The organism is Olsenella sp. oral taxon 809 str. F0356, from assembly GCF_000233535.1.
Classification (GTDB): Bacteria; Actinomycetota; Coriobacteriia; order Coriobacteriales; family Atopobiaceae; genus Olsenella_I; species Olsenella_I phocaeensis.
In genome coordinates this window covers 1,258,530-1,714,165 of sequence record NZ_JH376563.1, presented here as the reverse complement: position 1 = coordinate 1,714,165, position 455,636 = coordinate 1,258,530, and the positions used below count along the sequence as shown (strand labels likewise).

General features: G+C 68.0%; 398 protein-coding genes, 5 tRNA genes and 4 pseudogenes (1 of these 407 only partly in view). 138 read left to right on the top strand and 269 right to left on the bottom strand.

The genetic code is table 11. The annotated features are described in order from the left end of the window. Positions 1–1,408: the 5' portion of a L,D-transpeptidase family protein gene (locus HMPREF1008_RS07760; RefSeq protein WP_009279310.1), read on the bottom strand. 143 nt of this gene lie to the left of the window's left edge; only the first 1,408 of its 1,551 coding nucleotides appear in the window; it begins with the start codon at positions 1,406–1,408; its stop codon lies beyond the left edge, outside the window. 95 nt (positions 1,409–1,503) lie between these two features. Between HMPREF1008_RS07760 and HMPREF1008_RS07755 the strand changes: the two genes are divergently transcribed. After that, on the top strand, positions 1,504–2,325 hold the full coding sequence (locus HMPREF1008_RS07755) for an RNA methyltransferase (RefSeq protein ID WP_009279309.1): 822 nt from the start codon (positions 1,504–1,506) through the stop codon (positions 2,323–2,325). 164 nt (positions 2,326–2,489) lie between these two features. On the opposite strand, the gene ftsH is transcribed toward HMPREF1008_RS07755, so the two are convergent. From ftsH to HMPREF1008_RS07740, 3 genes are all read right to left on the bottom strand, one after another. Beyond that, on the bottom strand, positions 2,490–4,385 hold the full coding sequence (ftsH, locus tag HMPREF1008_RS07750) for an ATP-dependent zinc metalloprotease FtsH (RefSeq protein ID WP_009279308.1): 1,896 nt from the start codon (positions 4,383–4,385) through the stop codon (positions 2,490–2,492). A gap of 225 nt (positions 4,386–4,610) precedes the next feature. Continuing rightward, entirely contained in the window at positions 4,611–6,554 is a 1,944-nt protein-coding gene (locus HMPREF1008_RS07745) for a fructose-bisphosphatase class III (protein WP_009279307.1), read from the bottom strand. Positions 6,555–6,892: 338 nt separating this feature from the next. Beyond that, positions 6,893–7,987, bottom strand: a complete 1,095-nt coding sequence (locus HMPREF1008_RS07740) for a hypothetical protein (protein ID WP_009279306.1) — start codon at positions 7,985–7,987, stop codon at positions 6,893–6,895. A gap of 752 nt (positions 7,988–8,739) precedes the next feature. On the opposite strand from HMPREF1008_RS07740, the gene ileS reads away from it, so the two are divergent. Beyond that, a complete protein-coding gene (ileS, locus tag HMPREF1008_RS07735) occupies positions 8,740–11,550 on the top strand; it encodes an isoleucine--tRNA ligase (protein WP_040656777.1) in 2,811 nt (936 codons plus the stop codon). Between the two features lie 10 nt (positions 11,551–11,560). Continuing rightward, positions 11,561–12,067 (top strand): signal peptidase II, encoded by a 507-nt coding sequence (gene lspA, locus HMPREF1008_RS07730; RefSeq protein WP_009279304.1) that lies wholly within the window; start codon positions 11,561–11,563, stop codon positions 12,065–12,067. A 109-nt stretch (positions 12,068–12,176) separates the two neighbouring features. Here lspA and HMPREF1008_RS07725 read toward each other — a convergent pair whose 3' ends face one another. The 4 genes from HMPREF1008_RS07725 to HMPREF1008_RS07710 all read right to left on the bottom strand — a co-directional run bounded on the left by HMPREF1008_RS07725 (position 12,177) and on the right by HMPREF1008_RS07710 (position 15,660). Beyond that, the gene (locus HMPREF1008_RS07725) at positions 12,177–13,331 is read right to left on the bottom strand and encodes a glycosyltransferase (protein WP_009279303.1); all 1,155 of its coding nucleotides are present in this window, start codon (positions 13,329–13,331) and stop codon (positions 12,177–12,179) included. Between the two features lie 99 nt (positions 13,332–13,430). Next, on the bottom strand, positions 13,431–14,558 hold the full coding sequence (locus tag HMPREF1008_RS10285) for an ABC transporter ATP-binding protein (protein ID WP_009279302.1): 1,128 nt from the start codon (positions 14,556–14,558) through the stop codon (positions 13,431–13,433). A 9-nt stretch (positions 14,559–14,567) separates the two neighbouring features. Continuing rightward, positions 14,568–15,404, bottom strand: coding sequence for an ABC transporter permease (locus HMPREF1008_RS07715; RefSeq protein WP_009279301.1), 837 nt, complete (start codon positions 15,402–15,404; stop codon positions 14,568–14,570). A gap of 181 nt (positions 15,405–15,585) precedes the next feature. Then, positions 15,586–15,660: transfer RNA gene (locus HMPREF1008_RS07710), tRNA-Asn, on the bottom strand. A 281-nt stretch (positions 15,661–15,941) separates the two neighbouring features. Between HMPREF1008_RS07710 and pyrR the strand changes: the two genes are divergently transcribed. The 15 genes from pyrR (at position 15,942) to HMPREF1008_RS07635 (ending at position 29,283) form a co-directional block, all read left to right on the top strand. Continuing rightward, positions 15,942–16,514, top strand: coding sequence for a bifunctional pyr operon transcriptional regulator/uracil phosphoribosyltransferase PyrR (gene pyrR / locus HMPREF1008_RS07705; protein ID WP_009279300.1), 573 nt, complete (start codon positions 15,942–15,944; stop codon positions 16,512–16,514). Beyond that, entirely contained in the window at positions 16,515–17,450 is a 936-nt protein-coding gene (locus tag HMPREF1008_RS07700) for an aspartate carbamoyltransferase catalytic subunit (protein WP_009279299.1), read from the top strand. It abuts the gene before it with no gap. Beyond that, positions 17,434–18,726 carry a dihydroorotase gene (locus tag HMPREF1008_RS07695; protein WP_009279298.1) on the top strand — a complete coding sequence of 431 codons (1,293 nt, stop codon included), beginning with the start codon at positions 17,434–17,436 and terminating at the stop codon, positions 18,724–18,726. Before HMPREF1008_RS07700 ends, HMPREF1008_RS07695 begins: the two co-directional genes overlap by 17 nt. Positions 18,727–18,791: 65 nt before the next feature. Next, the gene (locus HMPREF1008_RS07690; RefSeq protein ID WP_009279297.1) at positions 18,792–19,589 is read left to right on the top strand and encodes a dihydroorotate dehydrogenase electron transfer subunit; all 798 of its coding nucleotides are present in this window, start codon (positions 18,792–18,794) and stop codon (positions 19,587–19,589) included. Beyond that, complete coding sequence (locus tag HMPREF1008_RS07685; protein WP_009279296.1) at positions 19,583–20,509, top strand: dihydroorotate dehydrogenase; 927 nt, start codon at positions 19,583–19,585, stop codon at positions 20,507–20,509. Before HMPREF1008_RS07690 ends, HMPREF1008_RS07685 begins: the two co-directional genes overlap by 7 nt. Continuing rightward, on the top strand, positions 20,503–21,228 hold the full coding sequence (gene pyrF, locus HMPREF1008_RS07680; protein ID WP_009279295.1) for an orotidine-5'-phosphate decarboxylase: 726 nt from the start codon (positions 20,503–20,505) through the stop codon (positions 21,226–21,228). The genes HMPREF1008_RS07685 and pyrF overlap by 7 nt, the downstream gene beginning before the upstream one ends. A gap of 182 nt (positions 21,229–21,410) precedes the next feature. Continuing rightward, the gene (gene mihF, locus HMPREF1008_RS07675; protein WP_009279294.1) at positions 21,411–21,719 is read left to right on the top strand and encodes an integration host factor, actinobacterial type; all 309 of its coding nucleotides are present in this window, start codon (positions 21,411–21,413) and stop codon (positions 21,717–21,719) included. After that, positions 21,719–22,312 carry a guanylate kinase gene (gmk, locus tag HMPREF1008_RS07670; RefSeq protein ID WP_009279293.1) on the top strand — a complete coding sequence of 198 codons (594 nt, stop codon included), beginning with the start codon at positions 21,719–21,721 and terminating at the stop codon, positions 22,310–22,312. The genes mihF and gmk overlap by 1 nt, the downstream gene beginning before the upstream one ends. After that, on the top strand, positions 22,299–22,592 hold the full coding sequence (locus tag HMPREF1008_RS07665; protein ID WP_009279292.1) for a DNA-directed RNA polymerase subunit omega: 294 nt from the start codon (positions 22,299–22,301) through the stop codon (positions 22,590–22,592). The genes gmk and HMPREF1008_RS07665 overlap by 14 nt, the downstream gene beginning before the upstream one ends. Positions 22,593–22,596: 4 nt before the next feature. After that, complete coding sequence (gene thiI / locus HMPREF1008_RS07660) at positions 22,597–23,844, top strand: tRNA uracil 4-sulfurtransferase ThiI (RefSeq protein ID WP_009279291.1); 1,248 nt, start codon at positions 22,597–22,599, stop codon at positions 23,842–23,844. A gap of 129 nt (positions 23,845–23,973) precedes the next feature. Next, on the top strand, positions 23,974–24,669 hold the full coding sequence (locus HMPREF1008_RS07655; RefSeq protein ID WP_040656775.1) for a ComEA family DNA-binding protein: 696 nt from the start codon (positions 23,974–23,976) through the stop codon (positions 24,667–24,669). Continuing rightward, positions 24,656–26,245: a ComEC/Rec2 family competence protein gene (locus tag HMPREF1008_RS07650; protein ID WP_009279289.1), complete on the top strand. Its 1,590-nt coding sequence runs from the start codon at positions 24,656–24,658 to the stop codon at positions 26,243–26,245. The genes HMPREF1008_RS07655 and HMPREF1008_RS07650 overlap by 14 nt, the downstream gene beginning before the upstream one ends. 27 nt (positions 26,246–26,272) lie before the next feature. Then, positions 26,273–27,343: a DNA polymerase III subunit delta gene (gene holA, locus HMPREF1008_RS07645; RefSeq protein ID WP_009279288.1), complete on the top strand. Its 1,071-nt coding sequence runs from the start codon at positions 26,273–26,275 to the stop codon at positions 27,341–27,343. Between the two features lie 93 nt (positions 27,344–27,436). After that, entirely contained in the window at positions 27,437–28,192 is a 756-nt protein-coding gene (locus HMPREF1008_RS07640; protein WP_009279287.1) for a NifB/NifX family molybdenum-iron cluster-binding protein, read from the top strand. 383 nt (positions 28,193–28,575) lie between these two features. Continuing rightward, positions 28,576–29,283: a hypothetical protein gene (locus HMPREF1008_RS07635; RefSeq protein WP_009279286.1), complete on the top strand. Its 708-nt coding sequence runs from the start codon at positions 28,576–28,578 to the stop codon at positions 29,281–29,283. A gap of 150 nt (positions 29,284–29,433) precedes the next feature. On the opposite strand, the gene rpsT is transcribed toward HMPREF1008_RS07635, so the two are convergent. Further along, the gene (gene rpsT, locus HMPREF1008_RS07630; protein ID WP_009279285.1) at positions 29,434–29,697 is read right to left on the bottom strand and encodes a 30S ribosomal protein S20; all 264 of its coding nucleotides are present in this window, start codon (positions 29,695–29,697) and stop codon (positions 29,434–29,436) included. Between the two features lie 138 nt (positions 29,698–29,835). On the opposite strand from rpsT, the gene lepA reads away from it, so the two are divergent. From lepA to hflX, 29 genes are all read left to right on the top strand, one after another. After that, positions 29,836–31,647 carry a translation elongation factor 4 gene (gene lepA / locus HMPREF1008_RS07625; protein WP_009279284.1) on the top strand — a complete coding sequence of 604 codons (1,812 nt, stop codon included), beginning with the start codon at positions 29,836–29,838 and terminating at the stop codon, positions 31,645–31,647. After that, positions 31,644–32,741, top strand: a complete 1,098-nt coding sequence (locus HMPREF1008_RS07620; protein ID WP_009279283.1) for a tRNA-dihydrouridine synthase — start codon at positions 31,644–31,646, stop codon at positions 32,739–32,741. The genes lepA and HMPREF1008_RS07620 overlap by 4 nt, the downstream gene beginning before the upstream one ends. After that, complete coding sequence (locus HMPREF1008_RS07615) at positions 32,734–34,038, top strand: coproporphyrinogen-III oxidase family protein (RefSeq protein WP_009279282.1); 1,305 nt, start codon at positions 32,734–32,736, stop codon at positions 34,036–34,038. Before HMPREF1008_RS07620 ends, HMPREF1008_RS07615 begins: the two co-directional genes overlap by 8 nt. Positions 34,039–34,156: 118 nt before the next feature. Beyond that, the gene (locus HMPREF1008_RS07610) at positions 34,157–35,245 is read left to right on the top strand and encodes a DnaJ domain-containing protein (RefSeq protein WP_009279281.1); all 1,089 of its coding nucleotides are present in this window, start codon (positions 34,157–34,159) and stop codon (positions 35,243–35,245) included. 63 nt (positions 35,246–35,308) lie between these two features. Further along, a complete protein-coding gene (dnaJ, locus tag HMPREF1008_RS07605; RefSeq protein WP_009279280.1) occupies positions 35,309–36,469 on the top strand; it encodes a molecular chaperone DnaJ in 1,161 nt (386 codons plus the stop codon). Next, complete coding sequence (locus HMPREF1008_RS07600) at positions 36,466–37,734, top strand: MiaB/RimO family radical SAM methylthiotransferase (RefSeq protein WP_009279279.1); 1,269 nt, start codon at positions 36,466–36,468, stop codon at positions 37,732–37,734. Before dnaJ ends, HMPREF1008_RS07600 begins: the two co-directional genes overlap by 4 nt. A gap of 59 nt (positions 37,735–37,793) precedes the next feature. After that, positions 37,794–38,753: a PhoH family protein gene (locus HMPREF1008_RS07595; protein ID WP_009279278.1), complete on the top strand. Its 960-nt coding sequence runs from the start codon at positions 37,794–37,796 to the stop codon at positions 38,751–38,753. 1 nt (position 38,754) lies between these two features. After that, entirely contained in the window at positions 38,755–39,264 is a 510-nt protein-coding gene (ybeY, locus tag HMPREF1008_RS07590; RefSeq protein ID WP_009279277.1) for an rRNA maturation RNase YbeY, read from the top strand. Beyond that, positions 39,261–39,635: a diacylglycerol kinase family protein gene (locus HMPREF1008_RS07585; protein ID WP_009279276.1), complete on the top strand. Its 375-nt coding sequence runs from the start codon at positions 39,261–39,263 to the stop codon at positions 39,633–39,635. The genes ybeY and HMPREF1008_RS07585 overlap by 4 nt, the downstream gene beginning before the upstream one ends. 23 nt (positions 39,636–39,658) lie before the next feature. Beyond that, the gene (gene era, locus HMPREF1008_RS07580) at positions 39,659–40,594 is read left to right on the top strand and encodes a GTPase Era (RefSeq protein WP_009279275.1); all 936 of its coding nucleotides are present in this window, start codon (positions 39,659–39,661) and stop codon (positions 40,592–40,594) included. A 3-nt stretch (positions 40,595–40,597) separates the two neighbouring features. Next, complete coding sequence (gene recO, locus HMPREF1008_RS07575; protein ID WP_040656772.1) at positions 40,598–41,350, top strand: DNA repair protein RecO; 753 nt, start codon at positions 40,598–40,600, stop codon at positions 41,348–41,350. A gap of 128 nt (positions 41,351–41,478) precedes the next feature. After that, positions 41,479–43,737 carry an NlpC/P60 family protein gene (locus HMPREF1008_RS10280; RefSeq protein WP_009279273.1) on the top strand — a complete coding sequence of 753 codons (2,259 nt, stop codon included), beginning with the start codon at positions 41,479–41,481 and terminating at the stop codon, positions 43,735–43,737. Positions 43,738–43,923: 186 nt separating this feature from the next. Then, positions 43,924–44,202: a 30S ribosomal protein S15 gene (gene rpsO, locus HMPREF1008_RS07560; RefSeq protein ID WP_009279272.1), complete on the top strand. Its 279-nt coding sequence runs from the start codon at positions 43,924–43,926 to the stop codon at positions 44,200–44,202. A gap of 91 nt (positions 44,203–44,293) precedes the next feature. Then, on the top strand, positions 44,294–46,507 hold the full coding sequence (locus tag HMPREF1008_RS07555) for a polyribonucleotide nucleotidyltransferase (RefSeq protein WP_009279271.1): 2,214 nt from the start codon (positions 44,294–44,296) through the stop codon (positions 46,505–46,507). Between the two features lie 240 nt (positions 46,508–46,747). After that, positions 46,748–48,412: a ribonuclease J gene (locus HMPREF1008_RS07550; protein WP_009279270.1), complete on the top strand. Its 1,665-nt coding sequence runs from the start codon at positions 46,748–46,750 to the stop codon at positions 48,410–48,412. Then, entirely contained in the window at positions 48,413–51,139 is a 2,727-nt protein-coding gene (locus HMPREF1008_RS07545) for a DNA translocase FtsK (RefSeq protein WP_009279269.1), read from the top strand. A 1-nt stretch (position 51,140) separates the two neighbouring features. After that, entirely contained in the window at positions 51,141–52,685 is a 1,545-nt protein-coding gene (locus HMPREF1008_RS07540; protein ID WP_009279268.1) for a helix-turn-helix transcriptional regulator, read from the top strand. Positions 52,686–52,735: 50 nt separating this feature from the next. After that, entirely contained in the window at positions 52,736–53,233 is a 498-nt protein-coding gene (locus tag HMPREF1008_RS07535; RefSeq protein ID WP_009279267.1) for a YajQ family cyclic di-GMP-binding protein, read from the top strand. 6 nt (positions 53,234–53,239) lie between these two features. Then, a complete protein-coding gene (gene rimO / locus HMPREF1008_RS07530; RefSeq protein WP_009279266.1) occupies positions 53,240–54,565 on the top strand; it encodes a 30S ribosomal protein S12 methylthiotransferase RimO in 1,326 nt (441 codons plus the stop codon). A gap of 12 nt (positions 54,566–54,577) precedes the next feature. After that, the gene (gene pgsA / locus HMPREF1008_RS07525) at positions 54,578–55,186 is read left to right on the top strand and encodes a CDP-diacylglycerol--glycerol-3-phosphate 3-phosphatidyltransferase (protein WP_009279265.1); all 609 of its coding nucleotides are present in this window, start codon (positions 54,578–54,580) and stop codon (positions 55,184–55,186) included. Continuing rightward, a complete protein-coding gene (locus tag HMPREF1008_RS07520) occupies positions 55,179–55,715 on the top strand; it encodes a CinA family protein (RefSeq protein WP_009279264.1) in 537 nt (178 codons plus the stop codon). The genes pgsA and HMPREF1008_RS07520 overlap by 8 nt, the downstream gene beginning before the upstream one ends. 205 nt (positions 55,716–55,920) lie before the next feature. After that, complete coding sequence (recA, locus tag HMPREF1008_RS07515; protein ID WP_009279263.1) at positions 55,921–57,021, top strand: recombinase RecA; 1,101 nt, start codon at positions 55,921–55,923, stop codon at positions 57,019–57,021. A 108-nt stretch (positions 57,022–57,129) separates the two neighbouring features. Beyond that, complete coding sequence (locus HMPREF1008_RS07510) at positions 57,130–57,723, top strand: regulatory protein RecX (protein ID WP_009279262.1); 594 nt, start codon at positions 57,130–57,132, stop codon at positions 57,721–57,723. Between the two features lie 272 nt (positions 57,724–57,995). Further along, positions 57,996–59,546, top strand: coding sequence for a ribonuclease Y (gene rny / locus HMPREF1008_RS07505; protein WP_009279261.1), 1,551 nt, complete (start codon positions 57,996–57,998; stop codon positions 59,544–59,546). Between the two features lie 9 nt (positions 59,547–59,555). Further along, entirely contained in the window at positions 59,556–60,635 is a 1,080-nt protein-coding gene (locus HMPREF1008_RS07500) for an ATP-binding protein (protein WP_009279260.1), read from the top strand. A gap of 104 nt (positions 60,636–60,739) precedes the next feature. Continuing rightward, entirely contained in the window at positions 60,740–61,057 is a 318-nt protein-coding gene (locus HMPREF1008_RS07495; RefSeq protein WP_009279259.1) for a stage V sporulation protein S, read from the top strand. After that, complete coding sequence (gene miaB, locus HMPREF1008_RS07490) at positions 61,057–62,421, top strand: tRNA (N6-isopentenyl adenosine(37)-C2)-methylthiotransferase MiaB (RefSeq protein ID WP_009279258.1); 1,365 nt, start codon at positions 61,057–61,059, stop codon at positions 62,419–62,421. Before HMPREF1008_RS07495 ends, miaB begins: the two co-directional genes overlap by 1 nt. Next, on the top strand, positions 62,418–63,353 hold the full coding sequence (gene miaA / locus HMPREF1008_RS07485) for a tRNA (adenosine(37)-N6)-dimethylallyltransferase MiaA (protein ID WP_009279257.1): 936 nt from the start codon (positions 62,418–62,420) through the stop codon (positions 63,351–63,353). The genes miaB and miaA overlap by 4 nt, the downstream gene beginning before the upstream one ends. Then, complete coding sequence (gene hflX / locus HMPREF1008_RS07480) at positions 63,350–64,660, top strand: GTPase HflX (protein WP_009279256.1); 1,311 nt, start codon at positions 63,350–63,352, stop codon at positions 64,658–64,660. Before miaA ends, hflX begins: the two co-directional genes overlap by 4 nt. On the opposite strand, the gene HMPREF1008_RS07475 is transcribed toward hflX, so the two are convergent. After that, on the bottom strand, positions 64,657–65,457 hold the full coding sequence (locus tag HMPREF1008_RS07475; protein WP_009279255.1) for a heparan-alpha-glucosaminide N-acetyltransferase: 801 nt from the start codon (positions 65,455–65,457) through the stop codon (positions 64,657–64,659). The two genes, hflX and HMPREF1008_RS07475, sit on opposite strands and share 4 nt — an antisense overlap. Continuing rightward, positions 65,454–66,107, bottom strand: coding sequence for a transcriptional repressor LexA (lexA, locus tag HMPREF1008_RS07470; protein WP_009279254.1), 654 nt, complete (start codon positions 66,105–66,107; stop codon positions 65,454–65,456). Before lexA ends, HMPREF1008_RS07475 begins: the two co-directional genes overlap by 4 nt. A gap of 175 nt (positions 66,108–66,282) precedes the next feature. Between lexA and HMPREF1008_RS07465 the strand changes: the two genes are divergently transcribed. The 6 genes from HMPREF1008_RS07465 to trxB all read left to right on the top strand — a co-directional run bounded on the left by HMPREF1008_RS07465 (position 66,283) and on the right by trxB (position 71,658). Then, entirely contained in the window at positions 66,283–66,735 is a 453-nt protein-coding gene (locus tag HMPREF1008_RS07465) for a LysM peptidoglycan-binding domain-containing protein (RefSeq protein WP_009279253.1), read from the top strand. A 136-nt stretch (positions 66,736–66,871) separates the two neighbouring features. Further along, entirely contained in the window at positions 66,872–67,324 is a 453-nt protein-coding gene (gene nrdR, locus HMPREF1008_RS07460; protein ID WP_009279252.1) for a transcriptional regulator NrdR, read from the top strand. Then, entirely contained in the window at positions 67,317–67,763 is a 447-nt protein-coding gene (gene dut, locus HMPREF1008_RS07455) for a dUTP diphosphatase (RefSeq protein ID WP_009279251.1), read from the top strand. The genes nrdR and dut overlap by 8 nt, the downstream gene beginning before the upstream one ends. A gap of 85 nt (positions 67,764–67,848) precedes the next feature. Next, positions 67,849–69,162: an NCS2 family permease gene (locus HMPREF1008_RS07450; protein WP_009279250.1), complete on the top strand. Its 1,314-nt coding sequence runs from the start codon at positions 67,849–67,851 to the stop codon at positions 69,160–69,162. Positions 69,163–69,256: 94 nt separating this feature from the next. Beyond that, positions 69,257–70,513: a uracil-xanthine permease family protein gene (locus HMPREF1008_RS07445; protein ID WP_009279249.1), complete on the top strand. Its 1,257-nt coding sequence runs from the start codon at positions 69,257–69,259 to the stop codon at positions 70,511–70,513. A 194-nt stretch (positions 70,514–70,707) separates the two neighbouring features. Further along, positions 70,708–71,658 carry a thioredoxin-disulfide reductase gene (trxB, locus tag HMPREF1008_RS07440; protein ID WP_009279248.1) on the top strand — a complete coding sequence of 317 codons (951 nt, stop codon included), beginning with the start codon at positions 70,708–70,710 and terminating at the stop codon, positions 71,656–71,658. A gap of 218 nt (positions 71,659–71,876) precedes the next feature. Here the strand turns inward: trxB and HMPREF1008_RS07435 are convergent, their stop codons facing one another. From HMPREF1008_RS07435 to HMPREF1008_RS10475, 13 genes are all read right to left on the bottom strand, one after another. After that, complete coding sequence (locus HMPREF1008_RS07435; protein ID WP_009279247.1) at positions 71,877–73,487, bottom strand: ClC family H(+)/Cl(-) exchange transporter; 1,611 nt, start codon at positions 73,485–73,487, stop codon at positions 71,877–71,879. A gap of 168 nt (positions 73,488–73,655) precedes the next feature. Beyond that, on the bottom strand, positions 73,656–74,867 hold the full coding sequence (locus HMPREF1008_RS07430) for a C40 family peptidase (RefSeq protein ID WP_009279246.1): 1,212 nt from the start codon (positions 74,865–74,867) through the stop codon (positions 73,656–73,658). Between the two features lie 120 nt (positions 74,868–74,987). Continuing rightward, entirely contained in the window at positions 74,988–75,521 is a 534-nt protein-coding gene (locus HMPREF1008_RS07425; protein WP_009279245.1) for an adenine phosphoribosyltransferase, read from the bottom strand. 40 nt (positions 75,522–75,561) lie between these two features. Next, on the bottom strand, positions 75,562–76,311 hold the full coding sequence (locus HMPREF1008_RS07420; protein WP_009279244.1) for a MerR family transcriptional regulator: 750 nt from the start codon (positions 76,309–76,311) through the stop codon (positions 75,562–75,564). Positions 76,312–76,314: 3 nt separating this feature from the next. Continuing rightward, complete coding sequence (locus HMPREF1008_RS07415) at positions 76,315–76,746, bottom strand: FHA domain-containing protein (RefSeq protein ID WP_009279243.1); 432 nt, start codon at positions 76,744–76,746, stop codon at positions 76,315–76,317. 55 nt (positions 76,747–76,801) lie between these two features. Continuing rightward, complete coding sequence (locus tag HMPREF1008_RS07410) at positions 76,802–77,182, bottom strand: Rid family detoxifying hydrolase (RefSeq protein WP_009279242.1); 381 nt, start codon at positions 77,180–77,182, stop codon at positions 76,802–76,804. Continuing rightward, positions 77,179–78,411 carry a MalY/PatB family protein gene (locus tag HMPREF1008_RS07405; protein ID WP_009279241.1) on the bottom strand — a complete coding sequence of 411 codons (1,233 nt, stop codon included), beginning with the start codon at positions 78,409–78,411 and terminating at the stop codon, positions 77,179–77,181. Before HMPREF1008_RS07405 ends, HMPREF1008_RS07410 begins: the two co-directional genes overlap by 4 nt. Before the next feature lie 55 nt (positions 78,412–78,466). Then, positions 78,467–79,303 (bottom strand): aminomethyltransferase family protein, encoded by an 837-nt coding sequence (locus tag HMPREF1008_RS07400; protein ID WP_009279240.1) that lies wholly within the window; start codon positions 79,301–79,303, stop codon positions 78,467–78,469. Between the two features lie 15 nt (positions 79,304–79,318). After that, positions 79,319–80,506, bottom strand: coding sequence for a D-alanyl-D-alanine carboxypeptidase family protein (locus tag HMPREF1008_RS07395; protein WP_009279239.1), 1,188 nt, complete (start codon positions 80,504–80,506; stop codon positions 79,319–79,321). Continuing rightward, entirely contained in the window at positions 80,503–81,243 is a 741-nt protein-coding gene (locus HMPREF1008_RS07390) for a CDP-alcohol phosphatidyltransferase family protein (protein WP_009279238.1), read from the bottom strand. The genes HMPREF1008_RS07395 and HMPREF1008_RS07390 overlap by 4 nt, the downstream gene beginning before the upstream one ends. A gap of 77 nt (positions 81,244–81,320) precedes the next feature. Next, positions 81,321–82,397 (bottom strand): tartrate dehydrogenase, encoded by a 1,077-nt coding sequence (locus HMPREF1008_RS07385; protein ID WP_009279237.1) that lies wholly within the window; start codon positions 82,395–82,397, stop codon positions 81,321–81,323. Between the two features lie 51 nt (positions 82,398–82,448). Further along, entirely contained in the window at positions 82,449–83,162 is a 714-nt protein-coding gene (locus tag HMPREF1008_RS10480; protein WP_009279236.1) for a 4'-phosphopantetheinyl transferase superfamily protein, read from the bottom strand. A 2-nt stretch (positions 83,163–83,164) separates the two neighbouring features. Beyond that, positions 83,165–83,359 carry a hypothetical protein gene (locus HMPREF1008_RS10475; RefSeq protein WP_009279235.1) on the bottom strand — a complete coding sequence of 65 codons (195 nt, stop codon included), beginning with the start codon at positions 83,357–83,359 and terminating at the stop codon, positions 83,165–83,167. A 133-nt stretch (positions 83,360–83,492) separates the two neighbouring features. Here HMPREF1008_RS10475 and HMPREF1008_RS07370 point away from each other — a divergent pair, with 133 nt between their 5' ends. Next, entirely contained in the window at positions 83,493–84,161 is a 669-nt protein-coding gene (locus HMPREF1008_RS07370; RefSeq protein ID WP_009279234.1) for a hemolysin III family protein, read from the top strand. Positions 84,162–84,261: 100 nt separating this feature from the next. Here the strand turns inward: HMPREF1008_RS07370 and HMPREF1008_RS07365 are convergent, their stop codons facing one another. Next, the gene (locus HMPREF1008_RS07365) at positions 84,262–84,624 is read right to left on the bottom strand and encodes a DUF488 domain-containing protein (protein ID WP_009279233.1); all 363 of its coding nucleotides are present in this window, start codon (positions 84,622–84,624) and stop codon (positions 84,262–84,264) included. A gap of 173 nt (positions 84,625–84,797) precedes the next feature. Here HMPREF1008_RS07365 and HMPREF1008_RS09975 point away from each other — a divergent pair, with 173 nt between their 5' ends. Further along, on the top strand, positions 84,798–85,850 hold the full coding sequence (locus HMPREF1008_RS09975) for an HNH endonuclease (protein WP_009279232.1): 1,053 nt from the start codon (positions 84,798–84,800) through the stop codon (positions 85,848–85,850). Positions 85,851–86,498: 648 nt separating this feature from the next. Here HMPREF1008_RS09975 and brnQ read toward each other — a convergent pair. The 7 genes from brnQ to selD all read right to left on the bottom strand — a co-directional run bounded on the left by brnQ (position 86,499) and on the right by selD (position 93,277). Beyond that, a complete protein-coding gene (gene brnQ, locus HMPREF1008_RS07355) occupies positions 86,499–87,842 on the bottom strand; it encodes a branched-chain amino acid transport system II carrier protein (protein WP_009279231.1) in 1,344 nt (447 codons plus the stop codon). Positions 87,843–88,062: 220 nt separating this feature from the next. After that, positions 88,063–88,767, bottom strand: a complete 705-nt coding sequence (locus tag HMPREF1008_RS07350; protein ID WP_009279230.1) for an ABC-2 transporter permease — start codon at positions 88,765–88,767, stop codon at positions 88,063–88,065. After that, complete coding sequence (locus HMPREF1008_RS07345; protein WP_009279229.1) at positions 88,767–89,741, bottom strand: ABC transporter ATP-binding protein; 975 nt, start codon at positions 89,739–89,741, stop codon at positions 88,767–88,769. Before HMPREF1008_RS07345 ends, HMPREF1008_RS07350 begins: the two co-directional genes overlap by 1 nt. Beyond that, positions 89,741–90,121 (bottom strand): GntR family transcriptional regulator, encoded by a 381-nt coding sequence (locus tag HMPREF1008_RS07340; protein ID WP_009279228.1) that lies wholly within the window; start codon positions 90,119–90,121, stop codon positions 89,741–89,743. The genes HMPREF1008_RS07345 and HMPREF1008_RS07340 overlap by 1 nt, the downstream gene beginning before the upstream one ends. A 195-nt stretch (positions 90,122–90,316) precedes the next feature. Then, the gene (locus tag HMPREF1008_RS07335) at positions 90,317–91,453 is read right to left on the bottom strand and encodes an aminotransferase class V-fold PLP-dependent enzyme (RefSeq protein ID WP_009279227.1); all 1,137 of its coding nucleotides are present in this window, start codon (positions 91,451–91,453) and stop codon (positions 90,317–90,319) included. A gap of 76 nt (positions 91,454–91,529) precedes the next feature. Beyond that, positions 91,530–92,156, bottom strand: a complete 627-nt coding sequence (gene yedF, locus HMPREF1008_RS07330) for a sulfurtransferase-like selenium metabolism protein YedF (RefSeq protein WP_009279226.1) — start codon at positions 92,154–92,156, stop codon at positions 91,530–91,532. A 71-nt stretch (positions 92,157–92,227) separates the two neighbouring features. Further along, positions 92,228–93,277 carry a selenide, water dikinase SelD gene (gene selD, locus HMPREF1008_RS07325; RefSeq protein WP_083823505.1) on the bottom strand — a complete coding sequence of 350 codons (1,050 nt, stop codon included), beginning with the start codon at positions 93,275–93,277 and terminating at the stop codon, positions 92,228–92,230. 140 nt (positions 93,278–93,417) lie between these two features. On the opposite strand from selD, the gene HMPREF1008_RS07320 reads away from it, so the two are divergent. Beyond that, positions 93,418–93,660 (top strand): DUF3343 domain-containing protein, encoded by a 243-nt coding sequence (locus HMPREF1008_RS07320; RefSeq protein ID WP_009279224.1) that lies wholly within the window; start codon positions 93,418–93,420, stop codon positions 93,658–93,660. A 65-nt stretch (positions 93,661–93,725) separates the two neighbouring features. Here HMPREF1008_RS07320 and HMPREF1008_RS07315 read toward each other — a convergent pair whose 3' ends face one another. The 3 genes from HMPREF1008_RS07315 to HMPREF1008_RS07305 form a co-directional block, all read right to left on the bottom strand. After that, positions 93,726–94,682: a TDT family transporter gene (locus tag HMPREF1008_RS07315; RefSeq protein ID WP_009279223.1), complete on the bottom strand. Its 957-nt coding sequence runs from the start codon at positions 94,680–94,682 to the stop codon at positions 93,726–93,728. Continuing rightward, positions 94,675–95,244, bottom strand: coding sequence for a C-GCAxxG-C-C family protein (locus tag HMPREF1008_RS07310; RefSeq protein WP_009279222.1), 570 nt, complete (start codon positions 95,242–95,244; stop codon positions 94,675–94,677). The genes HMPREF1008_RS07315 and HMPREF1008_RS07310 overlap by 8 nt, the downstream gene beginning before the upstream one ends. Positions 95,245–95,329: 85 nt before the next feature. Then, positions 95,330–96,481: an aminotransferase class V-fold PLP-dependent enzyme gene (locus tag HMPREF1008_RS07305; protein WP_009279221.1), complete on the bottom strand. Its 1,152-nt coding sequence runs from the start codon at positions 96,479–96,481 to the stop codon at positions 95,330–95,332. 136 nt (positions 96,482–96,617) lie between these two features. Here HMPREF1008_RS07305 and yedE point away from each other — a divergent pair, with 136 nt between their 5' ends. The 3 genes from yedE (at position 96,618) to HMPREF1008_RS07290 (ending at position 98,256) form a co-directional block, all read left to right on the top strand. Then, a complete protein-coding gene (gene yedE, locus HMPREF1008_RS07300) occupies positions 96,618–97,703 on the top strand; it encodes a YedE family putative selenium transporter (protein ID WP_009279220.1) in 1,086 nt (361 codons plus the stop codon). A gap of 85 nt (positions 97,704–97,788) precedes the next feature. Continuing rightward, positions 97,789–97,992, top strand: a complete 204-nt coding sequence (locus tag HMPREF1008_RS07295; RefSeq protein WP_009279219.1) for a sulfurtransferase TusA family protein — start codon at positions 97,789–97,791, stop codon at positions 97,990–97,992. Next, positions 97,993–98,256, top strand: a complete 264-nt coding sequence (locus HMPREF1008_RS07290; protein ID WP_009279218.1) for a DUF3343 domain-containing protein — start codon at positions 97,993–97,995, stop codon at positions 98,254–98,256. Positions 98,257–98,481: 225 nt separating this feature from the next. On the opposite strand, the gene HMPREF1008_RS07285 is transcribed toward HMPREF1008_RS07290, so the two are convergent. From HMPREF1008_RS07285 to HMPREF1008_RS07250, 8 genes are all read right to left on the bottom strand, one after another. Continuing rightward, entirely contained in the window at positions 98,482–99,138 is a 657-nt protein-coding gene (locus HMPREF1008_RS07285) for a cupin domain-containing protein (protein ID WP_009279217.1), read from the bottom strand. Positions 99,139–99,285: 147 nt separating this feature from the next. Beyond that, a complete protein-coding gene (locus HMPREF1008_RS07280) occupies positions 99,286–99,909 on the bottom strand; it encodes a pyridoxamine 5'-phosphate oxidase family protein (protein WP_232202853.1) in 624 nt (207 codons plus the stop codon). Positions 99,910–100,010: 101 nt separating this feature from the next. After that, a complete protein-coding gene (locus tag HMPREF1008_RS07275; protein ID WP_009279215.1) occupies positions 100,011–100,958 on the bottom strand; it encodes a magnesium transporter CorA family protein in 948 nt (315 codons plus the stop codon). A gap of 141 nt (positions 100,959–101,099) precedes the next feature. Next, complete coding sequence (locus tag HMPREF1008_RS07270) at positions 101,100–101,975, bottom strand: dioxygenase (protein WP_009279214.1); 876 nt, start codon at positions 101,973–101,975, stop codon at positions 101,100–101,102. Beyond that, positions 101,972–102,415: a MarR family winged helix-turn-helix transcriptional regulator gene (locus tag HMPREF1008_RS07265; RefSeq protein ID WP_009279213.1), complete on the bottom strand. Its 444-nt coding sequence runs from the start codon at positions 102,413–102,415 to the stop codon at positions 101,972–101,974. Before HMPREF1008_RS07265 ends, HMPREF1008_RS07270 begins: the two co-directional genes overlap by 4 nt. A 424-nt stretch (positions 102,416–102,839) precedes the next feature. Continuing rightward, the gene (locus HMPREF1008_RS07260) at positions 102,840–103,610 is read right to left on the bottom strand and encodes a nucleoside/nucleotide kinase family protein (protein ID WP_083823503.1); all 771 of its coding nucleotides are present in this window, start codon (positions 103,608–103,610) and stop codon (positions 102,840–102,842) included. Positions 103,611–103,613: 3 nt separating this feature from the next. Then, positions 103,614–104,672, bottom strand: a complete 1,059-nt coding sequence (locus tag HMPREF1008_RS07255) for a ribonucleotide-diphosphate reductase subunit beta (protein ID WP_009279211.1) — start codon at positions 104,670–104,672, stop codon at positions 103,614–103,616. Positions 104,673–104,778: 106 nt separating this feature from the next. After that, on the bottom strand, positions 104,779–107,298 hold the full coding sequence (locus tag HMPREF1008_RS07250) for a ribonucleoside-diphosphate reductase subunit alpha (RefSeq protein ID WP_009279210.1): 2,520 nt from the start codon (positions 107,296–107,298) through the stop codon (positions 104,779–104,781). A 511-nt stretch (positions 107,299–107,809) separates the two neighbouring features. Here HMPREF1008_RS07250 and HMPREF1008_RS10670 point away from each other — a divergent pair. The 5 genes from HMPREF1008_RS10670 to HMPREF1008_RS07220 all read left to right on the top strand — a co-directional run bounded on the left by HMPREF1008_RS10670 (position 107,810) and on the right by HMPREF1008_RS07220 (position 112,667). Continuing rightward, a complete protein-coding gene (locus HMPREF1008_RS10670; protein WP_009279209.1) occupies positions 107,810–108,889 on the top strand; it encodes a glucosaminidase domain-containing protein in 1,080 nt (359 codons plus the stop codon). A gap of 48 nt (positions 108,890–108,937) precedes the next feature. Then, complete coding sequence (locus tag HMPREF1008_RS10260; protein ID WP_009279208.1) at positions 108,938–110,485, top strand: N-acetylmuramoyl-L-alanine amidase; 1,548 nt, start codon at positions 108,938–108,940, stop codon at positions 110,483–110,485. 37 nt (positions 110,486–110,522) lie between these two features. After that, entirely contained in the window at positions 110,523–111,149 is a 627-nt protein-coding gene (locus HMPREF1008_RS07230) for a hypothetical protein (protein ID WP_009279207.1), read from the top strand. Between the two features lie 213 nt (positions 111,150–111,362). After that, a complete protein-coding gene (locus HMPREF1008_RS07225; RefSeq protein ID WP_009279206.1) occupies positions 111,363–111,770 on the top strand; it encodes a hypothetical protein in 408 nt (135 codons plus the stop codon). 111 nt (positions 111,771–111,881) lie between these two features. Beyond that, positions 111,882–112,667 carry a ZIP family metal transporter gene (locus HMPREF1008_RS07220; protein WP_009279205.1) on the top strand — a complete coding sequence of 262 codons (786 nt, stop codon included), beginning with the start codon at positions 111,882–111,884 and terminating at the stop codon, positions 112,665–112,667. Between the two features lie 137 nt (positions 112,668–112,804). Here HMPREF1008_RS07220 and HMPREF1008_RS07215 read toward each other — a convergent pair whose 3' ends face one another. The 31 genes from HMPREF1008_RS07215 to rpsP form a co-directional block, all read right to left on the bottom strand. After that, entirely contained in the window at positions 112,805–113,839 is a 1,035-nt protein-coding gene (locus HMPREF1008_RS07215; RefSeq protein ID WP_009279204.1) for an alpha-hydroxy-acid oxidizing protein, read from the bottom strand. Between the two features lie 28 nt (positions 113,840–113,867). Further along, on the bottom strand, positions 113,868–115,586 hold the full coding sequence (locus HMPREF1008_RS07210) for a proline--tRNA ligase (RefSeq protein WP_009279203.1): 1,719 nt from the start codon (positions 115,584–115,586) through the stop codon (positions 113,868–113,870). Between the two features lie 87 nt (positions 115,587–115,673). Next, positions 115,674–116,807: a flavodoxin-dependent (E)-4-hydroxy-3-methylbut-2-enyl-diphosphate synthase gene (gene ispG / locus HMPREF1008_RS07205; RefSeq protein WP_009279202.1), complete on the bottom strand. Its 1,134-nt coding sequence runs from the start codon at positions 116,805–116,807 to the stop codon at positions 115,674–115,676. A gap of 10 nt (positions 116,808–116,817) precedes the next feature. Continuing rightward, on the bottom strand, positions 116,818–118,194 hold the full coding sequence (locus HMPREF1008_RS07200; protein ID WP_009279201.1) for a site-2 protease family protein: 1,377 nt from the start codon (positions 118,192–118,194) through the stop codon (positions 116,818–116,820). Then, entirely contained in the window at positions 118,191–119,387 is a 1,197-nt protein-coding gene (dxr, locus tag HMPREF1008_RS07195; RefSeq protein WP_009279200.1) for a 1-deoxy-D-xylulose-5-phosphate reductoisomerase, read from the bottom strand. The genes HMPREF1008_RS07200 and dxr overlap by 4 nt, the downstream gene beginning before the upstream one ends. Further along, positions 119,384–120,355, bottom strand: a complete 972-nt coding sequence (locus tag HMPREF1008_RS07190) for a phosphatidate cytidylyltransferase (protein WP_009279199.1) — start codon at positions 120,353–120,355, stop codon at positions 119,384–119,386. Before HMPREF1008_RS07190 ends, dxr begins: the two co-directional genes overlap by 4 nt. After that, complete coding sequence (locus HMPREF1008_RS07185; RefSeq protein WP_009279198.1) at positions 120,352–121,137, bottom strand: isoprenyl transferase; 786 nt, start codon at positions 121,135–121,137, stop codon at positions 120,352–120,354. The genes HMPREF1008_RS07190 and HMPREF1008_RS07185 overlap by 4 nt, the downstream gene beginning before the upstream one ends. Before the next feature lies 1 nt (position 121,138). Further along, the gene (frr, locus tag HMPREF1008_RS07180) at positions 121,139–121,684 is read right to left on the bottom strand and encodes a ribosome recycling factor (RefSeq protein ID WP_009279197.1); all 546 of its coding nucleotides are present in this window, start codon (positions 121,682–121,684) and stop codon (positions 121,139–121,141) included. Positions 121,685–121,695: 11 nt separating this feature from the next. Further along, positions 121,696–122,415 carry a UMP kinase gene (pyrH, locus tag HMPREF1008_RS07175; RefSeq protein ID WP_009279196.1) on the bottom strand — a complete coding sequence of 240 codons (720 nt, stop codon included), beginning with the start codon at positions 122,413–122,415 and terminating at the stop codon, positions 121,696–121,698. A 197-nt stretch (positions 122,416–122,612) separates the two neighbouring features. Beyond that, entirely contained in the window at positions 122,613–123,485 is an 873-nt protein-coding gene (tsf, locus tag HMPREF1008_RS07170; protein ID WP_009279195.1) for a translation elongation factor Ts, read from the bottom strand. A 45-nt stretch (positions 123,486–123,530) separates the two neighbouring features. Beyond that, positions 123,531–124,292 carry a 30S ribosomal protein S2 gene (gene rpsB, locus HMPREF1008_RS07165; RefSeq protein WP_009279194.1) on the bottom strand — a complete coding sequence of 254 codons (762 nt, stop codon included), beginning with the start codon at positions 124,290–124,292 and terminating at the stop codon, positions 123,531–123,533. Positions 124,293–124,520: 228 nt separating this feature from the next. Beyond that, entirely contained in the window at positions 124,521–125,390 is an 870-nt protein-coding gene (locus HMPREF1008_RS07160) for a tyrosine recombinase (protein WP_232202852.1), read from the bottom strand. Between the two features lie 119 nt (positions 125,391–125,509). Continuing rightward, the gene (gene trmFO, locus HMPREF1008_RS07155; protein WP_009279192.1) at positions 125,510–126,841 is read right to left on the bottom strand and encodes a methylenetetrahydrofolate--tRNA-(uracil(54)-C(5))-methyltransferase (FADH(2)-oxidizing) TrmFO; all 1,332 of its coding nucleotides are present in this window, start codon (positions 126,839–126,841) and stop codon (positions 125,510–125,512) included. Positions 126,842–126,881: 40 nt separating this feature from the next. Then, positions 126,882–127,775 carry a DNA-processing protein DprA gene (locus HMPREF1008_RS07150; protein ID WP_009279191.1) on the bottom strand — a complete coding sequence of 298 codons (894 nt, stop codon included), beginning with the start codon at positions 127,773–127,775 and terminating at the stop codon, positions 126,882–126,884. Between the two features lie 11 nt (positions 127,776–127,786). Continuing rightward, positions 127,787–129,286 carry a YifB family Mg chelatase-like AAA ATPase gene (locus HMPREF1008_RS07145; RefSeq protein WP_009279190.1) on the bottom strand — a complete coding sequence of 500 codons (1,500 nt, stop codon included), beginning with the start codon at positions 129,284–129,286 and terminating at the stop codon, positions 127,787–127,789. Further along, positions 129,283–129,774, bottom strand: coding sequence for a YraN family protein (locus tag HMPREF1008_RS07140; RefSeq protein ID WP_009279189.1), 492 nt, complete (start codon positions 129,772–129,774; stop codon positions 129,283–129,285). Before HMPREF1008_RS07140 ends, HMPREF1008_RS07145 begins: the two co-directional genes overlap by 4 nt. Positions 129,775–129,955: 181 nt before the next feature. Continuing rightward, on the bottom strand, positions 129,956–130,744 hold the full coding sequence (locus HMPREF1008_RS07135) for a ribonuclease HII (RefSeq protein ID WP_009279188.1): 789 nt from the start codon (positions 130,742–130,744) through the stop codon (positions 129,956–129,958). Between the two features lie 86 nt (positions 130,745–130,830). After that, complete coding sequence (rplS, locus tag HMPREF1008_RS07130; protein ID WP_009279187.1) at positions 130,831–131,172, bottom strand: 50S ribosomal protein L19; 342 nt, start codon at positions 131,170–131,172, stop codon at positions 130,831–130,833. Positions 131,173–131,324: 152 nt separating this feature from the next. Beyond that, positions 131,325–133,064 carry an ABC transporter ATP-binding protein gene (locus HMPREF1008_RS07125; protein WP_009279186.1) on the bottom strand — a complete coding sequence of 580 codons (1,740 nt, stop codon included), beginning with the start codon at positions 133,062–133,064 and terminating at the stop codon, positions 131,325–131,327. A gap of 4 nt (positions 133,065–133,068) precedes the next feature. Continuing rightward, entirely contained in the window at positions 133,069–134,880 is a 1,812-nt protein-coding gene (locus HMPREF1008_RS07120) for an ABC transporter ATP-binding protein (RefSeq protein WP_009279185.1), read from the bottom strand. Positions 134,881–134,987: 107 nt separating this feature from the next. After that, a complete protein-coding gene (locus HMPREF1008_RS07115; RefSeq protein WP_009279184.1) occupies positions 134,988–135,623 on the bottom strand; it encodes a TetR/AcrR family transcriptional regulator in 636 nt (211 codons plus the stop codon). Positions 135,624–135,677: 54 nt separating this feature from the next. Next, complete coding sequence (locus tag HMPREF1008_RS07110; RefSeq protein ID WP_009279183.1) at positions 135,678–136,745, bottom strand: deoxyguanosinetriphosphate triphosphohydrolase; 1,068 nt, start codon at positions 136,743–136,745, stop codon at positions 135,678–135,680. 95 nt (positions 136,746–136,840) lie between these two features. Further along, positions 136,841–139,603 carry a pyruvate, phosphate dikinase gene (ppdK, locus tag HMPREF1008_RS07105; RefSeq protein WP_009279182.1) on the bottom strand — a complete coding sequence of 921 codons (2,763 nt, stop codon included), beginning with the start codon at positions 139,601–139,603 and terminating at the stop codon, positions 136,841–136,843. A 217-nt stretch (positions 139,604–139,820) separates the two neighbouring features. Further along, positions 139,821–140,225 (bottom strand): kinase/pyrophosphorylase, encoded by a 405-nt coding sequence (locus tag HMPREF1008_RS07100; RefSeq protein ID WP_009279181.1) that lies wholly within the window; start codon positions 140,223–140,225, stop codon positions 139,821–139,823. Positions 140,226–140,293: 68 nt separating this feature from the next. Further along, positions 140,294–142,390 carry a glycine--tRNA ligase subunit beta gene (gene glyS, locus HMPREF1008_RS07095; protein WP_009279180.1) on the bottom strand — a complete coding sequence of 699 codons (2,097 nt, stop codon included), beginning with the start codon at positions 142,388–142,390 and terminating at the stop codon, positions 140,294–140,296. Continuing rightward, on the bottom strand, positions 142,391–143,299 hold the full coding sequence (locus HMPREF1008_RS07090; protein ID WP_009279179.1) for a glycine--tRNA ligase subunit alpha: 909 nt from the start codon (positions 143,297–143,299) through the stop codon (positions 142,391–142,393). 39 nt (positions 143,300–143,338) lie between these two features. After that, entirely contained in the window at positions 143,339–143,899 is a 561-nt protein-coding gene (gene lepB / locus HMPREF1008_RS07085) for a signal peptidase I (protein ID WP_009279178.1), read from the bottom strand. Further along, entirely contained in the window at positions 143,896–144,645 is a 750-nt protein-coding gene (gene trmD / locus HMPREF1008_RS07080; RefSeq protein WP_009279177.1) for a tRNA (guanosine(37)-N1)-methyltransferase TrmD, read from the bottom strand. The genes lepB and trmD overlap by 4 nt, the downstream gene beginning before the upstream one ends. Next, positions 144,642–145,136 (bottom strand): ribosome maturation factor RimM, encoded by a 495-nt coding sequence (locus HMPREF1008_RS07075; protein WP_255348654.1) that lies wholly within the window; start codon positions 145,134–145,136, stop codon positions 144,642–144,644. The genes trmD and HMPREF1008_RS07075 overlap by 4 nt, the downstream gene beginning before the upstream one ends. Before the next feature lie 33 nt (positions 145,137–145,169). Then, a complete protein-coding gene (locus HMPREF1008_RS07070; protein WP_009279175.1) occupies positions 145,170–145,466 on the bottom strand; it encodes a KH domain-containing protein in 297 nt (98 codons plus the stop codon). A gap of 5 nt (positions 145,467–145,471) precedes the next feature. Continuing rightward, positions 145,472–145,792, bottom strand: coding sequence for a 30S ribosomal protein S16 (gene rpsP / locus HMPREF1008_RS07065; protein WP_009279174.1), 321 nt, complete (start codon positions 145,790–145,792; stop codon positions 145,472–145,474). Between the two features lie 257 nt (positions 145,793–146,049). On the opposite strand from rpsP, the gene HMPREF1008_RS07060 reads away from it, so the two are divergent. Genes HMPREF1008_RS07060 through dinB form a run of 3 tightly spaced genes read left to right on the top strand, consistent with a single transcriptional unit; the run spans position 146,050 to position 149,260 of the window. Further along, positions 146,050–146,736, top strand: coding sequence for a response regulator transcription factor (locus HMPREF1008_RS07060; RefSeq protein ID WP_009279173.1), 687 nt, complete (start codon positions 146,050–146,052; stop codon positions 146,734–146,736). Continuing rightward, positions 146,737–147,975, top strand: a complete 1,239-nt coding sequence (locus HMPREF1008_RS07055) for a cell wall metabolism sensor histidine kinase WalK (protein ID WP_232202849.1) — start codon at positions 146,737–146,739, stop codon at positions 147,973–147,975. It abuts the gene before it with no gap. A 13-nt stretch (positions 147,976–147,988) separates the two neighbouring features. Beyond that, the gene (gene dinB / locus HMPREF1008_RS07050) at positions 147,989–149,260 is read left to right on the top strand and encodes a DNA polymerase IV (protein ID WP_009279171.1); all 1,272 of its coding nucleotides are present in this window, start codon (positions 147,989–147,991) and stop codon (positions 149,258–149,260) included. A gap of 8 nt (positions 149,261–149,268) precedes the next feature. On the opposite strand, the gene rsfS is transcribed toward dinB, so the two are convergent. The 25 genes from rsfS to HMPREF1008_RS06920 form a co-directional block, all read right to left on the bottom strand. Continuing rightward, complete coding sequence (gene rsfS / locus HMPREF1008_RS07045; RefSeq protein ID WP_009279170.1) at positions 149,269–149,673, bottom strand: ribosome silencing factor; 405 nt, start codon at positions 149,671–149,673, stop codon at positions 149,269–149,271. Positions 149,674–149,694: 21 nt separating this feature from the next. Beyond that, positions 149,695–150,342, bottom strand: a complete 648-nt coding sequence (gene yqeK, locus HMPREF1008_RS07040) for a bis(5'-nucleosyl)-tetraphosphatase (symmetrical) YqeK (protein WP_009279169.1) — start codon at positions 150,340–150,342, stop codon at positions 149,695–149,697. After that, a complete protein-coding gene (nadD, locus tag HMPREF1008_RS07035; protein ID WP_009279168.1) occupies positions 150,332–151,117 on the bottom strand; it encodes a nicotinate-nucleotide adenylyltransferase in 786 nt (261 codons plus the stop codon). Before nadD ends, yqeK begins: the two co-directional genes overlap by 11 nt. Before the next feature lie 9 nt (positions 151,118–151,126). Further along, positions 151,127–152,239 carry a glutamate 5-kinase gene (gene proB / locus HMPREF1008_RS07030; RefSeq protein WP_009279167.1) on the bottom strand — a complete coding sequence of 371 codons (1,113 nt, stop codon included), beginning with the start codon at positions 152,237–152,239 and terminating at the stop codon, positions 151,127–151,129. 2 nt (positions 152,240–152,241) lie between these two features. Further along, positions 152,242–153,630, bottom strand: coding sequence for a GTPase ObgE (gene obgE, locus HMPREF1008_RS07025; RefSeq protein WP_009279166.1), 1,389 nt, complete (start codon positions 153,628–153,630; stop codon positions 152,242–152,244). Between the two features lie 53 nt (positions 153,631–153,683). Then, complete coding sequence (locus tag HMPREF1008_RS07020) at positions 153,684–154,430, bottom strand: energy-coupling factor transporter transmembrane protein EcfT (RefSeq protein ID WP_009279165.1); 747 nt, start codon at positions 154,428–154,430, stop codon at positions 153,684–153,686. Next, the gene (locus tag HMPREF1008_RS07015) at positions 154,431–156,212 is read right to left on the bottom strand and encodes an ABC transporter ATP-binding protein (RefSeq protein ID WP_009279164.1); all 1,782 of its coding nucleotides are present in this window, start codon (positions 156,210–156,212) and stop codon (positions 154,431–154,433) included. Positions 156,213–156,292: 80 nt separating this feature from the next. Next, the gene (locus HMPREF1008_RS07010) at positions 156,293–156,856 is read right to left on the bottom strand and encodes a hypothetical protein (RefSeq protein WP_009279163.1); all 564 of its coding nucleotides are present in this window, start codon (positions 156,854–156,856) and stop codon (positions 156,293–156,295) included. Positions 156,857–156,902: 46 nt separating this feature from the next. Continuing rightward, the gene (locus HMPREF1008_RS07005) at positions 156,903–157,454 is read right to left on the bottom strand and encodes a hypothetical protein (RefSeq protein ID WP_009279162.1); all 552 of its coding nucleotides are present in this window, start codon (positions 157,452–157,454) and stop codon (positions 156,903–156,905) included. A gap of 313 nt (positions 157,455–157,767) precedes the next feature. Continuing rightward, positions 157,768–158,016, bottom strand: a complete 249-nt coding sequence (gene rpmA, locus HMPREF1008_RS07000; protein ID WP_009279161.1) for a 50S ribosomal protein L27 — start codon at positions 158,014–158,016, stop codon at positions 157,768–157,770. Positions 158,017–158,066: 50 nt separating this feature from the next. Next, positions 158,067–158,414, bottom strand: a complete 348-nt coding sequence (rplU, locus tag HMPREF1008_RS06995) for a 50S ribosomal protein L21 (RefSeq protein WP_009279160.1) — start codon at positions 158,412–158,414, stop codon at positions 158,067–158,069. A gap of 375 nt (positions 158,415–158,789) precedes the next feature. Continuing rightward, complete coding sequence (locus HMPREF1008_RS06990; RefSeq protein WP_009279159.1) at positions 158,790–159,488, bottom strand: TIGR03936 family radical SAM-associated protein; 699 nt, start codon at positions 159,486–159,488, stop codon at positions 158,790–158,792. Then, positions 159,478–161,361 carry a TIGR03960 family B12-binding radical SAM protein gene (locus tag HMPREF1008_RS06985; RefSeq protein ID WP_009279158.1) on the bottom strand — a complete coding sequence of 628 codons (1,884 nt, stop codon included), beginning with the start codon at positions 161,359–161,361 and terminating at the stop codon, positions 159,478–159,480. The genes HMPREF1008_RS06990 and HMPREF1008_RS06985 overlap by 11 nt, the downstream gene beginning before the upstream one ends. Further along, positions 161,358–162,326, bottom strand: coding sequence for a hypothetical protein (locus HMPREF1008_RS06980; RefSeq protein ID WP_009279157.1), 969 nt, complete (start codon positions 162,324–162,326; stop codon positions 161,358–161,360). The genes HMPREF1008_RS06985 and HMPREF1008_RS06980 overlap by 4 nt, the downstream gene beginning before the upstream one ends. A gap of 68 nt (positions 162,327–162,394) precedes the next feature. Next, on the bottom strand, positions 162,395–163,594 hold the full coding sequence (locus HMPREF1008_RS06975) for an FtsW/RodA/SpoVE family cell cycle protein (RefSeq protein ID WP_009279156.1): 1,200 nt from the start codon (positions 163,592–163,594) through the stop codon (positions 162,395–162,397). Positions 163,595–163,606: 12 nt separating this feature from the next. Continuing rightward, the gene (gene mrdA, locus HMPREF1008_RS06970) at positions 163,607–165,640 is read right to left on the bottom strand and encodes a penicillin-binding protein 2 (protein ID WP_009279155.1); all 2,034 of its coding nucleotides are present in this window, start codon (positions 165,638–165,640) and stop codon (positions 163,607–163,609) included. Between the two features lie 8 nt (positions 165,641–165,648). Continuing rightward, positions 165,649–166,227 (bottom strand): rod shape-determining protein MreD, encoded by a 579-nt coding sequence (gene mreD / locus HMPREF1008_RS06965; protein ID WP_009279154.1) that lies wholly within the window; start codon positions 166,225–166,227, stop codon positions 165,649–165,651. Between the two features lie 10 nt (positions 166,228–166,237). Then, positions 166,238–167,251, bottom strand: coding sequence for a rod shape-determining protein MreC (mreC, locus tag HMPREF1008_RS06960; RefSeq protein ID WP_009279153.1), 1,014 nt, complete (start codon positions 167,249–167,251; stop codon positions 166,238–166,240). Positions 167,252–167,257: 6 nt separating this feature from the next. Further along, the gene (locus HMPREF1008_RS06955; RefSeq protein ID WP_009279152.1) at positions 167,258–168,304 is read right to left on the bottom strand and encodes a rod shape-determining protein; all 1,047 of its coding nucleotides are present in this window, start codon (positions 168,302–168,304) and stop codon (positions 167,258–167,260) included. A 49-nt stretch (positions 168,305–168,353) separates the two neighbouring features. Beyond that, on the bottom strand, positions 168,354–169,763 hold the full coding sequence (locus tag HMPREF1008_RS06950; RefSeq protein WP_009279151.1) for a tetratricopeptide repeat protein: 1,410 nt from the start codon (positions 169,761–169,763) through the stop codon (positions 168,354–168,356). A 31-nt stretch (positions 169,764–169,794) separates the two neighbouring features. Then, positions 169,795–170,343, bottom strand: a complete 549-nt coding sequence (locus HMPREF1008_RS06945) for a peptidylprolyl isomerase (RefSeq protein WP_009279150.1) — start codon at positions 170,341–170,343, stop codon at positions 169,795–169,797. Positions 170,344–170,463: 120 nt separating this feature from the next. Beyond that, entirely contained in the window at positions 170,464–171,468 is a 1,005-nt protein-coding gene (locus tag HMPREF1008_RS10470) for a zinc ribbon domain-containing protein (RefSeq protein WP_009279149.1), read from the bottom strand. Between the two features lie 34 nt (positions 171,469–171,502). After that, on the bottom strand, positions 171,503–174,187 hold the full coding sequence (acnA, locus tag HMPREF1008_RS06935) for an aconitate hydratase AcnA (RefSeq protein ID WP_009279148.1): 2,685 nt from the start codon (positions 174,185–174,187) through the stop codon (positions 171,503–171,505). Further along, complete coding sequence (locus HMPREF1008_RS09965; RefSeq protein WP_009279147.1) at positions 174,168–176,147, bottom strand: HAD-IC family P-type ATPase; 1,980 nt, start codon at positions 176,145–176,147, stop codon at positions 174,168–174,170. Before HMPREF1008_RS09965 ends, acnA begins: the two co-directional genes overlap by 20 nt. Positions 176,148–176,228: 81 nt before the next feature. Beyond that, a tRNA-Arg gene (locus HMPREF1008_RS06920) sits at positions 176,229–176,305 on the bottom strand. Positions 176,306–176,474: 169 nt separating this feature from the next. Between HMPREF1008_RS06920 and aroF the strand changes: the two genes are divergently transcribed. The 9 genes and pseudogenes from aroF (at position 176,475) to HMPREF1008_RS10250 (ending at position 185,489) form a co-directional block, all read left to right on the top strand. Next, complete coding sequence (gene aroF, locus HMPREF1008_RS06915; protein ID WP_009279146.1) at positions 176,475–177,506, top strand: 3-deoxy-7-phosphoheptulonate synthase; 1,032 nt, start codon at positions 176,475–176,477, stop codon at positions 177,504–177,506. Continuing rightward, on the top strand, positions 177,503–178,375 hold the full coding sequence (locus tag HMPREF1008_RS06910; protein WP_009279145.1) for a prephenate dehydrogenase: 873 nt from the start codon (positions 177,503–177,505) through the stop codon (positions 178,373–178,375). Before aroF ends, HMPREF1008_RS06910 begins: the two co-directional genes overlap by 4 nt. Then, positions 178,372–179,460 (top strand): 3-dehydroquinate synthase family protein, encoded by a 1,089-nt coding sequence (locus HMPREF1008_RS06905; protein WP_009279144.1) that lies wholly within the window; start codon positions 178,372–178,374, stop codon positions 179,458–179,460. Before HMPREF1008_RS06910 ends, HMPREF1008_RS06905 begins: the two co-directional genes overlap by 4 nt. 11 nt (positions 179,461–179,471) lie before the next feature. After that, positions 179,472–180,785 (top strand): 3-phosphoshikimate 1-carboxyvinyltransferase, encoded by a 1,314-nt coding sequence (aroA, locus tag HMPREF1008_RS06900; protein WP_009279143.1) that lies wholly within the window; start codon positions 179,472–179,474, stop codon positions 180,783–180,785. Between the two features lie 3 nt (positions 180,786–180,788). Next, the gene (gene aroC / locus HMPREF1008_RS06895; RefSeq protein WP_009279142.1) at positions 180,789–181,937 is read left to right on the top strand and encodes a chorismate synthase; all 1,149 of its coding nucleotides are present in this window, start codon (positions 180,789–180,791) and stop codon (positions 181,935–181,937) included. A 3-nt stretch (positions 181,938–181,940) separates the two neighbouring features. Then, positions 181,941–183,086: a bifunctional chorismate mutase/prephenate dehydratase gene (locus tag HMPREF1008_RS06890; RefSeq protein WP_009279141.1), complete on the top strand. Its 1,146-nt coding sequence runs from the start codon at positions 181,941–181,943 to the stop codon at positions 183,084–183,086. Further along, positions 183,087–183,281, top strand: a pseudogene (locus HMPREF1008_RS10900) (shikimate kinase); the annotation flags it as partial. Between the two features lie 398 nt (positions 183,282–183,679). Next, positions 183,680–184,378, top strand: coding sequence for a shikimate kinase (locus tag HMPREF1008_RS10895; protein ID WP_009279140.1), 699 nt, complete (start codon positions 183,680–183,682; stop codon positions 184,376–184,378). 118 nt (positions 184,379–184,496) lie between these two features. Further along, entirely contained in the window at positions 184,497–185,489 is a 993-nt protein-coding gene (locus tag HMPREF1008_RS10250; protein WP_009279139.1) for a type II 3-dehydroquinate dehydratase, read from the top strand. An 83-nt stretch (positions 185,490–185,572) separates the two neighbouring features. On the opposite strand, the gene HMPREF1008_RS06875 is transcribed toward HMPREF1008_RS10250, so the two are convergent. Further along, the gene (locus HMPREF1008_RS06875) at positions 185,573–186,172 is read right to left on the bottom strand and encodes a 5-formyltetrahydrofolate cyclo-ligase (protein WP_009279138.1); all 600 of its coding nucleotides are present in this window, start codon (positions 186,170–186,172) and stop codon (positions 185,573–185,575) included. Between the two features lie 91 nt (positions 186,173–186,263). Between HMPREF1008_RS06875 and HMPREF1008_RS06870 the strand changes: the two genes are divergently transcribed. The 3 genes from HMPREF1008_RS06870 to HMPREF1008_RS06860 all read left to right on the top strand — a co-directional run bounded on the left by HMPREF1008_RS06870 (position 186,264) and on the right by HMPREF1008_RS06860 (position 188,682). Continuing rightward, the gene (locus tag HMPREF1008_RS06870; protein WP_009279137.1) at positions 186,264–187,013 is read left to right on the top strand and encodes a M48 family metallopeptidase; all 750 of its coding nucleotides are present in this window, start codon (positions 186,264–186,266) and stop codon (positions 187,011–187,013) included. Positions 187,014–187,130: 117 nt separating this feature from the next. Beyond that, on the top strand, positions 187,131–188,180 hold the full coding sequence (gene trpS, locus HMPREF1008_RS06865; RefSeq protein WP_009279136.1) for a tryptophan--tRNA ligase: 1,050 nt from the start codon (positions 187,131–187,133) through the stop codon (positions 188,178–188,180). Positions 188,181–188,337: 157 nt separating this feature from the next. Continuing rightward, positions 188,338–188,682, top strand: coding sequence for a hypothetical protein (locus HMPREF1008_RS06860; RefSeq protein ID WP_156797622.1), 345 nt, complete (start codon positions 188,338–188,340; stop codon positions 188,680–188,682). A 119-nt stretch (positions 188,683–188,801) separates the two neighbouring features. Here the strand turns inward: HMPREF1008_RS06860 and HMPREF1008_RS06855 are convergent, their stop codons facing one another. The 5 genes from HMPREF1008_RS06855 to arcA all read right to left on the bottom strand — a co-directional run bounded on the left by HMPREF1008_RS06855 (position 188,802) and on the right by arcA (position 194,181). After that, positions 188,802–189,170: a hypothetical protein gene (locus HMPREF1008_RS06855; protein WP_009279134.1), complete on the bottom strand. Its 369-nt coding sequence runs from the start codon at positions 189,168–189,170 to the stop codon at positions 188,802–188,804. Between the two features lie 57 nt (positions 189,171–189,227). Then, on the bottom strand, positions 189,228–189,602 hold the full coding sequence (locus tag HMPREF1008_RS06850; protein ID WP_009279133.1) for an MmcQ/YjbR family DNA-binding protein: 375 nt from the start codon (positions 189,600–189,602) through the stop codon (positions 189,228–189,230). Between the two features lie 132 nt (positions 189,603–189,734). Continuing rightward, positions 189,735–191,321 carry a YfcC family protein gene (locus HMPREF1008_RS06845; protein WP_009279132.1) on the bottom strand — a complete coding sequence of 529 codons (1,587 nt, stop codon included), beginning with the start codon at positions 191,319–191,321 and terminating at the stop codon, positions 189,735–189,737. Positions 191,322–191,806: 485 nt separating this feature from the next. Then, entirely contained in the window at positions 191,807–192,802 is a 996-nt protein-coding gene (argF, locus tag HMPREF1008_RS06840) for an ornithine carbamoyltransferase (RefSeq protein ID WP_009279131.1), read from the bottom strand. A 128-nt stretch (positions 192,803–192,930) separates the two neighbouring features. Beyond that, positions 192,931–194,181 (bottom strand): arginine deiminase, encoded by a 1,251-nt coding sequence (gene arcA / locus HMPREF1008_RS06835; protein WP_009279130.1) that lies wholly within the window; start codon positions 194,179–194,181, stop codon positions 192,931–192,933. 459 nt (positions 194,182–194,640) lie between these two features. Between arcA and rlmD the strand changes: the two genes are divergently transcribed. The 5 genes from rlmD (at position 194,641) to HMPREF1008_RS06810 (ending at position 198,530) form a co-directional block, all read left to right on the top strand. Beyond that, the gene (rlmD, locus tag HMPREF1008_RS06830) at positions 194,641–195,984 is read left to right on the top strand and encodes a 23S rRNA (uracil(1939)-C(5))-methyltransferase RlmD (RefSeq protein ID WP_009279129.1); all 1,344 of its coding nucleotides are present in this window, start codon (positions 194,641–194,643) and stop codon (positions 195,982–195,984) included. Between the two features lie 91 nt (positions 195,985–196,075). Next, on the top strand, positions 196,076–196,477 hold the full coding sequence (locus HMPREF1008_RS06825; protein ID WP_009279128.1) for a GNAT family N-acetyltransferase: 402 nt from the start codon (positions 196,076–196,078) through the stop codon (positions 196,475–196,477). Between the two features lie 190 nt (positions 196,478–196,667). After that, entirely contained in the window at positions 196,668–196,853 is a 186-nt protein-coding gene (locus tag HMPREF1008_RS06820; RefSeq protein WP_009279127.1) for a ferredoxin, read from the top strand. Between the two features lie 67 nt (positions 196,854–196,920). Further along, positions 196,921–197,562 carry a nucleoside triphosphate pyrophosphatase gene (locus HMPREF1008_RS06815; protein ID WP_009279126.1) on the top strand — a complete coding sequence of 214 codons (642 nt, stop codon included), beginning with the start codon at positions 196,921–196,923 and terminating at the stop codon, positions 197,560–197,562. Beyond that, the gene (locus HMPREF1008_RS06810) at positions 197,559–198,530 is read left to right on the top strand and encodes a P1 family peptidase (RefSeq protein ID WP_009279125.1); all 972 of its coding nucleotides are present in this window, start codon (positions 197,559–197,561) and stop codon (positions 198,528–198,530) included. Before HMPREF1008_RS06815 ends, HMPREF1008_RS06810 begins: the two co-directional genes overlap by 4 nt. Positions 198,531–198,737: 207 nt before the next feature. Here HMPREF1008_RS06810 and HMPREF1008_RS06805 read toward each other — a convergent pair whose 3' ends face one another. Together HMPREF1008_RS06805 and glf are read right to left on the bottom strand one after the other, a co-directional pair. Continuing rightward, positions 198,738–199,787 carry a glycosyltransferase family A protein gene (locus HMPREF1008_RS06805; RefSeq protein ID WP_009279124.1) on the bottom strand — a complete coding sequence of 350 codons (1,050 nt, stop codon included), beginning with the start codon at positions 199,785–199,787 and terminating at the stop codon, positions 198,738–198,740. A gap of 27 nt (positions 199,788–199,814) precedes the next feature. After that, the gene (glf, locus tag HMPREF1008_RS06800; RefSeq protein ID WP_009279123.1) at positions 199,815–201,014 is read right to left on the bottom strand and encodes a UDP-galactopyranose mutase; all 1,200 of its coding nucleotides are present in this window, start codon (positions 201,012–201,014) and stop codon (positions 199,815–199,817) included. A 213-nt stretch (positions 201,015–201,227) separates the two neighbouring features. Here glf and pta point away from each other — a divergent pair, with 213 nt between their 5' ends. Then, positions 201,228–202,205 (top strand): phosphate acetyltransferase, encoded by a 978-nt coding sequence (gene pta / locus HMPREF1008_RS06795; protein ID WP_009279122.1) that lies wholly within the window; start codon positions 201,228–201,230, stop codon positions 202,203–202,205. Positions 202,206–202,301: 96 nt separating this feature from the next. On the opposite strand, the gene HMPREF1008_RS06790 is transcribed toward pta, so the two are convergent. The 5 genes from HMPREF1008_RS06790 to HMPREF1008_RS06770 all read right to left on the bottom strand — a co-directional run bounded on the left by HMPREF1008_RS06790 (position 202,302) and on the right by HMPREF1008_RS06770 (position 210,389). Beyond that, entirely contained in the window at positions 202,302–204,119 is a 1,818-nt protein-coding gene (locus HMPREF1008_RS06790; RefSeq protein ID WP_009279121.1) for a [FeFe] hydrogenase, group A, read from the bottom strand. Then, positions 204,113–205,942, bottom strand: a complete 1,830-nt coding sequence (locus HMPREF1008_RS06785; protein ID WP_009279120.1) for an NAD(P)-binding protein — start codon at positions 205,940–205,942, stop codon at positions 204,113–204,115. The genes HMPREF1008_RS06790 and HMPREF1008_RS06785 overlap by 7 nt, the downstream gene beginning before the upstream one ends. A gap of 292 nt (positions 205,943–206,234) precedes the next feature. Beyond that, complete coding sequence (gene pckA, locus HMPREF1008_RS06780) at positions 206,235–207,827, bottom strand: phosphoenolpyruvate carboxykinase (ATP) (RefSeq protein ID WP_009279119.1); 1,593 nt, start codon at positions 207,825–207,827, stop codon at positions 206,235–206,237. Positions 207,828–207,989: 162 nt separating this feature from the next. Then, positions 207,990–209,381 carry an ATP-binding cassette domain-containing protein gene (locus tag HMPREF1008_RS06775; protein WP_009279118.1) on the bottom strand — a complete coding sequence of 464 codons (1,392 nt, stop codon included), beginning with the start codon at positions 209,379–209,381 and terminating at the stop codon, positions 207,990–207,992. 3 nt (positions 209,382–209,384) lie between these two features. Next, the gene (locus HMPREF1008_RS06770) at positions 209,385–210,389 is read right to left on the bottom strand and encodes an ABC transporter substrate-binding protein (RefSeq protein ID WP_009279117.1); all 1,005 of its coding nucleotides are present in this window, start codon (positions 210,387–210,389) and stop codon (positions 209,385–209,387) included. Positions 210,390–210,487: 98 nt separating this feature from the next. Between HMPREF1008_RS06770 and HMPREF1008_RS06765 the strand changes: the two genes are divergently transcribed. Genes HMPREF1008_RS06765 through HMPREF1008_RS09955 form a run of 3 tightly spaced genes read left to right on the top strand, consistent with a single transcriptional unit; the run spans position 210,488 to position 211,945 of the window. Further along, positions 210,488–211,369 (top strand): aldose 1-epimerase family protein, encoded by an 882-nt coding sequence (locus HMPREF1008_RS06765; protein WP_009279116.1) that lies wholly within the window; start codon positions 210,488–210,490, stop codon positions 211,367–211,369. A 7-nt stretch (positions 211,370–211,376) separates the two neighbouring features. Next, on the top strand, positions 211,377–211,718 hold the full coding sequence (locus HMPREF1008_RS09960; protein ID WP_009279115.1) for a hypothetical protein: 342 nt from the start codon (positions 211,377–211,379) through the stop codon (positions 211,716–211,718). Then, on the top strand, positions 211,715–211,945 hold the full coding sequence (locus tag HMPREF1008_RS09955; protein WP_009279114.1) for a hypothetical protein: 231 nt from the start codon (positions 211,715–211,717) through the stop codon (positions 211,943–211,945). The genes HMPREF1008_RS09960 and HMPREF1008_RS09955 overlap by 4 nt, the downstream gene beginning before the upstream one ends. Before the next feature lie 332 nt (positions 211,946–212,277). On the opposite strand, the gene HMPREF1008_RS06755 is transcribed toward HMPREF1008_RS09955, so the two are convergent. From HMPREF1008_RS06755 to rnd, 7 genes are all read right to left on the bottom strand, one after another. Next, positions 212,278–213,459, bottom strand: a complete 1,182-nt coding sequence (locus HMPREF1008_RS06755; RefSeq protein ID WP_009279113.1) for an acetate/propionate family kinase — start codon at positions 213,457–213,459, stop codon at positions 212,278–212,280. Positions 213,460–213,543: 84 nt separating this feature from the next. Continuing rightward, positions 213,544–213,969 carry a C-GCAxxG-C-C family protein gene (locus HMPREF1008_RS06750; protein WP_009279112.1) on the bottom strand — a complete coding sequence of 142 codons (426 nt, stop codon included), beginning with the start codon at positions 213,967–213,969 and terminating at the stop codon, positions 213,544–213,546. 1 nt (position 213,970) lies between these two features. Beyond that, a complete protein-coding gene (locus HMPREF1008_RS06745) occupies positions 213,971–214,327 on the bottom strand; it encodes a histidine triad nucleotide-binding protein (RefSeq protein ID WP_009279111.1) in 357 nt (118 codons plus the stop codon). 67 nt (positions 214,328–214,394) lie between these two features. Beyond that, positions 214,395–214,667 carry an exodeoxyribonuclease VII small subunit gene (gene xseB / locus HMPREF1008_RS06740; protein ID WP_009279110.1) on the bottom strand — a complete coding sequence of 91 codons (273 nt, stop codon included), beginning with the start codon at positions 214,665–214,667 and terminating at the stop codon, positions 214,395–214,397. Between the two features lie 4 nt (positions 214,668–214,671). Continuing rightward, positions 214,672–216,063 (bottom strand): exodeoxyribonuclease VII large subunit, encoded by a 1,392-nt coding sequence (gene xseA, locus HMPREF1008_RS06735; protein WP_009279109.1) that lies wholly within the window; start codon positions 216,061–216,063, stop codon positions 214,672–214,674. Continuing rightward, positions 216,050–216,748: a zinc metallopeptidase gene (locus HMPREF1008_RS06730; protein WP_009279108.1), complete on the bottom strand. Its 699-nt coding sequence runs from the start codon at positions 216,746–216,748 to the stop codon at positions 216,050–216,052. Before HMPREF1008_RS06730 ends, xseA begins: the two co-directional genes overlap by 14 nt. A gap of 108 nt (positions 216,749–216,856) precedes the next feature. Beyond that, a complete protein-coding gene (gene rnd, locus HMPREF1008_RS06725; protein WP_009279107.1) occupies positions 216,857–217,987 on the bottom strand; it encodes a ribonuclease D in 1,131 nt (376 codons plus the stop codon). Between the two features lie 103 nt (positions 217,988–218,090). On the opposite strand from rnd, the gene HMPREF1008_RS06720 reads away from it, so the two are divergent. After that, positions 218,091–219,032: a diacylglycerol kinase family protein gene (locus HMPREF1008_RS06720; protein ID WP_009279106.1), complete on the top strand. Its 942-nt coding sequence runs from the start codon at positions 218,091–218,093 to the stop codon at positions 219,030–219,032. On the opposite strand, the gene HMPREF1008_RS06715 is transcribed toward HMPREF1008_RS06720, so the two are convergent. From HMPREF1008_RS06715 to HMPREF1008_RS11080, 3 genes and pseudogenes are all read right to left on the bottom strand, one after another. Continuing rightward, positions 219,029–219,742 carry an acyl-[acyl-carrier-protein] thioesterase gene (locus HMPREF1008_RS06715; protein WP_009279105.1) on the bottom strand — a complete coding sequence of 238 codons (714 nt, stop codon included), beginning with the start codon at positions 219,740–219,742 and terminating at the stop codon, positions 219,029–219,031. The genes HMPREF1008_RS06720 and HMPREF1008_RS06715 overlap by 4 nt on opposite strands. 50 nt (positions 219,743–219,792) lie before the next feature. Beyond that, positions 219,793–220,425, bottom strand: a complete 633-nt coding sequence (locus tag HMPREF1008_RS10665; protein WP_232202848.1) for a hypothetical protein — start codon at positions 220,423–220,425, stop codon at positions 219,793–219,795. A 22-nt stretch (positions 220,426–220,447) separates the two neighbouring features. Continuing rightward, a pseudogene (locus tag HMPREF1008_RS11080) lies at positions 220,448–220,978 on the bottom strand (cation diffusion facilitator family transporter); the annotation flags it as partial. An 84-nt stretch (positions 220,979–221,062) separates the two neighbouring features. On the opposite strand from HMPREF1008_RS11080, the gene HMPREF1008_RS06705 reads away from it, so the two are divergent. The 4 genes from HMPREF1008_RS06705 (at position 221,063) to HMPREF1008_RS06690 (ending at position 223,329) form a co-directional block, all read left to right on the top strand. Beyond that, positions 221,063–221,473 carry a (deoxy)nucleoside triphosphate pyrophosphohydrolase gene (locus tag HMPREF1008_RS06705; RefSeq protein ID WP_009279103.1) on the top strand — a complete coding sequence of 137 codons (411 nt, stop codon included), beginning with the start codon at positions 221,063–221,065 and terminating at the stop codon, positions 221,471–221,473. A gap of 79 nt (positions 221,474–221,552) precedes the next feature. Next, positions 221,553–221,891: a hypothetical protein gene (locus HMPREF1008_RS06700; RefSeq protein ID WP_009279102.1), complete on the top strand. Its 339-nt coding sequence runs from the start codon at positions 221,553–221,555 to the stop codon at positions 221,889–221,891. 64 nt (positions 221,892–221,955) lie between these two features. Next, positions 221,956–222,804: a thymidylate synthase gene (thyA, locus tag HMPREF1008_RS06695; RefSeq protein WP_009279101.1), complete on the top strand. Its 849-nt coding sequence runs from the start codon at positions 221,956–221,958 to the stop codon at positions 222,802–222,804. Between the two features lie 9 nt (positions 222,805–222,813). Continuing rightward, positions 222,814–223,329 carry a dihydrofolate reductase gene (locus HMPREF1008_RS06690; protein WP_009279100.1) on the top strand — a complete coding sequence of 172 codons (516 nt, stop codon included), beginning with the start codon at positions 222,814–222,816 and terminating at the stop codon, positions 223,327–223,329. A gap of 152 nt (positions 223,330–223,481) precedes the next feature. Here HMPREF1008_RS06690 and HMPREF1008_RS06685 read toward each other — a convergent pair whose 3' ends face one another. The 20 genes from HMPREF1008_RS06685 to HMPREF1008_RS06595 form a co-directional block, all read right to left on the bottom strand. Beyond that, positions 223,482–224,075 carry a helix-turn-helix transcriptional regulator gene (locus tag HMPREF1008_RS06685; RefSeq protein WP_009279098.1) on the bottom strand — a complete coding sequence of 198 codons (594 nt, stop codon included), beginning with the start codon at positions 224,073–224,075 and terminating at the stop codon, positions 223,482–223,484. A 274-nt stretch (positions 224,076–224,349) separates the two neighbouring features. Beyond that, complete coding sequence (locus HMPREF1008_RS09950; protein WP_009279097.1) at positions 224,350–224,985, bottom strand: hypothetical protein; 636 nt, start codon at positions 224,983–224,985, stop codon at positions 224,350–224,352. A gap of 112 nt (positions 224,986–225,097) precedes the next feature. Beyond that, positions 225,098–225,874 carry a phosphotransferase family protein gene (locus HMPREF1008_RS06675; RefSeq protein ID WP_009279096.1) on the bottom strand — a complete coding sequence of 259 codons (777 nt, stop codon included), beginning with the start codon at positions 225,872–225,874 and terminating at the stop codon, positions 225,098–225,100. Positions 225,875–225,927: 53 nt separating this feature from the next. Further along, the gene (gene adhE, locus HMPREF1008_RS06670; protein ID WP_009279095.1) at positions 225,928–228,549 is read right to left on the bottom strand and encodes a bifunctional acetaldehyde-CoA/alcohol dehydrogenase; all 2,622 of its coding nucleotides are present in this window, start codon (positions 228,547–228,549) and stop codon (positions 225,928–225,930) included. A 610-nt stretch (positions 228,550–229,159) separates the two neighbouring features. After that, the gene (locus HMPREF1008_RS09945; RefSeq protein WP_009279094.1) at positions 229,160–229,876 is read right to left on the bottom strand and encodes a PLP-dependent transferase; all 717 of its coding nucleotides are present in this window, start codon (positions 229,874–229,876) and stop codon (positions 229,160–229,162) included. 2 nt (positions 229,877–229,878) lie between these two features. Beyond that, a complete protein-coding gene (gene thrS, locus HMPREF1008_RS06660) occupies positions 229,879–231,645 on the bottom strand; it encodes a threonine--tRNA ligase (protein WP_009279093.1) in 1,767 nt (588 codons plus the stop codon). Positions 231,646–232,027: 382 nt separating this feature from the next. Continuing rightward, complete coding sequence (locus tag HMPREF1008_RS06655) at positions 232,028–233,791, bottom strand: 1-deoxy-D-xylulose-5-phosphate synthase (RefSeq protein ID WP_009279092.1); 1,764 nt, start codon at positions 233,789–233,791, stop codon at positions 232,028–232,030. A gap of 217 nt (positions 233,792–234,008) precedes the next feature. After that, a complete protein-coding gene (locus HMPREF1008_RS06650; protein ID WP_009279091.1) occupies positions 234,009–234,440 on the bottom strand; it encodes a zinc ribbon domain-containing protein in 432 nt (143 codons plus the stop codon). Positions 234,441–234,538: 98 nt separating this feature from the next. Continuing rightward, positions 234,539–235,945, bottom strand: a complete 1,407-nt coding sequence (locus HMPREF1008_RS06645; protein WP_009279090.1) for a folylpolyglutamate synthase/dihydrofolate synthase family protein — start codon at positions 235,943–235,945, stop codon at positions 234,539–234,541. A gap of 117 nt (positions 235,946–236,062) precedes the next feature. Beyond that, entirely contained in the window at positions 236,063–236,656 is a 594-nt protein-coding gene (folE, locus tag HMPREF1008_RS06640; RefSeq protein ID WP_009279089.1) for a GTP cyclohydrolase I FolE, read from the bottom strand. Between the two features lie 59 nt (positions 236,657–236,715). Further along, on the bottom strand, positions 236,716–237,567 hold the full coding sequence (locus HMPREF1008_RS06635; RefSeq protein ID WP_009279088.1) for a bifunctional 5,10-methylenetetrahydrofolate dehydrogenase/5,10-methenyltetrahydrofolate cyclohydrolase: 852 nt from the start codon (positions 237,565–237,567) through the stop codon (positions 236,716–236,718). Between the two features lies 1 nt (position 237,568). Continuing rightward, positions 237,569–238,201 carry a cyclodeaminase/cyclohydrolase family protein gene (locus tag HMPREF1008_RS06630; protein WP_009279087.1) on the bottom strand — a complete coding sequence of 211 codons (633 nt, stop codon included), beginning with the start codon at positions 238,199–238,201 and terminating at the stop codon, positions 237,569–237,571. A 119-nt stretch (positions 238,202–238,320) separates the two neighbouring features. After that, positions 238,321–239,985: a formate--tetrahydrofolate ligase gene (locus HMPREF1008_RS06625; protein ID WP_009279086.1), complete on the bottom strand. Its 1,665-nt coding sequence runs from the start codon at positions 239,983–239,985 to the stop codon at positions 238,321–238,323. Between the two features lie 377 nt (positions 239,986–240,362). Continuing rightward, positions 240,363–241,472: a helix-turn-helix domain-containing protein gene (locus tag HMPREF1008_RS06620; protein ID WP_009279085.1), complete on the bottom strand. Its 1,110-nt coding sequence runs from the start codon at positions 241,470–241,472 to the stop codon at positions 240,363–240,365. Positions 241,473–241,582: 110 nt separating this feature from the next. Then, positions 241,583–243,487, bottom strand: a complete 1,905-nt coding sequence (locus HMPREF1008_RS06615) for an ABC transporter permease (protein ID WP_009279084.1) — start codon at positions 243,485–243,487, stop codon at positions 241,583–241,585. 1 nt (position 243,488) lies between these two features. Then, a complete protein-coding gene (locus HMPREF1008_RS06610) occupies positions 243,489–244,232 on the bottom strand; it encodes an ABC transporter ATP-binding protein (RefSeq protein ID WP_009279083.1) in 744 nt (247 codons plus the stop codon). A gap of 136 nt (positions 244,233–244,368) precedes the next feature. Further along, a complete protein-coding gene (locus HMPREF1008_RS10655) occupies positions 244,369–244,986 on the bottom strand; it encodes an ATP-binding protein (protein ID WP_009279082.1) in 618 nt (205 codons plus the stop codon). A gap of 70 nt (positions 244,987–245,056) precedes the next feature. Next, positions 245,057–245,344 carry a hypothetical protein gene (locus HMPREF1008_RS10650; RefSeq protein WP_009279081.1) on the bottom strand — a complete coding sequence of 96 codons (288 nt, stop codon included), beginning with the start codon at positions 245,342–245,344 and terminating at the stop codon, positions 245,057–245,059. Continuing rightward, a complete protein-coding gene (locus HMPREF1008_RS06600; RefSeq protein ID WP_009279080.1) occupies positions 245,341–246,099 on the bottom strand; it encodes a response regulator transcription factor in 759 nt (252 codons plus the stop codon). Before HMPREF1008_RS06600 ends, HMPREF1008_RS10650 begins: the two co-directional genes overlap by 4 nt. Next, positions 246,096–246,755 carry a 5-formyltetrahydrofolate cyclo-ligase gene (locus HMPREF1008_RS06595; protein ID WP_009279079.1) on the bottom strand — a complete coding sequence of 220 codons (660 nt, stop codon included), beginning with the start codon at positions 246,753–246,755 and terminating at the stop codon, positions 246,096–246,098. Before HMPREF1008_RS06595 ends, HMPREF1008_RS06600 begins: the two co-directional genes overlap by 4 nt. 191 nt (positions 246,756–246,946) lie before the next feature. Between HMPREF1008_RS06595 and HMPREF1008_RS06590 the strand changes: the two genes are divergently transcribed. Continuing rightward, positions 246,947–248,227, top strand: a complete 1,281-nt coding sequence (locus tag HMPREF1008_RS06590) for an amidohydrolase family protein (protein ID WP_009279078.1) — start codon at positions 246,947–246,949, stop codon at positions 248,225–248,227. A gap of 16 nt (positions 248,228–248,243) precedes the next feature. Here the strand turns inward: HMPREF1008_RS06590 and HMPREF1008_RS06585 are convergent, their stop codons facing one another. The 25 genes from HMPREF1008_RS06585 to HMPREF1008_RS06465 form a co-directional block, all read right to left on the bottom strand. Next, a complete protein-coding gene (locus HMPREF1008_RS06585; RefSeq protein WP_009279077.1) occupies positions 248,244–248,921 on the bottom strand; it encodes an aspartate/glutamate racemase family protein in 678 nt (225 codons plus the stop codon). A 26-nt stretch (positions 248,922–248,947) separates the two neighbouring features. Beyond that, positions 248,948–249,742: an ABC transporter ATP-binding protein gene (locus HMPREF1008_RS06580; RefSeq protein ID WP_009279076.1), complete on the bottom strand. Its 795-nt coding sequence runs from the start codon at positions 249,740–249,742 to the stop codon at positions 248,948–248,950. Further along, positions 249,742–250,659, bottom strand: coding sequence for an ABC transporter permease (locus HMPREF1008_RS06575; protein ID WP_009279075.1), 918 nt, complete (start codon positions 250,657–250,659; stop codon positions 249,742–249,744). Before HMPREF1008_RS06575 ends, HMPREF1008_RS06580 begins: the two co-directional genes overlap by 1 nt. Before the next feature lie 109 nt (positions 250,660–250,768). Then, positions 250,769–251,734: an ABC transporter substrate-binding protein gene (locus tag HMPREF1008_RS06570; RefSeq protein ID WP_009279074.1), complete on the bottom strand. Its 966-nt coding sequence runs from the start codon at positions 251,732–251,734 to the stop codon at positions 250,769–250,771. 144 nt (positions 251,735–251,878) lie between these two features. After that, positions 251,879–252,868 (bottom strand): inorganic phosphate transporter, encoded by a 990-nt coding sequence (locus HMPREF1008_RS06565; RefSeq protein ID WP_009279073.1) that lies wholly within the window; start codon positions 252,866–252,868, stop codon positions 251,879–251,881. After that, positions 252,861–253,475: a DUF47 domain-containing protein gene (locus HMPREF1008_RS06560; RefSeq protein WP_159430773.1), complete on the bottom strand. Its 615-nt coding sequence runs from the start codon at positions 253,473–253,475 to the stop codon at positions 252,861–252,863. The genes HMPREF1008_RS06565 and HMPREF1008_RS06560 overlap by 8 nt, the downstream gene beginning before the upstream one ends. Before the next feature lie 152 nt (positions 253,476–253,627). Further along, positions 253,628–256,324, bottom strand: coding sequence for a valine--tRNA ligase (locus HMPREF1008_RS06555; RefSeq protein WP_009279071.1), 2,697 nt, complete (start codon positions 256,322–256,324; stop codon positions 253,628–253,630). Between the two features lie 186 nt (positions 256,325–256,510). Beyond that, on the bottom strand, positions 256,511–257,632 hold the full coding sequence (locus tag HMPREF1008_RS06550) for a Xaa-Pro peptidase family protein (RefSeq protein WP_009279070.1): 1,122 nt from the start codon (positions 257,630–257,632) through the stop codon (positions 256,511–256,513). Between the two features lie 71 nt (positions 257,633–257,703). Next, entirely contained in the window at positions 257,704–258,816 is a 1,113-nt protein-coding gene (locus tag HMPREF1008_RS06545; RefSeq protein ID WP_009279069.1) for a 3-dehydroquinate synthase, read from the bottom strand. Next, positions 258,813–259,358 (bottom strand): shikimate kinase, encoded by a 546-nt coding sequence (locus HMPREF1008_RS06540; protein WP_009279068.1) that lies wholly within the window; start codon positions 259,356–259,358, stop codon positions 258,813–258,815. The genes HMPREF1008_RS06545 and HMPREF1008_RS06540 overlap by 4 nt, the downstream gene beginning before the upstream one ends. A gap of 57 nt (positions 259,359–259,415) precedes the next feature. Beyond that, complete coding sequence (locus tag HMPREF1008_RS06535) at positions 259,416–259,922, bottom strand: YqeG family HAD IIIA-type phosphatase (protein WP_009279067.1); 507 nt, start codon at positions 259,920–259,922, stop codon at positions 259,416–259,418. After that, positions 259,912–261,174 carry an endolytic transglycosylase MltG gene (gene mltG, locus HMPREF1008_RS06530; protein ID WP_009279066.1) on the bottom strand — a complete coding sequence of 421 codons (1,263 nt, stop codon included), beginning with the start codon at positions 261,172–261,174 and terminating at the stop codon, positions 259,912–259,914. Before mltG ends, HMPREF1008_RS06535 begins: the two co-directional genes overlap by 11 nt. 7 nt (positions 261,175–261,181) lie before the next feature. Beyond that, positions 261,182–261,595, bottom strand: a complete 414-nt coding sequence (gene ruvX, locus HMPREF1008_RS06525; protein ID WP_009279065.1) for a Holliday junction resolvase RuvX — start codon at positions 261,593–261,595, stop codon at positions 261,182–261,184. Between the two features lie 4 nt (positions 261,596–261,599). After that, a complete protein-coding gene (alaS, locus tag HMPREF1008_RS06520; protein ID WP_009279064.1) occupies positions 261,600–264,251 on the bottom strand; it encodes an alanine--tRNA ligase in 2,652 nt (883 codons plus the stop codon). 97 nt (positions 264,252–264,348) lie between these two features. After that, the gene (locus HMPREF1008_RS06515) at positions 264,349–265,704 is read right to left on the bottom strand and encodes an AI-2E family transporter (protein ID WP_009279063.1); all 1,356 of its coding nucleotides are present in this window, start codon (positions 265,702–265,704) and stop codon (positions 264,349–264,351) included. A 17-nt stretch (positions 265,705–265,721) separates the two neighbouring features. Then, positions 265,722–266,558, bottom strand: a complete 837-nt coding sequence (locus HMPREF1008_RS06510; protein ID WP_009279062.1) for a SigB/SigF/SigG family RNA polymerase sigma factor — start codon at positions 266,556–266,558, stop codon at positions 265,722–265,724. Next, a complete protein-coding gene (locus tag HMPREF1008_RS06505) occupies positions 266,551–266,934 on the bottom strand; it encodes a hypothetical protein (RefSeq protein ID WP_009279061.1) in 384 nt (127 codons plus the stop codon). Before HMPREF1008_RS06505 ends, HMPREF1008_RS06510 begins: the two co-directional genes overlap by 8 nt. Positions 266,935–267,012: 78 nt before the next feature. Continuing rightward, complete coding sequence (locus HMPREF1008_RS09940) at positions 267,013–267,627, bottom strand: DUF948 domain-containing protein (protein ID WP_009279060.1); 615 nt, start codon at positions 267,625–267,627, stop codon at positions 267,013–267,015. A 63-nt stretch (positions 267,628–267,690) separates the two neighbouring features. After that, positions 267,691–269,058, bottom strand: a complete 1,368-nt coding sequence (locus tag HMPREF1008_RS06495) for a replication-associated recombination protein A (protein WP_009279059.1) — start codon at positions 269,056–269,058, stop codon at positions 267,691–267,693. An 8-nt stretch (positions 269,059–269,066) separates the two neighbouring features. Then, positions 269,067–270,302 (bottom strand): deoxyguanosinetriphosphate triphosphohydrolase family protein, encoded by a 1,236-nt coding sequence (locus tag HMPREF1008_RS06490; RefSeq protein WP_009279058.1) that lies wholly within the window; start codon positions 270,300–270,302, stop codon positions 269,067–269,069. A gap of 115 nt (positions 270,303–270,417) precedes the next feature. Then, the gene (locus HMPREF1008_RS11015; RefSeq protein ID WP_156797621.1) at positions 270,418–272,412 is read right to left on the bottom strand and encodes a GNAT family N-acetyltransferase; all 1,995 of its coding nucleotides are present in this window, start codon (positions 272,410–272,412) and stop codon (positions 270,418–270,420) included. Between the two features lie 108 nt (positions 272,413–272,520). Continuing rightward, a complete protein-coding gene (locus HMPREF1008_RS06480; RefSeq protein ID WP_009279056.1) occupies positions 272,521–273,096 on the bottom strand; it encodes a DNA-deoxyinosine glycosylase in 576 nt (191 codons plus the stop codon). Position 273,097: 1 nt separating this feature from the next. Next, complete coding sequence (locus tag HMPREF1008_RS06475) at positions 273,098–273,898, bottom strand: metallophosphoesterase family protein (protein WP_009279055.1); 801 nt, start codon at positions 273,896–273,898, stop codon at positions 273,098–273,100. 69 nt (positions 273,899–273,967) lie between these two features. Further along, positions 273,968–274,480, bottom strand: coding sequence for a very short patch repair endonuclease (locus HMPREF1008_RS06470; protein WP_009279054.1), 513 nt, complete (start codon positions 274,478–274,480; stop codon positions 273,968–273,970). A 21-nt stretch (positions 274,481–274,501) separates the two neighbouring features. Beyond that, positions 274,502–275,473: a hypothetical protein gene (locus tag HMPREF1008_RS06465; RefSeq protein ID WP_009279053.1), complete on the bottom strand. Its 972-nt coding sequence runs from the start codon at positions 275,471–275,473 to the stop codon at positions 274,502–274,504. Positions 275,474–275,682: 209 nt separating this feature from the next. Between HMPREF1008_RS06465 and HMPREF1008_RS06460 the strand changes: the two genes are divergently transcribed. Next, positions 275,683–276,903, top strand: a complete 1,221-nt coding sequence (locus HMPREF1008_RS06460; protein ID WP_009279052.1) for an MFS transporter — start codon at positions 275,683–275,685, stop codon at positions 276,901–276,903. Positions 276,904–277,188: 285 nt separating this feature from the next. Here HMPREF1008_RS06460 and HMPREF1008_RS06455 read toward each other — a convergent pair whose 3' ends face one another. From HMPREF1008_RS06455 to HMPREF1008_RS06445, 3 genes are all read right to left on the bottom strand, one after another. Further along, entirely contained in the window at positions 277,189–277,950 is a 762-nt protein-coding gene (locus HMPREF1008_RS06455) for a DUF5011 domain-containing protein (protein ID WP_232202846.1), read from the bottom strand. Positions 277,951–278,440: 490 nt separating this feature from the next. Further along, positions 278,441–279,280, bottom strand: coding sequence for a DNA/RNA non-specific endonuclease (locus tag HMPREF1008_RS06450; protein ID WP_232202845.1), 840 nt, complete (start codon positions 279,278–279,280; stop codon positions 278,441–278,443). Between the two features lie 15 nt (positions 279,281–279,295). Beyond that, entirely contained in the window at positions 279,296–280,153 is an 858-nt protein-coding gene (locus HMPREF1008_RS06445) for an HAD family hydrolase (RefSeq protein ID WP_009279049.1), read from the bottom strand. Between the two features lie 80 nt (positions 280,154–280,233). Between HMPREF1008_RS06445 and HMPREF1008_RS06440 the strand changes: the two genes are divergently transcribed. Both HMPREF1008_RS06440 and HMPREF1008_RS06435 read left to right on the top strand, forming a co-directional pair. Next, complete coding sequence (locus HMPREF1008_RS06440) at positions 280,234–283,026, top strand: VWA-like domain-containing protein (protein ID WP_009279048.1); 2,793 nt, start codon at positions 280,234–280,236, stop codon at positions 283,024–283,026. Between the two features lie 70 nt (positions 283,027–283,096). Then, positions 283,097–284,626, top strand: a complete 1,530-nt coding sequence (locus HMPREF1008_RS06435; protein WP_009279047.1) for an ATP-binding protein — start codon at positions 283,097–283,099, stop codon at positions 284,624–284,626. A 53-nt stretch (positions 284,627–284,679) separates the two neighbouring features. On the opposite strand, the gene HMPREF1008_RS06430 is transcribed toward HMPREF1008_RS06435, so the two are convergent. From HMPREF1008_RS06430 to HMPREF1008_RS06390, 9 genes and pseudogenes are all read right to left on the bottom strand, one after another. Continuing rightward, positions 284,680–288,324, bottom strand: a complete 3,645-nt coding sequence (locus tag HMPREF1008_RS06430) for an FtsX-like permease family protein (protein ID WP_009279046.1) — start codon at positions 288,322–288,324, stop codon at positions 284,680–284,682. A gap of 4 nt (positions 288,325–288,328) precedes the next feature. Continuing rightward, positions 288,329–289,030 carry an ABC transporter ATP-binding protein gene (locus HMPREF1008_RS06425; protein ID WP_009279045.1) on the bottom strand — a complete coding sequence of 234 codons (702 nt, stop codon included), beginning with the start codon at positions 289,028–289,030 and terminating at the stop codon, positions 288,329–288,331. Positions 289,031–289,122: 92 nt separating this feature from the next. Continuing rightward, positions 289,123–289,911 carry a hypothetical protein gene (locus HMPREF1008_RS06420; RefSeq protein WP_009279044.1) on the bottom strand — a complete coding sequence of 263 codons (789 nt, stop codon included), beginning with the start codon at positions 289,909–289,911 and terminating at the stop codon, positions 289,123–289,125. 95 nt (positions 289,912–290,006) lie between these two features. Next, positions 290,007–290,372, bottom strand: a complete 366-nt coding sequence (locus HMPREF1008_RS06415) for a hypothetical protein (protein WP_009279043.1) — start codon at positions 290,370–290,372, stop codon at positions 290,007–290,009. Then, positions 290,365–291,753, bottom strand: a complete 1,389-nt coding sequence (locus HMPREF1008_RS06410) for a DNA repair protein (RefSeq protein WP_009279042.1) — start codon at positions 291,751–291,753, stop codon at positions 290,365–290,367. Before HMPREF1008_RS06410 ends, HMPREF1008_RS06415 begins: the two co-directional genes overlap by 8 nt. Before the next feature lie 5 nt (positions 291,754–291,758). After that, positions 291,759–292,340, bottom strand: coding sequence for a DJ-1 family glyoxalase III (locus tag HMPREF1008_RS06405; protein ID WP_009279041.1), 582 nt, complete (start codon positions 292,338–292,340; stop codon positions 291,759–291,761). A 66-nt stretch (positions 292,341–292,406) separates the two neighbouring features. After that, positions 292,407–292,715: pseudogene (locus HMPREF1008_RS06400) on the bottom strand (peptide chain release factor-like protein); the annotation flags it as partial. 76 nt (positions 292,716–292,791) lie between these two features. Further along, positions 292,792–294,168: an MATE family efflux transporter gene (locus tag HMPREF1008_RS06395; RefSeq protein WP_009279039.1), complete on the bottom strand. Its 1,377-nt coding sequence runs from the start codon at positions 294,166–294,168 to the stop codon at positions 292,792–292,794. Positions 294,169–294,342: 174 nt separating this feature from the next. Further along, on the bottom strand, positions 294,343–297,717 hold the full coding sequence (locus HMPREF1008_RS06390; protein ID WP_009279038.1) for an ABC transporter ATP-binding protein/permease: 3,375 nt from the start codon (positions 297,715–297,717) through the stop codon (positions 294,343–294,345). Positions 297,718–298,066: 349 nt separating this feature from the next. On the opposite strand from HMPREF1008_RS06390, the gene pflB reads away from it, so the two are divergent. The 3 genes from pflB to pflA all read left to right on the top strand — a co-directional run bounded on the left by pflB (position 298,067) and on the right by pflA (position 301,341). Next, entirely contained in the window at positions 298,067–300,217 is a 2,151-nt protein-coding gene (gene pflB, locus HMPREF1008_RS06385; RefSeq protein ID WP_009279037.1) for a formate C-acetyltransferase, read from the top strand. 62 nt (positions 300,218–300,279) lie between these two features. Next, positions 300,280–300,531 carry an autonomous glycyl radical cofactor GrcA3 gene (gene grcA3 / locus HMPREF1008_RS06380; RefSeq protein ID WP_009279036.1) on the top strand — a complete coding sequence of 84 codons (252 nt, stop codon included), beginning with the start codon at positions 300,280–300,282 and terminating at the stop codon, positions 300,529–300,531. 3 nt (positions 300,532–300,534) lie between these two features. Then, positions 300,535–301,341, top strand: a complete 807-nt coding sequence (gene pflA / locus HMPREF1008_RS06375) for a pyruvate formate-lyase-activating protein (RefSeq protein WP_009279035.1) — start codon at positions 300,535–300,537, stop codon at positions 301,339–301,341. 229 nt (positions 301,342–301,570) lie between these two features. Here the strand turns inward: pflA and HMPREF1008_RS09935 are convergent, their stop codons facing one another. After that, positions 301,571–301,798: a hypothetical protein gene (locus tag HMPREF1008_RS09935; protein ID WP_009279034.1), complete on the bottom strand. Its 228-nt coding sequence runs from the start codon at positions 301,796–301,798 to the stop codon at positions 301,571–301,573. Here HMPREF1008_RS09935 and HMPREF1008_RS10465 point away from each other — a divergent pair. Then, the gene (locus HMPREF1008_RS10465; RefSeq protein ID WP_232202844.1) at positions 301,785–302,192 is read left to right on the top strand and encodes a hypothetical protein; all 408 of its coding nucleotides are present in this window, start codon (positions 301,785–301,787) and stop codon (positions 302,190–302,192) included. The genes HMPREF1008_RS09935 and HMPREF1008_RS10465 overlap by 14 nt on opposite strands. A gap of 86 nt (positions 302,193–302,278) precedes the next feature. Here HMPREF1008_RS10465 and HMPREF1008_RS06360 read toward each other — a convergent pair whose 3' ends face one another. The 3 genes from HMPREF1008_RS06360 to HMPREF1008_RS06350 form a co-directional block, all read right to left on the bottom strand. Beyond that, a complete protein-coding gene (locus HMPREF1008_RS06360; RefSeq protein WP_009279033.1) occupies positions 302,279–304,027 on the bottom strand; it encodes an AarF/ABC1/UbiB kinase family protein in 1,749 nt (582 codons plus the stop codon). Positions 304,028–304,037: 10 nt separating this feature from the next. Then, positions 304,038–304,427 carry a phasin family protein gene (locus HMPREF1008_RS06355; RefSeq protein ID WP_009279032.1) on the bottom strand — a complete coding sequence of 130 codons (390 nt, stop codon included), beginning with the start codon at positions 304,425–304,427 and terminating at the stop codon, positions 304,038–304,040. Positions 304,428–304,528: 101 nt separating this feature from the next. Continuing rightward, entirely contained in the window at positions 304,529–305,230 is a 702-nt protein-coding gene (locus HMPREF1008_RS06350; protein WP_009279031.1) for an HAD family hydrolase, read from the bottom strand. 191 nt (positions 305,231–305,421) lie between these two features. Here HMPREF1008_RS06350 and serC point away from each other — a divergent pair, with 191 nt between their 5' ends. The 5 genes from serC (at position 305,422) to HMPREF1008_RS06325 (ending at position 313,426) form a co-directional block, all read left to right on the top strand. Next, on the top strand, positions 305,422–306,522 hold the full coding sequence (gene serC / locus HMPREF1008_RS06345) for a 3-phosphoserine/phosphohydroxythreonine transaminase (protein WP_009279030.1): 1,101 nt from the start codon (positions 305,422–305,424) through the stop codon (positions 306,520–306,522). Positions 306,523–306,596: 74 nt separating this feature from the next. Further along, positions 306,597–307,784 (top strand): phosphoglycerate dehydrogenase, encoded by a 1,188-nt coding sequence (locus tag HMPREF1008_RS06340; RefSeq protein ID WP_009279029.1) that lies wholly within the window; start codon positions 306,597–306,599, stop codon positions 307,782–307,784. A 45-nt stretch (positions 307,785–307,829) separates the two neighbouring features. Continuing rightward, positions 307,830–309,086, top strand: coding sequence for a DUF1015 domain-containing protein (locus tag HMPREF1008_RS06335; RefSeq protein WP_009279028.1), 1,257 nt, complete (start codon positions 307,830–307,832; stop codon positions 309,084–309,086). 138 nt (positions 309,087–309,224) lie between these two features. Beyond that, positions 309,225–310,664: a polysaccharide deacetylase family protein gene (locus HMPREF1008_RS06330; RefSeq protein ID WP_009279027.1), complete on the top strand. Its 1,440-nt coding sequence runs from the start codon at positions 309,225–309,227 to the stop codon at positions 310,662–310,664. A 104-nt stretch (positions 310,665–310,768) separates the two neighbouring features. Beyond that, on the top strand, positions 310,769–313,426 hold the full coding sequence (locus HMPREF1008_RS06325) for a tetratricopeptide repeat protein (RefSeq protein ID WP_009279026.1): 2,658 nt from the start codon (positions 310,769–310,771) through the stop codon (positions 313,424–313,426). A gap of 119 nt (positions 313,427–313,545) precedes the next feature. Here HMPREF1008_RS06325 and HMPREF1008_RS10245 read toward each other — a convergent pair whose 3' ends face one another. Together HMPREF1008_RS10245 and HMPREF1008_RS06315 are read right to left on the bottom strand one after the other, a co-directional pair. Further along, positions 313,546–316,548, bottom strand: a complete 3,003-nt coding sequence (locus tag HMPREF1008_RS10245) for a CotH kinase family protein (protein WP_009279025.1) — start codon at positions 316,546–316,548, stop codon at positions 313,546–313,548. A gap of 154 nt (positions 316,549–316,702) precedes the next feature. Then, positions 316,703–318,115 carry a Sapep family Mn(2+)-dependent dipeptidase gene (locus HMPREF1008_RS06315; protein ID WP_009279024.1) on the bottom strand — a complete coding sequence of 471 codons (1,413 nt, stop codon included), beginning with the start codon at positions 318,113–318,115 and terminating at the stop codon, positions 316,703–316,705. A 205-nt stretch (positions 318,116–318,320) separates the two neighbouring features. On the opposite strand from HMPREF1008_RS06315, the gene HMPREF1008_RS06310 reads away from it, so the two are divergent. Next, positions 318,321–318,983 (top strand): HAD family phosphatase, encoded by a 663-nt coding sequence (locus HMPREF1008_RS06310; protein WP_009279023.1) that lies wholly within the window; start codon positions 318,321–318,323, stop codon positions 318,981–318,983. 73 nt (positions 318,984–319,056) lie between these two features. Here the strand turns inward: HMPREF1008_RS06310 and HMPREF1008_RS06305 are convergent, their stop codons facing one another. Next, positions 319,057–320,484: a Sapep family Mn(2+)-dependent dipeptidase gene (locus tag HMPREF1008_RS06305; RefSeq protein WP_009279022.1), complete on the bottom strand. Its 1,428-nt coding sequence runs from the start codon at positions 320,482–320,484 to the stop codon at positions 319,057–319,059. Between the two features lie 227 nt (positions 320,485–320,711). On the opposite strand from HMPREF1008_RS06305, the gene HMPREF1008_RS06300 reads away from it, so the two are divergent. Next, positions 320,712–321,866 carry a glycosyltransferase gene (locus HMPREF1008_RS06300; protein ID WP_009279021.1) on the top strand — a complete coding sequence of 385 codons (1,155 nt, stop codon included), beginning with the start codon at positions 320,712–320,714 and terminating at the stop codon, positions 321,864–321,866. Between the two features lie 37 nt (positions 321,867–321,903). On the opposite strand, the gene HMPREF1008_RS06295 is transcribed toward HMPREF1008_RS06300, so the two are convergent. The 8 genes from HMPREF1008_RS06295 to HMPREF1008_RS06260 all read right to left on the bottom strand — a co-directional run bounded on the left by HMPREF1008_RS06295 (position 321,904) and on the right by HMPREF1008_RS06260 (position 331,676). Next, entirely contained in the window at positions 321,904–324,330 is a 2,427-nt protein-coding gene (locus HMPREF1008_RS06295) for a glycosyltransferase family 2 protein (protein ID WP_232202843.1), read from the bottom strand. A 610-nt stretch (positions 324,331–324,940) separates the two neighbouring features. Continuing rightward, entirely contained in the window at positions 324,941–325,144 is a 204-nt protein-coding gene (locus HMPREF1008_RS06290) for a cold-shock protein (RefSeq protein WP_040656760.1), read from the bottom strand. Between the two features lie 186 nt (positions 325,145–325,330). Beyond that, the gene (gene rfbB / locus HMPREF1008_RS06285; RefSeq protein ID WP_009279018.1) at positions 325,331–326,434 is read right to left on the bottom strand and encodes a dTDP-glucose 4,6-dehydratase; all 1,104 of its coding nucleotides are present in this window, start codon (positions 326,432–326,434) and stop codon (positions 325,331–325,333) included. Between the two features lie 176 nt (positions 326,435–326,610). Next, on the bottom strand, positions 326,611–327,516 hold the full coding sequence (gene rfbD, locus HMPREF1008_RS06280) for a dTDP-4-dehydrorhamnose reductase (protein WP_009279017.1): 906 nt from the start codon (positions 327,514–327,516) through the stop codon (positions 326,611–326,613). Between the two features lie 17 nt (positions 327,517–327,533). Next, a complete protein-coding gene (gene rfbC / locus HMPREF1008_RS06275) occupies positions 327,534–328,121 on the bottom strand; it encodes a dTDP-4-dehydrorhamnose 3,5-epimerase (protein ID WP_009279016.1) in 588 nt (195 codons plus the stop codon). 107 nt (positions 328,122–328,228) lie between these two features. Beyond that, the gene (locus tag HMPREF1008_RS06270) at positions 328,229–329,200 is read right to left on the bottom strand and encodes an ATP-grasp domain-containing protein (protein ID WP_009279015.1); all 972 of its coding nucleotides are present in this window, start codon (positions 329,198–329,200) and stop codon (positions 328,229–328,231) included. Positions 329,201–329,208: 8 nt separating this feature from the next. Continuing rightward, complete coding sequence (gene rffA, locus HMPREF1008_RS06265) at positions 329,209–330,339, bottom strand: dTDP-4-amino-4,6-dideoxygalactose transaminase (RefSeq protein WP_009279014.1); 1,131 nt, start codon at positions 330,337–330,339, stop codon at positions 329,209–329,211. 62 nt (positions 330,340–330,401) lie between these two features. After that, positions 330,402–331,676, bottom strand: a complete 1,275-nt coding sequence (locus tag HMPREF1008_RS06260; RefSeq protein ID WP_009279013.1) for an acetyl-CoA carboxylase biotin carboxylase subunit family protein — start codon at positions 331,674–331,676, stop codon at positions 330,402–330,404. Positions 331,677–331,765: 89 nt separating this feature from the next. On the opposite strand from HMPREF1008_RS06260, the gene HMPREF1008_RS06255 reads away from it, so the two are divergent. Continuing rightward, positions 331,766–334,243, top strand: a complete 2,478-nt coding sequence (locus HMPREF1008_RS06255; RefSeq protein ID WP_009279012.1) for a YfhO family protein — start codon at positions 331,766–331,768, stop codon at positions 334,241–334,243. Between the two features lie 114 nt (positions 334,244–334,357). Here the strand turns inward: HMPREF1008_RS06255 and HMPREF1008_RS10240 are convergent, their stop codons facing one another. Beyond that, the gene (locus tag HMPREF1008_RS10240) at positions 334,358–336,727 is read right to left on the bottom strand and encodes a L,D-transpeptidase family protein (protein WP_009279011.1); all 2,370 of its coding nucleotides are present in this window, start codon (positions 336,725–336,727) and stop codon (positions 334,358–334,360) included. Beyond that, a complete protein-coding gene (locus HMPREF1008_RS10645; protein ID WP_232202842.1) occupies positions 336,724–337,935 on the bottom strand; it encodes a L,D-transpeptidase family protein in 1,212 nt (403 codons plus the stop codon). The genes HMPREF1008_RS10240 and HMPREF1008_RS10645 overlap by 4 nt, the downstream gene beginning before the upstream one ends. Positions 337,936–338,103: 168 nt before the next feature. Here HMPREF1008_RS10645 and HMPREF1008_RS06240 point away from each other — a divergent pair, with 168 nt between their 5' ends. Continuing rightward, positions 338,104–338,901 carry a glycosyltransferase family A protein gene (locus HMPREF1008_RS06240; RefSeq protein WP_009279009.1) on the top strand — a complete coding sequence of 266 codons (798 nt, stop codon included), beginning with the start codon at positions 338,104–338,106 and terminating at the stop codon, positions 338,899–338,901. A gap of 11 nt (positions 338,902–338,912) precedes the next feature. Here HMPREF1008_RS06240 and HMPREF1008_RS09930 read toward each other — a convergent pair whose 3' ends face one another. The 3 genes from HMPREF1008_RS09930 to HMPREF1008_RS06225 form a co-directional block, all read right to left on the bottom strand. Beyond that, a complete protein-coding gene (locus tag HMPREF1008_RS09930) occupies positions 338,913–339,878 on the bottom strand; it encodes a glycosyltransferase (RefSeq protein ID WP_009279008.1) in 966 nt (321 codons plus the stop codon). After that, positions 339,879–340,994, bottom strand: coding sequence for a DegT/DnrJ/EryC1/StrS aminotransferase family protein (locus HMPREF1008_RS06230; RefSeq protein ID WP_009279007.1), 1,116 nt, complete (start codon positions 340,992–340,994; stop codon positions 339,879–339,881). Positions 340,995–341,055: 61 nt separating this feature from the next. After that, on the bottom strand, positions 341,056–342,516 hold the full coding sequence (locus tag HMPREF1008_RS06225) for a lipopolysaccharide biosynthesis protein (RefSeq protein WP_009279006.1): 1,461 nt from the start codon (positions 342,514–342,516) through the stop codon (positions 341,056–341,058). 139 nt (positions 342,517–342,655) lie between these two features. Here HMPREF1008_RS06225 and HMPREF1008_RS06220 point away from each other — a divergent pair, with 139 nt between their 5' ends. The 3 genes from HMPREF1008_RS06220 to HMPREF1008_RS06210 are packed head-to-tail and all read left to right on the top strand — an operon-like array spanning position 342,656 to position 344,884. Then, positions 342,656–343,801, top strand: a complete 1,146-nt coding sequence (locus HMPREF1008_RS06220; protein ID WP_040656758.1) for a sugar-transfer associated ATP-grasp domain-containing protein — start codon at positions 342,656–342,658, stop codon at positions 343,799–343,801. A 1-nt stretch (position 343,802) separates the two neighbouring features. Then, positions 343,803–344,510 carry a glycosyltransferase family 2 protein gene (locus HMPREF1008_RS06215; protein WP_009279004.1) on the top strand — a complete coding sequence of 236 codons (708 nt, stop codon included), beginning with the start codon at positions 343,803–343,805 and terminating at the stop codon, positions 344,508–344,510. Positions 344,511–344,518: 8 nt separating this feature from the next. Then, entirely contained in the window at positions 344,519–344,884 is a 366-nt protein-coding gene (locus HMPREF1008_RS06210) for a DUF2304 domain-containing protein (RefSeq protein ID WP_009279003.1), read from the top strand. On the opposite strand, the gene HMPREF1008_RS06205 is transcribed toward HMPREF1008_RS06210, so the two are convergent. From HMPREF1008_RS06205 to HMPREF1008_RS06125, 17 genes are all read right to left on the bottom strand, one after another. Beyond that, positions 344,881–345,846 carry a glycosyltransferase family 2 protein gene (locus HMPREF1008_RS06205; RefSeq protein WP_009279002.1) on the bottom strand — a complete coding sequence of 322 codons (966 nt, stop codon included), beginning with the start codon at positions 345,844–345,846 and terminating at the stop codon, positions 344,881–344,883. The genes HMPREF1008_RS06210 and HMPREF1008_RS06205 overlap by 4 nt on opposite strands. 73 nt (positions 345,847–345,919) lie before the next feature. After that, positions 345,920–346,276, bottom strand: coding sequence for a multidrug ABC transporter (locus HMPREF1008_RS06200; protein WP_197414967.1), 357 nt, complete (start codon positions 346,274–346,276; stop codon positions 345,920–345,922). Beyond that, the gene (locus HMPREF1008_RS06195) at positions 346,273–346,665 is read right to left on the bottom strand and encodes an EamA family transporter (RefSeq protein ID WP_009279000.1); all 393 of its coding nucleotides are present in this window, start codon (positions 346,663–346,665) and stop codon (positions 346,273–346,275) included. The genes HMPREF1008_RS06200 and HMPREF1008_RS06195 overlap by 4 nt, the downstream gene beginning before the upstream one ends. After that, positions 346,652–348,568, bottom strand: coding sequence for a glycosyltransferase (locus tag HMPREF1008_RS06190; RefSeq protein WP_009278999.1), 1,917 nt, complete (start codon positions 348,566–348,568; stop codon positions 346,652–346,654). The genes HMPREF1008_RS06195 and HMPREF1008_RS06190 overlap by 14 nt, the downstream gene beginning before the upstream one ends. Positions 348,569–348,676: 108 nt before the next feature. Beyond that, positions 348,677–350,335, bottom strand: a complete 1,659-nt coding sequence (locus HMPREF1008_RS06185) for an LTA synthase family protein (RefSeq protein ID WP_009278998.1) — start codon at positions 350,333–350,335, stop codon at positions 348,677–348,679. After that, on the bottom strand, positions 350,325–351,218 hold the full coding sequence (gene rfbA / locus HMPREF1008_RS06180) for a glucose-1-phosphate thymidylyltransferase RfbA (RefSeq protein WP_009278997.1): 894 nt from the start codon (positions 351,216–351,218) through the stop codon (positions 350,325–350,327). The genes HMPREF1008_RS06185 and rfbA overlap by 11 nt, the downstream gene beginning before the upstream one ends. 38 nt (positions 351,219–351,256) lie before the next feature. Next, complete coding sequence (locus HMPREF1008_RS06175; protein ID WP_009278996.1) at positions 351,257–353,686, bottom strand: glycosyltransferase; 2,430 nt, start codon at positions 353,684–353,686, stop codon at positions 351,257–351,259. Between the two features lie 191 nt (positions 353,687–353,877). Beyond that, the gene (locus HMPREF1008_RS06170) at positions 353,878–354,270 is read right to left on the bottom strand and encodes a hypothetical protein (RefSeq protein ID WP_009278995.1); all 393 of its coding nucleotides are present in this window, start codon (positions 354,268–354,270) and stop codon (positions 353,878–353,880) included. 119 nt (positions 354,271–354,389) lie between these two features. Further along, positions 354,390–355,457, bottom strand: coding sequence for a Holliday junction branch migration DNA helicase RuvB (gene ruvB, locus HMPREF1008_RS06165; RefSeq protein WP_009278994.1), 1,068 nt, complete (start codon positions 355,455–355,457; stop codon positions 354,390–354,392). Next, positions 355,457–356,089, bottom strand: coding sequence for a Holliday junction branch migration protein RuvA (gene ruvA, locus HMPREF1008_RS06160; protein ID WP_009278993.1), 633 nt, complete (start codon positions 356,087–356,089; stop codon positions 355,457–355,459). Before ruvA ends, ruvB begins: the two co-directional genes overlap by 1 nt. Continuing rightward, a complete protein-coding gene (gene ruvC / locus HMPREF1008_RS06155; protein ID WP_009278992.1) occupies positions 356,086–356,736 on the bottom strand; it encodes a crossover junction endodeoxyribonuclease RuvC in 651 nt (216 codons plus the stop codon). Before ruvC ends, ruvA begins: the two co-directional genes overlap by 4 nt. A 65-nt stretch (positions 356,737–356,801) precedes the next feature. Further along, positions 356,802–358,697 (bottom strand): hypothetical protein, encoded by a 1,896-nt coding sequence (locus HMPREF1008_RS06150; protein WP_009278991.1) that lies wholly within the window; start codon positions 358,695–358,697, stop codon positions 356,802–356,804. A gap of 112 nt (positions 358,698–358,809) precedes the next feature. Next, entirely contained in the window at positions 358,810–359,187 is a 378-nt protein-coding gene (locus HMPREF1008_RS06145) for a desulfoferrodoxin family protein (RefSeq protein ID WP_009278990.1), read from the bottom strand. Between the two features lie 140 nt (positions 359,188–359,327). Continuing rightward, complete coding sequence (dnaE, locus tag HMPREF1008_RS06140; RefSeq protein ID WP_009278989.1) at positions 359,328–363,230, bottom strand: DNA polymerase III subunit alpha; 3,903 nt, start codon at positions 363,228–363,230, stop codon at positions 359,328–359,330. A gap of 162 nt (positions 363,231–363,392) precedes the next feature. Further along, positions 363,393–366,914 carry an exodeoxyribonuclease V subunit beta gene (locus HMPREF1008_RS06135; protein WP_009278988.1) on the bottom strand — a complete coding sequence of 1,174 codons (3,522 nt, stop codon included), beginning with the start codon at positions 366,912–366,914 and terminating at the stop codon, positions 363,393–363,395. Next, positions 366,914–370,159, bottom strand: coding sequence for a PD-(D/E)XK nuclease family protein (locus HMPREF1008_RS06130; RefSeq protein ID WP_009278987.1), 3,246 nt, complete (start codon positions 370,157–370,159; stop codon positions 366,914–366,916). The genes HMPREF1008_RS06135 and HMPREF1008_RS06130 overlap by 1 nt, the downstream gene beginning before the upstream one ends. Before the next feature lie 142 nt (positions 370,160–370,301). Further along, complete coding sequence (locus tag HMPREF1008_RS06125) at positions 370,302–370,604, bottom strand: YerC/YecD family TrpR-related protein (protein ID WP_050796648.1); 303 nt, start codon at positions 370,602–370,604, stop codon at positions 370,302–370,304. A 143-nt stretch (positions 370,605–370,747) separates the two neighbouring features. Here HMPREF1008_RS06125 and HMPREF1008_RS06120 point away from each other — a divergent pair, with 143 nt between their 5' ends. Then, positions 370,748–371,110, top strand: a complete 363-nt coding sequence (locus HMPREF1008_RS06120; protein ID WP_009278985.1) for a phage holin family protein — start codon at positions 370,748–370,750, stop codon at positions 371,108–371,110. Here HMPREF1008_RS06120 and HMPREF1008_RS06115 read toward each other — a convergent pair. Beyond that, the gene (locus tag HMPREF1008_RS06115; RefSeq protein ID WP_232202841.1) at positions 371,107–372,354 is read right to left on the bottom strand and encodes an Mbeg1-like protein; all 1,248 of its coding nucleotides are present in this window, start codon (positions 372,352–372,354) and stop codon (positions 371,107–371,109) included. The genes HMPREF1008_RS06120 and HMPREF1008_RS06115 overlap by 4 nt on opposite strands. A gap of 220 nt (positions 372,355–372,574) precedes the next feature. Here HMPREF1008_RS06115 and HMPREF1008_RS06110 point away from each other — a divergent pair, with 220 nt between their 5' ends. Continuing rightward, the gene (locus HMPREF1008_RS06110) at positions 372,575–373,606 is read left to right on the top strand and encodes an endonuclease/exonuclease/phosphatase family protein (RefSeq protein WP_009278983.1); all 1,032 of its coding nucleotides are present in this window, start codon (positions 372,575–372,577) and stop codon (positions 373,604–373,606) included. Between the two features lie 65 nt (positions 373,607–373,671). Here the strand turns inward: HMPREF1008_RS06110 and fucO are convergent, their stop codons facing one another. From fucO to HMPREF1008_RS06080, 6 genes are all read right to left on the bottom strand, one after another. Further along, the gene (fucO, locus tag HMPREF1008_RS06105) at positions 373,672–374,832 is read right to left on the bottom strand and encodes a lactaldehyde reductase (protein WP_009278982.1); all 1,161 of its coding nucleotides are present in this window, start codon (positions 374,830–374,832) and stop codon (positions 373,672–373,674) included. Positions 374,833–375,058: 226 nt separating this feature from the next. Further along, positions 375,059–376,267 carry an FprA family A-type flavoprotein gene (locus tag HMPREF1008_RS06100; protein ID WP_009278981.1) on the bottom strand — a complete coding sequence of 403 codons (1,209 nt, stop codon included), beginning with the start codon at positions 376,265–376,267 and terminating at the stop codon, positions 375,059–375,061. A gap of 157 nt (positions 376,268–376,424) precedes the next feature. Next, positions 376,425–377,435 (bottom strand): J domain-containing protein, encoded by a 1,011-nt coding sequence (locus tag HMPREF1008_RS06095; protein ID WP_009278980.1) that lies wholly within the window; start codon positions 377,433–377,435, stop codon positions 376,425–376,427. A gap of 113 nt (positions 377,436–377,548) precedes the next feature. Then, positions 377,549–378,346: a YebC/PmpR family DNA-binding transcriptional regulator gene (locus tag HMPREF1008_RS06090; protein ID WP_009278979.1), complete on the bottom strand. Its 798-nt coding sequence runs from the start codon at positions 378,344–378,346 to the stop codon at positions 377,549–377,551. A gap of 109 nt (positions 378,347–378,455) precedes the next feature. Continuing rightward, positions 378,456–379,343: an SGNH/GDSL hydrolase family protein gene (locus HMPREF1008_RS06085; RefSeq protein ID WP_009278978.1), complete on the bottom strand. Its 888-nt coding sequence runs from the start codon at positions 379,341–379,343 to the stop codon at positions 378,456–378,458. Positions 379,344–379,397: 54 nt separating this feature from the next. Continuing rightward, the gene (locus HMPREF1008_RS06080) at positions 379,398–380,114 is read right to left on the bottom strand and encodes an ECF transporter S component (protein ID WP_009278977.1); all 717 of its coding nucleotides are present in this window, start codon (positions 380,112–380,114) and stop codon (positions 379,398–379,400) included. A gap of 133 nt (positions 380,115–380,247) precedes the next feature. Here HMPREF1008_RS06080 and HMPREF1008_RS06075 point away from each other — a divergent pair, with 133 nt between their 5' ends. Further along, entirely contained in the window at positions 380,248–380,661 is a 414-nt protein-coding gene (locus HMPREF1008_RS06075; RefSeq protein ID WP_009278976.1) for a hypothetical protein, read from the top strand. A 295-nt stretch (positions 380,662–380,956) separates the two neighbouring features. Here HMPREF1008_RS06075 and HMPREF1008_RS06070 read toward each other — a convergent pair whose 3' ends face one another. The 7 genes from HMPREF1008_RS06070 to HMPREF1008_RS06040 all read right to left on the bottom strand — a co-directional run bounded on the left by HMPREF1008_RS06070 (position 380,957) and on the right by HMPREF1008_RS06040 (position 393,253). Further along, positions 380,957–382,387, bottom strand: a complete 1,431-nt coding sequence (locus HMPREF1008_RS06070) for an ABC transporter ATP-binding protein (RefSeq protein WP_009278975.1) — start codon at positions 382,385–382,387, stop codon at positions 380,957–380,959. Next, a complete protein-coding gene (locus HMPREF1008_RS06065) occupies positions 382,387–383,316 on the bottom strand; it encodes an energy-coupling factor transporter transmembrane component T (RefSeq protein ID WP_009278974.1) in 930 nt (309 codons plus the stop codon). The genes HMPREF1008_RS06070 and HMPREF1008_RS06065 overlap by 1 nt, the downstream gene beginning before the upstream one ends. Before the next feature lie 3 nt (positions 383,317–383,319). Continuing rightward, positions 383,320–384,024: a DUF4430 domain-containing protein gene (locus HMPREF1008_RS06060; protein ID WP_009278973.1), complete on the bottom strand. Its 705-nt coding sequence runs from the start codon at positions 384,022–384,024 to the stop codon at positions 383,320–383,322. Further along, on the bottom strand, positions 384,021–389,231 hold the full coding sequence (locus HMPREF1008_RS06055; RefSeq protein WP_009278972.1) for a PQQ-binding-like beta-propeller repeat protein: 5,211 nt from the start codon (positions 389,229–389,231) through the stop codon (positions 384,021–384,023). Before HMPREF1008_RS06055 ends, HMPREF1008_RS06060 begins: the two co-directional genes overlap by 4 nt. Before the next feature lie 245 nt (positions 389,232–389,476). Then, complete coding sequence (gene lgt, locus HMPREF1008_RS06050) at positions 389,477–390,301, bottom strand: prolipoprotein diacylglyceryl transferase (RefSeq protein WP_009278971.1); 825 nt, start codon at positions 390,299–390,301, stop codon at positions 389,477–389,479. An 82-nt stretch (positions 390,302–390,383) separates the two neighbouring features. Further along, a complete protein-coding gene (locus tag HMPREF1008_RS06045) occupies positions 390,384–390,641 on the bottom strand; it encodes a NifU family protein (RefSeq protein ID WP_009278970.1) in 258 nt (85 codons plus the stop codon). Between the two features lie 122 nt (positions 390,642–390,763). Continuing rightward, positions 390,764–393,253, bottom strand: a complete 2,490-nt coding sequence (locus HMPREF1008_RS06040; protein WP_040657036.1) for a U32 family peptidase — start codon at positions 393,251–393,253, stop codon at positions 390,764–390,766. 568 nt (positions 393,254–393,821) lie between these two features. On the opposite strand from HMPREF1008_RS06040, the gene modA reads away from it, so the two are divergent. From modA to modD, 4 genes are all read left to right on the top strand, one after another. Further along, the gene (gene modA, locus HMPREF1008_RS06035) at positions 393,822–394,655 is read left to right on the top strand and encodes a molybdate ABC transporter substrate-binding protein (RefSeq protein ID WP_009278968.1); all 834 of its coding nucleotides are present in this window, start codon (positions 393,822–393,824) and stop codon (positions 394,653–394,655) included. A gap of 89 nt (positions 394,656–394,744) precedes the next feature. Further along, a complete protein-coding gene (locus tag HMPREF1008_RS06030) occupies positions 394,745–395,488 on the top strand; it encodes an ABC transporter permease (protein WP_232202840.1) in 744 nt (247 codons plus the stop codon). After that, on the top strand, positions 395,488–396,204 hold the full coding sequence (locus tag HMPREF1008_RS06025) for an ABC transporter ATP-binding protein (RefSeq protein WP_009278966.1): 717 nt from the start codon (positions 395,488–395,490) through the stop codon (positions 396,202–396,204). Before HMPREF1008_RS06030 ends, HMPREF1008_RS06025 begins: the two co-directional genes overlap by 1 nt. 11 nt (positions 396,205–396,215) lie before the next feature. After that, positions 396,216–397,073 carry a ModD protein gene (modD, locus tag HMPREF1008_RS06020; protein WP_009278965.1) on the top strand — a complete coding sequence of 286 codons (858 nt, stop codon included), beginning with the start codon at positions 396,216–396,218 and terminating at the stop codon, positions 397,071–397,073. A gap of 69 nt (positions 397,074–397,142) precedes the next feature. Here the strand turns inward: modD and tyrS are convergent, their stop codons facing one another. The 22 genes from tyrS to HMPREF1008_RS05915 form a co-directional block, all read right to left on the bottom strand. Continuing rightward, positions 397,143–398,360 carry a tyrosine--tRNA ligase gene (tyrS, locus tag HMPREF1008_RS06015; RefSeq protein WP_009278964.1) on the bottom strand — a complete coding sequence of 406 codons (1,218 nt, stop codon included), beginning with the start codon at positions 398,358–398,360 and terminating at the stop codon, positions 397,143–397,145. 60 nt (positions 398,361–398,420) lie between these two features. Continuing rightward, positions 398,421–400,244, bottom strand: a complete 1,824-nt coding sequence (locus HMPREF1008_RS06010; protein WP_009278963.1) for a DUF4012 domain-containing protein — start codon at positions 400,242–400,244, stop codon at positions 398,421–398,423. Positions 400,245–400,436: 192 nt separating this feature from the next. Beyond that, a complete protein-coding gene (locus HMPREF1008_RS06005) occupies positions 400,437–401,489 on the bottom strand; it encodes a ribokinase (RefSeq protein ID WP_009278962.1) in 1,053 nt (350 codons plus the stop codon). Positions 401,490–401,602: 113 nt separating this feature from the next. Beyond that, positions 401,603–404,149, bottom strand: a complete 2,547-nt coding sequence (cutC, locus tag HMPREF1008_RS06000; RefSeq protein WP_009278961.1) for a choline trimethylamine-lyase — start codon at positions 404,147–404,149, stop codon at positions 401,603–401,605. A 2-nt stretch (positions 404,150–404,151) separates the two neighbouring features. After that, positions 404,152–404,712, bottom strand: a complete 561-nt coding sequence (locus HMPREF1008_RS10875; protein ID WP_232202839.1) for a hypothetical protein — start codon at positions 404,710–404,712, stop codon at positions 404,152–404,154. Positions 404,713–404,775: 63 nt separating this feature from the next. Then, positions 404,776–405,690 carry a hypothetical protein gene (locus tag HMPREF1008_RS10870; protein ID WP_009278959.1) on the bottom strand — a complete coding sequence of 305 codons (915 nt, stop codon included), beginning with the start codon at positions 405,688–405,690 and terminating at the stop codon, positions 404,776–404,778. Between the two features lie 10 nt (positions 405,691–405,700). Beyond that, positions 405,701–406,012, bottom strand: a complete 312-nt coding sequence (locus HMPREF1008_RS05990) for a BMC domain-containing protein (protein WP_009278958.1) — start codon at positions 406,010–406,012, stop codon at positions 405,701–405,703. Positions 406,013–406,025: 13 nt separating this feature from the next. Beyond that, entirely contained in the window at positions 406,026–406,292 is a 267-nt protein-coding gene (locus tag HMPREF1008_RS05985) for a hypothetical protein (RefSeq protein ID WP_009278957.1), read from the bottom strand. A gap of 2 nt (positions 406,293–406,294) precedes the next feature. Further along, the gene (locus HMPREF1008_RS05980; RefSeq protein ID WP_009278956.1) at positions 406,295–407,386 is read right to left on the bottom strand and encodes a membrane protein; all 1,092 of its coding nucleotides are present in this window, start codon (positions 407,384–407,386) and stop codon (positions 406,295–406,297) included. 668 nt (positions 407,387–408,054) lie between these two features. After that, positions 408,055–408,804 (bottom strand): type 1 glutamine amidotransferase, encoded by a 750-nt coding sequence (locus HMPREF1008_RS05975; RefSeq protein WP_009278955.1) that lies wholly within the window; start codon positions 408,802–408,804, stop codon positions 408,055–408,057. Further along, positions 408,801–410,153, bottom strand: a complete 1,353-nt coding sequence (locus HMPREF1008_RS05970; RefSeq protein WP_009278954.1) for a MurT ligase domain-containing protein — start codon at positions 410,151–410,153, stop codon at positions 408,801–408,803. Before HMPREF1008_RS05970 ends, HMPREF1008_RS05975 begins: the two co-directional genes overlap by 4 nt. Then, the gene (locus HMPREF1008_RS05965) at positions 410,153–410,653 is read right to left on the bottom strand and encodes an Asp23/Gls24 family envelope stress response protein (protein ID WP_009278953.1); all 501 of its coding nucleotides are present in this window, start codon (positions 410,651–410,653) and stop codon (positions 410,153–410,155) included. Before HMPREF1008_RS05965 ends, HMPREF1008_RS05970 begins: the two co-directional genes overlap by 1 nt. Before the next feature lie 149 nt (positions 410,654–410,802). After that, positions 410,803–411,171, bottom strand: a complete 369-nt coding sequence (locus tag HMPREF1008_RS10865) for a DUF2273 domain-containing protein (protein WP_009278952.1) — start codon at positions 411,169–411,171, stop codon at positions 410,803–410,805. Between the two features lie 3 nt (positions 411,172–411,174). Then, positions 411,175–411,936: an alkaline shock response membrane anchor protein AmaP gene (amaP, locus tag HMPREF1008_RS10455; protein WP_009278951.1), complete on the bottom strand. Its 762-nt coding sequence runs from the start codon at positions 411,934–411,936 to the stop codon at positions 411,175–411,177. A gap of 148 nt (positions 411,937–412,084) precedes the next feature. Then, positions 412,085–412,453, bottom strand: coding sequence for an arsenate reductase family protein (locus HMPREF1008_RS05950; protein ID WP_009278950.1), 369 nt, complete (start codon positions 412,451–412,453; stop codon positions 412,085–412,087). Positions 412,454–412,492: 39 nt separating this feature from the next. Continuing rightward, positions 412,493–413,053, bottom strand: coding sequence for a DUF454 family protein (locus HMPREF1008_RS09920; RefSeq protein WP_009278949.1), 561 nt, complete (start codon positions 413,051–413,053; stop codon positions 412,493–412,495). Positions 413,054–413,159: 106 nt separating this feature from the next. After that, the gene (locus tag HMPREF1008_RS05940; protein WP_009278948.1) at positions 413,160–414,125 is read right to left on the bottom strand and encodes a bile acid:sodium symporter family protein; all 966 of its coding nucleotides are present in this window, start codon (positions 414,123–414,125) and stop codon (positions 413,160–413,162) included. 119 nt (positions 414,126–414,244) lie between these two features. Further along, on the bottom strand, positions 414,245–414,607 hold the full coding sequence (locus HMPREF1008_RS10640; protein WP_009278947.1) for a hypothetical protein: 363 nt from the start codon (positions 414,605–414,607) through the stop codon (positions 414,245–414,247). Between the two features lie 22 nt (positions 414,608–414,629). Beyond that, complete coding sequence (locus tag HMPREF1008_RS05930; RefSeq protein WP_009278946.1) at positions 414,630–415,481, bottom strand: PTS system mannose/fructose/sorbose family transporter subunit IID; 852 nt, start codon at positions 415,479–415,481, stop codon at positions 414,630–414,632. 2 nt (positions 415,482–415,483) lie between these two features. Continuing rightward, positions 415,484–416,347 carry a PTS sugar transporter subunit IIC gene (locus tag HMPREF1008_RS05925; RefSeq protein WP_009278945.1) on the bottom strand — a complete coding sequence of 288 codons (864 nt, stop codon included), beginning with the start codon at positions 416,345–416,347 and terminating at the stop codon, positions 415,484–415,486. A 39-nt stretch (positions 416,348–416,386) separates the two neighbouring features. After that, on the bottom strand, positions 416,387–416,884 hold the full coding sequence (locus HMPREF1008_RS05920) for a PTS sugar transporter subunit IIB (protein ID WP_009278944.1): 498 nt from the start codon (positions 416,882–416,884) through the stop codon (positions 416,387–416,389). A 28-nt stretch (positions 416,885–416,912) separates the two neighbouring features. After that, entirely contained in the window at positions 416,913–417,344 is a 432-nt protein-coding gene (locus tag HMPREF1008_RS05915) for a PTS sugar transporter subunit IIA (RefSeq protein WP_009278943.1), read from the bottom strand. Between the two features lie 286 nt (positions 417,345–417,630). Between HMPREF1008_RS05915 and HMPREF1008_RS05910 the strand changes: the two genes are divergently transcribed. The 7 genes from HMPREF1008_RS05910 (at position 417,631) to HMPREF1008_RS05880 (ending at position 424,563) form a co-directional block, all read left to right on the top strand. Continuing rightward, positions 417,631–418,467: a Cof-type HAD-IIB family hydrolase gene (locus HMPREF1008_RS05910; protein WP_009278942.1), complete on the top strand. Its 837-nt coding sequence runs from the start codon at positions 417,631–417,633 to the stop codon at positions 418,465–418,467. Between the two features lie 409 nt (positions 418,468–418,876). Continuing rightward, entirely contained in the window at positions 418,877–419,638 is a 762-nt protein-coding gene (gene sufC / locus HMPREF1008_RS05905) for a Fe-S cluster assembly ATPase SufC (RefSeq protein ID WP_009278941.1), read from the top strand. Positions 419,639–419,666: 28 nt separating this feature from the next. Next, positions 419,667–421,085: a Fe-S cluster assembly protein SufB gene (gene sufB, locus HMPREF1008_RS05900; protein ID WP_040657029.1), complete on the top strand. Its 1,419-nt coding sequence runs from the start codon at positions 419,667–419,669 to the stop codon at positions 421,083–421,085. Further along, the gene (locus HMPREF1008_RS05895; protein WP_009278939.1) at positions 421,085–422,206 is read left to right on the top strand and encodes a SufD family Fe-S cluster assembly protein; all 1,122 of its coding nucleotides are present in this window, start codon (positions 421,085–421,087) and stop codon (positions 422,204–422,206) included. Before sufB ends, HMPREF1008_RS05895 begins: the two co-directional genes overlap by 1 nt. Beyond that, the gene (locus HMPREF1008_RS05890; protein WP_009278938.1) at positions 422,203–423,471 is read left to right on the top strand and encodes an aminotransferase class V-fold PLP-dependent enzyme; all 1,269 of its coding nucleotides are present in this window, start codon (positions 422,203–422,205) and stop codon (positions 423,469–423,471) included. Before HMPREF1008_RS05895 ends, HMPREF1008_RS05890 begins: the two co-directional genes overlap by 4 nt. Then, entirely contained in the window at positions 423,464–423,964 is a 501-nt protein-coding gene (gene sufU, locus HMPREF1008_RS05885; RefSeq protein ID WP_009278937.1) for a Fe-S cluster assembly sulfur transfer protein SufU, read from the top strand. The genes HMPREF1008_RS05890 and sufU overlap by 8 nt, the downstream gene beginning before the upstream one ends. A 116-nt stretch (positions 423,965–424,080) precedes the next feature. Next, on the top strand, positions 424,081–424,563 hold the full coding sequence (locus tag HMPREF1008_RS05880; protein ID WP_369750392.1) for an Rrf2 family transcriptional regulator: 483 nt from the start codon (positions 424,081–424,083) through the stop codon (positions 424,561–424,563). Positions 424,564–424,701: 138 nt separating this feature from the next. Here HMPREF1008_RS05880 and hcp read toward each other — a convergent pair whose 3' ends face one another. Further along, a complete protein-coding gene (hcp, locus tag HMPREF1008_RS05875; RefSeq protein WP_009278935.1) occupies positions 424,702–426,315 on the bottom strand; it encodes a hydroxylamine reductase in 1,614 nt (537 codons plus the stop codon). 112 nt (positions 426,316–426,427) lie between these two features. Here hcp and HMPREF1008_RS05870 point away from each other — a divergent pair, with 112 nt between their 5' ends. Further along, positions 426,428–427,153 carry a Crp/Fnr family transcriptional regulator gene (locus HMPREF1008_RS05870; RefSeq protein WP_009278934.1) on the top strand — a complete coding sequence of 242 codons (726 nt, stop codon included), beginning with the start codon at positions 426,428–426,430 and terminating at the stop codon, positions 427,151–427,153. 149 nt (positions 427,154–427,302) lie between these two features. On the opposite strand, the gene ptsP is transcribed toward HMPREF1008_RS05870, so the two are convergent. The 5 genes from ptsP to HMPREF1008_RS05845 all read right to left on the bottom strand — a co-directional run bounded on the left by ptsP (position 427,303) and on the right by HMPREF1008_RS05845 (position 432,005). Beyond that, on the bottom strand, positions 427,303–429,006 hold the full coding sequence (gene ptsP, locus HMPREF1008_RS05865) for a phosphoenolpyruvate--protein phosphotransferase (RefSeq protein ID WP_009278933.1): 1,704 nt from the start codon (positions 429,004–429,006) through the stop codon (positions 427,303–427,305). An 82-nt stretch (positions 429,007–429,088) separates the two neighbouring features. Then, positions 429,089–430,015: a 1-phosphofructokinase gene (pfkB, locus tag HMPREF1008_RS05860; RefSeq protein WP_009278932.1), complete on the bottom strand. Its 927-nt coding sequence runs from the start codon at positions 430,013–430,015 to the stop codon at positions 429,089–429,091. Between the two features lie 179 nt (positions 430,016–430,194). Continuing rightward, positions 430,195–430,271 (bottom strand) — tRNA-Arg (locus HMPREF1008_RS05855). Between the two features lie 75 nt (positions 430,272–430,346). Then, positions 430,347–431,318 carry a type I phosphomannose isomerase catalytic subunit gene (locus tag HMPREF1008_RS05850; protein WP_009278931.1) on the bottom strand — a complete coding sequence of 324 codons (972 nt, stop codon included), beginning with the start codon at positions 431,316–431,318 and terminating at the stop codon, positions 430,347–430,349. 39 nt (positions 431,319–431,357) lie between these two features. Beyond that, positions 431,358–432,005 carry an NUDIX hydrolase gene (locus tag HMPREF1008_RS05845; protein WP_009278930.1) on the bottom strand — a complete coding sequence of 216 codons (648 nt, stop codon included), beginning with the start codon at positions 432,003–432,005 and terminating at the stop codon, positions 431,358–431,360. A 226-nt stretch (positions 432,006–432,231) separates the two neighbouring features. Here HMPREF1008_RS05845 and HMPREF1008_RS05840 point away from each other — a divergent pair, with 226 nt between their 5' ends. The 4 genes from HMPREF1008_RS05840 to HMPREF1008_RS05815 all read left to right on the top strand — a co-directional run bounded on the left by HMPREF1008_RS05840 (position 432,232) and on the right by HMPREF1008_RS05815 (position 438,766). Further along, complete coding sequence (locus tag HMPREF1008_RS05840) at positions 432,232–433,803, top strand: DEAD/DEAH box helicase (protein ID WP_009278929.1); 1,572 nt, start codon at positions 432,232–432,234, stop codon at positions 433,801–433,803. Between the two features lie 501 nt (positions 433,804–434,304). Further along, the gene (locus HMPREF1008_RS05835) at positions 434,305–434,895 is read left to right on the top strand and encodes a hypothetical protein (RefSeq protein WP_009278928.1); all 591 of its coding nucleotides are present in this window, start codon (positions 434,305–434,307) and stop codon (positions 434,893–434,895) included. A gap of 69 nt (positions 434,896–434,964) precedes the next feature. Then, on the top strand, positions 434,965–435,822 hold the full coding sequence (locus HMPREF1008_RS05830; protein ID WP_156797613.1) for a hypothetical protein: 858 nt from the start codon (positions 434,965–434,967) through the stop codon (positions 435,820–435,822). A 43-nt stretch (positions 435,823–435,865) separates the two neighbouring features. Further along, complete coding sequence (locus HMPREF1008_RS05815) at positions 435,866–438,766, top strand: InlB B-repeat-containing protein (protein WP_198003157.1); 2,901 nt, start codon at positions 435,866–435,868, stop codon at positions 438,764–438,766. Between the two features lie 468 nt (positions 438,767–439,234). On the opposite strand, the gene HMPREF1008_RS05805 is transcribed toward HMPREF1008_RS05815, so the two are convergent. Next, positions 439,235–439,310, bottom strand: a tRNA-Lys gene (locus HMPREF1008_RS05805). A 15-nt stretch (positions 439,311–439,325) separates the two neighbouring features. After that, positions 439,326–439,401 (bottom strand) — tRNA-His (locus tag HMPREF1008_RS05800). 103 nt (positions 439,402–439,504) lie between these two features. Here HMPREF1008_RS05800 and HMPREF1008_RS09915 point away from each other — a divergent pair. The 4 genes from HMPREF1008_RS09915 (at position 439,505) to HMPREF1008_RS05780 (ending at position 442,895) form a co-directional block, all read left to right on the top strand. Then, positions 439,505–440,362, top strand: coding sequence for a class B sortase (locus HMPREF1008_RS09915; protein ID WP_009278924.1), 858 nt, complete (start codon positions 439,505–439,507; stop codon positions 440,360–440,362). A 117-nt stretch (positions 440,363–440,479) separates the two neighbouring features. Then, positions 440,480–441,367, top strand: a complete 888-nt coding sequence (locus HMPREF1008_RS05790; RefSeq protein WP_009278923.1) for a transporter substrate-binding domain-containing protein — start codon at positions 440,480–440,482, stop codon at positions 441,365–441,367. A 66-nt stretch (positions 441,368–441,433) separates the two neighbouring features. Beyond that, positions 441,434–442,072, top strand: a complete 639-nt coding sequence (locus tag HMPREF1008_RS05785) for an amino acid ABC transporter permease (RefSeq protein ID WP_009278922.1) — start codon at positions 441,434–441,436, stop codon at positions 442,070–442,072. After that, the gene (locus tag HMPREF1008_RS05780; protein WP_009278921.1) at positions 442,065–442,895 is read left to right on the top strand and encodes an amino acid ABC transporter ATP-binding protein; all 831 of its coding nucleotides are present in this window, start codon (positions 442,065–442,067) and stop codon (positions 442,893–442,895) included. Before HMPREF1008_RS05785 ends, HMPREF1008_RS05780 begins: the two co-directional genes overlap by 8 nt. A gap of 176 nt (positions 442,896–443,071) precedes the next feature. Here the strand turns inward: HMPREF1008_RS05780 and HMPREF1008_RS05775 are convergent, their stop codons facing one another. The 5 genes and pseudogenes from HMPREF1008_RS05775 to HMPREF1008_RS10860 all read right to left on the bottom strand — a co-directional run bounded on the left by HMPREF1008_RS05775 (position 443,072) and on the right by HMPREF1008_RS10860 (position 448,115). Then, positions 443,072–443,614: a glutathione peroxidase gene (locus HMPREF1008_RS05775; RefSeq protein ID WP_009278920.1), complete on the bottom strand. Its 543-nt coding sequence runs from the start codon at positions 443,612–443,614 to the stop codon at positions 443,072–443,074. A 124-nt stretch (positions 443,615–443,738) separates the two neighbouring features. After that, positions 443,739–444,746 carry a CPBP family intramembrane glutamic endopeptidase gene (locus HMPREF1008_RS09910; protein ID WP_050796641.1) on the bottom strand — a complete coding sequence of 336 codons (1,008 nt, stop codon included), beginning with the start codon at positions 444,744–444,746 and terminating at the stop codon, positions 443,739–443,741. 185 nt (positions 444,747–444,931) lie between these two features. Beyond that, on the bottom strand, positions 444,932–445,795 hold the full coding sequence (locus HMPREF1008_RS11000) for an FAD-dependent oxidoreductase (protein ID WP_255348652.1): 864 nt from the start codon (positions 445,793–445,795) through the stop codon (positions 444,932–444,934). A gap of 90 nt (positions 445,796–445,885) precedes the next feature. After that, positions 445,886–446,770 (bottom strand): annotated as a pseudogene (locus tag HMPREF1008_RS10995) (NADH:flavin oxidoreductase); the annotation flags it as partial. Between the two features lie 25 nt (positions 446,771–446,795). Next, on the bottom strand, positions 446,796–448,115 hold the full coding sequence (locus HMPREF1008_RS10860; protein WP_009278917.1) for a M18 family aminopeptidase: 1,320 nt from the start codon (positions 448,113–448,115) through the stop codon (positions 446,796–446,798). A 93-nt stretch (positions 448,116–448,208) separates the two neighbouring features. On the opposite strand from HMPREF1008_RS10860, the gene HMPREF1008_RS05755 reads away from it, so the two are divergent. Continuing rightward, positions 448,209–449,177, top strand: coding sequence for a DNA polymerase (locus HMPREF1008_RS05755; RefSeq protein WP_009278916.1), 969 nt, complete (start codon positions 448,209–448,211; stop codon positions 449,175–449,177). Between the two features lie 141 nt (positions 449,178–449,318). Here the strand turns inward: HMPREF1008_RS05755 and HMPREF1008_RS05750 are convergent, their stop codons facing one another. From HMPREF1008_RS05750 to HMPREF1008_RS05735, 4 genes are all read right to left on the bottom strand, one after another. Further along, entirely contained in the window at positions 449,319–449,552 is a 234-nt protein-coding gene (locus HMPREF1008_RS05750; RefSeq protein ID WP_009278915.1) for a hypothetical protein, read from the bottom strand. Between the two features lie 424 nt (positions 449,553–449,976). Next, positions 449,977–451,962, bottom strand: coding sequence for a molecular chaperone HtpG (htpG, locus tag HMPREF1008_RS05745; RefSeq protein WP_009278914.1), 1,986 nt, complete (start codon positions 451,960–451,962; stop codon positions 449,977–449,979). A 695-nt stretch (positions 451,963–452,657) separates the two neighbouring features. Beyond that, positions 452,658–453,143 (bottom strand): dCMP deaminase family protein, encoded by a 486-nt coding sequence (locus HMPREF1008_RS05740; RefSeq protein WP_009278913.1) that lies wholly within the window; start codon positions 453,141–453,143, stop codon positions 452,658–452,660. An 88-nt stretch (positions 453,144–453,231) separates the two neighbouring features. Further along, positions 453,232–454,449, bottom strand: a complete 1,218-nt coding sequence (locus HMPREF1008_RS05735) for a zinc ribbon domain-containing protein (RefSeq protein WP_009278912.1) — start codon at positions 454,447–454,449, stop codon at positions 453,232–453,234. Positions 454,450–454,658: 209 nt separating this feature from the next. Between HMPREF1008_RS05735 and HMPREF1008_RS05730 the strand changes: the two genes are divergently transcribed. Then, complete coding sequence (locus HMPREF1008_RS05730; protein ID WP_009278911.1) at positions 454,659–455,603, top strand: Abi family protein; 945 nt, start codon at positions 454,659–454,661, stop codon at positions 455,601–455,603. Positions 455,604–455,636 lie beyond the last annotated feature (33 nt).

The following is a 455,636-nucleotide window of genomic DNA, read 5'->3' as shown; positions in this document are numbered from 1 at the left end:
GGAAGGCGTAGAGGTTGTCGATGAAGGGCACCCAGTAGCTCACGTGGCTGACGTAGTCCGGCTCCCCGTCGTGGTCCTCGTCGATGCCCTTGAGGGTCTGGTTGGTACCCATGTGGGAGTTGACGGAATAGACGCCCTCCGGGGTGCCGTGGTCCTGGCTCGTGTTGCCGGAGACGAAGTCCGACTCCCAGACGAGGCTGCCGCCGTCGTACATGCGGGCGTGCTGGTTCGTGAGGTCGACGTCGATGTAGCGGTCCCCCCAGTCGGCGGCGCCACGCTTCCCGTACTGCGCGGCGGTGCTCGACCAGGGGAGCTCGACGGAGGTGGCGCTGCCGGTCCTCACGTTCTGTGCGAGGGTTTCCGCGAGCTCGGTGCCGTTGAGGTTCCAGCCGTAGCGTCCGCCACTCACCTTGATGGTGACCCCGTCGGGACGCGTGTACGTGCGCGTGGTGCCCACCGTGTCGAGCTGGCGCGAGAGCTCGCCCGTGGTCCAGGCCTTGATGGCCTCATCGTCCAGGGTGACGGAGAGGTCATCCTGGACGTGGACCCACTCGGCGATCCTGCCGGCGTCGACCGTTGCGACGGCATTGCCGTCGACCGTGAGGGTCTGGGTCGCGGCGAGGTAGGAGTTGGCAGTCTTGGCGGCCTCTGCGAGCCGCCCGTCGCCCGAGAGGATGCTGGGCTGCACGAGCGCCGACTCGTCGAGTGCGAGCGATGTAGCGCCCTCCTTGAGCGCGGAGCCGACGGCCTTGGTCACGCTCGCGGCGTCGAGGGCCGTTCCCGCCTTCTCGGGGCTCACCACGAAGCCGGAGCTCGTCGGGTCATAGCCGACCGAGGCGTTCACGGGCTGGGTGGCATGGGCGTTAACGGCGTCCACGGCCTTTCCCACCAGCTCGTCGAGCTTGGATGCGTCGAAGGAGGCCTGAGGCCGCACGTCCACCTTGCTGCCCCTGATCGCGGCGACGGGCCAGGCCCAGGCGTTGGTCTGCGCGAGCGCGTCGCGGGCGAAGACGTCGACGTCGCAGCTGAGGTCCACGTCCGACGCCGAGACCTTGAGGTCGAGTCCCTCGCCCGACACGGCGAGCGCGTAGCTGCTGGTGGCGACGGTCTGCTGTCGGGCCACGGAGGCCGGCGTCTCGAGCGAGACGTCGACGCCGTTGACCGAGGTGTTGGGCATGAAGACGTTGGACCAGACTGCGACGCCGCCCAGGTAGACCGCGGCGAGACCAGCCATCACGGCGGCCGCGACCTTGGGGGCGCGGCCGGAGCCACCCCTGCCGGGGATCTCGTCCTGGGGCGTCGGCCCGTCGGAGGGGGAGAAGTGCGAGCCGATCCTCGAGTGGCTGAGGGAGCTCAGCGCCGGGTCGGGCACGAAGGGTGTCGTCTTGGGGTCCTCTTGCAGGCTCATGGCCTCATCCCTTGGTACGTCGTCATTTCCTGCTGCATGGGTAGGGAGTAATAGTACCCTTCGGCTAGGGCATTCTTCCAATGGAGGGCGCAACGATGGCAATTCTTCGCATGGCGACGGAGGGCGACCCGCGCCTCGACCCCTACCTACGACTCACCGACCGCCAGCTCAGGAGCCTTCGCGACGAGTTGGAGGCAAGGTGCGTCCTCGAGTCTCTCAACGTCATCGAGCTGGCCGTGGGAGAGGGCCTGGAGCTCGAGTCCGTCCTCGTGGACGAGAGGCACCTGGGCACCCTGCTCGGGCGCGTCCCGCAGCTCGAGGAAGCCGGACTGCCCATCTACTGCTGCGACCGGGAGCTGCTCCAGGACGTGACGGGCATCAGCAAGTCGAGGGGATATCTCGCGGTCGCCCGCAGGCCCCGGCCCCTCTCCGCCGCCGAGGCGCTCCGTGGGGCGTGTCGCGTCGCCGTGCTCGAGAGCCTGGTCGACATCACCAACGTCGGCGCCCTCTTCCGCTCCGCGGCTGCCTTGGGGGTCGACGCGATGCTCCTCTCGCCCAGCTGTGCCGACCCGCTCAACCGACGCGCCATCAGGGTGTCCATGGGAACGGTGTTCAAGCTTCCCTGGGCCGTCGCCGAGGGCGACTGGCCCGGAGACGCCTTCGACGCTCTCCGCTCCGAGGGCTTCCACGTCACGGGCATGGCGCTCGTGGAGGGCGCCCTGCGGCTCGACGACACGTCGCTCAAGGAGCACTCGCGCCTCGCGCTCGCCTTTGGCAGCGAGGGCTGGGGGCTCAGCCGCGAGGCGCTCGCCGCCTGCGACGACTGCGCCATCATCCCGATGTCCGCGGGCGTGGACTCCCTCAACGTGGCTGCCAGCAGCGCCGTCGCCTTCTGGGAGCTCTGCGCGAGGCGCTAGGCTCGTCCCCTCCCCACGCTCCTCCATCCGCACGCCGCCCTCGCGCCGGACCTGGAGGAGCGTGCCGACAGAAAGGGCCCCGCCCTCTCCGAATAGGAAAGCGTGGGCTTGATGCCCTTCGCTTGCCAATCGGAGAGGGCGGGGCCTGGGATTGGAGCGTTGCGCTAGTCCTGCTGGTACTTGGGCGCGAAGCCGTCGTCGCGGTTGAGGATGTTCATGAACTCCTCGCCGGTGATGGTCTCCTTCTTCTGCAGGTAGTGCGAAATCTCGTGCAGCTTGAAGCGATTCTCGCGCAGGGTCCTGAGGGCGGTCTGGTGGCCCTCCTCCACGAGCGCGCGCACCTCCTCGTCCACCTCGCGGGCGGTGCCCTCCGAGCAGGTGAGCTGGGAGCCGCCACCCAGGTAGCGGTTGGTCGTCTCGCCCAGGGCGGTCATGCCGAACTTGTCCGACATACCCAGCTGGGTCACCATCGCCCGGGCGATCTTGGTGGCCTTCTCGATGTCGTTCGCGGCACCTGAGGTCATGTGGCCGAAGATCAGCTCCTCCGCCGCGCGCCCGCCGCAGAGCACGGCGATGCGCTGCTTGTACTCCTCGCGGGTGGTGAGGTAGTGCTCGTCCTCCTCCGCCTGCATGGTGAAGCCCAGGGCGCCCGAGGTGCGGGGCACGATGGTGATCTTCGAGACGGGGGCCTTGCCGTCCTGCACGGCGGCGACGATGGCATGGCCGGTCTCGTGGTAGGCGACGACCTCCTTCTCGTGCTCCGAGAGGACCGTCGACTTCTTCTTCTCGCCGGCGATGACGGTGTCCACGGACTCCTCGATGTCGGTCTGGGTGACCTTCTTGCGTCCCATGCGCACCGCGCGCAGCGCCGCCTCGTTGATCATGTTGGCGAGGTCGGCCCCCGAGGCGCCGGGGGTCTGGCGCGCCACGGCGCCGAAGTCGACGCCGCCCTCCATCTTCACGTCGTTGGCGTGGAGCTTGAGGATGGACTCGCGGCCCGCGAGGTCGGGGAGCTCGACGGGGATGCGGCGGTCGAAGCGGCCGGGGCGCAGGAGCGCCGGGTCGAGGGAGTCGGGACGGTTGGTGGCGGCGAGCACCACGATGCCCTTGTGGTTGTCGAAGCCGTCCATCTCGGCCAGGAGCTGGTTCAGGGTCTGCTCGCGCTCGTCGTTGGTGCTCAGGCCCGCGTCACGCCTCTTGCCCACGGTGTCGATCTCGTCGATGAAGATGATGCAGGGCGCCTTCTCCTTGGCCTGCTTGAAGAGGTCACGTACCTTGGCGGCGCCGCGGCCGACGAACATCTCGACGAACTCGGAGCCGCTGATGGAGAAGAAGGGCACCTTGGCCTCGCCGGCGACGGCCTTGGCGAGCAGGGTCTTGCCAGTGCCCGGAGGGCCCACGAGCAGGGCGCCCCTGGGGCAGCGCGCGCCGATCTGGTTGTACTTCTCGGGGCTCTCGAGGAAGCTCACTATCTCCTCCAAGGACTCCTTGGCCTCGTCCTGGCCGGCGACGTCCTGGAAGGTTATGCCGGTCTCCTCCCCCTTGACCTCCTTGGCGCCGGAGCGTCCGAGCCCTGCGCCTCCCAGGCCAAAGCCGCCGCCGAAGTTCATCGAGGGTCCGTCCTCGCCCATGGACTTCTTGAGCCTGCGGTTGAGCAGCCAGCCGCCGCCGAAGATGAAGAGCAGAGGGAGGCCATACGAGAGCAGCAGGTAGAGCCACACGCCGGAGCTCTGGTCGGGGATGTTTGCCGATATGTCGACGTTGTGCTGTCGAAGCTTGTCAACCAGCGTCGAGTCGCCGGGGAACTGCGTGGTCTCGTATATCTTCTCGCTGTCGCCCTCCCCGGTGGTGAAGCGGATCTTGCCGTTCGAGGTGTCGAGCTGGAGCTGCCTCACCTCGTCCGAGTCCACCATCCCGAGGAACTGGCTGTAGCTGACGCTGGTCACCTGGCTGCTCACGATGCTGGGGTAGAGCGTCGTCCGAACAGCGATGGCCAGGGCGATGGCGATGACCATGTAGAGGATCATCGACTGTCGCTTCTTCCTGTTGTCCATCTCCATCTGGCATTTCTCCTTCTGCCGTGCCTCTGGGCGCGTGCTGGTGTTCGAGCCGTGATTCCCCCGTCCCCTCGCGAGGGGTCGGTTCTGCTTTAGATACCCAAGTTGGGGCGCCTCTCCCCCGCTCCACAGGAAGTGGGGCGGGGGAGAGGCGCCTTCCCCCTGCCGCGGAAGCAGATCGCATGCGAGGCGCATTCGTGCCGGGATGCGGGCCCTCTCGCCTTCGCCCTAGGGGCGCTTGCCCTCGCCCATGCGGCCGGAGCGGTAGGCGTCGAGGAGGCGAGAGAGGTCCTGGATCTGCGCGCGAATGCTGCGCCCGGTGTCGGTGTCGGCGATCTTGAGGGGACGGTCGGCCTGCTCGATGACGGTGACGTCGCTCTCTATGTCCGCGTTCTGGTCGAGTGCCGCGTCCACGCCCTGGAAGGGCTCGTGCGCCTTGATGCGCATGCCGCCCGCGCCGAAGATGAGCGTGTAGCCCGCGATGCCGGTCTTCTTGTGGTAGGCATGGCAAAAGCCGCCGTCTATCACGAGGAGCTTCCCCCCGGCGCGGCAGGGGCTCTCGCCCGCGCGCGCCCTCACGGGGGTGTGGCCGTTGATGATGTGCGAGTGTCTCCCTGTGAGTCCGAACTCCGCGAGCACGCGCTCGCAGACCTCAGGGGAGTTGGTCAGACGGTAGTAGGGGTCCTCCGGCTCCTCCCACGTCGCGCGGTCGGCCACGAAGGTGCGCTCGAAGGTCTTGACGACGCGGCCCGAGAGCGGGGAGTGCCGGCCGCACCAGAGGTACCACATCCAGTCCAGCGCGGGCTGGTCCCCCCGCGTCCACGCGCGGCGCGCGATGCGGTCGCAGAAGTCCATGTACCCGCGGCCCGCGTACTTGACGCCCTCGCCCGTGACGGTGCTGGGGCGCCCGTCCTCGTCGAGCGGCAGGCAGCCATGGAAGAGCAGGTTGCCGTTGCGCACGAGGTAGAGGCTGCCGTGCTCGTAGAGGAAGGCGACGTGGCGACGCAGGCGGTCGCTCGCGCGGAAGGACTTGACCAGGCCGCGCACGACCTCGGCCTCCTCGGGGTCGAGCTCGTAGGGGTGGGCCGTGTTGATGGTGGGGAAGTCGCAGGTCCTGAGCTCGTGCTCCTGTCCGCCGATGGCCACCGTGCCGTCCACCACGTCGATCTTGTCCAGGAGCAGGCGGTCCTGCATGCCGAAGTCGGGGTGCCTCTGGATGAGCTGGCCCTCGAGCTTGAAGAGGATCACGCTGATGGCCTTCTCCATGGGGGAGATGACGTCATAGTCCACATAGGTCTTCTCGGCGAAGAGGGCGAGCTGGCGCAGGCTGATGCCATAGGCGCTCTCGAGCACCTCGAGGGTGCGATAGCGCACGTTGGCGCGGACGACGGCGGCCACGCAGGCCTCGGAGCCGGCCGCCGCGCCCATCCAGCAGATGTCGTGGTTGCCCCACTGGATGTCGAGCGAATGGTAGGCCATCAGGCGCTCGATGATCTTGTCGGCGTGCGCGCCCCGGTCGAAGAGGTCGCCTACCACGTGCAGGTGGTCGACGGCGAGTCGCTTGATGAGCGAGCTCAGCGACACGAGGAAGTCATCGGTGGAACCTGTGCCCACGATCGACGAGATGATCTGCTCGTGGTACTCGTGGCGGCTCGTCTCTCCCTGGCCGGAGGCGTGCAGCAGCTCGTCGATGATGTAGGCGTACTCGACGGGCATCGCCTTGCGCACCTTGGAGCGGGTGTAGAAGCCCGAGAGGTAGCGGGCAAGGCGCACCAGGCGGAAGAGCGTCGCCGCATACCACTCGTCGGTGTTGGCGCCCGCCGCGCGCACGCGGGCGAGCTTCTGCTTGGGATAGTAGATAAGGGTGCAGAGGTCGGCGCGCTGGCCGCTCCCGAGCTCGGTCGCGAAGATGCGGTCCACCTGCTCGCGGATGACGCCGGAGCAGTTGTTGAGGATGTGCTCGAAGGCTTCGTCCTCGCCGTGGACGTCGCTCATGAAGTGCTCGGTGCCCTTGGGCAGGTTGAGGATGGCCTCGAGGTTGATGATCTCGGTGAAGGCCGAGCGCATGGTGGGGAAGTTCTGCGAGAGGAGCCTGAGGTAGCGGAGGTCGTCAGGGCCTCCGTGAGCCTCGTCCGCCGTCGTGCCCGTCGGTTCCAGAGCCTCGCCTGCCAAGGTGTCCCGCCCTTCTCCCCGTCGCGGCCGCGCCAGCTGGGACGAGGCCGCGGAACTCTTGTGCCATGTGCCCATCGTTGGGGACGGCGGCGTCTCTTTCAATGCGCAAGCTGTGGATTTTCGTGCGTGGTAGCCTACGGGCGGCATGGGCGCCGCTTGGCTGCGTGGTCGTGGCGCTTGTGTGGCGTCGGGCTCCGGTGGCGTCAGGCCATCCGTCTTGCCTTTCGACACGGAATTCGCGCGATTCTCGTCAAAAAGCGTGGCAAAAGACAAGATGGATGGCTGGACCCGCCCATCGACCGCCTTGCCGTCGCGTACGGAGCGGCTCTTCGACCATGTCAGCGGCCACCTTCCGGCTCGCGCGCCAGCCGGCTCCTCGGCCAGACCCGCTTGCAGCGCAGCCTCCAGCCGCCAAGCTCCATGGGACGCCACTCTTCCCTGAAGGGGCTTCGCAGGCGAGAGGGGCGTCCCGGCCGCGGGATGCCGTAGCGTTCCAGGAGCGACTCGAAGAAGCCCAGCCTGCAGACGTCCGCAAACGAGAAGCGCATGACGCGCACGCCCGCGGCGCTCAGCCTCGACTCGCGCAACCGTTCCTCCGCCAGTACCTCGATGGCACTGCGGCCCTTCGTCATTTGCGGGTTCACGTACTTCTCGCGCCCGTCCAGCTCGCCGGCGACCCTGTTCCCGTCCGGCAGCGTCCAGAGGAAGTCGACCCGGTAGTCGCGTCCGGGGGCGAACGGGTCCGGCACCTCGACCTGCAGCTCCGGAAGCTCGAAGCCGAGCTCGAGCATCGCTGCGCGGGCGATGGACTCCCCGCCGCTCTCGGCGCGGGGGTCGGCGTGCCGCAGGATGCCAAGCGCCCGGCGGAGTCCCGGCTCGCCGTGATGGAGGGCGATCAGGCGGTCGGCGAGGGTCTCCCAGTCGTCCAGTCCCATGGCCGCCATGCCCGAGTCCGCCACCGCGAGGCCGTCCCTGAAGCCAAGCCTCCTCAGGCAGTCGTAGACGCTCTGCGCAAGGTCGGTGACGTGGACGCCGTCTTTCCAGCACGCCCCTCGTGCCGACGTCGCGTGCCGAACGATTGCTCCGGTGCTTCTCGTGGGCGAGCCAGGGCTGCTCAGGACGTGGAGGGTCCCGACCTCCCGGAGGGGCACCGACAGCCCATGGGCCAGCGCCGCGGACACGTCGCAGAACACCCAGCCGGGATGCCTGGCGCAGAGCGCCCTCATCTTCCAGAGGGCCCTTTCCGGCTCTGTCAGCGCGGCCCAGGCGCTCGTGCGGACGTAGAGGCCATGATGAGGGGAGACCAGCGCGCCCTTGGCTCGCAGCCTCTGCAGCTTTGCCGCGTCCGCCCTCGTGTCGGCATGGACGAGTCTGCGCTCGCGCTCTCCGGCGTCGAGCAGCTTGCCAATCCTCTGGTCCGCGTCGCGCGACATCTCCGCTCCCCCTCCTCGTGCCCTGTGCTTGCTTGGGAGGCAAAGATACCTGTGGGAGGCGTCGTGCGCCTGCGTGAAGCTGCACGATGCCCGCAGGCGAGAGCCGCAGCCTCCTCTCAGGCGCCATTGCCAGGAGCCGCCCGACGCACCATCTTGTTTTTCGCCACAGAATGTGAGCGATTCTCGCCAAAAAGCGTGGCAATAGACAAGATGGACGACCGGGCGTCCGAAAGGCGGCGGGTCTGGCAGGCGACGGCCGGCCGGGCAGCCGAAAGATGGCGGCCTCGGCAGGCGACGGCCGGCCGCATGTGGTGAGCCTGGCGGACCTTGGACGACCGCCCCGCGTACCGCCGGCGTGGAGGGTCCGTTCGCCCGCGCATTGCTACCGCCTGCGTGCTATCATCTCTCCCATCAAAAGCTGTGAAGGGGAAGAGTACCCGGGGCAGCGTGGCCAACAGAGAGCGACGAGGCTGAGAAGTCGCGACCACGTCCCGGAGAACATCACCCCGGAGCCGCGGCCCCAAAGCGGGCGCGACCGGCAACGGGTCGCACGCTCGCGAGTAGGCGCCGTCGGAGTGGCCGCCGTCACAGGCCAGCCGAGTTTGGCGGATTTCCGCTCGCTGGGTGGTCACAAGCGAAGTGTCGTGCGAGCGCTTCGTCCCAGCAGGAGGGACGGGCGCTTTTTTCATGCGTCCGGAGGGGACGCACCCGCGGCGCGCGGGGGCGAAGGGCACGAGAGGAAGGGCGCGAGCGTGGCAAACGAGTACAAGAAGACGATGAACCTCCCCAAGACGGGGTTCCCCATGAGGGCGGGCCTGGCCCAGAACGAGCCGAAGCGCCTGGCCGAGTGGGAGGCCAACGACGTCTACGGGCAGATGCTCAAGAAGAACGAAGGCCACGACAAGTTCGTGCTCCACGACGGCCCTCCCTACGCCAACGGCCCCATCCACCTGGGACACGCGCAGAACAAGATTTCGAAGGACATCATCAACCGCTACTGGTCCATGCGGGGCTACCAGACCCCCTACGTGCCCGGTTGGGACTGCCACGGCCAACCCATCGAGCACAAGGTCGAGGAGATGCTGGGCACCGAGAAGTTCAACCAGCTTCCCACGGAGAAGATCCGCGAGCTCTGCCGCAAGATGGCCGTCGAGCAGGTCGACACCCAGCGCCAGGGCTTCAAGCGCCTGGGCGTCCTCGCCGAGTGGGACAACCCCTACCTAACCTACGTCAACGACTATGACGCCACCGACGTGGAAATCTTCAAGGCGATCTTCGACAAGGGCGCCATCTACCGCGGCCGCAAGCCCGTGCACTGGTGCACCCACTGCCACACGGCGCTCGCCGAGGCGGAGATCGAGTACTCCGACGAGGTCTCGCCCGCCATCTTCGTCCGCTTCCGGATGACCACCGCGCCAGCCGGCCTCGAGCCCTATGCCGACTCGCTCTTCGTCGACATCTGGACCACGACGCCCTGGACGCTTCCTGCCGACGACGCCGTCATCCTCCATCCCGAGGCGAGCTACGTCGCCGTGCGGGTCGACGGCAGGGTCGAGCTCATGGCAGAGGCCCTGCAGGAGAGGTGCTGCGCCAAGTTTGGCTACGAGGGCGTCGAGCTCGTGCGCGACGCCGACGGCGAGCCCTGGCACGCGACGGGCACCGAGCTCCAGGGCAACCGCTACAGGCAGCCGATCTTCGGCGACCAGGGCGAGGAGGGCGTGTTCATCTTTGCCGACTACGTCACCCTGGACGACGGCACTGGCATCGTGCACAGCGCCCCCGGTCACGGCGTGGACGACTACAACGCCGGCATGCGCTTCGGCGTGCCCGTGGTCATGCCTGTCGACGACGACGGCCGCTTCTACGTGGGAGACGGCATGGGGACCGGCGGCCCCTGGGGCGGCATGGAGGTCAACGAGGCCAACCCCAAGATCATCGAGTGGCTCGACGAGCGCGGCGCGCTGATCCTCCACGAGGACATCAACCACAGCTACCCCCACTGCTGGCGCTGCAAGAACCCGGTCATCTTCCGTGCCACCAGCCAGTGGTTCGTCTCCATGGACAAGACCGGCCTCAGGAGGCAGGCGCTCGAGGAGCTCTCGCACGTCGACTTCTATCCCGCGCACTCCGTCAAGCGCATCGGCTCCATGGTCGAGGGCCGTCCGGACTGGTGCATCAGCCGCCAGCGCAACTGGGGCGTGCCCATCCCCGCCTACACCTGCCAGGACTGCGGCGAGACCGTGATGAACGACCAGACCCTCGATGCCGTGATCGAGCTCTTCCGCGAGCGGGGCTCCGACTGCTGGTTCACCGAGGACCCCGCCAGCTACCTGGGCGACGCCTGCGTCTGCCCCAAGTGCGGAGGGCACCATCTCAAGACCAACAAGGACATCCTGGACGTCTGGTGGGACTCCGGCGTGAGCCACACCGCCGTCTGCCGTCACCGCGACAACCTGCAGTTCCCCGCGGACATGTACCTCGAGGGCTCCGACCAGCACCGCGGTTGGTTCATGAGCTCGCTCATGACCTCCGTCGGCGCGTATGGCGTGGCCCCCTACAAGTCCGTGGTGAGCCAGGGCTTCACCCTGGACGGCAAGGGCCGCAAGATGTCCAAGTCCCTGGGCAACGTGATCGACCCCAACGCCGAGTGCGACACCCGCGGCGCCGACATCCTGCGCCTCTGGGTCTCGTCCGTCGACACCTCGACCGACGTCCCCTGCGACGACAGCATCCTCGAGCACGTGGGCGACGCCTACCGCAAGATCCGCAACACCCTCCGCTTCCTCCTGGGGGAGCTCGAGGGCCAGTTCGACCTCGCGGCCGACGGCCTGCCCGTCGAGGGGCTCCTGCCGTACGACCGCCTCGCCCTCGCCCGCATGTGCCAGGTGCACGATGAGGTCTCGCGCGCCTACGAGGGCTACCGGTTCAACGTGGTCTACCGCACCCTGTACGACTACATCATCACCGAGCTCTCCAACGACTACCTCAACGCGACGAAGGACCGCAGCTACTGCGGCGCCCCCGGCAGCGTCGAGCGTCGGAGTGCCCAGACCGTCTGGTCGTATGTCCTCTCCATGCTGGTCCACGACTTCCAGCCCATCCTCGCCTACACCACTGACGAGGCCATGGTGTTCTTGCCCGAGTCCCTGCGCGACGGCCAGCGCTACGCCGCGCTCCTCGACTGGTTCCAGGCACCGATGCAGGCGTCGGAGTACGAGCCGCTCCTCGCCACGTACCAGGCGATTGTCGACGCCCGCGGCGCCTTCACCAAGGCCTATGACGAGGCGCTCGCCTCCGGCGTGGTGAGCGAGAAGACCACCCAGGCCACGCGCGCCGAGCTCACCCTGACCAAGGACGCCTTCGCGCTCCTCGCAGGCGATGGCGCCCCCGACCTCGCCGAGGCCTTCGTGTGCTCCGAGGTCTGCGTCCACGAGGGAGAGGCGCTCTCCTGCGAGGTCCTTCCCGCCAACGGGGAGAAGTGCCCCCGCTGCTGGAACTGGCGCGAGCTGGGCGAGGATGGACTCTGCGCGCGCTGCTCCTCCGTCGTCGGCGCGACAGAGTAGGAGGGCTGACGTGGACGCCACGAGGCCCCTGTCCCGTCGCGGAATGCGCTCCGTGGCCCTCCTCCTTGCTGTGTGCCTCGTCGTGGTGGTCGACCAGGCGGTCAAGGCCGCGGTGCGCGCCCTCTATCCGGTGGGGGAGGGGGAGACGCTGATTCCCGGCGTGCTCGACCTCCTGCACGTGGAGAACACGGGCGCCGCCTTCAGCATGGCGCGCGGCATGGGCCCGCTGCTGGTGGTCATAGCCATCGCGGTCCTCGCCGGCTGCGTGGCCCTGGTTTGGAGGGAGGACATCCCGCTGCCCCTTGCCGTTGCCATCGGCTGCGTCGCCGGTGGGGGAGTGGGCAACATGATCGACCGCCTCTTCCAGGGCTCTGTGACCGACTTCCTCGCCACGCGCTTCGTGGACTTCCCGGTGTTCAACGTCGCGGACGTCTTCGTGACCTGCGGAGTGGCCGTCTCCGTCGTGGGCTACTACCTCTGGGACCTGAGGGGGGAGAGGGGCCCCTCTGCGACGTAGGCCGTCGAACAGTCATGCCAGCGAAGCGCAGGGCCCGCAGCCACATGGCTGCGGGCCCTGCGCTTCACATGGTCTTGCGACCTGGGCGGCACGTCCCTCTCCCCGCATCCTAGATCGAGGCGGAGTGCGTGGACGTCGGCTTGACGAGGCCCTTCTCCGCCGCGCGCCTGCGGGCGAAGATGCCCAGGCGCGAGAGGGCGAAGGCAGGTCCGTTGGTGCACCAGCTGTAGAAGAACTCGCCCACGAGGCTCCTGAGGTAGGGGAGGTCGCTGAAGGGGACCGGCTCGTAGCCGGAAAGCCTGAAGTAGGTGCGCTTGAAGGAGCCCGAGAGCGTGACTATCGATGCCACGACCTTGGGGTCCATGCGCCTGAACATCTGGCTGATCCACTCCCTGACCTCGGGGACCTCGAGCCCGAACTCGTCGATGGCGGCACCCGCGTAGCGGAAGCCGATCACATAGAAGGACCTCAGGATGCCCTCGTCGGTGACGCCGCAGCGCTCGATGACGTCGGCCATGTCGTTCCAGCGCTCGAACGAGAGCCCCGCCTTCCTGAGCACCGACGAGGAGCCGGGAAGGTCCTCTCGGTAGCAGTAGAAGGGCTCGTTTATGTAGACGATGGACTTGGCCAGGACGCAGGTCTGGATCAGGAAGGGGTTGTCCACCCAGCCGGCGCCGGGCACCTCCATGAAGCGTATGTCGTTCTGCGTCAGGAAGTCGCGCCGGTAGATGGCGGACCAGATCGAGGGGTGGTGCTGGATGAGGCGGGGGCAGTCCGCGAGCGTGAAGGGCTCGTCCTCGGGCTTGATGCGACCGTAGTAGGAGCACATGTAGAGGTGCTCCTGCGGGGTCGTGGGCATCCAGACACGTATGTAGGGCGTCTTGACCATGTCGGGCAGGCCGTGGCGCTCGGCGCACTCGAACATGACGTCGAACATGTGGGGGCGCAGGTAGTCGTCGGGCTCCAGGATGCCGACGTAGGTCCCGCGCGCCTCGGAGATCCCGCGGTTCATGTTGGCGCCGTAGCCCGAGTTCTCCTTGTCGATGACGCGCACGCGGGGGTCGCGCGCCTCGTGCTCGCGCATGATGGCCAGCGAGCCGTCGGTGGAGCCGTCGTTCACGACGATGACCTCGAGCGAGCAGCGGTCATTTGCCTCGAGCGAGCTCAGCGCCTGGTCCAGGAAGGCCTCGGTGTTGTAGCAGGGGACGATGACGCTGACGTCGATGCCGTCCTGCGCCGTCCTCGTCGGGGCCACGTCTGTCATGCTCTCTTCCGTTTCTGGGCGAAGGCGCCGCCCGGTCGCGTCCAAAGGGGTTCGAAGGCGAGAACGTCCGCGCCCTCGCCTGGTGCGCGCGGCCAGCCCCTAGCCGGCCAGCCGCTTGTAGGCGTCGCAGACCTCGTCGGTGGGGCCCACCATCCGCATCTTGCCCTTCTCGATCCAGCAGACGCGGTCGCAGATGCGCTCCACCAGGTCGATGGAGTGGCTCACGAGCAGCACGGTGACGCCGTCCGACTGGACGAGCTCCTTGATGCGGCGCTCGCACTTCTTCTGGAAGAGGAAGTCGCCCACGGAGAGCGTCTCGTCGACGATCAGGATGTCGGGCTCGGTGATGGTCGCGATGGAGAAGGCGATGCGCGCCACCATGCCGCTGGAGTAGTTCTTGAGCGGCATGTCCATGAAGTTCTGGAGCTCGGCGAACTCGACGATGTCCTGGAAGTGGGCGTCGATGAACTCCTTGCGGTACCCCAGGAGCGCGCCGTTGAGGTAGATGTTCTCCTTGGCCGTGAGGTCCATGTCGAAGCCCGCGCCGAGCTCGATGAGGGGCGCGATGGTGCCCGTGACCTTGCAGCTGCCCTCGCTGGCGTCCAGCACGCCCGCGATGATCTTGAGCATGGTGGACTTGCCGGAGCCGTTGGTCCCCACGAGGCCGAAGGCCTCGCCGCGCTTGACCTCGAAGTCGATGTGGTCGAGCGCGCGGAACTCCTTGAACTTGAGCTCGTGTCGGGCGAGGGCGAGGAAGTACTCCTTGAGTGAGTTGAACTGCTCGGACGCGATGTTGAAGATCATCGAGACGTCTTTGACCTCGACCACGCTGGGCGCGTCCGCCGAGGGCAGGGGAGGCCTCCTGAAGCTCTCGTCCTCCTGGACGGTGACCCAGCGCGACGCCTCCATCACGACACCCGTGTGCTTGTGCCGCACGCTGACGCAGAGCCAGAACGAGCCGGTCTGCGGCGGGATGAAGCCCCATTGGGACTGGTCGTCGTAGACGCCGGAGCTGCCGTGGAGCGGCCCGTCCTCCTCCACGTCGAGCGACCAGCGATAGCGGAACTCGAGGTCCGTCCACTCCACGGCTCCCTCCACGTGGGCTGTCGCGAAGATGGGGGTCGCGTCGTCGACCGTGTCGGCCGAGAGCTTGAGGGTCACGCCCCAGCCGGGCCCCTCGGGGCTCGCTGGCGTCGCGCCGGAAACGTTGCTGCTGGTCTCGGACACGAGCTGCTCCTAGATGTAGAGGATGAACTTGCGCTCGTTCTTGCGGAAGACGAGCGCGCCGACCGCGAGCGAGACGACGGCGCAGCCCGCGCAGGCGAGGTTGAGCTTGAGGGAGGGCATGCGCCCGTAGAGGACGAGCTCCCTGATGTAGCGCACGTAGTGGTACATGGGGTTGAAGACCTCGAGGGAGCGGAGCCAGCCGGGAAGGATCTCCTCCGCGTAGAAGAGCGGCGTGGCATAGGTCCAGGCGGTGAGCACGACGCCCCAGAGGTGCATCACGTCGCGGAAGAAGACCGAGGCGGCGGAGAGGAGCAGCGAGAGGCCGGCGCAGAAGGTCCCCAGGTAGAGGACAAGGAGGGGCAGCATCAGGACGTAGACGGTGGGGGAGATGCCCACGAAGCCCATGACGAGCGCGACGGCGATGAGCGAGAAGACGAAGTTCACGACGGCGAAGAGGACCTTCTCGATGGGGAAGACCCAGCGGTCGATCTTGACCTTCTTGAGGAGCGACGCAGCCCCTATGATCGACGACATGCCCTGGCTCGTGGACTCGCTCATGAGCGAGAAGGTCACGTTGCCCAGGATGATGTAGAGCGGGAAGCTCGGGATGCCCTCCGCGGAGCGGCCGGCCAGGGCGGAGAACACCACCGCCATGACCGCCATCATCATGAGCGGGTTGAGGACGCTCCATGCGACGCCCAGGGCGCTGCGGCGATACTTGAGCTTGAAGTCCTTCGACACGAGCTGGCGCAGGATCGAGGCGTTGCGCTCGCCGGCGGGATACCACGCGTCCTCTCGGGATGTCCTCTGGGCCTTGGGCACGCCTGTGCTCGGAGCTTCTTCCAAGGTTCCTCCTGGGTATGAAATGCCTGCCCACATGCAGGTAGATGCCATGTTCGCACTAATCCTTTTGATGCTATCACACCAACGGCGGTCTCATGCAAACGCCAGACGGCACCAGGCGACGGGCATGCGGCCCGCCCATGGAAAAGGCCCGCGGGAACGAGTCCCACGGGCCTGATGCGTCTGGCTCCCCGGGCAGGATTCGAACCTGCGACACGCTGATTAACAGTCAGCTGCGCTACCACTGCGCCACCGGGGAATTCGTCGTGCGCTGTGCACGGGTGACCAGTATAGCCAAGAGAGACGGTCCTGCAAGCATGAATTTCTGGATTTTTTTCGCCCGAGGGGCAGGTCTGGCAAGGGTGGCGAATCGCCCTTGCCAGCCGACGGAATTCGTGTATCGTTCTCCTTGACCTTTAAGCGCGGTACGAGATACCGGTAAGGTGCGGGACCGATGCGTCCCTACATAGCCTCATCCCAGGTGTCTTGTACCGTCGACAGACGGTCAGGGCATTTTTTTCTAGTTCTGGGAGGAGAGCAATGGAACAGTCCAGACCCAAGGCGACCATCATGGACGGCCAGGCGATGGAGCGGGCGGTGACCCGCATAGCCCACGAGATAATCGAGCACAACGAGGGGGCCCAGCACATCGCGCTGGTCGGCATCATCCGTCGCGGAGAGACCCTGGCCAACAGGCTCGCCGAGGCCATCGAGAGGATCGAGGGCTCGCGTCCCCAGATCGGGTCGTTGGACATCAGCTTCTACCGTGACGACGTCATGCGCAACATCGCGCCCGTGCTGCACGCCACCAACATCCCCTTCTCGGTCGACGGCAAGGACATCGTCCTCGTGGACGACGTCCTCTACACCGGTCGCACGGTGCGCTCTGCCCTCAACGCGCTCATGGACTACGGCCGCCCCAAGACCGTCCAGCTGGCGGTCATGGTCGACCGCGGGCACCGCGAGCTGCCCATCCGAGCCGACTACGTGGGCAAGAACGTGCCCTCCTCCCACGAGGAGGACGTGCGCGTCTGCGTGGAGGCCCTCGACGGCCGCGACAGCGTCGAGATCTGGGACGTCAACAGCGAGAAGAACTCCGGAGGTGCCAGGTAAATGCTCTCGGTCAAGCATCTCATCGACACGTACAGCCTCACTGCCGATGACATAACGCAGATCCTCGACACGGCCGCCTCCTTCGAGTCGGTCAACAACCGCGCCATCAAGAAGGTCCCCGCCCTGCGCGGCCGCACCATCGTCAACCTCTTCCTCGAGCCCTCCACCCGCACCAAGAGCTCCTTCGAGCTGGCCGAGAAGCGCCTCTCGGCGGACAGCCTGAGCATGGGGGGCTCCACCTCGTCGGTCGTCAAGGGAGAGAGCCTGGCGGACACCATCCAGACCATCGACGCCATGAACGTCGACATGTTCATCTGCCGCGCCAAGCTGGCGGGCACCCCGCAGAAGATCACCGAGAACACCGACGCCGTGGTGATCAACGCCGGCGACGGGAAGCACCAGCATCCGACGCAGGCGATGCTCGACCTCTACACCATCCGCAAGAACTTCGGGCACCTGGACGGGCTGAAGGTCGCCATCGTGGGCGACCTCGCGCACAGCCGCGTCTGCGGGTCGCTGGCGCCCGCGCTCAAGACCATGGGCGCCGACGTCACGCTGGTCGGCCCCCCGACCTTCCAGGTGGACGACCCCGACTGGTTTGGCTGCCCCCAGACCGCGAGCCTCGACGAGGTCATCGAGGACATGGACGTCGTCTACATGCTCCGCGTGCAGCTGGAGCGCATGGAGGGCGCGGCGATTCCCTCCCGCCGCGAGTACAACCGCCTCTACGGCCTTGACATGAAGCGCGTGAGCCGCATGAAGGACGATGCGATCATCTGCCACCCCGGCCCCATGAACCGCGGCATGGAGATCAACGCCGACGTGGCCGACTGCGCGCGCTCGAGGATCCTCGACCAGGTCAATGCCGGTGTCCTCACCCGCATGGCCGAGATGTACCTGCTTCTGGGAGGAGAGAACAATGCCGTTTCTGCTTAAGGCTGCCCACGTCGTCGACCCTCAGCTTGGCCTGGACGACGTCCGTGACGTGCTCGTGGACGACAAGGAGGTCGTCGCGGTCAAGGAGTCGCTCGAGGCCCCCGAGGGCTGCGAGGTCATCGACTGCTCCGGCAAGTACCTCCTTCCCGGTCTGGTGGACATGCACGTCCACTTCCGCGACCCCGGCTTCGAGTACAAGGAGACCCTCGAGACCGGCGCCCGCGCGGCCACGCACGGCGGCTTCACCGACGTCGCCACGATGCCCAACACCGACCCCGTGATCGACACCGGCACCGGCGTGCGCTACCAGATCGACCGCGCGCACGCCGCGGGGCTCTGCCACGTGCGTCCTATCGGGGCCCTGACCCGCGGACAGAGGGGCGAGGCCCTGGCCGAGATCGGCGACATGGTGATGGAGGGCGCCTGCGCCTTCTCCGACGACGGGCACGGAGTCCAGAGTGCCGGCATCATGCGCACCTGCATGGACTACGTCTCCCAGTTCGACCGCGTGGCCATCGCGCACTGCGAGGACGAGTCGCTCACGGCACACGGCGTCATCAACGAGGGCAGGGCCTCCACGAGGCTCGGCATGTTCGGCTGGCCCGCGCTGGGCGAGGAGATGGAGATCTATCGCGACATCGAGCTCTGCCGACTCACCGGCTGCCCGCTGCACATCGCGCACATCTCGACGAAGAAGGGGCTCGACCTTGTCAAGGCCGCCAAGGCTGAGGGCCTGCCCGTCACCTGCGAGGTGACCCCGCACCACCTCTTCCTCAACGAGGACGACATCACCGACGCCTACGACACCAACCTCAAGATGAACCCACCCCTGCGCCTTCCCTCCGACATGGAGGCGCTGGTCGAGGGCATCCTGGACGGGTCGATCGACTGCGTCGTGACCGACCATGCCCCCCACGCCCAGCACGAGAAGGACTGCGAGTGGGAGATAGCCTTCTTTGGCACCGTCGGGCTCGAGACCTCGCTTCCCCTCATGCTTACTCACCTTGTGCGCACGGGCCGCATGAGCTGGGATCGCCTGGTCGAGGTCATGGCGGTCAACCCGCGCCGCATCCTCAGGCTGCGCCCCGTCCGCGTCGAGGCGGGGTCGCGCGCGGACCTCACGCTGGTCGACCCCGAGCTCGAGGTCAAGGTGGACGAGGACTACCTCCAGGGGCTCTCGAAGAACTCCGCCTTCCTGGGGCAGACCCTCGTCGGTGCCGCCACGGACGTCTTCGTGGACGGTCGCCGCACCCTGGTCGATGGCGTCGTCGCCTAGCCTGGGCCTCTGTCGGACAGGAGGCGTCCCTCGGGGCGCCTCCCCTCGTAGCGGGGAGTAGCGAGTTGATTCCTAGCTCTGGCGTGGGGCTGCACGAGTTCGAGGTCGTCTCGAACGAGGAGGTCGCTACCTCCACCTGGCGGCTCGTCCTGCGCGCGCCCGCCCTGGCGGGCTCCATTCGGCCCGGCCAGTTCATGAACCTCGAGGTTCCGGGGGACCCCAGCCACCCCCTGAGGATCCCCCTCTCGTTCGCTTCGGCCGACGCCGTCGCAGGGACGGTCGATCTGGTCTATGCGGTGGTGGGCGAGGGGACGGAGCGCCTTTCGCACATGGCTCCCGGGCAGCGCTCGACGGCCGTGGGGCCAAGCGGCCATGGCTGGAGGCTGCCGGAGCCCGTGCCCGTCCGCGTCCTCCTCGTCGCGGGCGGCGTGGGCGCCCCTCCCATAGTCGCCGCCGCGGGCATGCTCGCCGGGGCAGGGGTCCCCTTCGACGCCGTCCTGGGCGCGCAGACCGCCTCCAGGCTCTGGGGAGAGGAGCGGCTCTCGTCCCTTGGCGCCGGGACGGTGCTCGTCACCACTGACGACGGGAGCCGGGGCATCAAGGGCTTCACGACCGACGCCATGTCCCGCCTTCTGGGGGAGAGGGACTACGGCCTCGTCATGAGCTGCGGGCCACAGCCCATGATGGCCGGCGTGGCAAGGCTCGCGCGCTCGGCGGGCATCGCCTGCCAGGTCTCGACGGAGCGGATGATGGGCTGCGGGTTCGGCGCCTGCAACAGCTGCAACGTGACCATGGCGGCAGGGGGCTACCGCTCCTGCTGCAGCGACGGGCCCGTCTTCGACGCGGAGGAGCTGGCATGGTGAGCGAACCCAGGATGGCCGTCGACCTTGGCGGGATCAGGATGAAGAACCCCGTCAACACCGCCTCGGGGACCTTTGGCTACGGCTGGCAGTTCGAGGGATTCTTTGACGTGTCACTGCTCGGCGCCATAACGACGAAGGGCTGCTCCGCCGTCCCCTGGGACGGCAACCCCGCGCCGCGCCTGGCGGAGGTCGACTCGGGCATCCTGAACTCGGTGGGGCTCCAGAACCCGGGCATCCCCGCCTTCGTCGAACAGGCCGGGGAGTACCTCCAGGGCCTGCGCGACCGCGGCTGCCAGGTCATCTGTCAGGTCGCTGGCCACTCACTCGGCGAGTACGCCCGCGCCGTGGAGCTCTATGACGAGCTGGCTCCCTTCGCCTCAGGGCTCGAGATAAACATCAGCTGCCCCAACGTGAGCCAGGGGGGTGCGGCCATGGGCGCCACGCCACAGGCCGCCGCCGAGGTCATGAGGGCCGTACGCGACCGCACGAAGCTTCCCCTGGTGGTGAAGATGGCCCCCCATGACGTGTCCGAGATCGCCCGCGCGCTCGAGTCGGAGGGCGCGGACGCGCTCTCGCTCATCAACACGATCCCCGCGATGGCGATAGACGTCCGCAGCCGCAGGAGCCGCCTCTCGCGGCCCACGGCAGGCATGTCCGGCGCCGCCATACACCCCATAGCCGTGCGCATGGTGTGGGAGGCCCACAAGGCCGTGGGCCTCCCCCTCGTGGGCATCGGGGGCGTGCGAACGGGCGAGGATGCCGCGGAGCTCATCCTGGCGGGTGCCACGAGCGTCGCCGTGGGGACCGCAAACCTCACCGACCCAAGCTCTGCGCCCAGGATCCTGGCGGAGCTGACCGACTGGGTCCGCGACCAGGGGGTCGCGGACGTCAACGACCTGATTGGAGCCGTGGAATGCTAAGCGAGTCAGAGGCGCGCGAGAGCGTCATCGTCGCACTGGACTGCGACCGCAAGGAGGCCCTGCGGCTTGCCGGCCAGCTCGAGGGCAGGGCCCGCTGGGTCAAGGTGGGCATGACGCTCTTCTATGCCGAGGGGCCCTCCATCGTCCGCGAGATGGGGGAGAGGGGGCTCAGGGTCTTCCTGGACCTCAAGCTGCATGACATCCCCTTCCAGGTCTTCGGGGCCGCGCGCTCCGCCTCGCTCAGTGGGGCCGACATGCTCTCGATCCACGCGCTGGGGTCCGCGCAGATGGTGAGCCAGGCCAGGGCGGGCGTGGAGAGGGCCGCCGAGGAGTGCGGGAGAGACAGGACCCGCCTCGTCGCCATCTCGGTCCTCACCAGCATGGACGAGGAGGCGCTGAGCTCGGTCGGCATCGACCGCGATCTTTCGGACGAGGTCTCCCGGCTCGCCTCGCTCGCCGTCGGCGCGGGGTCGGACGGCATCGTCTGCTCTCCCCAGGAGGCGGCGTCGATGCGCGCCCTCCTCGGCCCCGACGCCCTGATCGTCACCCCGGGCGTGCGGCCGGCGGGCGCCGCGCTGGGCGACCAGAGGCGCGTCGCCACGCCCGCCGCGGCGATTGCGGCCGGCGCCTCGAAGCTCGTGGTGGGCCGCCCCGTCACGCAGGCGGGAGACCCCGTGGCCACCTTCGAGTCCATCGTTTCCGAGCTCTGCGAGGGCTAGGCGCCCTTCGGTTGCGGTCGATTCGGGACCATTTTGTGTAGAAGAATGGCCTTGAAGAACAAAGCTGCAGTTGTAGACTTGTAAAATACCTAGTCAATTGGCAAACTATGGGCTTGCGCCGACGGCTCGTACTTGCCGTGACGTATGGATCACGACGTATTTTTCCGATGTTTGGAGGAACCATGGCACTACCTCAGCTTACCGACGAGCAGCGCAAGGCCGCACTCGAGAAGGCCGCTGCCGCTCGCCATGAGCGCGCTGAGCTCCGCGACAAGATCAAGAGGGGTGACATCACCCTCGAGGAGGTTCTTAACTCCGAGGATCCCATCGCCAGCCGCCTGAAGGTCTCCGCCCTCATCGAGTCCCTTCCCGGCTACGGCAAGGCCAAGGCCACCAAGATCATGGACGAGCTGGGCATCTCCGCCACCCGTCGCGTCAAGGGCCTGGGTGCTCGCCAGCGTGAGCAGCTCATCGAGGTGCTCTCCAAGTAGTGCCTAGGACCCCACGACTCTTCGTCATTTCCGGACCGTCAGGAGCGGGGAAGGGTACGCTGCTCTCGCAGGTGCTGAGGCAGCGTCCCGACCTGGGCCTGACGGTCTCGGCTACCACGAGGAACCCACGCCCCGGCGAGGTGGACGGCGTTTCGTACCACTTCCTCGGCGAGGATGAGTTCTCGCGCCTCGTCGCGGAGGGCGCCTTCCTCGAGTGGGCGAACGTCCACGGGCATCGCTATGGGACGCTGAGAAGCGAGGTGGACGACCGTCTCGCCCGCGGAAGCTCGGTGGTGCTCGAGATAGACCCACAGGGAGCCTTCAACGTGCGGCGCATCTATCCTGATGCCGTGCTCGTCTTCATCGAGCCCCCCTCCATGGAGCTCCTCGAGCAGAGGCTCCGCGCCCGTGGCACCGAGGACGAGGCCTCCATAGGGCTGCGACTCTCCAACGCCAGGCTCGAGATGACGCGCGCGCACGAGTACGATGCGCGCGTCGTCAACGACGAGCTCGAGGCAGCGGCGGCCCGCCTCGCGGACACGATCGATTCATTCGAGAAAAACGGAGGGAACTCCCAAGATGGCAGTGACTAAGCCCGAGATCGACACCCTGCTCGACCAGACCGAGCAGAACCCCTTCCTCCTCTGCGCCGTCGCGTCCAAGCGCGCCTGCGACATCAACAACATGGTGCGCGGCCAGCACCTGCGCGTGACGGCCATCCAGGAGTTCGACGACATCACGCCCGTCATCTCCGGGGAGGACCCCGTCTCCATCGCCATGTCCGAGATCGAGGACGGTACCCTGAGCTTCGTCAAGGACGAGTTCGACAACCAGATCAAGGGCTCCAACGCCCAGGTCGAGCACAACCTCTAAGCGCATGCCGAGAAGAGTCTGCTTCGTCCATTACCACGAGATCGGCCTCAAGGGGAAGAACCGCTCGACCTTCGAGAACCAGCTCGTGAGGAACCTGCGCCGCGCCCTCAGGGACTGGCCCGTCGGTTCCGTCAGGCGCATCTCCGGCCACATCCTGGTCTCGCTCGAGGGTCGCGACGCCGACGAGGAGGTGGCGAGGGCCGTCTCCCGCGTTCCTGGCGTGGCGCGCGTCTCGCTCGCCTACGTCTGCGCGCTCGACAGCGACGAGTTCAGCGCGGCGGCGGTGAGGGCGCTGCATGAGGCGGGGGACTTCCAGAGCTTCAAGGTGCACGCGCGCCGCTCTTTGACCACCTATGAGCTCCACACGCTCGAGCTCAACCGTCTCGTCGGCTCCGTCCTCTGCGGCGAGTTCCCCGACAAGAGGGTGGACGTGCACCATCCCGACGTGACCGTCTACGTCTACGTGGTGCAGGGCTGCGTCTATGTCTATGCGGCCTCCATGCCGGGCGTGGGGGGGCTTCCCGTCGGCACGGCGGGCAAGGTGGTCACCCTGCTCTCGAGCGGCTTCGACTCTCCCGTCGCGACCTGGATGGTGGGCCGCCGGGGCGCCGTCTGCGTCCCCGTGCACTTCTCGGGCCGTCCCATGACCGCGGACACCAGCGAATGGCTCTGCCAGGACATCGTCCAGGCGCTCGAGCCCTCCGGCATGGTGGGGAGGATGTACGTCGTGCCCTTCGGGGAGCGCCAGAGGGAGATCTCGCTCGCGGTGCCCCAGGGCCTGCGCATCATCACCTACCGGCGCGTCATGTTCGCCGTGTCCGAGCGCATCGCGCGGCTCGAGGGCGCCAAGGCGCTCGTGACGGGCGAGTCCCTGGGCCAGGTCGCCTCGCAGACGCTCGACAACATCGCCGCGGTCAACGAGATGGTGGGCCTGCCCGTCCTGCGCCCCCTCATCGGTTCCGACAAGCAGGAGATAATGCGACGCGCCGAGGAGATCGGGACCTACGACATAAGCAGCCAGTCCGCCGACGACTGCTGCACCCTCTTCATGCCGCGTCGTCCCGAGACCCACGCCCGCATGGACGAGGTGCATGCCGCCTGGGACTCCTTCGACCACGACGCCATGATCGACGAGCTGGTCGAGGAGGCCGAGTACGTCGACTTCGACCAGTGCCCGTCCTACAGGCCCCCCAGGGGCCTCAGGGCGAGGCACTCGAGCCTGGCCCCGATCGAGCCTGACCGGAACGCATAGAAATCCCAGCTGACGCCCTAGATGCTTGCAGCTGCCTGCAAGTATGCCGCCAGCCAGCTGCAAGCCCAGTTTTATTTCCCGCCGCTTCGCCCCGCCCCCGCCCCCAAGATGGGGGTGGGGGTGGTCTCTTTGGCACAAAGGGGATTTGGCGGCGGAAGGAAGGGCGGGTCGATCGCGAGGTTGGGGCTCGCGCCGTCGCGAGGGACGATCGCGGCGTGCGCGCTCGCCTGTCTCCTCGCGGCAGGCGTCGGCGCCTGGGGTATGGGAGGGCGGGCGTCCCAGGGAGAGGCCGCCACGGTCGACGTCGCGGCCGAGGGCGTGCCTGGGGCAGACCCGGAGGAGGCCGCCGAGGGAGGCGCCGCAGTCCAGGAGGCGCCCGAACCGGCTGCGGTGCTGGTGCACGTTGACGGGGCCGTCGCGCGTCCGGGGCTCGTCGAGCTGAGGAAGCGCAGCCCGCGCGCCAACGATGCCGTGGAGGCAGCCGGGGGGCTTCTCGACGACGCCGACTGCACGAGCCTCAACCTCGCGGCCGAGGTGAGGGATGGCGATAAGATACACGTTCCCCACGAGGGCGAGGCCGCTGGGTCGGTCGGGACCGCGTCCGTCATTCCGACCGGTGGTCGCACCGAGGGCCAGCTCGTGAACCTCAACACGGCGGACGTGGCCGCGCTTCAGTCGCTTCCGGGCGTGGGCTCCGCGACAGCCAGGGCCATCATCGAGGACCGAGAGGCTCATGGCGACTTCGCGAGCGTGGACGACCTCGCGCGCGTGTCGGGCATAGGGCAGAAGAAGCTCGAGAGGATCAGGGACCATGCCTGCATCTAGGGCGCGGGCGGGGGAGGGGATGCCGCGCCCGCAGATTCCCACGAGCGCCCACCTGCTGGTTGCGTGCGTCCTCGTCGAGCGCGCCGTGCTGGGTGGCCGCCTGCCGCCCCCGCCTCCCTCCCACGTCACTGCGCTCGTCGTCGCGTCATGCGCGATGGTCGTCTTGGCCGCCTCGTCGGCCACTGTTGGGGACGGACTGCGCCTGCCCGTCGCGGGCGTCATCCTCACCCTGGCCCTGTCCACGTCCCTCGCCTGGGCGCTCTCGGGCCTCCTTGTCCGGGGGATGGGGCTCTGCGAGGCGGAGCTCGGTCGCGTCGCGGGGTCGAGCTGCACCCTGCTCGTGGAGTCGGACTCCGTGTGCAGGCGGGGGAGCCACTCTTGTCGTGCGAGCGTGAAGCTGCCCTCGGGCAGGAGCTGCCGCGTCTGGCTGCGCTCGTCCCAGAGGGTTTGGATGGGGGAGCTGCTTCGCTGCAGCACGCGCTGGTCGCCCCTCGACCAGGATGGCTTTGGCGCGAGCTCCAGGATGCAGGGGGCCGTTGGGAGCCTGCGGATCGTGTCCATCTCCTCCAGGTCCTGGCAGCCGGGCCCCTTGGGTCGGCTCAGGGCCTGGCGCTCGGACAGGTTGGAGGGGCTTTTCGCCCAACCTACCGACTCGGCGGCATGGATCGCGGGTGTCGCCCTCGGCAGTCCCGCGCTGGCGCGCGAGAGGGGCATGGGCGAGAGGCTCTCCCGCTGCGGGCTGTCGCACCTCCTGGCGGTCTCCGGCAGCCATCTGGCCATCGCCACCTCCATCGCCTGCACGCTCCTCCTCCGCCTCGACATGCCGCTTGCGCCCCGTCTCGCGGCCTCCCTCTCCCTGGGGATGGCGCTCGTGCTGCTCTGTGGCGCGCCACCGTCCGCCGTGAGGGCACTTCTCATGTCCGCCTCGGCCTCTGGCTCGGAGCTCCTGGGAAGGCGCGGACATGCGCTGTCGTCCCTCTGCCTCGTCGGGTTGGTGATGGCGCTCCTCGACCCCTCGCTCTCCGGGAGCCTGGGCTTCCTACTCTCGCTCGTCTCAGTTGCGGGGCTCTGCCTCCTTTCCTGGTCGACGTCCCAGGCCCTGCGCCGGGCCCTGGGACGTCTTGCGCCCCCATGGGGCATGGGGCGCCGTCGCCTGCCCCGGCCGCTTTCCAAGCTCTCGTCCGTCACCCTCGACCTCGCGTCGGCCAGCCTCGTCGCCCAGGTCTCGACCCTGCCCCTGTGCAGCTCTGCGTTCGGGACGCTCTCGCTGGTCGCCCCCCTCTCAAACCTCCTGGCGGTCGTCCCCTTCACCCTCGGGCTCGCCACAGGCCTCCCCGGGCTCCTGCTCGAGGGTCTGCTGCCCTGGGCCCGACTCCCCCTGGACGTGTCCCGATGCTGCTTCGACCTGCTTTCCGCTCTGGTGGGCGCACTCTCCGCCCTTCCCCTCGCCGCCGTGGGACTTCCGGATTGGGGAGGGGTCGAGCCCCTCCTTTGGTCGGGCCTGGTCGCATTGGCCCTCGTCCGGTCATGCGTCCGCATGGAAGAGGGCGACCACCATGGTCGCCATGTGTCATAGTGGTCTGACATGCAGAAGGGGGTCGTCTTGGCAGGAAAGGCATCGGGGGCTCTTCTCCCCGCATATCTGGCGGTGGGCAGCAACTCCGTCAAGGCCGGGCGCGTCGTCGAAAGGCTCCGCGCGCGCCTCGACGACGGACTCGCGGCCTTCAACCTCGACGAGCGGGAGTCGGCTGCCGTGAGCGAGCCGGGTGAGCTCCTCGCCTCCCTCAACACGCTGCCCGTCGGCCCTGGCCAGCGCCTCGTCATCATCCACGGGGCGGACAAGCTTGCCAAGCCCTGCTCGGAGGCGATCGTCGGGTACCTCCAGAACCCCAATCCCGGCTGCGTCCTCTGCCTGGTGGCCGAGGCCCTCGCAAGGACCACCCGCCTCTACAAGGCCGTGGCGGCGGTGGGCAGGGACGCCGTGATCGACTGCGGCGGAAAGAAGGCCTGGCAGCTCCCGGCGGAGGTCCGCCGGCTCGCCCAGCGCCGGGGGATGTCGATCGACGAGTCCGCCGCCCGCGAGCTCGTCGACCGCGTTGGCGAGTCGATCGCCCTGATAGACGGTCAGCTCAAGACCCTGAGCGAGCTCTGCCGGGCAAGCGGCTCCATCACGCGCGCGGACGTGGTGGAGCACGTCGCCCGGACGGCGGAGGTGAAGCCCTGGGACTTCCTTGACGCCGTCTGCGACAGGGACGCCGGAAGGGCCCTCTCGGTGTACGCGCTCATGCCCGCGAACTCCGAGGTCAGGCTCGTCTCGCTCCTCGCTGCGCGCCTGCGGGAGCTCGTCTGCGCCCGATCGCTCATGCGTCGTGGCACCATCGCGGGCCTGGGTGGCGAACTCCTCGCCTATGACTCGATCGCGGCGACTCCCGCGGTGAGGCGCAAGGGGTCGAAGAGGCCAGCGAAGCCCCGCGTGAAGCAGGATTGGCAGCTCAAGAACCACCAGAGGTGGGCCGGCTCGTTTGGCGATGGGGAGCTGGAGCGCGCGCTTGTGCTCTGTGGGGGCGCGGATGCCGCCCTGAAGGGCGGCGCTGACCCACGCAGCTGCGTCAGCTCCCTCATCCTGGACGTCTGTGGTGCGGCTCCCTCGCGTCACGGGAGCCTCCCGTGCTGATCTGCCCTCTCTAAATCTTTTGACATATTCCAACATATCATCCCAAGAAGCCCTATACTACTTGCTGACATTTGCCATTAAGTAGGAGGTCCCATGCTGGGAAGGCGACCCAAGGTCAGGGAGGTGGGCCTGGTGCCCGAATACCTCCGCTTCGCACCGGACGGGGTGGCGCACGAGCGCGTGCTCGAGCTGGCCCTCGACGAGCTCGAGGCCATTCGGCTCATCGACCTCTTGGGGCTGGACCAGCAGGGGGCGGCGTCGCGCATGGGCGTGGCCCGTTCCACCGTCGCCAGCATCTATGACCGGGCGCGGAAGAAGGTCGCGGACTTCCTCGTGAATGGCGGGGAGCTGGTGGTGGGAGGCGGAAACGTCCGCCTCCGCCCCGGCATGGACGCCCGGGACGGGTCCTGGGCGCTTGAGAAGGGAGAGAGAACCATGAGGATTGCGGTCACCTATGAGGACGGGAAGGTCTTCCAGCACTTCGGGAGGACGGAGCAGTTCAAGGTGTACGAGGTCGAGGGAGGCAAGGTCACCTCGTCCCGGGTGCTGGGGTCCAACGGCGTGGGCCACGGCGCTCTGGCGGGGCTGCTCTCCGAGGGAGGGGTCGACCTCCTCGTCTGTGGCGGCATCGGCGGTGGGGCCCAGGCTGCCCTGGCCCGCGCGGGCATAGAGGTGTACCCCGGGCAGGAGGGCGATGCGGACGCGGCGGTGGACGCGTACCTTTCCGGACGGCTCGTGAAGCTCGAGTCTGCCACCTGCGACCACCACGACCACGAGCACGGCCATGGTTGCGGCAGCCACGAGGGCGATTGCGGAGGGCACGACCGCGAGGGCGGCTGCTGCCATTGAGGTTCGCGAGGCGGCCGCGCCCCGGAGTCAACGCGCACATCCCGCGTGGCCGCGCGCTTGTTGGTTGCCACGTCGAGGACTGGAGGTTGGACTAACCCGATGAGAGACATCGCCATCGGTTTCGTGACTGGTCGGAAGAGCTTTCGTAACGTTCTGAAGACCTATGCCTGCCACTGGAGGGGCCTGATCAGGGGCAGGGGCATGGATGCGCTCCTCTTCCTGGATGACGACGAGTACCCCCTTGCCGTGACGAGCCGGGATGGGCTCGCGTACTGGTGCGGCCAAGACGTCTTCCGAGAGCACGTCAAGGCGCTCGGCACGTTTGACGTGACCAACGGGTACCACTGCGGCTACGTCTTGCCCATATCTCGCCCATACCCCACATGGGCTTTGCGGACGACTTCACGGAGGACGACTTCAGGGTCTTCGCCGACGCCGTCAGCAACGACATCCTCAACTGGGACGGCATGTCGGCCGTGATGAGGAACGGTGGGGTGACCTACGCGGATGACGGGGCGCTCGCGGAGCCAAGGGTGACGGCCCTCGAGCGCGGGAGGACGGACGGGCTCCCGATCTCTGGGTCGAACCTCGGCATCGGGCTGACGGATCGCACACGCACGGTCCCGTTCTTCAATCCGAGCGGGGCGAGGGGAGAGGATGCCTTCTTTGCGGCAGCGTTGGGTGACCAGAAGGTCGCGCGCGTGCCGGTCTACACCTTCCACGACGGCTTCATGCGGTATTCGGGCCTCCTGCAGGGGAACCTCCCCCTGCGCCTGGGGCGCGTCGAGGCCACGGATCCGAGGGTCGTGGAGAGGTTCTACAAGGCCTGCCTCGGGTGGATCCGCTACAAGCCGCTGCTGATGTGGCTTGCGGGGCGGGACGACTTCGACTCCAGGGCGCGGAGGGTGAGCGGGGAGCTAAGATACCTCGCCCCAAGGATGGAGAGGCGCTTTCACCTCCCGTTTGGCCAGGTTGCCAGGGAGTTCTCCCGCTTCTCCAGGCGCGTGGCGCTCGACGAGGAGAACTACGAGGCGAACCTGGCCGCCTGGGAAAAGCTCATGCGGGCGACCGTCGTCCATGGGCGTCCCTAGGCCCCCACGCGACCCGGTCGCGCTTTCGGGATGGAGCCCGACATGTCTTCAGGGGGCAGCTCGGCAGGTTTGGTCCGCCGACATAAATTAGACGGGCCCAGAACTCAGCTCCGGGCCCGTCGACGTTACGACGATTTGAGGGGAAGCGGCCTACTTCAGGGTGTTGACCAGCTTCTGGACGCCGCTCTTGCGGTCGGCGGCCTGGTTCTTGTGGATGATGCCCTTGGAGGCAGCCTTGTCGAGGAGACGACCGGCCTTGTTGGCGGCGTCCTGGGCGACGGTGGCGTCACCCTCCTCGACGGCAGCGCGAACCTTCTTGACGGCGGTCTTCAGCTCGGAGCGGACCGCCTTGTTGCGGACGCGGGCCTTCTCGGCGGTGATGATGCGCTTCTTCTGAGACTTGATGTTAGCCACGTGCGGTTCCTTTCGGTACTTATCCCTGAGGCCTCTGAACTTAATGAGGTGAAGGACGTGGGGGATCCGACACCTGACACGGCGAGGTCAACCAGCGCAGTATAGCACTCCACCAGCCTTTGGGATAATATCATCCGCATGACTACCAACGATACCTCACATATCCGCAACTTCTCGATCGTCGCTCACATCGACCACGGCAAGTCGACCATCTCGGACCGCATCCTCGAGTTCACCCACACGGTCGAGCAGAGGGACCTCGCCTCCCAGATGCTCGACTCCATGGACATCGAGCGGGAGCGCGGGATCACCATCAAGTCCAATGCCGTCCGCGTCATGTACGAGGCGGACGACGGGGGGACCTACCAGTTCAACCTCATCGACACGCCTGGTCACGTGGACTTCACCTATGAGGTCTCGCGCTCGCTCGCCGCCTGCGAGGGGGCTGTCCTCGTGGTGGACGCCACGCAGGGGGTCGAGGCGCAGACCGTCTCGAACGCAAGCCTCGCCATGAACGCCAACCTGGACATCGTCCCCGCGATCAACAAGATCGACCTCCCTTCGGCCCATCCCGAGGAGGTCAAGGCCGAGATCGAGGACGAGCTCGCCATTCCCGCGGAGGACAGCGTGCTCGTCTCGGGCAAGACCGGAGAGGGCATCCATGAGCTGCTCGAGGCCATCGTGTACCTCGTCTCTCCCCCCAAGGGCGACCCGGACGGCCCGCTCAAGGCGCTCATCCTGGACTCCTACTTCGACGAGTATCGCGGCGTCATCGCCACCGTGCGCGTCTTCGACGGGTCGGTGCGCAAGGGCCAGCAGCTCAAGATGATGGCCCTTGGCGACTCCTTCACCTGCGACGGCGTCGGCGTCAAGCGCCCGCTCGAGACCCCGCTCGACCGGCTTGGGGTGGGCGAGGTGGGCTACGTGGTGACGGGCCTCAAGGAGCCCGGGCTGGTCAAGACCGGCGACACCATCACCGAGGAGGCCAGGCCCTGCGCCGAGCCCTGCCCGGGCTACCACGAGGCGAAGCCCATGGTCTACACGGGGCTCTTCCCCATAGACAACAAGCAGTACGAGAACCTCCGCGACGCCCTCGAGAAGCTCCAGGTGAACGACCCCTCGCTCGTCTGGTCCCCCGAGACCAGCGTGGCCCTGGGCTTCGGCTTCCGGGTGGGCTTCCTGGGACTCCTGCACATGGAGGTTGTGAAGGAGCGCCTGGAGCGCGAGTTCGGGCTCGACCTCATAGCTACCTCACCCTCCGTCAACTACCACGTGTTCACGACCGACGGCGAGATGGTCGAGCTCACGAGCCCCCAGGACCTGCCGGACGTCACGCGCATAGACCGCATCGAGGAGCCCTACCTCAACGCCAAGGTCATCGTGCCCCCCGAGTACATGGGCGCGGTCATGCAGCTCGCCATAGACCACCGCGGGGTCACGAGGGACATGGTCTACCTCAGCGAGAAGTCCGTCGAGATGCACTTCGACATCCCCCTCGCCGAGCTCATCCTGGACTTCTTCGACCAGCTCAAGAGCCGCACCAAGGGCTATGCGTCACTTGACTACGAGTTCGCGGACTATCGCGAGTCACCGCTCGTGAAGCTCGACATCCTGCTCGCGGGCGACGAGGTGGACGCGCTCTCGTTCATCGTGCACCGCGACAAGGCCTACGCCCTGGCGCGTGGCCTCTGCGACCGCCTGAAGGAGATAATCCCGCGGCAGCAGTTCGAGGTGCCCATCCAGGGTGCCATCGGTAACAAGATCATCAGCCGCTCCACCGTACGTGCCGTGCGCAAGGACGTCCTGGCAAAGTGCTACGGCGGCGATATCTCGCGCAAGCGCAAGCTCCTCGAGAAGCAGAAGGAGGGCAAGAAGCGCATGAAGTCCATCGGCTCGGTCGAGGTGCCGCAGGAGGCGTTCCTCGCCGTGCTCAAGGTGGACGACGAGTGACGTCCGCGGCCAGGGGCCAGGGGACGCTTCGGATCCTCGAGGGCCTCGCCACGCCAGCCGGGCTCAGGCTTCCTGACGCCCGTCCCGTGCCGCGGGCGGACGTGCGGGCGCGTCTGGCGCAGAACCCCTTCCTCATGGCGCCCATGGCCGGCGTCACCGACGGCGCCTACCGCCTCATGGCGAGGGCGGGCGGGGCCTCCCTCGCCTACACCGAGATGGTCTCGGTCGCCGGCATACACTTCGGCGGCCAGAAGACCTGGGACCTCGTCCTGCCCGCCGAGGGGGAGCCCGATGTCGCCGTGCAGCTTTTCGGGTCGAAGCCCGAGCAGTTCCGCGAGGCCGCCCTCGAGGTGGCCGAGCGCCTGGGGCCGCGCCTCGCCCTCGTAGACGTCAACATGGCCTGTCCCGTGCCCAAGGTGACCCGCAAGGGGGAGGGGTCCGCCCTCATGGACGACCCCTCCCTCGCGGCCAGGATCGTCGGAGCCTGCCTCGAGCAGGGTCAGGTGCCCGTCACCTGCAAGATTCGCTGCGGCCGACGCGACGGGGAGGAGCAGGCGCCCGAGTTCGCTCGCGCGCTCGAGGCCGCCGGGGCAGCCGCCATCGCGGTCCACGGAAGGAGCGCGAGCCAGCTCTACCGCGGTCGCGCCGACTGGGGCGTCGTGCGCCGGGTCGCCGGGGCAGTCGACGTGCCCGTCATAGGCTCGGGTGACGTGGAGGACGCTGGGGCGGCGCTGCGGATGCTCGAGGAGACGGGCGCCGCGGGCGTGATGGTGGCCCGCGGGAGCTACGGCAACCCCTGGGTCTTCTCGTCCGCGCTGGCCCTCGCGTCGGGCGAGAGGCCTGCGGCGCCCACCCTCTCCCAGCGCCTCGCGGCCTTCGAATGCCACGTGAGGCTCCTCGACGCCACCGGCGGCCACCTCGCCCGCGCCCGCAGCCTTGCCGGTTGGTACCTGAAGGGGCTCCCTCACGCCGCCGCCTGGCGGGACGGCGCCATGCGCTGCGTGAGCCTGGACGACTACCTCGGGCTCCTCGCCAGGGTGAGGGCATTCGCGGGTGGGGACGCCGCGGGCCGGGAGGACGTCCGCCGTGGGTGACGGTCCCTCGCCCAACGCCTGGGAGGGCCGCCTCCACGCCACGGCGGCAGAGGCCCTCTACCTCCACCTGCCCTTCTGCGAGAGCAAGTGCGCCTACTGCGACTTCGCCTCCTGGGTCACCCGGGAGGGCGACCCCCTCATGGGCGCCTACGCCCGCGCCCTCGGCTCCCAGGTCCGCGAGCTCAAGGGGGCGGGGCTCCTCTCCTCCTGCAGGACGGCCTACCTGGGAGGGGGCACGCCCAGCCTCCTCGGCACGGACGGGCTGTCGGACCTCGTGCGCGCCGTCGCCTCGACGACGGCGGCGGCGGAGCTGAGCGTGGAGGCCAACCCGGAGTCCCTTGCCGAGGGGATGGCCGGCGCGCTCGCCGAGGCGGGGGCGACGCGCGTCTCCCTGGGGGTCCAGAGCCTCGACGACGGGGAGCTTCGCCTCCTGGGACGCGCGCACGACGCAAGGACGGCCCTTCGGGCGCTGGGGGACGCCGTCTCGAGCGGGCTCGACGTCTCCTGCGACCTCATGTGCGCCATCCCCCGTCAGACGTCCGAGAGCTGGGCCAGGAGCCTCCGGGGCGTGCTGGGCGAGGGGGTCGGGCACGTGAGCGTCTACCCCCTCGCCATCGAGGACGGGACGGCCTTCGGCAGGGCCGTGGACGAGGGGCTCATGGACGAGCCGGAAGACGGGCTCGCCGCGGAGCTCATGGAGGAGGCGGAGCGGATCCTGGGGGAGGCGGGCCTCTCCCGCTACGAGGTGGCGAGCTATGCCCGGCCAGGGCGCGCCTGCGCGCACAACCAGGCATACTGGACCGGCCGTCCCTACCTGGGCCTGGGATGCTCCGCCTCGGGGATGCTCGCCCGCGAGGGCTACCTGAGGCTCAGGGACGCCTGCTGCCCCCAGCTGCCCGAGCCCGCCCCCGCCAGCGCGCGCCTGAGGCTCCGCGTGCTCACGGGCCGCAGGGCGATCGCGGAGGACCCGCGGCTCTCCAGCCTCTCGTTCGAGGTGGAGGAGCTGGATGCGGGCCAGGCGGCGGCGGAGGACCTCATGCTGGGGGCACGCATGACGCGGGGCCTCGACCCCGCGCTCGTCTCGCACGCGAGGCTCGTCCTCGGAGGGGGCCGCGTCCAGGCGGCGCTCGACGACTGCGTCGCGCGCGGGCTTCTCGCCCGGGACGGTGGCGGGAGGCTCGCCCCCACCCATCGTGGCTGGCTTCTGGGAAACGAGCTCTACGGGACCCTCTGGGACCTCGCCGGGGGAGAGATCCTCACGTCGCGCTGCCAGGGCCGCGGCGCGCCCAAGCCATGACCGCCCTTCGTGAAGCTGCGTGGCGGAGGTATCCGGCATGCGGCCATGGGGTATAGTTCCGCACGTCAGGTCGCCATGGCGGCGCACGGGGGGAAGGTAGGGCAGGCACTTGGCCTCGATGAACGAGAAGGACTACTACGCCATCCTGGGCGTGGAACAGGACAGCACGACGGAGCAGATCAGGCGCGCGTTCCAGCAGAAGGCGCGCAAGCTCCATCCGGACGTCAACAAGGAGCCGGACGCCGAGGAGCGCTTCAAGGAGGTCTCCGAGGCGTACGCCGTCCTCTCCGACGAGGGCAAGAGGCGCCGCTACGACGCCATGCGCTCCGGGAACCCCTTCGCCTCCGCCGACTACGGCGGCACCCCCGGCGCCTCGCCCGACGGCTACGGGGGCTTCCCCTTCGGCTGGGGCTTCCCCTTCTCCGACGTGGCCCAGCGAGGTCGCGGAGGCCAGCGCTCCCGCTCCTACAACCCACGCGTCGGCGCGGACGTCACCGTGCGCCTCGACCTGGACGACGAGTCGGCGCGCAAGGGCGTGCGCAGGGGCGTGACCTACCAGCGCTACGTCGCCTGCGACGTCTGCCACGGGCAGGGATCGGTGCGCAGCGACCACGCGGAGACCTGCCCCACCTGCGGCGGTAGCGGCCACATGAGCGTCGACCTCACGGGCATCTTCGGCTTCGGCGTCATGGAGATGGAGTGCCCCGAGTGCGAGGGGACGGGCAGGGTCGTGAGCGACCCCTGCCACAACTGCGGCGGTTCAGGCAGGGTGCTCTCCGCGAGCGAGGTCGTGGTCGAGGTTCCCGCCGGCTCGCATGACGGCGACGAGGTCCGCGTCCCCGGCATGGGCAACGCGGGCACGAACGGCCAGGCCTCGGGAGACTTCGTCTGCCGCGTGGGGGTTGCGTCCGAGCGGCTGAGCCAGAGGCAGGCCTCCGGCTTCCACTCGCTGGGGCTCGCCGTGCCCTTCCTGGTGCTGGGGGCGCTCACCAACACCCTGGGCTCCGTCGCCCTCGTGATCGTGACGCTCGTGGGGGTCGGCGCCTTCCTCGCCTTCGGCGAGGGCCTCGCCCATGCGCGAGGCTGGTGGAGGTCGGGCCTCAGGTCGCTCGCCAACGGCGCGAGCTCGGGCGTGGTCTTCGCGCTCTTCCTGGTGATGATGTTCTCCTGCGGCTCGGGGCTGGGAAGCGCCGGCTACAGGGGATAGCCTCCCTTCGCGGACCCCTGCCCGCGATTCGTACGTCTGCAACTGCTTTGGGGATTGGTGACATTGGCTTCGAAGGACTACTACGAGGTGCTCGGCATCGCGCGCGATGCCGACGCCGAGACGATCAAGAGGGCCTTTCTCAAGAAGGCGCGCACGCTCCACCCGGACGTCAACAAGGAGGCGGACGCCGAGGAGCGCTTCAAGGAGGTCAACGAGGCGTACTCCATCCTCTCCGACGAGCGCAAGCGCTCAAACTACGACCGCTACGGCACGCCCGACGGACCCGGCGGCTTCGGCTCCGACTACGTGGACATGTCCGACATCTTTGGTGGCGGCTTCGGAATAAACGACATCTTCGACTCCTTCTTTGGCGGGGCCGCAGGGCGCCAGGGCGGCCAGCGCGCCACGCGCACCCGCGGGCGCGACATGGGCATGACGCTGCGCGTGAGCCTCGCGGAGGCCGCCGCGGGATGCACGAAGACGGTCGCCTACGAGCGCCTTGCCCCCTGCGACGACTGCCACGGCAGCGGCGTCGCCGAGGGTGGCCACGAGAGGACCTGCGAGCGCTGCCACGGCACGGGCCGCGTGATGGAGGTCCAGCGCACCATCTTCGGGCAGATGCAGTCGCAGGCGACCTGCCCGGACTGCGGGGGCACCGGCAAGGTGGTGGACAAGCCCTGCGAGACCTGCCAGGGCCAGGGACGCACCCCCTCGCGCGAGACGGTCGAGGTCAGCGTGCCCGCTGGCGTCCACTCCGGGCAGTCGATGAGCATCAGGGGCAAGGGGGAGGCCGGGCTGCGCGGCGACGCGGCGGGAGACCTCGTGGTGCGCGTCGAGGTCGAGCCCAGCGAGGACTTAGAGCGACAGGGCGACGACCTCTACTGCCGCCTCGCCCTCGACGCCCTCGAGGCCATCGTGGGCTGCAAGAAGGCCATCCCCGGAATCCTCGCTGGCGAGCAGGTGGACGTCGAGGTCCCCGCAGGCTGCCAGCACGGCCAGCAGATCCGCGTCGAGGGCAGGGGCATGCCCCGCCTCAACTCGCGTTCGCGCGGCAGCCTCATAGCCGTGGTCCAGGTCGAGGTCCCCCGCGACCTGGACGAGGCGCAGATGGAGGCGGTCCGCGAGCTCGTGGGCCAGCGCTCGTCCCGCCCCGGGGACGGCGCGGGCAAGGCAGGGGCCGACGACGCCAAGAGGGGCCGCCGCGGCCGCAAGGGGCGCAAGTGACGCGCCACAAGGTGGCCCTGGTCAACCTGGGCTGTCGCGTCAACAGGGTCGAGAATGACCTCGTGGCGAGCCAGCTCGAGGGGGCGGGACTCGAGCTCTGCGACCCCGCGGCGGCCGAGCTCGTGGTGGTCAACACCTGCGCCGTGACGGGCGAGGCGGAGGCCAAGACCCGAAAGCGGCTTCGCCATGTGGCGCAGCTGCCCCAGGCGCCCCTCGTGCTCGCGAGCGGCTGCGTCGCCAACCTCAGGGGAGAGGAGCTCGAGGGCCTCGCCCCCAACATCGAGGTGGTGCGTGACAAGTCGCGGCTCGCCGAGGTCGCCCTGTCCAGGCTCGGGCTCGAGCCCGGAAGCGTGACGGACGCGGGCGAGCTCGCCGTGACGCCGACGCCCACGGGCAGGATGAGGCCCGGCATCAAGATCCAGGACGGCTGCGACAATCGCTGCAGCTACTGCATAGTCTGGAAGGCGCGCGGCGCCTCCCGCTCCACGGGCGTGGGCGAGGTGCTGCGGCAGGTCCGCTCCGCCGTCGCGCGCGGGGGCCACGAGGTCGTGCTCACGGGCATCAACCTGGGGCGCTTCCGAGGCGAGGCCGAGGACGGCAGGGAGATCGCGCTTCCGGGCCTCATCGACCTCATCCTCGGGGAGACCGAGGTGGAGCGCGTCCGGCTCTCGTCCATCGAGCCGCCCGACGTCACCGACGAGCTCCTGGACGCCATGGCGCGGGGAGGCGAGAGGGTCGCGCCCTTCCTCCACGTCTGCCTGCAGTCCGGCTGCGACGACACGCTCCGGCGCATGCGTCGCGTGTACAGCACGGCAGAGTACCGCAGGACCGTCCTCCACGCGCGCGAGCGCATCGAGGGGCTCGCCTTGGGGACCGACCTCATCGTGGGCTTCCCGGGCGAGACGGACGAGGAGTTCGAGGCGTCCCTCGCCTTCTGCGAGGAGATGGCCTTCGCCAAGATGCACGTCTTCCGCTACTCCGCCCGCCCCGGCACGCCCGCGGCCACGGCGGAGGGGCAGGTCCCTCCCCGGGTCATGGCCAAGCGCGGCCGGCGCATGAGGGAGCTCGCCGCGCGCATGCGCCGCCAGAGCGCCTCCGCGCGAGTGGGCTCAGAGGAGCTCGCCGTGGTCCAGTACCCAGGCCGTGCCGTCACCGGGCGCCTGCACGACCTCCTGGTCGACCCGTCCGCCCCCCTCGACGCGCTCGTGAGGGCCCGCGTCACGTCCGTCATGGACGACGGGACGCTCGTGGGCACGTTGCTGTAGGACGCCGCCGTTGCGGCTATGATTGGGACGGCGCGCCGTCCGGAGGCAGTTGGAGGAGCATGGAGCCGACGCAGGTCAGACTCACCATTCCCGATTCCGTCGACCCGACCCTGCTCATGGGGCCGGCCGACTCGCTCCTGCGTCGCATAGAGGCGGGCTTCGACGCCCTGGTCTCGGTGCGCGGAAGCCAGATTCTGGTCTCGGGCCCCGCGGAGGTCGTGGACGGCGTCGTCTCGGTGTTCTCTCGCCTCATCCACATGGTCGAGAGGGGAGAGGTGCCCACCACCGACGAGGTGGAGCTCCTCGTGGGCCAGGCGTCGCACGGCGCCCAGGAGCCCGCGGACATGGGTCGCGACCTGCTGCTCACCTACCGCGGGCGTGCCATAAGGCCAAAGACGGCGGGGCAGCTGCGCTACGTCGAGTCGATGCGGCGAAACACCATCAGCTTCGGCATCGGCCCCGCCGGCACCGGCAAGACCTACCTCGCCATGGCGATGGCCGTGGCGGCGCTGAAGAGGCGCGAGGTGGCGCGCATCGTCCTCGCCCGTCCCGTGGTCGAGGCGGGCGAGTCGCTGGGCTACCTCCCAGGCACCCTCCAGGAGAAGCTCGACCCCTACGTGCGCCCGCTCTATGACGCGCTCTTCGACATGACCGACATGGAGCGGGGGAGCTCCCTCATCGAGCAGGGGGTCATAGAGATCGCGCCCCTGGCCTTCATGCGCGGGCGCACCCTCAACGACTCCTTCGTCATCCTCGACGAGGCGCAGAACACCACCCCCGACCAGATGAAGATGTTCCTCACGCGGCTGGGCTTCTCGTCCAAGTTCGTCGTGACGGGAGACCTCACCCAGCGCGACCTCCTGGGCCACAACGGTCTGGAGTCGGCCCGCGAGGTGCTCGAGGGTCTCGACGGCATCGAGTTCGTGGACCTCGACCGCAACGACATCGTCCGCCACTCCCTGGTGGCGCGCATCGTGGACGCCTACGACCGCGCCGAGTCGCGCGGCGGCAGGAGGTAGCATGGAGAACAGCTACGACCTCGTGTTCGAGGAGGGCGTCGTCGCGCCCGTCGACGGGGCAGACATCAAGGCCGCCTGCGACCTGGTGCTCGCCGAGGAGGGCGTGGGCAGGCCCTGCATGGTGTCGGTCTCCGTCGTGTCCGACGGGCGCATGCGCGAGCTCAACCTCGAGTGGCGCGGGCAGGACCGGGCGACGGACGTGCTGAGCCTCGAGTGCGAGCGTCCGGACGACCCCGACCTCGCTCCCGGGGAGCCCTGCGAGCTGGGCGACATCGTCCTCGCGCCCGCGTACATCGCCCGGCAGGCGCCGGGCTTCGGGACCACCGCGCGCGACGAGTTCCGCCTGCTCCTGGTCCATGGCATGCTCCACCTCCTTGGCTACGACCACCTGGAGGACGCGGAGGCGGAGCTCATGGAGGCCCGCGAGGACCAGATCGTCCTCAAGATGAGGACCGACCAGCCTGTGGACCACGTGACCCTGACCCGCCACCGGGAAGGCGGCGACGCATGATCCCCGGCAAGCGCCCGAGCCACCCCACCTTCAGACGAAGCTTCCTCTTCGCCATCCAGGGCTTCCGCACCGCCGTGCGCCAGGAGCGCAACATCAAGGTCATGCTGGGCGGGGCCGCCTTTGCCCTCACCATGGGCATCGTGCTGCACATCGACGCGCTGAGCTGGGCCGTTGTGCTCCTGTGCTGCGCGGTGGTCATCATGGCCGAGCTCTTCAACACGGCCGTGGAGACCGTCGTGGACCTGGTCTCGCCCGAGTTCCATCCCCTCGCGGGGCGGGCGAAGGACATCGCCGCCGCCGCGGTGTGGCTGCTCTGCGTCGTGGTGGCGGTGGTGGGCGCCGTGGTGTTCGTGCGCGCCCTCCTGCCCTAGGGCTTCCCTTTCAAGGAGGAGAGATGCAAGACGAGAAGACCGTGGACGGCACAGTGCCCGCCGAGGACTTCCGCAGCGGCTTCGTCGCGCTGGTGGGACGTCCCAGCGTGGGGAAGTCGACCCTGCTCAACGCCTGCTACGGCGGGAAGATAGCTATCACGAGCCCCGTGGCGCAGACCACGCGCCGGCGCATGCGCGCCGTGGTCAACACCCCCGCGTCGCAGCTCGTGATCGTGGACACGCCGGGGCTCCACAAGCCCAAGGACGCCCTGGGGAAGGAGCTCAACAAGGTTGCTCTGGGAGAGCTTGCCGACGTGGACGTCGTCGCCCTCCTCGTCGACGCCACCAAGCCCGTGGGCCGGGGCGACGAGTGGGTCGCCAAGCACGTCGACGCGGCGCGCGCGCCCTTCAAGGTCCTCGTGGTCACCAAGGCGGACCTCGCCGGGCCCGAGCAGGTCAAGTCCCAGCTCGAGGCGGCGCGCTCCCTCGCCCGCTTCGACGACGCCCTCGTCGTGAGCGCCAGGGAGGGCTTCAACGTCGACTCCTTCGTGGGGCTGGTCTCCGCCCACCTGCCCGTGGGCCCGAAGTGGTTCCCGGACGACATGGACGTGGACATGACGGACGAGGAGCTCGTGGCGGAGTTCGTGCGCGAGAAGGTGCTCCTCAACATGCGCCAGGAGGTCCCCCACTCCGTGGGCGTCATCTGCGAGGATATCTCGTGGCCCAGGAGGGGCCACGCCTCGGTGGCCGCCACCATCATCGTGGAGCGCGAGGGGCAGAAGGGCATGGTCATCGGCAAGGGGGGGCAGATGATCAAGCGCATCGGGTCCGAGGCGCGCCATGACGTGGAGCGCCTCCTCGGGGCCCAGTGCTTCCTCGACCTGCAGGTCAGGGTCCAGCCGCAGTGGCGCCGGGACAAGAACGAGATCCGCCGTCTGGGCTACGAGGCGGAAGAGTAGGCCGTGGCGGGAGGGCGCAGGACCTATAGGAGCAAGGGCATAGTGCTCGCCCGCACCAAGCTCTCGGAGCAGGACCTCATCCTCACCATCCTGGGGGAGTCGGGGGCCCAGCTGAGGGCCGTGGCGAAGGGCGCGCGGAAGCCGGGCGGACGCCTCGCCTCGCGCTCGGAGCTCTTCTGCGAGACGGACTTCCTCATGGCCAGGGGGAGGAGCCTCGACGTGGTGAGCGAGGCCGTCACCGTCGACGCGCACCCCGGCATCAGGGGGGACTACGCCCGGCTCTGCGCCGCCTCCGCAGTCGCCGAGGTCGCGCGCCTCAGCTCCTTCGAGGAGAGCGAGGACCCCTACCTCTTCCGCATCTGCTCGGCTGCCCTGGGCTCCTGCGAGCGGGCGAGCGGGCAGCCCCACCTCGACCTGCTGGTGGCCGCGTACGCCTTCAAGGTGCTCGCCCACGAGGGCTGGATGCCCGAGCTCGACTCCTGCATAGCCTGCGGCGACCCGGACGTGACGCACTTCTCGCCCGTGGCGGGAGGGGCGCTCTGCGCCAGCTGCGCGAGGGGCGTGGCGGGCGCCCAGGAGCTCTCCCACTCCGAGTTCCAGTGGCTACGGGCGCTTTTGGGCTCCACCTTCGGGGAGCTCATGGGGGCCGAGGCGGACGAGCGGGCAGCCACGGAGCTCCTCTCCATCGCGCATGCCTGGGCGGCGACCCACCTGGACGCGCGCCTGCGCGCCCTGGAGTTCATGTTCAGTATGTGATGGATTCGGGTACGGCATGCTTTGCGACGTGCGGAGCCCGGACTTCTTTGCAAAAGACTAAAAACAGGCTTAAGATAGTTTGCTGCATGAGTCCCTACCCAAAGAAGATCCTCCGTTTGGAGCAGCCCATGAGAACAGACCGACCATCCGCCCACATCAGCCTCTCGTGGCCCCATCCCGCCTGTTGTGGTGCTCTGGCCTCCGCCGCCGTGGTGGCCGTCCTGCTCATGGGCGCCCACACCGCCCTTGCCAACGAGGCGGAACGCGTCATCGATGTCGGCTCATCCCAGGTGGACGTCGGGGCCACGGCGTCCACGACCGATTCTGCGGAAGGGGCCTTGCTTGACGCACGGGAAGCGTGCAATGCGCCCGTATCCGTGCCTGCATCCCCTGTTCAAAATGTGCCTGAGGGTCAGACGGAACCAACGGATGATAAGGTCACGGAAGCAAAGCTTGAATTTCCCCTGAGGGTCGTTGCCCCTCAGGCTCAAGCTGACGTCGAAGGCCAGGGGACGCCGAACGAGCACGAGTCGTTCGAGGATGCCGAAGCTACCCATGCGGTCTCGCAGACGAGCGAGTTCTCGAGGGGGGCGCCTACTCGCGCTCCCGAGGAGACCATCGAGACAGGCCCTGCCGCGCCCAGCCCCCACATGGCCATCGTCACAAGGGCAGGGACGGCAGGCGAGGAGGAGGGCTGGTCCAGCAAGCCCGAGGCAACGGCCCCCCAGTCTGTGAAAGCCACGCAGCCCGAAGTGGACGAGCCCGTGGCTCCCAAGCTCGTGGCGAACAAGCCGACCGGCAAGAAGCCCGCCGTCAAGTACCTCAACATGTTCCGGCTCTACAACCCCAACTCAGGCGAGCACTTCTACACGAGCAGCCAGAAGGAGCTCAAGACGGTCTGCGAGGCGGGTTGGCGCTACGAGGGCGTGGGCTGGGTGTCTCCCGATTCCGGCGCGGCGGTCTTTCGCCTCTACAACCCCAACGCAGGGGACCATCACTACACTACAAGCTCTCGGGAGCGCGACGGGCTCGTGAGGGCGGGCTGGCGCTACGAGGGCATCGGCTGGAGGTCCGAAGGAGACGACGGCACGGCGGTCCTCCGGCAGTACAACCCCAACGCGAGGGCCGGCGCGCACAACTTCACCGTGAGCCCCCAGGAGGCAAAGCACCTTGTCGCTGCCGGATGGAGGGACGAGGGCAGGGCGTGGTTCGCCTCTAGGCAGGCCACCCAGCCAATCAAGGGCTTCTGGATGGTCACTAGTGCCTGGGGATCGAAGCAGCGCTATTGGGTCGGGAGCGATGCCCTCCTCGCCCGCGAGCGCGTCGTGACCCCTTCCGAGGGCGCGGGCTACTACGCCTACGCAAGCTCCGACGGCTCCATCCTGCGGGGCGTCAGGGACCTCGGTGACGGCTACGCCATGGTGGCGGACGACGACGGCAGGCTCCTCGCCGCGGGCGGCGAGGGCTTCTCAAAGCTCAGGGGGGCGGACGGCAGGGAGCGGCTGTACTACCTGCACGATGGCGGCGAGGGCTTCTCGCTGGCCAGGGTCGGCCACTTCGAGCGGGGTGGGAAGCACTTCTGGGGCCAGGCCTCCGACGGGAGCATCCTGCGCGGCAAGCTCCGCCAGGGCAAGGGGATGCTCGTCGCCAACCCCACGACCGGCGCGCTGCTCTGGTCCCGGGGCATGGTCGTGACGGGGGAGTACGACGACGGCGAGCTGCAGCGCTACTACGTCGACGACTCCGTGGGCGCTGGCCTCCTGGGCGCCCGCCTCGGGCTGTTCACCTACGACGGCAAGCGCTACTACGGCCGGGAGGACCAGGGCTACGTGGTGCGCGGGACCTACGTGGTCTCCCGCTACTACGCGAAGACCCACGGCTCCTTCCCCGGCGACTGGCACGACGACACCGTCGCCATCGCCGACAACGACGGCGTGCTCGTCTCGCGCGAGGAGTTCGGCAGGAGGATCGTCAGCGCCGCGCGCACCATGCTCGGCGGCAGCTATTCGTACGACGACAGCGCCTACTATCCCGACAGGCGCGCCTTCAACTGCTCTGGCTTCACATGGTGGGTCTACAGCACCCTGGGGATCAACCTCTCGCACAACCAGGGCTACTTCTCCTACTATGCGCAGCAGGACAACCGCAACGACAGCCAGATGTGGGGCGTGGAGAAGCGCGCGGGCTGGAAGACGTCCATACCGGACCTCCGTCCCGGCGACCTCGTGTTCTTCTCCCCACTGCAGGACAAGTACCACACCGGGCACGTCGGCGTGTACATCGGCGACGGGAAGATGATCGACTCGAACACGCCCGACGGCGTGCAGGTCAGGAACGTCTGGAGGACCTCCTACGTCGGCGGCGGCCTGCCCATCACGTTGGTGTAAGACTCGCGTGCCATATCGTGTGCCTGGCGTGTAGAAGGGACAAAACGCGCGCGGCCTCGCCCCTCCGGCGGGCCGCGTGGCCCTTCTCGTGCTATGATTCCCCAGTCATACCCCGTACTTGGAGGCCCGCCCATGCCAGACGGCCATCCCAGTTCGGGGCGCATCCATGAAGAAGGGAAACGCAACATGGCAGTCACCAAGGATCGCAAGGCCGAGCTCATCGCCCAGTACGGCAAGGACGAGAAGGACTCTGGCTCCGCCGCCGTCCAGGTCGCCCTCCTCACCGAGCGCATCAAGGGCCTGACCGAGCACATGAAGTCCCACAAGAAGGACTTCCACACCCGTCGCGGCCTCCTCATGCTCGTCGGCCAGCGTCGCCGCCTCCTGTCCTACATCAAGAAGCAGGACGTCGAGGCCTACCGCACGCTGATCAAGAGCCTGGGCATCCGCGACAACATCCAGTAACAAGCGTGCAAGAGGGGAGCGCCTGCGGGCGCTCCCTTGCGTTAGACGGCCCGCCTGCAACGGGGCAGGCGGAGATAAGAGGAAAAGAAACATGGCAAAGGTTACGCACGAGTTCGACCTCTACGGCAAGCACTACGCCCTCAGCTCGGGCGAGCTCGCGAAGCAGGCCACAGGCGAGTGCCTGGTCTCCTGCGGCGAGTCCACGGTCAACGTCACCGTCGTGGTCTCGAAGGAGCGCAAGAACTACGACTTCTTCCCCCTGACGGTCGACTTCATCGAGAAGATGTACGCGGTCGGGCGCATCCCCGGCGGCTACCTCAAGAGGGAGGCGCGCCCCTCCGAGAAGGCCACCCTCACGGCCCGCATGATCGACCGCCCCATACGCCCGTCCTTCCCCGACGGCTTCCGCAACGAGGTCCAGATCGTCGCCATGCCCCTCGTGGCCGACCAGGTCAACTCCGTCGACACCATCTCCATCATGGGCGCCTCCGTCGCCCTCTCCGTGGGCGGCGTGCCCTTCGAGGGGCCGCTCGCCGGCGTGCGCATCGGCCGCAACCCCGAGACGGGCGAGTTCCTCGTGAACCCGACCTACGAGGAGCGCGACGCGTCCGACCTCGACCTCGAGCTCGCCGGCTCCGCCACCTTCATCAGCATGCTCGAGGCCGGCGCGAAGGAGATCTCGGAGGAGGACATGCTCGCCGCCATGGCCTTCGGCCAAGAGGCGATCGCCGCGTTCTGCGAGGAGGAGAAGGCCTTCATCGCCAAGTACGAGAAGGCCAACGGCCCCATCGCCAAGCGCGAGTACGTCCTCGACGTGCCCGTCCCCGAGGTCCACGACCGCGTCTTCGCCCACTACGCCGAAATGGAGGCCGCGCTCAAGGACGCCGACAAGCTCTCGCGCATCGGCAAGGTCGAGGCCCTCAAGGACTCCATCCGTGCCGAGTTCACCGACGAGGAGCGCGCCCAGTGGGAGCGCGAGATCCCCGTGGAGCTCAAGGGGCTCGAGAAGCACGCCATGCGCAAGATGGTCGTCGAGACCGGCGAGCGCGTCGACGGCCGCTCGGCCGACCAGATCCGCCCGCTCATGGTGAAGCCCGACTACCTTCCCCGCGTCCACGGCTCCGGCCTCTTCCAGCGCGGCCAGACCCAGGTGCTCTCCGTCGCCACCCTGGGCATGCTCAACGAGTGGCAGCGCCTCGACACCATCGAGCCCGTCGACGGCAAGCGCTACATCCACCACTACAACTTCCCGCCCTTCTGCACCGGCGAGACCGGGCGCATGGGGTCGCCCAAGAGGCGCGAGATCGGCCACGGCAACCTTGCCGAGCGCGCCCTTCTCCCGGTGATTCCGAGCGAGGACGAGTTCCCCTACACCATCCGCGTGGTCTCCGAGGTCATGGAGTCCAACGGCTCCTCCTCGATGGCGTCGACCTGCGGCTCGACCCTCGCCCTCATGGACGCTGGCGTGCCTCTGAAGCGCCCCGTCTCGGGCGTGGCCATGGGCCTCATCCAGGAGGAGGGCAAGACCGTCGTCCTCACCGACATCCAGGGCCTCGAGGACTTCCTCGGTGACATGGACTTCAAGGTCTGCGGCACCACCAAGGGCATCACCGCCATGCAGATGGACAACAAGGCCACCGGCCTCACGCCCCAGATCCTGCGCAAGGCCCTCATGCAGGCCCACGAGGGTCGCATGTTCATCCTCGACGCCATGCTCGAGCAGATTCCCGCGCCGCGCGAGTCCACCAAGGAGAACGCGCCCCAGATCATCAGCCTCCAGATCCCGACGGACAAGATTCGCGACGTCATAGGCAGCGGCGGCAAGGTCATCCGCGGCATCCAGGACGACACGGGCGCCACGATCGACATCCAGGAGGACGGCACCGTCTTCATCGCCGGCACCAACGGCGCGGGCGACGAGGCCGCCGAGCGCATCAAGGCCATCGTCAAGGTCCCCGAGGTGGGCGAGGAGTACAACGGTCGCGTCGTGGGCATCCAGCCCTTCGGCGCCTTCGTCGAGCTCCTTCCCGGCAAGGACGGCCTGCTGCACGTCTCGCGCGTCGCCAAGGGCCGCGTCGAGAAGGTCGAGGACGTCCTCAACATCGGCGACGAGGTCAAGGTCAAGGTCCTCGAGGTGGACGAGAAGGGCAAGATCAGCCTGGACCGCCTGGACAAGCCCGAGGCTCCCGCCCGCTCCTCCAAGCCCCGCGAGCATGAGGGCGAGAGGCGCGAGCGTGCCGGCCGCCGTCCTGGCGACAGGGGTGGCTCCGCGAGCCGCCAGCCCCGTCGACACCACGAGGGCTAGTCCCGAACGATAGCTCCCGGCCCCACGACTGACGGGGCTGCTGGGACCCGCCGGCCTTTGCCGGCGGGTCCCTTTTCTGTGCCGTGACCCCAGATGTGGGATGCGTCCGCTTTGCCCTCCACAGGGACAAGGGTGACTGGCGGCAGCTACAATGGGTAGAGGAATGTCTGGAACGTTTCCCGCAGAGGCGGGTCTCACATACATGAAATGCCACCGCACCACGAAAGGAACCCAACGCACATGGCAAAGAAGCAGAGTCCCCTGAGGATCATTCCCCTCGGGGGTCTGGACGGCATCGGCAAGAACATGACCGCCTTCGAGTACGAGAACGACCTCGTGCTCGTGGACGCGGGCCTCATGTTCCCCGATGACGAGCAACCCGGGGTCGACCTCGTCCTTCCCGACTACTCGTACGTGCTCGAGAACGAGGACAAGCTCCGCGGCATCATCATCACCCACGGCCACGAGGACCACACCGGGGCCCTGCCCTACCTCCTCATGGACCTGGGCCGCAAGGTGCCCATCTACTCGAGCAAGCTCACCCTGGGCTTCATCGAGGGCAAGCTGGCCGAGCACCGCATCAACTCGCCCAAGTTCCGCGAGGTGACCAACGGCGCCCATCTAAACCTCGGCGCCTTCAGCATCGACTTCTTCGCGATGACGCACTCGATCCCCGGCGCCATGGGCGTCTACATGCGCACCCCGGCGGGCTCCGTCATGCACACCGGCGACTTCAAGCTCGACCAGACCCCCATCGACGGCGTGAGGCCAAACTACCAGGCCATCAACCGCTTCGCCACGCTGGGGGTCGACCTCCTCCTCTCCGACTCCACCAACGCGACCCGTCCGGGCTTCACGCCCTCCGAGTCCGCCGTCGGCCCCCAGCTCCGCCACATCATCAAGAACGCGCCCGGCAGGGTCATCGTGGCCTCCTTCTCGAGCCAAATCCACCGCATCCAGCAGGTCTGCGACGCGGCCGTGGCCGTGGGGCGCAAGGTGGTCGTCACGGGACGCTCCATGGTCACCAACACGCGCGTCGCGCGCGAGCTGGGCTACCTCAAGATCTCCGACGACGACATCATCGACGCCTACGACCTGGCAGACCTCCCCGACGAGAAGATCGTCGTCATGTGCACGGGCAGCCAGGGCGAGCCCATGAGCGCGCTCGGCCGCATGGCCACGGGAGACCACAAGTCGATCACCATCACCTCCGAGGACACGGTGATCATCTCGGCTACCCCCGTGCCCGGCAACGAGAAGAGCGTCGCGGGGATCATCAACTCGCTCTCAAAGATCGGCTGCACCGTCTTCGACCGCTCCAACACGCTCGTGCACGTCTCGGGACACGGCAGCCAGGAGGAGCTCAAGCTCATGCTGGCCATGGCGAAGCCGCGCTACTTCGCGCCCGTCCACGGCGAGGCCGTCCACCTGCGTGCCCACGCCAAGCTCGCGGCCCAGATGGGCATCCCCGCCGACCACATCTTCATAGCCGACAACGGAGACTCGCTCGAGGTGCGCAACGGCAAGGTCACCTGGGGCGACCCCGTCGAGTCCGGCATCGTCTACGTCGATGGCCTCTCCGTCACGGACGCCGACCCCGTCGTCTTCCGCGACCGCCAGAAGCTCTCGACCGACGGGCTCGTCACCTGCGTCGTCACGTTCGAGCGCAGGGGCGGCAAGGTCCGCGACATCGAGGTCGCCTGCAGGGGAGTCGCCTTCTCGGGCGACGAGGCCCTCATCGAGGAGGCGCAGGACAGCGTCAGGTCCCAGATGGAGACCAGCGTCAAGAAGGACGCGACCAGCCTCGAGCAGCTCCGCAAGGCCCTGCGCAACAGCCTCTCGGGCTTCCTCTGGACGAAGACGCACACGCGACCGATGGTCATCCCGGTCGTGATGGAGGTTTAGATGCCCTCGAACCGCAGCTCAAACGCACAGAAGGGTAGGCGCAAGAAGAACGGTGGCAGACGGGCTGGGGGAAGGGCCTCCTCCCCCCAGCGCCTGCTGCCTGCAAAGGGGAGCGTGGGAAGCGATATCCTGGGCGTGGCCCTGCTCGTGATGGCCATCGCGCTGGGCATCGCGGTCCTGCTCCCGTCGTCCGCTCCCGTCACCCGCGCCTGCGGCGAGACCCTCTCGCTCCTCTTCGGCGTGGGTGCCTTCCTGCTGCCCCTGGCGCTCGCGATATTCTCGCTCACCTTCTTCGTGGACGGCGAGGGGCCCATGGGCAGCCGCGTCGCCCTGGGCCTGCTGCTCGTGGTGCTTGCGGTGCTGGGGCTCCTCTCCGTCAACATGGCCGCGGCGACCGAGGCCGACCCCTTGTTGGTCTTCGACAAGGAGGCGGTCCTGACGCGCGGCGGCTACGTGGGCGCCGCCATAGCCTGGGCGCTGCTCAGCCTCATGGGTAGGACCGTGGGCAACGTCGTGCTCGTCGGCGTGGCGTTGACGGGCGCCATCGTGTGCGGCTTCTCCGTGTCCGGGGCGGTGTCCCGACTGCGCGAGGCCAGCCAATCCGCCCGCGAGGGCCTGCAGGAGCGCGTGCGACGCCGGCAGGCAGGGCGCTCGCCCATAGGTGGGGGAGAGGATCCCTACCCCGACTACGCCGATCCCCTCGCGCCCGAGGCACCCGCAGAGGGTGCCACCACCTTCCTGGGCGCCCGCAAGACGAGCGTGCTCACGCGGGGCGGCCGCACCCGTGCCGACGGGACGGATTCGTCTGACGGCGCGGATGGCGGGACCTCTGCCGAGCCCAAGACGACGCTCCTCAGGAGGCTTCGCCATCCCAACATCGACCTGGACGTGGCGCGCCCCGCGGGAGAGGTCGCAACCACCCCTCCCATCGAGGGGCTCGAGATGGAGACGGAGCGGACCCCCTCCGCCCCCGCGCCCTCGCATGCGGACCTTGACGTCGAGGGGGCCGACGAGGAGGTCGCGGTGCCAGACTTCCTGCAGGCGGTCGCCCCCACGCAGCGGCTCGCCGGCAGGCGACGCGGCACGCGGCGCTCCGAGGACGCCAGGCCCACGCCCAAGAAGCCCTCCCTCACCGCGCGGAACGCGCCCATCTCGCACGCGGAGAGGGCGGTCCCCGCGCAGGCCGCGATGTCGCCGGCACCGAGGCCCCGGCCTGCCACCCCCGCGCCGGCGGGCAAGAGACCGGGAGAGGGTGAGGAGGGCTACCAGCTGCCCCCGCTCTCGATGCTGAGCTCGAACCCCAACAGCGCGACCAGCGCCGCCTCCATCGCCGAGCTGTCCGAGACCAAGGACCGCCTGCAGGCGACGCTCCAGGAGTTCGGCCTCAGGAGCCAGGTCGTCGACTACGTGTCCGGACCCCTGGTCACGACCTTCCGGGTCGAGATGGGCGAGGGCGAGCGCGTCAACAAGATCCGCAACCTCGAAGACGACATAGCCCTCACGCTCGCCGCCGAGAAGGTCCGCATCTTCGCGCCCATCCCCGGCACCTCCTACGTGGGCATAGAGATCCCCAACAAGGAGCGCGAGAACGTGCACCTGGGAGACGTGCTGCCCTACGCCAAGGGCGGCCCCCTCGAGGTGGCCATCGGCCGCGACTCGGCGGGCAAGCCCGTCGTCACCAACATCGCCAAGATGCCGCACATGCTCGTCGCCGGCACCACGGGGTCGGGCAAGTCCGTCCTCATCAACTCCATGATCATGTCCCTGCTCATGCGCACAACTCCCAAGCAGGTGCGGCTCATCATGATCGACCCCAAGCGCGTCGAGTTCGCGGGATACAACGGCCTTCCCCACCTCTACGTCCCGGTCGTGACCGAGCCCAGGCAGGCGGCGAGCGCCCTGCAGTGGGCGGTGTCCGAGATGGAGCGGCGCCTCAAGGTCTTCGAGCGTGCCGGGGCGCGAGAGATCCGCGCCTACAACAAGATGTGCGTCTCGGGCAAGCTGTCGGAGATGGACAACCCCCCCGATCCGCTGCCCTACATCGTCGTGGTCATCGACGAGCTCTCGGACCTCATGATGGTCGCGGGCAAGGACGTCGAGGCCTCCATCGTGCGCATCGCCCAGCTCGCCCGCGCGGCGGGGATTCATCTGGTCATCGCCACGCAGCGCCCCTCGGCCAACGTCGTCACGGGCCTCATAAAGTCGAATATCGACTCCCGCGTCGCCCTCAAGGTCTCGTCGGGCATCGACTCCCGCGTCATCCTGGACGAGACCGGCGCCGACAAGCTCCTGGGCAACGGCGACATGCTCTTCAAGGACCGGGGCCTCTCTCCCAAGCGCGTCCTCGGCTGCTACACCTCCGACCAAGAGATAAACGAGGTCGTGGACTTCATCCGCAGCCAGGGCGAGCCCGACTACCACGAGGAGATCCTCTCGCAGGTCGTCCCCGGCCAGCCCTCCGGCTCGCCCCTTTCCGACGGCGAGGAGGGAGACGATCCCCTGGTCTGGGAGGCCGCCCAGATAGTTGTGGACTCTAGGCTTGGTTCCACCTCGGGCCTGCAGCGCCGTCTGAAGGTGGGATACGCTAGGGCCGGCCGCATCATGGACATGCTCGAGAGTAAGGGCGTGGTCGGACCTCCGGACGGCTCGAAGCCACGCGAGGTCCTGCTCGACAAGGAAGGCCTGGAGGACCTGAGGGTCCAGGAGGAGAAGTACCGGGAGGTGTAGCATGCCGCGTCCTCGCTTCAGCGAGATGCTGGTCAACAGAAGGCGGCAGTTGGGGCTCTCCGTGGCCCAGGCCTCGCGCGTGCTCCGCCTGCGCGAGGACGTGCTCATCGCCTTCGAGAACGGCGACTTCGGCCGTATGCCGAAGAGCGGCTACGCCCAGGGCATGCTCTCGTCCTACGCGCGCTACCTGGGCCTGTCCCCCCGCAGCGTGGTGAGGCAGTTCTCCTCCGACCTCTTCGACTACGAGCGTGGGCGTGACGGTAGGCACGGGGGCGAGGAGGCCAGCTACGAGGTGCCCGGGAGCTCCAGCCCCAGGAGGCCCTACCAGGGCTCGCGCGGGCTCCTGCCCACCTCGGGAGGGTTCGCGGGCGACGTCACGGGCTTCGCGACCACCTCCCCCGTCCGTTCGCGCCAGCAGTCGAGCCCGCTCGTCAACCAACGGCAGAGTCCCTCGCGCTACCACCAGGGCGGTGACGTCGGCGGGGACCTGCCTGCCGCGCCCACGAGGCGTTACACGGGACGTGACGTCAGCAGCCGCCCCGGCTCCAGGGCACGGACGCACCGCAGCCGACGCCCCGAGCAGGGCCGCGCCATCCCCGGAAGCTACCGCGAGGAGGTCGTGGTGCCCCGGGGCAACGCCGACAGGGTGACCACCCGCCTCGTCGACGCGGACGCCTACACCGACGACCTGCGCTACGGGGACGCCCGACCCTATGAGGCCGCCTCCACGCGCACGGGGCGTCGCTCCTCCCGCAACATCGCGCGCGCGGAGCGCCCCAACGTGAGGCGCCGCGGAGGCGAGGGAAGGGAGAGCCTGAGGGAGCGGGGGAGGGGCGCCGCCCCACGGCGCTCGGGAGTCGTGGGGGTCGTCGAGGCATACTTCTCGGACGCCCGGCGGACCATGGCAACCGTGGTCATCGCGGGTGCGCTGCTCCTCACCCTGATCATCATCGGGTCGGTCAAGTCCTGCGTGCGCGCCCCGTCCTCCTCCGACGCCCGTTCCGTCGCCGTCACCACGACGAGCACGACGCCCACCGACTCGTCGTCCGAAACCACTGCGACGACGTCCGGCACGCAGGGCCAGAGCAGCCAGGCTGCGGACGAGGCGGCGAAGGCCGCCGAGGACGCCAAGGCCCAGAAGGAGGCCAAGGAGGCCGAGACCGAGACCAAGGTGGACGTCAAGGTCGCCGACGGGGCGACCACCTGGCTCGAGATAGAGAGCGACGGCACGAGCGTCATCGCCGAGCAGGTCACGGGACCCTGGGAGAAGAGCTTCGTCGTGACGGAGTCGATCACCGTGCAGGTGAGCGACACCACTGCGGCGACCGTGACCAAGAACGGGACCCAGCAGTCCTTCAGCTCGAAGTCGTCCGGCATAGGCTCCATCACGATCCAGGGCACGAAGCCTTCGGCCAATCCCGCGGAGTCGACGGCGAAGGGCAAGGCCGACACGTCCTCCTCCGACGCGTCGGCCTCGGACGCGCCAGGCGAGGGTGGGACCGCGTCCACCAGCGGTGACGAGTCCTCCGGCTCCACCGTCGAGTAGGCGCTGCCCCAGGGACCCATCGCATTCAACCACCAGGAAGGGGAGGAAGCATGGCCAAGGAAGCTAGCTTCGACATCGTCTCGACCGTCGACCTCCAGGAGGCGGACAACGCGTACCAGCAGGCCGCGCGCGAGCTGACGCAGCGCTACGACCTCAGGCAGACCGGCGCCACGATCGAGTTCTCCAAGAAGGAGGGGGTCTTCACCATCTCGGCCCCGTCCGAGTTCGTGGCCTCCCAGGTCATCGACGTCATGGGCTCGAAGCTTGCCAGGCGCCAGATCGACCTCGCGGCCCTGCGCTGGGACAAGCCCGAGCCGGCGGCCGGCTCCTCCGTGCGGCAGCGCGGGCACCTCGTCCAAGGCATCGACCAGGACACCGCCAAGCGCATCGCCAAGGACATCCGCGACCTCAAGCTCAAGTGCAAGCCCACGGTCGAGGGCGACAAGCTGAGGGTCAGCTCCGCCTCCCGCGACGTGCTCCAGGAGGTCATCTCCCACCTGCGCGACGGCGACTACGGCCAACCCCTCCAGTTCACGAACTACAGATAGGAAACCATGAGCAACTGCCTGTACGTCACCCTTGGCTGCGCGAAGAACGAGGTCGACACCGATCGCATGAGGGCGCTCCTCGGGACCGCCGGCTTCGGCGAGGCCGAGGGCGTCGACGATGCCGATGTGGCCATCATCAACACCTGCTCCTTCCTCGCCTCGGCGACCTCCGAGTCGATCGACGCCACGCTCGACCTCGCGGAGCGCTCGCGCGGGGGCGTGGGGGAACTCCCCATCGTCATGTGCGGCTGTGTCCCCTCCCGCTATGGCGACAGCCTGCCCTCCGAGCTCCCCGAGGTCGCCGCCTTCGTGCGCGCCGACGAGGAGGATGACATCGTCGACGTCGTGAGGTCCGTCCTGGGCAAGGAGGCCCCCCAGGGGGAGGTCGCGTTGGGCGTGGGGCGCGTCCTGCGCACCGTCGAGGGCGCGAGCGCCTACGTCAAGATCTCTGACGGCTGCGACCGCTTCTGCGCCTTCTGCGCCATCCCCTACATCCGCGGACGCTACTTCTCCCGTCCGGAGGAAGAGATCCTGGGCGAGGTCAGGGGCCTCATGGAGGGCGGCGTGCGAGAGGTCGTGCTCATCGGGCAGGACACCGGCATCTGGGGGAGCGACCTGGGCGAGGGACTCACCCTCGCCTCGCTCCTGAGGTCGGTCGCGGGGGTCGTGCGGCCCTATGGCGGCTGGGTGAGGGTTCTCTACCTCCAGCCCGAGGGCATGACCGACGAGCTCGTCGCCACCATCCGCGACGTGGACGAGGTCCTGCCCTACATAGACATCCCCATCCAACACTGCAACGGGCGCGTCCTCGCAAGCATGAGGAGGAGCGGGTCGGCGCCGGAGCTCCGCGAGCTCTTCGCCCGGCTCAGGGAGCAGATTCCCGGCATGGTCCTCAGGACGACGGGGCTCGTGGGCTTTCCCGGCGAGACCGAGGAGGAGTCCGACGAGCTCCTCGACTTCGTCCAGGAGCTCGAGTTCGACTACACCTCGGTCTTCCCCTACTCCCGTGAGGAGGGGACGCTCGGCGCGAGTCTTCCCGACCAGGTGGACGAGGGCGTGAAGCTGGAGCGCGCGCAGCGGCTGCTCGACGTGGCCGAACAGCTGGGCTTCGCCGCCACCGCACGTCACGTCGGAGAGACCTGCGACGTCATCGTCGACGGCGTCGAGGAGGGCGAGGATGGCCCCGAGCTCGTCGGCCACGCCTGGTTCCAGGCCCCCGACTGCGACGGGGCGGTGCACATCCCTTGCGGCGAGGCAGCGGTGGGAGACGTCGTGCGCGTTCGCCTCGAGGACTCGTTCTGCTACGAGCTCGTCGGCAGCATCGTAGAGTAGGGGAGGCACCCAATGTCCAAGGGCAAGAAGTCCATCTGGACGCCCGCGAACGTCGTCACCTGCGCCCGCGTCGTCCTCGTCCCCGTCTGGCTCCTCGTGGCCGAACTCTCGCGGGACTGGGGGGCGGCCCCCAACCACTACGAGGGGGCCCTCGTGGTCGCCGTCTTCTACATCCTCCTCTCGCTCACCGACAAGCTCGACGGGCACCTCGCCCGTAGCAGGGGGGAGGTGACGACCTTCGGCAAGTTCCTCGACCCCATCGCGGACAAGCTCGTCGTGGTCGTCTCGCTCTGCTACCTCCTCGAGGCGCAGATGGTGAGCCCCTGGGTGCTCCTGGTCGTCGTCGCCCGCGAGTTCCTTGTGTCGGGGCTGCGCATGGTCGTCGCCTCCAAGGGCGTGGTGATCGCCGCGAGCAGCCTCGGCAAGTGGAAGACCGCCACCACCATGGTCTCGATCTCCGGGCTCCTCCTGCTGAGGGCCATCCCCATCTCGGGCGTCGCCTTCGTCGTGTCCGCGGTCTCGTTCGCCCTGCTTTGGGTCGCGGTCGTCCTCACCGCCTGGTCGGGCGTCGACTACTTCGCCAAGTCGTGGAAGTACATCACGGAGGACGCCGATGACTAGGGCGTCGGATGTCCCCCTTCCCACCAGGGAGGAGCTGGGACGCGAGGCCGCGGCGGTTGTCGCCGCGGCGGTCGGGGCGGGGCTGAGCGTCGGCACGGCGGAGTCCTGCACGGGAGGGCTCGTGTCCGCGGCCCTGACCTCCGTCGCCGGCTCCTCCGCCGTCGTGCGGGGCGCCGTCGTGAGCTACGCCATCGAGGTCAAGCGCAGGGTCCTGGGTGTCTCTCCGGAGGTGCTCGACGAGCCCTCCCTGGGTGCCGTCTCCTCCGAGTGCGCCCGGATGATGGCGGAAGGCGCCAGGCGCGTGCTGGGCGCAGACGTCTGCGTCTCCGTCACGGGAATCGCCGGACCCGGAGGCGCGGAGCCCGGCAAGCCCGTCGGCACCGTCTGGTTTGGCGTCTCCTCCGCCCACGGCGCGAGCGCCTCCCGCCTCTGCCGCTTCGAGGGGGGTCGCGAGGAGGTGCGGGCCAAGGCCGTCCACGTCGCGCTCTCCCTCCTGCGTGAAGCCCTTGTGACGCCCGCCTCGGCATAGGCCGGCCCCTGTTGGCAGCCTCGTCTCGCTGGACCTCCCTTTCGCAGCTCGCGAGGGGTGGGCGCGGCTGGCCTGCAGCTGACGCCAGACTGCGGCAAGCTGCCAGCGAGCCTCCCGCGAGCCTTCGGTCGTATGCTGTCCTTGACCGTTGACCCAGAACGCATGTTCGTATACCATTCGCTACGAAGACAAGCGAGGAGAGCCCATGGCAAAGAGCAAGAGCGTCACGCGCGAGGTGCACCAGAAGACCTATGGCGAGGAGAGGGACAAGGTCCTCGACGCCACCACGTCAGAGATAGAGAAGAAGTTCGGCAAGGGCGCCATCATGCGCTTCGGCGACGGGGGTCCTGACCTGGAGATCGAGGCGATTCCCACAGGGTCGCTCGCCCTGGACGCCGCGCTCGGAATCGGCGGCGTGCCCAGGGGGAGGATCATAGAGATCTATGGCCCCGAGTCGTCGGGCAAGACGACCCTCTCGCTCGAGATCCTCGCCGAGGCGCAGGCCCTGGGCGGAGTGGTCGCGTTCATCGACGCGGAGCACGCGCTCGACCCAGGATACGCCGCCCGTATCGGCGTCGACATCGACGAGGTCCTCATCTCGCAGCCCGACACGGGCGAGCAGGCGCTCGAGATCTGTGACATGCTCGTGCGCTCCGGGGCCATAGACGTGGTGGTCGTCGACTCCGTCGCCGCCCTCGTGCCCAGGGCCGAGATAGAGGGGGAGATAGGCGACACCACGGTGGGCCTCCAGGCCCGCCTCATGAGCCAGGCGCTGCGCAAGCTCGCCGGCTCGCTCTCAAAGTCGAAGACCACCTGCATCTTCATCAACCAGCTGCGCGAGAAGATCGGCGTCATGTTCGGCAGCCCCGAGACCACGCCCGGCGGGCGGGCGCTCAAGTTCTTCTCGTCCGTGCGCATGGACATCCGCAGGATCGACTCCATCAAGCGCAACGGCGAGAACGTGGGCAACCGCGTCCGCGTCAAGATCGTCAAGAACAAGGTCGCACCACCCTTCAAGCAGGCTGAGTTCGACATCATGTACGGCACCGGCATCTCCAAGGAGGGCTCGCTCCTCGACATGGCAGTGGACTACGAGGTGGTCGAGAAGTCCGGCGCCTGGTACACCTATGGCGTGGAGAGGCTCGGGCAGGGCAGGGAGGCCGCGAAGGACTTCCTCGCCGCCAATCCCGACCTCATGGAAGAGATCGACCACAAGGTGCGCATGGCCTGCGGCCTCGAGCTGGGCGACGAGCGCGTGGGCGAGCCCGTCTCGCTCGACACGTCCTCGCAGGGCGAGCTCTCCTAGCCTCCTGGCATGCCTTCTGTCGAATTACGGGGGGCGGGCGTCAGCTGGAAGCTGATTCTCCCCGAGCGCCAGGCCGCGGTGCTCGGGGCGAGGAGGCCCCGTGCCACATTGGCAATCCGCTCGGAGAGGGGAGAGGAGACCCTCTCCCTACCCGTCGCGGTGGCCAAGGCACTCGAACGCTCGCTCGCAGACCGCAGCGAGCCCCCCTCCTCGAGGGCCGAGCTCGTCTACGTCCTCTCCGAGGTCGAGGGGAACTGTGCGCGCAGGCGCGTGGAGTCCCTGCTCGACCGCAGGGACTACTCCTCGCAAGAGATGGAGCGCAAGCTCAGGGACGATGGCTACCCCGGTCGCCTGTGCTCCGAGCTCGTGGCACGCTATGCCGAGGCGAAGCTCATAGACGACCGTCGCTACGCAGACGTCTTCGTGAGGTCCAAGCTGTCCGCCGGCTGGGGAAGGCGCCGCATCGAGCTCGAGCTCGCCCGTCGCGGCATCGAGGTGGGCGAGCTTCCCGGCTGGCCCTACGACTACCTTGACCCCGAGGACGAGGGCGAGCGTGCCTTCGAGGTCGCGCTCCGTCGCTCCTTCAGGGGGAGGGACCCCTACGCCCAGTGCGTGCGCTTCCTCATGGGCCGCGGCTTCTCCGGTGCGGCCGCGTCGAGCGCCGCGAGAAGGGTCTTGGACGAGGACGACGGAGGGTCCTGAGGTCCCATCACTCGGACTCCTTGTCCGGCTGGGGCCCGTCACGGGCGACGCTCACCGTACGTCTGTTTGACGCATGGGCCGCCTAAACTTATGATTTATCGTGCCATTTGAGTTGCCTCTCGTCCGTCGGATGCACGACAGACGTCTTATATGACCTTCTCTATCCGATCTTTTGCATACCAGTGGACGGGTTGCCCCTTGGATGGCGGGTTCCCCCTAACGTGGGGGTCTCCTGAACCCTACGCAAACGCACGACCATCAGAGGAGCAACCATGACTATTGCAATCGGGGCAATCTGTCTCTTGCTGGGAGCCGCCGCCGCGTGGTTCTACGCGAACAGCCAGAGCAACGCCAAGGTGATCGCCGCCAAGTCGGCGGTGAGCGACGCGGAGGCCGAGGCGCGGCGCATCAACGACGACGCCCGACGCGAGGCGGATTCCGCCAAGAAGTCCGCGCTCATCGAGGCTCGCGAGGAGATACTCCAGCTCAAGCAGCGTTCGGAGGCGGAGGAGAAGGCCCGCAAGGCCGAGCTCCAGGCCCTCGAGGGCCGCATCATGCAGCGCGAGGAGTCGCTTGACAGGCGCAACGACTCGCTCGACCGCAAGGAGCACCAGCTCTCGAGCCTTCAGGGGCAGCTCGACAAGCGCAAGGTCGAGGTCGACGGCCTCGTCGCGCGCCAGTCTGCCGAGCTCGAGCGCATCGCCGACCTCACGCGCGAGGACGCCCACAAGGAGCTGCTCGACCGCGTGCGCGCCGAGTCCGTGCGCGAGGAGGCGCAGATTCTGAGGGAGTCCGAGCAGCGCGTGCGCGCCCAGGCCGACAAGACCGCCCGCGAGATCGTGACCACCGCCATCCAGCGCTGCGCGGCGGACCAGGCCGGAGAGATCACCGTCACCTCCGTCCACATCCCCTCGGACGACCTCAAAGGTCGCATCATCGGCCGCGAGGGGCGCAACATCCGCACCTTCGAGCAGGTCTCGGGCGTCTCGCTCGTGATCGACGACACGCCCGAGACGGTCATCCTCTCGAGCTTCGACCCCGTCCGTCGCGAGACCGCCCGCGTCGCCCTCGAGAACCTCATCGCGGACGGACGCATCCATCCCGCTCGCATCGAGGAGATGTACAAGAAGGCGGAGTCCCTCGTCTCCGAGCGCGTCCAGGAGGCCGGCGAGCAGGCCGCCTTCGACTGTGGCATCCATGACCTGCACCCCGAGCTAGTGAAGACCCTTGGGGCGCTCCGCTACCGCACCTCCTTCGGCCAGAACGTCCTCTCGCACTCCATCCAGGTCGCCGCCCTCTGCGGGATCATGGCCTCGGAGCTCGGCATCCCCGAGGCACCCGCGAAGCGGGCGGGCCTCCTGCATGACCTCGGCAAGGCCATCGACCACGAGGTCGAGGGCCCGCACGCCGTGATAGGCGCCGACCTCTGTCGTCGCTATGGCGAGAGGCCCGAGATCGTCCACGCCGTCGAGGCGCACCATGCGGACGTCGAGCCCAGCTCGGTCCTGGACGTGCTCGTTCAGGCGGCAGACGCCATCTCCGCAGCCCGCCCCGGTGCGCGCCGGGAGTCCGCTGAGACCTACATCAAGCGCCTCGAGAAGCTCGAGGAGATCTCGAACGCCCACGATGGCGTCGAGAGGACCTATGCGATGCAGGCAGGCCGCGAGCTTCACGTCATGGTCGAGCCCGAGAAGATTTCTGACGCCGAGGCCACGGTGCTTGCCCACGACATCGCCCAGCAGATCGAGGACGAGATGCAGTACCCCGGCCAGGTCCGCGTCGTCGTCATCCGCGAGTCCCGCGCCGTCGGCGTAGCCAAGTAGGAACGCAGCATGGCCCAGGACCCCTCCGACCTCGCGCGCTTCGTCGCCTCCCATGGGGGCGACCGCTCGCTCAAGGTCGAGGAGAGCCTGGGTGGGGGCTACGTCCGCCTCCGCGTCGCCGAGGCGGAGCGGCGCCAGGCCAAGCACGACATTCGCTGGGTCGAGGACGCCGTCATAGAGATGCTCCGCAACGCCCGGGACGCGGGAGCTCGCCACATCTATCTGGCGAGCTCCCGCGAGGGCTCCGTGCGGACCATCACCATGCTCGACGACGCGGCGGGCATACCGCGCGAGATGCACGAGCGCGTCTTCGACGCGCGCGTCACCTCCAAGCTCGACTCCGTCCACCTGGACCGCTGGGGAGTGCACGGCCGTGGCATGGCGCTCTATTCCATCAGGGAGAACGCCCTCAGCGCCCGCGTCGTGGACTCGGCCCCCCAGAAGGGCTCGAGCATCCAGGCGGTCTTCGACGTGGACTCGCTCCAGGAGCGCAGCGACCAATCCACCTGGCCCACCCTCGTCGAGGACGAGGGTGGTTCCCTCGGCTTCAGGGGGCCTCGCAACATCATCCGCTGCTGCTGCGAGTTCTCCCAGGAGGACCGTGGCTGCGAGCTCTACCTCGGGTCTCCTGCCGAGATCGTGGCCACGGCACGGAGCAACGTGCGTCTGAGCGTGGAGGGAAGCGCCCTGCTCTTCATCGACTCGCTCGACGACCTGCCCGTGCTCGAGCGCCTCAAGCTCGCGGCCGATGCCGGGGAGCTGCTCCAGGTCTCCTCGTCCCTCGGCCTCGACATGTCCGAGCGGACGGCCCATCGCATCCTCGCTGGTCAGGTGACCCCCGTCCGGAGCGTTGCCAGCCACTTCCGGAAGTCGCGCCGTGCGAGCCGGGCTGGACGTAAGGTGGACCTCGTCCGCGACCGGAGGGGCCTGCGCATCTCCCCCGAGGACCTGGGCGAGTTCTCGCGCACGATGGAGAGGGACTTCGCCCCTCTGGCGCAACGCTACTACCTCAGCCTGGCGTCAGAGCCGAGGGTTCGGGTTTCGCATGGCAGGGTGACCGTGACCTTCGAGGTGGACGAGGGGGACTAGCACCTCCTTTCGCATCTCCTGCAAAATACCTAGAATGTTCTCCATATGCAAAATGCAGCATCTTGCGGACAAACGTGACACCCCCGTTCCACAGGAGTCAATCGATGGATTTTCTGAAGGTCTCTAGCAAGTCGTCTCCGGCCTCCGTCGCAGGCGCGGTCGCCGGCATGGTCAAGGACGGAGTTCCGGTCAACATGCAGGCTGTGGGCGCCGGTGCCGTCAACCAGGCGATTAAGGCGCTCGCGATCGCCCGCGGCTTCCTCATCCCCACGGGCGTCGACATCTCCTGCGCCCCCACCTTCGCCGACATAGAGATCAACGGCGAGATGCGCACGGCGATCAGGATCGCGGTGTACGTCCACCGCCTCGTCCCCCAGGCGGCGACGCACGTGAATCCCGAGCCCCAGGAGATGATCTCCTAGTGGCGCGCATACCCCAGCTCGTGGGGCTCAACTACCATGTGAGGACCTTCGGCTGCCAGATGAACCTGCACGACTCCGAGAGGGTCGCGGGCCTCCTAGACGACTGCGGCTGCATCCAGGTCGACTCCCCTGACGACGCCGACATCGTCCTCTTCATGACCTGCTCCGTGAGGGAGAAGGCCGACACGCACCTCTACGGCGAGGCCTCCAACCTCGTGAGGCTCCCCGCACCCCCCAGCGGCAGGCGCGTCGTCGCCGTCGGAGGCTGCATCGCGCAACGTGACGGGGCCGAGCTCGCCCGGAAGATCCCCAACGTGGACGTGGTGTTCGGCACCTCCGCCCTCGCATCGCTGCCCCAGCTCCTCTGTGACGCCCTGGGACGTCCCGGGGAGGTCGAGGTGGACGTTGGCGAGGAGGGCAGGGGCTTCTCGACAGACCTTCCCAGCAAGCGCGCGCAGGGCTTCCACTCCTGGGTGCCCATCATGACCGGCTGCAACAACTTCTGCACCTACTGCATCGTGCCCTACGTGCGCGGTCGCGAGCGCAGCCGCGTCCTCGAACGCGTCGTGGCCGAATGCTCGTCCTTGGTGAAGGACGGCGTGAGGGAGGTCACCCTCCTGGGGCAGAACGTGAACTCCTATGGCCGAGACCTCTATGGGAAGCCTCGCTTCGCCGAGCTCCTGCGCGAGGTGGGGAAGACCGGCATCGAGCGAATCCGCTTCACCTCGTCCAACCCCAAGGACCTCTCTTCCCAGACGATCGCCGCCATGGTAGAGGTCCCCTCCGTCATGCCCCAGCTCCACCTGGCCGTCCAGAGCGGCAGCACGCGCGTGCTCAAGGCCATGAATCGCAGCTACACCCGGGAGGGGTACCTGCATCTCGTGCGCGAGCTCAGGGACTCGATTCCGGACATCGCCCTCTCGACCGACCTCATCGTGGGGTTCCCCGGCGAGACCGAGGAGGACTTCCAGGACACCCTCTCGCTCGTGCGCGAGGTGGGCTTCTCCTCCGCCTTCACCTTCATATACTCGAGGCGCCCGGGCACGCCTGCCGCCAAGATCGAGGACGACACGCCCCGCGAGGTGATACAGGACCGCTTCGACCGCCTTGCCAAGCTTGTCGAGGAGCTTGCCTTCGCTGCCAACCAGAGGGAGCGAGGCCAGGTCGTGGAGACGCTCGTCGAGGGAAGCTCCAAGCGCAACGACGCCGTGATGATGGGCAGGAGTCCCAAGGGCCAGACCGTGCTCTTCCCCCTGCCTGAGGGAATGCGCGCCCCCGAGCTCGTGGGCAGGCTCTGCGACGTCCGCGTGGACGAGGCGAAGACCTGGTACCTGCGCGGTCCCATGGTGGGCGAGGCGCGATGACGCCCGCGGGCCCCGTGATCGCCATCGTGGGGCCGACGGCCTCGGGCAAGAGCTCGCTCGCCGAGCGCGTTGCGCTCCAGCTGGGGTCATCCGTCGTCTCGGTCGACGCCATGCAGGTCTACCGCGGCATGGACGTGGGGACCGCCAAGACCCCGCCCGACCAGAGGCGCTGCCCGCTCCTCATGGTGGACGTCTGCGACCCCTGGGACGACTACTCCGCGAGCCTCTTCCAGAGGGACGCGCGCCGCTGCGTCGACGGGCTTATCACGCAGGGCTGCGCGCCCGTCCTCTGTGGCGGCACGGGGCTCTACCTCGACGCCGTCGTCGACGAGATGGACTTTCCCGCCGGGGGGGCCAGCCAGAGCAGGACCCGCTGGGAGGAGTTCGCGCGCGAGCACGGGCCGCAGGCGCTCCACGACGAGCTCAGGAGGCTCGACCCCGCCAGCGCGGAGCTCGTCCATCCCAACAACCTCAAGCGCGTCGTGAGGGCGCTCGAGCTCGTGGACCTCGGCCAGTCCTACGCCACCAAGCACGAGGGGCTCAAGCATCGCGAGCCGCACTACCGCACCAGGATCTTCGCCATCCACATGGACCGCGCCAGGCTGTACGCGCGCATAGACGCGCGCGTCGGGCAGATGATGGCAGACGGGCTCCTCGACGAGCTACGCGGCCTCCTGGGGACGGGACATGCGCTCTCAAAGACGGCGGCCCAGGCCATAGGCTACAAGGAGCTCATCGACCACCTGCAGGGGCACTGCACGCTCGAGGAGGCGGTCGACGCCATCAAGCGGAGGACCCGGCGCTATGCCAAGCGCCAGATCGCCTGGATCAGGCGAGACGGACGAGCGAGCACGCTCGACTATGACCGTCTGGACGAGAACGAGGCGGCCCGTCAGGTCGTCGAGACCCTGAGGGGGGAGGGACTGCTGTGAGCCGGTTCGAGCCCCTCTCCACCGTACCCGTCCCGGAGCGTGCCATCCTCGTGGGCGTCGACCTCGGAAGGGGAGGCTGGCCCCTCGAGGACTCCCTGGCCGAACTGGGAAGACTTGCCAAGACCGACGGGGCCGAGGTCGTCAGCACCGTTACGCAACGCCTCGACTCGCCCGTCCCCCGCACCTTCATAGGCAGCGGCAAGGCGCAGGAGCTTGTCAGCCTCGTGAGGAACCTCAGCGCAGACGTCGTCATCTTCGACGACGAGCTCAGCCCCTCGCAACAGTCGAATCTCGAGAGGATCCTGGGCGAGCCGACCAAGGTGATCGACCGAACGGCCCTCATACTCGACATCTTCGGCCAGCATGCGACCACGCACGAGGGGCGCCTGCAGGTGCAGCTCGCCCAGCTCCAGTACGTCCTTCCCCGACTCAGGGGCATGTGGGGCCACCTCGTGGGGGAGCAGACGCGAGGGGGCATCGGAAGCCGCTTCGGGCAGGGAGAGAGTCAGCTCGAGGTCGACCGACGCCTCGTGCGCGACCGCATTTCGTGGCTGAGGCGCGAGCTCAGGGAGCTCGAAGGGCGCCGTAGGGTCCAGAGCAAGGCCCGATGGGACTCCGGAATCTATCGCGTCGCGCTCGTGGGCTACACGAACGCGGGCAAGTCGACCCTCCTCAACCAGCTCACAGGCTCGGAGGTCTATGCGAAGGACGAGCTCTTCGCGACGCTCGACCCCACCACGAGGAGGCTCGAGCTCGAGGAGGGACGCAAGATCACCCTCACTGACACGGTGGGCTTCATCCAGAAGCTGCCCACCACGCTGGTCGAGTCCTTCAAGTCAACCCTGGCGGAGGTCAGGGCCGCCGACCTCGTGCTCAAGGTCGTGGACGCCTCAGATTCCAACGCACGGAAGCAGCTCGCGGCCGTGGACGACGTGCTTGCCGACATCGAGTCCGACAAGATTCCCTCCGTCGTCGTCTACAACAAGTGCGACCTCCTGGACGCGGACGAGAGGAACGTGCTCTCTGCCTCGCATCCCGACGCGGTGCTGCTCTCTGCCCTTGGCTCCTGGGGCCTGCGCGGCTTGCTCTATCGCATCGCCCAGGAAGCGTCACGTGACGATGTGACAATCACGGCGCTCGTCCCCTACGACAAGGGACTCCTCATGAAGATGGTCCACGAGCGCTGCCAGGTCGTGCGCGAGGAATACGTCCAAGGGGGCCTCATGGCAACGGTCAGGGCGTCGAGTCGCATGGCAGAGACCCTGGCCCCCTATGTCGTGCGCGCCTCGGACGTGGCCGGAAGCTAGGCCCAGAGGTCCAGGGCGATGAGGATGAGGGGCTGGTGCAGGAGGTAGACGGCCAGCGCATGCCTGCCCACGAACTCCAGGGGAGGGCAGGTGGCATCGTAGACCCAGTCGGGATACCCTCGCGCCACGAGCCACCCACCGAGAGACGCCCCCGAAAGGAAGAGCAGGGAATAGGGGAGCAGGGGATAGTAGTCCCCCGAGGCGAAGGTGGGTCCCGGGAAGCCCAGCCAAGAGAGCCACGGGGTGGAATAGAGGGCCCTGGGCAGCGCAATCCACACGCGGTCGCCCAGCCCCACGCCTCCCGAGGGGATGCCCAGGGCGAGGAGGAAGGCGAGGAAGAGCAGGAGGGCCTCGGCCGGCCTGCCCCTCGGAAGTCCCAGCTCCGAGACGAGCCATGCGGCCAGCGTGCTTGCGCCCATGCAGAAGATGATGCCAAAGCTTATGGGTGTGTCCACGCCGGCCAGGAGGCTTGCCACGAAGACGAGGGCGGCACAGGCAAGGTAGCGAAGGGCTCGTCTGAGGTTGTTCCTCGACTGCGGGCACATGGCTCCCGCGATGAGGAGGAAGGTCCAGCTGATGCTGGCACGCCAGAGGTCCTGCGAGAATCCGCCGAACCACGGCATCCCGACGCCACACAGGTAGCGCAGGTCGTAACAGAGGTGGAAGAGCACCATGGAGACGACCGCGAGACCCCTCAGCGCATCGAGGGCGCGTATGCGCCTGTGCGCAGGCGATGCGCTCCCGTCCTCGCCAGCGGCTGCCGGGCAAGCCCGCTCGCAGCGGACGGACGGCGTCACAGAGACCTGATCAGTGCGGTCACCCTGCCCAAGATGGCGGGGTTCTTCGCGTAGATGGGTTCCATGCTGTCGTTCTCGGGCTGAAGGCGGATGCGGTCCTTCTCCCTGTAGAAGGTCTTCACGGTGGCGGAGTCATCGATGAGGGCCACGACGATCTCTCCGTCATGGGCGTCACGCTGCTCCCTCACCACGATGAGGTCGCCGTCGAAGATGCCGGCATTGATCATCGAGCTGCCATGGACCCTGAGGATGAACGAGCTGGCGTCACCCACGATGCTGGTGGGAAGGGAGAGGGTCTCTTCCACGTTCTGCTCGGCAAGGATGGGCTGGCCCGCGGCCACGCGGCCGACGAGGGGCAGCGAGGTGATGCCGCTGCTGGGGTCTTGGCGAACCTCGGCGAGCCGTACGCCCTCATGCGTCGCGGTCGGCTCCTCGGTGACGACCTCGATGGTGCGGGGCTTCTTGGAGTCCCTCTTGATGAGCCCCCGCTCCTGCAGGACCTTGAGGTGCATGTGGACGGTAGAGGGGGAGGCAAGCCCCACGGCGGAGCCGATCTCCCTCACCGAGGGCGGGTAGCCGTGCTCGCCCGTGTAGGAGCAGATGTACTCGTAGATGGCAGCCTGCCTCTTGCTGAGCCGGTCCTTGGGCATGTCCACTCCTCCTGTGAATAGGCCTTGCCGCGAGAGAAACACATGTTCTGTTTTTGCTTGACCGAACAACTGTACGTACCTAGTATAGTACATGCGTTCTGAGTTTTGAAGCGGCCATTTATGTCCCGGGCTCCCCGTATAACTACGTCGTCAGCCACGAGGGAAGGAAGCAAGGATGGAAACGGCGAAGATCTACGCGGGTCAGGCGGGCTACGGCTGCGAGGGGTCTCTCGCGCTCAAGCCCCAGGCCAACGGTAGGCCACGCCTCGTCGTCCACGAGGGCGGCAGGGGAGTCGACGAGCGCGGGCGCAGCACGACGGGCCATGGGCTCCCCCTCATGGCTTCGGTCTCGTTTTTCGCCGTCGCCGTCGCCGTGGGGATGCTCCTCTTCGTGGGAGGTGTGCTTGTCCAGGAACGCCGGCAGGCCGCGTTCGAGTCTGCCTTCGCGGACGTCTCTCCCGCGAGCGTCACCGTGCAGGAAGGGGACTCCGTATGGGGCATAGCGAGTCGCATCGACGTCGACGGCGCGGACACCGCGGCGGTCTCGCGCTGGATCGACGCGCACAACGACCTTGGTGCGGGACCCCTCCAACCAGGCCAGTCGCTCGTCGTGCCCCAAGGCCGGTAGCCCAGGTCCTGAGTCCTCCGCTCGCCCCTCCTCCCTTGCGTTCGTGGGGGGAGGGGCATCCGTATGTCCCTTCTGTGCCGAATCTCTGGGTTTCCTGTGTTATCTTTCCTTATGAGAATGACGTCAGGGGAGGAACATGCGCTGTCCCAAGTGTGGTTGCGAGGAATCCAAGGTCGTTGACTCGAGACCGTCCGAGAGCAACGACGCCATCCGACGCAGGCGCGAGTGCATACGTTGCGGCGAGCGCTTCACGACCTACGAGCGCAGGGAAGAGATGCCCCTGATGGTCGTCAAGAAGGACGGTCACAAAGAGACCTTCGACCGACAGAAGGTCATGCGCGGCCTCCTTGCCGCGACCGTGAAGCGCGACGTGCCCGTGGACAGGCTCGATGCCCTCATCGACGGCATAGAGAGCGAGATGCGCGACCACGGCAGGTCGGAGGTTCCCTCGGAGGAGCTGGGCAAGATGGTCCTCCAGCGCCTCGTTGACATCGACAAGGTAGCCTACGTGCGCTTCGCCTCCGTCTACCGCGACTTCAAGGACCTGGACGAGTTCAGCCAAGAGTTACGGAGCCTCATCAATGAGTGACGACAGGATCGAACTTCCCATCAAGAGGCTCGACCCCTCGGTCGACCTACCCAGCTATGCCTATGCGGGCGATGCCGGGCTTGACCTCAGGTCCAACGAGGACGTGGTCCTCGAGCCCCTCGAGCGCCGCCTGGTCTCGACGGGGCTCGCCATAGCCATCCCCGAGGGCTACGCCGGCTTCGTCCAGCCAAGAAGCGGCCTTGCCCTGCGCGAGGGGCTCTCCATGGCAAACACCCCCGGCCTCATCGACGCTCACTACCGCGGGGAGCTCAAGGTCTGCGCCATCAACCTCGATCCCAAGAGGCCAATCGCCATCGCGAAGGGCGAGCGCATAGCCCAGCTCGTCATCCAGAGGGTCCCTCTCGTTCGGCTGGTCGAGGTCGACGAGCTCGACCAGACCGACCGGGGTTCCGGGGGGTTTGGGTCCTCGGGAGCATAGGGTCCCACCAGGCCGACGTTGCTTGCTCCCGATGCATCCACGGTCCAGGCGACGCAGAGAAATGGGTGCGGAGGGAGGGGTAGTCATGGAGTCGTTCTTCAAGCTGCGCGAGAGAGGGTCCAACCTGGGCCAGGAGGCCCGTGCGGGCCTCACGACCTTCCTTGCGATGGCATACATCATCGCCGTCAACCCATCGCTGCTCTCCGCCGCCGGGGTCCCCGCATCGGCTGCCGTCACGGCCACCTGCCTGGGTGCCGGCATCATGACCATCTGCATGGGCGTCTTCGCCAACCGCCCGCTTGCCTGCGCCTCCGGCATGGGCATCAACGCCGTCGTCGCCTTCACGCTGACCGAGGTCGCGGGCGGAGACTGGCACGCCGCCATGGCGGTCATCTTCATCGAGGGCGTCGCCATCCTCGCCCTGGTGCTCTGTGGCCTGCGCAAGGCTATCATGGACGCCATCCCCATATCTCTGCGTCACGCGATCTCGGTGGGTCTCGGCATCTTCATCGCCATGATCGGCATGGCCAACGCCGGCATCATCGTCGCCAACGAGTCCACCCTCGTGAGCTTCGGGGACATCTCGAACCCCCTGTTCATCGTGGGCCTCGTCTCGATCGTCGCCACCGTCGTCTTCCAATGCCTCCAGATCAAGGGAGCGCTGCTCCTGGGCATCATCGTCGCGGTCCTGGCGGGCATCCCCCTCGGGGTCACCGCCGCTCCGGCGGGCATAGTGTCGGGCCTCGACTTCAGCACCTTCGGCGCCCCCTTCCAGGTCGACGAGACCGGGGTCATGGGCATCGCGAAGGTCATCACCACGCCCGTCCTGCTCGTGTTCGCCTTCTCGCTCATGATGTCCGACTTCTTCGACACCATGGGCACCGCCATGGCCGTGGCGAAGCAGGGCGAGTTCCTTAACGATGACGGAACCGTCGAGGACATCAGGCCCATCCTGATCGTCGACTCCGTGGCCGCAGCCGCGGGCGGCTTCCTCGGCGCCTCGTCCATCACCACCTTCGTCGAGTCCGCCTCGGGTGCCGCCGACGGCGGCCGCTCGGGGCTCACCTCCGTCGTGACCGGCCTCCTCTTCGTGGTCGCGGCGTTCTTCGCCCCCATCATCAGCGTCGTCAGCTCCGCAGCCACCTGCGGTGCCCTCGTCATGGTCGGCTACCTCATGATGAGCGAGGCGGCAGAGATCGAGTGGGGCAACATCCTCGAGGGCTTCCCCGCGTTCATGATCATCGCCGGCATCCCGCTGACGTACTCGATCTCGAGCGGCATCGGCCTGGGCTTCATCGCCTACGTGCTCGTCGCCGCAGCCACGGGCAACATCAAGAAGGTGAAGCCGCTCATGTGGGTCGCAGCGGCCGCGTTCCTTGTATACTTCCTGATTGCCTAGAGTCCCTGGCACCTCGGGGCCCGGCTCACCGGGCCCCTTTTTTCATGGGCATCCATTGCACCGATGCCGTACGCAAGACGGAGAGGAGCGCTGCTTGAACAAGAAAGAGAGAGAGGTCATCGGGGTCGACGACCGCGTGTCGGTTGGTCGCGCCATTCCCTTGGGAGTCCAGCACATGATGAGCATGTTCGGCTCGACCGTACTGGTTCCCGTCCTGACCGGTCTCAGCCCCAACGTGGCCATCATGTGCTCGGGCATCGGCACCATCTGCTACCTGCTCGTGACGCGCAACAAGATCCCGAGCTACCTGGGCAGCTCCTTTGCCTTCATCAGCCCGATCCTCGCGGCGACCGCCGCCACCGGCAACCTCAACACCGCGCTCTCCGGCGTCGTGGTGGCGGGCCTCGTGTTCCTGGCAGTGGCCGGGATAATCAAGCTCGTGGGCACGGGATGGCTCGACCGCCTGCTCCCGCCCGTGCTCGTCGCCGCCGTCATGGTGGTCATCGGCGTGGGCCTCTCCGCCACGGCGGTCAAGATGGCGCTCAACTCCTCGACCGACGCCTTCGTGGCCGAGGGTGCCGCAGTCGCCGCCATAACCCTCGTCGCCGCCGTCGTGTTCTCGAGCATGGGTGGCATCCTGGGCACCCTTCCCATCCTGCTCGCCATCATCGTGGGATACGTGGTCGCCGCGTTCCTGGGCCTCGTCGACCTCCAGAGCGTCGCCGACGCCGCCTGGATCGGCCTGCCCCCCGTGCAGACGCCCTACTTCGACCCCGGTGCGATCGCGCTCATTGCGCCTGTGGCCATCGTCGTCGTCATCGAGCACATCGGTCACCTCCTTGCCGTGGGGGAGATCGTGGGAAAGGACTACCGCGAGATGCTCCCGCGCTCCCTTGCCGGTGACGGCATCTCCACCGTCATCTCGGGCTTCCTGGGCGGCCCTCCCACCACCACCTACGCGGAGAACATCGGCGTCATGAGCGTCACGCGCGTCTACTCCACGCAGGTCTTCTGGTACGCGGCGGGCTTCGCCCTCATCGTGGGAGGGTTCTGTCCCAAGCTCGCCGCCTTCATCAACTCCATCCCCGTGCCCGTCATGGGCGGCGTGAGCCTCCTGCTCTTTGGCCTCATCGCCTCCAACGGCCTGCGCATGCTGGTCACCAACAAGGTCGACTTCGACGAGAACCGCAACCTCATGATCGCCTCCGTGGTCATCATCCTGGGCGTCGGCATGGAGACCTCCGGCATCGCCATCCCCCTGGGCTCCTACACGCTGCCCGGCATGGCAACCGCCACCCTGGTGGGCATACTGCTCAACCTCATCCTCCCACGCGCCGAGAAGGTGGAGTAGGGGAGAGAAGCCCCAGCTCAGGCCCCATGGTCTTCCCGGGACGCCTCGGCAAAGTGCCGGGACGCCCCTCGTGTTCGGGTGTCTTGTCGCAAGCTGGCGACGAATTGTTGTCATGAAGTTCCCATATGTTGTATCGTGCGCGATTGAATAGGGTAGTATTGACACGTCGAACAAGACCATGAGGGGAGAAACCCATGTCCCAGAAGCAGCAGAAGGACCTCGTAATCGTCGGAGCGGGCCCTGCGGGCCTCTCCGCCGCCATCTACTCGGCGCGAGCCCTGCTCGACGCCGTGACCCTGGAGCAGGAGGCCGTGGGCGGCCAGATCATCCTCACCAGCGAGGTCGACAACTACCCCGGCGTCCCGCACACCGACGGCTTCACCCTGACGGACACCATGCAGAGGCAGGCCGAGGAACTCGGCGCAAGCGTGGTCATGGGCAAGGTGGAGTCAATCTCCAAGGACGAGCGGACGGGCAGGTTCGCCGTCGTCACGTCCGACGTGAGCTACGAGTCACGTGCCGTCATCATCGCTGGCGGCGCGACCCCGCGCCCGGGCGGCTTCGAGGGCGAGGACGAGTTCCGTGGGCACGGCGTCTCGTACTGCGCCACCTGTGACGGCATGTTCTACCGCGGCAAGCAGGTCTTCGTCATAGGCGGGGGCAACTCGGCCGCTGAGGAGGCCCTGTTCCTCGCCAAGTTCGCCGACCACGTGACCATGGTGGTGCGCAAGGACCACCTGCGCGCCCAGGCGGCCGTGCAGCGGCAGGTCGAGCAGAACGAGAGGGTCTCCGTGCGCTTCAACACCTCCATCGTGAAGGTCGACGGGGACAAGCTCCTCAAGAGCGTCAGCTTCAGGGACAACCTCACCGGTGACGTCCACGTGGAGGAGTTCGACGAGGGCAGCTTTGGCGTCTTCGTGTTCGTGGGTCGCATCCCGGCCTCCGAACTCGTGAGCCAGTCGGTCGACGTGGACGAGCGCGGCTACATCGTCACCAACGAGCGCATGGAGACGAGCCTGCCCGGACTCTTCGCCGCGGGCGACGTGCGCCAGACGCCGCTGCGCCAGATCATCACGGCAGCCTCGGACGGCGCCGTCGCCGCCACGAGCGTCGCTTCCTACCTGGGACAGCCCATAGACTGCTGAGGCCGGCAAGCGGGCCCTCGCGGCCTCGTGCCATCGCATCCACAGGAATGCCCCCGTTCAGAGGAGCCTCTTGGCGGGGGCATTCCTTTTCTTCTCCCCTATAACCGTGATAATATATCTTATGTAAAGTAATATAGACACTCAGGAAGAGGCTGGACACAAGGGGCACCGCCCGCCATCCCCCGCTCGCGCGGACGAGAGGGCAACCGAGGAGAAGGCTACCCGATGCGCGGAATCTTGCCCGTGGCGAGCGAGCTGCGGCAGTAGTCCAGAATCAGCTCTTGTGTCTCGGCCTCGGTGTCGGTGTTCATGATCACGAGGATCTCGTCCAGGGCCTCGAGGACGGTCTCTCCGCTGGGAACGATGTCCACTCCCGCGCGGGACACCGTGACGATGCGCGAGTCGTCGGGCCAGCCCACCTCGCTGAGGGTGCGACCCTCGAGCTTGCTGCCCGCACCCACGGTATAGGTATGGAAGACCTTCTCGCCTGGCTCGCCGTTGGCGGAGGGGTCGACGGGCGTCAGATCGAGAAGCCTGGAGAGCAGCCTCTCGTAGAACGGGTCCGTCTTGGTGAGGTTGGCGACGACGTACGAGACGATGGAGACGATGGAGACCGAGAGCAGCGCGTCCATGCTGCCCGTGAGCTCGAAGGCGAGCACCACGGCCGTCACGGGGGCCCTCACGACCGACGCGAAGAGCCCTGCGATGCCCAAGGCCATAAAGTTGGCCATGAAGAGCGACTGGACGCCCGTGACGCGGGTCAGGCAGGCTGCGAAGACGGCTCCGCAGAGCATCCCCATGACGCAGAGCGGGAACAGCGTGCCACCGGGCGTCCCCGCCCCGAAGCAGACCGTCGTGTAGAGGTACTTTCCCAGGAGCAGCAGGGCCAAGGTCCCCAGGGGCACGGCCGCGGGGGCCGAGAGAAGCTCCACGATGGCGTCGCCGCCACAGAGCAGCTCGGGCATGGCGTAGGCGACGGGAATGGCCAGCGCGAAGGGAATCGCGAGCCTGAGCTGCAGGGGCAACTCCCCCATCTTAGCGAACAGGCGTTCGGTACATGCGAACATGCCGCGATTGTGGACGGCACCCGCGAGCCCGCAGAGCACGCCCAGGGCAACGACATAGAGGTAGTAGTCGTGCGGGATGTCCTTGATGAAGGCGAGCTTGAGCACGGGCTGCACGCCCAGGACCTGTGACACGAGGAAGTCCGACGCCACGGCGCTCGCCATGGCGGACACGATGAGCGACGGCGCGAACTCCTTGTGGATCTCCTCTATGGCAAAGAGCACGCCCGTGAGCGGCGCGTTGAAGGCGGCGGACATGCCCGCGGCGGCCCCGCAGGTGACAAGGAGGCGCTCCTCTCCCCTGTTCCTCCTGAGCAGGCGCGAGACGGCCTTGCCGCCCATGCTCCCCAGCTGCACGCTGGGACCCTCCCTGCCCATCGAGAGGCCGGCGAGGGCGCAGAGCACGCCCTCGCTGAACTTCGCGAGGAGGACGCGGTGCCAGGGCATGTCCATGCGGCCCATGACCTCGGCGTCCGTCTGCGGGATGCCCGAACCCGAGGTGTAGGGCTCCCAGCGAACGAGCGCGGCGACGACGAGGCAGCAGGCGAGCACGAGGGCGGCGAATCCCAGCAGCCCGAGGCCGGAGGAGAAGAAGGTGGGCAGGAGCCCCCTCAGGATGTGCTCCGCCCTCGTGAGCGCCATGCGGTAGAGGGTCACCACTCCCCCGCCCGCTATTCCCACCAGCGCGCCCTCCCAGACCATGTCTATCTGGAAGCGACGCGAGAAGCGCCTCCTGACCTCCCCCTGCATCGTGTCTGTGAACACCTGCGCGTGACCTCCCCTGCTGGCCGCCGCGGCGGCCCCGTGCCAATCGTCGAGATAAGACCAACTGCCCAAAGACCGGACGACCCAACATCATACGCATGCCACGGGCGGGGACGAACCGTCTGGTCCGCCCCCGCCCGTCGTCGAGTCCCAAAGGGCTGCCGGCTGCTAGTAGCTGCCGCCGCCGATGAAGCTGTACACGCTGGCGATGCACACCGTGCGGCCGGGATACGGCGCATGGATCATCTGGCCGCCGCCGATGTAGATGCCCACGTGACCGTCACTCGGGAAGACGAGGTCGCCCACCTGGAGCTCGTCCATGCTGGTCTTCCAGTCTCCCGTGGACTTGAGCGAGTCGATCATGTCGTAGGTGGTGCGGCCGCGGGCGTAGCCGTAGCTGTAGCAGACCAAGCCGGAGCAGTCCACGCCGCTGGCGGATGCGCCACCCCACTCATAGGGCACGCCGATCATGGAGTAGGCCGTGGAGAGGCCGCCGCCCGAGGCGCCGCCGCTCTTCGAGGTGCTTGGCTCCTCCTGGGTCGCCTGCCGGGTCTGGGGCTGCTGCTGGGGTGTCTCGTCCTGGGACGGGCTCTGAGCCTGACCCTGGGAGGGGGCGTCATCCTGCTGCTCGGCCTGGGCGGGCGTCTCCGCCGCCTGGGTCACCTCAGACGATGTGCCGCCGTCGTGCGCCTCGCTGATGACCTGACTCACGGCAGAGGCCTGCCCCCCGCTCTCCTGGGCCTGCTGCTGCTCGGCCGCGGCCTGGGCCGCGAGCTGCTCCTGGACCTCGGCGCTCAGGCTGTTGTAGTACGAGCGCGCCTGCTCGAGCTTGGAGTTGTACTCGGCAACCTGGGAGTTGAGGCTGTCGACTGCGGCCTGCTGCCCCTGCTGGCGGCTCTCGAGCTCCTCCTCCTCGCCCTTGAGCTGGCCCTGGAGGTCGTTGACGCGGGCGATGCTCTGGGCCTGCGCCGAGCTCACCTTGCCGGCATAGTAGACGTTCTGGACGAAGTCGCTGATGCTGTTGGAGCCCAGCGCTATCTGGAGCAGCGAGACGGAGCCGTTCTTGTACGAGCTTCGCACCGTGGTGCCCAGCTCGCCCTTGGCAGTCTGGAGCTGCTGCTGGGTCTCTTCGATCTGGCTCTGCTTCTGGCCGATCTGGTAGCGGGTCTGCTCGAGCTCAGCGGTCTGGCTCTGCAGGCTCTGCTCCAGCGAGGACGCCTCCGAGCTGAGGGACGATATGGTCGCGGACGCCTGGGCCAGGTCGGCCTGCGGGTCGGCGAGGGCCATGGTGGGGAGCAGCCCGGCAGTGGCCAGGACTGCGGCCAGGCCAGCCGTGGCGGCCCTGCGTCCGAAGGAACGAGCCAATGGGCTCTTGGGCATGAGCGTTTCCTTTCGTAGGCTAGTCCCGTCAATTCTATGATTCCGGCAAAGGGCCGACTGCCATTCCACAGAACGGCCACCGGCCTGAAACCCCTGCAAAAGCGGACGGGAGGTCCGTACCTACTTCACCTGGACGAGGGTGAACACCTCCTGGTCGAAGGACTCGGCGATGGTCTTGCGGGGGTCCAGGAAGGCAAGCTCGAGGATGAAGGAGAAGCCCACGACCTCTGCCCCCGCCTTCTTGACCAGTCGCGCGGTGGCGACGGCGGTGCCGCCCGTGGCAACCAGGTCGTCCACGATGAGGACCTTGTCGCCGTCGCGGACGCTGTCCTTGTGTATCTGCAGCTCGTCGGTGCCGTACTCGAGGGAGTAGGTCTCGGAGTAGACGGCACGGGGGAGCTTGCCAGGCTTGCGGGCTGGGACGAACCCGGCGCCGAGCTTGTAGGCGACGGGGGCGCCGATGAGGAAGCCGCGGGCCTCGGCGCCCACGACCTTGGTGATGCCGGCGCCCTCGTAGTGCTCTGCGATCTGGTCAACGGCCGACGCCAGCCCCTCGGGGTCCGCCAGGAGCGGGGTGATGTCCTTGAAGATCACGCCCGGCTCGGGGTAGTCGGGGATGTCGACGATGTAGCTTTCGAGCTTGCGGTCGGACACGTCTGTTCCTCTCGTCTTGGTCGTCCTGGTGGGCGACGCGCTAGTCCTGTCTGTCCTCCATCTGGCTGAAGGTCTGCGAGACCTGCCTGCGGATGAGCGCCTCCCGCACGTTGCCGGTGAGGCTCAGCATCTGGCGGAACGCCTGCTCGAACTGCTGGCGGCTCTCGCTGGTGAGTTCCATCTGGACCCCTCCGCCCTTGCGGGCGAACACGATGAGCGCCTGCTCGAACATGGCGCTCTCGCGATTGGCGGCCGTGACGTACTGCCTCAGGTTCTTGGGGCCGATGCCGAAGTGGCGCAGCTCGTCGCAGGCCCTGATGAGCGGGAAGTCCTTCCCGTCCACCAGGTCGCGGCCGTGCGGCGACCTCTTGAGCGCGATGAGGCCCGCGTCCGAGAGCTGGCGCACGAAGCTCACCGACATGCCCAGCACCTCGGGCATGCGGTCGATGGGGTGGAGCTTCTTCGCAAGCTCCTCGTCCTCGTTGGGAAGACGCAGCGAGCTGGGGAGCCCCAATGCCTCGTCCTGCTCCCCCATCGGCCCGGAGCCGTTGCCCTCGAGCCGCTCCTTGATCACGGAGAGGGGCAGGAAGCGGGTCTTCTGGAGGTAGAGGATGGTCTCGAGGCGATGCACGTCATGCTGCGAGTACAGGCGGTAGCCCGAGGGCGTGCGCGACGGGTCGAGCAGCCCCTCGTCCTCGAGGTAACGCACCTTCGAGATGGAGAGGTCGGGGTACTGCGCCTGCAGCTTGCGAACGACCTTGCCGATCGTCAGGTATCCGGCGTCGGGCATGGCCTAGTTCCCGGTCTCGATCCTGGTCGGCTTCTGGTTGGTGTGGAACACCATGCGGAAGGTGCCGATCTGGATCGTGGAGCCGTCCTTGAGCATGGCGCGGTTGACGATGGCGCCATCCACCCAGCTGCCGTTGAGCGAGCCCAGGTCCTCGATGGTGGCGAATCCGGAGGCGAGTCCGCTGAGGTCGATGCGCGCATGGCGGCGCGACACCGTCATGTCGTTGAGGAAGACGGAGCTGTTGGGGTCACGGCCGATGCTAATCTCGTCCTCGCTCAGCTCGAAGACGGAACCAGTCTGGGGCCCCTTCACGATTGAGAGCGTGGGACTCGACGGCCTCGCCTGGTCCATGAGGTCGGGCGAGGTGGAGTCGGAGGAAGGCATGCGGAAGATCTCGGTCGCGCCCATCTCGGGGCTGTTGTTTGTGGACGTCAAGGCGGCTCCCCTCGATGTGGAGTGTACGTAGACCATCATAGCGCTTGCGCCTGGGCTACCTGCAGGCGACGCAGTCCATCTCGACGAGCGCGCCCAGGGGCAGGCGGGCGACCTCGACGACGGAGCGGGCGGGGGCGGGCGTCACGAAGTAGCGCCCGTACACCTCGTCGACCGCGGGGAGGTCGTCCAGGTCCGTCAGGTAGAGCGTGGTCTGGGCGACGTCGGAGAGGGTGCAGTCACACTCGGAGAGGAGCGACGCCACCAGGGCGATGATCCTCTCGGCCTCGGCGGCGGCACCGCCTTCCACGATGCGCGTGGGGTCGTCGGGGTCGACAGCGACCTGTCCTGCGGCGAAGACGAGGCGCCCCGCCGTGGTCCCCTGGGAGTAGGGGCCGACCGCGTCGGGCACGCCCGGTGCGTGGACGGAGTACTTCATCGCTCGTCTCCCCCCGAGAAGGCGCCCAGCCTGCGCTCGCGGGCGGCGTGCACGAGCCGCTCGAGGGCGGCCTCCAGCACGTCGGTGGGGCAGGCGAGGTTGAGGCGCTCGAAGCAGTCGCCCTCGGGGCCGAACATCGAGCCCTCGTCGGGGAAGAGCAGCGCCTCCTCGCACATGAAGGCCTCGAGCTCCTCCTTCGAGAGCCCCCAGGAGCCGAAGTCGAGCCATGCGAGATAGGTCCCCTCCAGCGGGTAGAGCTCGACCTCGGGCAGGTAGGCGGCAAGGAAGCCCCTGAGCATCCGGTAGTTGGACCACACGAGCTCGATGAGCTGTTCGAGCCACGCGTCGCAGCGGGTGTAGGCCGCCTGCGTGGCCACGTAGGCGAAGGCGTTGAGCTCCCGGAGCGCCACCTTGGCGAAGCCCGCCTCGAAGCGCTCGCGCAGGGCCTCGTCGGGGACGTAGATCGCGGAGGCCTGGCAGCCGGCAAGGTTGAAGGTCTTCGAGGGGGCGGTGCAGACCAGGATGTGGTCGTACTCCCCCGCCTCCGCCACGCGCATGATGGTCGTGTGGGCGTGCCCGGGCATCACGAGGTCGTCGTGGATCTCGTCGCTCACCACGATGACGTCGTTCTGCACGCAGATGTCAAGGAGGCGCCTGAGCTCGTCTGCCCTCCAGACGCGGCCCACCGGGTTGTGCGGGCTGCAGAGCACGAGCATGCGGTTCCTGGGGTCCGCCGCCTTCCGGGCGAGGTCCTCGAAGTCCATCTCGTAGGCGTGGCCGCCGTCCTCGAGCTCGACGCGGCGCAGGGGGTTGGTCACGAGGGTGCGCCCTGTCCGCTCGACCGCCATGCGGAAGGGGTAGTACACGGGCGGCTGGATGATGACGCCGTCGCCCTCCTCCGTGAGCGAGCTCACGGCGTTGTAGATCGCCGGGACCACGCCCGGGGAGGTGACGAGCCAGGCCTTGGCGGGCGTCCAGCCGTGGCGGCGCGTCTGCCAGCCGATGCAGGCGTCATAGAAGGCGTCCGTGGGGTCGGTGTAGCCCAGGATGGCGTCGTCCAGGTACGACCTCAGCGCCTCGATCACCTCGGGCGGGTTGGGCAGCTCCATGTCCGCGACGGAGAGGGGCACGATCTCGTGCCCCACGCGGGGGTTGCGCCTGTACATGGCGTCCCACTTCGCCGATCCTGTGTTCTCCCTGCTCATGTGGGTCTTGAAGTCGTAGCCCATGGCAGCTCTCCCTCCTGTGCCCCCAGGCGCTCTCCCGGGGTCCCAAAACGATTGTCTACGAACGAAGCCCGCGCGCACCAACGAAGTCGCCCGACGCGCGCAGGAGGCCCTGCCCCTCGAGCTCGCCCTCCGTGGGGGCGACGCGGTCCGTCTGCGAAAGCCACCTCGACCAGGGAAGCAGCTCCCCCAGGCGGGAGACGACGCGGGCATGCCCCACCGGCGTCACGGAGCCGAACGAGAGGAGGCTCCTCCAGAGCCTGCACACGAGCGCGGGGGGCACCATGAGGAGGAAGCAGTCCTCCCCGTCGAGTGGCAGGCGGGCGGCGAGGCAGCCGATCCTGCCGTCCAACAGGAGCTCCCCCATCCGGCCGGCCGCGGGAAGAGCGCCCTCGCCGGACAGGTAGTCACGGAGGACGGCCTCCGCCGACTCCCCCCAGAGCGCGAGCGGGACAAGGCGCTCCGTGACGTCCTCCGTCCCCAGCCCCTCGTAGGGCCTGAAGCCGCCCTGCTCCACGTTGGCCAGGAACGAGAGCCAGGCGCTCAGGGTCTGGGAGCGCGGGCTCAGGTCCCAGATCGCGTACTCGTCGTCACCGGTGCGCCCCAGGAGGGGTATCGAGGCCAGGGAGCCGTCGCCCAGAAGCGCCGGCTGGAAGGAGCACTCCCCCACCGCAAGGCGCTCGCCCGCGAACGCCGCCTGGGCCCAGGGGACGGCAGGGGCGCCGGAGGCCAGAAGGACCAACATCCCCGAGAGGTCGCAGAGCCCGCAGCCCCCGCGGAAGGGGTCGTCCGCGCCCTCGACGGCGTACGAGGAGGGTCCCACGAGCACGCCGCCCCCCTCGGGGAAGTCGGCGCCCAGCACCAGGTGCTCGTCATGCAGCTCGCTTCGCATCATGCGGTCACATCCAGACTACGCGCCCATGAGTTGGGTCACGTCGAAGAAGAGGGGCAGTTCGAAGGGTGCGAAGGCGGGGACGCGCAGGGGGCGTGCGCTGGCACGAAGGCAGCTCAGGGCGACGCTGCGGCCGCCCTGCGTCCAGGACGAGTAGCCGAAGGCCCCACCCAGGTCGCTGAGCTCGCCCTCCCCCCTCAGCGTCGTGGAGTACGAGACGTCCTGGCCGCGGTAGCAGCGGCCGCCCACGCTCCACTCGGGAGTCACCACGACCCTGCCCCAGAAGCCCAAGGACCAGCCGGCCACCCTGATGGGCCAGCTGCTGCGCGCCAGGTGGACCTGGCCCAGGTACTCGTCGTAGGCCCAGTCCATGAGGGCGGCCGTGTCCGTGAAGCGGCCCTCGTGCGTCTGGCAGCCCAGGACGCAGCTGAAGAGCTGCAGGCCGTGGCGGCGCGACGAGCCCAGGAAGGTGGTCCCCGCCTCCACGGCGCCGGTCTTGATGCCGCAGAGGCCCCCGTAGCTCTCCATGAGGTCGTCAGTGGAGGCGAAGCTGCGCTCCTGGCCCGCCACCACGCAGCTGTAGCTGCGCGTCATGACGGCCCGCGCTATGAAGGGGTAGTGCTCGAGCGCGTAGCGGCCCATCACCACGAGGTCGTGGGCGCAGGAGTAGTGCCCGTCCTGCTCGAGCCCGTGCGGGTTGGCGAAGTGCGTGTCCCCCATGCCCAGCTCGGCGGCCTTCTGGTTCATGAGCCCCACGAAGGCGTCCGTGCTGCCCGCGACGTTGATGGCCACGTCATCCGCCGAGTCGTTGCCGGAATAGACGAGCATGGTCATCATCAGGTCGCGCAGCGTGGGCGTGTCACCCTGCCTCCAGCCGGTGAGCTGGGCGTCCTCGACGTAGCTGCCCTCGTGGACGTCACAGACGTCGTCGAGCTGACGGCCCGAGTCCAACGCCACCATGGCGGTCATGATTTTGGTGATCGACGCCATGGCCATGTGCTCGTGCGCGTCCCGCTCGAAGAGGACGTTGCCGTCCTGGTCCATCACCTCGTAGCTCTTCGCCTCGCTGAGGGCCGGCGGCTCGACGGCAAGCGCCCGAGCGGGCAGCGCCAGGCAGGCGACCAGGGCAAGGACGCAGGCGAGAGGCGCCAGGGACCTCGGGCGCGCACGGCCCGGCAACCCGACGCGGGCATGAGCCTCCCTCATCGGGCCTCGCCGCCCTCCGCCCTGGACGCAAGCACGTCTCGCCTGATGGCGAAGCCGGCCCTGGTGTACTCCAGCACGGCGAGGAGCGAGCAGAGGAGCCCCGCGTACACGAAGAAGATGCCCAAGCAGGCAGGGTCGTGGTTGAGGCCGGGAAGCCAGGGGAGGCTCGTCATGCCGAGGCCGCGGACAACGGGGAGCCCCAGCAGGAGGTCGCAGAAGCCGAACATGAGGAGGGCCGTGGCGGCCTTGCCCACGAAGACCACGTCCACGGGACGGCGACGGTAGCGCTGCAGGCGCAGGCCTCCCAAGAAGAGGTAGACGTCACGCCCGATAACGAAGCAGGCCACCCACACGGGCAGCTCGCCCGTGATGATGAGTCCCAGGACGCCCGTGAAGAGCAGGACGCGGTCCATGATGGGGTCCATGATCTTGCCCACCCAGCTGACGGTCTGGGTTCGGCGCGCCACCTGCCCGTCCAGGAAGTCCGTCACCGCGGCCACGGCGTAGAAGGCCAGGGCCACGTAGCGGTTCATGTCGGAGACGAACATCGACAGGAAGACGATGGTGAGCACGAAGCGGCAGGCAGTGATCACGTTTGCCACGGTGAGGATCGCGTTGGACGGGTTCTGGGGGCTGCCCACGGGAGCGGTGGCGGTGCCATGGGCCTGTGCCATGGCGGCGTCGTGGTCCGCCTGGCTCTTCACGCGGGTCTCGATCTTGTCCTTGGTCTGTCCCAACCGAGTGCCTCCGATGCCCCGGGGTCGCACCCGGAATCGCGTTGAACGCACTCAATACTACCCCATGGGCGCAACGGCTAGACGTCCAGCAGCTCCCGCACCACACGCTCCCCAAGCTCGCTCGTGGAGGCGCTCCCGCCCAGGTCGGGCGTGAGGTCGTCGCCCGCCTGCAGCACGCGCTCGATTGCATCCACGACGCGAGCCGCCCACTCCCCCTGCCCCAGGTGCTCGAGCATCTGCGCCGCGGACCAGATCGTGGCGAGGGGGTTCGCGATGCCCTTGCCCGCGATGTCGGGCGCGGAGCCGTGGATGGGCTCGAACATCGAGGGGAACTCGCGCTCGGGGTTGAGGTTGGCACCGGCGGCAAGCCCCATGCCGCCGCTGATGGCAGCCCCGAGGTCGGTCAGGATGTCGCCGAAGAGGTTGGACGCGACCACGACCTGGAAGCGGCCGGGGTCCCTCACCATGAGCATGGCCGCGGCGTCCACCAGGTAGCTGTGGGTCTCCACCTCCGGGTACTCGGCCGAGAGCTCGTCGAAGACCTGGTCCCAGAACACCATGGAGTAGTTGAGGGCGTTGCCCTTGCTTATGCTCGTGAGGCTCTTGTGCTCGCGACGCGCGAGCTCGAAGGCGTAGCGCATGATGCGCTCGGTGCCATGGCGGGAGAAGACCCCGTCCTGGATCACGACCTCGCGCGGCGTGTCCGGATACAGCCAGGATCCCGACCCCGTGTACTCGCCCTCGCTGTTCTCGCGTATGAAGGTCATGTCGATCTGCCCGGGCTCGACGCCCTTGAGGGGACAGGGCGCCCCCCTGAGCAGGCGCACGGGGCGCACGTTGACGTACTCGTCGAAGTCGTGACGGATCCTGAGCAGGAGGTCCCGCAGCGACACGTGGTCGGGCACGCCGGGGAAGCCCACGGCGCCCAGGAGGATGGCGTCGAAGCCCCTGAGCTGGTCGATGCCGTCCTCCGGCATCATCCGCCCCTCCCTGAGGTAGTACTCGCAGCCCCAGGGGAAGCTCGTGAAGTCGAAGCCGAAGCCGCCGTCTGCCGCGGCGATGGACCGCAGCAGCCCCTCCGCCTCCGCGACGACCTCGGGACCGATGCCGTCACCGGGAATGAGGGCGATGCGGTGGACCTGCTTCTCTGCCATGTCTCCTCCTGCGGCCAAAAGACAAAGGGGTATGCTTGCTGGCGCAGCATCCTAGGGCAGACAGGTTTCCCCCCGGTTAACCGATCCAAGGACCGCCCCCAAGAGCTCGCGCGGCTCGTGGACCCTGAGCTCGAGGGGGAGCCCCTCCCTCGTGGCCGCGCAGACGACGTGCCCCAGCCCGGTCGCCCAGCAGAAGCCCCAGCGCCCGAACCAGTCCTGGTGGTCCCTGAGGTCGGCGGCGAAGCCCGTCCCCTCAGCCTTGAGCGTCGCCTCGATTCTCGTCCAGAGGCGAGCGAACGCCTCGGGCGTGACCCTTGTCGGGTCGTCCGCGAGCCCTGGGGCGAGCCTCTGTCCCGCTCGCCCCAGGGTCATGACCATGAGGCGGTCCACCTCGTCTGGCAGCTCCGCCACATCCAGGCCCACGACCGCGGGAGAGGAGCATGCCGCCGCGAGCCTATGCGTGTGCGATATGCCCAGGTGCCACGCGCCCGAGGAGGGCTCCGGCTTGCCCTGGGGCCCGACGTCGAGGTCCGCGTCGCGACGAAGCCCCAGGCAGCCCGCCAGGATGAGCCCCGTGCCCAGTGCCTCCGCCCTCACGCCGGGATGTTTGGCGCGACGCGCCACGTCCAGGTAGCGCGGCATGGCACGCCCCTCGAGCGCGACCGCGAGCTCGGCGGGCTCCCCCAGGGCGCAGAGGCCCTCGAGGTCCAGCAGGTGGCAGGTCACCCGGGCGTCGGATGCGAGCGCCTCTCTCCCCTGGCACATGGCTACTGCACCTTCTCCACAAGGTGGCGGTACTGGATCTGGGCCAGGTCTCGGAGGGCGCGCGCGAGCTCGAGGAGGAGGTAGCGCGGCTCCATCCACCCCGGGAGGTCGTTCCAGGGGAGCTCGGGCGCGACCATCGCGAGCAGGGCGGAGGCGACGAGGATGGCGAAGCCTGCAGCGAGCGTTGGAGTGGACAAGACGAGGGCCCTTCTTGCGTCTTTCTGACCAACAGATTGTATCAACTGGGTGTAATAGAGGACAAACTCCTCCGGGTGGGCGCATCCTAGTGGCAGGGACCCAGAGATCGATCGAGGCATGGGAGGTCGGAACATGGCAAAGAACACAAGGCAGGGCGCGCGGGGCGTGGCGCGCCAGTACAGCCTGGGCGAGGAGGTCGCCAACTCGATCTCGCACGGGGTGGGAGCGCTGCTCTCCATCGCCGCCCTGGTCATCATGATAGTGGTGGCCGTGCGCCACGGGGGCGGCCCCCGCCTCGCCGCAGCGATAGTCTTCGGGATCTCGCTCTTCCTGGAGTTCCTCTTCTCCACCCTCTACCACGCGCTCACACCCGAGAAGGCCAAGCGCGTCTTCCGCATCATGGACCATGCGGCCATCTACGTGCTCATCGCCGGCAGCTACGCGCCATACGCGCTGGTGACACTCCGCGACGAGGGAGGGCTGGTGCTCTTCTCGGTGGTGTGGGGCGTGGCGATCCTGGGAATCGTGGCGGAGTGCTTCCTCAAGGAGAGGCAGCCCAAGTGGATGTCCGCCCTGGTGTACCTGGCCATGGGCTGGCTCGTGGTCTTCAGGCTCCCCCAGCTCATGGCGCTGCTGCCCACGCCGGGCTTCGCGCTGCTGGTGGCCGGAGGCGTCTGCTACACGCTGGGCACGGGCTTCTACGTGGCGAAGGGCGTGCCCTACCTGCACTTCGTCTGGCACCTCTTCGTCCTGGCGGGCGCCGCGTGCATGGCGCTCTCCGTCATGCTCTTCGTGCTGTAGGCGCGCGGGCAGCGGAGCGGGGTTCGCGCGTCCCGTTTTGCTTGCTCCTGCCCGCAGCGGTCCACGGGCAAGCCTTGCGTATGGCTACGGTGGGAGGCGCCTATGACGCCCGCGCCTGGGAAAGCAACCAGTCCCTCAGTATCACGGCATGGTTCACCTGGGGGTCCTTGGCGGCATAGAGCAGCGTGACGACGTCATGCGAGAGAAGTTCCGCCGCCAGGCTCGAGGCCTCGTCGCTCTGGTCGAGCTCCATGAGGTAGCGGGCGCGGAAGCTCTGGAAGTTCTCCGCCTTGTGAGCGAACTCCTTGCGCGCCTCGTTGGAGGGTGCGAGTCCCTTGGCCCAGAGGTCGGGGTGCAGGCGTTCCTTGCTCATGCCGCGCGGCCAGAGGCGGTCGACCAGAACCCTGAAGCCGTCCTCGTCGCTTGCGTCCTCGTACACGCGCTTGATCTTGACCTGCGCCATGGCGCTGCCTCCCTGGTTGGCTACAGGGTTAGTTGTTCCCATATGCGAGCGTGATATGCACTTGGAGGGCAGTCCAACTTGGCAGTGATGTACCAATCACCGAGGGGCTGTGTTGCAGGAGAGTAATGGCTGTACCATGACCTCAGTGCACCTGAGCTGTAAGGAGGCGGATCGTGTCTGACATCATCATCGAATGCACGATCAACATCCTTTCGCTCAAACGGGCACTTTCCGTCACACCTCCCGAGTTTGCCGCTGCCTATGACTGGTTTCAGAGACATGAGGGCAAGTCGATTCCACGTCTGCCCATGGGAAGCGACGCTCCGGAGGACGTGACGGTAAAGCTGGCCTCCCAGAGGGGCATCCACCATCCGAGCTACGAGCAGCTCCCTTCGAAGGGGGCCGGAAGGCCCACGTACGCGCTTTCAGTCCACTCGGAGGGACAGCGATACTATGCGGACAAGGACGTGATCCTTAGGCCAGAGGATGGAACCTGGACTCTTGACTACCAAGAGCATGCGACGTCGGAAGGCAAGCGGAACACAGACAGGTCAAACGAGTACCTGATGCGCAACCTCGAGGACGGAGTCCCCGTCGGCGTCATGGTGAGGGACAAGAGGCACGGTGGCTACAACGTGCTGGGCCTTGCTTTCGTCGAGCAGTACAACGCTGAGACCGGAACCTTCACACTGCATGGTCCCGTGAACGAAATGACCGAACTTAGGGGATCCTTCCTCGAGTTCCCCACTGACTCACTGACCGATGAGCAGGCCAGGCGTGCCAAGAACCTTGGGGTCTCGGACATAAACGACGAGAGGAGCCCCGAGGCCAGGCGTTACGTAAGGACCCTTCAGAGGGAAAGACAGTCCAAGTTTAGGCAGGACCTCATGGCAGCCTACGAAGGCACCTGCGCGGTCTCGGACACGAACGTCGTGGATGCTCTGCAAGCTGCCCATATTGATCCTTATAGGGGACGTCGCTCCCAGATTGTCCAGAACGGAATCCTACTTCGGGCAGACATACACCTGCTGTACGACGCGAACCTCGTTGCCATCGAGCCCGAGACCCATGTGCTACGTCTTGCGGAATCGATCAAGGGCTCAATATACGAAAGGTATGCCGGGACGCCTATTGCAGTGCCCAAGGACACGGACCTCCGACCTTCTGACGAACTGCTCGGCAGGCACTACGAGCAGTTCATTGCGGCATGGAGGCATGCAGCCTAGCGCATTCGCCCAGCCACCAGTCGACATCCCTGTCTTCTAACACGCTTCCTAACAAGCTCATGGCCAGACTCGGGAGGAAAAGGTCAGCATCTATCCCAAAGGCGAAGCAAGCGCCTGAGTAGTCGATGCGTCCCGTCCAGACAAAATTTTTATACCAGGCAGTTATTGCGAGTTCGCAGCCCTTGAACCGTGTTTTGATGTAGGCAACCAATTCGCTGTCGAAGCAACCATGGAATTCCGCCTCTGGGTTCACTCTGACGACATCCCGACAGCTATGGCAAAGCCATGCGCTTCGGCCCACTCAAACTCCCGCTTCCTCGCCTCTGGCGATGGGAACAGGAGAAAGGGACTTTGACTCTTGTGGTAGTTCATAGCGTCCTCCTCCACTGAGGAATCATTTCAGAGAAGGCTGAGATCGTCAGATCCCCAATCCGCCGAACGGCGTGGACGAAAAGTTCGATAGTGCTGGATTCGGAGATGAATTCAGACCAAAAATGGACGGAAAACGCGTTTGTGTAGGTTATGCAGCGATCCTAGCGACTACAACACAACTTTTTCTTTACACAAACGCGTTTTCCGTCCAGACAAAGAACCTACAGGGGTTCAAAGTCGACACAAACGCAAATCCCGTCCACGAGCCCCGTGAGCCTAGGCGCGGCGGAACAGGCGCTCTGCGAGGAGGCCGACAACGAAGCCCAAAATCGCCGGCAGTATCCATCCCATCCCCAGACCGGCCAGGGGCAGGAGGTCGAGCGGAAGCGCCAAGCCCTTCGCGAAGCCGTCACGCAGCGCCACGATGACACTATCCACGCCGCAGAAGGCGACGCAGAGCCTCCATGCCAGCCTACCCCCCTCACCGCTCCCCCGCTGGGCAAGGCCCATGACCATGAGCACGATGGCGATGGGGTACAGGGCAGAGAGCAGGGGCACCGAGTACTCCAGGATGGTAGTGAGCCCCACATTCGCGAGCAGGCAAGAGAGCACGGCGATGACCAGCGCCCAGCGCTCGTAGGGCATGAGCTCATACTCGACCGAGAAGTACTCGCTGATGGAGCAGATGAGCCCGATGCACACATTGAGGCAGGCAACGAGGAAGATCGCCGCCACGAGCACGCTCCCCGCCGACCCGAACTCGATGGCCGCCGCGCCGGCTATGACCTCGGCGCCGTTTGCCGCATTGGGAAGCGCGGAGCCCATGACCGCTCCGAGGTAGCCGAAGCCGCAGTAGATCGCGGCCATGCAAACGCCCGCAATGACGCCCGAGCGCACCACCTGTCGAGCGATGCCCGCGGGACTCTGGACGCCGAGTTCCCTCACGTTCATGGCGATGACGTAGCCGAAGGCAAGGGCGGCGAGCACGTCCATGGTCTGGTAGCCATAGACGAAGCCGGCGACGCCCGCGGCCTCGTCGTAGGGTGCGCTGGCGACGGTGGCGGGGATGCCCGGAGGCGACACGAGGGTGGACGCCACGAGCAGCACCACGAGCACGATGAGCGTGGGGCCGGATATCTTGCCCATGAGCTCGGTAAGGCGGTTGGGGTGCATGGCGAGGAAGTACGCCACGACGAAGAAGACGAGCGAGAAGGCGACGAGCGCCGCGGCGGGAGACACGTCCTCCGGGAGCAGCGGCCTCACCATCTCGAACGAGGTCGTAGCCGTGCGAGGGATGGCCAGGAAGGGCCCGATGGCCAGGTAGGCCGCCGCCGCGAAGACCTTGGAGAAGACGGGGTGGATGCGATCCCCCAGCTTGCCCACGGTGCCCGAGAGCGCGATGGCGGCGATGGTGAGGACGGGCAGCCCCACGGCCGAGACGATGAAGCCCAGGAGCGCCTCGGGGGTCTGGACGCCAGCTCGCAGGCCCAGCAGCGGTGCCAGGATGAGGTTGCCCGCGCCGAAGAACATCGAGAAGAGCGTTACCCCCACGACCAGGCCGTCGCGGGCCCCCAGAGCGTCCGAATCGCTTCCAGATGCTAGGTGGGTCCTCTTTGCCATGCCGAATCCTTTCAATTTGTTTTTGAAAAGGTATCATGTGCGCGCGTAGGCGGTGCCTCTTGTAGCCATTCCGAAACGCTACGCGGCTTCGAAGAACCAACAGCACGAGCGGGCCTGCCGGCTTTCCGGCAGGCCCGCTCGCTTGCTAAGGGAACCGTTGCGAGGACATTCGAGCGCGGCCTTGGGAGGTTATCCCAGCCGGCCCGTCCAAGCCCCTCCCCTACAGCTCCCTCCCCTGGTAGAGCCTGCAGGAAATCTGCATGGAGAGCAGGTAGACCACGACGCATGCAAGGACGCCGATGGGGGCGAGCCACCATCCGAGCGCGCCGACGACCCCCGTCAGCCCCGCTCCCATGCCCTGCAGCGTCTCATTCGGAAGCAAGGCCATGAGTGAGGGAACCAGGCAGGGCAGGACGACAATCGCCCTCGCCCTGGCAGTCCCCCAGGCGAAGAGGAAGGGCAGCTGCAGGCTGAAGAGCAGGTGCAGCACCAGGTATGCAAGCAGCAGGAAGCCGAGGAGGCTCCCGAGGCCGAGCTCTCCCGAGACCTGCGGCATGAGCAGGGGGAGCAGTCTGGCACAGAGCAGTGCCAGAAGGGCGACGAAGAGCAGCACGACCAGGCCGAAGAGGGGCAGGAAGAGGTAGCGCGAGCGCACGACGTCCCGCCTCGTGACGGGGAGCGCCAGCCTGCCCTGCTCCCAGCCGCTCGCCTCGTCGGCGCCGAAGGCCCAGCCGAGGGCAAAGTACATCGCGATGCAGAGCGCGATGATGGGGAAGGCGACGATCTGGTCGAGAGAGATTGACGTCTCCCTGCCCGAGACGTAGCTGATCAGGAACGGGACGAAGACGACCACCGCCGTCACCCACAGCATCTGGCGAAGCCTCCGCGCCATGAGGCAGAAATCCACGTACAGCAGGGATGCCATCAGAACTCCTCCCCCCTGACGACGAGCAGCATGAGCTCGTCGATATCCGCCGCGTCGCAGGCGAGCAGCGGGTAGGCGCGCAGGAACTCCGCGCGGTCGGGAACCAGCAGGTCATAGGACAGGTCGCGCCTCAGCACGCGGGCGCCGGCGCCCTTGAGGAGACCGTCCGCGCGCACGCGCTCCAGCTCCGCCTCCCTCAGGCGGGCGATTCCCATCACGTCGTTCACGAGGTCCCTCTCGCACTGGAACACGACCCTTCCGTCGTCCACCATGAGGAGGTAGTCGGCGACGTGCTCGAGGTCGCTCGTGATGTGGCTCGAGATCAAGGCGGAGCGGTCTCCCGCCTCCATCCACTCGCGCAGGATGCCCAGTACCTCCTCGCGCACGATGGGATCGAGCCCCGCCGTCGGCTCGTCCAGGACGAGGACGCGCGCCCCCGTGGCGAGGGCGCAGGCCAGCTGCAGCTTCATGCCCATGCCGCGCGAGAGCTCGCGCACGCGCTTGCGGGCCGCGTGTGAGCGGTGCGGGCACTCGTCGTGCGGCAGGAGCCCCATGCGCTCGGACAGCTCCTGGAAGAGCCTCCAGTCGAAGCGCTCGTAGGCGAGGGCGTGCATGGTCGCCACCTGTGCCACGCTGAGCTCGCCCGGATAGGGGCAGGTTGAGCTCACGAAGCCGATTGCACCCTTCGCCTCGCGAAGCACGCCGGAACCCATCTGCGAAACGGGGTGCCCGAAGAGCTCCACCTCGCCCGCATCGGGGACGAGGCTCCCCGTAATCGCGCGCATGATGGTGGTCTTGCCCGCGCCGTTCTGCCCCACCAGGCCCATCACCGACCCGCGGGGCAGGTCGAGGTCGATGCCCCTCAGCTCGAAGCCCTCGTAGGACTTGCGGAGCCCCCTCACCCTGAGGTCCGAGGGCTCCCCGCCCAGGTCCAGGGTGCCCAGCGCCAGCTTGCGTCCCATGTGTCCAGACATCAGCGACCACCCTCCTCCAGCACGAGGTCGAGCATCTCGTGCAGCTCGTCCGACCCGATTCCCGCCTCGCGCGCCCGTGCGGCGGCGAGGGCAAGCGCCTCCTCGACGGACCTCAGGCGCTCCTCGCGCAGCAGCTCGGGATCCACGCCCGCGACGAAGCACCCCTTACCGGGCACGGTCTCCACGAGGCCCTGGGCCTCCAGCTCCGCGTAGGCTCGCTTGGTCGTGATGGCGCTGATCCTGAGGCTGGTGGCCAGGCTGCGTATGGAGGGCAGGGCCTCCCCCGGCTCGAGCGAGCCCTGGACGATCTGGGACCTGACCTGCGTGGCTATCTGCTCGTAGATGGGTGTCCCCGAGGAGTTGGAGAGCACGACCTCCATCCCGTCTCCTCTCTGCTCATACTGTATATACATAACATATACAGTATGAGCAGAGAAAGTCAAGGGCGATTTTGGAGAAGGTCCTCTCGCCAGCGGACCCATGCGGGGTGCAACCCGTACACAACTCGCCACAGATGACGACTTTCTGTCACCTGGGGCGAGTTGTGTACGACCAAGTGAGAGGGGCGCCAGAACCTACGCAGCAAGCTCCCTCACGGCGGCGATGGCCACGTCCACCTCGTCCTCCGTGTTGAAGTACGAGAAGCTGAAGCGGACCACGCCCTGCTCGATGGTGCCCAGGGCGCGGTGCATGCGCGGGGCACAGTGCGCTCCCGGCCTGGTGGCGATGCCCCAGCGCTGCGAGAGCTCGTCCGAGACGGCGGAGGAGCTGTGGTCGCGGACGTTGAGGGCGACGATGGCACAGCGCTCCGCCTGGTCGAAGTCCCCGTAGACGCGGACGCCGTCCACGGAGCGGACGCCCTCCCAGAAGCGGCGCATCAGCAGGTCCTCGCGCGTGCGGACGACCTCCACGCCAATCTCCTCCAGCCATCCCAGGGCGGCAGAGAGGCCCGCGATGCCGTGGTTGTTGAGCGTACCGGCCTCCAGGCGGGTGGGGTACTCGTCGGGCTGCGACTCGAGGAAGGACTTGACGCCCGTCCCGCCCACCTTGAGCGGGGCGACATCGACGCCCTCCGCAAGGCAGAGGCCGCCCGTGCCCTGGGGACCCATGAGCCCCTTGTGCCCGGTGAAGCAGACCACGTCGGCGCCGAGCCTGCCCATGTCGACGTCGTGAGCGCCCGCGGTCTGGGATGCGTCGAGGACCACCAGGGCACCGTGGGCATGGGCCACGTCGGCCACGCGCCTGACGTCCACCATGTTGCCCGTGACGTTGGAGCCGTGCGTCACGGCGACGAGTCGGGTGCCTTCGACCACCAGACGCTCGAGCGCGTCGTAGTCGAGCCTTCCCTCCCCGTCCGCCCCGGCGAAGTCCAGGCGCACGCCGCGCTCGTCGCGCAGGCGGTAGAGCGGCCTCAGGACCGAGTTATGCTCGAGGTCGGTGCTCACCACGTGGTCGCCCGGGCGCACCAGCCCCATGAGCGCGACGTTGAGGGCCTCGGTGGAGTTTGAGCAGAAGGCGACGTGGTCCGCGCGGGGACAGCCGAAGAGCCTGGCCAGGCGCTCGCGGGCAACGTAATCGGCGCGCGTGGCGGCGAGCGAGGCCTCGCTCGTCCCGCGCGAGGCGTTGCCCATGTCCTGAAGGGCCGCGACCACGGCATCGACAACGACCTGGGGCTTGCGCATGGTGGTGGCGGCGTTGTCCAGGTAGATCATGGTCCTCCCCTCATGTGGGTCGCCCCACCCCCGGATGGACCGCGAGCGGGGCGACGACTGCTCGTTGCGCGCCTGGCTAGGGCCTGACCACGTGCGAGGCCTCCATCTGGCGCTGGGCGATGACGTACATGTTGGTGACGTCGCCCACCTGGAGCTTCTCGGCGATGCCATAGAAGTTGAGGCAGGTGCCGCAGCTCAGGACCTCGACGCCGGCATCCACGAGGGCCTTGATGTCCTCGATGGAGTCGGAGCCCTCGGTGGTGAGCTTGACGCCGCCGTTGTAGAACAGGACGCACTTGGGGAGGACCTCCTGCTGGGTGAGGGCGTAGATGAAGCCCTTCATGAGGGTGCGGCCCAGCTCGTCGGAGCCCTCGCCCATGTGGTCGGCCGTGATGGCCACGACCACGCCGTTGCCGGGCGCGCAGCAGGCGTAGTCCGCGGGGTCGGTCTCCTTGGCGGCCTCGGCGGCTCCCGCGCCAACCTGGATGCTCACCTGCCAGCTGCCGTCGCCCTTGTCCTCGACCGAGGACGCGAGGCCCTTCTCGCCCGCGAACTTCTGGAGGTTCTTGACGGCCGTGGGGTTGTCCACGGAGGTGACGACGGTCGAGCCCTCAGCAGCGGCGGCCACGGCCTTCATGGTCTTGACCACGGGGATGGGGCAGGCGTCGCCGATGGCGTTGACGTCGATGATTTCATTGCTCATGTGATGCTTCCCTTCTTGGGACCAGAGTCCCAGCGTCTTGCGAAAGACAGCTTGCCCACTAGCTCGCTTGCCTACTTGACGACCCTGACGAAGGGCTCCCCCTCACCGCGGGTCACGAACTCTCCCACGCGTGCCGCCGAGACGCCGGTCGCGCGGATGCGCGCCACCAGCTCGTCAGCCTGCTCGGGCGGCAAGGCGAACATCAGGCCGCCGGAGGACTGCGGGTCGAAGACGACCTCGGGAACCTCCTCGGCAAGTCCCTCGTCCACCTTCACGCGGTCCCTGAAGTAGTCCTCGTTGCGGTAGGCCCCGCCGGGGATGATGCCCATGCGCGCCATCTGCGCCGCGCTGTCGAAGAGCGGGACCGCGGAGTAGCTCAGGCATGCCGTGACGCCCGCGCCCTCGGCCATCTCGCAGAGGTGGCCCGCCAGGCCGAAGCCCGTCACGTCCGTGCAGCCGTGCACGTCGAAGTCGCGCGCGGCCTCGGCCGCGTACTTGTTGAGGGTGCTCATCTCGCGATAGAGGTCGCCGAGCTCCGACTGCTCGAGCAGCTCGCCCTTGACGGCCGTGTTGAGAAGCCCCGAGCCCACGCGCTTGGTGAGCACGAGGGCGTCCCCCGCCCGCGCGCCGGCGTTGGCCAGCACTCTGTCGGGATGCGCGAAGCCCATGACGCACATGCCGTACTTGGGCTCGTCGTCCGTGATGGTGTGGCCGCCCGCGATGGTGCAGCCCGCCTCCTTGGCCTTGTCCGCCCCGCCCCTCAGGATCTCTTCCGCGACGCTCACGTCGAGGCAGTTGGGGAAGCAGAGCAGGTTCATGGCCAGGGTGGGCGTGCCCCCCATGGCATAGACGTCCGAGAGCGCGTTCGCCGCGGCAATCTGGCCGAAGAGGTACGGGTCGTCGACCATCGGCGGGAAGAAGTCCACCGTGCTGATGAGCGCCGTGTCGTCGCTCACCTTGTACACGCAGGCGTCGTCCGAGCTGTCAAAGCCGATGAGCAGCCGTGGGTTGAACGTGTTGGGTAGGTCGCTCAGAACCTGAGCGAGGGCACCAGGTGCCATCTTGGCCGCTCAACCAGCCGCCTTGGTCATCTTGGTGAGCTGGACCTTCTTTGCCGTCATGGTCGCCTCCTCCCCCTGCTCGTGCGCGGGGCGGCATGTCCGCCGCCAAAGGCTCCCGCGCGTAGAATGTCCTGGACCACGGCGCCCCTGGGGCACCCGTCCACGGAACCTCACCCCAGGCCGGCACAGGAAGGAACGACATGCCCCTCTCCGCTCCCAGGGATACCCTCATAGTAGCGTTCGACCGCACGACCGACGCGATGGCGATGGAGGCCGCCTGCAGGCGCGACGGCATGCCGGGCAGGCTCATCCCCATGCCGCCCCAGATATCCGCCGGCTGTGGCATAGTCTGGAAGGCGGACCCCGCCGACGAGGCACTGGTCATGGACGAGATGCGGGAGCTGGGACTCAGCCCCAGCTCCCTGCACCGCATCATGGTCTAGGCGAGAGGACCATCCGCTGCGGGCCGTCCCGGCCGAACGCCTGCGGCGGCGATGCTGCACCGCACCTAGACCTTCGCCGGGGCCTCCTTCTGTCCCTCGCCGTCCCCTGCCTCGTCCGCCGCGAAGACGAACATGACGTATCGCACGAGGGCGTAGGCGACGAGAAGCGTCGCGATTGCGGTCTCGACCAGGACGGGCAGCTGCAGCCAGGGCGCGGGCACGCCGAGCTTCGCCAGGCATGCCATGGTCTGCTTGAGCGCCGTGGCGGTGATGACGAAGGGGAAGGTGTAAGCCGCGAAGCTGGGGGCAAACTTCCCCTGCGCGAGCAGTCGCGGCAGCTGGGTGAGGACGCCCAGGAAGACGATGCTGGCAACGACCTCCATCAGGACGAGGAAGCCAGCGTCTTTGGGGGTCACCGACTGCACGTAGCCCACGACGCAGAGGCTCGCGGGAGCCGTGCAGATGCACAGCACCGGACGAGCGGGGACCGGCAGCTCACCCACGCGGAGGTAGCGCAGTGCCACCGCGACGGAGACGAGCACGAAGGTGACGACGCCGAACCAGAAGGCGACCGTCCCCACGTCGGCCCTGCCCATGGCGGGGGCGGTGATCGATGCCGCGACGATGCCCACATAGACGATGTACCAGCTGGGGAAGACCTGCTTCAGCTGGAAGTGCAGCACGTGGCGGGCGGTGAACCACACGATGAGCGCCAGGTGCAGGGCGAGGCCCAGGTACCAGAGGAGGTAGCCCAGGGGCTCAAGCACCGGCTTGGCGTAGCCCGCGAGCAGCAGGAGCGCCATGGGGAAGGTGCCCGCGATGCTGGCGAGCATGGGGTTGGCCATGTCGCGCCTGAAGTCCTCGGGGTACAGCGCGACCTTCGCCACCAGGACGATTCCCATCACGGTGGCGAGGATCCCGCAGACCATGCGGATGGGCTCGCCATAGCTCTGGAGCAGGTTTCCCAGGCCGACGAGGCCCAGCATCACGCCGGCGAGCGGCAGGGGGACTCTTCTAAGCAACGAAGGCCTCCCTCTTGACCGCGACGACGTCCTCGATCTTGAGGCGCTTGAGGGGCTCGCTTCCCTCGCCGTCGAGGTTGGTCACGCCCTCCTCGCGGCAGACGATGCTGGCAACCTTCCAGGCGCAGAGACCGGTGAAGTAGATGCACTGCTCCTTGTGGGCGCCCTGGCCCATGTCGAACTCGCGGGTGAGCACGCGGCAGCAGAGGGCATGCTTGCCGTTGTTGTCGCGGAACCAGTCGTGGAGCTCGTGGGTGAGGCTCATGCACCTGACGACCTTGGGGTCCTGCGGGCCGTTCTGCTCGGTGCGCCCGTAGAGCAGGCCGAGGGCGGCAACGCCCCCGTTGGCCGCGCCGCACATGCAGCCGGACTTGCCCACGCCCACCGACATGCCCGAGACCATGGTGATGACCTGCTCGGACACGTCGAGCTTGAAGCAGTCGCGAATGGCGCACATGACTGCCTCGTCGCAGAAGTAGCCGCCCTTGTAGTAGCCCTCCGCCAGGCGCTGGACCTCGTGGGGGCTCACCTCCTGCACGTTGATCCTGACGTTCGTAGCCATGATGAAGCTCCTCTCCTTGAACGCTCTGTATGGCTATGCGTCACCTAGGCCCGAGGGGCTGGGATTCACCGGATTCGCATGTCAGCTACAAGATGTCTCGAAGCGCCTCTAGCGCGGCATCCACCTCTTCGGCCGTGTTGAAGTAGCCGAACGAGAAGCGAATGGTGCCGCTGGGGTAGGTCCCCAATGTCTTGTGCGCGGACGGGGCGCAGTGTAACCCCACGCGGACCATGATTCCATAGTCGGAATCCAACTTTTTTGCGACGGTCGCCTCGTCGTCGCCAGGCGTCTGGATGGACACGACGGCGGTGCGCCCCTCGCTGCCACGCCTTCCGACCAGCCTTGCGACGCCCCTCTCCTCCAGGGGGGCCAGTCCCTCCATGAAACGTTCCGCGAGCGCCATCTCGTGCCGATGGATGGCGTCGATGCCCGTCTTTGCGATCCAGCCCAGGGCGGCATGCAGGCCAAAGATGCCCGGCAGGTTCTGGGTGCCCGCCTCCAGGCGGTCGGGCAGGAAGTCCGGAAGCTCCTCGCTGTGGCTGACGCTCCCCGTGCCGCCAGAGACGAGGGGCTCGAGCTCCAGGCCCAGCCCCTCGGCCAGCACGAGCCCGCCTATGCCCTGGGGACCCATGAGGCCCTTGTGGCCGGTGAAGGCCACGGCGTCCGCGTGCAGCTCGCCCACGTCTATGGGGAGCACGCCCGCGGTCTGCGCGCTGTCGAGGAAGAAGCGGATGCCGTGCTCCCGGCAGAAGGCGCCCAGCTCGTGCGCGGGCATGACGGTGCCGCAGACGTTGCTCGCGTGCGTCATGACCAGGGCACGGGTGGCGGGGGTGATGCAGGACTCGAGCGCGTCCAGGTCGAGCGCGCCCTCCCCGTCGCAGCGGGCGCGGGTGAAGCTCACGCCCTGGCGCTCTAGCTGGCGCAGGGGACGCATGACGGCGTTGTGCTCCATGGAGGAGACGATCACGTGGTCCCCGGGTCGCAGGTAGCCCTTGAGCAGGACGTTGAGGGACTCGGTCACGTTCTTCGAGAAGACCACGTTGGCGCAGTCCGAGCCGCCGAAGAGCCTGCAGAGTCGCTCGCGCGTCTCGAAGACGACCTGCTCGGTGCCATAGGCATCCTGGTAGGCTCCGCGTCCCACGTTGGTACCCACGTGGGCGAGGTAGTCGTACACCGCCTGGGCCACGCAGGGTGGCTTGGGGAAGGTCGTGCTCCCGTTGTCGAGGTAGATGCCCATGTCTTCCGTTCACCCCTGTACGCGTGACGCTGGCGGGAAAGGTTCAGCAAACTCAAACATTGTCAGCATACGGTAAAAAATCGTTATTCGTCTACAAAGACAACGCTCGTGAGAAGACGGCGGAAAGGAGACGAACGTGGACGCAAAGAGTGAGAAGACGGCGATCGTTGTGGGAGGCGCGGTGATCGGCGTCATCGCGTCGCTCCTCGTGTACTTCGGCAACCCCGGCAACATGGGCTTCTGCATCGCCTGCTTCATGCGCGACACCGCAGGTGCGCTGGGGCTTGACTCCGCCGCAGCGGTCCAGTACATCCGCCCCGAGATCATCGGCCTGATCCTAGGCAGCACGGTCATGGCAGTCGCGAACAAGGAGTTCGCCCCCAAGGGTGGAAGCGCCCCCGTCACCCGCTTCGTGCTCGGCTTCTTCGCCATGGTCGGCGCCCTCATGTTCCTCGGCTGCCCCTTCCGCATGATCCTGCGCCTCGCAGGCGGCGACCTCAACGCCGTCTGGGGCATCGTGGGCTTCGTCCTGGGCATCGCCTGCGGCGTCGTCTTCCTCAACCGCGGCTACAGCCTGGCCCGCTCCCACAAGATGGACGTCGTCGAGGGCTCCGTCATGCCCGTCATCGCCGTCGTGCTCCTGGTGCTGCTCATCGCCGCGCCCGAGTTCATCCACTTCACCGAGGCCGGCAAGGGCCCCGGCGCCCTGCACGCCGCTGTGGGCATCAGCCTCGTCGCCGGTCTCGTGGTAGGCGCGATCGCCCAGCGCACCCGTCTCTGCATGGTGGGCGGCATCCGCGACCTGATCCTCTTCCGCGACAGCAAGCTCATCCTGGGCTTCGTCGCCGTCTTCGTCGCCGCCCTGTTGACCAACCTCGTGCTCACCGCCGCGATCCCCGGCACCTTCTTCAAGCTCGGCTTCGCCGACCAGCCCATCGCCCACACCGACGCGCTCTGGAACGCCCTCGGCACCTTCCTGCTGGGCCTCTCCTGCGTGCTCCTGGGAGGCTGCCCCCTGCGCCAGACCGTCCTCTCGGGCGAGGGTAACTCCGACAGCACCATCACCATCCTGGGCCTCGTCGTCGGCGCCGCCTTCTGCCACAACTTCGGGCTGGCCTCCAGCCCCGCCGGCCCCACCTTCAACGGCATGGTGGCCACCATCCTGGGCATCGTCGTAGTCCTCGCCATCGCCTACGCCAACAGCCTCTCGAGAAGCGAGTAGCCCTCCGACATCCCGGGCCCTCGCAAGAATCGGCGGGCCTGGTCGGGGACGCTCCCGGCCGGGCCCCGACAAAGATAGGAGAACCATGAAGACCATTGACGCACGCGGACTTTCCTGCCCCGAGCCCGTCGTCCTCACCCGCAACGCCCTGTGCGACGACTCCGAGCTTGAGGTCCTGGTGGACAGCCCCGCCCCACGCGAGAACGTCGCCCGCTTCGCCCGCAGCCAGGGTTGCGCCGTCGAGGTCGCCGACGCCGAGGACGGCTGGCGCATCTCGATCAAGCGCTAGATGGCCGCCCAAATGCGCCTCGTCGCCACCTTCGTCTCGCACTTCGCGGCCATGCGCTTCCGCGGCCTCTGCCAGAAGGCGGGCTGGGAGGTGGAGCTCATGCCCGTGCCGCGCTCGCTCAGCAGCAGCTGCGGCACCTGCGCGAGCTACGTTCCGGGCACCGCCGAGGAGCTGCTCCCGGCGGGAGCCAAGGAGGACGAGCTCGAGCTCGTGGCAAGGGAGTCAAAAGACGGCTTCGAGGTCGTCTGGAGGCATGAGGGCTAGGCGGCGCGACAGCACGTCCAGACCCCTAGCGGCCCACCTAGCCTAACCAGACATTTCGAAGCACCCGATCTTGCAGTCGTGGACAGAATCGTCATAGGAATGCCCCACATGCGTCCACGAACGCAAGATTCGTCCATGGAAAAGGTCCACCCATGCAATTCGGCCCGGTCAGGCGAGAGCAAGCTCGCTCGACCGGGCCGCGCACGTACGATGCCGGAACCTCACCTACTCTCCCAGCGTCAGGAGCAGAGCCATCTTGAAGCGCTTGTCCGCGCGCACGTAGTGGCGTCCGCCCGCGTCGAACTTGAAGTTCTCTCCGGCGTGGATGAGGTGCTCCTCTCCCTCGTAGCCGATGGTCGCCTCGCCGTCCAAGGCAAAGACGATGGCCTCTCCCGGAGCGGAATGCTCGCTGAGCCCCTGACCCGCGTCGAAGCTCATGAGGGCGAGCTTCATCCCCGCGTTGTGCGCGAGGTCCATGTTCACGATCGACCCGTCCTGGTAGGGCAGGAGGTCGGCCAGCCTGAGGACCTCCCCCGCCTTGAGCATCTCGTTCATCTGCGCTTCCCTTCCTAGGTTCACCTCTACGTACCCGCACCCGACCCCCGTCCGCACGCCCACCGGCACGTCGATGGGCGTGACGGCGAGCTCGCCGGCCCCGAGGGTGGTCGCCTCTCCCCCGCTGCCATAGAGCTCGAGCGTGCCACCCTGCACGAGCACCAGCTTGGGCGTCGCATAGCTTTCCGCGCTGATGTCCGTGCCCGCCGCGAGGGCGAAGCCCAGGGGCGCGCCGTCGGGCCGCGCGAGCTTGGAGGAGACCGTGCATCCCGGAGGGGCCACGAGCTCCTTCGCAAGCGAGAAGGTCCTACCTGCCTCTATGTCCATGTGCCTCAGCTCCCATATGACTTGGCTCCCTGGTCTTTCCGCACGCTGGGAGTCTGCCCGTTTCGCGCCAAATGATACGTTGATAGGGGCATATTTTTCGCACTCAGCCCGGGCGCGCGGGGCGCGGGCCAAGCCCTATCGCGGCAGTCACGCCGGCAGCTCCCCCGCCTCGATGCACTTCTGGGGACACGACCTTTGGCAGCTGCCACAGCCCATGCAGGCGTCCGTGATTCGGAAGCCCTTCTCACGCACGGCGCCACCGCCCAGGGCCAAGCTCTGCCTGAAGACGGGCTCGCGACCCAAGTCGAAGAGCTCCAGCTCGCCGGAGTCGAGGAAGAATGCCTCGAGGACGTAGCGACTCTCGCCAGGATACACGCCCTCCATGGAGGGGTTCTGCTCGAAGATGCGGTCTATCGTCTGCCTCTGGAGGGCATCGGGAAGGCGCTTCGCCTCGCCGCTGAGGCGTACGGACTGCCACTGTCCGTTGAGGCCGGCTATCGCCACCTGCGGGAAGCGCAGCAGCTGAGCATGGAAGTCCTTGCCGCGCGCGGTGCAGAAGTAGAGCCTGCCGTCCTCCACGAGCATCACATCTATGACGCGAACCTGTGGAAGTCCCCTCTCGTCCACCGTCGCGAAGCAGACGTCCCGCATGTCCCTCAGCATCTGAAGCAGCTCCGTGGCCTGCATCTCTCCCCGTTCCAAGGTCCTCCCCTGGGTACGATTCTCCTGCCTGCGCGTCGTGGCGGGAAGTAGGCACCTTTGGGTAAGCATGAGAGAGAGGATCGGTCGCGTCGAGGGCGGCGGAGCCGGCGAAACCCATGGAGAGGGACCTTCGGCGTGACGGTCCAGGTCGTGACGGACCTGCAACGCGCCTAGAAGACGCGCCTCTTCTTGAGCAGCCACATGATGAGCACGCAGACGAGGGCGGTGGCGACACAGATTATGACGAAGCCGTGGGTCTCGTTGGCAAGCGGCATCCACTCGTCGCTCACGTTCATGCCATAGAAGCCCGAGACGATGGTGGGGATAGAGAGGACGACCGTTATCACCGTGAGGCGTCGCATCACGTCGTTGAGGCGCAGGTCCATGACGGACGACATGAGGTCGCGCGTGCCGTCGATCACGTTGCGGTAGATCTGGGCCATCTCGAGTGCCTGCTGGTGCTCCACGATGGCGTCCTCGAGGAGTTCGTCCAGACCCTCGTGGCGCAAGAGCCGCGGGCAGCGCCTGAGCCTTCCCAGGGCGTTGGCGTTTCCCTGCAGGGAGGTGGAGAGGTACACCAGCGAGGACTCGAGCCCATGGAGGGAGAAGAGGTCGGCCTCGCTGATGGAGCGGTCCATGCGGCCCTCGAGAGCGAGGCGACGACGGTCGATGTCTGCCAGGACCTGCTGGTAGAAGACGCCCAGGCGCAGGAGGATGGTGCAGACGAAGCGACTGTGCCTCCAGGTGGAGAATCCCCTCACCTTGCCGGACGAGAAGTCGTCCAGGAGCGCGAAGCGCTCGGAGCAGATGGTGATCACGTTGGACTTGGTGAGGATGATGCAGAGGGGCACGGTGTTGCGGGCGCGCTCGCCGTGGGTCTCCCCCGCCGAGGGGACGTCGACGAGGATGAGCAGGGAGTCGTCCTCGTACTCGTACTCGACGCGCGCCTTCTCCTCGGGGTCGATGGCAGCGAGGACGTCGTCGCGCTCGAGGCCGAAGGTCCTAGCGACGAGGTCGACCTCGTCGAGCGTGGGCGCGCAGAGGCGGACCCACGCGCCGTCCCCCATGTCTTCCACGCGGGAGGTCACGCGATTCTCGGTGCGATATGCCTCGATCACGCTTCCTCCCCCGGACTCACGGCCTGGCCCCTGCATCCAGTCGAGCCTAGCACAGGACGCGCCCCCGACCGGAGATGCTCCGACAGGGGGCGCGGCGGTCGGCCGCGAGCGAGCAGCCGGCCAGTCGTGTCCGTCCGAGGGCTACCCCTGCCCACCCATGCCGAAGGCGTAGCCCGTCATGGCCATGGACCCCAGGTTGATCTTGTGGTTGAACACCAGGGGCCTCTCGCCCTCTGCGGCACCCATTACGAAGGGCAGCGGGAGGAAGTGGTCCGGCGTGGGAACGGCGTAGTCCGCGTCGGGGAGGCTTGCGTACGAGAGGACCGCGTCGTCGTCGCGCCCCTCGACGGCCGCGGTGACGCGGGCCTCGAAACGCTGGGCCTGGGGCGTGCCGCCGGGGTTGTGCCAGTCGGCCTCGTAGAGGTTGTGGACCACGTTGCCGGAGCCCATGACGAGGTAGCCCTCGTCGCGGAGGTGGGCAAGACCCTGGCCCAGCCGGTAGGCGTAGCGGGCGTCCTCGTCGCCGTTGACGGAGATCTGGACGACGGGGATCTTTGCCCCCGGGAACATGTGGACGAGGGGCGCCCAGGTCCCGTGGTCGATGCCCCAGTTGTCGCTCGCCGCGACCTCGATGCCCTTGGTGGCAAGGACGGCGTCGGTGAGCGCGCGATGGCCCGAGGGCTCGTACTTGAGGGCATAGAGCTCGTCAGGGAAGCCGTACATGTCATAGGTCTGGCGGGGCCTCTCGGCGCTTTGGACCCAGCTTCCATGCGTGTACCAGTGCGCGGACGCCATGAGGATGGCCCTGGGCGTGCCAAACTCCTCGACCACCCTCCGGCCCAGCTGTGACATGCCCTCCGTGAGCTCGTCGTGACGCAGGGCGATCATGGGGTCGCCGTGGCCCACGAAGATGGCGGGCATCCTTCCGCGTCCGGTATACGCAGCGGGTTCGGTCGTGGCCGCGTTGGGCGTGGCCTCCGCCGCACCGTTGGGCGTGGCCTCGTTTCGTGCTGTCATGATTCCTCCCTCTGCCCGCGACCGTCGTCACGGGCCACCTTGCTCAGAAGCAGCCAGAGCTGGCGCTTCTCGCCTTCGTCCAATGCAGAGAACCGCCTGCCGATGGCCCCCATCACCCGTGGGTAGGTCGCGCGCACGAGGGTGCGGCCCGCCTCGGTGAGGCTCACCATGTGCACGCGTGCGTCCGTGTCGGAACGGCCCAGGCTCACCAGTCCGTCGCGCTCGAGGTTGCGTGCCACGAGGGGCACGTTGCCCTGGGTGCCGAAGATGGCCGCCTGGATCCCGCCCATGGAGAGGGGACCGTGCGCGTCCAGCGCCTCGAGTACCTCGAACTGGGTGAGTGTGAGGCCGGAGGGACGGACCTCCGCCGCGCTCTCGCGGAAGATGCGGTTGCGGGCCCTGCTCAGGGCAGCGAAGAGGTAGTCGTCGGCGCTTGGCATGGATGGTCACGCTCCCTTCGGACTGGCCGGATTCCGTTGGCTGGTGTCCTTCTCTTGTCGACCGGTGTTCTTCTCTTGTCGACTGGTGTCCTTCTCCCCCGAACGCGGCAATTTATACCTAACTAGTTGTTTCAAGGGAGAATTGCCGCCCTTCTCCCCGTTCTCTATGCAACTTCCTGACTCTGACTCGCCTCTCCCCCGTTCTCTATGCAACTCTCTGACTTCGTCGAGGCGTCAACTGGCCTTTTGTTAGGGCAATTTCAGAGAAAGGCATAGAGAACGGAGCTGGATACGGGAGCAGGAACTGGGAGCAGGAGCTGGGGGGGCGGGGTTGGACGGGATGACGGTGAGCGGCATGGAGCTGAGGGATGGAGTGGAGCTGGGGAGCGCGTCGAGAAGAGCGGCGCCGGGGTCGAGCGAGTGGTCAGCCCAGATGCCAGGTGTGGTCGGCGGGGAGGCTGTGGCCCAGCACGAGCTCGACGTTCCTGCTGTCGCTCCTCTGGTAGTGCGCCTCCGCCTCCTCGGGCGTAGAGCCGCCGGCCACCTTGCGCGCGACGAGCCGCCGGTGTAGGACCTCAGAGTCCTCCCGCAGCATGACGGAGACGTCGCAGAGCTCGCGCAGCCCCCTCCAGCCAGGCTCGTCCAGGAGCAGGTAGTTGCCCTCGACCAGCACGACGTCGCTCTCCACCAAAGGTCCGTCTGCGCTGACGTCGTGGGTCCTGCGGCTGTAGCTGGGCCAGCGCAGGGCCTCACCCGCACGTAGGCGTGCGAGCGCTGCGGCGAGCACCTCGACGTCGAAGGTCTGGGGCGCGCCCTTTACGCTCCTCAGGGACGGGGCGGCGGGGTCGTCACCCACATGGCGCGCGTCCAGCCAGACGTTGGGCCGGTGGAAGCCGTCCATTCCCAGCGCCTGCAGGGGAGCCAGCCCCTCTCGCCCGCACGAAAGCCCTTGGAGGAAGCTCGCGAGCGTGGACTTGCCCGCGCCGGGAGGCGCTGCCAGGAAGGCCACGACCCGCCTGCCGCCTGCCCGCGCCTCGTCGCGAAGCGAGGTCAGCTCGCACAGGAAGGGCAGGAAGAGACCCTCCACGTCCTCGCGCGCATAACTCGCGAGAACCTCCTGGTCGTTTATGAGGAGGGGCAGCTCGACTCGAGGACCGCCCTTCCCCCTTTGTGACTCTGGCGAGAGCAACGACATCCCCTACAGGTCGTCGACCAGGGCCGTGGACTTGGCGTAGGCCGTGGAGCGGGCCTCGAAAAAGTCCGTCTTCACCATGTTGGCGTTGGAGTACTGCCTGACCCAGGCCATGTCCTCCGGCTCGTGGCGCGCATCCTCGAAGAGGTAGCCGTAGCCCAGGGCGTTCCAGCGGAGGTTGCCCAGGTAGCGCACGTAGCCTTCCACCATGTCGCCCGTGAGGCCGGGAATCTGGTCGCCGATGACGTAGCGGCCCCAGGCGACCTCCTGGCGCACGCCCTCCTCGAGCATGGCACGCAGCTCCACGACCATCCGCTCGTCGAAGAGCTGCGGCTCCTCCTTCTGGAGCTCGCCGATGATGTTGCGGAAGAGCCAGAGATGGGTGTTCTCGTCGCGGTTGATGTAGCGGATCTCCTGGGCGCTGCCGGGCATCTTGCCGTTGCGGGCCAGGTTGTAGAAGAACATGAAGCCCGAGTAGAAGTACACGCCCTCGAGGATGTAGTTGGCCATGACCACGTGCAGGAAGGCACGCGCGTCCTGGTGCTCGACGAACTCGTTGTAGTTGTCGCCGATGAAGGTGTTGCGCCTCAGAAGGTGCTCGTCGTCGCGCCACTGGTAGAGGATCTGGTTGCGCTTCTCGGGCGAGCAGATCGTGTCGAGCATGTAGGAGTAGCTCTGGGAGTGCACGCACTCCTGGAAGGTCTGGATGCCCAGGCAGAGGTTGACCTCGTTTGCCGTGACGTACGCGCTCACATTGGGGAGGTTGGCGCTCTGGAGGGAGTCTAGGAACACCAGGAAGCTCAGTATCTTGTCGTAGGCGCTGCGCTCTGCCTCGCTGAGGCGCGGGTAGTCCTTCACGTCCTGGGCCAGGTTGATCTCCTCCGGGACCCAGAAGTTGTTCATGGCCTGGCGGTACCAGTCGCTCACCCAGCCGTAGCGCATGTTGTTGAAGTCGTTGAGGTTGGTGGTGTTGCCGCCGATCATGCGGCGGTCACGGACCTCGATGTCCCCCTGGGGATTGAAGAGCGCCTTGCGCACGAGGGCGCTGGACTTCTCTATGGCCATGGTCTGCCTTTCTGTTTGGCGTGACGAAGCGATGCTGGCGTAGCGAAGCGGCACGGCAAGAATATACGCCCCCGCCCGGGCACGCGGCCAAGGCGGGGCGCGCCCACTACGACGAGCAGCTCTCGCACTCCTCCACCTCGAGGGACTTGGAGCGCACGTAGTAGACGGTCTTGACGCCGCGCTCCCAGGCCTCGACGTAGAGGGCGAGCACCTGCCTCATGGTGAACTCGTTGGTGATGTAGAGGTTCATGGACTGCGCTTGGTCGATGTGGCGCTGCCTCACGCCCGCCGCGCGCACCGACCAGCTCTGGTCGATGAGGTGGGCGGGCTTGTAGTACCAGTAGGTGCCCACGCTGAGCTCGGGGGCGATGCGCGGCAGCATCATGCCCTTCTTCTCCTCGAGGAAAAAGCGCCTCATGATGGGGTCGAGGCCCGCCGTGGTTCCCGAGAGGATCGAGGTCGAGCTGGTGGGGGCGACGGCCAGGAGGTAGGCGTTGCGCATGCCCTGCCCGGCCACGCGGGCGCGCAGCACGTCCCACTCGCCTCCGACGTAGCCGCGCTTGTCGAAGTAGGCGCCGGTCTGCCAGTCGGAGCCCTCGAAGAGCTCGTAGGCGCCCTTCTCCGCGGCGAGGTCGCTCGAGGCCTCGATGGCGTGGCGGTTGATGCGCTCAAAGACGTCGTCCACGAACTCCAGGTGCTCCTCGCTCTCCCACTTGACGTGGCGTTTCGCCAGCATGTGATGGTATCCGCTCACGCCCAGGCCGATGGAGCGGTAGCGGTGGTTGGTGATCCGCGCATAGGGCAACGCGTAGAAGTTGAGGTCGATCACGTTGTCGAGCGCGCGCACCACGGAGCGCACGGTCTGCCTGAGCTCGGTGTCGTCCTCCACGTCGATGCGGCCGAGCGAGAGGGACGCGAGGTTGCAGACCACGAAGTCCCCCGGGCGCGTGGTGCTCACCACCACGGTGTCGCCGTCCGAGGTGACGACCTCGCGCGAGACGGACTCCATGGCGGAGGTGTTCTGGGCGATCTCGCAGCAGAGGTTGGAGCAGTAGATCATGCCCGCGTGCGGGTTGGGGTTGGCCCGGTTCACCGTGTCGCGCATGAAGGCGAAGGGCGTGCCCGTCTCCACCGCGGAGCGCAGGATCAGGCGCACGACCTCGCGGATGGGCATGCTGCGCTTGGGGATGCGGGGGTCCGCCACGCAGTCGAGGTAGCGCCTCTCCCACTCGTCGCCGAAGTAGTCCTCGATGGCATAGCCCTTGACGGTCAGGACGTCATGCGGGTCCATGAGGTGCCACTCCAGCGACATGTCCTCCTTGGCCATCCTCCAGAAGAGGTCGGGGTAACAGACCGCGGGGAAGACGTCGTGGGCCTTCATGCGTTCGTCGCCGTTGTTGGTGCGCAGCTGCAGGAACTCCGGCAGGTCGCGGTGCCAGGCATCGAGGTAGACCGCGACGGCGCCCGAGCGCACGCCCAGCTGGTCCACCGCCACGGCGGTGTCGTTGATCACGCGGATCCAGCGTACGACACCGCCCGCGGCGCCCTTGTAGCCGCGGATCGAGCCGCCCGCCGCGCGCACTTTGCCCAGGTACATGCCCATGCCGCCACCGTACTTCGAGACCTGCGCGAAGTTGTCGACCGAGCGGTAGATGCCTTCGAGGGAGTCTGGCACCGTGTCGATGAAGCAGCTCGAGAGCTGGTGCTGGGGCCTGCGCGCGTTGGAGAGCGTGGGCGTGGCCATGGTCACCTTGAGCTGGCTCAGCATGTCATAGAAGCGGGCGACCCACCCAAGCCGGACGCCGGGGCCCTCGCGCAGGGCCAGGTGTAGGGCGATGCCCAGGAACATCTCCTGCGGGGTCTCCAGCGCCTCCCCCTCGAAGGAGCGGATGACGTAGCGGCGCAGGACCAGGTCCATGCCCGCGTAGTCGAAGAGGTCGTCACGGGAGTCGTCGACGAGCGCCTGGGCCGCGTCTATCTCTGCCCTGGTATAGCCCTCGAGGATGTATTCGCCATAGAGCCCGAGGTCGGTGAGAAGGCGCAGCTTGTCATAGAAGGAGCCCACGGAGCGACCCGCCATGAGGGCCGCGACCCTGCGGTGGTGTCCGTAGGCGAGGATGCGTGCGGCGACGTAGCTCCACTTGGGGGTGTCCTTGCTGGTGAGCTCCACCGCGGCACGCACCAGAGCGTCAAGGCGACCGTCGGCATCGAGCTCGTCGGTGAGAAAGCCGCGGAAGCGGCCGAGGAGTGACGCCGTGGCGTACTCCTCGTCCAGGAAGTCGTGCTGGATGCGGGCGATCACGGGCGAGAGGCCCTCGTCAGCCACGAGCCGCACGATCTCCCGGCGCTGCTGGCGAAGCTCGCTGCGGCGGGAGCGGTACAGGATGTAGGCCTTGGCCTGCGCGAAGTGCCCCTCGCGCATGAGCGCCTCCTCGACGAGGTCCTGGACCTGCTCGACCGTGGTGGCGCCCTCCTCGGCCATGCGGGCCTCGACCGCGGTGACGAGGGCCTCGAGCTCGCCCCCGGCGAGCTGGGCCGACGTGGCGGCGAAGGCCTTCTGGATGGCGCGGCCGACCTTGGAGGGGTCGTATTCCTCCGTCGAGCCGTTTCTCTTGACTATCTGCATCGTTGCTCCCGTTGTTGCGGCGCAAATGGGGCGCACGATTAATTGACCCAGTGACAATAGCATATCTTGGCCCCAGGACATGCGAACGCATGCAACATCTCGTTGCTGATTTTGTGCCACGCACAATATGTTGGTGAAAACAGCAATTCAAAGAGCAGCTAGGGGCCTGCCAGGACGGACGCGCCGCGATATGGGAGGCTAGTTCGGGTCGCGCGTTGGTACGCGTCCGCACGGCCCGTTGCGGCAGCCTCTCGCGCAAATGGCATGTGGCTTGCGCGGGAAAGGCGCATAGCACCAGGTCGTTGGGAATTGGCGCGCAGACCACGAGCAGCTTGTGCGTGACATATGCGATGCACGACCCCCGCCCCATGCCATGCGGAGTCGTACACAATCGGCATATCCACACAACTGAAAAATACGTGTGGCTCTTACGCACAAAAGCGCAGGTCAAGGGCATTCGACCATGCCGCTGCTAGAATGTTCAGCCTAAGCCTATCGAAAGGACATCGCCATGAAGCATGCCCCCGGCACAAGCGTCGCGCTTGCGGCGGCATCCGCCTGCCTCGCACTCGCAATCGGGATGGCAGCGGCCTCCCCCGCCCTCGCGCAGAACTCCGGCGCCTCCATCGACATGCAGCGCCTCTACAACCCCAACTCGGGCGAGCACTTCTACACCGCAGACACCTCCGAGGCCAGCGGGCTCGTCAGCCTGGGATGGCGCCACGAGGGCTCCGGCTGGGTGGCGCCCCAGAAGTCTTCGACGCCGGTCTATCGCCTCTACAACCCCAACGCGGGCGACCACCACTACACGACAAGCGTCGAGGAGAGGGACGTCCTGGTCGAGAAGGGCTGGAACTACGAGGGAGTGGGCTGGTACTCCAGCGACAACAAGTCCGTCGCCGTCCTGCGCCAGTACAACCCCAACGCAAAGGCGGGCGCACACAACTTCACGACCAGCAGCGCCGAGAACGACAACCTGGTCAATGCCGGCTGGAAAGCCGAGGGCGTGGCCTGGTACGCCGTGGCCGAGGGGAAGCCCGCCGTCGACGGGGCCATCATGGGGGTGAGCACCACGACGCCTGCGGGAATGGCTGCGTATTACCGCGCCATGGGCAAGAAGAACGGCTTTAGCTACCCCTCAGAGGTTGAGTCAAAGGGTGGAGCAGCCACCATCGAGACCTTCGCCCAAATCGTCTATGAGGAGGCGAACGCCGAGGGCATTCGTGCCGAAGTGGTCTTCTGTCAAGCCATGCACGAGACTGGCTGGCTCCAATATGGCGGTGACGTCAGCCCCGACCAGTTCAACTATGCGGGGTTAGGTGCCACGGGCAATGGCGAACCGGGCAATCGTTTTTGTGATGTTCGAACTGGCGTCAGAGCCCAGGTACAGCACCTCAAGGCCTATGCCTCCAATGCGCCTTTGATAAATGAATGCGTAGACAAACGCTTCAAATACGTGAAGACTCGCGGCGTCGCGCCAACAGTCAACGACCTCACCGGAAAGTGGGCAGTTCCTGGAGTAAAGGACGGGGTAACCTACGGCGGACAGATCGCCTCGCTCATGAACGAGCTCGCCAACTACAAGGCTTAGCGGCTTGACGCCAGGACTGCTGGCGCCGACGACGAAACGGATGGTTAGATGGAACTGAGCAAGAAGAGAAGAAGGGCCCTCCTCGCCCTGGCACTCACGGCCGTGCTGGGCATGGGCGTGACGCCCGCCTGGGCGGGCGAGCCCACGGAGGGACAGAACGTGGTAGCTGGGAAGACCACGGCCGAGCAGGCGGAGACGTCCGCGCCCATGCTGGATGCGGAGGACGCGGGTGAGGCTGCGGCTCCGCGGGAGCTTGCGCTTCCCGCCCAGGAGGTGCCTCTCCCCGAGGAAGCCAAGTCGCCCGCCCCTGCCGACGAGAACGAGGCACAGGCGACGGACGCCGAGGTAGGCTCCGCGCCCGCAGGCGACGGAGCAAAGACCGACCAGCAGGAGGCGACCAAAGCGGAGCCCGCCACCAAGGCCGCCGAGCAGACACCCGCCTCCGGCGATGGCGCTGATGACGACAGCGGCTCGACCATGGCCGAGCTCGAGGAGCTCTCCAAGACCACGGACGTGGACGAGCTCGTGGCGAGCAAGGCGCAGGTCGTGCACGACGAGGCGCCCCTGCAGCTTCGCAAGCTCGCCAAGACCGCATCCGTCAAGTCGATCGAGATGATGCGCCTCTACAACCCCAACTCGGGCGAGCACTTCTACACCAGCAACGCGGAGGAGGTGGCGAACCTGCGCTCCCTGGGATGGAGGCTCGAATCCGTCGGCTGGGTCGCGCCAGAGACCTCAAACGTCCCGGTCTATCGCCTCTACAACCCCAACGCGGGCGACCACCACTACACCACCAGCGCCGAAGAGCGCGACGACCTCGTCAGGCTGGGATGGCACGACGAGGGCATAGGCTGGTACTCGGACTCCGGCGAGACCGTCGCGCTGCTGCGCCAGTACAACCCCAACGCCAAGGCGGGCGCTCACAACTTCACGACCAGCGAGGAAGAGAATGACAGCCTGGTCAGGCTGGGCTGGCGCCCCGAGGGCATCGGCTGGTACGCACTGGCGGCCGGCTACGCCATCGATCCCAAGGAGACGAGCTACATCTATCTGGATGCCGGGCACGGTTGGAGTAGCGGAGCTTGGGACTCTGGCGCCGTTGGCAATGGCTACCAGGAGGCGGAGCTCACGGCCGACCTCACGGCTCGCATGGCAAAGTACGCACGCGAGGTCTATGGCCTGAACGTCTTCGAGAGCACCAGCGAGGGCACGAGCCGCCCCGACTACAGAGGCCGACAGGCAGACGCCAAGAGCCGCGGCTGCACCTCCCTGGTCTCCATCCACTTCAACGCCAGCGATGGCTCAGGCGCCTCTGGCTACGAGAGCTACCGCCACGAGAGCGTGCCCAACCCGCGTTCCGCCCGACTCCAGTCCATCATGCATGCGCAGCTCGCCTCCACGGGCCTGCGCAACAGGGGCGCACGGAGCGCAGACTTCGCCGTGGTGAGCGGCCGCAACGACGGCCTTCCCGCGACCCTGCTCGAGATCTGCTTCGTCACGAACCCCTACGACATGCGCCAGTACATGGCAAACCGGGACAAGGTCGCACGCGCCCTCGCCAAGGGCCTTTACGAGGCCGCGCAGGCCGGCTTCTGATCGACCAGCCCAAACCGAACGCCCAAGGAGGACACGGATGAGAAGGAACGTGCTCGCGCCCCGCGCCGCCAGCATCGCCCTGGCGGGACTGTTGGCCCTGAGCCCCCTGACACTCGCAGGCTGCGACCAGCAGCAGCCTACGACGCCCGCCGAAAGTGACGCCCAGCAGACGGAATCCAAGGACCCCAAAGCGACGGACGGGAAAGGCGGCTCGGCTGCCAGCGACGAGGGCAAGGACGCCCAGGCCACCGTCACGGCAGACATGGGCAAGGGAGACACGCTCGTGTCTCTCACCAACTCCCTCGGCTTCGACATCAGCTCCATCGCCGTCAAGGACGCCGCCGCCCAGGACTTCGACGCGACGAACAGCTTCGACGGGGTCGACCTCGCGGACGGCGGGACCAAGACCCTCGCCTACGCCTCGGTCCAGGGAGCCAGCGGCTACGATCTCAGGCTCGGCGTCGGCCCCGACAGCTACTTCCTCGTCAGGGACGTTGACCTTGCAAACGCCAAGGACGTGAGGCTCCTCATGGACGAGGGCGTGGCCTACGTGAGCTACACCGACGCCACGACCGGCGAGGAGAGGAACAACCACGACGAGGCCGTCGCCGCCGCGATGGACCCCGACCTCCCGACCTACGACAAGGAGACCCAGAGGGACTAGCCCCCCTAGCGCTCGCGCGCAAACCAAGGGAAGCCTGCGCGCGATTCCGCGAAAGGCCTGCTCGCGTCGAGGGGCCGCGCAAACCAGGAATGGGCTGCGCGGCCCCTCCTGCTACCGTCCGCCCGTTTGGGGCCCCAGCTCGGACCCCAGCCTTCCCCTCGGCTAGTACACTTGCAGCTCGAGTCCGTATTTCCCGACCGCCCCGGAGGTCACATGAGCGCAAACCTCAGCAAGATCAAGTACGTCGCCATCGCCGCCATCGCACTGGGCGCCATGGGTCTCTTCCTGGCCGTCCTCTCGCTCACCCAGACGCCGCTGCTCGCGGCCCGATGGGCGTTTGCGGTGGGGTCCGCCAGCTCCATCGTGCTGGGCATCCACTGCCTCACGATGCTGGGTGGCGTCGCCGTGGGGCAGCGCGTGCGCGATGCGGCCTCCATCTCGCTGCTTGTGAGCCTCTTCTGCTCCTTCGTCGTGGTGGTCCCGCCCCAGAAGGCGCCGCGCCTCCCCCTGCACCTGCTGCTCATCATGCTCGTCATGACGGCAGCGCTCGTGCTCTATTCCACCGGCCGCGACACCGCGGCGCTCGAGCGCATCGGCAGCAGGAAGAAGAAGACAAAATAGCAGTAGATTAGTCGCAATTCGAGGCATAGCGCCCACTCCGGAGGGGTAGCCTGTAGCGGGGTCCATCGGGCCCCGCTCGTCTTGCACGCGCCATCCGTCAGGAGCACTCACATGCCAGAGGTAGCACAGGGGCTCGCCATCCCCTTCGCCGGAACAACGCTGGGCGCCGCCATGGTCTTCTTCGCCCGCAGGCAGATGGGACGGGAGGTGCAGAGGGCGCTCACCGGCTTCGCCGCCGGCGTCATGGTGGCGGCCTCCATCTGGAGCCTCATCATCCCCGCCATCGACGACTCCGCCAGCCTGGGCAGCTTCGCCTTCATGCCCGCCCTCGTGGGCTTCTGGGCGGGGACCCTCTTCCTGCTGCTGCTCGACAGCATCCTCCCCCACCTGCACCTTGGAGCGAAGGACGACGAGCCGGAGGGCATCAGGACCCGCCTGCAGCGCACCACCCTCATGGTGCTCGCCGTCACCATCCACAACATCCCCGAGGGCATGGCCGTCGGCGTCGTGTACGCGGGCTGGCTCACCGGCAACTCCGGCATAACGCTCGCCGGCGCGCTCGCGCTCTCGCTGGGCATCGCCATCCAGAACTTCCCCGAGGGCGCCATCATCTCGCTGCCGCTGCGCGCCGAGGGCGCCAGCAAGGGCCGCGCCTTCCTGGGAGGATTCCTCTCGGGCGTGGTCGAGCCCATCGGCGCCGTCCTCACCATCATGGCCGCGCGCCAGGTCGTGCCCCTCCTCCCCTACCTCCTGAGCTTCGCTGCGGGAGCCATGATGTACGTCGTGGTGGAGGAACTCATCCCCGAGATGAGCGAGGGGGAGCACTCCAACGTGGGCGTGCTCATGTTCGCCCTCGGCTTCACCGTCATGATGACCCTGGACGTGGCCCTGGGCTAGGAAAGGGGCATCGTCGGGCGAGAGGGACGTCCCACCTCGACCGAGGGGCGTCATCCCACAGAACTGCCCCCGTGGCCCTAAGGCTACGGGGGCAGTCGCATGCCCGGGGCTTGGCGGGCGGTACGCGGTCCCTGGCCCTACGCCTCAAGGAGCATATCGCGCGTGACCTCCGCCACGCCTCGCGCCCCGCACATCGCCATGGCGTCCACGAACTCCGCCCTGAGCTGGGCGAGGTACGCGCGCACGCCCTCCTCCCTTCCTCCAAAGGCGGCGACGGCCACGGGGCGGCAGACCAGCGCCGCGTCCGCGCCCAGCGCGAGCGCGCGAAAGAGGTCGACGCCGCTTCTGATGCCGCCGTCCACCAGCACGCAGAGCTCCCCTCCCACGGCGTCCACGACCGACGGGAGCACCTCCGCCGTGGCGGGCACCCCGTCCAGGACGCGACCACCGTGGTTCGAGACCACGATGGCGTCGACGCCCGCCTCGAGCGCCTTGAGCGCCCCGCGCGGGCCCAGGATGCCCTTCGCGACGAAGGGGACGCCCGCCCCGTGGCAGGCGTCCGCGAGCTCGCGGAGCTGGGCCACGTCCTTGGGACCCGCGGGAGGCTGCTGACCCCTGAGGAAGGGCAGCCCCGCGCCGTCCACGTCCATGGCGACCGCCGCGGGGTGCGCCGCGAGGGCGGGCTCGAGCTTCTTGAGGACCGCGCCCATCGACCAGGGCTTGATGGTGGGGATGCCCGCGCCGCCGAGGCCGGCTATGAGGCCACAGGCGCGCTCGTGCACCTCGGGCCTGAGGCCGTCGCCCGTCCAGGCGAGAGTCCCCTCGGCCTTGGCGGCACGCAGGACCATGCCGTTGTAGTCCAGGTCGTCCAGCTCGTCACCGTAGTGGCGGTGCACGTCTCCCAACGGGGCCACCATGAGGGGGAGCGAGAGGCGCCTGCCCAGGAAGTCGCAGGATGGGTCGGGGTCGCTGCCGTCGCTGGCATAGAGGGTGTCCATCACGAGCCGCCAGCGCTCCCACGCCTCGAAGTTGCGGATGGCGACGGTTCCCGAACCCTTGGCGCCGGGGCCCGGCACGCCGCCTCCGCAGGCCCTGCCGTTGCAGGTCGGGCAGGCCTTGCAGACCGGTCCCATGTGGCCGCGCGCGGCGGCGGCAAGCTCCCTGTAGCCCATGTCCCTCTCCCCCAGAACCGGCTCTCCCCTAGGCCCTTCGCCCCTCGACCATGCCCGCGAGGACGGAGGCGAGCTCCTCGATGGGAACCTCGCTGCGCTCGCCCGTCTCGCGGACCTTGAGCTCGACGTTGCCGTTCTTGATGGCCTTCTTGCCGCAGACCACCTGGAAGGGGAAGCCCATCAGGTCGGCGTCGTTGAACTTGACGCCGGGACGCTCCTTGCGGTCGTCCACCACGACCTCGACCCCGCGGGCGACGAGCTCGCCGGCAAGGCGGTCTGCGACGGGCCAGACCAGCCCGTCGTGCACGTCCAGGGGGATGACCTCGACCTCGTAGGGGGCGACGGAGACGGGCCAGCAGATGCCGTGCTCGTCGTGGTGCTGCTCGACGACGGCAGCCAGGGTGCGCGACACGCCGATGCCATAGCAGCCCATGAGGAAGGGCCTCTCCCTGCCGTCCTCGTCCGCGAAGGTGGCGCCCATCGCCTCGGAGTACTTGGTGCCCAGCTGGAAGACCTGGCTCACCTCGATGCCGCGGGCAGACTTGAGCGCCGCGCCGCAGCGCGGGCAGGCGTCGCCCTCCTGGGCGCTCGCGAGGTCGAGCCACTCGTCCACTTCGAAGTCGCGGCCGGGACGCGCGCCCAGGAGGTGCTGGCCCTCCTCGTTGGCGCCGACGACCCAGCTTGTGGAGTCGCGCAGGGCGACGTCGGCCACCACGCGGACGCCCTCGGCCACGCCGACGGGGCCCATGAAGCCCGCCACCAGGCCCGCACGGGCGAGGTCCCCCGGCTCCATCATGTGGTAGTGGCCGAAGGCGTGCTCGGCCTTGACCTCGTTGAGCTCGTGGTCTCCGGGGAGGACGGCCAGGACCAGGCTCCCGTCCTCCGCCTGGAGGGCGACGGACTTGCGGCAGGCCGCCTCCTCGACGCCGAGGAAGGCCGCGAGGGCCGAGATGTTGCCCTCGATGGGCGTGGCGACCTTCTGGAGCCCGCCGTCCCCCGGACCCTCGAGGACGCGGACCTGTGCCGTGGCCGCCTCGGTGTCCGCGGCGAAGCCGCAGGCGTCGCAGTACACGAGCTCGGCCTCGCCGGCGTCCGCCAGGGCCATGAACTCGACGGAGGTGTCCCCGCCGATCTGGCCGGAGTCGGCTACGACGGGGAGGGCGCGCAGCCCGCAGCGCTCGCAGACGTTGGCGTAGGCGGCCTTCTCCTGGTCATAGCACTCCTGCAGCGACTCCTGGGTCGCGCTGAAGGAGTAGGCGTCCTTCATGATGAACTCGCGACCGCGCATGAGGCCGAAGCGGGGCCGAAGCTCGTCACGAAACTTGTCCTGGATCTGGTACAGGGTGACGGGGAGCTGCTTGTAGGAGCGCAGCTCGTCGCGGACGAGGTCGGTGAAGGTCTCCTCGTGGGTGGGACCCAGGGCGAAGCCGCGGTCGTGGCGGTCGGTGATGCGCATGAGCTCGGGGCCGTAGGCGGCCCAGCGGCCGGACTGGCGCCAGAGCTCGCCGTCGGTGAGGATGGGCACCTGCATCTCCTGTGCGCCGATGGCCTCCATCTCGTCGCGGATGATGGCCTCGATCTTGCGGAGGGACCTCCATGCCAGGGGGAGGTAGCTGTAGAGCCCCGCCGCACCCTTGCGTATCATGCCCGCGCGCAGGAGTAGGCGATGGCTGGCCAGCTCGGCGTCCGCCGGGTCCTCCTTCAGGGTGGGCGCGTACAGCCTCGACATCTTCTCGTAGCTTCTCAACCTGCGTTCCTTCCTTGCTTGCCCTTGCTCCGGACGCGTCCGGACGAGTCGACCAGAACATGATACGCCCCACGAGGGGCAACGTCCCTAGGCCTTGCTGCCGTAGCGCTCCTCGATCTCTCGGAAGAGCTCGTCGACGATCTGGCCCTCAGGCACCTTGCGGATGGGCTCGCCGTTCTGGAAGAGGAGCCCCTGGCCCCTGCCGCAGGCGACGCCCAGGTCGGCGTCGCGCGCCTCGCCGGGGCCGTTCACGACGCAGCCCATGACGGCGACCGAGATGGGGGCCTCGACCCCCTGGAGCCGCTCCGAGACCCGCTCGGCCATGCCGATGAGGTCCACCTGGCAGCGGCCGCAGGTGGGGCAGGACACGAGCTCGGGGTGGAGCCTGCGCATGCCAAGGGCCGAGAGCAGGTCCCAGGCGACGCGCACCTCCTCGACGGGGTCCGCGGTGAGCGAGAGCCTGAGCGTGTCGCCGATGCCCTGCTCGAGCAGGATCCCCACGCCGGCGCAGTTCTTGACCGTGCCCTGCCGGAGCGTGCCGGCCTCGGTCACGCCCACGTGGAGCGGCACGTGGGGCAGCCTGCGCGAGAGCTCGCGGTAGGTGGCGAGCGTCGTGGGGACGGAGTGCGCCTTGGCGGAGAGGACCACGTCCCTGAAGCCGCGCTCCTCGAAGTGGCGCACGAAGGCCTCCGCCGAGGCGACGAGCTTCTGGGGCAGGCTGAGGTCGCGCCTCTGGTCGACCTCGCGGTCGAGAGAGCCCGCGTTGACGCCGATGCGGATGGGGATGCCCGCCGAACCCGCCTCTTCGATCACCGCGTCCACGCGCTCGAAGGAGCCGATGTTTCCCGGGTTGATGCGCAGTGCCGCGGCACCCCTCCTGCAGGCCTCGATGGCGAGCCTGTGGTCGAAGTGGATGTCCGCCACGACGGGAAGGGGGCTCATCGCGCAGACCTCGCCGAAGCCGTCGAGCGCGCCGGCGTTGGGGATGGCCACGCGGATGATCTCGCAGCCCTCGGCGGCGAGGCCCCCTATCTGTGACAGCGTGGCGGCGGGGTCCAAGGTCTTCGTGGTGCACATCGACTGCACCGAGACGGGGGCACCCCCTCCCACGGGGACCCCTCCCACCATGACCCGGCGCGTGAGCTCGCGGACGGCGCGCGGCTTGGCGCCAGCCCGTCCTTCCGTGGTGTCGGCCGGCCCTTCCGTGACTCTCTCTTCCATGGCTTGCCACCTATCCTATGACGAGGCGGGTGATGTCGTTCTTGAGCGCGAAGACGAAGATGACGAGGAACACCGCGATGCCCAGGTAGCCCACGACCGTCTGCGCGCGGGACGAGAGCTCGCGCCTGAGCGCGGCCTGCACCAGCTCGACGAGCACCTTCCCGCCGTCGAGCGGCGGGATGGGCAGGAGGTTCATGAAGCCCAGCGACATGGAGATCATGGCCACGAAGAGGGCGAGGTCATAGGCCCCCGAGGAGGCCGCCTGGGACGCCATGGCCGATATGCCCACCACCGAGGAGGTACCCTGCAGGGTCTGCATCGTCCGGGCGGGCGTGATGAGGTCGAGCGCGAAGCGGGCGACCGCGCGCCCGTACGAGAGGGCCGCCAGGGCGGACTGGCCCACCCCGAGCCTGACGCGCTGGGTCTGGGCGAGGACACCGAGGCTACCCAGCCCCTCCCCGACCTCGACCCTGACGGTGGAGGTCCTCCCGTCGCGCAGGTAGCTCAGGCTGAAGTCCTCCTTCGCTCCCAAGGCGGCGTCCAAGGCGGCGGAGAGGGACCTCCAGTCGCTCACGGGAGTCCCCGCCACGTCCACGATCGCGTCGCCTCCCCTGAGGCCCACGGCCTCGGCGGCGGAGCCCGCGGTGACCCCTGCGATCTGGTTGGAGTCCACCACGCCCTCGACCCCCACGAGCGAGAGGGCGACGGTGATGACGAGGAAGGCCAGCAGAAGGTTGACGAGGGGGCCTGCGACGAGCGTGGCCAGGCGGGCGAGAAGCCCCTTGCCGTGATAGGTGCGGGAGAGCTCGCTTGCGAGGAAGGCCTCCGCGTCGTCGACGGGACGCGCCTCTCCCTCGCCCGTCGTGCCCACCGCCTCGAAGTCGTGCCCGCAGTCGAACTGGGTGAGGAGCATGGCGTCGCGGCGCTGGGTCTGGAATCTCTGCGGCCAGTCCGCCTGGCCGGGCCTCTCGCCCAGCTCCGGGTCATAGAGGGGGGCGATGGCGGCGAGGTCCGCGAGCGATCCCAGGAGGGCGTAGGCGCGGTCCTCCTCGATGGCCAGCTCCTCCGCCACCTCCCTCGCGCTGACCCTGCCCCGCCGCTGCACCAGGGAGAGGCAGGGGGCCAGGAGCTCGTCTTCCAGGGGCTCCATGCCGCAGATCCTCGTGTAGCCGCCCAGCAGGAGCGGGGTCACGCCGAACTCGCAGCCGATGCGAGGCGAGCGCCACGAGAGCCTCCAGCGGCTGGGCATGCCGAGGAAGAACTCCGTCACGCGCATGCCGCAGGCGCGCGCGGCGAGGAAGTGCCCCCCCTCGTGGACGAACACGAGGAGCGAGAGCACGAGGACGCCCCAGAACGCGGACGAGAGGATCCCGACGACGGCGCTCATCGCAAGCCCTCCAGGACGCGGTGCGCGGACGCGCGGGACGCGCGGTCGACCTCCTCGAGCTGCTCGACGCTCTGGACGGGCTGGACGCTGGCAGCGTCCATGACCTCGCGGACCACGCGCTCGATGTCGAGGAAGCCGCACTCGTCCCTGCGGAAGGCGAGGTTGGCGACCTCGTTGGCCGCGTTCATGACGCAGGGGAGCGTGCCTCCCGCGCGTCCCGCGCGACGGGCGAGGCCCAGGCAGCCGAAGGCCCCCTCGTCGGGACGGGAGAAGCTGAGGTCGGGAAGGTCGCGGTACTCCACGCGGTCCGAGGGCGTCTCCCAGCGCTCGGGGTAGCTGAGGGCGTACTGTATGGGAATGCGCATGTCGGAGGGGCCGAGCTGGGCCTTCACGACGCCATCCGAGAACTCGACCATGGAGTGGATCGTGCTCTGGCGGTGGACCAGGACGTTGACGTCGTCCACGTCGACGTCGAAGAGGTGGTGGGCCTCCAGGACCTCGAGGCCCTTGTTCATCAGAGTGGCCGAGTCGATGGTGATCTTGGGCCCCATGGACCAGGTGGGGTGCTTGAGGGCGTCCGCCGCCGTGACCTTGGCCAGCTCGTCGCGGCCCATGCCGAAGAAGGGGCCGCCCGAGCAGGTGAGCCAGACCTTGTGGACGTCGCACCTGCGCTCCCCCACGAGGCACTGGTAGATGGCGCTGTGCTCGGAGTCTATGGGAAGGAGACGGCCGGGCTGGGCGAGCGGCATGAGGAGGTCGCCCCCCACGACGAGGGACTCCTTGTTCGCGTAGGTCAGGATCTTGTGCGCCCTGAGCGACTCGTGCCCCAGGCGGATGCCGGCGAAGCCCACGAGGGCGTTCACCACCACGTCCACGTCGTCGAGCCAGGCGACCTCCTCGAGGGAGCGGCCGCCCACGCGGAGCTCGCAGCCCCGGGGCAGGCCCTCGAGCGACGCGTCATGGGCGTGGCCCTCGTCGCTCACGTACACGTGCGAGGCGCCGAACTCGCGGGCGGCGCGGACGGCCAGGTCGCAGGACGAGTGGACGGAGAGCGCGGTCACGCGCAGCTTGTCGGGATGCTTGCGGCACACGTCGAGGGTCTGGGTCCCGATGGATCCCGAGGCGCCCATGACGGCGACGCGCAGAGGCCAGCGCCGAGGGGAGCTCGGGGCCGTGTCCTCGAATATGTTCACAGGATTCCTCCCATACGAAGGACGAGGTATGCCGTCACGCAGCCGAAGAGCATGGAGTCCGAGCGGTCGAGGAGGCCACCGTGCCCGGGCATGAAGTCGCCCGAGTCCTTGACGCCCACGCCTCGCTTGATGCGCGACTCGAAGAGGTCTCCCACTACGGCGATGGTGCCGACCAGGAGGCCACCGGCAAGGGCGAGGGGATAGGTCACGCCCCTCACGCCGAGCAGGGCGAGGAGGCCCCAGACGAGGACGCTCGAGGCGAGGCCGCCCCAGAAGCCCTCGAAACTCTTGTGCGGGGAGATCCTCGGCGCGAGCTTGTGCCTGCCGAAGCGCGTCCCCACGAAGTACGCCATGGCGTCGTTGAGCCAGACGGAGCCCATGACGCCGAAGGTGAGGAGGCCCCCCGAGGAGCCGGGGTCCGTGCTACGGATGAGCACGACGCAGGAGAACGTGAGCGAGGTGTAGACCGGCCCGAAGGCCGTGAGGGCCACGTCGGATATGTTGGCGCGCGGCGTCGCGACGTACCAGAAGGCGCAGGCGACGAGGAGCAGGACCAGGACCAGGAAGAGCCCCTCGGTGCCGAGCAGGAGCGCCGCAGGCGGGAAGAGCACGGACGCCGTGAGGCCAAAGACCTCGTTGGGCATGCGCCCGCCCATGCGCGCCATGCGGAAGAACTCCGAGCAGCAGAGCCAGGCCATCGAGGCGACCAGCACCGTCGTGGGGACGCGACCCCAGAAGAGGACGACCACGATCACGACGAAGTAGATGGCACCGGTGGTGGTGCGGGTCAGGACCTTCTCGGTCCACCCCCTGGCCAGCTGCCCCCTCAGCTCGCCGGCGACGCGCGCGTCCTCCTTCGAGCGACGCTTGCGCTCGAGCCAGCTGATCGCCCGCTCTATGCCGGTCGTGCCAGGCGCCGTCTCCTGGGGGGAATCCGAGGAGGGACGCCGTTCCTCTTCCCCGCTCACTTGGCCTCCACACCCCCGAAGCGACGCCTGCGCGACTGGAAGGCCCTGACGGCACGGAGGTACTCCCAGCGGTCGAAGTCGGGCCAGTAGAGGTCAGTCACGTAGAACTCGGTGTAGGCGAGCTGCCAGAGCAGGTAGTTGGAGAGCCTGAGCTCGCCGGAGGTCCTTATCAGGAGGTCGGGGTCGGGCAGGCCCTCGGTGTAGAGCCTCGAGGCGAGAAGCCCCTCGTCCACGTCGTCGGCGCGCAGGCTCCCCCGCTCCACCTCCTGGGCGACCTCCCGCGCGGCGCGGGCAATCTCAGCGCGCGAGCCGTAGTTGACGGCCAGGACGAAGGTCATGCCCGTGTGGTCCGCGGTCTCGTCGAGGCCCTGTTGGAAGACGTCGAAGGTCTCCTTGGGCAGGGCGGAGAGGTCGCCGAAGAAGCGCAGGCGCACGTTCTCTTGGTGGAAGAGCGGCAGCTCCCTGACGAGCGTCGTCGCGAAGAGGTGCATGAGGAGGTCGACCTCGCTCTGCGGCCTCTTCCAGTTCTCCGTGGAGAAGGCGTAGCACGAGAGCACGTCGACGCCGAGCCTCACACTCGTGGTGACGGCCTCGCGCAGGGAGTCGACGCCGGCCACGTGCCCTTCGGGGCGGCTGAGGCCGCGCGCCTGGGCCCAGCGGCCGTTGCCGTCCATGATGATCGAGACGTGGCGCGGCACCCTCGAGAGGTCAACGTCCCTCAGCGAGACGTCCTCCGGGGGCTTCGCGTAGTATTCCTCGAGCTTTTCCTGGTCGATGATCAAGCTAGATCTCCATGACCTCGGCGGTCTTGGACTTGAGCATCTCCTCGACCTTCTCCACGAAGCAGTCGGTCACCTTCTGGATGGACTTCTTCTCGCGCGCGACGTCGTCCTCCGAGAGCTCCTCGTCCCTCTCCGCGCGGGTGTTTGCGTCGCGACGCACGTTGCGGATGGCGATCTTTGCCTCCTCCGCGTACTTGTTGCAGTCCTTCACGAGCTCGCGGCGGCGCTCCTCGGTGGGCTTGGGGAAGGGCAGGCGGATGGAGATGCCGTCGTTGGAGGGGGTGATGCCGAGGTCGGAGGCCTCGATGGCCTTCTCGATGGACTTGAGGGCGGTCTTGTCCCAGGGCTCGACCACGAGCATGGAGGCCTCGGGGACCTTGACGCCGGCGAGCTGCGTGATGGGGGTCGCCTGGCCGTAGTAGTCGACCTTGATGCCGTCGAGGACGTGCGCGTTCGCGCGTCCGGTGCGCACCTTGGCGAAGTTGCCCCTCAGGACGTCGAGGCACTTGTCCATGTTCTTCCTGGCAAAGTCGGTGTACTCGCTCATGTGTGGCTCTCCTATTCGTCTACTACGGTCGTGCCGACGCTCTCGCCGCGGAGCGCGCGGCCGAACACGTCGTCTCCCAGCAGGTCGAAGACCATGATGGGCATGTGGTTGTCATGACAGAGGGCGGTTGCCGTGGCGTCCATGACCTGCAGGCCACGGTTGAGGACCTCCATGTAGCTGATGCTCTCGAATCGCTTCGCGTCGGGGTTCTTGACGGGGTCGCTGTCGTAGATGCCATCCACCTTGGTCGCCTTCATGAGGACTTCGGCGCCGATCTCGCAGGCGCGCAGCGCCGCGGCGGTGTCGGTGGTGAAGTAGGGGTTGCCGGTGCCGGCGGCGAAGATGGTGATGCGCCCCTTCTCGAGGTGGCGGATCGCACGGCGGCGGATGTAGGTCTCAGAGACCTGGTGCATCTCGATGGCGCTCATGACGCGGCACATCATGCCGCTGTGCTCGAAGGTGTCCTGGAGCGCGAGGGAGTTGATGACGGTGGCGAGCATGCCCATGTTGTCGCCCTGAGCTCGGTCCATGCCCGCCGCCGCACCCGAGAGCCCACGGAAGATGTTGCCGCCACCGACGACGATGGCGATCTGGACGCCGGCGTCATAGGCCGGCTTGACCGCCTTGGCGATGAGCCGTGGGACCTCGGGGTCGATGCCGAAGTCCTTGGAGCCCATGAGCGCCTCGCCCGAGAGCTTGAGAAGCACGCGCTTGTACTTGTAGTTATCCAAGATGTGACCTCCAGAGACAGGCAATCGCTAGGGCCCGACGGACGTCTGACCCCACTGATTCTAACAGAGGGAGAGACCCTACCTGCGGCGCAGGCTGCCGGGGACGGCGAAACGGCGGGAACCTTGATGAGAAAAGGGACCCGCGCCGAGGCACGGGTCCCAAGGTTCGCGTCTGTCCTGGCAGGAGGTCTCCCGGCCTACTCCTCGCCGAAGGCGAAGCGCTCGAAGCCCAGGATCTGCACGTCGTCGCTCACGGCCTTGCTGACGCCCTTGGCGAGCTCGGCGATGGTCGTGGAGGAGTCCTTGATGAACTCCTGCTCGGTGAGGACGCACTCCTTGTAGAACTTCTCGAGCTTGCCGACGGCCATCTTCTCCTGGATGAACTCGGGCTTGCCGGACTCGGCCGCCTGGGCCATGTAGATGGCCTTCTCGTGCTCGACGACGTCTGCGGGGACGTCCTCGCGGCGCGCGGCGACGGGAGCGGAGGCAGCGACCTGCATCGCGACGTCGTGGGCGAAGCTCTTGAACTCGTCGGCGGTGGCGGTGGCGTCGTTGGCGAAGCCGAAGGAGACGATGTCGCCCAGCTTGCCTCCCAGGTGGATGTAGCTGGCAAGGGCGCCGGACTCGACGGAGACACGCTTGAAGCGGGCCACCTTCATGTTCTCGCCGATGACGTGGATCATCTCGGTCAGTTCGTCGGCGACGGTGGCGTCACCCATCTTGCAGGCCTTGAGCGCCTCGACGTCGGCGGGGTCGTTCTCTGCGACGACCTTGGCGAGGTCGGCGGCGAAGCCGGTGAACTTGGGGTTGGTGCCCACGAAGTCGGTCTCGCAGGTGAGCTCGAGGATGGCGCCGAGCTTGCCGTCCTCAGAGATGTAGGTGGCGACGGTGCCCTCGTTGGTGTCGCGGCCGGCGCGCTTGACGGCCTTGGCGACGCCCATCTTGCGCAGGACGTCGACGGCCTTCTCGATGTCGCCATCGGCCTCGACGAGGGCCTTCTTGCACTCCATCATGGGGGAGTCGGTCATCTCGCGCAGCTGCTTGACCATAGCGGCGGTGATCTGTGCCATGTTGTGCCCCTCCTTTGGGGATGTGAGTCTGCGGAAAGGGAAGTGCTACTCGGCCGCGGGGGCCTCGACCTCGACGGCAGGGGTGGTCTCGCCAGAGGCCATCTCCTCGACCGAGATCTGCTCCTTGCCGGAGCCAGCCAGGACGGCGTCGGCCACGAGCTCGCACATGAGGTTGACGGAGCGGATGGCGTCGTCGTTGGCGGGGATGCCATAGTCGATCACGTCGGGGTCGGAGTTGGTGTCGAGCAGGCCGACCACGGGGATGTGCAGGCGGTTGGCCTCGCGGATTGCGATCTCCTCGCGCTTGGTGTCGACCACGAAGAGCGCCTGGGGCAGGGCCTTCATGTCACGGACGCCACCCAGGTTGCGCTGGAGCTTCTCGAGCTCCTTGGTCAGGACGGCCTGCTCCTTCTTGCCGCGGGCGGCCATGCGGCCGTCCTCCACCATGGCCTCGAGCTCCTCCATGCGGTCGATGCGGGAGCGCATGGTCACGAAGTTGGTGAGCATGCCGCCGAGCCAGCGCTGGTTGATGAAGGGCATGCCGCAGCGCTCGGCCTGGGCCGCGATGGGCTCCTGGGCCTGCTTCTTGGTGCCGACGAAGAGGACGCGGCCGCCCTTTGCGGCGGTGTCCTTGAGGAAGGTGTACGCCTTGTCGGCGTCCATGACGGTCTGCTTGAGGTCGAGGATGTAGATGCCGTTGCGCTCGCCGAAGATGTAGGGCTTCATCTTGGGGTTCCAGCGGCGCGTCTGGTGACCGTAGTGGCAGCCGGCCTCGAGCAGGGTGCGGATGTTGATCTTGACAGCCATGTCTAACCTCCATTGGTTTGGCCTCCGCGTGAGGTCACCCCCGCTGGGGCCACCCTGGACTTGGCTGTTGTCCCGGGCACCGTGGCCTGCGAGTCGTCACGCGTGTGATATGGATGTCGTGCGAGCACACGACAGCAAGTCATAGTACCAGCTCTGGCATGAGGATGCCAGCAGGAATGCGCGCTCGCACACACGATGCCCACCGGGGTCCCGCGGGATCGGACGAGGCTACTCCCCCCTGGGATGGGCCTGCCTCGCGGCGTCCTTGAGCCTCTGGGCCGAGAGGTGCGTGTAGATCTGGGTCGTGGAGAGGCTGCTGTGCCCCAGGAGCTCCTGCACGCTCCTCAGGTCCGCGCCGCCGTTGAGGAGCTCGGTCGCGAAGCTGTGGCGCATCGCGTGCGGGGTGAGGCCGGCGTCGAGCCCCGCCTGCGCGACCCTGCGCTCGAAGGTCGTGCGCAGGGCGTCGGCGCTCATGCGCCTGCCCCGGGTCGAGAGGAAGAGCGCCTTTCCCGCCGCCCCCCGTCCCCTTGCCGCAAGCAGCGGACGGGAGCGTTCGAGATACTCCTCGAGCCGCGACACGGCGAGCCGGTGGACGGGGACGATGCGCTCCTTCGAGCCCTTGCCGAAGAGCCTGGCCTGTCCCTGCCCGAGGTCCACGTCCCCCAGGTCGAGCGCCGACACCTCGGATATGCGAGCGCCGGTGGCATAGAGGAGCTCGAGGAACGCACGGTCCCTCATGCCCAGCTCGTCGTCCTCGCAGACGTCGAGCAGGCGTGAGACCTCCTCGTCGGACATGGTCTTGGGCAACGTGCGCGCGAGCCTTGGGCTCGCGAGGGCGGCGGCCACGTCCTGCTCCACCTCGCCCTCCCTGAGGAGCCAGCGGTAGAGGCCGCGGATGGCCGAGAGCCTGCGGGCGACGGTCCTGCCCGCATAGCGCGCCTGGGCGAGCTCGGCCATGTAGGAGCGGAGCTCGCGATGGGTCACGCGGAGGGGGTCGACCCCCTCCCTGCGGCACCACGAGGCGAAGGAGCCGAGGTCGCTCGCGTAGCCCCGCGCGGTCTGGGGCGAGAGGTTCCTGAGCTCTCGCAACTGCGACACGGAGTCGCCCACGAGCCGTTCGAAGCGGTCCTGGGCGGCGTCGCGCGACGCCGCCGGATCCTCGGCCGCCCGCGGCGGCGGGGCGCCTCCCGTCTGTCGGGCTGGGACGGGGCCGCCCACTACGAGAGCGCCCCCGCGAAGAGCTCGGGCCTCGTCGCGAGGTAGGCGTCGAGGTCGCGCCGGGCGCGGTCCGCGTATGCCTGGTAGCGCTCCCTCTTCTTCATGCGGCCGCCCCCAAGGGGAGGAACCAGGCCGAAGTTGACGTGCATGGGCTGGTAGGGCTCCGTCTTGGGGTCGGTGGCGTAGCTCACGAGCGAGCCCAGGGCACCCGTGCGCGGAAGGCCCACGCGTTCGTAGCCCCTGAGGTCGGCGAAGCTGTTGAGCGCGGCGAGGAGCCCCGAGGCGATCGCCTCCGTGTAGCCCTCGGTGCCCGTGATCTGTCCCGCGAGCCTGCAGCTGGTCCCCGGGATGGCAAAGCTGCCGTCCAGCACGCGCGGGCTGTCGACGAAGGAGTTGCGGTGCATCACGCCATAGCGGAAGAACTCCGCCCCCTCGAGCCCGGGGATCATGCGGAAGACCCTCTTCTGCTCGCCCCAGGTCAGGTTGGTCTGGAAGCCGACGAGGTTGTAGGCGGTCCCCTCGGCGTTCTCCGCCCTGAGCTGCACCGCGGCCCAGGGCCTCCTGCCCGTCGAGGGGTCCGTGAGTCCCACCGGCTTGAGCGCCCCGAAGCGCAGCGAGTCCCTGCCCGTCCTCGCCACCTCCTCGACCGGCTGGCAGGCGTTGAAGAGGTCGCTCTGCTCGAAGTCGTGCGAGAGCACGCGCCGCGCCGCGACGAGCTCCTCCCAGAAGGCCTCGTACTCCTCGCGGCCCATGGGGCAGTTGAGGTAGTCGCCCCTCCCCTCCTCCTCGTAGCGGGACTGCGAGAAGACCTTGTCCCGGTCGAGCGACTCGGCGTCCACCACGGGTGCCGCCGCGTCGTAGAACGAGAGGTGCTCGCCGCCCAGCACGTCGCAGAGCCTCTGGAAGAGCGCGTCGGAGCAGAGGGGGCCTGCGGCGATGACGGAGGGCCCGTCGGGGATGTCGCGCACCTCTCCCCTGCTCACCGTGATGAGGGGGGAGGACTCGATCGCCTCCGTCACGAGGGCGGAGAAGCGCTCTCGGTCCACGGCGAGGGCGCCGCCGGCGGGGACCTGCGCCCTGCGCGCGAGCCCCAGGAGGACGGAGCCCATGGAGTCGAGCTCCTCCTTGAGGAGGCCCGCGGCGCTGTCGTGGCGCAGGGACTTGAGGGAGTTGGAGCAGACGAGCTCGGCGAAGCCGTCGCCATGGTGCGCCGGCGAGCTCGCGAGCGGACGCTGCTCGCAGAGGGTCACCTCGACCCCCCTCCGTGCGAGCTGCAGCGCGCACTCGCTTCCCGCCAGGCCCCCTCCGACCACCGTGACCCTGTCTGCCACCGCACGACCCCCCCTTCGCCGGCACCCGCCGGCAGCCCGATCATCCGTCCATTCTAGCCTGCGTGAGGTAGGCCTCGGACGAGAGGCTGTAGCGTCCGTCCCTCAGGCGCTCCACGACGCCGCGCGACTCGTAGTCCGCCAGGGCACAGAGCACGCCCGTCACCGGCTCCCCGAGATGGCGCGCGAGGTCGTCGGCACGCAGGGGCTCCCCCACCAGGGCGGACAGGAGCCTGCCCTCGATGCGGAACGGCTCCTCGCCCACGAGCCTGAGCGCGCCGTAGTCCATGGATATGCGCAGCTCGAGGTCACGCTCGGAGCATATGATGCCCGCCCCCTCCGAGATGAGCTGGTTGGCCCCGGCGGACTCGGGGGAGAAGATGCTGCCCGGCACGGCATAGAGGTCCCTGCCTATCTGGTCGGCCACGAGTGCGGTGCCCAGCGTCCCCGACCTCTCCCCCGCCTCCGCGATGAAGACGCAGCGAGACAGCCCCGCGATGACGCGGTTCCTCTTGGGGAAGGCGTAGCGCCGCGGCGGAGAGCCCCAGGGCTCGAGCGAGACCACGGCCCCACCCTCCCTGGGGGCGCGCGCGAACACGTCCGACGAGCTGCTGGGATAGACGAGGTCCGCCCCGCAGCCCGAGACCACCACCGTGGGGCCTCCCGCGTCGAGGGCGGCGCGCGCCGCCGCGGCGTCGCAGCCCATGGCGCCGCCGGACACCACCACGACGTCGCTCTGCGCCGCGACGCGGCCGGCCAGACGAGCGGCGGCGAGGCCGTAGGGCGTGGCCCGCCTGGCCCCGATCACCGACAGGCACGGCCTGGACAGCGCGCCGGCGTCCCCCAGCCCGTAGAGCCTCTGGGGCGGGTCTGGCAGGTCAAGCAAGGCGGGAGGGTACCCCTCGTCGTCCCGTGCAAGCTCCCAGCGTTCTTCCATGCGTCCTCCCATCATCCAAGGTGACAGCGGTAGGCACTCGCCTCGAGCACGTCCTCGCGCGAGACGGAGGCGCGCTCGGCCAGGTCCGCCATGGTCCTCGCGACCCGAGCCAGCTTGACGATCGAACGACCTCCCAGGTTGAGCCTGGAGGCCATGCCCTCGAGGGCGGCCTGGGCGCGCGGCTCGAACGAGAGCGCGCCCACGAGCGTCTGGCCGGGCCCGGACGGCATCCTCGCCTCGCGGTCCCTCCTGAAGGCGCGGGCGCGCAGGACCTGCTCCCTCATGCTCTCGCTGCTCAGCCCCTCGGCGCAGCGAATCAGCTTCCGTGACTCCGGGCGCCTCACGTCCACGTGGAGGTCGATCCTGTCCATGAGGGGGCCACCTATCTTCGACTGGTAGCGCTCCACCCTTCCGGGCGGGCAGCTGCAGACATGGCCGGGGTCTCCCAGATGGCCGCAGGGACAGGGGTTCGCCGCCGCCATGAGCAGGAAGTCGCAGGGGAAGCTGTAGACGCCGTCCACCCGCACGAGCCGGACGACCCCCTCCTCCATGGGCTGGCGGAGCGACTGCAGCACGTTGGAGGCGAACTCGGGGAGCTCGTCCAGGAAGAGGACCCCGTGATGGGCGAGCGAGATCTCCCCGGGGATGACGGGCCTCCCGCCTCCCACAAGCCCCGCAAGCGAGATGGAGTGGTGCGGTGCGCGGAAGGGCCTCTCTCCCCTGCAGATGCCCTCCACGTCCTGGCCGGCCACCGAGGTGAGGAGGAGCGCCTCCTTGCGCTCCTGGGGCGTGAGCCGGGGAAGTATCCCCGGGACGCGACGGGCGAGCATGGACTTTCCCGCGCCGGGAGGGCCCACCATGAGCATGCCGTGGCCGCCTGCGGCAGAGACGACGATCGCACGCTTGGCCTCCTCCTGGTCGTACACGTCCGCGAAGTCCGGCCCGGGCGCGCCCGGCGCCTCGGGCGCCACCACGGGAGGCGGTGTCGGCGCGGGCGAGAGCCGCGCCACGCCCGACCTCAGCTCACCCAGGGTCCTAATTCCCCTCATCCCCGCCCTGAGGTCGGCGGGCTCGGGCCCCAAGGAGGAGAAGACGAGCTCCAGCCCGAGCCCCTGGGCGAGCCCCTGGTAGGCCGCGAGCCCCCTCACCGGGCGGACGCAGCCGTCCAGGCCGAGCTCTCCCACGAAGAGGCAGCCCTCGAGCCCGGCACTGGGTATCTGGCGGGTAGCCGCGAGGATCGCCACCGCTATGGGCAGGTCGAGGCCCGTGCCCGTCTTCCTCATCTCCCCCGGGGCGAGGTTCACGGTGATGTGGAGCCGGGGCATGCTGTAGTCGCAGGCCCTGAGCGCACAGCGCACCCTCGAGCGCGAGTCGAGCACCGCCGAGTCGGGCATGCCGACCATCGTGAAGCCCGGGATGCCACCCGAGAGCGACACCTCCACCGTGACGGGCTGCGCCTCGATGCCGCGGATGCAGGCGCTCCTCACCTTGAGCGAGTCCCCGGCCATCATTCGTCCCATGCGTACGCGGCCACGAGGTGTCGCAGGTGGGCGCAGCGCGTGCCCGTCACGTTTATGGCGATCACGTCGAAGCGGATGTAGCGAACGTCGCCATTCTGGAGCATGTAGCTCAGCGCGATGTTGCGGTAGCGCTGGCGCTTCTGGAAGTCCACCGCGAGCTCGGGAATGCCCTCCTCCATGCCGGCGGGGACCTGCCTCGTCTTGACCTCGACGAGCACGGTCTCGTCGTCGATCTGGGCGATGAGGTCCGCCTCGCCGAAGCGGCAGCGGTAGTTCGCCTCGAGGAGCTCGAAGCCCCGCCTCTGCAGGTAGGCCGCCGCCAGGCGCTCGCCCAGCACTCCCAGGTCATGCGGGTCGATTGCCTCGTCCAGGCAGCCGTCGGAATCCGAAAGGCCCGGGCACAGCTCGTCGTCCAGGGGGAACTCGCCGTCCGGCACCCCCGCCCCGAAGACCTGCCTGAAGCCCCTCTGGTCGTCCATGTGCGTCTCCCTCCGCTCGTCCAATGGGAGGGCAAGCATCCCCGAGGAGGCTCGCGGGAAGCTCGTCGGCAGCTTGCGGTCAGCTGCGTGACAGATAGGAAAGTCAACGAGCACGGGCTGGGTGCGCTGATGGCGGCAGGAAGGCCTGCATGGCAGGTGGGCGCCAGAACGACAGGCGGTGTCAGAAGAGAGGGGGCGTCTCCAGGAAGTTTCCACAGAACGAGACGCGGTGTATGGGAGAGAGGCCCTTCTCCCTTATGGCCGCGATGTGCTCCGCAGAGCCGTAGCCCTTGCACCGGGCAAGGTGGTATCCGGGATACACGCGGTCGTAGGCGACCATGATGCCGTCACGCGTGACCTTGGCGACGATGGACGCAGCGGCGATGCAGGCGACGCGCGCGTCCCCCTTGACGAGGGTCTTCTCGCGGGGATGCACGTGGACCGGGTTGCCGTCTATGAGCACGCAGTCGGGCTCGACCCCAGCATCCCCTATGGCCTGCGCCATGGCCATGCGCAGCGCGGCGGACATCCCCACGGCATCGATCGACGCAGGCTCCACGTGGGCGATCCCGATGGCCAGGGCGACCTCCGCGATGCGCGCGGCAAGCACCTCCCGGCGCGCGGGAGAGAGCTGCTTCGAGTCGTTGATGCCCCAGACCATGGGGAACACGGGAAGCGCCACCGCGGCGACGGTGAGGGGGCCGGCGATGGAGCCCCTGCCCACCTCGTCCACGCCCAGGACCATGCCGTCACCCCCCAGCTCGCGCTGGAGGCGGTACATCTCCTCCACGCGCTCGCGCTCCCTGAGGGCCGCGTCCCTGCGCCTGAGGGCCGAGGCGACCGCGTGCCGCACCTGCTTGCGCGGGTCCTCGCCATAGCGCGCGACAAGGGCCTCGAGCTCCGAGGCGTCGGCATCGTTCAGGAGCGCCGTCACCTCCCGGGCGCTGGCTGCATGGCTTGAGGCTGGCATGGTCGTCTCCCCCGGTCGAGGCCTGGTCTAAGAAAAAGGGCCGCCCCGAGGAAACGGAACGGCCCGAAGAGGCAAATCCAGACGGACTAGCGCTTCTCGCGGATGCGCGCTGCCTTGCCCACGCGGTCGCGGAGGTAGTAGAGCTTCGCGCGGTGGACGTCGCCGTGACGGACGACCTCGAGCTTGGCGATCTTGGGGCTGTGGAGGGGGAAGGTGCGCTCGACGCCGATGCCGAAGCTGATCTTGCGAACGGTGAAGGTCTCGCGTGCGCCAGAGCCGCTCAGGCGGATGACGTCACCCTGGAAGACCTGCTCGCGCTCGCGGTCGCCCTCCTTGATGCGGTAGTGCACCTTGACGTTGTCGCCGACCAGCACCTGAGGGATGTCCTCGCGGATCTGCTGGCGCTCGATTGCGCGGATGTAGTCCATGTTCTTCCTCGTCTCTAGAGGTGCCGTGGCCTTAGCGGCGGCACATAGCTTTACACACGGTGTGCGATTATATGCCATGCCTCGCAGGGGGGCAAGGACGTCTCGGGGCCCTCGCCCCCCGGGGCATAAACTCACCACAACGCCCGGCATGTCTAGCCCCGTGCTATCTTCCATCCGATGGCACGCTCGCGCATGCCGACGAAGTCGCGGTATATGCCCTCCTCCCGCATGAGGCTCTCGTGCGTGCCCCGCTGCACCACGCGTCCGGCATCCAGGACCACGATCTGGTCGGCGTCGCGCACGGTCTTGAGCCGGTGCGCGATCATGATGACGGTCTTCCCCCTCTTCAGCTCGGCAATGGCGCGCTGGAGCTCGAGCTCGTTCTCGGGATCGACGTTCGCCGTGGCCTCGTCCAGAACCACGATGGGGGCGTCCTTCAGGATGGCCCGGGCGATGGACAGTCGCTGGCGCTCGCCGCCCGACAGGGTCGCGCCGCCCTCCCCTATGCGGGTCCCGTAGCCCTCCGCGAGCCTCCCGACGAAGTCGTCGCAGCAGGCGCGCCGCGCGGCCTCCACGACCTCCTCGTGCGTGGCCTCAGGACGACCGAACTTGATGTTGTTCTCGATGGTGTCGTCGAAGAGGTAGACACCCTGGAAGACCATGGAGAAGTTGGAGAGCAGCGCGTCGACCTCCCAGTCTCGCACGTCGCGCCCGCCCACGAGGACCCTGCCCGACCCGACGTCCCAGAAGCGGGCCATGAGCTGCGAGAGGGTCGTCTTGCCGCTGCCGCTGGGACCCACGATGGCGCAGGACGTCCCCTCCGGTATGGAGAGCGACACGTGGTCGACGACGGTACGCTCCCCGTATGAGAACGAGACGTCGTCGAGCTCGATGCCAAAGCCATCGCCTGAGCTCAGGCCCGCCCCCTCGTCCATCGGCGGAGTGGCGAGCAGGTCCGTGACCTTGTCCATGCTCACGTCGATCTGGCGCAGGAGGCTGGCATAGGAGCCCGCCAGCTCGAGCTTGGCGAACACGATGAACGACGCGACGATCATGGTGAGACAGGCCCCCGTCTCCATGGCGCCAGAGACCCAGAGGCTCACGGAGAGGAGGCACATCAGGATGCTCGCCGCCTTGCACGCAACGGCCTCGAGCACCATGAAGGCGATGAAGCTCAGCTCCAGGGCGAGGTTCGCACGCTCGCAGTCCGCTATCGCGCCGTCAATCCTGCTCTCGGCCCCGTCCAGGAGCGAGAAGGCGCGCACGACCGAGATGCCCTGGACGTACTCGAGGACCGCGCCCACGATGGCGCGCTGGCTCCTCACGCGCCTGTCCGACACGGCTCGCGACGCGCGCTGCATGATGGCGTTGACGGCCAGGACCACGAGGATGGTGGCGATGGCGACCAGCCCGCAGAGGGGGTTCATGACCGCGAGCATGAGGGCCATGACGACGGAGAGGGTCACGCCGGCGATGACGTTGGTGTAGACGAGGCCGCCCACGTTCTGCACGTCGTCGAGGGTGTTCGTCATCGTGCTGGCGATCTCGCCCAAGCTGTTGGCGTTGAAGTAGCCCATGGGCAGGTAGCGCATGTGGTCGCCTATCTCCGCGCGCTTCTCGGCACACATCGAGAAGTTGCCGTCGCAGAAGTTCTCGCTCTTGAAATGGGCGCAGACGGCGCTGCCCGCGATGGAGACGAGCATGACGACGAAGGCCGAGACGGCGACAGACGGTCCGAGGGACTGCGTCGCCGCAGCCGACAGCACCAGGGCGAGGGCCAGTATCTGCAGCGATTCGAAGACGGAGTTGGCGAGAGACCACGCCATGCCCCGCCACAGGCGCCCGGCATGGCTTCCCCCGAAGCGAAAGTACTTGAGAATGGTCGAGATCATGGGACTACTCCCCCCTCGAGCTGGTGACGGCGATGTCACGGGCTCCGATGTGAGCCTGATACATTGAGCGGTAGAGCCCGCAGGACCCCATGAGCCCCTGGTGGGTGCCCGTCGCCTCGATGCGCCCGTCGCTCACGACCACGATCTGGTCGGCGTCGGTGATGGTGGACAGGCGATGCGCGACGACGACGAGCGTGCGCCCCGCGACGAGCCTGGAGACCGCCTCCTCGACCTGGGCCTCGCTCTCGGGATCGGTGTAGGCAGTGGCCTCGTCCAGGATGACCACCGGGCTGTCGTGCAGCATGGCGCGCGCGATGGAGATGCGCTGGCGCTCGCCACCCGACAGGTGGCCTCCCCCGCCGCCCACCACGGTCTGGTAGCCCTGGTCGAGACCCATGATGAAGTCGTGGCAGCCGCAGCTGCGCGCGGCCTCGACGACCTCGTCGTCAGTGGCGTCAGGCCGTCCCATGCGGATGTTGTCCATGACGCTTGCGTCGAAGAGGTAGTTGTCCTGGGACACGTAGGCGACCTCATGGGCGAGCTGGTCTGCGGAGAGCTCGGCGAGCGGCACGCCCCCGAGGCTGACCTGTCCCTCGTCGGCATCCCAGAAGCCTGCCATGAGGCGGGCGATGGTGGACTTGCCCGAGCCGCTGGGTCCCACGAGCGCGCAGACCTGGCCTGCAGGGACCGTGAGGTCGACGCCGTGGAGCACCTCGCTGCGGCCGTACGAGAAGCGCACGCCCCTCAGCTCGATTCCGACGGCCCCCCTCGCGTCGAGCCGTGCGCAGGGGGCCGCGGCCCTCTGTTGGTCGCGCTGGTCGAGGACCTCGGCTATCTGCGAGACCGTGGTGCCCACCTGCGCCAGCGCGTCCATGAAGCTCATGGCAGCATAGAGCGGGGGGAAGATGCCCACGGAGAGGATGGCGGACAGCACGAACGTGGATGTGCTGACCTGGCCCGACGCAACGAGGAGGCAGCCTGCGGGCAGCACGCCGACGAGGGTCGCGGGCATGATGGCCAGACCCATGTCCGACCAGATCTGGCAGTGCGCCATCCAGTCTATGAAGGAGTGGGCATAGGCCCACACGGCCTTCGAGAACTTCTCGTAGGAGCTCGCGGAACGCCCGAAGGCCTTGATGACCTCGATGCCGTTGACGTACTCCACCGCGGCGGACGACATCTCGTTGCCCGTGGCCACCGTGTTGCCGTACCACTGCTCGTAGTCCCTCATCATCTGGCCGTACACGAAAGCACCAACGGGGATGGTCACAAGGGAGACGAGGGCGAGGCGCCAGTCGAGCGTGAAGAGGTAGACCACTACCACCACGGGGACGAGCAGGTCGCTCGTCATCTCGGGCACGACGTGGGCAAGGGTGGTCTCTATTCCATCGGCCTTCTCGACCATGACGTTCTTGAGCTTCCCAGAGGGGGTGTCCAGGACGTAGCCCATGGGGACGTGCGCGAGCTTCGACGCGAGGCGCCTGCGGATGGACGAGATGGTCTTGAAGGTCGCCACGTGGGATATGGAGGTGGAGGCGTAGTGAAAGACCACGTACGCCGCGTAGCTTGCCGCGGCGAGAGAGCACCAGCCCAGGTAGAAAGACAGGTCGCGCTCCCCCTCCAGAACGCCCACGACCATCTGGCCTGCCGCGAAGTACGGCAGCACGCTGCCCGCCACCCCCACGACGGCGAGCACGACGGAGAGCGCGTAGAGCGCCCTGCCGCCGGGACCCGCCCAATCGAGGAGACGAGCCAGGGGGTTCGCCGACGCGATCGCCGTGGCGGTGTCGGTGTCCCGAGCATCCCTTTCTTCCATGCTTCCTCCCAACTTAAGTTAACCAAGACTATCTCTAGGTTATAACAACGTTATTTCATTGGGAGGCAAGGGGGGAAGCAGGCGAAAAAAGTCCGATTGGGACTAGGTCAGGCCGTCTGGCCAGGTTCCATGAGAGCCTGGAAGCCGTGATGGAAGAAGAGTCCGAACCTCCTTGCGAAGGCCTGTGCGTCCTCGCGGCAGAGCCCACGCAGGAGGGGCTCGAAGAGGCCTTGGACGAGGTAGCGCGCAAGCACCTCGAGCAGCATCCCGTCGATCCCCTCCAGCTGGCCGCCCGCTGTCGCCTCGTACTCCACGGTGCTGGACTTCTCCGCCTCTACGAAGCGATCGAGGTAACCCTCCCAGCGCGTGCCCGCGGATCCCCTGGCGATGATGAGGAAGTCCTCGGGATGGTCGTAGATGAAGTCGACGATGCGGGTACGCGCCTCGAGCTCAAAGTCGAGCATGGCGTCGAAGGAGCGCATCTCGGGAGGAAACGCGAGAAACTCGTCGATGAGAGCCTGATAGAGGGAGAAGAGGCCGTCGCCGGATGGCGCCACCACGTGGTCGAAGAGGTCTTCCTTGCTGGAGAAGTGGCCATAGATCGCACCGGTCGTGACCTGTGCCAGCGCCGCGATGGAACGCAGGGAGACGCCCAGGAACCCATTGCGCAGGAAGGCGTCCCGCGCGACCGAAAGGAGCCTCGCGCGGGTGGTCTCGAATGTATCCACGCTCGCCTGGACCATGCCCGCCTCCCCCGCAGATTCCGCGTCCAAGGCATCGTATCATGCGCCCGCCGTTTACAGGTCCCTATGGAGCTCAGGCGCCCTCCAGGCATGAGGAACCTTGAGCTCCTCGTATATGCGCACGGCATAGCGGTCGGTCATGCCTGCCACGAAGTCGGCGACCTCGACGTCCGGTCGGTCGGGCTCGAGCCCCCTGTACTCGGCGGGCACCTCGTCCAGGTGAGCGATGAAGTAGTCGAACAGCTCTCCGATCATGCGGTTCGCCTTGGGCTCCTCGTACTTAGCGTCGCCGCGCGTGTAGAGGTTCTCAAAGAGGAACTCGCGAAGACCCATCATGGCCTGCCACACGGGCTCGGACATGAGTATGTCGTCTGCACCGGCACTGGTCGTCACGGCGTCGCGCACCATGGTCTCGATCCTCTCGGAGGAGCAGTGTCCCAGGCAGTCGCGGTACCGCACGGGGAGCATGTCCTCCGAGAGCAGTCCCGCGCGCTCGGCGTCGTCTATGTCATGGCACACGTAGGCGATGCGGTCTGCACGGGCGACCACCCGCCCCTCGAGCGTCGCGGCGCGAAGGCCGCCCTTGTGGCAGCGGATGCCGTCAAGGACCTCCCTCGAGAGATTGAGTCCCCTGCCTCCCTTCTCGAGCCTCTCCAATATTCGAACGCTCTGCGCGTTGTGCTCGAAGAGCGCCCTTCCCTCCGCGCTCTCGGGATCGATGCCGCGATGGAGTGCCATGGCACGAGAGAGGGCGCGTTCGCCCGTGTGTCCGAAGGGGGTGTGGCCGAGGTCGTGTCCCAGGGCGATGGCCTCGGTGAGGTCCTCGTTCAGTCCGAGTGGCCGGGCTATGTCGCGCGCTATCTGGGCGACCTCGAGAGTGTGCGTGAGGCGCGTGCGGTAGTGGTCGCCCTCGGGCGCCAGGAACGCCTGCGTCTTGTTGGCCAGGCGCCTGAAGCTCTTGCTGTGCAGGACCCTGTCGCGGTCGCATTGGTAGCAGGTCCTGAGGGGGTCCGCCTCTTCGGGACGCGCCCTGCCGAGGCTCTCGTCGCTGAAGCTCGCATGGGGACTCAGCAACTCGTGCTCGCGGGCCTCCAGGTCCCTGCGACGTATGACAGCTCCCATGGGAAAGCCTCCTTGCTCTGCCCGCCCGCAAACGACGAGGGAGGGGGCACGTCGGCCCCCTCCCTCACGTCAGGACTGTGATGCCACGCTTGCTCCTAGGCAAGCTTGGCGGGACCGCCGTTCGACTTGATCTTGGCCTGGGCGCCGGCAAGGCGTGCGATGGGCACGCGGTAGGGCGAGCAGGACACGTAGTCGAGGCCGAGGTCGTAGTACATCTGGATGGACTCGGGGTCGCCACCGGTCTCGCCGCAGACGCCGCAGATGATGGTCTCGTTGGCCTTGTGGCCGCCCTTGACGCCCATCTCGACCAGCTTCGCGACGCCCGTGTCGAGGGTCTCGAAGGGGTTGGAGCGCAGGATCTTCTTGTTGAGGTACTGGGGGATGAAGGCGCTCTCGACGTCGTCGCGCGAGAAGCCGAAGGTGGTCTGCGTGAGGTCGTTGGTGCCGAAGCTGAAGAAGTCGGCGTACTGGCCGATCTCGTCGGCGGTGACGGCGGCGCGCGGGAGCTCGATCATGCAGCCGATGGGGATGCTGAGCTCGACGCCCTCGGCCTCGGAGACCGCCTTGACGACGGACTCGATCTGGCCGCGGACGAGCTTGAGCTCCTCGACGCTGGAGATCAGGGGAACCATGATCTCGGGCTTGGGGTTCAGGCCCTGCTTCTTGAGCTTGGCGGCGGCGCCGGCGATGGCACGGACCTGCATGTCGTTGAGCTCGGGGTACACGATGCCGAGGCGGCAGCCGCGCAGTCCGAGCATGGGGTTGGCCTCCTGGAAGGAGTCCAGGCGGGAGAGGCGGGCGCGCATGGCCTTGAGCTGGACCTCGTTCTCGCCGCGGCCCTCGGAGTGCGCGATCTCGACGGCGAGCTCGCGGGGGTCGTCGAGGAACTCGTGCAGGGGCGGGTCGAGCAGGCGGACGATGACGGCCTTGCCGTCCATGGCCTTGAACATGCCCTCGAAGTCGCCGGTCTGGGCCTTGAGGAGCTGGCCGAGGGCCTGCTGCTTCTGGCCGTCCGTGTCAGCGAGGATGAAGGACTGGATGATCTGCTTGCGATCGCCCAGGAACATGTGCTCGGTGCGGTCGAGGCCGATGCCCTCGGCGCCGAAGTCGACGGAGAGCTGGGCGTCCTCGGGGTTGTCGGCGTTGGTGCGCACGCCGAAGATGCGGCCGCGAGACGCGTCGCGACGGACCTCGTCGGCCCACTCGAGGATGGTCTCGAGGTCGCCGGTGAGCTCGGGACGGGTCAGGGGCACGGCGCCGACGATGATGTCGCCCGTGGTGCCGTTGATGGAGATGATGTCGCCCTCGTGCAGCACGATGTCGGTGCCGGAGATCGCGACCTCCTTGGCCTTGGCGTCGATCTTCAGCGCCTCGGCGCCGCAGACGCAGGGAGCGCCCATGCCACGGGCGATGACGGCCGCGTGGGAGGTCTTTCCGCCATGCGAGGTGAGGATGCCCTCGGCGGCGACCATGCCCTTGAGGTCGTCGGGAGTGGTCTCCCAGCGCACCAGGATGCAGGGCTTCTCAATGTTGGCATAGTGGACGGCGGCGTCAGAGGAGAAGACGACTGCACCCACGGCGGCACCGGGGCTGGCGTTCATGCCCTTGGCGACGACGTCGACCTTCGCCTTGGGGTCGAACTGGGGGTGCAGGAGCTGGTCGAGCTGGTCGGGCGCGACGCGCAGGAGCGCCTGCTCCTTGGTGATGCGGCCCTCGTCGACCATCTGCATGGCGACCTTGAGGGCAGAGAGCGCGGTGCGCTTGCCGACGCGGGTCTGGAGCATCCAGAGCTTGCCCTGCTCGATGGTGAACTCGATGTCCATCATGTCCGCGTAGTGGTCCTCGAGGATCTCGAACACGTGGAAGAGCTGCTCGCCGGCCTCCTTGAGCGCGGGAATCTTGACCAGGTCGGCGATGGGCTCGGTGTTGCGGATGCCCGCCACGACGTCCTCGCCCTGGGCGTTGACCAGGAAGTCGCCGTAGCGCTCGTTGGTGCCGTCGGCGGGGTTGCGGGTGAAGGCCACGCCGGTGGCAGAGGTCTCGCCCTTGTTGCCGAAGACCATGACCTGGACGTTGACCGCGGTGCCCAGGCTGTCGTCGATCTTGTTCTGCTTGCGGTAGAGGATGGCGCGCTCGGTGTTCCAGGAGCCGAAGACGGCCTGCTCCGCAAGGCGCAGCTGCAGATAGGGGTCCTGGGGGAAGGAGGCGACGCCGTCAGGGGCGACCTCGGGGTGGGCCTGCGAGTCGACGTTCTTGGCGAAGATCGCCTTGAAGGTCTCGGTGAGGTCCTTGAGGTCGGCCGCGTCGAGGTCGGTGTCGAGCTTGACGCCCTTCTCGGCCTTCTTGGCGCTGATGGCGTCCTCGAAGAGCTGGCCGTCGACGCCCATGACGACGTTGGAGAACATCTGGACGAAGCGGCGGTAGGAATCCCACGCGAAGCGCTCGTTCTGGGTCTGCTTGATGAGGCCCTCGACGGAGTCGTCGTTGAGGCCCAGGTTCAGGACGGTGTCCATCATGCCGGGCATGGAGAAGGGCGCGCCGGAGCGGACGGAGACCAGCAGCGGGTCCTCCTTGTCGCCCAGCTTCTTGCCCATGCGCTTCTCGAGGTCGCGACGATACTCGTCGATCTCGTCCAGGACGCCCTCGGGCCAGACGTTGTTCTCAGAGTAGGCGACGCAGGTCTGGCAGGTGATCGAGAATCCCGGAGGGACGGGCAGGCCGATGTTGGCCATCTCGGCGAGGTTGGCGCCCTTGCCGCCCGTGATCCACTTCGCCTCTTCGACGGTGTTGCCGGCGACTTCGGTGACGTTGTTGCCGTTCTCGTCCGTGCCGAAGCGATACACATGCTTCTCAGCCATAGCACTCCTTCAAGGTCTTCCTTGGGCGCGAGAGGTCCCGGCCCCTTCCAAAAGAACACCTGCGCGTGCAAACGGCAGGTGCCCTCACTAACTCTGACTTATTTTATCGACCAAAACAGGCAAGGTACACCTCGTCCAATCATCGGGGCAAATCAGCCTTCCGTAGATTGGACAATTAGACGAGCATGCTTTGCCCTATACTAGGGACCAGTTTTTGCTACGCCTCGTGAACCTCGGTCCTGGAACGACGGCCCGCCTGATAGTGCGGCTCCTCCCCCGTCAGGGTGGAGATGACGGTGATCGCGGGACCCAGGAGGTCGATGGAGGGGATGCCCCTCTTGTCGAGCTCGCGACGGATGTCGCGGCGGAGGTTGCGGTCCACGATCGTGTGGAACACCGCGATGGGCACGTCCTCGTCGAGGTTCCTGTTGAGGTAGTCGCTCACCATCTCTGCGGAGTTCACGTTGCCGAGCGTCTTGATGATGACGGCGTCGTCACCAAACTGGTCTGCCGCCGCCTCGACCACGCCCGCGGCGGTCTTGCCACGCGCGTCCGATATGACGAACACGATGGGCGTGACGTCCTCGAACACCAGCGGGTCGTCGAATCTGTCTTCGGCCATGGGCCTGCCTCCCTGTCTATGGGGCCCTCTAGCACCCCGTCTCGACCTCCGCCGGGGCGGGGCCTTGCCTACTTCCTGCGAGAGAGTGCGCCGACGTTGGCCACGTCGGAGAAGACGCCGGCGAAGCGGTTGAGAAGGCGCAGCCTATTCTCTCTTACCAGAGTGTCCTCGTCCATGACGAGCACGTCATCAAAGAATCGGTCGATTGGCTCCCTTAGCTCGGCGAGAGCCTTGCAGGCGCCCTCGAAGTCCTTCCGCGAGAGGCACTCCTCCACATTTCGCCCACCATCCTCGCAGGCAGAGAGGAGGCGCAGCTCCGCCTCCCCGAGGAGGGAGCGGTCCACCTCGCTCCCGAGGCTGGCGTCGCCGAGGTGGGCGGCGCGGGCGTAGGCGGTGGCGAGGTCGTCGAAGAGCTCGGGCTGCTTGGCGCGGGCGTCCTCGAGGGCATGCGCGCGGGCGAGGAACTCGGCGGGGTCGATGACGCCCACGGACGAGATGGCCTCGATGACGTCGACCGAGACGCCGTCGTCGCGGGCGATGGTGGCAAGGCGACCTGCGAAGAAGTCCGCCACCTTGCCGGCGACCGACGAGGCGTCGAAGTCGAGCCCCTGCGCCAGGTATGCGTCAAGGGAGAGACCGATGAGGCGGCGCAGCGACACCTCGGGGAGCGTGCGGAGGAGCGCGATGACGCCGATGGCGGCGCGCCGCACCGCGAAGGGGTCGGAGGAGCCGGTGGGTGGCTCGTCTATGGCGAAGATGCCGCAGATGGTGTCGAGCTTGTCCGCCACGGCGACGGCCTTGCCGACCTCGCCCGAGGGGAGCTCGTCCCCGGCGAAGCGTGGACGGTAGTGCTCGCGGACGGCGTCCGCCACCTCAGCGTCCTCCCCCGCCGCCTGGGCGTAGTAGCCGCCCATGACACCCTGCTGGCTCGTGAACTCGACCACTGCCTGCGTGACGAGGTCGGCCTTGGCCAGGCGCGCCGCGCGCCCGGCGAGCGCGGCGCGCCTGTCGTCCAGACCGGCCTCGCGGGCGACCTCGGGGGCCAGCGCCTCCATGCGGCCGGCCTTCTGGAGCACGGTTCCCAGCCTCTCCTGGAAGACGACGCTGGAGAGTCGTTCCACGTAGTCCTCGAGCGGGCGCTTCAGGTCCTCCTCGTAGAAGAACTTCGCGTCGTCCAGCCTGGCGCGGACCACGCGCTCGTTGCCGTCCACGACGCGCCCGGAGTTCTCGGGCGCCGTGTTGGAGACGACGACGAACTCGCGGGTGAGCTCGCCCGCGACGTCGTAGATCGGGAAGTAGCGCTGGTTCGTGAGCATGGACTCGCAGATGATCTCGTGGGGGACGCGGAGGAACTCCTCGTCGAAGGTGCCCACGAGCACGGTGGGCCACTCGCAGAGGTTGACGACCTCGTCGAGGACCTTCCTGGGCGTGTCGACGTGGGCCCCGTCGCGCTCCTCCTCGACCCGGCGCACGCCCTCCATGATGACCGCGCGCCTGCGCTCCTCGAGGAGGACGCCGGCGGACTCGAGGACGGACTCGTACTGGGCGGGGTTTGGCACGACGTGCTCGCCGGGACCCAGGACCCTGTGCCCGCGCGTGGTGTTCGAGCTCGTCACGTCCGCGTAGCTCACGGGGACGACGTCCTCTCCAAAGAGGCAGCAGATCCAACGGATGGGCCTCACGAAGCTCGCGTGCTCGCTGCCCCAGCGCTGGCTACGGTAGTTGGGCCACTCGAGGGAGCCGATGACGCGCTCGGAGAGCTCCGAGAGGATGGGCGACGCGGGGCGGGAGGGGATGCTCTTCTCGGCAAAGACGTACTCGCGGCCGTCCGCGTCCACGCGCCGCGCGAGCTGCTCGGCGGCAAGCCCCAGCTTGCGCGCGAAGCCCTGCGCCGCCTTCGTGGGAGCGCCGTCGGAGTCGAAGGCGATGTTGACCGCCGGACCGCGCTTGACCTCGTGGACCTCCTCGGTCTGGGCGGCGACGTCGCGGACGATCACGCTGAGCCTGCGCGGGGTGGAGCAGGGACGGACCTCGCCATGGGCGAGCCCCGCCTCGTCGAGCCCCTTGCTCACGAGCGCCCCGAGCTGGCGGGTCGCGTTGATGAGGGGCGCGGAGGGCATCTCCTCGCAGCCGATCTCGAGCAGGAAGTCACGCGTCTGTGCCATCTAGGCCACCTCCCCCTTCTGTGCGTTTGCGTCCTTTCCGGCGACCTCTTCGAGGTAGGCCTCGCAGCAGGCCTTGGCGACGGTGCGGACGCGCAGGATGTAGTTCGCGCGCTCGACGGCCGAGAGGGCTCCGCGGCTGTCGAGGAGGTTGAAGGCATGGCTGCACTTCATCACGCAGTCGTATGCGGGAAGCGGGAGCCTCGCCTCGAGGCAGGAGTGGCACTCGGCCTCGTAGTCGTCGAACTTCTGGCGCATCATCTCGACGTTGGCGACCTCGAAGTTGTACGCGCTGAACTCGCGCTCGTTCTCGAGGAAGACGTCGCCGTAGGTCATGGGGGTTCCGTCGGGGAGGTAGCTCCACACCAGGTCGTACACCGAGTTGACGCCCTGGGCGTACATGGCGATGCGCTCGAGGCCATAGGTTATCTCGACCGGGACGGGATCAACCTCGATGCCTCCAACCTGCTGGAAGTAGGTGAACTGGGTCACCTCCATGCCATTGAGCCAGACCTCCCATCCCAAGCCCCAGGCACCTAGGGTCGGGCTCTCCCAGTCGTCCTCGACGAAGCGGACGTCATGCCTGCTGGGGTCGAGGCCAATCGCACTCAGCGATCCCAGGTAGAGCTCCTGGGAATCTGCGGGAGAGGGCTTCATGAGCACCTGGAACTGGTAGTAGTGCTGCAGGCGGTTGGGGTTCTCACCGTAGCGCCCGTCGGCGGGACGGCGGCAGGGCTGGGGGTAGCAGGTCCTCCAGGAGCCGGGGCCCAGCGAGCGCAGCGTGGTCGCGGTGTGGAAGGTGCCCGCGCCAACCTCGCTGTCGTACGGCTGCATGACCGTGCAGCCCTTCTCCGCCCAGTAGTGCTCAAGAGCCAGGATCATGTCCTGGAAGGTCAACGCCTTCTCGCTCATGCCTTTTGCCTCTCCCATCGATGTCGTGCGCTGCCGACCCTAGAGCCAGCGCGCGTCCGTGAGGGGCCAGTAGATGAAGAGGCCCCTCGAGGTGACGCTTTCCACGCTCACCGCGCCGAAGTAGCGCGAGTCGAGCGAGTTGGTGCGGTTGTCCCCCATGACCCATATGCTGCCCTCGGGGACGACGTAGGGGTAGCTGACGTCCGCGTCAAGCAGCCGCGAGTGCTGCTGGAGGGGATAGCTCGGCTTGCCCATCACGTAGGGCTCGTCGAGGGCGCGGCCGTCCACGTAGACGACCCCGTCGCGAAGCTCGACCGTCTGCCCTCCCACGGCCACCACGCGCTTGATGAGGGTTGTGCCCGCATCGTCGGGGTCGTCGAAGGTGACGACGTCGCCCGCCTTGGGCGCGCTCGCGCGCAGGCTCAGCTTCTCTCCCAGGAGGCGGTCCCCCTCGTGGATGGTCTCGAGCATGGAGCCCGAGGGCACCAGGTAGAACTCCGCCACGTAGCTGCGGACGAGGAACGCGATGCCCAGGCCCACGACGACGCAGAGCACTAGCTCGAGGGCGAAGGGCATGCGATGCGGCGTGTCGTCGCTCATTTGGCTCCTCCTTCCCCAGAGGACTCGATGACGGCGCGGGCGAGGGCGCGCTCCTCTTCGGTGAGCTCGGCCCCGTCAAGCAGGTCGGGCCTCCAGAGGGCCGTGCGCTCGACCGCGTTCCTGCGCCTCCATGCAGCGACGGCAGCGTGGTCTCCCGAGAGGAGGACCTCGGGCACCCCCCTGCCCTCATACTCCGACGGGCGGGTGTACTGGGCATACTCGAGCAGTCCGTCAGAGAAGGACTCGTCCCGGGCGCTCATCTCGTCGCCCAGTGCACCGGGAAGGAGCCTCACGACCGAGTCGATCACGACGAGCGCCGCGAGCTCGCCGCCGGTGAGGACGTAGTCGCCCAGAGAGATGCGCTCGTCCGCGAGCTCGTAGGCCCGCTCGTCCATCCCCTCGTAGCGCCCGCAGACCAGAAGCACCCTCTCCTCGTGCGAGAGGCGCTCGGCGACCGACTCGTCGTAGCGCCTGCCGCAGGGGGTGAAGAAGACCACGTGAGGGCGGGCCGGGTGCCTCTTGCTGATGTCGCGGACCGCCTCGAAGATCGGGGCAGGCTTCATGAGCATGCCCTGGCCGCCACCGAACGGCGCGTCGTCTACCGTGCGATGGCGGTCGTGCGTCCAATCGCGCAGGTCATACGACTCGAACTCGAAGATGCCCCTCGCCTGGGCGCGCCCCATGATGGAGGTCTCGAGGTAGGGGGCGAACAGGTCCGGGAAGACCGAGAGCGTCTCGAACCTCAATTCCCCACCTCCCCCAGCAGGCCTTCGGGCGCGTCGACCAATATCTCCCCCTCGGGCGGGAGCTCGCTGACGACGGAATCCACCACCGGGAGCAGGACCTCCCCATGCGGCCCGCCGTCGATGACCCACACGTCGTTGGCCGGCCCCCTCATGAGCTCGACGACGGAGCCCAGGCGACCCCATCTGACGTCGCGGACGGGCCGCCCGACGAGCACGTCCGCGTCGTGGAGGGCATAGCCCTCGGGGAGGTCCCCCACGCGGGCGAGGAGGAGCTTGCCCACGAGCCTGGAGGCGGAGTCGATGTCCCCCACCCCCTCGAGGGAGACGAGCTGGCCGCTTCGGCCCTCGTCCGCAGAGAGGACGCGCCGCATGCGCGGGCCCTTGAGCGCCGGAGGCACGACGAAGGTCTCGAGCCCCTCGCGCAGCAGAGGAGGAAGGCCGTGAACGGAAACCGTCACGACCTCCCCCCTCTTGCCGTGCGTCTTCTCCACACGGGCTATGGCCCTGTAGCGTGGGTGCAAGGCCTATCCCAGGACCTCTACCTCGACGGAGGTGCCCACCCTGGAACCCAGCGCGCGCGCAAGCGTGCGGATGGCCTTGATGGTGCGGCCCCTCCTGCCTATGATGCGGCCGGCGTCCTCCTCGGCACAGCTGACCTCGATGAGGGCCGAGCCCTCGCTGTCGGTCACGTCGAGGGACACCGCGTCCTCGTTGGTCACGAGCCCGCAGACGATGTACTCGACGAGGTCGGCGACCCTGTCGGAAGCGACCTGCCCCGGGACGTCCTCGGACTCGACGACTTCGCTGACTTCCTCGGACACGATGCCTACTCGGCCTCGGTGGCTGCGGCGGCAGCCTTGGCGGCGGCCTTCTTGGAGAGCTTCTGCTTCTTCTCGGGCGCAGGCTCGCCGGAGCGGGCGACGTCGATGAGGTGGGAGACGGCGTTGGTGGGCTGGGCACCCTTGGCAACCCACTCGTCGATCTTCTCGAGGTCGAGGTCGATGGTCTTGGGGGAGGTCAGAGGGTTGTAGCGACCAACGAGCTCGATGTAACGGCCGTCGCGGGGCATGCGGCCGTCGGCGACGACGACGCGATAGAACGGGTGCTTCTTGGCACCGTGACGAGCGAGACGAATCTTGACTGCCAAAGTAGAACTCCTTCAGACGAGCGGCGCCGTGGTAGTTGAATGAATGCACCGCATAGCCACACAAAAGCAGGCAATATGATACGACAGCGCCCAAGGGGCGCAAGGTGCAGTTTTTGTGAACTGCACCCCGCTCCCAGGCGATTGTGTTTCGTTCTGGGCCTGCGTTAAGTGGCCCTTAAGGTCCTTAACGTACCATCGGATGGTATTTGTCCCCCAAAACGAACAATAGCCTCTGTGCCCGAAAGATGGAGAATCCCATGAACATTCTGGTTGTGGAAGACGAGCGCAACCTAGCCGACGCCATCGTCCAGATCCTGAAGGGCGGCGGCTTCAACGCCGAGGCCGCGTACGACGGGAACGTCGGCCTCTCGTCCGCGCTCAGCGGCATGTACGACGCGGTCGTCATGGACGTCATGCTCCCCGGCAAGGATGGGGTCCAGGTCGTCCACGAGCTGCGCCACGAGGGGAACTCCGTGCCCGTCCTCATGCTCACCGCCCGCGCCTCGACCTCCGACAAGGTCGAGGCCCTGGACGCCGGTGCGGACGACTACATGACCAAGCCCTTCGAGGACGCCGAGCTCCTCGCCCGCCTGCGCGCGCTCACCCGTCGCCAGGGCGACGTCGTGATCGACGAGGTCAGCTTCGCGGACCTCACGCTGGACCTCGCGACCCATGACCTCAGCTGCAACGACAGCTCCGTCCACCTCTCGGGCAAGGAGTTCGAGGTCCTGAAGATGCTGATGGGCTCCACCGCCCGCGTCGTCTCGAAGCAGGACCTGCTGGTGCGCGTCTGGGGCACCGACGGAGAGGCGTCGGAGAACTCCGTCGAGGCCTACATCTCGTTCCTGCGCAAGAAGCTGGGCCACATCCACTCGAAGGTCCAGATCACCACCCTGCGCATGCTGGGATATCGACTCGAGGAGTTTGACCTGCCCAGGGAGTAGGTGGCAGCCGTGCTCGAGAGGCTCAAGCGCAAGTTCATGGTGATCGTGATGACGCTCGTGGGGACCGTCCTCGCGAGCGTCCTTGGTCTCATGTACTACTCCTCCTTCACGACCCAGGCCAACCTCGTGAAGGAGTCCCTCAACCGTGGGCTCGAGGGGAGCCTCAGCCCCCTGCCCGTCATAGGCTCGGAGGGTGCGCGCGTGGGCGGCATGCTCACCGTGGTGGTGGAAGTCTCCGAGAAGGGCGTCGTCCTCCAGACGAGCGAGTCGCCGGCATACATCAGCGGCCCCGTCCTCGCCCGCGTCATCGACGACGCCCTGACCCAGGGTGTGACGAGCGAGCGCATCGGGGACCTCCACGTCGTGTGGAAGAGCGCCGTCACCGACCAGGGGAACATCCGCATCGCCATCGTGGACACCACCATCGCTGACCGCGCCCTCACGAGCCTCCTGCTCAACGCCATCGTGGTCATGGCGGCAAGCCTCTCTATCCTCTTCGCCGTGGCGTCCTTCCTCTCGAACTGGGCCATTTCGCCCATAGCGAGGGCATGGGAGCAACAGAGGCGCTTCGTGGCCGACGCGTCGCATGAGCTCAAGACGCCGCTCTCCGTCATTCTGGCCAACTCGCAGATCCTTGCCCGGGACGACCGCATCCCCGAGGACGACGCGCGGTGGGTCGAGAGCACCGTCGACGAGGCGCAGCACATGAAGAACCTCGTGAACGACCTGCTCGAGCTCGCCAAGGCGGAGGAGGGCACGGACGGGCTGGGCTCGGCGCTCTCCTCGGAGGAGGTGGACTTCTCGAACCTCGTGGAGTCCGCGGCGCTCGAGTTCGACCCCGTCGCCTTCGAGCGCGGCTGCTCCATCGAGACCTCGATAGAGCCGGGCCTCAAGGTCAAGGGCGACCCCGAGTGGCTCGAGCGCCTGGCCAAGATCCTGATAGACAACGCCTGCAAGTACGCCCGTACCCAGAGCGTCGTGCGCGTGCGACTGCGACGCAGCTCAAGGCATGTGCAGCTCAGCGTGAACAACCAGGGAGCCCCCATAGCCAGGGAGGACCTCCCCCACATCTTCGACCGCTTCTACCGCAGCGAGCGGGCGCGGAGCAGGACCAACGGGGACGAGGGCGGCTTCGGGCTGGGCCTCGCCATCGCGAAGGGGGTCGCCGAGGCATGCGGCGGCGGCATAGCCGCCGAGAGCGACGAGGCGTCCGGAACCACCTTCACGGTCACCTTCTAGGGGAGGCCGGCGCATGGCGGAGGGAAGCGGGAGGGAGCAGGACCGATCCTTGGGCCTCCCCTGGCAGGGGCCTGCCGTGGGGCTGCTGGACCTCGACGCGTTCTTCGCCTCCGTGGAGCAGCTCGACCATCCCGACTGGAGGGGGCTCCCCGTCATCGTCGGGGGCTCCCCCGAGCGCAGGGGCGTCGTCTCGACGGCATCCTACGAGGCCCGTCGCTTCGGCGTCCACTCGGCCATGCCGTCCTGGCAGGCGCGCCGGCTCTGCCCCGGCGCGATCTGGACCCCGGGCCGCTTCGACCGCTATCGCGAGCTCTCGCGGGCGGTCATGGGAATCGTCCAGGACGAGACCCCCCTCGTGGAGCAGGTGTCGATCGACGAGGCGTTCTTCGACGTGACCCCAGGGCGATGGTCGCGCGAGAGCCCCCTCGACATCTGCCGCCGCATCCAGCTGCGCGTGCGAAAGCTGGGCATCACCTGTTCGATCGGCCTGGGAACGAGCAAGACCGTGGCGAAGATCGCCTCCGAGCGCCAGAAGCCGCGCGGGCTCACCGTCGTGCCGCCCGGCGCGGAGGCCGCCTTCCTCGCACCGCTTCCCGTGAGGGCCATGAGCGGGATAGGCCCCGCGACCGAGCGCAGGCTCCAGGAGCTCGACGTGAGGACGCTCGGCGACCTCGCCCTGCGCGACGAGGCAGAGATGCGGCGCGCCCTGGGAAGCGTAGGCCCCCAGCTCGTGAGAAGGGCGAGGGGGATGGAGGGAAGCCCCGTCAGAGAGACGGCGCGGCCCGAGGAGGCCAAGTCCGTCTCGAACGAGCGGACCTTCTCGCACGACCTTCTCACGAGGGAGGAGGTGGATGCCGCCATAGGCCAGGTCTCTGCCCTCGTGGGAGAGCGGCTGCGCAAGCGGGGGCTCCGCGCCTCGACGGTCACCCTCAAGCTGAAGTTCGACTACCTCCACGCACGAACGGCGCAGAGGGCGCTGCCAAGGCCCACGGACGACGAGAGGAGGCTTGCCGCCTGCGCGCGCGGGCTCCTCTCCGGGCTCTGGTCCCCGGGACTCGGGATAAGGCTCGTCGGCGTCGGCGCGAGCGACTTCGGCGAGGGGGCCGCGGAGCAGCTCTCGCTCTTCACGGACGAGAAGGGCGACGAGCGCGACCTGAGGGGCCTCTCGCTTGCCACCGACGAGGTGCGGAGGCGCTTCGGCAGGGACGCCATCTCCTACGGCAGGGACCTCAGGCTCCGGGACGGAGGCTCGGACACGCTTCCCATGAACGGCGGGGGCCGGTAGCGGCTCCCCTACTCGCCCGTCGCCCCGAGGCCGGCCGAATCCCCTCCGGCCGCCTCGCCCTCGAGCCCCAGCGTGAGGCGGGGGGCGTCTCCCCAGAGGCGCTCCAGGCGGTAGAAGTCGCGGGTCTCGGGCTTGAAGACGTGCACCACGAGGGGACCGAAGTCGAGGAGCACCCAGCTCCCCGCCGCCTTTCCCTCGACCGAGAGCGGCTTTGCGTGGCAGTTCGCCTGGAGCTTCTCCTCGATGTGGTCGACCACGGCATCCACCTGGGGCTTGCTCGAGGCGCTGCAGACGAGGAAGTAGTCGCAGACGTCGGACACGGACGAGAGGTCCAAGAGGACGATGTCGCTGGCCTTCCTCTCGTCCGCGGCGGTGGCGGCGATGCGGGCGAGCTCGAGCGGGGTTGCGGGCATGTGCAGCCTTCCCTTCTTTGTTTATCGGCCCTTGCGAGCGTGCGCGAGGGCAAGCGCGTTGTATACCTCGATGGTACCCGGATACAGGTACCTCCGGGTCCTGACGACGTACTCCACCCCGCCGGCGAAGGCGTTCCAGTAGACCTCGTCGAGCGGGGCGCGGGCGGCGACCATGTCACGCGTGGCCTGGATGCCGGGGGTGGCGGGTCGCAGCGGCTCGATCCCGTCCGCGACGAAGACGATCATGTCGAGGGCCGTCATGTCCGCCGAGCCCAGGGTGTGCAGGCCGATTGCCCGGAACACCTCGGGCGGGAGCTCGGGATAGAGCCCGGGCAGCTCGCGGGCCGCCGTGAGCCCGTGCAGGAGCGGGAGGACGAGGTGCAGGTCGACCCCAAGGTCGATGCCCAGGTCCCTCGCCGCGGAGAGGAGCTCCTCGTCGGTGAGGACCTTGTCCCAGTCGTGCAGGGTCCCCGCGGCGCGCGCCAGGAAGGGGTCCACCCCGTAGGAGAGCGCCAGCGACTCGGCGCAGCGAGCCACCGAGAGCGAGTGCTCCAGGCGGCGGGGCCTTGCCACGGCCATGCGGGCGCGGAGGTCGCCCTCGAGGCGCTCGAGGCAGGACGCCTGTCCCTCGTCGTAGTCCACGCCGGTCCCGGAGGGCTCAGTAGCCAAGGTCGTCCCCTCCCGCCACGGAGCCGTAGCGCGTGGGCCTGACCCCATAGAGCTTGTGCTTGTGGATGTAGCCCGTCACCGGGTCGGGGGTGAGGTAGCGCAGGCTCTGCCCGCCGCGCACCCGCTCGCGCAGGTAGCTGGACGAGATGGCGAGTGCGGGCACCTCCAGGTAGGTCACGTCGAAGTCGAAGTCGGACTCGGCGATCGCCCGCTGGGCGCGGCTGAGGTCGTAGCCGGGGCGGGTGGCGCCCACGAGCTTGGCGAGATGAGCGATCCTCCCCGCGTCGCGCCAGGTCACGATCTCTGCGATGGCGTCCGCACCGGTGATGAAGTGGAGCTCCACGTTGTCCGGGTAGATGGCACGCATGCGCTCGAGTGTGTCGGCCGTGTAGGTGACGCCCTCTCGGTCGACCTCGAAGCGGCTCGCGACGAAGTGGGGGTTGTCGGAGGTGGCGAGGAGGGTCATGGCGTAGCGGTCCTCGCCCGAGGTCACGGCGCGGTCCTGCTTGAAGGCGGGGCGACCGGCGGGCATGAAGACGACCACGTCCAGACCCAGGTCGTCGAAGGCCTGCTCGGCTGCCACGAGGTGGCCGTTGTGGATGGGGTCGAAGGTGCCTCCCATGATGCCGATGCGGTAGGTCCGCGCCGGGTCCTGCCCCAGGATGGGCAGGTCCCCCTTGCGGATGACGTCCTCGGCGATGTGCTCCACCTCCCCAGGCTGCAGGTAGTCGAAGGAGAGGGGCTCGGAGCTGCGGGGAACGGGTGGCTTCGTCATGCTTCCCTCCTAGAGCACGAGGAGCTCGTCGCGGTGGATGGCGGGCTGGCCGTCCTTCTCGGGCATGAAGCGGGCGATCACGTCGAGGCGCAGGCCGTGCACGCGTGCCATCTCGTCCGACGAGTAGCGGGTCACTCCCCTTCCGACGAGCGCCCCGTCCGCGCCGACGACGTTGACCACGTCGCCCGCCTCGAACTCGCCCTCGGCCCTCAGCACGCCGACCGGGAGCACGGACGCCCCCGACTCGACGACCGCCCTGCGTGCGCCGTCGTCGAGGACCAGGGTCCCGCGCACGACCTCCGCAAGTCCAATCCAGAGCTTGCGCGCCCCCTCGTGGCTTCCCTCGCCGGGCTCGAAGCGCGTGCCCACCCCCTCCTCGCAGGCGGCGCGCAGGAGCACCCCCTCCTCGCGGCCCCGGCAGATCACGAGGGGGATGCCGGCCGCCACGGAGGCGCGCGCGGCACGGAGCTTGGTGGCCATCCCGCCCGTGCCCACGGAGCTCGTGGAGCCGCCCGCCATGGCGGCTATCTCCGGCGTGAGCTCGCGCACCAGGGGGACCAGCCGCGCGTCGGGGTCCTCCTGGGGATTCGCGGTGTAGAGCCCGTCCACGTCAGAGAGGATCACGTAGAGGTCCGCCGAGACGAGCGTGGACACGATGGCGCCCAGGGTGTCGTTGTCGCCGAAGGCGAACTCGGCCACGGACACCGTGTCGTTCTCGTTCACCACGGGAACGGCACCCAGCTCGAGCAGGCGCTGGAGGGTGTTGCGCGCGTTGAGGTAGCCGTCGCGGTCGGTCACGTCGCGACGGGTCAGGAGGACCTGGCCGCAGGCGACGCCATGGCGCGCGAGCTCGACGGCATAGGCCTCCGTGAGGGCGGCCTGCCCCGCCGAGGCGCAGGCCTGGAGCCCAGGGATGTCACGGGGCCGCTCCTTGACGGCGAGTCGCCCCATGCCCGCGGCGACGGCGCCGGATGACACGATGACCACCCCTACGCCGCGCGCGACGAGTTCGGCCACCTGGTCGCAGACGGAGGCGATGAGCCCCAGGTCGGGACTGCCGTCACCGGCGACCAGGGTAGACGAGCCCAGCTTGAAGACGACGCGCGTGGGAAGGTCCGCCACCCCTACTCGCCCTCCTCGTCCGAGGTCGCGAGCTCCTCTTCGAGCTCGTCGTACGCGTCCTGCGCGCCCTCTCCCTCGTAGTCGAAGGCGAAGCCCAGTATGCGCACTTCGTCCCCAGCCTGGCAGCCCGCCGCCGCGAGCTTGGCGTCGAGGCCCATGCGGTCGAAGCGGTGCTGGAGGTATGCGATGGCCTCGTCGTTGTCCCAGTCGGTCTGGACCACCATGCGCTCGACCAGCCCGCCCGAGACGCGCCAGATGCCGCGGGACTCCATGCGAATCTGGACCGCCCGGTCGCGGCGCTGGCGCTCGCGTTCCACGGCCTCGTTGAAGTCGGGGAGGATGGTCGTGGGCTCGATCCTGCTCCTGAGCTCGGCCACCTCCGCCGCGCACGCGGTGGTGAAGTCCTCGAGTCCCTCGCCCGTCACGGCCGACACGGCGAAGAACGCGTGGCCGTCGGCCTCCGCCGCCGACCTCACGCGCCCGAGCGCGTCCTCCGTGCCCGGCATGTCGCACTTGTTGGCGAGAACGATCTGGGGCCTGGAGGCGAGCTCCTCCGCGTAGGCGGCGAGCTCCGCGTTGATGGTGCGGTAGTCCTCGAGGGGGTCACGCCCCTCGTAGCCGCCCGTGAGGTCGACGACGTGCAGGATGAGCGCCGTGCGCTCGATGTGCCGCAGGAACTCGTGGCCGAGGCCGCGGCCTTCGGAGGCCCCCTCGATGAGCCCCGGCACGTCGGCGACGACGAAGGAGGCCCCGTTCCTGGCCCTCACGACGCCCAGATTGGGGACCAGCGTGGTGAAGGGGTAGTCCGCGATCTTGGGACGGGCGGCGGAGAGCCGGGCGATGAGCGAGCTCTTGCCCACCGACGGCATGCCCACGAGGGCGGCGTCGGCCATGAGCTTCATCTCGAGCTCGATCCAGTGGTCGAGCGCGGGCTCGCCCTTCTCGGCGAAGGCGGGCGCTCTGCGCACCGAGGTCACGAAGTGTATGTTGCCCCTGCCGCCCGCGCCGCCGGGAGCGACGACCACGCGCTGGCTGGGCTGGGTGAGGTCGGCGATCTCGTAGGCGGGCTCCATGGTCTGGGGGTCGAGCTCGCGCACGACGGTGCCCAGGGGGACGCGCAGGACGAGGTCATCGCCCGCGCGGCCGTGGCGCCGGGCGCCCTGGCCGTGCGTGCCCCTCTCGGCCTTGAAGTGGTGCTTGTAGCGATAGTCGATGAGCGAGGAGAGCTGCGGGTCGGTGACGAGGACGACGCTTCCGCCATTGCCGCCGTCGCCGCCGTCCGGCCCTCCCTTGGGAACGAAGGCCTCGCGACGGAAGGACATGCAGCCGGCCCCGCCGTCGCCGCCCTTGACGTTGATGCGGCAGAGGTCCGTGAAGGTGTTGGTGGGCATGATCCTCTCTTTCTCGTGGTCATGCCATGGTAGAGCATCGGGACGTGGGGACGCTAGAAGAGCGCCCCCAGCACCACGAGCGCCACGCCCGGGAGCAGGCAGGCGACGTCCACGGCAGAGAAGGGGTAGCGCTTGTACGACGACTCCCTGCCCCTGAGGTAGAAGCCCCTCTCCTCCGCGGCGAGCGCCGTGTCGTCCGCGCGGGCGACCGAGGAGATGAGCAGGGGGGCCGCGAGCGGGAGCATGAGGCGGAGCCTGCGGAGGGGGTTGGGCGTGTCGAAGTCCACGCCGCGCGCGGTCTGGGCCTCCACGATCTTGGCCATCTGCTGGGAGAAGATCGGCACGAAGCGCAGGGCCGTGGTGATGGTGAAGGCATAGCGGTAGGGCACGTGCAGAACCTCGACGGTGGCATTGGCGAGGTCGGTGAGCCTCGTGAGCGAGAGCATCATGACCAGCGGGAGGGCGAAGGCGACCAGGCGCAGGGCCACGTGCGCACCGCGGTCGAGGCCCTGGTCGGTGACCCAGAGGAAGAGCGGGGTGCCGGAGCGCACCACCACGGTCTGCACGAGGAGCATGAGCGCGCCGAGCGAGAGGAAGCCGGCGAGGAGCGCGAGGGTGCGCCTCAGGATGCCCGCGTAGGCCCCCAGGGCGACCAGGAAGAGCAGCACCCCGAGGAGCATGCCGTAGCCTTGCGCCAGGAAGGTCGCCACGCAGACGCAGACGGCGAGGACAACCTTGGTCACGGGGTTCGCGCGATGCAGCAGGGTCGTGCCCTCGGAGTAGTCCAGCACGGACGCCATCTAGCCCACCAGCCCTTCCGTCACGGCGACGATGTCATGGACCTCGGTGACGCCCTCGTACCCGCAAGAGACGTCGGCCGAGAGCCTGCGGGCGAGCTGGGTCACCTGCGGGGCCGCGACGCACGCGCGCGCGAGCAGGCCCTCGTCGGCGAAGACCTCGCCCGGGAGGCCGTCGGCGAGCACCCGCCCGTCCGTCATGACCACGACCCGGGTCGCGAAGTCGGAGACGACCTCCATGTCATGGCAGACCATGGCCACCGCGCAGCCCCTCGAGCGGGCCACCTCGACCGCCTCCATGACGGTCATGCACTCGCGGTAGTCGAGCCCGCTCGTGGGTTCGTCCAAGATGAGCACCTCGGGGTTGGTGACCACGACGGAGGCCAGGGCGACGATCTGCCTCTGCCCACGTCCCAGCGAGAACGGGGCGGCCTCGGCGGGAAGCCCGAAGTGCTCGACGCAGTCGCGCGCGCGGGAGAGCGCCTCGGCGTCGGGCGTCCCGAGGAGCTGGAGGCTGAAGGCGACCTCCTCGACCACCGTCTCCTTGCAGATCTGGCGGTCGGGGTCCTGGAAGAGGGTCGAGACGTGCTGCGCGATCTGGCTGGTGCGGGCACGGGAGGTGTCGAGCCCGGCGATGGTGACGCGTCCGGAGGAGGGCTTGAGGAGGCCGTTCATGAGCTTGGTCACGGTCGTCTTGCCGGCGCCGTTCTGCCCCACCACGGCCACGAGCTCCCCCGGGCGCAGCTCGAGCGAGACGTCCTCGACGGACGCCGTCCCACCCGGGTAGCTGAAGCCGACGTGGTCGAACGTGAGCATGGGGTCGCTCGCGAGCTCGAGGGCCGTGGGCTCGCCGTGCCTGCGACCCCCCTCAAGGCGCAGGGGAGGCCGAGTGGCCGCCCGCGCCAGGGAGCCCCTCTCCCCCACCACGCGCGAGACGAGCGCCGCCGCCTCGCCCACCGTGAGGCTCACGTCCCCCTCGCGGGCGAGTCCGCGGCTCCTCAGGAGGTTGGACACGCGCGTGACGCGTGGGCTGTCGACCCCCATGCTCCTGAGCTCCTCGGAGTGGGAGAAGACCTCGCGCGGCGAGCCGAGGAGGGCGAGCCTCCCCTCCCTGAGGACGGCGACGTGACGACAGAACTCGCAGAGCAGGGCCACCTTCTGCTCGACGACCACGACGGTGATGCCCTCGCGCCGGTTGAGCTCGCGCAGGGTCTGGAACACCATGAGGGAGGAGGCGGGGTCAAGGGCCGCGGTGGGCTCGTCGAGCACCATCACCGAGGGACGTATGGCCAGGATGGCTGCGATGGCGAGCTTCTGCTTCTGGCCGCCCGAGAGCGTGGCGACCTCTCGGTGGAGGAGCCCGGAGATGCCGCAGGTGGCGAGCGCCTCGCCTATGCGGCCGGGAATCTGATCGTGGGGCACGCCGAAGTTCTCGAGGCCATAGAGCATCTCGTCCTCGACGCTCGAGGCGACCATCTGGGCGTCGATGTCCTGCAGGACGGAGCCCACCTTGCGCGAGACGTCGGTGAGCCCCACTTCGCAGCTGTCCATCCCGCAGACCGTCGCCACCCCCCTGAACTCGCCGGCGAAGTGATGCGGAACGGCACCGGAGAGGACCGAGCAGAGGGTGGTCTTGCCCGCGCCGGAGGGCCCGATGACACCCAGGAAGTCGCCCGGGACGATGTCCAGGCAGAGGTCGTCCACCGCCGGGGAGCCTCCCCCCTCGTAGGTGAACGAGACCCTGTCCAGGCTGATGAGGGGATTTGTGGGACCTTGCTGAGACACGCTACCTCCAGAGCCGGCTTCGCCTGCATGACTGCGCCCGGGCGCTGGCGGGCGCTCGGGCGATGGTGACGATCGGACGACTAGCGCTTGGCCGCCTTCTTGAGCGGGAGATACAGTACCTGCACGATGACGCAGTTCGCAAGCGCGGTGCCGAACACGACGGGAAGCATGGCGACGACGGACGAGGGCGCCGCACCCAGCACGACGACGGTTGCGACCGTGGCGAAGATGAGGCCGGAGACCGTGGTGGTCACGAAGGCACCCGCGAGGGGAAGGACGCCCGCGGACCCACGTCGCGCCACGGCCTGCGCGAACAGGAACATGATGGCACCGCCAGGGATGTCGCAGAGGTACTCGAGGCCGGGGACGGACGTCGTGAGCTGGATGACGGTGGCCGCCAGGACGCCGATGAGCACCGACTGGGGAAGGCTGGGCCTCAGGATGAGGATGGCGAGGCAGTAGGCGGAGATGACGAACTCCGGCTGGATGCCCGTGATCGCGAGCGCCTTGCCCACAGTGATGTTGAGCACGAAGCCCGCCGCCATGAGGACGGCGAGGAGGACGAGGGACGCCACGTCGAGCTTGCCGGCCTTGTCCTGCGCGCTGCTGACGAAGGTGCGGGGTGCGTTGTTGTTCTCTGGCATGGTCTCGTGAGCCTTTCTCTTGTTGGGATGGCCTGGTTCCGCGCGGCTACCGGCGGTGCGACGCGCGCGTGACGACGGGAGCGAGGAGCTGGACGACGACGGCGTTGAAGGCGGCGGTGCCCACGACGATGGGAAGCTTGACGAGGGTGGTCGCCATGCTCGCCCCCATGACCACGTTGCCCAGCGTAGCAAACAGCAGTCCCGAGACGAGCGTGGCGACGAAGGCTGCGATGAGGGGCATCGCCCTGCCCTTGGAAAGCGCGCTGCCCGCGAGCAAGGACATGGCGAGCGCGCCCATCGACTCCGTCACGAAGTTGAGGCCGGGGATGGAGGTCGTGACCTGGCACACGACGGCCGAGAGCAGCCCGAGCACGACCGCCTGGGGGTGGCTGGGCCTGGTAGCGACGATGGCGAGGCAGTAGGCGGCGATGATGAACTGGGGCTTGATGCCGACGATTGCAAGGGCGTTGCCCAGGGTCATGTTGAGGATGAACGCGGCGGCAAGGAGCGTGGCGAGGAGCATGAGGGAGGAGATGTCGAGACCAGCCCCACTGGCGATGGGGCGTACGGTCCTGACCTCGGGGTTCTGAGTGGACATGGTGTTCTCTCCTTCTGACTTTGCTTCTTTGCTGGAACGGAAAAAGGGACCCCCGGTCAACCCGGGGGTCCCTGCTCGGTTGCTATGCGGCAGTGACGCGACTCAGAGTCGACCGGACGAGACGAGGGCCTGCCACCACCAGTTCCTGCGAACGACGCTCTGCTTGCTGCTGGACATGGCTTCCTCCCATCGCTTGGTCTGGACTGCTGGATGCAACCCTATCGCAGCCCTTGCGCGCGGGGACACACGGCTGCGATGCCGTTTCAATGCCGAAACAAAGAAGGGACCCCGAAGGGTCCCGAGGGATGCGGTGCTAGGCGGTGCGGACGTGCACGTAGTGCTTCGCGCCCTTGGTGAACTCGACGGTGCCGTCGGCGAGCGCGAACAGGGTGTCGTCCTTGCCGCGACCGACGTTCTCGCCGGGGGTGATGTGGGTGCCGCGCTGGCGGACGATGATCTGGCCAGTCTTGATGGCCTGGCCGCCATAGATCTTGGTGCCGAGTCGCTGCGCGTGGGAGTCGCGACCGTTCCTGGAAGAGCCCAGACCCTTCTTGTGAGCCATTGTGATACCTGCCTATCTAGTCAAGGGAGAGAAACTGTGTGCCGGGGTGGCTACTCCTCAGTGGAGGCCGACTTGGCAGCCTCGCCGGCCTCGCCGGGGATGGCGACGACCTGGAGCTTGGTGAGGTTCTGGCGGTGACCCTTGGTGCGGTGGTAGCGCTTGCGCTTGTGGAGCTTGAAGACGATGACCTTCTTGTCCTTGAACTGATCGACGACCTCGGCGGTGACCTTCTGGCCCTCGAGGGTGGCAGCGTCAACGATGGTCTTGGTGCCGTCATTGATCATGAGGACATCCAGCTCGACCTTGTCGCCAGGCTGCGCGTCAAGCTTCTCGACATCGATGATGTCGCCCTTGGCAACCTTATACTGCTTGCCACCAGTGGTAACGATTGCGTACATGTGTTAGCCCTTCATACTGGTCCTAGTGCAACAGTCGTACATCTTACTAGCGAATACCTGCTCGGTCAACAGAAAGTATGGGTTCACACGCCAACCACGACAGCGGCCCCCGCCTGCGCGAAGCTTACTCCCCGGGACCCGGCGCGTCCAGCCCCGAGGCGCCGCCACCCCATCGCGCACGCCGTTTCGCACGCCTTCTCCGGCAGGCACGCTCCAACGCACGGTCGTGCTTGCGTTTGCCCAGTTGGGCAGCGGCCCGCCTGTGCGCAAGAGCGTGCGGGACTCGCGGCGCGTGCGTTGGCGCGTGGGCAACATGCAGAGAACGCGTTGGCGCGTGGATGGCGGAGCGGGGCGAGAGGGCCACGCCTGCAATGCCTACTCCCAGGGGCCCAGCGCGTCCAGCTTCGAGCCGTCGTCGCCCACGTGCCACTGGGCCTCCCGGGAGACCCTGAGCGAGGGAGGGCGGAGCCCCATGAGGCGGAAGGCGGCGTCGAGCAGGACGGCAGGCCTGAGCGACGCCTCGTTGGTCGCATGCGTGACGATGGCGAGCTCGCGGCCACCCGCGTCGACATCCCAGTCCCTGAGGGCGCTGCCAAGGTCGACGACCTTGCGCCTCTCCCCCCTGAGGTACTCGAGGCTCCCCCTGGACCGCAGCTCGACAATCGCGTCGCCGAGCTGCGCCGGCACCACCTCCCCCAGGAGCTCCACCCTCCAGAGCGAGTCGGACAGCCATGCCTCGAGCGCGGGAAGCCGGTGCGGCACGTAGCAGAGCGCCTGCGGGGCGAGGCCGGCGGGGGTCGCGGCACGCAGCGCCGTGAGCGCCTCCCCCTCCCCCACGCGATCCGTGAGCAAGAGGTCGAAGTACTCGCCCCTTGACGACGCCCCCACCGGCAGCGCCTGCGAGAACTGCAGCCGGATGCGACGCGCGAAGCCGTTGCCCACGGCAAAGGGCAGGCCGGAGCGCCTGACGGAGCGGTTGATCGTCGCCAGGACCTCCAGGTGGCCCAGGTAGGCGAGGCGGCCGTCCTTGCCGTAGCGGACGCGCAACCTGTGCTGCTCTGCCCTACTTGCCATCGCGGACCCCCTCGATGCGGTTCGAGACCGCCAACGTGGGACAGACCCCGCAACCCGTGCAGCTCTCCATGGTGCAGTCGGCCGTGGTGACGCCCGCGGCAGCGCGCCTCCACTCCCTCTTGAGGAAGCCCTTCGAGACGGCAGGAGAGGTGTGGTCCCATGGCAGGCGCTGGTCGAGCGACATCGGGGCCGAGGCGACGCCCTCGAGCGAGACGCCGACCTCCCGACCCGCGTCGAGCCAGCGCTGGAAGTCGAACTGGTCGGTCCACGCGTCGAAGCGGCAGCCATGCCTCCAGGCGGCCATGACCAGGTCGAAGCCGGCGCGTCCCATCTTCGAGAGAACCGCCTCCACGAGGGAGACGTCGGCGTCGTGGTACGAGACCTTGATGTCCCTGTCGTGCGTGGAGGCGAGGAGGAGCCGCTGGCGGCGGATCACCTCGTCACGGCCGAGCTGCGCGGACCATTGGAAAGGCGTGTGCGTCTTGGGGACGAATACCGCGACCGAGATGGAGACCGAGACCCCGCTCTTGTAGCCCCTGCCCACCACCTCGCGGCCGATGTCGAGGACGCGTTGGGCGACGGAGGCTATGCCCACGACGTCCTCGTCGGTCTCGGTGGGAAGCCCCATCATGAAGTAGAGCTTCACCCGCCTCCAGCCGACCTCGAAGGCGTTGCGGGCGGCGAGCTCGATGTCCTCCTCGCTCACGTTCTTGTTGATGACGTCGCGCAGGCGCTGGCTGCCTGCCTCGGGGGCGAAGGTGAGCCCTCCCCTCCGGGCGCCACCCACCTCCGCCGCCATCTCGACGCCGAAGGAGTCGAGTCGCTGCGAGGGAATCGAGACGCGCACGCCGCTGCCGGCGAGGTCTGCGTTCAGCTGGTGAAGGATCGCCGCGCAACCGGAGTGGTCGGTGGTGGAGAGGGAGGTCAGGGAGACCTCGTCATAGCCCGTGATCGCAAGCCCCCTCTCGGCGGCCTCGACGACCTGCGCCCGGGGCCGCTCGCGCACGGGGCGGTAGGTCATGCCCGCCTGGCAGAAGCGGCAGCCCCGTGCGCAGCCCCTGAGCACCTCGACGGCAAGGCGATCCTGGACGATGCCCATGTAGGGGACGATGGTCTGCGGAAGGGGGTCGGTCGCCGCGAAGTCGGCGACGCAGCGCTTGGTGACCACCTGGGGCGCGCCGCTCCCGGGCTTGGGGACGGCGTAGCCCCAGCGCGTCGAGCCCTCGTCCACGACGACGTCATAGAGCGACGGCACGTACACGCCGGGGATGCGGGAGAGCTCGAGCAGCAGTTCCCTCTTGACGAGGCCTCGCGCCCGGCAGTCTCGCACGCAGGCGCAGACCTCGACGATGGCGTCCTCGCCGTCGCCCAGGATGATCGCGTCGAACATGGGCGAGACGGGCTCGCAGTTCCAGACCGAGGGCCCGCCGGCGATGACGACGGGGTCGTCCTCGTCCCGCTCCGCGGCCCTGACCGCCACGCCCGCGAGGTCGAGCGCCTCGACGATGTTGGTGCAGGCCATCTCGTGGGCGAGCGTGAAGCCCACCACGTCGAAGGAGGCGACGGGCGCGGAGGATTCCAGGGAGAGCAGGGGAACTCCCGACTCGCGCATGAGGGCGGACATGTCGACCCAGGGGAGGTAGGACCTCTCGCACGACATGCCCTCCTGGGCGTTGAGGCGACGATAGAGGATCGCGAGCCCCAGGTTGGGCTGCCCCACCTCGTACACGTCCGGATAGATCAGACAGGCGTGGAAGGGGCCCTCCTGGTCCTCGCAGGCGCCCCACTCGTGATCGAGGTAGCGGGTCGGCTTCTCCACGCGTGCGAGCAGGGGCTCGATGCGGTGGTAGAGGTCCTGTCTGGGAAGTCTCATGCGCGCCCCTGTCGGAGGGTCAGGTAACGGTCTTCGGCATCGCCGTCGACGACGCCAGCCCGCGCGGGACGTGAGAGGCGCTCGCGCGCGATGTCGCGGAGCCCCTCCAACGTCTGTCCGACGCGAGCGCGGGCGGAGGAGGGAGGGAGCTCCCGGGCGCCCAGGCGAAGCTCCATCGCCCGTGCCGTGGCGACGGTGCCCGCGTACCCCACGCCGGCCTTGAGGGCCCAGCCCATGCCGGGGACGAGCCCCACGAGGGCTCGCGCGATGGCGCGGTAGAGGAAGCCCGCCCCCAGGACGCCCGCGAGGTCGGCCACACGCTCGAGGCGCAGGGGACGGCCGCAGGCGGCGGCGATGTCCAGGGCGAGCTTGGCCTGGCTCGCCGTCATCACCGGGAGGTCGGCGCCGGGGAGAATCCCCACCGCCCCGACGGCGGCGTTGCCCAGGGCGCAGGCGCGCACGAGCTCCCTCACCTTGGCGGCGCGGCAGAAGGGGAAGTTGGCGGCGAGGGCGATGCCCTTCTCCCCGCAGGCCCCGACGGCCCACGCGGCGATGGCGTCGCCCAAGGCGTCGTCGTTGGCGCCCGCTACGTAGCTCACGAGGTCCGTCGGCTCCATGGCCTCCTCGGCCCGGTCGAGCACCGACTCCACGGCGATCGCGACGGGTACGCCGCGCCCCGCGATGCGCCTGGCGGCGGCGAGCGCCGCAGGGGCGTCCGCGCCGGCGAGCACGAGGGCGCAGTCGGTCCCGGGGGCAGGCTCCTCCCCCAGGGGAAGGACCTCCACGTGGCCGCCGGGAAGCTCCGGGACGAAGCGGCTGCGCACGCAGGAGACCACGGACGGCGGGGCGTCGCGGGCGACCACGACGCCGACGCGCACGCCCTCCGAGCGCTTGCGCTCGCTCTGCCTGCCCGCCCCCAGGATGTCGGCGACGTCGCCGACGCTGACCCGCTTCTTGCCCGCCATGCCCACGCTCCCGTGCTCGGAATTTGACGTACTGCCAAGTGCCCCGACGAGTCGACCCCTCCGGAAGGCTAGCTCACCTTGGTCCGATGGTGCCACACGGACTGCACCATGCCCACCGAGACGAGCTGGGAGACCATGGAGGACGAGCCAAAGCTGATGAAGGGCAGGGGGATGCCCGTGATGGGCATGATGCCGATGCACATGCCCACGTTCTGCAGCAGCTGGAACGACCACATGGTGGCCACGCCCGCCAGGATGAGCTTGCCGAAGGGGTTCTCGACCTTCTGGGCGAGGAGGATGGTGGAGAGGATCGTGACGCCGAAGAGGGCCAGGAGGGCGACCGACCCCACGAAGCCGAACTCCTCGGCGAGGAGGGCGAAGACGAAGTCCGTGTGGGCCTCGGGGAGGAAGCCCCCAGCAGCCTGGCTGGCGTTGCCGACGCCCTTGCCCAGGAGGCCCCCCGACCCGACGGCGATCTTCGCCTGTTGGAGGTTGTAGCCGTTGCCGGAGGGGTCGACCGACGAGTCCACGAACACTATGAGTCTGTTGAGCTGGTAGTCCTTCAGGACGTGCGGGAGTCCTGGCGTCATCGAGGTGGCGACCACGAGCGACGCCATGGCCACGATGCCCGCGATGGTGGCGATGACCCAAGTGCGGCGGGCACCGGAGCAGATGATCACCGACGCGCCCGTGACCAGGATGATGAGGCCCGTCCCGAGATCGGGCTGGGTGAGGATGAGCACGAAGGGGATGGTCAGTATCCCGCAGAGCTTGAGGTAGTCTCGCAGGGACTCGATCTTGCCGTTGTACTCCGCGCCAAGGGAGGCCATGAGGAAGATGGTGACCAGCTTCGCCGGCTCGGAGGGCTGAAAACGCAGGGGGATGAGGGGGACCTTGACCCATCCCGTCATGCCCAGGGCGGACACGCCGAGGCCGGGGACGCTGGGCATGAGCATGAGGATGACGTCGGCGACGAGCAGGGCCTTCGACATGTTTGCGAGGGCGCGGTAGTCATAGCGGTACATGCCGTAGGCCCCCAAGAGGCCGATGGCGATGCCGACGAGGTGCCGCGCGAACGACGCGTTGGCGATGGTGAGGGACGCCGACCAGATCACCACCGCACCGAAGGCCACCAGGGCGAGGGCCGAGAGGAGCTGCGGCAGGTAGAACCGACCTCCCCTCACCGGCTGGCGCATGCCACGGGGTATGAGGGCCTGGAGCTGGGCCAAGAGGCCCTGGGGCTGCTGTGCGGAAAGCGGCTGGGGCATCCTTCCTCCTCCCTAGCGCACGCCGGACGAGTCGACGGCGGTCGAGGAGTCGGGCTCCCCGTAGATCTGGCCCAGGATGTCGCGGACCACGTACATGGCGCCCTCCGAGCCGTAGCCTCCGTACTCGATGAGCGAGGCGACGACGTACTTGGGGTCGTCGGCCGGCGCGTAGGCGACGAACCAGCCGGTGGGGTTGGAGCGCGAGGTCTCGGCCGTCCCCGTCTTGCCGGCCACCTTGTGCGAGAGGTTGGTGAAGTGCGAGGCCTGGGCCTCGGACTCCTCGTAGATGACCCCCACGAGGCCGGCATGCACGAGGTCCATGTAGGAGGGGTCCTCCTGCACCTCGCGCAGCACGCTGGGCTTGTAGTCGACCACCGAGCCAGTGCCCACCGAGGACTTGACCGCCTTGAGAACGTGCGGCTGCCAGACCTTGCCGCGTGTGGAAACGCCGGCATAGGCGCAGAGCATCTGCAGCGGGGTCACCAGGAGGTCGCCCTGGCCGATGACGAGGTTGGTGTTGTCTCCGCCCTGCCAGGAGCGCGCATCGTCGTCGGCGTAGCTATAGTGCTCCCACTTCCAGTCGGCGTCGGGAACGCGCCCCGCCGCCTCGCCGGGCAGGTCTATGCCCTCGTTCGAGCCCAGGCCCCACTTCCTGAACGTGTCTTGGAGCCCGTTCTTGTCGTTGGAGTAGAAGAAGCCCTTGCCGATCTCGTAGAACACGACGTCACAGGAATAGGTGATGCCCGTCTGGAGCGTCATGTCGCCGTGGCCGTCGTGGTTCCAGCAGTACTGGCCGTAGTCTTTGCCGAACCCCGTCCAGTAGCCCTCGCAGTTGAAGTGCGAGCCCATGGTGGCGATGCCGTAGTCGAGCGCGGCGAAGGTCGAGAGGGGCTTGATGGTCGAGGCGGAGGGGTACTGCCCCGCGATGGCGCGGTTGACGAGCGGGTTGTAGGAGGTCTCGGACGAGAGCTTGTCCCAGTCGTCGGTCGAGATGCCGCCCACGAAGACGTTGGGCGAGAAGGTCGGCTCGCTGGCCAGGGCGATGATCTCTCCGTTGGTGACGTCCATGGCGATGGCGCAGCCGCCGTAGCACTCGGAGCACCCCGCGTCACGCCGCGCCTTGATGTTGCGCGCGAGGGACTCCTCAGCGACCTGCTGGACGCCCGCGTCCAGGGTGAGGATGACGTCCGAGCCACTCCGCGCCTCGACGGCGCTCGAGTACGAGAGGACTTTGCCGTCCGCGTCGACGTAGACCTTCTGCTCGCCCTTGACGCCCTGGAGCACCGACTCGTACTGGTACTCCACGCCCGCCTGCCCCACCGTGTCGCCAAGCTCGTATTCTATCGAGCCCTCGGTGGCGTTGGAGTCGAGCTGCTCCGCCTGCTCGGCGGTGATGGAGCCCGTGTAGCCCAGGACGTGGGCGGCGAGGCTCCCCTTGGGATAGAGGCGCTGGGTGCGCTGCTCGACGCTCACGCCCTCGAAGAGGTAGGGATGCTCGTCGATGTAGGCGACCACGCGGCGCGAGACGTCCACCGCGACCGTCCTGAGGTTCTGGGCGCCGGCGGAGCTGTTCTGGATCTTGCGCCTCACCGCCATGGCGGGCATGCCGATGAGGTTGGCGAGCAGCCGGACCTCGACGTCGTCGTCCGCCACGTCGCCCTTCGCGACCACGGTGAGGCTCGCCCGGTTGGTGACGAGCTCCTCGCCGTTGCGGTCGAGGATGCGCCCGCGCGGGGCGGCGACCGAGATGGTGCGCGTGCGGTTCGACTCCGCCTGGGAGGCGTAGTCGTCGCTCGATATGAGCTGCATCGACCAGAGCCGGGCGAGGAGGACCGCGATGATGGACCCCGAGAAGACGCCGAGCCCGAAGAAGCGGGTCTTGAAGCCCGTCTCGGAGGAGGTGTCCGAGCCGCCCGAGGCCTTGGGCGAGGCTCCGCCGATGTCGAAGGTGAAGCGCGCCTCTCCCCTGCCCACGAGAAAGAAGCTGACGAGGAGGGCCACCAGGACCAGAGACAGGATGACTATGACGACGAGGATGGGACTCAAGGTGGCGCCTACAGGCTTCCGAGGTCGAAGCGGCCGCCGCCCTTGCCCTTGCGGCCGTGGAGGCCGCGCGAGCCGCCACCGAGCGAGAGGGGCGAGCCGCCGGAGCGCGAGCCCACGTAGGCGAAGGGCAGGAAGGCGACGGCGCTCAGGAGGAGCGTGGGAAGGGTCCTCAGGAACAGCACGTCGAAGAGCGAGCTCGCCTGCCCGACGAGGAACATGGCCAGGTGGTAGGCGAGGGTGGTGGCCGCGGCGGCGAGCAGGAAGAGGACGACCGAACCCGAGGGGTCCTCCGCGAGGCGGTTCCGCTCCTCCATGCCCATGGCGAAGGAGGCCACGGTGAGCAGGAGGGACATGAGCCCCACGGGTCCGGTGGTGCAGAGGTCGAAGGCGAGGCCCGCGAGGAAGCCGCAGGCGACGCCGGTGCGCCCCCCGATCGTCAGTGCCATGTAGGCCGCGAACACGAGGGCGAAGTTGATGCGCCCGTTGCCGAGGGCGAGGTTGGGTGCCAGCGCGAGCTGGAGGACGAGGCACCCCAGCGCGAGCAGGGCGATGCTCCTGCGGTTCCTGTTGCTGTCGTTTACCTGCATGCTCGCCCCCTCACTCCCCGTCGCTCGACGCCGCGTCCGAGCCATCGGCCGAGGTGCCGGCGTCACCGTCCTTGGCCGAGCCGGCCTTCTCGGCCGCCACAGCCGTGGCCGAGCTGTCCTGCTCGTCCGCGGCCTTGATGTCCTCCGCCGTCGCCTCCTGGTCCTCGGTGAGCGAGGTGACGACGAGCACCTCCTCGAAGCCCTCCGCGGCACCGGTCCCCTCCACCGCGATCTCGTAGTAGAGGGCCCCCTCCGTCTTGTTGACGCTTATGACCTTCCCCAGGGGGAGCCCCTTGGGAAACACGCCGCCGAGGCCGCTCGTGACGACGGTGTCCCCCACGGCGACGGTCTGGTCGGTGGCGATGAGGGTGAGGCGGAGGGACCCGTCGGGAGAGCCCCTGAGTATGCCCTGGGCCCTGCTCGACTGAACCATGGCCGAGACGGACGAGTTCTCGTCGCTGACGAGGCGGACCGTCGAGGAGGTCGCCCCGCACTCGATGATCTGCCCTATGGCGCCGGCGGAGTTGGTCACGGGCATGCCCACGGCGAGCCCGGACGCGCTGCCCTTGTCGATGGTCACCGTGCGGCTCCAGGAGTCCGTGGACCCCGCGATGATGCGGGCCGCCGTCGACTGCAGCTTGTAGCTGCTCTTGAGGGCGAGGAGGTCCTGGAGGCGCGTCGCGGTCTTCTCCGCCTCCTCGAGCTCGGCGTTGCGGGTGGTGAGCTGCTCGTTCTGCTCGCGGAGCTCCTGGAGGGTCGCCTGGTCCGCGGTGAGGTTGGCGAACACGTTGCCCAGGCCCTGGAAGGGCACGGTGACGGCGGAGCCGAGGTAGCGGATGGGCATGGCGATGGTCGAGAAGCCGCCGCGCAGGGTGGTGAAGAAGCCGCCGCCCGACTCGCGCGCGCTCACCGTGAACATGACCAGCGAGAGGGCGACGAGCGCCACCATGAGGCGCATGCCGGACTCGGGCTCGTTTCGCCGTATGCCGGGCGCGCCCTTCAGGCCGCCCCCCTTGAGCTGCATGGTCGCCTACAGCCCCGCGCTCTGGACGAAGCCGCCCGAGAGCGCATTGGCCTCGAGGACCTTCGCGCAACCGTTGACGACGTTCTCGAGCGCAGTCGGGCTCACGTTGACGGGCACGCCCGTCTCGTCGCGCAGGCGCTGGTCGAGCCCACGGAGCAGGCCGCCGCCGCCCGTGAGGAGGACGCCGTAGTACATGAGGTCGCTGGCGAGGTCGGGCGGGGTGACGTCGAGGGCGTCCTTGACGGCCTTGGTCACCTCGTCGAGGGGCTTGTCCAGGGCGCGGCGGATCTCCTCGGACTCGATGCGCACGGTCTTGGGCAGACCGCTCATGACGTCCCGGCCGTTGACCTCGACGTCGAGCTCCTCCGCCAGGGGCGCCGCGGAGCCGACCTTGATCTTGATGTCCTCTGCCGTGCGCTCGCCGATGGAGAGGTTGTACGCGTCGCGGACGTGCTCGAGGATCGTCTGGTCGAACTCGTCGCCGGCGGTGCGGATGGACTGCGAGACGACGATGCCGCCCATGGCGATCACGGCCACCTCGGTGGTACCGCCGCCGATGTCGACGACCATGGAGCCCGTCGGGTCCTCGATGGGGAGGTCCGCGCCGATCGCGGCAGCCATGGGCTCCTCGATGAGGTAGGCCTGGCGCGCGCCGGCAGAGATCGTGGCCTCGAAGACGGCGCGCTTCTCCACGGACGTGACGCCGGAGGGGACGCAGACGACCACGCGGGGCCTGGGCGACCAGGGATAGCGACGCGTGCCGCGCGCCTTCTCGATGAAGTAGCGCAGCATGACCTCGGTGACGTCGAAGTCGGCTATGACGCCGTCCTTGAGGGGGCGCTCGGCGATGATGGAGCCGGGGGTGCGGCCGATCATGCGCTTCGCGTCGGCGCCCACGGCCAGGACGCGGTCGGCGCTCTGGTCGATGGCGACGACGGAGGGCTCGTTCAGGACGATGCCCTGCCCGCGTGCCGCCACCAGGGTGTTGGCCGTGCCGAGGTCGATGGCGAGGTCGCCGTCATATTCGCCGAAGAGTGAGTCGAGAATCGGCATTGTCTTCCTGTTCCTATCGAATGGTTGCCGTGACGGTCCCAAGGTGACGCTAGTCGGTCGCGATGCTGCCGGTCGAGGTCCCCGCAGCGTCACTGCTCGTCGCAGGCTCGCCCGCAGAACCTGCGGCCGTGGCCGCGGCGTCGCTCGAGGCGCTGGTGGTGGCAGCCGTCCCCTGCTGGGAGGCGTAGGACGCGCTCACGCCGCTCACCTTCCAGCCGATGCCGTCGCGCACGAGCTCGACGGTGTAGCTCTGCTGGCCGCCCGCGGGGAGCGTGGCGGTGGCGAGGACCTTGGAGGCGGCCATGGACTGGTCCACCCCGTCTATGCTGAGCGAGCTCACGGAACCCGGCAGCACGGCCTTGATCTGGGCACGTGCCTCGTCCGAGACCGAGCCGGAGAGGTACGACGCCACGTCGCCGCCCGTCACGCCCGTGGAGAAGAGCTCCTTCACCACGGACTCCTGGGTGGGCCAGCCGTAGCCGCGCCAGTACGCGTAGCCACCGCCAGCGCAGAGGATGAGGGCGACGACGACGAGGGCGAGCAGGAAGCGGAGGAAGGGGTGCCTGCGCTTGCGGCGCACTTTGCGCTCCTTGCGCTCCTGCTGCACCAGGTCCTCTTCGCTGACCGAGAAGAAGCCGGTGTCCTCGGGCGAAGGCATGAACTCGCCGGTGGAGCCCGTCGGGTCTAGGGGATCGTAGCCGGCGCTGCCATAGCCCGCGGCCGCGAGGAAGGCGTCCGTCTCGGAGGGGCCGCTGCCGGCGATGGCCGCGACGGCGCGCTTCGCGGCCTCGAAGGCGGCGTTGGCCTCGGGGCTTAGGGTGTGGGAGCCGTCTGCCGTGGCATGCCCGAAGGCGTCGACCGCCTCCGCCATGCGGTTGGCCGCCACGTAGGCAAGGCCCAGGTCGCCGTAGATGGCGCTCTGGCTCGCGAGCGGGGTCGAGAAGTCAAGCGCGGTGCGATAGGCCTCGACCGCGTCGACCGCGCGGCCCATCTGCATGAAGCAGCCGCCCAGCTCGCGCAGGCTCGAGGAGGGGTCGGGGTTGGCCTCGTCAATGGCGGCGCTGCGGTACGCGACGCCGGCCTCGCGGACGTTGCCCAGGCGCTTGTAGGCGTTGCCCAGGGCCACGTAGGCCTTGTAGGGGGTCGAGTACTGCTCGTCCTGGGTTGCCAGGGTGAGGGAGGCCACGGCCTCCTGGGGGCGGTTCGCGGCGAGGAGGGCGCGGCCCCTGTTGCAGGCGAGTGCGCCGGCATGGCCGTACGAGGCGTCGCCCAGGGCGTCCGCGTAGGCCTGGGCCGCCTCTGCATAGCGCCCGAGGCGCATGAGGCAGTTGCCCCTGAGGTGGTCGATGGTCCCGGAGACCTCGCCTGGTCCCTTGGCCGAAGAGAGTTGGGCGAGGGCCTCCGCGAGGTTGCCCTGCTTGTAGGCGCTCTTCCCTGCCTCGAAAGCCTGCTGGTTCACGTTTCGCTCCTTATCGCCGCGCGCAAGGCGCCTAGTTGTCCTCGACCTCGATGCGCACCGACTCGATCACGTCACCCGCTCGGAGGGCCGAGATGACGTCCATGCCCTCCAGAGTCGTGCCGAACACAGTGTATCCCGAGTCGAGCATGTGCTGCGCGCCCAGGCAGAAGTAGAACTGCGAGCCTGCGGAGTCGGGGTCCTGGGAACGCGCCATGGCGAGGGCGCCGTCGACGTGGCTGTTGCGGGGGTTGGTGCTGTACTCCTGGCGGATGCGGTAGCCGGGTCCGCCGGTCCCGGGCATGCCGGAGGGGCCGGGCATGCCCGAGGCAACCTGCTCGGGGGTCATGTCGCGGGTGTTGGGGCAGCCGCCCTGAATCACGAAGCCCGGCACGTAGCGATGGAACTTGAGACCATCGTAGAAGCCCGAGCTGGCGAGCTCGCAGAAGTTGGCGACGTGGACGGGTGCCCCCTCGCCGTCGAGGGCGACGCGGATCGTGCCCTTGCTGGTGGTGAGGACGGCGACCTCGCCCCCCTCGAGCTCGTAGCTGGGCGTATAGAGCGGGTCAGAGAAGAATCCCATGGCTTCAACCTCCTGGGACGCAGATGATTCGGGCTTTGGTCGGGCTCGACGGAGCATGCGGACCATCTGCTGATTCTACCAGCAGGGGGTCCCTTTCACACATTCGGCAGAGAAGCGCGGTCAGGGGCGCGACGGGCGTTCCTTGGGCTCCCACTGGGCATAGCCCTGGTCGAAGAGTGCCTTGAAGGACTCGGCCGGCGAGCCCCCGTCGGCGCTCACGGTCGAGAGGATCTCGTCCGCATGCTGGGAGGGGTCCTGGAACGAGACGGCCTTCGCCCATCCCGCCGAGACCGCGTCCATGCGGTTGCGAAGCCAGTTGCCCAAGGTGGTGAGGTTCTGCTTGTCCTCGGCGTAGGTCCCCGAGGTCACGTCTATCTCGGACAGGGACGAGATGAGGTTGCTGATGTCGATGGAGAGCTGGTCGGCGCGGGCCTTTCCGGCCAGGAGCTCGTCCGATGACGAGCTCGCGTAGCCCGAGACGAGCTCGTCCTGGCTCTGGTCGAGCCTCTCCGAGAGCTCCCCGAGCTGCCCCCAGACGTCACCAAGCAGCCTCAGGGTGCGCTCGTCCCCGCTCTCTATGGCGCCGCTGGCCGAGCCGCTCCCTGCGTCCTGCCCCTGGAGCTGCTTGACCAGGCCGGGGAAGCCGGCCATGGAGGTGTCTGCGTCCTCCTTGGCGCGGATGTCGTTGGCGGCGGGGTCCCAGGGATGCGTTATCAGCACCACTCCCCCGCCCACCACGACTAGGGCGCATGCCACGGCGAGCACGAGCACGCGCAGCCTGGGGAGCCGGTCCATCTGGGCGGAGGGCAGGGCGAGCTCCTCCTCCGAGGGGATGGCGCTCTCGATGCGGGGTATGGAGTGGGTCTCGCCCAGAGGGGACTCCTCGCCGCAAGCCTCACGGGGGACGCACCCGTCCGCCGCCCTCGCGCCGTCGCCACACGCCGGCTCCTGCGGCATCCCGCAGGAGGGGCAGACCTCGTCCCCCTCGCCCACGAGCGCCCCGCAGTTGGGACACCAGCGGCCCTCCTGGCGCGGCATCGAGACCGTCATGCCGAGGTCGGCCCTGCAGGCGGGACAGACCGCCGAGCCGTCAGGCACGTTGGACCCGCAGTTGGGACAGATCATGGCGGAACTCCTTGGCTCTTCCGGGCGAGGCGGCCTACGAGAGGCTGTCGAGGACGTAGGGCAGTATGCCACCGGCAGTCATGAAGCGCACCTCGAGCGGGGTGTCGACCCTCGCGACGCAGGAGAAGCGCAGCTCGCTGCCGTCCGCCCGACGCGCCACCACCTCGCAGTCGCGCTCGTCGGGGAGCCCCCGGGAGAAGTCGATCGCCTCGACGTCGAACGACTCGCTGCCGTCCAGGCCGAGCTCCGCGACGCCCTCCCCCTCATGGAACTGGAGGGGCAGCACGCCCATCTGCACCAGGTTGGAGCGGTGGATGCGTTCGAAGCTCTGCGCCAGCACCGCACGCACGCCCAGGAGGGCCGGACCCTTGCCCGCCCAGTCGCGGCTGGAGCCGGAGCCATAGAGCTTGCCTGCGAGGACGACCAGGGGCACGCCCTGGGCCCTGTAGTGGCAGGAGGCGTCGTATATGCTCTTGACCTCGCCGTCGAGCAGGTCGCGAGTCCAGCCTCCGCTCCTCCCGCCCGCGAGGGCGTTCCTCAGCCTGACGTTGGCGAAGGTCCCGCGCATCATGACCTCATGGTTGCCCCGACGGCTCCCGTAGCTGTTGAAGTCCTCGGGGGCCACGCCCCTCTCGCCCAGATAGCGGGCGGCGGGAGAATCCGGCGCGATGGAGCCGGCGGGAGAGATGTGGTCGGTGGTCACGAAGTCGCCGAGCAGGGCGAGGCAGCGCGCGCCCCTGATGGCGGGCGTGCCGCCGCGCTGGTCCGCGTCGAAGTAGGGGGCCCTCCGGACGTAGGTGGAGTCCGGGTCCCAGGGGAAGGTGTCGGACGAGCCGGAGTCGATGCGCGCCCAGGAGGCGTCGCCCTCGAAGAGGCGGCGGCCCCCCTCCGCGAAGAGGCTCCCGTCGAGGGCGGAGGCCAGGGCGTCGTCTATCTCGGCCTGGGTGGGAAGGAGCTCGGAGAGCATGACCGGCCCGTCGGGGCCGACGGCCACGGGCTCGCGCGAGAGGTCGACGTCCACGCTGCCCACGAGCGCGTAGGCGACGACGAGGGCGGGCTGGCAGAGGTAGTTCTGGGCGACGTCGGGAGAGATGCGCCCCTCGAAGTTGCGGTTGCCCGAGAGCACGCTCGCGAGCTCCAGCTCGTCCGCGACGGCATGCAGCCCGGGCAGGATGTCGCCCGAGTTGCCGATGCAGCTCATGCAGCCGTACCCGCAGGTGGCGAAGCCGAGCTCGGCAAGGGGGGCGAGGAGCTGCGCGCGCTCGAGCAAAAGCGTCGTGGCGTGGCTGCCCGGCGCCAGAATCCGCTTGACCCAGGGCTTGGCGGAGAGCCCCCTCCCCCTCGCCTTGCGCGCAAGTATGCCCGCGGCGACCATCATCGCCGGGTCGGTCGCGGTGGTGCAGCTGGTGATGGCGGCGATCGCCATGGTCCCGTGCCCGAGCTCGAACTCGCGGTCGCCCACGGTCACCTTCCTGGCCAGGCCCGGTTCGCGGCCGTGCTCCGCCAGCGAGGCACGGAAGCGCGCGCGCAGCTCGGAGGGCACCAGACGGTCGTGCGGGCGGGAGGGACCGGCAAGGCTCAGCTCGACCTCAGTCAGGTCGAGCTCGACGCTGCGGGAGTAGCGCCTGCCCTCGGAGCCGCCGAAGACGCCCTCCCGCTCCAGGAAGGCCCGTGCGAAGGCGAGCTCGCCCTCGTCGCGGCCGGTGAGGGCGAGGTAGTCCATGGCCGCCTCGTCCACGGGGAAGAGGGTCGTCGTGGCGCCGTACTCGGGGGTCATGTTGGCCACGCAGGCACGCTGCGTGGCGCTGAGGGTCGCCGCGCCCTCCCCCGTCACCTCCACGAGGCAGCCCACGACGCCCTCGGCGCGCAGGCGCTGCGCCACGGTGAGGGCGAGGTCCATGCCGCTCACCCCGTCCGGGAGGTGGCTCCGCAGCCTGAGCTCGACCACGGGAGGGACCAGCATCGAGATGGGCTGGCCGAGCGCGGCGGCCTCCGCCTCGATGCCACCCACCCCCCAACCGAGGACGCCGAGCCCGTTCGCGGTCGTGGTGTGCGAGTCCGTGCCGACGAGCGTGTCGAAGCAGGCCATCTGCGACCCCGCCGGCGCCTGGGCGTCGCGCGAGACGACCTCGCAGAAGCGTTCGATGTTGAGCTGGTGGCAGATGCCGCGTCCGGGCGGGACGATGCGGACGTTGTCGAAGGAGCCGGCGGCCCACTTGAGGAAGGAGAAGCGCTCGTGGTTGCGCCGTGCCTCGAGCTCCTGGTTCTGGGCGACGCACCCCTCCGCGCCCGTGTGGTCGGCGATGACGGAGTGGTCCACGACCAGGGTGCAGGGAATCTGCGGGCTCACGGCGGCGGGGTCTCCCCCGCGCTCGGCCATGGCGTCGCGCATGGCGGCGAAGTCGACGAAGACCGGCACGCCGGTGAAGTCCTGGAAGAGCACGCGGGAGGGCATGAAGTCGATCTCCTCGCCCTGGGTGCCGGCAAGGCCCGCCTCGACCACGCGACGCGCGAGCCTCACGGCGTCCTCGTCGCTCGCGGCCCTCCTCACGCAGTTCTCGAGGAGGACGACCAGGGCGCGGGGAATCTGGCGCGCGCCGGGGATCCCCGAGACGTCGATGTAGCTGCGCTCCACGCCACCAGCCGCCAGCGCCTTCGGCACGCGAGCCTCCGCCACCGCCGCCTCGAACGCGGCTGCGTCAATCTTCTGCAAACCCATGAGAGCTGCCTCCAGTCATCCTGTCCATCAGGCGCACGACCGCCCCCGCCACGCGGCCGTCCGAGCACGAGCGCTCGAAGAGCCGGCCGAAGAGCCTCCATGACGCCAGCGAAATCGCGCCCAACACTATAAGCATGGCAGGACTTGGCGGAGAAAGCCTGTAAAAGTCCGGAAACGCGAGGCTTCCGCCCGCGACCACGACGACGACCAACGCGAGGAGCGCGACCCTCAGCCCGTTGAGCGGATGGCAGATGAGCCAGACCAGCGCGAAGCCCACCACGCTGACGATGGCCATGCACATGGCCGAGGACTCGGAGAAGCTCATCTGGTCTATGCCGCGCGAGAGGAGCGCGACGAGGAGGCCCAGCGAGATGACCGCCGCGGCGGGCAGCGACCTCCTGAGCACGTTGTCGAGGAAGCGGCCCGAGACGCGGTCGTGGTTGGGCTCGAGGGCGAGCACGAAGGAGGGGATGCCGATGACCGCCGTGGAGACGAGCGACATCTGCACGGGTATGAAGGGGTACGGCGGGAGCACCACGCAGAGCGCCGCCACGACGGTGGAAAAGACCGTCTTCACGAGGAAGAGCGACGCGGAGCGCTGGAGGTTGTTGATGGAGCGCCTGCCCTCGGCCACCACCTCGGGCATGTGAGAGAAGTCGTCATCCGCGAGGACGAGGTCAGAGACGTTTCGGGCGGCGTCGGAGGCGCAGGCGAAGGAAACGGAGCAGTCCGCCGCGCGCAGGGCGAGGATGTCGTTGACGCCGTCGCCCGTCATAGCGACGGTCCCGCCCTCCGCCTGGAGGGCACGCACCAGCGTGCGCTTCTGCTCCGGCGTGACGCGGCCGAAGACCCGTCCCGACCGCACGCTGCGCGCGAGCGTCTCGTCGTCGAGGCCAGAGGCGTCCACGGCGGCCCCCGCCCGGGGCACCCCCGCCCTCGCGGCGATGGCGGAGGCGGTCGCCGCGTCGTCTCCCGAGATGACGATCAGCTCGACCCCCTGTGCGACGAAGTAGGACATGGTGTCGGCCGCGGAGGGCCTGAGCTCGTCGCGCAGGACGACCTGACCCAGGAGGCGCGGCTCGCCGACGGGAAGCCCCGCACGTCGAAGCCGTCGCAAGAGCACACGACGAGCACGCGCTCCATGGGGTCGACCCGCACGTCGTCGAGCGCGGCAGCGCGCTCCCGGCCGAGCACGAAGGGGGCCGCGCCTATCACGAAGGCCTCGCCGCCCTCGAGGACGCAGCCCGAGAGCTTGCGGGACGAGTCGAAGGGGACCGAGCGCGCGACGGGCTCCTCCGCGACCCCCTCGGCGTCCGCCCAGGCGCAGACGGCAGCGCTGGTCGCGTTCTGGTCGCCGGAGTTCGAGCGGGCGACCGCGGCGGCGGCGCGCCTCGCGCGCCCCGAGGGAGCCCGAGACGACGAAGCTGCCGCCGACGAGCTCGTCGCCCGCCGCCTTGGGAACGAGGCGGCTCTCGCCCGTGAGCAGCGACTCGTCGACGCTCGCCGCGCCCCAGAGCACGGTCGAGTCTGCGGGGACCTGGTCCCCGTGCGAGACGAGGATGACGTCGCCGAGCACGATTCCCTCCCTGGGAACCCTGGCCTCCTCGCCGTCGCGCAGAATCCTTGCGGGCTGGTCGGTGAGGATCGAGAGGCGGTCGACCATGCGCTTCGCCCTGAGCTCCTGCAGGATGCCGATGGCGAGGTTGGACAGCACGACGCCCATGAAGAGCAGGTTGCGCCATTCGCCCGTGACGGCGACGAGCAGGGCCATGATCAGGTTGATGCAGTTGAAGGTGGTGAGGAGGTGCTCCGTCACGATCTGCCGCACGGACCTCGTGCGGACGGTGGTGCCGGCGTTGGACTTGCCTTGCGCCTCGAGCCGACGGGCCTCCTCCCAGCTCAGCCCCCGCTCCGCACCGGCGCCCGCGCGGGGCACCCCGTTGCTCTGGTTCGTCGTCACTCGACCTCCCGGACGGCTTGTCCCAAGGCTCTGGGCATGAAAAAGGCCGCCGGCTTGCGCCATCGGCCCTTCGAGCTTGCTTGGTGACCCCGGTGGGGCTCGAACCCACGGCCTTTCGCTCCGGAGGCGAACGCTCTGATCCACTGAGCTACGGGGCCATGGCACGGAAGTATAGACCAAGCAGGCGGATGCGCGCGCAAGACCAAAAGCTCCACAGGCCCGCCTCCCCCGCCGGTGTAACGCTTTGGATAAGGCACCGGGGCCATCGGCCCGCTGTAGTAGCATCGATGAAAAACTCGCTGGGCCCTGGCCCGGAAAGGCCCGCACATGATTGCAATCGTCAAGGAAAGCGCCACCCCCGAGCAGCTCGACCACTTCGTGAGCTGGATAGAGGACCGCGGCTTCAGGACCAACGTCTCGCACGGAGAGAACGAGACGATCGTGGGGATCATCGGCGACACGACGCGGATCGACCCCTTCCTCCTCGAGTCGATGGACATCATCGATCAGGTCAGGCGCGTGTCCGAGCCCTTCAAGAAGGCGAACCGCAAGTTCCACCCCGCCGACACGGTCGTCGACTGCGGCCACGGGGTGCTCCTGGGCGGGGGCAACTTCCAGGTCATCGCCGGCCCCTGCTCAGTCGAGGGCGCGAACCTCATGGACATCGCCCGCGCCGTCAAGTCGGCCGGCGCGGGGCTCCTGCGCGGCGGCGCCTACAAGCCCCGCACCAGCCCCTACTCGTACCAGGGCATGGGCGAGAGGGGCCTCAACCTCCTCATGGAGGCAGGAGGCGAGCTCGACCTCCCCGTCGTGACCGAGGTGATGGACCCCCGCGACGTCCAGCTCTTCCTGGACAAGGGCATCGACGTCATGCAGATCGGCGCCCGCAACTCCCAGAACTTCCCCCTCCTGCGCGAGGTGGGCAAGACCCAGGTGCCCATCCTCCTCAAGCGCGGCATCTCTGGCACCATCGACGAGCTCCTCATGGCCGCGGAGTACGTCATGAGCGAGGGCAACCCCAACGTGATCCTCTGCGAGCGCGGCATCCGCAGCTTCGAGACCCGGACCCGCAACACCTTCGACATGAACGCCATCCCCGTGCTGCACCGGCTCTCGCACCTCCCGGTGGTGGGAGACCCCAGCCACGCCACGGGCCACACTCGCTACGTGAGGCCCATCGCCTACGCCGCCTGCGCGGCAGGGGCCGACGGCCTCGAGATAGAGGTCCATGACCAGCCCTCGAAGGCCTGGTCGGACGGGGCCCAGGCGCTCACGCCCACGCAGTTCCGCGACGCCATGAGGAGGATCGCCCTCATCCGCGATGCGGTCTGCGCCGACCTCGGCGAGGGGGACGAGTGACGGGCGCGGGCGGGGCGCGCTTCGTCCCCGGGCGCGTGGGGGTCGTGGGGCTCGGCCTCATGGGCGGCTCCTTCGCCAAGGCCATGCACGCCGCGGGGCGCGAGGTGCTCGGCTGGAACCGGACGAGCTCCACCACCGAGCTCGCCCTCATCGAGACCATCGACGCCGTCCTGGACGACGACTCCATCGGAAGCTGCGAGCTCATCGTGCTCGCCGGCTACCCCCAGGCCGCCATCGACTGGCTGCAGGAGAAGGCCGCGCTCGTCTCGCCCGGGGCCATCGTCATAGACACGGTGGGCGTCAAGCGCGTCATCTGCGAGCGCTGCTTCGCCATCGCGGAAGGCCGCCCCTTCACCTTCGTGGGCTGCCACCCCATGGCAGGCACCCAGCACTCGGGCTTCGCCCACAGCAGGGCCAACATGTTCCGCGGCGCCCCCATGGTCGTGGTGCCGCCGCCGATGGACGACTTCGCCCGCCTCGACGTGTTCGAGCGCCTCCAGGCCCTCCTCGAGCCCTGCGGCTTCGGCTCCTACACGCTCTCGACGGCCGACCACCACGACGAGGTGATCGCCTTCACCTCCCAGCTGGCGCACGTGGTGTCCAACGCCTACGTGAAGAGCCCCACGGCACAGGACCACAGGGGCTTCTCGGCCGGGTCCTACAAGGACCTGACGCGCGTGGCCCGCCTCAACGCCCCCATGTGGCGGGAGCTCTTCCTCGACGACGCCGACCACCTCTCGGAGGAGATAGGCCGCATCGTCCAGAGCCTGCAGCAGTACAAGGACGCCCTGGACGCCAGGGACGGCGAGCGGCTCGAGGCCCTCCTCGCCGAGGGCGACCGGCTCAAGAGGGAGGCTGAGAGGCGATGAGCGACGCCGTCTCCATAGCGGTGGACACGCCCTCCCGCTCCTACCAGGTCACCGTGGGGAGCGGGGTGCTCGGACGGCTCGGACGGCTCGCCCGCGCCGCCTGCGGCGGCCAGAGGGCCTGCGTCGTCTCGGACTCGAACGTCGCCCCCCTCTATGCCGAGGCGGCGCTCGGGAGCCTGCGCGCTGCTGGCTACGAGGCCGGCCTCCTCACCTTCCCCGCAGGCGAGGCGTCGAAGAACGTCCGCACTCTCTCGGCGCTCCTCGAGGGCATCGCCGGGCTGGGGCTCACCCGCGACGACGTGGTGGTGGCGCTGGGAGGCGGCGTCACGGGCGACATGGCGGGACTCGCAGCCGCCCTCTACCTGCGCGGCTGCCAGGTCGTGCAGGTGCCCACCTCGCTCCTCGCCATGGTCGACTCCTCCGTGGGCGGCAAGACCGCCATCGACCTCGAGGCGGGCAAGAACCTCGCCGGCGCCTTCCTCCAGCCCTCGCTGGTCCTCGCCGACGTGGACTGCCTCAAGAGCCTCTCCGCCGGGCTGCTGCGCGACTCCTGTGGGGAGGTCGTGAAGCATGCCGTCCTGGACGGCCCCCAGATGCTCCGGGACCTGACCGAGCACCCCGCCAACGAGTCGCTGGAGCCCGGGAGGATGACGGCCCTGGTGGCACGCAACGTGAGGATCAAGCGCGACGTGGTCGCCGACGACGAGCGCGAGCGCGGCCTCAGGCAGACGCTCAACCTGGGACACACCATCGGGCACGCCATCGAGGCGGCGAGCGGCTTCGCCCTGGGACATGGCAGCTCCGTCGCCGCAGGCCTCTGCTGCATGGCCCGCGCCTGCGAGCGCAAGGGCTGGAGCGAGCAGGGGCTTGCCGCGCTCGTCGAGGGGGCGGTGCGGGCGCACGGGCTGCCCACGGGCACCGACGTGCCGACGGACGACCTCATGCGCTTCGCGGCGCACGACAAGAAGAGGCACGCCGACTCCGTGAACGTAGTCGTCCCCCTCGCCCCAGGCAAGGTCGAGGTCAGGGCCGTGGGCCTCGACGGGCTGCGCGAGCTCATCGAGCTCGGCTGCGGAAGGGACTAGGTGAGAAGAGCTTGGACGTCACCATAAACCCACGTCCCCTCGAGGGGCGCGTCGACGCCGTGGCGTCGAAGTCCGTGGCGCATCGGATGCTCGTCCTCGCCTCGCTCGCCGAGGGTCGAAGCGACATAGACTGCGCCACGAGCTCGCGCGACATCGACGCCACCGTGACCTGCGCGAGGGCGCTTGGGGCGAGGGTCGCCCGCACCCGATTGGGATTTCGCGTCTCCCCCCTGGCGAGGGACGCCGTGCGGGCCGCCGCAGGGACGGGCTCCCCCACCACCCTCGACTGCGGCGAGTCGGGCTCGACCCTGCGCTTCCTCCTGCCCGTGGCCTGCGCCCTGGGCGGCAGCTACCGGATGGTGGGGGCAGGACGACTGGCCGAGAGGCCCCTCTCCCCCCTCTGGGAGCAACTGGTGGCCCACGGTGCCCGGCTCGAGGGAGGGGGGCGCCTCCCCGCACTCGTGAGCGGCGGCCTGGCGGGCGGAGAGTTCAGGCTCCCGGGCGACGTCTCGTCCCAGTACGTGAGCGGGCTCCTCATGGCGGCCCCCCTCCTCGACGAGGGCGTCTGTGTGCTGGTGGAGGACCCCTTCGAGTCCAGGTCCTACGTGGACATGACCATCCAGGCCCTTTCCGCCTTCGGCGTGCGCGTGCTCTCGCAGCGCGTCGAGGAGGGGGGGCGTGCGCTCACGAGCCTCCGCGTCCCCGCCGGCTCGCGCCTGCGCTCCACCGGGACGCTCGCGGTCGAGGGCGACTGGTCCAACGCCGCCTTCTGGCTCGCCGCCGGGGCGCTTGGGGGCGGCACCTGCGTGAGGGGCCTCGACCTGGGAAGCTGCCAGGGCGACCGCGCGGTGCTCGCGGCGCTGGCGGCCATGGGGGCGAGGATCCGCCGCGCGGGCTCCGAGGCCTGCTGCAGCCACGACGCTCTCCTGGGCAGGACGGTCGGCGTGGCGGACATACCCGACCTCGTCCCGCCGCTCGCCGCCGTCGCGGCCTACGCGACGGGAGAGACGCGCTTCGCGGGCGCGGGCAGGCTCAGGCTCAAGGAGTCCGACCGCCTGGAGAGCGTGGGTGACGCGCTCCGGTCGATGGGCGCGCGGGTTCGGACGGAGGGTGACGACCTGGTCGTCGAGGGAGCCCCCGCCCTGCGCGGCGGGGTCGTGGAGAGCCACAACGACCACCGCATCGCCATGATGGCCGCCGTCGCCGCGAGCGCCGCGGAGGGGCCCACCACCATCCGCGGGGCGGAGTGCGTGTCAAAGTCGTACCCGGGCTTCTGGGAGGACTTCGCCGCCCTGGGCGGCGTCGCGGAGAAGAGGGAGGGCTGAGGGATGCCTTCGAGCTTTGGCAGCGCGCTCAGGGTGAGCGTCTTCGGCCAGTCGCATTCCGAGGCCATCGGCTGCGTGGTCGAGGGGCTCCCCTCGGGGCTCTTGGTCGACATGGACGCACTGGGCCGCCTCATGGCCCGCCGCGCGCCTGGCCAGGGGCCCTGGGCGACGCCGCGCAAGGAGGCCGACCTCCCCCGCATCGTGTCCGGCCTCAACGCCGACGGCGCGACCTGCGGGGCGCCCCTCGCCCTCGTCATAGAGAACACCAACACGCGCTCGGGGGACTACGACGAGCTGCGCCGCGTCCCCCGTCCGGGGCATGCCGACCTGCCGGCCCAGCTAAAGTGGCACGGCAACCAGGACGTCCCGGGAGGCGGCCACTTCTCCGGACGCCTCACGGCCCCCCTCTGCGCCGCGGGCGGCATCGCCCTGCAGGCCCTCGCCACGCGCGGGGTGCGCGTACGCGCCCACCTTGCCGAGGTCGCGGGCGTCAGGGACGAGCCCTTCGAGGCGCTCGACAACTCCCCCGACGCCCGCGCGAGGCTGCAGCGGCAGATGGACCGACTCGAGGGCAGGCGCGGGCTGCCCGTGATAGATGACTCGGCTGAGGGGGCCATGCTCGCCGCCATCGATGCGGCGCGGCGCGGCCTCGACTCCGTGGGAGGCGTGGTGGAGTGCGTGGCCACGGGGCTCCCCGCAGGGATGGGCTCGCCCATGTTCGACGGGCTCGAGAACTCCATCGCGCGCGCGGCCTTCGGCATCCCCGCCGTCAAGGGCATAGAGTTCGGCCGGGGCTTCGGCGCCGCCCGCCTGCGCGGGAGCGAGGACAACGACCCGTACCGCCTCGAGGGGGGACGGCCCGTTCCCTCCACCAACAACGCCGGTGGGGCGCTCGGGGGCCTCTCCACCGGGGCGGCCGTGCTCTTCCGCCTCGCCGTCAAGCCCACCTCGAGCATCGGCCGCCCCCAGGACTCCGTCGACCTCGTCTCGGGCGAGCCTGCGCGCCTCGGCGTGAGGGGACGCCACGACCCGTGCATCGCCCCGCGCGCGGTGCCCGTCGCCGAGGCCGTCTGCGCCTTGGCGCTGCTCGACTCATGGCTCGCCTTCCCCCCCGAGGGCGCGCAGTTCTCGCTTGGCGAGGGAAGGGACTAGACCATGGAGGACCTCGCCCGCCTGCGCGAGCGCATCGACGCCATAGACCACCAGATGCTCGCGCTCTTCCAAGAGCGCATGGACTGCGCCGAGGGCGTGGCCGCCTACAAGAGGGAGAGGGGCCTTCCCATCCTCGACCGCTCGCGCGAGCGCAGGGTGGTCGCCTCCGCCGCGGCCGAGGTGCCACCCGAGCTGAAGTCATACGCCGAGGTGCTCATGCAGCTCCTCATGGAGGCGTCGCGCATGCGGCAGGGGGAGCGCAACTACGACACCGGCCCCATCCTGGACCGCGTCGACGCCGCGCTCAAGGACGGCCCGGGCTACTTCCCCCAGGACGCCTACGTCGCCTGCCAGGGCGTCGAGGGAGCCTTCTCCCAGATGGCCTGCGACCGCCTCTTCAAGCACGCCGACATCAGCTTCTTCGACAGCTTCGATGCGGTCTTCCGCGCCGTGGAGGAGGGCTACTGCGAGTTCGGCGTGCTCCCCGTCGAGAACAGCACCGCCGGCTCGGTCAACCAGGTCTACGACCTCATGATGCGCCATGACTTCAAGGTGGTGCGGAGCTGCCGGCTCAAGATCGACCACAACCTACTCGCCAAGCCGGGCTGCGGACTCGAGTCGATCTCTGACGTCTACAGCCACGAGCAGGCGCTCAGCCAGTGCGAGGGCTTCCTCTCGTCCCTCCATGGGGTCCGCACCCACGTGGTGGAGAACACGGCCATCGCCTCGAGGATGGTCGCCGAGTCGGAGCGTGACGACGTGGCCGCCCTCGCCTCGCGCTCCTGCGCCGAGCTGTATGGGCTCGACACGCTCGCTCGCAGCGTCCAGGACCGTGACAACAACTACACGCGCTTCGCCTGCATCACGAGGGACCTGCGCATCTACCCCGGCGCGGACCGCAGCTCCCTCATGCTGGTCGTGAGCCACGAGCCCGGCTCCCTCTACCGCGTGCTCTCGAAGCTCCATGCGCTTGACATCAACATCCTCAAGCTCGAGAGCCGGCCCATCCCCGACCGCGACTTCGAGTTCATGTTCTACTTCGACGTCGAGTGCCCCGTCGGGGCGCCCGAGCTCCGCCGGCTCCTCCTGACCCTGGGCGACGTCTGCGACGAGGTCCGCTACCTGGGAAGCTACTCGGAGGTAGTGTAGGTGGCGGCCGGGTCGGGCGGTCGCTTCGGCCTCCTGGGTAGGAGGCTCGGCCACAGCTGGTCGCCCACGATCCACGCGGCGCTGGGGCTCCCCTCCTACGAGCTCTTCGAGCGGGAGCCCGAGGAGCTCGACGACTTCCTCCTCCTCGGTGGCTGGCAGGGCCTCAACGTGACCATCCCCTACAAGAGACGGGCCTTCGAGCTCGCCGACGAAGCCACGCCCGAGGCGCGACGGCTGGGCGTGGCAAACACCCTCGTGAGGAGGGGCGGGCGCATCCTCGCCCACAACACCGACCTCGCCGGCTTCGCCTGGATGCTCCGACGCTTCTGCCTGGAGCGGCTGGGAGGCGAGCCCGAGGGGATCCTCGGCGGCCGCGAGGCGCTGGTGCTCGGGTCCGGGGGTGCGAGCCAGGCCGTGCAGGCCGCCCTCGCCGACGCCGGCGCCAAGGCGGTGGTCGTCTCGCGCACGGGAGAGGAGCGCTACGACGGTCTCGCCGGGAGGCACCCAGACGCCGCGCTCGTGGTGAACGCCACGCCCGTCGGAATGTATCCCGACTGCCCCGCAAGCCCGCTGGACGGGGGGAGCTCGGTCGGATGCCGGGGCTCAGGGGCGTGCTCGACGTCGTCTACAACCCCCTCAGGACGGGCATCTGCCTTGCCGCCGAGCGCCTGGGGCTGCCCTGTGCCACCGGGCTCCCCATGCTCGTGGGCCAGGCGCTGCGTTCCTCCGAGCTCTTCCAGGGAAGGCCGATCGACGAGGGGCTCGCACGCGCCGTGGAGGGCGAGGTCATGCGCGCGAGCGCCAACGTCTGCCTCATCGGCATGCCGGGCGCGGGGAAGACCACGGCCGGCCGGGCGCTCGCGCGCCTCCTCGAGCGGCCCTTCGTCGACCTGGACGACGCCCTCAGGATCGAGCTGGGCATGTCCGCCGCGGAGCTCATCTCGCTCAGGGGCGAGGAGGCGTTCCGGGAGGAGGAGACCAAGGTCGCGCGCAGCTACGGAAGGCGCTCCGGCCTGGTCATCGCCTGCGGGGGCGGCATCGTCACGAGGGAGCAAAACTACGGGCTCCTGCACCAGAACGCGAGCATCGTGCTGCTGGAGCGCCCCCTCGACCAGCTCTCGAGCGCGGGCCGTCCCCTCTCGGGCGCGCGGGGGGTCGAGGCGCTCGCCCGGGAGCGCGACCCCCTCTACCGCCAGTGGGCGGACCTCTCCATCCGCTGCACTGGCAGCGCGGCGGGGGACGCGCGCCTCGTCGCCCGCCTGCTGGGGCTGCTTCCGCCCACCGCCCCCTAGCCCCGCTCGCGCGCAAGGTGCCACGGCACCCTTCCTTTGTGGGCTAAAGTCTGTATGTCGCACCGTCCGACGGCGAGCGCCCTGCCGCCATCGGACGAAGGATCAGGGAGGTTCGCGCATGACCAGCAGGGAGACGGCGTCTGAGGTCCTCGACCTCGTGGGGGGCACCCCCAACGTGACGGCAAACACGCTGTGCATGACGCGCCTGCGCCTCGTCGTGAGGGACCCATCCCTCGTCGACAAGAACGCGCTCTGCAAGGTCGAGGGCGTCCTAGGCATCGTGGGACGCGGCAGCGACGGCATCGAGGTGGTCTTCGGGCCCAACTCGGTGGGCCAGGTCTTCGAGTCCTTCGCGGAGCTCACCGGGCTGCCCGCGAGCTACGAGACCCCCTTCGCGGACCTCAGCCATGGCGGGAGCCCCCTGCAGGTGAGCTTCACCCCCAGTAGGCGCTCCTCCCACCCCGACGTGGCCACGCCCGCGGCGGACCCCGTCCCCCGTCAGGTCGAGGCTGCCGTCGGCGAGCGTCACTCCCGCCCCAGCTTCAGCGACCCGGCCTTCCACAGCCACCAGGCCGAGGGCGCCGATGAGATCGAGGCGCTCCTGAGCGGCATGGATGACGCGCCCCAGGCGGATGACTTCGACGGCTACGAGGACGAGGACGGCCCCCGCCTCCTGGTCATCAACGGGCCCAACATCAACATGCTGGGCATCAGGGAACCGGGCATCTATGGCCGGGAGGACTTCGCCGCCCTCCTCGAGCTCTGCGCGGACGCGGCTCGCGAGGAGGGGTTCGCCCACTGCGACTGCTACCAGTCAAACCACGAGGGCGACCTCGTCGACGCCATCCAGGACGCCTACGGGAGCGCGGACGGCATTGTCATCAACCCAGCGGCCTACACCCACACCTCGATCGCCCTGCTCGACGCGCTCAAGGCGGTCGGCATCCCCGCGGTCGAGGTCCACATCTCGAGGCTCGAGGAGCGCGAGGACTTCCGCCGGCGCTCCTACGTGCGCGCCGCCTGCATCGAGACGGTCTCGGGCATGGGGATAGGGGGATATCGCGAGGCCATCCGCATCCTTGCCGACCACCTGGGCATCACCCGCGGCTAGCCGCGGGACGGCCGGGGCAAGGAGGTCTGGCCAAGGGGCGCACCCCTCTCGGTCGCGCCCGGCTCGCGTCTCCCGCGCCCTCCCTACCAGCGACGGCAGCTCCAGACCGCGCCGTCGCTCACCAGCACGTCGACGGCTATGTCGTGCTCGTCTGCGGGAAGGGGGTTCCCGCTCACCTGCATGCTGTGGGCGAGCCCCACCTTCGTGCCCGGGTACACGGCGAGGAAGTTGTCGTAGTAGCCCGCGCCGTAGCCGATCCGGTATCCGTCCGCGTCGAACACGAGACCGGGAACGAGGCAGACGGAGCCCAGCATCTGCCGAGCGGTGAGCGCCTCCCCCCGCGCCGGCGGCTCGAGGGCGCCGCGCGCTCCGGGGCGAAGCCCGTCGAGGCTCGTCACCTCGAAGAACTGGAGCGACACCGACCCGGGCACGCATCGCGGCAGGGCGACGCGCTTCCCGTCCGCCCAGGCGCGCTCCATGATCGGGCGGGTGTCTATCTCGTCCCTGAAGGGAACGTACGAGAGCAGGAGCTGCGCCTCGGCATAGGCGGGAAGGGCCAGGAGGTGGGCTCGTATCTCAGCGTCCAGGCGCTCGCGATGGCTTGGCGCAATCCGGTCACGAATCGCCAGGTAGCCCTCCCTCAGAGCGCTCTTGCTGGCATCCTCGCCGTAACTGCTCGCCATGGTGCTCCCCTCTCGCCTGCCAACACTACAATATTGGCACATCGCGCAGCCTGATGCGCATGCGAAGCGCCATGGAAACCGAAGGGGGCATGTGTCCACCAGCAGAACGCTCGAGGTGGACGGGCTGGAGGTCGAGCTCGTTCGGGGAGGCGTGCGTCGCGTCAGCCTCAGGGTGAGGCCCGACGGCAGCGTGCGCCTGAGCGCCCCGTCGCGGGTGCCGGCGGACGAGCTCGCCCGCTTTGTCCGTGCCCATCGGGCCTGGGTGGACGGTTGTCTGGAGCGCAACGGACTCAGGGACAGGGCCGAGCGGGAGCGCTGGCAAGACGGCGGCGCGCTCGACCTCCTGGGCGAGCGGGTCACCCTCAGGGTGGAGCCGGCGGCCGGACGGCACACCCAGGTCGAGAGGGTCGCGGGCGAGCTCGTCGTCCGTCCGCACGCGCCTCGGCCGGACGACCTGGGCAAGCCTGGCCTCGCCGATTGGCGGCCCGCCGGCGAGGAGCTGCGCCAGCTCCTCCTTCCCTGGCTCAAGGGGGAGCTCAAGGAGGCCGCGCTCCCCCTCCTGGAGCGCCGGCAGGCGGAGATGGGGGTCCGCTGCAGCCTGCTCCGCGTGCGCTGGATGAGCAGCCGCTGGGGCTCCTGCAACGTCCGCACCGCCGCCATCACCCTCAACACCGAGCTCGCGCTGCGACCCCTCGCCTGCCTGGACGCCGTCGTGGCCCACGAGCTCTGCCACCTCCTCGAGCCCAGCCACGGCGCGCGCTTCTACGCCCTCATGGACCGCTGGTGCCCCGGATGGCCCGAGGCGCGCGCCGTCCTCAGGGAGAGCCCGCCCATGCGCTAGCCGCCGCACGTCGGCAGCCAGTCGGGACGCGACGGCCGCCCTCGCGTCCCGCTGGCGCTGGCCTGGGGCCTTGCCGTACCATAGGGGAGTTTGCAGACACGACGCGAGGGAGCACCCATGCCCAACGAGGGAAGCTACGAGGCCGCGCTCAGGCGCAGCGACCAGATACAGGAGGACCTCGAGGCCCGCCCCCAGAGCTACAACATGCTCACGGGCGACCGGCCCACCGGCAGGCTCCACCTGGGCCACTACTTCGGCACCATCCGCGAGCGCGTGCGCCTGCAGGACATGGGCGTGCGCACCAACATCATCATCGCCGACTACCAGGTGATCACCGACCGCGACAGCACCGAGCACATCCAGGACAACGTCTTCAACATGGTCATGGACTACCTCGCCTGCGGGATCGACCCCCAGAGGACCATGATCTTCGCGCACTCCGCCGTCCCCGCCGCCAACCAGCTCATGCTGCCCTTCCTCTCGCTGGTGACCGAGGCCGAGATGGAGCGCAACCCCACCGTCAAGGCCGAGCAGGAGGCTTCGGGCCACGCGCTCACCGGGCTCCTCCTCACCTACCCCGTGCACCAGGCCTGCGACATCCTCTTCTGCAAGGGCAACGTCGTCCCCGTGGGCCGCGACCAGCTCCCCCACATCGAGGTCACCAACAAGATCGCCCGCCGCTTCAACGAGCGCTATGGCAAGGTGTTCCCCAGCGTGGCGGGACTCCTCACCTCCACCCCCCTGCTCCCGGGCCTGGATGGTCGCAAGATGAGCAAGAGCTATGGCAACGCGATCTCGCTCTGCATGAGCGCGGACGAGACCGCGCGGCTCATCAAGAAGTCCAAGACCGACTCGGAGCGCAACATCACCTTCGACCCCGAGGCGCGCCCCGGCGTGGCGGCGCTGCTCACCACCGCGGGCATCTGCACGGGCCGCGACCCCAAGGAGATAGCCGACGAGATTGGCATGGGCGGCTCCGGCCAGCTCAAGAAGTACGTGACCCAGGCCGTCAACGACTACTTCGCCCCCATCCGCGAGCGAAGGCACGCCTTCGAGCAGGACCTGGACTACGTGAGGGACGTGCTGCGCGACGGCAACGCCCGCGCCAACGCCATCGCCGACCAGACCCTCGACGAGGTGCGCGAGGCCATGGGCATGGTCTATTAGGACCTCGCATCCCCACGCGCCGGCAACCCTCCCGCCCCGCGCCAGTCCTCGGACATCGACGCGGGGCGGGACTTTTTTCTGTGCGACTCCCCCACCCGCGACGCGCAGGTGTTCCCGTCCCACCCCGCTGCTAGCCTAAGGGTCAGTTGCAGTACAGATGTTCGTATCTGTGGAGAGGGGCGCAGGAGCCGTGTACGTGACGCCACCCCACGAGGAGGACCGCGCCTACGTGGCGGTCTCGTTCTTCGTGGACACCAACGGGAACCAGGAGTTCACGGCCCTCCACTGGCCCTACCAACCCCACGCCTGCAGCCTGCAGGTGACTTCCACGAGGGAGGTCTCGCCCGCGCCACGACCGGGGGTGCGCCCCTTCCGGGCTTGGGAGCTCGTGCTGGGGCGCAGAGGCGCGAGGCGCACCGTCTTCTTCGAGGACGGCCGCTACTTCGTGCGGAGGGGCCACCTCAAGCCCTTGGGGGCCGAGGTGCAGCTTCGGCCCGCCTAGCCTCACGTAGGGCGGCAAGGGCCATAGAAGCCGAGGGGTACCCCGCCCCAGCACGCTCGAGCGAGATACCCCTCGTGTCGTCCAGTTGCCTGGGCGTCAGGCCATGGGCAACAGGCGGCCTACAGGACGGGGCGGCCGTGGCGCGCCAGGAGCTCCTGGGCGGCCGTGCAGGCGGCGCAGTCGCAGTAGCGGGCGCCCTCGGCCTTGCGCTCCTGCTGGTGGACCAGGAGCTGGCCTGCGGCCTCCTCGCCGAAGAGCTCGCGGGCCGGACCGGACGCGAACGCAATGACCTCGTCGATGGTGGTGTGATGCTCGTCCAAGGCGTCCAGGAGGAGCTTGGTCTGCGCGTCGAGTGCCTCGTCGTCGATCCCGCCCGCCACGGCGTCCTTCCAGGTTTGGGCGGCCTTCAGCGTGCCCTCGGAGCTCGACGAGGCGGCGAGCAGCTCGTCCACCTTCTGGGCCGTGTAGTCGAAGAGTTCCTTGTCCATGTCGTGTCCCCTCTCGTTCGGTCTGCTTGCTTGTGCTTAGATGCCCGAGTCCCCGGGTCACCCGCGCGGAAAAGAGTCGGGGTCGACGGGCCTCAGCCTCTTGGGGAGCTTGGACACCACGAGAAGGTAGGAGTCGGTGACCAGCCTCCTGACCAGCGCCTCGTCCAGGTCCTCCCCCGCCCTCAGGCTCACCCAGTGCCGCTTGTTCATGTGGTAGCCGGGTGTGATGGAGGGATACGCATGCGTGAGCTCGAGCACGTCGTCCGGCTCGGCCTTGAGGTTCACGAGCTGTCCGCCGTGGTCGGTCAGGAGGGCGAACCACTTGCCGCAGACGCGCACGTCCTCCCATCCGTCAGAGAAGCAGCCCGCCACGCTCCCAGGCAGCTCGAGCGCGCTGTCAAGGGCCACCCTGTAGAGCTCCGCATCGGTCATGCCCCTCCCCCCTCCGGCCCCACCCGAGGAAGGGCGGCGGCTTCCAGAAGCATAGGCCCGAGGAGGTTCCCGCACAAGAAGGGAGGGCGCCCAAGGGACGCCCTCCCAGCCGAAGCACGATGTGGGTCTGACCTACGCGGCCGCGGGGATGGCCAGCATCGCGATGGCGAGGATGACCATGGAGGCCACGGCGATGGTCGCGACGACCTTGATCGCGAACTTGACCCAGGTGCCGTACTCGATGCGCGAGAGGGCCAGGCCACCCATAATCGCGCCGTTGGTCGGGGTGATCAGGTTCACGGCGCCGGAGGCGGCGGAGAAGATCATGATCATGACCGCGGGGTTGAAGCCCAGCTTGACGGCCAGGGGCCCCATGATGGGCATGGAGACGGTGGCCATGCCGGAGGTCGAGGGGATGAGGAAGGACAGGACGAAGTAGAGCAGGTAGGAGCCGATGGTGAAGACGATTCCGGAGGTTCCGGAGAGGCCCTCGGCGGCGGCGTTCAGGAAGTAGTCCGAGAGACCGGTGGAGCTCATGAGGACGGAGACGCCACGGGAGACGGCGATGATCAGGACGACGGACATCATGTCGCCGGCGCCGGCCATGAACTCGTTGACGATCTCGTGCTCGGAGAGGCCGCCCACGATGCCGATGATGATGGCGAGGAGCAGGAACCAGGTGGTGGACTCGGCGAAGTACCACTGGCCGAGCGGAGTGCCGGTCAGGAAGGCGGACCAACCGGCGTTGTCGGTAACGGAGGAGCTGAGCTCGCCGGTGACGGACTCGGGGCTGAGCGTCAGGTCACCGAGCTTGTCGCTGCTGTACTGCTCGACGATGTCGGCGGCGGTGACCTCGGTGGTCTCGTCGTGAGAGGCGGAGCCGGCCACGAAGGCGTCGACGCCGAGGTCCTCCCAGGGCACGAAGCCGATGATCATCACGAGGAACGCGGCGGCGAAGAAGACCAGGACGCCCTTCTGCTTGCCGGTGAGCTCGGCCTTGACGGCCTCGCCCTCGCCCGTGCCATAGGACTCCTCGGCGGAGGCGAGCTCGGAGGAGCTCATGAGGGTGCGGGAGGGATCGGCCTTGACGGACTTGGCGTACTGCAGGACGAAGAAGACGGCGATGGCCCAGGTGACGAGCATGAGGACGAGGCCAAGGCCGATGACCACGGCCTGGTCGACGGCGATGCCCATGTCGACCAGCGCGGAGGAGGCGATGCCGGTGGCGAAGGGGTTGACGGTCGAGCCGAGGCAGCCGACGCCGGCGCCGAGCAGGATCATCATGGCGCCCGTCAGGGAGTCATAGCCGGCGGCCATCATGGTCGCGGAGAGCAGGGCGTAGAAGCCGACGGTCTCCTCGCAGAAGCCGTAGGTGGAGCCCAGGACGGCGAAGAGCAGCATCAGGATGGGGATGAGCTTGAGCTCGTTGCCGTTCATCTTGCGCACCAGCGCGTTGATGCCGGTGGTGAGGGCCTCGGTCTTGTTCACGATGCCGAGGAAGCCGCCCAGGACGATGACGAAGAGGCAGACGTCAATGGCGTCGCCGAAGCCCTTGACGGGAGCCATGACGAAGTCCGCCAGGGTGGCGCCGGTCACGGCGTCGGTCGACCCGGAGAGGATGACCGTGATGACGGCCACGACCGCCAGGAGGATGAAGATGATGGAGAAGGACGAGAGCATCTCCCTCTTCTTCTTAGGCTGCGCTGTCGAATCTGACATGACCGCAACTCCTTTCGGCGTCCAAGACGCCTGTCGTATGGAACAGAAAACCTTACGAAACCAAAACTGAACAGAAATCCCGCAAGTTCTCCCAAGATTGTACAAATCTTGAATGCGGGGGCAAATCGGCAAAGGGTGAGCGTTATTCAATAGTCCCCGAATGGTATGACGCTGCCAGTCATCTTTAACAAGAACCCTTTGCCAGATTTCACACCCTTTCAAGCTCATGGACTACTGGACTTAGGGCAACAAAGTCGCAGTTTGGACGGGGTAAGGACCTTGCTCTGACCAAAAGCGAAAGACAAGCGACGCTTCTGTATCCACATATGCTCCACAATCAACAAACTGCATATATTCGTGAATCTAAACGTCGCATCGCAAAGAAAAACTGATAGGACGGCTGCAAAAAAGTAAGGGAGGGGACCTTCTCCCCCCACCAGAAAAAACCTCCCCGCCAAATGGCGGGGAGGTCGGGGCGGAGCCGTCTAGCAGAGGGTGGCGTACATGACCGCCTTGATGGTGTGCATGCGGTTCTCGGCCTCATCGAAGACGCGGGACTGCGGCCCCTCGAAGACCTCGTCGGTGACCTCCATCTCGGTGATGCCAAACTCCTCGGCGACCTCCTTGCCGTGGGTGGTGTTGGTGTCGTGGAAGGAGGGCAGGCAGTGCTCGAAGATGGCGGTGGGCTTGGCCTCGGCCATGAGCTCCTTGGTCACGCGATAGGGCGAGAGGAGCTTGATGCGCTCACCGAAGAGGTCGTAGGACTCACCCATCGACACCCAGATGTCGGTGTAGAGCACGTCGCAGTCCTTGGCGCCCTCGTGGGGATCCTCGGTGAGGACGACCTCGCAGTGGTTCTGCGCGGCGATCTCGCGGCAGGTGGCGACGAGCTCGTCCTCCGGCATGCGCTCCTTGGGTCCGCAGGCGCAGAAGTTGATGCCGAGCTTCGCGCAGACGACCATGAGGGAGTTGGCGACGTTGTTGCGGCAGTCGCCGAAGAAGGTCAGCTTGCGGCCGCGGAGGTCCTGGCCGAACTCCTCCTGGGCGGTGAGGATGTCAGCGAGCATCTGCGTGGGGTGGAAGTCGTCGGTGAGGCCGTTCCACACGGGCACGCCGCTCTTCTCGGCAATCTCCTCGACCTGGGCCTGGCTGAAGCCGCGGTACTCGATGCCGTCGAACATGCGGCCGAGGACGCGGGCGGTGTCCTCGGTGGACTCCTTGTGGCCCATCTGCGATGAGTTGGGGTCGAGGTAGGTCACGCCCATGCCGAGGTCGGAGGCGCCGACCTCGAAGGCGCAGCGGGTGCGCGTGGAGGTCTTCTGGAAGAGGAGGACGATGTTCTTGCCCTCGAGGTAGCGATGGGGCACGCCGGCGCGCTTCATGTCCTTGAAGTTGGCGGAGAGCTTGAGAAGGTAGCGAATCTCGTCGGAGGAGTAGTCGAGGAGCTTGAGGAAGCTGCGGCCGCGGAGGTTGACGCCCATGCGTTGTCCTTTCTGTCTGCCGGCGGCCTCATGTCGCCGGCACCTAAAAACCGGGGTAACGAACCGATGTACAGCCCGAATCCGGAGACGACGGGGTCATCTCCGGATTCGGGGGATTGCCTAGGAGGCTAGATGTCCTCGCGGGCGAAGGGCATGCTCATGCAGCGGGGGCCGCCGCGGCCGCGGGAGAGCTCGGCCGAGGGAACCACGAGGAGGTCGAGGCCCTCCTTGTAGAGCACGTCGTTGGTGACGGTGTTGCGCTGGTAGACGCAAATCTTGCCAGGTGCGACAGCAAGGGTGTTGGAGCCGTCGTTCCACTGCTCGCGGGCCGCCGCGACGGGGTCGCCGCCACCGCACTTGATGAGCTTGACGGCATCGAGGCCCATGGCCTTGGCCAGGACGTGCTCGAGGGTGTCGTTCATCTCCTCGATCTTGACCTCGCCCTCAGAGGCGCCCTTGGTGAGCTTGAAGACCTGCAGGGTGCCCATGATGCCCGGGTGGATGGTGAACTTGTCGACGTCGATCTGCGTGAAGACGGTGTCGAGGTGCATGAAGGCACGGGACACGGGGATGTTGAAGGCATAGATCGTGTCGATCTCGCACTCGTCGCCCTTCTCCCAGAACATGTGCTGGGCGAGCGCGTCGATGGCGGCTGCCTGGGTGCGCTGCGAGATGCCGATGGCCAGGGTGTGGGCGTTGATGTTGAGGACGTCGCCACCCTCGGTGTGGTAGGCGGAGTCGCGGCGGTACCACAGGGGCGCGTCGTTGTAGTCGGGGTGGTCGCGGAAGATGTACTTGCCGAAGAGGGTCTCGCGGTTGCGGGTCACCGAGAACATGTGGTTCAGGTTGACGCCCTTGCCCACGATCGCGAAGGGGTCGCGGGTGAAGTAGGTGTTGGGCATGGGGTCGATCAGGAGGTCGGACTCACTGTCCTGGTCATAGCCCACGAGGTCGGCAAGGAGGTTGCTCGACTTGGTGGGAAGCTCGAGCTCGTTCTTGCGGATGCCCGCGATGCACTTCTCGACGAAGGCCTGGGTGTCGGTGATGGAGTCCATGAACTCCTTGACGGTGGCGCGGGTGTGGGTGCCGCGCAGACCGGACTCGCCGAGCCACTGCTCGGTGAACTCCTCGCGGGAGCCGGCGGCGTCCAGGGCCTCGGCGACCAGCTTCTCGAGGTACAGGACCTCGGCGCCCTGCTCGCGCAGAATCTCGGCGAAGCGGTCGTGCTCCTGCTGGGCCACCTCGAGGAAGGGCACGTCATCGAAGAGCAGACGACCCAGCTCGTCGGGGGGAAGGTTGAGAAGCTCCTCGCCAGGGCGGTGAAGCAGGACCTTCTTCAGGGGGCCAATCTCGCTGTGGACATAAAGCCCGTTAGCCATGGTTCCTCCTACTCTTTCTGTGCCAGCACAGTGTCTGGCACTAGACCGATAGTCCTCTCGCACGGGAGGCATCCCGGCGAGACCAGAATAACGCCAAGACAGACTATATCCAATCAATTTATGCGTCTCACCCACAATCGCGACTTTCGCGGGAACGGTCCCTTTGGATCCCTAAGCGGTAGCACCATTATTTCTTGCTTTGATTATCACCTATATTTACCTGCTATTTTATGATTTGGCAAAACTAATTTTCTGATTTCCTAAATTATTTTTTGAACTTAAGACGCCTATTCACCCCCTTGACTCAATCTAATATACCTTCCATAAATATACTATAGATTTTCATTTTCATTCACCACTGCGAATCACGCCACTCCGGGCGGGAGGCGGGCGGTCGCCAGTTGCTAGAATCTTCTGGGACCCGGAAGTGACCGGGACACGAGCCTTGGAGGGAAACCGGTGGCAGAAGAGGTGCGAGGGGAGCTCACGCTCAGGGTCGAGAGGATGGCCTACGGGCCCGACTCCGTCGCCCATCGCGACGACGGGAAGGCGGTCTTCGTGAGCGGTGGCGTTCCCGGGGACCTGGTGCGCGCACGCGTGGACCAGGACGGCAAGAGCCTCTCCCACGCAGTCGTCACCGAGGTGCTCGAGCCTTCGGAGATGCGGGTGCGCCCCGCCTGCCCCCTCGTCCCGGTCTGCGGCGGCTGTCCCTGGGCGGGGCTCTCCGAGGGCGCCCAGCTGGAGCAGAAGCGCTCCAGCGCGGTGGACGCGCTGGTGAGGATCGGCCACATGGACCCCGCTCGGGCTGAGTCGCTGGTCGCGCCCTGCGAGTCCCCCGGCGAGCGCTGGGGGTACCGCAACAAGGTCGAGCTCGCCTTCGAGCGTCACGGACGGCGCAGCCTGATCGGCATGCATGACAGGTCCGGGACGGGTGTGGTCAAGGTCGACTCCTGCCCCCTCCTCGACGCCCGCCACTCCAAGCTCACCAAGTCCGTCGCCGGCGCGCTGAGCTACCTCTCCAACTCCCACGGGCTCGACATCGACCGCGTGGGCATCAGGGCCTCCCGTCGCACGCGCGAGGTCGAGATTGCCCTGTGGACCGATCCCGGCCCCTTCCCCCGGGCGCAGGTCGCGAAGGTGTTGCAGGAGGCGACAAGGGCGAACTCGGTCGTGCGCGTGCTCACCAAGGGTCCCAAGAAGGCCCGGCGCGTGACGGGCGTGGAGCGGCTCTCGGGCGCGGGCTGCTGGGGCGAGCAGGTCGCGGGTGGGACAATGCTCCTCTCCGCCCCCTCCTTCTTCCAGGTCAACACCAAGGGCGCCGAGCGACTGGTCGAACTCGTGATGGAGGGGCTCGACCCAGACGAGGGCGACGTCGCCATGGACCTCTACTGCGGGGCGGGCACCTTCACCCTGCCCCTGGCGCGACGCGTCTCATGGGTGGACGCCGTCGAGTCATACGGACCCGCCGTCCGCGACCTCAGGCGCAACCTCGAGCGAGCGGGGCTCGACAACGTCGACGCCGTGGGTGGGGACGCAGGGCGCGAGTTCCCGGACTCCGATGCGGACGTGATCGTGGTGGACCCGCCGAGGGCAGGGCTTGCCGAGGACGTGGTGGAACGGCTCAGCGAGCAGCCGGCGCGCGCCATCGCCTACGTCTCGTGCGACCCGGCGACGCTCGCGCGCGACCTCGCGCGCTTCGGGGAGAGGGGGGTCTTCTCCCCCGTCCGCATCACTCCCGTGGACCTCTTCCCCCAGACCTTCCACGTCGAGTGCGTGACATTGCTGTCGAGGGCCCGGGGCTGAGGCCCGAGGGCCTCTAAGAGGCCGGATGGTGCCTTGGGGCTCGTGCTGTGGGCCGGACGCCGCAGGGGAAGTCGGAATCTGGGGGTGGCAGATGGAGATAAGGGAGTACACGGACTATCGCGAGGACGAGATACAGCCGCTCTATGATGCGGTGGGCTGGACGGCATACACGAGAGACCCCGCAGCTCTGCGAAACGGCTTCGTGCATTCTCTGCTGGTTTTGGCCGCTTACGAAGGCGACGAGCTGCTTGGCGTCATCAGGGCCGTCGGCGACGGCTTCACCATTGTGTTCATCCAGGATGTCCTGGTCTACCCCGAGAGGCAGCGGCAGGGAGTCGGCACGGCACTAGTCGAGGCCGTGCTCGACCGCTATGGCGACGTGCGCCAGATAGAGCTTGCGACCGACGACAACGAGAAGACCAAGGCCTTTTATCGGTCAATGGGGTTCCGTGCGCTTTCGGAGCTGGGCTGTTGCGGATTCATGAGACGCTGATGACCTTCGGCCGCCACGCCCAACCCGAAGTGGGCCCATGCGTATGGCGTCCCTTTTGGACGGACGAGCCCCAGTGGCTCGCGCGCTACCCACATTGGCACTAGCGCTCCGGGCGAAGTAATAGTACAAAGGGGTCTAGAGAACTTGGGTAAGGGGCCTGGGTTCGGATTCAGAGTGAGAGGAAACCACCATGAAGGCAACTGTGAACGAGGATTGCATCGGCTGCGGTCTCTGCGAGTCCACCTGCGCCGAGGTCTTCGCCATCGGTGACGAGGGCGTCGCCGAGGTCATCGTCGACGAGGTCCCCGAGGAGAACGAGGACAGCGCCCAGGAGGCCGCCGACAACTGCCCCGTCAGCGCCATCACCGTCGAGTAGCACAGCTACCAACGAGCGTGACGCCCGGGAGCCGCTGACGCGGCTCCCTTTTTCTTGGAGGAACAGCATGCGCATCGCACTGGGATCTTCTTCGCCCCGCCGCCGCCAGCTGCTGGAGGAGGCGGGGTTCGAGCTCCTCGTGCTCCCACCTGAGGTCGACGAGACGCGCCAGGAGGGAGAGTCTCCCGTCGCCCTCGTCGAGCGCCTCGCGAGGATGAAGGCACAGGCCTGCCTTGCCCTCCCCCAGCTCCAAGCACCCGGGCGCTCCGGCTGCCAGGCCGTGGTCGCCGCGGACACCGTCGTCTGGATGCCCGGACGGGACGTCCTGGGCAAGCCTAGGGACACGCATGACGCGGCCCGCATGCTGAGGGAGCTGTCAGGGCGGGAGTCGCGGGTCTCGACCGGCGTCTGCCTGGCAGCGCTGCCCGAGCACGGCTCTCCCCGCCCGGCCTCCTTCGTCGAGACGACGACCGTGTCCTTCTGGGAGCTCACGCGCACCCAGATCGATGCCTATGCCCAGAGCGGTGAGCCGCTCGACAAGGCCGGTGCCTATGGCATTCAGGGGCGCGGCCGTTTCCTGGTACGCTCTATAGCCGGTGACTACCAGAACGTCGTGGGGCTTCCCGTCTCCCGGCTCGTCCGCGAGCTCTCGGACCTGCTGGGCGACGAGGTGGACCTCGCGGCCCAAGTGCTAGGAGGAGCGCAGTGAGCAGGATCGACGGAGCCGCCTTCCCCATTGCGGGCGTGTTCGCGGCGAGCGTGTCGAACCACGAGGCGGGCACGGGATGCACGGCCATCGTCTGCCCCGAGGGGGCGACGGGGGCCGTGGACGTGCGAGGGGGAGCCCCCGCCACGAGGGAGACGGACCTCCTGAGGCCCGAGGAGACCGTGAGCAAGCTCCACTGCGTCGTGCTGTCGGGCGGCAGCGCCTACGGGCTCGCGGCGGCCTGCGGAGCGGCCGAGGAGCTCGAGCGCAGGGGCATCGGCCTCGACGTCGGAGTAGGCGTCGTCCCCATCGTGAGCTCCGCCTGCGTCTTCGACCTCGCCTGTGGTTCCCCCGACGTCCGTCCGGGGACGGCGGAGGGCGCGCTCGCCGTGGCCCGTGCGCTTGACGAGAGGGACCGTGAGCTCGAGGCGGGCAACCACGGCGCTGGCTGCGGCTGCACCGTGGGCAAGCTCCGCGGGCCCGCCCACGCGATGAAGGGCGGCCTAGGACGGGCGACCGCAGGCTCCGGCGAACTCGTCTGCTGCGCCATCGCCGCGGTGAACGCCTTCGGGAACGTGGTCGACCCAAAGGACGGAATCCCCGTCGCGGGCACCCTGTCAAACGAGGGCCGTCCCCTCGACCTCGCGGGGTCACTCGCGGCCCACTCTGACCATGTGCCCTTCCTGAGGACCAACACGACCATCTCCTGCGTGGTGACCAACGCCTCCCTCACGAAGGCCCAGGCCACCAAGGTGGCGCAGATCTCCGCCGACGCCTACGCGCACGCCATCAAGCCCACCCACACCACCAACGACGGCGACACCATCTTCGTGATGGCGACCGGAGAGGTCGAGGCGACGGTCGACGAGGTGGGCATGCTCGCCACGAGGGCGCTCGAGGAGGCCATCGTGGATGGCGTCCGCTCCGCCGAGGGCGCCTACGGCTTCCCTGCCGTCAGCGACCTCGAGTGAGGTGTTGACAGGCCGATCGTCGTGCGACTAGGCCCATCCGCCTCGCAGGTGGGCCTTTTTACGGCTCGACAGGCTAGAAAACTGCGCACGGTATCTTTCCAGAGTGAGAATCATCTGGGCAAACGTCACGCGTCTTCACAATTCGACGCTATCGTGCGCAGTATTCCGCTTGGGTGCCCCGATGAGGCGGGCGTCCGCCAAGGACGGCTAGTTGAACTTGACCAGCCTCCGGGCGATGCGGTAGATGCCGACCGTGGCCCTTCGGCCACCCTCTCCGGGAAGGTTCATGGCGATGCCCACGAGCCCGTTGCGCGCCCTCCAGTACATGCGCGCGTCGAACTGCCGGAGCTCCTTCCAGAGCGAGTCGAGGTCGTCCATGGCGGAGGGATCGTCAGAGAGCTTCGAGAAGATGGAGCAGGCGGCCATCATGAGGGTGAAGTGGCCCACCATGTAGCTCCGCAGGCGACGGCTCGGTATGTCGTCGTAGAGATGGTAGGCGCGCATCATCACGCGGGTGACCCGAAGCTGCTGGTCGATGCGCGATACCATCACGTCCTCGTTCACCGACTGGTCCTCCCGCCCGATGAAGTAGCGGTAGAGGTCCACGTCCAGGTAGTAGAGGGTGCGGCAGCGCGGCAGGGGGACGTAGGCGTAGATGTTGTCCACGTAGAAGGTGTGCGCCGGCATGGGCACCCCTCCGTCGCGCAGCACGTCGGTGCGGTAGCAGAGGGCGTGCATCAACATGTTCTGGGCCATGTTGAAGTGGCCGATCCTGTCCCACCCGATGATCTTGCGCTTGGGAAGGGCGAACCCGTAGTCGACGACGTTCTGCTTGCCGTCCTCCGCATGCTCGTACACGTAGTTGGTCACCACGAGGTCGACGCGCGTCTCGTAGGCGATGAACTCGCGCAGGGTCTTGAGCAGGGCCTGGAGGGCTTCCTCGTCGACCCAGTCGTCGGAGTCGACGATCTTGAAGTAGGTGCCGTCCGCAGCCTCCAGGGCGGCGAGCACCGCCATTCCGTGCCCGCCGTTCTCCTGGTGCACGACCTTCACCAAGCCAGGAAAGCGGCCCTCCCACTCACGGGCCTTGGCCAGCGTGTCGTCCTTCGTGGACCCGTCGTCCACGATGACGATCTGGACGTCCTCGGCGTGGCCCGAACCCTCGAGAATGGACCCGATGCAATGGTCCATGTACTCGGCGGAGTTGTAGCACGGCACGCCAAAGCTGATCGTCTTCTTCTGACTCGTCTGCGACATCAATCGGACCTCGACCGGGACCCTCGGCTAGTGGTTGGAGATGATCTCGTCGGAGAGCTCGAGAGCGGAGGCGGTGACGCCGTCCATGTCGTAGTAGCGGTACTCGGCGAGGCGGCCTACCACGTGGAAGTTGACGAGCCCGCTCGTGCGGTCGCGGTAGCGACGGTAGAGCTCGAGGTTCTCGGGCTCGTTGATGATATAGTACGGGGTCTCGCCCACGCCGGGGATGTAGCTGCGGGAGTACTCGCGCATGATGGACGTCTTGCCCGGGAGGACCTGGCCGGTGAGGTGCTTGAACTCCGTGATGCGGGTGAAGTTCTCGCTCACGGTGTAGTTGACGGTGCCCACGGGCTGGAACTGGTCCATGTCCAGGGTCTCGAAGACCATGTCGAGCGTGCGGTACGGCAGTGCGCCGAGGTCGAAGCCGTAGAGCTCGTCCAGGGGACCGGTGTAGATGACCTCGCCGCCAAAGGGCCTGCCGCAGACGTTGACCACGCCGTCCGCCGTGCTGAGGAGGTCCCGGGCGTCGACGCCCACGTAGACCTTGATCAGGTCGTGGTCGAGCATGCGCTCGAACATGGCGGTGTAGCCGTCGGCGGGCATGCCCTGGTTGGGCGCCAGGGGGAAGTAGCGGTCGTCGTCGCCCACGAAGACGGGAACGCGGCCCATGACGGAGGGGTCGATCTGGTCGGGCGTCTTGCCCCACTGCTTCATCGTGTAGTGCAGGAAGACGTTCTCGTAGACGTAGTCCGCCACCTCGGAGAGGTCGGGGTCGTTCTTCTCGCGCAGCTCCATGATGGGGACCTTCTTGTCCATGCCGAAGGTCGCGACGAGCTTCTGGAAGAGCCGCTCTCCCCTCTCCTCGCCGAAGGCGAGCTTGAGGGACGTGTGGTTGAAGGGGACGGGCATGAGGGTGCCATGCACGTCGGCGAGGACCTTGTGCTGGTACTCCGTCCAGTCGGTGAAGCGCGAGAGGAACTGGAACGCGCGCTCGTCGGCGGTGTGGAAGATGTGCGGGCCGTACTTGTGCACGAGGACGCCCGCCTCGTCCCTGTAGTCGTAGGCGTTGCCCGCCACATGGCCGCGGCGCTCGAGGATGCAGACCTTGGAGCCACAGGCCTCGGCGAGGCGACGCGCGCAGACGGCACCGGCGTATCCGGCCCCCACGACGATCACGTCGAAGGAGGAGGGGTTGAAGTCGTCCGGAAGGCCTGCGTTGAGGTTCATGGTCGTTTCCCTTCGATGGGCGTCCCGCGCTTCGCGTGGGCACTGCGCACAAATAAATCGAGTTGCAGGCCACTGCCCACGGCTCGATTCCTTGGTCGATTCTATCACGCCGCCCTATAATGGGAAGGATTGCACCCAAAAGCCAGGTCACGCCCCACGATTCGGGGACGGTGGCCTCCCCGGGGCAGAGGAAGCCAACCAGAAGGAGAGTCGATGAGCGAGTTTCTGCAGCGCATGAAGGATGCGGCCAAGGCCGACGTCAAGACCGTCGTCCTGCCCGAGGGCGAGGACCCCCGCACCATCGAGGCGGCCAGGAAGATCGTCGCCGGGGGCCTGGCGAAGCTCGTCATCCTGGGTGACCCCTCCCAGATCGACGTCGAGGGCGCAGAGGTCATCGACCCCAGGACCAGCGAGCAGCACGAGGCATACGCCCAGAAGTTCGCCGAGCTGCGCGCGAAGAAGGGCGTGACCATCGAGCAGGCCCGCGAGCAGATGGACGACGCCACCTACTTCGGCACCATGATGGTGAAGATGGGCGACGCGGACGGCCTGGTCTCGGGCGCCTGCCACTCCACCGCCAACACCCTGCGTCCCGCGCTGCAGATCCTGAAGACCGCCCCTGGCACCAAGCTCGTCTCGGCCTTCTTCATCATGTGCACCGACAAGGCGGAGTACGGCCAGGACGGCACGCTGCTCTTCGCCGACTGCGGCCTGAACATCGACCCCACCGCCGAAGAGCTGTCCGAGATCGCCATCGCCTCGGCCAACACCTGGAGGCAGTTCATGAGCGACGAGCCCAAGGTCGCCATGCTCTCCTTCTCCACCAAGGGCTCCGCCAAGGGAGAGGTCCCCGAGAAGGTCCAGGAGGCCACCCGCCTCGCCAACGAGAAGGCCCCCGAGCTCGCCCTCGACGGCGACCTCCAGCTCGATGCCGCCCTCGTGAAGAGCGTCGCCGCCCTCAAGGCCCCCGGGTCAAAGGTCGCCGGCAACGCCAACATCCTGGTCTTCCCCGACCTCGAGGCGGGCAACATCGGCTACAAGCTGGTCCAGCGCTTCGCCGGCGCCGAGGCCTACGGCCCGGTGCTCCAGGGCATCGCCAAGCCCGTCAACGACCTGTCGCGCGGCTGCTCCGCCGACGACATCGTGGGCGTCGTCGCCATCACCGCCGTCCAGGCCCAGATGGCCGAGTAGCCCCTCCGGCACAGACTCCAGGACGAACGTGGCCCCTCTCGCCCACATGGGTGAGAGGGGCCACCTCCTTTTCTGGCGAACCCCGTGCCTGGAAGCCTAGCGTCTCGCCAGCGCCGCGTCCGGGGCGGACTCCGCCTCGCGTATCCACTCCGCGGGCATCTTCCAAGCCCGGAGGTCGGTGTGCAGCAGCTCCTCGGCGAGCTCGGAGTTGGGCTCTCCGAAGAACTCCTCGTAGCAGCGCCTGACGGCGGGGCTCTCGTAAGAGTTGCGCCACTCCGAGCGCCTGTCGAAGCCGTAGAGCGCCTGCCCGCGCACGCCGGCAAGCTCCTGCCCCTCGTGGATGGGCTGCCCGCCGCCGCCCACGCAACCGCCGGGACAGGCCATGACCTCGACGAAGTCGTATTGGGCCTCTCCCGAGACCAGCGCCTTGCAGAGGGCGTCGGCATTGGCCAGCCCGTGAGCGACGGCCACCCTGAGCGTGGTCCCCGCCAGGTCGAAGCTGGCCTCCTTCCATCCCTCGAGGCCCCTCACGTCGCCGAACATGTCGTCCTCGGGCGGCCTCCCGCTCACCAGGTAGTGCGCGGTCCTGAGCGCGGCCTCCATGACGCCGCCCGTGGCCCCGAAGATGATGCCCGCGCCTGTCCCCACGCCCAACGGCTCGTCGAAGGGCTCCTCCCCGAGGCTCGCCACGTCCACGTGGTCCGCCCTCAGGAGCCGTTCGAGCTCGCGCACCGTGAGCGCGCAGTCGACATCGGGGTCCCCGCAGGCGTCGTTCATGTTGGGATAGGCGCACTCCGCCTTCTTCGCCACGCAGGGCATGATCGAGAGCGAGAAGACCTTGTGGGGGTCGAGCCCCAGCAGCTGGGCGTAGTAGCTCTTCACCACGGCGCCGAACATCTGCTGGGGGCTCTTGCTGGTGGACACGTCGTCCACCAGCTCGGGGTGGTGCGCCTTCACGAAGCGGACCCAAGCGGGGCAGCAGGAGGTCATGAGCGGGTAGGGACGGCCCTCGCCCAGGTGGCGGAGGAGCTCGGTGCCCTCCTCCATGATGGTGAGGTCGGCCGCCACGTCGGTGTTGACCACGTAGTCGAAGCCCATGTGACGGAGGGCGGAGACGAGGCGCCCCATGCCCGCCGTCTCCCCCAGGCCCCAATGGTCGCCCCAGGAGGTGCGCACGGAGGGGGCTATCTGGACGACGGTCGTCACCTCGGGGTCCTGGAGCGCGTCGTAGACGCGGGACACGTCGTCGCGTTCGCGCAGCGCACCCACCGGGCAGTGGGTGATGCACTGGCCGCAGAGCGTGCAGTCCACGTTGAGGATGCTGGCCCCGTCGGCCACGTCCACCGTGGTGTGGGTCGCGCGGTTGGTGATCCCCCAGACGTGCGAGGCCTGGACCTTGTCGCAGACCTGGATGCAGCGCATGCAGCGGATGCACTTGTCGTTGTTGCGTATGAGGGGGAAGCCCTGCGGCCAGGAGCCATGGGGAAGGATGGTGGGATATGGCATGCCCACGAGGCCAAGGTCGTTTGACACCTCCTGCAGCGAGCAGTTGCCCGAGCGCACGCAGGTCGTGCAGGTCGCGTCATGCTGCGAGAGGAGCAGGAGCACGTTCTCGCGGCGGGCGCACCTCACCTTGGGGCTGTTGGTGAGGACTTCCATCCCCTCTTCGACGCAGTTGTTGCAGGAGGCGACGAGGCGCTCTCGGCCCTTGACCTCCACGACGCAGACACGACAGGAGCCGATCTCGTTCAGCTCCCTCAGGTAGCAGAGGGTCGGGACCTTGGACCCCGCGGCGCGGCAGGCGCCTAGGATGCTGGTGCCTGCGGGGACCGTGACGGGCGTCCCGTCCACGACGAGGCTCACCGCCTTGGTCGCGACGTCCCTCTCGCCTTGCTCGTGCTCGTGTCCTACCACTGGATCTCCCTCCCCCCACGGAAGGCTCCGAAGCCGAAGTGGTCGCAACGCAGGCAGCGCGAGGACTCCTGCAGCGCCTCCTCGGGCGTGAGCCCGCGCTCTATCTCCTCGAAGTCCCGCTTCCTCTCCCCCGCCTCCCGTAGGATGGTCTCGCAGCGGGCGCAGTGCCCCATGTCCTCGAGTTGGGGTGCGGGCACGTCGACGTCGAGCTCGATCCTGTGGTCGAAACCCAGGTAGTTGTCGATGTTGCCCGCGGCCACCTTGCCGGCGTTTATTGCCTTGATGACGGTGGCGGGACCCGTCTGGCAGTCCCCGCCCGAGAAGACGCCCTCGAGCTCGGGGATGCTCGCGTCGGTCTGGGTCGAGATGCGGCCCCAGGAGGTGGGGATGCCCAGCCCCTCGAAGGGGGCTGACTCGATGGCCTGGCCGATGGCGACGACCACGCGGTCGCAGGCGATGGTGCGCTCGGACGCCGAGGCAGGTCGGGGAGCCGGCCTGCCCCCGCGGTGCCCGCCGATGAGCTGGGGCTGGACCACGAGCCCCGCGACCCTGCCCTCGGAATCGGCCTCTATGCGGACGGGGGCGTTGAGCTCCAGGATCTCGCAGCCCTCGGCCCGGGCGCCCTCGATCTCCTCGTCCTGCGCCGTCATGTCGCAGGCACGGCGGCGGTACACGATGTAGACGCGCTCGGCGCCGCAGCGCACGCTGGAGCGCGCGACGTCCATGGCGACGTTGCCGCCGCCCACGACGCAGACGTGCTGTCCCGAGAAGTCGGGCATCTCTCCGTCGCCGATGGAGCGCAGCATGTCCACCGCGCTCTCGACCCCCGGCAGCCCTTCCCCCGCTATGTCCAGCTTCTTGTCGCCATGGGCGCCGATGGCCAGGTAGACGGCATCGTATTCCTCGCGCAGGCGCGCGAGGCCGACCGCGTCGACCTTCTCGTCCATGCGGACCGTGACGCCCTGGCCCACGATCCAGCCGATCTCCTGGTCCAGCCGCTCGCGCGGGAGGCGGTAGGCGGGGATGCCGTAGCGCAGCATGCCGCCCAGATGGTGCCGGGCCTCGAAGACCGTGACCTCGTGCCCCATCAGCGTCAGGTAGTAAGCGCAGCTGAGGCCGGCGGGACCGCCCCCCACCACACAGACCCTCTTGCCCGTCGAAGCGACACGCGCGGGCTCCTCGGGAGTTCCCTCGTGCTCGCAGGCAAAGCGCTTGAGCGCGCGGATGTTGATGGGGTCGTCCACCATCCCGCGACGACAGTTCCTCTCGCAGGGATGCTCGCAGACCAGGCCGCAGACCAGAGGAAAGGGGTTGTCCTTCCTGATGAGGCGGACGGCGTCCGCGCACCTGTCCGCCCGGACGAGCGCGAGGTAGCCGGGCACGTCCACGCCGGCGGGGCACCCCGCCACGCAGGGCACGCTGGGAGCCAGGGCGCTCGCGCAGGAGTTGTGGCTCACGTGGCTCACGAAGTCGTCCCTGAAGCCCCTCACGGCCCTCAGGGCCATGGCGCCGGCCTCGTAGCCTATGGCGCAGTCGCTCGAGAGGTAGGCCGTCTGGGCGAGCCGCTCGATCTCGTCGATCGTCGCCATCGTCGCCGTGCCCGTGAGCACGTCGCTCAGGAGGTGCCTGAGCGCCCTGAGCCCCACGCGGCAGGGCGTGCACTTGCCGCAGCTCTGTGTCGCGCACATATTGACGAACGACATCGTGAACTCGACCGGGCAAGGGGCGAGGGAGCTCACCTCGAGCCGCCTGCCCACCGAGGCATGCAGCTCGTCCATCACCTTCTGCTCGGGAGTCAGTTCCAACAGATGAAATCGAGCCATCTGCCCCCCCTATGGTCTGGGGCGCGCCCGCGCCCGGCCTGAGCGTGGCCGCGTTCCTCTCCCCTGGCCACGCACCTGAATGTATAGCTAAGGATGGGCCAAGGGCTGTCGTTTGGGGACCGAGGGGGCCGTTGCGAGGGAACCAGCGGAAGGAAAGCGGGGATGGGTGGCCAGGCGAGAGGGGCGCGCGGCCGAGGTCGGAGGTGCCGTCGCACCGGAACGTGGCACAGGCTCCGACGGGGGCCGGCCCCCGGGAGCCAACGCCGCACGCGGGCCCCGGGAGCCGACGGCGCTAGGCGGGGTTGGGTCCCGCGGCCCTCACGGCAGGGTCCATGTCGGGGTACTTCTCGCGTGCGTTCTCCACGAACATGCTCGCGAGCTGGCGGGCGACGCCATCATAGGCGGCCTTGTCCGCCCAGGTTCCACGCGGATTCAGGACCCGGCTGTCAACACCCTCGATGTGCTGGGGCACGTCCACGTTGAACACGGGGTCGTGGACGAACTCCGCCTCCTCGACCGAGCCGTTGAGCGCCGCCGAGACCATGAGGCGGGTGGAAGCGAGGTCCATGCGCATGCCCACGCCGTAAGGACCTCCCGTCCAGCCCGTGTTGATCAGGTAGACCCTGGTGCCGGCCTTGTCGATCTTCTTGCCGAACATGTCGGCATAGAGCAGGGGCGAGAGCGGCATGAAGGGCTCGCCGAAGAGGGTCGAGAAGGTGGGCTGGGGCTCGTCCACCCCGCGCTCGGTGCCCGCGACCTTGCTGGTGAAGCCGCTCAGGAAGTGGTACATGGCGCCGTTCTTGTCCAGGCGCGAGATGGGCGGGAGCACGCCGAAGGAGTCGCAGGTCAGGAAGATGATCACGTTGGGATAGCGCCCCTGGCCCATGACCTGGGCGTTGTCGATGAAGTCGATGGGGTATGCCACGCGCGTGTTCTCGGTCAGGGTGCCGTCGAAGTAGTCGGGCTTGCGGGTGGCGTTGTCCACGATCACGTTCTCGCAGATGCTGCCGAAGCGGATGGCGTTGTAGATCTGGGGCTCGGTCGCGGACGAGATGCGGATGGCCTTGGCGTAGCAGCCGCCCTCGAAGTTGAAGACGCTCCCCTCCGCCCAGCCGTGCTCGTCGTCACCGATGAGCATGCGGTCCGGGTCGGCCGAGAGCGTGGTCTTGCCCGTGCCGGAGAGGCCGAAGAAGACGGCCGTCTCGCCCGTGACGGGGTCCATGTTGGCCGAGGAGTGCATGGGCAGGACGCCCTCCTCGAGGGGCATGAGGTAGTTCATGACCGAGAAGATGGACTTCTTGATCTCGCCCGAGTACATGGTCCCCGCGATGAGGACCTCGCGCTCCTGGAAGTTGATGAGGACGACCGCCTCGGAGTGGGTCCCGTAGGTCGCGGGGTCCAGCCGTAGCGTGGGGGCGACGAGGACGCTGAAGTCCTGGGGCTCGAAGTCCGCCAGCTGGCGCTTAGACGGCCTGACCAGGAGCTGGCGGGCAAAGAGGGCCTGGCTCGCGCGCTCGCAGACCACGAGGAACTTGCGGCACCAGCGGCGATCGGCGCCGGCGATGGCGTGGACCACATAGAGGTCGCGCGTGCTCAGATGGTCGACCACGGCCTTCTTGACCCTCTCGTAGCCCTCGACGTCGAAGGGACGGTTGACGGCGCCCCAGGCGATGTCGTCGTGCACGTCGGGTGTGTCCACGATGAAGCGGTCTTCGGGGGAGCGACCGGTGTAGCGGCCCGTCTCCACGTACAGGGCGCCGCGCGAGGTCAGGCGACCCTCGTTGGCGAGCAGGGCCTTCTCCACCAGGACGGCCGGGGCCGCGTCCACCTGGATGGCACCCCTGCAGTTGACAAGACCGCAGGCAGCAAGCTGGTCTTGAATCATGACCCACCTCCTTCTCCATGGCCGCGGGCACGGGCTGGGACACGGCGCCGCGGGAGTTCAACCCGTCCAGCATATGGGAAGGCCGGAGGTGCCGGGAGTTTATTAACAAAGCTTAACGAGGGACGCGCCATGGGACGGGCCGGCGCCAGGTCCGCCCGCTCGCTAGCGCGTGGGGCGCAGGGAGAGGGGGCGCGCGCCCAGGGCGCGCAGGTCCCCCTCGTCGTGGGAGGCCATGACGAGGGTCCGGCCGCCGAGGAGCCGGTCCACGAGGGAGCGGCAGCGCCTGCGCGCGTCTGGGTCGAGCCCCGCGAAGGGCTCGTCCAGAAGGACGGTGTTCGAGGGCGAGAGGAGCGCGCGCACGAGTTCGACGCGCCTGCGCTGCCCGCCGGAGAGCTCGCCCACGGGTCGAAGGGGATCCACGCCGGGAAGGGCCTCCGCCAGGGTGCGCTCAACCTCGTCGCGCGCGCGGCCGCGCGCGCAGAGGAGGACGTTCTGGAGCGCCCCCATCTCGTCGACGAGGAGGCTTCCCTGGGTCTGGACGGAGAAGGGCGCGCCTCCGCGCAGCTCACCCGCCGTGGGAGCGAGGACGCCGTCGAGCAGGCGCAGGAAGGTGGTCTTCCCCGAGCCGGAGGCGTCGTTCAGGCAGGCGCGCGAGCCGGGCGCGAGCTCGAGGTCGAGTCCCTCGATGACGGAAGGGCCACCATACGAGAAGCGAAGCCCCCTGGCCACGATGGACGTCAGGGGCGGAAGGGCACGCCCTTCTCCTCCGCCCCCTCGCCCCAGGCCCATGAGGGAGAGGCTGCGACAGAGCGGGCCGGAGGCCTCCAGCAGCGCCACGACGAGCGCCTCGCTGAGCCTCGACGCCAGGATGACCAGCGCCGTCCAGGCGAAGACGTCCGAAGTCTCGAGCAGGAGCTTGGCCTGGAAGACGCGCTCCCCCACGCTGCCCAGGGATGAGCCGACGAGTTCGGCGGCCACAGCGGCCTTCCACGCCATCCCCACGGCACTCCGGGAGGCGGCGACCACGAAGGGGAGCACCTGCGGCCAAAAGCTGGCGAGGAGACGCCTCCAGAGGGGGACCCTCATGACGGAGAGGAGCGACGACATCCCTCGGTCTAGCTCGGACAGCCCCTCCAGGACGGCAAAGAGCAGGGGCGGAAAACAGGCGAGGAACACCGCCGCCTCGGCGACGCGCGCCGCCCCGAACCACAGGAGGAGCAGGACGATGACGCACACGATGGGGGCGCTCTTGAGCACCGTCACGCCGGGAAGGACGACGCGTCGGACGGCGGGGAAGGCGTCGAGCGCCCATCCCAGCGGGAGGGCCAAGAGGAGCGAGGCGGCAAAGCCCAGGGCGACGTGCGCGAGCGTCGCCGACCCCACCCGGACGAGCGTCCCTGCGGCAGCGAGGCGCGCGAGGCTCCCGAGCACGGCCAGGGGGCCAGGCAGCAGGAGCTCGCTCGAGACGAGGAGGCTCGCGACCTGCCAGGCGCCAAGCCAGAGCAGGCAGGCCGCGAGCCACGAGGCAAGCCTATGGGAGCGGCTTCCCCTCAAGGGCTAGCCCTGGAAGTAGAAGTCCTTGGGAGGGAGGCTCCCACCCACGGAGCTGGCGTCGACGGAGGCGATCGCCCCGAGGTAGCCCGAAAGCGCGCTTTCCATCTCGCCGCCGGTCAGGCAGACCAGGTGGCAGGCGGGGATGGCCTTCTCGACGACCTTCTCGTTGTCCATGATCCCGGCGGCCACCACCTTCGGGGAGACGCCAGCGGGGTCGGAGTTGGCGGCATCCACCGACGCCGCATGCTCCTTCAGGAACTCCTCCACGGCAGCCGGGTGGTCCCTCAGGAAGTCGTTGCGCACGACAGTGACGCCGGTGACCATAGTGGCGCCCTCGCCCGTCGCCGCCCAGGCGTCGTTGAGGTCGATTGCAGCGCGCAGCGAGGGGTTCTTCGAGGTTGCCGCGGTCACGTAGGGCTGGGGCAGCACACCGACCGCGGACGGGTCTGCCACGAGGGCGGCCACGACCTCGGTGGGGGCGCTCTTGAACTCGAGGGTCACCTTGTCTGCAAGCTCCGACTTCTGGAGCAGGTACTGCATGACGAACTCGGGCGTCGTGCCCTTGCCGGTCATGTAGACCGTCCTGCCGGCGAGGTCGGCGAGGCTCGACACGCCCTCGTCGCCCGTCACGACGGAGAGCACGCCCAGCGTGTTGACGTCGATGACCGAGACGGCCCCCTTGGTCTTGTTGTAGAGGACGGAGGCGACGTTGGCGGGAACCAAGGCAACGTCGAGGTCACCGCTCACGACGGAGGGGACGATCTCGTCGGCGGAGGAGGCGATGGTGAAACTGTAGGCGTTCGCGGTGCCGCCACCAGCCGCCCGGTCCATGAAGGACGCGAGGCCGATGGAGGTGGGACCCTTGAGGGAGCCGACGCGCACCGCGGTCACTCCCTGGGACCCCGTCGCATTCTGCCCCTGCCACGGCGCGCCAGCGCAGCCGACAAGGGCGAGGGCGAGGAGGACCACCACGAACGACGCGAGCGGGAACAGCTTTCTCTTGTGCATGCCTGAGCCTTCCTTTGCCTGGGGGATGTACTATCTATGTGCTCACACATTGCACATATTACTGCATCCAACTCAAGCGTTCGGGGCGGGAGGACGGCATGGAGGACACGGCACGCATCTCCTCTGGTCAAATCGAGGCCGAGGTCAGCAGGCTTGGGGCTCAGCTCATGAGCCTCAAGGCGGGCGGTACGGAGTGCCTGTGGCAGGGAGACCCCCGTTGGTGGCCCCGCCGGGCGCCCGTCCTCTTCCCCATCGTGGGCAACCTCAGGGGAGACCACGCCACCAGCGCTCGGGGAGAGATACGCCTCGGCAGGCACGGCCTCGCCCGCAACGAGGAGTTCTCGTTGGTGGAGCGGGAGGAGAACCGCGTCCTCCTGGAGCTCGAGTCGAACGAGGGGACGCGCCGGTCCTTCCCCTACGACTTCAGGCTGCGCCTCTCGTACGCCATCGACGAGAGCTCGCTCGTGCAGGGCTTCGAGGTCACCAACACCGGCTCGCACGACCTTCCCTATGTGCTGGGGGGCCATCCCGCCTTCAACGTCCCGGCTGTGGGAGCCTCCGATGGCTTCGATGCCTACCGCCTCGAGTTCGCCGAGCCTTGGACCTACGCCGCTCCGCGGATCGACGTCTCGACCGGCCTCCTCGACTTCCAGGACCGCCTCCCCCTCCTGGACGGCTGCTCCGTCCTGCCGCTGACCCACAGGACCTTCGACGTCGACACCCTGGTCTTCGAGGACGTCCCGCAGAGGCGGGTTCGTCTCGTGGGGCCGGAGGGACACGGCATCAGGGTCGACTTCGCGGGATTCGACTACCTCGGCGTCTGGTCTGCCGCCGGGGACGCGCCCTTCGTCGCGCTCGAGCCCTGGACGGGCTGCGCCACGGCGGAGGACGAGGACGACGTGTTCGAGCACAAGCGGGGCATGAGGCTCCTCTCGCCCGGACAGACAGACCGCCTCTCCTTCGTCGTCACCCCCTTCTAGGGGCGTCATGTCGGAACGACGCATCAGGCCGGCAGAGGTCCACGAACTTGACGACGTCATGCACGCGCTCGAGTCGTCGCGCTCCTTCATGCGCGCACGGGGCAACCCACAATGGGAACGCTCCTTCCCCACGAGGGCGGAGCTGACGTCGGAGCTCAGTCGCGGCACACTCATGGTCTGCGAGGAGGAGGGCGAGGGGGTCGTCGGATGCTTCGTCCTCGCGCCGGGGCCAGACCCCTGCTACCTGCGAATCGACGATGGAGACTGGCTGGACGACGGCCCCTACTTCGTCGTGCACCGCTTTGCCACGCTTCGCTTCGTCAGGGCAACGGAGTCGGCTCCTTCATGATGGCTTGGCTCTGCGAGACGGCAGACAGCCTGCGCATGGACACCCACGAGCTCAACCTGCCCATGCAGGGGCTGCTCGAGAGGCATGGCTTCAGGCGCTGCGGGGTCATCTGCCTTTCCAACGGAGAGGAACGGCTCGCCTACCAGTACCTCTCCCCCACGCACGAGCCAGAGTCGCGGGGCATCCTGGGATGGCTTCCTTGGCGCAAGGGCGGGCTTGGCAAGTAAGAGGAGCCACGACAGGGCCCTGCCAGGCGAAGGGCACTCGCCCGCAGTAGCGCAGCAACTCAAGACTCTCGACTATACAGGCCGACCAGGCCTCGCGAGTGCGCAAGCTGAAGGGTTAAGGTTGCACACTCGAGAGACGCTGGCTTCCTCTCAACTGGGAAAACACTGGGGAGAGGGACGTCGAATGCGCAACCTTAAGGTTTCAGCTTGCGCACTCGACATAGCGAGGGTAGGAATGGGCCCCGCCAGGCGAAGGAAACGCGCCCGCATTGCAGAGACGGCCCGACGGGAAATCCCGCCGGGCCGTCTCTGCAAAGCGTTTTGGCTTGAGACTACTTGCCCAGGAGCTCCTCGACGTCCATGGCGATCATGAGCTCCTCGTTGGTGGGAACCACGAGGACCTTGACCCTAGAGTCGGGCGCAGAGATGACGCGGGGCTCGCCGGAGCGGACCTTGTTGGCCTCCTCGTCGATCTTGACGCCGAGCCACTCGAGCTCCTTGGCGACGCCAAGGCGCATGATGTCGGAGTTCTCGCCGATGCCCGCAGTGAAGACCATGGTGTCGAAGCCATGCATGGACTGGGCCATCTCGGCGACGAGCTGGGAGGTGCGGTAGTAGAACATCTCGAGCGCGAGCTTGCAGTTCTCGTCGCCCCTCTCGGCACCCTCCTCGATGTCGCGGGAGTCGCTCGAGACGGCGCTGAGGGCCGCCAGGCCGGACTGCTTGTTCATCATGGTGTCGACCTCGTCGACGGTGTAGCCGCCGACGCGCTGCAGATAGAACACGGTGGCGGGGTCGACGCTGCCGCAGCGGGTGCCCATGATGAGGCCGTCGAGCGGGGTGAGGCCCATGGTGGTGTCCATCACGCGGCCGTCCTGGATGGCGGCGAGGGAGGCGCCGGAGCCCAGGTGGCAGGAGACGAGCTTGTGGACGTCGCCGTCCAGGAACTCGTTGGTGGTCTTCCAGATGAAGCGGTGCGAGGTGCCGTGCGCGCCGTACTTGCGGATGTGCAGCTTGTCGACCACGTCGCGCGGCAGGGCGTAGCGCCAGGCCTTCTCGGGCATGTTGTAGTGGAAGGAGGTGTCCGCCACGATCACGTTACCGATGCTGGGGAAGAGCTCGCGGCAAATCTGGATGACGTCTGCCTCGGCGTAGTTGTGCAGGGGTGCGAGAGGAGCGACCTCACGGGCCCAGCCCAGGGTCTCGTCGGTGACGACCTTGGACTCGGGGAAGTACCAACCACCCTGGACCACGCGGTGGCCGATGCCCTCGATCTTCGAAGTGTCAAAGCCGGCCTCGTCCAAGATCTTGAATACGTGCTGGATGGCGGTCTTGTGGTCCGGCAGGGCCACCTCGAGCTTCTGCTTCTCGCCGTCGTTCTCCTGGTGGCCGATGAACGAGTCGTCGATGCCGATGCGCTCGCAGTTGCCCTTTGCAAAGACCTGGCGGGTCTTGGTGTCGAGCAGCTGGTACTTGAGCGAAGAGCTGCCGGCGTTGATGACTAGGACGTTCATGGATCTCCTCTCGAGGCGGTGTGCCCAATCGGCACAAACTCTTTCTATCATAGCCCTCCGCCAGCCATGGGAGGACGTCACGGGCTAGGCCTGGCGCGTGCGCGCCTCCCGGAGCACGTCCTCGGCGATTCTCACCGCGTCGCTGACGCACTTCGTGCAGGGCGCGAGCACCGTTCCCGTCCCCACCCCCTTGAGCTCGCAACAGGTGGTCGATCCGTTTGCCTCGCCAAATCGCTCCACAATCTGACGCGAGAGACGGTACGTGGATGCCTTGCTGTTGGGATGGTCCAGGTCGCCCGTGCTGTTGAGGAGGCCGGCAACCATGCACGCACCCGCGACGGCACCACAGGTGGCCTGCATGCCGCCCATGCCTAGCCCCAGTCCCTCGGCAGCCCTGAAGAGGGAGGCCTCGTCCATGCCCAGCTCGTCGGCGAAGCTGCACGCCACCGCCTGGGCGCAGTTGTAGCCGCGGGCGTGTCGCTCGGCGGCCGCCTCCTCATGCGACGGCACGCTAGGACCTCGCGATCAGGCCCTCGCCCAGGGACTCCCCGCCCAGGACGTGGAGGTGCAGGTGGTGGACCGTCTGCCCGGCGTCATCGCCCGTGTTGGTGATGACGCGAAACCCCGTCTTGTCGATGCCCTCCGCGCGCGCGACCTCGCCCACGGCATGCGCGAGGGCGGCCAAGGTCGCCTCGTCGACGCCGTCGAGGATGTCCTCATGATGGCTCTTCGGGACGACCAGGACGTGCGTCGGCGCCTGGGGGCTCATGTCCCTGAACGCGCAGACCAGCTCGTCCTCGTACACGTAGTCGGACTCGATCTGGTGGTTGGCGATCTTGCAGAAGATGCAGTCGTCCCTGATGGCCATGGCCGTTCCTCTCCCCAGATGTCTGTTGCTTCCCGCTGGCATGGCGCGATGCGCCCGGACGCGGCGGCTACTCGTCCAGATAGGCGGTAGACGGCGCGGCCGTGGTGTCCGCGACGGCGGCGGGTTCCGTCGAGTCCACGAGCAGCTGCACCTTCTGCTCGGCCTCCGCGAGGCGCCTGCGCAGGCTCTTCAGGAGCTCCACGCCGCGACCGTAGCGGCTGAGGGACTCCTCGAGCTCCAGGTCACCCGCCTCGAGGGAGCGCACAATCTGCTCGAGCTCGATCGACGCCTCCTTGAAGCTCAGCTGCTCGATGTCGGCGTACGATGCCTTCTCTTCCATGGGTCTACTCCTTTCGCGAGGCGAGCTGCCTCGCCGTGTCAAGGCTTACGTCCGTCACCTGCGCGCCGACGCTCCCGTGCGCGAGCAGGAGGCGCAGCTCGTCTCCGGCGCCCACTCCCGCGGCGTCGGTCACGACATGTCCCTGCGCGTCGCGGGCTATGGCGTAGCCGCGCGTGAGGACCTTGAGGGGCGAGAGCGCCTCGAGCGTCGCCGCGAGGCGCAGGGTCTGGTGGTCGAAGGGAGAGAGGAGGCCCTCCCCTCCCACGCGCAGGCGGTCTGCCAGCCTGTGTGTGCGCTCGGCGTCGATGGCGAGGCCGCGGGGGACGGCGTCGTGCAGGCGTTGCTCGGTCTGCACGAGCTGGAGCTCCCGGTCGCGCAGCGTCGCCTCAGGGTCGCTCAGGCAGCGTCTGCTGCCCAGGGCCTCGACCCCCGAGCGGAGCTGGGCGAGGCGAGCGGCGAGAGAGCGCGAGGCGAGCGCCCCCAGCCCGTCGAGCGCCTGTCCGCTCAGGGCGAGCGTCGAGGACATGCTGCGGACGAGGCGCTTCGCACGCTCGGAGATCTGCAGCTCGACCTCGTCGATGCCCGGCGCGACCGACTCGGCAGCCGCCGTGGGCGTCGAGGTGCGTCGGTCGCCCACCATGTCGCAGATGGACGTGTCCGGCTCGTGGCCGATGCCCGTTATGACGGGGACGGGGCAGGCGGCGACGGCGCGGGCGAGCGCCTCGTCGTTGAAGGTCATGAGGTCCTCGAAGGAGCCGCCACCGCGCACCAGGAGGATCGCGTCGGGACGGGCCGCGGCGGCGACCCCCAGGGCACGGATGATGGACTCGGGGGCCCCAGGCCCCTGCACCATGCAGCCGGCGACCTGGACCTGCACGAGCGGGTTCCTGCGGGCGAGGGTGCGCTTCACGTCGTCGATGACCGAGCCCGAGAGGGAGGTGACCACGGCCACCCGCTGGCAGAAGCGCGGTATGAGGCGCTTGCGCTCCGGGGCCATGAGTCCCTCCGCCTCGAGCTTGCGGGCGAGCTGGGCCACCTGCTGGCGCAGGAGCCCCTCGCCCGCCACGCTGATGCGCGACGCCACGAACGAGAGCCTGCCGCTCCCCCGGTACACGTTGAACCTGCCCTGCATCTCGAGCTGGAGCCCGTCCCTGAGCCGCACGCCGGACTTGGCGTAGCTCCCGCGCCAGACGATGACGTCCATCGCGGAGGAGTCGTCCTTCACCTGGAAGTAGCAGTGGCCCGAGCGGGCGTTGGGGCCTCGGAACCCCGTCACCTCGCCGTTGACGAGCAGGGTGGGCATGGCGTCCGCCGCCGCGGCGGCAAGCCCCACCGCCTGGCTCACGGAGATGGGCTGGGAGCCACTCTCCAGGGCCCCTTCCCTAGCGCCTGTCACCGCTGCGTCCCAGGAGATAGAGGAGCTGCAGGATGGAGACGAGCGCCGCCGAGACGTAGGTGAGCGCCGCGGCGGTGAGGACCTGGCGGGCGCCGCGCCCGTCGAGCCCCTGGCCGTTCGCCGAGAGGTAGGCGACCGCGCGGCGCGAGGCGTCGATCTCGACGGGGAGGGTGACGAGCTGGAAGACGACCGAGAAGGCGAAGAGGGCGATGGCCAGGCGCACGAGGCCGGAGAGGCTCAGGAAGACGCCCAGCATGAAGACGACCGCCCACGCCTGCTGGGTGACGTTGACGACGGGCACCAGCGCCGAGCGCAGCCTGCCGAAGGCATAGCCCCTGGCGGTCTGCACGGCATGCCCGGCCTCGTGACAGGCCACGGCGACCGAGGCGACCGAGCCCTGCGCGTAGTTCTCGCCCGAGAGGTGCAGCTGGTTGTCGCGCGGGTCGAAGTAGTCCGTGAGGTGGCCCTCCACCCTGGTGATGCCCACGCCATGCGCCCCGCCCGAGTCGAGCATGCGGCGGGCGACCTCAGCCCCGGTGGCGCCCAGGGTGGACGGGACCTTGGACCACTTCCTGTAGGTGGACTGGATGTAGCTCTGGGTGAGGAGCCCCAGGACGAGCGAGACCAGGACCACGCCCAGGTAGCCCAGGTCCGCACCGTAACCGTAATACATGCCCATTGGCATACGACCTGCCTCCCATCCGATCGGTGACATGGAGCACTTGTACCCCATCCGCCCGCGCTGTCTTGCGCCCATCCTACGACAGTCCTGGGACACAATCGGCAAGGTCGCTCAGAGAAGCTCGATGTGTCCGTCCTTGACGGTGAGGCCCATCTCGCCCGAGAGGAGGCGGGAGAGCTGGCTTCCCAGGAGCTCCGCCCTCCACGAGCGCGAGAGCTTGGAGGAGGCGGGGTCAGAGACGTAGTCCTGGAGGTCCTCCCTCGTGGCGATGAGCTGGGCGGCGACGCCGCTGCGCTCCGAGACCAGCCTGAGGAGGGAGTACATGAGGTCCAGAACGCTCTCCGTCTCGGACGAGGGGCGCTCGCGGTGCGGGCGGAGGGGCATCTCGTCGGGATCGCAGGCGAGACCGCGCCCCACGGCAGCGACGAGCTCCTCGGCGTCGCGCGTGGGGAGCTGCTCGGTGCCCCGGATGCGCCTGAGCCGGTCCACGCCCCTGGGCGCCCTCTTGCAGAGCTCGACGAGCACCTCGTCGGAGACCACCCACTTGCGGGGGATGTTCCTGCGCGCCGCCTCCCGCTCGCGCCAGGCGCAGGCCTCGCGCGCGACGGAGAGCTGGCGGCGGGTGAGGGAGTTGGAGCGCTTGAGGTGCAGGTAGGCATCCCTGGGGTCGCGCTCGACGCGCGAGGGGTCGGTGAGGGAGCGCATCTCGGGCTCGAGCCAGGCCAGCCTGTCGCGGCGGGCGAGCTCCGACACCATCTGCTCATAGATGCGCGGGAGGTAGATCACGTCGTCCTCCGCGTAGCGCAGCTGCTCGGCGTCGAGGGGGCGGCGGGACCAGTCGGTGAGCGACTCCGCCTTGGGCAGGCGCACGCCACAGCAGGCCTCGACGAGGGCACCGTAGCCGATCTGCTGGCGATGCCCCAGGAAGGCAGCGGCGAGCTGGGTGTCGAAGACCGGCGCGGGCACGCAGCCCATGCCGTCCAGGATGACCTCGAGGTCCTGCGTGCACGCATGGAAGACCTTGGTGACGGAGCGGTCCTCGAGGAGCCTCCTGAGGGGCGTGAGGTCCTCGATGAGGATGGGGTCGACGGCACACGACTCGTCGGCGGTCGCGACCTGGATCAGGCAGAGCCGGGGAAAGTAGGTCCTCTCGCGCAGGAACTCGGTGTCCACCGCCAGCACCTTGGAGTCCGAGGCGCGCTCGCAGAAACGCGCGAGCCCCTCCGCGTCAGATATGTACACGCACGCTCGATTCATGTCTTGTCGCCAAAAACGGATACATTTGTATCCGTCGGCCGGCCCCTCGCCGGCCCCACCATCATACTCAAGGCCGTCGGAGGTCAGCATGCGCAGCCTCATAGTCCACAACAACGCTTCCGGCTTCGGGTCGGACGCGGTCTTCGAGTTCGAGCGCGCCCTGCTCGAACAGGGCGACGAGTGCGTGATGCGCGTGCTGCCCGGCTCGGGAGGAGGGCGCGAGTGCCTCGCGGACGCGGAGGACTTCGACCTCGTCGTGCTCTCGGGCGGGGACGGCACGGTGTCCGGCCTCCTCTGGGAGCTCAGGGGCCGCGACGTCCTCAGCTGCGTGTTCCCCTCGGGCACGGCCAACCTCCTGCACGCCAACCTGGGATCGGCCGCCGAGCCCGCGGCGATCGCCCGGGCCTGCAGGCGCGGCCTCTGGGCGCGCACCGACCTCGGCGAGCTGAGCTGGGAGGACCCCTCCGGCGCACACGTGTGCGGATTCGGCGTCATGTCCGGGACAGGCTACGACGCCCGCCTCATGCAGGCCGCCGTTCCCAACAAGCAGAGCATGGGGGAGGCGGCCTACTTCGCGGCGGCGCTGAAGAACATCCGACCGCAGGTATCACACTTCTCCATAGAGGTGGATGGCGAGCGTCACGAGCGTGACGGCATCGCCTGCATGGTCGCCAACTGCGCCATGATCCAGGGTGAGGTGGAGATCGTCCCCGACAGCAGCATGGACGACGGGCGTCTCGACGTGATCGTGCTCGAGACCGAAGACGCCGTCCACCTGCTCAGGCCCATGTTCGCAAGCCTCGTCGACCCTGCGGGAAGCCACCTGGGCAGGCCATACCTCGAGCACTTCTCAGGCGAGAGGGTCCACGTCCGCTCGAGCGAGCCCATGCCCATGCAGATCGACGGCGAGCTGGTCACGGAGGGGGTCACCGAATACGAGGCGCGGGCCCTCCCCTCCTGCTGCAAGCTGGTGGTGGACGGCCTCAGCCGCTACAGGCCACAGGGCGAGCGGGCGCCGGTGCGCCCCTAGCGAGAGAGCCGGACCACGGCGTAGCTCCTCTCGCCGCCGTCCGAGAGGTCAACGCAGGCGCCGTCCTGCCACCGGTGGACCCGGGGCGCCACGAGGTCCCCCAGAAGTGCCATCTGGCGGTACTGCACGCAGATCCGCCGTGGCTCGAAGGCCTCGCCCAGCTCCTCCAGCGCGTCGCAGGCAAGCTGGATGTACTGGGCGTTGTTGACGTGGCGGTTCGTGTCGAGGTGCTGCTCGGCGATGGTCACGGGACGCGTCTCTCGGTACGGTCCCTCGACCTCGAGCTTCCTCTTGGTGGGTGGCAAGTCGAGCCGGGGCGTGTCCTCGGCATATGCCAGCTGGGACTCCGGTATGCGCACGGGTGACTTTGCCTCGGTGTCATACACGAACCAGAGCGAGTCCGCCTGGACGTAGGTCCTCCCCTCGGGCGAGGAGATGGTGAAGCAGCGACCCGCCTGGGTGCGCCTCATGCTGTACGCCCAGGTGGAGACCACGATGGGGTCGAAGAAGCGCGGGAGCTCGTCAATCTCGATCTGCCAGGCGGAGATGAACCACGCGAAGTGGTGCGCGGCCATGAAGTCAAGGCCGATGCCCAGGCTCTGCGACTGGAAGGTCGAGCAGTCCTGCAGGTAGTTGACAAGGCCCAGGAGCGACAGCCTCCCGTCCTCGTCGCACTCGCTGTAACGCACCCTGCCATCGAAGCTGTACATGCGGCACCTCGCCATCTGGGTCGCCATCCCCGGGCGACGACCCCCCCATCCTAGTCCGAAACGTCCGAGTCGAGCCCCACGGTGAAGCTCCAGTCGGGATATGCCTCGGAGCATTCTGCACGGATCGCCTCGTAGGTCCCCATCCTGTCAGGGTCGTCGAAGTCGACGATCACGTCGAAGAGCGCCGTGTGCCTCTCTTCGTTTGCGTAGAACCCGTGCATCTGCGCCACGTGCTCGTGGGGCCACACGATGCGCTCCACCCCCTCGCGCAGGTCCCTCAGGACCTCCGACCCCGAATCGTTCGTCGCATAGATCCCGACCGTGGTCAGGATGACCCCGCATCGCTCGAACGCCCGTGACTGGATGGCGCGGGAGAGCGCGTCAATCTGTGGGGCGGCGAGGCGGTCATCCACCTCCACATGCACGCTTCCCTGAAGGCGCTGGGGCCCGTAGTCGCTCAGCAGGAGGTCATAGGCGCCACGCACCCCATCGACGGACTCGACCGCCTCCTTGACGCGACGCGAGACGCCGGCGTCGACGCACTCGCCCAGCACCTTGGAGAGGGTCTCTCGAAGCATGGAGACGCCGCTCTTGAGGATGATGACCGAGATGAGCGCGCCAAGCCATCCCTCGAGGCGCGCTCCGGTGCGCTCCGGTGGCGAGATGGACGAGGGCGGCCGCAAGGGTCGTCGCGGAGATGGCCGCGTCCATGGATGCGTCGGTGCCGGAGGCGACGAGGGCGTCGGAAGAGACGCGTCTGCCCACCGACCTCGCGTGTCTTCCCATGAGGAGCTTGGCGACGACCGCCGCCGCGACGATGGCGAGGGACGCCGCAGAGTAGTCTGGCGTCGCGGGGTCCAGGATGGACGCGACAGACTCCTTGAGGGAGCTTGCGCCCGCCGCAAGCACTATTGCCGCGATCACGATGGCGGAGAGGTACTCCACGCGGCCGTAGCCAAAGGGATGCCGTCTGTCGGCCGGACGGGAGGCAAGTCGCGTCCCGATGATGGTGATGAGCGAGGACAGGGCGTCCGAGAGGTTGTTCACCGCGTCGAGCGCGATCGCGATGGAGCCCGTGAGGGCGCCCACGACCGCCTTGAAAGCCGCGAGCACGACGTTGCCGGCGATGGCCAGCTCGCTCGCGCGAACGATGGTCCGGTCCCTCTCGCCCTCGTCCCTTTCCAAGAGCGTCCTCAGCTCCTGGCCCCCCTCCGAGTCGACCTGCTCCCCTGACATGTCGCGATACCTCCGCGCTATAGAATCGAATGGGCTCCGCATACCAACCACTGATACCCATCGCGAGGGCCCGGAGGTGCGTGAATGGAAAAAACCAAGGTCGTCTGTGCCATCGTCCAACGCGGCGGGAAGGTCCTGGCGGCACGGCGCGGACATGGCATGGAGGGATGGGAGTTCCCCGGCGGCAAGGTGGAGGAGGGCGAGTCGCGCGAGGAGGCCCTCAGGCGCGAGGTGCGGGAGGAGCTGGGGTGCGAGCTCTCCACCATCTGGTACCTCGACAGCGTCGACTACGAGTATCCCGGCTTCCACCTGGACATGGACTGCTTCGTGTGCAGCCTCGCCGAGGATGAGGAGCCCGTCCTTCGCGAGCACCGCGAGCTCCGCTGGCTGGGCCGGGACGAGCTCACCGACGTCGACTGGCTTCCCGCGGACCACGGGCTGATCATGACGCTGGGCGTGATGTGGGACTCCGTCTTCGAGTCCAGCCATCTCTAGGCTACAGGCACCCCGAGGAAATGCGACGTGACGCCTTGCCTCGGGTATCATGGGAAGCCAGCCCACAGAGGAGGTGTGCATGGAGGAGCAGGCTCAGGTCACCGAAAGCGGGCCACAGGTCATAGAGACCGCCTCGGGCACCACCTCGCCTGACAACGCGAACTCGGGGGCCAAGCCCCTCGTCATAGCCGGCCTGGGCCTCCTGCTGGCCATCCTCGTCTTCTCCTACCTGGGTGGCTGCGCCGCCCAGGTCGTGGGTGACGCCCTCGACAGGGAATTCAGGGCCTTCGCCCAGATGAAGGGCTCGGGAGGGAATGCCTGGGAGACCGACGAAGACGACGAGGATCTCGTCCGGGAGCTTGAGGAGCTCCTCCGCGACGACCAGGACCTCGGGTCATCCCCCATCCAGCGAGGCTAGGCCAACGAGGGCGGCGACGTGCCGCCACAACCAAAATCCAGGGCGCAAGGCGAGAGGAGCGCGCATGAGCAAGGCCGACGACATCTTCATTGGCATGTGCAGGCAGATCATCGAGCACGGCAGCACCACCGAGGGCCAGAAGGTCCGGCCCCGCTGGGAGGACGGCAGTCCCGCCTACACCATCAAGAGCTTCGGCGTGTGCAACCGCTACGACCTGCGGGAGGAGTTTCCCGCCCTCACCCTGAGGAGGACCGCCCTCAAGAGCGCCATGGACGAGGTCCTCTGGATCTACCAGCGCAAGTCCAACAATATCAACGACCTCCACTCCCACATCTGGGACGAGTGGGCCGACGAGGACGGCAGCATAGGCAAGGCCTACGGCTATCAGGTCGCGCAGAGGAGCCATTACCCCGAAGGCGACTTCGACCAGATGGACCGCGTCCTCTATGACCTCAAGAACAACCCCTACTCCCGCCGCATCATGACCAACCTGTACACCTTCGGCGACCTCAGCGAGATGAACCTCTATCCCTGCGCCTTCAACGCCATCTACAACGTGACCCATGCGGAGGGCGACGAGAGGCCGACCCTCAACATGCTGCTCGTCCAGCGCAGCCAGGACGTGCTCGCCGCGAACAACTGGAACGTCTGCCAGTACGCGCTCCTGCTCATGATGGTCGCCCAGGCCAACGACATGGTGGCCGGCGAGCTCGTGCACATGATCGCCGACGCCCACATCTACGACCGCCACGTGGACATCGTGCGGGAGCTCATCTCGCGCCCGACCCACCCTGCACCCAAGGTGAGCCTGAACCCCGAGGTGCACGACTTCTACGACTTCACCACCGACGACCTCGTCGTGGAGGGCTACGAGCACGGGCCGCAGGTCAAGAACATCCCCATCGCGGTCTAGGGCGAGGGCATGAACGCGATAGTCTCCGTCACCCCCAGCTGGGGCATAGGGCGCGACGGCGCGCTCCTGGTGCGCAACCGCGCCGACATGCGCCGCTTCGTGGAGCTCACCATGGGCGGCACCGTCATCATGGGGCGCAAGACCCTCCAGAGCTTCCCCGGTGGCCCCCTCAGGGGACGCCGCAACGTCGTGCTCACGCGCGGGACAGGGGGCCTGCCCGAGGGCGTGGAGGTCGCGAGCGGCATCGAGGAGGCGCTGGGCCTCGTCGCGGACACGACTCCCGACGAGGTTTGGCTCATAGGAGGACAGAGCGTCTACCAGGAGCTCCTACCCTGGTGCGAGCGCGCCTACGTGACGATGAACTACGTCGAGGCGGAGGCCGACGCCTGGTTTCCCCGGCTCGACGACCTTCCTGGCTGGAGGATCGAGTCGCGCGAGGAGGGTGGCGTCACGGCGGGGGGCGTGCCCTTCGAGTACCTGACCTACCGTCAGCTTGAGCCACGGGGCCTGGAGGGACACGACTAGCCCACGGCCATCGACGGCGGGAGCCGTGCGAAGAAAGGGCTCGGTCGCATTATCCGTGTGAAATCATGTCTGAGCCGAAGGCGTCGACCCTGCTCGGCTCACGGACGAGCAGGGTCGCGACACCACAAAAGGCGAGGCACATGCGCGTACCTCTACAGACTCTTAGCCACCAAGATCGCGACTAGAGCAATCGCCGCTCCCACGAGGGCGCCGACCACCACCTTCGCGAGGCTCGCCAGGAGCGGGTGGCTGTGGCCGAGGGCCGCCTCGTCAGAGCGCCCCTTCGACGTCTCCCCGTTCATGAACGCCGCTATGTCCTGGTAGGTCACGAGCTCGTAGCTCTTCTTGATCTTCTCGATGGCGATCGCCGCCGCCATCGCGATGCCCCACCCGAGCACGAGGATCACGAGCGAGGGTGCCGTCTGCCACCCCCACCTGAAAAGGCCCAAGGTCGGCACCACGATGGCGAAGAGCGCGAATACCCACATCACCTGGGCAAGCATCTTCATCCTCTTCGCCGCCTTCTCGATTTCCGCATCGATCATCTCCATGTCTCCCTTCACGAGCTGGTCTATGGAGACGCCGAACAAGTCGCTCATCAGCAGGAGGCTCTGCACGTCGGGATAGGTCTTGCCCGTCTCCCAGTTGGAGACGGTCTGGCGCGAGACGAAGATGGCGCGCGCCAGGTCGTCCTGGGACATGCCCTTGCCACTGCGGTGCTGCTTGATGAGGCTCCCGAGTTCCATGCGTCCCCTTTCGAGGCGACGCCCTCGTCGCCCTGCTCCTGAAGGTAGGGACATCCTAGGCCATACGCAGCCAAATGCATTTGACGGCGGTCACCTGAAGGTCCCGCGGCGCTGCAAAAAGTCTTTGGCAGAGCTCTTACCAGGCTTTTTCAATAAAACGAGGGCAGGAGGCACAGAGCGATGGAAGACGTCGAGAATCTGCGTCTTCGCCAATCGCCGCAACATGCAGATTGCTTCGGTCTGCGACCCGTATCGTTGCCCAGGTGCCGGACGCCTAGACGAGCGCTTCCAGGGACGAGAGGTCGATGTTGCCGAACAGGACGTCCGCCATCCTCTGGGCGTCATCCTTCGTGGGCTGCCAGCCATCCTCGCCCTTCACCAGGTCGAGCGTAACGTCACCCTCGACCTGGGCGTCACTTGCGTCCAGGTTCTCGTAGAAGCGGGAGAGGAGCTTCTGCGCCACGGCGACCTCCCCGCCGTCCTGGTAGGTCGAGACGAGCTCGGCCATCCCCTCGCCGGAGGAAAAGCCCGACCAGGTCGCCTCGAGCGCCGGGGCGAGGTCGCGCCCCTTGACGTGCACGGCGGCGGTCGCCGTGTCACCATCCACGCTCACGTCCCCCAGCTGGTAGTCGAAGCCTTTGAGTACGTGCGCGGCAAGGTCGTACACGTCGATCCCATAGCCTTCGAGCCTGCTCACGCCGTCCTGCCCCAGCTGCGACACGTAAGGCTCCAGCGACTCCCTGCTCGGGTTCTTGAGCGCGTCCAGGCTTTGCGTGAGGCCAGCCCGTATGAGCTGCTCCTCCGCCTGCTTGCATCCAGCGAGCGAGAGCCCCGCACCCACGGCAAGCACCAGGGCGAAGGCCAGGCAGGCAAGCCTGGCAAGTCCCCTTCGAGTGGTCTTTGCGCGCATCTCTCCCCTTCCTTCGGGCCTTGTCCTTGCTGGGGCGTCATGCGCAGGGGACCCGAAAGGCTCTCCGGGTCCCCTGCATCCCTAACTCACGTGGCGGGCCATGCCCCGTTGCCTACTCGTAGTCGCCCACGTTGACCATACCGGCGAGCTTCTCCTCGTTGACCTTGCGGTTACGCGAGAGCTCCGCGGCGGCGACGACGGGCAGCCAGTAGTGCACGACCTGCTTGGGCGTGTCGGTACGCCGCGAGTAGATGACCAGGTACTCCTCGGCAAGCTCGGGGTCCTCGAGGCTGAAGAGCAGGTAGGTCATGGCGGCGTCAAGCTCGGGCAGGCCGGCGGTGACGTGCGCCCAGTCGCAGACGTAGAGCTCGTTGCCGTCCTCGCTCACGATCACGTTGGAGGGGACGAAGTCGCCGTGGCACACCCTCATGCCGGGCTTCATCCCGTCGACGCGCATCTCGAGGTCGTAACGCACGGAGGGGTCGATGCCCTTGCAGCTGGCTATCATGCGTGCCAGCTTGTCCTTCTGGCGGTTGAGCAGGGGTGCCTCGAAGGAGTGGACCTCCGCCTGGAGGTCCACCAGCTGCTCCAGGTAGCGCCCCCTCCCCTCGGGATCGCCCTGGGCGACCTCGAGCAGCGTCACGCCGTGGACGTAGCGGGTGGCAAGGGCCCAGGAGCCCTTGTGCTCGCCCTCCTCCACGCGGGAGACCTCGAGCACCTCGGGGACGCGGATGCCCACGCCCTGGACGCGCGCGAGGTTGAGGGCCTCGTTGAACACGTCGGCCGCGGGCTTCTCGCTGTTGAACACCTTAACGAGCCTGTCACCATCGTGGTAGACGACCTTGTTGCCACGACGCACCAATTCGACCTTGCCGTCAGACAGCTTCATTGCGATCCTCCTCGTGGGTCACGAATCGTTGCTTCCTTCGACCTCCCGCAGCGCTAGTCCTCGTAGGAGCTAGGCTCGCGGCCGTAGTAGGCATCGAGGTAGAGCTCCTTGATCTCGCTCATCAGGGGATAGCGGGGGTTCGCGCCGGTGCACTGGTCGTTGAAGGCCTGCTCCACCATGGCGTCGAGGTTGTCGAGGAAGTTCTTCTCGTCCACGCCGTACTCGGCGATGGTGCGATGGACGCCCACGTAGTCGAAGAGCTCCTGGATCTTGGCGACGAACTTCTCGAAGACCTCCTGGTCGTCCTTGCCGGTGACGCCACAGTAGCGGGCGGCCTCGGCGTAGCGGTGCAGGGTCTTGGGATGGTCATACTGCGGGAAGGTGCCCATGCGGGTGGGGCGCTCGGCCGCGTTGTAGCGCATGACGCGCGTGAGGATCACCGCGTTGGCCCAGCCGTGCGGGATGTGGTGGAAGGCGCCCAGCTTGTGCGCCATGGAGTGGTTGATGCCGAGGAACGCGTTGGCGAAGGCGAGGCCACCCAGGCAGGAGGCGTTCGCCATGTGGTCGCGGGCCTCGACGTCGGTCGGGTTGTCGTAGGCGCGGGGCAGGTAGTCGAAGACCAGCTTCATGCCCTGGAGTGCCAGGGGGTCGGTGTAGTCGGACGCCATGACCGACACGTAGGCCTCGAGGCAGTGGGTCAGGACGTCGACGCCAGAGGACGAGGTGAGGCCACGCGGCTGGGTCATCATGTTGTCCGTGTCCACGATGGCCATGTTGGGCATGAGCTCGTAGTCGGTGATGGGCCACTTAACGCCGGTCGTCTTGTCGGTGATGATGGCGAAGGGCGTGACCTCGGAGCCGGTGCCCGAGGAGGTGGGGATGGCCACGAAGTAGGCCTTCTTGCCCATCTTGGGGAAGGTGTAGACGCGCTTGCGGATGTCCATGAAGTCGGCGGACATGTCCTCGAACTTCTCGTCCGGGTTCTCGTACATCGACCACATGATCTTGCCGCAGTCCATGGCCGAGCCGCCGCCCATGGCGATGATCACGTCGGGCTCGAAGGCCTTCATCTGCTGCAGGCCCTCGAGCGCGGACTGCAGCGAGGGGTCGGGCTCGACGTTCCAGAAGCTGGAGTGCACGATGCCCATCTGGTCGAGCTTGTCCTCGATGGGCTTGGTGAAGCCGTTCTTGTAGAGGAACTGGTCGGTGACGATGAAGCAGCGCTTCTTGCCCATGACCGTGCCCAGCTCGTCCAGGGCGACGGGCATGCAGCCCTTCTTGAAGTAGACCTTCTCGGGGGTACGGAGCCACAGCATGTTCTCACGCCTCTCTGCCACGTCCTTGACATTGAGCAGGTTGGCGACGCCGACGTTTCCGCAGACGGAGTTGCCTCCCCAGGTTCCGCAGCCGAGGGTGAGCGACGGGGTCATCATGAAGTTGTAGATGTCACCGATGCCGCCCTGGGCAGCGGGGGTGTTGACCAGGATGCGGCAGGTCTTCATGGCATTCTGGTGCTTCTCGAGCTTCTCGGTCTCGCGCACGTCACAGAAGAGGGAGCTCGTGTGGCCGTAGCCGCCGTCGGCGACCAGGCGCGATGCCTTCGCGATGGCGTCGTCGAAGTCCTTGGCGCGGTACATGCCCAGGATGGTGGTGAGCTTCTCGTGCGCCCAGCGGTTGGAGGGCTCGACGGACTCGGTCTCGCCAATCAGGACCTTGGTGGACCTGGGGACGTCCACGCCCGCCTCGCAGGCGATGTGGTAGGCGGACTGGCCCACCATGGCGGCGTTGACCGCGCCGCCGTCCTTGATGACGAGGTTGACGACCTTGTCCGCCTCCTCGCCCTTCAGGAAGTAGCAGCCGCGCTTCTCGAACTCGGCCTTGACCGCGTCGTAGACGCCGTCGAGGACAATCACGTTCTGCTCGGTGGCGCAGATCATGCCGTAGTCGAAGGTCTTGGAGTGGATGATCGAGTTGACCGAGAGCTCGACGTCCGCGGAGTCGTCGATGATCGCGGGGTTGTTGCCGGGGCCGACGCCCAGGGCGGGCTTGCCCGAGCTGTAGGCGGCGTTGACCATGCCGGGGCCGCCCGTTGCCAGGATGGTGTCGCAGGAGTGCATCAGCTCGTTGGTGAGGGCGAGCGAGGGCTCGTCGATCCACGAGATGATGCCCTTGGGCAGGCCTGCCGCCTCGGCGGCGTCGCGTACCACGCGCGCGGCCTCGATGGTGCACTGCTTGGCGCGGGGGTGCGGGCTGATGATGATGGCGTTGCGGGTCTTGAGGCAGACCAGCGTCTTGAAGATGGCCGTCGAGGTGGGGTTGGTGGTGGGGATGACGGCGGCGATGATGCCGATGGGCTCCGCGATCTTCTTGAAGCCGTAGGCCTTGTCCTCGAAGATTACGCCGCAGGTCTTGGTGTTGCGGTACTTGTTGTAGATGTACTCCGCCGCGTAGTGGTTCTTGATGACCTTGTCCTCGACGAGGCCCATGTGGGTCTCTTCCACCGCGAGCTTGGCCAGCGGGATGCGGGCCTTGTCGGCCGCCATGGCGGCCTCGTAGAAGATCCTGTCGACCTGCTCCTGGGTGAACGTTGCGAACTCGGCCTGGGCCACGCGCATCTGCGCGATACGCTCTGCCAGGGCATCGACGCTGTCGATGACTTTCTCGGCCTTTGCCATGCTTCCCCTTTCGCGTGAGGTAGGGCACCGCAGTCGGTGATGCCGTCTACGTAGGGCTCTACGTACGGTCCTAATCATAGCGAAAAAGCCTTGCGGGGATATGCGCAAAGACAGGCCTAAGCGCTTCAGATTTGCACCTTTACCTGCGGTTGTCTATCAAATGATGTACAAGTGGGCCCTAATTGGCGCCCAGTGGCGCAATTGGGCCGCAAGGCAATGAGGCCACTGACGCCATGCGGCGACGGAGCGCGCGTCCCTCTCGCCTGGCGCGTTCTCTATGCGAGCAGCTGCGCCCCTGCAGGCGTTCTCTATGCCGTCGCGGCCCACCGTGCGTTCTCTATGCAAGCCGTCGCGCCCCTGCAGGCGTTCTCTATGCAAGTCTCTTACTTCTCGCTCACAAAATCCCAGTTGGGACCGAAGCGATTTCAGAGATGTGCATAGAGAACGTCGGGGGCAAGAAGAACGTACGGGAGGAAGAACGCATGGGGAGGCGTCGTGGGCGAAAGGGCAAGATGCCAGAAGCGCCCCATACCCCGCCGCCGCCCACTGCCAGGCCCACAGCCCCATCTCGGCAGCGAGGCGAGCAAGAGGGCGGCGGGAACGCCCGGGGTCAGCAGCCTTGACGGCACAGCCGTGCCTCCAGCCGTGCCACGAGCCCCCGTGCGTCTCCCCCGCCGCAGGCGACGCGACACCAGGAGGCCTCCCCCGCCAGCCGGAAGTCCACGAGGGGCCCGAATCCGTCGAAGAGCAATGCCGCCGCAGCCTCGTGGTCTGGGTCATCGGGAAGCCCGGGATAGCGCAGCCCCGAGACGGCGGGATGGCAGCGCAGGTAGCAGGCGACGACCATCGCCTCGTCGTTCGCGGCACGTCGGCGCAGGTCGAAAGCAGGAAGCGCCGCCACGAGCGCCTCGAGCTCCCCCGCGCTCGCGCCGTCGAGCGCGTCCACAGCCTCGTCCAGTCCCGCGACGCGCCGCGAGTCGCGCGAGAGGCTCACCGCGGCCAGACCCGCGCCCTCTCCCAGGACGGGGTCGAGGAGCTCCACCGCCAGGTGCGCACCACGCCTGAGCGGCGCCGCGCCAAAGGAGCTCGCGAGCGTGTTGTCGGCCACGACCGCCCTGCCCTGCCCCCGCGCCTCGGGAGCGAGGACGCGCAGGTCCGGCACCCCCACGGGCATGCCTCCGAGGGTCGGCACCACGAGGGCGTCCCCGGGCAGGCACAGACGCGAGAGGAGCCCCTCCCGGGAGCCGGCGCGCACGACGCGCGTGCGCCGTGCCCCGACCCTCTGGGAGAAGCCCCTCTCGACCTCGCTCTGAGGACGGCCCCCCACGCCTAGCCGCGACGTTCGGCGATCTCTGCCGTCACGCTGGCAACGAACTCGTCGAGCGTCGCCTCGTGGGTCTCGTTGGTGCGGTCGCGGACGCTGATGTTCCCCGCCTCCGCCTCCTTCTCGCCCAGGATGAGCATGTAGGGCACGCGGTCGATGGAGCGCGCCTCGCGAATCTTGTAGCCGATCTTCTCGTCGCGCTCATCCACCTTGACGCGGATGCCGGCGGCGCGCAGCCTCTCGCCGACCTCCTTGGCGTAGTCGCGAGCCTTCTCGGACACGGGAAGGACCTTGACCTGGCAGGGGCTCAACCAGGTGGGGAACTTTCCGGCGTACTGCTCGATGAGCATGCCGGTGAAGCGCTCGAAGGATCCGAAGCCGGCGCGGTGGATCATGATGGGGCGCTGCTTGCTGCCGTCGGGGGCAGTGTACTCGAGCTCGAAGTTCTGGGGAAGCTGGAAGTCGAGCTGGATGGTCCCGCACTGCCAGGTGCGGCCCAGGCAGTCCTGCAGGTGGAAGTCGATCTTGGGGCCATAGAAGGCGCCGTCGCCCTCGTTGAGCGTGTACTCGACGCCCATGGAGTCGAGCGCCTCCTTGAGGCCCGCCTCCGCCTGCTCCCAGTCCTCGTCGGAGCCCATGGAGTCCTCCGGGCGGGTGGAGAGCTCGACGCGGTAGGGGAAGCCGAACTGCGCGTAGTAGGTGGTGATCAGGTGTGCAGTGTCGGTCACCTGCTCGGTGATCTGGTCCGGGCGGATGAAGAGGTGGGCATCGTCCTGGGTGAACTCGCGCACGCGGAAGAGGCCGTGCAGGGCGCCCTTGAGCTCGTGGCGGTGGTCGAGTCCGGCCTCGGCGAGCTTCAGGGGCAGGTCACGGTAGGAGCGCGGGCGGCTCTTGTAGATCAGGCAGGCGCCGGGGCAGTTCATGGGCTTCACCGCGTAGTCCTCATCGTCGATGAGGGTGGTGTACATGTTCTCCTTGTAGTGGTCCCAGTGGCCCGAGGTCTCCCAGAGCTTGCGCGAGAGGATGATGGGCGTCTGCACCTGCTCGTATCCGTAGGCGTCCTGCATCTCCTGCCAGTACTGCATGAGCGCGTTCTTGACGCGCATGCCGTTGGGGAGCCAGAAGGGGAAGCCTGGACCGGCGTCGCTCATCATGAAGAGGTCCATCTCGCGGCCTATCTTGCGGTGGTCGCGCTTCTCGGCCTCCTCGAGCATGTACTCCCAGGCCGCGAGCTCGTCCTTGCTGCGGAAGGCGGTGCCGCTCACGCGGGTGAGCATCTTGTTGGAGCTGTCGCCCTTCCAGTAGGCGCCCGACACGCCGGTGAGCTTGAAGGCCTTGAGGGCCTTGGTGTACATGAGGTGGGGCCCCACGCACATGTCGACGTACTCGCCCTGCCTGTAGAAGGTGATGCGCGCGTCCTCGGGGAGGTCGCCGATGTGCTCGACCTTGTACTTCTCGCCTCGCTCCCTCATGTGCTCGATGGCCTCGGCGCGGGGGAGCTCGTAGGTCTCGAACCTGAGGTTCTCCTTGGCGACCTTGCGCATCTCGGCCTCGATGGCGGGAAGGTCCTCGTCGGTGATCTTCTGGCCCTCGGGCAGGTCGATGTCGTAGTAGAAGCCGTTCTCGGTGGCGGGGCCGTAGGCGAAGTCGGCCTCGGGGTACAGGCGCTTGATGGCCTGCGCCATGATGTGCGCGGCAGAGTGGCGGATGACGTGGAGCTCCTCGTCCTCGGGGACCTCGTCCACGCGGCCGTCGTTGAAGAGTGCCTTCATGGTGAGAAAACCTTTCCTTGCAGCTGGTCGTTCCTCGCAGCTGTTCGCTTGCCATGCTCGTCGGGACAAGAAAAACGCCCGACCGCCCTCTGGGGTCGAGCGATTGAGGCGCCTGCCGCAGGCAGCTCGCTGCCGTGAAGGGACAGACGCCTAGATAGTCGGAGTTCGGGTGGAGCTGGCAGACGCTGGCCTGTTGCAAGAGAGCATGCTGGGAAACCTCCGTTTGGCTACAGGGCAAAGGTTTACCACATCCTGGGCCTCCGGTCAGCCCAGACAGCGCACTTGGAACCCATCGCCCCAAGGAGGCCACATGGACGACGCGGGCGAGAGGAGCCATCCGCGACCGCGCACGCACGCCCCTCTCGCCCGCCCCGCGCGGTGGCTATGCCCCCAGCTGGGCCAGAACGTCCTCGCAGACCTGCTCGGGGGCGAGCCGCACCTCGCGCAGGAGCTCGTCCGCGTCGTAGCGGTCGTAGAACGCCTTGGCGAAGCCGCGGACCAGCACCCTCGTGGAGGCGTCGGCCGCGAGATGGCCTGCCACGCGCTGGCCGAAGCCCCCGTCGACCGAGCCGTCCTCGAGGGTCACGACGAGCTCGTGCGTGCGGGCGAGCTCGTCCAGCGTCCCCTCGTCGAGGTCCGAGGCGAAGAGCGGGTTCACCAGCGTCGCGTCGACGCCCTGCTCGGCGAGGAGGTCCGCCGCCCGCTCTCCCAGGCCGAAGAAGTCCCCCAACGCGAGGATCGCGACCCCCTTGCCCTCGCGCGCGTGCTCCCAGCGGGTCTGGGAGTAGTCGCCGCGCTGCGTCGTGCCCTCGGGGGCATGCCGTACGGAACCGGCAGGGACCGCGATGTAGACCGGCCCCTCCTTCTGGTCGAGCGACCAGTCGAGCATCGAGAGGTACTCCTCCACGTTGGTCGGCGCAAGGTAGGTGATGCCGGGGATGTTGGCGACCATGGGGATGGAGTAGAACGCGGCGTGCGTGACGTCGCTCATGCCCCACACGGAGGCGTTCGCCCCCACGATGGTCGCGGGGTTGTGGTTGATGGAGAGGTCCTGCGAGAGCTGGTCATAGACGCGCTGCAGGAAGGTGGCCTGCGTCCCGAAGACGACGTGGGCGCCCGCCTTGGCGGCGCCGGAGGCCAGGGCGACGGCGGTCTCCTCCGCGATGCCCACGTCCAGGTAGTGCGAGCCGAGCTCGCGGCGCTGGGAGGGCCCGAGGCCCAGGGTGCCGGGCACTGCGGCGGCGAGCACGAGGAGGTCGCGGTCCGACTTGGCGCGCTCGAGCAGGTAGCGCGCCGTGATGGAGCCGTAGCCCTCGCCGGAGCCCTGGCGGAGGGGACGCCCCGTGGCGAGGTCGAAGGGGGCGTTGTAGTGCCAGGGCTCGGGGTCCTGCTCGGCGGGGGCGTAGCCCTTGCCCTTCAGGGTGTTGACGTGGACCACCACGGGATGGTCGATGTCGCGGACCTCCTCGAAGGCGGCGACGAGGGCCGCGCAGTCGTTGCCGTCCGCCACGTAGCGGTAGTCGAGGCCCATGGCCCGGAAGAGGTTGTCCTCCGCCTTGCCCCCCGTCTCGCGCAGACGGGCGAGGCCCGCGTACATGCCGCCGTGGTTCTCGGCGATGGACATCTGGTTGTCGTTGAAGACGATGACGAAGTTGCTGCCCAGCTCGCCGGCGACGTCCAGGCCCTCGAGGGCCTCTCCCCCGCTGAGGGACCCGTCGCCTATGACCGCGACGACGTTCTCGTGCCTCCCGGCGAGGTCGCGGGCCTTGGCCAGGCCCAGTGCCAGGCTGATGGAGGTCGAGGTGTGGCCGACCTCGAAGAGGTCGTGGTCCGACTCGGCGGGGTTGCTGTAGCCGCTGACCTCGTCGTAGCGCGCGGGGTCGAGGTAGGCGTCGACGCGCCCTGTGAGCATCTTGTGCGGGTAGGTCTGGTGCGAGACGTCGAAGACGAAGTGGTCGCGAGGCGAGTCGAACACGTAGTGCAGGGCGATCGTCGCCTCGACGAAGCCGAAGTTGGGGCCGAAGTGCCCACCGTGCGCCGCGGCGCGCCTCAGTAGCGCGTCCCTGATCTCCTGTGCGAGGACCGGCAGCTGGTCGCTCGCGAGGGCCTTCACGTCCTGGGGCGAATGGATGTTCTCTAGGTACATGCGCTTCCTTTCTGCGCCGCATCGGAACGGCGGCTTTTCTCGGGACCTTATTCCCCGGGGTGGGGCGCGCGAGAACGACGTCACGTACCTTCCCGCCCATCGAAACGCATGCGTAACGAAGCGGGCCGCACGACGCCGTCGGTCCGTCGCGCACAAGTCAGGCGCCCCCGTCGCGGTGACGGAGGCGCCTGGCGTCGGAACTACGTTGGCCTTAGGGCTACTGGATGCGGGTACGGCAGTAGGGACAGACCTTCCAGTCCGCATTGAGCGGGCGGTGGCAGGTGGGGCAGACGTTGCGCACCTGCGTGTTGCAGATGGGGCAGACCACGAAGTCGCGGTCGATGGGAGCTCCGCACTTGGGGCAGATGCCGTAGTGCGAGAGCTGGTGCTCGCGCAGGGCGATGTCCAGGTCCTGCTCCTCGCGGTCGACCAGGTAGCTGCTGGGGCGCAGGATCACGTAGGCGAGAAGGCCCACGATGGGGATCACCGAGATGATCGCCCAGAGCCACCAGGGCTCGGCACCGCGCCGCTGGGCGTCGCGGATGACGTAGACGATGGAGAGGATATAGAGCATGACGACGCAGGCGACCATGAGGTAGAGCACCATGCGCACCTCAGGGGTGATGAGCTGGTCAAGTAGGTCTGACATTAAGGCTGTGCTCCTTTGCTGTCATAGGACGGCGCCACGCGGACGGACATGCTCGCGCCATGACCCATTTGGGTAGCTCGGGCAATTGTAGCAGATGGCTAGCGCAGGGCGGCCGCGACCTCTCCCGCAAGCGTGATGGAACCACAGGCGACGAAGGCCTCTCCCACCAGGGCGGCCAGCGCCTCTCCGCAGCTCGCATACTCCCCCACCGGCTCTGCGGCATGGGCGCGGAAGCGCTCGGCAAGCTCGTGCGCCGCCAGGGCGCGCGGCGAGCGCGTCTGCGTGACGACCACGCGGGGGAACTCCGGGGCAAGCAGACCGACGATCCCGTCCACGTCCTTGTCCGCCAGGACGGCGCAGAGCAGGGTGGGACTCGTCGCCACCTCGGGAGCCACCTCCCTCACGGCCGAGAGGAACACCCCCACGGACTGCGGGTTGTGGCAGGCGTCGATGAGTCCCACGGGGTCGGCGCGCACCACGTCAAAGCGGCCGGGCGTGGGGCAGCAGACCACGGACTCGAAGAGCGCCTCGGAATCGAGCCCGCGTCCCAGAAAGTCCTCGCAGAGCACCACGGCACAGGCCACGTTGGCGGCCTGGTAGACGGGCTTCAGGGCCGAGAGCTCGCGGTAGCGCGAGCGCGGGGTCGTGACGTCGAACACCAGGGATCCGCCTATGCGCCCCGGTCGCCGCAGGACCTCGTAGCTGGCATGGGGAAGGTCCCCGTGGGTGCGCGGCAGTCCGGGATGGAGCTCCCCCACCGCGTCCTCGAGCCTCCGCGGCCTGAGGAGCGTCGGCACCACGCCCTCGTCGGCGCAGCGCCGGAGGAAGACGTCCTCGACGCTCGTGGGGGTGGCGGTGCCCACGCCCAGCACGCAGCTCCTGCCGGAGCGGATGATGGCGGCCTTCTCGCCCGCGATCTTCTCGAGGGTGTCGCCCAGGATGCGGGTGTGGTCGAGGCCCACGCCCGTCACGGCGACGGATTCGATGGAACCCACGGCCGTGGTGGCGTCCCAGCGCCCGCCCATACCGCACTCGAGCACCACGACCTCCGCCCCCAGAAGCGCGAAGGCGACGCAGGCGCCCACGGTGAGCAGGTCGAACTCGGTGATGTCATAGGGCCTCTGGCCCAGGTCGGCGCGGTGGGCGTTGACGCGCTGGCCCGCCTCGGCGGCCGCTGCGACCCCGCGGGCGAAGTCCGCCTCGACGACGGGAGAGCCATCCAGCTCCAAGCGCTCGGTGTAGCTCACGAGCTCGGGCGAGGTGTAGAGGCCCACCCTGAGGCCCTCCCCGCGCAGGATCGCCGCCGCGTAGCGGGAGGTGGACGTCTTGCCGTTCGTGCCCGCGACCTGCAGGCTGCGGAAGCTCAGGTCGGGGTTGCCGAGCTCCGCGAGCATGTCCTCCACGCTCTCGAGCATGGGGCTGATGCCCAGCCTGAGCGTCGAGCGGAGGACGCCGAGCGCGTCATCGTAGCTCAGCTCGGGAACGGGAAACGGGAGTCGGTACATGTCTTGCCTTCCTTCGTGTTCGCGACATGGACGCATGCGGCGACGTTTGGCGGACGGAGACCGGGAGGCCCGGGGTGAGAGGGCCCGCATGCCCCACCACGGGCGGAGGCTCGCCCCCTAGAGCCCGAGGAGCCTCAGTGCCTCCTCGCGCGTGCGCGCGTCGTTCTTGAGCGCGCCGCGCACCGCGGAGGTGACCGTCTGCGAGCCGGCGCTCCTGATGCCGCGCATGGTCATGCAGCTGTGCTCCGCCTGCAGGACGACGAGGACGCCCAGGGGGTCGAGCGCGTCGACCATGGCGTCGGCGATCTGTGCGGTGAGGCGCTCCTGGACCTGGAGCCTGCGGGCATAGCCGCTCACGCAGCGGCCTATCTTCGAGAGTCCCGTGATGCGACCGTCGCGGGGGATGTAGGCGACATGCGCCTTGCCCACGAAGGGGAGGACGTGGTGCTCGCACAGGGAGGCGAAGGGGATGTCCCTCACTATGACGAGCTCCTGGTTGTGGCCCTCCTGGAACTGTCTGAGCAGGTGGGAGGACGGGTCCTCGGCGTATCCCCCCAGGAGCTCCTCGCAGGCGCGCGCCACGCGGTCGGGGGTGCCCCTGAGCCCCTCGCGGTCGGGGTCCTCCCCTATGGCGAGAAGGAACTCCCTCATCGCCGCCTCCACGCGCGGCCTGTCTATCCCATGCGCCACCTGGGCCTCGTCCCGTTCCATGCACCTGCCTTCCCTCCGGCCGCGCGCGGGCGCGGCGCCATGCACCGTCAACGTCTGAATCAGTGCCGCAGCTCGGCCGCACTCACCACGTGCTCCATGAGCACGGCCGTCGTTATGGAGCCGATCCCGCCCGGGACCGGCGTGATGGCAGAGACGAGGGGCGCCACCGCGTCGAAGTCGACGTCGCCCACAAGCCTGCCCGCCTCGCCGTCCCAGTTTATGCCCACGTCCACCACCACCTGGCCGGGAGTGACGAAGTCCGCGCCGACCATGCGGGGCCTGCCCGTGGCGACGACGAGGACCTCGGCCCCGCGGCATGCGGCGGCGAGGTCACGGGTCCTGCTGTGGCAGAGCGTCACGGTAGCGTCACGCGCCTGCAGCAGCAGCGCCAGCGGACGTCCCACGACCAGCGAGCGCCCCACGACGGTCACGCGCCTGCCCGAGAGCCCGATGCCGTAGTGGTCGAGGAGACGCAGGGCCGCCTCCGCCGTGCAGGGCGCGAAGCCACGTCCCCTGCCCGAGAAGACCTTGGCAAGCGAGAGAGGCGTGACGCCGTCCACGTCTTTCCCAGGAGCGAGCAGGGTGCAGGCAGCCTCCCCGTCGAGCCCCGCGGGAAGCGGACGGAACATGAGGCAGCCGGAGACCTCGTCGTCCTCGTTGACGGAGCGAATGGCCGCCTCCAGCTCCCCCTGGCCGCAGCCCTCGGGCGGCAGGACCCTCCTCAGGCCGATGCCGAGCGCGTCCGCCCTCTTCTGGAGGCCGCGCTCGTAGCTGAGGTCGTCGGGCCTCTCCCCCACGCGAAGGACCGCCAGCACGGGTGGCCTCCCGGCTTCGGCGAGGGCATCCACGCGCCGGCGCAGCCCCTCGGCGATGGCTGCGGCGACGGGGGCACCCCTCAGTTCCCTGGACATGCTAGCCCCTCTCCCTCAAGGCGCGCGTGACCGCGCGCAGCAGCGCCTCGGCCCTTGGCTCCCACTGCGCCAGGAGCGCATCGCAGCGGGCGTCGAGCCCATCCGCCACGTCGCGCCGCACGAGCGAGCGCGTGTTCACGTAGACGTTCAGGCTCGCCGCCGAGAGCGACGCCCCGCAGAGCGCCGCGGCGCAGCCCACGTCCGAGACGAGCAGCCGCGAGCCCTTCTCACCCAGGAGCTCCAGCTGCGGGATCGCCCGGGCGACGAGTCCCATGAGCTCGAGGGGGACCTCGCAGGCGCCTCGGCCTGCCGCCTCGAGGGCGGCGGGCCTTCGGGGGTCGCCCGCGGGTAGGGCGTAGGCTCGGGTCAGAGGCTCGAGCGAGCGGGCGTCCTCGTCCACGAGCTCGACGAGCCTCAGACGGATCCGCCCGAGCTCGTCCAGGGCCTCCCTGACCTCCCCCTCCACATCGGCGTAGCGAGACTTGCCCAGGGTGAACTCTGCTGCCATGGAGCCCAGGGCGGCACCCAGGGAGGCGACGTAGGCGACGGCCGCGCCGCCTGCGGGACTCGACACCCTGGACGCGAGGTCGTGCGAGAAGTCCTCGCAGCTCCTCTGCGCTAGGCGGTCTTCCATGTTTGCTCCAAACGACGCCTGGGCACCGGGGCAGGGGCTCCCGGCACCCAGGATGCTTTTGCTTGACCCCGTCGATGTTCCCACAGCGCGCGCTCCGCGCGGACGGCGAAGGCGACGCTCTAGAAGAGGCCCACGATGCGGCCGTCCTCGGTGACGTCGATTCCCTCCGCCGCGGGCCGCTTGGGCAGGCCGGGCATGGTCATGATGTCGCCAGTGAGCGCGACGACGAAGCCGGCGCCCGCGGAGACCTTCACGTTGCGCACCGTGATACGGAAGTCCTTGGGCGCACCGAGCTTTGCCGCGTCGTCGGAGAAGGAGTACTGGGTCTTGGCCATGCACACCGGCATGTTGGTGAAGCCCTGGTCCTCGAGCTGCTTTATCTGCTTCTCGGCAGAGGTGGTGAAGTCGACCCCGTCGGCGCGGTACACGCGCTTGGCGATGGCCTCGATGGACTCCTTGATGCCGCCGAGCTCGTAGGAGAAATGGAAGTCCGAGGGCTCGTCGCAGAGGCGCACGACCTCCTCGGCCAGGGCACGCCCGCCCTCGCCGCCCTTGGCCCACACCTCGGAAAGGGCCACGTTCACGCCCAGCTCCCTGCACTTGGCCTCGACGAGGTCGAGCTCGGCCTTGGTGTCGGTGGGGAACGCGTTGATGGCCACCACGACGGGCAGGCCGTAGACGTTCTTCATGTTGTCGACGTGCTGCAGGAGGTTGGGCAGGCCCGCCTCGAGGGCCTCGAGGTCCTCGTCGTTGAGGTCGGCCTTGGCCACGCCGCCGTGGTGCTTGAGCGCGCGGACCGTGGCGACCACCACGCAGGCGTCGGGCGTGAGGCCCGCGAGGCGGCACTTGATGTCACAGAACTTCTCGGCGCCCAGGTCGGCCCCGAAACCAGCCTCGGTCACCACGTAGTCGCCGAGCCTCATGGCCGTGGTGGTGGCAGAGACGGAGTTGCAGCCGTGGGCGATGTTGGCGAACGGGCCACCGTGCACGAACGCGGGATTGTGCTCGAGGGTCTGCACCAGGTTGGGCGAGATGGCATCCTTGAGCAGCGCCGTCATGGCGCCTTCCGCCTTGAGGTCGTGTGCGGTGACGGGCTTGCGGTCAAAGGTGTAGGCCACCACGACGCGCCCCAGGCGCGCCTTGAGGTCCATGAGGTCGGTGGCCAGGCAGAAGATGGCCATGACCTCGGAGGCCACGGTGATGTCGAAGCCGTCCTCGCGCGGCATGCCGTTGGCCACGCCGCCCAGGCCGTCCACGATCTTGCGCAGCTGGCGGTCGTTCATGTCCATCGCGCGCTTCCACACGATGCGGCGCGGGTCGATGCCCAGCTCGTTGCCCTGCTTGATGTGGTTGTCGAGCATGGCGGCCAGCAGGTTGTTGGCGTTCTCTATGGCATGGAAGTCGCCGGTGAAGTGCAGGTTGATGTTCTCCATGGGGATGAGCTGGGCATAGCCACCACCAGCCGCGCCGCCCTTTACGCCGAAGACGGGACCCAAGGAGGGCTCGCGCAGAGCGAGCATCGTCTTGTGACCGAGGGCGTTCATGGCGTCGGCCAGTCCGACGGAGATGGTGGTCTTGCCCTCGCCGGCGGGCGTGGGATTGATGGCGGTCACGAGGACGAGCTTGGCCTTCTTGGGCTTGTCGGCCATCTTGGTGACGTCCACCTTGGCCATGTGGTGGCCGTAGGGGATGAGCTCGTCGTCGGTGAGGCCCAGCTTCTCGGCAATCTCGCCAATGGGCCGAATCTCAGCCTCCTGTGCGATCTCGATGTCTGACTTTGCCATCGCTTACTCCCCTTCTCCGGACGCAACGCTCGCCTTTGGACTCACGGGACACATGCTAGGGAACGTGCCCCGGCTCCCCACGCCATTTTGGCAAGAACTCCTGCGCCAGGGTTGGTCATTTTGCGCCGATGAAACCAGCCGCCCGCAGGTGGTACGACAATGACAATCATATTGAACGGAATGCCCGAGCCACACACCCAAGCTTCGGCGCGTGGGGGCAATAGGCAGAATCACCCATACGATGGCGTGTTCCGGCACGCATTGGGCTTCGCCGATGGCAATGCCCCCGGGCGGCTGCCCGCAAGGATAACAGGGCGCCCTGGGTGGAGCAGGCCGCGCGTACGAGTGCTCTGTGCGTGCGGCGCCCGTCGCGCTTGCTAGAGTTGCCTTATGCGGGCAAGGGCTCTCGCGACCTTGGAATCCTGTGCGACCAAGCTCCATTCGCCGCGGCCCTCGACCATGGAAAGAAGGCCCTTCCTCACCATTGATGCCGGGGGTCGCACCATGTCTGCCGCGTTGCCGGGGGCGAAGACGTGCTCGAAGAGGGGACCGGCAGGGAATCTCTCGCCTCGTTCTGCCGCAGAGATGACCTTCTCCGCCAGGCCCGCAAAACTGGCAAGGTAGGATGCCGCCTCTGTGGCCTCCTCCAGCTGGGCCGAAGCCACCGCTGCCCCGGCCCAGAAGGTAAGGGCAGTCTCGGGCAGGTGCTCCTCCAGCTCAAGGCCCAACACGAGGGCGTTCCCAGCCTTGCGAAGCGCATCCACCTGCGTCTTGGACGGATGGGCCAGCAGCTGGGCGCAGATGCTGCCCATGACCCCGCCAAGGCTCGAGAACAGGTCGCGCTCGCGAAGAGACGCGGCGTCCTCCGCTCGCCCGCCCTGCTCGTACAGGGAGGCAAGTACCGAGGAGGTTCCTATGGGCGTTGCTCCGACGATGCCTTCGAGCAGGGCAATCGCCTCCCCCAACCTGTCATCTTGCCTGCGAAGGAACCCCGTCCTGATGAAGCGCGCCAGGGCGAGTTGCCTCGCGTCCTCGGAGCGAGCCTCGACACGGTCGAGGCAGTCGAAGGCGTTATCCCTCAGCTCGTCGGCTCGCGTGGGATCCGCCGCGCTCCGACCAAGGTAGAACATTGCTGCCTGGAGTAGCCAAGGCAGGCAGAAGGGGTGCTCTGCCGTCACCGACCTGATCTCTGCGTAGGCACCCTCGGGGTCGTCGTTGGCGCGCAGGGCAATTCTCGCCGCCGTCTCCCTGACCTGGCCTTCGTCCAGCTGGGAGTCCCAATCGAACAGCTCGTCAAGCGATATCCCAAACTGTGCCGCTATGCTCGGCAGCAGCGCCACGTCGGGCAGGCTGAGCCCAAGCTCCCACTTGCTTACGGCAGCCTTCGTCACGCCAAGGAGGTCCGCGAGCTGCTCCTGCGTGAGCCCCTCGGCATGGCGTGCCCGCGCGATGGTAGCCCCGATGTTGGTCGCGCTTGTGTTCTGCATGATGGCTCCCCTCTTCAGGATGGCTCCCCTCTTCCGTGCGAGTCCATTCTCTGGCGCTGGTGCCTACCGCTCAAGCGAGCGCGAGTTGACCTTTTCGAGGGTTGAGTCAACTAGTCCCGCGGACGGACGAAGGCCTTCACCTGTCCGCTGAAGCGGGTGTCCAGCGCTGCAAAGAGCAGGGCCTCCAGCGCGAGCAGGGGAACCATGGTCACAGCCATGCGCACGTAGACATGTGCGCTCGCTACGTCCATGCTGATGAGGAACGCCATCGCAAAGCCCGTCAGCACGACTGCGAACCCAATGGGCAGGGAGAAGAGCAGCTGCAGCTGGCGCTTCTGGATGCGCAGCACCTGTGCCAGGGACAGCCCCATGCGGTTCAGGTTGCGCATGACGGGCAGGCTCTCGCGCACGTCGGAGAGCAGCCGGAAGTAGACGAGGCTGATGGAAGCCACTATGAAGATGACGGCCAGCATGAGCGAGATGTAGGTGTACATCTCGTACGAGTACTCCTGCAGGAAGATGGTCTCTATGCGAGGAATGAAGAGGAAGTCGTTCCCGTCCCCGAGGCCCACGCCTATCGTGCTGCGTATGCGCTCGCAGGCGGTACGCACCTCCTGGGCTTGGGCATCGTCATCCACGTCAAACGTGAAGGCCCTCACGTCCACAAGGCTGCCCGTGTCCTGCAGCATCTGCCAGTCCGCATCGCTCACCACGTAACTGCCGCTGCGCTTGGCGGTGTCCAGTATGGGTGTGGACGTGCCGACGACCTCCAGCGCCCGGCCGCCTGGCACCTCCACCGAGCTTTCTGGCTCGGCCGCACCGGAGACGTCAACCGCCTGTCCGTCTTCGATCGAGAGCGTCCTACCCGACTGCCTCTCGTATGAGCTCTGGGCGACGAACTTGTTCCCGAAGATGGTCTTCTCGGTCTGCAGCATGCCGTAGGAGTCCTTCGCGTACGCCACGCCATGGCTGGCGAGCTCGGCCTCGATCTCGCTGACGTCTGACGACTCCCGCGCGTTGTCGCCATACGAGAAGTACCCGATTCCGAAGGGGATGTCCCTGGTGATGTCGGCGCGAACCGTCGTGACGAGGGCGAGGGACACGACGATGGCGCTGAACGACATCGTGAGCATGAGGGTCGACACGAACATCGTCGTGACCGACCCCTTGAGGCGGTCCCTGAGCCCGGAGACCCAGATGGCGTTTCCCTCCCTCAGGTAATAGCGCGACCGCGCGACGCGCGAGATCACGAGGAACGAGAACTGGCGGTACGCGAGGAAGAGTCCGGCGAGCGTGGACGCGATGATGAGCCAGGGTATGACGTCGACGAGCGCGTCGTGGGACTCCACGAACGTTCGCACGGACGGGATGACGCCGAACAGGCAGGTGCCGCAGCCGCAGGCGAGCAGGACGATGCCCAGGACGGCCAGGGGCTTCGAGAAGCGCATCTCGCGGCTCTCGTCGACCTTGGCGGCAAGCAGGTCGACGATGGGACGTCTGCATATCCCGCGCGCCTGCGCTGCGCTCGCCACCAGGAATATGACGGAGAACGTGACGACGGTCTGCACGATGGACGCGGACGGGAACTGGTATGCGATGTCGGCAACATGGATGATGCGGGCCATGAGCATGACCATGAGATGCCCGAAGACAAGCCCGATGACGAGTCCTGCGGCGATGGCGCTCACGCCAATCAGGAGGCTTTCGAGCACGATCGAGAGGGCGACCTGGCGCCTCGTCATGCCCATGGTGAGGAGGGCCCCGTACAGGCGCCGCTTGCGCTTCAGGAAGGCGCTGAGCGAAAGCCCCAGGAACCCCAGGGAGTACACGGCGATGAAGGCGATGGCGAGGCGCATGATGTCCTGCACGCTCTCGCTCTGCGCAAGCTGCGGATGGTTCATGTTGGCGGAGAAGACGAAGAAGACCACGATCGAGAACACGCTGCTCAGCCAGAACGCGACGTAGCTCTCCTTGTCGCGCATGACGTTGTTGAGGGCAAACCTGAAGAAGCTCATCCTACTTCGCCCCCATGAACTTGAGCACGTTCAGGATCTCGTCGTAGAACGCCAGCCCGTCTCCCTCGCGGTACAGCTCCTCCAGGATGCAACCGTCCTTGATGAAGATGGCGCGCGTGCAGAAGCTTGCGGTCTTGGCGTCATGCGTGACGATGATGGTGGAGGTGCCCCGACGCGCATTGAGGTCGGCAAAGATGCGCATGACGCCCTCGGCTGCCGCCGAGTCGAGGTTGCCCGTGGGCTCGTCGGCAAGAAGGAGGCGTGGGCTGTGGATGATGGCGCGGGCGATGGCGGCACGCTGCGCCTGACCTCCCGACACCTCATGCGTCCGTTTGTCGAGGATCTTGCCGATGCCAAGGCTCGCGGCAATGCTCTCGGCTGCGGCGTTCATGCGTGCAGGCGGGACGTGGCGCAACATGAGTGGGAGCATGATGTTCTCGCGGATGGTGAGCGTGTCCACCAGGTTGAAGTCCTGGAAGACGAAGCCGAGCTCGTTGCGGCGGAACTCGGCCGCCTCGGGCTCGCCCAGGTGGGAGATGTCGCGCCCGTCGATGCGAATTTCTCCCGAGCTGAGCGGGAGGATGCCCGAGATGAGGTTAAGGAGCGTGGACTTTCCCGATCCCGACGCCCCCATGATCGCTACGAACTCGCCCTCCTCCATCTTCATGGACAGGTCGTTCACGGCACGCACCTGAACTCCGGTTCCGTATATCTTGCTCGCGTGCTCGATGGTGAGAATCGCCATGAGGTTCTCCTTTCCGATTCGCTGCAAGCAGAATACGAAACGGCACGTGAGGGGCGCTATCGAGTGGAGTGACGAAAGATGACAGCCCCTGTCACTTTTGCACAAGGGGGATGATGGGCGCGAGTCGGGGGCGACGCTAGAAAACTATGTCCACTCGGGTTCCATGCCCAACCTCAGACCTCACCTCTATTTCGTGCCCAAGCTCGTCGAGCGCGCGCTTCACCACGTACAGTCCGACGCCTGACGACTGGTCGTGATCGCGTCCGTTGCTCCCCGTGAAGTAGAGGTCAAAGATGCGCGGCAGGTCGCGCGGGCGGATGCCAATGCCGTGATCGACAAAGCTGAGCTCCACGCTTCCGTCCGACTCCCCCGCGCCGACCTCGATCGACGACCCCACGTCCGAATACTTCACGGCGTTATGCAGTATCTGCTCGATGACGAACGCGAGCCATTTCCTGTCGGTGCGCACGCGCAGGCTTGCGTCGATGCCTACAGTGGGGAAGACATCCCTCTGCGCAAAGAGGCGCCTCTCTTTGTCAATAACGGCCTCTACCACCTCTTTGAGGGACAGGTCCTCGATGGTGAGGTCGGCCTGCATGCGCTCCATGCGCACGAGACTCAGGATGAGGTCGAGCTGCCCCTGCATGCGATCGAGCTCGCAGAGCGCACCGAACGAGTCCATGTGCCCGGGGTCCTTCTGAACCATGAGGCGCAGGACGCTCGCGGGCGTCTTCATCTGGTGCACCCACTGCATGACATGCGTCCGCCAGCGCAGCATCTCGTCGTCTCGCTCGTTCAGCTGGCGCTGGTAGCTGCGGTAGGCATCACGCCTGCGTTGTGACGTACGCTTCGGTGACGGGGTCGCCGCTATGGCGCCCCACCAGCTGTTCCATGGTCTCGACGTCCTCTTCCAGGCTTTCGTAGAACGCCCGCTTGCGCGCGAATCGCACGACAAGGAACACCGCCAGCACGAATGCCGCCACGAAGAGGAAGTAGGCGATGCCTGCGGCCGTCTCGAAGCCTCGGCCAAAGTGAAAGGCAAGGGCTATGGCAACGGACTCGAGGAGGAAGAGGGCCATGACGTCCAGATGATCCCTGAGGAAGAGCCTCATGGCCTTCCGCCCATGTAGAGACGATAGCCAACGGTGCGCACCACCTTGATCTGGGCGGGAATGCCCGCACTGGAGAAGCGATCGCGAAGCCGGCGGATGTTGACGTTCAGGGTGTTGGGCTCCACGAAGCCCTCCCCGTCCCACGCGGCCATGTACAGGTCTCCACGCGCAGCCGTCTTTGGATATGCCCTCATCAGGCATCCAAGGAGACTTGCCTCCGTGGCGGTGAGCTCGATCGTTGAGCCCTGGTACTCCGCCCTGAGGAGTCCCGGGAAAAAGACGAGCCCGTCGCAAGCGAGGGACTCGAGCTCCGTTGTGGCAGGTGCGAGCTCCCCATAGTTGCGGCGCATCTGCGCCTGCACCTTGGCGAGCAGCACGTCGAGGTCGAAGGGCTTCGTCACGTAGTCGTCAGCTCCCGCCTCCATGCCACGCACCTGGTCGGACGCGGCATCACGAGCCGAGACCATGACGATGGGGACGTGCGATGTCTCGCGGATGCGACGACACCAGAAGAATCCGTCGTAGCGGGGCAGGCTCACGTCGAGCAGGACGAGGGAGGGGTCGAGGGCACGGGCCTGGGCGTCTATGTCATCGAACGAGTCCGCCACGCGGCACTGGTAGCGATACCGCCCCAGCAGGTCTGCTACCTGGCCCGCGAGGGCGCTGTCATCTTCCACTATGAGGATGGGCCGCAGCGTTGCGCCCTCGGCCCGCCGCGCGCCACCATGTGCCGCCGTTGTCTTCTCCATGGTCATGCCTGGCCCTCCTTCTCTCGCACCCAATTGGACCAGGGGCTCTCGGACGTTTCGATGGTGCGCCGCTCCGTCACTACCACGTCGACGCCCAGGTCATGCTCCCCCACCGCGCCCATGGCTGTCAGGTTATCGGTAAGCTGCGCCTCGCGACATATGCCGACGGAAGTGCCAGGAAAATCGGCAAGCAGCGTGTCATAGAAGCCGCCCCCGTACCCCATGCGGAAGCCATGGCCGTCGAAGGTCAGGCCAGGCACGACGGCGAGGATGCTCCCGCCCGCCTCTGCCTCGCGCGCGACGTCCAGAAGGCGATCTGGCTCCGCAAGGGGCTCCTCCACGCCAAAGGAGCTGCGCTCGAGGCGGTCGAAGTCGTCGATGCGATACCACTCCATGAGACGAGTGTGGGGCACCACACGGGGGATGGCAACGACCTTGCCAGCTACCCACGCCTGACGTACGAGCCCGCGTGTGTCCACCTCCTCGCCTACCGAAAGGTAGGCGAGGACGATCTGGGAGCGTTGCCACTCGGACAGAGAGAGGACGCGGGAGGCGATGCCGGCATCGGCACGCTCTCGCGCCTCGGAGCCAAAGTCCTTGCGCGCCTGCTTGAGCCGCTTGCGAAGCTCATTCTTGCGCACGGTGACTTCCTTGTCCTCCATGTGCCTCCCCCAGGACCCAATTCACATCGAGGAGAGCTTACTCCACCCCGAAGCATGCGTCACAGGGAAGGAGGCGCGCCATCCTGCTGCAATGCAGGCAAAGGGAAAAGTGTCTGGTACAAGAACCCCGCCTCCTAGCCCATCGAAACTCGGAAGGTCTACGATGGCAGCGCTGACTTCGAGGAGGGGCCATGAGATACGCATTTGCCAATGCCACCGTGATCGACGGAACGCTCGAGGCTCAACCCCAGGAGGGACGCTGCGTACTCGTCGCGGACGGACGCATCGAGTCCGTCGATGCGGGCACGGCCCCCTCCGGATACCGCGTGGTCGACCTCGGGGGCAGATTCCTGCTGCCCGGCCTGATAAACATGCACGTCCACCTCGCGGGCAACGGCAGCCCGAAGTCGGGTGGCAAGGACCCCAAGAAGACGGTGGACGCCATCTTTGCCACTCCTGTCGGCGCGGCCGTCGCCCACCTCATGGTGGCCGGGTTCGCCAAGGCCGCACTCATGGGCGGCGTGACCACCGTGCGCACCGTTGGCGGCCTGCGCGACCTCGACACGCGCGTGAGGGACGAGATCGCCGCAGGCAGGAGGATCGGACCGCGCATCCTCGCCGCCAACGAGGCGGTCTCGGTGCCGGGAGGGCACATGGCCGGATCGGTCGCCGTCGCGGCGACGACCGTCGAAGAGGCCCTGGCCGCGGTCGATGCCGCCTGCAACCAGAACGCGGACCTCGTCAAGCTCATGATTACCGGCGGGGTCATGGACGCACGGGCCAAGGGAGAGCCCGGCGAGATGAAGATGCCTCCAGAGATGGTGCGTGCCTGCTGCGACCGGGCGCACGCGCGCGGTCGCATCGTGGCGGCGCACGTGGAGTCTCCCGAGGGCGTCCGCGCCGCACTCGAGGGCGGCGTCGACTCGATCGAGCACGGCGCCAGGCCGGACGAGGACACCATGGCCCTCTTCGCCGAGAGGGGTTCCTTCCTGGTGACCACGCTCTCCCCCGCCCTCCCCTATGCGCTCTTCGACAGAAGCGTCTCAGGCGCCTCCGAGATGGCCCAGTTCAACGGCAAGGTCGTCTTCGACGGCATCAGGGAGTGCTCGAAGGCGGCACTTGCCGCCGGGGTGCCCGTGGCGCTCGGCAACGACGTGGGCTGCCCCTGGATCGCCCAGTACGACTTCTGGCGCGAACTCGTCTACTTCCACAAGTACGTGGGCGCAAGCAATGCGCTCGCCCTGCATACCGCAACTCTCGGCAACGCCCGGCTCGCGGGCATCGACAGGGTGACGGGCTCCGTCGAGGAGGGAAAGGACGCCGACCTCGTCGTCTGTGCGCGGAACCCCCTCGAGGACCTCAAGGCGCTTCGCGAGGTCGACATGGTCATGGCACGCGGCATCCTCGTACGGCACCCCCACGTCAGACGCAACGCCCTGCTCGACAGGGAGCTGGACAAGTTCCTGGATTAGCCTCGCGGCGCACGCGCTACCTGGCTCTAGCCTCGTCCACGAGCGCCTGGGCCTGAGCCCCCAGGGCGTCGGCCACCGGGAGCGCAAGCTCTCGACCCCGCGTGAGCGCGAGGAGCTCCGGCGCGGCCATCACGATGGCCTGGGCGCCATGCTCGACCGCCTCGCCCACGAGCTCGTCAAAACGTGCCAGGTCGTCCGCTGAGGGTTCCTCTCCCCCGGACACGCGCCCGATCACGGCGTCGACCCACTCCTTGTCCTCGTCGTTGGGCGTGAACACCGGAACGTGGCTCGCCGCGATGGGCGACTTGAAGAACTTCTCGCGCATGGTGGTGGACGTGCCAAGGAGAAGTACGCGCACATACCGCGCTGCGACGATTCTCCTCCAGCTGGCCTCGACCACACTCAGCAGCCGCACGCTGGTCGTACCCCGCAACTCGCGGAGGACGAGGTGCGCGTCGGCTCCCACGATCGCGACGAGCTCGCAGCCACGACGCTCGAGCGACTCGACCGCAGGGGCGAGGAGCGCGACCAGGCCCTCCCTGTCGCCCTCGCCGGCGAGGGCGTTCGTCAGAGCGGCATCCACGGACGAGCGCTCGACCTGCGCGGCGGTCTCGCCCAGCTCCTCCCCGAGCACGTCCGTGAAGTGGTGCATGCCTGCCTCGCCCGTCGCCAGAACGATGCCCATCTTCCTCATGAGACCCCCCGTCCGTCGGCGCGCGGCTAGCTCAGGAGCATGCGGTCGTTGGCGAGCTCGCCGCCGCTTGCCTCCTCGAACTTGAGGAGCAGGTCGTGGACCTTGAGCGCGTGCTTCTCCTCGCCGCTCACGTCGTAGATCACGTGGCCCTCGTGCATCATAATCAGGCGGCTGCCCAGGCGGATGGCGTCGTTCATGTTGTGCGTGATCATGAGGGTGGTGAGGGAGTCCCTCTCGACGACCTGGGCCGTGAGCTCGAGGACCTTCTTGGCGGTCTTGGGGTCCAGTGCCGCCGTGTGCTCGTCCAAAAGCAGGAGCTTGGGCTTCTTGAGCGTGGCCATGAGCAAGGTGAGCGCCTGGCGCTGCCCGCCCGAGAGCAGGCCGACCTTGGAGCTCAGGCGGTCCTCGAGGCCCAGGCCAAGGGAGGCGAGACGCTCCGCGTACTCGGCGCGCTCGGCCTTGCCGATGCCCCAGGAGAGGCCCCTGCCCTCCCCGCGACGCCGCGCCAGGGCGAGGTTCTCGTCGATCTGCATGTCGGCGGCGGTGCCGCGCATGGGGTCCTGGAAGACGCGCCCCAGGTAGCGAGCGCGCTGGTGCTCGGAGAGCAGGCTCACGTCCGTGCCGTCTATCTGGACGGTGCCGGAGTCGGGCGGGAACACGCCCGCAATCGCGTTGAGCAGGGTCGACTTGCCGGCGCCGTTTCCGCCGATCACGGTGACGAAGTCGCCGGGCTCGAGGTGGAGATCCACGCCGACGAGGGCGGGCTTCTCGTTGACGGTGCCCTTGTTGAAGGTCTTGCTGACGTTGGTGAGGCGCAGCATCAGCGCTCGCCTCCCTTCGAGTAGGAGCGCCTCTGCCGCTGGCGCTCGACGACGGTGGGTACCACCAGGGCAAGGGCGACGATCACGGCCGAGAGGAGCTTCATGTCGTTGGCGTCGAGGCCCATCTGGAGCACGATGGCCCTGATGAGGAAGTAGACGACGGAGCCCACGACCGCCGAGGTGAGGCGGCTGCCGAAGGCCTGGAGCTTGCCGGGGGTGAGACGCCCCAGCACCTCGCCGATGACGATGGCGGCGAGGCCGATGACGATGGCGCCCGTGCCCATGCCGATGTCCGCGTACTTCTGGCTCTGGCAGATGAGGGCTCCCGAGAGGCCCACCAGGCCGTTGGAGAGGGCGAGCGCGATGAGCTTGGTGACGCGCACGTCGACGCCCAGGGCGCGGCACATGTCCTCGTTGTTGCCCGTGGCGCGCAGGGCCGAGCCGATCTCGGTCCCGAAGAACCAGTACATCGCCGCCACCAGCGCCGCGGCGACCACGAGCCCCACCACCATGGCCGATGCCGCCTGGTTGAGGCCCGTAAGGCGCGAGATGCGCGTGAATACGGTGTCGACGTTGAGGAGCGGCGTGTTGGACTTGCCCATGACGCGCAGGTTGACCGACCAGAGGGCGATCTGGGTCAGGATTCCCGCGAGGATGGCCGGTATGTCGAAGACGGTGTGGAGAAGCCCCGTGACCAGGCCCGCGACCACGCCGGCGAGCATGCCCAGTAGGATCGCGACCAGCGGGTCGAGCCCCAGCGAGACAGAGGCGACCGCCGCGACGCAGCCGCCCAGGGCGAAGCTGCCGTCGACCGTCAGGTCGGCGATGTCGAGCATCTTGTAGGTGACGAAGAGTCCGAGCACCATGACGCCCCAGAGGATTCCCTGAGAGACGGCACCCGTTAGAGCTGGCAGCATGCTACCCCCAAACCTGCGATGTGCCCCGGGTCGCCCCGGGGCACACGACGAACGTCAGAAACTGTCCCGTCCCACCGCGTCCGCGGCGGAACGAGCCCCCTCGCGACGGCTACGCCCCGAGGACGGAGAGGTCCACGCCGATGGCGTCCGCCGTGGCCTGGTTGGTCGCGAGCGTGCAGTCCTCCGCGGCGAGGTGCTCGATGGGCATGTCCGCCGGCTTGGACTCGCCCTTCAGGACCTTGACCGCCATCTGGCCGGCCTTGTAGCCCAGCTGGTCGTAGTTGATGCCATAGGTGGCGAGGCCCCCGTTGTCGACCATGCCCTTCTCGCCCACGATGAACGGGATCTTGTGCTCGATGGCCACCATCGACACCGTGGACATGCCCGCGGCGATGGTGTTGTCGGTCGGGGCGTAGGCAGCGTCCACCTTGCCCACCATGGACTCGACGACCTGCTGGATCTCGTTCGAGCTCGACACCGAGAAGCGCTGGGTCTCGAGACCGCGTGCCGCTGCGGCGGCCTCGGCGAGCGACACCTGCACGTCGGAGTTCGACTCGGCGGTGCAATAGAGCAGGCCCACCCTCTTGGCGGAGGGGAGGAGCTTGACCAGGAGGTCGAACTGGTCCTCGACCGGAGTGAGGTCAGAGGTGCCCGTGACGTTGCCGCCCGGCGCGTCATTGGAGGCGACGAGGCCGGAGGCGGCGAAGTCAGTGATGGCGGTGCCGATGACGGGAATCTGGTCGGTGGCTCCGGCGACAGCCTGCGCGGCCGGCGTGCCGATGGCCAGGATGAGGTCATCCCCGTCGTTCACCAGCTTGGAGGCTATGGTCTGGCAGGCCGACTGGTCGTTCTGGGCGTTCTGCTGGTCGATCGTGTAGCTCAGTCCGGACTCGTCGAGCGCGCGGACGAAGCCGGCGTTGGCCGCGTCGAGCGCGGCGTGCTCGGTGAGCTGCAGCACGCCGACCTTGTAGCCCCCCACAGAGGGAGCGGCGGCGTTTCCGCAGGCAGAAAGGGCGAACGAGGAGCAGCCCCCCAACGCGAGGGCAAGGAAGGACCTTCTGCTGAGGCTGTTCATGGCAATCCTCTCTGAACGCGTCGCAGGGCGGCGGCAGGCGTCTCGATGCTGTTGGTTATATCAGTTGGGCGGACGCCGATGGTTTCCTGCGTATTAAGTTATTTATGGGAAGGCTCGGGATGCCGTGCAATTCGCCCGAGAGCCCTAGAAGCGCTCCGCCACGAGGGCGAAGAGGGCGCCCAGGCACATGGTGGCCGGAAGGGTCACGACCCAGGCGGTCACGATGCTGCCGGCGACCCCCCAGCGCACGTTCTTGATGCCCTTGGCACTGCCCGCACCCATGATCGAGGTGGTGAGCACCTGCGTGGTCGACACGGGGGCGCCCAGCGCCGTCATGGCCTCGATGGCGATGGCAGAGGCCGTCTGGCAGACGAAGCCGATGGCGGGCTCCAGCTTGGTGACGCCCTGGCCCACCGTCTTCATGATGCGCTGCCCGCCGATGGCGGTCCCCAGGGCCATCATCGCCGCGCAGAGCACCTTCACCCAGAGGGGCACGCCGGCCCCGGCATCGAGCATCCCCGCCGAGACAAGGGCGATGGTGATGATGCCCATGGTCTTCTGTGCGTCGTTGTTGCCGTGGCTGTAGGCCATGAACATCGACGAGGCGACCTGTGCCTTGTGGAAGAAGGAGTTCGCGTTATGGGCCGTGACGTCGGCAAAGGCCTCGAAGGCCAGGTTCATGAAGACGAAGCCCAGGGCCAGGCCGATGAGGGGCGAGGTGAAGAGGGGGATCACGACCTTGTCCACAACCCCCTCCCAGATCACGTCCTGGGGTCCCCCCGTGAAGACCATGGTCGCGCCGATGAGGCTCCCGATGAGGGCGTGGCTCGAGCTCGAGGGAATCGAGAACCACCAGGTGAAGAGGTCCCAGGCCACGGCGCCCAGGAGGGCGGCGAGGATGACGTGAAGTCCCAGCTGCACGCTCACCAGGCCCGTGGCGATGGTCATGGCGACCTTCTCGCTCGTGAGCGCGCCGACGAAGTTCATGGCCGCAGAGCTCAGGATGGCCACCCGGGGAGAGAGGGCGCGCGTGTACACCGTGGTGGCGATGGCGTTCGCCGTGTCGTGGAAGCCGTTGATGAACTCGAAGGCGAACGCGATGACGAGCACGGCGGCGAGCAGCGGGCTAGGCATTCTTCATTACCACGCTATGGGCGACGTTGGAGACGTGCTTGCAGTTGTCGAGCGCGTCCTCCATCTTGTCGAGCAGGCTCTTCCACTTGAGGGTGTGGATGGGGTCGTCGTGGGCGGCGAAGACGGCGCCGAGCGCCTCCCGGTAGACGACGTCGCCCTGGTCCTCGAGCTCGTTGACGCGCCGCATCTGCTGCGTGACGACGGGATCCTTCTTGAACCTGTCGAAGTGCTCGAAGAGGGTCTGGAGCTCGCGGGCGGAGGCCAGGGTGAGGTCGGCCATGTCCTTGGCGGGGGCGATCATCACGTTGACGTCGTAGATGGCGAAGCGCGCCGAGACCCCCTCCATGCCGTCCACGATGTCGTCCAGGAGGGTGATGAGCTGGAATACGTCGTCGCGGTCGAAGGGCGTGATGAAGGAGCGGTTGAGCTCGTCCATCGCCTGTCCGGTGAGCTCGTCGTGCCTGCTCTCGAACTCCTTCATCAGGGGGATGAGGGGCTTGGAGCTCGGCCACTCCCCCACGATCCTCACGAAGAGCTCCGCGGCTTCGACGATCATCTTCGACGACGCCCTGAAGTGGTCGTAGAAGACGGCTTCCTTGCGACTCACGCGGCTCATAGGCCCCTCTTCCAGGGCACGAGGCCCGTTTGGAAATTTGTCAATTTTCGGAATTTTACACCCATAGCAGAGCGCCCCGCCACCGCAAGGTGCCAGGGCGCCCGAATCTGCCTGAGGTAGCCGGAACTCCGCGAGCGGCGTGGCTAGGCGAAGTCGGCAATCTGCTGCCTGAGCGCCTCCACCATCGCCCCGAGCTCGGCCTGCTGGCTGCGCTTCTTCTCGATGACCTCAGGCGCCGCCTTGGCCACGAAGCCCTCGTTTGTCAGGGTCTTGGTCACGCTGCCCAGGTCCTTCTCGGCCTTGGCGAGGTCCTTGGCGAGGCGCGCGGCCTCGGCCTTGAGGTCAACCAGCTCCCCCACCAGCACATAGGCATCGAAGTCGCCCTCGTGCGCCACCACGGCACCCTCGGGCTTGGCGAAGCCATCGGCCACGGAGAGCACCAGCTCGCTCACGCGGCCCACCTTGCGGATGAAGCCCGCCTGGCCAGAAAGGACGTCCACCGTCTGCTGCCCACCGCAGCTCACCTCGACGCGCAGCTCCTCCTTGGGAGAGAGGCGATAGCGCGCCCTCGTGGAGCGCACCTGCGAGATGAGGCGCTTGGCCAACTCGAAGTCCCCCTCCGCGCGCTCGTTGACGAAGCCCGCGAGCGCCTCAGGCTCGGGCCAGGCGGCCGTCATGAGGAACTCGCTCGAATGGTCGTCCAGGGCGGAGGCGGGAAGCATGTCCCACACGCTCTCGGTCACGAAGGGCATCACCGGGTGGAGCAGGCGCATGCTCACGTCGAGGACGAAGACCAGGTTGCGCTGGACCTGCAGGCGCTCCGCGGCGACACCGTCCAGGAGGCGGCCCTTGCAGAGCTCGATGTACCAGTCGCAGACCTCGTTCCAGAAGAAGGACTGGATGTCACGGGCGTAGTCGCCGAACTCGTAGGCCTCGAGCTGCGAGGTCGCCGTGCGCACGGCGCGAGCGAGGCGGCTGAGCATCCAGGCGTCCTCGGGGGTCTGCGCGAGCGCGGGGCCCGGCTCGTAGCCGTCGAGGTTCATCTGGACGAAGCGGCTCGCGTTCCAGATCTTGGTCACGAACCCGCGCGCCTGCTCGGTCCGGGGGCTGTCTATGAGCGCCTTGGTCTTCTTGTCGATGTTCGCGTCAAACTTGACGTCCTGGTTGTTGGTGATGAGCGTCAGCAGGTTGAAGCGCATGGCGTCGGCGCCGTACTTCTCCATGAGCTCCATGGGGTTGACGCCGTTGCCCTTGGACTTGGACATGCGGCTGCCGTCCTTGGCCAGGATCGTCGCGTAGATGTACACGTCGTGGAAGGGCACCTCTCCCGTGAAGTAGAGGGAGCTCATGACCATGCGCGCCACCCAGAGGGCGATGATGTCACGCGCGGTGACCAGCACCTTGGTGGGGTGGTGCCCCTCCATCTGCTCCGGGTGGTCGGGCCAACCCTGCGTGGCGAAGGTCCAGAGCTGCGAGCTGAACCAGGTGTCGAGCACGTCCTCGTCCTGGTGCACGTGGTGGCCGCCGCAGTGGGGGCACACGTCCACGTCCTCCATGAGGGCGTCCTGCCAGCCGCAGTCGTCGCAGTAGAAGACGGGGATGCGATGGCCCCACCAGAGCTGGCGGCTGATGCACCAGTCCTTGAGGTTCTCCATCCAGGTGAGGTAGGTCTGGGTCCAGCGGTCAGGGTGGAACCTGACCTCGCCGTCCCTCACGACCTCGCAGGCACGCTCCTTGAGCTTGTCCACGGCCACGAACCACTGCTCGCTGAGCCAAGGCTCGAGGGCGGTGCCGCAGCGGTAGCAGTGCATGACGGAGTGGTCCAGCTCCTCGACGTGGTCGAGGAGCCCATGCTCCTCGAACCAGGCCACGATGGCCTTGCGGCACTCGTCGCGGTCCATGCCGCTGAACTCGCCGTAGCCCTCCACCACGTGCGCGGTCTCGTCGAAGATGTTGATCTGCTCGAGGCCGTGGGCCTGGCCCATGGCGTAGTCGTTGGGGTCATGCGCGGGGGTCACCTTGACAAATCCGGTGCCGAAGCCGGCGTCGACGTGCCAGTCCGAGAAGATGGGGATCTCGCGGTCCATGATGGGCAGGATGACCGTCTTGCCCACGAGCCCCGCCTTCTTGGGGTCGGATGGGCTCACGGCGATGCCGGTGTCGCCCAGCATGGTCTCGGGGCGGGTGGTGGCCACGGTCACGTACTCGACGCCGTCCACGGGCTCCGCCAGGGGGTAGCGCAGGTACCAGAGGTGACCCTTCTCGTCCTGGTACTCCGCCTCGTCGTCCGAGATCGCGGTGCGGCAGCTGGGGCACCAGTTGACGATGCGCTTGCCGCGGTAGATCAGCCCGTCGTGGTACCAGTCGACGAAGACCTTGCGCACGGCCTTCGAGAACTCGGGGCTCATGGTGAACTTCTCGTCGTCGAAGTCGATCGAGCAGCCCATGCGGCGAATCTGGCTCACGATGGTCCCGCCGTACTCGTGCGTCCAGTCCCAACAGGCGTCGAGGAACCTCTCTCGTCCGATCTCAAGGCGAGAGATGCCCTCGGACTTGAGCTTCTTGTCCACCTTGGTCTGCGTGGCGATGCCGGCATGGTCAGTTCCCAGGATCCAGCGGGTGGAGCGGCCCCTCATGCGGTTGTAGCGCACGAAAGCGTCCTGGATGGTGTCGTCCATGGCGTGCCCCATGTGCAGGATGCCCGTGACGTTGGGGGGCGGAATCACGACGGTGCAGTCTCCCACGCCCTTGCTGCGCTGGTAGCAACCTGCAGAGACCCAACGGTCGATGAGCGCGGGCTCGCTGGCCTGGGGGTCGTAGGTCTTGGGCATCTCTTCCACGGGTACTTCCTCTCGTCTGGCCCGGGGCACGCGTTGGCACTCGTGTCTTGAGCGCGCGCGACCTTCGGGCTGGTCAGGTCTGCGCGAGGGGCATGCCCTCGCGGCTAGCAAAGAAGAATAGCACGCAGCGGGCGGGGCCTCCCCTGCCGGGTCGACCCGCCGCGCGCCGGGTTGCCCTGTCGTGCGCTACCCCACCACGCGAAGCTCGTGGCCGGACTTGGTGAAGGGATGGTAGCCGTCCTCCCCCATGATGCCGAAGTCCTCGAGGCGCACTCCGAAGCGACCGGGCAGGTAGATGCCCGGCTCGATGGTTATCACGGAGCCGACGGGGACGGGCTTGTCGTAGAGCCTGCCGAAGCTGGGCTGCTCGTGGATCTCGAGCCCCACGCCGTGGCCCAGGCCATGCTTGAAGTAGTCGCCGTAGCCGGCGTCGGTGATGACCTCGACGGCCAGGTTGTGGATGTCGCTGCCGATGCAGCCGGGCCTTGCCTCGCGGGCGCAGGTCTCGTGGGCGAGACGAACCACGTCGTAGACCCGGCGCTGCTCCTCCCCCGGCTCGCCCACGCACACGGTGCGCGTCATGTCGGAGTGGTAGTCGTGGTAGCCGGCACCGTAGTCCATGACGACCATGTCGCCCTCCCGGACCACGTACTCGCCCGGCTGGGCATGCGGGTTGGCGCCGTTGGGCCCCGCGGCGACGATGGTGTCAAACGAGAGCGCGTCCGCACCATGCGTGAGCATGTAGTTCTCGAGCTCGACCTTGATCTCCTGCTCGGTCACGCCCGCCTTGACGAAGCCGCAGATGTGCTCGAAGGCCGCATCGGTGATGCGCTGGGCGTGGCGCATGAGCTCGACCTCCTCGGCGTCCTTCACGATGCGCAGGCCGACGATGTCGCCGTGCATGCGCGGGACGAGGCAGGCGGTCGACTGCTTGGCGCAGGCAACGTTGAAGGCGTCGAAGAAGGCGAGGCTGCAGCTGTCCTCGATGGCCACGACGCGGGCGTGCGCCATCGAGACGACGCGCGCCGCCCACTCCGCGGGGTCGACGAGCTCCATGTCGATCTGCCAGGGTGTGTCGGCGCCCAGGCGCTCCTGGAAGGTGTTGAAGTAGCGGGAGTCGGTATGGAGCCAGAGCCCGTCGGCCGTGACGACGGCCGTGTGCGCCACCTCGTCGTCGAAGGTGCGCTCGGCACCCGTGAGCCAGCGCAGGTCGGGGTTGTTCCTCAGGATCGCGGCGTCGTAGCCACGCTCCCCCATGAGCGCGCGGAAGCGCTCGACGCGTCCCGCGCAGGCCTTTGCATCTGCCATGTTCGATTCCTCTCTAAGCGTCCTCTGCCGCGTGGGTGCGTCGCCCGTCCCGCAGCGGCAGTTCGATCCTTCTATTCCTCGGGCAGGTGGGCGTCGCACCAGGCGGCGGCATGCTCGGCGAGCAGGCCCTCGTCGACGGAGGAGAGCCTCACGCGCCCCACGGCCTGGGGCAGCGCCAGGAGGAAGCGGTTGCTGCGCGCGAAGCGCTCCCTCCTCAGGGCCTCCACCATGGCCCCTGGCTCGAGCTCGCACACGATGGGCTCGATGCCCAGGCGCTCGAGCAGCTCGTCCTGGACCAGCACGTCGTCCACGTCGAGCTTGCCCTCGCCGGCCGAGATGCGGGCGGAGAAGCGAAGGGCCTCTCCCAGGAGCTCCGCCTCGGATGCCGCGGGGACCAGCGGGCGCAGTGCGCGCACGAAGTCCTGCCCGTAGAAGAGCGACTGTCGCACGGCGACGGCCGTCGAGGAGGCGAGCTTCCCGCGGGCCTTGAGCAGGGAGAGGGCCTGTTCGAGCAGGACGTCCTCGTCGCCCCCCATGATCTCTGGCGTGGCGTCCCAGAGGTGCTCGAGCGCCGGCCTGGAATCCGCCACGGCTGTGGCGACCATCAGCGCGAGCGAGAGGCGCGTGGCCTCCGAGTCGAGCGAGAGGTCCATCACCAGGGGGTCGCAGAAGAGGTAGCGGATGCCCAGCCTGAAGCTGGCGACCTCCTCCCTCCCGCCCACGTCGAGCGCGCGGGGCGAGGCAGGCACCAGGAGCATGCCCGCGAGGTCGAGCGCCACGGCGGCCAGGGGGACCCCGCCGCACCAGACCGAGCAGGCCGCCTGGGCGAGCGAGAGCTCGTCGGCATCCCCCAGGGCGAGCACGAGGTCGTCCGAGGTGACTCCCACCCTGCCCAGCGCCGCCATGAGCTCGCAGAGGGCTCCGACGTCACGGGCCGACCCGTCCGAGGGGGCGTCCACGCGGGCCGCCCTGAAGCCCGCGTCGGTGACCTGCCTGCGCAGGCGCTCGACCAGCGTCTCGTCGGAGCCCTCGGGCACCACGACGGCGCAGACCTCAGGCTTGCCGGAGACCGTCTTGAGGACGGACCCCAGGCCCTCGACGAGGTCGCGGCCCACGCGCACGTCGCAGGAGCCCCCGGGCACCGAGACCCACTGCCTCACCAGCTCGGGCACCTCTTCGCTCATAGCAGACCTTTCTCCCAGAGCAGCTGGGCCGCATCGGCACAGACCTGCTCGAACGTCCTGTTCCTGATGTCTATCGTGTAGTCGGAGGTCGCCTCGTAGAGGGGCCGCCTCCGGACGTGGAGGCTCCTGGCGCAGTCCACCGTGGCGAAGTCGGGCCTGAGCTCGGGATGCCTGAGCTGGCGAAGGGAGTCCTCGACGTCCCCGTCGAGGTAGACCACCGTGCCCATGCGGTGCATGAGCTCGCAGCTCTCCCGCCCCTCCACGATGCCGCCCCCGCAGCTCACGAGCAGGGACTTGCGCGAGAGGAGGCCCCTGAGGACCTTCGCCTCGTCCCGGCGAAACGACTCCTCGCCCTCCCGCTCGAAGATCTGGCAGACGCTGAGGCCGCGCATGCGCTCGACCATGCGGTCGGTGTCCACGTAGTCACGACGGAAGAGCCCGCCCAGGTTGCGCGCCAGGGTGGACTTGCCCGCTCCGTGAAAGCCCACGAAGAAGATGTGGTCGCAGTCCTCGTGGACCACGTACCCGCCAGCCGATGCCATAGAGCCTCTCGAGAGGAAAGATGTCTTTCGTGACGATTCTAGCATCCGAGTCCCGGGCTATTCCCCCCTGAACCGGCGGCCGCGCAGGACGGCGCGCTCCGCGACGCGCAGGAGCTGCGTGTACCAGAGGTCCTGGGTGGACTGGGGCCGGACCAGCACGGCGCGCACGCCCGCGAGGTTCCCCGCCACGACGTCGGTGAACACCTGGTCGCCCACGAGCACGGCCTGCTCGGCGGGGACGCCCACCTTGCGCAGCGCGGCATGGACGGCGAAGGGCAGGGGCTTCATGGCGTGATGCACGACCTCGCAGCCCAGCTCGCGGGCCGAGCGCTCGACCTCGGCGGAATGGAAGTTGTTCGAGACGACGCAGGTCGCCATTCCCGCCTCCCGCACGCGCCCGAGCCAGTCGAGGACCTGCGGGGGCGCGACCTTCGCGTCGCGGGGCACGCAGGTGTTGTCACGGTCCAGGAGCACGCAGCGCACCCCCTCGGAGGCGAGGCGCCCGACGTCGACGAGATCAACGGAGGCGACGTAGGCCGTTGCCTCGAAGGGACTACGAGGCATTGGAGATCGCCTGCAGGTGCTGGTCGTAGGTCTCGGAGAAGACGTGCTCGCTCTGGGTGATCCAGAAGTAGAGGTAGTTGGTGCTGGGCGGGTCCATCGCGGCCTTGATCGAGGCCAGGCTGGGCGAGCAGATGGGAGTCGGGGTCAGCCCCGCGTTGAGGTAGGTGTTGTAGGGGCTCTGGGTCTTGAGGTCGTCGGCGCTCACGGCACCACCCGTCACGTAGCCCATCGTGGCATCGCTCTGCAGGGCCATGCCCTCCCTCATGCGGTTGTACATCACGGACGAGATGTTGCTGCGGTCCTCGTCGTTCAGGGCCTCCTTCTCGATGATGGAGGCGAGGGTGAGGATGCCGTAGTCGCTCATGTCGATGCCGTAGGTCTCCTTGATTCTCGCCTCCGCCGAGGCGAGGTCGAGGCTCGCGACCTCCTGCCCATATTGGTCGAGCATGGCGCGGATGACGGAGTCCGCCGTCGCAGGAGTGCCGCCGAAGTCGTAGGTCTTGGGGAAGAGGAAGCCCTCGAGCGAGTCGTTGGCGGCCCGTGCGAGGAAGGGGTAGTCGGCGACGTAGTTGGAGGCCTCTGCCTGGTTGAGGAAGTCCTCGGCCGACACGCCGATGCCGCTCGAGCCGACGGCCTCCGCCGTCTTCTGGAGGGTGAGGCCCTCGGCTATGGTCAGCTTGCCCGCCGCGGAGTTGGGCCCGCTCACGAGCTGCCTCACGACCTCGGACACGTTGGCGCCGGTGAGGAAGTCGTAGGAGCCGCTCTTCATGCTCGACTCCGCGCCCTGGGCCTGAACGGCCTTGAAGAACTCACCGCTGTCGCCGATGACGCCGGCGTCGAGGAGGATCTGGGCTATCTGGCTGCCGCCCGAGCCTTCCGGGATGGTCACGGTGACCCTCTGCCCGGCGGCGACGGAGCCGCCCGCCTTGCCCGAGGACGAGAAGTGGCGCCAGGCGAGGGTGCCCGCACCCACGAGCAGGCCGCAGACCACCAGGAGCATGAAGGCGACCTTGGGCCAGCGACGGCGCGGACCGCCGGGCCTCTCGCCACGGGCATGAGAGCCGGCGTTTCCGGCAGCGCGACGGGTCGCGCTGACGCTCCGCTGCGAGACCCCTCCCGCATAGCCCGCCCTGCGGTCGGGCGTGGAGGACCCCCGCGAGCGACGCGTGTCACCGCCGCGGACGGGCCGGGAGCCGCGACTCGAGGGCTCGGGCGAGAAGTGCGATCCGTTGCGGGTCGGGTTGTTAGACATCAGGGACCTAATCTACTCGGGCGTCCAGCCAGGCCTGCAGGAACAGGGACGCCGCCACCATGTCGACGCGCCCGCGCATCGAGCGCTCGTCGTACCCCTGCTCACGAAGGATACGCTTGGCCTCCCTGGACGAGAGGCGCTCGTCGGCAAACTCCAGAGGAAGGCCGCAGGAAGCCGCGACCCCCCTCGCCTGCTCCATGACGCGCTCGGCCTGGGGACCCTCCTCGCCCGCAAGGGTGAGGGGGCGGCCGCACAGCAGGAGCTCGGGCTCGTAGTCCTCCAGGATGCGCCTGAAGCTGCGCGCGTTCTGGAGGACCTCCTGGGCCGGGAGCACCTTGACGGGAGAGGCGATGCTTCCGCTCGCGTCGCTCGCCGCGACGCCGATGCGCACCTCCCCTATGTCGAGGGCGAGGACCCGCATGCCGCTAGGCGCCCAGCATCTCTCGGGCGGCCTTCAGCGCCGCGTCGATTCCGGAGGCGTCGGTGCCGCCTGCCTGGGCCATGTTGGGCCTTCCGCCACCGCGGCCACCCACCAGCTGCGAGGCCTCCTTGACCAATGCACCGGCGGAGAAGCCCAGGGCGACGGCGTCGTCGGTCGCTGCCGCGAGCAGGGCGACCTTGCCGTCTGGCGTGGCGGAGGCGATGACGCAGGCGGCCTTCTGCCCGCCCATGCCGTCGCGGATGGTGTCCCAGGCGCTGCGGAGCTCCTTGCCCGAGAGGCCCTCGACGCGGGCGATGGCGCAGCGGTAGCCGCCCAGGTCGACCGCGGAGGAGATAGCCTGCGCCAGCTGGTCGCTGGAGGCACCCACCTTGGCCGCGTCCAGGCTCTTGCGCGCCTCGCGGAGCTCCGCCTCCAGGGCCTCGACGCGCGCCTTGAGGTCGGACGGGCGGCACTTGAGCGACGCCGCGACGTCTTCCAGGAGCTGCAGGCGCTCGTCCACGTACTCTATGGCGCCGGCGGAGGTCACGGCCTCGAGCCTGCGGGCGTTGGACCCCACGGAGCTCTCGCTCACGATCTTGAAGAAGCCGAGGTCGGCGGTGTTGCGGGCGTGGGTGCCGCCGCAGAGCTCGCGGGAGAAGGGCCTCTCGGACTCGCCGGTCGAGACCACGCGCACGACGTCGCCGTACTTCTCGCCGAAGAGGGCGACTGCACCGGACGCCTTGGCCTCCTCGATGCCCATGATCCTGGTCACGATGGGCTCGGCGGCGAAAATCTGCGCGTTGACCAGCCCCTCGACGCGCTCGACCTCGTCCTTGGTCATGGCCTCGAAGTGCGTGAAGTCGAAGCGCAGGCGGTCGGGGGCGACGAGGGAGCCCGCCTGGCTCACGTGCTCGCCCAGGACCTGCTTGAGCGCGGCGTCCAGGAGGTGGGTCGCGGTGTGGTTGCGTCGGATGAGCTCGCGGCGGCCGTGGTCGACCACGGCACGGAGCTCGCGGCCCTGGGCCACCTCACCCGCGACGACCTCCGCCACATGCCCCACAAGACCACCCTCGTGGTGGCGTGTGTCAGTGACCTGCAGGCTCAGGCCCTCTGCCAGGAGCCTGCCGGTGTCGCCCACCTGGCCGCCCATCTCGGCGTAGAAGGGAGTGCGGTCGAGGACGACCTCGACCCTCTGCCCCAGGGTGGCGGAGGGGACCTCCTCGCCGTCGCGGACGAGGGCCAGCACCCGGGCGCCCTCGAGCTCGTCGCTGTCGTAGCCCACGAACTCGGTCTGGGCGATGCGGTCGGAGAGGGAGACCCACACGTTGTTGGCCTTGCCCCAGGCGTCGCGGTTGGCCGTGGCGCGGGCGCGCTCGCGCTGGGCCTCCATGGCGCTGTCGAAGGCGCCCATGTCGATGCCATGGCCGGAGTTGGCGCAGATCTCGCGCGTGAGGTCGATGGGGAAGCCATAGGTGTCATGCAGCTTGAAGGCCACGGCGCCCGAGAGGTCCTCCCCCTCGCCCAGGGACTCGAGCTCGGCCTTGAGCATGGTCTCGCCGGCGTCCAGGGTTGCGCCGAAGCGCTCCTCCTCGGCGTTCACGATGCCGTCGATGAGGGCGCCGTTCTCCACCAGCTGCGGGTACACGTCCGCCATGAGGCTCGTGACCTCGTGGACGTAGCTGGAGAGGAAGCGTCCCTGGATGCCCAGGAGGCGTCCGTGGTAGACGGCGCGGCGCAGCAGGCGGCGCAGGACGTAGCCACGCCCCTCGTTGGAGGGCAGGATGCCGTCGCCGATCATGAACGAGACGGCGCGGCTGTGGTCCGCGACGATGCGCAGACTCTTGTCCACGGAGCCGGACTCGTGATAGGTCACACCTGCGAGCCGCTCGCCCACGCCGATGAGCGTGCGCAGCACGTCGCCCTCGTAGTTGGAGCCCTCGTGCTGCATGATCGCGGCGATGCGCTCCAGGCCCATTCCCGTGTCGATGTTGCGGTGGGGCAGCTCGGGCATGGAGCCGTCTTCCTGGCGGTCGTACTGGGTGAACACGAGGTTCCAGAACTCGAGGTAGCGGTCGCCGTCGTCGCCGGGCGCCTCTCCCTCGAAGTCGGGGCCCTGGTCGAAGTAGATCTCGGAGCAGGGACCGCAGGGACCGGTGGGGCCGGCGGCCCAGAAGTTGTCCTCCTCGCCCAGACGCGAGATGTGGTCATAGGCGACGCCCTGGGCGTGCCAGAGCTCGATCGCCTCGTCGTCGTCCTCGAAGACGGTCATGTAGAGGCGGTCCGCGGGAAGGCCGAGGTGCTCGGGGCTGGTGATGAACTCCCAGGCCCAGGCGATGGCATCGGCCTTGGTGTAGCCGCCGAACGAGAAGTTGCCCAGCATCTCGAAGAACGAGAGGTGGCGGGAGTCGCCGATGTTGTCGATGTCGTTCGTGCGCAGGCACTTCTGGCAGGAGGTGGCACCTATCTCCCTCATGGTCTTGGTGCCCTGGTAGTACTCCTTGAACTGGTTCATGCCGGCGTTGGCGAGGAGGAGCGAGGGGTCCTCGGGGACGAGCGAGGAGGACGGATAGAGCTTGCAGCCCTTCTCCTCGAAGAAGCGCAGGAAGTCGCTGCGAATCTGCGCGGTGGTCATGGTCTTGTAGTCAGAGCTGCTCATGCTTCTCCTTGTGGTTTTACTCGCGGCGGTGGCGCCGAGCCAACCCATATATCATACGTGGCGCGCCCTTCGAGCGCGGCTGGGAATTGCCACTCAGCTACTTCTCTTCATCGTCTGCGCCAGACCTGCCGCGCATGGCATGCCGCGCGACGTTTTGCACCCGCGCCCCCAGGCCGACCCCGGCCGCGTCCGGCCGGGGCTCGGGCCGCACCGCATGCAGGCCCTCGGGGCTCACCAGCCGCGTGCTCTCGAAGAAGCGGTCGTCGTCCAGGGCGTCGAAGGAGGGCTCGATGCGCCCCTCCTCGTCGCGGAAGGGGGTGCTCCTGAACAGCGCCCCGTCGTACGAGACGAGCTGCCGTCCGCTCTTCGACTCGAAGAAGTAGACGAAGACGCTGCGGGCCGCGGCGGTGAGCGGTATCGCCAGCGCCATGCCCAAGACCCCGCCCAAGGCGTTGCCGATCACGATGCCCAGAAGCGAGAGCGCCGGATGCACCTTGACCGACGACTGCATGACCAGGGGAGAAACCACGTTGTCCGTCAGGTTCTGCACCACCACCGACACGAGCAGGGCCTCGAGGGCGAGCACGGGGCTCACCGAGAGCGCGAGCAGCACGGCGAGGGCGGAGGCGATCCAAGGCCCCACCACGGGCACGAAGTGGAACACGCCCATCGCGATGGCCATGAGCCCCGCGTAGGGGTGTCCCATGAGCGCGTAGCCCACGAAGGCGAGGAGCCCGCCCACGAGCGAGGTGATGGTAACGCCCCTCATGTAGCCGCCCACGGACCGGCTCATCACGGCGAGGAGCACCGAGAGGTCCCTGCCGTGCGCGGGGCCGGCGATGACCATGAGCTCGCGCGCAATCCTTGGGTAGTCCTTCGCGAACCAGTAGCCCAGGACGAGGCCGAGGAAGAGGGTGAAGAGCCCTCCCACGGCAGAGACGGCGTTGCGCACGATGCCGCTGGAGAGCCGCTCCACCAGCTCGGAGGAGGTGTTGAGGCCCAGGTTGGATATGGCGGTCACGAACTGGTCGAGGCTCTGCTGGACCTCTACGGTCTTGTCGCTGCCAAAGGACTCCCAGAACCCGCCCATGGTCGCGCGCAGCTGCGAGACGTACACGGGCGTCCTCTGCAGGACCTCGAGCAGCTGGCTCATGAAGGGCGGTCCCAGCAGGACGAAGACGAGGGACGCGACGAGGAGCACGAGCAGGAGGGAGGCGAGCGCGGCGAGCGCGCGGCCCACTCCTCTCCCCTCGAGCCAGTTGGTGATGGGGCTGCAGACGAAGCCGACGACCACCCCCACGATGAGGAGCTCCACCGCGGGCCACACGATCACGAGCGCGCGGCTGGCCAGCCAGACGGCGAGCAGGCAGCCCACGGTCGCCCAAGCCCGCAGGGCGACCCTGCGGGCCCTTTCGTCGCTGGCGCCACGGTCGTGGGCGTCGGTCTGGGGCATGAGGGCTCCCTTCCGGCCTAGCGCATGAGCCCCTCGGGGTCGATCTTCTCCTGGACCTTCTTGAGCGTGCGCCTCAGGAGGCGCGACACCTGCACCTGGGAGATGCCGAGCTTCTTCGCTATCTCGACCTGGGTGAGGCCGTCGATGAAGCGCATGCGTATGATCTCCTGCTCGCGCGGAGAGAAGTCGCGGATGGTGTCCTCGATGACCATGCGGTCGTCAGAGGAGGCGAGCTCCTCGTCCTCGCTGGCGTAGTGGTCCAGGACCGAGGGGCTGTCGTCGTCCCCACCCGAGCTCGGCGCCTCGAGCGAGACCGAGCTGTAGGCGCTGGAGGACTCCATCGCCTCGAGCACCTCGTCCACCGTGGAGTCGAGCTCGCGGGCTATCTCCTCCACCGAGGGGCTGCGCTGCAGCTCCTTCGTGAGCTCGTCGGTCACCTGGTTGACCTTGGCCGAGAGCTCCTGCAGGCGACGGGGCACGCGCACCGACCAGCCCTTGTCGCGGAAGTGGCGCTTGATCTCTCCCGTGATGGTGGGCGTGGCGAAGGTCGTGAACTCGAGGCCGCGCTCGGGGTCGAAGCGGTCGATGGCCTTGATGAGGCCGATGGAGCCCACCTGGATGAGGTCGTCCAGCGGCTCGCCGCGGTTCTTGAACTTGGACGCGAGGAAGCGGACCAGGTTCAGGTGGCTCTCGATGAGCTGCTCGCGGGCCTCCTCGTCGCCCTCCTCCTTGTAGCGGCGGAAGAGCTCGCGCGTGCGCCCCTTGTCCCAGGCGAGCTTGCCGTGGGTGAGGCGCGCGGAGCTCCTACGACGGCGGCGCTCGGCCGAGGCGGACGTTGCGTCGAGGCTAGGCATGGGCAACGACCGTGCCCTTCGCGAGGTGCAGGACGCCCTCCTCGGTGATGTCGAACTCGTCGCAGATGGCCGAGAGGAGCAGGCCCACCATCTCGAGGCCATCCTCCCCTGCGCCCCCCTCCGACTCGTCGGGCTCGCCCTCGCCCAGCACGAAGTCCATGCGCACGGCACGCTCGCCCAGGCGGAAGCTGATGTCGCAGGACTCGGGACGGGTCGCGCAGCAGTAGACGAAGCCCTCCTCGGCGGCCATGCGGACGTCCTCCACGTCGTCCACGCTCATGTCGCAGGCGACGGCGAGGCTCGCCGCGGTCATGCGCACGGCGCGCGCGTACTTCGCCTCGGCGGGAACGCTCAGGCGAACCATGTTCTCGGTCATTTCTCTCCTTGTCAGGGGCGCTGTCAGGCGACGCCCGCGTGGTGTGTGGTCGATCCTCGGCTGGGAAGGAGGCCGATGCTACTCCTCGGCGTCGCCCTCGTTCGTGGTGGCGTCGCCGCCCTCGCCCGCCGCCCCCTGTGCCTTGGGGCTGCCATCCTTGGGGTCGTCACCCTTGGGGCCGCCGTAGGTCACGTACCCCGTGGGCTCCTTGGCGCGATGCGGCGTGGCAGTCGGTCCATCCGCAAGCGAGGCGTCGTCAGCGGGGGCGAGCTTGGCCGAGCCGCGCTCGCCAGGCACGTGGGCGAGGCGTGAGACGATTCCGTTCACCGAGTTCGCCGCGTTGTTGGCGACCTTGGTCACGGCGTCGGTCACGCCGACGGCGGTGCCGGACACGGTGGAGACGTCGCCCAGGATGCCGTTCACGCGCTCGAGGCTGACGTTTGCCTGCGTCACGGCGACGTCGAGCTTCGCCGCGATGGGGTCGGCCTGCTTCAGCGCGGGCTGCAGCTCGTCCATGACCCCGTCCAGCTTCGAGATGATGGGCTGCACCTGCTCGATCGTCTCGTTCGCAGACCTCGTCACCTCCTCGACGGAGGAGCGGGCCTTCCTGAGGGTGAACGCCAGCTCGACGACCGCCCATATCGCCGCGGCCACGAGTACCAGGATCAAGATGCCAAGAGGTGTGAGGTCCATGACCTGCCCTTCCCTAGTGCGTGGGCCGCAACGCACGGCGCGGCCACGTGGTCGGGTCCAATTCTAGCCGTTCGTGCCGTCCTGGCCAGGACGGCCGTCCTGCGCGTCAAGACGGTCCCTTCCCGAGGCCTCCACGCGCCAGGCCTCCCAGCCCCTCGGCCCCGGATGGTAGAAGTCTCCCCGCGAGAGCCCGTCGGGAAGGTACTGCTGGGGCACCCAACCCGCCGGGAAGTCGTGGGGGTACAGGTAGGCGGCATAGCCCTCGGAACCCGGGCGATGGCGGTCGCGCAGGTGGCTGGGCACCTCCCGGCGTGGCCCCTCGCGCACCTCGCGCAGGGCGGCGTCGACGCCCGCCTCGGCGGCGTTGGACTTCGGGGCGAGCGCCATGTAGGTGGCCGCCTGCGCCAGGTTGATGCGGCACTCCGGGTATCCGATGACCTCGGTCGCCCTGAAGGCGGCCTCGGCCACGAGGAGGGCCTGGGGATCGGCGTTGCCTATGTCCTCGGAGGCGAGGATGAAGATGCGGCGCGCGATGAACTTGGGGTCCTCGCCCGCGTCGATCATGCGGGCGAGCCAGTAGAGGGCCGCGTCGGGGTCGCTCCCGCGCATCGACTTGATGAAGGCGGAGATGACGTCGTAGTGCATGTCGCCGGACTTGTCGTAGCTGAGGCCGCGGCGGGGGTTCGCCTCGCGCACGTGCTCGGAGGTGATGGCGAGGGGATGGGCCGGGTCCGCCTCGGCGGGGTCGCCCGTGGGGAGCGCCATCTGGCTCGCGAGTTCGAGGGAGGTGAGGGCGGCCCGACCGTCCCCGCCAGCCAGGGTCACGACGTCACGCAGGGCCTCGTCCTCGATGGTGAAGGCCCCGGCCAGGCCCTGGGGGTCCGCCACCGCCCGCAGAACCAGCGTACGCAGGGAGTCGTCGTCGAGGGGCTGGAGCTCGACCACCCGCGAGCGGCTGATGAGCGCTGAGTTGACCTCGAAGTAGGGGTTCTCGGTCGTGGCACCCACGAGGACGACCACGCGGTCCTCCACGGCGTGCAGCAGCGCATCCTGCTGCGAGCGGTTGAAGCGGTGGATCTCGTCCACGAAGAGGATGGTGCGCCTTCCCTGGACGAGTAGGCGGCTCTCCGCCGCGTCCACCTCGCGACGGAGGTCCTTCACCGTGCCCGTCACGGCCGAGACCTCGACGAACTCGGCATGGGTGCCATTGGCGATGATCCACGCGAGCGTGGTCTTGCCCGTGCCGGCGGGCCCGTAGAGGAGGACGGACGAGAGCGTGTCGTGCTCTATGGCCCGCCTCAGCCACGACCCCTCCCCCACGGCCTGCTCCTGGCCCACGAACTCGTCGAGGGTCTGGGGCCGCATTCGCACGGCGAGAGGGGCGTTGGCTTTGCGCTTGTAGCGCTCGACGCTTGAGAAGAGGGTGTCCATGTGGCCCTCTACGCCCGCACGCCGTCGAAGTAGCGCCGCCTGGGGAAGAGCGACCTAGCCTCGGGGAAGGTCTCCTGGCAGATCGCCACGAAGTAGTCGTCGGTCATGGCGCTGATGAAGTCGCAGACGGTCTGGTCGGGGTCCGTCTCCCAGTCGTACTCGCGCCCGTAGTGGCCCAGGTGCCGCTGGAGCGGGAGCACGTGGTGCTGGAACACGGCGCTGCCCTCGTCACCCTCGGCCAGGGCATCCAGCTCGTGCTCGTAGAGGCGGTGGAAGTACTCCCCCACCTCGCGCGAGAAGTCGCCGTTGACCTCCGCCGAGCGGTAGATCTTCTGGTAGTTCTCGCGCTTCGCGCGCCTGAGCTCGGCGAACCCCTCCACGCTCAGGGCGATGCGGTCCTTGCCCAGGCTGTTCTCGACCACGTCGGCCACGAAGGCCGAGAGCGCCCACGCGTTGTAGGCGCCTCCCAGGCCGTCGTCGAAGCTGTCCTCGTCGCAGATGCCGGCGCGGATGGCGTCCTGCCGGTCCTTGCCCACGTAGGCGATGATGTCCGACACGCGGACGACGCAGCCCTCGAGGGTCATGGGGCGCAGGCGCCCGATGGCATACTCGCCCGTCTCCCAGCAGCCCGCCACCACGCGGTCGAAGGTGTCGAAGTTGGTGAGCCCGCTGGTCTCGAGCCGCTGCTGCTCGAACTCGCCGTTGTGGCAGATCACGCCGTCGAGGGTCTGGAGCGAGAGGTTGCGCCCGTAGAGGCGGTCGAGCACGCGCACGCTCTGCACGTTGTGGAAGAACCAGCGCCCCGTGCGCTCGTGGAAGACGTCGTTGAGGCACTTCTCGCCCACGTGGCCGAAGGGCGTGTGCCCCAGGTCGTGGCCCAGGGCTATGGCCTCGATGAGGTCCAGGTTGAGCCCCAGGGCGCGGCCGATGTCCCGCGCGACCCTGCCCACGAGCTGCTCGTGGAGGCCGCGGCGGCAGAGGTCGTCGTTGGGCCTGAACGAGAAGACCTGGGTCTTTCCGTTGAGCCGGTTGTAGGCGGGGATGTGGAGGATCTTCTCCGTGTCGCGCACGAAGGCGGGGCGCAGGGCGCTGTCCTGGTCGCGCTCGTCGTCGCGGCGGATCGCCGCGAGGTCCGAGGTCGCGTAGTGCGAGAGCGTGCCCGACGCGCGCTGCTCGCGCACGCGCGCGGCCGCCTCGTCGGAAAGGCGCCCCGTGAGCAGCGGCGCCAGCCTGTTGGTCTGCATGGTCCCTCCCGGCATGGCCTCGACCGTCAGGGACGCGAGCCTCCGCGCTGCACCTGGGCGACGTCAGCCATGTGATAGCTGTCCTCTGACGCCCAGTATAGGAGCAGCCTGGGACCTAGTGCCTGGGGCCGTCCCCCGCACATGCCGGTGGCTCGTCCGTCTGCGCGGTATCTCCACCTTGCGCGGGCTCCTCGCCCGCACCGTGGGCCCAGCCGTCGCCGGCCCCCTCAGGCGCGACCACCTCCCCCGCCTCGGGAGCGCGGGATATGTAGCAGCTCTCGTTGGCAGCCTGGACCTTGAGACCAAGGCGTCGCTGCAGCCTGAGGGAGTCCCTGTTCTCCGGCCACACCTCGCACCAGGGCCTGAGGCCACGCGCCAGCTGGTCCTCGATCTTGGCGCGCTCGAGCGCCTCTCCCCAGCCCCTGCCCCTGTGCTCGGGGAAGACCTCCAACATGCCCATGGAGCCACCGGGGTGCTCGCCCACGAACCCCACCAGCTCGCCGCCCTCGAAGCCCCCCAGCAGGAGTCCCTGCTTGAGCAGCCCCTCGAGCTCCCCTTGGCGCAGGTACTCCGGGTGGGAGTAGCGCTCCCTCACGACACTCGCGAAGGAGGCGTCAAGGGGACGGACCTCGCGCGGACGAGAGGGACGGTGCCCCTTCGCCGCTGGCTTGGGCCGCCCCTGACACACGCAGATGCTCACGGGGCTCACGGACTCGAGCCCCAGGGTGAGGCACACGTCGCGAACGAGCGCCGGCTCGAGGCAGTACACGAGCTCGACGTCGTCCAGCATGAGCAGGACGTCGTGCGCGAGCTCCCGGTCGCGGCCCCAGATGGTGACCTGGCCGGGCACCAGCGAGAGGGCCACGCAGCCCTCCTCCGCGAACAGCACCTCTCCGATGCCCCTCCTCAGCTCCTCCTGCAGGGGGAAGCAGCGCCGCGGCGCGCCCTCGAGCAGGGTTTGCGCCCGCGTGCGGCGCTCCTCCACGTCGCCTCGCCGCATCATCATGCGAACCCAGAGCCTGCGTGCGAGCTGGCGCGAGCCCTCTGCGTTGGGATGCTCGAAGCCGTCCGCCATGAGCGAGGCCCTGTGGTCCAGCAGCCGCCCCCCGTCCAGGAGGGTCATCTGGTCGTGCGGGGCGCAGTGGGCCGCCAGGAAGAGGGGCACGCTCCGCCAGCAGCTCATGGAGTGGGAGGGGTAGGCCTCCTCGTCGTGCCAGAGGGGCGACATGACCCAGATGGGGACCCTGGACCAGAGGCGCGAGAGCTCGAGCAGGTAGCCCCTGACGTCGCGCGTCACCAGGCGCTCGCGGCAGGGCTCGTAGCGATAGTTTGCCCCCAGCTCCACGACGATGCAGGCGGGGTCGACCGCCTGGGCGAGCCCCAGGAGCGTCCCCGGCTGGAACACCTGCCCACCTATGCCCTGGTTCACGAGGTCCAGGTCCAGGCGGGACGCCAGGAGGGCGGGCCAGGCCTGGAAGGGGTCGTCCGAGACGAACCCCTGGGCGATTGAGTCCCCCAGGACGAGGAGCTCCCGACGGGCGGCGACCCCCCTCACGAAGCTCCCGTTGCCCACGACGTCGCGAAGCCGGCATCCGCGCAGGCAGGGAAGCCAGATGCGCACGTGGTGCGTGTCTCCCATGCCGGGGAGCTGCATGACGCCATCGGCCGGGGCGGCGTCGGGGTCGTCGAGCGAGAAGACCACGCAGTCGTCGTCGCCGGAGGGCTGTCGCAGGCCCAGGTGCCTGCCGTCCACCTCGCAGGAAACGCCGTCGTGAGGGAACGCCTCCCCCTCAGGGTCCACGTAATCGAGCACCGCACGGGTGCCCCGGGGCTCGTCGTCGAGCAGGAGTTCGAGGGCGACCTCTGACGAGTCCGTCGTGAACTCGAGCGTCACGCCGGCGGTCGTGCGGGCCATCTGGCGGTACAGGCCGGGGTGCCAGGCCTGGCAGCTCCCCAGGGCGCGCATCTGGATGGGCGAGAAGCGCCAGGGCCGCACCCAGCCCTCTCCCTCGTCGCTCGTCCTCAGGGCGCCATGCAGGAGCTCGCGCGCGCTCGCCGAGGCAAGCGTCCGCTGCGATCCGGGCGTCATGTCCATGTCACGAAGCCTCATCGACGTCTCTCTCATTTGAGCTGCGGTCATCGCCGTTGGGCACTGACATTCTCTCAGAGCGTGCCGACGTCAGGCAAGGTTGGCGCAAAAAAGCCAGTAGCGGGGCCGCTACCCGCCCACCGCGTCCCGGGACAGGCAGGGCGGGTCGCTCCCCTCCGCGGCCTCGCGCACCACGGCGTAGGCCCGGACCAGGTCGTCGAGGCGCCACCGGGCGTTGGCGGGGCTCGTCGAGGGCAGCGCCACGCAGGGCACGCCCAGGACGGGCTCGACGTGACGGCGGTAGAGCCGCGCCGCAGTCGAGCCCGTGCAGAACACGCGGCAGATGGGGGCTGCCCTGAGGATGGGCCCGAGGTCGTTGGGGACGGGATTCGCGATGGACGAGTCTGATGCCCCCGCGATGTCGCAGCTCGCCAGCACGTCATGCAGGGCAAGACGATGGCGGCGCAGGAGGTCCCGGCGACCCTCGACGCTGTTGGGAGGCTCCTCATCCCAGAGGGCGGAGAGCACGCGCCAGAAGCGGTTCTGGGGGTTCCCGTAGTGGTAGCCCCTCTCGCGCGAGAGCGGGCTGGGGAGGCTCCCCAGGACGAGCACCCTGGAGTCCGCGTCGAAGACGGCGGGAAGCGGGGACTCGACGTGCCTCAGCGGCCGGGTCGCGCCCCTCCCGGCGTCACGGCCGGAGGGCACGCTACTCTCCCTCGCGGACGGGCTCGTAGAACTCCATGCCATCATCCAGACGCAGCATGCAGACCTTCCCGAAGCCCGCGCCGCCCGCGGCGCCGCAGTCGATGTCCCAGCGGTCCGAGACGCCGCCCGTGGCCTCGCAGGCCCCGACTCTGACCATCTGGCAGAGCCCGTCATCCGCCCTCGAGGGCCGCTCGGGCAGGTCCGCCATGCCGTCCAGGTACGCCGTCGGCGTGTGGCCCGCGATCACGATGGGACCGCGCCCCGCCTCGTCGAGGAGGTTCGTGGACCGCCCCCAGAAGTCCTCGCGGATCCAGAGGAGGTCGTCCACGAGCTGCCGGTCCAGGAGGTCGAGCAGCGCCTGGGCGTCCCAGGACTCGCGGGGAGAGAGCCCGTCGGCGCGGATGCCCGCGTGCACCAGGATGTAGGGCCTCTCGCCCACCTGGGTGATGGCGCAGACGGGAAGCTGCTCCACCCAGCCGAGGAGCTCGGTGCGCGACGCCTCGTCGAGCCCGTCGAGGCCCGCCTGGGTGCTCGCCGCGCCGTTGGTCTGCCAGTTGTACTGGCGGATGGGGTCGTCGGGCTGCTCGAGGCACGAGAGGAGGAGGTCCTCGTGGTTGCCCATGAGGACGGTGCAGCCGGGGAGGTCGCGACAGCAGCGCATGACCCCCACGGGATCGGGCCCGCGGTCGATCATGTCGCCTAGCATGAAGAGGCTGTCACCCTCGCCGGGGGCGATGCGCTCCAGCAGGCGGTCGAGGGGGGCAAGGTGCCCATGCACGTCCGAGAACACGTAGGTTGACACGAGCGTCCCTCCTCAGGTGGCAGTGCGTCGCCCCTCTGGCTACGGCGCTGCCTGGCAATGTCTCACAGTCTAGCGGTAGTGCCCCGACGCGTGCCTGCCCGACCTTATGGTCCTGAGCCTCCAGCCCGGCAGGGACCCGGCCTCCACGATGCGCCCCGCGTGCGTTCCGGCACCGCCCGCCCGCTCGACCTGCGTCACCACATCGCGCATCGTGGGCTCGAAGCGCTCGCCCTTGAGGTGGCATTCCCAGACCACGACCACCGTCCAGCCGTCCTCCATGAGCAGGACCTGGTCACGCTCGTCACGAGCCCTGTTGCGGTTGAACTTCGCCTCCCAGAACTCGACGTTGGACTTGGGCATGCGCAGGTCGCAATGGGGGCAGCGATGCCAGAAGCAGCCGTTCACGAAGATCGCCACCTTGCGGCCGGGATAGCAGATGTCGGGCCTCCCGGCCGCCTTCTTCCAGTGCAGGCGATAGCCGGGGTAGCCCGCGGCGCGCAGGGCCTCCCTCACCCTGAGCTCGGGCTTGGTGTCCTCGCTCTTGTTGGCCTGCATCACATGGCGCGTGGCAAGGCTGGTCATGCTGCGGGAGCGCCGCCTTCCCTACTCGCCGGCATCAGGGTCGTCCGGGTCAACCGGCATGCCCGAAAAGTTGAGGTCGCGGGAGAGGCGCAGGCTCGCCGCGTAGTCGAACGAGGGCGAGAAGAACGTCGTGACGTTGTCGAAGACCTCCTCCAGGGCGTCCTCGTATATGTCCCAGAAGCTGTCGGTGCTCGAGACGCCCTCCACGAAGGGATGGCTCCAGACATGGTGGTCGTGATTGTCGAAGGCCGAGGTCCTCTCGGCCCGCACGCGATGCGCCATGGCGCCATAGAGCGAGTAGCGCTTGTGGCCGACGAGGCGCTCCAATGGCGCAAGGACGCGGGCCTTGCCCTGGCGGGGGGTGTAGAAGAGGCGCTGCATGAGCCTGAATGCCTTGACGGCGCGCGTGTAGCAGTCGAGGTCCAGGGTGCGGCTGTAGGTCCAGAGGCCCATGTAGAAGTACAGCTTGTCGATGATGGCGAGGGTCTGGTCGCTGGCGTGCAGCACCTCCTCGTAGGGCCTGTAGTCCGCGACCGTCTTGCCCGTCTTGGTATAGAGCACCATCTCGTCCAGGTCGCGCTCGATCTCTGCGTGCACCTCTCCCCCGTCGGAGCGGTCGAGCCCGTCCACGCCGGCGTCGCAGATGGCGTACTCGTTAAAGAACACGAGGGGGTGCATGGCCCGGTCGAGCGTGTAGTGGCAGAGAAAGCCAGCGGCGTAGGCCTCACCCACGGGGCGCTCCTCGCGCGTGAGCATCGAGAGCGCGTCATGGAGCGAGAGCAGGAGCTTGGCAGGGCGGGCGTGGTGCATGAGGCCACCCACGCGGTTGCCCTTGGAGACGCGGGGGTCGGCCACCAGGTAGAAGAGGGGGTCCGGGCCCTGGTTGCCCAGGAAGAAGGCATCGTGCTCCTCGACGGAGAGCAGGCCCAGGCGGGAGAAGACGTCGGCGTAGGCGTCCCTGCCAAAGAAGTCGTGGGTGAGAATCGCGGGCACGGTGGCTCCTTCCTTCCGTCGTCCCACCCATGGTGCGGTTTATCACCTTGCGATGCAAGGGGCACTTGGACCCGTGCCCACCGGGTGCCCCGGCCCCGCCGCAGAGCCCTGGTGAGGGGCCGTTGGGCCTGAGCGGCGGGGATCGCGTACGAGGGCGCACATACAATATGCAAGAAATGCGCGATGGGCCCTGCTGGGAGGGAGCAGAGATGGCACGCACCAGGTTCACGAAGGCCGAGAAGAGCTGGATCATGTACGACGTTGGCAACTCGGCCCTCGTGCTGCTCGCGACGAGCGTCATCCCCATCTACTTCAAGTCGCTGGCCGATGGGCCCGCGCTCGTGGCCTGGAGCTACGGGGAGACCGTCGCCTCCCTGGTCATAGCCCTGCTCATGCCCATCCTCGGCTCCATAGCCGACATGCAGGGCATGAAGAAGAAGTTCGTCCTGGGCACGGTGCTCACGGGCGTCGTCGCCACCGTGGGAATGGGGTTCCCCACCAACGCGATGGCCTTCCTGGTCGTGTACGTCATCTCGTCGGTGATGCTCAACTCGTCGATCGTGTTCTACGACGCGCTCCTGGTCGATGCGACCACCGACGAGCACATGGACGAGGTTTCGAGCCAGGGCTACGCCTGGGGATACATCGGCAGCTGCGTGCCCTTCGTGGTCTGCCTCGCCGTCGTGCTCCTGCGCGAGCGGCTGGGCCTGGCGCTGCAGACCTCCATGCAGATCTCGTTCGCCGTCACCGCGGCCTGGTGGCTCGCCTTCACGATCCCGATGCTGCGCGACGTGGAGCAGACCCACTACAAGCCGCTCGAGAGCCACGCCCTCTCCAAGGCAGTGCGGGGCATCGGCTCGACCCTGCGCTGCATCGGCGGAGACGAGGCCCTGCGCACCTACATGCTGGCGTACTTCTTCTACATCGACGGCGTGCACACCATCATCAAGCTCTCCACGAGCTATGGGTCCGACCTCGGGATCGACGGCACCCAGCTCGTGCTCGCCCTGCTGGTGACGCAGTTCGTGGCCTTCCCCTCGGCCATCGCCTACGGCAAGCTGGGCAGCCGGGTGGGCACCCGCAAGATGATCCTGGTGGGCATCGCGGGCTACACCTTCATCACGCTCTTTGCCGCCTTCTTCCTCCGCAGCGCCGCCGAATTCTGGTTCCTCGCCATCATGGTGGGACTCTTCCAGGGCGGGCTTCAGGCGCTCTCGCGCTCCGAGTTCGGAAAGCTCTGCCCCAAGGACCACGCCAACGAGTACTTCGGCTTCTTCGACATCTTCGGCAAGTACGCCGCCATCCTGGGAACCTTCATCGTGGGCACCATGACGGCGGTCACGGGAAGCGGGTCTCTGGGCGTGCTGTCCATCGTCGTGCTCTTCGTCATCGGCTTCGTCCTGATGACCCGCGTGCCCGAGCGCAGGTAGCGCCGGCGACGGCCGAACCCGCGGGCCACGGGCCATGGGCTATGGGCCGCGAGCCACTGGCCAATTCCCGGCTGCCCTGGGGCGCCCGCTTCGAGCGCCTCGCACGGATTGCCAGCGAAGCGCGCATTCTATTTTTAGAATGCGCGCTTCGTCTCAAAATGCCAGGTCGGCATATGGGGGTGCGCATTCTAAAAATAGAATGCGCACGTGGCAACTCCCCACAAGGGAAGAGGGCAGGTCATTCTCAGACGCAGCCATGTGCTGACGACTAGGCGGGAGATTCCGCTAGGGGTTGCAGTGGCCGCAGGGGCTATACCCCTGGACGATGAGCTCCTCGCGCGTCGACTCCACGACTTTCTTGTTCTTGTCCTTCATTCGGCTAATGTCGCGGCATCCCTCGCGATGAAACTTGTGGGTATGGGTGTTGAGCACGTATGTCTGGGTCTGGGGCTCTGACGCGGGGACTACCGAAGTCGGTTCCTGGGCTGATGAGGCCTCCTGTTGGGCCGTGGAGGCATCGGGGGACTTCTCCTCTGGCTTGGAGGACACCTCGACTCTGAAGGACTTCTTGGCGCTGTTTCCGCTTGCATCGCAAGCTCTGACCACGAGCTCGTAGCTGCCCGGAACGTTGGTGTCAACCGACCCGTCGATGAGGTACCAGCCCACTTCGTAGAAGTTCTTCCCATCCTGGCTTCCCTTGGGGACTGGCTCCTCCTCCACGCGTGGCAGAGCCCCATCCACCGGATCTGCCGTGACACTCACGTTGGAGGCCACGTCGAGGCCATCCCCCTGCACAATCCCCAGCACGTCCTGTGCGAGAGTGATGTTGGGAGCGCGGGTGTCACGCACCTCGAAGGCGACGTTCTGCTCCTTCGTCTTGTCGCCCAGGTGGATGACATAGCTCAGCTCCTGTCGCCCGAGCCTCCTAAGGTCGATACCGCCAGAGGCGGAGACCTCCGCGCCCTCGTCGGAGCATCTCACGAGAGTCAGGGGATCAACGGGAAGGTCGGAGTACTCGAGCACCCCAGTCGTAGGGGTGAGATTCACCGCATCCAGCCTTGCCTGCATTTCGTCCGTCCGCCCCTCCGTCGAGGGAGCCTCCCCGCTGTTTTGGACAGTGCTCGCCCCTGCGGAGTAGCAGGCCGTAAGGAAGAGGGCGAGGGCTGCCGGCAGCCAGTAGCGTCCCGCCCTACGTGCCCAGGCGCGCGCGTCGAAGTCTCCTCGACGAAGGTGAGGCAGCCGGTTCGATAGCTGCTTCACCGGAGCAAGGAAGAACGCCGCCAAAACGAAGAGCAGCGAGGAAAGACTGGGAAGGAAGCAAAATGAGAGGAGGAGACAGGCTCCCGTACAAGCCCAGCGAAAGACGCTCCCCGCAAAGCCGAACGCCCAGCCCTTCCAAAGCCTGCGCAGCATGAGCTCCCCCTTGCAAGGAAGTGAACCTGGAATGTGTGATCGTGAGTCCAAGGATAGGTTTCCGGATGCCTTCCAGGACAAGATATGCACGGGGCAGAAGGGAGCGGCAAGCGGGGTACGCCAGCTAGGAGACGCTGGCAAACTCGCCCGTGTGGTAGTCGATCCGGTAGCCCTTCGCGGCGTTGTACACCTCGAGACGCTCGTCGATCTGCCCGTCAGACGAGAGGACGTCCACCATGACCGAGCGGCAGATGGGCTCGTCCCCCTCGTAGAGGGGCGTTGCCACGTACTGGACGCTCACGTCGGGATACACCTCCAGCCAGCTGCGGATGGCCGACTCGAACATGTCCATTCCGCCCTGCCCGTCGTTGGCGCCGACGTTCTGCATCCTCGTCCCGCAGACCAGGTTCTGCAGCTCGTCGCTCCCGCCCAGGGACTTGGCGAGCAGGTGGCTGCGGTTCCAGAACCAGCCGTGGTAGATGCGCCCGTCAGGGAGCTCGATGGATGCCTCCTCGTTGTGGGAGGGCCACCCGGATGGGTCTGGGAGGGAGCGCGAACGCGCCCTGGCACGACCCTCGTCCATCATCTGACGCGTGATGCACGCACGCACGCGACCCGTCCTCCCCAGCGCGTCCAGTCCTTCGTAGACGACCTTCCCCGGCTCGAGCGGCTCTGCGACCTCGGCCGTGCCGACCAGGCGAACGTAGTTGGGGCTCTCCTGCTCCGACCAGCTGGTGTAGGCGAGAGCGCCCGGCTCCGTCGACGCGGCATCGATGGAAGTCCCCGGATCGCCGTCCTCCGAGGGGGACGTCTGGGACCTCGCGGCCATGGGTTGCGCCCCGGGCACCCCATAGGGGGCGGTGGCCAGGACGCCCAGGGCGACGGCAAGGCCGCAGGCGACAAGGAAGTTGCGCCATGCCCTCCTGCCTGCCCTGTTTGGAGAGGGGCCTTTTGCAAACGCCACGGGAGGGCGAGCCACCTAGTCCCTCGAGACCTCGTCGGGAATGGCCAGGTCTCCTCCGCTCCGCGCGATGGCCTCCATGACCCGTGCCGGAGCGTCGTCGAGGTCGCGGGCGATGTGGAAGCTCGCCGTTCGCTTCGCCTCGTCGCTGCCGTTCTCCACGCAGACCGAGTTGGGAAGGCGACGCATGAGGGCGAGGTCGTTCTCGGAGTCCCCGAAGAACGCCACCTCGTCCGTCGCGAGCCCAAGGGCCTCGAGGAGGAGGTCAAGTGCCGTGCCCTTGTTCCAGCCGCGGGGCATGACGTCCAGGAAACCGGGGGCGGGAGAGACGAAGTCGAGCTCCGGCGCCGCGACGGCAAGCTCCTGGCGGACCTCTGCAAACCTCGTGGTGGAGCCGCTGCAGAGGAAGCCCACCGTGAGGATGGGGCAGTCGGGCAGCTCGGGGGCAAGGGTGACGTCCACGCGCCCGCCCTCGCTGGTGCGCATCCCCGCCGCCTCCTCGGCGCTCGCCCCCAGGAGCAGGCGCTCCGCGCTCCCGTCGGAACGGGCCGGCCCATGGGTCACCAGGCCGCAGTCACGCTGGCTCGCGGCGTAGTCGACGACCTTCTGGAGCGCATGGCGGTCGAGCTCCCGCCTGTACACCACCTCGCCACCCGCCAAGACGTACTTGCCATTGGCGAGGATGCCGTTCTCTATGGTGACGCTTCCCTTGCCGAAGAAGCCCATCACGTCCTCGAGCTCGCGCCCGCTTGCCGGGCCGAAGCCGATTCCCGCCCGTCGCAGCGCCTCGATTGCCGCAATCGTCCGCGCGGAGACCTCCTGATGCCCAAAGGGCAGCAAGGTGCCGTCCATGTCGCAAAGAACAAGCCGTATCATGCGAATTCTCCCAGCGTCGGCCAACCGCGCGGACGCGGGGCGAGTCTCGTGTGAGATAGTAAGCCAAAAAAGGGAGGGACATGGCCCAGACGAGCGCGGAACGCAACGCACGAGACATGCTCGAGCAGGCGCGCAAGCTCATCCGGAGCGGTCACTCCTCCCGTGCGGCGACGGCATGCCGTGCCCTCGCCGACGTGCGGCGCGAGCTCTCCGCCCAAGAGGCGGTGGACCTCCTGGAGCGCGCCTGCTGCATGGCGGACGCCTCCGTGGTGGAGGCAGTTTGGCAGGCCTTCTCGGGAGACTTCGCCTACAGCGGCTGGGCGCTCGCGCTGGCCCTGCGCTGCGCCCGCGAGGACGTGGCTCGCCTGCTCCTCTCCCGGGGCGTGGACCTCCTGGGAGGCGTCCGGCACCCGCGCGCGATTCGCTCCCTCCTCCCCCACGAGGGGGTGTTCACCCGCTTCGACCTCGTGCGAGAGAGTCCTACCCTCTTCGTGAACAACATGGACCCCACGGTCTCGACCGAGGTCTTCGAGCCCTTCACGGGCAGGGAGCAGCTCGCCGGGCCGCCCTATGCGCCAGAGGTCGACCTCGCCGCCAGCTGCGGGCTCGTCGCACGCCTGGCCGAGGAGGGGCTCTTTGACGCCACGGTGTTCGACGACCTGCTGCGCGCCAGCGCCGTCAAGGCCTGGAAGGCCCTGCGCCATGCCGACCGGCGCGACGAGGATGTGGCCGGAACCTGCCTGGGGCTTGCGCGAAGGCTCCTCGAGCTCCATCGCGAGCGCGGCATGGGGGACTCCAACATCGAGCACGTCCTGGGAAACCTCATAGTCCCCCGGGCGGACCCGGCCATCGTCGCCTTCGTCTGCAAAACGGAACCCCAGGTCTTCCTGGGAAGGCTGGTCGCCCTCGGGTGGCTCCGCGAGGACGGCGAGCTGCTGCGCTCGATGGTGCCCCTGCTCAGCGCGGGCAGCGAGGAGCAGAACCGTGCCGTCCTGGTCTGCTGCGCCAGGAACTCGTTCCTGGACGAGCTCGGGCTGCTCGAATCCTGGCCGCGCACCATGACCGAGCGAAACCTCCGGGAGGCCATCCGGGCGGCAAGCGAGGCGGGCCGCGCCGAGGCCGTAGCCTGGCTGCTGGCACGGCTCAAGGGGGTGGGCGACGCGGCGGCCCTGCGGCCCGCGGCCGCCAGGCAAGCCCTTGGGGACGACGTGGGACTAAACCCCTCGCGAAGGGTCAAGGGCCTTGCGTCGTCCCAGCCCAGCCACATCGTCTCGACTCCTTCCGGGCCTCTCCCTGACGCAGGGGAAGACGATGGGGCCCAAGGCGAGAGGGACGCCCTCGCGCTGGAGGTGGTCTCGCTCGCCCGAGACGCCCTCCTCGCCCAGAACCCCTTCCTCGCCTCCAGCATGGGCCTGCTCGAGCTGGCGCCCCGGGAGCTGGGGGGCACGTCCCTCTCGACCGATGGCGGGACGCTCTGGTACGACCCCACCCGCATCCTCGACGAGTTCCGCGCCACGCACGAGCCCCCCGTCCACGAGATCGCCCACCTCTTCGTGCACTGCCTGCTCCTGCATCCCTTCGTAGACGCCAGCGTGGACGCAAGGTCATGGGACCTCGCCGCCAACATCGTGGCCGAGGGCCTCTCCACCGAGCTGGTGGGCCCGCGCGAGGGAGAGCGCGGGAAGAAGATCGCCGCGGTGATGGAACAGCTCCGCGACGCCTTCGAAGGGCGCGTCACGACCGAGAGGCTCTATGGGCGCCTGCGCAGGGGCTGCTGGGACAACATGCGCGAGGTCTGGGAGGAGCTCTTCCGCGTGGACGACCACGCGCCCTGGCACCCCCGTGCGGCAGACCAGCCCACCGACGAGGGCGACGGGGCGGACGCGCAGGACGGCCCCTCCGACGGCCAGGCGGATTCCCAACGCCGCAGGAGCTCGCAGGGCCAGGACCAGGGCTCCGCAGGCTCGGACGGGCACGGAAGCGGGGGCGACTACCGCGACGACATCTGGGACGAGGACGAGGGGGACGTCAAGGGAGAGGGGCCCTCCGAGGCCGAGGGTCCTGCCCACGGCTCCCCGCGCCCCCAGCAGGCACCGGCCCGCGACCCTGCCGCGGAGAGCGCACGGCGGGAGGAGGAATGGAGGGAGGCGGCCAAGTCGATCCGCGTCGACCTGCAGACGCTCTCGAGGCAGAGCGGCCAGCGCGTGGGAGGGCTCGTCGGCGAGCTCGAGGTCTCCTCCCACGAACGGGTGGACTACCGCGAGTTCCTGCGGCAGTTCGCCGTCCAGAACGAGGAGATGCGCCTCTCGCAGGACGAGTTCGACTACGTCTTCTACACCTACGGACTCGAACTCTATGGAGACACGCCCCTCGTCGAGCCACTCGAGTTCAGGGACGAGCGGCGCATCCGCGACTTCGCCCTGGTCATAGACACCTCGAGCTCGGTCACGCGCGAGGTGGTGCAGCAGTTCGTCGATGCCAGCTTCGACGTCCTCAGCAGCGAGTCAAGCTGGGCCGCCCGCACCAACATCCACATCATCCAGGCGGACCTGCGCGTGCAGAGCGACGTGCGGATATCCTCCGTCGCGGACCTCGACCGCTGGAGGCGCGACATCAAGCTCAGGGGCTTCGGCGGCACCGACTTCCGCCCCGCCTTCCGCTACGTGAACGACCTCCTCGCCAACGGGGAGTTCGACGACCTGCAGGGCCTCATCTACTTCACCGACGGCTGGGGCATCTACCCCGACCGGATGCCGCCCTACAAGACGACCTTCGTCTTCTACGACGAGGACCACCGTCCCGAGCTGGTGCCACCTTGGGCGTTGCAGATCACGCTCCATCCCGGGGAGTTCGAGTCGCTCTCCGTCTACTAGCGAGCGCCAGCACGACCAGGCGGGCAAGCGCGCAACAGGGAGCCAGACGCGCTCCGAGGAAGGAAGAAACGTGAACATACGATCGGCGACCGAACAGATCGAGGGTGCCGTCAGGGCCTACCTGGCAAAGGACGAGCACGGGCTCTATCTCGTGCCACCCCAGATGCAACGGCCCATCATAGTGATGGGCCCTCCCGGCGTGGGCAAGACCGCCGTGGTGGCCCAGGTCGCCGACAGGCTGGGCGTCAACTTCGTCTCGTACTCCATCACGCACCACACGCGACAGAGCGCCCTAGGGCTCCCCTACATCGCCGAGGCGGAGTTTGGGGGCAGGACCTACCGCGTGAGCCGCTACACCATGAGCGAGATCGTCGCGGCGGCATACGACAGCATCGAGGCCACGGGCGTCAACGAGGGCATCCTCTTCCTGGACGAGGTCAACTGCGCGAGCGAGACGCTCATGCCCGCCATGCTGCAGTTCCTCCAATACAAGACCTTCGGCCAGCATCGCCTGCCCGAGGGCTGGGCCATAGTCTGCGCCGGCAACCCACCGGAGTACAACCGGGCGGCGCGGGAGTTCGACCCCGCGATGATGGACCGCCTCAAGCGCATCGACGTGGAGCCCGACTTCGAGGTGTGGATGGACTACGCCGTCACCCATGGGGTGCACCCGGCCATCACCACCTACCTCTCCAGCAAGCCCGCGAACTTCTACAAGGTGCGCGCAAGCGTGAACGGGACGCGCATGGTCACGGCACGGGGCTGGGAGGACCTCTCGCGCATGCTCCTCGCCTACGCCCACGAGGGAATCGAGACGGGCCAGGAGCTCGTCTCCCAGTACCTCCAGGACAAGCAGGTCAGCGAGGACTTCTCGCTCTACCTCAGGCTCTTCGAGAAGTACCAGGACGACTACAAGGTCGCGGACATACTTTCCGGAAGCGCGGGCGAGGACATCTGCGGTAGGGCGGCCAGGGCGCCCTTCGACGAGCGCGTCGCGCTGGTGAACCTCCTCCTGGACGCGCTGGTGTCCCAGGCACACGCGGTCGATGCCCGGGAGCTCGCCCTTTCCGACGTGAGATCGGAGCTCGGCCTGCGCGAGGGGGACGCCGGTACGCCCGCCGCGCAGGGAGGAGCCGGGAGGCTGGCGGCGCTTGCGGCCAAGGCCCAGGACGAGCTTGCGGAGGCACGCTCCAAGGGAGGGGTTCCCGAGGGAAGGCTCCTGAGGCTCGCCGGGCGCCAGGAGCTCCTCGAGGGGCTGCGGGCGCTTCTCGCCCGAATAGAGTCCGAGCGGCGCCCCGAGACGGACGCGCAACGCGTGGCGGAGCGGCTGTCGTCCCGACTCGACGAGCACGCACGCGAGCTCGAGGCCGAGGCCACGAGCTGCGCCCGGGGACTCGACCACGCCCTCGACTTCCTCGACGGCTGCTTCGGCGAGGGCCAGGAGCTGCTAGTCTTCGTCACCCACCTGGCGGTCGACCCCACCTTTATGGGCTTCGTCGCCAACCATGGGTCCGATTCCCTCGCCCGCCACGGCAGCGCCCTCATGCTCCACGAGCGCGGGAGCGAACTCCTGGGCAGGATCGAGGCCCTGGGCAGGTAGGGACTGCCCCGCAATGGACCCCGCGCCTGCCCAGGGCGGGCGCGGGGCCTCGGCTACTCGACGCTCTTGAGCGACTCGACCATGTCGACGCCGTCGAGCTTGTGGCGCATCGCCAGGAGCACCAGACCCGTGAACAGCAGGGTGAGCGCGAAGGCGACGGCGAAGCTCTGCGGGTGTATCTCGCGGCCGAACATGACGTAGTCGACCTCGGCGGTGGTGACGACGAAGTTCTCGAGCCAGGCCCCGAGGAACATCCCCAGGACGTCCCCCAGAAGCGAGAGGATCCAGATCTCGCGGAAGATGTAGACGTATACCTCGCGCCGGGTGAAGCCCAGGACCTTGAGGCTCGCGATCTCCCTCACGCGCTCCCCGATGTTGATGTTGGTCAGGTTGTAGAGCACGATGAAGGCGAGGGCCGCCGCAGATACGACGAGCACCACGACCACGGCGTTCACCGCGCTCAGCATGCTCCGGTAGGTGTCTATCGTCTCCTCGCTGAAGAGCACGGTGGAGACCTCGTGCCACCCGTGCAGCTCGCGCGCGATCTGGCTGCGGGCCTCCGGGTCCTTCGTGCAGTTGGCGAGTATGGTCGAGAAGGCGGGGACCTCCTGCCGCGCGCGCCACCAGGCACCGCGCCCCACGTAGACGTAGTTCCCGACGTAGTTCTCGACCACGCCGGTCACCGTGAGGCGCAGGCCCTCGCCCACGGCGTTGCCCACCTCGTCCTGTTCGTAGACGGTGACCTGATCCCCCACCCCGACGCCGCAGAGGGTGGCGAGCTTCTCGCTCACCAGCACGGAGTCGTCCGTGAAGTCGACCCGCGCGCCGCCCAGACGCTCCCTGAAGCTCACGAGCGAGCGCAACTCGGCGGACGCGCGGGGGACCACCACGCTCACGCGCGTGGTGTCGGTGGCAGAGCTGCCCTCCCCGGGGCCCGTAGCCTGCATGTTCGTTTCCTGTACGCGGCAGAGGTCCTCCACCTCGCCCGTGGACTCGAGGAAGTCGACGACCGAGCTCACGTCCAGCTCGTCGGCGGAGGCGCTCAGGCCCACCGTGGTGTCGTAATGGACGATGGGACCAAACTGCCTGTCGATGATGTCCCATATGGAGTCGTGCAGTCCCAGCCCGACGAGCAGGAGGGCGGCGCACCCCGATATGCCGATCACCGTCATGAGCAGGCGGCGCTTGTAGCGGAAGAGGTTGCGCAGGGTCACCTTCCACGAGAACGAGACGCGCGCCCAGAGGGGGCCCATGCGCTCGAGCAGGATGCGCTTGCCAGGCTTGGGGGCACGCGGGAGGAGGAGAGACGCCGGGGTCTCGCGCAGGCTGCTGATGACGGCCGCCCAGGTCGCCAGGAGGGTCACGCCCACGCCCAGGCCGCCCGCGAGGAGGGCGGAGCGCGGCTCGACAGGCAGGGGGAACCCCAGCGGCGGTAGCGCGTAGATGATCGAGTACGAGCTCATGATGATGTGGGGCAGGAGCTGGGAGAGGAGCGCGATCCCCAGGACGGCTCCCGTCCCCGCCGCGAGCCCGGCATAGAGGAGGTATCTGAGCGCGATCTGCGCCTTGCCGTACCCCAGGGCCTTGTAGCTGCCAATCTGCATGCGTTCGTCCTCCACCGTGCGCGTCATGGTGGTGAGCGACACCAGCGCCGCCACGAGGAAGAAGAAGAGGGGGAAGACGTTGGCTATGGAGTCGATGCGCTTGCTGTCCGCGCTGTAGGTCGCCGCCCCCTCGCTCTGGCCGCGGTCGAGCACGTAGAAGTCGGGCAGCTCGATGGAATCGATCTTCTCCTGCGCGTCCTCGAGCTGCCTGCGGGCGTCAAAGAAGCGCCTGCCAGCCTCGTCCTTACCGCTGCGATACTCCGCCAGCCCCTCCTCGTAACGCGCCCGCGCGTCGTCCAGCCTCTGGCGGGAGGAGGCCAGCTCCCGCGCCGCTACGTCGAGCTTGTCCTTTGCGCTGGCCAAAGACTCGTTGGCATCACGTTTTTTCTGGTCGAGCTCGGCCTGCCCGGCGTCGAGGCGCGCCCTTCCGTCCTCGAGCTGCCGTCGCCCCTCGACGAGCCGGGACTCGGAGTCCACGAGCTTCGCAGCAGACTCGCGGGCGGCCGCAAGTGCCTCGAGCTCCTGCTCCGAGGGAAGTTGGGACTCGATTGTGGCGATGCCGGCCTCGAGTTCCGGAAGGTACGCCACGCTGGCATCGAGCCCGGCCAGACTCTGCTCGAGCTGTTCGAGCTGCGCCCTCGCCTGGTCGAGCTGCTCCTGCATCTGGGGCGTGAAGCCCTCCTGCAGGAGCTCCTTGGCCTCCTCGAGCCGCTCCACGGCAGATCTCGCCTGAGCTATGCCCCCCACGAGTGCCTCCCGCTGCGAGGCCGCCTCCTCGATCTGGGACCTCTGGGCCTTCAAGGCCTCGAGCTGCTCGCGTGCCGAGGCCAACTGGGCAAGGCGGTCGTCGAGGGCCGCGAGGAGCTCCGAGGCGCTCCCGCCCATCCCCTGTGTCGCAAGGGCTGAGGACAGGGCGTCGTAGCCCTCCCTCCATTCGGACTCTGCCGCCGCGAGTGCGGCCTCCTTCTGGTCGAGGAGGTCGCGCTGCTCGTCTATTTGCCCCTGGGCGTCCGCGAGCTGTCGCTCGGCGTCCGCCTTCTGGTCGCGGTAGGTGGAGAGGCCCTCCTCGTACTCGGCCTGGCCCGCATCGAGCGACGCCCGACCGCTGGAGATGCTCTTCTCGGCATCGTCGAGCTCCGCCTTCGCCTCAGCCAGCTTCCCGTAGGTCTCGCCGTGCTGTTCCTCGTACTCCGCCCACTTCTCGTCGAGCCCCGACTGGGCCTTCGCCCTGAGGTCCTCCTGGCGCTCACGCTCGAGGACGCTGGCCTTCCCCTCGAGCGCCGCCTTCACCCTGCCCACGACGTCAAAGTAGGCGTCCGACTCGCTCAGCTCCTCGCGTGCGCCCCTCACCGTCAGGTATGCCTCGCCGTAGGGGCTCGCGTCCTTGAAGGCCTCCTCGCCGACGAAGACGAGCTGCTCGATCGAGCCGCTTCCCAGCTTGGTCGACCCAAGGCTTCCCGTGTAGGGATGGACGGGGGAGCTGACCGTGCCCACGACTTCGAGCCTGCGCGCCTCGAAGAGGTCCGCGAAGCCCTTGCCGCCGTAGAGGACGTCGACCTTTTGGCCCTCACCTGCCTTCACCGGGGCGTCGGAGCAGACGACGCACTCGTCCGGACCCTCGGGCCAGCGACCGCTCCTCAGAAGGAGCCTGTTCAGGTAGGAGTCGTCGTCCGACTCGACGGAGCCGCTGCCCAGCTGCCTCGATGACTCCGCGCTTCCCGTCCTAATCGAGCTGATCCGGACGGCAAGCTGCTCGTCGCCCAGGCGGGCCATGGCATCGACGGAGCGCGAGGGCATGACGTCCTCGACGCCGTCGACCTCCGCCAGACGCTCGAGGTCGGCGACGTCGAGCCCCAGCGTGCTGATGACTCGCAGGTCCCAGAGCCTCGTCTCGTCGTAGTAACGGTCGGCGGCGAGCCTCATGTCCGCACCGCTCGCCTGCAGGCCGGCAAAGAACCCGCACCCCAGCGCGACGATGCCCATGATGGCGAGGAAGCGGCCGAGGGAGCCCCTCACGCCGCGCGCGAGCTCAACCCAGAAGGCAAGGCGCCTCCCACGGCGCGTCGACCTGGCCTTGTCGGGCCCACCCGGCATGGGGCTACCACTCCACCGTAAGCGCGTCGACAGGGCACTCGTTCGTCTCTATGCTCTGGGCACGCCCCTCGCGCACGCGGATGACGCGGTCGGCGATGCCCGTGAAAGCGAGGTTGTGCGTCACGATGGCGACGGTGCGCCCGTCCACCCTGCAGCTGTCCTGCAGGAGCTTGAGGACCTGCTTGCCCGTCCGAAAGTCCAAGGCGCCCGTCGGCTCGTCACAGAGGAGTAGCTTGGGGTTCTTCGCCAGGGCACGGGCGATGGCGACGCGCTGCTGCTCGCCGCCAGAGAGCTGTGAGGGGAAGTTGTCCGCGCGGCCTGCCAGGCCGACCTGCTCGAGAACCCTGGCCGCAGGCAGAGGGTCGCGGCAGATCTGGCTGGCGAGCTCGACGTTCTCCAAGGCGGTGAGGTTCTGCACCAGGTTGTAGAACTGGAAGACGAAGCCTATGTCGTGCCGTCTGTACTGGGTGAGCTCTCGCTCCCCCATGCCACTCACGAGCTGTCCGTCAAGCTCGATCGTCCCAGAACTGCAAGAGTCCATGCCCCCCAGCATGTTGAGGACGGTCGTCTTGCCCGCGCCGGAGGGTCCCACGATGACGACGAGCTCGCCCCGCTCGATGGAGAAGCTCATCCCGTCGACGGCCCGCACCTCCACGTCGCCCATCCTGTAGGTCTTGCATACGTCCCTGAACTCGATGAATGCCACACGGACCCCCTTCCCGGCCCCATCATGACACAGGGAGGTTTAGGGCCGCCGCATTTTCGGCCATGGGGACGCGCCTCTTGGCGAGAGGGGGCTCAGACCCTGCCGCCAGGCCCCCTGGCATCCCGGATGCGACCGACGCCCAAGTAGAAGAGGGCGACTCCGACAAGGGCAAGCAGCACCGACGACAGGGCCAGAACGACCCCACGCTCGAGCGAGACGAGCATGAACCTACCGGCCGCCAGGGCAACGACGAGGCCCAGCAGGAGGAGGGCCACCCCACCGCGTCGCGGCTCTTCCAGGGGTTCGCCGTCGCCAAGGCCCGGGCGTCCCTCCCTCTCGCGACGCACGAACGAGGGCTCCTCTCCCCATTCGATGCCGTCCGCGAACTCCCCCAGGGCGGAGGCGACGCTTCCCTCGCTCCGGGGGCCGATCACGTAGCGGGCTGCTTCCAGAGCCACTCCCGGCGCGTCCTCGCAGGTGGCGGAGCACCCCGCCCGGAGCATGCAGCCAAGCCCCGCGGCGGACTCCCCCAGGAAGGCAGCGTCCTCCCAGCCGAGCCCATGCGTAGCGAGCAGGCAGCCCACCGCGCCTTCGAAGCCCCGCGCCTCGGAAGGCGGGAACGCGCGGCCCCCGTCCAGAACCATCGCGCCGCCGTCCAGGACGGCTAAGGGCGCCAGGTCCCGGCTGCCGCCCAGGAGCGCAGAGAGCTCCTCCCTGCCACCCCCGCAGAGGAGGACGACGCGAGCCCCAAGCGCCTCCAGGCGTCCCAAGGCGTCCAGCTCCTCCGCAGACGCAACGCCTTGCCTGGTTGGCCCCAGCATTCCCACCTCTATGGCAACGAGCCTGAGCAACGTCACGACCCCCTCTCTCGTGCGAACCACGCCAAGGCGGCTCCGTCGCACGTCGATTCCTACACCCAGTATTCCCACGCACTTGCTGCCGTACCGCCCCGACTTCCAAAGTGCGGGAACCCCACCTATGGGGACTCTGGAAGGTCCCGCACCCCCTCGATGCCCACCACCGAGGCGAGCGGGACCCGGAGGCTTCCCGCCAGCAGGAGGCCATGCCCCTCGTCGAGGCCGAGGAAGGGCCCCTCGGCTGACCTGGTCTCACCCTCCGCGTGATAGCGCACGACGACGGCATCTCCCCTCCCCAGGTCGGCAAGCCGGCGGGAGAGCTCCGCGCCCCGCTCGTCCGAGAGCTCGGGCCGAACGCTCAGGGTGAGCCGTCGCTCCCGCTCGTCCAGGGCCTCCCTGAAGCCCTTGAGGGGCTCGAAGGGAATGAAGATCTTGGCACGCTCGGAAAGCGGCATGCGCGGGTGCCTCAGATAGAACTCATCCACTGCGATGGCCCCCTATCTGCGCGTTTCTCTCGCGCGCCGTCGCGTCGGGCAGGAGGTCGAGCCCCCTCAGAAGGGCGTTCTTGCCGAACCTCCGCTTGACCGCGCTCACCGCCTCCTGGCGTGCCCGCTCGCGCGGTGACTCCCCCTCCCCCCGGAAGAGGCTCAGCTGGAGCCCGCGCTCGTCCGCCCCGTGCACGTCACCCAGGGTCAGGGTGAGCCGGTGTATGGGCCGACCCGGGTCTGCCACCTGACGAAAGAGCGGCTCGAGCGCAGCCCAAACCTGGTGCAGCGAGCTCGTGGGGGCGGGAAGGCGGACGGAGCCGCCATCCGCGAACTCCCCCCAGCGCACCCGCCGCCCGTGCTCGCCCTCGGCCGTGGCGTGGCTGGACGTGAGGGCGGCCTTTTCCCTGCCGTTAAGGCGATACCCCAGGGCAAGAGAGAGGGACGAGGCCACAAGCCCCCTCTCTACCAGCTCGAGGACGAGGGCATCCGCCATCTCCTTCGCGATCACCAAGCCGCCCTCGATGCCAACGTCGTCGCCCAGGACCTGCCCGCTGCTCAGGCTCTTGCTCTGGGACCGATAGGCCTTTATGTCCGCGATCGTGACGGGCTCCCTGCCCCAGGCATGGTCTATGAGCAGCTCGGCGTCTATGCCGAAGATGCGATAGAGAGGCTCACGCGGGTAACTGGCGACCTGCCCCATGGTATGGATGCCCAGCTCGGAGAGCCGCCGGGCCGTACCCGCCCCCACGCGCCAGAAGTCGGTGATAGGCCGGTGGTTCCAGAGCGTGGCGCGGTAGCCCTCCTCGTCCAGCTCGCCGAAGAAGCCAGGGTCATGCTTCGCCGTGATGTCCAGCGCGACCTTGGCGAGGTAGAGGTTGGTCCCCAGGCCACAGGCGGCGGGTATGCCCGTCGTCCTCACGACGTCCGCGCGGATCCGCTCGCCCAGCTCGCGGGCGCTGCAGCCGTAGAGCTCGAGGTAGCCCGTCACGTCCAGGAAGGCCTCGTCTATGGAGTAGACATGGATGTCGTCGGGAGAGAGGTAACGCAGGTAGACGGCATAGACGTCAGCCGAGCGCTCGATGTAGAGCGACATCCGGGGCGGCGCCATGAGATAGTCGATCGAGGGCGGAATCTGGAACACGCGGCAGCGGTTGCGGACGCCCAGGGCCTTGAGCGCGGGCGAGACCGCCAGGCATATCGTCTTGCTCGTGCGTGTGGGGTCGGCCACCACGAGCCTGGTGGTCATGGGGTCAAGCCCGCGCTCGACGCACTCGACCGAAGCATAGAAGCTCTTGAGGTCGATGACCAGGTACTGGCGACGTGACCCGGTGGCGGCCTCGCCTCCCCCATCGGGCCACGGGCACGTCTTTGCCCGCATGTGGCCTAGCCCTGGTACACGATGCCGGCCTTGACCCTCTCCTGGGCCTCGTCGCCCAGGATTCGGCGGACCAGGACGAGCCCGAGCTCGATGGCCGTACCCAGCCCCTTGCTCGTCGCGACGTTACCGTCCTCCACGACCGCGTCCTGGAGAAGCTTCGCCCCGTGCTCGACGAGGACCTCCTGGAAGCCGGGATTACCCGTGGCCCTGCGCCCCTCGAGGAGCCCGAGCTCGGCCAGCACCGAGGGCGCCGCGCAGATCGCCGCGACGTCGCCGCCGTGTCCCACGTGCTCGACGAGCGCCTGGCACAGGGGCCCGCAGGCGCGCAGGTTCTTCGTCCCGGGCATGCCCCCGGGAAGGAAGAGCAGGTCGTAGCCAGAGAAGTCGAAGTCCTCGTCGCAGACGCTGCGATCGCAGCCCACGCTCACGCCATGGCTCGAGACGACCGTGAGCCCGGGCGCGACGGAGACCTTATCGCAGGGGATGCCCGCCCTGAATAGCAGGTCGGCAACCACGAGCGCCTCGCACTCCTCGAAGCCCTCGGCAAGGAACGCCGCCACCCTGTACTCGCTGGACTGCCTGAACATGTGAGCCTCCCCTTCTCGCCCTTCCATGCCACAAGAGTATAGAACATGTGTTCCTATATTGGAAGCTCAGTCGTCGGGACCGGGCTTGCGGCGGCGCGACTTCAGCTGGGAGCGCCTCCGCTTCTCGTCCAGCCTCCTCTGGCGGGCGGCGCGGCTGGGCTTGGTGGCATGCCGCTGCTTGGGCGGGACCGACCGGCGCAGGAGCTCCCGCCTCAGCTTCTGGAGGCAGAGCAGGCGGTTCTGGTACTGGCTGCGCGACTCCCTGCTGGTCACCACGATGCCCGTGGGGAGGTGCCTCATGCGGACTGCGGAATCGGTGGTGTTGACGCCCTGCCCGCCGGGACCCGTGGCACGGAACGCGTCCACCGCACACTCACCCGCAAGCTCCTCGATCCCCTTGCGTGCGAAGCGTGCGTAGTCACAATGTCCCAGGCCGCCCTTGGCGTCCATGCTATGCCGCCTCCAGCCTGAGCTCGCGCCGGAACGCCAGGAGCACCCACAGCGAGAGCACGAGCGAGAGGAACGACATGACCGGGTAGTTGAGCCAGAGCCCCGTGAGGCCGAGGGGCCAGAGGAGCGGGAGCTCGAGGAGGGGGAACACGAGCGCGCTGCACACCGAGAGGAGCGAGGCCAGCTTCGACATCTGGATGGCCGTCATGAGGGCCTGGGTGGCAAACGAGAACCACCTCACGGTAAACGACACGGCGAACACGCGGAAGGCGACGGTCGCGAGGGCCATGAGCTCGGGGGCCGGGTCAGAGATGAAGAGCAGGGTGAGCTCGCGCGGGAGAAGGGCCATCGCGACGCCGGAGGCGAGCGAGATGGCGGCACAGGCGGCGAAGACGCAGCGCTCGATGGCGACGACGCGGTCCTGGCGGCGAGCGCCCCAGTTGTACCCCACGGAGGGCTGCAGCGAGTCGCAGACTCCGTAGATCAGCGGGAACACGAAGCCGTCCACGTACATGAGCAGGCCGTAGGCAGAGACCGCGTACTCCCCACCCAGAAGGAGCAGGGCCGCGTTGAGCGCGATCGAGGTGACGCGGCCGGCGACGTTGTTGAGGAAGGTAGGCATGCCAGAGGCCGCGATCTCCCGCACGAGGGCCCAGCTCAGGCGAGGCCTCACGAAGCGCAGCTGCATCCTCCCCAGGGCGAAGGGCAGAAGCGCGAGCACGGTGCAGACCGCCATGGCGAGGGCGTAGCCCAAGGCGGCCCCCAGGATCCCCAGGTGCAGGAAGTACATGAGCGAGAACTCCACCACGCCGCCGAACACCGCCATGAAGACGTTGAGGGCGAGGGAGGAGCGAATCCTCCCACAGGCCTTGAGGTAGTTGTCGACCGCGAACATCCCCACCGTGATGGGCGAGAAGGCCGCGTAGACGCGCAGGAAGTCCACCGCCATCGAGGCGAGCTCCCCCGTCGCCCCCATGGCCGCCATGATGGCGGGGGCTGCGAGGAAGAGAGCCGCGCCCGTGACGGCACCCAGCAGGACGTTGAGGAGGACGGAGCAGCTGAAGATGTTGTTGGCCCGCTCGTCGTCACCCCTTCCCATGCTGATCGAGATGGGAACGGACGAGCCCACGCCGATCATGTCGCCGAAGGCGAAGTTGAGGATGACGAAGGGCATGGCGAGGTTGACCGCGGCGAAGGCCTGCTGCCCCAGGAGCTGCCCCACGAAGATGCCGTCGGCAAGGTTGTAGAGGGCGGACACGAGCATGCTGGCCGCCCCCGGGACCGCCGCCACGAGGAAGAGCCTGAGTGGAGGCGTGTCGACGAAGAGCCTGCGGGCGCGCTCCGCCGCCAGGCCGCTCTCCTCCTGCATCTGCGCCATGCGTCCCCTCTCGCCTGCAAAAGTGCTTGGAATCGGCAAGGTGGGCCGCGCGACGGCCCCGCAATGCCCAAACAAGAAAATACCAGTCGAAGGGAACGTCCGCACGCAGGGAGGACCCGACGCACGGACGTCCCGACGGGGCGTCATGAGGCCGCCGGCCACGCCCGTGATGCGCTACTCGCTCCTGAGCGCCTCCACCGGGTCGCGGCGGGCGGCCATGCTCGAGGGGATGAGCCCGGCGACCAGGGTGAGCCCCACGCTGATGGCGACGAGCGCGAGGGCGCTCTGCCAGGGCAGGACCATGATGTTGGGCACTCCCTTCCAGCCCAGCACGAAGGCGTTCACGGGAACCGAGGCCAGGTACACGAGGCCGACGGCGAAGACGCCCGAGAGAAGCCCCTCGATCACGGTCTCGGCGTTGAAGATGTTGGCGACGTTGAGCCTGGAGGCGCCCATGGCGCGCAGGATGCCGATCTCCTTCTTGCGCTCGAGGACCGAGATGTAGGTGATGATGGCGATCATCACCGAGCTGACCACGAGCGAGATGGACACGAAGGCGATGAGCACCGTCGAGATCATGTTGACGATGTCGGTCACGGAACTCATGAGGGCGCCCACGAGGTCGGAGTACTGGATGGTCGAGTCGGGCTTGCCGGCGGCCTCCTCGCTTCGGTTGTAGGAGTCGATGACCCCCTCCACCGACTTCTTCGCGTCGAAGTCGCGGGGGTAGATGCTGATCGACTCGGGGTCGTCGAGCCTCGCGTAGCCTAGCTTCCTCATGTTGGCGTCGTAGCTCAGGTCTTCCGCGTTCATGTAGTTCTGCAGGAGGGAGCTCAGGTCGTCCTGGCTCATGTTGACCTTGATGGCGCGCGAGAAGGCGCCGGCGTCCACCGAGAAGCCGCTCTGGAGCGCGGAGGAGAGGGACGACATCTGGCTCTGGATCTTGCCCGCGATGGCGTCGGAGAGCTGTGTCCCCAGCTTGGAGGTGGCCGCCGCCATCTGGGTCTGGAGCTGGCTCGCGAGCTGGGTGGCCATGACCTGCGCCGCCTGCCTCACGAGGGCCTGCATCGCGTTGGAGAAGTAGGGTGCGAGCTGCTCCTGGAGGTACTTCTGCATGGCCTGGCCGGCCACGTCGCCCATGCTCGACCCGAAGCCCTCCTGGAGCTTGGCGATGGTCGCCTTGGCGGCGTCGGTCTGCAGGTACTCCTGGACGAGGGAGGCGTAGTCCACCTGTGCCCCGTCCGAGGGGACGAGCCTGCTGCCCGCCCAGGCGGCGAAGCCCGAGCCGAGCTCGTTGGCCTCGTCCCCAAGCTGGGCGCGCTGCTCGTCGGAGAGGCCCGAGAGCGCGTCGGTGATGCCGCTCTTGGCGAGGTCGAACCTGGGCGCCCCCGCCATGAGCGCGGCCATGCTCTGGGCGCTGAACACGCCGGAGAGCTGGCTGGTGTCCAGGCGCACCGAGCTCATGTCGAAGCCCGAGGCGTCGGGCGCGAGCCCCGAGAGGTCGAGCGAGCCCAGGTCCATGCCGGACGAGAGGCCCGAAATCGCGCTCGCGTCAAACGAGAAGGCGCTCTTGAGCGCCGACTCGTCGACCGTGAAGAGGGAGCCCATGTCAAGCTCCTTGCCCTGCTTCTGCTGCAGCTCCTCGAAGCTCTTGCCGGTGAAGACGTCGGTGTCGGGCTTGGCGACCTGCTCCTTCACGATGTCGGAGTCGGCGGCTTCCTGGATGAGCTCGTTCGTGAGGGCCGCGGTGTAGCCGACGCCCTCACGCACGAGGCTCGAGGAGCTGACGCTCCGGGGCTTGACCACCCCCACGACGCGCAGGTCCAGCCCCTCGTCCACCGCGGAGCGCAGGAATCCGTCGTCGGCCGACATGTCCGTCCATCCACCCGTGCTGTCGTTCCTCTGGTAGAGGGCGGTGGCGGGGACGACCTTGAAGCTCATGCCCATCGCGTCATCGTAGCTGAAGTCGCGGTAGTCGTCGGGCACCTCCACCTCCTTGCCGCCCAGCATCTGGCTCATCATGTCGTTCATGGCCTCGGTGTCATAGAAGCCCAGGCTGTAAAGGGTGTAGTCGCTGATCCTGCCGTTGGCGTCAAGCACGAGGACCGCCTCGTCCGCCGCCTTGGGCCAGCTGCCGGCGACGACCTCCATCTGGTCGTCGAGCATCTTCTGGTCGCTCACGAGCTCGTTGAAGGAGGAGTTGGTGGTACCGCCCGTGAGGGCCGAGCCCATGACCCCGCTCGCCATCTTGGTGGTCACCTCCGAGGGGTTGAGTCGCGTGACGCCCGCGCTCGTGTCGGCCTCGTAGATCTGCGGCGTCACGCCGTAGGAATACTTGATCGTGTTGACGTAGGGCTCGATGCCGCTCTGCCCGCCCTCGAGGAAGGCCTTGAAGGACGAGAGGTCGTTGTTCTTGACCTGGGCGAACATGTCGGTCATGACCTTGTCCTGGCCGATGGTGCCAGCGTCTGCCGAGGCCTGCTGCGCCTCTCCGCCAAAGCTGCCGCCCGCGATGCCGGAGCCCAGCAGGCTCGAGACGTCGAAGCTGCTCTTGGTGATGGTGAGCGGATAGGAGGCCAGCGAGCTCTCCTCCGTGTCCTTGATGTATCCGTTCACGCCGTTCGAGAGGGCGAGGATGGCAGCGATTCCGATGATGCCGATGGAGCCCGCGAAGGCGGTGAGGAAGGTGCGCCCCTTCTTGGTCATGAGGTTGTTGAACGAGAGCGAGAGGGCCGTCGCGAACGACATCGAGGCATGCCTGCCAGGCTTGGAGGCGTCCCTCTCCCCTGGTCCGGCGGTGGCCGAGGCAGGACCTGACACGCCGGCCATGGCTCCCGACGCGCCCGCGCGCGCCGTCCCCAGCCCCTCGGGGCGCAGGGGGTCGCTGTCACCCTCTATGCGACCATCGCGCACGCGCACGATGCGGGTGGCGTAGGCCTCGGCGAGCTCGGGATTGTGCGTGACCATCACGACGAGGCGGTCGCGTGCCACCCCCTTCAGGATGTCCATGACCTGCACGCCGGTCTCGCTGTCCAAGGCGCCGGTGGGCTCGTCGGCGAGGACGATGTCGGGGTCGTTCACCAGCGCGCGTGCGATGGCCACGCGCTGCATCTGCCCGCCGGAGAGCTGGCTCGGGCGCTTGTGCAGGTGCTCGCCGAGCCCCACGCGCTCGAGGGCCTCCCTCGCCCGCGCGCGCCGCTCCGAGCGGCCCACCCCCGAGAGCGTGAGGGCGAGCTCGACGTTGGAGAGGATGCTCTGGTGCGGGATGAGGTTGTAGCTCTGGAAGACGAAGCCCACGCGGTGGTTGCGGTAGGTGTCCCAGTCCTTCGAGCCGAAGTCCTTGGTGGAGGTCCCGTTGACCACGATGTCGCCCGAGTCGGCGTGGTCGAGGCCGCCCAGGATGTTGAGCATGGTGGTCTTGCCCGAGCCCGAGGGCCCGAGGATGGCCACGAACTCGTTGTCCCTGAAGGTCACCGACACGTCGTCCAGGGCCACCTGGGTGAAGGAGTCGGTGACGTAGGCCTTGCGTATGTTCTTGAGCTGGAGCATGGCAGACCATCCCTCGCGCGCGATTTTTCACCTGCTGGTTCTACCCAGAACGCCCCGACCTAGGCGGAGACGGGGAGATTCATCCCATGCACACCTGACGCCTGGCGCGAGACGAGGGAGGATCGAAGGGGACGCCTCTCTCCCCCTCATCTGCTTCTGAAGCAATTGGTTTAATTTATATGCAATATGTGGTGTTTCACAGAAATTAAATAACAATATGTTGTGCTAATCCCAGATGGACTGGTTTAGACTGGGTCTCACCCCTCGCAAAGGACTCTGGTAGGTTAGATAGAGCTAACAGTACGGGCGCCGCAGGGGACGCCCGCAAACGGACCCTTGGGAGCGTGCGATGCAGAAGGCATGGGAAGGCTTCGTCGGCGGCAACTGGGAGCGCCACGTGGACGTCAGGGACTTCATCCAAAGGAACTACACGCCCTACGACGGCGACGAGTCGTTCCTCGCAGGGCCCACCGAGGCCACGAGGAGGCTCTGGGACGAGGTCATGGACCTCTTCGAGGAGGAGCGCGCGCACGACGGCGTGCTCGACATGGACACCGACGTCGTGAGCACCATCACGAGCCACGGGCCCGGCTACATAGACCGCCCGCTCGAGAGGGTCGTGGGGCTGCAGACCGACCGCCCCCTCAAGCGCGCCCTCATGGTGGACGGCGGCATACGCATGGCGGTGGCCGCCTGCGAGAGCCACGGCTACCATGTGGACCACCAGATCGTCGACTTCTACACCAAGCGCCGCAAGACCCACAACGCCGGGGTCTTCGACGTCTACACGCCCGAGATGCGCGCCTGCCGCCACTCGCACATCATCACGGGGCTCCCCGACGCCTACGGGCGCGGGCGCATCATAGGCGACTACCGCCGCGTCGCCCTCTATGGCGTGGACTTCCTCGTCGCAGAGAAGAGGGCCGAGAAGGCGGGCACCCAGAAGCACATGACGGAGGCCGTGATACGCCATCGCGAGGAGCTGGCCGAGCAGGCGCGCGCCCTCGAGGAGCTGAGGGAGCTCGGGCGCATCTACGGTCTGGAGCTGGGCCGCCCCGCCCAGGACTTCCAGGAGGCTATCCAGTGGCTCTACATGGGCTACCTCGCCGCCGTCAAGGAGCAGAACGGCGCGGCCATGTCCATCGGGCGCAACTCCGCGTTCCTCGACATCTATGCCGAGAGGGACCTCGCGCGAGGGCTCTTGGACGAGTCCCAGGTGCAGGAGGTCATCGACCACCTGGTCATGAAGCTGCGCATGGTCAAGTTCGCGCGCACTCCCGAGTACAACGAGCTCTTCTCCGGCGACCCCCAGTGGGTCACGGAGTCCATAGGCGGCATGGGCGTGGACGGTCGCTCCATGGTCACCAAGACGAGCTACCGCTACCTCCACACGCTCGAGAACATGGGCACCAGCCCCGAGCCCAACCTCACCGTGCTCTGGAGCACCCGCCTGCCCGAGCCCTTCAAGCGCTACTGCGCCAAGATATCCATCGCCACCAGTTCCATCCAGTACGAGAACGACGACCTCATGCGCGTCTACCACGGTGACGACTACGCCATCGCCTGCTGCGTGAGCTCGATGCGCATCGGCAAGGAGATGCAGTTCTTCGGAGCCCGCGCGAACCTCGCGAAGTGCCTGCTCTATGCCATCAACGGCGGACGCGACGAGAAGACGGGCGAGCAGATCGGCCCCAAGTTCCGTCCGGTGGAGGGCGAGTACCTCGACTACGACGACGTGGTGGAGAAGTACCGCGACATGATGGCCTGGCTCGCCGGCGTCTACGTGAACGCCCTCAACATCATCCACTACATGCACGACAAGTACTGCTACGAGCGCCTGCAGATGGCCCTGCACGACGAGCACGTGCACCGCTGGTTCGCCACGGGCATCGCCGGGCTCTCCGTCGTCGCAGACTCGCTTAGCGCCATCAAGTACGCCCGGGTGCGCGTGCTGCGCGACGAGACGGGCCTCGTCACCGACTACGAGGTGGAGGGCGACTTCCCCAAGTACGGCAACGACGACGACCGGGTGGACCAGATCGCCCGCGACGTGGTCGAGGTCTTCATGAAGTACGTGCGCGAGACGGACACCTACCGCAGGGCCGTCCCCACGACCTCGATCCTCACCATCACCTCCAACGTCGTGTACGGCAGTGCCACCGGCAACACGCCGGACGGCCGCAGGTCCGGCCAGCCCTTCGCGCCCGGGGCCAACCCCATGCACCAGAGGGACACCCACGGCGCCGTCGCCTCGCTGGCGTCCGTGGCGAAGCTCCCCTTCCGCGACGCCCAGGACGGCATCTCCAACACCTTCTCGATCGTGCCCGACGCCCTGGGCAAGCACGGCGGCGTGATGTTCTCGCCCGACGAGCTCGACCTGGGAGACGTCAACATCGCGGGAATCGACTTCTCCAAGGCCGACTTCTCGCTTGAGTCCCACGTCGACTGCGCCTGCGCCGCCGACGCCTCCGCCGGCGAGGGCCAGGCAGACCGTCCGTAGGGCGAGGCGGCGCCGCGAGCCCCAAGCCAACGCACACGACAGACCACGAAGAAAGGACTCCCATGAAGTGCTCGGACATCCCCGAGGAGCAGGTGGACAACCTGGTAGGGCTGCTCGACGGCTACGCGCAGGAGGGCGGTCACCACCTCAACGTGAACGTCTTCACCAAGGAGACCCTCCTCGACGCCCAGGCCCACCCCGAGAGGTACCCACAACTCACCATCCGCGTTTCGGGCTACGCGGTGAAGTTCAACTCGCTCACCCGCGAACAGCAGGACGACGTGATCGGCCGCACCTTCCACGAGGCGCTCTAGGCCTTGGACGAGGTCGAGAGGACCCTGCTGCCCCAGGCCTCGGACCCGCTCGCCAGCCGCGGGCGGGTCCATTCCGTCGAGAGCATGGGGACGGTGGACGGACCGGGCTGCCGCATGGTCGTCTTCCTCCAGGGCTGCCCCCTGCGCTGCGCCTACTGCCACAACCCCGACAGCTGGGACTACGCGGGCGGGAGCGAGGCCAGCGTGGGCGAGCTCCTCGAGCGCTTCGAGAGGAACCGCCCCTTCTACCGGAGGGGCGGCATGACCGTGAGCGGAGGGGAGCCCCTGGCCCAGCCCCGCTTCGTGGCGGACCTCTTCCGTGCGGCGCACCGGAGCCCCCGTGGCCGCATCCACTGCTGCCTCGACACGTCGGGGGCGACCTTCGACCCCAAGCGTCCCGAGCCCTTCTCGCCCGTGCTCGCCGAGTGCGACCTCGTGCTCCTGGACATCAAGCACAGCGACCCCGCAGGGCATCGCAGGCTCTGCGGCTCGGGGCCCGAGGCGCCCCTCGCGCTCGCCGACGAGCTGGCGCGCAGGCGCATCCCCACGGTGGTGCGGCACGTCGTGGTGCCTGGCATCACCGACGTGGAGGAGGAGCTCAGGGGCCTGGGCAGGCTCTTGGGGAACTGGGACAACGTCGTGGGCCTGGACCTCCTCCCCTACCACACCATGGGGAGGGATAAGTACGGGAGGCTCGGCCTTCCCTACCGCCTCGAGGGCGTGCCGGCAATGGACCCCACGCGTCTGCCCGAGCTCAGGGCGATCGTGATGGAGGCCCGCGCCGCGCGCAGGGCGGAGCGGGTGCGCTAGGTCCGTCGGAGCTCGCTGCGCCACGGAGCATGTGATCCATCGGCGTCCGCGGACCGCTGGGTCTGCCCTTTGCTCGGCGTGCCTGGCCCTCCCCCAAAAAGAAGGGCAGTACAGGACGAATCGCAGCCCCACCGTGCGCGAGGAGCGCCGGCTCCGCCCCGACTGGCACCCCCCGTCGCGCGAGAGGAACGCAACCCCAGTGCCGCCAGCAGCCCCGCGGCGCCCGATTCTACCAGATGGTCTCCGCCAGCCACACCAGGGCAGGTATCGTCACGATGGAGAGGAGCGCGGAGACGACGACCGTCTGCGCCGCGTAGCGGTAGTCCTTGCCGTGCAGCTGCGCGTAGACGGCGACGTTGGACCCCACAGGACAGGCACAGGCGATGAGGACGGCGAGGGGCCGGACCGAGTCGGTCGACCCTGTCATGAGCGCGACGCCATAGGTGAACTGCAGCACGTTGAGAAAGCCGATGTACGTCGCCTCGAAGAAGGTGGCCTCCTGCCCCAGGAGGGCGATGACCAGGGGGGATGCCGAAGAAGCCGGGGTTCGAGAACGCCGCGGCGAAGCTCCCTATGGGGTCGTCCCTGAAGCACGCGCGCGAGATTGCCAGGCAGAGCAGCATGGCGAGCGCCGCAACGGCCGTCGAGGCCAGGAGGCCCTCCACGTTCTGCTGCGTGCGCGGGACCCTGAAGCCGTTCACGATGACGGCAGGGAGCACCACGTACACCAGGACGTTTCCCAGGTCGCGGCTGCCAACGTCGCCTATGCGGCCGCTGCGGTAGAGCCAGAAGCCGACCTCCACGAGGAGGAACATGACGAGTATCTGGGAGACGAGCACGACGACGGATGACATGCAGACCGCAGCCTAGCCACGGGGAAGCAGGACCTCGCAAGGCCAGCACTTGGACGGGGGCGAGGGACGTCGCGCCCTCCCGCCTAGCGCCTGGACTCCCGCATGATCTGCCGCACCAGCCAGAGCCCCAGCACCAGGGCGACCACGTAGCCCACGAAGCCGATGACCGGTATGCCAAAGATGACGGGCTGGATGCGCGCGTAGTACACCACCGAGGACCCTATGAAGAGGCCCGCGATGATGATGCCCATGGTCAGGCGGTCAGCGGCGTGGGCCATGTCGCTGATGGGGTTCTCGGTGCCGGGGAGGTCGAGGTTCATGCGCAGCTGGCCGCGGGTGAGCATCTCCATGGCCGTGTCGGCCTGGGACGCGGCCCTGAGCAGGCCGTGCGAGGCCGAGGCGGACTCCCGGAGATACGAGCGCAGCTCGCCCTTGGCGAGGTCGAGTGGCCTGGTGTGGGCCTTGATGTGGGCCCGCACGATGTCGACCATGCTGGCGTCCGGCAGGAAGCCGTCCACCGTCCCCTCGAGGGTGACGAGGGAGCGCGCGAGCATGGTGACCGTGCCGGGGAGCTCGATGCCGTTCCTGCGCGCCATGCTTATGAGCGAGTTGAGGAAGGCCCCGATGTCCAGCTCCGCGAGGTCCGCCTCGCCGAAGTCCGCGATGATCGAGTCGAGGTCGGCGAGCAGGCTCGCGTGGTCGACGTCCCTCAGGTCCGACACCGAGAAGCGCAGGAGCCCCGCCTTGAGGCCCGCGCTGTCGCGGGCGGCGACGGCAGAGACCATGTCTGCTATGGCGGAGCGGTCGTGGGACGAGAGCCTTCCCATGATGCCCAGGTCGAGGTAGACGATCTTCCCGTCGCGCACCACGAGGTTGCCGGGATGCGGGTCCGCATGGAAGAAGCCGTCGTCGATCATCTGCTGGGTGTAGTTGTCGACCAGCTTGGTGCCTATCTCCTCCAGGTCATAGCCCTGGGCGAGAAGCGCCTCGCGGTCGTCGAAGGGGATGCCCTCGACGTAGTCCATCACCACGACGTGCTCGGTGCAGAGCCTGGGGAAGGGCCGCGGGCAGTCCACGAAGCGGCAGCTCGCGTTGTTCCGGCGGAACTCCTCGAGGCTGTGGGCCTCCACCAGGAAGTCCGTCTCCTCGCGGAAGGACTGCCAGAGCTCGTCCACCACGGATTGCAGGTCGAGGAACTGGTCGTCGCCCATGAGGCCCTGCGCGCGGCGCGCGAGCGAGCGCATGATCGAGATGTCCTGCGCCATGATCTCCTGGACGTGGGGCCGCTGCAGCTTGATGGCCACCGTCTCCCCGCTGACCAGCCGCGCCTTGTGGACCTGCGCCACGGAGGCGGAGCCCAGCGGCACGTCGTCTATGGCGTCGAAGATCTCCTCGATGGGGGTCTCGTACTCCGCGCGCAGCGTCTGGAGCACGAGCTCGCGGTCCATGGGCTCCACGTCGGTCCTGAGGCGCGTCAGCTCCTGGCAGAAGCTCTCGGGGAGTATCTCCGACCTCATGGAGAGGATCTGCCCCGCCTTCACGAAGGTGGGGCCCAGCTCCTCGAGGAGCTGCCGGAAGCTGACCGGCGTGAGACCGTGGAGGATGTCGTAGTGGCTCGCGATGGCCAGAATCTCGCGCAGGCGGGCGGCCTTGCTCAGGCGGGAGATGCGGTACCTCCGGGCGTCGCCGGGAAATCCCCCCAGAAGGCCGATGGTGTCGTCGCGCACGGGAGCCCACGGTCCCTTTTCGGAGGGCCCCCAGCCGTCAAGGGGGCCACGGCCTCCCGTGGCCCCCTTGACCTGCGTGCCTTGGTCCCTCTCGCCCTGAGCCATGGGGACCTTCCTACTCGGCGTCCTGCGGCTCCCCGCCGGCCTCGGCATCATCCTCGGCGTCGTCCTCGACGACCTCCTCGGACTCGACCTCGACCTCGACGCGCTGGGCGTCGAGGTCGTCCGCGACCTCCTGGGCATGCGCCAGCCATGACGCGCGCTCCTCGGGGCTCATGGACCGCAGCTTCGCCCTGAGCAGGGCGTCGGATGTGTCGTTCGACGCCTGGCTCACCTTGTGCTTGAGCTCCTCGTTCAGGGCCTTGCCCTGCTCGACGGTGAGCTCGCCCTTCTTGACCAGGTCCTCGATCATGCCCTGGGACTTCTCGGCCCCCAGGGCGACGGCGCCGACGCCGGCCAGAAACGCCTTGCGAACGACCTCGCCAAAATCGTCGATCCCTGCCATTGCGAACCCCTTTCGGCCGCGGGGCGCCCGTGCGCCCCTCCAACATGCCGCCCTTGTACCCAAGACGTCGACGGGCAAGACGCGTCCCGTCGACGGACGGTCTATCCCAAGAGCAGGCCACACAGCTCCGCCACGCTCCGCGCCACGGCCACGGCACCCGCCCCCTCGAGCTCCTCGACGGTCCCGGTGCCGCCCAGCACCACGCCCACGCAGGGCACGCCGCAGGCGCTGGCGGCCTCCACGTCGTAGTGCCTGTCGCCCACCATGACGGCGTCGGCGGCGGCGAGCCCCATCCTGCCCAGGACGTCCCTCATCGTCTGCGCCTTCGAGATGCCGTGGTCGGCGTCCTTTCCCCCGATGACGTCGAAGAGGTCGGAGATGCCGTTGTCCGCCACGGCCCTCCTGAGCAGGCGGGTCCTCTTGGACGAGACGATTCCCAGCCTCTTGCCCGCGGCGCGCAGCGACCCGAGGAGCTCGGGGATGCCCCCGAAGACGGGCCAGGCGGCAGGCCCCAGGGACTCGTATATCTCCCGATACCTGCGCGTCACCTCCTCGGCGTCCCCCTCCGAGAGGCCAAAGACCAGGCTGAATGCCTGGGGGAAGGGCGGGCCCACGAGCTCGCCCGCACGTTCGAGCTCACGCTCGGGGATGCCGAAGTCGCGCAGCACCCTGGTGGCCGTCCCCACGATGAGGGGCTTGGAGTCCGCGAGCGTCCCGTCGAAGTCGAAAAGGACACATCCGCGCTCGGCGAGGGTGGCCCCTCCCATGGCGGTCCCCACCGACCTGGCCTCTTGATCCTGCATGGGCGCGTTCCCTTCTCCTCGTGTTCGCCCGTCCATGATAGCGTCTGGGCCGCCCCAACCTGCCCCCCTCGCGCCCGCCATCACGCAAGGTTACAAGCTGCCGTCGCCTTGGGCCGCGCGTGGCGCGACATCTGCCGGGCGCGCTACGATGGCTCTGAGTGCGCACGTTGGCGTCCAGGTCTGGAGGACAGATGGCACGCGTCTTCAACTTCTCTGCGGGTCCCGCGGCCCTTCCCGAGCCCGTTCTGCGCGAGTGCGCGGAAGAGATGCTCGACTACCGGGGGTCAGGCATGTCCGTCATGGAGATGAGCCACCGCTCGCCGCTCTACCAGTCCATCATCGACGACGCCGAGGCGACGCTCAGGCGCGTCATGGGCATCCCCGCCAACTACCACGTTCTCTTCCTCCAGGGCGGCGCGACCCTCCAGTTCGCGGGCGTCCCCCTCAACCTCATGCGCCACGGCAGGGCGGGCTACGTGGTGAGCGGCAACTGGTCCCAGAAGGCGTGCCAGGAGGCCCGGAGGTACGGCAGCGCCGAGGTGGTCGCCTCGAGCGAGGGCACCGGCTTCGACCGCGTGCCCGAGTTCCCCTCGGACCTCGACCAGAGCCTCGACTACCTCTACCTCTGCCAGAACGAGACCGTATTCGGCAACATGATGCGCGACTTCCCCGACGCGGGCTCCGTGCCGCTCGTGGCCGACGTCTCGAGCTGCTTCCTCTCGCTCCCCCTGGACGTGAGCCGCTTCGGCCTCGTCTACGCAGGCGTGCAGAAGAACGCCGGCCCCGCGGGCGTCACCGTGGTCATCGTGCGCGACGACCTCGTCCAGGACGGGCCCGCGCTCGGCGTCTGCCCCAGCTACATGGACTTTCGCCTCGAGGCGGAGAGGGGATCCATGCTCAACACGCCAAACTGCTGGGGCATCTACGTGTGCGGCAAGGTCTTCCGCTGGGTCGAGGAGCAGGGCGGGCTCGAGGCCATGGAGGCCCGCAACCTCGCCAAGGTCGGACCACTCTACGACTACCTCGACCACAGCGCGCTCTTCTCGCCCAGCGTCCTTCCCGGGCACCGCTCCATCGCGAACGTCTGCTTCAGGACGGGCGACGAGGCGCTGGACGGGGAGTTCGTGACGGGGGCGGCCGAGAGGGGCATCGCGAACCTCAAGGGGCACCGCCTCGCCGGCGGCATGCGCGCGAGCTGCTACAACGCCGTCCCCCAGGAGGCCGTCGACGCGCTCCTCGCGTACATGTCCGACTTCGAGGCGAGGCACCTGCCGCGCACGCGGCCCATCTAGCCGGGACGTGCCCGGCACCTGCGGGGCGTCCCGCGCCCCCACCAAGGAGAAGGTCGCAGACCAAAGGAGAAGGCATGCGCTACGTGAAGGTGATGGACAACATAGCCAAGAGGATCACCCGTGACGGCGAGGCGGAGCTTGGCGAGGGATACCAGAAGACCGACGACATAAGCCAGGCGGACGCGATCCTGGTGCGGGCCAGCGACATCCACGGCATCGACTTCGGCCCCTCCGTGCGCTGCGTCGCGCGCTCGGGCGCCGGCGTGAACAACATCCCGCTCGAGGAGTGCGCCAAGCGCGGCATCGTGGTGTTCAACTCGCCCGGCGGCAACTCCAACGCCGTGAAGGAGCTCGTCGTGGGCATGATCCTGGTCAACTCCCGCGGCACCGCGGGCGGCATCGACTGGGTGCGCAGCAACGCCGGCGACCCGGACATCGTGAGGGCGAGCGAGCGCAGCAAGAAGGCCTTCGTGGGCCACGAGGCCATCGGGCGCAAGGCCGGCGTCGTGGGCCTGGGCGCCGTGGGCTCCAAGGTCGCCAACGCCCTCATCAACCTGGGTCTGGACGTCTACGGCTATGACCCCTACCTCTCCGTCGAGCACGCCTGGCAGCTCTCTCGCGAGGTCAAGCGGGTGGACAGCCTCGAGGAGCTCTGCCAGGGGGCCGACTACGTGACGCTGCACGTCCCCTCGAAGGAGGACACCGTCCACATGCTGGGAGAGGAGCAGGTCTCCCTCATGGCGGACGGCGCGATGCTCCTCAACTACGCCCGCGCGGACGTCGTGGACGAGGACGGCGTGGCCAGGTCCCTCGAGTCGGGCAAGCTCGGCTGCTTCGTCTGCGACTTCGCGACCCCCAAGACCACCCGGATGCCCCGCACCCTCATCACGCCCCACATGGGGGCCTGCACCGACGAGGCAGAGGAGAACTGCGCCCGCATGGCCGTGGGCGAGATGAAGGCGTACCTCGAGGACGGCACCATCAGGAACTCCGTCAACTACCCCGACTGCGACATGGGCCCCTGCCAGGGCCAGGGGCGCTTCGCGGCGCTCCACGCCAACGTCCCCAACATGATCGGCCAGCTCACCGCCGCGCTCGCTGGCACGGGCACCAACATCCAGCGCATGAGCAACGCCTCGCGGGGCGCGCACGCGTACACGTTGGTGGACACCGACTCCCCCCTCGACCGCCAGACCTACGACCGCCTGCGCGCCATCCCCGGCGTGTACCGCATCAGGGTGATCAGGCCGGCCCAGGCCTAGCGGCCCACGCGGGCGCCACCTGACGAGCTGCAAGGAGGAATGCAGATGAGAGCCGAGCCCATGAGCTGCCTGCGGCCCACGCCGGAGCGCGCCGCCAGCTTCGCGAGCCTTCCCTACGACGTCTTCGACCGCAGGTCCGCCGCGGCGTACGTCGAGGCGCACCCCGACTCCTTCCTCGCCATCGACAGGCCCGAGACCGCCTTCCCGCCCGACCAGGACATGTACGCCCCCGAGGTCTACGCCAAGGCGGCCGAGCTCCTCAGGGCGCGCGCGCAGGACGGCACGCTCCTGCGCGACGCGACCCCCTGCTACTACGTCTGGCGCCTGGAGCAGGGCGGGCACGCGCAGACCGGCATAGCCTGCGCGTGCGCCGTGGACGAGTACCTCGATGGGACCATCCGCCGGCACGAGGGCACGACCGCCGCCAAGGAGGCGGACCGCATCGAGCACATCCGCGCGACGGGCGCCCAGACGGGGCCGATCTTCCTCTGCTATCGCGACAACTACGCCATCGACGTCCTCGTCCGCGCCGCCACGCAGGCGAGCCCCCTCTACGACTTCACGGACGGAGAGGGCGTCCGCCAGACCATGTGGCGCATCGCGCGGCCCGCTGCCGTGGAGGCCCTGCGCGCCTGCTTCCAGACCGTGCCCTGCGCCTACATCGCCGACGGCCATCACCGCGCCGCCAGCGCCGTCCATCTGAGCCTCGAGCGCAGGCGCGCCGACGGGCGCCCCGAGGGTGCCTGCGCCAAGGGCGACGAGAGGCCCTACGACCTCTTCCTCTCGGTGCTCTTCCCCGCGAGCCAGCTCAGGGTGCTTCCCTACGACCGCGTCCTGTTCGACACCGCCGGACTCACGCCGGAGGACCTCCTCCGGGGCCTCGGCCAGGCCGGCTTCGACCTCATGGGAGAGGGCCCCTCCTTCGCGGTCCCGGGCGCGCGGCACGAGTTCGGCCTCTTCGTGGGAGGCTCCTGGCACGGCCTCAGGCTCAGGGACCACGAGACGCTCCCGGAGGGTGACCCCGTGGCGCGGCTCGACGCCGGCATACTCCAGGACCGCGTCCTGGGGCCGCTCCTGGGCATCGACGACCCGCGCACGAGCGAACGCATCCGCTTCGTCGGCGGGGTCGAGGGGACGGGCAGGCTCGAGGAGCTCGCCGGCGCGGGTGGGGCGGCCTTCTCGCTCTTCCCCACCTCGGTGGGCGAGCTCATGGCCGTGAGCGACGCGGGACGCCTCATGCCCCCCAAGTCGACCTGGTTCGAGCCCAAGCTCAGGAGCGGGCTCCTCATCCGCCGGATCTAGCCTCCGGCCAGAGCCGCCGCCCCGTATGCACCCTATGCAATCGCCCCAAAACGACCGAATCCGGGGAGGGGCGCGGGCTCTGCGTGTTAGATTGATTGAACATGTAGGGCACCAACGCAGCAGAACGGAAGCGGTCCCATGAGCAGCACTCCCCACCCCCGCAAGGGAACCACCCGCAGGGACGCGGACTCCCTCGCCCGCGGCAGCCAGGCCCACGCCCAGCAGCGTCATCATACGAGCCACGACGGCGAGCACCGCCGGCAGCCCACGGCGACCTCCACCGGAGCGAGCCACTACATCCCCACCGCCACCTACGGGAGCGCCCACCGCAGCTCCCGGCCCCTTGCCGGCCCCAGGGACACGGCCGCCCCCGGCGGTCCCAACCTCACCCGCCGCAACGCCATCGCACTCGCCGTCGTGGCCGCGCTGGGAGGAGGCGGCGTCTGGTTCGCCACCAGCAGGCCCGTCCAGGTCAAGGTGAACGGGCAGGGACTGAAGGTCACGAGGGGGGCTACCCTCGAGCAGGTGAGGGACGCCGCGTCCCTCTCGCCCAACGCCGGAAACCTCGTCTCGGTCTCGGGCAAGGTGCTCGAGCAGGGCAAGGGCTTCGCCCTCTCCGCCCGCGTGAACGGCGCGGACCTCGACCAGGACCAGATCGGCTCATACCGCGCCAAGGCGGGCGACGACATCCAGATCGGCGACGGAGCCGACCGCAGCGAGGAGTACAGCGCCACGACCAGGGAGGTCCAGCCCAAGCTGCTCATGCAGGGCGGCTACGGCGCCGTTGCCTACGTGTCGCAGTGGGGCAGGCCCGGCAGGGTCGAGACCCGCACCGGCACCACCTCGGGAGAGACCGCAGACACCACCGTGGACGAGGTCCAGGACTGCGTCATCATGCTCCACAACGTGAAGCCCGACAACGACCAGAAGCTCGTCGCCCTCACCTTCGACGACGGTCCCAGCGAGTACACCCAGCGCTACCTGGACATCCTCAACCAATACGGCGCCAGGGCGACCTTCTTCAACCTGGGCAGCCAGGTGGCGGCGTACCCCGACCTGTCGAAGGCGGTCGTCGCCCAGGGGAGCCAGGTGGCGTCGCACTCCTACACCCACCCGGAGCTCCCGACCCTGGACGAGGCGACGCTCAGGGACGAGCTCAAGAGGACCTTCGACGCCATCCGGGATACCGACGGCGTGGGCACCACCGTGATTCGCCCGCCCTACGGCGCCTTCAAGGAGTCCACCTGGCTCAAGTCCGGCGGACTGCTCTCGTGCTCGGTCATCTGGAACCAGGACTCCGAGGACTGGCGCAGGCCCGGCGCGGACAAGATCGCGGCAAACGCCCTGAACGGCATCGCGCCGGGCTCGATTATCCTCATGCACGACGGCGGCGGCAACCGCGACCAGGACGTCGAGGCGCTCCCCACCATCATCAGCAGCCTTCAGGGGCAGGGCTACACCCTCGTCACCATCAACGAGCTCCTGGCCTCCGACAGCTCCATCCCCGACGACATCAAGTCTGGCAACGCCACCCTCCCCGAGGGCTGCGTCTGGCCGACCGAGCTGGGAGACGCCTAGGCCTGCCCCCCTGCCAGCCCCTGACGTGACCTTGTTGCGAATTGCCGAGCTGGTCCCCTTCCCTGGGTATAAACCGGGGGAGGGGACCCGTCGTTTGGAGAACAATGCAGGAACGTCACCACAACATGTCCGCCCGAGGGCTGCTCCTGGCCATCCCCGCCAGCGCGCTCGCAGGCTGCCTCGCCTACGCGGGACATCAGGCGCTTGCCATGCAGAGCCTCGCCTGGGGTCTGGTCGCGACCAGCGCCGCGGCGGCGGGGCTGGGGCTCGGCCTCTTCGCCTACGCGGCACGAAGGCACGAGCCGCCTGCCACGTCCCCACGGGTGGACGGGCTCGGGACCGGCGAGCAGGCGGAGGGCGGGGACCCCGTCACGACCGCAGTCGTCAGCGCTCCCGAGGTCGGCGGCGAGGTCGCGATCGAGGCCGCGGCTCCCGCCTGGGAGCAGGCGATGGCCCGAAGCGACGCCGCGAAAGCCCCGGAGGAGGGTCGTTCGGGCGACGCGCGCGGCGGGGAGCCTGGCAGCGGGGACGCCCTGCGCTCCGAGCTCGACTACCCCTCGCTCGCGCGGGCCCTCGCGTCCACGACCGACCCCCTCGGCCTCCTCAAGGCCCTGGTGGGCGACATACGCACGCGCCAGGCACGAGTCGAGGGGAGGGGCGACGAGACGCCCCTCCCCGACGGAGGCGACCCCGAGGCCCCCGGCGCCCTCGACCCCCTCGCCTTCCGCACGACACGCGTGCGGAAGGACGGGCAGGTCGTGGCACGTCCCTCGGGCCTCGAGCTCTACCTGGCACGCAGGCTCGAGGAGGCGGGGCTCTTCTCCAAGGACGTCCGCCTCCCACAGGTGGACGTCGCGGTGCTCTCGTCCACCCAGGGCATCTACCTGCGCATCCTAGAGCCGGAGCTTCCCTATCTGGCAAAGCTCCGCGTGCTTGCCATCGAGGCGGCGCTCAACTCCGTCCGCTATGCGGCCAGCTACTTCGACGAGCCGGGCAACGTGAGCGTCGAGGACTGCTACAAGCTCGACCGCGAGCTGGCGAGCTCCATCTGCGCCCAGATGCCGCCCCTCGACCAGCCCGTGCCTCTCCAGGAGGGCGAGCTCCCCGACGGCGAGTGGACGGTGCGCAGGGCCATCTCCTCGGCGATCGAGAACCTCCAGCTCCCCTACCGGCTCGAGGCGGACTTCCGCTGCAACGTCTCCGACGGCAACGTCGCCATCCAGGTCGAGCTCACGCCGGAGTCGGTGTTCCCCTCGTCCATGTTCGTGAGCGGGCTCGGCGTCGTCCCCAGCACCCGCCAGATGCGCCGTCAGGCGGCCTCTGACTATGCCAGGCGCCTTGCCATCCTCCTCGCCGCGGCGGCCTTCCGGAGCTCGTCCAAGGTCCTCCACGTCTGGTTCGCCGGCGTGGTCAACGGCGCGAGCACGCATCGCTGCTACATCTCGGTCGACTTCGACCGCTGGCGCTTCGCGCGGCTCGACCTCGAGCGCCTGGACGACCTCGAGCGCAGCTTCCGTCCCTTCGTCCCCGTCATACGCGTGGAGGACGGCGTCCTCCGTCCCGTGCGGCAGGGGTTCAGCCTCGCCGAGGGGCGCTTCTGCCCTCCCATGCGACACCTCCCGCCTTCGCTCAGCACCCGCAGGCTCAGCAAGCCCGTGGCCCGCGCCCTGGGCTGCGAGCGCGTCTACGGGCTCTCCATCGAGGAGGGGGACAAGCGCAACGTCCTGGCCTTCGACATCATGAGGAGGCTGGTCCCCGCCTCCCAGGACGGCTCGGTCGAGAAGAACGTCAAGACCATCCTCGAGCTGGCGGGCGACGACCCCGACCCGTTGGTGAGGTCCGCGGCGGAGCGCTGTGTCACCAAGCTGGTGGACGGCTCGCTCGAGGAGGACGCCATCAGCGTGGGCGACGAGTTCCTGAACGGGGACGCGCTCACCAGGGCGTCGGCCAAGGGCCAGGAGCTCATGGCGGAGGGCCGCTTCGACGAGGCGCGGGCCCTCTGCGAGGCGGCGTTGGCCCCCGTCGACGCGGCCGGCAGCTACGAGGACGCGGACAGGGTCGTCTGGCGCTACTTCGCCAACTTCGTCGACCGCACGCTCTACAACCGGCTCTACGGCAGGGACGGCGTCTCGCTCATGCTCGTGCCCGACGCCTACTTCGAGTGCCACGCGCTCCTCGCGGGCTGCCACGTCGCCGCGGGCAGGGGCGAGGACGCGCTGCGCGAGGCGAGACGGATGGTGGAGCTCGCCCCCCTGGACCGCTCCGCCCAGCTCGCCCTGGCACGCGCGACCCTCGAGGCCCAGGGGCCCGAGGCGGCCGAGAGGGTCCTCAAGGAGGGGCTCGCGCTCGCGCACGACCCGGAGGGCATCGCGGGGTCGTACCTCTCGCTTGCCTGGCTGCTGGGCCAGAGGGGGGAGCACGCCCTCGCCGGGGCCTGCGTGAGGCACCTGCTAAGGCTCCTCCCCCGCCTCGACCTCTCGAGGCTCGCCCAGGCGCAGGGCATGGGGCTTCAGGGCCTGGCGCTCGTCGGCCTGGGGGGACAGTTCCAGGCGGGCGACCCCGAGGCGCTCCTCGAGGAGAACGACATCCCCCTCGCGCCCACCCCAGAGATGAGCAAGGCGTTCCAGGACTGCGCCCGCGCGTCCGTGGACGCGGAGGTCTTCCCCGTGGCGCGTAGCTTCGTGAGCATCCTCAACCGCTTCGACCCGAGCGACGTGCTGACGGGCATCCTGCGCTCCCTGGAGGACGCTCCCGACGCATAGCCGAGTCCCTTCCCCGAGCGCATCCGTCGACGCAAGCCCCCGCCCATCCCAAGGGGTGGGCGGGGGCTTCGAGGCCATGCCAAGGGGCCTGCTGCTCGTTGGGCTCCGAAGTGGAGAGCCTAGCGGACGGGGCGCGCCTCCTTGAAGCCAAGCTGGCAATAGTGGCGGTAGTACTGGGAGAGGTCGTTGCCAAAGGCCCGGTCGAGGTCGGGGTTGGCGGCACGGTAGGCCCTCACGTCGAAGTTGCGGCTCGACCTTCTCCCCTCCCTCATGCCGAACTCCGCGAAGTGGGCGAGCGCCGCCTCGGGGCTCCCGCCGAAGGCAGCCCTCAGGTCGGGGTTGGACGCCAGGTAGTACTCGCAGTCGAAGACCATGCCGTAGTCGAAGCCCTGGTACACGAACGGCGCGTTGGGCGAGCCGGCATGGGAGATGCCATCACGCAGCCAGTCATTCCTGTTCCTGACCCAGGTCGTCAGGTAGTCGACGTTCCCGGCCCAGCTGTCGAAGGGCCTCACCGTGTTATCGAAGTGCGTGATGCCGAAGACGGTCTCGTTCATCCGCTCTGAGGCGGCAAGCTCGCCGCGATAGAAGGCGATGGAGCGCAACTGCCCTTCCCCACCCCGGGCGGAGCCGCCACCCAGCAGGACCTTGTCGACCAGCGGGGAGAGCTGGCCCCCATAGACCTCCCCCATGCGCTTCCGCACGGCCGCGATCCTGGGCACCCAGGCCCCGTTGATCAGGCTGAAGCCCTCATAACGCGAGAACTCCGAGTCATAGTGGTCGGTGCGGGTGCCGCCGCAGGAGTCGAAGTCCCAGACGGGGGCCCAGACGAAGGTCTTGCTCCCGGCGTCGAGATAGCAGTAGGTCGACGTCCCAAATGCGTCGACGTTCTTGAGGAGCTCGTTCAGCAGGTAGGTCTTGGCGAGGGAGTCGAGGTCGAAGGAGTAGCCGTCACTCAGGTTGAAGCGCCCCTTGTCGGCGTTTGCCATGGCCTCGCGCATGGCGGCCGCCACGTGGAGCACCGCCTTCTCCGAGGCCACCTCGGGGTTCTTCAGCACGAAGTGGCCATGCTGGGTCGAGAACCAGCTCTTCTCGCCCTTGTGCCAGGCGTCGTCCAGCTCGAGCAGGTAGCCGCCGCTCAGGTCCTTGGGGTCGCGCACCCCCGGCACGCAGGAATACTCGAGGCCGCCTGCGCCCTTGCGTATGGCGGCAGGGAGGGAGTCGGGGTCAACGCCCTCGTTTGCCTTCTTGTAGTCGTCCTCGAGCTTGTGGATGTCCACGCGGCCGGACCCGACGTCGACCTTCTCGGTGAGGAGGTAGCTGCCGCGGTACTCGCCGTCGTAGTACAGGTCCACCGGGGCGCACTCCACGCCCAGCATGCCCAGCTCACGGGCAAGGTCGTAGGCTATGCTGCTGCGCATGAGCGTGGGGTCGGCGGCGTTTGCGAGGAGCACCCACTTCTTGGACTGGTTCTCCTTGTTGCCCGTCGCGAGCAGGTCCGCCTTCTTGCTGAGCGAGACCTGGTACGGCTTCTTGTTGCCGATGCCCCAGGTCGAGTTGCCCCTGCCCTTCACGGTCGAGAGCTTGCCCTTTGACGCGTCGTCCCTCTCGTATATCACGCCACCACGGGCGTCGACCGCGCTCACGACCACCTTCGCCTTGCGCTCGTGCCTGGGGTCGGCCTCGACGTAGGCACGGCCCCTCGCCTTCGCGTCCTCGCTCGACAGGTAGATGGTCTCGATCCTGGCGGAGCGCATGATCGTCAGGCTCTGGGGGCTCAGCCTGGGCGCCATCCTGAGCGAGAGGGACAGGTCCCCCTGGCCGTTGGCGCTTCCCAGCCTCCTCAGCGCCGCGAGCGTGAGGGGGCCATCGACCCTCGACTCCCTCCCGCCCTGCTGGACGTAGGGGCGCAGCAGGTCTCCCGCCCAGTCCGTGAAGCGCACGACGGTCTCGTCCGTCGCGTGCGAGGGAAGGAAGAGGTAGCTCCCGCCGTCCAACTGGGTGGAGCGGACCTCATGGCTGCCCCCCTCGCTGCCGACCGACGCCGCGGCGCAGGTGGCCGCCCCATACCAGGCGACCCCCTCGCCATTCCATCCCACGGAGGTCAGGTGGGAGTCCTCGTTCCTGGAAACCGTGAAGTTGTGCGCGCCCGCCTTCGCGCTGGGGTTGTACTCGCGCAGGAGGGGAACGCCGCCCTTCCCTGCCGAATGCCAGCCCACGCCCTCGTAGCGCCAGCCCACGTGCACGAGCGTCCTGCGCTCCTCGTCGCTCAGGGTGTAGTGGTGGTCGCCGACGTTGGGGTTGTAGAGCCTGAACACGTCGAGGCCCGTCCTGGGCGCGATCCAGCCGACGCCCTCGTAGCGCCAGCCCACGTGCACGAGGTTGTCGCGCTCCTTGGGCGAGGTGGTGTAGAAGTGCTCGCCGCTGTTTGGGTTGTAGAGGCGGTGCACGTCGTCGTAGGAAAGGGTCGACTCCTTCCCCTCGGCCAGAGCCTGCTTGGCGGAGGGCTGCGCGACGGGCGCGGTCGGCGCCTTCTTCGCCGACTGCGCCGTGGCCGTTGCCCGCGACGTCGCCTTGGCCTTGCCGGAGTTCGTGGCAGGGGCGGCGAGCTCGCGCGCCATCAGGACGGGCTCCTTGGCCTCCATCGGCTCGGGGGCAGCGGAGGGCCGCGTCTCCACGACGCCCCCCTCGGGAGCTGTCGCCGCCTCGCCCTCGGCCACTTCGGGGGCAGTGCCTTCGGTTGCGTGGCCTTCCCCCTCGTCGGAGGCTGCGGGGGCTTCTTTCTCGTCGGAGGCTGCGGGGCCTTCCTCCTGGACGGGCGCCACGTGGACCACGGCATCCTCCGCCGTGCCCGGCGCACCCGCCCCATCCCATGCCTTCGCGTCCCCCTGGGGGGAAGCGGCCGGCCCCTCAGGCCCGTCGGGCCGGTTGAGCTCGTCCGGAATCGTTGCGCCCCCTTCCTCGTCCGACGTCGTGGGGGCGGACGCCGTGACCTCGCCGAGGCCTCCCGAGGCCGGTGACGTCGCCGGCTCGACGGCACACGCGAGGGACGTGGGCAGCAGCGCCGCCGCAAGGATCGCACCAGAGATGCAGGCAAGCCCCTGAGCACCCTTTAAGCGCATGTGAGGGTCCTTTCGATCAAAAAATTTTCCACACCTCTCCTAGTGTAGGCCGTGGCATGGAAATGACAGGAACCATTCAGCCAAACGGCGCGGCCGAAGCAGGACGATTCCCACCCCGGCCGCGCACGCGTGAGGCCACGTCTTGGCCGCGCCTCTAGAACTCGAGCTCCATGAGCCTGGCGATGCTCACGATGTAGATCTCGAGAGCGCGCTTGAACTGCGCCTCCTCGAAGCCCTCGTCGGCGCTGTGCTCGGCCCCGACCCAGTAGGGCATGGGGAAGTGCGGGTCGTTGGGACCAAAGGCGCCGCCGGCCTTGAAGTGGCGCGCGTAGGTCCCGCCTCCGATGGTGTAGGGCTGGTCGTTGCGACCCGTGTACTCGTTGTAGGTGCGCACCAGGGTCTGGATGCCCTCGGCGGCGGGGTCGGTGTAGAAGGGCACCATGTCGAGATCGACGGTCAGGCTGCAGTGGTGTGCCTCGCAGAGGGCGCCCACCTCAGCCGTGATCTTGTCGGAGGTGATGGACTTGGGATAGCGGGAGTCGATGGTCTGCTCGAAGACGCCGTCCTTGGTGCGGATGGTGCCACCGATGCAGGTGAGGGGGTCGAAGAGGTCGTCCGTCGCGGCGATGTTCAGGGTCGAGCCGTCCGTGGAGCCAAAGACGAGGCGTTCGAGCTCGAGGAACTCGCGCTCGCCCTCGCCGCAGAGCCCGTTCTGGAGCAGGTAGTCGACGATGAGGCCTATCGCGTTGATGGAGCCCTCGGGAGTCGAGGCGTGCGCGCCGATGCCGTGGGCCACGATTCGCGCGAGGCCCTCCCCCGCTTCCTCGACGTCGATGCGCTCCGCCGCGGGAAGGCTCGCCGCACTGGCGCGCACGACGGCCGCGGCCTCGCCGGCGACGGCGTTGCCCACCGTCCCGCCGTCGAAGTCCACGATCACGTCAGAGACCCTGCCCGAGCGGATGGTGGCGGAGTAGCCACCCTTCTCGCCGCAGATCAGCGGGAAGTCCGCGTCGGGCGTGAAGAGGAACTCGGGCTGCTCGAAGTTCTCGATGTACCACTCGACGTCGCGCATGTCGGTCTCCTCGTTGTTGCCGAGGATGCAGCGCAGGGTGTAGGGCAGCCTCCTGCCCGTGGCGGCCACCTTGTCGACGAAGTACTTGGCCGCATAGAGCGAGAGGACCGTGGGGCCCTTGTCGTCGAGGACGCCGCGACCGATGAGGAAGCCGTCCTTGCGGGTGACCTTGAAGGGGTCGTAGTGCCAGCCGGTCCCCTCGGGGACGATGTCGGTGTGGCCGATGGTCGCGATCTGCTTGGGCGAGTCCCCCTCGAGGTCCGCATAGCCGATCCGGCCCTCGCAGTCGTGGGCGTCAAGGCCCAGGCGAGAGGCGATCCGGAGCGCCTCGCTCAGCGCTTCGTAGGGTGCGGGACCATAGGGCATGCCGGGCCTCGCGTTGCCCATGTCCTCGACGGACCTGATGGCCACGAGGGACTCGATGTCCTTGACGACGTCCTCCCAGACGTCCTCGACGTACTGGTGGACCTCCTGCTTCAGCTCTTCGTCGCCCATCCTGTCTCCTTTCGCATAGAGACGCCTCGTTATTGCAAACGCTGCAAGGGTAGCATTGATGGCCGGCATGTCCTGGCGACCTCGCGCGCGGTACGGCAAGCGGGGGCCATTGCGCCCGTCGGCGCGACCCCTTGGCGAAGCTGCCGCTACAATGGGTCGCACGCCCACGCGGCAGGACGTCGCGCAAGAATCCGAGAGGAGCCCCATGGCACCGCAGGAACTCTGGCCTCCCCGCTTCTCCGTGGCGATATTCGACTTTGACGGGACCCTAAGCGACACGGCAGGCATCTGGCGACAGGTCGACGAGGTCTTCCTGAGCTCGCGCGGGCTTCCCTACGAGGAGGACTACCCCCAGGCCATGAACGCGCTGGGGTTTGCGGCGGGGGCAGCCTACACCATCCAGCGCTTCGGCCTGGAAGAGACGGTGGAGGACATCTGCGACGAGTGGAACCGCCTGGGCCGGGCGCTCTACGAGACGCAGGCGAGCCTGAGGCCCGGCGCCCTGCGCTACCTGCGGGAGCTGAGGTCCCGGGGGATCCCCCTGGGACTCGCCACGACCAACGACCCCGAGGTGCTCCTGAGCATGCAGAGGGTCGACCTCCGGTCCCTCTTCGACGTGCTGGTCACGAACCGCGAGGTCGAGGTGCCCAAGAGTGAGCCCGACATCTACCTCGCCTGCGCGGACGAGCTCGGCGGGGAGCCGCGGGAGACCATCGTCTTCGAGGACATCGTGCCCGGCACGCGCGCCGCGCGCGAGGCTGGCTTCCTCACCTGCGGGGTGCGCTGCGACGACCCGACCCAGGAGGTCGAGGCGCTCAGGGAGTCTGCGGAGCTCTGGCTGGACGACTGGCGCGGCATCGAGCTGTAGGCGACCCGCACGCACGCCCAGGCGCACGGGCGGGTCGCAATGAGGCAGGCTCGTCCGGGAATGCCGGCTTCGGCTAGTCGAGCTGCATGAGTCTCCAGATGGCAAGGACGTAGACCTTGAGCGCACGGCGCAGGCTCTCTTCGCTCACGCCCTCGTCAGCCCCGTGCTCGGGTCCCACCCAGTCGGGGACCTCCTCCTTGGGCTCGTGGGGACCGAAGGCGCAGGCCCTCTCGAAGAGGCGCGCGTAGGTGCCTCCCCCGATCACGAATGCCTCGCTCCTGCCGCCCGCGTAGTCGTCGTAGCTCCTGAGGAGGCACTGGACCTCGGGGCTCTGGGGGTCGATGTAGAAGGGCACCTTGTCCTGGTCGACGGCGAAGCTGGCGCCATGGGCTTCGGCGAGGGCACCCAGGCGCTCGCGGATGGCGTCGCCGTCGATGCTCGTGGGATACCGGCTGTCCACGGTCTGGACGAGACGGCCACCCACCGCGCGCACGGTCCCGCCGATGGCGGTGAGGGGGCCGAACTTCTCGTCCGAGGTCTTGATGCCCAGCGCGGCGCCATCGTGCCCCGAGGCGCAGAGGGCGTGCTGGAGCTCGAGGAAGCCCCTCTCGCCCGCGCTGCAGATTCCGTTGTCGAGCAGGTAGCCCACGAGCAGACCGATGGCGTTGAGCGTCCCCTCGGGAAGCGACGCGTGCCCTCCCCTGCCCGTGGCGACGATGCGGGCGAGGCCCGAGGGCTCCTCCCTGAGCTCGATGCCCTCGGCCGCCGGAAGGGCGGGGGCGTCGGCACGCACGAGCGCCTCGGCACGACCGGGGATGGCGTTGGCGACGGTGCCGCCATCCATCCAGGCGATGCGGCTCTCCCCCTCGCCCCCAAAGGCCTCCGCGGAGGTGAAGTGGCCATGGAAGACGCCCTTCTCGCCGCAGATCAGGGGGAAGTCGGCATCCGGCGAGAAGCAGAAGTCGGGCCCGTCGTAGTGGGCGAGGTACCACTTGAGGTCGCCCATCGTGGTCTCCTCCGCGTTGCCCACGATGCAGCGAAGGGTGCGGGGCAGCCTCTTGCCCGTGCGATCGGCAAGGCGCTTGAAGAAGTGCGCAGCATAGAGCGAGAGGACCAGGGGGCCCTTGTCGTCGAGGACGCCGCGGCCGATGAGGTAGCCATCCCTTCGGGTCACGTCGAAGGGGTCGACGGTCCAGCCCAGACCCTCGGGCACGACGTCGGTGTGCGCGATGGTGGCGATCTGTCGCCTCGAGTCGCCCGGCAAGTCCGCATAACCGATGTAGCCCTCGCACTCGTGGGCCTCCAGGCCCAGGCGCTCGGCGATCTTGAGGCCCTGCACCAGGGCGTCGTGGCTGGCCGGTCCCCAGGGCATGCCTGGCGCGGCCGCCCCGAGGTCCTCGACGGAGCGAATCCTCACGAGCGAGCGGATGTCCTCGACGGCATCCTCCCAGACCTCGTCCACATATGCGTCGAGCCGTCCCTTGAGCTCCTCTTCGGTCATGCGTCCTCCAAAGTCGACGTTTGCTCAGCGACCTGAGTCTACCCTCTGGCAAGCGACGCGTGGCACGCCGCGCCAGTCGTCGGCCGCACAAGGGCCAAGGTCCAATTCTGGACAAGGAACGGGGACATGGCATTGCACGCCCTCCGTTGGCCGCGTGCGACGATACAACCCCGGCACGGGCTCGTCTAGACTGTTTGGGACCGTAGACTTCGAACGGAGAACCCCACATGCCCAAGGCGTCCATAGCCATACCCTGCTACAACGCGGTGCGGCACATCGAGCAGACGGTGGCCTCCGCGCTGGCCCAGACCATGGGGGACTTCGAGCTCGTCCTGGTCAACGACGGCTCCACCGACGGCACCCTCGAGCTGCTCGAGCGCCTCGCCTCCACCGACCCGCGCATCCGCGTCATCGACCAGCCCAACGGCGGCGAGGGCGTGGCCCGCGACGCCGGTCGCGCCGCCTGCAGGGGAGAATGGCTCTACTTCCTCGACTCGGACGACCTCATGGAGCCCACCCTCCTCGAGGAGGCCATCGCCCGCGGGGAGGAGACCGACGCAGACCTGGTCGTCTTCCGAACGCAGGAGCTCGACGACCAGACGGGCGAGCTCAGGTACTTCCACTGGTGCTTCGACGTCGACTGGATAGGCGCGGACGTGTTCGACCCGCACGAGCACCCCCAGCGCATACTCAACTCCTTCCAGAACTGGGTGCACAACAAGCTCTGGCGCGCGAGCTTCGTGCAAGGGCGCGGGCTCCGCTTCCAGCACGTCCACCGCACGGCCGACCTGCTCTTCACCTGCAGGGCCCTGACCGAGGCGCACCGGATAGCGCTCCTTGACCGCCCCCTCCACCGCTACCGGGTGAACAACCCCGGAAGCGCCCTCTTCACGAGCGACTCGTACCCCCTCGACTTCTACGACGCCTTCGTCGAGCTCAGGGACCAGATTGACGGGGAGGGTACCTGGGAGCTGTACGGACAGTCCTTCGTGAACTGGGTCACGGAGGGCGTCGCGATGAACCTCCGGCGCGCACGCTCCCTCGAGGGCTTCTCCGCGATCTACCAGAAGATGCACGACGAGGGCTTGCGTGAGCTGCGCTTCGACCAGCTGGCACGCGAGGACGCCATCAACCCCGACCGCTGGGACCGCTGCGAGGCGATTCTCGAGCTGCCCCTGGACGAGCTCCTCTTCCGCTACTTCGCCCTCGAGAAGGAGGAGGTCCGGCGCTCGCAGACCGACCTCTCGTTCGCCAGGCTGGGCCTTGACGCCCTAGCGGGCGAGCTGGAGTGCGTGACCGAGTCGGCCTCCTTCAAGATAGGCAGGGCGATCACCTCTCCCCTGCGAGCGTTCAGGGACGCCACGGGCGGGGCGGGGCGCTAGGCGCACCCGGGCGGGGCGGCACCCTCGGGGCGGCACCCTATGCCTCGTCGTGCCTCAGCTGGAAGTAGTCGCTGAAGCTGTCCAGGTTGGGGTCGACGGCAGGGTCCCCCTTCGCGAAGAAGCCAGGGTGCTTCCGTACGACGAGGGCCTTCTCGCTCAGGTAGCGCTGACGCATGCCCACGTCCACGGACTCGCGCCCGCGTGACGAGAACTCCCGGTGTCGCAGGCGGGCATACGGCGTGTACGCGACCACGTAGCCCGCCTCGCGCGCCCGCAGGCAGAAGTCGCCGTCGTTGAAGCCCACTGCCAGCTCCTCGTCGTAGCCCCCCAGCTCGTCGAAGACCTCGCGCCTCACCGCCTGGCAGGCGCCCGTCACCATGGAGAAGTCGCCGGGCAGGCCGGCGGAGTAGCCGTATCCCAGCGCGTCGGCCGCCAGGTTCTGGTTGACGTGGGCGAAGTCGCAGTTGGCATTGGCCACCATGCCCGCATGCTGCACGAGGTCGTCCTCGTAGAGGAGCTTGGCCCCCACGACTCCCACCTCGGGCCTCCTGAGCTCCCCCACCAGCTCCGACATCCAGGAGGGGTCGATGACCTCCGTGTCGTTGTTGAGGAAGAGGAGCACGTCTCCCAGGGCGTGCGAGGCCCCCAGGTTGACGATGGCGGAGTAGTTGAACTCGCCCTCGTGGCGCGGCTGCCAGCTCACGACGCGCACGCGCGGGTCCTGCCGAAGGCTCTCGTAGAGGTCGAACGTCTCCTGGTCGCAACTCCCGTTCTCCACCACCACCAGCTCGAGGCGCGGGTAGTCTGTGCGGTCGAGCAGGCTCCTGGCACAGCGTCCCAGAAGCCCCGCGTGGTCGCGGTTGGGCACGATGACGCTCACCAGGGGCGGCTCCTCGCCCAGGTCGTAGCGGACGCGATAGGTGTAGGGCAGGGGCCCGTCGCCCACGCTCGCGACGAGACCGCGGCGGGCAAGGTGACGCTCGAGCGCGATCCTGCCTGCCACGTGGGCGTAGGGCTTCTGGTCGCCACCTCCCGCCGTGGAGCCCCCGTGCTCCCTCCAGTGGTAGAGCACCCGCGGGACCCGCACGACGTCTCGCGCGACCTCGAAGGCCTTGAGGGTGAGGTCGAAGTCCTGCGCGCCCGCCACGTCCGCGCCAGAGCGCTCCGTGAGGTCGAGGACCCTCCTGCTCACCATGAGGAGGTGCGTCACGTAGTTGTGGCCGTGCAACTTGGTCAGGCTGGGAGGAGACTTGAAGGCAGGCCCGTGCAGGTGCCCGTCCCTGAGCCTGTCCTCGTCGCAATAGAGGAGGTCGACCTCGGGGTTGCTGGCGACCTCCTGGGCATAGCACCAGAGGCAGTCTCCCTCCAGCACGTCGTCATGGTCCATGAAGCCGACGTAGTCGCCCGTTGCGGCAGCTATACCTGCATTCGTGTTCTCCGCGATCGAGCGGTTCTCCACCTCCACGACCTTTATGCGGGGGTCGTCGATCGCACCCAGGACCTGGTCGACGGAGTCGCAGGGCCCGCTGGCGTTGACCAGCACGAGCTCCCAGTTGGGATATGACTGCGCGAGGACCGAGCCCACGGCCTCGCTCAGGAAGCTGGCAGGCGTCCTGTACACGGGCATCACGAGCGAGACGAGCGGCGCGTCCGGGCCAAGGGAGTCCCTCCAGTCCCGGCGCTGGCGGCCAAGCTCTGCGTCGGTCGCGCGGTGGGCCTCGAACCAGCGCTCGTAGGCGGGATCGGCGTACGCCGCGCCCAGGCGCTCGTTCGTCCTGGCCCAGTGGGAGGTGGCGACGTTGGGGTGCATGCCCGCGAAGCAGCTCCTCTCCCCCACGCGGACGACCACGCAGAAGTGGTCGAGGTTGCGGGGAAGCTCCAGGGAGAAGCTCATGACGCGGCGGGAACCCACCGCATCCCTCACCAGCTGGTCCTCGAGCAGGTGCCATCTGGCATGCACCTGCCGAGAGGCGTCGGACGAGAGGACCTCGAGCTCGGGCCCGCTCGCACCCTCCTCGGGGAAGGTCGCGCCCAGCCGCCACACGGCGACGTCATCCCCCTTGGGCCAGACCTCCCTGACGCTGAGGGAGGCGGTCGCCCCCGAAGCCCTGCGCTCGATCCCGCGAATGGCCGACGCCACCTGGGGATGGCGCAGGGTGAGGAGACGGGACTGCAGCTTGGAGCCGCGAGCGGAGAACCTCAGGCGGCCCTTCTCCCCAGAGGGAGACTCGAGCGCAATGTCGCAGTCCGTGGAGAGGAGGGGGAGCACTACGACCCATACGCAGCCTGCGGCGGCATGGTGGCAGAGCGTCTCGCGCACGCCCGGTCCGACGGGAAGGCAACGAGAGGGGACCTCGTCACCAGCATGGGTGGATACCCTGGCCTCCAGCATCCCGGCCGGACGGTCGAGGAGGACGCAGGCGTAGCCCACGCCCAGACCCCTGCACATCGCAACACATCTCACGCTTCGCTCCCAGTCTGCCGTCGCCGCTCAAGAAGAAGTATATCCGCCCCAGGCGAGGTGCCCCCCTCCCGGCAGAGGTCGGAGGTCGGAGCTCGGGCGGGCAGAGGCCGGCGGCGTCCGACGCGTCTCTCGATGTAACGACTACGTCCGACGCGCCTCTCGGCGTGACGACGGCGTCCGACGCGCCTCTCGGCGTGACGACGACGTCCGGCGCGTCTATCGACATGCCGACAACGTCAAACGCGTCCCCCGAAACGGCGAAAGCGTCCGACGCGTCTGAGGCCACCGCGTTTGCCCAGTTGGCGCGATTGTCTCAGACGCGTTCGACGCTTTGGGGCAAGAAACACACGCGTTGGGCGCTTCGGGACGAAATTGGCACGCGTTGGGCGCTTTGGGATGCAACTATCACGCATTCGACGTTTTGAGACGAGAGGCGCGCGCGTTCGACGTCACAGGTTTGCGAGAGTCGAACGCGTTCGACGTCGTGAGCGTCGCCTAGCCGACGGATGGACGGAATCACGACGCAAGAAAGCGCCCCAACCCGCCGTGATGGGCGAATTGGGGCACGAAAGCCTTATGCAAGCCTTCTACCTGCTGTTTTGCAGGGCACTTACATCTTGTGAACGTTGGAAGCCTGGAGCTTGCCGTTCTGGCCGGTGGTGATGTCAAACTCGACAGCCTGGCCCTCGTCCAGAGTCTTGAAGCCGTCCATCTGGATCTCGGAGTAGTGGACGAACAGGTCGTCGCCATCCTCGCGAGAGATGAAGCCATAGCCCTTGTCGGGGTTGAACCACTTAACAGTACCCTGTGCCATGTCGTGCCTTTCTTTCTTGCCCCGAGGGGCGAAGCGCTGCGCTGTCGCGCGATACATTGTGACACCTAGTCACAGGAGCTAGTGTACCCCATTGCCCTGAGGTTCTGGGCAACAATCGCGCCGGCTCAAGAAAATGGGGCATTCCCACGGAATGCCCCACAAATCAGACTCCACCGGAAAGCGGTCTTACCTGCCGCCGTACATCCTCGCGTAGTACTCCTGGTACGAGCCGCTGGTCACGTGGTCGACCCACTCGGGATTGTCCAGGTACCAGCGGATGGTCTTCACGATGCCCTCCTCGTAGGGGGTCTCGGGGTACCAGCCCAGCTCCTCGCGGATCTTGTCCGGCGCCATGCCGTAGCGGCGGTCGTGTCCGGCGCGGTCGGTGACGTGGCGGATGAGCCCCTCGTTCACGGCTTCGTCGCCCGTGACCTTGGCGACCTCGGCAATGATCGTCTTCACGATGTAGATGTTGGCGCGCTCGTTGTGCCCGCCCACGTTGTAGACCTCGCCCAGGCGGCCTCCCGTGGCGACCATGTCGATGGCCTTGCAGTGGTCGTCCACATAGAGCCAGTCGCGCACGTTGAGCCCATCACCATACACGGGAAGCTCCCTGTGGTTCAGCGCGTTGTGGATCATGAGGGGGATGAGCTTCTCGGGGAACTGGAAGGGCCCGTAGTTGTTGGAGCAGCGCGTGATGACCGCAGGGAAGCCGTAGGTGTCGTGATAGGCCTTGACGAAGAGGTCGGCAGAGGTCTTGGACGCGCTGTAGGGGCTGTGCGGGTTGAGCGGCGTGGTCTCGCGGAAGTAGTCGGTATGCTCGGGGTCGGCGGGGCTCCCGTCAGGGTTGATCTTCTCCGGGATGGCCAGGGTGCCGTACACCTCGTCGGTGCCCACCTGCAGGTAGCGGTGGTCGCCGAAGCCGCCCTTGCCGTCGTCCCAGGCGGCGCGGCAGCAGTTGAGCAGGTTCACGGTGCCCATCACGTTGGTGTCGGCGAAGATGCCGGGGTCCGCGATGGAGCGGTCCACGTGGCTCTCGGCGGCGAAGTTGATCACGTAGTCGGGCTGATAAGTGGCGAGGGCGTCGCTCATGGCCTTCTCGTCGCGGATGTCCGCGTGCAGGAAGACGTGGCGGTCGTCGCCCTCGATGGAGGCGAGGTTCTCGAGGTTGCCCGCATAGGTGAGGGCGTCCACGTTGACGATGCGGATGTCGTCGTGCTTGCGCAGCATGTACAGCACGAAGTTCGATCCGATGAATCCGGCGCCGCCGGTGACGAGGTAGGTCTTCAAAGGGGTTCCTCCAAGCGTTGATCGGGAAGCTGGCCAACTTCGGGCGGTCTCTCTTCCCTAGATTCTACGGACGCAGGCCATCACGTGCAGAGACGAACACAAACGCCATGCTCGTCCCGCGTCCGCACCTCTCCAGGCCATCATGCGTCCTGCGATCGTGCACCACTCCCATGGGCTTATCCGGCAAGTTCGTCGAAGTTCTGGCGATAGGAGCGCAGCGCCTCCCTCCACGGCCTCATCTGGTTGCCGATGGTCGCCTCCAGACGGGCGTTCCTGAGCGCCGAGAAGCGGGGACGGTCTGCGGAGGCGGGGTTGGCCCGCTTGTATTCCTCGCTCGTGCAGCGGACGACCCCGCAACCCTTGCCAAACTCCTCGAAGGTCGCCTGGGCGAAGTCGGCCCAGGAGCAGGTGCCCTCGTTGGTGCAGTGGTAGATGCCGTAATCCCCAGTCACCGCAAGCGAGAGAATCTCGTGCGCGAGGTCGTTCGCGCTGGTGGGGTTGCCCATCTGGTCGTCGACGACGGTCACCCGGTCGTGCGTCTCGGCGAGGCGCAGCATGGTCTTCACGAAGTTCTTCCCCACGTAGCCATAGAGCCAGGCCGTGCGAAGCACGAAGGTCCTGGGGTTGGCGGCGAGGGCAAGGCCCTCCCCCGCCAGCTTCGAGCGCCCATAGGCACTGATGGGCGCCGGGACGTCGGACTCGAGGCGCTCGCCCTCGACGTTGCCGGGAAACACGTAGTCCGTGGAGACCTGGACGAGCGTCGCCCCCTGTCGCGAGCAGGCGCGGGCGAGGTTCATGGGGCCCAGGGCGTTCGCCGCGAAGGCGGTCGGGAAGTTGGCCTCGCAGCCGTCGACGTTGGTCATCGCGGCGCAGTTGATGGCGAGGTCGTACGGCCCATGGACGTCAAACCAGGAGTCGACGGCCGCCGCGTCGGATATGTCCAGGTCCTCGATGTCTATGTAGTCGACGTCCGCGCCCGCGTAGGCCTCGGGAATGGGCCCGATCTCGGAATGGCCCTCTTTGATGAGGCGGCGCAGCTCGTTGCCCAGCTGGCCGTGGGAGCCGGTTACCAGAATCTTCATGGGCGTTCCTTCCCTCGCTAGCGGGCGATGCCGCGGGCAGAGCAGTAGTCGGAGAAGCTGGGATGCCTGGTGTCCTTCTCGGACAGGTTGACCTCGACACCCTCGACCAGGGGCCACTCGACCCCTATCGTCGGGTCGTCCCACATGAGGCCGCCCTCGTCGTTGGGATGGTAGACGTCGTCGCACTTGTAGCAGAATACCGCCGTCTCGCTCAGCACGTAGAAGCCGTGCGCGAAGCCGCGGGGGACGAAGAACTGGCGGTGGTTCTGGGCCGAGAGGACCACGCCCTCCCACTTGCCGAAGGTCGGGCTGCCCTCGCGCAGGTCGACAGCGACGTCGAAGACCTCCCCCTCCACGACGCGGACCAGCTTGCTCTGGGGGTGGTCGATCTGGAAGTGGAGGCCACGCAGCACGCCCTGGGTGGAGGAGCTCTGGTTGTCCTGGACGAAGTCGGCGTCGATCCCGCCCGCCACGAAGTCGGAGCGCTTGTAGGTCTCCATGAAGTAGCCGCGGGCGTCACCATAGGACTTGCAGTCGACGACGGTCACTCCCTCGATGGACGTGGGAGTGAAGGTGAAGTTTCCGGAGCTGACTGTCTCTTGCATGAGCACCTCTCAAGTATGGGACGGGATGGTTGCGCCCCAAGAGTGTAGGACAAGGCACCGCGTGCTGGCCAAACGGGCACGAAGGCACCAGAACGGCAGGACGAACGTCAGGGCCTCGACGTCACGAACTCGCTATACCTGCGGGCGATGAAGCAGTCCTCGTACTCCCCCAGCCCCGCGATGGGCTCGCCGAGATGTGCCCTCAGGTGGTTGGCGACGCAGTCGTACGCGGCCATGCAACTGAACTTCACGCCGCCCGAGAAGCGCGGGTTGCACTCGAGGAAGCGGTATGCCCCCTCCGCCTCCTCTATGAACTCGAAGTTGACGCAGCCCACCACGCCAAGCTCGTCCGCCAACCCCTGGCAGGCGGCAACGAGCGCGTCGTCGTGAAACATGCGCACCGACGTTCCCGCCCCGTTGGGCGTGCGCAGGAGCTCCCTTCGCGGGACGGCGACGACGGCCGATCCGCACTGGTCGCGGACGACGTCCACGGTGACGACCGGCCCCTCGACGAGGGGCTGCACGATGTAGCGCTCGGGGTCGGGAGGGCAGACCGCACGCCAGTCCTCCGGCCCCCTCACGCGCGTGAGACCCTGGCTGCTCCTGCCGTCGAGCGGCTTCACCACCACGGGATGCCCTGGATAGCGCCCGTCCAGGGGTGCGAGGGGGACGGTGGGGATGCCCCGCACGCCGGACTTCGACCCCTTGAGGAACTCCGCCATCGCACGCTTGTCGCGGCAGAGGGCGAGCGCGGACGCCGGGGAGATGAGCACCTTCGTGCCCAAGTCAGCCAGCAGGTCGCGATGGGCGTTGAAGAAGTCCACCTCGACGTCCGTCAGGGGGAGGAGGAGCCCCACCCCCTCGCTGGCGCAGACCTCCCGCACGAAGGCGGAGTACTTCGCCTCGGACGAGGCGAAGGGGGCCTGGCGGAAGGAGTCCACGAAGAGGCTCTGCGCCACCCACTCCCGTGGGTAGACGTCCACGCCCACCACCCTGACGCCCTGGTCGTGCAGCCCCTGGACCACTGCCTCGGCCGAGAAGGACCCTATTGCCGTGACGAGCGCGACCCTCTGCTCCATGGGTGCCCCTATTCGAAGAAGTCGAGCACGGCGCGGATGACCACGGCGCGGTCCGTGGCGGACATGCCAAAGTAGAGGGGAAGCCGCACCAGGCGCTCGCTCTCGCGCGTAGTGTGCAGGTCCTCGCCGTCGAAGCGACCGAAGCGCAGGCCAGCAGGCGAGCTGTGCAGGGGGATGTAGTGGAAGACGGCCATGACCCCACGCTTCTTGAGGTGGGCGATGAGCTCCTGGCGCTGCCCGAGGTCGCGGCACTTGAGATAGAACATGTGGGCGTTGTGGACGCAGCCCTCGGGGACGACGGGAAGCTCCACGAGCCCCCCCTCGGCCAGGGGCGCGAATGCGTCCCGGTAGGCATGCCAGGTGGCAAGGCGGTCGTCGTTGATCTGGTCCGCCGCCTGGAGCTGACCCCACAGGTAGGCCGCGTTGAGGTCGCTCTGGAGGTAGGAGCTGCCGCGGTCCACCCAGGTGTACTTGTCCACCTGCCCGCGGAAGAAGCGCTGCCGGTTGGTGCCCTTCTCGCGTATGATCTCGGCCCTCTCGATGTAGGCGGGGTCGTTGATCACGATGGCGCCGCCCTCGCCCATGGAGTAGTTCTTGGTCTCGTGGAAGGAGTAGCAGCCAAAGGTGCCGATGGTCCCGAGCGCCCGCCCGTGGTAGCTGCTCATGACGCCCTGGGCGGCGTCCTCGACGACGAGGAGGCCATGCCTGCGGGCGATGTCCATGATGCGGTCCATCTCGCAGGAGACTCCGGCGTAGTGCACGGGCACGATCACGCGGGTGCGCTCGGTGATGGCGGACTCGACCCTCTCCTCGTCCATGTTCATGGTGTCGGGTCGGATGTCCACGAACACGAGGGTCGCGCCCACGGCCTGGAAGGCCGTGGCGGTGGACGAGAAAGTGAAGCTCGGCAGGATCACCTCGTCACCCGGCTCGAGGTCGCAGAGGACGGCAGCCATCTCGAGGGCGGAGGTCCCGCTGGTGGTGAGGAGGACCTTCTCCGCGCCGAAGCGCTCCTCCATCCACTTGTGGCACTTGAGCGAGAAGGGGCCGTCACCGCAGATCTTGTGGTTCCTCTCCGCCGCCTCCCTCACGTATTGCATCTCGGTTCCCACGTAGGGGGGTACGTTGAAGTCAATCATCCTGTGAACTCCTGGTGTCTTCGTGGACTGGGCGAGAGGGGACGCATCGTGGGGCCGGCAGCCTAGGCGGTGCCCTCCGGGACCTTCCGCCGGTTCCTGAGGAGGAGCTCCCTCCCCTGCCCGTCGGTCATGCTCGCGCTCTGGAAGAGCTCGTCGGTCCTGCGGTCGAGCTCCCCGCGGTCTGGGGAGCAGAGGTACACGCGGGCGGCATAGGGCTTGTCGCCCACCTGGTGCGAGATGATCTCCCCGGGCCGGTAGTAGACGATCGTCTCCTTGACGAGGGGGTCGGACTCGTCGGGGAGCCCACCCACGGAGGCGACGCGGCCGTCCCTTCCGTGGAAGTAGAGGCCCGCCGCGACGTCGGCCAGGTGGGGGTCATGCCCCTCGAGGCGGGACGAGACGGCGACGGGGTCATAGACGTTGTCGAGCAGGAGGTCCTCGACGCAGACGGCCCCGGCGCTCGCGTACTCGAGCAGCTCGTGCTCATAGCCGAAGATGCGTCCCGTGCACTCGCAGACCCTGACGCCCCTGCCGGGGGCCCAGAAGAACTGCATGCACAGGGGGCCATTGAGGAGCCCGACGTAGCCTGCCACCTTCTGGAGCATCTCCGTCGCCTCGCCCAGGACGTCGTCCGTGTGCGCGCTGGGGTAGACGATGCGGCTCACCCAGGGGACCGTCGCCTCGCCGTCGTCGCTCTTCTCCCGGTCGGCGACCTCGAGCACGACGGGGCGGCCGTCCACGACCCACGACATGAGGTTGAACTCGAGCCCGTCGTCATACTCCTCGACGAAGATGTAGGGAGCGTCCGAGTAGCCGGCCACCTCGTCGTAGGCGGCCTCCACCTCCCGCGCGTCCCCCAAGACCCTCACGCCATGCGACCCCCAGGCGTCGGCGGGCTTCGTCACGCAGGGGAAGCCCATGCCCTCGAGGTCCTCGCGGACGTGTCCCCTCCTCACCCTGGCGGTCTTGGGATAGGGAATCCCCAGCTCGTCAAACATCCCCTTCATGAGCGACTTGTCACGCAGGTATGCGAGGCGGTCGGGAGGGAGCGGGCAGCCCAGCCCAGCACGCTGTGCGATGTTCGCGCAGCACTCCGCGAGCAGGTCCGAGTACGAGCTCACGATGCCGTCGGCGCCGACCTCGGCGCAGAGGCGCGCCACGGCGTCCGCGTCGCGCGGGTCGACGTCGTACGACTCGTCGGCGATCAGCTTTGCGGGGGTGTTGGGATACCCGTCGCAGACGATTGTGTGCCAGCCGCGCTCCCGGGCCTTCCTCACCAGCGGGACGAACTCGTCCATCGACCCCAGCACGACCAGACGATGTCGGTCTTCTGACACTGCGCGCTCCCATCACCGCATGGACAGTCGGATGGAGAATATGATAGCAGTGATGAATCCGCGTCCCCCTTCCTCAGAGGAGCATCCCATTGAACTGGGCCGACTACGCCTTCGAGCTTCCCATCTCCGCCCTCTCGCTCCTCCTCGCGTCGCTCGCGCCGCGCCTCCTCGCGCGGGAGGGGGACGTGTCGGGAAGGCGCGACGCACGCGAGCTGGCTGTCCTCTGCTGCGGGCTCGCGCTGGGCGTCGCCCTGGTGTATGGCGCCATGCTCATGGGCGGCAGGCTCTTCGTGTACGGGGCGGGGGACGCGGGGACGGACACCATAGACCAGTACGTCCCCTTCTACCTCAACCTGATCGGCCGCGTGAGGGAGGGGTCGGCCCTCTCCTTCAACTTCGACTACGGCCTGGGAACGGGCGTCACCTCGTTCCAGTCCTGGCTCTTCGACCCCTTCAACCTCGTCCTAGTGCCCCTTGGCCTCGCGCTTGGGGAGGGAAGGCTCGCCCTCGTGCTGGTCGTGGTGCAGGCCCTCAGGATAGTCTGTGCCGGACTGCTCTTCGACCACCTCCTCGTGGGCTTCTGTGACAGCAGGCTGGCGCGCGTGCTGAGCTCGCTCCTCTATGCCTTCTCCGGCTACCTCGTCCTCTGGGGGCAGCACTACTGGCTGGGGTCGGCCTTCGTCGTCTTCACGGCGCTCGTCCTCGTGCTCGAGCTCCTCATGCAGAGGCGGACGTCGGTACGCCTCCTGCTCGTCTCCGCCGTCGTAGCAGTGGCAGTGGGCTGGAGCGCCTACACGGCGTTCATGTCGCTCGTCGCGGCAGCGCTCTATGTGCTCCTTCGCCTCCCCTTCCACGTCAAGTCTCCCGGGGTGGCGGCGTACCTCAAGGGGCTGGCGTGGGTCGCTGCGGCGGTCGCCTGCGGGCTGCTGCTCTCGGGCGTGCTCTTCCTGCCCTACGCCCTCTTCCTCCTCGACGAGACGGGCCGCGTCACGGGAGGCTCCCCCCTGCCCGCGCGCCTCGCGGCCGCCCTCGCGCCGGTGCCCGCGAACTGGCTGCCCTACGTCCTCAGCCGCTTCCTTGGAAGCGGGCTCGTCAACACGGGCGCCGTGGGCTTCACCCCCGACGTGGTCGACCTCGCGAGCACGAACTTCCAGCGTGGCTTCGCCTACGAGTTCCCGGCGCTGGGCTACTCCGCCGGCTGCCTCATGCTCCTCGGGCAGTTCTTCTCCTGGCTCCATGACGAGGGGAGCCGCAGGGAGCGCGTCCTCTGCACGCTCTCTGCGGTCCTCGTCGCCCTCTACCTCTTCGACCAGCTCCTTCCCACGCTGCTCAACGCGATGGCGTACGTGAACTACCGAAGCAGCTTCGTCCTCGCCCTCCCCGTCTGCCTCGTCATGTCCGTGGCGGTGGAGAGGCGCGTGCTTGCCGGGCGCACGTCACGCCCCCTCCTTCTCGCCTCCCTGGCCCTGACCGCCCTCGTCGTCGCCTGGTCGCTCGCGCACACCCTCAACGGCAGGCTCGTCTGCCTGCTCTTCGCCGCGGCGTCGGCGTGCGTCGCCGGAAGCCTGTGGGCGGTGGGGAGGTCCGGCTGGGACGGGGCGGGTCGTCTTGCCCAGACCGCGTTGGTCGCCGCCCTCCTCGCCTCCTCGGTGGGCGACGCCTTCTTCGTGACCAACCTGCGCGGCACGCTGGAGCCAGACGCCATGCCGAGCCTTGGCGCCAAGGACAAGGACACGCTCGACGCCTTGGAAAAGCTAAGGGAGGAGGACCCGGGAGTCTGGAGGGTGGACAAGCTGTACGTGGACTGGACGCACTACAACGACTCGCTGGCGCAGTCGTACCCCTCCGCCACCACCTACAACAGCACCATAGACAGCGACCTCAGGGAGTTCCTCGACAGGCTGTGGCCCGAGGCCTACGGCCAGGGCAGCATAATGGAGTACGCCTACAGGCACGCGCCGGACGCCGACGGGGTGCCCGCCCTGCTCAACCTGCGCTACGTGCTCTCGAAGGAGCCGATGCGATCGAGCTGGGCGTCGCTGCGCGAGCGCATAGGCAGCGTCTACGTGTACGAGAACGCCCAGGCGAGCTCCCTGGGCAGCCTGCGCCAGGCGGTCGTGAGCGAGGGAGAGGCCAACGCGCTGCCCGATGCGGGCGAGAGGCGCGCCCTTTTGAAGAAGGCCGTGATCGTCCCGGACGAGGTGGCCTCCACGGAACAGGCAGGCAGGCTTCCCGGAGCCGACGAGGGCGACGGAGCAGCGGACTTCGGGGACTTCACGCGAGCCACGGACGGCTCGCTCGAGGCCAGCGCGTCTGCCAAGACGAATGCGGTCGCCTGCGTCGCCGTGCCCCACGCCGACGGATGGAAGGTGCTGGTCGACGGCAGCGAGGTCGAGAGCTTCAGGGCGAACTACGGCTTCGTCGGCTTCTTCCTGCCCGCAGGCGAGCATCACGTCCAGCTCGGCTTCACGCCCGCCGGCCTGGGCGTGGGCTGCCTGATGAGCCTCGCCGGACTGGCATCGTGCCTCGCGCTCTGCCTTGTGGGCAGGCGCAAGGTGGCGAGGTAGTCGACGCCACTCCCACGGACAGACGTGGTCCGTCCTCAATAAGGCGTGTAGACACAAGAAACGGGGCTGCCAGGATTCCTCCCGACAGCCCCGCCACGCCCTGCTTCTGACGAGCTAGTAGCTCACCACGCGCGTGCCCCGCGCGCAGTTGTCGTAGATCCACTTGGCATTCTGTATGAGCAGCCTGACACAACCATGCGAGATCTTGCGACCGACCTGGTTCTCCGCAGGCCCAAGGCTCGGGATGGTCGAGTGGAAGCCACAGTCGAGCACGAAGCCCGAGAAGTAGTACAGGTCGTCCTTCTCGTAGTAGTAGCGCCTCCACTCGCCGTTGCCGCTGGCGTTGTAGCTGGCGTTGTCGCCACCGAGGGTGTAGTACTCGCTCTTGGGGGTCCCGTTGCCGTTGTTGTACTTCGTGAGGCCGACCCCAGCCAGCCACTCGAACCTCGGAACCCAACGGCCGGCACTCCCCTGGAAGACGAAGGTCTTGCAGGCGTCAGAGTCCACGACGAGGATGTACTGGGTCGCACTGCCGTAGTTCGCTATGCGACGCCACGCCCGCAGTCCGGCGGCGGAGAGCCAGCCGCTCGTGAGCTTGCCGTCGTTGTCGCCGAAGTAGACCTCGCCCTTGGGGTTGATGTAGTAGCCACGGACGACGTAGCCGGTGTCTTCCCTGCCGTAGTAGTCGGTCTTGCCGACCTTGAACTTCCCGACACGGGCATACAGGTGGCCGTCCTTGGCCTTTTCGAGGTAATAGCGCTGGGGCTGGCCATCGTAGCGCTTGCTTACGACCATGCCGGGCTTCTCGTAGTTCTCGGCAAGGGAGCCATTGACGTAGTCGGAGACGATCACGCCGTTGCTGGCGCGATACGCGCCACGGGTCACGTAACCCTGGGACGGATGGCCGAAGAACCAGAGCTGGGTCGTGGTCCCCTCGAGGGCAGCCTTGAAGAAGCCCGTCTTCGCGTAGGAGTAGCCGTCTCCCGTGTCCTTTGCCAGGTAGTAGCGCTGGTTGCCTCCGTCGTATACCTTGGTGATGAGCCAGGAGGTCTGGGTGGTCAGCTTGCCTTCGTTGTTGGAGAGGAGGACCTTCGAGCCGACCTTGACCTTGCCGCGAGAGATCTTGCCGTCCGACTTTGCGTAGGCATAGTAGCCAGCACCCTCGCTCGGGGTGACGAAGCGCGAGCGGGCGATGTCGGCGTCGGCGCCGACCCAGTAGCGCTCCCTGCTCCCCCAGGCCGAGGAGACCGCCCAGAAGCCCTTGATTGCCCGCACGTCCTGGTTGGACGCGTTCCAAGCGATCTTCTCGTCGCGCCAGCCCACCTTCACGAGGTGGTCCTTCTCGACGGTGCTGGTTGTGAAGTTGTGCGCGCCGCTCCTCGCGTTGGGGTTGTACTGGCGCCAGACGCTCACGGAGTCCTTGTCGAGGTCGGAGTACCAGCCTATACCCTCGCTCCTCCAGCCAAGCCTCACGAGCTGGTCTCGCTCGCCCTTGTTGGTGGTGTAGTGGTGGTCTCCCGCGTTGGGGTTGTAGAGGCGATATACGGGTGCCTTGGACGTCTCGGGGGCGACCCAGCCCACGCCCTCCCAACGCCAGCCGAGCTCGAAGAGGTGCCTGGCCTCCCCAAGCGCGGAGGTGTAGAAGTGCTCGCCGGAGTTGGGGTTGTACAGGCGGTACATGTTGGCGTACTTGACCGCCGGCTTCGATGCCTCCTCCTCCTTCTTCTTTTGCGCGGACTCCGCCGCCTTCTTGGGCGCGGGCTCCGTCTTCGCCTTGGCATCCGCCTCCTGAGCCTTCGCGGGCTGCTTCTCCACGGCAAGCTTGGAGAGCTTCAGCGGCGACCTCGCACCATCGGGGGAGCTGGCCGTCGCAATGCCCTTTGCAAGCTGGTCGCCCACGTCCGGCTTTGCGGCGCTCGCCTTGGCGTCGGAGGCGCTCGCATCCGCCTCGGTGGCTGGCGCGACGGCTTCCGCAGCCTTCTTATCGGTGGCCGCCCCATCCGTGGCGGGCTCGCCCGCCGTCTCCTTGGCCGTCACGTCGCCCGCGGGGTTGGCGGAGGCGTCCACCGTCGCAGGGTCGCCCGCATTGGAGGCATCCTCTGACGAGGGGGAAGGCGTGGCAGCGCTGGCCTGCGCATCATCTGAGACGATCTGCTTGGGCTCGTCCCCCTTCCCCTCTTCCACGGGCGTCGGCGCATCTTCCGGCTTCGCCGCCGTCTCGCTGGCTCCCACTGCGGGAGCTGCCACAAACGAGTCTGCCTCCGATGCGCCTGTCACGGCCGCAGGGGCCTCGCCCACGACGGAGTCGGACGGCGCCGACTCTGTCGCCTGGGAGGTGGCGACGACCTCGGGGCCCTGTGCCGCCGCGACGGCGGGCTCCTCGGCCCGGGCGATCGCGGGAGTGAGCGCGAGGGTGGCGCCCAGAGCGACGGGGGCGATCAGCCCCAGCAGGCTGCGCCTGACTCCAAAGCAGGAATAGCTCATCTAAGACCTCTTTCGTCGAAGACGTAGACCGTCGTCCCCTGGCTGGTTCCGTGATAGGCGTTCTCGTCGCTCGGGGCGACGTTGCGGGCAGCGTTGTCGTAGACCCACTTGGCGTTCTCCCACAGGAGACCTATGCAGCCGTAGTTGTCGTAGCCCGTGCTCTTGTAGCCCGTCGAGTGGATGGTCTGCCCGTCGTCGTAGCCCTTGCCACCAACATACTGAAGATGACCCGTATCATCGGGCAAGAAGGACTCTATGTAGCAGCTCGCCCAGTCGTTGTAGCCCTTGCCGAAGTAGTCGTGATTCCAGTCGCATTTACGCTTGTGGCTGATGTGCCAGACGCCCTTGAAGGTGTGTCCGCCCATGTTGGAGTTCCAAGTCTTGATGACCTCCCAGCTCCCGTTCTTGCGCTCGAGCACCGTGACGCGGCAGAGATCGTAGTCGCAGGCGAGGAAGTACTCGGTGGGACTGCCTATCTGGTTCGCGAGGGACTTCATGCGGTTGAGATAGGCGCCGTGGTTGGACCACGTAACGTTGGCGACGTACTCGTCCCTCTTCTCCTCGAAGGGGACGTCCACGCGCTTCGCCACGTTGGCGTCCTTGCCAATGGTGACGGTCTGCAGGCTGCCCCAGGCGGGACTCTGGACGGAGAACGACTCGATGGGGGCCGCATCCCTGTTGGAGGCACGCCAGGCATAGCCCTCGCCGCTCTCGTCCCTCCAGCCCAGCCCAACCAGGTAGTCGTGCTCCTCGCGGGAGGTGGTGAAGTTGTGGGCGCCGCTCTTCGCGTTGGGGTTGTACTCCCTCAGCATGCCCTTCGAGTTCGAGGACTCCTCCGAGTACCAGCCCACCGGCTCGTTGTTCCAGCCGAGCTCGACGAGGTGGTCGCGCTCCTCCACGCTGGTGGTGTAGTGATGGTCGCCCGCGTTGGGGTTGTACAGACGATACACGGGAGTGCCGGACGTGGCGGGCGCCACCCAGCCCACGCCCTCCCAGCGCCAGCCCACCTGGAGCAGGTGCTTCGCCTCGGGGAGCTGCACCGTGTAGAAGTGCTCCCCGGAGTTGGGGTTGTACATGCGGTACACGTTGTTGTACGAGGCGGCATGCGCCGGGGTGACCAGTACGGCAAGCGAGAGTGCCAACGAGGCCAGCACGGTCGCCGCCAGAATCGGGCTGCGTCGCTTCTTCATGGCGAAGTCCTTTCTCATTGCTGGCAAATAGACCCCCTGCCAGGATGATGCTATCGTTTCATTTTAGACTAAGGTGCCGTGGGATCGGGGACGGTACCAGAGAGTTCACACGAGCCCTCCTTGATGCCACGCCGCGCGCGAGCCCGTGCGCGACACCGGGGACGGGCAAGGCCTTGGGAGGCGCCCTTGCTCACCAGCGATGACCACAGCTTCGCCGTGCTCGCGTACGGCGAGAGCCCCTACCTCGCCGAGTGCGTGGAGTCCCTCCTGGCGCAGACCGTGCGCACGAGGGTCTTCGTGTCCACCTCCACGCCCAACGAGCACATACGCTCGGTGGCCCGGCGCTACGGGCTCGAGCTCCGCGCAAACGAGGCCGAGCCGGGCATCGCGAGCGACTGGAACTTCGCCGTAAGCCAGTCGCAGACCCCGCTCTTGACCCTCGCCCACCAGGACGACACCTACGAGCCCGGCTACGCCGAGCACATGCTCGGCGGCATGGCCGCGGTGGAGCGGCCGCTGATCTTCTTCACGAACTACGGCGAGCTGCGCGAGGGACGGAAGGTGGACGACAACCGCCTGCTCCGCGTGAAGCGCCGGCTCCTCTCCCCCATCGGGTGGTCGGGGTCCGCGGACGACCTGCGCACGAAGCGGAGGGTCCTCTCGCTTGGCTCGGCGATCTGCTGCCCCTCGGTGACCCTCAACCTCCCCCTGCTTCCCAACGCGCCCTTCCGGGCCGACATGAGGAGCAACCTGGACTGGGACGCGTGGGAGCGCTTCTCCCGCCTCGAGGGCAGCTTCGTCTACGACCGCGAGGTGCTCATGCACCACAGGATCCACGAGGGCTCGGAGACGAGCGCGCTCATACGGGACAACACGCGCACCGAGGAGGACCTCAGGATGCTCGAGAGGTTCTGGCCCACGCCCGTTGCGCGCGCCATCAACCTCGTCTACTCGCGCGCGCAGGCGAGCAACTCCAAGGCCTAGGCAGCGGCGGGCTAGAGGTTGATGCTGCGCCCCCTGAGCACCCTCGCGAGCAGCCCGGCATACCAGCGCGGCTGGGCGAGGACCAGCGAGAGGGGGCTCTTCTCCCGGAGCGCGTCACGGAGCACCTCGCCCATGCGCTCGACCCTCCTGGAGCCGTGGCTCCACTTGAAGCGCAGGCGATAGCAGGTCAGGCGCGCCCAGGACTGGGCCTCCTCGTCCCCGTAGCGCAGGGCGTAGTCGAGGAGCGCCTTGCCGTAGAGGACCTCGTTCCTCGCGAAGGCCGCGTCCTTCTGCCTGGTGGCCGAGTAGCTCGAGCCACCCTTCCTGACGTGGCGGTAGGCGCTCCAGCGCTCCTGGACGCAACGCACCTTGCCCATGGTGAGGAAGAGGAAGGCGTTGCGGCGGTCGCCGGGGTAGAAGTCGTACCCCTTGAGCTCGTTGAATCGGTCGCGAGCCGCGAAGTACTCCTCCCTGCGGCACATGAGGGTCCCGCTCTGTCCGGGGAGGCAGTAGTAGAAGTTCTCGCGGTAGCTGTACTCGTCGTCGACGCACTCGGGATAGCGCTCGCCGTTGGGTCGCGACAGCGCGTCCACGACGAGGCAGTTGGTGTACACGGCGGAGTGGTCGGGATGCCCCTCGAGGAAGCGCAGCTGCTCGGCGAGCTTGCCGTCGTAGGTGAAGAAGTCGTCGCCCTCGAAGTCGACGAGGTAGCGGCCCCTCGCGCGCGCGTACAGGTCCTCGCCGTTTGCCACGGCCCCCATGTTGTGCTCGCGATAGAGGATGGTGAAGCAGTCGGGCAGCTCGGGCTCGAGCCTTCGCAGCACCTCCCTGCTGTCATCGGTGGAGCAGTCCTCCCCCACCAGCACCTCGAAGGGGAAGTCGACCTTCTGGGAGGCGATGCTGCGCAGGCATTCCTCGATGTAGCCGCCGTGGTTGTAGACCGATACCACGACGCTCAGCAGCGGGCTCTGCTCCATCTACCCCACCCTCACGGAGAGGATGACGTCGCAGATGCGGTCGACGTCCTCCAGGGCGAGGTCCGCATAGAGCGGGAGGGTGAGGACGCGGCTCGAGACCCTCTGGGCCACGGGCGTGAGCGACGAGTCGAAGCGCCCCGCGTAGCAGGCGTAGTCGCTGATGAGGGGGAAGAAGTACTTGCGCGTGTGCACGTCGCGTGCCATGAGCGCCTCGTACGCGTCGTCGCGCGTGGCCCCGAAGGCCTCGGGGTCGAAGAGGACGGGAAGGTAGGCGTAGTTGGGGGTGACGCCCGGCTGTCCCGCGCAGAGCGTCAGGCCGTCGATTTCAGAGAGGCGCTCGCGGTAGCGTCCCACGACGCGCGCACGCTTCGCGATCTCCTCCCCGAGGTGGCGGAGGTTGCAGATGCCCATGGCGGCGCAGAACTCGTTCATCTTCGCGTTGCCGCCCACGTACTCCACGGACTCCGTGCCGGTGATGCCGAAGTTCTTCCACTGCTCGAGGAGGGGCTTGAGGCTCGGGTCACGGAAGCAGATGGCGCCGCCCTCGATGGTGTTGAACACCTTCGTGGCATGGAACGAGAACATCGAGGCGTCGCCGAACGACGCGGAAGAGACCCCGTCCCTGCTCACGCCCAGGGCGTGCGCGGCGTCGTAGATGACCTTGAGGCCATGGCGGTCCGCCACCTCCTGGATGGCGTCGACGTCGCAGAGGTTGCCGTAGACGTGGACCGGCAGGATGGCGCAGGTCTCGTCGTCGACGAGTGCCTCTAGCTTCGAGGCGTCGAGGGTGTAGTCGTCCGGCCTGATGTCGCAGAAGACGGGCGTGAGGCCCTTGCGCACCAGGGCATGGGTGGTGGAGGCGAAGCTGAACGGCGTCGTGATCACCTTGCCGTGCAGGTCCATGGCCTCGAGCACGCACTCCAAGGCCGAGTGGCCGTTCGTGAAGAGGGCCACGTTGGGCACGCCCAGGAAGGACTCGAGCTCAGCCTCGAGCTGCTGGTGCTTCTCGCCCATGTTGGTCAGCCAGTGCGACTCCCAGAGCGGCGCGATCTCGCGCACGTACTCGTCCAGCGGCGGCATCGACGAGCGCGTCACCAATATCGTCTTAGCAGACATGCGAATTCTCCAAACCTTGCGTGCACTTTGACGAACCCGGGCGCTGGCATGGCCGCGCCCATCAGCCGGCCCTTCCCATCCTAAGCTCTCGCAGCGTGTCAAGGAGATAGAAAAACTCCTCCACGCGGAAGAGGGCGGAGAAGCCGACGTACGCGACGAGCATGGCCACGCCCTGGAGGAGGATCGTGGGCAGGTCGCCGAGGCCCAGGAGAGAGACGGGCCAGGCGACGAGCGCGGCCGCGAGGGCGAGCAGGAAGGCGGGGCAGATGTCGCGCACCTGTTCGAGGTAGGCATAGCCGATGACCCGCTTGTTGGGCGAGGCGTTGATGAAGGTGCAGAGGAGGGCGACCACGATGTACCCGCTCACGATGGCGTGGAGGTCCCTGAGCACGAAGGTGGTGAAGGAGAGGACCGCGATGCCCACCACCTTCTTGACGACCTCGAGCCTGAGGAAGAGGTCGCTCCTCCCCATGCCGTTGAGCACCTGCAGGTTGGTGGTGTGGATGGGGAGCATGGCGTACACGACGCAGTAGAGCTGGACGAAGGGGACGCTGGGGAGCCACGCCTCGCCCAGCACGATGCGCACGACCGGCGTCGCGGCGACGGCGAAGAGCGTCATGGCGGGGACGATGAGGTAGGTGGAGGTCTTGAGGGCCCTGCGGGCGAGACGCTTGACCCGCGCGGCATCGTCCTGCACGTGGGCCACGGCCGAGAGCATGACGGGCTGGATGGCGCCGTCGAGCATCGCGCCCAGGGCGAAGGGGTACTTCTTTCCCTGCGAGACGTAGCCGAGCTCGGAGCTGGAGAAGACCTTGCCGATGAGGAGGTCGGAGAGGCTCTGGTAGCCCTGCTCGAGAATCCCCGAGGCGAGGAGCTTCCAACCGAAGCGGAACAGGAGCAGGGCACGGTCGCGCTCGAAGCGCAGCCTCGGCTTCCAGGGGATCTGGAGGGCGAGCACCAGGCACTTGCAGGCCTGCTGCAGCAGCTGCTGCACGACGAGAGCCCAGATGCCGCCGCCCAGGAGGGCGGCGACGACGCCGGCGCTGCCCGAGACGACCCCTGCCGTGACCGTCGCACGGAAGGTCTTCTGGAACTCGAGGCGACGGGCGACGATCGCCTCCTGGATCGAGTTGTAGGCGTTGACCACGAGCACCAGGACGAGCACGCGCAGCGGGGTCACGGCCTGCGGCATGCCGTAGAAGGAGGACACGGCCGGGGCGAGGCAGAAGACCGCCACGTAGAGCACGACCGAGATGGCGAGGCTCATCCAGAAGACGGTGTCGAAGTCGGCCTCGCTGGCGTCGGGAACCTGGATGATGGCGGTGTTGAGGCCGCTCTGGACTATGACGTTGCCCACGTTGACGAAGACGAGCATGATCGCCAGGACGCCGAACTCCGCCGGGGAGAGCAGCCGGGCCATGACGACCTGGACCACAAGGGTGACCACGGCGGTGCCACCCTGCTCGAAGAGCTTCCAGAAGAGCGAGCTGAGCGTTGTGGACTTCAGGTCCTTAGCGGGCAAGTGGTCCTCTTCCCAAACCGAGACGCGCGTCCCGAGGCAGCCTGGGGACGCGCGTCGCACTCGTTAGTGGTCATCTCATTGTATAGTATCTAAGGTTCATACGCCCAAACGCCGGAGAAGTTGACAGATGAGAGACAGAATGAAGAGTGCGCTACCCAAGCTCGAGGACCTCCTCGCGGACGGTTTCACGAAGAGGATGGCCGCGAGCTACCTCGGCATCCTCGAGACCGAGCGCGCCAGCGGGCTCTTCGACGCCGACTACCTCGAGTGGGCGCACGCGCACGGCTTCTGCGCCGAGTCCGCCTACGCCTACGGGCTGAGCGACGCCAACCTCGGAAGCTACCTCTCTGACTACGACTATTGGAGGCTCTGGCCGCTCAACGACTGGCAGCGCATCTGGATCAACGACAAGCTCACCCTCAACGCGCTGCTCAGCGACTCCGAGCTCGCGCAGTACCTGCCGCGCTACCACTACTACAGCTCCCGCGGGCACCTGCTGCCCCTGGGAGAGGGCGACGGAGCGGGAATGGAGGGCTTCCTCGCCTGCCTACGACGGGAGGGGGAGCTGGCCTGCAAGCCCTGCAACGGCAGCGAGGCCAACGGCTTCTTCAAGCTCGCGTTCGAGGACGGGAGCTACCTCCTCAACGGCAGGCCCGTGGGGGCGGAGGGCGTGGGGCGCTTCGTCGCCGAGAACCCCAACTACGTGTTCACCGAGTTCATCCATCCCAATGCCCAGCTGGCGGCCATCGACCCGCTCATCCACACCATGCGCGTCCTCGTGCTCAACCCCACGGGCATCGACCCCGTGCCCGCCGCCTCCTACCTCCGCTTCGCCGTGGGCGTGGACGAGACCGGGAGCTCCGCGAACTACCAGGCCCCCACGACGGCGGACATCTGCTCATACAACGTGGGCGTGGACCTCTCGTGCGGGCGCTACGGAGGGGGCAAGGTGGTGTACGCCGCCAAGGTGGTCGACTCCCCCAAGCACCCGACGAGCGGCACCCTCGCCGAGGGGCAGATCGACTGCTGGCCCCAGATGCTCGAGATGATGCGTCGCATATCCCTCAAGGTGCGCGCCTGCGAGTACCTGGGCTTCGACGCCTGCGTGACGGACAAGGGGCCGCGCATCATGGAGATAAACTCCCACTCCGGCGTGAAGTACCTCCAGCTCTTCACCCCCATCATGGAGGACGCCCGCCTGAGCGAGTACTTCTCGTCCAAGATAGCCGCCATCGACGTCCTGGGCGAGGCCGACAGGGCGGCCCGCAACGGGATCGTCCGCTAGCGTGGGCGCCACGGGACGGGGCGGGACGCCCCGGGTCATAGCGATCGTCCCCGCCTACAACGAGCAGGAATGCCTGGCGCGGACCATAGGGGAGCTCGTCTCGACCTGCCCTGACATCGACTACCTGGTGGTCAACGACGGCTCGAGCGACGACACGCCCAAGATCTGCGACGAGCTGCGCCTGAACCACATCGACCTGCCCGTCAACTGTGGCCTCTCCGCCGCCTTCGGGGCGGGCATGCACTACGCGCTCGAGCACGGCTACGACGCGGCCGTCCAGTTCGACTCCGACGGGCAGCACGTGCCCAGCTACATACCCTCCATGGTCCAGGCGATGGCCGAGCGCGACGCTGACATCGTGATCGCCTCGCGCGTCGTGGCGGGGGGCAGCGCCGTGGGCCTGCGCGGGTTTGGCGCGAAGCTCATCACCCTGCTCATACGGCTCACGACCGGCCAGGTCATCGGGGACCCGACCTCGGGCATGAGGCTCTACTCAAGGTCGATGATCGAGCACTTCTCGCGCAGCTTCGACCTCTCGCCGGAGCCCGACACCATCGCCTACCTCATCCGCAGGGGTGCGAAGGTGGTGGAGGTCCCCACCGTGATGCGGGACAGGCAGGGCGGCACGAGCTACCTCAGGCTCTCCAGCTCGCTCTCGTACATGGCGCGCACCTGCCTGTCGCTTCTTCTATTCCAATGGTTCAGGTGAGGAGAGACATGCCGCTCACCCTTCGCATCAGCCTCGTCGTCGGGACGCTCCTCGCCCTGGCCCTCGTCCTGCGTCGCATCAGCAAGAGGAAGATCCGCGTCGCGGACGCCGTCTACTGGGTGGTCTCGATGCTCGTCCTGGTGCTCCTCGCCCTGTTCCCAGGCGTGGCCATCCTCGTCTCGGGCTGGCTGGGGTTCCTCTCTCCCAGCAACTTCGTCTTCGTGACGATCATCGCCCTCATGCTGCTCAAGCTCTTCGGCCTCGCCTCTGACGTCTCGAGGCTCACCGACAAGGTCGAGCGCCTCTCGCAGGAGATCGCCCTCATGAACGGGGATGCAGGCGAGGGACAGGGCCGCCAGGGCGAGCGGTCCTAGCGACCCTGCCGGCCCTCACGCGAGGGGGAGGCCGCCTCACGCGAGGACGAGACCGCCTCGCGGACGATGAACTGCGGGGAGCTGTTGAGCGACAGGACGATGTCCCCCAGGTACTCGCCAATGATGCCCAGGGCGAGGAGCACCATGCCGAAGAAGAACAGCATGACGCAGATGAGCGACGTCCAGCCCATGGGCACCCCGGGGTCGAGGAGCCTGTGCACGAGCGAGACGATGCCAAACAGGAAGCCCGCCAGAGCGGTGGCGGCGCCAAGCGTGGACATGACCCGCAGGGGCAGCACCGTGTAGTTGAAGTACGAGAGCCAGAGCCTCACGAGCTTCCCGAGCGTGTAGTTTGACGCGCCATGCTCGCGCTCGTGGTGCTCGATCGTCACGTTGCCGATGCGGTTGGTCATGCGGCCGAAGAGCGCCTCGACGTAGGGGTTGTAGTTCTTGTACTTGATGACCTGGTCGCACACCGCGCGGCTGATGAGCCAGAAGTTGCTCGTCTCCAGCCCCTTGGGACGAGAGAGCAGGACCTGCGCCGACGTCTTGTTGAGCCAGCTGCTGAGGTTCTTGAGCGGCCCGTTCGCGGACTCCCGGTACACGCCGTAGACGATGTCGTAGCCTTCCTCCATCTTTTTGAGGATGACGGGAATCTGCGAGGGATGGGTCTGCAGGTCGTCGTCCATGCCCATGACGAGGTCGCCATGGGCGTAGTTCATCCCGCACATGAGGGCGTTGTGCTGGCCGAAGTTGCGCATGAGGGTGAGCGCGAGGACGTCGTCCCTCTCGCGCGCGAGCTGCGAGATGACCGAGAAGGTGTCGTCGGGGGAGCAGTCGTCCACCAGCACGAACTCGCAGTCGTAGCCCGCGAGCCCCTCGAACACCTCGGAGCAGAGCCCCACGACGGCACGGATGCTCTGGCTCGAGCGATAGCAGGGTATGACTATGGAGACCAGCATGACGCTCCAAACTGCCCAGGGGGCTCAGGTGGGTTGGGGGCCGTCACAGTCTAGACCCAAGCGGACCTCCGGTCTACGAGAGGCCCAGGGAGTAGATGACGATGCCCAGGACGATCAGGGCGAGCGCCAGCCCCTTCTTGGGCGTGATGCGCTCGTGGAAGATGGTGACCCCGAAGAGGGTGACGTACACGTAGCCGGTGGCGTCCAGGATAGAGCCCATGGAGAGCGGGATGCCCCGATACGCGAGCACCGAGAGCAGCGTCGCGCCCACGAAGAGGGCGTACGCGACCACGACGAGCGGGTTGAGGTACTCGCGCAGCGCGCTCTCGTGCCCCCTCAGGGCGCTCTTCTTGAGAAGGACCTGCGAGACGGAGCTCACGAACACCCCGAGGAGGCTGAGCCCGGCGTATGCCATGACCGAGCCGCTCACGAGGCCTCGCCCCCTTGCTCCCCCTCGCCGTCAGGCGAGGTCGCGAAGAGAGCCACGCCGACGAGGACGACGAGGGCGCCGACGACCTTCTGCGGGCTCAGCCGCTCGCCGAAGAGGAGGACGCCCCAGACGATGCCCCAGACGACCGTGACGGCCCGGTTGGCATAGGCGGTGGTGAGCGGCAGGCGCTTGATGACCTGCTGCCACCCCAGGGCGTAGAGTCCCAGCACGAGGATCATCCCGCCGTAGTAGAGGACAAACCCCAGGCTCATGAACTCCTGTCCGGCGGCGAGCTTGCCGAAGATGCTGCACAGGGAGTAGAGGACGAGGAGGAGGTGCAGGAGGAGGTAGGTGGCGCCCCTCCCCCTTCCGGAGCTAGTCGATCCCAAGGTAGCCCCTCCAGAACCCCTGCGTCACGAAGCGCCTGCTCGCCTCCGCGTACTCCTCGCGCAGGCGGTCGCCGTTGCGCTCGATCTCCTTGGCGTCGCGCTTGTAGCGCTCCCAGACGGCCCTGAAGCGCTGGCGGTCCATGTGGCGGATCACCCCACGCTGGTTCTCGAGGTCCACCGCGACGATGGTGTCCTTGCGCCTTATCTGGTCTGCGGGGTACAGCCATCCCGCCACGTCGATGATGGCGGAGCTCCCCCTCTGGACGTAGCCGAGGTCGAGGCGCTGGCCGTTGAAGGTGGCGAAGTCCTCCAGGCGCTGACGGAGGCTGCGCCTCTCCACCACGTCGCTGTCCTTCTGGGCGTCCACCTGTGCGATAAGGGAGAGGTCTATGCCCTCCTCCTCGGCCTGGCGCCTCAGCTCCGGGAAGGGCAGGAGCCTCTCCGCCCGGCGGTTCGCCTCCATGAAGGCCCTCTCGGTTCGCCCGCGCTCCTCGAGGAAGGCGGGCCCCTTGAGGAAGTCCTCGAGGGCGTCGAGGACGAGCTCGGCGTTGGTGTAGTTGAACTTCTTGAGCTCCAGCTGCACCAGGTGGTAGGCCTTGCGCAGGAAGTCGGACTGGGGGGCGACCCCGGTGGCGTACTGGGCGACGAGGGAGTTGCGCGTCACCTGGTAGCGCTCGACGGCCGCGCTGTAGCGCCTCACGAAGGAGGGATGCCAGAGGCAGATGCCGTTCATGGTCATGAAGCGGGCGCGGCAGCGCAGCGCGTACTCGATGTCGTCGTAGCGGACGAAGAGGGGAAGCGGCAGGCCATGGCGCTCGATGGCGGTGACGGGGATGACGCAGTACCACCACCCCCCGTACTGCTGGGACTGGTCCTCGCTGCCCGAGAGCTCCGGGTGGGCGCCCATGGCCTCGTTGGCCACGACGGAGTGGAGCTGCCCCATGCGCAGGGCGGGCTTGAGGGGGACGCAGTCGCCCGAGAAGGTGACGAAGCCGGTGTCCTCCCAGCGCACGTCCGGCTCGAAGAGGTCCATCATCGCGCCGGAGACGAAGTCCTGGGCGTGGTCGTCGCTCACGATGCGCAGGAGGTTGTAGGTCCTCAGGATGCTCTCGGGAGAGATGAGTACGTCGTCGTCCATGAGGATGACGTGCGTCGCCTTGGGCCTCTGGCCGAGCGCCTCGATCATGCCGCGCGCGTAGCCGCCCGACCCGCCCACGTTGTCGTTGGGATGGACGCGCACGCGCTCCGCCTGAAGGCGCTCGGCGTCGAGGCTGCGGCCGTTGTCGACGATGTGCATGGTGAAGTGCGTGGCGATAGGCTCGTCCGAGGCCAGTATGCGCGTCTTGGCAAGCTCGACGTTGCGCTCGACGTACTCCTCCTTGCGGAAGGTCGTCGTGCACAGCGCGAGCTCCACGTCGTGCAGGCCGTCAGCGGGAACGCTGGCGAAGTAGTGGGCGTTGCGAATGAAGACCGGCCCTTCGCCCTCCTGCACGATGACGAACGACTCGATCACGTCCTCGTCAGAGTTCTCCATCCGGAGCTCGACGCTGTGCCACTCGTCCGACGCGGGGACGTCGAGCTCGCTCCCCCCCACCAGCTCGACGTCCCAGCTGAAGACGTCGGCGCGGGACTGGAGCAGCCTGAAGGCCGCCCCCTTGGCCTCGAGGTGGAGGAAGAACTCCTTGGCGACCGTGTAGCTGCGCCACTTGGAGACCGAGAGGGCGTTGAAGAACGTCGTGAAGTCATGGGTCCCCGGGCCCTCCAGGGCCCATGCCTCGGGGCCCTCCCCCTCCGCACGCCGCACGAGCGCGGTGGAACGGTGGAGGAGGGTGGGCTCCTGCAGGAACTGGACGCTCTCGTCCAGGAGTACGTTCGCTAGCTTCACGTTGGCCACTTCAGCCATGGGCGGCTCCTCGGATGGTGGGTCTCATAGCGCAACAAGGCATCGTGCACCTACTTTAGCCCCTCTCGTCACGTCCCTGCCACGCGCACGGCCCCGCCCATACAGTCATCAGACGTCGGTCCCCGGCCCATCCTTCGGCAGCTTCGCGGCGAGGTAGCCCGAGAGCCCCTCTTCGAACTGCTTCGCTCGATCCTCGTCCAGCTCCGAGACGACCCCTCCCCTCGTGCTCAGGGTGGCGTCCACGTCATAGAAGGTCGTGTCGTAGAGGTTCCCATCCCGCTCGAACAGGCTCGTCCCGAGGAAGAAGTTGGGAGCGGAAAGCCCAAGGTAGTCCATCAACGTGGGCGCGAAGTCGAGCGAGTTCCTGCCGCCGGCGTCTATGGCCCTCCTCGCCACCCCCTTGTGATAGATGAAGAAGGGGATGTCAGAGATGGCCTCCGCCCGGTACGACGACTCGGGGAAGGCGGTGACGAACCCCCGCTCGGCGAACGATGCGTGGTCTGCGGTGAACACCACGATCGTGTCGTCTGCCATCCCGCTGGCGAGGAAGCGCTCCATGAAGCGCCCGAAGTGGTGGTCCGCGTCATGGAACTTGTTGAGCACGGCGTCGCCGCCGTCGCCGAAGCGCCTGTCGACCGAGTCGAGGGACGCATGGGTGCCAAAGGTGTATATGGCCGCGAAGAAGGGCTCGTCCCCGCCCTCGAGCTCCTCGGCAAGGTCAAAGAGGCGCTCGTACGCCTCGCCGTCCGACATGCTTGCCGCCATGCCCGAATACGTCCCAGGCTCGCCGACCACCTCGTCGAAGCCCAGAGTGCCGAGGTAGTCAGTGAACTGCTCGTTATTGGGCTCCGTGTTGATGAAGCGCGTGACGTAGCCCAGGCCCGAGAGCGCCTGAGGAAGCGACACCAGCGCGTTCGCGTCGTAGTTGTCGTACTGGTATCCCGAGAAGAGCTGGCCGGAGAGGCCGCGATAGGTCGCGAAGCTGTGGTTGTAGTAGTTCTCGAACGAGACGGACTGGCCCTGGAAGCTCCGGACGTTGGACATCACGTCACGCTCGTCGTCGATGACCTCCTGAGAGAGACCCTCAGTGAAGATGAGGATGACGTTGGGCCTCTTGGGGAGGTCGTCTTCCCTGCTCACATGGCTGTCCAGCCCGGGGCGAAAGTACCTTGACGAGGTGTCGGACATCCTCGAGAGGCGCTCGGCGTACGCCGCCCTCTCCCTTGCCTGCGAGACGAGGCTCGCGCAGCCGAGCAGCGGCGAGCCACCTGGCCCCATGGCCGTGACGGCAGCGGCCTCTGCGAGCAGGAGGGCGAGGAGGGAGAGTCCCAGGGGCCTGTGTGGGACGCGCGGGGCGACGGGAAGCAGGCAGATGGCGATCGCCGCGGCGGCAGCCGCAAGGTATGGCCCCGCGTTGCCCGCGAGGTCCTCGATCGAGTCGACGTTGGCGAGCATGACCATCGTCACGTACGAGCCAGCGAAGTGCAGCACCGCGAGCTGGACGACGACGAGCAGGACCATGGCGTCGTTGAGCAGCTGGGCGACCATCCGGAGGCGCCCCCGTCCCATGAGCGCGAGCGTGAGCGCAAATATGACGAGGACCTCCAGCATGCCGACCAGCCCCTGAGCCATGTGCCCGTCCACGAGGGCCAGGAGGCAGAGGGACGCGCAGCACGCGAGCTTGAGGAGCGTCGAGACAAGGAGGAGCCTCCCCTTTTCGGGGGAGGCTCCGTGTCCGCCCTCGCGCGCGAGGTGCCTACTCTCCACCCGGGACGATCCTTCCCTCCGCCACGTCACGCAGGTGGCGGCCGTAGTCGCTCTTCCCGTAGCGCTCGGCGCACTCGAGCAGGCGCTCGCGGCTCACCCAGCCATTCTCGAAGGCGATCTCCTCGGGGACGGAGACGGGCAGGTCCTGGGCGGTCTCGACCGTACGCACGAACTGCGAGGCCTCGAAGAGCGAACCCATGGTTCCGGTGTCGAGCCAGGCGAAGCCACGACCCAGGGTGATGACGTCGAGCGACCCGTCCTCGAGGTACATGCGGTTGAGGTCCGTGATCTCGTATTCGCCGCGAGCGGATGGCTTCACCTGGGCGGCCAGGTCGCTGACGCGCTCGTCGTAGAAGTAGAGGCCCGTGACGGCGTAGTTGCTCTTGGGCTCGGAGGGCTTCTCCTCGATGGAGACGGCGTTGTAACCCTCGTCGAACTCGACGACGCCGAAGCGCTCGGGATCGTCCACGCGATAGCCGAACACGGTGGCGCGCCCCTCGGCCGCCGAGCGGGCCGCCTTGCGGAGGCGCTGGGTGAGGCCGTTGCCGTAGAAGATGTTGTCTCCCAGGACCAAGGCGCAGGAACCCCCGTCCACGAACTCCCGCCCGATGACGAAGGCCTGGGCGAGCCCGTTGGGCACCTCCTGCTCCGCATACGAGAGCGAGATGCCGAAGTCGGAGCCGTCCCCCAGGAGGTTCTTGAAGTTCGGCAGGTCGCGCGGGGTCGAGATGACGAGGATGTCCCTGATTCCCGCAAGCATCAGCGTGGACAGCGGGTAGTAGATCATGGGCTTGTCGTACACGGGCAAAAGTTGCTTGGACGTGACCGTCGTGAGCGGGTACAGGCGCGTCCCGCTCCCTCCCGCAAGGATGATGCCCTTCATGACGGCTCCTCTCGAAACTTTGGCCAGTTGTTTGGAGACTATATTAGAAAGTTTAGCTTTCGGTACTTTCCGTCCTTGGCGATGTAGGGACTCAGCATGGGATCGCCCTCGACGAAGTAGCTCGGCCACCGCCTGAGGAGGTTCGCCCTCTCCGCGCAGTGCCGAACCGCCTTCTCGCCGCCCAGGTCCGACCCCCTGGAGACCGACTCGTAGTGCGTCAGGACGGACTCCGCACAATAGACGACATGGTAGCCAAGCTCCCCGAGCCGCAGGCAGTAGTCGACGTCGTTGTACGCGACCGTGAAGTCGGTCTCGTCGAAGCCGCCCAGCCTGTCGAACAGCTCCCGCCTGGTGAGGAGGCACGCCCCCGTCACCGCGGTGACGTCCTGGGTGAAGTTCAGCAGGTTGAAGTAGTTTGGCGACATGTCCGGCATGAGCTGTCCGAGGTGGTCCGGGAAGGTGAGGTGGAACGAGACCCCGGCATGCTGGATTGTGCCGTCAGGGTACAGGAGCTTGGCCCCGACGGCGCCGACGTCGTCACGGAGGCACCTCCCGACCATCTGCGTCAGCCATCCAGGGGAGACGACCTCGGTGTCGTTGTTCAGCAGGAGGATGAGGTCCCCCTTTGACCTCCTCGCGCCGAAGTTGACCAGCTTGGAGAAGTTGAACTCGTCGCCCTGCAGGGGGTAGGTGACCACGGAGACGCGCTCGTGCTCGCGCGCCAGAGAGTCATACAGAGCAAACGTCTCGGGCTCGCGAGAGCCGTTCTCCACGATGACGACCTCGAAGTTCTTGTAGGACGAGCGGTAGAGGGAGTCGACGCAACGTCCCAGCATTCCGGACTCGTCGCGGCTGGGGATGACGATCGAGACCAGCGGCTCCTCCTCGAGCTCGAAGTCGAGCTGGAAGATGTTGTCGAACTTGGGCCGGATGACGGCCTTGGCGGGAATGTGGCAGCGGTCGAGATGCCCTTGGACGGACAGCTGGCCGGCATTGGAGGTGAAGCTCTTCGCGTCGGGGGAACCGGCGGTGGAGCCGGGGTGGATCCTCCAGTGATAGAGCACCTTCCGCACATGGTGGACGTGCCGCGCGAGCTCGCTTATGCGGAAGGTCATGTTGTGGTCCTGGGCGCCGTCGAACTCCCTGCCCGGCAGCTCGAGCTCGTCCAGGACGGACTTCCTCACCGCCAGGAGGTGGGTGACGTAGTTGCAGGAGCAGAGGAGGTCGGGGTTCCAGTCCGGCTTGAAGAAGGGACTGACGAGGGTCCCCTCCTGCAACTTGTCCTCGTCACAGTACAGCAGGTCGGTGTCCGGGCGCTGGTTCACCGCCTCGGCGTACGAGAAGAGCAGGTCCGGCTCGATGACGTCGTCATGGTCCAGGAAGCAGACGAAGTCCCCGCTGGCAGCGAGGATCCCCTGGTTCGTGTTGAGCGTGATTCCCAGATTCTCGTCGAGGGTCAGCTCCCTGACGCGCCGGTCCGCATTGACGTAGCGGGCTATGCGGTCGGCGAGCTCCCGGTTGTCCGGACTGGCATTGACGAGCAGGAGCTCGAAGTCCTCATAGGACTGGCCGAGCACCGAGCCCACCATGTCGTCCAAGAAGGGGATCGGCGTGTTGAAGACGGGGACGACGATCGAGAAGCGCGGCTGGATGGCCAGCCTCGTGCGCCTCTGGATCTCGAGGAGGCTCCGGGATGCCTTGTGAGAGCGGAACCACTCGGGGTATGCCTCGTCGAAGTCTGCGCTCAGGGTGTCGAAATGCCACCTGTCACGCCAGGCCTGGAGCTCGAAGTCCTGGATTGTGACGAAGGAGTCCTCCCCATCCCGCGGCCTGACCCAGACCACGAACGACCATAGGTCGCGGGCGATGCGTACGGAGTAGGTGACGTGACGCCTCGAGTAGTAGCCCCTCTCTTCGATGCGGTCGCTCAGGACGATGGGCTCGGCGATGCCATCTTGGACCTCCCTGCCGTTGGAGTCGAGCAGGACGAGCCCCGGGACCTCCCCCCAGTCATGGCGGGGCGGGGCGAGGCTGACGACGCTGATGTGCACGATGTCGTTGTTGTCCCAGGCGTTGAAGCAGACCCTGTCGATGGTGATCTCTGACTTGTTCAGCCGATTCTTGCTGTCGATGTTCCTGATCGACTCCGCCTCCTCGTTCTTGAGGGCGGTGTTGATCCTCGACTTGTTCTTCGCCCAGCCGGGGCTGACGTTATGCGAATCGAGGAGGCTGCGACCACCGTCGGCGGAGACGGAGAACAGCTCGACGCATTGGGGCAGGTCGAGCACCGGAACGACGATGACGAACTCTTCCTCTCCCAGCCTGTAGATGGAGGAGGGGACGACGTTTCCCTCGCTCGTGGTCGAGCGGACCTCGAGAGACCCGAGGGCCGAGCCCTTCCCCTCCACGGTCAGCCTCTGGAAGATCTTCCCCTGGCCCCTGGTCACCTGGCGGTATCTCAGTCTCACTGACGTTCCCTTCCGTCACTCTCCCCTTGCCTTAAGGCGAGGCGCCTGGCAGATTGAGAGGGTTTGGCCACAGCGTTTTATTCCATCATATTATGGCCGCTCGTCTCCCTTGCGCCGGGCGACGCGACGGCATGCGGGCGAGAGGAACAAGCCATGGAGGCATGGGCTAGTAGACCACATCGCCCAGTCGGTCACGAAAGCTCCGCATCGAGGCTCGCGAACTCCTCGGGGACGGCGCCGGGCTCGCAGCCAAAGCTCTCCTCGACGGCGCGCGCCTGGGCGAGGCGCAGCTCGGCGAGCGCGGCCCTGCCCATGTCCGCATAGGCTCCCGAGAGCCTCCTCAGGGTGTAGGCGACGTAGCCGGCGAGCGAGTCCGCCACGCCGGAGAGCAGCATCATGGTCACCAGCGAGTCTGGCGAGAGCTGCAGGGCGACCTCGGGGTCGAGGTCGAGGAGTCCCGCGATGGCGTCTTCCGCCTGCCCCGCGGACTCCACGTCCCCGTCCATGACGGCGCCCCTCAGGGCCGCCGTCGCGACGTCGACGAACTGGCTGATTATCTCGAGCAGGTAGTCGTGCTGGAGCATGTCGGTCTCCCAACGTCGGGCTGCGGTCAACAGAGGACAGTCTATTACCTAGGCAGCCCGACTTGCAGACGAGACGTGGCGGGCATCGGCCCACCGAACGCGAGGGTGGGACGCAGGTGTCAGCGGGGACCTGCGGGCGGGACGACGCCGAGGTGCTCGAAGGCGAGCTCCGTCGCCTGCCTCCCCTGGGGCGTCCTAATGATGAGGCCACGTTGGAGCAGGTAGGGCTCGTAGACGTCCTCGAGGGTGGAGGGGTCCTCCCCCACGGCGGATGCGATGGTGGTCAGGCCCACGGGGCGACCCCTGAACGTGCGCGTGAGCGCGTCGAGGATCTTGATGTCCATCCAGTCGAGGCCCATCTCGTCTATCTCGAAGAAGGTGAGCGCCTCGGCGGCGACGTCCCAGCTTATGCTCCCCTCGGCCTTAACCTGCGCGTAGTCGCGCACGCGCTTGAGGAGGCGGTTCGCCAGGCGTGGGGTGCCGCGCGAGCGAGAGGCTATCTCGGCCGCGCCCTGCGCGTCTATCCGCACGCCCAGGATCTGCGCCGAGCGGACGACTATGCCCGCAAGCTCCTCGATGCTGTAGTAGTCGAGGCGGTAGCTGATGCCAAAGCGGTCGCGCAGGGGGCCGGTGAGGAGGCCCGTGCGCGTCGTCGCCCCGACCAGGGTGAAGTGCGGAACGTCCAGGCGGATGGAACGGGCTGCGGGGCCCTTCCCGATCACGATGTCAAGGAAGAAGTCCTCCATGGCGGGATAGAGGACCTCCTCGACCTGGTGGTTCAGGCGGTGGATCTCATCCACGAAGAGGACGTCGCCCTCCTCGAGGTTGGTGAGGATGGCGGCGAGGTCGCCGGTGCGCGCGATAGCGGGACCGGAAGTGGTCTTGATCTTGGCGCCCATCTCATGGGCCACCACGTTTGCGAGCGTGGTCTTGCCAAGGCCCGGGGGGCCCGAGAAGAGCACGTGGTCGAGGGTCTCGTGACGGTCCTTCGCCGCCGCGATGAGCACACGCAGGTTCTGGCGCACGCGCTCCTGGCCGCAGTACTCGTCGAGCGTCACGGGGCGCAGGCTGCGCTCGACGTCCAGGTCGTCCTCGGTGAGCTCGCCGCTCACCGACCGGGGGCCGCCCGCCCTTCGCTCGAGGTCCGCCACGTCGTCGAAGAGGTCGTCTCGCCCGTTCTCCCACATCAGGCAGCACCCCCCAGCCTCTTGAGGGCGTAGGCGACGGCCTTCTCGATCGTGGTGACGCCAGCCTCGCCAAGCCCCTGGAGGGCGAGCTCCGCCTCCTGGGGGGTAAAGCCCATGGCCAGCAGGGCAGAGCCGGCCTCGTCCCTGACGGACTCGCTCGTCTGGGGCAGCGGGACGTCGGAGGCAGGCGCTTCGGACATGCCCACGAGCCCTCTGAGCTCCGCATCCTTCGCGAATACGTCCTGCAGCTCCATGAGCAGGCGCTGTGCCTTCTTCTTGCCCACGCCGGGCACCTGCGCCATGCGCGTGGCGTCCTGGGTGGCGACGATGGTGGCGAGCGATGCGGCGGAATAGGTGGAGAGGACCGCCAGCGCGAGCTTGGGGCCGACGCCGGACACGGCGACGAGGCGGTCGAACACCGAGCGCTCCTCCCTCGTGGCGAAGCCGTAGAGCTCGAGGGCGCTCTCCTTCACCAGGAGGCGCGTGAGGAGCGTCACCCCCGCCTCGCCCACGGCGGGCAGAGACGCCGCCGTCGTGGCGGAGACGCCAAGCTCGTAGCCCACCCCGCCCACGTCCAGCACGACGCGCGTGGGAAGGGCCTCCAAGAGGCTGCCCGTAAGCTGAGAGATCACTGGGAGTTCCTCCTACTCTGACGGGAGCGGCCCATCCCCGACGCACCCCGAGCGCCCGCCACGTGGGCGGCCGTCGCGGCGGCGGTGACCTGGCGCGCCTCCTCGCGGTCGGCCTCGGCCTGCGCCTCGAGCTGCTCCAGCACCTGGACGCTCGCCCCGTCCTGCACGATGTGGCGCGTACGGGTCAGGTTGGCGTGGCAGACCGCCGCAGCGAGGGCGTCCGCGCAGTGGTCGGGCCTGGGGTCGTGGTCGAGCGCGAGGAGGGTGCGGACCATGTAGATGACCTGGTACTTGTCTGCCGAGCCGGTGCCCACCACGGCCTGCTTGATCTGCATGGGGGTGTACTCCCCCACCTCGAGCCCCGCCCGGGCGCAGGCGACAATCGCCGCCCCGCGTGCGTGGGCCGTGGCGATGGCGGAGCGGCTGTTCTCTCCGAAGAAGATCTTCTCTATGGCGAGCTGGGACGGCTGGTAGGCCTGTATGGCGTCGGATATCTCCGCATAGATCCTGCCCAGGCGACGGTCGAGCTGTTCCGATGCGGGGGTGCTTATGCAGCCGTACGCGCGGGCGCGGCACACCGGGCCCCGCGTCTCGACGATGCCCCAGCCGGTGTTCGCGAGCCCGGGGTCGATGCCCATTATCACCATCCGCACTCCAATCTAGAACGTGCGTTCTATGATAGCAGAGCGGGCGCGGCCTCCCGGCCCAGAGCTCAGTTGTCCGAGAAGGGGCCGGACCACTCGCGTCTCCCGTCGGCACGTCCCCCGCCCTGGCGCCCGCCGGAGAAGGGCGTCGCGTCGTCGACGATCCCGAAGCCGGCGTCCACGCCAAAGTCCCTCAGATACGAGATCGCCTCGTCGAAGGCGCGGGGGGCCTCCTGCGCGTGCGCCTCGTCGTCCCCCTCGGCCGCCGGCCCAGCCGGCTCGCCGTCGGCCGCGCGTGGTGACGCGGCGGCCGTCCGCCCGCCCCTCGGGTCGTCCCGCGGGGAGAAGAGCCTTTGCGCCAGCTCCAGGGGCGACTCGACGGGACCCGCCGCGTCGTGCCAGGCAAACGGAAGCGGGGCCGCGGCGTCCTCCACGGGGCAGGTGCTGGCGCCCAGGCAGGGGGCGAGGACGGCTCGTGACGCGGCGGTGGACTCGTATGCGGCGAGGACGGCGCGTGCGAACGAATCGTCCACCCCCGCCGCCTCGGCCAGCTCGAAGGGGCGCCGCATCCACTCGATGCGCTCGCAGAGCACCGCGTCGACGCGCGCCACCCAGTCCTCGCGCGCACGGGAGCCCCGGGGAGGCTCGACGCCCTCGACGCGGGGCAGCTCCCCCTCCGTGAGGGCAAGCTCGCCGAAGACGGGACTGATGGCGTTCCTCAGCCGCGCGAGCGCGACGACGTCAGAGAGGTAGACGTCTCCCAGGGGGTGCAGGAGGACACCGGGCTGGGACGTGCCCCCGCCCAGCGAGAGGCCCGTCTTGTCAAGGAAGCCCACGGGCAACAGCCCCCCTTCCTGGGCATATGCGGCAAGCTGCGCGAAGGGCAGCAGGCGAGGGAGGGCTCCTTCCCGGCCGCGGCCGGCCATGCCGGGCAGCTCGACGAGGTCGACCCCGAGCTCACGGGCGAGCCTCCTGCACGAGCGCTCGCGCGCCTCTCCCCCAAGGGAGGGCAGGAGGGCGTGGACGTTCTGGGGGCCGAGCGCGTCGCTCGAGAGGGTGGCGAGCAGCCTCGAGCCCAGGCTGCCGTCCAGGACGAGGGCGACCCCCGGAAGCCCCAGCTTGCGCACGTAGTCACGGAGTCCGAGGCAGAGGGCCTGCCACATGAAGAGGGTCTCGTCGAAGAGCTCGGGCTCGACCGGGCTCCGCAGGACCACCTCGTCCCCCCGCGCGGGCAGCTCCGCCACGAGGAGCTGCTCCTCGAAGGAGGGGGCGAGGGCGGCGAGCTCGCCCTCGGGGGTCATGACGAAGCTCCCGCCCGTGTAGACCTGCTCGCCGTAGCCCCCGAGCCCACCCACGGCGACGACCCAGGCGCCCGTGGCGGCGGCGTCGGCGGCGAAGCGCCCTCCCAGGACGTTTGCGCCAAGGGGGGAGCTGGGGTCGTCGGCCGCAAAGGGATAGGGCGAGAGGAACACCACCGCGTCCAGGTCGCGGTCATGGTCGTCGTAGTCGTCCAGGTCCTCGTAGCTCAGGGCGAGCCCCAGACGGAGGCCGGAGAGCTCGAGCGCCGGAGGCGCCGCCGACGTCGACGCCTCCTCCGACGCGCCACCTGGCACCCCAAGCGAGGCGTCGCCCGACCAGGCGGGCACCCCGAGCGGCACCACGCGGCCCCGCTCGAGGAGGAAGGCCTCGGCCTGGGAGACGTCGCCGAGGCTCATGACGGCGGGCACCACGCAGGGACAGGCGACCTCGCGGGAGAGGTCGGAGAGCGCCAGCAGAAGGCTTGAGGCGAAGGGCTCCTGGTCGGCGGGGGCGGTCGTGCCCTCCGGACCCGAGAGCAGGGGCAGGGGGAAGAGCAGGAGGTCGACGCCCCTTGCCGCGGCACGCTCGGAAAGGGCAGCCACCCTGCCCGGAGTGCCCAGCAGGTCGCCCGGCCTGCTTCCCATCTGGGCGATTCCCATCCTCATCCGACCTACCTCCGATCACGTTCCCGGCCGCCTGGGGCCGGGCGGCGAAAAGGAGGCGCGGCGACCCCGATGCGAGGCCGCCGCGCCGACGTTGCAGCTGCCAGAGCCTGGCCTACGCCTCGGCCTTCCAGAGGCCGTGGAGGTTGCAGTACTCGTAGGCGGTGAGGGCGCCGGCGGGCTTCGCGAAGGTCGCCTGGGGCTTCATGCCGGGCTTCAGGTACTTGACGGTGACGCCGTCCTCGGTGGCCAGCGCGATGAACTGGATGTAGTGCTCCTCGAGCATGGGGTGCTCGACGGAGCCGACGGTGACGACAACCTGGTCGCCCTCGACGCTGACCTGGGGGACGTGCTTCTCGGTGGCGGCGTCGGTGGAGCCGGCGACGAGCTCCTCCATGGGGGAGCCGCAGCAGCTGAGGGTGCCACCGCCCCTCCTGATGAGGGCGACGATGTTCCCACAGGTGTTGCAGCGATAGAACTTGGCCTCAGGCATGGCTCATCCTCTCTTCTCTGCCCACGCTCGTCGAGCAGGTGGCCCCTACCACCTCGGGCATCGCTTCCATTATGCCCCCGCGCGCACGCAGCTATGCGCAAGAAATGTCAGTAATCTCATAACATTATTGGCATGACCCCCTAGGCGACGCGCACTCCCCCGCCCGAGCCCACCAGGTCCTCGACCTCGGCCATGAGCACCATGTTGCGCGCGTCGACGCGGGCGGGAAGCTCCATGCGCATCAGGTCACCTCCCACCGCCTCGACCAGGAGCTCCACCCTATCCATCCCGGAATAGCGGGCGAGGATGGCCTGGAGCTGCTCCATGCGCGCCATCGAGAGCATCCGCGAGCTCATGCTGACCTCGATCACCTTGGGCCGGTTGGTCTTCTCGCTGAGCTCCATCGACACGATGGAGCTCGCGATGATCTGGTTGCCGCGGTCCCCACGCTCGAGCTTGCCCGTGACCTTGATGAAGACGTCGCCCATACGCTCGCCGGTCTCGGGGTCCACGTCCCCCTCCAGCGCCGCGGCGCACTCCTTGTAGGTCTTGGGGAAGACGACGAGGGATATCTCGCCCTCCATGTCCTCGAGCGTGACGATGGCCATCTGGTCGCCGTTCTTGGTGACCTTCTTGGCTACGCCGCCCGTGGGCACCATCCCCGCGAGCCGGATGGGCTTGCCCTCGGGGACTCGGAAGCGGGTGGAGCTGCCGCCCGTGAAGGGGTCGACCACCTCCTCCGACTCCTCTATCTCGGCGATGGTGTAGTCGCGCGCCTTCGAGAGCGCGTACTCGAAGGGCCTGAGCGGGTGGTCCGAGACGTAGATGCCCAGCACCTCGTGCTCCTGGGCGAGCTTGGTGTGGCGGTCCCACTCGTCACCGTTCGCGGGGGGCACCTCGTCCTCGAAGCCCGAGCCCTCGACGTCGGCGAACATGTCGAAGAGGGAGCTCTGTCCGCAGGCGCGGTCCTTCTGGCGCTTGGCGGCGGCGTCGATGATGTTGCTGGGGTCGTTCTTGTCCACGAAGCTCATCATCTGCTTGCGGGGATAGCCGGTCGAGTCGAAGGCGCCGCTCTTTATGAGCGCCTCGACCACGCGACGGTTGGCCTGGCTCGAGTCGACGCGGTCCACGAAGTCGTGGAGGCTCTTGAAGGGTCCCCCCTGGCTGCGCTCGGCCATGATCGCGTCGCCCACGCCCTCGCCCACGCCGCGGATGCCCGCGAACCCGAAGCGGATGCCCTCGGGCGTCGCCGTGAAGTCCTTGCCCGACTCGTTGATGTCGGGCGGCAGGACCTGGATGCCCTCGTGCCTGCAGGAGCTGACGTAGTGGACGATCTTCTCCGTCTTGCCCATGTAGCTGGTGAGGACCGACGCCATGTACTCGCGGGGGAAGTACGCCTTGAGCCAGGCGGTCTGCATGACCAGGATGGCATAGCCCGCCGAGTGCGACTTGTTGAAGGCGTAGGAGGCGAACTCGAGGACGTCGTCCCAGATGCGCTGGGCGGTCTCCCTCTCGTAGCCATTCTCCACGGCGCCGTTCATCCAGTGGTCGTAGGTCGTCTCGTCTTTGCCGTTGTCCCAGTGGAACACGGTGCTGGTGAGGAGCTTGATCTTCTTCTTCGCCACGGGCTTGCGGATGCGCGAGTCGGACTCGCCGGCGGAGAAGTTGGACATCTTCACCGAAATCTGCATGACCTGTTCCTGGTAGACGATGGTGCCATAGGTCTCGTCCAGGATGTCGGAGAGACGGTCGTCGTAGAAGACGACGGGCTCCTTGCCGTTCATGCGGTTGATGTAGCTCGTGACCATGCCAGCGCCGAGGGGGCCGGGACGGTAGAGGGCGATGAGTGCGACGATCTGCTTGTACTCCTTGGGCTGCATGTTCTTGATCGTCGCCGTCATGCCCGCGGACTCGACCTGGAAGACCCCGGCCGTGTGCCCCGAGCCCAGGAGCTCGTAGATCTTGGGGTCGGAGAAGTCGATCTTGTCCACGTCGATGTCCACGTGGGTCGCCCCGTCCCTCAGGCAGGCGCGGACGGCGTCGGGGATGTCCTCCTCGCTGGCGAGGCCGGGATGGCTGCGCCTGATGTTGGCCAGGGCCTTGTTGATGACGGTGAGGGTCCTCAGGCCGAGGAAGTCCATCTTGAGGAGGCCCATGTCCGCGACCGAGTGTCCCTCGTACTGCGTGATGGTGACGTTGCCCTTGGTGTCGAGCTTCGTGGGCACGTGGTCGGTGACGGGAGTCGGCGCGATGAGCGTCGCGCAGGCGTGCACGCCCTCGCCGCGGGTCATGCCCTCGATTGAGAGGGCTGCGTCGATGATGCGGTGGGCGTCCGCGTCCTTCTGGTAGGCCTCCTCGAAGTCCGGCGAGTACTGGTCGGGATGCTTCTCGGTCTTGTGGAGGGCGCAGGGCAGCGACAGCTTTGGGTCGTTGGAGAGCATCTTGGAGAGGCGCTGGCCCACGTAGACGGGAAACCCCAGCACACGCGCCGCGTCGTTGATGGCCTGCTTCGCCTTGATCGTGGAGTAGGTGATGACCTTGCAGACGCGGTCCTCGCCGTACACCTCGCGCACGTGGGCGAGGACGTCCTGGAGGTGCTCGTCGTCGAAGTCCATGTCGATGTCGGGCATCTCGGAGCGCTGGGGAGAGAGGAAGCGCTCGAACATGAGGCCGTTCTCGAGCGGGTCGAAGGAGGTGATGTTCATGGCGTAGGCGACGATGGCCCCGGCGGCGGAGCCGCGGCCCGGGCCCACGCCGATGCCGTTGTCCTTGGCCCACTGCACGTAGTCCTGGACGATGAGGAAGTAGTTGGCGAAGCCCTTGTCGCAGATGATCTTGTACTCGTACTCGAAGCGCTCACGCACGTTGATGCCGCCGATGACCACGTTCTCCCAGTCGTCGCCGTAGCGCTTAGCGAGGCCGCGCTCGCACTCCTCCCTGAAGCGCGCCTCGGCCGTCTCGCCCTCGCGAAGTCCGGGGTACTGGGGCAGGTACATGTTGGCCCAGTCGATCTCGAAGTCGCACTTGGCGGCGACCTCGAGGGTGTTGTCGCAGGCCTCGGGGATCCATGAGAAGAGCTCGCGCATCTCCTCCTCGCTCTTCATGTAGAACTCCGTGCCGTCCATGCGCATGCGGCCGACGTCGTCGAGCGTGGTGGCCTTGCCGATGCACGAGAGGATGTCCTGGGTGGGGGCGTCCTCGCGAGAGAGGTAGTGGAAGTCGTTGGTGGCGATGACCTTGACGTCCAGCTCGCGCGCCATCTTCACCAGGTACTCGTCGAGCCTGCGGTCGTCCCAGCCGTTGCGGAAGCTCAGGCCGTGGTCCTGGATCTCCATGTAGAAGTCGTCGCCGAAGATGTCCTTGAAGGTGCGCGCCCACTCGCGCGCGCCGTCGAAGTCGCCGTCCAGCACGCACTGCTGGATGATCCCCTGGACGCAGGCGCTCTGGCAGATGAGGCCCTCGTGGAACTCCCTCAGCATGGCCAGGGTGGTGCGCGGCTTGTAGTACATCATCTCGTGCCCCGCGGCCTTCGACATGCAGCGGATGAGGTTGACGTAGCCGGTCTCGTTCTTGGCCAGGAGTATGAGGTGGTAACGACGCTGCTTGGTGCCGCGCTCGATGCAGTCGTCCGTGATGAAGTACGCCTCGCAGCCGAAGATCGGCTTGACCTTCAGCTCGGGGCGGTTCGCCCTCACCGCCGCGATGTCATGGCCCGACTCCTCCCAGACCCTGCAGTCGGACTCCCACTGCGCATGGGGCAGGTCGCAGGCGGCGGCACCGAGCTCGTCCGCCTCGGGCTCCTCGAGCTCCCAACCCTTCTGGAAGCACTCGATGTCGTGCTTCCACTGCCTCATGCCCAGGGCGCCGTCGTTGTACTTGCGGCACTCGAGGTCGAGGTTGGGGATCCCGAAGAGGTAGCCGTGGTCCGTGAGGGCGACGGCGGGCATCCCGAAGTCGACGGCGCGCTTCACCATGTCTGGTATGCGGGTGGCGCCGTCGAGGATGGAGAAGTCGGAGTGATTGTGCAGGTGGACGAACGCCATGGTTGCTGCTCTCCAGACTGCCTCGTGACCAAGGGCGAACGGTGACGGACGCGCGAGGGTCGCGAGGCCTCGGGTAAGGTGCGCCTCTGCTCTGCTTGCCGCCGGAGGCGTCGGCGTGGCTTTTGGCCACCCATGATAGCCGATGGGCCAGGCCGGCCGGGCCTAGTTCAGGGGAGAGGGGCCTCCCCCGAACTCGTAGCGCAGGACGAGCGGCTGGCCGCCGCCAGCCTCGAGCTCCACGCAGACGAAGGCGCATTCCACCTCGTCGAAGCCCTCCCCCAGGAGCACGTTGGCATAGAGGCCCGCCTGCATCCTGTGGCGCTCGAGGAGCTCCTGGGAAGGGAGGCCCGCGTCTCCGGTCTTGTAGTCGACCACCAGCGCCCGGGGGCTGCCGGGGTCGAAGCAGAGGAGGTCGATGGCGCCCTCCACGTAGCTCCCGAACCTGGACTCGACCTTCCTGAAGAAGGGCTGCTCCGCCCTGAGGCAGGCGTGCGAGAGCGCCTCCCTCCGGATGTCCGAGCCCTCCCAGCGCGCCAGCGCACGCTCGAGCCGGTCGCACTGCCGGGGCGAGAGCCGCCAGTAACGCTCCGTCTGGGCGACGCGTTCGGGCGAGGGAGACGAGGCCGACTCTACCATGGCCTGAGCAAGCTGGTGGAAGGCGGAGCCCAGGCTCGTCGCCCGGTCGGCATCGGCCTCCGCGCCATCGGACGGGCCAGGCTCCTCGCAGTTCCCCTCGACGTCGCAGGAGAGGAGCACGGTGGCCTCGTCCCGCCCCCCTCCCCCCAGCGCGTCAAGCTGCCGCCGGGCGGAGGAATAGCTGAAGACGCCCTCCCGGGGACTCCAGCCACGCGCCGACTCGCCCCGCACGGCGAGACCGTCCTCGACGGCGACGTCGTAGCTGACGAAGGGGGACGGCTCCTCCCCTGCCTTCGGGCCGTCCCCCAGGGCACCCAGCTCGCGGGGGGACCCGGCCCCCCCGTCGTCGAGCAGGCAGCCCCCCTCGGGTCCCGGCACGAGGGAGGTCACCCTCAGCGCGGCGGGCTCGCTGCCGCCGTATTCGACGAGCCCGTCGTGCTCCCCGGGCTCCGGCAGCCCCTCCCCGAAGAGGGCGCGGCACACCCCGGAGGCGAGGAGCGGCCTCAGGCTCCCGTCCTTCGACATCTGGGCCGAGACCCCCAGGACCACCGCCTCCCTCGCGCGCGTGAGGGCGACGTAGAGCAGCCGGGCGCGCTCCGCCGCCTCGCCCTCCTCCGAGCTCGTGAAGAGCCTCCTCGCCCAGTCCACGCAGTCGGTGCAGGAGGCGTCGTCCTCGGGGGCGTCCCGGCGGAGCCACGACGAGTCCGCCTCGGGCGGGATCAGGGCGGCCAGCACGGAGCCGGAGCGGTTCTCGCAGCAGACGCCCTTGGAGGGGGGCGCGTCGTTGCCCCAGCACTCGCACGCCGCGACGACGGGGAACTCCAGGCCCTTGGAGGCATGCACGGTCATGACCTGCACCGGGCCGCCACCCCCGCCCACGAGCGAGGCGGGACCGAGCTTGCAGACCTCGAGCCAGCGGTCGAACTCGACGGACGCCTCGCAGACGCCGAGGCCGCCCTCGTCCACGAGCTCGCCCACGTGCCGCACGGCCGCGAGGGCGTTTGCCAGGCGGGCCTGGCCGTCGGGACCGCCGTCCTCGAGGCGGGCGACGAGGCCGGACTCGCGGAGCATCGCCGCGAGCACGTCGCGCACGGACCAGCTCCCCAGCCTCCGGAAGGCGCGCGCGACCAGCTCGCGGGCTGAGCGCAGCGCGGGAGAGGGCTCGAGGCCCGCGGGGAGGTCGAACGACACGAGGCCGGCGTCTATCCCCCGCTTCGTAAGGGCGTCCACCTCCTCCTGGTCGCGGGTCGCGAGGAGGAGGAGGTCGTCTGCCGAGAGGCAGAACATCTGGCTCGTGAGCACGGGGTAGAGCCCGTCCTGGGTGTCCCTGGGGTTGGCGAGGAGGTGCAGCAGCGCCGAGACGAGGCGCACCTCCTCGCTCTGTGAGAAGGTCGACCCGCCGCTCACCACGCATTCGATGCCGCGGGAGCGCAGGGCCTCGAGGTAGCTGCCGAGCCTGCTCATGCGTCCCAGGAGGAGGGCCACGTCGGAGGGCCTCTGGCCGGCGTCGATGTAGCACGCCAGGCGCTCGGCCACCCTGTCCGCCATCACGCGGGCGCGGTCCTGGGACGAGACCTGCGCCCTCCCCTGCCGCCTCGAGCACACGAGCTCCACGCTGACGCGGGGAAGCCCCCGCGCCGCGAAGCCGCTCGCGCGCCCCTCCCAGGCGACGAGGTCCATGAAGCGCGGGAGGAGTCCCCCTCCTCCCTCCTGGCCGCGTCCGAGGACGTGTGCCACGAAGCGCAGGACGTCGTCGTGGCTGCGGAAGTTGTTCTTGAGCTCCACCACCGAGGAGGGGGGCAGCGACGCCTGACGGTCGCGGAACACCTGCACGTCGGCGGCACGGAAGCGGTAGATCGACTGCTGGGCGTCCCCCACCGTGCAGAGGTGGCAGGCACCGGGCCCGCTCAGGAGCTCGATCATGCGCACCTGCTGGGCGTTGGTGTCCTGGAACTCGTCCACCATGACCAGGCGGAAGCGCCGACCGTACTCTGCCGCGACCTCCGGATGCTCGCGGAAGGCGCGCAGGGTGAGCGAGAGCAGGTCGTCGTTGTCGAGGACCCCGAGCCCCGCCTTGAGTCCGGCGTAGCGACGGTCCACCTCGCGCGCGAGCTGGACGAGCTGGGTGCGGAAGCGCATCGCGCCAGCCATCTGCACGGCGAGCGCGCAGTCGGCATAGGCGGCCTTGATCTGGGCGCCCAGCTCCCTCATCTCCTTCGACCTGTAGGCGTCGCCGGGCCTCCTTATGCGCCCGAAGGCCTCCGCGGCGTGCGCCGCGTCGCGCTGCGAGGGCGGGAGCGAGAGGAGCCTTCCCACCACCTCGAGGGAGTTCTGGAGGTTCGCGCGCTCCGCCTCGCCGGCCTTGGACGAGAAGGCCTTTGCCTCCTGCCCCAGGACGAGCGCCCTCTGCACGCAGTCGAGGTAGAGCGAGAGCTCCCCGAAGACGTCGGGGGCGGTCCCCGGGAACTCGACCGAGTCGAAGCCCTCCAGGGCCGATCCCGCCGCGTCGCGCAGGGTCCTGAGCATGCCGAACACCGTGGCGGCGCCGTCGATTCCGGCCCGCCCCCTGAGCTCGAAGCTACGCCTGAGCTCCGCGTAGGCGGGGTCGTCCTGGACGATGCCGCACACCTCGTCGACCGCCCGCTCGACCAGGCCCGCCGAGACGCCCTCCCCCGCGACCTTGAAGCCGGGGTCCAGGCCGAGGGCGAGGGCGTGCCTCCTCAGGATGCGCGAGCACATGCCATGGATGGTGCTGATCCAGGCAGAGTCCACCTCGAGGGCATGGCCTGCCATGCCCCCCTCGCGCAGCCGGGCGCGGATCTTCTCCTTTATCTCGTCCGCGGCCGCGTGCGTGAAGGTGATCACCAGGACCTCGTCGAGGCTGTCGAGGTAGGGCGCCCCTCCCTCGCCCGAGCCGGGGGTGAGGGCCCACGCGACCCTCTCGGCCAGGGTGGACGACTTGCCCGACCCGGCCCCTGCGGCCACGAAGAGCGGCCTGTCGAGGGTCCGCGTGATGCGCTCTTGCTCCGGTGTCAGACGGCGTGCCACTAGGACAGCCTCCTCTCGCAGTTGGTGACGGGACACCACTGGCAGGCCTTGGCGTCGACGGGGTCGGCGCGGACGTCGCCCGCGAGCATGCGCCCTATCGCCGCGGCGACCTGCTCCTCGGTGGCGTCCAGCAGCTCCTCGAAGCCCAGCTGGCCAGGCCCCCCGCAGCAGCAGGAGTCGAGGCGGGCCTGCCTCGCGGGCCCCAGCACCTGGTCGGCGAAGTTGACGTCGACCACCCCCGCGAGCTCGTGCTGGTCCACGCGCGACCCCCTGGTCGAGAGGTACATCGCCCCCACCACCTTGAGGTCGGGCATCATGCGGCGGATGACCTGCGCGTAGATGAGGGCCTGCACCCTGCGCGGGAGCCTGAGCCCCCCCGGCCCGGGACAGCCCTCCCTCCCGAACACGTCGTACTCGGCGGCGAAGCCCGCAGCGCCCTTGTGCTTGTAGTCGATCACCACGGCGCAGCCGTGCTCGTTCACGTCCACCCGGTCGACGCTGCCCACGAAGTCGGCGCCGGCATAGCTCACGTGCACGCTCTGGGGACGCCTCCCCCCAAAGCGGAGCTCGAAGTGGCGGGGCTCGAAGCCCTCGAGCACCCCCAGCTCGAACTCGACGGTGCTCAGGAGGTCGCGACGCAGGAAGTCGAGCTGCAGGCGCTCCCCGCTGTCATGCGGGACGAGCGATTGCGCGGCGACGGTGGTGGCCCGACGAAGCTGGTGGGCGAGGTGGTGGTCCACCTCGGTCAAGACGAGCTCGCGCATGTGCTCGAGGTTCTGCGGCGTGACCCGCGTTCCCGGGACGTACGACTGCCCCAGCAGCTCGAAGTCGGCCTCCCCGCCATCCCCGAGGAGCCCGGCGGCGCGGGCGGCCTCCGTCGCGAGCCTGCGGTGCGACACCTCCAGGACGCGGTGGGCGAAGCTTCCCATCTGGAGCGGGCCGAAGCCGGCGTCCACGCGGTCCAGGCCGAGCCTCCTGAGGGTGAACCACTTGTGGGGGCACTCCAGGTAGGACTCCATCTGGGAGGCGGAGAGGGACGGACGGCCCCCCGGCAGCTCGGCCTCGCCCGGACGGGGGACGACGATCATCCCGCGCAACCCCGGCGAGAGCATCGAGCCGGCCGCGACCGCGCGCGAGCCCTGCGGGGCGGGACGCGAGCCCTCCCCCGAGAGGCAGAGGCTCGCCTCGCCCTCCCCCATGCCGCGGACGCGGAGGGGACAAGGACCCTCGCCCTCGAAGCCGTAGCAGGCCAGCGCCTCGGTGAGCATGACTGCCGGATAGCCGACCGAGGCGTCCGCGGCATGGGTCGCGCGCTCGAGCAGAAGCGAGCTGCGCGCCGCGGCCACGGCGGAGGCGAACTGCGAGCGCGCGAGCTCGAGCGGGTCGTCGGAGCCGCCGAGGCCAAGCTTGGAGAGGAGCGCCTCGTACGCGTCGTCCCTGGGCGCGAGCGGGTACTCCGCCGCCGTGAGCCCCGAGACCAGGACGAGGTCATGGGAGGCGGGCTCGAGCCGGGCCGCCTCGGGGCGGGAGAGGAGCCTCACTCCCACCTGGGCCGCCTCGTCCCCCAGGACGAGGCGGCGGCGCAGCGCCTGCCTCCCCGCGAGCTCGGCGAAGAGGTCGCAGAGCTCGGAGAGCGACATGCCGGCCGGTGCCAGCCCCTTGCCCTTCCCGCGGCCCAGGCCGAGCTCGCTGACGCTACCGGAGACCGCCTGGAGGGAGCGCAGGCCGTCGATGCCGCGGAGCCGGGACTCGCCAGGCGTCCCCGGCCCCTCCCCCCGCGAGCGTGCGAGGTCGGCTTGGGCCTGGTCCGCCTCCTCCATGGCATGGGCGAGCAGCCCCGCGGCGTGACCGACCTGGCCGCGGAGTATCGCCGCCGTCGCTTGCTGGACCTCCGGACTGGTGCTGCGCTTGCGGCCGAGGGACTCGAGTAGCTGGCGCGGGGTGAGGGAGCGGTTCCCCCGCCAGCGGCGGTCGAGCTCCCATGCCTGCTGCCGTCCCATCCCGCTCGCGTCGCTCAGCAGGAAGTCCACGATGGGCCGGGGGGGCCACCAGGACATGTCGCCCAGCTGGGGCAGTGGCCTGCCGTCGGGACCCTGGACGGGCCCGGGCCAGCCGAGGTCGAGCTCGGAAAGGCGCGCGACCTCCCTTGCGAAGCCCAGGAACGCACGAACCTGGGGGATGCGGTCCAGGCGCACGGGGATGCTGGCCCGGACGCAGGCGCCGCGGGCGGCGAGCTTGGGCGCGAGCTCGGACCAGGCGCGGCCTACGTCGGGCACCACCACGGCAAGGCTCGCCGTCCCAGCATCGGCCGCCAGGGCACGTCCCCGCTCGAGGAGCTCGGCACACATGAGCTCCCCCTCGCTGAGGGGGCCCGACGCCTCGAGGAGCGCGACCCTGCCCGATGGCTCGAGCGCGCCCATGGAGGGCTCGCCCATGCGAAAGAGCCGCGCACGCAGTCCCAGGAGCTCGCCTGCCGCCGGCGCGCGATGCCCCTCGACCAACTCCTCCTCGGCAACCTCGACGCCGAGCTCGCGACAGAGCGCCACGACGGCGCGCGCGGACGATTCCGCGAGGGCCGTCGCGGGACCCCCGTCCGAACGCACCACCAGTACGAGCTCCCCCGCGCCCGCGAGGCGCGCGAGGAGACGCAGGACCGAGGGGGGCGCCTGGTCGAACCCCGCCGCGACGACGCGCGGGTGGCTGCCATGAGCCTCGGCGAGTGCGTCGGGCAGGAGCCACATGGCCTCGCAGAGCTCCACGAGGCCACGGCGGCGGAGCGCCTCCCCGTACTCGCACACAAGCCCGCAGAGCTTGCGCTCCGCGCTCCCCAGGGCCCTCCATCGCGGGTCGCCCTGGTCCGGCGGCAGCTCGGGAAGGTGCTCGGAGCAGAGGCGGGCGAGGAGGTCCAGCGTGCCGCTGGTGCCGGCAAGGCCCTCGAGGGCGCCCTGGGACCGGGCGCGGTTGAGCAGGACGCGCAGAAGCGCGAGCCGTGCCGTGGCGTCGACGACGCGGCGTCCGTCACTCCACAGCCCCCAGCGCTCCTCCGCCCAGGCGACGGGGGTCGCCACCTGCAGGAGGTGGGGCGCGCGCGGGTCGTCCGCAAGCGCCCTCCTGCAGGCGAGCGCCTGATCGACCGAGGGTACGAGAAGGGTCGCCTCGGCGACGGCAGAGGTGGCGCCGAGCTCGCGCATGACGGGGGCGCCCAGGAGCCGGGGGTCGTCCGTGCGTATGAGCTTGAGTGGCATGTGCCCTCCCCTTCCTCGAACCGAACGGCCGCGCCTCGTCGCCCGTGCCGACGGGCACATGGTAGCGCGGGGGTGGGACGCCAAGCCATGGGCCCGCGGCAGGGAGCCGCGGGCCCATGGCGGTGCCGGATGGCGGTGCGCCCTACTCCCCGTCCATCCGGGCGAGCACGCGGCGGTACCCGCCCGCCTCGCCGTTCAGGCACTTCGAGACGCGGCTCACGGTGGTGGAGGACGCCCCGGTCTGGCGGGACACCTCGAGGTAGGACGCCCCGTCCCTCAGCATGGTGGCGACCCGCAGGCGGCGGGCCAGCTCCTCCACCTCCTTCGGGCTCAGGAGGTCCTGGAGGAAGGCACGGGCCTCGAAGGGGTCGGACACCAGGCCGACCGCCCGGTACAGCCGCTCCGCGTCCGCGCTTCCGATCCTCTCGCTCGCACTCCGAGCCATGCGCCCCGCCCTTCGCCATGGGCAGGACATCCGTGGCCTCCCCTGGCCGCCTACTTTACTCCATTAAAGCGAGAGGGGGCCTTGGCACGAGGCATGGCAGGAACCGGACCTGGGTATAACCAAGCCATCAGAAGGAGGAAACCATGTCATTTCTCGGAACCTGGTTCGTCACCGCAATTGCCACCATGGCAGCGATCGCGCTGGTCCCCGGCATCGAGGCCGTGGGCGGCAGCTGGATGGGCCCGGCCATGTGCGCCCTCATGCTCGCCCTCGTCAACGCGACCGTGAAGCCCGTGGCGACGTTCTTCTCGCTTCCCCTCAACTTCCTGACGCTCGGCCTCTTCTCGCTGGTGATCAACGCCCTGATGCTCGAGCTCGCGAGCTACCTCTCGCGCAACGTCTTCCACGCGGGGATCCTCATCTCGAGCTTCGGCGCGGCGTTCTTCGGGGCCATCGTGATCAGCGTCGTCGCCAGCCTGGTGGGCGGCGTGACCGGGCTGCGCTAGGCGTCGTCGTCCGGGCGCGCCCCCCTCGCCCTGGGCAGGAGCGGCTGCCTCCGCGGAGCCTCGGCCTCCCCCTCCTCGCCCGCGAGCGCCAGGTGGTCGGCGACGTCTCGGACCAGCTCGCGGGCCTGGCGGGCGGCAGCCTCCCGCGCCTCGGCGACGCGCTCCCCCGCCGACGTCCGGTAGGCGTCCACGGTCGCCCCCACCAGCCTGCGCACGAGCTCGCGGCTCTGGTCGCTGACGGACACCGCGGCCGCGAGCACCGCCTGGATGCTCGGCGGCTGGAGCACCTCGTCGAAGGTGGCGGCACCCCCTGCGCCGAGCACGCCGAAGAGTTCGGAGACGAACTCCGCGCGGTGGTCCAAGTCGATCTGCGAGACCCAGGCCGCGATCGCCTCGTCCACCCTCCTCGCGTCGTCGTCCAGGCCCTCCGCCCTCGCCAGCCCGTCGGGCAGGCACTCCCAGGTCATGGGGTCGTGCTGCAGCATGCCGCTCCCGTCGCTTCGCACGAACGCGTGGGGGTCCTCGGGACGCGAGAGGAGCATGCCTATGACGCTGTGCTCGGGACAGACGTGATGGAAGCGGTCACCGAGGAGCGAGGACGGGCTCTGGGGCATGATTTCGGGCGCCATGCCCGGGCCGTCGAAGCTGTACGCCTCGCGGATCCGCGGGCGTAGCCCCTCGGGGCAGGAGAGGGCGGCGAAGGCGACCAGGTTCCCGCCCTTCGAATGCCCACCGAGGTAGGCGTCCCTCCCCCGAGCCGCAAGCCCGCGCAGGGCCTCCGCGCAGTAGGCTGCCGCGCGCCTCTGGGCCTCGGTCACCGTGAAGCTCAGCATGAAGTCCTCGCGCCAGCCCACGAGGGTCGAGTCGGTCCCCCGCAGGGACACGAACTCGTCCTCGTCCGGAAGCGTCGCGCGGAGGGCGGCGAACTGCAGCGAGCTCCCCTCGTCGATCTGGTCCACGTAGTCGTGGAGCACGAGGTCGCCGAAGCGCCTCGACGAGGCGAGGCGGCGGAGGTACTCCGCGTCCAGCGTGGCAAGCGAGCGCACGCGGCCGGACACGTCCTCGCCCGCCTCGTCGGCCAGCGCGAGGCAGGCGGCAGAGAGGCTCACGCCGCCAGCTCCCGGCCCGGGGACGAACCCCGTGAAGTCGAGGTAGCTCAGGCACGAGAGCACGAGCGCGTCGACCTCGTTGAGGGGGCGCTCGTCGAAGCGGAGGTCGCCCCTCCAGGCAAGATAGTCGTTCATGTGGAACATGCGCTGCCCCCCTCTTGTGTCGCCTTCGCCCGCGTGGCCCCCAAGACGGAGGCGGCCCGTCTTGGCTCTTGCCCCTGGGGCGCCGTCGTGGCCGCGCGCCGGCTCCAGGCGAGAGACGGCCGCGCCCAGGGGCGAGCGGCGTCCCGGCACGTCTAGAATGCAAGGATACGGGAGAGGGCCAGACCATGGCCGCGAGGGGAGAGGGGCTTCCATGAGGCGCGGACGAGGGGGACGCCACAACTTCCTGAGCTTCCTGCTCTGGATGCTCATGCTGCCCCTCCTGGGGCTCCTGGTCCTGCGCATGCTGCCCCTGAGCCACGCGCAGGGACGCGCCGTCCCCGAGCTGACCTCCTTCGTGATCTGGACCCTTCCCGCCTTCGCCTTCGTCCTCGCGCTCTCCCTCCTCTGGCGGCGCAGGAACCTCGCCGCGCTCTCCCTCGCTGCTGCGGCCCTGGTGGTCGTCTGGCACCTGGGCTACTTCCTCCCCACGCAGACCGTGTCGGAGGCGGCGGTCGAGGCCACGAGCCCCTCTGACGTCGACGCCCCCGTCGCGGACGACGACTACCTCAGGCTCATGACCTTCAACACGAGGAACGGCAGGGCGGATGCGGCCGCGCTGGTCCGGGCCGTCAGGGAGAGGCGCGTCGAGGTGCTCGCCTTACAGGAGGTGAGCTGGACCTTCCTGGGCGAGTTGGGCGAGTCGGGCATCCACGAGCTTCTCCCCCACTACGTCCTGGGCGAGGCCTCCGCCACGGACAACGGCGGCATCAACGCGATCTTCTCGCTGCAGCCCCTCTCGCGCACGAGCTCGAACCTCATGCCCACCGAGTCCTCTGCCCTCGCCGCGGGCACCGTGACCCTGGGCGAGCGTCGGCTCCGCTTCGTGAGCGCGCACCCCAACTCGCCCCATCTGGGAGGGCAGGGCCTCTGGAGCGAGGGACTGGCGAGCGTGTCGGAGCTGGCGGGCTACGACAACGCCTACGTGATCATGGGGGACTTCAACGCGACCTGGGACCACGTCGGCTTCAGAAAGCTTCTGGGGGACAGCTTCCTGGACGCGGGAGAGGCCGCGGGCGAGGGACTCCACCTGAGCTTTCCCGCCAACTCGGTCATCCCTCCCCTAATCGAGATAGACCACATCGTCTACAGCAAGGGGGCGGGCATCGCGGTCGGCCAGCTCGAGACCCTGCAGATCGCGGGCAGCGACCACCTCGCCCTGCTCGCGACCCTCGAGGCCTCGTAGGCACGCCATGGGGAGGGGGCGGCCCCATGGACCGCCCCCCTCGCAGGTGACGATGGTGGCGAGGCCTACGCCATGATCTTGCGGAAGAGCCCCTTGACCGCCTCGTGGTCGGCCTCGCGCGGGTTGCCGGGGTAGCAGGCGTCGGCGAGCGCGTCGTCGGCGAGCCGGTCCAGGTCCTCCTCGACCAGGCCGTCGCAGGTCTTGGGGATGTTCACGTCCTCGGAGAGCTGGCGCACGGCCGCGATGGCGGCGTCGGCGGCCTCGTCCTCGCCCATGCCGGAGGTGTCGACGCCCATGGCGACGGCCACCTCGGCGAGGCGCTTCGTGACGGCGGGCTTGTTGAACTCCATGGCGATCGGCAGGAGCATCGCGCAGGCCACGCCGTGGGGGGTGTCGTAGTGGGCCGAGAGGGTGTGGGCCATGGCGTGGTCGATGCCCAGGCCCACGTTGGAGAAGCCCATGCCGGCGACGTACTGGCCGAGCGCCATGCCCTCGCGGCCGCTCGCGGGCTGGCCGCTCTTAGCCTCGGCGTACGCGTCGCGCAGGTTCCGGGAGATGAGCTGGATCGCCTTGTAGTGGAACATGTCCGAGAGCTCCCAGGCACCGCGGGTCGTATAGCCCTCGATGGCGTGGGTGAGGGCGTCCATGCCGGTGGCGGCGGTAAGGCCGGCGGGCATCGAGGCCATCATGTCAGGGTCGACGACGGCGACCTCGGGGATGTCGTTGACGTCGACGCAGACGAACTTGCGCACCTTCTCGGGGTCGGTGATCACGTAGTTGATCGTGACCTCGGCAGCGGTGCCGGCGGTGGTGGGGACGGCGATGGTGAAGGTGGCATGGGCCTTGGTGTCAGCGACGCCCTCGAGGGAGCGCACGTCGGCGAACTCGGGGTTCTCGGCGACGGTGCCGATGGCCTTGCAGGTGTCCATGGAGGAGCCGCCGCCGATGGCGACCATCATGTCGGCGCCGGACCCCTTGAAGGCGGCGACGCCGTCCTGGACGTTCTTGATGGTGGGGTTGGGCTTGATCTCGCTGTAGAGGGACCAGGGGATGCCCGCCTCGTCAAGCAGGTCCGTGACCTTCGCGGTCACGCCGAACTTGACGAGGTCGGGGTCAGAGCAGACGAAGGCCTTCTTGAAGCCGCGGCGCCTGATCTCGACGGGGATCTCCTTGATCGCACCGGAGCCGTGGTACGAGACGGTGTTGAGGACGAAGCGGTTTGCCATGATTCCTCCCAGGGACGAAGCTGACCTATGAACGCCTCCTGCATTATCTACCTAACAAGAACTAAACATATAGATAAACATCCGGTAGCCATGTCCCATTCCCGCATAGGCGGGTGGGGCGCACGTCGCGCCGCCGGGACGGGAGACGGAAGTCCCGCCGGCAACAGCTGCCGACGGGGCTTCGCGGTCGTTGCGCGCGGAGGGGACTCGCCCCGCCCGGACCTGGCTACTCTCCCCTGACCGAGGCGGCGAGGGCGTGCGCCAGGGCGTCCAGCTCCCCCACGGTCTCCTCCTTCACGGACGAGACGAGGTGAACGACGGGCTCCAGGACCTCGACGTCCTTCGCGGCCTCCAGCTGCGCGAGCATCAGCTTGCCTGCGGCGGGCGCCCAGGAGCCGTTGTAGATGACGCCCACGGTGCGCTTCGAGAAGCCGTGGTTGCCCAGGTCGAGCAAGAGGTCGCGCATGCCGTCGAAGATCTCCATGTTGTAGGTCGACGAGGCGAATACCAGGTGGGAGTACTGGAAGGCACGCGAGATGAGCTCGGAGACGTCGGTCTTGGAGCTGTCATACACGCGCACGTCGCGCACGCCCAGCTCGGCGAGCTGGCGGCTCAGGATGTCGGCGGCGTTTGCCGTGTGCCCGTACACGGAGCCGTAGAAGATCGCGACCGAGCGGAGCTCCGGCTCGTAGGAGGCCCACTTGGCGTAGCGGCCCAGGATCTGGTCGAAGTCGCGCCTCCAGAGATGGGCGTGCAGGGGGCAGATGAGCCTGACGTCGAGCTTCGACGCCTTTTTGAGCAGCGCGGTGGTCTGCATGCCGTACTTGCCCACGATGTTGGCGTAGTAGCGGCGCGCCTCGTCGGCCCAGTCGCGCTCCCACTCGACCTCGTCGGCGAAGATGCAGCCGCTCATGGCACCGAAGGCGCCGAAGGCGTCGGCCGAGAAGAGCGTACCCGTGAGCTGGTCGTAGGCGACCATGACCTCGGGCCAGTGGACCATCGGGGCGCAGACGAACTGGAGGGTGTGGCGCCCGAGGTCGAGGGTGTCCCCCTCCTTGACCTTGATGGCGCGCGACTCGGCGTCGAAGTCGAAGAACTGCCCCATGAGCTTGAAGGCCTGGGCGGTCCCCACCAGCCTCAGCTGGGGGTAGCGCCTCACAAGGTCGGGGATGACGGCGCAGTGGTCGGGCTCCATGTGGTCGACGACCATGTAGTCGAGGTCGCGCCCGCCCAGGGCGAAGTCGAGGTTCTCCCAGAACTGCGTGGTCACCGCTTCGTCCACGCCGTCCAGGAGGCAGGTCTTCTCGTCGAGGACGAGGTAGTTGTTGTATGACATGCCTTCTGGCACCCTGTGGGTGTTCTCGAAGAGCTCGATGCGGCGGTCGGAGGCACCGAGCCACCAGATGTCATCCGCTACCTTGCGTACGTTGTGCATGTGCGTTCTCCTCGCTGGGCCACGGCTCCGCCGCCGCCCGTATTTCTGCCTTTCGCCATTCTACTATGCCTCCCGCCCTTGACAGGCCGGGGCGGGCATCTCGCCGCGTCCGGCGAACGTGCGGGAACGCGCCGCCCGCCGCCGCGCGCGGCCCCTCCTAGCTGGCGTGCGCGGCGTGACGCCCGGAGGACCACTGGCCGCATCGGCGCAGGAGCTCCATGCGAGCCGTGACGTAGCGCTTCTCGACCGCCTGGGCGAGCCTTCGCGCGATGCCGTTGGCGACGCCGCTCCCAAAGCAGCTCAGGAGGGCGTCCAGGCCCAGGAGGGCAGCCAGGACGAGGATGGCCATGCGCTGGGCCACGTCCTGCCGCGCCAGCGCCCAGTCGCAGACGACGAGCACCAGCGGCAGCATGAGGATGCCGTACCACTGCTTCTCTATGAGGTCGGCGAGACTCGACTGGTAGGCCCCCTGCCGACGCACCTCGACGTGGATGCGGGTGACGTGGCTGACCAGGCCGTTGGCGGCCTCGCGCAGGGTCCCGCTCAGATGCCCCGCGAAGAGCTCGTAGAGCAGGAGGTAGCTGGGATAGACGCAGGCCGCGACCGTGCGCGCCCAGTCACCGAGGCCCGCCGCAGGGCCCAGGTCGAAGCGGGCCTCGTTGCCCCCCACGAAGGGGAAGGTCCGGTACCAGAGGAGGGCGAAGGCGAGGACGAGCAGGCTTCGGATGAGCCAGGGCCCGAGGAGGAGGCGCCTGAGGCCGTGGCCGGGCGCGTCCGCGGCGGCGTTGGCGTCCCGCTCGGCGGCGGCGCTCCTGGGGTTGCCCTCCTCGTCCCAGAATAGGCTGTCGTCCACCTGCGTGCGGGTGGAGTTCCGTCCGGCGGGGTCGAAGTGGACGCCCACGCCGTGCCTGCCCACGCTCCCGCCCACGAGGTCGCGCTGCACGGTGGCGCGGTCGCCCTCGAAGAGGGGCTTCAGCACGGCATAGGCCTTGTTGACCTCGGTCATCTTGCGCTGTGCGAACCTCGGGCTGATCCCGTTCTTGGCGGCGTTGTCGGGATGGTACTCCTGGGCGAGCCTCTTGAAGGCGGCGCGCAGCTCCGCCTTGCCGTAGCGGTCGGGAAGCTCGAGCGCCTCCTCGGCCTGTGCCTGCGTCATGTCCTGCCTCATGTGCGACTCCCTGCTCGCGCTCGCTGCGTGCCCGGCCCCCAAAAGAATGCGACGGCCGCGAGAGGCCGCCGCATCCACGGGCTATGGGCGCCCCAAGGGGGGCACTTCCGGGACTAGTCCTCGTCCAGCTGGGCGGCGACCTCGTCCGAGACGCTCATGGTGGTGTAGACGTTCTGGACGTCGTCGAGCTCCTCGAGGCGGTCGACGAGGCGCTGGACCTTCTTGGCGTCGTTCAGGTCGAGCTCGGTCGGGGTGGTGGGAACCATGGTGAGCTCGGAGCCCTTGACCTCGATGCCCTGCGCCTTGAGGGCGGCCTCGACGGACTGCATCTTGTCGTAGGCGGTGTAGACGATCCACTGGTCGCCGGCGTCCTCGTAGTCGTCGCCCTCGGCCTCGGCCACGGCCATCATGAACTCGTCCTCGTCGACGGCGTTCTCTTTGTCGGCGACCTTCTTGTCGTCGCTGACGATGACCTTCTCGATGGCGATGGAGCCCTTGCGCTCGAACTGGAAGGCGACGGAGCCCGTGGTGCCCAGGTTGCCGCCGGCGTGGGTGAAGGAGGAGCGCACGTCGGCCGCGGTGCGGTTGAGGTTGTCGGTCAGGCACTCGACGTAGACGGCCACGCCCGCGGGGCCGTAGCCCTCGTAGGTGACCTCCTTGTAGACCACGGCGTCGGCACCGGTGCCGAAGGCCTTGTCGATGGCCGCCTGGATCTTGGCGTTGGGCATCGAGACCATGCGGGCGCGGGCGACGGCGGCGGCGAGGGAGGCATTGTTGTCCGGGTTGGGGTCCCCCCCGTTGCGGGCGGCAACGGTGATGTTGCGCGAGTGCTTGGAGAAGAGGGCCGAGCGCTTGGCGTCGATGGCGGCCTTCTTGTGCTTGGTGGTGGCCCACTTAGAGTGTCCGGACATGGATTCTCCTTCTGACATTGGAACAAACATATGAATGATACACAAGCCCAGGGCGGGCGCACAAGGGAGCCTCCCTCATCTACAAAAGCGCGACACTCGGGCGAGACGGTCAGCTGGCGTCGACCCGGGCAATCCCCAACTGCCCCGAGAGCGCGGACCAGAGCTTGTGGGAACCCGAGCTGGTGGGGTGGACCTGGTCGGGATTGAAGTCGCCCGTCCCCAGCTCGAGCGCGTCGAGGAGCGAGACGTGCAGGTAGCCCTCCTCCCGGCAGAGCTCAGTCAGGACGGAGTCCACCTGGTCCATGCCATAGAGGTTGTGCGCGTCGGTGCGCTCGTTCGCGGGCGGCGAGACCACCACGAGCAGGCGGCAACGCGCCGCGGCGGCGGACAGCGCCTCGCGGGCGTAGGCGCGGAAGTCCTCCAGGGGCTCCTTCGCGGCGTCGTTCGTGCCCAGCATGACCACGACCACGTCGGCGCCGTCACCCAGCCAGGCGTCGGGGTCCTCCGCCAGGTACTGCATCCTGAACCCGCTGACCCCCGCGTTCACGAACGAGACGCCCCTCTCGCCCGCCCAGGCCCTGAAGTCGTTGGCCCAGCAGCCGACGGTGGTCGACACCTCCTCGTAGCTCCCCTGCCGTCCCTGGTAGACGATGACGCCGGTGTCCGAGGGCGCATCCCACCCGTCGCAGAGGTAGCCGGCGGTGATGGAGTCCCCTATGAGGCGGATGGAGCCCAGCTCCCCCGAGGCAAGCATGTCGGCGAGGGGCGAGGGCTGCGGCTGGCCGGCACTGGGGTCATTGACCGTGGCCGTCGCAGCCGAGTCACCCGGGGAGCCCGCGCGCGCGTCGGGACCGGCGTCGCCCGCCGCGAGGGTCCCGACCTGCGAGACGAGGCGAGGGGCGAGCATCGCGAGCAACAGAACGAAGGCGACGGCCAAGGCGACCAGGGGGCGACGACCCTCTCCCCCGCCTCCCCGAGCCCCTAGGTGCTTCGGCATGGCAGCCCTCCCTTCCGGCCCCGGTATGCCGGCACGGACGCGCGCGACGTCCCGCTAGAGGCCATACTTCGTCACCACCCTGCGGATGGACCTTCCCCAGGGAAGCCAGATGGCAAGCAGGAAGGCCACGGTCGACGTGCCATGGACCAAGTCGAGGGGCAGCCCGGCGGCGAAGGCGGCAAGCACTCCCGGCCAGGTCAGGGGCCGGACGAAGCCCAGCACGTACCATCCGTTGAGCAGGAGCCCGTAGAGCAGCGCCGACGCAAAGCCGAAGGCGTAGAGCGCCCCGCGCCGACCGAGCATGCCGCGCTCGAAGAGCGCCCCGGCAAGGTAGCCGACGAGGCCCCACGCGTACATCTGCCAGGGAGTCCACGCCCCCTGGCCGAAGAAGGCGTTGGAGGCGAGGGCGGCAAGGGCCCCCACCATGAAACCCTCCCTCCTGCCCAGGGCCGCGCCTGCGACGATGGCGATGGCGCTGACGGGCTTCACGTCCGGGAAGGGGGCGAAGAGCACCCGCCCCGCCGCTGCGGTCGCCGCGAGCACCGCCGTCGGCACGAGCTGGCGGAGCGTCGGGCGCGAGGCCTCGTAGCCCACGAGGAAGAGCGTCAGGCAGAGCACGAGGACGAGCATGGTGAGCCCCGCGCTCGCCTCGACCCCCAGGATCGCGCAGGCCGCCATGGCAAGGGGCACCGCCGCAAGCGAGAGGGGCTCCAACGCGGAAAGCGCCCTGGCCCGGACGGGCCGGGCCACCATCCCTTCCGTGCCGGCCATGCGCGCCTCCCCTCCTCGGTCCGTCCAGAATAGCACCCGTCGCCTTCGCGGGACCGTCCGGCCGACAGGGCAGGCTGCCGCGGGCAAGTGGTCTAGAGTGGAGCAAAGGAGTCCTCGACGAGGGGAGAAGACCATGCTCTACCTTGGCAACTTCAGCTACAGCGACCAGGCGGACCCCGCCGAGAACTACTGCCTCATGCCCGCGCTGGTGGAGGCGGCGGACCCCGAGGAGGCCCTCACCAAGATCGCCCACGCCCTGCAGGAGCTGCACGAGGGCTCGGACCTCCTCGAGGGCGCGGCGCGCATCAACCTCGACTCGCTCGTCGAGCTTGAGGCCGCCCCCTCCGAGGCGCTCATCGCCCAATGGACCAAGGTGGTCCCCTCCGTGGACGGGCTCTCGCTCATCAGCTCGGTCCTGCCCGCCGGAAGTGACGACGCCGAGGCCTATAGCTGGGTCTCGAACGACGCGGACGGGGAACGCGGCCACGACGACGAGGCCTACTACGAAGACGAGGTGGACGAGGAGGCCTTCCTCAGCTTCGAGTAGCGGACCTCTCCCCCGGGAGGCGCACGCCTCGCCAGCCGCCAAGTGCCACCGACGACGCTGCCGTGGGAGCGCGGCGCGAGCGTCCGGTCGACTACCGACGGCGACGCTGCCACGAGAGAGCCGATGTGGGCGGTTCGTCCGCCGCCGCGTGCGAGAAGTGAGCGGTTCCGGCCATCTTTGGCGGAGGACAACCACCCACTTCGCACCTCTCATGGCGCGCTCGCACTGGCGCGCAGCTGACGGTGCCTCCCGCTTGCCTCCTCCTGCGCGCAGCCGGCCCCCAGGCGCACAACGGCTAGCGCCAGAGCCAGGAGCTCTCGAAGAACTCCTGGCTGGGTTCGGTGACCGCTGCCTCCCCGTCGAAGAGCAGGGTGACCGTGTCCGCGAGCTCGCGCGCCAGGGCGAGGTCGTGGGTCGCGACCAGCACTGCCGTCCCGCGCTCGCGCGCGGCGAGCATGGCCCTGCCCAGACTGCGGCGTGCCGCGAGGTCGAGCCCCTTGCTGGGCTCGTCCAGCAGCAGCAGGCCGGGCCTGGCCAGCAGCAGCTTTGCCAGCGCGACCAGCTGTTGCTGGCCGCCCGAGAGGTCGTAGGGGTGCGTCTCCCAGAGGGACTCGCCCAGCCCCAGCTCGCGCAAGGCGCGCACGGCATCCCCCGCCGAGTAGCCACAACGTGGCGCCCACTCCATGAGCTCCTCGCGCACGCTGGGAAGCGAGAGGAGCGCCTTGGGGTTCTGGGGAAGCAGCGCCTGCGTGAGGCCGCGGGCCCTGCGGACCCTGCCCCTCTGGGGACGCAGCAGGCCGGCGGCGAGCGAGAGGAGCGTCGACTTCCCGCAGCCGTTGGCGCCCACGAGGGCCCGGCACTCCCCCCGCGCGAGCGAGAGGTCGAGTCCGCGCAGGACCCATTCCGCGCCGCGCGCGTGGCGGAACCACACGTCGGTCAGGTCGAGGCAGGCGGCACCCCCCTCGTGGTCGGGCCGGGGCCCCGACGGGCGAAGGCCAAGCGCCTCTCGCCCGGAAAGCGCCTCGAGCGACAGCTCCCCCACCTGGCCTTCCTCGAGGAGGAGGGCCTTGGTGGCCGACCCCGCGAAGGGCGCCGGCCGATGCGTCGCCACGAGCACCGTGATGCCCAACTCGCGGTTGGCCCTCCCGAGCAGGGACGCGAAGGTCGCCTCCCCCACGGGGTCGAGCATCGCCGTGGGCTCGTCGAGCAGCAGCAGCCGCGGACGCATGGCCAGGACGGAGGCGAGGGCGAGCACCTGCAGCTGACCTCCCGAGAGCTCCGCGCAGCGGGCGTGGAGCCAAGGCCCCATGCCCAGGAAGTAGCTCGTCTCCGCCACGCGACGGCGCATCTCCGGCTGGGGGACGCCGAGGTTCTCGAGGCCGAACGCCAGCTCCCTCAGAACTCCATCGCAGACGAGCTGGGCCTGGGGGTCCTGGGACACGTACCCCACGAGCGAGACGCCAAGGCGCGCGTCGTTGGCGAGGGACGCCGCGGGCACGCCCTCGACCTCGAGCTCCCCCACGATCCTGCCCACAGGGGCCATCTGGGGCTTGGCGAGGCGCAGGAGGGTGGACTTGCCGCTACCCGTTGCCCCAACGAGCACGGCGAAGTCTCCCTCGTCGAGCTCGAGGGAGACGTCCCCCAGCACGGGGGGCAGGCAGGCGCCCTCGCTGGCGGGATCGGGATAGGCGAAGCCGACGTGGCTCATGCGCAGGGCCTTGGGCATCAGCGTGACCTCCAAGACACTCTGTCCGCAAAGACCGCGAGGCTGGGCAGCAGGACCTGCAGCACGAAGGGAAGGTAGCCCCACCAGGCCATGAGCCGGGGCATCTGGGGATAGAAGTGCCACTGGCCGAGCGCCACCCGGGCGAGGAGGGCGTTCAGCACCCCCAGCAGAGTGAATGCCAAGGCCAGCGTCACGTCCGCAGCGCGCAGGCGCTGCCGGGCGTAGAAGCTCCTGTGAGGCAGGGCTCCCCAGCCTCGGGCACGCATCGAGTCGGCACGCTCGAGGGAGTCCTCCAGGGCCCAGCCGAGGACCACGCCCAGGGAGCGGACCCTGCGGCGCACCGGGAGCGCCCAGTGCGCGTGCGTGGCCGGGCCACCTTCCTCGACGGGCTCGCCTGGGGCGCCGCCCGTCCCCTCCGCCGCCGTGCAGGCGGCAAGCACGCCCTCCGCCTGCCGCACACGGTACAGCAGGCGCGGCAGCAGCTGGAACGTCATGGACGTGACGAGGGCGAGGCTAGGAAGGCGCCCGCCCCAGGCGTCGCGCACGCCGTCCGCGTCCAGGACCTGGCCGCAGCACTCGAACCACAGGAGGACGGAGGCGAGGGTCGCGCCCATGCAGAGACCGTAGAGGAGCGCCTCCAGCCTCGGCGCGAGGGGGCCAAGCTCGAAGAGGACGGTCGATCCCGCCCTGACGAAGAGCGGGTTGAGAAGCACAATGAGGGCGAGGAACGGCAGCTGCCAGCGCAGGCGGGCCAGGATGGCCGAGGGACCGAGGACGAGGGACGAGAGGAGCAGGCCCCCCACCAGCGAGATGCCGACGTAGACCGGCTGCACGACGAGCATCGCCATGAGCAGCGTGGGCAGGACGCAGGCGAGGGGAACCACCGGGTGGCAGGTTGAGAAGGGGCGGTATGGACTTGAGGCTGCCATGGGCTAGACGTAGCTCCAGCTCACGACCGAGCCATCAGACACGGGGCACTCGTCGCTCATGACGCTGGGACTGGAGCCGTCGACCGCGTAGACCCAGCCGTGGCCCCTGGACATGTCCGTGCTCCCCACGCCGTCGATGACGTAGACCCAGCTGCCAGATCCGTAGGGGTTCGCGCCCGCGTCCACCGACGCCACGGCGCAGAGCGCGTCATATGCCGTGGCACCCTCGCGCACGCGGACGGTGGAGGCGCTCCCGTTGACGGAGACGGTGACCGAGATGAGGCCGTCGTCCGCGGAAGGCGCCGAGACCGTCGATTCGGACGGGGCGCCCGCGGACGAATCCGACGAGGCACCCTCGACCGGTTCGTCACTCCCCCTTTCAGAGCCCTCCGCAGGCTTGTCCTGCGGTGCAGCCGACGTCTCTGAGGAGGTGTCCGACGACCGCCCCTCCGAGCTGGACTCCCCCTGATCGCCTGCGCTGGCAGGGCCCTCGCCCGTCGAGCTGGACTCCGAGGCAGCGGCTGCCATGCCCGAACCGGCAGCCGCCTCCTGGGTCGTGGCAAGCGAGGGTCCGGAGACGGCCGTCAGGGATGCCAGCGGGTCCTCTCCCCTCGCGTACTGGGACATGGACCACGCGCAGAAGGCTATGACGAGGACGGAGGCGGCCGAGAGCGCGCCGCGAACGACTTTCTGCCTACGTGCGCTCATGCCCGCTCCTCCTCGTCATCGCGCCTGCACCACGCCAGGCAGAGCGCCAGGACCGCCACGCCGCCCGCCATGCCCACGATGGGCCAGAGCGGAAGCCTCCGCGCGCGGGGGGATGCCAGGTCCGCCTCCGAGGATGACGCGGCATCCCTGGCGGATGCGTCGGAGCCGGAGGTCTTGCTCTCCCGGTCCTGCCGCGACGAGGTGGCTCCGCCGGAGCCTTCGCCGGACGCGCTTGCGCCACCACCGTTGCCGTGCGCCCCAGAGCCCTGCCTGTCGCTCGCGCCACCCGAGCCGTCCTGATTGCGTTGCTTCGGCTGCTCAATCGGGCCGCTGCCGACGAGCTTGAAGAGCATGCCCGAGTCGTTGCCGTAGTAGAGGCTGCCGTCAGCTCCGGCAATCACCGAGGTGATGACGAACTGCTGACGCCCCGCCTCCGGCTCGAACAGGAGCGTCGCAGTCGAATCGCCCGCCTTGAAGAGATACACCCCTCCCGGCAGGGCGTTGCAGGTGAAGTAGACGTAGGTGCCGTCCTCGCCCGTGCGGACGAGCGGGCTGGACTTCACCTCTCCGGGAAGCGCCGCACCGGACTTCAGGACCTCGGCCTTGGAGACGACCCTCATCGACGAGGCGTCTATCTCGTAGATGCCCCCCGCATACCTTCCGTTCAGGAGCCTCCTGCCACCCACGTAGAGCCTCCCGCCCACGAGCGTGGGCGTCGAGGTGCTGTAGTCGCTGAACCTGACCCGGTCCTCCTCGCGAAGTTCGCCGCTTGCACCCAGGGCGAGGCGGTGAAGCATTCCGTCCCTGGTGACCACGAAGACGACCTTGCCGTCGGGGGAAGCAACGACGCCGGCGCGAGATGACTCCCCCAGGTCGAGGGTCCCCAGCTCCCTGCCGTCCGATGCGTCGAGGACGCGAACGGCACCGGAGTCATCCGCGACTATGGCACGACCTCCGACGAGCGTGACGCCTGACCAGTAGAAGCCCGTCTGGGAGTTCTCCCTCCTCCAGCGAATGCTACCGTCCCGCAGGCTCACGCAGAGGAGGTAGCCGCCCTGCGAACCGCCACCGGCGTCCGCTGCGGCAGTGCCGTAGTACAGGTAGCCGCCTTGCACCGTCAGGGTGCTCAGCGACTGCTGGGGCAGGCCGTTGGACTCGGAGAGGGCGTCCTTTATCGCCCACTTGGTCTTCAGGCTGTCTGCCGCGACGGTCTGAAGGCGCCCACCGTGCAGAGGAATGACTACGAGACCGCCGTCGTACACCAGGCGTGCCGTGGAGTCGACCGAGGTGAGGAGTTGGGCACTGCCAAGCTCCTTCCCCGTGGCGGCATCAAGCGCATAGAGGACGTCTCCCCTCGCGACGAAGACCCTACCGCCCACGAGGACGGGATCGCTTGGCGCCCCCTCGCCCGCACTCGGAGCAAAGGTCCACTGCGCCTCGCCGCCTTCGACGGGGGTTGCCGCGGAAGTGGACCCCTTTTCGCCCTCGCCCCTGAAGCCCGGCCATTCGGATGGCCAGTCCGGGAGGCTGAGGCCAGGATCGACGGTGACGTCGTTCTTTGGGTACTCCCTCTTCTCCGTTCCGTACGCCCAGACGATCTCGTCTCCTGGGCCCAGGACGTAGTTGGACGCGTATTCCTTCGACATCTTGCCGTTGACAAAGAACTGCCACCAGCTCCAGCCGCCGTCCTTTCCCTGGACTGCTCCAAGCTGCGATGTCCCGTTGGGAAGCGTCTGCCCTGAGCGGGCGGAGATGGTGTAGATGCCATCGTCCACGTCGAAGCCGGCGTCGTTCAGCACCTGCTTGGAGAGCTGAGCCGCCGTGGTTCCCTCGGGCACAGCCAGCTCGCGGGAAGAGACCCAACTGACGTCTGCGCCCCCCGCGCCCGGCCCCACGACCCGGACCTTGGCCGTGACCATCCTCTTGTCGTCCTCGGGCAGCTTGTCACCGTAGGCCGAGTAGCACCAGACGATGGAATCACCCTTCTTCAGCGTGATTCCGCCCGCCCCCTCGTCGGCGGCGACGCCGTTCACGAAGAGCTGCCAATACCTGCCGGAGTCCTGGTCGTAGCCGAGCCTGCGGCTCCCGTCAGGCGAGCTGATGGTCGAGAGGTAGTAGCCGTACTGGCCGTTCTGGGACTCGTGGGCGAGCCCCGTCCCCTGGAGCATCCTCTCGGTGAGCACATCTGCGGTCGAGCCCTCGTCCAGCGAGTAGCTGGCCTCACGCGTCCAGACCTCGGGGCTTCCGAAGGCATCCCTTCCTATGACGGATGCCTTGACCTCGACCTGTGGCCTGGGTGCGTCGACGCCGCTCGAGCCCAGCACCCTCAGCTGCGCGGAGACCGGCTGCGAGACGAGGGAGCGGAGCCTCTCTCCCCAGACGGGGTCGTCCCCACGGAGCCTCGCAAGCTCGGAGTAGCGCTCGTCCGTCAGCACGGAGCTGACGGTGACCTCCTGGTTGTAGGTGGGCTGGGGGCTGAATAGGCTGAGCATGGTGCTGTTGTCGGCGTTCCAGGCGAGCTGGAGCGTCTCGTTGAGCACGAGCTTCGTGTCGCTCGAGCGGAAGGTGCGCGCCTGGTCGTAGCTGCCCATGCTGTCGTACTCGGGGAACTGCTCGGGAACGACGCCCGCGTGCGCCGACGACTCGGAGACGTTGCGCGCCCAGCGCAGCTCGCCCGAGTCGTCCAGGTACGCCTTCTGGAAGGTGGAGAGGTTCGAGGTGACGCCGAGTAGCGACTGCCCCGCAGCCAGGGCATCGGCATAGCCTGCCTTCGCCTTGGCCATCAGGTCGAGGGCGGAGCCAATCTCCTGGGAGTCCAGGGGCCTAATGCCGATGCGGAGGGTCTTGCTGGCCCTCACCTCGGGATTCTCCCTGCTCTGGATGGTGCAGGTGAGCTCGGCCTCGCCCTCCTGCTCCCCGGGAAGCGGGCGCACGACCCGGGCGGCATAGCCGTTCACCTTGATCGCGTCAGTGGAGCTGGAGTAGCTCACGCGATCCAGCTTGCCGTCCACGCCCAGGGTGCGCGTCGTGGGAAGCTGCAGGTCGGCGTCTATGCCCTCCCCATTCGCCGGGATGGGGCCACCGCTCGAGTAGCTCAGGTTCGGGTAGACGAACCTGTCGTCAAGTGCCGACTGCAGGCGCGCGGACTCAGAGGCGACCTTCTCGGGATCGGCCTTGACCGTGACCTCAAAGGCCTTGGTCACACTGCCGAAGTCCGCCGCCCTCTCGACGTTGGCGTTGAGGTTTGAGTCGTTGGGGACGAGCGTCGCCGTGAGCGTGACCCTCTTGTCCACGGCACCGCGGGTCACCTTGCCCGCCGTGTCGACCGTCGCCTCGTCGGAGCTCGACCAACGAACGCTGGAGTACGCCTTGCGCTGGTCTGCCTGCAGGCTCGAGGGCAGCGCAAGGTCGGAGACCACTGAATCCAGAGAGGAATTGCCCCCGAGGATGGACTCCGCGTCGAGCGCCTGTCCCTCGACCTCCATCTGGCTGTGGAAGTAATCCTGGTCCCAGCCTATGGTGACGCTCTTGGGCTTCGAGACCGCCGTGCAGTCGTCCGCCGCGAAGGCGAAGCTGCAGCTTACGTTGGGGTTGTGGAAGCTGCCGTCGAGGGGCGACCTCCGGTAGCCGATGCCTCCGTCGGCCGCGACGCGCTGGGGGTCTGCCGTCGAGGCGACGGAGACCGTGACTCCCTCGAGGGCGGGCTTGCCCAGCTTCTCCGCGAGCAGGCTGCGCACGAGCTCGTTGGCGTTCTTGTCCTTGCGGTAGCTCGGCCTGAGTGCGCCAAGCGCGTCATCCAGGGCCCTCGCCAGGGCGTCCACCCTGGCCTGGTTGGGGTCGTCATAGAGCTTGAGGCGGACGAGGTCCTCGGCCTTGCTGCCGTCCGGCTCGTAGCTCGTGCGCGCCTTGTAGCCGTCGGAGCCCGTGATGGTGACGGCGTAGGGGCCGTCCGAGAGCGCAAGCGCGTAGCGGCCGTCGGCTCCCGGCCGGTCGGTCACCGTCTCGTCCTCGTCCTCTCCGTAGGGGTCCTCCTCGACATGGGTCACGCTGACCTTCGCGCCTGCGTCGACGCTGCCGTCCGGCTTGAGCCCCTCGAAGCGCACCACGACCTCTTTGAGCCTCAGCTGGACGTCCTGGGTGCCCGGCATACCCTCGGCGGCGACGAGGTCCCTCGACGCCTGGCCGTAGTGTTCGGCTGACGCGCTGACCCGCAGCTTCTGCCCGACCGCGACGCGATAGCTGCCGTCGGGCCGCGGGTCGACCGCCTTGCCGGAGTAACCGCCCGCCCTCACGGAGAGGCTCACCCCGTCGATTGGGGCGCCCTGGGCGTCCACTGCCCTGAAGCGCAGGTCAACGAAGGCGAGAGGGGCGAGCTCCACGCCTTCGGAGCCGGCCTGTGCGGGCGTGAACTTGGGATTGGCGTATTCCTCGTAGCCGTCGGCCACAACCCTCACGTAGTAGGCCTTGGAGGAGTCGAGCTCGAAGAGCCCCCTCGCGTTGGGGCGGACCTCGTCGCCCCACGACTCGCCTTCGTTGACCCTGACCCTCGCGAACTCGATCGCCTTGCCGGTCTTCGCGTCGGTGGGGGCAAAGCCCACCTCGAAGACGGCCGGCGCGGGCTCGAGCACGAGGGTGACCGTGGCGCGCGCAAGCTCCTCGACGCTGCCGTCCCCCATGGCGGTGGCGTCCGTTCCCGGGGCAAAGGCACGGATGGTGAGGGGCACGCTCGCGGCGGAGCCATCGGGGCGGGCGTCGATGACGAACCTGCCGCTCGCGATGTCCCCGGACGGGCTCACGTAGTCGTTCGACTCGACGGTCAGCGCATAGGAATACGACTTGTCGTTGACCAGGGTCCGGAAGTTGAGGGAGGTGATCGGGCTTCTCTTCGTCTTGTGGCCGATGTCGTAGCTCAGTCCGTCGGGAGACTTCTGGACGGCGTCGCCCCCGCCGGAGATGATTCGGGTGTCCCTCAGGAACTGGTCCAGATGCTCCTGGGCCTGGGCGCCGCCCTTGTCCGACGGCCCTGACGTTGGGGCGCCATCCGACTCGAGGCCTGGCTGGGCCACGGCCTCGGCGGCAGCCGCCCCTCCCCCATCGGATGCCACCTCGGCCCAGGCCTGGGCGGGGACGCCGCCCAGCGCCAGGCCGAGAGAGAGCACGACCGCAAGGCCGCCTTGGGCCAGCTTGACCGGTGTGGGAAAGCGCATTCCCGCTCCTCTCGCCCCAAAGGGCACGAAGAGGGCAGGCAGGATGGTGGCGCGGCGCGCGCCCACCAGACGGCACGCCCATGGCGCGCCTCGCCCTGGAACACAGTTCCCGCTGGTCCGGAGTCGAACCGGAATCCTTTTGCCCTAGGCTTTGCAGCTGTAGGACCGTGCCCTCAGTGTCTGTTCAGTTGGTGACCCATTCTAGCAGCTACCCTGGAAAGCCATTGACACGGGCGCATGCGGGGCTACGCCCTGCCCCTCTGGGGACGCGCCACCCCCCTCGACCAGGCCAGGACTCCCACGCCGATCGCAACCAAAGGAAGCGAGAGGCACTGGCCCATGGTGAGCCAACCCGTCCCCAGGAGGTATCCCAGCTGGGTGTCGGGAAGGCGCACGAACTCGACCAGGAAGCGGAAGCAGCCGTAGAGCGCGAGGAAGGTCCCCAGGAAGGTCCCCTGGGGACGCGCGGGGCGGCGGCGCGAAAGCGCATAGAGGACGCAGAACATCACGACGCCCTCGAGCAGGGCCTCGTAGAGCTGCGAGGGATGGCGGTACACGTGGCCACCGCCGTTGTTCCAGAACATGACGCCCCAGGGCAGGCTCGTCTCCTTGCCCCAGAGCTCCCCGTTCACGAAGTTGGCGCAGCGGCCGAAGAAGAGCCCCAGGGGTGCGCCGATGACCGCGAGGTCCGCGACCGTGGGGATGGAGAGGTGCAGCCTGCGACAGGCTAGCGATCCTCCCAGCACCGCGCCGACGAGCCCCCCGTGGAAGCTCATCCCGCCCTCGGAGAGCGCGAGTGTCTTGAGGGGATTGGCCAGGTAGTATCCATCGCCGTAGAAGAGCACGTAGCCAAGGCGTCCACCCAGGATGACCCCGAGGGCGATGCCCACCATGACCTCCGTCAGGTCGTCCAGGCTGAGCTCTATGCCCCAGCGTCTGGAAACCTTCCAGATGGCGACGCCCGCGCAGACGAAGCCCGCGAAGTAGGCCAGCCCGTACCAGCGGACCGAGAGTGGGCCCAGCGTGAACGCGATAGGGTTCAGTCCCTGGTAGATGGCATCAAGCCACATGAAGGCTCCTCTCGCCTGCCCACGGGGCAAAAAATGGCTGCGGCCCCTCCCGGGACCGCAGCGTCGAACGCTCCTACAGGTGCTACCACGCCATGGCGGGCTCGACCTTGGTGACGCCCGGCACGTGCTCCTTGAGGATGCGCTCGATGCCCTCGCTCATGTCGTAGCTCGAGAGCGGGCAGCCCGCGCAGGCGCCCTGCATCTCGAGGGTCACGACGCCCTCGTCGTCGACGTTGACCAGCACCACGTCGCCCCCATCGGCCTGGAGGCTCTGGCGGATGACGCCCAGGGTCGCGTCCAGGAGCTCGCGGTTGACCGGGGTCCTCTGCTCGTCTGCCATGCTCTTCCTCTCCTCGTGCGGCAATTCCCACCACATCGATTCCATTTACGTTGCTGAGTCTACCCAAACCTCGCCGCAAGACTCCGAGGACGCCCCACAAAACCCAGAAGTGACCATCGCCGTCAGTCGATCGCCTCGAAGAGGTGGCCTGAGTCGTGGTTTGCGAGGCGACGGAGGGGAGGTCGGCCCGCCTGGGCGGCCTTGAGCGCGGCGGCGACGCGGCCGACGGCGGAGGCGGCCTCGTCGGGCGAGAGGAGCGTGCAGTCGGCCATGAAGCGCGTCATCCCCGCCGCGAGGAGCTCCGGCAGCTCAGGCGTGGCGTCCAGGGGCGTGGCGGCATAGATGCGACTACGGCCGTGCACGTCGGTCCGGACGGGCATGAGGCTTCCGTCGGTCGCCCTCAGGCTGTGCGGGCGCCTCCTCAGGGCGCAGCGCGGACAGTCGTGTATGCAGCGGTCCGCGACCTGGAGGACGCAATGCTCGCTGGTCATGGCGCGCGTGCGCCCAAGGACCATGCGGCCCGTGGGCACCGAGGCAGCCCGCGCGAGCGCGCAGCCCTCCTCCAGCGTGAGCTCGGGCGAGAGCCAGATGCCCGCGGCGCCGGCGCGCTCGAGGGCGACCGCGGCGCTGGTGTTGTGCACGGGGATGCAATCGCGGACCTCGGCCATGGCACCCCTCCGGGCGGCGAGGGCGAGCTCGCTCACGTTGCCCACCGCGCAGGGCGCCCCGGGCCTCACGAGGGCATCGAGGCGCTCGTGGTCGCACTCGCGGCAGACCTCGTCGAGCCAGGGAACCAGGACGCAGCCCCCGGGCAGCACGAGCCCATCCATGTCCCGCAGCGCCTCGGGCGTGGCATAGAGACGCGTGGCGCCTGCCTTGACCGCCGCCTCCGCCGAGTCGAGGTCGTCCACCAGGGCGCAGACCTCGGCCGCTCCCGCACCCTGCGTGGCTGGTGCGCCTCTCAGGTTTCCCAGCTCGAGCTCGATGTCACGAAGGTCGGGCACCGTGGCGAGGCCCTCCGCGCGCGCCCTGACGGGTGCCTCGACCTGGCGCGTCAGCTCCTCCACCGCCCGGGCGCGCAGCGCATGGACGGCGCTGAACCCCATGCCGCAGCCCTCGTCCAGCTCGACCTCGAACGAGCGGGGCTCGAAGGGGGACGAGCCCATGCGACCCACGTGCTCGACGAGGTCCTCGCGCGTCACGGGACGGGTGCGCGCGGGCTCGACGACGAAGCCCTCCGCCCGCGCCGATGCGCTCCCGTCGCAGCAGACGAGCTCGACGGCGAAGGGCTGGCCCAGGTGAGAGACGACGCGCACGTCTACGCCGCGTCGCGGCCTGAGCTCGCCCGTGGCGGCGCGCGCGGCGTCGTCCATGGCACGCTTCGAGCGAATCACGCGCACGGCGCTGCCCCGAGGCAGCACGCGGGTGGCGCGGCAGCTGATGGTGTCGCCCGGCAGTGCGTCCGAAGGGGCGTGCGCGGTAAGGAACTGGCTGGAATCGTCCTGGGGACGGAGCTCCAGAAGGTCGCCTGCACCGACCGGGCGGTCGAGCAGGACGTCGATCTCGGCGAAGGTCTTGCTGCGGAGGCGCGCGCGACCGCCGTTGGACCCCCCGCGCCTCACCTTTCCGCCGCCCAGGTCACGGCTGCCCACGACGCTTCCCACGAGCTCGCCCCGGTTGTTCGAGCGCTCGTAGCTCATCATGTCGTCGTCCGAGCGGTGGTCCAGGTAGCTGTTGGTGAAGTCGCGGTTGAAGGCGCGGCGGAGCCGGTCGTGGATCAGGTCGCTCTCGGACGGGGTCGACGTGCGCCCGGCCGCGAGCTCGTCGAGGGCGAGGCGATAGGACGAGACGACCGAGTGCACATAGTCGGGGGCCTTCATGCGGCCCTCGACCTTGAGAGAGCCCAGCCCGGCGTCGTTAAGGCGCGCGAGGTCGTCGACCGTGCAGTAGTCCTTGGGACAGAGCGGGCGACCACGGCCCTCGGCGGAGACGACCCTCCCCCGCCCGTCCAGGAGCTCGTAGGGGAGGCGGCAGGGCTGGGCGCAGAGGCCACGGTTGGCCGAGCGGTTCCCCTTGAGCGAGCTCATCATGCAGACGCCCGAGTAGCAGAAGCAGAGCGCACCGTGGCCGAAGCCCTCGAGCTCCACGCCCTCGCGGGCGATCATGGCTATCTCGTCAACCGAGAGCTCCCTCGAGAGGGTGACGCGGCCCACCCCAAGGTCGCGGCACCAGGCGACGCCGCGGGCGTCATGGACGTTGGCCTGAGTCGAGACGTGGCACTCCATCTGCGGGAAGCGGCGGCGAACCTCCATGAGCAGGCCCCAGTCCTGGATGATGAAGGCGTCGGCGCCCAGGAGCCAGGCCTTTCTCACCAGGGCAAGCGCGCGGGGCATCTCGTCGGTGCGGATGACGACGTTGACCGTCACGTACACGCGGCAGCCGACCAGATGCGCGTCGCGGCAGGCGCGCCCGAAGGTCTCGTAGTTGAAGTTATGGGCGCCACGGCGGGCGTTGAAGTCGCTGCCCAGGGCGCAGTAGATGGCGTCGGCACCGGCTGCCAGCGCGGCGTTGAACTGCTCGGGACCGCCTGCGGGCGCAAGAAGCTCGGGCACGCCGTGCCTCTCGCGAAAGCAGTGCGGCGCAGCGGGAATGTGGGGGCGACCCGCCGCCACACCCTCGATCGACTCACAGGCTCTGCTGGCCTGCGCCTCCGCCGGCGCAGCCTTCCCCGATCCGAACGTCCCCATGCCCATCCTCGTCGACGTCCCCTCCAAAGACGGGAGAGACTCTACCCCAGGAGGGCGCTGGACGGCGCCAGAAAGAAGCGAACACAGGCAGAGGCCACGCACGCGACGCTGCTTACGCGTACGTGCGGGACGAGGCGGGGGACGTGCCCCGATGGCGTGATGGTGGGCCGGGGGGCACGATCCAGGCCCATGCGTCCAGGTCGCCTGGCCCTCCATGCCACCATGCATCGCCAGTCGATATATTTTGCACATAATTAAATATAAGAATTTATTATATTTCTGGAATGCGATTAGCTCGCAATATCGATATCCATGATAAGCTATAACGGGTGGAGAGGACCGGCGGCAGGTCGGGCGCGGCGGGAGCCTTGGGGGACCGCGGGCAGTCACCACCCTATGGTCGGGCGCAGCCACCAAAAGATTGGAGAGACCCATGTTCAGGCACGAGCTTACCCACCCAGCAATCACCCGACGCGGACTGCTACGGCTCGGGGCGGCCGCATCGCTGCTCTCCGTCTGGGCACTCCCCGGCTGCTCCGGGAACGGGGCGGACGACGGTGGGACGAATGGGGGCAAGGACGTCGCCTCATCCGCTCCCCTCTCCGGCAAGTCCCTGAACGTGTACTGCGGCGCCGGCATGGCCGAACCGTTCAAGGAGATAGCCCAGAGGTTCCAGGACGAGACCGGCTGCACCATGAACGTCACCTACGCCAATGCGGCACAGATCGCCACGCAGATACGCGAGTCCGGCACGGGCGACCTGTGGATAGCCGGCTCCGTCGAGGAGACGGAGAGGCTGGGGGACGCCCTGGCCGCCAGCACGGACCTCGTGCGGCACATCCCCGTCCTCGCCGTTCCGAGCTCGAACCCCAGGAACATCCAGTCCATTGTCGACCTCGCGAACGCCGACGCCATACTCATAGGCGACCCCGAGTCGACCCCCATCGGAAAGGTCGCTCGGGCGGCGATGACGAAGGCCGGCATCTGGGACGAGGTGCAAGGAAGGGTCTCGACCACGACCACCGCCCCGCAGATCTCCGCCGCGCTCGCGAACGGGCAGGGGGACGCCGGCATCGTATGGAAGGAGAACGTCGGGGAGGGGGTCTCCATCGTGGCGGAGTCCGACATGGAGCCCTTCGCCAAGACCGTCCCCGCGGCGGAGCTGTCAGGCGCGTCCGACGGCGAGGCACTCTCGGAGTTCGTCGGGTTCCTGACCAGCGACGAAGCTCGGAAGATCTGGGAGTCCCACGGCTACGAGACGGTCTAGGGATGCATCGTTCTCACCTGGCGACCACTCGGAGGAGAGAGCTGTTCCCGGTCCTGTGCGTCGCGACGAGCGCGGTGCTCGTCCTCTTCATGGGCACCACCATCCTCGCGATCGCGGCGAACGGAATCGCCCATCTGGGCCTTGCCCTCTCGTCCGAAGAGGTCATGTTCTCTCTCCGCATGAGCATGATGACGTCTTCCCTCTCGACCGCCCTGTGCATGGCGCTCGCCCTCCCGTGCGCCTGGGCGATGACGAGGGGAGGTCTCCCCTGCCGACGCGCGCTCGAGACCCTCGTGGAGCTCACGCTGTCGCTGCCCTACATCGTCCTGGGCTTCGCCCTCCTGGTAATCTTCTCCTCCCCCTTCGGGGTGGCCCTGCGAGACCATGGCGTCTCGGTGGTCTTCCAGCCCGCGGGCATCGTCCTCGCCCAGACGGCCGTCAACGTGCCCTTCGCCCTCCGCATGTCGAGAACCGCCCTGTGCGGGGTCGACCGACGCATGGAGTTCGTGGCGAGGACGCTGGGCGCGGGCTCGTGGGACGTGTTCAGGACCATCACGCTGCCCCTGTGCCGAAACCAGCTCGTCTCGGCACTCGTCCTCACCTGGGCGAGGGGAATGGGTGAGTTCGGCGCCACGCTCATGCTGGTCGGCGTGACGCGCATGCGGACCGAGACGCTGCCCGGGAGCATCTTCCTGAGCATCTCCACGGGAGACACGGACACGGCGATGGCGACCGCGATGATCATGCTCCTCGTCTCTGCGGCCGCCCTGACGGCGGCGAACGTCCTGGGCGGGCACCCCGTCTCGCGCGCAGAAGGAGCTCGTGAGGTCTGATGGGCATCGGAATCGAGATCAGGGGGCTCGTCGTGCGTAGGGGGCAGTTCGTCCTGAGGGTGCCGCGGCTGAGCATCTCCCCCGGCGAGTCCTTCGCCGTGCTCGGACGGACGGGGTCAGGCAAGACGGTCCTCATGGAGAGCATAGCCGGCGCGTGCGAGGTCAGCGAGGGAAGCATCGAGCTCGACGGGACGAACGTCCGCGAGCTCGATCCCAGGGACCGTCGCATCGGGCTGCTGTACCAGGACTGCCTGCTGTTCCCCCACCTCAGCGTGGTGGACAACGTCGCCTATGGCCCGCAGAGGATGGGTGCCGGGACACACGAGGCGCGGTGGCACGCCCAGGAGCTCCTCGACCTCCTGGGGGTCGGCCACCTTGCCGACGCGCATCCCAACCTGCTCAGCGGAGGCGAGGCGCAGCGCGTCGCCCTCGCCCGGGCTCTGGCGACGCGTCCAGGGATGCTCGTCCTGGACGAGCCGTTCAGCGCGCTGGACCCGACCACACGAGGCGACATACGCGACGCCGTGAGGCGCGTCGTCCGCGACTTCGGCTGCACCCTGCTGTTCGTCACGCACGACTTCAGCGAGGCGCAGGAGATGTCGGAGCGCGTAGGCATCGTCCTCGACGGCAGGCTCAGGACCGTGGTCGACTCCACGCTGCTGCTCCGCACCACCCACGAGGACGACGTGGCACGTTTTCTTGGAATCCAACCCTAAGGAGGATTCGCATGACATTCATTCCTGACCAGCGCATCGACCAGCTTATATCCGAGGACATCCCCTACCTCGACCTCACCTGCGAGCTCCTGGGCATCGGAGGGCGGAGGGGGCGCATGGAGTACCTCACCCGCGAGGACTGCGTGCTGGCGGGCGGGGACGTGGCGGCGGGCGTCATGGAACGCCTGGGCGCCACCGTCGTCTCGCTCGAGCCGGACGGGAGCAGAATCGCGGCCGGCGGCACCCTCATGGTCGTCGAGGGCGCGGCGGGCCAGCTGCACATGGGCTGGAAGGTCGCGCTCAACCTCTTCGACCACCTCTCGGGAGTGGCGACGAAGACCCGGCGGATGGTCGACGCGGCACACCGCGCCAACCCCTCCTGCGAGGTCCTCACGACGAGGAAGAGCCTGCCGGGCGCCAAGGACCTCCTCACCCTCGCAGTCCACGCGGGTGGCGCCTGGCCGCATCGCCTGGGCCTCTCCGAGACGGTCCTCGTATTCTCTCAGCACGTGGCATTCTTGGACGGGATGGACGGCCTGGCACGAAGGCTCGCGGAGGTCAGGGGCTCCTGCGTCGAGAAGAAGCTGTTCGTCGAGGCAGGGCCCGACGAGGCCCTGGAGCTCGCGCGCGGCTTGGATGGCAGGAGGCTCGTCGACGGCATCCAGCTTGACAAGATCCCGGTCGACCAGCTGGCGGACCTGGTGCTGCGACTCCGCGAGGCGGACCCGCAGCTGACCCTGATAGCCGCAGGGGGCGTGAACGAGGGGAACGCCGAGTCCTACGCCGCGACGGGCGTCGACGGCATCGCGACCACGGCACCGTTCAACGCACCCCCCATCGACATGACCGCACGGATGGAGGCAATCTGACGCAGCGGGCACCTACCATGCATGGTAGGTGCCCGCATCATGTGCTCGAGGGGACGAGTCCCGAGCCTCCTAGACCAGGCGCGCCCAGCGCTTCTTGCCCGCCTGTACGTAGCAGCCCGCCTCGAAGAGCTCGGGGGCCACGTTGTAGTCCTTGGGGGCAATGGGCTGCCCGGCGACCTTGACGCCACCGCCGTCGATGAGGCGACGCGCCTCTCCCGCAGACTTGGCGATCCCGAGGTCGACGAGCAGCTTGGCCAGGTAGACTCTGCCCTCGTCATTGGGCTGGACCAGCGAGAGGGGGAACTCGGGGGTATCCTCGGGCGCCTCATTCTTCTTGAACTGCGCGTCGAAGGCGGCCTCGGCGGACGCTCCCGCGCCCTCGCCGTGGTAGAGGTCAACGATGTTGCGACCCAGGGCGCGCTTGAGCTGGTAGGGATCGGCGCTGCCATCCGCGAAGGAGGCGTCGATGGCGTCGATCTGGTCGATCCCGAGCGTGGAGCACAGGCGGTAGTAGCGCGGGACCATCTCGTCCGTGATGCTCATGACCTTGCCGAACATGTCGGCAGGCTCGTCGGTGAGGCCCACGTAGTTGTGATAGCTCTTGGACATCTTCTTGACACCGTCGGTGCCCTCGAGCAGGGGCATGGTGAGGGCGACCTGGGGCTCCATGCCCATGGCGCGCATGAGGTCGCGGCCCGCGAGGAGGTTGAAAATCTGGTCGTTGCCGCCCATCTCGAGGTCGGCCTTGATGACCACGGAGTCGTACGCCTGGAGCACGGGGTAGATGAACTCGTGCAGGGCGATGGGCTGACCGCCCGCGTAGCGCTTGTGGAAGTCCTCGCGCTCGAGGATGCGCGCCACGTTGAACTGGCTCATGAGCTTGAGCATCTGGGCAAGGTCGAGGGGCTTGAGCCAGTCGCCGTTATGGACGATGGTCGTCCTCTCGGGGTCCAGGATCTTCATTGCCTGCTCGACGTAGGTCCTGGCGTTCGCCTCGACCTGCTCCTCGGTGAGGGGCGGCCTGGTGCTGTCGCGGCCCGAGGGGTCGCCGATGAGCGCCGTGCCGTTGCCGATGATGAGGGTGACCTTGTGGCCGAGGTCCTGGAACTGGCGCATCTTGCGCAGGGGGACGGCATGCCCCAGGTGAAGGTCGGGGCTGGTGGGGTCGACGCCCAGCTTGATGTTGAGGGGCGTGCCCTTCTCGAGCTTTCCCTTGAGCTCGTCCAGGGGGACGATCTGCATGGTTCCGGACGTGATGACCTTGAGCTGCTCTTCGACAGAAAGCAACGAACTTACCTCCATGGGTGGTCGGATGGACGTGCGCGCGATGGCACGCGGCCTTGGATTCTACTCCTGGGCCAGGGGGGTGGTGCGCACGGCAAGCGGCGCGGCCGCCTTCGGGGAGACGGTGACCTTGTAGCTCAGCTGGACCGTCTGCTGGGCACCGACGTGCAGGGTGCCCGTCCAGGCGTCGAGGCCGTAGAGCGTGTGCTCGTCGAGGCTGCTGCCGTCAGAGACGACGAGGCCGTCGACGTGGCCGCCAGCTGGCCCCAGGACCAGCGGGATGGTGATCATGTCACCCACGCTCCGCTTGTCAGGGTTCTTTCCCGAGATGTACTCGGGCATGCCTGCGAACTCGTCCTCGCTGCCGTTGTTCGTCAGGGAGGTCACCACCTCGTAGGTCGTGCTGCCGTCGGGGTTTCGCACGCCCTCGCCCACGGTCGTCTCGCAGGAGAGGTACCAGTCGATCTTCGACCAGGTGTTGTCGTTGAGGTAGACCCCGAGGACGGGGGTGGCCTCGTCCTGTCCGATCCCCCCGGACATGCCCAGGCCGTCCATCGCCCGTTCCTCGTCCGCATCGGCCATCCAGACCTGAAGGCGATGGTCGTCGGCGGACTTCTCGATGACGTCGGAGAGCCTCTTCACGTCGACGTCGCCCAACCCCCCCAGGACCTTCTGGAAGGACAGGCCGGCGACCTCGGCGAAGAACGCGTCCTGGTAGTCGGGGTTGTCCGGGTAGCGCCAGTAGACGCCGTTCATGAGCTCTGCGGCGGCGTTGTCGCCGTTCACCTCGGTCCCGTCCGAGGCGACGACGCCACCCGTGAGCGAGAGCAGCCTCTGGAGGAAGACCGGGTCGATTCCCACCACGCCGTCGACGCGGCTTCCCGTGTTGTCTTGGTACGCCTCGGCGAAGCGTGCGCCGGCGCGGGTGAAGTCGGGCGTGAAGTTGACGCCGCTGGGGTCGTCCACGCTGACCATGGGAAAGACCGCGCGCTCCTCGTCGCTCCAGTCGAAGGGGAAGTTCGCGGCGTGCTGGAGGGTGAGGGAGTCCCCCATCTGGATGACGCCGTCGGTGACGCTGAGCGTCGTCCATGAGCCGGCGAAGCCACCTGTGGCCCTCAGCTCGACGTTGTTCTGGGCGACGACGAGGTAGTTCCTCGTCTGGCCGTCGGCGCCGAGCATGGCGGGAAGCTGGGGCACGATGGCGTCCGCCTTGGCGAGGGCCTCGTCCGCCTTGCCCACCTTGGCCTGGACCTTGTCGAGGGCGGAGGCGAGCTGGGACAGGTGGGCCTTGGGCAGCCCAACGATGGTCTGGACGCTGCGGCGGACGACGGGAGAGAGCTGCTGCTCGAGGGCGGCCAGCTCCTTGACCCTCTCGACGTTCACGGCACCATCGCTCACGAGCCCCTTGAGCTGGAGGGCATCGGGATTCGCGGCAAGCGGGGTGAGCGCGTTGTCAGAGAGGTCGACGAGCACGTTGGCGAGACTCCGGACGCTCGAGACGTCACTGCCCACGACGGGGAGGAGCGAGCCGGCGGCCCAGAGGAGGCCGGACGTCTCGTTCTGCATGCCGTGCGCCGCCCCGTTGACGTCGGCGGCGATGGACGAGAGCCTCTCCGCGTCGCCGTCCTTGAGCGCGGCCTTGAGCCCGTCCACGCTGCCCACGACCTGCTGGGCCTCGGCCTCCACCCTCTGGGCCGAGACGTAGAGGCGCCATCCTCCCACGGCCATGAGCGCCAGGAGGCAGACGACGGCGCAGACGACCACGACGGCCACGACATGGCTGGAGCCTGGCTCCCCTCCTTCCGGGCCCCCTTTGGGGCCATCTTCGCCCACACGGGCGAAGCCCCGTCCCATCGTCTGCTGGAGGTCGGAGAAATGCCTGGCCATGAGAGTCCAATCGCTCGCTCGGGATTCCTGGCGCCGCCGGCGGAGCTTCCGCGGACGCACGCACAGCTCTCTAGAGTCTCTCACACGCCAGGGCGTGCGGCAGGCCTGCCGGCGACATTCCAGCATCTGAGCATAAGGGGAGCCCGGGGCGTCGGCCCCCGGGCTCCCTGGTCGTCCGATCGTGCCGAGGGGCTAGGCGCCTGGGCCAAGCTCCGCCACGCGGTCCTTGGCGAGGGCCTCCACCTCCGCCCAGCTGGGCATGGTGTCCTGCCCGCCCACCTTCGTGGCGCAGAGCGCGCCGGCGGCGGAGCCATAGACCATGCCGCCCTTGAGCGTGCCGCCGAAGGCGAGGTGGGCGACGACCTCCCCGAGGTAGGCGTCCCCGGAGCCCGTGGAGTCGACCGCGTCCACCGGGAAGGGGTCGATGCGCACGAACTTGCCGTGGCTGAGCGCCACGGAGCCCTCGGAGCCCAGCGTGACGATGACGTCACGGGCGCCCTTGCCGGCGAAGAAGCGCAGCGCCTCCTTGGCCGACTCGTCGTCTTCGGGGCAGATCCCGCTGATGGCGGCGCACTCGGTGCGGTTGACGCAGAGGAGGTCGAGCTGGGGGTATATCTCGTCGGGCAGCTCGCGGGCGGGCGATGCGTTGAGCACGGTGTAGAGCCCGTTGCGCTTCGCGCAGGATATCGCCTTCATGGTCACGTCGAAGTCGCACTCGAGCTGGGTCAGGAAGATGTTTCCGAGGCCGCGCAGGCCGTGGATGGCGGCCCGCACCTCCTCGTAGGTCATCTTCTCGTTGGCGCCGACGTCCAGGATGACGTGGTTGTTGCCCTTGGTGCGAAGCACGACCGCGGTCGCCGTCGCCGCGCGCGTGGTGGCGCTCACGTTCATGCATACCACCCCGTGCATGGCCAGGGACGAGACGAGCTCGCGCCCGTTGGGGTCGTTGCCGACCTTGCCCACCATGAAGGTGTCCGCCCCCATGCGCGCGGAGGCGACGGCCTGGTTGCCCCCCTTGCCACCGGGCACTGTCACGAAGCCGGACCCGCGCACGGTCTCCCCGAGCTCGGGAAGCCGGTCGCACTCGATGGACATGTCGGTGTTGAGGCTACCGAATACGACGACCTTCCTCATGCCGCACTTCCTCCCTGACGCCTGTTGGGTCTCGATGTCCCCAGAGAGCATGCGATCGAGCGTCGCGGCGTTGGCCCCAAGCTCCTCGCCATCATCCAGGGGCTCCAGCATACCATCCCCCGGGCCAGGCCTCCGTCACCCGTGGGCGAGGGGTCGGCCTCCGGAAGGCCAAGGGAAGGGGGCGCAGCCAGCGATCCAGAGACCGACGAGCGACGACGGGTGCGCTATGCCCGGTCGATCTCGGTTCGGCTGATGATCTCGTCCTGAACCTCCTCGCAGAGCTCGTTGAAGAAGGCGGAGTACCCCGCGACGCGGACCACGAGGTCGCGGTGCTTCTCGGGATGCTGCTGGGCGTCGATGAGCGTCTTGTTGTCCAGGTAGTTGAACTGCATCTCTCCGTTTCCGAACATGGAGGCGGTGCGCAGCAGCGTGATGAGGCCGTTCTCGCCCTCGGGAGTGTCGAGTAGTCCGCTCATGAGTTTGAAGTTGTGCACCATGCCGATGTTCATGGAGTCGTTGGATAGCTTGGAGACGGACTTGATGATGGCGGTGGGGCCCTTGTGGTCGGCGCCCTGGGTGGGGCTGATGCCGTCGGACAGCGGGGTCCATGCGTTGCGGCCGTTCGCGGTGGCGCCGGTCATCTCGCCGAAGGGCGTGTTGTTGGAGATGGAGAGGGTGCCCGTGGACATGTGCGAGTACAGCGTCTTGAAGTCGAGGTGGATGCGCTCGGTGTAGTCGATGATGTCGGCCGCGATGCTGTCGGCGTAGTCGTCGTCGTTGCCGTACTTGGGGGCGTCCAGGCAGTCCTGCCTCATCTGCTCGAAGCCCGCGAAGTCTGCCTTGAGCCCCTCGAAGAACTCGCCGAGGGTGTACTTGTGGTCGTCGAACACGAGCTTCTTGATTGCCGCCATGGAGTCGGCATAGGTCGCAAGGCCCGTCCACACGACGCCGGGGCCGTAGTTGTACATGGCGCCACCGGACGAGACGTCCTTGCCGCTCTCCATGCAGCCCTCGTACATGATGGACATGAGGGGCTTGGGAGCCACGTCGCGCGCGACGCGCTGCGAGATGACTGTGGCGACGTCGGTCCACTTGGTCACGTAGTAGATGGTCTTCTTGACCGCCTCGTCGAACTCCTCGAAGGTCTTGTACTGCGAGGGGTCGCCGAGGTCTGGCGTGACCTGCTTGCCGTACCACAGGGGGACGCCGTGGTTGAGCGTGAGCTCGATGCAGATGGGCCACTGGGTGTAGGAGGTGGAGGTCCACTGGTAGAGGCGGCCGGACTTCTGCGGCTCGACGCAGCCCATCATACAGTAGTCGCGCGCGTCCTCGACCGAGACGCCCTTGGCGAGCATCATCTTGATGTGGGTGTCGTCGAAGTGACAGGCGGGGAAGCCCATGCCGGAGCGCACGATGTCGACGATCTTGCGCATGTACTTCTCGGGCGACTTGTTGTGGATGCGGCAGGCGATGGAGGGCTGGTAGACCTTCACGTGGCGCACGGCGTCCATGAGGACGTAGGTGAGCTCGTTGGTGGCGTCGTGCCCCTGGCGGGTGACTCCGCCCAGCGTCATGTTGACGAAGGGCTGGTAGCCGGCGAAGAACTCGGACTGCCCGCGGGAGGTGACCCACATCATCTCGCTCATCTTGATGAGCATGCAGCCGGCGATGTCGAAGGCCTGGTACGGGGTGAGGCGTCCCGCCTCGATGTCAGCCTTGTAGAAGGGATACATGTACTGGTCGACGCGGCCGAGTGACATGCCGGTCTGGTTCTCCTCGACCGGAAGCAGGCTCTCGATGACGAAGACGGACTGCACCGCCTCCCAGAAGGTGCTGGGCTTGTGGGCGGGAACGTGCGAGAGGATCGTCGAGATCTGCTCGAGCTCGGCCTTGCGCTTGGCGTCGTGGCAGGCGGAGGCAAGCTCGTGGGCGTAGTCGCTCATGCGCTTGGCGTAGGTCATGACGCCCTCGGTGGTGTCGATGACCGACTTGTAGAAGTAGATCTTGTCGAGGTCGTCGGGGTTGGCGTAGTCCAGATGGGCGAGATGCTCCTTCGCCTCGTTCTGGATGTCGATCATGCCCTTCTTCATGAGGATGACGTCATAGCCGGGGTTGGAGTCGCCGCCGCCGCTCATGGCGTGGTAGGAGCAGTCAGAGACGAAGGACTCGCCGGAGAGCTCCCACACCCCCGCCTCGCGGTACTGGTCCTCGCAGACCTCGTCCTGGGACTTGCCCTCCCAGAAGGGGAAGAGGACCTCGCGGCAATACTGCTTGTCCTCCTCCGAGATGTAGAAGGGGTCCTGGGGGCGGTCACCGATGGTGTCGAGCTCGTCGCGCAGCCAGCGCCAGGCGAGGTCGGGCGAGAACGCGCCCGCTCGCGGCGCGCCGCAGGGAGCTCCCACCACGAGCTCGTCGTCCTGGATGACCAGAGGGGCGGTCTCGCAGCAGCGGCGGAAGGCCTTGGCGCGCAGCTCGATCTTGGGCATGCCCGGGTTGGCCTTCATGATCTCGGTGACCGCGCGGGCGCGGTGCATGGTGATGGTGGGGACCTGCTTGAGGAAGTTGTCCTTCAGGCGAAGCTGGCGGTCGGTGGGGCCGTCGGGCACGTCGTAGGGATCGTGCGAGCCGGCAGTGGCCGCGTGCCCCTCGGACAGCGGCACCTCGAGCTGGTCGGCCACCTTCTCGAACATGTGGCGAACGGTGGCGCGCTGCTCGTCAGACATGTCCTTGGTCGCCTCGGAAAGCTCCTTCGCGAACTCCTTGATGTCCATTCTCACTCCTCCACGAAATCGTTCTTCATTGCTTGCACCACGCCAGAGAACCAGTCCTGCGGCTCCTTGCCTGACCCTGCGGCGACCTCCCGCCGCGTTCCGCCCGGCCCGTCGGGGTCGGGAAGGCGAACCTTGATGACGACGGGCGTGTGGTCGCATGACCCCGCCTTGTCGAGAAGGGCCCGCTCGGCCTCCCCGCCCGATATGCCCACCTGGCGCCTTCGTACGAAGTCCTCGTAGGTGACGCCGAGCCTGGACGTGGTGGCACTGTTCCAGCCCGTCACCGTGAGCGTCTTGGGAAGGTCGCCGTGGCAGCCGATGCATCCCAGCGCGGTGCTCACGTTCACGAGGACCCTGCCGACGGGCTTCTTGAGGATGAACTGGCGAATGACCTCTGGGTCCTTCGAGAAGATGGCGAGGGCGTTCCCGCTCCCGCTGCCCAGGATCAGCTCTATGCACTTCTCGCAGGCGTGGCGCCAGTCGTCCTCGACGAAGTACGAGAGCACGGGCCCGAACTTCGCCCTCGAGAAGAGGCTCCCCTCGCTCACGTAGGGCCTCTCCACGACCAGGACCTTGGTGGACTCGGGGACCTCGACGTCAGCCCGACGGGCGAGGCCGAAGGCGCTCTAGCCGATGAGCTCGCGGTAGGGGCGGCCGTCGGGCATGAAGAGCGACGAGACGAGCCGCTCCGCCTCCTCGTCGCTCAGGAAGTGGCAGCCGCGACGGCGCAGCTCTTCCTGGAAGCGTGTGTCGACGGCGCGCTCCACCACGGCGCTCTGCTCGGCTCCAGGGAGCATGCCGTAGCAGTACGACTTGCCCAGCACCACCTCGTCCGCGCAGGCGCCCAGGTCTGCCGTGGACTCCACGAACACGGGGTTGTTGCCCAGCGTCGCGAAGTAGACGTCCTTGCCTGCGGCGTCGAAGCGCCGGGGGTCCGAGCCGTCCTCGCGCGAGTCGATGACCACGCGCACGCAGGGCTGGGAGCAGACCCACTCCTCGCCCTCGGGGCAGAAGATGCTCAGGTACCCGAGCGCCTCGGTGGGATAGTGGCAGAACTCGGCGATCTTGAGCACGTCTCCCATGACCATCGCGCAGGTCTCGTGCACGCGCGCGCTCGCCGAGAACACGACGGGGCTCTTGGAGCGCACCGCCATGACGAGCTGGCTCAGCATGGTGGGTACCGAGAGCCAGTCGGGGAGCAGCGAGACGACGACGCCCTTGGGAAGGCAGACCTCCGCCGAGCCGTTGCTGGAGCGGACGATCCTCTGCACGGGCGTCTGGGCGCTGACCTCCCCCAGAAGGTCGGTGAGGACCCACTTCGTGAGGCCCGCCTCGTCCTCGGGAGAGCAGTAGTCGCTCTCTGCGAAGGCTTCCTCCGCGTACTCCCCCGCCTTGGGGAGCAGTCCCTCCCGCAGGTGCTGGAGGAAGTCGTCGACCAGCGTGCCCGGGAGCCCCTCGAGGACCTCCGCGGAGTCCGCGGCACACTCCAGGAGGATGCGCGCCTCCTGGATGGAGAGAAGGTCGTTGTCGATGAGAGACATGGGCACCCCCTTAGTAGGGCAGGAGCTTCTCGACGGTGTACTTGTCGGTGATCTTCTTGAGGCTGGGGTGGGGGCGGGCGATCACGACGGAGTTGTAGACCTCCGCCCCCAGGGCCTTGACGGCCTTGACGCCGGCGGCGACCGCGGCCTCGCAGGCGGCGACGTCGCCCTCGACGAGGATCGAGATGTAGCCGGAGGCGGTGTTCTCGTAACCGATGAGCCTGACGTCTCCCGCCTTGAGCATCTTGTCGGCGGCCTCGAGCGCGGGGACCATCCCGATGGTCTCTATGAGACCGATTGCCTGCTCTCCCCTGTATCGCATGGGCTGCTCCTCGCTACTTGATGTAGGAATCGATCGTCTTGCGCTGCTCGTCGGTCGCGCGGTAGTAGACGCGCAGATCGCCGGCGGGGTCGAGGTCGAAGCGAGACTCCTCGATGAGGGCGTTCTTCTCTGCCGTCATCAGGGCCTCCTGCACCTTGTCCTTCGTGAAGGCGGCGAAGCCGGAGTACTCGCCCTCGAGGGCCTCCAGGACGTCGTCCGCGCACGCCTCGTCGACGGTGGTGAAGTGCTTGAGGATCGCGTAGTTCAATGGCCTGCTCATGCTTACTGCTCCTTCTTAGACAGGTAGTCCGCAGGGTTGACGGCGACCAGGAAGATGCCGACGACCATGACCGCCGCGGCGATCCATGCGATGGGCGCCAGGGCGTAGCCGTTGATGCCCATGGCAAGCCCGACGATCAGCCAGGTGAAGAAGGGTCCATGGAAGGTGTAGGTGCCGTTGCAAGCCATGCCCAGCGCGGTGCCGCACATGGAGTTGCCGCGATACCAGCGGGCGAACGAAAGGTACGCGCACAGGCCGCTCAGGATGAAGAAGACGAGCGAGGGGAGGTCGGTGAGGGCGTCACCCACGTAGCCGAAGGTCTCGCCAAGAGAACCTGCCCCGACGAGGGTGAGGACCGGGAGCACCACGATGAGGTTGAGGATGCCCGAGGTGGTCTGACGGATGGTGATGCCGATCTGCGAGTCGATCATCGCGGTGCCGTAGCCGGCGATGCAGCCCTCCGCGCCCCAGCCTACGGCGGCCAGGAAGGCGAGCGCCAGTCCGAATCCGGTGCCAGCGGGCACGTCACCGGTGAGCCCGGTGGAGCCGATCATGACTCCCGCGATGACACAGACCACGATGCCTGCGACCATGTGGGGCTTGAGGGGCTGCTTGTAGAGGACGCGGGCGAGAATGGCACCGACGGCGGGGTTGAGCGCGGCGATGGGCACGGCAAGGGTGCCGGCCTGGCTCAGCGCGATGACGTAGGCGACGCTGGCGATGGGGCCTCCGACGGCTGCGGCGCAGATCATGATGACGCCCGGCTTGGTCTCGAGCGTGCGGCCGAAGTCGGCGAGCTTGCCCTGGGCCGCGGTGATGATGAGCGCCCAGACCGCGCTGATGCCGTCGTTGAGCGTGGAGGCGATGGCGGGGAGGATGAACACGGCGAGGAAGCTTCCCGCGGTGACGGTGGTCGCCCACCCCACCCATGCTCCCGTGTTCTGTGCGGCCGTGATGAAGGCCGTGTAGAAGCCATACAGAAGACCCGAGAACAGAGCGACCAGGATTCCCTTCTTGAAGAAGTTCTGGTCGAGCTGCCTCTTCTTCTCTGCTGCCAGCGAGTCGCTGGCGACCGTCGTGGATCCCTCAGCCATTCCCCCCACCCTTCCAGAATCGATTCGTCACATACCGCTCCTTGCGCACGTGGCAAGGAGCCGCCGCACCAATGCGTTCGGCGGTAATTGGGACTCGTTTTAGGGATTGCCCCTTGGGGAAGGTCAAGGGCTCTTGCGCGGCACGTCCAAACGGAACGGGCCAAGGGGGTGAGTGGCGTAAATTCATTGGCAAGCGGCAGGGTTTCCTACCTTTCTTTTCCTCGCCTTAAAAATGCTCGTCGCTCACAAGCATTTTTTTGTGCACGACGGACGGCTGTTGCGTATAAGCTGCAGTCTTGCTCGTAATTTCCCCGGCACACGCTCATGGATCACGTCCGTGCTGGTAGACGCAGGTTCGCTCTGTCATCTCAGGCAGCTTTCCCACCGTGTCAGACTTTGGGAGAAATCTTGGATAGTCCCTTGCGGTCACCACGCACGCCATCGAAAAAACTGCATCGAATCACATTGCGATGCATGCGTCGGACGGGATGCGAGGCCCCCGCGCGCCAACGGCGCGAGCCGCAGGACGGCCGCCGTCCAGACGTCTGGGACGACGGCCGTCCTGTCGGTACGTGCCTGCGTACCTCCCCGCGCGTGCGTCCCGCCATTCCGATTCCGGCGGCGCGTCGCCTCGTGTCGCAGGCGTCTCTCCGCCTGCGACCCGTCGGTCACATCCTTGGCGTCGCGTGGGCCAGCATGCGATCGAGCATCACCTGATTGGCGGCGAGCTCCTCCGAGTCGTCGAGCGGCTCCAGCTCCGCCATGCCGTACCTGCGCTCCAGGGCGCGCAGGAGGAGGTGGTCGGCAACCCCGGGGTTCTTGGGCAGCAGCGGCCCATGCACGTAGGTGCCCACGACGTTCTTGTAGAGGCAGCCCTCGAAGCCGCTCTTCCCATCGTTGCCGAAGCCGCTCACCACCTCACCCAGGGGTTCGACGCCGGGTCCCAGGTGGGTCCTGCCCCCATGGTTCTCGTAGCCCACGATGGGCTGGGGGCTGATGCGGCTGCGCACCGCCACGTTGCCGATGAGCCGGGGGGTAGCGCGGGTCGTCTCGAGGTCGACGAGCGAGAGACCCTCGACCTTCTCGCCCCCCATCTCGTAGCTGTGGCCGAGGAGCTGGTAGCCACCGCAGACCGCCGCGAGGACCCCACCGTCCTCGATGAACGACGCGAGCTCCGCACGCTGGTCGAGCAGGCGCTCGCACACGATGCGCTGTTCGCGGTCGGTTCCCCCTCCTATGAACACCATGTCGAAGTCGGCGAGGCTCGGCCTGTCGCCCATGTGCACCTCGGTGATGCTGCAGCCAAGGCCGCGCCAGGCAAGGCGGCGTCGCAGCACGAGCATGTTGCCCGAGTCTCCATAGAGGTTGAGGAGCTCGGGGAAGAGGTGCGCGATGCGCACGCCATGCGCATGGCTCATCGGCGCCCACCCTGCCTTTCCAGCTCCTCCTTGGCGGGGAAGAGCGCTGAGTAGTTTGCCAGCACGTAGAGAGGGCGGTCGGCCGGCACCCCAGAGAGCCTGCCCACCACCTCCGAGACGCTCTCGCAGACCTGGGCGTCGATTCCCGCGTACTTCATGCGAACCTGCACGTCGTTCGCCCGCGTGCCACCGGCGAAGACGAGTGGCGCACGTCCGCCCTCCGCCATCCGTTCGAAGTCGACGTCCCAGATCCACGAGACGTCCGTCCCGTCGTTGGCGTTGTCGTTCACCAGGACGAAGAGGGCCTTCTCGCGCTCGTCCTGCTCGAGCAGGCTCAGGTTCTGGTTGAGCCCGGCAGGATTCTTCGCCAGGTTGAGGACGACCTCCCTGCCGCCCACCTCGAAGCGCTGGAGGCGGCCGTTCTCGGGATGGTAACCGTCGAGGGTCCTCTGGAAGTCGGCGACGTCCACGCCAAGGAGGCTCGTCGCGGCGAAGGCGGCCAGGAGGTTGTAGACCATGTAGGTGCCACCGAAGCCCGCGCTGACGCGGGAGCCCGGGGCAACGTCCGGACCAGAGACGTCGAACGACACCCCCTCGCGCCCGACCTCGACGCCGGTGGCCACGAAGTCGAGCGTCGGCCGCGCGAAGTCGCCGTTGGGGCAACGGAACGCGCCAAGCTGGGCATAGCTGCGATAGAGGTACTCGAGCTCCGCGCCACACACCTGGCAGAAGCGCGCCTCGGGCACCCTGTCCTGGCGAAGTCCAAGGTCCTCCCCTATGCCAAACGAGAGGACCCTCGTGCCGCCCGCTGCAGCCCTCATGGCGACGCTCACGCACAGGGGGTCGTCCCCGTTCACGACCAGGGTGGTGCCCGAGGACCCGAGCAGGGCCCGGACGATGGTGTCCTGGACGCGGTCTATCTCTCCCGCGCGGTCGAGCTGGTCCCGGAACAGGTTGAGGAGGACGAGGTAGTCAGGCCTCAGCTGGGGGAGGATGTGCACGGTCGAGAGCTCGTCGGCCTCCATGACCGCGAAGTCGGCCTCCCTGCCGGGCAGGAGGGCCGAGACGACGCCGGGCGCCATGTTGGCGCCGACGCGGTTGCAGAGCACCACGTTGCCCGCCCCCTCGAGCGCCGCGGCGATCACGTTGTTGGTCGTGGTCTTGCCGTTGGTCCCGCAGACGACGACGGAGGCGCGCCTGACCTTGCGGGCAAGCTCCCCCATGAGCTGGGGGTCTATGGCCAGGGCGAGCCTCCCTGGAAGCTGGGAGGCGTTGCGGTGGAGCACGCTCGAGAGGCCCCAGTGGGCGAGCCTGCCCGCGCCCGTGGCAAGGGCGCTTCTGACCGACACTAGCGCCCGTCCTCTTCCGTCGCCTCGGCGACGGCGTCCTGACGGGACTCCTCGGACTTGCTGGCGGCATACTCCTCGGGCGTGAGGACGTCCTCGATGCGCAGGTTGACCCCCGCGACCTCCAGGCCCGTCATGCCCGTCACCTGCTTGACCACGGTGCGCTTGACGTCCTCGAACACCTGGGGCGCGTAGGCGCCGTACTCGATCAGCACCGAGATGTTCACGCGCACGGCCGAGTCCGGCGTGACCTCGACGGTCACCCCCTTGCGCGCGTCGCTGGCGCCCAGCACGTCCTGGATGCGGTTGAGCCACCCGCCCTTCATCCCGATGACACCGGGCACGTCGCGCATCGAGATGGCGACGATCTTCTCAATCACGCCGTTCGAGAAGGTGAGGGAGTCCTCCGAGTCGAGGTCCTCGTCCTCTCCCGCCAGCTGTACGGCCTGGCCCTCGGCCGGCCCCTCGTCTGTGGGGACGACCTCGGCGGCGATCGGCTCCACGGGCGCGGACGCCTCGTCGGCCTCGTCTGCGGGGGTTCCCCCGCCAGGTCAACGACCTCCTCGGTGATGGCGTCGGGCTTCTGGGTCTTGGGTTCGGACATGGCTGTCTCCTCTCGGATGCCTGTGCTGGTCAATGGGGGTTCATCACGTTAGCCCTGGTTGCCCCTCAGGACGCGCTTGATGGCGTCGAGCGCCCGGGTGTCGCCATCGAGGCTCTGCCCGACCACCACTCCGACGGCCACGCAGAGCGCGACGAAGAGGGCCCTCCACAGCCCCAGGGCAAAGACGAGGACCGCGACGCAGAGGCCGGCGAGCCCTCCCACGACCGCTCGCTCGTGCCCCCTTGCCATCCGTCGCAGCGAACTTCTGAGCTCGCGCGCGGAGGTCTCCTCATTGGGGCCCTGGCCTGTGCGCACCTCGGGCGAGAGGTCTCCCTCCTCCCCATTGGGAGTACCTTTCACCTGCGGCTCCTCGTCGCTCGCATCCTCTATTGCGAGCCGTGGCCTCTTCTCTGCCATGGGCTACCCCTCCCTCGGGACGGACGGTGCGTCCTCGTTCCCATGGGCCGCGCGGCCCATGGGAACCGTGATCTCTGACGTGTCGCCCGAGTCGGCGGGCGTGGGGTCGGCAGGCCGATGCGCCAGGGCGTCCTGCCCAAGGTCCGTCTTGGCCACCGTGACGGCACCCATCGGCTCGGGCTCCGCCGATGGCTCGAGGGACGGCTCGGCTGCGATGGCCCGGGCATCCGCGAGCTCGGGCTCGCTCTGGTACTCGCTCGCGTCGAGGAACTCCAAGTCTATGGAGTCGACGTTGTCCCCGCAGACAACGCGCAGCCCGGACGCGAGCCTCTCGTGGAGGTCGAACCCGGCCTGTGCCACGTCAACCGTGTGCACGGGCTGGACGCGCGCGGCCACGCTGACCTTACCACGCCTGCCGATCCGCACGTCGACCCTCTTGGCCCTGAGGAGGTCCCCCTCCTCGATGACGTGGGTTGCCTGGGAGGCGATCGCGTCGCGGGTCACGCTCACGTGGTCGGATCCCTCGCGCGCGACCTCGACCGTCGGACGACGGTGCTGGGCGAAGATGGAGCGAAGCAGGAAGAGGAGGAGACCGCCGGCAAGGACCGCGGCCATGCCCTCCACGACGTAGTAGTAGACGTCGACACCCATGAGGGCCGTCGCCTCGCGAGTCCAGGGACCCCACCAGGGCAGCACCAGCGCGGCCAGGGCGAGTAGCCCGGCCAGCGAGAACACGAACAGGCACAAGCGCTTCATGATGCCCATGAGCCAACACCCCTCCCTCGGGCGCCACCCTGCCGTGGCGCAGACGTCAGCTCAGAGGATAGCGCAGGGACGAGGCGGGGCGGACATGGAGTCGGCGCGCCACGCACCCCGCACGACAAAAGGCGGGCACGGGCCGTGCCAGGCATCCCTAGAGGAGGCGGCCCTCCCACTCCCGCTCGCGAAAGCCGACGAGCGCGAGGCCGTCGCCCACCACAAGGGGCCTCCGCACCAGCATGCCGCTCGTGGCGAGAAGCCCGTAGCACTCCTCGTCCGTCATTCCGGCGTCGAGCCGAGCCCTCACGCCCTGCTCACGGTAGAGCGTGCCGCTGGTGTTGAAGAGCCTGCGGATGGGAAGGCCGCTCAGGCGATGCCAGGCGGCAAGCTCCTCCGCGCTGGGGTTGTCCCGCACGATGTCCCTGAGCTCGTACGGGATGCCGTGGTCGTCGAGCCACCTCAGGGCCCTCTTGCAGGTCGAGCAGCGCGGGTGGCAAAGGACCAGCAGGTCACGCTTGGACATGGGTTCCTCCCTTGGACGTTGGCCCGTGGTGGCGTGACGCTAGCGCCCGCCGCCCTTGATCGTAGCCTCGGGGTCGCGCACGTACAGGTAGAGGTAGCACCAGCTGACGACCCATGCGAGCGACACGACGATGCGAAGCCCCCAGCGGACGTAGCGCGCGATGGGCAGGACGAGCGAGGAGGCCAGGAGCAGCGCCATCCCCACCGAGATCCTCGTCATTACGACGTCCTTGCGACGGTGCGCCATGACGGGACGCCTCGCCTTTTCCTGGGGCTCGTTGAGCTTCTCGATGAGCCAGCGGTAGATCCTGGTCGACCTGAGGAAGCGCCCGAAGGACGGGAAGGCGTGCGAGAGCGATATCGCGGCGAGCACCCAGAAGGGGATGGCGGGCAGCACCGGGAAGATCGCCCCTATGACGGCAAGGACCACGCACGCCACGGTGGCGAGCAGATAGAGCGCCCGCTCGGCGGGGGTGGGGGGCTCGTCCTCGTCGAAGTCCAGGTCAAGGAAGGGGTAGCGGTTACCGCTCCTCTTGCGCGCGCGTCGCGCCTCGACGCGCATGCTGACGCCACCGAGCTTCCTCTTGCCTCGTGCCTTCATTCACCACCGCCCGTCACAGAGGGCGCCCCCTTGGGCGCGAACTCCCCTATCCTATCCAAGCGGTGGCGGAGAGGTGTGAAATTCCCACGCATTCCCGCGGGCGTGGCTACGCCTCCGGGGAGGGCTCCCCCTCGCCACCGAAGCGACGCCCGAGGAGGGAACCGAAGGCGGCGGCGAGGAACTGCTGGAACAGCGTCCCCATCATGACGGGAAACATGACGGCCGGACCAAAGAAGCGCTCTGCGATGACGGCACCGGCGCTGATGTTGCGCAGCCCGCAGTCGAAGGTGAGCGTCACCGCCTGGGGCCTCCCCAGCCCCATCAGCTTCCCCAGCAGGAGCCCGACGACGAATCCTGCGCTGGCGAAGCAGCCGACGAAGAGCATGATCCCCAGCAGGCGCGGGCTCAGGTGCAGCATGTAGTCGGATATCCCCGTAGAGTTCGCCGCGATGATGAGAACGAGAATCACCCTGCAGGCAGGGGAAAGCGCGGGAGCGAGGACCTCGCCTCCCCAGCCGCGGCTCAGCTGGTTGACGGCCATCCCGGCCAGGGCGGGCAGCGCGATCATGAGGAGCATCTCCTGCATCATGGCCAGCGGGTCCATGCTCACGGTCGCGCCCACCAGAACGGAGAGCGTGAGCGGGATGCTGAGCGGCGAGAGGAGCGTGGAGGCCATGAGCGTCGCCAGGCCGAGCGTCACGTCCCCCTCGAAGAGGCCGACCCACATGATGGAGACGACCCCGATGGGGACGCTGTACTCGAGCACGAGGCCGCAGGTGGTCTGGGGGTCCCGAAAGATCGCCTGGCCGAGCGCGCAGGCGACCGCCGGCATGGCGACCGAGGTCACCAGGAGGGCGACGATGAGGGGAAGCGGCCTCCTCAGGCAGGCGAGGAGGTCGTCGAAGCCGCTCGTGAGGGAGCCTTGGAAGGTCATGAGCGCGAACAGCGCCGGCACCACGGGGTTGAGGCGGGAGAACACTCCCGGCAGGAAGATGCCTCCCGCAAGGCAGAAGGGCACGATGTAGATCATATGCCCTGCGATGAACCTGCCAAAGGCCTGCCACCTGGCCATGCGACGCCCCTCTCCACGGAGGAACATCCTACGCCAAGCGTCGGCGCGCACCGCGAAGAGAGGGGCGGCCCGCAACCTTCCGGTCACGGGCCGCCCCGTCTGCCAAGCATCGGTCTGGGCTACGCGTAGCGCCTGCTGGAGCTCTTGGGGTCGATGGGGACCTTGCCGTGCTCCGACTCGTAGGTCTCTATCATGCGGTCCACGTTGCGCTTGGCGTTGCGGATGCCCAGGTGGAGCACCACTGACGCAGGCACGGAAAGGACGAGGAGGGCTATTCCCGCCACGCCCGCCCGCCTGTCTCCGGCCCCGTAGAAGCCCCATCCCACGAGGATGGCACCAACCGCCAGGCCAGAGTAGGCAAGGCGCTTCCAGGTCTCCAGGCGCATGATCGCCTGGGTCTGCAGCTCCGCCTCCCTGAGCAGGGCGTCGCGCGCGGGAGCGCGCCCACCCCTCCGTGACTGCCTGCCGTCCGCCTTCGCCATCTGCGCTCCCAGCCGCCCGCGCCTAGTAGGAGAGGCCGGGGTTGAAGATGGAGGTGTTGATGCCAGGGATCGTGATGCAGCCCACGAGTGCAACGATGACCAGGATCAGCATGACGATGGTCGGCGAGATCTTCTTCTTGGTCATGAGCCACCAGCACAGCCAGACGAAGAAGAAGTTCAGGGCCTTGGGCATGATGCCGTCAAGCGTGTTCTGAAGCGCGAAGGAGGAGTCCGCGCCGAACTCGACCGCGAAGGAGGTCGAGATGTTGATCCACGTCGCCGCGACGGCGCCGATGACCATGGTGCCCACCATGACGATGGAGCTGCGCAGAGCCGCGGACTGGGGACCGACGAGGGCCTCGACGGCCGAGCCGCCCAGGGAGTAGCCCTGGTCGTAGGCAAACTTCATGCCGAAGTACATGAGGACGTTCCAGGCAACGATGTAGAAGATCGGGCCCAGGGGGTTACCGCCCGTGGAGAGGCCCAGGGCGATGCCGAGCAGGATGGGGATGAAGGTGCCGACGATGATGGAGTCGCCGAGGCCGGCCAGGGGTCCCATCAGGCCGGCACGGATGCCGTTGATGGTCTCGGCGTCCATGGGCTCGCCGTTGGCGCGCGCCTCCTCGAGGCCGACGGTGAGCCCGACGACCATGGAGCCGATCTGGGGCTCGGTGTTGAAGAAGGTGGTGTAGGTGCGCAGCGCCTCGACCTTCTCCTCGTCGCTGTCGTACAGCTCGTCCACGACGGGGAGCATGGCCCACAGGTAGCCGAAGGTCTGCATGTGCTCCTGGGAGAAGCAGGTCAGGTTGCCGTAGATCCAGCGGAGGAACGACGCCTTGCGCGTGGCCTCGGAGGCCTTCTTGAGCTCTGCCATGATTAGATGTCCTCCTCATCGTCGTCGTCGGCCGACGCCGCCTGTGTGGCCAGGGCCGGGCGGTTGGTCTTGACGGACTGAATTTCGAAGTTGATAAGTGCGAAGAAGACGGCAATGATGGCGGACGCGATGAGGTTGCAGCCCATGACCGCGGCGAGCAGGAAGCCCACGGCGAAGGTGACCCAGTCAAGCGGCTTGGTGATGACCTGCTTGCAGAGGATGCCGACGCCGACTGCGGGAAGCAGCGAACCCACGGTGAAGAGGGTCTTCATCGCGAGGCCGTCCATGGGGAGGTACTCCTTCATGAGGTCGACCATCGTGGGGCCGGCCATGCAGATGACCACGGTGGGGATGAAGGAGAACAGGATGTGGGAGACCCAAGGCAGCACCGTCTCGACCAAGGGGATGGTCTTCTTGATGTTGTCCCACTGGCCGCCCTCGACGGCCTTCCAGCCGATGCCCTGCCACACGAGGTTGAGGGTCGCGGTGCCATAGAACAGGACGGTTCCCAGGGTGCCGACCGCAGCGCCCAGCGCAGCGGCGAGACCGGTGGCAGCATCGGACGAGGGGTCGAGGCCCTGCGCCGAGATGGAGAGCATGGCCAGCGGGATGCCGATGTAGGTCACGGCGCGCACGTCGGCGGAGACGGTTCCGCCAGGGGTCACGAGCGCGATGTAGACGACCTGGATGGCAGCGCCGACGATGATGCCGAGCTGCACGTTGCCCAGGATGATGCCCACGACGAGGCCGCCCACGAGGGGACGTCCGAGCGTGTAGTTGCCGATGGTCGTGCCACCCATGCCCGGAAGGGACGCGAGGCACGCGAATATTCCAAGCAGGACAGCCTGGAAGATGCTGATCGTCATAGTCAAAACCCACCTTCCCAGTAGTGGTTCGCGCCAGCGCTAGTGGACGTCGAACTGGCCGCGGAACTTGGGCCAGTCACCGATGGACACGTCGGGGAGCAGGGCGAACTTGACCTCGTAGCCAGCCTTGGCCATGTCCTCGAAGGCCTGGGCCTCCTCGGCGGTGATGGACTGGTTGTTGCCCAGCTTGGTGGTGCCGGGACGGTCGTTGCAGGGTCCGACGACGACGCTCTTGACGTCGGAGGGGACGAACTTCTCGTCGACGAGGATCCTCTTCATGTCGAGGGGGTTCTTCGTGATGAGGAAGTAGCGCGACGCCGAGGAGAGGACCGTGTCCTTCTTCTCGAGGAAGTGCTCCATCGTCCAGACGAAGATCTTCTTGTCTGGCGCGGCGCCCTTGTAGGCGGCCTTGAGCACGGAGTTGCTCGCGGCCACGTCGTTGACGGCGATGATGCCGTCGCAGGGCCGCTCGAGGGCCCAGCGCGTGACCGTCTGACCGTGGATCATGCGGTCGTCAATGCGAACGAACGAAATCATTTCCACTCCTCTTGTCTGCCTGCATTGCCTACAGGTCGTCCTCGTCCTCGTCCTCGACCTGCAGCTGGATCTCCCTGACCGCCTCCTTACCGTCGTTCAGGATGCTTGCCTTGAGCGCGGCATCGTCGAGTCCGTCGTCGAAGCCCATGAGGGCGGCTATCGCCATGGCGAGGTTGAGCCCGCCAAAGGCCACGGTGTTGCCGAGGAGCCCGGCCTCGGTGAGGGTGTTGAGGGCGTTGGTGAGGGGCGAGCCGCCCATGATGTCTCCCAGGACCACGACCGAGTCCTCCGGCCTGATGGGGGCGATGACCTTGCGCACGCCCTCGACGTAGGCGTCTGCGCCGACGCCGTCCTCCATGCTGTGGGCGAGCACGTCCTCGCGCGGCCCCAGCAGCATGTCGATAACGCTCTTCACCCCAGGCGCCATCGTTCCGTGGCTTACCATGAGCAGATACCTCATAGGACCTCTCCCTTCGCGTCGTCCGCGCTACGGGGTGCGGCTGGGACTGCTGGCTCGCAGTGGGTCGACCAAGCCGGTGACCTAGTGCAGACATGCCAATACAATCTCACCAAGTATACACAATTATCCCAAAGACCCTCCACAAGTTTGCACTTTCCCAAAACCCGTCCGGCTTTCCGGCCGACGGAAGCCGACACGGGCCCAGGAGAGGGACTCCCCCCTCCCCTGGCCTGATGGGATGCCGGCGTGGGATACAATCCAGTGAGTGCCGGACAAGGAGGGGCTCATGTACAAGATCGTTGCCAGCGACATGGACGACACCTTCCTCGCGAGCGACCATTCGGTACCCGCGGCAAACGTCGAGGCCATCCGCCGCCTGCGCGAGCTGGGCTGCCTCTTCGTCCCCTCTTCGGGACGCGCCTACGGCTCGATCATGGAGTCGCTGCGCGCGGTCCCGACGGAGCTCATGGAAGGCTCCTACGTCATCTCGTACAACGGGGGCTGCATCACCCGCGTGGGGGACGACGCGCCGCTCTCGTCGCACTCCCTCCCCTTCGAGCGCGTGCGCGCCCTCTTCGAGTACGGCCTCGAGCAGGCGGGGCTAAGCTTCCACGTCTACGAGCTGGGCGGGAAGGTGTGGACCTACCGCCTGCAGCAGGACGAGCGGGACTATCTCGAGGGCCACATGGGCCACGAGGAGCTGCGGGAGGGGTCGATCGACTTCCTGCGCGACGTGCCCCTGGCGAAGATCCTCTACTGCCTCCCCGACGGCCTGTCCGAGCTGCACCGCATCCTCGACCAGATGCCGCGCGAGCTCTGGGAGGGGACCCTGCCCACCTTCTCGAGCCACCGCTACCTCGAGTTCAACCCCGAGGGCGTGGACAAGGGGGCCGGCCTCAGGAGGCTGGCGGAGCTGCTCGGCGTGGGCACAGAGCAAACCATAGGCTGCGGGGACTCCCTGAACGACCTGGCCATGATTCGTGCCGCCGGGGTGGGCGTGGCCGTAGCCAACGCCAGCGACGGCATCGAGCTCGAGGCCGACTACCACGCCCGCTCGACCAACGACGACGGCGTCATCGCCGAGGTCGTGCGCGAGCTGGTGGAGCCCGCCGCCCGGAGCTAGGGGCCCGGCACCAAAGGGCCCCACATATTACCGGCGGGGACCGACGTCGGTAGCGGCCGGCTCATGGACCTTTCTGGGGCGTCCATGCGCCGCGTTCGCAAAAAACTGCGCACGGTTGCACCGAATTATGGAGACGTTCGGCGTTTGCCCAGGTCGCAATCAGCTGAAAGAAATCCAATGCGCAGTTTTTCGGGGCATGACACCATCCGTTCGCTCCATGCCGCCCAAGGTGACTCGAGCTGCGACGCGACGAGGCGACGCAGCATGCGATTTTTCACGAACAAGGCGCCCGCATGTCGCACAACGGGGTAAAATACCCCCCTGTAAGTAGGATTTGGATCGGGACGGCGCGGCGGGGGCCGCTCGTCCCGCCCACGACAGCGCGTGCGCGCACCCAGAGAGAGGCACCATGTCCAGTCAGCTGCTCAGCATCTCCGGGCTCTCGGCCGGGACCGAGGACAAGCCCATCCTTCATGACATCGACCTCGAGGTCGGCACGGGCCAGACCCACGTCCTCATGGGGCCCAACGGCGCCGGCAAGTCGACGCTGGGCCACGTCATCATGGGCGACCCCAGCTACCGCGTGAGCTCCGGCAGCATCGCCTTCGACGGGAAGGACGTCACCTCCCTCTCGCCCGACAAGCGCTCCCTCGCAGGCATCTTCCTCTCGTACCAGGCGCCCGTCGAGGTGCCCGGCGTGCCCCTCTACAGCTTCCTGCGCACCATCTGCCAGATGAGGCCCGAGCTCAAGATGACCGCCCGCAGGTTCCGCGAGCGCGTGGCGCAGATCTCGGAGCAGCTCGACATGGACGACGCCTTCCTCACCCGCGAGCTCAACGTGGGCTTTTCGGGCGGAGAGAAGAAGAAGGTCGAGATGCTGCAACTCCTCCTCCTGCGCCCCAAGCTCGCCATCCTGGACGAGACGGACTCCGGCCTGGACGTAGACGCGCTCTCCATCGTGTCGCGCGGCATCGAGGCCTACCGCAGCGAGTGCGGCGGCGCGCTCCTCATGATCACGCACAACACCCGCATCCTCGAGAGGCTCGACGTCGACCGCACGCACGTGATGGTCAAGGGTCGCCTGGTGGCCGAGGGCCCCGCCTCCCTCATCGACGAGATTGACTCCGACGGCTTCGCCCGCTTCGAGTCCGAGCAGATTGCCGAGGCCTAAGGTGAGCGAGAGGCAGAACGCGGGCGAGGTGGACGAGAGGGGCCGCTCCAAGGTCGCCGACGTCGACCGCTCCCTCTATGACTTCGTGAAGAGCGAGGAGGGCTACGAGCGCTACGACGACGGCCTCACGCCCGAGATCGTGCGCGCCATCAGCGCGAAGAAGGGCGAGCCCGCCTGGATGCTCGACATGCGCCTCGAGGCCCTCGAGGTCTTCCACGAGCGCAAGATGGCCGACAACTGGGGTCCGGACGTGTCGGGCCTGGACATGGACCACATCTCGACCTACGTGAGCCCCCAGACCAAGCAGGCCCGCGACTGGGACGACGTGCCCAAGGACATCAAGGACACCTTCGAGCGCCTGGGCATCCCCGAGGCCGAGCGCGAGAGCCTGGCCGGCGTCGGCGCCCAGTACGACTCCGAGATCGTCTACCACAACATGCGCGAGGAGGTCGCAAAGCAGGGGGTGGTCTACACCACGATCGAGGACGCGCTGCAGGACCCCAAGTGGGAGGCGGTCGTCCACGAGTACTTCGGCAGGCTCATCCCCATGCGCGACCACAAGTTCGCGGCACTGCACTACGCCGTGTGGTCGGGCGGCTCCTTCGTGTATGTCCCCGAGGGCGTCACGCTCGACTACCCCCTACAGAGCTACTTCCGCCTCAACGCTTCCGGCGCGGGCCAGTTCGAGCACACGCTCATCGTGGTCGAACCTGGGGCCGACCTGCACTTCATCGAGGGCTGCTCCGCGCCCAAGTACTACGAGGCCAACCTCCACGCCGGCGCCGTGGAGCTCTATGTGAAGGACGGCGCCCGTCTGCGCTACTCCACCATCGAGAACTGGTCCAAGAACATGTACAACCTCAACACCAAGCGCGCCACCATCGGCTCCGACGCGCGCATGGAGTGGGTCTCGGGCTCCTTCGGCAGCCATGTGAGCTACCTCTACCCCACCACGATCATGCAGGGCGACCGCTCGAGCTGCGAGTTCACCGGCATCACCTTCGCCGGCGCCACGCAAGACCTCGACACGGGCTGCAAGGTGATCATCAACGGTGCCGACTGCACCGCGTCCGTCGACACCAAGTCCATATCCAAGGACGGCGGGGTCAACACCTTCAGAAGCTCCCTGGTGATCGGCCGCCACGCCGACAGGGCCAACGCGTCGGTCTCCTGCTCCTCCCTCATGCTGGACGACATCAGCCGCTCGGACACCATCCCCGCAATGGACGTGCGCAACCGCACGGCGCAGGTGGGCCACGAGGCGACGATCGGCCGCATCTCGGACGACACGGTGCTCTACCTCATGAGCCGCGGCTGCTCCGAGTCGGAGGCGCGCACCATGGTGGTCAACGGATTCGCCAACCCCGTCTCGAAAGAGCTCCCGCTGGAGTATGCCGTCGAGATGAACAACCTGATCAAGCTCGAGATGGAAGGGGCGATCGGCTAATGGCAGAGACGATTGCCGAGGCGCCGTCGTACACGGCCGTGGAGCACGTCAACCAACCGCCCGCGCAGACCTGGAACTACCTCAGGGTCAACGAGTGCAGCCTCCGCCTCCCCTCCCCCGTACGCAAGGGAGAGGTGCTCGCGCGCCTGCCCCGGATATTCTCCCAGGTCGAATGCGGCATCGGTGACGAGGCCGTGAGTTGGGTCGAGTCCGTGGCGGGAGACGCCCGCTACGTGGAGGTCCCCCAGGGGACGCGTCGCGCGGAACCCGTCGTCGTGGACGTCGACGCCAGCGGATTCGCCGTCGAGGACACCGGCGTGATGCTGCGCGAGGGCTCGGAGGCCACCGTCGTGGTCTCGGTCCGCGGCCAGGGCGGCCACTCCGCCTCCCTCCTCCGCGTCATCGCCGAGGCGGGCTCCAGGCTCCACCTCGTTGAGGTCGTCGCTCCCGGCAGCAGGAGCACCCACCTCGAGGGGGTGGGCATCGAGGCCGCCGAGGACGCCCGCATCGAGGCGCGCCAGTACGCGCTGGGGGGCAAGAGCCTGGCCATGGGCTTTGCCACCAAGCTCGGGGGCACGTCGTCGCACCTGCAGCTCGACTGCCGCTACGTCGTGCGCGACGCCGACGAGCTCGACGTGAACCACGTCGTGCACCAGCTCGGCCGCAACAGCCGCAGTGACATCGTCACCTCGGGCTTCCTGGGCGAGAGGGCCCACAAGGCCATGCGCGAGACCATCGACCTCACGCACGGCGCCAAGGGCGCCCGCGGCAACGAGACCGAGACCGTCCTCATGGGCGGCGACGAGGTCGTGAACAAGACCCTTCCCGTCATCCTCTGCGACGAGGACGACGTCCAGGGCAACCACGGCGCCTCCATCGGCTCCGTCAGCGCCGAGCAGCTCGGCTACCTCACCGACCGCGGCCTCAGCGAGGAGGAGGTCAACGACCTCTTCGTGCGCGCCATCTTCGACGACGCCGCCATCCACGCGCCCGAGGCGAGCTCCCGCGAGGCCGCACTCGCCCGTGCGGAACAGCTGCTCGGGCCCGAGGCCGCCCGCGACGTGGCCGAGGGCCTGGGCCTCTCGCCTGCCACCACCGACGCCAGGGAGGTGTCCGCATGAGTCTCGACGCATCCCAGCTCGCGAGCATCGCGGAGAACCCCTACAAGGATGACTTCCCCCTGCTCGCCAAGCATCCCGAGATCTGCTTCCTCGACAGCGCCGCCACCTCCCAGCGGCCGGCGGCCGTGCTCGACGCGCAGAGGCGCTTCTACGAGGAGATGAACGCCAACCCGCTGCGCGGGCTCTACGGCCTGTCGGTCGAGGCGACCCAGGCCATCGAGGGCGCGCGCGACCACATAGCCCGCTTCATCGGCGCGGTGGACGACGAGGGAAGGCCCCAGGGCAGCGAGGTGATCTTCACCCGCAACGCCTCGGAGTCGCTCAACCTCGTCGCCCAGACCCTGGGCAGGAGCGTCCTGCACGAGGGCGACGAGGTCGTCGTCTCGATCATGGAGCACCACTCCAACATCATCCCCTGGCAGCAGGTCTGCGCCCAGACGGGCACCCGCCTCGTCTACCTGAGGCTCGACGACGACTTCCGCATCACTCAGGAGGAGCTCGAGGCGAAGGTCGGCCCCAGGGCGAAGATCGTCTCGGTGACGCAGGTCTCCAACGTGCTGGGCGTGCGGAACGACATTCCCGCCATCTCCGCGCGCGCCCACCAGATGGGCGCCCACATGGTGGTTGACGGGGCGCAGAGCGTCCCGCACCTCAAGGTGGACGTCCGCGAGCTGGGTTGCGACCTCCTGGCCTTCAGCGCCCACAAGATGGGTGGCCCCATGGGCATCGGGATCCTCTGGGGCAAGGCCGCCCTCCTCGACCAGATGCCCCCCTTCCTCACGGGAGGCGAGATGATCGACTCCGTGAGCGAGACGGACGCGGTCTGGGCGCCCGTCCCACAGAAGTTCGAGGCGGGCACGCAGGACGCGGCGGGCAGCTACGCCTTCGACGCGGGCCTGGGCTACCTCGAGTCCAAGGGCTTCGCCGCCCTGGAGGCGCGCGAGAGGCTCCTCTCCGCCTACCTGACCGAGAGCCTGGCAGCCCTCGACTTCGTCGACGTCATAGGCCCCGAGGACGGCTGCCGCCACGTCGGTGCCGTCGCATTCAACGTGCGTGGCGTCCACCCGCACGACGTGGCCTCCATCCTGGACGGGTCGGGCGTCTGCATCAGGGCTGGGCACCACTGCGCCCAGCCCCTCCTCTCCTACCTCGACGTGGCCATGGGCAGCACCTGCCGCGCGAGCGTGGCGTTCTATAACGACAAGCAGGACATCGACCGCCTGGTCGACGGCCTCAAGACGGTTTGGCAGGTCTTCAATGGCTAACGCGAGCGTCACGTCACTCTACAACGCTCAGTTCATGGACCACGTGTCCCACCCCGACTACAAGTACCCGCTGGAGGACGCCACCCTCACGCACGAGGGCGTGAACCCCTCCTGCGGCGACGAGCTCACCTTCTACGTCCGCCTGGGGGACGACGGCACGATAGAGGAGGCGGCCTACCAGGGCCACGGCTGCGCCATCAGCCAAGCCTCCGCGGACATGATGAGCGACCTCGTGGTGGACAAGACCCCCCAGGAGGCCATCGGGCTCTGCAAGCTGTTCGGTCGCATGGTGCGCGGCGAGGAGACCGACGCCGACACGCTCGCACAGCTCGACGAGGCCGCCTCGCTCAGGGACATCTCGCACATGCCCGCGCGCGTCAAGTGCGCCGAGCTCGCCTGGCGCACGCTCGAGGAGATGCTCGAGGCCGGGAGCGAGGAGGCCAGCGTGGCCGTTCCCTTCCACACGCACGAGCACGACGGGGCGAACGACTAGACGAGGGCAGGCGCCTGGGGAGAGGACCACCACGTCCCCATCCCGCGCACCCACATGCGCGTAGGACGACCACGGTAGGCGACAGAGGCGAGAGGGGGTAGGCACGGATGGCTGGCATGTTCTCCACCAGGGGCAAGTACGCCCTGCGGGCCATGGCGGACCTTGCCATGCACGACGGGTGGGTGTCGCTGGGCGACGTCTCCCGCAGGCAGAACATCTCGCGCAAGTACCTCGAGCAGGTGGTGTCACGCATGCACAAGGTGGGCTACGTGCAGAGCCTTCGCGGCAAGGGCGGTGGATACCGCCTGAGCAAGCGACCCGAGGAGTACACCCTCGGCCAGATCCTTCGTGCGGCAGAGGGCTCGCTCGCGCCTGTGGCCTGCCTCGACTGCACGAACGGCGAGATCTGCCCCATCATCGACACCTGTCCCACCGTCACCGTGTGGCGGGACCTCGGGAAGGTCACCGCCGAGTACCTGGACAGCAAGACCCTGGCGGACATCGTCCGCGACAGGCAGGAGATCGCAGGCCTCACTGACTGGAACCCGCGCGAGAGCCGAGGACCACAACAGAGTCAGGGACGCGTGAGCTGCGACTAGTCACCCTGAGTCAGGGAGCGCGCCCCCTGGCGTTGTCGCGACAGCCGGCTCCGGACAGCTCGACCTTCCCGGCAGAATGACGCCCGCATCCCCTCGGGGGGGTGCGGGCGTCCCTTTGGCATGGCTCCGTCCCGAGCCCTAGGCCAGGCACTTCGCCAGGTCGTCCTCGACGTTGGTGGTGGGGGCGATCCCGTAGTTCCTCACCAGGACGTCCAGTACGTTGGGCGAGATGAAGGCGGGCAGGGAGGGCCCCAGCAGGATGTCCTTGATGCCCAGGTGCAGCAGCGTCAGGAGGATGCAGACCGCCTTCTGCTCATACCAGGAGAGCACGAAGGAGAGGGGCAGCTCGTTGACCCCGCAGTCGAAGGCCTTCGCGAGCGCCACCGCGACCTGGATCGCTGAGTACGCGTCGTTGCACTGGCCCATGTCCAGGATGCGCGGAAGGCCGGCCACGGTGCCCAGGTCGAGGTCGTTGAAGCGGAACTTGCCACAGGCCAGGGTCAGGACCACGGAGTCCTCGGGCGTCGCCTTGACGAAGTCGGTGTAGTAGTTGCGGCCGGGCTTGGCGCCGTCGCAACCGCCCACCAGGAAGAAGTGGCTGATCTGACCAGCCTTGACGGCGTCGACCACCTTGTCGGCGACGCCCAGCACGCTGGCGTGGCCAAAGCCCACGGTCACGCGATGGCCGCCGTTGATGCCCGTGAGCTCCTGGGGTTCGGCATAGCCGCCCAGCTCCTTTGCCTGTGCGATGAGTGCCGAGAAGTCCTTGTGGCCCCTCTCGTCAGCCTCCACGTGGGCGCAGCCGGGATACTCCACGACCCCCGTGGTCCACACCCGGTCGCCATAGGAGCCGCGAGGGGGCATCAGGCAGTTCGTGGTCCAGAGCACGGGAGCGGGAATGGCGTCGAACTCCCTCTGCTGGTTCTGCCAGGCGGTGCCAAAGTTGCCCTTGAGCTGGGGGTAGCGCTTGAGCTCGGGATATGCGTGGGCGGGGAGCATCTCGCCGTGGGTGTACACGTTGACGCCCGTGCCCTCGGTCTGTTCGAGGAGCTCCTTGAGGTCGCAGAGGTCGTGGCCCGTCACGACGACGAAGGGGCCGGGCTCGACGGTCAGCGGAACCTCGGTGGGAACTGGGGTCCCGTAGCTCGAGGTGTTGGCCTCGTCCAGGAGCGCCATGCACTCCAGGTTGACGGCGCCGGCCTCGTCGACCAGCGCCAGCAGGGCGTCCGCGTCATCCAGCTCGGCGATTCCCGCCAGGGCCTTGTAGAAGAAGGCGCTCACCGCCTGGCTGCGGCGGCCGAGAGCGGCGGCATGGTAGGCATACGCCGCGGTGCCACGGATGCCAAAGAGCACGAGCGACTTCAGGGAGCGCAGGTCGACGTCCTCGGCGTGCCACACGAGGTTCAGGTCGTAGTCAGGCGTGTCATCGCCGGGCGCGATGCCGTCCTTCGCGGCATGGACGCGCGCGATCATGGCACGAACGGAGTCAGCGTCGAAGTTGACGTTGGTGATGGTCGTGAAGAGCCCCTGCATGACGACATCGTCAGTGAGCGCGTTGGGCGTGGCGCCAGACATCACCGCCTGGGAGAGGGCCACCATGGCGCCCGTGAGCTCGTCCTCGAGTCGGGCGACCTCCGCCGACTTGCCGCAGACGCCCTGCCTGGAGCTGCAGGCGACCCCACGCGCGGTCTGCTCGCACTGGAAGCAGAACATCTCCTGTACCTTCTCGGGCGTAAGCGTGGTCTGAACCATTCTTCTCCTCCTTGCCTGACGGCCCTTTGGCTGCCGTCCCCGTCCTTCGAGAAGAAGGGTATTGCTATGATTCAAACGTTTCCGTTGCTTTTACAACATAAAGGGAAGAAATATGACAAAATCGAGAGAGAAGGAGACGGCCAAGGTCCCGACGGGCCTCTCGCTCGTGCCCAAGGAGCTTCTCCCCCAGGTCGAGGCCGCACGCAGGACCCAGCTCTTCTCCGGCATGGACGCACTCGAGGTCGCCCGCATGCTCCCCTGCCTCGGGGCGAGGATGGTCTCGTTCGAGGAGGGCGAGTACGTCCTGCGCGTGGGAGAGCGGGACGCCCACGTGTGGGTGGTCGAGTCGGGCGAGGTGCACGTGATCCGCGAGGACTGGCTCGGCAATCGCAACATCCAGGGCAGCTTCGGACCGGGAGAGTCCTTCGGCGAGGCCTATGCCTGCTCCCCAGACGCCATGCTCCCGGTATCCGTCGTGGTGGTGAGGGACGTCCGGCTCCTCAGGCTGGACGTCCGCCGCATGCTGCGGACCTGCTCGTCCGCCTGCCCTTTCCATCTGCGCCTCCTCTCCAACCTGGTAGGGCAGATGGCCTCCAAGAACCTCATGCTGGGAAGCAAGCTCCGCTACCTCAGCCAGCGCAGCACGCGTGACAAGCTCCTCGCCTTCCTCTCCGACGAGTCGGCACGCCAGGGCAGTCCCAGCTTCGCCATCCCCTACACCCGCCAGCAGCTCGCGGACTACCTCTCGGTCAACCGGAGCGCCCTCTCGAGCGAGATCTCGCGCCTTCGCGACGAGGGCGTCCTGCAAAGCGAGAGGAACTGGTTCACGCTCCTGTAGGTGGAAGCCAGCACGAGGGCACCATGGCCCGGGTTCCAGCAGGCCTGGCGCCGGTCGGCCCTGCCGAGACGGGCGAGGCTTCACAAAAGGGAGGGGGAGGGCGCCAAGGCGGCGGCCCTCCCCCGACGGAGTCTATGACGCGCCAAGGGCTACTTGGCGGCCGCCTGCAGGACGGCCTTGACCTCGGCCGCGGTCTTGAGGCTCAGGACCTTCTCCGTGAGGGCGTCCGCCTCCTTCTTGGTCCACTCGCTGATGATGCGGCGGGTGCGCAGGATCGAGGGGGCAGAGACGGAGTACTCGCCCAGGCCGAAGGAGATGAGCACGGGGATGAGCAGCGGGTCTGCCGCGGCCTCGCCGCACATGCCCACCATGATGCCCGCCTTGTTGCCCTCGGTGATGATGCGCTTGAGCGAGCGGAGCACCGCGGGCTGGTAGGCCTCATAGAGGTAGGCGACGCGGTCGTTGCCGCGGTCGGCGCACATGGTGTAGCCGATGAGGTCGTTGGTGCCGATGGAGAAGAAGTCGCACTCGGCGGCGAGGTCGTCGGCGATGAGGGAGGCTGCGGGGGTCTCGATCATCGTGCCGACCTCGATGTCCTTGTTGTAGGCGACGCCGCGGGCGTCGAGCTCCCTCTTGCACTCCTCGATGAGGGCCTTGGCCTGGCGAATCTCCTCGAGGGAGGTCACCAGCGGCAGCATGATCTTGATGTCGCCGAAGGCGGAGGCGCGCAGGAGGGCGAGGAGCTGGACCTTGTACTGCTCGGGGTTGTTGAGGCAGTAGCGGATGGCCCTGAAGCCCATGAAGGGGTTCTCCTCCTTCTGGAGGTTCAGGTAGGGGATCTCCTTGTCGCCGCCCACGTCGAGGGTGCGGATGATGACCGGCTGGTCCTTCATCCGCAGGGCGACCTTCTGGTAGGCAGCGAACTGCTCGTCCTCGCTGGGCAGCTCGAAGACGTCCATGAAGAGGAACTCCGAGCGGAAGAGGCCGATGCCCTCGCAGTCATGCTCGACGGCGTTGTTGGCGTCCTCGGGATTGCCGATGTTGGCGACGAGCAGGACCTTGTCGCCGTCGCCGGTCACGGTGTCCTTGCCGCGATAGGCCTCGAGCGCGGCCTTCTCGTCCGCATACGCCTTGGCCTTGGCGCGGTACTTCTCGAGCTCGCCTGCCGTGGGCTGGGCGACGACCCTGCCCTTGCTGCCGTCCACGACGACCATGTCACCCGTCTTGATGTTGGTGGTGGCGCCTGCGACGGAGAGCACCGCGGGAATCTCGAGCGCGCGGGCGATGATGGCGGAGTGAGAGGTACGACCTCCGGTCTCGGTCACGATGCCGGCGACGTTCTCCTTGTCGATGTCGGCCGTCATCGAGGGGGTGAGCTCGTGGACGACGACGATGGAATGCTCGGGCAGGGTGGAGAGGTCGACGACCTCCTTGCCCAGGAGGTCGGCCAAGAGGCCGGTCTTGACGTCGGCGACGTCAGCCGCACGCTCGCGGAAGAGCTCGTCCTCCATGTTCGAGAACATGTTGTAGTACATGTCGTAGGCCTTGCTCACGGCCTGCTCCGCGCACATGCCGGAGTCGATGGAGCCGTTGACCATCTCCTTGATGCCCTCGTCCTCGGCGAACTCGATGTGGGCACCCATGATGAGGGCCGCCTCGTCGCCGACGCTCTTCCTCATGCGCTCGATCTGGGCGTTGGTCTGCGCGACGAACTTCTCGAGTGCGGCGTCGTAGCGCGCCTTCTCCTCGCCCGCGTCCTCGGGCACCTTGGGTGTGAAGCTGAGGTCTGGGGCAACCGCGACCTGCGCCACGCCGATTCCATAGCCGTCTGATGCGTTGACGCCTTCGAACATAGGGTCCTCCAAACGATTCGATCCCAATAATGTGGTTTCGCGTTGGCTGCCAGGAAGGTGGTTCTATGGAACGGCACCGGCCCTAGGCCTGTGCGGCGATGATCTTGTTCAGCTGCTCGTAGACGCGGTCGACGGTGGCACGCTTCGCGATGGCCTTGCTCGCCGCGGTGGCCGTGCCGCAGGCGGATGCGAAGCGCAGGGCGGTCTCGTAGTCGGCGCCGCCCTGGACCTGCGCAACGAAGCCCGCCACCATCGAGTCGCCGGCACCAGTGGCGTTGACCAGGCGGATCTTGGCGGTGGGAACCGTGTGTACCCCGTCGTTCTCGTCATAGAGCAGGGAACCGTGGCCGCCGCACGAGACGATGACGTTCTGGGCGCCGCGCTCGTGGAGCTCCTTGGCGAAGGGGATGCACTCCTCCGGGGTCTCGGGGCGGGCGTCGAAGATGCGACCCACCTCGTGGTTGTTGGGCTTGATGAGGAAGGGCTTGGCGTTGAGGGCCTCGAGCAGCAGGGTCCCGGGCGCGTCGACGACGAAGCGGATGCCACGGCCCTCGAGGCGCTTCATGATGACGTCGTACATGTCCTCGGGGAGCGACTTGGGGATGGAGCCCGTCAGCACGACCGTGTCCCCCGAGCCGATGTAGTCGATGCGCTCGAGGAGCTCGTCCACCTTCTTCTCCGAGATCTTGGGGCCCATGCCGTTGACGATGGTCATGACGATGCCCTTGAGCTTCACGTTGATGCGGGTGAAGCCGTGCTCGAGCCTTACGAAGTTGGACGAGATGCCACCCTTCTGCAGCTCCTTGATGAGGTAGTCGCCCGTGAAGCCCGCGGCGATTCCCAGCGCGACGTTGGGGACCTTGAGCTCGTTGAGCATGGTGGAGACGTTGATTCCGTTTCCCCCGCAGTAGAGCTCCTCGCTCGACGAGCGGTTGGTGAAGCCCATGTCGAGCGTAAGGGGGTGCATTACGTAATCGATCGCCGGATTCAGCGTGACGGTATAAATCAACGTGTGCTCCTCTCGGCCACTGATCATGTAAGGCCATTATGCCTTAATTGGCCGCGTCTGGAGGAGAAATACCGTCCAACGTACCCCAATTCGGGGTCGGGCTCGCGGCGTGCGACACGTCTTGGGAAAGGTCGCGGGCCCACCCGGAACTTGCCAGGTGGGTCCGCGCGTCTGGATCGTGGTGCGCCCTAGGCGATTCGAACGCCTGACCCGCGGTTTAGAAGACCGATGCTCTGTCCAGCTGAGCTAAGGGCGCACGCAAAGGGCGCGACCATGGTACCACGGAGGGGCGGCTCGGTCCCGCGAGCCGGAGGCGAGGACCCGAGGCGACCTACCTGGGCACGTACGAGACGACCAGCTCCATCCTCCCCGCAAGGGCGAGCCTGCCGTGGCCGCTCGGGACGACGAAGTGGTCGCCCTTCCCCACCGCGTGCCCGCCCGCGCTGCCCGTTCCGTCCACCACGCTCGCGCAGGCGAAGTCCCGGAAGGGAGGGAGGGTCCTCTCACCCGCGACCCTGACCCGCTCCACGGCATAGCGCTCGCAGCTCACGAGCTCCGTCACCCCGTCGGCCTCCCTCGCGTCGACGTGGCCGGAGGAGATGGGCTCGGCGTCGTAGTCGATGACGTCCAGGCTCTGGGCGAGGTGCAGCTCCCTCTTGCTGCCGTCCGCCTGCAGGCGGTCGTAGTCCCACACGCGGTAGGTGACGTCGCTCGACTGCTGGGTCTCGAGCACCATGGTCCCCGCCTTGATGGCGTGCACGGTGCCCGGGTCGATCTGGAAGAAGTCCCCCGTGTGGACGGGGACCTCGTTGAGGAGCCCGTCCCAGTCGCCCTCCTCCACCTTGCGGGCGAACTCCTCGCGGCTCCTCGCCCGCTGCCCCACCACGATGGTCGCACCGGGGTCCGCGTGCAGCACGTACCAGCACTCGCACTTGCCCAGGGAGCCGCCCTCGTGCTCCGCAGCGTAGGCGTCGTCCGGATGGACCTGGATGGAGAGGTCGCCCTCCGCGTCAAGGATCTTGACCAGGAGGGGGAAGCGGTCACCCGTGGCGCCGCCGAAGAGCTCGCGATGACCGTCCCAGAGTTCCGAGAGCCTCTTGCCCTCGAAGGCGCCCGACGCGACACGACAGTCCCCCGCCGGATGTGCCGAGATCGCCCAGCACTCCCCCACCGGGCCGTCGGGGATCTGGTAGCCAAACTCCTCCTGGAGCCTCCTGCCCCCCCAGATCTTCCCGTGGAAGACGGGCTCGACGAAGATGAGGTCGCGCTCGGGGGAGCAAGACGGGTCCTTGGCTGTGCTCATGGGCCTTCCTTTCGATGGTGCGGCGTTTCCTCGATGGTATCAGGCGAGCCCGTGCGCCCGCAGGGCCGCCGCCTGGGCGGCGACGATGGTCTTCCCGTCGTCGATGAGGCCCGCCCGTATCCCCGCGAGGACCTCGTCCAAGGGGACCCAGGCGACGTCCACGAGCTCCCCCTCGTCGGGATGGGAGCTGCCGGCGCTCAGCTCGTACGCCAGGAAGACCTGCGTCGCCTCGTCCGTGAAGCCGGGCGAGCCCAGCGAGCGGGCCACGGGCTCGAGCCTCCCGGCCACGAGGCCCGTCTCCTCGCCGAGCTCGCGCGCGGCGCAGCGGGGGCCGTCTTCGCCCGGTTCGAGCCTTCCCGCCGGTATCTCGAGCGAGACCCTGCCCAGGGCCACCCGGAACTGCCTCACCAGGCAGATGCAGCCGTCCTCGCGGATGGCCCCGACGCCGGCGCCGCCGTGGTGACGCACCAGCTCGCGCCTGCCGTGACTGCCGTCCGGCAGGGCCACGTCGAGCAGCTCCACGGAGAAGACCCTCCCCTCCCACTCCGCGCTCGTCGAGCAGACGCGCTCGCACAGGCGGGGGTCGGGCTCCAGGAGCCTGCGGATGCGGGCGAGGGGACCCTCGTCCGGACGGGCCCGGGCCCCTGCGCCAGCCCCCGCCAAGCCAGCCGCCTCCGGCTTATCCATGCGCACCACCTTCCCTGGGACGCGCCCGCCGACGGGCGACGCAGACGACCGTTCGACCCCGATGATACCGAGTTGCGCTTATTTGGAAGAGCGGGGCGGTCGGCGACGCGCAGGTCGGCGCCCATGCGTACCATGTAGTTGCGAGTAGGTGCCGTGCCTGCAGCCTGGCCCCCTCGCCTTGGAAGATCGCCGCGCAGGGTCGCGGAAGCAAGCAGATGGGAAGCGCATGAGCAATCAGAACGGCGGCCGGTCCGGCCGTGGCATGGCGGCCGTCCGGGAGGACTCGGACGGCTTCGGGGGGCTTGGGCTCTCGAAGAGGGCCCTCGCGGCCGTGGAGGAGCTGGGCTACGACGAGCCGACGCCGGTGCAGAGCCTGGCGATACCCCAGGTCATCGCCGGCAAGGACGTGATGGCGGCCGCCCAGACGGGAACGGGCAAGACGGCGGCGTTCCTGCTGCCGACCCTCGACGGGCTGGGGCACGCGGGCAAGGGGGAGGGACCCCTCATGCTGGTGGTGACCCCAACCAGGGAGCTGGCACAGCAGATCGAGGACGCGGCGGAGCTCATCTGCCGCCACACCGGGCACAGGACCGTCGTGCTGGTGGGAGGGGTCGGCTACGAGCCCCAGAGGCAGGCCCTGAGGAGGGGCTGCGACCTGCTCGTCGCGACGCCGGGCCGCCTCCAGGACCTCATGAACCAACACGAGGCGGACCTCTCGTCCGTGCGCGTCCTCGTCCTGGACGAGGCCGACCGCATGCTCGACATGGGCTTCCTCCCCGACATGCGCCGCATCGTCGCCGCGACCCCGAGCCAGCGCCAGACGCTCCTCTTCTCCGCCACCCTGGACGACGACGTCCTCTCCAACACCAAGTCGCTGGTAAGGCACCCCGTCCGCGTGGAGGTCGCCCGCAAGGGCACCGCGGCCGAAACCGTCGACCAGTACGTGCTCCCCGTGTCCCCCGAGGCGAAGAACGCCGTCCTCGCCGAGCTGCTCCGGCGCGAGGGCTCGCGGCGGGTGATCGTGTTCTGTCGCGGCAAGCACCGCGCCGACGGCATCTGCCGCAAGCTCAGGAAGGCGGGCGTGCTCTGTGCACCCATCCACGGCAACCGCTCGCAGAACCAGAGGGAGCGGGCGCTGGCAAACTTCCGTGACGGGCAGGTTGACGTCCTGGTCGCGACCGACGTGCTGGCCCGAGGCATCGACATTCCCGACGTCTCGTACGTGGTCAACTTCGACGTGCCGGGCGACGCCGAGGACTACATCCACCGCATCGGCCGCACGGGCCGCGCGGGAGAGAGCGGCTGGGCGCTGAGCTTCGTGACCGAGGACGACTACCTCGACCTGCGCGACACTGAGGGGCTCATGGGCAGGGTGATCCCCCCGTTCCCGCGCGCCGAGGGACTCGACCTAGGCAGGGACCCGGTTAGGATGGACCCCGGCCGCGACCCGCACGAGAAGCTCCCCGGAAAGAAGGCGCGCAAGAAGATGGCGGACGCCCGCAGGGCGCGGAAGGCCGCGGCGGAAGGCCCGGCCGCGGCAGGCATGGCCACCGAACATCCCAGGCCAGGCACCAACAAGGCGGGGCAGGCCACTTCCCGGCAGGTCCGCGCCAAGGGGTCTGGCCGCCCGTCACGGAAGGACGGCGGAGCCAAGCCGGCCACGACCCAGAGGCCGCGCCCCCAGTCCCGTCGAAGGGCGAAGGCGGCGGAGAGTGGCTTCAACCTCTCGCCCGACCGTGGCGAGGCGGGCGCCAGGCGCGGCAGGAGGCATCCCGGAGACAGGGGCGGAACCCGCTAGCCAGACATCGCGACACGACACGGAAGTTACGACGGAGGGGCAGGCCGGACTGGTTTTCGGCCTGCCCCTCCGCCATGCCGCGCGGGCGAGCCGGTCCCCACCGGAGGTCGTGGAACCGCTCGACCGGCTCGACGACCGCCATGCCGCGCGAGGGTGCCGGTCCCCACGGCGCGAGCGTGCGCGAAGCGGCGACGCGGCGCATCGTCATGGCATCCCCCTGCATAAAAGTTCCGTCACCGCTCGCCTCACCGCCCCCTGCGGGCGCCCTTTGCCCGCCAACGGCGGCGGATGGAGGGGCATGGCCGCCTGCGTGCGTCCATGCACGTCCTCCCACCTGCGACGCCGCAGACTGGCGCGAGCTATGCGCCAGCTTGCTGCCAGCTCAATCTAAAAGCCCGGGCCCACCGACGCCCTCCCGTCGGACGATTGTCTCACGCGCCCCTCGGGGCGGCCGCCATGCCAGGGAAGCACTTCCCTCGGCGACGGACGAGGAGGGATTAGGTGAAGAGGCGGAAGGCACGGGGACGCAGGGGCATGTCGGCCCGGAACCCACGAGGGACGAGGGTGCTGGCGCTCGTCGTCCTCGGCCTGGCGTTCGCGGCGGCGGCGCTCCAGGCCCCACGGTTGCTCGAGGCCGGCTGGAAGGACCCACGGGTCAGCCTGGGCTCCTACGACGCCCTGGCAAGGGAGGGCGACGAGGCGCGGGATCTCGACCGGCAGGCGGAGGCGGACGCCTATTCCATGGACATAAGCTGTGCCGCGGCGATGGAGCTCGAGGAGGGACAGACCTCGGTGGAGGCACGCCTCGAGAACCCCTCGACCAACCACTGCGACCAGCGCATACGGATCTTCGAGAGGGAGAGGCCCGACGACCTGCTCTTCGAGTCCGGCGCTCTCTCGCCTGGCGAGCAGCTGCAGACCGTCGACCTGAGCCACCCCCTCGAGGCGGGCACACATCATGCCGTGGTCGAGTTCCAGGGCTACGAGCGAGGCGTGTCGCTCCTCTCGAACGAGGGCAGGCTGCTCGGACACAACAGCTTCGGGGCGTCGTGCGCGGCGGAGGTGGACATCATCTGCCGTCCCCAGGAATAGGCGACCAGGGCGGGCGTCCGCCCGGATGCGGCAACAGGGACCACGGAGGAAGGCGGGAATATGCGGGACATGGGCAACACTTGCAGGAGCTGCGCGCGGATGGCCGTCATGGCCGGGCTGGGGGTGGCGCTGGCGCTCTCCTCCCCCCTGGCGGCACTGGCCGAGGAGGCGCGGGCGGACGCCGCGCCTGCGAGCGTGACGGACGCGGCCGCCGCGCCTCTGGCGGAGGGTGCGGACCAGAGGAACGGCGAGGGGGACGGGGGCGAGAGGACGGCCCAGCCCCCCGCCGACTCCGAAACCGCGCCTGGCAAGGAGACGGCGGGCTCGCCGCTGCCTAGCTCCAGGGGAGAGACGAGGCTCTACGTCGTGGCAGACGCCAGCGCCCTGACGACCCCCGAGGGCAAGGACCCGGACGACCCCGACGGGCTGTTGGACCAGATCCGCGTGACCATCCCGGTCGCCATCCATTACGTGGCCGACTCCGCGGGGACGCTGAGCGGCCCCAAGGACAACGTCATCAAGTTCTCCAACAACTCCACGATGCCCGTCCACGTCGCGAGCGCGTCCGTGAGCGACGGCAACGGCGCGGCCATCGTCACGAAGGGGCAGGAGGAGCAGGCGGAGCGCGAGGGCAAGGCCGACTCGATCTGGCTCAGCCTCACCAACTCGAACGGCGACTCCATCGACCTGGGCGACTACAAAGGGGAGCGCGACCTTCGGGCGGGCAAGTGGAACATCGCGAGGTCAACCAAGCCCTCGGGCGAGGAGCGCATCGCAGACGACGCCAACAAGCTCTACCTCAACGGCCTGACCGGCCGCATCTCGGGCTTCGGGGGAATCGACCCCGCGAAGGACACCCAGGTCGGAGAGATCCACTGGACCGTGAGGCCGGGAACCAACGCCGAGCCATCCGAGGCGCAGGCGTGAGGCGCGTGACGCGGGAGGGCCAATGGAGGGAGAGGAGAGGCAGATGAGAAGACCACCGTGCACGAGGGCCTATTGGGCCTACGGGTCATGCAGACGTCCGGCGAGGCTCGCCATATCGTGCGTCATCTCGGCGTCGATGGGCCTCGCGAGCATCCCGGCAGCGGCGGGGGCGCTGGGACGACAGTCGACGGACGAACTGACGCTCAGCTTTGACAAGAACTCCGAGCTCGCACGGGGAAGCAGCCCCGACCAGCCCCTTGCCGCGGGGAGGACCTCCCTGCTCGACCCGTCGGGCATCAGCCTTGGCCCCCATGAGCCGCTGGGCTGGGCCCTGGACAAGGAGGGCACGGGGAGGCTCGTCAGACGAGGGACGCCGCTACGTGGGACCAGCCTCTGGGACGATGCGAACGGCAACGGCGAGGTGGACGAGGGAGAGTTGGAGGACCTGCTCCCCCATGCCAGGGACGGCGTGGTGACGCTCTTTGCCCAATGGCCCGAGGAGGCGCTGGCGGAGCTCGACGACACCGAGGAAAGGGAGGCGCCAGGGCAGGGACAGCCAGATGGCAGAGAGCCAGAGCGCGACGGTCTTGGGCGCGGCGCCGACGGGTGCGACGAGGCCTCGGAGAGGGAAGGGGACGGAGAGAAGGACGTGGACCCTCCCGCGGACGGGGCGGACACGTGCGACGGGGAGACATCCGCAGCGGCGGCCGAGCCCCCATCGCCCGCGAGGGACGGCGCGGAGCCAGAGACACCCCCCGACACCGACACGACATCGAATCCCTCCGCCTCCGAAGGCGAGGGGCCCGCCCCAGCGGTGCCGGACGAATCCGACGGCGGGACCGGGGAGTCGGTCGGGCACGGCGCAGGCCCGTCCGACAGGCCCGTCGCGCCTGCTGGCGAGGGAACGACGGCAGGGAACGATCACGGGCTGGACAGTGACAAGGAGGTATGCCAGGAAGGCGAGCCGAGGATGGGAAAGCCGGAAGAAGCCACTGAGGGCACAGCCGGCCGGGAGGACCCCGCCCCCGCCCAAGACGAGGCGACTGGGATGCCCTCGGATGACGGGCTGGCACCCATCGGCGTCAGCTACCAGGAACTCGTCGCGGGCATGGCGAGGGTCAGCTCGGCGTATGCGCCCACAGACAGCAAGTACGTGTACCCCAAGCTCAGCTTCAGGGGCTACTTCTGCAACCCCAACGACCGCAAGGGCGGCTGGACGGGCTGGTCAACCGCGAAGACGGACAACTCCCACACCGACGTCCCGGCAGACGCGGGAAGGGTCCTGGGAGGGAGGATCGACCACGGAGTCCTCAGCGGCCTGCAGGTCAGATGGGTCGGAGGCACGGACTCCGCCGGTTCCGTGAGCTACAGGCTGCTCTACTCGGACGGGTCCCACTCCGCCTGGGCGAAGAACGGCCAGACGGCGGGTCAGGACAACGTGGGCGGGCGCTCCGCGATAGGCTTCGCCGTAAGGCTCGAGGGGGAGGCGCTGAAGCACTACAGCGTAAAGTACCGCATGCATCCGCTGGAGAGCGCGGAGCAGAGCAAGACCGTGAGCGAGGGAGACGTCTCGCATAAGGGCATATACGCAGACGGCATAGTAATCTACCTGGACGTCCAAGAAAATACCGTGACCTTCGTGAATGGCGAGGACGGCAAGGTCATCCAGAAGAAGAAGGTCATCTACCACTCCAACGCGAGCACGCCCGAGCCGCCCACGGTGCGTGGCAGGACCTTCCTCAGGTGGGACGGCGACTACAAGCCCGTCACCGCTGACGTGACCGTGACTGCCCGCTACAGGAAGAACCGCTACACCATCGCATTCGAGGGAAACGGCGCCACCTCGGGTGGGACGCCCAACGTGCAGGCAAGCTACGACGAGCCCAGCACGCTGCCAAGGAGCGGGTTCAAGCGCGCGGGCCACGTGTTCAAGGGGTGGGCCCGCGACCCAAAGGCATCCAAGCCAGACTACGGTGAGGGGCAGCAGGTCAAGAACCTGTCCGAGAAGGACGGGGGCACGGTGCGCCTCCATGCCGTCTGGCAGAAGTCGTCCCAGCGCCTGACCGTGGACCCCATGGGCGGGACCTGGCGCAAGAGCGGCTCTCCCACCACCCTGACGCAGGAATACGGCAGCAGCACCACGCTCGAGCGACCGCAGAGGCAAGGCTACCAGTTCCAGGGGTGGAAGCTCGAAGGCGATGGCAGGGTCGACGGGGAGAGCTATCGCTTTGGCGAGGGAGACGCGACGGTACGGGCGCAGTGGAAGGCGATTCGCTACTCCATCCATTTCGACCCCAACGCCGAGGATGCCGACGGGTCGGTGAGGGACCTCGCGGCGACATTCGACGAGGACGTCCGCATCCCCGACGGCGGCTTCGAGCGCGAGGTGTTCGACCTCGTCGGCTGGAACGCCGCACCCGACGGGAGGGGCAAGTCGTACGAGCTCGGCCAAAGCGTGCGCAACCTATCGTCCAAGGAAGGCGAGAAGGTCACGCTCTACGCCCAGTGGAAGCCCAAGCGCGTCAAGGTCAGGATCCCCGTCGCGATCCATTACGAGGCCAAGCAGGACGGAAGCGTCCATGGGCCCGCAGACGGCGTCGTCGCGATCGCGAACCAGAGCGACATGGGAGTGCACGTGAGCCAGATCTCCGTCCACTCGGGAGGCGGCGTGAGGATCGTCTCCTCTGACCCACGCGATGGTGAGGTGGAGCTCGAGATGACCCCCGAGGGGGGAAGCGCCGTCAGGCTCGGAGACTACGCGCGTCCCTCGGCGCCGAAGAACCCCTTGGAGTGGAACGTCGAGAGGGAGCGGAGCCTCGCGCTCAACGGGCTTCGGGGGCGCGTGAGCGACGCCACCCTCCTCGTGAGGGAGAGGCAGGTGGGCGGCATCAACTGGACCGTCGCCCCGGGTGACCTCAGGACCAGGGGGGTGAGTTCGAGATGAGAGATGATGACCGTGGCCGCACCAGGACGGCGGGCACATTCCGGCTGGCAAGGATCGTCTTGGCGACCGCGCTCGCCCTGGCGCCCCTGGGGCTCGTGGCGCGAGCCGCCTGGGCGCAGGAGGGAATCTTCTCGAGGGGGAGGACCGGGCTCTATGTGACCCTGCAAGAGCCCAAGCAAGGCCAGGCACCGCAAGGGCAGGACTCGTCTTCCGGCGGAGGTGGGTCCAGGTCGATGCCCCAGACCGGAGTGGGCGTCGAGGCCCTCGGCCTGTTGGTGGGAGGCGCGCTTCTCGCGGCCGGGGGACACGCCCTCCTCAAGGGAGGACGGCAGCGTGCAATGAGCAAGTCAGGCGGGCGTCCCCCACGCATCCCCCCACGCATCCGTACGGATGACTTTGGGAGGAAGCTGCCCTAGAGACAAGAAAGCGGGCCACCAGCTGCTGGAGCTGATGGCCCGCGACTTCTCGTGGTGGGTCGTGAGGGGGTCGAACCCTCGACCTTGGGATTAAGAGTCCCCTGCTCTACCAACTGAGCTAACGACCCGCATGCGTTTGTGAATGGGGTGGGTAGAGGGGCTCGAACCCTCGACCTACGGAGCCACGGTCCGTCGCTCTGCCAACTGAGCTACACCCACCATTTGCCCCACCTCGTAACGCGCTTGATTATCATGCCCAAACTCGCTGCAGGATGCAAGGGTTAATTTGAAAAACTTCTCTCGAATGTGTCGGGGGTTTCACATGGCAAGGGTCAGACCGCCCAAAGCCGCAGGCGGAAGGGCCTGCGTGCGAATCCCGGCCCGGCGTCGCGGGCATCGTGGCACGCCACGCCGGCTCGCCGCCACGTCCCTCCTCCTCGTGGGCGGCTCCCTGCTCCTTGCCTTTCTTATCCCAGCGGTCCTCGGCCTAATCGAACAGGCACGCTACCAGGTCCTGGCCCAGGGACTGCGCCCGCCCGCCAACCAAGGCAACCCGGAAAGCGGCTCGCAGGGCCGCTCGCAGGGCCACCTCCCGAACGGCGTGCGCGCATGGCTCCGCATCGAGGGGACGCCTATCGACTATCCCGTTGCCCAGGCAGACGTGAGGGACCCGCTCTTCTACCTCGACCATGACCCCTGGGGGCACCCCGCCCGGCTGGGCTGCCCCTTCGTCGATGCGCGCTGTGGGCCGACGTCGGAGCATCTCGTCGTCTACGGCCACCACTTCGCCGGGACGACGCTCATGTTCTCTTGCCTTCATGACGCCCACGTCCCACGAAACTTCGAGGAGCTGGCGGGCCGTGACCTCATCTGGACCGACGGGCGGGGCGAGTCAAGGCTCAGGGCCCTCTGCGCCCTGCGCGTGCCCAGCGACTGGCCGGACGTCCAACGCTTCGACTTCGGCGATGACTCGTCACTCCCCGACTTCCTGCGCGGGATCTGCCGCTCCTCCTCCGCCAAGAGCCCTGACGCCGCAGTCCTCTGCCAGGCGCCGACGCGGGCCGTGACGCTCGTCACCTGCAGCTCCCTCTGGTCTGGGCAACCCTGGCGAACCCTGGTCGTCTATTGCGAGCCAGGCCGAGCGCGCCTCTCGCCCGTCTGTGGAGCGGAGGGAGAATGAGTACAGCTGGTTTCCGAGCTTGAACGCGTCCGCCTCGCGTCCTAGACTTACTCCACCCTACTAAAGTGCTTAGCCAATTTGATGCCTGACCATAGGGCAGGCGGGGCGGAGGAGAACATGAAGGCACACGACGTGACGATGGGTCGCAGGCAGTTCCTCAAGATGGCGACGGCGGCTCTGGCAGCGCCGGCGGCGGCCTCGCTCGCAGCATGCTCCAACGCGGACTCCGCCGGCTCCCCTGCGGCGGCCCCGGCGTCCGGAAGCGACGTCGAAGGTTTCGACGGCACCCTCGTCGTGGGCTTCGACCAGGAGTTCCCGCCCTACGGATACGTTGGCAACGACGGCGCCTACACGGGCTTCGACCTCGACCTCGCCCAGGCCGTCTGCCAGAGGGAGGGCTGGACCTTCAAGCCCAGCCCCATCGCCTGGGACGCCAAGGACGGCCTCCTCAACAGCGGACAGATCAGCTGCATCTGGAACGGCTTCACGATCGAGGGTCGCGAGGGCGACTATGCCTTCACCGACCCCTACATGGAGAATCGCCAGGTCGTGGTGACGCGCGCCGACTCCCAGATTGCCACCCTCGCCGACCTCGCCGGTAAGAACGTGGTCACCCAGTCCGACTCCGCAGCCTACGACCTGCTGAACGCCGACGGCGCGCAGGCGGAGCTCGCGGCGAGCTTCGCCCAGCTCCAGACCATCGGCGACTACAACACCGCCTTCATGATGCTCGAGAGCGGCGCCGTGGACGCCATCGCGGTGGACTACCCCGTCGCGAGCTTCAACATCGCGGGCAGGCAGGACAGCTTCAAGATCCTGGACGAGGCGCTCAACTCCGAGCACTTCGGCGTGGGATTCGCAAAGACCGACGCCGGCCAGGCACTTGCGGACCAGGTCCAGAGGGACCTCCAGGCGCTCGACGCCGAGGGCAAGGTCAAGGAGCTCTGCGAGAAGTATGCCGACCAGGGGGTATCGTACGACCTGTGGGTCCTCCCCAAGGCCTAGGCGGGACGAGCCACCGACCGCGTAGGACCGACCAAGAGAGATGGGGAGCAGTTGGACGTCTCGACCATGACAGGAATGCTGCTGCAGGGCTATGTGACCTCGCTGCAGATCTTCGCCCTGACGCTCGTCGGGGCCATACCCCTGGGCATCCCCGTTGCCCTGGGCAGGCTCTCGCGCTTCAAGCCCCTCTCTCTCCTCTGCCAGCTCTTCATCTCCGTCATGCGCGGCACCCCGCTCATGCTGCAGATGTTCGCGGTCTTCTTTGCCCCCTACTACGTCTTTGGCCGGCAGACCGGCCCTGGCTACATGTTCGTGGCGGTCATGCTCGCCTTCGTGGTCAACTACGCCGCCTACTTCGCGGAGATCTACCGCTCGGGCATACAGAGCATGCCCCGCGGGCAGTATGAGGCCGCCGAGGTCCTGGGCTACTCCCGCTCGCAGGCATTCGCGCGCATCATCCTGCCCCAGGTCGTGAAGCGCATCCTCCCCGCCATGGGCAACGAGGTGGTGACCCTGGTGAAGGACACCTCCCTCGCCTTCTCCATCGGCGTGGCGGAGATGTTCACCACCGGCCGCGCCCTGGTGGCATCGCAGCGCACCATGCTGCCCTTCGCCATCGCCGCCCTCGTCTACTGGCTGACCTGCCTGGTCATCGAGTTCGTGCTCCGCCGCGTCGAGAAGAAGCTGGCCTACTATCATGATTAGCCCGAGCAACCCCAAGGAAATCCCCACCCCGGACCAGAGCTTCGCCACCTTCATGGGACTGCCGGCGGTCTACCTGCGCGGAGGAAGGAAGTCCTTTGGCGACAGGGAGGTCCTGAGGGGCATCAGCCTGCTCATCAACAAGGGCGAGGTGGTCTCGGTCATCGGGCCCTCCGGCGCGGGCAAGTCCACGCTCCTCAGGTGCCTCACGCTGCTGGACACCTTCGACCAAGGTGAGCTCGCCTACGGCAACGTGCTCGTGGCGAAGGACGGGGATGAGGGCGGCTCCGGCAGCTCCTACGACCGCCAGGCGATGCGCCAGGCACGCATGCGCTTCGGCATCGTCTTCCAGAACTTCAACCTCTTCCCCCACCGCACGGTGCTCCAGAACGTCGTCGACGCGCCCGTCGTGGTGCAGGGCAGGCCACGCGACGAGGTGGAGGCGCAGGCCCGCAGGCTCCTGGGCAGGCTCGACATCGCAGAGCAGGCGGACAAGGTCCCCTGCCAGCTCTCGGGCGGCCAGCAGCAGCGCGTCGCCATCGCCCGCGCGCTCTGCATGAACCCCCAGATCATCTACTTCGACGAGGCGACCTCCGCGCTCGACCCCCGGCTCACCGAGGACATGCACGCGCTCATCCGCGAGCTTGCGGGAGATGGCATGGCCGTGGGCATCGTGACGCACGAGATGGGCTTCGCCCGCGAGGTCTCTGACCGCGTGGCCTTCCTCATCGACGGGCAGATCGTGGAGGAGGGCACTCCCGAGCAGGTCATGAGCAACCCCCGCGACGAGCGCACGAGGCACTTCCTCTCCAGATCCGTGGACTAGGACAGGGCAACTCCCAGACGCCGCCGCCCGCGTCTTTGGTGCCCCGCCGGCACCCTAGCCTCATGACAGCGCAAGACATGTCCAACAAGGAGAGAGGCCCCCAGCCACGAAGCCGGGGGCCTCTCTCCTTGTGTGCGCACCACGCGAGGCGGGGCGTCGTAACGCGCCAACAAGCCCTAGAGCTGGGACTTGACGCACTCCTCGACGGCTCTCATATCTGCCGTGGGCTCGAAGCGGGCGACGACGTTACCCGCGCGGTCGATGATGAACTTGGTGAAGTTCCACTTGATGTCGGAGTTGTTCTTGTAGTCGGGGTCAATGGTCTTGAGCAGGGCGGACATGGTCAGCGCCTTGGGGCCGTGCCCAAAGCCCTCGAAGCCCCTCTGGCCCTTGAGCCAGGTGTAGAGGGGCAGCTCGTTCTCGCCGTTGACGTCGGACTTGTGCATCTGGGGGAACTGCGTGCCGTAGTTGAGGGTGCAGAACTCATGGATCTCCTCGTCGGTGCCGGGAGTCTGGCCCTTGAACTGGTTGCAGGGGATGTCAAGCACCTCGAAGCCCTGGTCGCGATAGTCCTCGTACATCTTCTCGATCGGCTCGTAGTGGGGCGTGAAGCCGCAGCCGGTGGCGGTGTTGACCACCATCACGACCTTTCCCTTGAAGTCGGACATCTTGACCTCGTTGCCCTGCGGGTCGGTGACGCTGTAGTCGTAGAGGCCCATGATGGATCCCTCCTGACGTAGTTAAATTGAGCACAATTAAGTTGTACGCTATTAATATAGGAAAAGCAAGGCGTGAAGTGCAAGGCTGCTCACAGACGTCACGATCGCACGTCGGCGAGGCGCTCTACCACGGCCTTGACGGCCGGCCCTCCAGACCGTCCCCTCCCGCCCCGTTCGTGTCGCTGTCCTGGGGCAAGACGGGCACACCCTCGACAGGTGACGCCGCGGGCAATGTCGTGGGCTGCGTCCGGCACACCCCGTCCGGCACCGGCGGCGGCGCCTGCCCGCCCTCCGCGCGGGCGACCCCGCCAAGCTGGGGGACGTCCAACGCACGCAGCCAGAGCGCCGCCCTCACGACGGACGGCAGGTAGAGGATGGTCAGGACGGCATAGAGGGTCACCGTGGGCCAGGCGTCCGCCCCCGTTGCCACGTAGCTGACCTCACTCGACTCCCCCATCAGGCCGATGGAGACGAACATGGCCAGAAAGTCGTCAAGCCCATGGAAGAGCGCGGGGCCGAAGAGGCTGTCCGACTCGTCAGGACGGCCCGAGAGCGTGGCGGCCGCGAGCACGAAGCCATAGGTCCCCGTCTGCGTGACCTTGAGGGCCGCCTGGAGCAGCTGGACGGGGTCCGACGCGTCGAGTTCGGACACGTGAGCCAGGCCGAAGAGCAGCGAGGAGACGACGCAGGCGAGGACGACGCCCGTGCGCGTGCGTCCGCTTCGCGCGAGGAGGCCGTGCAGCAGCAGGCCGCGGAACATCGCCTCCTCCTCTATGCCGATGAGGAGGCAGAGCAGGGCCACGCCCGCGAGGCGCCCCACCCACCCGGGCTCGGGCGCCATCCCCGAGGAGACGAAGTCGTGGAGGTCCAGGACGCCCATCGCCGCGCCGACCAGGAGGAGCCACCAGCCCAGCCTCAGCATGCGCCTGATGCTCGCCACGTCGGGCCTGAGCATCTCCCAGCCCCCGAGGAGCGCGACGAAGCCCGTCGCGGCAATGGAGCCCGCCGCGACGTAGGCAAGGTCGTAGTCGATGCCCAGCGCGTCGGAGAGCGACTCCCCAAGCGCCGCCTCGACGAAGAAGGCCATCACGAACAGGAAGAGCGCGAGGGCCGCCCTCCGCCCGCTCGCCACCTTCCGTACCCTCCCAGCCTGACCCATCGCGCCTCCGATCCGCAACGTGTGAGACCAACAATCAGGCATGACGGCGCCACATGCAAGGGGCCCGCCGCGAGCGCGAGGCTCGGACGGACCCCAAGATCGCCCACCACAGGCCCGGGCCAGCCGCCCGGGATCGTGGCGCGACTCTCCCCTGGACGCTATGCGATGGAGCGGGCTGCGTCGTAGCCCGTGCGCACCGCCTCCTGTATGCGCCCGATGCCCAGGGCGTCACCCGCCACCCTCAGCTCGCAGCCGCGGCCCTCGAGCCACTCCGGCACTGGCACGCCCTTGATCCCAAGCGAGAGGACCAGGCGGTCGAACTCGGCCACGACCTCGCTCCCGTCGACCTTCTGGAAGCGCGCCCGACCGTCCTCGACCGAGACGAGCCTATGGCCGGGGAAGAGCTTCGTGCTGGTCTTGTCCAGCCTGCCCATGATGTCGATCATGTTCTGGAAGAAGATGCCGGGACCGATCTGGTCGACCATCTCGTACAGCCCCACCTCGTTGCCCTGTTCGGCGAGCATCTCGGCGCACTCGATGCCCGTCATGCCCGAGCCCACCACGCACACGCGCTGGTCGCGCAGGGCCGGGTCAGCCATGATGGCGTCCGGCGCCGTGAGCACGCAGGGAAGGTCGAGGCCCGGGATGCTCGCGGGCAGCACGGGCACCGACCCGGCCGCCCACACCACGGCAGAGGGAGAGAGCTCGTCCATGAGTTCGGGCGCCGCCTCGCAGCCGAGCCTCAGCCCGACGCCCAGGTCGCCCAGGACGTTGCGGTAGTAGTCGACGAGCCAGCCCAGGCGCCACTTCTTAGGCGGGCGCTCCGCGAGGACCAGCTGGCCGCCCAGGCGCCCCTCCCGCTCCACCAGCGTCGTCTCGAACCCGCGCAGGGCGAGCACCCGGGCGGCCTCGAGCCCGGCCGGGCCGGCGCCAACCACCACGGCGCGCCGCCCCTCCCCGTCGCGCCCGATTGCGGCGAGCTCGCACTCGCGCCCGGCCTCGGGGTTCACCGAGCAGACCATGGGCGTGTAGGGGTCCTCGTGGGCGGCCATCAGGCTCTCGATGCAGCGCATGCAGCTGATGCAGGGGCGAATCCTGTCGGCGTGGCCATCACGCACCTTGTTGCCCCAGTCCGGGTCGGCGAAGAACTGGCGGGCGGAGCCCACCATGGAGACGCCGCCCTCCACCAGGTCCATGGCCGTCTCGGGATGGCGCACGACGGAGCAGGCGATCACGGGGATGCCCAGCTCGCGCGCGATGGCCTTGCCGTTGGCGGACTTCCAGCCCTCGTCGAAGCCCACGGGCTCCCAGGCCCAGTTCATGGTCTCGTAGTTGCCGGCCGAGACGTCGATCGCGTCGGCGCCCCAGGACTCGAACATCCGGCAGTACTCGATGGCGAGCGGCAGCGTGATGCCGTCGTCGATGCCCACCTCGCGCAGGTACTCGTCGGCCGTCAGGCGCACCAGGATGGGGAAGTCGGGCGCCGTGCGCTCGCGGATGCCCCTGATGATGCGGCGCACGACCTCGGCGTTCCTCTCGGGCGTGCCGCCAAACTCGTCGTCGCGATGATTGGTGTAGGGCGAGAGGAACTGACAGAGCAGGTAGCCGTGGGCGCAGTGCAGCTCGACGGCGTCGAAGCCGGCCTCCCAGCTGCGGACGCCCGCGCTCACGAAGTCCTCGACGACGCCCTCCACCTCCTCGGCCGAGAGGGCGCGGGTCGGCGCGTGCAGGAGCTTCGACTCCTGTCCCGAGGGGCTCACCAGCATGCCGTCCTCGCAGAGCGCGGGCACGCCCTGACAACCCGGGTGGTAGATCTCGAGCGCGAACTTGGCGCCGGTCTCGTGGACGGCGTCCACCATCCTCCTGAAGCTGGGGATCTTGTCGTCGGAGTCGAGCAGGAGGTTGCGCGCGTCTCCCCTGCCGTGCCTCGCGTTGACGGAGCAGATCTCGGTTATGACCAGGCCGCAGCCGCCCCTGCCGCGTTCGGCGTAGAATGCGGCGTCCCTCTCGCCCCCATCGTGCCTAGGACAGGGTGAAGCCGTCCGCCCCGTCGATCCTGAGGTCGCAGGAGTAGAAGGCCTCGAGCGCGCGGATAGCGTGGACGGTGTCGCGGACGCCCGCGGTCTCGTAGGCCGAGTGCATGGCCAGCTGGGGCAGCCCCACGTCCACGGCATGCATGCTGACCTGCATGTTGGAGAGGTTGCCCAGGGTTGACCCACCCCTGCTGTCGCTGCGGTTGGCGAAGCACTGCACTGGCACGCCGGCACGGCGACAGATGGCGAGGAAGGCCGCGCGCGAGAAGGCATCCGTGGTGTAGCTCTGGTTCGCCGCCTCCTTCACCACGATGCCCCCGTTGAGCCAGCTGCGGTTTGCCTCGTCGCACTTCTCCGGGTGGTTGGGGTGCACGGCGTGCGCGTTGTCGCAGCTCACCATGAAGGAGCGCGCCAGCGCACGCGCGAGCTCCTCCCCGTCCCTGCCCAGGCCGGCGTTCACCCGCACGAGCACGTCGCGCAGGAGGGTGGAGAGCGCGCCCTGCTTGGTGTTGGAGCCCACCTCCTCGTTGTCAAGGCAGGCGTAGACGCTCACGTCGTGGGGGTTGGCGCTGGCGAGGAAGCCCTTGAGCGAGGCGAAGGCGCACTGGAGGTCGTCGAGGTGCCCGGCCGAGACGAACTCCCCCGTCGCACCCCACACGCGCCCCTCCACGCGGTTCGTGAGGAAGAGGTCGCGCGCGAGGACCTGTCCGACGTCGACGCCAAGCTCGTCCGCGACCAGCTGGTCGAGCCACCCCGCCCCAAGCTCGCCCGCGGAGGCCAGCGGGCAGAGGTCGACCTGGTGGTTGAAGGCGTAGCCGTCATTCACGTCGCGGTTCATGTGCACGGGGACGCTGGGGATGAGCAGCAGGTCGCGGTCCGGCGCGAAGAGCTCGCTGCGCACGGAGTCTCCCTCCTGCACCATGACGCGGCCGGCGAGCGAGAGGGGGCGGTCGAGCCAGCTGTAGTCGATCATCCCACCGTAGCCTTCGACGTTGAGGCGGAGGTAGGGGCCGGGACCCTCGAGCTCGGGCACGCTCTTCACCTTGAAGCTGGGAGAGTCGGAGTGCGACGCGGCCAGCTGAAAGTGGTAGCCGTCGAGCTCCTCCCCCACGCGAAACGCCACGACGCTGGAGTTGTTTCGCGTCGTGTAATAGCTCCCTCCCGGCTCGAGCTCCCAGCGCGAACCCTCGGGCAGGAAGGCGAACCCCGCCTCGTCCAGGTACCTCACGATGGTGCGAGCGCTGTGGAACATGCTCGGGCTGCTCGCGACGAAGTCGACGAGCTCGCCGGATACCTCAGCGTCTGTCATGCGTCCTCCTCCTGTTCGATGGTGGCGACCTTGGTGCGCCCGCCACAGTGTACACTGGGGGGTCAGTCCCAATCGCGAGCGAAGTGGTGGCACATGAACCTCAGCCAGGCCCTAGAGCACGCAAACGCCTTCGTCTTCCCCGGCTTCCTCACCGATGCTGAGGCGCTCAACGCCGAGCGCCAGAAGAACGAGGAGGCCATCCAGCTCCTCATGGACGCATGGAGGACGAGCGCGCCGGGGGCGGAGCCCTTCTCCTTCGACCTCGTGAGGAACCTGGCAGACCGCAACCGCACGACCTGCGACAGCTATGGCACCGAGCTCCTGCGCGACCTTCCGCCCACCTCGCTCTCGCGCAAGCTCAGCGACGAGGACCTGATTCGTTCCGTTGCGGCGCTCCAGCACCGCAGCTTCGACGAGGTCGCGCGCAGCGCCGGCCCGGACGCGCGGGACCTCGCCACCGCCTACGTGGAAGCACCCGTCTCGGGCACGATCCTGGGCATCGACATCGAGACCACCGACCGCGACCCAAGCCGTGGCTACATCATCAACGTGGGCCTCGAGTTCATGGAGCTCACGCCCAAGGCGAAGCCCCAGAGGCCCTTCATGGGCTACTGCGGCCTGCCCGACCTGTATCGCGAGAAGGGCGTGCCCCTGAGCTTCGTGCACCACATCGGCTGGGCGCAGCTCGAGGGCAGGAAGCCCTTCCGCCAGGACCGCAAGATGCAGGAGGCGCTGCTCGCCGCCATGGAGGCCTTCCCCTACATGGCGCACAACGCCGCATTCGAGGACTCCTGGTTCATGCTGCAGCTGGATGGCTATGCGGAGGCGCGCAAGGCGGGACGTATTGTGCCCATAGACACGCGTGACATCTGCCGCAGGGTCGACCCCGAGTACAAGATGCTCCCTCACGACTCCCGTCCGGCGGCGCTGGAGAGCTGGGCCCGGCGGCGCGGCACGCTCAAGGCGTCGGAGAAGGAGAAGCACCTGGGGCTCGAGGACGTCGACCTCATGTTCCGCACCGTCCAGGCGGAGTTCGCCGAGAGGAACATGTTCGCCGAGTAGCCGGGCGGTCACTGGCGAGTAGTCAGGCGTTCGCCGGCGACGTCCACCTGCGCGAAACAAGGCAAGACCCCGCCGCCTGCAGGGTCACAGCAGGTGACGGGGTCGAGAATGCGTAGTGCTAGGACAGAATCCCCAGGCCGTTTACCAGGCCTTGGCCTCGTCGGCAGAGACGGGCTTGATGTCCTCGCCCTTGGCGTAGGGAGACTGGTCGCCGCCCTTGCCGACCACGAAGTAGAGGCCCTGCTTGGTCTTGTAGAGGGTCTCCTCATAGCCGGCGGGGTCGCCGAACTCGCCAAAGCTGCGGGTACCGAGCTGCTCGGCCTTCTCGGTGTCGTAGGTGTGCCTCTTGCCGCCGAACGTCTTGACCTTGCGCATGTGAATCCAATCGTCGATGCAACCATTTCTGGCGCGCGTACGCCTTGCGTTTATAGGATAGAACAAAAGCGCAGGTCATGGGTTCGACGCGTAATATGCTATTCATAAGTGTCGTTAAATGTACCCGGATTACAGGTCAAGCTGCGTGTTTTGGCCCACCACGATGCCCCTGCGCCTGCCCGCGCGGCCCCTCGTGGCATGCCCTGCCGTTCTCGCATGATTCGCCGTTCGTGCGAGAGGATCGCTCCCTCAACAGGCCAAACGTCGGCCACGCTCGCATTCTGGCAAGATTCTGCGAACGGTGCTGGGCCCGGCGCCGACGGGCGCCTCCCCACGAAGAGGGCCCGGCACCACGCGAGGTGGCTACCGGGCCCAATCAGGGCGAGGACATGCCCTGAGGCGAGAGGGACCTACATCAAGGGACCTACATCAGCTCGGTGACGTTCTTCGCGAACTGCACGGGGTCGTCGATGGGAAGCCCCTCCACCAGCAGGGCCTGGTCGTAGAGGATGTCGCCGTAGAGCTTGAGGCGGTCCTTGTCGCCTGCCTCCTCGGCGGCCACGAGCTTCCCGAACACGGGGTGCGCGGCGTTGAGCTGCAGCACGCGCTGGGCCTTGGGAGCCATCTCGCCCTCGGGACCCCGCGCGATGACGCGCTCCATCTCGAGCGAGACGGGACCCTCCGCGGCGATGGTCGCCGGCGCCTCGCCCAGGCCCGCTGCGGCGCGAACGCCCGTGACCTTCTCGCCCAGGGCGTCCTTGAGCTCGTCGAAGAGGCCCTTGTGCTCGCTGGTCGCCTCCTCGGCGGCCTTCTTCTCGTCCTCCGTCGCGAGGTCGAGGTCGGCGGTGGACACGTTGACCAGCTCGAGGTCGCGCGCATCCGTGCCCTTGTGCTCGGAGTCCCCCGCGACCGCGTCCTGGTGCCAGCTGCGCATGGCCTGGAACATGAACTCGTCCACGTCCTGGGTGCAGAGCAGCACGTCAAAGCCGTGGTCCACGGCACTCTTCACCACGGGCGACTTCTGGAGCCGCTCTCGGGAGTCCCCCGCCGCGTAGTAGACCTTGTCCTGCCCCTCGGCCATGCCCTCGGCGTACTCGGCGAAGGTCAGCATCTTCCCCTCGCGGGCCGACCAGAAGAGCAGGAGGTCGGCCAGCTCCGAGGCCTTCGAGCCGTAGGAGTTGTAGATCCCAAACTTGAGGCCGCGACCAAAGTTGTCGAAGAACTTCTCGTACGCCTCTCGGTCGTCACGCAGCATGCCCTTGAGCTCCGAGGTGACCTTCTTCTCCACGCGACGGGCGATGGCGCGCAGCTGGGAGTTCTGCTGCAGCGTCTCGCGGCTGATGTTCAGCGTGACATCGGGGCTGTCCACCACGCCGCGCACGAAGTTGTAGTGGTCGGGCAGGAGGTCGGCGCACTTCTCCTGGATGAGCACGTTGGAGGAGTAGAGCGCCAGGCCCTTCTCGTAGTCCTTGCTGTAGAGGTCGAAGGGCGCCTGTCCCGGGATGAAGAGCAGGGCGTCGTAGCTCAGCGAGCCCTCCGCGTGGAAGCTGATGGTGCGCGCGGGGTCCACCCAGTCATGGAAGGCGGAGCGGTAGAACTCGTCGTAGTCCTTCTGCTCGACCTCGCTCGAGCGCTTCTTCCAGATGGGCGTGATGGAGTTGATCGTCTCGAGCTCCTGGTACTCCTCGTACTGGGGCTTGTAGTCGTCGCCGGCGTCCTCCGGACGCGGCAGCTCGCGACTCTTGCTCACCATCATCTGGACCGGATGCCGCACGTAGTTGGAGTAGCGGCTCACCAGGTCGCGCAGGCCCCACTCGCTCAGGAAGCGGTCCGGGGACTCCCCGGCCTCGGGGTCGTCGGAGTCCGCCTCGCGCAGGTACAGCGTGACGTCGGTGCCGTGGTCGTCCTCGCCCGAGCGCTCCCCTTCCGCCGCAGGCTCGATGCTGTAGCCCTTGACGCCGTCGGACTCCCAGGCGTAGGCCTGGTCGGAGCCGAAGGCGCGGCTCACCACGCGCACGCGGTCGGCCACCATGAAGGCGCTGTAGAAGCCCACGCCAAACTGGCCGATGATGTCGATCTCGTCTCCCTGGTGGGCGGCGTTCTCCTCCTTGAACTGCTCGGAGCCGGAGTGCGCGATGGTGCCCAGGTTGCGGTCGAGCTCCTCCTGGGTCATGCCGATGCCGTTGTCGCTCACGGTGATGGTACGCGCGTCCTTGTCGAAGGAGAGGCGAATCGCCAGGGAGTCCGCGTCCAGCTTCACGCTGGGGTCGGTCAGGCTCTTGAAGCTGAGCTTGTCGATGGCGTCGGAGGCGTTCGAGATGAGCTCGCGCAGGAAGATCTCGCGGTTGGTGTAGATCGAATTGATCATGAGGTCCAGGAGCTTCTTGCTCTCGGTCTTGAACTGCTTCATTGGGGACGGCTTCCCTTCGTGTCGTGGGCGGACGATGGCGACGCCGCTGCGGCAACGGCCGTGGGGCCGCCCCATGCGGCAGGGCATGGCGGCGAGCCTGTGAACCGGTGGCAAACCGGGCCGACGGCGGACCGATGGACCGAGCCGGTGGGTCAGGCCGTTGGCGGCGGGCGACGTGGCGCATCGCTTTTTCATACAGGAGAGAATCTACCCCCACGCGCGGCTCATAAACCGTAGAAGTCAGAAAATCTCATGCATCGACGCTTAGATTTCAACCATGCGTCCGATTCGTGCACGCCACAGTCCACGCCTGCGTCGCGTGCGCGCCACGTACATGCCACATGCATGCCGCACGCATGCGGTGTACATGCCGCATCGTACGCACGCCACATCATGCGCGCGCCACATCATGCGCACGACGCGGCAACTCCCCCAACCTCGTTCTCTATGCCATCTCCTGAACCGTCGGGGCGTTCTCTATGCCAATCTCTGAAATCGCAAGTCTCTCAACTGGCCTTTTGTCGACCTGACTTCAGAGAAATGCATAGAGAACGAAACGAGAAGCAGCACGGGACGTGGCGTGGCGGACGCAGATGGGCTCAGCGTCAGCGCAGGGTACGGAGACGGCTGGCGGGCCGGACGCGATGGCGTCAGCGCAGGGTACGGAGACGGCTGGCGGGCCGGACGCGATGGCGTCAGCGCAGGGCGTCCTCCGGCAGGAGCACCTGGCGGTAGCTCACGCCGCAGCTGTCCAGCGCGGTGCGAGAGATCTGCGCGCCCAGGGTGTCGTGGTACTTGTCGTCCAGGTAGACCACTTTGCCGATGCCCGCCTGCACCAGCATCTTGGCGCACTCCTGGCAGGGGAAGAGGGTCACGTACATCGTCGCGCCCTGCATGTCCTTGAGCGATCCGCGATAGTTGAGGATTGCGTTGGCCTCGGCGTGCACCACGTAGCTGTGCTTGTCGTGCAGCGGGTCGTTCTCGGGGGAGCCCCAGGGGAACTCGTCGTCGCCGATGCCCATGGGCGTGCCGTTGTAGCCCACCGAGAGGATGCGGTTGTTGACGTCGGCTATGCAGGCCCCGACCTGGGTCTTGGGGTCCTTGCTCCTGAGGCTCGCCGCGAAGGCGACGCGCATGAAGAACTCGTCCCACGAGATGACGTCAGATCGCTTGCCCGGCATGCCCGCACCTCTCCCCCGTCGCGCAGGCACCCGTCACCCGCGCAGTTTGGTCAACAAGGATGATAGTAGTCTGGTCGCCCTGCGCCGGCTAGAGGCTGATCTGCGACAGCGCCTCGTCGTAGTCCGCCTTGGGCGCGAGCCTCCCGTCCGCATCCGTCTTGCTCGTGCGGGGCTCGAGGATGGTCTCCTGCTCGTACTGCGGGTAGTCGTACCAGAGGTCGCGCTCCCAGAGCTCGCCCACGATCTGCATGCGGTCCGCGAGATCGGCATGGCAGCGCAGGAGGAGAAGGTACTGACCCCGCAGGCTGGAGTCCGCCTCAACCTGCTGGGACGAGAGGTCCTGATAGGCAGACTTGACCTGCTCAAGGAGGGCGTTGGCGTCCGCCGCGTGCGCATTGCGCTCGACCCAGCGGTCCGCGTAGCCGTCGTCGAAGGTCTGCTCGCTGGCATCGACCTTCTGGGCGAGGCTCTTGAGCTCGAACTGGCGCTCGACCAGAGTCTGGCGGAGCCTCCGCTCGTCCTCGCCGCCTGCGACGGGGTTGCCCGAGGCAGCCGCCTGCGAACCGTCGGGGGTCGCCGCCTGCGAGCCGTCGGCATCAGAGCCTCCCTCCCGCGTCGGCGAGCCAGCCTCGGAGTCGCCAGACGGGGATGCCGCCTGCCCGGAGGCCTGCTGGCCCACCCTGGGCGCATAGGGGTCGACGAAGCGGTTGCCGCAGCGGCTCATCGCCAGGAGCACCAGGAGGAGCACCACGACCATGCCGACAAGGATTCCCAGGGGCAAGTTGTGGTCGCTGCTCCAGCCGTCCGGCTCGTCCTCCTCGCGCCGCGCGTAACGGACGGAGAGTGGCGCCTCCTTGGTGAGCACCTCGTCAAGGGGGAGAACGGCCTCGTCTTCCTCTGGCACCTCGCCCTCAGCCGGGGCGTCGTCCTTGTCTGGCACCTCGCCCTCAGCTGGGGCGTCGTCCTTGTCTGGTACCTCGCCCTCAGCCGGGACGTCGCCCGCAGCAGGAGCGTCATCCTCGGCCGGGACATCGCCCTCCTCCGGAAGCTCGCCTGCCGTCGGCTCGCCGACCGCCTCCGCAATGCCATCCACGGCCCCGCCTTCGTCCGCAGGCGCCCCTGCATCCGCCGCGAGCTCGTCCACCTCGAGCCTCCTCAGCGACGCCGTGCCCTGAAGGGCCTGGTCGTCCGGCTCGTCAAGCAGCTCCGGCCTCAGCCACTCCGCGAGCACGATGCCGCAGGAGGGGCAGCGCTCGTCCCCATCGTCGAGCGGAGAGGCGCAGTTGGGGCAATACGTGGCACGCATGGCAGCTCCCGGTGAGTCCGGACTCATCAGACACCCACCACTATACGAGGGCTTCAGGGGCTTTTAAAGCCACAGCCCCGCAAAAGGCCCGGACCTGGCATTCATGCTGGTCGTCGCGGCATAATGCCAACAGAGCGGGGCCGCGGCACGAGCGACGCCCGCAAGGACGGGCGGCCCCGAGGGCAAGGTCAGGAAAAGGGCAGACGAGCATGGACAAACCCTTCAAAACGCTGGACGAGCAGGTCGAGCTCCTACGGAGACGCGGCATGGGCTGCGGATCCCATGCCCAGCTCCTCCTCCTGCGCGAGGGCTACTACGCCGTCGTCAACGGCTACAGGCTGCCCTTCCTCGATCCCGTGGCCAGCGGCAGGGCGGACGACGACCGCTTCCTGCCCGGCACCAGCCTGGACGACGTCCACGCCCTCTTCTGCTTCGACCGCGAACTCCGCGCGGCGACCTTCTTCCGCCTGATGTCCATCGAGGGCCTCATGCGATCGGTGCTCTCGTACGTCTTCTGCAACCGCCACCGGCAGACCGAGGCCTACCTCAGGCCCCAGAGCTACAGCCGCCAGCGCGACTACCTGCGCGGGGAGGCGAGCTTCGAGGGAGACCTCGAGTGGATGATCAACACGCTCGAGCACCGCGCCCGCGGCGTGGAGGCGCAGGGAGGGGCGGGCGCGACCGCCAGCCCGGAGCGACGTGACGCCAGGCCGGACGCGCGCGTCGCCCACTATCGGCAGAACCACGACGGCGTGCCCCTCTGGGTGCTCTTCAACGAGCTCACCTTTGGCAACCTCAAGTACTTCTACGCCCTCATGAGGCGAGAGGAGCAGGAGGAGGCCACCGGCAGGCTCTGGGAGGCCTGCGAGCGCGGGGGCACGAGTCCGCTCACCCGCAAGGGGGTCTTCCACGACCTCGAGGAGCTCGTGGCCGTGCGCAACACCTGTGCGCACGGAGAGCGGCTCTATGACTACGCGAGCGAGGAGACGGGCCACAGAAGCTATCGCGAGCTCCTGGGTGTGACGGGCCGCTACCTCACGCCCGCCGAGGAGGCGAAGCTCAGATCGGAGGTCGAGGCGCTGGCGAAGCGCTACCTGCACGAGCATCCGAGGCTCGAGCGGGCCCTGGTCGGCGTCGCGCTGGGACGAGCCTGAGCGGCGCGGGCGGCGGCGTCGGGCGACGCGAAC

Bases quoted from the DNA above. Each gene is read 5' to 3' on its own strand.
- HMPREF1008_RS07755 (WP_009279309.1), top strand. From the start codon at position 1,504: ATGGCAATTCTTCGCATGGCGACGGAGGGCGACCCGCGCCTCGACCCC.
- ftsH (WP_009279308.1), bottom strand. From the start codon at position 4,385: ATGGAGATGGACAACAGGAAGAAGCGACAGTCGATGATCCTCTACATG.
- HMPREF1008_RS07740 (WP_009279306.1), bottom strand. From the start codon at position 7,987: ATGTCGCGCGACGCGGACCAGAGGATTGGCAAGCTGCTCGACGCCGGA.
- HMPREF1008_RS07725 (WP_009279303.1), bottom strand. From the start codon at position 13,331: ATGACAGACGTGGCCCCGACGAGGACGGCGCAGGACGGCATCGACGTC.
- pyrR (WP_009279300.1), top strand. From the start codon at position 15,942: ATGGAACAGTCCAGACCCAAGGCGACCATCATGGACGGCCAGGCGATG.
- HMPREF1008_RS07700 (WP_009279299.1), top strand. From the start codon at position 16,515: ATGCTCTCGGTCAAGCATCTCATCGACACGTACAGCCTCACTGCCGAT.
- HMPREF1008_RS07695 (WP_009279298.1), top strand. From the start codon at position 17,434: ATGCCGTTTCTGCTTAAGGCTGCCCACGTCGTCGACCCTCAGCTTGGC.
- HMPREF1008_RS07685 (WP_009279296.1), top strand. From the start codon at position 19,583: ATGGTGAGCGAACCCAGGATGGCCGTCGACCTTGGCGGGATCAGGATG.
- pyrF (WP_009279295.1), top strand. From the start codon at position 20,503: ATGCTAAGCGAGTCAGAGGCGCGCGAGAGCGTCATCGTCGCACTGGAC.
- mihF (WP_009279294.1), top strand. From the start codon at position 21,411: ATGGCACTACCTCAGCTTACCGACGAGCAGCGCAAGGCCGCACTCGAG.
- HMPREF1008_RS07665 (WP_009279292.1), top strand. From the start codon at position 22,299: ATGGCAGTGACTAAGCCCGAGATCGACACCCTGCTCGACCAGACCGAG.
- thiI (WP_009279291.1), top strand. From the start codon at position 22,597: ATGCCGAGAAGAGTCTGCTTCGTCCATTACCACGAGATCGGCCTCAAG.
- HMPREF1008_RS07650 (WP_009279289.1), top strand. From the start codon at position 24,656: ATGCCTGCATCTAGGGCGCGGGCGGGGGAGGGGATGCCGCGCCCGCAG.
- HMPREF1008_RS07640 (WP_009279287.1), top strand. From the start codon at position 27,437: ATGCTGGGAAGGCGACCCAAGGTCAGGGAGGTGGGCCTGGTGCCCGAA.
- HMPREF1008_RS07635 (WP_009279286.1), top strand. From the start codon at position 28,576: ATGGGCTTTGCGGACGACTTCACGGAGGACGACTTCAGGGTCTTCGCC.
- lepA (WP_009279284.1), top strand. From the start codon at position 29,836: ATGACTACCAACGATACCTCACATATCCGCAACTTCTCGATCGTCGCT.
- HMPREF1008_RS07610 (WP_009279281.1), top strand. From the start codon at position 34,157: ATGAACGAGAAGGACTACTACGCCATCCTGGGCGTGGAACAGGACAGC.
- HMPREF1008_RS07595 (WP_009279278.1), top strand. From the start codon at position 37,794: ATGGAGCCGACGCAGGTCAGACTCACCATTCCCGATTCCGTCGACCCG.
- ybeY (WP_009279277.1), top strand. From the start codon at position 38,755: ATGGAGAACAGCTACGACCTCGTGTTCGAGGAGGGCGTCGTCGCGCCC.
- HMPREF1008_RS07585 (WP_009279276.1), top strand. From the start codon at position 39,261: ATGATCCCCGGCAAGCGCCCGAGCCACCCCACCTTCAGACGAAGCTTC.
- era (WP_009279275.1), top strand. From the start codon at position 39,659: ATGCAAGACGAGAAGACCGTGGACGGCACAGTGCCCGCCGAGGACTTC.
- HMPREF1008_RS10280 (WP_009279273.1), top strand. From the start codon at position 41,479: ATGAGAACAGACCGACCATCCGCCCACATCAGCCTCTCGTGGCCCCAT.
- rpsO (WP_009279272.1), top strand. From the start codon at position 43,924: ATGGCAGTCACCAAGGATCGCAAGGCCGAGCTCATCGCCCAGTACGGC.
- HMPREF1008_RS07555 (WP_009279271.1), top strand. From the start codon at position 44,294: ATGGCAAAGGTTACGCACGAGTTCGACCTCTACGGCAAGCACTACGCC.
- HMPREF1008_RS07550 (WP_009279270.1), top strand. From the start codon at position 46,748: ATGGCAAAGAAGCAGAGTCCCCTGAGGATCATTCCCCTCGGGGGTCTG.
- HMPREF1008_RS07545 (WP_009279269.1), top strand. From the start codon at position 48,413: ATGCCCTCGAACCGCAGCTCAAACGCACAGAAGGGTAGGCGCAAGAAG.
- HMPREF1008_RS07540 (WP_009279268.1), top strand. From the start codon at position 51,141: ATGCCGCGTCCTCGCTTCAGCGAGATGCTGGTCAACAGAAGGCGGCAG.
- HMPREF1008_RS07535 (WP_009279267.1), top strand. From the start codon at position 52,736: ATGGCCAAGGAAGCTAGCTTCGACATCGTCTCGACCGTCGACCTCCAG.
- rimO (WP_009279266.1), top strand. From the start codon at position 53,240: ATGAGCAACTGCCTGTACGTCACCCTTGGCTGCGCGAAGAACGAGGTC.
- pgsA (WP_009279265.1), top strand. From the start codon at position 54,578: ATGTCCAAGGGCAAGAAGTCCATCTGGACGCCCGCGAACGTCGTCACC.
- HMPREF1008_RS07520 (WP_009279264.1), top strand. From the start codon at position 55,179: ATGACTAGGGCGTCGGATGTCCCCCTTCCCACCAGGGAGGAGCTGGGA.
- recA (WP_009279263.1), top strand. From the start codon at position 55,921: ATGGCAAAGAGCAAGAGCGTCACGCGCGAGGTGCACCAGAAGACCTAT.
- rny (WP_009279261.1), top strand. From the start codon at position 57,996: ATGACTATTGCAATCGGGGCAATCTGTCTCTTGCTGGGAGCCGCCGCC.
- HMPREF1008_RS07500 (WP_009279260.1), top strand. From the start codon at position 59,556: ATGGCCCAGGACCCCTCCGACCTCGCGCGCTTCGTCGCCTCCCATGGG.
- HMPREF1008_RS07495 (WP_009279259.1), top strand. From the start codon at position 60,740: ATGGATTTTCTGAAGGTCTCTAGCAAGTCGTCTCCGGCCTCCGTCGCA.
- miaA (WP_009279257.1), top strand. From the start codon at position 62,418: ATGACGCCCGCGGGCCCCGTGATCGCCATCGTGGGGCCGACGGCCTCG.
- lexA (WP_009279254.1), bottom strand. From the start codon at position 66,107: ATGCCCAAGGACCGGCTCAGCAAGAGGCAGGCTGCCATCTACGAGTAC.
- HMPREF1008_RS07465 (WP_009279253.1), top strand. From the start codon at position 66,283: ATGGAAACGGCGAAGATCTACGCGGGTCAGGCGGGCTACGGCTGCGAG.
- nrdR (WP_009279252.1), top strand. From the start codon at position 66,872: ATGCGCTGTCCCAAGTGTGGTTGCGAGGAATCCAAGGTCGTTGACTCG.
- dut (WP_009279251.1), top strand. From the start codon at position 67,317: ATGAGTGACGACAGGATCGAACTTCCCATCAAGAGGCTCGACCCCTCG.
- HMPREF1008_RS07450 (WP_009279250.1), top strand. From the start codon at position 67,849: ATGGAGTCGTTCTTCAAGCTGCGCGAGAGAGGGTCCAACCTGGGCCAG.
- trxB (WP_009279248.1), top strand. From the start codon at position 70,708: ATGTCCCAGAAGCAGCAGAAGGACCTCGTAATCGTCGGAGCGGGCCCT.
- HMPREF1008_RS07430 (WP_009279246.1), bottom strand. From the start codon at position 74,867: ATGCCCAAGAGCCCATTGGCTCGTTCCTTCGGACGCAGGGCCGCCACG.
- HMPREF1008_RS07420 (WP_009279244.1), bottom strand. From the start codon at position 76,311: ATGCCCGACGCCGGATACCTGACGATCGGCAAGGTCGTTCGCAAGCTG.
- HMPREF1008_RS07410 (WP_009279242.1), bottom strand. From the start codon at position 77,182: ATGAAGTACTCCGTCCACGCACCGGGCGTGCCCGACGCGGTCGGCCCC.
- HMPREF1008_RS07405 (WP_009279241.1), bottom strand. From the start codon at position 78,411: ATGGGCTACGACTTCAAGACCCACATGAGCAGGGAGAACACAGGATCG.
- HMPREF1008_RS07400 (WP_009279240.1), bottom strand. From the start codon at position 79,303: ATGATGCGAAGCGAGCTGCATGACGAGCACCTGGTGCTGGGCGCCGAC.
- HMPREF1008_RS07395 (WP_009279239.1), bottom strand. From the start codon at position 80,506: ATGAGGGAGGCTCATGCCCGCGTCGGGTTGCCGGGCCGTGCGCGCCCG.
- HMPREF1008_RS07385 (WP_009279237.1), bottom strand. From the start codon at position 82,397: ATGGCAGAGAAGCAGGTCCACCGCATCGCCCTCATTCCCGGTGACGGC.
- HMPREF1008_RS10480 (WP_009279236.1), bottom strand. From the start codon at position 83,162: ATGTGCCAGGGGAGAGAGGCGCTCGCATCCGACGCCCGGGTGACCTGC.
- HMPREF1008_RS07370 (WP_009279234.1), top strand. From the start codon at position 83,493: ATGGCAAAGAACACAAGGCAGGGCGCGCGGGGCGTGGCGCGCCAGTAC.
- HMPREF1008_RS07365 (WP_009279233.1), bottom strand. From the start codon at position 84,624: ATGGCGCAGGTCAAGATCAAGCGCGTGTACGAGGACGCAAGCGACGAG.
- brnQ (WP_009279231.1), bottom strand. From the start codon at position 87,842: ATGGCAAAGAGGACCCACCTAGCATCTGGAAGCGATTCGGACGCTCTG.
- HMPREF1008_RS07350 (WP_009279230.1), bottom strand. From the start codon at position 88,767: ATGGCATCCCTGCTGTACGTGGATTTCTGCCTCATGGCGCGGAGGCTT.
- HMPREF1008_RS07345 (WP_009279229.1), bottom strand. From the start codon at position 89,741: ATGTCTGGACACATGGGACGCAAGCTGGCGCTGGGCACCCTGGACCTG.
- HMPREF1008_RS07340 (WP_009279228.1), bottom strand. From the start codon at position 90,121: ATGGAGGTCGTGCTCTCCAACTCCTCGGGGACACCCATCTACGAGCAG.
- HMPREF1008_RS07335 (WP_009279227.1), bottom strand. From the start codon at position 91,453: ATGATCTACCTGGACAACGCCGCCACCACCATGCGCAAGCCCCAGGTC.
- yedF (WP_009279226.1), bottom strand. From the start codon at position 92,156: ATGAGCAATGAAATCATCGACGTCAACGCCATCGGCGACGCCTGCCCC.
- HMPREF1008_RS07320 (WP_009279224.1), top strand. From the start codon at position 93,418: ATGCCCCTCTCCGCTCCCAGGGATACCCTCATAGTAGCGTTCGACCGC.
- HMPREF1008_RS07310 (WP_009279222.1), bottom strand. From the start codon at position 95,244: ATGGCTACGAACGTCAGGATCAACGTGCAGGAGGTGAGCCCCCACGAG.
- HMPREF1008_RS07305 (WP_009279221.1), bottom strand. From the start codon at position 96,481: ATGGGCATCTACCTCGACAACGGGAGCACGACCTTCCCCAAGCCACCC.
- HMPREF1008_RS07295 (WP_009279219.1), top strand. From the start codon at position 97,789: ATGAAGACCATTGACGCACGCGGACTTTCCTGCCCCGAGCCCGTCGTC.
- HMPREF1008_RS07290 (WP_009279218.1), top strand. From the start codon at position 97,993: ATGGCCGCCCAAATGCGCCTCGTCGCCACCTTCGTCTCGCACTTCGCG.
- HMPREF1008_RS07285 (WP_009279217.1), bottom strand. From the start codon at position 99,138: ATGGACATAGAGGCAGGTAGGACCTTCTCGCTTGCGAAGGAGCTCGTG.
- HMPREF1008_RS07280 (WP_232202853.1), bottom strand. From the start codon at position 99,909: ATGCTTACCCAAAGGTGCCTACTTCCCGCCACGACGCGCAGGCAGGAG.
- HMPREF1008_RS07270 (WP_009279214.1), bottom strand. From the start codon at position 101,975: ATGACAGCACGAAACGAGGCCACGCCCAACGGTGCGGCGGAGGCCACG.
- HMPREF1008_RS07265 (WP_009279213.1), bottom strand. From the start codon at position 102,415: ATGCCAAGCGCCGACGACTACCTCTTCGCTGCCCTGAGCAGGGCCCGC.
- HMPREF1008_RS07260 (WP_083823503.1), bottom strand. From the start codon at position 103,610: ATGTCGTTGCTCTCGCCAGAGTCACAAAGGGGGAAGGGCGGTCCTCGA.
- HMPREF1008_RS07255 (WP_009279211.1), bottom strand. From the start codon at position 104,672: ATGGCCATAGAGAAGTCCAGCGCCCTCGTGCGCAAGGCGCTCTTCAAT.
- HMPREF1008_RS07250 (WP_009279210.1), bottom strand. From the start codon at position 107,298: ATGCAGATAGTCAAGAGAAACGGCTCGACGGAGGAATACGACCCCTCC.
- HMPREF1008_RS10670 (WP_009279209.1), top strand. From the start codon at position 107,810: ATGAAGCATGCCCCCGGCACAAGCGTCGCGCTTGCGGCGGCATCCGCC.
- HMPREF1008_RS10260 (WP_009279208.1), top strand. From the start codon at position 108,938: ATGGAACTGAGCAAGAAGAGAAGAAGGGCCCTCCTCGCCCTGGCACTC.
- HMPREF1008_RS07230 (WP_009279207.1), top strand. From the start codon at position 110,523: ATGAGAAGGAACGTGCTCGCGCCCCGCGCCGCCAGCATCGCCCTGGCG.
- HMPREF1008_RS07225 (WP_009279206.1), top strand. From the start codon at position 111,363: ATGAGCGCAAACCTCAGCAAGATCAAGTACGTCGCCATCGCCGCCATC.
- HMPREF1008_RS07220 (WP_009279205.1), top strand. From the start codon at position 111,882: ATGCCAGAGGTAGCACAGGGGCTCGCCATCCCCTTCGCCGGAACAACG.
- HMPREF1008_RS07215 (WP_009279204.1), bottom strand. From the start codon at position 113,839: ATGGGCTACAGGGAGCTTGCCGCCGCCGCGCGCGGCCACATGGGACCG.
- ispG (WP_009279202.1), bottom strand. From the start codon at position 116,807: ATGGAAGAGAGAGTCACGGAAGGGCCGGCCGACACCACGGAAGGACGG.
- HMPREF1008_RS07200 (WP_009279201.1), bottom strand. From the start codon at position 118,194: ATGAGCGCCGTCGTCGGGATCCTCTCGTCCGCGTTCTGGGGCGTCCTC.
- frr (WP_009279197.1), bottom strand. From the start codon at position 121,684: ATGAGCGAGTACACCGACTTTGCCAGGAAGAACATGGACAAGTGCCTC.
- tsf (WP_009279195.1), bottom strand. From the start codon at position 123,485: ATGGCACAGATCACCGCCGCTATGGTCAAGCAGCTGCGCGAGATGACC.
- rpsB (WP_009279194.1), bottom strand. From the start codon at position 124,292: ATGGCTGTCAAGATCAACATCCGCACCCTGCTCGAGGCCGGCTGCCAC.
- HMPREF1008_RS07150 (WP_009279191.1), bottom strand. From the start codon at position 127,775: ATGGAAGAACGCTGGGAGCTTGCACGGGACGACGAGGGGTACCCTCCC.
- HMPREF1008_RS07145 (WP_009279190.1), bottom strand. From the start codon at position 129,286: ATGATGGCCGGGGACTCGCTCAAGGTGAGGAGCGCCTGCATCCGCGGC.
- HMPREF1008_RS07140 (WP_009279189.1), bottom strand. From the start codon at position 129,774: ATGGACGACCAGAGGGGCTTCAGGCAGGTCTTCGGGGCGGGGGTGCCG.
- HMPREF1008_RS07135 (WP_009279188.1), bottom strand. From the start codon at position 130,744: ATGCCAGCCTCAAGCCATGCAGCCAGCGCCCGGGAGGTGACGGCGCTC.
- rplS (WP_009279187.1), bottom strand. From the start codon at position 131,172: ATGGACTACATCCGCGCAATCGAGCGCCAGCAGATCCGCGAGGACATC.
- HMPREF1008_RS07125 (WP_009279186.1), bottom strand. From the start codon at position 133,064: ATGATCTCGACCATTCTCAAGTACTTTCGCTTCGGGGGAAGCCATGCC.
- HMPREF1008_RS07120 (WP_009279185.1), bottom strand. From the start codon at position 134,880: ATGGAAGAAAGGGATGCTCGGGACACCGACACCGCCACGGCGATCGCG.
- HMPREF1008_RS07115 (WP_009279184.1), bottom strand. From the start codon at position 135,623: ATGGTCCAGGCGAGCGTGGATACATTCGAGACCACCCGCGCGAGGCTC.
- HMPREF1008_RS07110 (WP_009279183.1), bottom strand. From the start codon at position 136,745: ATGGGAGCTGTCATACGTCGCAGGGACCTGGAGGCCCGCGAGCACGAG.
- ppdK (WP_009279182.1), bottom strand. From the start codon at position 139,603: ATGGCTGAGAAGCATGTGTATCGCTTCGGCACGGACGAGAACGGCAAC.
- HMPREF1008_RS07100 (WP_009279181.1), bottom strand. From the start codon at position 140,225: ATGGCCGAAGACAGATTCGACGACCCGCTGGTGTTCGAGGACGTCACG.
- glyS (WP_009279180.1), bottom strand. From the start codon at position 142,390: ATGGCACAGACGCGTGACTTCCTGCTCGAGATCGGCTGCGAGGAGATG.
- HMPREF1008_RS07090 (WP_009279179.1), bottom strand. From the start codon at position 143,299: ATGAGCGAGAAGGCGTTGACCTTCCAGGACATGATCCTGGCTCTTGAG.
- lepB (WP_009279178.1), bottom strand. From the start codon at position 143,899: ATGAGCGACGACACGCCGCATCGCATGCCCTTCGCCCTCGAGCTAGTG.
- HMPREF1008_RS07060 (WP_009279173.1), top strand. From the start codon at position 146,050: ATGAACATTCTGGTTGTGGAAGACGAGCGCAACCTAGCCGACGCCATC.
- dinB (WP_009279171.1), top strand. From the start codon at position 147,989: ATGGCGGAGGGAAGCGGGAGGGAGCAGGACCGATCCTTGGGCCTCCCC.
- rsfS (WP_009279170.1), bottom strand. From the start codon at position 149,673: ATGCCCGCAACCCCGCTCGAGCTCGCCCGCATCGCCGCCACCGCCGCG.
- nadD (WP_009279168.1), bottom strand. From the start codon at position 151,117: ATGACGAAGCCACCCGTTCCCCGCAGCTCCGAGCCCCTCTCCTTCGAC.
- obgE (WP_009279166.1), bottom strand. From the start codon at position 153,630: ATGCCCACCAACACCTTCACGGACCTCTGCCGCATCAACGTCAAGGGC.
- HMPREF1008_RS07020 (WP_009279165.1), bottom strand. From the start codon at position 154,430: ATGGCGTCCGTGCTGGACTACTCCGAGGGCACGACCCTGCTGCATCGC.
- HMPREF1008_RS07010 (WP_009279163.1), bottom strand. From the start codon at position 156,856: ATGCCAGAGAACAACAACGCACCCCGCACCTTCGTCAGCAGCGCGCAG.
- HMPREF1008_RS07005 (WP_009279162.1), bottom strand. From the start codon at position 157,454: ATGTCCACTCAGAACCCCGAGGTCAGGACCGTACGCCCCATCGCCAGT.
- rpmA (WP_009279161.1), bottom strand. From the start codon at position 158,016: ATGGCTCACAAGAAGGGTCTGGGCTCTTCCAGGAACGGTCGCGACTCC.
- rplU (WP_009279160.1), bottom strand. From the start codon at position 158,414: ATGTACGCAATCGTTACCACTGGTGGCAAGCAGTATAAGGTTGCCAAG.
- HMPREF1008_RS06990 (WP_009279159.1), bottom strand. From the start codon at position 159,488: ATGGCAAGTAGGGCAGAGCAGCACAGGTTGCGCGTCCGCTACGGCAAG.
- HMPREF1008_RS06985 (WP_009279158.1), bottom strand. From the start codon at position 161,361: ATGAGACTTCCCAGACAGGACCTCTACCACCGCATCGAGCCCCTGCTC.
- HMPREF1008_RS06980 (WP_009279157.1), bottom strand. From the start codon at position 162,326: ATGGCGGGCAAGAAGCGGGTCAGCGTCGGCGACGTCGCCGACATCCTG.
- HMPREF1008_RS06975 (WP_009279156.1), bottom strand. From the start codon at position 163,594: ATGCCCCAGCCGCTTTCCGCACAGCAGCCCCAGGGCCTCTTGGCCCAG.
- mreD (WP_009279154.1), bottom strand. From the start codon at position 166,227: ATGCAGGTAAACGACAGCAACAGGAACCGCAGGAGCATCGCCCTGCTC.
- mreC (WP_009279153.1), bottom strand. From the start codon at position 167,251: ATGCAGCTCAAGGGGGGCGGCCTGAAGGGCGCGCCCGGCATACGGCGA.
- HMPREF1008_RS06955 (WP_009279152.1), bottom strand. From the start codon at position 168,304: ATGCCGATTCTCGACTCACTCTTCGGCGAATATGACGGCGACCTCGCC.
- HMPREF1008_RS06945 (WP_009279150.1), bottom strand. From the start codon at position 170,343: ATGGGATTCTTCTCTGACCCGCTCTATACGCCCAGCTACGAGCTCGAG.
- HMPREF1008_RS10470 (WP_009279149.1), bottom strand. From the start codon at position 171,468: ATGATCTGTCCCAACTGCGGGTCCAACGTGCCTGACGGCTCGGCGGTC.
- acnA (WP_009279148.1), bottom strand. From the start codon at position 174,187: ATGGGTTTGCAGAAGATTGACGCAGCCGCGTTCGAGGCGGCGGTGGCG.
- aroF (WP_009279146.1), top strand. From the start codon at position 176,475: ATGATTGCAATCGTCAAGGAAAGCGCCACCCCCGAGCAGCTCGACCAC.
- HMPREF1008_RS06905 (WP_009279144.1), top strand. From the start codon at position 178,372: ATGAGCGACGCCGTCTCCATAGCGGTGGACACGCCCTCCCGCTCCTAC.
- aroC (WP_009279142.1), top strand. From the start codon at position 180,789: ATGCCTTCGAGCTTTGGCAGCGCGCTCAGGGTGAGCGTCTTCGGCCAG.
- HMPREF1008_RS06890 (WP_009279141.1), top strand. From the start codon at position 181,941: ATGGAGGACCTCGCCCGCCTGCGCGAGCGCATCGACGCCATAGACCAC.
- HMPREF1008_RS10895 (WP_009279140.1), top strand. From the start codon at position 183,680: ATGCCGGGGCTCAGGGGCGTGCTCGACGTCGTCTACAACCCCCTCAGG.
- HMPREF1008_RS10250 (WP_009279139.1), top strand. From the start codon at position 184,497: ATGACCAGCAGGGAGACGGCGTCTGAGGTCCTCGACCTCGTGGGGGGC.
- HMPREF1008_RS06875 (WP_009279138.1), bottom strand. From the start codon at position 186,172: ATGGCGAGCAGTTACGGCGAGGATGCCAGCAAGAGCGCTCTGAGGGAG.
- trpS (WP_009279136.1), top strand. From the start codon at position 187,131: ATGCCCAACGAGGGAAGCTACGAGGCCGCGCTCAGGCGCAGCGACCAG.
- HMPREF1008_RS06860 (WP_156797622.1), top strand. From the start codon at position 188,338: ATGTTCGTATCTGTGGAGAGGGGCGCAGGAGCCGTGTACGTGACGCCA.
- HMPREF1008_RS06855 (WP_009279134.1), bottom strand. From the start codon at position 189,170: ATGGACAAGGAACTCTTCGACTACACGGCCCAGAAGGTGGACGAGCTG.
- HMPREF1008_RS06850 (WP_009279133.1), bottom strand. From the start codon at position 189,602: ATGACCGATGCGGAGCTCTACAGGGTGGCCCTTGACAGCGCGCTCGAG.
- HMPREF1008_RS06845 (WP_009279132.1), bottom strand. From the start codon at position 191,321: ATGTCAGATTCGACAGCGCAGCCTAAGAAGAAGAGGGAGATGCTCTCG.
- argF (WP_009279131.1), bottom strand. From the start codon at position 192,802: ATGGGCGTCAACCTCCGCGGCCGCAGCTTCCTCAAGCTCCTCGACTAC.
- arcA (WP_009279130.1), bottom strand. From the start codon at position 194,181: ATGGCTAACGGGCTTTATGTCCACAGCGAGATTGGCCCCCTGAAGAAG.
- HMPREF1008_RS06825 (WP_009279128.1), top strand. From the start codon at position 196,076: ATGGAGATAAGGGAGTACACGGACTATCGCGAGGACGAGATACAGCCG.
- HMPREF1008_RS06820 (WP_009279127.1), top strand. From the start codon at position 196,668: ATGAAGGCAACTGTGAACGAGGATTGCATCGGCTGCGGTCTCTGCGAG.
- HMPREF1008_RS06815 (WP_009279126.1), top strand. From the start codon at position 196,921: ATGCGCATCGCACTGGGATCTTCTTCGCCCCGCCGCCGCCAGCTGCTG.
- HMPREF1008_RS06805 (WP_009279124.1), bottom strand. From the start codon at position 199,787: ATGTCGCAGACGAGTCAGAAGAAGACGATCAGCTTTGGCGTGCCGTGC.
- glf (WP_009279123.1), bottom strand. From the start codon at position 201,014: ATGAACCTCAACGCAGGCCTTCCGGACGACTTCAACCCCTCCTCCTTC.
- pta (WP_009279122.1), top strand. From the start codon at position 201,228: ATGAGCGAGTTTCTGCAGCGCATGAAGGATGCGGCCAAGGCCGACGTC.
- HMPREF1008_RS06785 (WP_009279120.1), bottom strand. From the start codon at position 205,942: ATGGCTCGATTTCATCTGTTGGAACTGACTCCCGAGCAGAAGGTGATG.
- pckA (WP_009279119.1), bottom strand. From the start codon at position 207,827: ATGATTCAAGACCAGCTTGCTGCCTGCGGTCTTGTCAACTGCAGGGGT.
- HMPREF1008_RS06770 (WP_009279117.1), bottom strand. From the start codon at position 210,389: ATGCACAAGAGAAAGCTGTTCCCGCTCGCGTCGTTCGTGGTGGTCCTC.
- HMPREF1008_RS06765 (WP_009279116.1), top strand. From the start codon at position 210,488: ATGGAGGACACGGCACGCATCTCCTCTGGTCAAATCGAGGCCGAGGTC.
- HMPREF1008_RS09960 (WP_009279115.1), top strand. From the start codon at position 211,377: ATGTCGGAACGACGCATCAGGCCGGCAGAGGTCCACGAACTTGACGAC.
- HMPREF1008_RS09955 (WP_009279114.1), top strand. From the start codon at position 211,715: ATGATGGCTTGGCTCTGCGAGACGGCAGACAGCCTGCGCATGGACACC.
- HMPREF1008_RS06755 (WP_009279113.1), bottom strand. From the start codon at position 213,459: ATGAACGTCCTAGTCATCAACGCCGGCAGCTCTTCGCTCAAGTACCAG.
- HMPREF1008_RS06745 (WP_009279111.1), bottom strand. From the start codon at position 214,327: ATGGCCATCAGGGACGACTGCATCTTCTGCAAGATCGCCAACCACCAG.
- xseB (WP_009279110.1), bottom strand. From the start codon at position 214,667: ATGGAAGAGAAGGCATCGTACGCCGACATCGAGCAGCTGAGCTTCAAG.
- HMPREF1008_RS06730 (WP_009279108.1), bottom strand. From the start codon at position 216,748: ATGCCAATGGGCATGTATTACGGTTACGGTGCGGACCTGGGCTACCTG.
- HMPREF1008_RS06720 (WP_009279106.1), top strand. From the start codon at position 218,091: ATGCGCAGCCTCATAGTCCACAACAACGCTTCCGGCTTCGGGTCGGAC.
- HMPREF1008_RS06715 (WP_009279105.1), bottom strand. From the start codon at position 219,742: ATGTACAGCTTCGATGGCAGGGTGCGTTACAGCGAGTGCGACGAGGAC.
- HMPREF1008_RS06705 (WP_009279103.1), top strand. From the start codon at position 221,063: ATGGAAAAAACCAAGGTCGTCTGTGCCATCGTCCAACGCGGCGGGAAG.
- HMPREF1008_RS06700 (WP_009279102.1), top strand. From the start codon at position 221,553: ATGGAGGAGCAGGCTCAGGTCACCGAAAGCGGGCCACAGGTCATAGAG.
- thyA (WP_009279101.1), top strand. From the start codon at position 221,956: ATGAGCAAGGCCGACGACATCTTCATTGGCATGTGCAGGCAGATCATC.
- HMPREF1008_RS06690 (WP_009279100.1), top strand. From the start codon at position 222,814: ATGAACGCGATAGTCTCCGTCACCCCCAGCTGGGGCATAGGGCGCGAC.
- HMPREF1008_RS06685 (WP_009279098.1), bottom strand. From the start codon at position 224,075: ATGGAACTCGGGAGCCTCATCAAGCAGCACCGCAGTGGCAAGGGCATG.
- HMPREF1008_RS09950 (WP_009279097.1), bottom strand. From the start codon at position 224,985: ATGCGCGCAAAGACCACTCGAAGGGGACTTGCCAGGCTTGCCTGCCTG.
- HMPREF1008_RS06675 (WP_009279096.1), bottom strand. From the start codon at position 225,874: ATGAAGCTGTCTGACGGCAAGGTCGAATTGGTGCGTCGTGGCAACAAG.
- adhE (WP_009279095.1), bottom strand. From the start codon at position 228,549: ATGGCAAAGGCCGAGAAAGTCATCGACAGCGTCGATGCCCTGGCAGAG.
- thrS (WP_009279093.1), bottom strand. From the start codon at position 231,645: ATGAAGGCACTCTTCAACGACGGCCGCGTGGACGAGGTCCCCGAGGAC.
- HMPREF1008_RS06655 (WP_009279092.1), bottom strand. From the start codon at position 233,791: ATGTACCTAGAGAACATCCATTCGCCCCAGGACGTGAAGGCCCTCGCG.
- HMPREF1008_RS06650 (WP_009279091.1), bottom strand. From the start codon at position 234,440: ATGTCAGACCTACTTGACCAGCTCATCACCCCTGAGGTGCGCATGGTG.
- HMPREF1008_RS06645 (WP_009279090.1), bottom strand. From the start codon at position 235,945: ATGTACCGACTCCCGTTTCCCGTTCCCGAGCTGAGCTACGATGACGCG.
- folE (WP_009279089.1), bottom strand. From the start codon at position 236,656: ATGGAACGGGACGAGGCCCAGGTGGCGCATGGGATAGACAGGCCGCGC.
- HMPREF1008_RS06635 (WP_009279088.1), bottom strand. From the start codon at position 237,567: ATGTCCAGGGAACTGAGGGGTGCCCCCGTCGCCGCAGCCATCGCCGAG.
- HMPREF1008_RS06630 (WP_009279087.1), bottom strand. From the start codon at position 238,201: ATGGAAGACCGCCTAGCGCAGAGGAGCTGCGAGGACTTCTCGCACGAC.
- HMPREF1008_RS06625 (WP_009279086.1), bottom strand. From the start codon at position 239,985: ATGGCAAAGTCAGACATCGAGATCGCACAGGAGGCTGAGATTCGGCCC.
- HMPREF1008_RS06620 (WP_009279085.1), bottom strand. From the start codon at position 241,472: ATGCAGAACACAAGCGCGACCAACATCGGGGCTACCATCGCGCGGGCA.
- HMPREF1008_RS06615 (WP_009279084.1), bottom strand. From the start codon at position 243,487: ATGAGCTTCTTCAGGTTTGCCCTCAACAACGTCATGCGCGACAAGGAG.
- HMPREF1008_RS06610 (WP_009279083.1), bottom strand. From the start codon at position 244,232: ATGGCGATTCTCACCATCGAGCACGCGAGCAAGATATACGGAACCGGA.
- HMPREF1008_RS10655 (WP_009279082.1), bottom strand. From the start codon at position 244,986: ATGCAGTGGGTGCACCAGATGAAGACGCCCGCGAGCGTCCTGCGCCTC.
- HMPREF1008_RS10650 (WP_009279081.1), bottom strand. From the start codon at position 245,344: ATGAGGCTCTTCCTCAGGGATCATCTGGACGTCATGGCCCTCTTCCTC.
- HMPREF1008_RS06600 (WP_009279080.1), bottom strand. From the start codon at position 246,099: ATGACCATGGAGAAGACAACGGCGGCACATGGTGGCGCGCGGCGGGCC.
- HMPREF1008_RS06595 (WP_009279079.1), bottom strand. From the start codon at position 246,755: ATGGAGGACAAGGAAGTCACCGTGCGCAAGAATGAGCTTCGCAAGCGG.
- HMPREF1008_RS06590 (WP_009279078.1), top strand. From the start codon at position 246,947: ATGAGATACGCATTTGCCAATGCCACCGTGATCGACGGAACGCTCGAG.
- HMPREF1008_RS06585 (WP_009279077.1), bottom strand. From the start codon at position 248,921: ATGAGGAAGATGGGCATCGTTCTGGCGACGGGCGAGGCAGGCATGCAC.
- HMPREF1008_RS06580 (WP_009279076.1), bottom strand. From the start codon at position 249,742: ATGCTGCGCCTCACCAACGTCAGCAAGACCTTCAACAAGGGCACCGTC.
- HMPREF1008_RS06575 (WP_009279075.1), bottom strand. From the start codon at position 250,659: ATGCTGCCAGCTCTAACGGGTGCCGTCTCTCAGGGAATCCTCTGGGGC.
- HMPREF1008_RS06570 (WP_009279074.1), bottom strand. From the start codon at position 251,734: ATGAACAGCCTCAGCAGAAGGTCCTTCCTTGCCCTCGCGTTGGGGGGC.
- HMPREF1008_RS06565 (WP_009279073.1), bottom strand. From the start codon at position 252,868: ATGCCTAGCCCGCTGCTCGCCGCCGTGCTCGTCATCGCGTTCGCCTTC.
- HMPREF1008_RS06550 (WP_009279070.1), bottom strand. From the start codon at position 257,632: ATGGCAGATGCAAAGGCCTGCGCGGGACGCGTCGAGCGCTTCCGCGCG.
- HMPREF1008_RS06545 (WP_009279069.1), bottom strand. From the start codon at position 258,816: ATGAGCGAAGAGGTGCCCGAGCTGGTGAGGCAGTGGGTCTCGGTGCCC.
- HMPREF1008_RS06540 (WP_009279068.1), bottom strand. From the start codon at position 259,358: ATGGCATCGGCTGGCGGGTACGTGGTCCACGAGGACTGCGACCACATC.
- HMPREF1008_RS06535 (WP_009279067.1), bottom strand. From the start codon at position 259,922: ATGCCTCGTAGTCCCTTCGAGGCAACGGCCTACGTCGCCTCCGTTGAT.
- mltG (WP_009279066.1), bottom strand. From the start codon at position 261,174: ATGTCTAACAACCCGACCCGCAACGGATCGCACTTCTCGCCCGAGCCC.
- ruvX (WP_009279065.1), bottom strand. From the start codon at position 261,595: ATGCGGGTCCTCGCCCTCGACATAGGGGAGGTGCGCATCGGCGTCGCG.
- alaS (WP_009279064.1), bottom strand. From the start codon at position 264,251: ATGAGCAGCTCTGACTACAAGACCATGACCACCGCGCAGATTCGCAGC.
- HMPREF1008_RS06515 (WP_009279063.1), bottom strand. From the start codon at position 265,704: ATGCCCCAGACCGACGCCCACGACCGTGGCGCCAGCGACGAAAGGGCC.
- HMPREF1008_RS06510 (WP_009279062.1), bottom strand. From the start codon at position 266,558: ATGCCTAGCCTCGACGCAACGTCCGCCTCGGCCGAGCGCCGCCGTCGT.
- HMPREF1008_RS06505 (WP_009279061.1), bottom strand. From the start codon at position 266,934: ATGACCGAGAACATGGTTCGCCTGAGCGTTCCCGCCGAGGCGAAGTAC.
- HMPREF1008_RS09940 (WP_009279060.1), bottom strand. From the start codon at position 267,627: ATGGACCTCACACCTCTTGGCATCTTGATCCTGGTACTCGTGGCCGCG.
- HMPREF1008_RS06495 (WP_009279059.1), bottom strand. From the start codon at position 269,058: ATGGACACCCTCTTCTCAAGCGTCGAGCGCTACAAGCGCAAAGCCAAC.
- HMPREF1008_RS06490 (WP_009279058.1), bottom strand. From the start codon at position 270,302: ATGCAGACCAACAGGCTGGCGCCGCTGCTCACGGGGCGCCTTTCCGAC.
- HMPREF1008_RS11015 (WP_156797621.1), bottom strand. From the start codon at position 272,412: ATGAGGCTTCGTGACATGGACATGACGCCCGGATCGCAGCGGACGCTT.
- HMPREF1008_RS06470 (WP_009279054.1), bottom strand. From the start codon at position 274,480: ATGACCAGCCTTGCCACGCGCCATGTGATGCAGGCCAACAAGAGCGAG.
- HMPREF1008_RS06460 (WP_009279052.1), top strand. From the start codon at position 275,683: ATGGCACGCACCAGGTTCACGAAGGCCGAGAAGAGCTGGATCATGTAC.
- HMPREF1008_RS06445 (WP_009279049.1), bottom strand. From the start codon at position 280,153: ATGATACGGCTTGTTCTTTGCGACATGGACGGCACCTTGCTGCCCTTT.
- HMPREF1008_RS06440 (WP_009279048.1), top strand. From the start codon at position 280,234: ATGGCCCAGACGAGCGCGGAACGCAACGCACGAGACATGCTCGAGCAG.
- HMPREF1008_RS06430 (WP_009279046.1), bottom strand. From the start codon at position 288,324: ATGCCGGGTGGGCCCGACAAGGCCAGGTCGACGCGCCGTGGGAGGCGC.
- HMPREF1008_RS06410 (WP_009279042.1), bottom strand. From the start codon at position 291,753: ATGCGGGCAAAGACGTGCCCGTGGCCCGATGGGGGAGGCGAGGCCGCC.
- HMPREF1008_RS06405 (WP_009279041.1), bottom strand. From the start codon at position 292,340: ATGTTCAGGCAGTCCAGCGAGTACAGGGTGGCGGCGTTCCTTGCCGAG.
- HMPREF1008_RS06395 (WP_009279039.1), bottom strand. From the start codon at position 294,168: ATGGCGCAGATGCAGGAGGAGAGCGGCCTGGCGGCGGAGCGCGCCCGC.
- HMPREF1008_RS06390 (WP_009279038.1), bottom strand. From the start codon at position 297,717: ATGCTCCAGCTCAAGAACATACGCAAGGCCTACGTCACCGACTCCTTC.
- pflB (WP_009279037.1), top strand. From the start codon at position 298,067: ATGCAGAAGGCATGGGAAGGCTTCGTCGGCGGCAACTGGGAGCGCCAC.
- grcA3 (WP_009279036.1), top strand. From the start codon at position 300,280: ATGAAGTGCTCGGACATCCCCGAGGAGCAGGTGGACAACCTGGTAGGG.
- HMPREF1008_RS06360 (WP_009279033.1), bottom strand. From the start codon at position 304,027: ATGGCTCAGGGCGAGAGGGACCAAGGCACGCAGGTCAAGGGGGCCACG.
- HMPREF1008_RS06355 (WP_009279032.1), bottom strand. From the start codon at position 304,427: ATGGCAGGGATCGACGATTTTGGCGAGGTCGTTCGCAAGGCGTTTCTG.
- HMPREF1008_RS06350 (WP_009279031.1), bottom strand. From the start codon at position 305,230: ATGCAGGATCAAGAGGCCAGGTCGGTGGGGACCGCCATGGGAGGGGCC.
- serC (WP_009279030.1), top strand. From the start codon at position 305,422: ATGGCACGCGTCTTCAACTTCTCTGCGGGTCCCGCGGCCCTTCCCGAG.
- HMPREF1008_RS06340 (WP_009279029.1), top strand. From the start codon at position 306,597: ATGCGCTACGTGAAGGTGATGGACAACATAGCCAAGAGGATCACCCGT.
- HMPREF1008_RS06335 (WP_009279028.1), top strand. From the start codon at position 307,830: ATGAGAGCCGAGCCCATGAGCTGCCTGCGGCCCACGCCGGAGCGCGCC.
- HMPREF1008_RS06330 (WP_009279027.1), top strand. From the start codon at position 309,225: ATGAGCAGCACTCCCCACCCCCGCAAGGGAACCACCCGCAGGGACGCG.
- HMPREF1008_RS06325 (WP_009279026.1), top strand. From the start codon at position 310,769: ATGCAGGAACGTCACCACAACATGTCCGCCCGAGGGCTGCTCCTGGCC.
- HMPREF1008_RS10245 (WP_009279025.1), bottom strand. From the start codon at position 316,548: ATGCGCTTAAAGGGTGCTCAGGGGCTTGCCTGCATCTCTGGTGCGATC.
- HMPREF1008_RS06315 (WP_009279024.1), bottom strand. From the start codon at position 318,115: ATGGGCGACGAAGAGCTGAAGCAGGAGGTCCACCAGTACGTCGAGGAC.
- HMPREF1008_RS06310 (WP_009279023.1), top strand. From the start codon at position 318,321: ATGGCACCGCAGGAACTCTGGCCTCCCCGCTTCTCCGTGGCGATATTC.
- HMPREF1008_RS06305 (WP_009279022.1), bottom strand. From the start codon at position 320,484: ATGACCGAAGAGGAGCTCAAGGGACGGCTCGACGCATATGTGGACGAG.
- HMPREF1008_RS06300 (WP_009279021.1), top strand. From the start codon at position 320,712: ATGCCCAAGGCGTCCATAGCCATACCCTGCTACAACGCGGTGCGGCAC.
- HMPREF1008_RS06290 (WP_040656760.1), bottom strand. From the start codon at position 325,144: ATGGCACAGGGTACTGTTAAGTGGTTCAACCCCGACAAGGGCTATGGC.
- rfbD (WP_009279017.1), bottom strand. From the start codon at position 327,516: ATGAAGATTCTGGTAACCGGCTCCCACGGCCAGCTGGGCAACGAGCTG.
- rfbC (WP_009279016.1), bottom strand. From the start codon at position 328,121: ATGCAAGAGACAGTCAGCTCCGGAAACTTCACCTTCACTCCCACGTCC.
- HMPREF1008_RS06270 (WP_009279015.1), bottom strand. From the start codon at position 329,200: ATGGAGCAGAGGGTCGCGCTCGTCACGGCAATAGGGTCCTTCTCGGCC.
- rffA (WP_009279014.1), bottom strand. From the start codon at position 330,339: ATGATTGACTTCAACGTACCCCCCTACGTGGGAACCGAGATGCAATAC.
- HMPREF1008_RS10240 (WP_009279011.1), bottom strand. From the start codon at position 336,727: ATGAGCTATTCCTGCTTTGGAGTCAGGCGCAGCCTGCTGGGGCTGATC.
- HMPREF1008_RS10645 (WP_232202842.1), bottom strand. From the start codon at position 337,935: ATGAGAAAGGACTTCGCCATGAAGAAGCGACGCAGCCCGATTCTGGCG.
- HMPREF1008_RS09930 (WP_009279008.1), bottom strand. From the start codon at position 339,878: ATGGAGCAGAGCCCGCTGCTGAGCGTCGTGGTATCGGTCTACAACCAC.
- HMPREF1008_RS06230 (WP_009279007.1), bottom strand. From the start codon at position 340,994: ATGTCTGCTAAGACGATATTGGTGACGCGCTCGTCGATGCCGCCGCTG.
- HMPREF1008_RS06220 (WP_040656758.1), top strand. From the start codon at position 342,656: ATGAAGAGTGCGCTACCCAAGCTCGAGGACCTCCTCGCGGACGGTTTC.
- HMPREF1008_RS06210 (WP_009279003.1), top strand. From the start codon at position 344,519: ATGCCGCTCACCCTTCGCATCAGCCTCGTCGTCGGGACGCTCCTCGCC.
- HMPREF1008_RS06205 (WP_009279002.1), bottom strand. From the start codon at position 345,846: ATGCTGGTCTCCATAGTCATACCCTGCTATCGCTCGAGCCAGAGCATC.
- HMPREF1008_RS06190 (WP_009278999.1), bottom strand. From the start codon at position 348,568: ATGGCTGAAGTGGCCAACGTGAAGCTAGCGAACGTACTCCTGGACGAG.
- rfbA (WP_009278997.1), bottom strand. From the start codon at position 351,218: ATGAAGGGCATCATCCTTGCGGGAGGGAGCGGGACGCGCCTGTACCCG.
- HMPREF1008_RS06170 (WP_009278995.1), bottom strand. From the start codon at position 354,270: ATGCTCCAGCACGACTACCTGCTCGAGATAATCAGCCAGTTCGTCGAC.
- ruvB (WP_009278994.1), bottom strand. From the start codon at position 355,457: ATGTGGGAGAACGGGCGAGACGACCTCTTCGACGACGTGGCGGACCTC.
- ruvC (WP_009278992.1), bottom strand. From the start codon at position 356,736: ATGGTGATAATGGGCATCGACCCCGGGCTCGCGAACACCGGCTGGGGC.
- HMPREF1008_RS06150 (WP_009278991.1), bottom strand. From the start codon at position 358,697: ATGAGGATGGGAATCGCCCAGATGGGAAGCAGGCCGGGCGACCTGCTG.
- HMPREF1008_RS06145 (WP_009278990.1), bottom strand. From the start codon at position 359,187: ATGCCTGAGGCCAAGTTCTATCGCTGCAACACCTGTGGGAACATCGTC.
- dnaE (WP_009278989.1), bottom strand. From the start codon at position 363,230: ATGGCGTTCGTCCACCTGCACAATCACTCCGACTTCTCCATCCTCGAC.
- HMPREF1008_RS06130 (WP_009278987.1), bottom strand. From the start codon at position 370,159: ATGCCACTCAAGCTCATACGCACGGACGACCCCCGGCTCCTGGGCGCC.
- HMPREF1008_RS06125 (WP_050796648.1), bottom strand. From the start codon at position 370,604: ATGGCTCGGAGTGCGAGCGAGAGGATCGGAAGCGCGGACGCGGAGCGG.
- HMPREF1008_RS06120 (WP_009278985.1), top strand. From the start codon at position 370,748: ATGTCATTTCTCGGAACCTGGTTCGTCACCGCAATTGCCACCATGGCA.
- HMPREF1008_RS06115 (WP_232202841.1), bottom strand. From the start codon at position 372,354: ATGAACGACTATCTTGCCTGGAGGGGCGACCTCCGCTTCGACGAGCGC.
- HMPREF1008_RS06110 (WP_009278983.1), top strand. From the start codon at position 372,575: ATGAGGCGCGGACGAGGGGGACGCCACAACTTCCTGAGCTTCCTGCTC.
- fucO (WP_009278982.1), bottom strand. From the start codon at position 374,832: ATGGCAAACCGCTTCGTCCTCAACACCGTCTCGTACCACGGCTCCGGT.
- HMPREF1008_RS06100 (WP_009278981.1), bottom strand. From the start codon at position 376,267: ATGCACAACGTACGCAAGGTAGCGGATGACATCTGGTGGCTCGGTGCC.
- HMPREF1008_RS06095 (WP_009278980.1), bottom strand. From the start codon at position 377,435: ATGAGGCAGGACATGACGCAGGCACAGGCCGAGGAGGCGCTCGAGCTT.
- HMPREF1008_RS06090 (WP_009278979.1), bottom strand. From the start codon at position 378,346: ATGTCCGGACACTCTAAGTGGGCCACCACCAAGCACAAGAAGGCCGCC.
- HMPREF1008_RS06085 (WP_009278978.1), bottom strand. From the start codon at position 379,343: ATGCCGAAGCACCTAGGGGCTCGGGGAGGCGGGGGAGAGGGTCGTCGC.
- HMPREF1008_RS06080 (WP_009278977.1), bottom strand. From the start codon at position 380,114: ATGGCCGGCACGGAAGGGATGGTGGCCCGGCCCGTCCGGGCCAGGGCG.
- HMPREF1008_RS06075 (WP_009278976.1), top strand. From the start codon at position 380,248: ATGCTCTACCTTGGCAACTTCAGCTACAGCGACCAGGCGGACCCCGCC.
- HMPREF1008_RS06070 (WP_009278975.1), bottom strand. From the start codon at position 382,387: ATGCCCAAGGCCCTGCGCATGAGCCACGTCGGCTTCGCCTATCCCGAT.
- HMPREF1008_RS06065 (WP_009278974.1), bottom strand. From the start codon at position 383,316: ATGGCAGCCTCAAGTCCATACCGCCCCTTCTCAACCTGCCACCCGGTG.
- HMPREF1008_RS06060 (WP_009278973.1), bottom strand. From the start codon at position 384,024: ATGAGCGCACGTAGGCAGAAAGTCGTTCGCGGCGCGCTCTCGGCCGCC.
- HMPREF1008_RS06055 (WP_009278972.1), bottom strand. From the start codon at position 389,231: ATGCGCTTTCCCACACCGGTCAAGCTGGCCCAAGGCGGCCTTGCGGTC.
- lgt (WP_009278971.1), bottom strand. From the start codon at position 390,301: ATGTGGCTTGATGCCATCTACCAGGGACTGAACCCTATCGCGTTCACG.
- HMPREF1008_RS06045 (WP_009278970.1), bottom strand. From the start codon at position 390,641: ATGGCAGACGAGCAGAGGACCCCGGTCAACCGCGAGCTCCTGGACGCG.
- modA (WP_009278968.1), top strand. From the start codon at position 393,822: ATGTTCAGGCACGAGCTTACCCACCCAGCAATCACCCGACGCGGACTG.
- HMPREF1008_RS06030 (WP_232202840.1), top strand. From the start codon at position 394,745: ATGGGCACCACCATCCTCGCGATCGCGGCGAACGGAATCGCCCATCTG.
- HMPREF1008_RS06025 (WP_009278966.1), top strand. From the start codon at position 395,488: ATGGGCATCGGAATCGAGATCAGGGGGCTCGTCGTGCGTAGGGGGCAG.
- modD (WP_009278965.1), top strand. From the start codon at position 396,216: ATGACATTCATTCCTGACCAGCGCATCGACCAGCTTATATCCGAGGAC.
- HMPREF1008_RS06010 (WP_009278963.1), bottom strand. From the start codon at position 400,244: ATGGCCAGGCATTTCTCCGACCTCCAGCAGACGATGGGACGGGGCTTC.
- HMPREF1008_RS06005 (WP_009278962.1), bottom strand. From the start codon at position 401,489: ATGCTGGAGCCCCTGGATGATGGCGAGGAGCTTGGGGCCAACGCCGCG.
- cutC (WP_009278961.1), bottom strand. From the start codon at position 404,149: ATGGACATCAAGGAGTTCGCGAAGGAGCTTTCCGAGGCGACCAAGGAC.
- HMPREF1008_RS10870 (WP_009278959.1), bottom strand. From the start codon at position 405,690: ATGTCTCTCATCGACAACGACCTTCTCTCCATCCAGGAGGCGCGCATC.
- HMPREF1008_RS05990 (WP_009278958.1), bottom strand. From the start codon at position 406,012: ATGCGATACAGGGGAGAGCAGGCAATCGGTCTCATAGAGACCATCGGG.
- HMPREF1008_RS05985 (WP_009278957.1), bottom strand. From the start codon at position 406,292: ATGAGCAGGCCATTGAACTACGCGATCCTCAAGCACTTCACCACCGTC.
- HMPREF1008_RS05980 (WP_009278956.1), bottom strand. From the start codon at position 407,386: ATGGCTGAGGGATCCACGACGGTCGCCAGCGACTCGCTGGCAGCAGAG.
- HMPREF1008_RS05975 (WP_009278955.1), bottom strand. From the start codon at position 408,804: ATGAGCCATGCGCATGGCGTGCGCATCGCGCACCTCTTCCCCGAGCTC.
- HMPREF1008_RS10865 (WP_009278952.1), bottom strand. From the start codon at position 411,171: ATGGCAGAGAAGAGGCCACGGCTCGCAATAGAGGATGCGAGCGACGAG.
- amaP (WP_009278951.1), bottom strand. From the start codon at position 411,936: ATGGGCATCATGAAGCGCTTGTGCCTGTTCGTGTTCTCGCTGGCCGGG.
- HMPREF1008_RS05950 (WP_009278950.1), bottom strand. From the start codon at position 412,453: ATGTCCAAGCGTGACCTGCTGGTCCTTTGCCACCCGCGCTGCTCGACC.
- HMPREF1008_RS09920 (WP_009278949.1), bottom strand. From the start codon at position 413,053: ATGAAGGCACGAGGCAAGAGGAAGCTCGGTGGCGTCAGCATGCGCGTC.
- HMPREF1008_RS05940 (WP_009278948.1), bottom strand. From the start codon at position 414,125: ATGGCCAGGTGGCAGGCCTTTGGCAGGTTCATCGCAGGGCATATGATC.
- HMPREF1008_RS10640 (WP_009278947.1), bottom strand. From the start codon at position 414,607: ATGGCGAAGGCGGACGGCAGGCAGTCACGGAGGGGTGGGCGCGCTCCC.
- HMPREF1008_RS05930 (WP_009278946.1), bottom strand. From the start codon at position 415,481: ATGGCAGAGCTCAAGAAGGCCTCCGAGGCCACGCGCAAGGCGTCGTTC.
- HMPREF1008_RS05925 (WP_009278945.1), bottom strand. From the start codon at position 416,347: ATGACGATCAGCATCTTCCAGGCTGTCCTGCTTGGAATATTCGCGTGC.
- HMPREF1008_RS05920 (WP_009278944.1), bottom strand. From the start codon at position 416,884: ATGATTTCGTTCGTTCGCATTGACGACCGCATGATCCACGGTCAGACG.
- HMPREF1008_RS05915 (WP_009278943.1), bottom strand. From the start codon at position 417,344: ATGAGGTATCTGCTCATGGTAAGCCACGGAACGATGGCGCCTGGGGTG.
- HMPREF1008_RS05910 (WP_009278942.1), top strand. From the start codon at position 417,631: ATGTACAAGATCGTTGCCAGCGACATGGACGACACCTTCCTCGCGAGC.
- sufC (WP_009278941.1), top strand. From the start codon at position 418,877: ATGTCCAGTCAGCTGCTCAGCATCTCCGGGCTCTCGGCCGGGACCGAG.
- HMPREF1008_RS05895 (WP_009278939.1), top strand. From the start codon at position 421,085: ATGGCAGAGACGATTGCCGAGGCGCCGTCGTACACGGCCGTGGAGCAC.
- HMPREF1008_RS05890 (WP_009278938.1), top strand. From the start codon at position 422,203: ATGAGTCTCGACGCATCCCAGCTCGCGAGCATCGCGGAGAACCCCTAC.
- sufU (WP_009278937.1), top strand. From the start codon at position 423,464: ATGGCTAACGCGAGCGTCACGTCACTCTACAACGCTCAGTTCATGGAC.
- HMPREF1008_RS05880 (WP_369750392.1), top strand. From the start codon at position 424,081: ATGTTCTCCACCAGGGGCAAGTACGCCCTGCGGGCCATGGCGGACCTT.
- hcp (WP_009278935.1), bottom strand. From the start codon at position 426,315: ATGGTTCAGACCACGCTTACGCCCGAGAAGGTACAGGAGATGTTCTGC.
- HMPREF1008_RS05870 (WP_009278934.1), top strand. From the start codon at position 426,428: ATGACAAAATCGAGAGAGAAGGAGACGGCCAAGGTCCCGACGGGCCTC.
- ptsP (WP_009278933.1), bottom strand. From the start codon at position 429,006: ATGTTCGAAGGCGTCAACGCATCAGACGGCTATGGAATCGGCGTGGCG.
- HMPREF1008_RS05850 (WP_009278931.1), bottom strand. From the start codon at position 431,318: ATGAGCACAGCCAAGGACCCGTCTTGCTCCCCCGAGCGCGACCTCATC.
- HMPREF1008_RS05845 (WP_009278930.1), bottom strand. From the start codon at position 432,005: ATGGATAAGCCGGAGGCGGCTGGCTTGGCGGGGGCTGGCGCAGGGGCC.
- HMPREF1008_RS05840 (WP_009278929.1), top strand. From the start codon at position 432,232: ATGAGCAATCAGAACGGCGGCCGGTCCGGCCGTGGCATGGCGGCCGTC.
- HMPREF1008_RS05830 (WP_156797613.1), top strand. From the start codon at position 434,965: ATGGGCAACACTTGCAGGAGCTGCGCGCGGATGGCCGTCATGGCCGGG.
- HMPREF1008_RS05815 (WP_198003157.1), top strand. From the start codon at position 435,866: ATGAGAAGACCACCGTGCACGAGGGCCTATTGGGCCTACGGGTCATGC.
- HMPREF1008_RS09915 (WP_009278924.1), top strand. From the start codon at position 439,505: ATGGCAAGGGTCAGACCGCCCAAAGCCGCAGGCGGAAGGGCCTGCGTG.
- HMPREF1008_RS05790 (WP_009278923.1), top strand. From the start codon at position 440,480: ATGAAGGCACACGACGTGACGATGGGTCGCAGGCAGTTCCTCAAGATG.
- HMPREF1008_RS05785 (WP_009278922.1), top strand. From the start codon at position 441,434: ATGACAGGAATGCTGCTGCAGGGCTATGTGACCTCGCTGCAGATCTTC.
- HMPREF1008_RS05780 (WP_009278921.1), top strand. From the start codon at position 442,065: ATGATTAGCCCGAGCAACCCCAAGGAAATCCCCACCCCGGACCAGAGC.
- HMPREF1008_RS05775 (WP_009278920.1), bottom strand. From the start codon at position 443,614: ATGGGCCTCTACGACTACAGCGTCACCGACCCGCAGGGCAACGAGGTC.
- HMPREF1008_RS11000 (WP_255348652.1), bottom strand. From the start codon at position 445,795: ATGGTCTGCTCGGTGAACCCCGAGGCCGGGCGCGAGTGCGAGCTCGCC.
- HMPREF1008_RS10860 (WP_009278917.1), bottom strand. From the start codon at position 448,115: ATGACAGACGCTGAGGTATCCGGCGAGCTCGTCGACTTCGTCGCGAGC.
- HMPREF1008_RS05755 (WP_009278916.1), top strand. From the start codon at position 448,209: ATGAACCTCAGCCAGGCCCTAGAGCACGCAAACGCCTTCGTCTTCCCC.
- HMPREF1008_RS05750 (WP_009278915.1), bottom strand. From the start codon at position 449,552: ATGCGCAAGGTCAAGACGTTCGGCGGCAAGAGGCACACCTACGACACC.
- htpG (WP_009278914.1), bottom strand. From the start codon at position 451,962: ATGAAGCAGTTCAAGACCGAGAGCAAGAAGCTCCTGGACCTCATGATC.
- HMPREF1008_RS05740 (WP_009278913.1), bottom strand. From the start codon at position 453,143: ATGCCGGGCAAGCGATCTGACGTCATCTCGTGGGACGAGTTCTTCATG.
- HMPREF1008_RS05735 (WP_009278912.1), bottom strand. From the start codon at position 454,449: ATGCGTGCCACGTATTGCCCCAACTGCGCCTCTCCGCTCGACGATGGG.
- HMPREF1008_RS05730 (WP_009278911.1), top strand. From the start codon at position 454,659: ATGGACAAACCCTTCAAAACGCTGGACGAGCAGGTCGAGCTCCTACGG.